At 47.5% G+C, this 461373-nt stretch carries 468 protein-coding genes, 13 tRNA genes, 3 rRNA genes, 1 other RNA gene and 6 pseudogenes (1 of these 491 only partly in view); 335 read left to right on the forward strand and 156 right to left on the reverse strand.

The window, feature by feature from the left end; all coding sequences use genetic code 11:
* Positions 1-130 precede the first annotated feature (130 nt).
* From dnaA to priA, 21 genes are all read left to right on the forward strand, one after another.
* Complete coding sequence (gene dnaA / locus QUE60_RS00005; RefSeq protein WP_286226819.1) at positions 131-1582, forward strand: chromosomal replication initiator protein DnaA; 1452 nt, start codon at positions 131-133, stop codon at positions 1580-1582.
* A 247-nt stretch (positions 1583-1829) separates the two neighbouring features.
* On the forward strand, positions 1830-2945 hold the full coding sequence (dnaN, locus tag QUE60_RS00010) for a DNA polymerase III subunit beta (protein WP_286226820.1): 1116 nt from the start codon (positions 1830-1832) through the stop codon (positions 2943-2945).
* 35 nt (positions 2946-2980) lie between these two features.
* Positions 2981-5479, forward strand: a complete 2499-nt coding sequence (gyrB, locus tag QUE60_RS00015; protein ID WP_286226821.1) for a DNA topoisomerase (ATP-hydrolyzing) subunit B — start codon at positions 2981-2983, stop codon at positions 5477-5479.
* Positions 5480-5510: 31 nt separating this feature from the next.
* Complete coding sequence (locus QUE60_RS00020; RefSeq protein ID WP_286227518.1) at positions 5511-5969, forward strand: SET domain-containing protein; 459 nt, start codon at positions 5511-5513, stop codon at positions 5967-5969.
* 12 nt (positions 5970-5981) lie between these two features.
* A complete protein-coding gene (locus tag QUE60_RS00025; RefSeq protein WP_286226822.1) occupies positions 5982-6209 on the forward strand; it encodes a DUF3717 domain-containing protein in 228 nt (75 codons plus the stop codon).
* A gap of 23 nt (positions 6210-6232) precedes the next feature.
* Positions 6233-7024, forward strand: a complete 792-nt coding sequence (locus QUE60_RS00030; RefSeq protein ID WP_286223744.1) for a sulfite exporter TauE/SafE family protein — start codon at positions 6233-6235, stop codon at positions 7022-7024.
* Between the two features lie 95 nt (positions 7025-7119).
* Positions 7120-9039 (forward strand): tRNA uridine-5-carboxymethylaminomethyl(34) synthesis enzyme MnmG, encoded by a 1920-nt coding sequence (gene mnmG, locus QUE60_RS00035; protein WP_286225416.1) that lies wholly within the window; start codon positions 7120-7122, stop codon positions 9037-9039.
* On the forward strand, positions 9036-9695 hold the full coding sequence (gene rsmG / locus QUE60_RS00040) for a 16S rRNA (guanine(527)-N(7))-methyltransferase RsmG (protein ID WP_286223746.1): 660 nt from the start codon (positions 9036-9038) through the stop codon (positions 9693-9695). Before mnmG ends, rsmG begins: the two co-directional genes overlap by 4 nt.
* Before the next feature lie 5 nt (positions 9696-9700).
* Positions 9701-10471 (forward strand): ParA family protein, encoded by a 771-nt coding sequence (locus QUE60_RS00045; protein ID WP_286223747.1) that lies wholly within the window; start codon positions 9701-9703, stop codon positions 10469-10471.
* Between the two features lie 7 nt (positions 10472-10478).
* Complete coding sequence (locus QUE60_RS00050; protein ID WP_286226823.1) at positions 10479-11387, forward strand: ParB/RepB/Spo0J family partition protein; 909 nt, start codon at positions 10479-10481, stop codon at positions 11385-11387.
* An 83-nt stretch (positions 11388-11470) separates the two neighbouring features.
* Positions 11471-11950, forward strand: a complete 480-nt coding sequence (locus QUE60_RS00055) for an ATP synthase subunit I (protein WP_286226824.1) — start codon at positions 11471-11473, stop codon at positions 11948-11950.
* Between the two features lie 37 nt (positions 11951-11987).
* Positions 11988-12857: a F0F1 ATP synthase subunit A gene (gene atpB / locus QUE60_RS00060; RefSeq protein ID WP_286223750.1), complete on the forward strand. Its 870-nt coding sequence runs from the start codon at positions 11988-11990 to the stop codon at positions 12855-12857.
* Between the two features lie 39 nt (positions 12858-12896).
* Complete coding sequence (atpE, locus tag QUE60_RS00065; RefSeq protein ID WP_286223751.1) at positions 12897-13163, forward strand: F0F1 ATP synthase subunit C; 267 nt, start codon at positions 12897-12899, stop codon at positions 13161-13163.
* Positions 13164-13215: 52 nt separating this feature from the next.
* Entirely contained in the window at positions 13216-13686 is a 471-nt protein-coding gene (locus QUE60_RS00070; RefSeq protein WP_108507558.1) for a F0F1 ATP synthase subunit B, read from the forward strand.
* Positions 13687-14223, forward strand: coding sequence for a F0F1 ATP synthase subunit delta (locus tag QUE60_RS00075; protein ID WP_286223753.1), 537 nt, complete (start codon positions 13687-13689; stop codon positions 14221-14223).
* 46 nt (positions 14224-14269) lie between these two features.
* Positions 14270-15811, forward strand: coding sequence for a F0F1 ATP synthase subunit alpha (gene atpA / locus QUE60_RS00080; RefSeq protein ID WP_286223754.1), 1542 nt, complete (start codon positions 14270-14272; stop codon positions 15809-15811).
* A gap of 11 nt (positions 15812-15822) precedes the next feature.
* Complete coding sequence (gene atpG / locus QUE60_RS00085) at positions 15823-16692, forward strand: F0F1 ATP synthase subunit gamma (RefSeq protein ID WP_286226825.1); 870 nt, start codon at positions 15823-15825, stop codon at positions 16690-16692.
* A gap of 37 nt (positions 16693-16729) precedes the next feature.
* A complete protein-coding gene (gene atpD, locus QUE60_RS00090) occupies positions 16730-18130 on the forward strand; it encodes a F0F1 ATP synthase subunit beta (RefSeq protein ID WP_286223756.1) in 1401 nt (466 codons plus the stop codon).
* Positions 18130-18546: a F0F1 ATP synthase subunit epsilon gene (locus QUE60_RS00095; RefSeq protein WP_108507563.1), complete on the forward strand. Its 417-nt coding sequence runs from the start codon at positions 18130-18132 to the stop codon at positions 18544-18546. Before atpD ends, QUE60_RS00095 begins: the two co-directional genes overlap by 1 nt.
* 6 nt (positions 18547-18552) lie before the next feature.
* On the forward strand, positions 18553-19662 hold the full coding sequence (hemE, locus tag QUE60_RS00100) for a uroporphyrinogen decarboxylase (protein ID WP_286223757.1): 1110 nt from the start codon (positions 18553-18555) through the stop codon (positions 19660-19662).
* Positions 19663-19925: 263 nt separating this feature from the next.
* Entirely contained in the window at positions 19926-22007 is a 2082-nt protein-coding gene (priA, locus tag QUE60_RS00105; RefSeq protein WP_286226826.1) for a replication restart helicase PriA, read from the forward strand.
* Here the strand turns inward: priA and gcvH are convergent.
* Positions 22004-22396, reverse strand: coding sequence for a glycine cleavage system protein GcvH (gcvH, locus tag QUE60_RS00110; protein WP_286223759.1), 393 nt, complete (start codon positions 22394-22396; stop codon positions 22004-22006). The genes priA and gcvH overlap by 4 nt on opposite strands.
* Before the next feature lie 44 nt (positions 22397-22440).
* Here gcvH and QUE60_RS00115 point away from each other — a divergent pair, with 44 nt between their 5' ends.
* Positions 22441-23085, forward strand: a complete 645-nt coding sequence (locus QUE60_RS00115) for an MBL fold metallo-hydrolase (protein WP_286223760.1) — start codon at positions 22441-22443, stop codon at positions 23083-23085.
* 220 nt (positions 23086-23305) lie between these two features.
* On the opposite strand, the gene QUE60_RS00120 is transcribed toward QUE60_RS00115, so the two are convergent.
* On the reverse strand, positions 23306-24340 hold the full coding sequence (locus tag QUE60_RS00120; RefSeq protein WP_286227519.1) for a fatty acid desaturase: 1035 nt from the start codon (positions 24338-24340) through the stop codon (positions 23306-23308).
* Between the two features lie 182 nt (positions 24341-24522).
* A tRNA-Arg gene (locus tag QUE60_RS00125) sits at positions 24523-24598 on the reverse strand.
* A 99-nt stretch (positions 24599-24697) separates the two neighbouring features.
* Here QUE60_RS00125 and QUE60_RS00130 point away from each other — a divergent pair.
* The gene (locus QUE60_RS00130) at positions 24698-25219 is read left to right on the forward strand and encodes a c-type cytochrome (RefSeq protein ID WP_286225429.1); all 522 of its coding nucleotides are present in this window, start codon (positions 24698-24700) and stop codon (positions 25217-25219) included.
* On the opposite strand, the gene rsmI is transcribed toward QUE60_RS00130, so the two are convergent.
* Positions 25220-26116 (reverse strand): 16S rRNA (cytidine(1402)-2'-O)-methyltransferase, encoded by an 897-nt coding sequence (gene rsmI / locus QUE60_RS00135; protein WP_286226828.1) that lies wholly within the window; start codon positions 26114-26116, stop codon positions 25220-25222. It lies immediately after the preceding gene.
* A gap of 97 nt (positions 26117-26213) precedes the next feature.
* On the opposite strand from rsmI, the gene QUE60_RS00140 reads away from it, so the two are divergent.
* From QUE60_RS00140 to dsbD, 55 genes are all read left to right on the forward strand, one after another.
* Positions 26214-26822 carry a phosphoheptose isomerase gene (locus tag QUE60_RS00140; RefSeq protein ID WP_286226217.1) on the forward strand — a complete coding sequence of 203 codons (609 nt, stop codon included), beginning with the start codon at positions 26214-26216 and terminating at the stop codon, positions 26820-26822.
* Between the two features lies 1 nt (position 26823).
* On the forward strand, positions 26824-27468 hold the full coding sequence (locus QUE60_RS00145; protein WP_286226830.1) for a BON domain-containing protein: 645 nt from the start codon (positions 26824-26826) through the stop codon (positions 27466-27468).
* A 415-nt stretch (positions 27469-27883) separates the two neighbouring features.
* Positions 27884-29416, forward strand: a 16S ribosomal RNA gene (locus QUE60_RS00150).
* Positions 29417-29474: 58 nt separating this feature from the next.
* Positions 29475-29551: transfer RNA gene (locus QUE60_RS00155), tRNA-Ile, on the forward strand.
* 28 nt (positions 29552-29579) lie between these two features.
* Positions 29580-29655 (forward strand) — tRNA-Ala (locus QUE60_RS00160).
* 237 nt (positions 29656-29892) lie between these two features.
* Positions 29893-32764 (forward strand): 23S ribosomal RNA (locus QUE60_RS00165).
* A gap of 112 nt (positions 32765-32876) precedes the next feature.
* Positions 32877-32990, forward strand: a 5S ribosomal RNA gene (rrf, locus tag QUE60_RS00170).
* The 16S, 23S and 5S rRNA genes sit together here with 5 tRNA genes alongside, the layout of an rRNA operon.
* 106 nt (positions 32991-33096) lie before the next feature.
* Positions 33097-33182 (forward strand) — tRNA-Tyr (locus QUE60_RS00175).
* Positions 33183-33255: 73 nt separating this feature from the next.
* Positions 33256-33329: transfer RNA gene (locus QUE60_RS00180), tRNA-Gly, on the forward strand.
* Between the two features lie 49 nt (positions 33330-33378).
* A tRNA-Thr gene (locus QUE60_RS00185) sits at positions 33379-33453 on the forward strand.
* A 63-nt stretch (positions 33454-33516) separates the two neighbouring features.
* Positions 33517-34707, forward strand: coding sequence for an elongation factor Tu (gene tuf / locus QUE60_RS00190; protein WP_286223765.1), 1191 nt, complete (start codon positions 33517-33519; stop codon positions 34705-34707).
* A 9-nt stretch (positions 34708-34716) separates the two neighbouring features.
* Positions 34717-34792 (forward strand) — tRNA-Trp (locus QUE60_RS00195).
* A 26-nt stretch (positions 34793-34818) separates the two neighbouring features.
* Positions 34819-35196, forward strand: a complete 378-nt coding sequence (gene secE, locus QUE60_RS00200) for a preprotein translocase subunit SecE (RefSeq protein WP_286223766.1) — start codon at positions 34819-34821, stop codon at positions 35194-35196.
* 21 nt (positions 35197-35217) lie between these two features.
* Complete coding sequence (gene nusG, locus QUE60_RS00205; RefSeq protein WP_407675552.1) at positions 35218-35775, forward strand: transcription termination/antitermination protein NusG; 558 nt, start codon at positions 35218-35220, stop codon at positions 35773-35775.
* A 115-nt stretch (positions 35776-35890) separates the two neighbouring features.
* The gene (gene rplK / locus QUE60_RS00210; protein WP_286226832.1) at positions 35891-36322 is read left to right on the forward strand and encodes a 50S ribosomal protein L11; all 432 of its coding nucleotides are present in this window, start codon (positions 35891-35893) and stop codon (positions 36320-36322) included.
* A 2-nt stretch (positions 36323-36324) separates the two neighbouring features.
* Positions 36325-37023, forward strand: a complete 699-nt coding sequence (gene rplA / locus QUE60_RS00215; protein ID WP_286223768.1) for a 50S ribosomal protein L1 — start codon at positions 36325-36327, stop codon at positions 37021-37023.
* Positions 37024-37243: 220 nt separating this feature from the next.
* Entirely contained in the window at positions 37244-37834 is a 591-nt protein-coding gene (gene rplJ, locus QUE60_RS00220) for a 50S ribosomal protein L10 (RefSeq protein WP_286223769.1), read from the forward strand.
* Between the two features lie 36 nt (positions 37835-37870).
* A complete protein-coding gene (gene rplL, locus QUE60_RS00225; protein ID WP_108507575.1) occupies positions 37871-38248 on the forward strand; it encodes a 50S ribosomal protein L7/L12 in 378 nt (125 codons plus the stop codon).
* Positions 38249-38473: 225 nt separating this feature from the next.
* Positions 38474-42574 (forward strand): DNA-directed RNA polymerase subunit beta, encoded by a 4101-nt coding sequence (gene rpoB, locus QUE60_RS00230; RefSeq protein ID WP_286223770.1) that lies wholly within the window; start codon positions 38474-38476, stop codon positions 42572-42574.
* A gap of 1 nt (position 42575) precedes the next feature.
* Entirely contained in the window at positions 42576-46844 is a 4269-nt protein-coding gene (gene rpoC / locus QUE60_RS00235; protein ID WP_286223771.1) for a DNA-directed RNA polymerase subunit beta', read from the forward strand.
* 176 nt (positions 46845-47020) lie between these two features.
* A complete protein-coding gene (gene rpsL, locus QUE60_RS00240; protein ID WP_286223772.1) occupies positions 47021-47398 on the forward strand; it encodes a 30S ribosomal protein S12 in 378 nt (125 codons plus the stop codon).
* A 119-nt stretch (positions 47399-47517) separates the two neighbouring features.
* Positions 47518-47988: a 30S ribosomal protein S7 gene (rpsG, locus tag QUE60_RS00245; protein ID WP_108507579.1), complete on the forward strand. Its 471-nt coding sequence runs from the start codon at positions 47518-47520 to the stop codon at positions 47986-47988.
* Between the two features lie 23 nt (positions 47989-48011).
* Positions 48012-50114 carry an elongation factor G gene (gene fusA, locus QUE60_RS00250; protein WP_286223773.1) on the forward strand — a complete coding sequence of 701 codons (2103 nt, stop codon included), beginning with the start codon at positions 48012-48014 and terminating at the stop codon, positions 50112-50114.
* A 39-nt stretch (positions 50115-50153) separates the two neighbouring features.
* Positions 50154-51344, forward strand: a complete 1191-nt coding sequence (gene tuf / locus QUE60_RS00255; RefSeq protein WP_286223765.1) for an elongation factor Tu — start codon at positions 50154-50156, stop codon at positions 51342-51344.
* A 98-nt stretch (positions 51345-51442) separates the two neighbouring features.
* Complete coding sequence (rpsJ, locus tag QUE60_RS00260) at positions 51443-51754, forward strand: 30S ribosomal protein S10 (RefSeq protein WP_108507581.1); 312 nt, start codon at positions 51443-51445, stop codon at positions 51752-51754.
* Between the two features lie 185 nt (positions 51755-51939).
* On the forward strand, positions 51940-52590 hold the full coding sequence (rplC, locus tag QUE60_RS00265) for a 50S ribosomal protein L3 (protein WP_286223774.1): 651 nt from the start codon (positions 51940-51942) through the stop codon (positions 52588-52590).
* 9 nt (positions 52591-52599) lie between these two features.
* Positions 52600-53220, forward strand: coding sequence for a 50S ribosomal protein L4 (rplD, locus tag QUE60_RS00270; protein WP_108507583.1), 621 nt, complete (start codon positions 52600-52602; stop codon positions 53218-53220).
* Complete coding sequence (rplW, locus tag QUE60_RS00275; protein ID WP_108507584.1) at positions 53217-53531, forward strand: 50S ribosomal protein L23; 315 nt, start codon at positions 53217-53219, stop codon at positions 53529-53531. The genes rplD and rplW overlap by 4 nt, the downstream gene beginning before the upstream one ends.
* A gap of 2 nt (positions 53532-53533) precedes the next feature.
* Entirely contained in the window at positions 53534-54364 is an 831-nt protein-coding gene (rplB, locus tag QUE60_RS00280; protein WP_286225436.1) for a 50S ribosomal protein L2, read from the forward strand.
* Positions 54365-54382: 18 nt separating this feature from the next.
* Entirely contained in the window at positions 54383-54661 is a 279-nt protein-coding gene (rpsS, locus tag QUE60_RS00285; RefSeq protein WP_108507586.1) for a 30S ribosomal protein S19, read from the forward strand.
* Positions 54662-54668: 7 nt separating this feature from the next.
* Positions 54669-55001: a 50S ribosomal protein L22 gene (gene rplV / locus QUE60_RS00290; RefSeq protein ID WP_199908528.1), complete on the forward strand. Its 333-nt coding sequence runs from the start codon at positions 54669-54671 to the stop codon at positions 54999-55001.
* A gap of 8 nt (positions 55002-55009) precedes the next feature.
* Positions 55010-55852: a 30S ribosomal protein S3 gene (rpsC, locus tag QUE60_RS00295; RefSeq protein ID WP_286226833.1), complete on the forward strand. Its 843-nt coding sequence runs from the start codon at positions 55010-55012 to the stop codon at positions 55850-55852.
* A gap of 2 nt (positions 55853-55854) precedes the next feature.
* Positions 55855-56271 carry a 50S ribosomal protein L16 gene (gene rplP, locus QUE60_RS00300; RefSeq protein WP_108507588.1) on the forward strand — a complete coding sequence of 139 codons (417 nt, stop codon included), beginning with the start codon at positions 55855-55857 and terminating at the stop codon, positions 56269-56271.
* 13 nt (positions 56272-56284) lie between these two features.
* The gene (rpmC, locus tag QUE60_RS00305; protein ID WP_108507589.1) at positions 56285-56479 is read left to right on the forward strand and encodes a 50S ribosomal protein L29; all 195 of its coding nucleotides are present in this window, start codon (positions 56285-56287) and stop codon (positions 56477-56479) included.
* A 13-nt stretch (positions 56480-56492) separates the two neighbouring features.
* Complete coding sequence (gene rpsQ, locus QUE60_RS00310; RefSeq protein WP_108507590.1) at positions 56493-56762, forward strand: 30S ribosomal protein S17; 270 nt, start codon at positions 56493-56495, stop codon at positions 56760-56762.
* A 220-nt stretch (positions 56763-56982) separates the two neighbouring features.
* Positions 56983-57351, forward strand: a complete 369-nt coding sequence (gene rplN / locus QUE60_RS00315) for a 50S ribosomal protein L14 (RefSeq protein WP_108507591.1) — start codon at positions 56983-56985, stop codon at positions 57349-57351.
* A gap of 10 nt (positions 57352-57361) precedes the next feature.
* A complete protein-coding gene (gene rplX / locus QUE60_RS00320; RefSeq protein WP_215370820.1) occupies positions 57362-57670 on the forward strand; it encodes a 50S ribosomal protein L24 in 309 nt (102 codons plus the stop codon).
* Positions 57671-57684: 14 nt separating this feature from the next.
* Positions 57685-58227, forward strand: coding sequence for a 50S ribosomal protein L5 (gene rplE / locus QUE60_RS00325; RefSeq protein WP_286225438.1), 543 nt, complete (start codon positions 57685-57687; stop codon positions 58225-58227).
* A 9-nt stretch (positions 58228-58236) separates the two neighbouring features.
* Positions 58237-58542, forward strand: coding sequence for a 30S ribosomal protein S14 (gene rpsN / locus QUE60_RS00330; RefSeq protein WP_108507594.1), 306 nt, complete (start codon positions 58237-58239; stop codon positions 58540-58542).
* A gap of 25 nt (positions 58543-58567) precedes the next feature.
* The gene (gene rpsH, locus QUE60_RS00335) at positions 58568-58963 is read left to right on the forward strand and encodes a 30S ribosomal protein S8 (RefSeq protein WP_108507595.1); all 396 of its coding nucleotides are present in this window, start codon (positions 58568-58570) and stop codon (positions 58961-58963) included.
* 10 nt (positions 58964-58973) lie between these two features.
* Positions 58974-59507 (forward strand): 50S ribosomal protein L6, encoded by a 534-nt coding sequence (rplF, locus tag QUE60_RS00340; RefSeq protein WP_286223779.1) that lies wholly within the window; start codon positions 58974-58976, stop codon positions 59505-59507.
* 22 nt (positions 59508-59529) lie between these two features.
* Entirely contained in the window at positions 59530-59883 is a 354-nt protein-coding gene (rplR, locus tag QUE60_RS00345; protein ID WP_286223780.1) for a 50S ribosomal protein L18, read from the forward strand.
* 21 nt (positions 59884-59904) lie between these two features.
* Positions 59905-60423, forward strand: a complete 519-nt coding sequence (rpsE, locus tag QUE60_RS00350; RefSeq protein WP_108507598.1) for a 30S ribosomal protein S5 — start codon at positions 59905-59907, stop codon at positions 60421-60423.
* A gap of 23 nt (positions 60424-60446) precedes the next feature.
* Positions 60447-60641: a 50S ribosomal protein L30 gene (gene rpmD / locus QUE60_RS00355; protein ID WP_108509267.1), complete on the forward strand. Its 195-nt coding sequence runs from the start codon at positions 60447-60449 to the stop codon at positions 60639-60641.
* 4 nt (positions 60642-60645) lie between these two features.
* Positions 60646-61086 carry a 50S ribosomal protein L15 gene (gene rplO / locus QUE60_RS00360; RefSeq protein WP_286223781.1) on the forward strand — a complete coding sequence of 147 codons (441 nt, stop codon included), beginning with the start codon at positions 60646-60648 and terminating at the stop codon, positions 61084-61086.
* Positions 61087-61094: 8 nt separating this feature from the next.
* The gene (gene secY, locus QUE60_RS00365; RefSeq protein WP_286223782.1) at positions 61095-62438 is read left to right on the forward strand and encodes a preprotein translocase subunit SecY; all 1344 of its coding nucleotides are present in this window, start codon (positions 61095-61097) and stop codon (positions 62436-62438) included.
* A gap of 1 nt (position 62439) precedes the next feature.
* On the forward strand, positions 62440-62658 hold the full coding sequence (gene infA, locus QUE60_RS00370; protein ID WP_108507601.1) for a translation initiation factor IF-1: 219 nt from the start codon (positions 62440-62442) through the stop codon (positions 62656-62658).
* A gap of 21 nt (positions 62659-62679) precedes the next feature.
* Positions 62680-62796, forward strand: a complete 117-nt coding sequence (gene rpmJ, locus QUE60_RS00375) for a 50S ribosomal protein L36 (RefSeq protein WP_096673338.1) — start codon at positions 62680-62682, stop codon at positions 62794-62796.
* 23 nt (positions 62797-62819) lie between these two features.
* Positions 62820-63185 carry a 30S ribosomal protein S13 gene (rpsM, locus tag QUE60_RS00380; RefSeq protein WP_108507602.1) on the forward strand — a complete coding sequence of 122 codons (366 nt, stop codon included), beginning with the start codon at positions 62820-62822 and terminating at the stop codon, positions 63183-63185.
* A 12-nt stretch (positions 63186-63197) separates the two neighbouring features.
* Positions 63198-63611: a 30S ribosomal protein S11 gene (gene rpsK / locus QUE60_RS00385; protein ID WP_108507603.1), complete on the forward strand. Its 414-nt coding sequence runs from the start codon at positions 63198-63200 to the stop codon at positions 63609-63611.
* A gap of 115 nt (positions 63612-63726) precedes the next feature.
* Positions 63727-64350, forward strand: a complete 624-nt coding sequence (rpsD, locus tag QUE60_RS00390) for a 30S ribosomal protein S4 (RefSeq protein WP_108507604.1) — start codon at positions 63727-63729, stop codon at positions 64348-64350.
* Between the two features lie 28 nt (positions 64351-64378).
* Positions 64379-65359, forward strand: a complete 981-nt coding sequence (locus QUE60_RS00395; RefSeq protein ID WP_286223783.1) for a DNA-directed RNA polymerase subunit alpha — start codon at positions 64379-64381, stop codon at positions 65357-65359.
* Between the two features lie 16 nt (positions 65360-65375).
* A complete protein-coding gene (rplQ, locus tag QUE60_RS00400) occupies positions 65376-65774 on the forward strand; it encodes a 50S ribosomal protein L17 (protein WP_108507606.1) in 399 nt (132 codons plus the stop codon).
* A gap of 76 nt (positions 65775-65850) precedes the next feature.
* On the forward strand, positions 65851-66171 hold the full coding sequence (cutA, locus tag QUE60_RS00405; RefSeq protein ID WP_286223784.1) for a divalent-cation tolerance protein CutA: 321 nt from the start codon (positions 65851-65853) through the stop codon (positions 66169-66171).
* Positions 66168-67850, forward strand: a complete 1683-nt coding sequence (gene dsbD / locus QUE60_RS00410; protein ID WP_286226838.1) for a protein-disulfide reductase DsbD — start codon at positions 66168-66170, stop codon at positions 67848-67850. Before cutA ends, dsbD begins: the two co-directional genes overlap by 4 nt.
* A 2-nt stretch (positions 67851-67852) precedes the next feature.
* Here the strand turns inward: dsbD and hemB are convergent, their stop codons facing one another.
* Positions 67853-68845, reverse strand: coding sequence for a porphobilinogen synthase (hemB, locus tag QUE60_RS00415; RefSeq protein WP_286226840.1), 993 nt, complete (start codon positions 68843-68845; stop codon positions 67853-67855).
* A 26-nt stretch (positions 68846-68871) separates the two neighbouring features.
* A complete protein-coding gene (gene yihA, locus QUE60_RS00420; protein WP_286226842.1) occupies positions 68872-69495 on the reverse strand; it encodes a ribosome biogenesis GTP-binding protein YihA/YsxC in 624 nt (207 codons plus the stop codon).
* A gap of 67 nt (positions 69496-69562) precedes the next feature.
* On the opposite strand from yihA, the gene QUE60_RS00425 reads away from it, so the two are divergent.
* Positions 69563-70276 (forward strand): c-type cytochrome, encoded by a 714-nt coding sequence (locus tag QUE60_RS00425; RefSeq protein ID WP_286226844.1) that lies wholly within the window; start codon positions 69563-69565, stop codon positions 70274-70276.
* Positions 70277-70293: 17 nt separating this feature from the next.
* On the opposite strand, the gene lysA is transcribed toward QUE60_RS00425, so the two are convergent.
* Positions 70294-71586 carry a diaminopimelate decarboxylase gene (gene lysA / locus QUE60_RS00430; protein ID WP_286223789.1) on the reverse strand — a complete coding sequence of 431 codons (1293 nt, stop codon included), beginning with the start codon at positions 71584-71586 and terminating at the stop codon, positions 70294-70296.
* Between the two features lie 226 nt (positions 71587-71812).
* Here lysA and cyaY point away from each other — a divergent pair, with 226 nt between their 5' ends.
* Complete coding sequence (gene cyaY / locus QUE60_RS00435) at positions 71813-72196, forward strand: iron donor protein CyaY (RefSeq protein WP_286223790.1); 384 nt, start codon at positions 71813-71815, stop codon at positions 72194-72196.
* Here cyaY and aroB read toward each other — a convergent pair.
* Genes aroB through QUE60_RS00455 form a run of 4 tightly spaced genes read right to left on the reverse strand, consistent with a single transcriptional unit; the run spans position 72180 to position 75582 of the window.
* The gene (aroB, locus tag QUE60_RS00440; RefSeq protein ID WP_286223791.1) at positions 72180-73262 is read right to left on the reverse strand and encodes a 3-dehydroquinate synthase; all 1083 of its coding nucleotides are present in this window, start codon (positions 73260-73262) and stop codon (positions 72180-72182) included. The two genes, cyaY and aroB, sit on opposite strands and share 17 nt — an antisense overlap.
* Positions 73259-73783 (reverse strand): shikimate kinase, encoded by a 525-nt coding sequence (locus QUE60_RS00445; protein ID WP_286223792.1) that lies wholly within the window; start codon positions 73781-73783, stop codon positions 73259-73261. Before QUE60_RS00445 ends, aroB begins: the two co-directional genes overlap by 4 nt.
* Before the next feature lie 9 nt (positions 73784-73792).
* A complete protein-coding gene (locus tag QUE60_RS00450; RefSeq protein WP_286223793.1) occupies positions 73793-74911 on the reverse strand; it encodes a secretin and TonB N-terminal domain-containing protein in 1119 nt (372 codons plus the stop codon).
* Positions 74908-75582: a hypothetical protein gene (locus QUE60_RS00455; protein WP_286223794.1), complete on the reverse strand. Its 675-nt coding sequence runs from the start codon at positions 75580-75582 to the stop codon at positions 74908-74910. Before QUE60_RS00455 ends, QUE60_RS00450 begins: the two co-directional genes overlap by 4 nt.
* 98 nt (positions 75583-75680) lie before the next feature.
* On the opposite strand from QUE60_RS00455, the gene QUE60_RS00460 reads away from it, so the two are divergent.
* From QUE60_RS00460 to hisD, 16 genes are all read left to right on the forward strand, one after another.
* Complete coding sequence (locus tag QUE60_RS00460) at positions 75681-77978, forward strand: penicillin-binding protein 1A (protein WP_286223795.1); 2298 nt, start codon at positions 75681-75683, stop codon at positions 77976-77978.
* 6 nt (positions 77979-77984) lie between these two features.
* Positions 77985-78668 carry a transposase gene (locus QUE60_RS00465; protein WP_286223796.1) on the forward strand — a complete coding sequence of 228 codons (684 nt, stop codon included), beginning with the start codon at positions 77985-77987 and terminating at the stop codon, positions 78666-78668.
* A 168-nt stretch (positions 78669-78836) separates the two neighbouring features.
* A complete protein-coding gene (locus QUE60_RS00470; RefSeq protein WP_286226846.1) occupies positions 78837-83585 on the forward strand; it encodes a glutamate synthase-related protein in 4749 nt (1582 codons plus the stop codon).
* Positions 83586-83623: 38 nt separating this feature from the next.
* On the forward strand, positions 83624-85087 hold the full coding sequence (locus QUE60_RS00475) for a glutamate synthase subunit beta (RefSeq protein ID WP_286226848.1): 1464 nt from the start codon (positions 83624-83626) through the stop codon (positions 85085-85087).
* A gap of 7 nt (positions 85088-85094) precedes the next feature.
* Entirely contained in the window at positions 85095-85928 is an 834-nt protein-coding gene (locus tag QUE60_RS00480; RefSeq protein WP_286226850.1) for an ABC transporter ATP-binding protein, read from the forward strand.
* Positions 85928-86740, forward strand: a complete 813-nt coding sequence (gene mlaE / locus QUE60_RS00485; protein WP_286226852.1) for a lipid asymmetry maintenance ABC transporter permease subunit MlaE — start codon at positions 85928-85930, stop codon at positions 86738-86740. Before QUE60_RS00480 ends, mlaE begins: the two co-directional genes overlap by 1 nt.
* 35 nt (positions 86741-86775) lie before the next feature.
* Positions 86776-87270, forward strand: coding sequence for an outer membrane lipid asymmetry maintenance protein MlaD (gene mlaD, locus QUE60_RS00490; RefSeq protein ID WP_286226854.1), 495 nt, complete (start codon positions 86776-86778; stop codon positions 87268-87270).
* Between the two features lie 27 nt (positions 87271-87297).
* A complete protein-coding gene (locus QUE60_RS00495; RefSeq protein ID WP_286223802.1) occupies positions 87298-88035 on the forward strand; it encodes an MlaA family lipoprotein in 738 nt (245 codons plus the stop codon).
* Positions 88036-88082: 47 nt separating this feature from the next.
* Positions 88083-88712 (forward strand): MlaC/ttg2D family ABC transporter substrate-binding protein, encoded by a 630-nt coding sequence (locus QUE60_RS00500; RefSeq protein WP_458574694.1) that lies wholly within the window; start codon positions 88083-88085, stop codon positions 88710-88712.
* Positions 88713-88714: 2 nt separating this feature from the next.
* Positions 88715-88975, forward strand: a complete 261-nt coding sequence (locus QUE60_RS00505) for an STAS domain-containing protein (RefSeq protein WP_286226856.1) — start codon at positions 88715-88717, stop codon at positions 88973-88975.
* Between the two features lie 3 nt (positions 88976-88978).
* Complete coding sequence (locus tag QUE60_RS00510; RefSeq protein ID WP_286223805.1) at positions 88979-89725, forward strand: ABC transporter ATP-binding protein; 747 nt, start codon at positions 88979-88981, stop codon at positions 89723-89725.
* Between the two features lie 5 nt (positions 89726-89730).
* Positions 89731-90507: an ABC transporter permease gene (locus tag QUE60_RS00515; protein ID WP_286226858.1), complete on the forward strand. Its 777-nt coding sequence runs from the start codon at positions 89731-89733 to the stop codon at positions 90505-90507.
* Positions 90508-90519: 12 nt separating this feature from the next.
* Positions 90520-90759 carry a BolA family protein gene (locus tag QUE60_RS00520; RefSeq protein ID WP_286223807.1) on the forward strand — a complete coding sequence of 80 codons (240 nt, stop codon included), beginning with the start codon at positions 90520-90522 and terminating at the stop codon, positions 90757-90759.
* A gap of 18 nt (positions 90760-90777) precedes the next feature.
* The gene (gene murA, locus QUE60_RS00525; RefSeq protein ID WP_286226859.1) at positions 90778-92052 is read left to right on the forward strand and encodes a UDP-N-acetylglucosamine 1-carboxyvinyltransferase; all 1275 of its coding nucleotides are present in this window, start codon (positions 90778-90780) and stop codon (positions 92050-92052) included.
* A 9-nt stretch (positions 92053-92061) separates the two neighbouring features.
* Positions 92062-92688 (forward strand): ATP phosphoribosyltransferase, encoded by a 627-nt coding sequence (gene hisG, locus QUE60_RS00530; protein ID WP_286225461.1) that lies wholly within the window; start codon positions 92062-92064, stop codon positions 92686-92688.
* Positions 92685-94004: a histidinol dehydrogenase gene (hisD, locus tag QUE60_RS00535; protein ID WP_286226860.1), complete on the forward strand. Its 1320-nt coding sequence runs from the start codon at positions 92685-92687 to the stop codon at positions 94002-94004. Before hisG ends, hisD begins: the two co-directional genes overlap by 4 nt.
* A 24-nt stretch (positions 94005-94028) precedes the next feature.
* Here hisD and hisC (QUE60_RS00540) read toward each other — a convergent pair whose 3' ends face one another.
* A complete protein-coding gene (gene hisC / locus QUE60_RS00540) occupies positions 94029-95108 on the reverse strand; it encodes a histidinol-phosphate transaminase (protein WP_286226861.1) in 1080 nt (359 codons plus the stop codon).
* Positions 95109-95214: 106 nt separating this feature from the next.
* On the opposite strand from hisC (QUE60_RS00540), the gene hisB reads away from it, so the two are divergent.
* From hisB to QUE60_RS00595, 11 genes are all read left to right on the forward strand, one after another.
* Complete coding sequence (gene hisB / locus QUE60_RS00545; protein ID WP_108507634.1) at positions 95215-95802, forward strand: imidazoleglycerol-phosphate dehydratase HisB; 588 nt, start codon at positions 95215-95217, stop codon at positions 95800-95802.
* A 36-nt stretch (positions 95803-95838) separates the two neighbouring features.
* A complete protein-coding gene (hisH, locus tag QUE60_RS00550; protein WP_286226862.1) occupies positions 95839-96489 on the forward strand; it encodes an imidazole glycerol phosphate synthase subunit HisH in 651 nt (216 codons plus the stop codon).
* A 22-nt stretch (positions 96490-96511) separates the two neighbouring features.
* Complete coding sequence (hisA, locus tag QUE60_RS00555) at positions 96512-97258, forward strand: 1-(5-phosphoribosyl)-5-[(5-phosphoribosylamino)methylideneamino]imidazole-4-carboxamide isomerase (RefSeq protein WP_286223813.1); 747 nt, start codon at positions 96512-96514, stop codon at positions 97256-97258.
* A 7-nt stretch (positions 97259-97265) separates the two neighbouring features.
* On the forward strand, positions 97266-98024 hold the full coding sequence (gene hisF, locus QUE60_RS00560; RefSeq protein WP_286223814.1) for an imidazole glycerol phosphate synthase subunit HisF: 759 nt from the start codon (positions 97266-97268) through the stop codon (positions 98022-98024).
* A 5-nt stretch (positions 98025-98029) separates the two neighbouring features.
* Positions 98030-98431 carry a phosphoribosyl-AMP cyclohydrolase gene (gene hisI, locus QUE60_RS00565; protein ID WP_286223815.1) on the forward strand — a complete coding sequence of 134 codons (402 nt, stop codon included), beginning with the start codon at positions 98030-98032 and terminating at the stop codon, positions 98429-98431.
* On the forward strand, positions 98428-98823 hold the full coding sequence (locus QUE60_RS00570) for a phosphoribosyl-ATP diphosphatase (RefSeq protein ID WP_286226864.1): 396 nt from the start codon (positions 98428-98430) through the stop codon (positions 98821-98823). Before hisI ends, QUE60_RS00570 begins: the two co-directional genes overlap by 4 nt.
* Positions 98824-98877: 54 nt before the next feature.
* A complete protein-coding gene (locus QUE60_RS00575) occupies positions 98878-99243 on the forward strand; it encodes a histidine triad nucleotide-binding protein (protein ID WP_286223817.1) in 366 nt (121 codons plus the stop codon).
* Between the two features lie 17 nt (positions 99244-99260).
* Entirely contained in the window at positions 99261-99488 is a 228-nt protein-coding gene (gene tatA / locus QUE60_RS00580; RefSeq protein WP_286225468.1) for a Sec-independent protein translocase subunit TatA, read from the forward strand.
* Between the two features lie 46 nt (positions 99489-99534).
* Positions 99535-100026, forward strand: a complete 492-nt coding sequence (gene tatB / locus QUE60_RS00585; RefSeq protein WP_286223819.1) for a Sec-independent protein translocase protein TatB — start codon at positions 99535-99537, stop codon at positions 100024-100026.
* Positions 100027-100053: 27 nt separating this feature from the next.
* Entirely contained in the window at positions 100054-100845 is a 792-nt protein-coding gene (tatC, locus tag QUE60_RS00590; protein WP_286223820.1) for a twin-arginine translocase subunit TatC, read from the forward strand.
* Positions 100846-101015: 170 nt separating this feature from the next.
* Complete coding sequence (locus QUE60_RS00595; protein ID WP_286226866.1) at positions 101016-102311, forward strand: porin; 1296 nt, start codon at positions 101016-101018, stop codon at positions 102309-102311.
* A gap of 264 nt (positions 102312-102575) precedes the next feature.
* Here QUE60_RS00595 and QUE60_RS00600 read toward each other — a convergent pair whose 3' ends face one another.
* From QUE60_RS00600 to mscL, 3 genes are all read right to left on the reverse strand, one after another.
* Positions 102576-104873, reverse strand: a complete 2298-nt coding sequence (locus QUE60_RS00600) for an O-linked N-acetylglucosamine transferase family protein (protein WP_286226867.1) — start codon at positions 104871-104873, stop codon at positions 102576-102578.
* A gap of 63 nt (positions 104874-104936) precedes the next feature.
* Positions 104937-107354 (reverse strand): O-linked N-acetylglucosamine transferase family protein, encoded by a 2418-nt coding sequence (locus QUE60_RS00605; protein ID WP_286226868.1) that lies wholly within the window; start codon positions 107352-107354, stop codon positions 104937-104939.
* A 76-nt stretch (positions 107355-107430) separates the two neighbouring features.
* Positions 107431-107847 carry a large conductance mechanosensitive channel protein MscL gene (gene mscL, locus QUE60_RS00610; protein ID WP_286224685.1) on the reverse strand — a complete coding sequence of 139 codons (417 nt, stop codon included), beginning with the start codon at positions 107845-107847 and terminating at the stop codon, positions 107431-107433.
* A 154-nt stretch (positions 107848-108001) separates the two neighbouring features.
* Here mscL and petA point away from each other — a divergent pair, with 154 nt between their 5' ends.
* The 6 genes from petA to QUE60_RS00640 all read left to right on the forward strand — a co-directional run bounded on the left by petA (position 108002) and on the right by QUE60_RS00640 (position 112061).
* The gene (gene petA, locus QUE60_RS00615; protein WP_286223824.1) at positions 108002-108604 is read left to right on the forward strand and encodes a ubiquinol-cytochrome c reductase iron-sulfur subunit; all 603 of its coding nucleotides are present in this window, start codon (positions 108002-108004) and stop codon (positions 108602-108604) included.
* A gap of 42 nt (positions 108605-108646) precedes the next feature.
* Positions 108647-110047, forward strand: coding sequence for a cytochrome b (locus QUE60_RS00620; protein ID WP_286223825.1), 1401 nt, complete (start codon positions 108647-108649; stop codon positions 110045-110047).
* A gap of 52 nt (positions 110048-110099) precedes the next feature.
* Complete coding sequence (locus tag QUE60_RS00625; RefSeq protein ID WP_458574695.1) at positions 110100-110855, forward strand: cytochrome c1; 756 nt, start codon at positions 110100-110102, stop codon at positions 110853-110855.
* Positions 110856-110903: 48 nt separating this feature from the next.
* Complete coding sequence (locus tag QUE60_RS00630; protein WP_108507650.1) at positions 110904-111515, forward strand: glutathione S-transferase N-terminal domain-containing protein; 612 nt, start codon at positions 110904-110906, stop codon at positions 111513-111515.
* Between the two features lie 35 nt (positions 111516-111550).
* Positions 111551-111958: a ClpXP protease specificity-enhancing factor gene (locus QUE60_RS00635; RefSeq protein ID WP_286223826.1), complete on the forward strand. Its 408-nt coding sequence runs from the start codon at positions 111551-111553 to the stop codon at positions 111956-111958.
* 27 nt (positions 111959-111985) lie between these two features.
* Positions 111986-112061: transfer RNA gene (locus QUE60_RS00640), tRNA-Thr, on the forward strand.
* 21 nt (positions 112062-112082) lie between these two features.
* Here QUE60_RS00640 and QUE60_RS00645 read toward each other — a convergent pair.
* The gene (locus tag QUE60_RS00645; protein ID WP_286223827.1) at positions 112083-113399 is read right to left on the reverse strand and encodes an MFS transporter; all 1317 of its coding nucleotides are present in this window, start codon (positions 113397-113399) and stop codon (positions 112083-112085) included.
* 160 nt (positions 113400-113559) lie between these two features.
* Between QUE60_RS00645 and QUE60_RS00650 the strand changes: the two genes are divergently transcribed.
* Positions 113560-114141 carry a phasin family protein gene (locus QUE60_RS00650; RefSeq protein WP_286226869.1) on the forward strand — a complete coding sequence of 194 codons (582 nt, stop codon included), beginning with the start codon at positions 113560-113562 and terminating at the stop codon, positions 114139-114141.
* A gap of 50 nt (positions 114142-114191) precedes the next feature.
* On the opposite strand, the gene QUE60_RS00655 is transcribed toward QUE60_RS00650, so the two are convergent.
* The 5 genes from QUE60_RS00655 to hemA form a co-directional block, all read right to left on the reverse strand.
* Complete coding sequence (locus QUE60_RS00655; protein WP_286226870.1) at positions 114192-115460, reverse strand: DNA recombination protein RmuC; 1269 nt, start codon at positions 115458-115460, stop codon at positions 114192-114194.
* A 59-nt stretch (positions 115461-115519) separates the two neighbouring features.
* Entirely contained in the window at positions 115520-115831 is a 312-nt protein-coding gene (gene grxD / locus QUE60_RS00660; protein WP_286226871.1) for a Grx4 family monothiol glutaredoxin, read from the reverse strand.
* 85 nt (positions 115832-115916) lie between these two features.
* Positions 115917-116792 (reverse strand): peptide chain release factor N(5)-glutamine methyltransferase, encoded by an 876-nt coding sequence (gene prmC / locus QUE60_RS00665; RefSeq protein ID WP_286226872.1) that lies wholly within the window; start codon positions 116790-116792, stop codon positions 115917-115919.
* Positions 116793-116800: 8 nt separating this feature from the next.
* Positions 116801-117880, reverse strand: a complete 1080-nt coding sequence (gene prfA, locus QUE60_RS00670) for a peptide chain release factor 1 (RefSeq protein ID WP_286223831.1) — start codon at positions 117878-117880, stop codon at positions 116801-116803.
* On the reverse strand, positions 117881-119212 hold the full coding sequence (gene hemA, locus QUE60_RS00675) for a glutamyl-tRNA reductase (RefSeq protein WP_286223832.1): 1332 nt from the start codon (positions 119210-119212) through the stop codon (positions 117881-117883).
* Between the two features lie 43 nt (positions 119213-119255).
* Here hemA and QUE60_RS00680 point away from each other — a divergent pair, with 43 nt between their 5' ends.
* Complete coding sequence (locus QUE60_RS00680) at positions 119256-119537, forward strand: hypothetical protein (protein ID WP_286226873.1); 282 nt, start codon at positions 119256-119258, stop codon at positions 119535-119537.
* Here QUE60_RS00680 and QUE60_RS00685 read toward each other — a convergent pair.
* Genes QUE60_RS00685 through QUE60_RS00700 form a run of 4 tightly spaced genes read right to left on the reverse strand, consistent with a single transcriptional unit; the run spans position 119517 to position 124059 of the window.
* Entirely contained in the window at positions 119517-120275 is a 759-nt protein-coding gene (locus QUE60_RS00685; protein WP_286226874.1) for a uracil-DNA glycosylase, read from the reverse strand. The two genes, QUE60_RS00680 and QUE60_RS00685, sit on opposite strands and share 21 nt — an antisense overlap.
* Positions 120276-120290: 15 nt before the next feature.
* The gene (locus QUE60_RS00690) at positions 120291-122102 is read right to left on the reverse strand and encodes a M61 family metallopeptidase (protein ID WP_286226875.1); all 1812 of its coding nucleotides are present in this window, start codon (positions 122100-122102) and stop codon (positions 120291-120293) included.
* 3 nt (positions 122103-122105) lie between these two features.
* Positions 122106-122822: a DsbC family protein gene (locus QUE60_RS00695; RefSeq protein WP_286225486.1), complete on the reverse strand. Its 717-nt coding sequence runs from the start codon at positions 122820-122822 to the stop codon at positions 122106-122108.
* Positions 122815-124059, reverse strand: coding sequence for an FAD-dependent monooxygenase (locus QUE60_RS00700; protein ID WP_286226876.1), 1245 nt, complete (start codon positions 124057-124059; stop codon positions 122815-122817). The genes QUE60_RS00695 and QUE60_RS00700 overlap by 8 nt, the downstream gene beginning before the upstream one ends.
* Positions 124060-124099: 40 nt before the next feature.
* On the opposite strand from QUE60_RS00700, the gene ychF reads away from it, so the two are divergent.
* Positions 124100-125194, forward strand: a complete 1095-nt coding sequence (ychF, locus tag QUE60_RS00705; RefSeq protein ID WP_286226877.1) for a redox-regulated ATPase YchF — start codon at positions 124100-124102, stop codon at positions 125192-125194.
* A gap of 1 nt (position 125195) precedes the next feature.
* On the opposite strand, the gene trpC is transcribed toward ychF, so the two are convergent.
* Genes trpC through rpe form a run of 5 tightly spaced genes read right to left on the reverse strand, consistent with a single transcriptional unit; the run spans position 125196 to position 129837 of the window.
* On the reverse strand, positions 125196-125999 hold the full coding sequence (gene trpC, locus QUE60_RS00710) for an indole-3-glycerol phosphate synthase TrpC (RefSeq protein ID WP_286226878.1): 804 nt from the start codon (positions 125997-125999) through the stop codon (positions 125196-125198).
* Positions 125996-127027 carry an anthranilate phosphoribosyltransferase gene (gene trpD, locus QUE60_RS00715; protein WP_286223840.1) on the reverse strand — a complete coding sequence of 344 codons (1032 nt, stop codon included), beginning with the start codon at positions 127025-127027 and terminating at the stop codon, positions 125996-125998. The genes trpC and trpD overlap by 4 nt, the downstream gene beginning before the upstream one ends.
* Positions 127028-127030: 3 nt before the next feature.
* Positions 127031-127597 (reverse strand): anthranilate synthase component II, encoded by a 567-nt coding sequence (locus QUE60_RS00720; RefSeq protein ID WP_286223841.1) that lies wholly within the window; start codon positions 127595-127597, stop codon positions 127031-127033.
* 2 nt (positions 127598-127599) lie between these two features.
* A complete protein-coding gene (gene trpE / locus QUE60_RS00725) occupies positions 127600-129099 on the reverse strand; it encodes an anthranilate synthase component I (protein WP_286227456.1) in 1500 nt (499 codons plus the stop codon).
* Positions 129100-129123: 24 nt separating this feature from the next.
* Positions 129124-129837, reverse strand: a complete 714-nt coding sequence (gene rpe / locus QUE60_RS00730) for a ribulose-phosphate 3-epimerase (protein ID WP_286226879.1) — start codon at positions 129835-129837, stop codon at positions 129124-129126.
* A 54-nt stretch (positions 129838-129891) separates the two neighbouring features.
* On the opposite strand from rpe, the gene apaG reads away from it, so the two are divergent.
* The 5 genes from apaG (at position 129892) to QUE60_RS00755 (ending at position 133514) form a co-directional block, all read left to right on the forward strand.
* Positions 129892-130266, forward strand: a complete 375-nt coding sequence (gene apaG, locus QUE60_RS00735) for a Co2+/Mg2+ efflux protein ApaG (RefSeq protein WP_108509272.1) — start codon at positions 129892-129894, stop codon at positions 130264-130266.
* Between the two features lie 87 nt (positions 130267-130353).
* Entirely contained in the window at positions 130354-131277 is a 924-nt protein-coding gene (locus QUE60_RS00740) for an amino acid ABC transporter substrate-binding protein (RefSeq protein WP_286226880.1), read from the forward strand.
* Positions 131278-131298: 21 nt separating this feature from the next.
* The gene (locus QUE60_RS00745) at positions 131299-132084 is read left to right on the forward strand and encodes an amino acid ABC transporter permease (protein WP_286225494.1); all 786 of its coding nucleotides are present in this window, start codon (positions 131299-131301) and stop codon (positions 132082-132084) included.
* A gap of 15 nt (positions 132085-132099) precedes the next feature.
* Positions 132100-132765, forward strand: a complete 666-nt coding sequence (locus QUE60_RS00750) for an amino acid ABC transporter permease (protein ID WP_286226881.1) — start codon at positions 132100-132102, stop codon at positions 132763-132765.
* 14 nt (positions 132766-132779) lie between these two features.
* A complete protein-coding gene (locus tag QUE60_RS00755) occupies positions 132780-133514 on the forward strand; it encodes an amino acid ABC transporter ATP-binding protein (protein WP_286226882.1) in 735 nt (244 codons plus the stop codon).
* A gap of 5 nt (positions 133515-133519) precedes the next feature.
* Here the strand turns inward: QUE60_RS00755 and QUE60_RS00760 are convergent, their stop codons facing one another.
* On the reverse strand, positions 133520-133699 hold the full coding sequence (locus QUE60_RS00760) for a hypothetical protein (RefSeq protein ID WP_286224777.1): 180 nt from the start codon (positions 133697-133699) through the stop codon (positions 133520-133522).
* Here QUE60_RS00760 and mltA point away from each other — a divergent pair.
* Together mltA and QUE60_RS00770 are read left to right on the forward strand one after the other, a co-directional pair.
* Positions 133698-134822 carry a murein transglycosylase A gene (gene mltA, locus QUE60_RS00765; RefSeq protein ID WP_286226883.1) on the forward strand — a complete coding sequence of 375 codons (1125 nt, stop codon included), beginning with the start codon at positions 133698-133700 and terminating at the stop codon, positions 134820-134822. The two genes, QUE60_RS00760 and mltA, sit on opposite strands and share 2 nt — an antisense overlap.
* A gap of 1 nt (position 134823) precedes the next feature.
* Positions 134824-135600, forward strand: a complete 777-nt coding sequence (locus tag QUE60_RS00770; protein WP_286226884.1) for an enoyl-CoA hydratase — start codon at positions 134824-134826, stop codon at positions 135598-135600.
* Here QUE60_RS00770 and QUE60_RS00775 read toward each other — a convergent pair.
* Positions 135597-136787: a M20 aminoacylase family protein gene (locus QUE60_RS00775; RefSeq protein WP_286223849.1), complete on the reverse strand. Its 1191-nt coding sequence runs from the start codon at positions 136785-136787 to the stop codon at positions 135597-135599. The genes QUE60_RS00770 and QUE60_RS00775 overlap by 4 nt on opposite strands.
* Positions 136788-136862: 75 nt before the next feature.
* Between QUE60_RS00775 and QUE60_RS00780 the strand changes: the two genes are divergently transcribed.
* Positions 136863-138569, forward strand: a complete 1707-nt coding sequence (locus tag QUE60_RS00780; RefSeq protein ID WP_286226885.1) for an AMP-binding protein — start codon at positions 136863-136865, stop codon at positions 138567-138569.
* Here the strand turns inward: QUE60_RS00780 and bioD are convergent.
* From bioD to bioA, 3 genes are read right to left on the reverse strand one after another with little or no spacing between them, the layout of a single operon-like run.
* A complete protein-coding gene (gene bioD, locus QUE60_RS00785) occupies positions 138561-139271 on the reverse strand; it encodes a dethiobiotin synthase (RefSeq protein ID WP_286226886.1) in 711 nt (236 codons plus the stop codon). The genes QUE60_RS00780 and bioD overlap by 9 nt on opposite strands.
* Entirely contained in the window at positions 139271-140479 is a 1209-nt protein-coding gene (locus QUE60_RS00790; RefSeq protein ID WP_286226887.1) for an aminotransferase class I/II-fold pyridoxal phosphate-dependent enzyme, read from the reverse strand. The genes bioD and QUE60_RS00790 overlap by 1 nt, the downstream gene beginning before the upstream one ends.
* Before the next feature lie 13 nt (positions 140480-140492).
* The gene (gene bioA, locus QUE60_RS00795; RefSeq protein ID WP_286226888.1) at positions 140493-141839 is read right to left on the reverse strand and encodes an adenosylmethionine--8-amino-7-oxononanoate transaminase; all 1347 of its coding nucleotides are present in this window, start codon (positions 141837-141839) and stop codon (positions 140493-140495) included.
* 80 nt (positions 141840-141919) lie between these two features.
* Here bioA and bioB point away from each other — a divergent pair, with 80 nt between their 5' ends.
* The 19 genes from bioB (at position 141920) to lpxC (ending at position 162868) form a co-directional block, all read left to right on the forward strand.
* Complete coding sequence (bioB, locus tag QUE60_RS00800; RefSeq protein ID WP_286223854.1) at positions 141920-142939, forward strand: biotin synthase BioB; 1020 nt, start codon at positions 141920-141922, stop codon at positions 142937-142939.
* Entirely contained in the window at positions 142936-143619 is a 684-nt protein-coding gene (coq7, locus tag QUE60_RS00805) for a 2-polyprenyl-3-methyl-6-methoxy-1,4-benzoquinone monooxygenase (protein WP_458574790.1), read from the forward strand. The genes bioB and coq7 overlap by 4 nt, the downstream gene beginning before the upstream one ends.
* A 239-nt stretch (positions 143620-143858) precedes the next feature.
* Entirely contained in the window at positions 143859-144287 is a 429-nt protein-coding gene (mraZ, locus tag QUE60_RS00810) for a division/cell wall cluster transcriptional repressor MraZ (protein ID WP_286223855.1), read from the forward strand.
* A 12-nt stretch (positions 144288-144299) separates the two neighbouring features.
* Positions 144300-145235, forward strand: coding sequence for a 16S rRNA (cytosine(1402)-N(4))-methyltransferase RsmH (gene rsmH, locus QUE60_RS00815; protein WP_286225503.1), 936 nt, complete (start codon positions 144300-144302; stop codon positions 145233-145235).
* Positions 145232-145498 carry a cell division protein FtsL gene (gene ftsL, locus QUE60_RS00820; protein ID WP_108507694.1) on the forward strand — a complete coding sequence of 89 codons (267 nt, stop codon included), beginning with the start codon at positions 145232-145234 and terminating at the stop codon, positions 145496-145498. The genes rsmH and ftsL overlap by 4 nt, the downstream gene beginning before the upstream one ends.
* The gene (locus tag QUE60_RS00825; RefSeq protein WP_286223857.1) at positions 145495-147255 is read left to right on the forward strand and encodes a peptidoglycan D,D-transpeptidase FtsI family protein; all 1761 of its coding nucleotides are present in this window, start codon (positions 145495-145497) and stop codon (positions 147253-147255) included. The genes ftsL and QUE60_RS00825 overlap by 4 nt, the downstream gene beginning before the upstream one ends.
* Before the next feature lie 14 nt (positions 147256-147269).
* Complete coding sequence (locus tag QUE60_RS00830; protein ID WP_286226889.1) at positions 147270-148793, forward strand: UDP-N-acetylmuramoyl-L-alanyl-D-glutamate--2,6-diaminopimelate ligase; 1524 nt, start codon at positions 147270-147272, stop codon at positions 148791-148793.
* On the forward strand, positions 148793-150241 hold the full coding sequence (locus QUE60_RS00835) for a UDP-N-acetylmuramoyl-tripeptide--D-alanyl-D-alanine ligase (RefSeq protein ID WP_286225505.1): 1449 nt from the start codon (positions 148793-148795) through the stop codon (positions 150239-150241). The genes QUE60_RS00830 and QUE60_RS00835 overlap by 1 nt, the downstream gene beginning before the upstream one ends.
* Positions 150232-151401: a phospho-N-acetylmuramoyl-pentapeptide-transferase gene (gene mraY, locus QUE60_RS00840; RefSeq protein WP_286226890.1), complete on the forward strand. Its 1170-nt coding sequence runs from the start codon at positions 150232-150234 to the stop codon at positions 151399-151401. The genes QUE60_RS00835 and mraY overlap by 10 nt, the downstream gene beginning before the upstream one ends.
* 15 nt (positions 151402-151416) lie before the next feature.
* The gene (locus QUE60_RS00845; protein ID WP_353506040.1) at positions 151417-153105 is read left to right on the forward strand and encodes a Mur ligase family protein; all 1689 of its coding nucleotides are present in this window, start codon (positions 151417-151419) and stop codon (positions 153103-153105) included.
* A complete protein-coding gene (gene ftsW / locus QUE60_RS00850) occupies positions 153102-154343 on the forward strand; it encodes a putative lipid II flippase FtsW (protein WP_286223861.1) in 1242 nt (413 codons plus the stop codon). Before QUE60_RS00845 ends, ftsW begins: the two co-directional genes overlap by 4 nt.
* A gap of 2 nt (positions 154344-154345) precedes the next feature.
* Positions 154346-155410: an undecaprenyldiphospho-muramoylpentapeptide beta-N-acetylglucosaminyltransferase gene (gene murG, locus QUE60_RS00855; protein ID WP_458574791.1), complete on the forward strand. Its 1065-nt coding sequence runs from the start codon at positions 154346-154348 to the stop codon at positions 155408-155410.
* A complete protein-coding gene (gene murC, locus QUE60_RS00860; RefSeq protein ID WP_286226892.1) occupies positions 155407-156813 on the forward strand; it encodes a UDP-N-acetylmuramate--L-alanine ligase in 1407 nt (468 codons plus the stop codon). The genes murG and murC overlap by 4 nt, the downstream gene beginning before the upstream one ends.
* Positions 156806-157831 carry a D-alanine--D-alanine ligase gene (locus tag QUE60_RS00865; protein ID WP_286226893.1) on the forward strand — a complete coding sequence of 342 codons (1026 nt, stop codon included), beginning with the start codon at positions 156806-156808 and terminating at the stop codon, positions 157829-157831. Before murC ends, QUE60_RS00865 begins: the two co-directional genes overlap by 8 nt.
* Positions 157828-158730: a cell division protein FtsQ/DivIB gene (locus QUE60_RS00870; RefSeq protein WP_286226894.1), complete on the forward strand. Its 903-nt coding sequence runs from the start codon at positions 157828-157830 to the stop codon at positions 158728-158730. The genes QUE60_RS00865 and QUE60_RS00870 overlap by 4 nt, the downstream gene beginning before the upstream one ends.
* Positions 158727-159956: a cell division protein FtsA gene (ftsA, locus tag QUE60_RS00875; protein WP_286226895.1), complete on the forward strand. Its 1230-nt coding sequence runs from the start codon at positions 158727-158729 to the stop codon at positions 159954-159956. The genes QUE60_RS00870 and ftsA overlap by 4 nt, the downstream gene beginning before the upstream one ends.
* 63 nt (positions 159957-160019) lie before the next feature.
* Positions 160020-161321 carry a cell division protein FtsZ gene (gene ftsZ / locus QUE60_RS00880; RefSeq protein WP_286225513.1) on the forward strand — a complete coding sequence of 434 codons (1302 nt, stop codon included), beginning with the start codon at positions 160020-160022 and terminating at the stop codon, positions 161319-161321.
* A gap of 111 nt (positions 161322-161432) precedes the next feature.
* Positions 161433-161933, forward strand: a complete 501-nt coding sequence (locus QUE60_RS00885) for a peroxiredoxin (protein WP_286225515.1) — start codon at positions 161433-161435, stop codon at positions 161931-161933.
* Positions 161934-161953: 20 nt separating this feature from the next.
* Complete coding sequence (lpxC, locus tag QUE60_RS00890; protein WP_286224691.1) at positions 161954-162868, forward strand: UDP-3-O-acyl-N-acetylglucosamine deacetylase; 915 nt, start codon at positions 161954-161956, stop codon at positions 162866-162868.
* On the opposite strand, the gene QUE60_RS00895 is transcribed toward lpxC, so the two are convergent.
* Complete coding sequence (locus QUE60_RS00895) at positions 162858-163340, reverse strand: hypothetical protein (RefSeq protein ID WP_286226896.1); 483 nt, start codon at positions 163338-163340, stop codon at positions 162858-162860. The two genes, lpxC and QUE60_RS00895, sit on opposite strands and share 11 nt — an antisense overlap.
* A 55-nt stretch (positions 163341-163395) precedes the next feature.
* On the opposite strand from QUE60_RS00895, the gene secA reads away from it, so the two are divergent.
* From secA to QUE60_RS00915, 4 genes are read left to right on the forward strand one after another with little or no spacing between them, the layout of a single operon-like run.
* The gene (gene secA / locus QUE60_RS00900) at positions 163396-166152 is read left to right on the forward strand and encodes a preprotein translocase subunit SecA (protein WP_286223870.1); all 2757 of its coding nucleotides are present in this window, start codon (positions 163396-163398) and stop codon (positions 166150-166152) included.
* 27 nt (positions 166153-166179) lie between these two features.
* A complete protein-coding gene (argJ, locus tag QUE60_RS00905; RefSeq protein ID WP_286226897.1) occupies positions 166180-167406 on the forward strand; it encodes a bifunctional glutamate N-acetyltransferase/amino-acid acetyltransferase ArgJ in 1227 nt (408 codons plus the stop codon).
* A 30-nt stretch (positions 167407-167436) separates the two neighbouring features.
* Positions 167437-168303, forward strand: coding sequence for an ATP-binding protein (locus tag QUE60_RS00910; RefSeq protein ID WP_286226898.1), 867 nt, complete (start codon positions 167437-167439; stop codon positions 168301-168303).
* 3 nt (positions 168304-168306) lie between these two features.
* Positions 168307-168741, forward strand: coding sequence for an NUDIX domain-containing protein (locus QUE60_RS00915; protein ID WP_286226899.1), 435 nt, complete (start codon positions 168307-168309; stop codon positions 168739-168741).
* Positions 168742-168758: 17 nt separating this feature from the next.
* Here QUE60_RS00915 and zapD read toward each other — a convergent pair whose 3' ends face one another.
* From zapD to QUE60_RS00945, 6 genes are read right to left on the reverse strand one after another with little or no spacing between them, the layout of a single operon-like run.
* On the reverse strand, positions 168759-169511 hold the full coding sequence (gene zapD / locus QUE60_RS00920) for a cell division protein ZapD (RefSeq protein WP_286223874.1): 753 nt from the start codon (positions 169509-169511) through the stop codon (positions 168759-168761).
* Positions 169512-169546: 35 nt separating this feature from the next.
* Positions 169547-170188, reverse strand: a complete 642-nt coding sequence (gene coaE, locus QUE60_RS00925) for a dephospho-CoA kinase (RefSeq protein ID WP_286226900.1) — start codon at positions 170186-170188, stop codon at positions 169547-169549.
* Positions 170155-170634: a prepilin peptidase gene (locus QUE60_RS00930; protein WP_286223876.1), complete on the reverse strand. Its 480-nt coding sequence runs from the start codon at positions 170632-170634 to the stop codon at positions 170155-170157. The genes coaE and QUE60_RS00930 overlap by 34 nt, the downstream gene beginning before the upstream one ends.
* On the reverse strand, positions 170634-171692 hold the full coding sequence (locus tag QUE60_RS00935; RefSeq protein WP_286226901.1) for a type II secretion system F family protein: 1059 nt from the start codon (positions 171690-171692) through the stop codon (positions 170634-170636). The genes QUE60_RS00930 and QUE60_RS00935 overlap by 1 nt, the downstream gene beginning before the upstream one ends.
* On the reverse strand, positions 171689-172789 hold the full coding sequence (locus QUE60_RS00940; protein ID WP_286226902.1) for a GspE/PulE family protein: 1101 nt from the start codon (positions 172787-172789) through the stop codon (positions 171689-171691). Before QUE60_RS00940 ends, QUE60_RS00935 begins: the two co-directional genes overlap by 4 nt.
* A complete protein-coding gene (locus QUE60_RS00945; protein ID WP_286223879.1) occupies positions 172786-174087 on the reverse strand; it encodes an HlyC/CorC family transporter in 1302 nt (433 codons plus the stop codon). The genes QUE60_RS00940 and QUE60_RS00945 overlap by 4 nt, the downstream gene beginning before the upstream one ends.
* 97 nt (positions 174088-174184) lie before the next feature.
* Here QUE60_RS00945 and QUE60_RS00950 point away from each other — a divergent pair, with 97 nt between their 5' ends.
* The gene (locus QUE60_RS00950) at positions 174185-174691 is read left to right on the forward strand and encodes a methylated-DNA--[protein]-cysteine S-methyltransferase (protein WP_286223880.1); all 507 of its coding nucleotides are present in this window, start codon (positions 174185-174187) and stop codon (positions 174689-174691) included.
* Here QUE60_RS00950 and QUE60_RS00955 read toward each other — a convergent pair.
* Both QUE60_RS00955 and QUE60_RS00960 read right to left on the reverse strand, forming a co-directional pair.
* Positions 174688-175638, reverse strand: a complete 951-nt coding sequence (locus QUE60_RS00955; RefSeq protein WP_286226903.1) for a phytoene/squalene synthase family protein — start codon at positions 175636-175638, stop codon at positions 174688-174690. The genes QUE60_RS00950 and QUE60_RS00955 overlap by 4 nt on opposite strands.
* 32 nt (positions 175639-175670) lie before the next feature.
* Positions 175671-177110 carry a high affinity choline transporter 1 gene (locus tag QUE60_RS00960; RefSeq protein ID WP_286226904.1) on the reverse strand — a complete coding sequence of 480 codons (1440 nt, stop codon included), beginning with the start codon at positions 177108-177110 and terminating at the stop codon, positions 175671-175673.
* A gap of 371 nt (positions 177111-177481) precedes the next feature.
* Between QUE60_RS00960 and QUE60_RS00965 the strand changes: the two genes are divergently transcribed.
* On the forward strand, positions 177482-178501 hold the full coding sequence (locus tag QUE60_RS00965) for a 2-dehydropantoate 2-reductase (RefSeq protein WP_286226905.1): 1020 nt from the start codon (positions 177482-177484) through the stop codon (positions 178499-178501).
* On the opposite strand, the gene QUE60_RS00970 is transcribed toward QUE60_RS00965, so the two are convergent.
* Positions 178502-179269, reverse strand: a complete 768-nt coding sequence (locus QUE60_RS00970; RefSeq protein WP_286226906.1) for a fumarylacetoacetate hydrolase family protein — start codon at positions 179267-179269, stop codon at positions 178502-178504. It abuts the gene before it with no gap.
* Positions 179270-179334: 65 nt separating this feature from the next.
* Between QUE60_RS00970 and QUE60_RS00975 the strand changes: the two genes are divergently transcribed.
* On the forward strand, positions 179335-180261 hold the full coding sequence (locus QUE60_RS00975) for a glycine/sarcosine/betaine reductase selenoprotein B family protein (protein WP_286226907.1): 927 nt from the start codon (positions 179335-179337) through the stop codon (positions 180259-180261).
* Here QUE60_RS00975 and QUE60_RS00980 read toward each other — a convergent pair.
* Positions 180262-180338, reverse strand: a tRNA-Pro gene (locus tag QUE60_RS00980).
* Between the two features lie 11 nt (positions 180339-180349).
* The gene (locus QUE60_RS00985; RefSeq protein WP_286226908.1) at positions 180350-181354 is read right to left on the reverse strand and encodes a polyprenyl synthetase family protein; all 1005 of its coding nucleotides are present in this window, start codon (positions 181352-181354) and stop codon (positions 180350-180352) included.
* Between the two features lie 126 nt (positions 181355-181480).
* Between QUE60_RS00985 and rplU the strand changes: the two genes are divergently transcribed.
* The 4 genes and pseudogenes from rplU to proB all read left to right on the forward strand — a co-directional run.
* Complete coding sequence (rplU, locus tag QUE60_RS00990) at positions 181481-181792, forward strand: 50S ribosomal protein L21 (RefSeq protein ID WP_286223887.1); 312 nt, start codon at positions 181481-181483, stop codon at positions 181790-181792.
* A 14-nt stretch (positions 181793-181806) separates the two neighbouring features.
* Complete coding sequence (rpmA, locus tag QUE60_RS00995) at positions 181807-182076, forward strand: 50S ribosomal protein L27 (RefSeq protein WP_286223888.1); 270 nt, start codon at positions 181807-181809, stop codon at positions 182074-182076.
* Positions 182077-182133: 57 nt separating this feature from the next.
* Positions 182134-183201 carry an Obg family GTPase CgtA gene (cgtA, locus tag QUE60_RS01000; protein ID WP_286223889.1) on the forward strand — a complete coding sequence of 356 codons (1068 nt, stop codon included), beginning with the start codon at positions 182134-182136 and terminating at the stop codon, positions 183199-183201.
* A gap of 5 nt (positions 183202-183206) precedes the next feature.
* Positions 183207-183983: pseudogene (gene proB, locus QUE60_RS01005) on the forward strand (glutamate 5-kinase); the annotation flags it as partial.
* Positions 183984-183995: 12 nt separating this feature from the next.
* Here the strand turns inward: proB and QUE60_RS01010 are convergent.
* Both QUE60_RS01010 and QUE60_RS01015 read right to left on the reverse strand, forming a co-directional pair.
* Positions 183996-184559 carry a CNP1-like family protein gene (locus tag QUE60_RS01010; protein ID WP_286223890.1) on the reverse strand — a complete coding sequence of 188 codons (564 nt, stop codon included), beginning with the start codon at positions 184557-184559 and terminating at the stop codon, positions 183996-183998.
* Between the two features lie 17 nt (positions 184560-184576).
* Positions 184577-185101, reverse strand: a pseudogene (locus QUE60_RS01015) (RNA pyrophosphohydrolase); the annotation flags it as partial.
* 63 nt (positions 185102-185164) lie between these two features.
* On the opposite strand from QUE60_RS01015, the gene QUE60_RS01020 reads away from it, so the two are divergent.
* Positions 185165-186907 (forward strand): proline--tRNA ligase, encoded by a 1743-nt coding sequence (locus QUE60_RS01020; RefSeq protein ID WP_286226909.1) that lies wholly within the window; start codon positions 185165-185167, stop codon positions 186905-186907.
* Positions 186908-186910: 3 nt separating this feature from the next.
* On the opposite strand, the gene ffh is transcribed toward QUE60_RS01020, so the two are convergent.
* On the reverse strand, positions 186911-188293 hold the full coding sequence (gene ffh, locus QUE60_RS01025; RefSeq protein ID WP_286226910.1) for a signal recognition particle protein: 1383 nt from the start codon (positions 188291-188293) through the stop codon (positions 186911-186913).
* 20 nt (positions 188294-188313) lie between these two features.
* Between ffh and QUE60_RS01030 the strand changes: the two genes are divergently transcribed.
* The 5 genes and pseudogenes from QUE60_RS01030 to QUE60_RS01050 form a co-directional block, all read left to right on the forward strand.
* The gene (locus QUE60_RS01030) at positions 188314-189159 is read left to right on the forward strand and encodes a cytochrome C assembly family protein (protein WP_286225536.1); all 846 of its coding nucleotides are present in this window, start codon (positions 188314-188316) and stop codon (positions 189157-189159) included.
* Positions 189160-189161: 2 nt separating this feature from the next.
* Positions 189162-189959, forward strand: coding sequence for a 1,6-anhydro-N-acetylmuramyl-L-alanine amidase AmpD (gene ampD / locus QUE60_RS01035; RefSeq protein ID WP_286225537.1), 798 nt, complete (start codon positions 189162-189164; stop codon positions 189957-189959).
* A gap of 222 nt (positions 189960-190181) precedes the next feature.
* Entirely contained in the window at positions 190182-193130 is a 2949-nt protein-coding gene (locus tag QUE60_RS01040; RefSeq protein ID WP_286223895.1) for a ribonucleoside-diphosphate reductase subunit alpha, read from the forward strand.
* Positions 193131-193173: 43 nt separating this feature from the next.
* On the forward strand, positions 193174-194358 hold the full coding sequence (locus QUE60_RS01045; protein ID WP_286223896.1) for a ribonucleotide-diphosphate reductase subunit beta: 1185 nt from the start codon (positions 193174-193176) through the stop codon (positions 194356-194358).
* Between the two features lie 343 nt (positions 194359-194701).
* Positions 194702-195085: pseudogene (locus tag QUE60_RS01050) on the forward strand (histone); the annotation flags it as partial.
* A gap of 61 nt (positions 195086-195146) precedes the next feature.
* Here QUE60_RS01050 and QUE60_RS01055 read toward each other — a convergent pair.
* The 7 genes and pseudogenes from QUE60_RS01055 to QUE60_RS01085 form a co-directional block, all read right to left on the reverse strand.
* Positions 195147-196103, reverse strand: a complete 957-nt coding sequence (locus QUE60_RS01055) for a carbohydrate kinase family protein (protein WP_286226911.1) — start codon at positions 196101-196103, stop codon at positions 195147-195149.
* 8 nt (positions 196104-196111) lie between these two features.
* On the reverse strand, positions 196112-196702 hold the full coding sequence (locus QUE60_RS01060) for a DUF3426 domain-containing protein (protein WP_353506048.1): 591 nt from the start codon (positions 196700-196702) through the stop codon (positions 196112-196114).
* Between the two features lie 72 nt (positions 196703-196774).
* Positions 196775-197701, reverse strand: a pseudogene (prmA, locus tag QUE60_RS01065) (50S ribosomal protein L11 methyltransferase); the annotation flags it as partial.
* A 14-nt stretch (positions 197702-197715) separates the two neighbouring features.
* Positions 197716-199083 (reverse strand): acetyl-CoA carboxylase biotin carboxylase subunit, encoded by a 1368-nt coding sequence (gene accC / locus QUE60_RS01070; RefSeq protein ID WP_286223898.1) that lies wholly within the window; start codon positions 199081-199083, stop codon positions 197716-197718.
* A gap of 5 nt (positions 199084-199088) precedes the next feature.
* The gene (accB, locus tag QUE60_RS01075) at positions 199089-199559 is read right to left on the reverse strand and encodes an acetyl-CoA carboxylase biotin carboxyl carrier protein (RefSeq protein WP_286225540.1); all 471 of its coding nucleotides are present in this window, start codon (positions 199557-199559) and stop codon (positions 199089-199091) included.
* Positions 199560-199582: 23 nt separating this feature from the next.
* Entirely contained in the window at positions 199583-200044 is a 462-nt protein-coding gene (gene aroQ / locus QUE60_RS01080; protein WP_286225541.1) for a type II 3-dehydroquinate dehydratase, read from the reverse strand.
* Positions 200045-200225: 181 nt separating this feature from the next.
* Positions 200226-200753 carry a TlpA family protein disulfide reductase gene (locus QUE60_RS01085; RefSeq protein WP_286226912.1) on the reverse strand — a complete coding sequence of 176 codons (528 nt, stop codon included), beginning with the start codon at positions 200751-200753 and terminating at the stop codon, positions 200226-200228.
* 25 nt (positions 200754-200778) lie between these two features.
* On the opposite strand from QUE60_RS01085, the gene mpl reads away from it, so the two are divergent.
* The 6 genes from mpl to mtgA are packed head-to-tail and all read left to right on the forward strand — an operon-like array spanning position 200779 to position 207389.
* Positions 200779-202188, forward strand: coding sequence for a UDP-N-acetylmuramate:L-alanyl-gamma-D-glutamyl-meso-diaminopimelate ligase (gene mpl, locus QUE60_RS01090; RefSeq protein WP_286226913.1), 1410 nt, complete (start codon positions 200779-200781; stop codon positions 202186-202188).
* A gap of 14 nt (positions 202189-202202) precedes the next feature.
* Positions 202203-202931 carry a beta-ketoacyl-ACP reductase gene (locus QUE60_RS01095; protein WP_286226914.1) on the forward strand — a complete coding sequence of 243 codons (729 nt, stop codon included), beginning with the start codon at positions 202203-202205 and terminating at the stop codon, positions 202929-202931.
* A complete protein-coding gene (locus QUE60_RS01100; protein ID WP_286226915.1) occupies positions 202931-204925 on the forward strand; it encodes a ribonuclease catalytic domain-containing protein in 1995 nt (664 codons plus the stop codon). Before QUE60_RS01095 ends, QUE60_RS01100 begins: the two co-directional genes overlap by 1 nt.
* Positions 204922-205785 carry an energy transducer TonB family protein gene (locus QUE60_RS01105; protein WP_286226916.1) on the forward strand — a complete coding sequence of 288 codons (864 nt, stop codon included), beginning with the start codon at positions 204922-204924 and terminating at the stop codon, positions 205783-205785. The genes QUE60_RS01100 and QUE60_RS01105 overlap by 4 nt, the downstream gene beginning before the upstream one ends.
* Positions 205782-206678, forward strand: coding sequence for a shikimate dehydrogenase (gene aroE / locus QUE60_RS01110; protein WP_286225547.1), 897 nt, complete (start codon positions 205782-205784; stop codon positions 206676-206678). The genes QUE60_RS01105 and aroE overlap by 4 nt, the downstream gene beginning before the upstream one ends.
* 3 nt (positions 206679-206681) lie before the next feature.
* On the forward strand, positions 206682-207389 hold the full coding sequence (mtgA, locus tag QUE60_RS01115) for a monofunctional biosynthetic peptidoglycan transglycosylase (protein WP_353506041.1): 708 nt from the start codon (positions 206682-206684) through the stop codon (positions 207387-207389).
* A gap of 17 nt (positions 207390-207406) precedes the next feature.
* Here the strand turns inward: mtgA and pyrF are convergent, their stop codons facing one another.
* Complete coding sequence (pyrF, locus tag QUE60_RS01120; protein ID WP_286226918.1) at positions 207407-208264, reverse strand: orotidine-5'-phosphate decarboxylase; 858 nt, start codon at positions 208262-208264, stop codon at positions 207407-207409.
* A gap of 40 nt (positions 208265-208304) precedes the next feature.
* Between pyrF and corA the strand changes: the two genes are divergently transcribed.
* Entirely contained in the window at positions 208305-209276 is a 972-nt protein-coding gene (gene corA, locus QUE60_RS01125) for a magnesium/cobalt transporter CorA (RefSeq protein WP_286223909.1), read from the forward strand.
* On the opposite strand, the gene QUE60_RS01130 is transcribed toward corA, so the two are convergent.
* The 3 genes from QUE60_RS01130 to thiL are packed head-to-tail and all read right to left on the reverse strand — an operon-like array spanning position 209273 to position 211383.
* Positions 209273-209782 carry a CinA family protein gene (locus tag QUE60_RS01130; RefSeq protein WP_286226919.1) on the reverse strand — a complete coding sequence of 170 codons (510 nt, stop codon included), beginning with the start codon at positions 209780-209782 and terminating at the stop codon, positions 209273-209275. The two genes, corA and QUE60_RS01130, sit on opposite strands and share 4 nt — an antisense overlap.
* The gene (locus QUE60_RS01135) at positions 209779-210321 is read right to left on the reverse strand and encodes a phosphatidylglycerophosphatase A family protein (protein ID WP_286226920.1); all 543 of its coding nucleotides are present in this window, start codon (positions 210319-210321) and stop codon (positions 209779-209781) included. Before QUE60_RS01135 ends, QUE60_RS01130 begins: the two co-directional genes overlap by 4 nt.
* Positions 210322-210327: 6 nt before the next feature.
* Complete coding sequence (gene thiL / locus QUE60_RS01140) at positions 210328-211383, reverse strand: thiamine-phosphate kinase (protein ID WP_286226921.1); 1056 nt, start codon at positions 211381-211383, stop codon at positions 210328-210330.
* A 154-nt stretch (positions 211384-211537) separates the two neighbouring features.
* Here thiL and QUE60_RS01145 point away from each other — a divergent pair, with 154 nt between their 5' ends.
* Together QUE60_RS01145 and QUE60_RS01150 are read left to right on the forward strand one after the other, a co-directional pair.
* Positions 211538-213874 (forward strand): NADP-dependent malic enzyme, encoded by a 2337-nt coding sequence (locus tag QUE60_RS01145; RefSeq protein WP_286226922.1) that lies wholly within the window; start codon positions 211538-211540, stop codon positions 213872-213874.
* 125 nt (positions 213875-213999) lie between these two features.
* Positions 214000-214620, forward strand: a complete 621-nt coding sequence (locus QUE60_RS01150) for a barstar family protein (RefSeq protein ID WP_108509280.1) — start codon at positions 214000-214002, stop codon at positions 214618-214620.
* Here QUE60_RS01150 and QUE60_RS01155 read toward each other — a convergent pair.
* Both QUE60_RS01155 and fur read right to left on the reverse strand, forming a co-directional pair.
* Complete coding sequence (locus tag QUE60_RS01155; RefSeq protein ID WP_286223915.1) at positions 214617-215369, reverse strand: 16S rRNA (uracil(1498)-N(3))-methyltransferase; 753 nt, start codon at positions 215367-215369, stop codon at positions 214617-214619. The genes QUE60_RS01150 and QUE60_RS01155 overlap by 4 nt on opposite strands.
* Before the next feature lie 26 nt (positions 215370-215395).
* Positions 215396-215845, reverse strand: a complete 450-nt coding sequence (gene fur / locus QUE60_RS01160) for a ferric iron uptake transcriptional regulator (RefSeq protein ID WP_286225554.1) — start codon at positions 215843-215845, stop codon at positions 215396-215398.
* A 70-nt stretch (positions 215846-215915) separates the two neighbouring features.
* Here fur and QUE60_RS01165 point away from each other — a divergent pair, with 70 nt between their 5' ends.
* The 10 genes from QUE60_RS01165 to hemL are packed head-to-tail and all read left to right on the forward strand — an operon-like array spanning position 215916 to position 226291.
* Complete coding sequence (locus tag QUE60_RS01165; RefSeq protein WP_286226923.1) at positions 215916-216512, forward strand: outer membrane protein assembly factor BamE; 597 nt, start codon at positions 215916-215918, stop codon at positions 216510-216512.
* 20 nt (positions 216513-216532) lie between these two features.
* Positions 216533-217330: a 4-hydroxy-tetrahydrodipicolinate reductase gene (gene dapB / locus QUE60_RS01170; protein ID WP_286227458.1), complete on the forward strand. Its 798-nt coding sequence runs from the start codon at positions 216533-216535 to the stop codon at positions 217328-217330.
* A gap of 27 nt (positions 217331-217357) precedes the next feature.
* Positions 217358-220024: a leucine--tRNA ligase gene (gene leuS, locus QUE60_RS01175; RefSeq protein ID WP_286226924.1), complete on the forward strand. Its 2667-nt coding sequence runs from the start codon at positions 217358-217360 to the stop codon at positions 220022-220024.
* A 4-nt stretch (positions 220025-220028) separates the two neighbouring features.
* Complete coding sequence (locus tag QUE60_RS01180; protein WP_286225558.1) at positions 220029-220556, forward strand: LPS-assembly lipoprotein LptE; 528 nt, start codon at positions 220029-220031, stop codon at positions 220554-220556.
* 22 nt (positions 220557-220578) lie between these two features.
* Entirely contained in the window at positions 220579-221634 is a 1056-nt protein-coding gene (gene holA, locus QUE60_RS01185; protein WP_286226925.1) for a DNA polymerase III subunit delta, read from the forward strand.
* A gap of 22 nt (positions 221635-221656) precedes the next feature.
* A complete protein-coding gene (locus QUE60_RS01190; RefSeq protein WP_286227459.1) occupies positions 221657-222934 on the forward strand; it encodes a glutamate-5-semialdehyde dehydrogenase in 1278 nt (425 codons plus the stop codon).
* 18 nt (positions 222935-222952) lie between these two features.
* Positions 222953-223381 (forward strand): CopD family protein, encoded by a 429-nt coding sequence (locus tag QUE60_RS01195; RefSeq protein ID WP_286223921.1) that lies wholly within the window; start codon positions 222953-222955, stop codon positions 223379-223381.
* An 8-nt stretch (positions 223382-223389) separates the two neighbouring features.
* Positions 223390-224772, forward strand: a complete 1383-nt coding sequence (locus QUE60_RS01200) for a THUMP domain-containing class I SAM-dependent RNA methyltransferase (protein ID WP_286226926.1) — start codon at positions 223390-223392, stop codon at positions 224770-224772.
* 30 nt (positions 224773-224802) lie between these two features.
* Positions 224803-224973 (forward strand): rubredoxin, encoded by a 171-nt coding sequence (locus QUE60_RS01205; protein ID WP_108507762.1) that lies wholly within the window; start codon positions 224803-224805, stop codon positions 224971-224973.
* A 25-nt stretch (positions 224974-224998) separates the two neighbouring features.
* Positions 224999-226291, forward strand: a complete 1293-nt coding sequence (gene hemL, locus QUE60_RS01210; RefSeq protein ID WP_286226927.1) for a glutamate-1-semialdehyde 2,1-aminomutase — start codon at positions 224999-225001, stop codon at positions 226289-226291.
* Between the two features lie 5 nt (positions 226292-226296).
* On the opposite strand, the gene QUE60_RS01215 is transcribed toward hemL, so the two are convergent.
* The gene (locus QUE60_RS01215; protein WP_286226928.1) at positions 226297-227166 is read right to left on the reverse strand and encodes a symmetrical bis(5'-nucleosyl)-tetraphosphatase; all 870 of its coding nucleotides are present in this window, start codon (positions 227164-227166) and stop codon (positions 226297-226299) included.
* A 3-nt stretch (positions 227167-227169) separates the two neighbouring features.
* Positions 227170-228639 carry a cryptochrome/photolyase family protein gene (locus tag QUE60_RS01220; RefSeq protein WP_286226929.1) on the reverse strand — a complete coding sequence of 490 codons (1470 nt, stop codon included), beginning with the start codon at positions 228637-228639 and terminating at the stop codon, positions 227170-227172.
* A gap of 45 nt (positions 228640-228684) precedes the next feature.
* Between QUE60_RS01220 and QUE60_RS01225 the strand changes: the two genes are divergently transcribed.
* The 3 genes from QUE60_RS01225 (at position 228685) to ruvX (ending at position 230544) form a co-directional block, all read left to right on the forward strand.
* Positions 228685-229512, forward strand: coding sequence for a YdcF family protein (locus QUE60_RS01225; RefSeq protein WP_286226930.1), 828 nt, complete (start codon positions 228685-228687; stop codon positions 229510-229512).
* Between the two features lie 86 nt (positions 229513-229598).
* Positions 229599-230138: a YqgE/AlgH family protein gene (locus QUE60_RS01230; protein WP_286227460.1), complete on the forward strand. Its 540-nt coding sequence runs from the start codon at positions 229599-229601 to the stop codon at positions 230136-230138.
* The gene (ruvX, locus tag QUE60_RS01235; RefSeq protein WP_286223927.1) at positions 230131-230544 is read left to right on the forward strand and encodes a Holliday junction resolvase RuvX; all 414 of its coding nucleotides are present in this window, start codon (positions 230131-230133) and stop codon (positions 230542-230544) included. The genes QUE60_RS01230 and ruvX overlap by 8 nt, the downstream gene beginning before the upstream one ends.
* A gap of 14 nt (positions 230545-230558) precedes the next feature.
* Here ruvX and QUE60_RS01240 read toward each other — a convergent pair whose 3' ends face one another.
* Positions 230559-232145, reverse strand: a complete 1587-nt coding sequence (locus QUE60_RS01240; RefSeq protein WP_286226931.1) for a TolC family protein — start codon at positions 232143-232145, stop codon at positions 230559-230561.
* Between the two features lie 77 nt (positions 232146-232222).
* Between QUE60_RS01240 and QUE60_RS01245 the strand changes: the two genes are divergently transcribed.
* The 4 genes from QUE60_RS01245 to trmB are packed head-to-tail and all read left to right on the forward strand — an operon-like array spanning position 232223 to position 235365.
* Positions 232223-233068, forward strand: coding sequence for an undecaprenyl-diphosphate phosphatase (locus QUE60_RS01245; RefSeq protein WP_286223929.1), 846 nt, complete (start codon positions 232223-232225; stop codon positions 233066-233068).
* Positions 233069-233086: 18 nt separating this feature from the next.
* The gene (locus QUE60_RS01250; RefSeq protein ID WP_286223930.1) at positions 233087-233569 is read left to right on the forward strand and encodes a DUF2721 domain-containing protein; all 483 of its coding nucleotides are present in this window, start codon (positions 233087-233089) and stop codon (positions 233567-233569) included.
* Positions 233570-233610: 41 nt separating this feature from the next.
* On the forward strand, positions 233611-234558 hold the full coding sequence (locus QUE60_RS01255; protein WP_286226932.1) for a UDP-glucuronic acid decarboxylase family protein: 948 nt from the start codon (positions 233611-233613) through the stop codon (positions 234556-234558).
* A 6-nt stretch (positions 234559-234564) separates the two neighbouring features.
* Positions 234565-235365 (forward strand): tRNA (guanosine(46)-N7)-methyltransferase TrmB, encoded by an 801-nt coding sequence (gene trmB, locus QUE60_RS01260; protein WP_286223932.1) that lies wholly within the window; start codon positions 234565-234567, stop codon positions 235363-235365.
* Here the strand turns inward: trmB and QUE60_RS01265 are convergent.
* Positions 235362-236852: an NAD-dependent succinate-semialdehyde dehydrogenase gene (locus QUE60_RS01265; RefSeq protein WP_286223933.1), complete on the reverse strand. Its 1491-nt coding sequence runs from the start codon at positions 236850-236852 to the stop codon at positions 235362-235364. The two genes, trmB and QUE60_RS01265, sit on opposite strands and share 4 nt — an antisense overlap.
* A 520-nt stretch (positions 236853-237372) precedes the next feature.
* On the opposite strand from QUE60_RS01265, the gene QUE60_RS01270 reads away from it, so the two are divergent.
* Positions 237373-238197, forward strand: coding sequence for a lytic transglycosylase domain-containing protein (locus tag QUE60_RS01270; protein WP_286223934.1), 825 nt, complete (start codon positions 237373-237375; stop codon positions 238195-238197).
* On the opposite strand, the gene nusB is transcribed toward QUE60_RS01270, so the two are convergent.
* The 3 genes from nusB to ribBA are packed head-to-tail and all read right to left on the reverse strand — an operon-like array spanning position 238194 to position 240358.
* Positions 238194-238679 (reverse strand): transcription antitermination factor NusB, encoded by a 486-nt coding sequence (gene nusB / locus QUE60_RS01275; protein WP_286224696.1) that lies wholly within the window; start codon positions 238677-238679, stop codon positions 238194-238196. The genes QUE60_RS01270 and nusB overlap by 4 nt on opposite strands.
* 4 nt (positions 238680-238683) lie before the next feature.
* Complete coding sequence (ribH, locus tag QUE60_RS01280; protein WP_286223935.1) at positions 238684-239169, reverse strand: 6,7-dimethyl-8-ribityllumazine synthase; 486 nt, start codon at positions 239167-239169, stop codon at positions 238684-238686.
* 10 nt (positions 239170-239179) lie between these two features.
* The gene (gene ribBA / locus QUE60_RS01285; RefSeq protein ID WP_286226933.1) at positions 239180-240358 is read right to left on the reverse strand and encodes a bifunctional 3,4-dihydroxy-2-butanone-4-phosphate synthase/GTP cyclohydrolase II; all 1179 of its coding nucleotides are present in this window, start codon (positions 240356-240358) and stop codon (positions 239180-239182) included.
* Between the two features lie 145 nt (positions 240359-240503).
* Between ribBA and QUE60_RS01290 the strand changes: the two genes are divergently transcribed.
* From QUE60_RS01290 to QUE60_RS01315, 6 genes are read left to right on the forward strand one after another with little or no spacing between them, the layout of a single operon-like run.
* On the forward strand, positions 240504-240746 hold the full coding sequence (locus QUE60_RS01290) for a hypothetical protein (RefSeq protein ID WP_286225575.1): 243 nt from the start codon (positions 240504-240506) through the stop codon (positions 240744-240746).
* Entirely contained in the window at positions 240743-241393 is a 651-nt protein-coding gene (locus tag QUE60_RS01295) for a hypothetical protein (protein WP_286225576.1), read from the forward strand. The genes QUE60_RS01290 and QUE60_RS01295 overlap by 4 nt, the downstream gene beginning before the upstream one ends.
* 14 nt (positions 241394-241407) lie before the next feature.
* Positions 241408-241797, forward strand: a complete 390-nt coding sequence (locus QUE60_RS01300; RefSeq protein WP_286226934.1) for a hypothetical protein — start codon at positions 241408-241410, stop codon at positions 241795-241797.
* Positions 241790-242371: a GspH/FimT family pseudopilin gene (locus QUE60_RS01305; RefSeq protein WP_286225577.1), complete on the forward strand. Its 582-nt coding sequence runs from the start codon at positions 241790-241792 to the stop codon at positions 242369-242371. The genes QUE60_RS01300 and QUE60_RS01305 overlap by 8 nt, the downstream gene beginning before the upstream one ends.
* Positions 242372-242410: 39 nt before the next feature.
* Entirely contained in the window at positions 242411-243532 is a 1122-nt protein-coding gene (gene ribD, locus QUE60_RS01310; protein WP_286226935.1) for a bifunctional diaminohydroxyphosphoribosylaminopyrimidine deaminase/5-amino-6-(5-phosphoribosylamino)uracil reductase RibD, read from the forward strand.
* 34 nt (positions 243533-243566) lie between these two features.
* Entirely contained in the window at positions 243567-244187 is a 621-nt protein-coding gene (locus QUE60_RS01315; RefSeq protein ID WP_286223942.1) for a riboflavin synthase, read from the forward strand.
* Here QUE60_RS01315 and queC read toward each other — a convergent pair.
* The 7 genes from queC to tolQ all read right to left on the reverse strand — a co-directional run bounded on the left by queC (position 244184) and on the right by tolQ (position 249501).
* The gene (queC, locus tag QUE60_RS01320) at positions 244184-244861 is read right to left on the reverse strand and encodes a 7-cyano-7-deazaguanine synthase QueC (protein WP_286224697.1); all 678 of its coding nucleotides are present in this window, start codon (positions 244859-244861) and stop codon (positions 244184-244186) included. The genes QUE60_RS01315 and queC overlap by 4 nt on opposite strands.
* A gap of 90 nt (positions 244862-244951) precedes the next feature.
* Positions 244952-245671: a tol-pal system protein YbgF gene (ybgF, locus tag QUE60_RS01325; protein ID WP_286225579.1), complete on the reverse strand. Its 720-nt coding sequence runs from the start codon at positions 245669-245671 to the stop codon at positions 244952-244954.
* Positions 245672-245682: 11 nt separating this feature from the next.
* Positions 245683-246192, reverse strand: coding sequence for a peptidoglycan-associated lipoprotein Pal (pal, locus tag QUE60_RS01330; protein WP_286223945.1), 510 nt, complete (start codon positions 246190-246192; stop codon positions 245683-245685).
* A 93-nt stretch (positions 246193-246285) separates the two neighbouring features.
* A complete protein-coding gene (gene tolB, locus QUE60_RS01335) occupies positions 246286-247584 on the reverse strand; it encodes a Tol-Pal system beta propeller repeat protein TolB (RefSeq protein WP_458574688.1) in 1299 nt (432 codons plus the stop codon).
* Positions 247585-247619: 35 nt separating this feature from the next.
* Complete coding sequence (gene tolA, locus QUE60_RS01340; protein ID WP_286226936.1) at positions 247620-248396, reverse strand: cell envelope integrity protein TolA; 777 nt, start codon at positions 248394-248396, stop codon at positions 247620-247622.
* Between the two features lie 2 nt (positions 248397-248398).
* Complete coding sequence (gene tolR, locus QUE60_RS01345; RefSeq protein ID WP_286223947.1) at positions 248399-248821, reverse strand: protein TolR; 423 nt, start codon at positions 248819-248821, stop codon at positions 248399-248401.
* 5 nt (positions 248822-248826) lie between these two features.
* On the reverse strand, positions 248827-249501 hold the full coding sequence (gene tolQ, locus QUE60_RS01350) for a protein TolQ (RefSeq protein ID WP_286223948.1): 675 nt from the start codon (positions 249499-249501) through the stop codon (positions 248827-248829).
* A gap of 104 nt (positions 249502-249605) precedes the next feature.
* On the opposite strand from tolQ, the gene glyA reads away from it, so the two are divergent.
* Together glyA and nrdR are read left to right on the forward strand one after the other, a co-directional pair.
* On the forward strand, positions 249606-250853 hold the full coding sequence (gene glyA, locus QUE60_RS01355) for a serine hydroxymethyltransferase (RefSeq protein WP_286223949.1): 1248 nt from the start codon (positions 249606-249608) through the stop codon (positions 250851-250853).
* A 5-nt stretch (positions 250854-250858) separates the two neighbouring features.
* Positions 250859-251305 (forward strand): transcriptional regulator NrdR, encoded by a 447-nt coding sequence (gene nrdR, locus QUE60_RS01360; protein WP_286226937.1) that lies wholly within the window; start codon positions 250859-250861, stop codon positions 251303-251305.
* 5 nt (positions 251306-251310) lie between these two features.
* On the opposite strand, the gene adk is transcribed toward nrdR, so the two are convergent.
* From adk to QUE60_RS01390, 6 genes are all read right to left on the reverse strand, one after another.
* On the reverse strand, positions 251311-251973 hold the full coding sequence (adk, locus tag QUE60_RS01365) for an adenylate kinase (RefSeq protein WP_286226938.1): 663 nt from the start codon (positions 251971-251973) through the stop codon (positions 251311-251313).
* 94 nt (positions 251974-252067) lie between these two features.
* Positions 252068-252796 (reverse strand): 3-deoxy-manno-octulosonate cytidylyltransferase, encoded by a 729-nt coding sequence (gene kdsB / locus QUE60_RS01370; protein ID WP_286226939.1) that lies wholly within the window; start codon positions 252794-252796, stop codon positions 252068-252070.
* Positions 252797-252805: 9 nt separating this feature from the next.
* Positions 252806-252997 carry a Trm112 family protein gene (locus QUE60_RS01375; protein WP_286224699.1) on the reverse strand — a complete coding sequence of 64 codons (192 nt, stop codon included), beginning with the start codon at positions 252995-252997 and terminating at the stop codon, positions 252806-252808.
* Between the two features lie 53 nt (positions 252998-253050).
* Positions 253051-254166 (reverse strand): tetraacyldisaccharide 4'-kinase, encoded by a 1116-nt coding sequence (gene lpxK / locus QUE60_RS01380; protein ID WP_458574792.1) that lies wholly within the window; start codon positions 254164-254166, stop codon positions 253051-253053.
* The gene (locus QUE60_RS01385; protein ID WP_286226940.1) at positions 254166-254630 is read right to left on the reverse strand and encodes an ExbD/TolR family protein; all 465 of its coding nucleotides are present in this window, start codon (positions 254628-254630) and stop codon (positions 254166-254168) included. The genes lpxK and QUE60_RS01385 overlap by 1 nt, the downstream gene beginning before the upstream one ends.
* Positions 254627-255295: a MotA/TolQ/ExbB proton channel family protein gene (locus QUE60_RS01390; RefSeq protein ID WP_286226941.1), complete on the reverse strand. Its 669-nt coding sequence runs from the start codon at positions 255293-255295 to the stop codon at positions 254627-254629. Before QUE60_RS01390 ends, QUE60_RS01385 begins: the two co-directional genes overlap by 4 nt.
* Positions 255296-255647: 352 nt before the next feature.
* Here QUE60_RS01390 and xseA point away from each other — a divergent pair, with 352 nt between their 5' ends.
* Positions 255648-256838, forward strand: a complete 1191-nt coding sequence (gene xseA / locus QUE60_RS01395; protein ID WP_286226942.1) for an exodeoxyribonuclease VII large subunit — start codon at positions 255648-255650, stop codon at positions 256836-256838.
* Between the two features lie 235 nt (positions 256839-257073).
* Here xseA and QUE60_RS01400 read toward each other — a convergent pair whose 3' ends face one another.
* From QUE60_RS01400 to murB, 3 genes are all read right to left on the reverse strand, one after another.
* A complete protein-coding gene (locus tag QUE60_RS01400) occupies positions 257074-257538 on the reverse strand; it encodes a helix-turn-helix domain-containing protein (RefSeq protein WP_286226943.1) in 465 nt (154 codons plus the stop codon).
* Complete coding sequence (locus QUE60_RS01405) at positions 257535-257822, reverse strand: type II toxin-antitoxin system HigB family toxin (protein WP_286226944.1); 288 nt, start codon at positions 257820-257822, stop codon at positions 257535-257537. Before QUE60_RS01405 ends, QUE60_RS01400 begins: the two co-directional genes overlap by 4 nt.
* A gap of 66 nt (positions 257823-257888) precedes the next feature.
* Positions 257889-258917, reverse strand: a complete 1029-nt coding sequence (murB, locus tag QUE60_RS01410) for a UDP-N-acetylmuramate dehydrogenase (protein ID WP_286226945.1) — start codon at positions 258915-258917, stop codon at positions 257889-257891.
* Between the two features lie 91 nt (positions 258918-259008).
* Here murB and QUE60_RS01415 point away from each other — a divergent pair, with 91 nt between their 5' ends.
* From QUE60_RS01415 to QUE60_RS01440, 6 genes are all read left to right on the forward strand, one after another.
* Positions 259009-259494, forward strand: coding sequence for a YajQ family cyclic di-GMP-binding protein (locus QUE60_RS01415; protein WP_286226946.1), 486 nt, complete (start codon positions 259009-259011; stop codon positions 259492-259494).
* A gap of 3 nt (positions 259495-259497) precedes the next feature.
* Positions 259498-260403, forward strand: coding sequence for a site-specific tyrosine recombinase XerD (gene xerD / locus QUE60_RS01420; RefSeq protein WP_286226947.1), 906 nt, complete (start codon positions 259498-259500; stop codon positions 260401-260403).
* Positions 260404-260425: 22 nt separating this feature from the next.
* Complete coding sequence (plsY, locus tag QUE60_RS01425; RefSeq protein ID WP_286226948.1) at positions 260426-261043, forward strand: glycerol-3-phosphate 1-O-acyltransferase PlsY; 618 nt, start codon at positions 260426-260428, stop codon at positions 261041-261043.
* 35 nt (positions 261044-261078) lie between these two features.
* A complete protein-coding gene (locus QUE60_RS01430; protein WP_286223961.1) occupies positions 261079-261468 on the forward strand; it encodes an MAPEG family protein in 390 nt (129 codons plus the stop codon).
* 27 nt (positions 261469-261495) lie between these two features.
* Positions 261496-262260 (forward strand): GTP cyclohydrolase I, encoded by a 765-nt coding sequence (gene folE, locus QUE60_RS01435; RefSeq protein ID WP_286226949.1) that lies wholly within the window; start codon positions 261496-261498, stop codon positions 262258-262260.
* 133 nt (positions 262261-262393) lie between these two features.
* Positions 262394-262705, forward strand: coding sequence for a high-potential iron-sulfur protein (locus tag QUE60_RS01440; protein WP_286226950.1), 312 nt, complete (start codon positions 262394-262396; stop codon positions 262703-262705).
* 94 nt (positions 262706-262799) lie between these two features.
* Here the strand turns inward: QUE60_RS01440 and QUE60_RS01445 are convergent, their stop codons facing one another.
* Positions 262800-263237 (reverse strand): rubrerythrin family protein, encoded by a 438-nt coding sequence (locus QUE60_RS01445; protein ID WP_108507821.1) that lies wholly within the window; start codon positions 263235-263237, stop codon positions 262800-262802.
* Positions 263238-263621: 384 nt separating this feature from the next.
* Between QUE60_RS01445 and pyrR the strand changes: the two genes are divergently transcribed.
* Positions 263622-264134 (forward strand): bifunctional pyr operon transcriptional regulator/uracil phosphoribosyltransferase PyrR, encoded by a 513-nt coding sequence (gene pyrR, locus QUE60_RS01450; RefSeq protein WP_286226951.1) that lies wholly within the window; start codon positions 263622-263624, stop codon positions 264132-264134.
* Entirely contained in the window at positions 264131-265081 is a 951-nt protein-coding gene (locus QUE60_RS01455) for an aspartate carbamoyltransferase catalytic subunit (protein ID WP_286223967.1), read from the forward strand. Before pyrR ends, QUE60_RS01455 begins: the two co-directional genes overlap by 4 nt.
* Here QUE60_RS01455 and QUE60_RS01460 read toward each other — a convergent pair.
* Positions 265061-265984: a glycosyltransferase 61 family protein gene (locus tag QUE60_RS01460; RefSeq protein WP_286226952.1), complete on the reverse strand. Its 924-nt coding sequence runs from the start codon at positions 265982-265984 to the stop codon at positions 265061-265063. The two genes, QUE60_RS01455 and QUE60_RS01460, sit on opposite strands and share 21 nt — an antisense overlap.
* 125 nt (positions 265985-266109) lie before the next feature.
* Between QUE60_RS01460 and QUE60_RS01465 the strand changes: the two genes are divergently transcribed.
* Genes QUE60_RS01465 through QUE60_RS01475 form a run of 3 tightly spaced genes read left to right on the forward strand, consistent with a single transcriptional unit; the run spans position 266110 to position 269288 of the window.
* Positions 266110-267450 carry a glycosyltransferase family protein gene (locus QUE60_RS01465; RefSeq protein WP_286226953.1) on the forward strand — a complete coding sequence of 447 codons (1341 nt, stop codon included), beginning with the start codon at positions 266110-266112 and terminating at the stop codon, positions 267448-267450.
* 12 nt (positions 267451-267462) lie between these two features.
* Positions 267463-268362 (forward strand): DUF6492 family protein, encoded by a 900-nt coding sequence (locus tag QUE60_RS01470; protein WP_286226954.1) that lies wholly within the window; start codon positions 267463-267465, stop codon positions 268360-268362.
* Positions 268362-269288 carry a glycosyltransferase family 2 protein gene (locus tag QUE60_RS01475; RefSeq protein WP_286226955.1) on the forward strand — a complete coding sequence of 309 codons (927 nt, stop codon included), beginning with the start codon at positions 268362-268364 and terminating at the stop codon, positions 269286-269288. The genes QUE60_RS01470 and QUE60_RS01475 overlap by 1 nt, the downstream gene beginning before the upstream one ends.
* Here the strand turns inward: QUE60_RS01475 and QUE60_RS01480 are convergent.
* Together QUE60_RS01480 and QUE60_RS01485 are read right to left on the reverse strand one after the other, a co-directional pair.
* Positions 269250-270296: a hypothetical protein gene (locus tag QUE60_RS01480; protein ID WP_286226956.1), complete on the reverse strand. Its 1047-nt coding sequence runs from the start codon at positions 270294-270296 to the stop codon at positions 269250-269252. The two genes, QUE60_RS01475 and QUE60_RS01480, sit on opposite strands and share 39 nt — an antisense overlap.
* Complete coding sequence (locus QUE60_RS01485; protein ID WP_286226957.1) at positions 270293-271306, reverse strand: glycosyltransferase family 10 domain-containing protein; 1014 nt, start codon at positions 271304-271306, stop codon at positions 270293-270295. Before QUE60_RS01485 ends, QUE60_RS01480 begins: the two co-directional genes overlap by 4 nt.
* 2 nt (positions 271307-271308) lie before the next feature.
* Between QUE60_RS01485 and QUE60_RS01490 the strand changes: the two genes are divergently transcribed.
* The 6 genes from QUE60_RS01490 to waaC are packed head-to-tail and all read left to right on the forward strand — an operon-like array spanning position 271309 to position 277079.
* Entirely contained in the window at positions 271309-272247 is a 939-nt protein-coding gene (locus tag QUE60_RS01490; RefSeq protein WP_286226958.1) for a glycosyltransferase family protein, read from the forward strand.
* Between the two features lie 31 nt (positions 272248-272278).
* Positions 272279-273337 carry a dTDP-glucose 4,6-dehydratase gene (rfbB, locus tag QUE60_RS01495; RefSeq protein WP_286226959.1) on the forward strand — a complete coding sequence of 353 codons (1059 nt, stop codon included), beginning with the start codon at positions 272279-272281 and terminating at the stop codon, positions 273335-273337.
* Positions 273338-273358: 21 nt separating this feature from the next.
* Positions 273359-274327 (forward strand): dTDP-4-dehydrorhamnose reductase, encoded by a 969-nt coding sequence (gene rfbD / locus QUE60_RS01500; RefSeq protein WP_286226960.1) that lies wholly within the window; start codon positions 273359-273361, stop codon positions 274325-274327.
* 38 nt (positions 274328-274365) lie between these two features.
* Positions 274366-275295: a glucose-1-phosphate thymidylyltransferase RfbA gene (gene rfbA / locus QUE60_RS01505; protein WP_286226961.1), complete on the forward strand. Its 930-nt coding sequence runs from the start codon at positions 274366-274368 to the stop codon at positions 275293-275295.
* A complete protein-coding gene (gene rfbC, locus QUE60_RS01510; protein ID WP_286226962.1) occupies positions 275292-275864 on the forward strand; it encodes a dTDP-4-dehydrorhamnose 3,5-epimerase in 573 nt (190 codons plus the stop codon). The genes rfbA and rfbC overlap by 4 nt, the downstream gene beginning before the upstream one ends.
* Before the next feature lie 48 nt (positions 275865-275912).
* Complete coding sequence (gene waaC, locus QUE60_RS01515) at positions 275913-277079, forward strand: lipopolysaccharide heptosyltransferase I (protein ID WP_286226963.1); 1167 nt, start codon at positions 275913-275915, stop codon at positions 277077-277079.
* Between the two features lie 50 nt (positions 277080-277129).
* On the opposite strand, the gene QUE60_RS01520 is transcribed toward waaC, so the two are convergent.
* Entirely contained in the window at positions 277130-278095 is a 966-nt protein-coding gene (locus tag QUE60_RS01520) for a GDP-mannose 4,6-dehydratase (RefSeq protein WP_286226964.1), read from the reverse strand.
* 158 nt (positions 278096-278253) lie between these two features.
* Here QUE60_RS01520 and QUE60_RS01525 point away from each other — a divergent pair, with 158 nt between their 5' ends.
* The 9 genes from QUE60_RS01525 to QUE60_RS01565 all read left to right on the forward strand — a co-directional run bounded on the left by QUE60_RS01525 (position 278254) and on the right by QUE60_RS01565 (position 289079).
* Complete coding sequence (locus QUE60_RS01525; RefSeq protein WP_286226965.1) at positions 278254-279765, forward strand: mannose-1-phosphate guanylyltransferase/mannose-6-phosphate isomerase; 1512 nt, start codon at positions 278254-278256, stop codon at positions 279763-279765.
* 35 nt (positions 279766-279800) lie between these two features.
* Positions 279801-280934 carry a GDP-mannose 4,6-dehydratase gene (gene gmd / locus QUE60_RS01530; RefSeq protein ID WP_286226966.1) on the forward strand — a complete coding sequence of 378 codons (1134 nt, stop codon included), beginning with the start codon at positions 279801-279803 and terminating at the stop codon, positions 280932-280934.
* Between the two features lie 82 nt (positions 280935-281016).
* Positions 281017-281997: a GDP-L-fucose synthase gene (gene fcl, locus QUE60_RS01535; protein ID WP_286226967.1), complete on the forward strand. Its 981-nt coding sequence runs from the start codon at positions 281017-281019 to the stop codon at positions 281995-281997.
* 103 nt (positions 281998-282100) lie between these two features.
* On the forward strand, positions 282101-283120 hold the full coding sequence (locus tag QUE60_RS01540) for a hypothetical protein (protein ID WP_286226968.1): 1020 nt from the start codon (positions 282101-282103) through the stop codon (positions 283118-283120).
* Complete coding sequence (locus QUE60_RS01545; protein WP_286226969.1) at positions 283113-284495, forward strand: hypothetical protein; 1383 nt, start codon at positions 283113-283115, stop codon at positions 284493-284495. The genes QUE60_RS01540 and QUE60_RS01545 overlap by 8 nt, the downstream gene beginning before the upstream one ends.
* Positions 284496-284560: 65 nt before the next feature.
* Positions 284561-285415: a Wzz/FepE/Etk N-terminal domain-containing protein gene (locus QUE60_RS01550; RefSeq protein WP_286226970.1), complete on the forward strand. Its 855-nt coding sequence runs from the start codon at positions 284561-284563 to the stop codon at positions 285413-285415.
* A 275-nt stretch (positions 285416-285690) separates the two neighbouring features.
* Positions 285691-286176 (forward strand): MarR family EPS-associated transcriptional regulator, encoded by a 486-nt coding sequence (locus tag QUE60_RS01555; protein ID WP_286226971.1) that lies wholly within the window; start codon positions 285691-285693, stop codon positions 286174-286176.
* Between the two features lie 612 nt (positions 286177-286788).
* Positions 286789-288132 carry a flippase gene (locus QUE60_RS01560; RefSeq protein ID WP_286226972.1) on the forward strand — a complete coding sequence of 448 codons (1344 nt, stop codon included), beginning with the start codon at positions 286789-286791 and terminating at the stop codon, positions 288130-288132.
* Between the two features lie 11 nt (positions 288133-288143).
* A complete protein-coding gene (locus tag QUE60_RS01565) occupies positions 288144-289079 on the forward strand; it encodes a UDP-glucuronic acid decarboxylase family protein (protein ID WP_286226973.1) in 936 nt (311 codons plus the stop codon).
* Between the two features lie 167 nt (positions 289080-289246).
* On the opposite strand, the gene QUE60_RS01570 is transcribed toward QUE60_RS01565, so the two are convergent.
* Positions 289247-290149 carry an FkbM family methyltransferase gene (locus QUE60_RS01570; RefSeq protein WP_286226974.1) on the reverse strand — a complete coding sequence of 301 codons (903 nt, stop codon included), beginning with the start codon at positions 290147-290149 and terminating at the stop codon, positions 289247-289249.
* A gap of 273 nt (positions 290150-290422) precedes the next feature.
* Here QUE60_RS01570 and QUE60_RS01575 point away from each other — a divergent pair, with 273 nt between their 5' ends.
* The 8 genes from QUE60_RS01575 (at position 290423) to QUE60_RS01610 (ending at position 299208) form a co-directional block, all read left to right on the forward strand.
* Entirely contained in the window at positions 290423-291205 is a 783-nt protein-coding gene (locus tag QUE60_RS01575; RefSeq protein ID WP_286226975.1) for an FkbM family methyltransferase, read from the forward strand.
* A gap of 415 nt (positions 291206-291620) precedes the next feature.
* Positions 291621-292745: a glycosyltransferase family 4 protein gene (locus tag QUE60_RS01580; protein ID WP_286226976.1), complete on the forward strand. Its 1125-nt coding sequence runs from the start codon at positions 291621-291623 to the stop codon at positions 292743-292745.
* Positions 292732-294159, forward strand: a complete 1428-nt coding sequence (locus tag QUE60_RS01585; protein ID WP_286226977.1) for an O-antigen polymerase — start codon at positions 292732-292734, stop codon at positions 294157-294159. The genes QUE60_RS01580 and QUE60_RS01585 overlap by 14 nt, the downstream gene beginning before the upstream one ends.
* A gap of 25 nt (positions 294160-294184) precedes the next feature.
* Positions 294185-295261 carry a glycosyltransferase family 4 protein gene (locus QUE60_RS01590; RefSeq protein ID WP_286226978.1) on the forward strand — a complete coding sequence of 359 codons (1077 nt, stop codon included), beginning with the start codon at positions 294185-294187 and terminating at the stop codon, positions 295259-295261.
* Positions 295262-295275: 14 nt separating this feature from the next.
* The gene (locus QUE60_RS01595) at positions 295276-296418 is read left to right on the forward strand and encodes a glycosyltransferase family 9 protein (RefSeq protein ID WP_286226979.1); all 1143 of its coding nucleotides are present in this window, start codon (positions 295276-295278) and stop codon (positions 296416-296418) included.
* Positions 296419-296430: 12 nt separating this feature from the next.
* Positions 296431-297159 (forward strand): FkbM family methyltransferase, encoded by a 729-nt coding sequence (locus QUE60_RS01600; protein ID WP_286226980.1) that lies wholly within the window; start codon positions 296431-296433, stop codon positions 297157-297159.
* 15 nt (positions 297160-297174) lie between these two features.
* A complete protein-coding gene (locus QUE60_RS01605) occupies positions 297175-298434 on the forward strand; it encodes a glycosyltransferase WbuB (protein WP_286226981.1) in 1260 nt (419 codons plus the stop codon).
* 54 nt (positions 298435-298488) lie between these two features.
* On the forward strand, positions 298489-299208 hold the full coding sequence (locus QUE60_RS01610) for a sugar transferase (protein ID WP_286226982.1): 720 nt from the start codon (positions 298489-298491) through the stop codon (positions 299206-299208).
* Positions 299209-299432: 224 nt separating this feature from the next.
* On the opposite strand, the gene QUE60_RS01615 is transcribed toward QUE60_RS01610, so the two are convergent.
* Positions 299433-300521 carry an MraY family glycosyltransferase gene (locus tag QUE60_RS01615; protein WP_286226983.1) on the reverse strand — a complete coding sequence of 363 codons (1089 nt, stop codon included), beginning with the start codon at positions 300519-300521 and terminating at the stop codon, positions 299433-299435.
* A 210-nt stretch (positions 300522-300731) separates the two neighbouring features.
* On the opposite strand from QUE60_RS01615, the gene QUE60_RS01620 reads away from it, so the two are divergent.
* Complete coding sequence (locus QUE60_RS01620; protein WP_286226985.1) at positions 300732-303224, forward strand: beta strand repeat-containing protein; 2493 nt, start codon at positions 300732-300734, stop codon at positions 303222-303224.
* A gap of 238 nt (positions 303225-303462) precedes the next feature.
* On the opposite strand, the gene QUE60_RS01625 is transcribed toward QUE60_RS01620, so the two are convergent.
* The 3 genes from QUE60_RS01625 to tsaE form a co-directional block, all read right to left on the reverse strand.
* Positions 303463-303538, reverse strand: a tRNA-Lys gene (locus tag QUE60_RS01625).
* Between the two features lie 179 nt (positions 303539-303717).
* Positions 303718-305100, reverse strand: coding sequence for an N-acetylmuramoyl-L-alanine amidase (locus tag QUE60_RS01630; protein ID WP_286226986.1), 1383 nt, complete (start codon positions 305098-305100; stop codon positions 303718-303720).
* Positions 305097-305654, reverse strand: coding sequence for a tRNA (adenosine(37)-N6)-threonylcarbamoyltransferase complex ATPase subunit type 1 TsaE (tsaE, locus tag QUE60_RS01635; protein WP_286226987.1), 558 nt, complete (start codon positions 305652-305654; stop codon positions 305097-305099). Before tsaE ends, QUE60_RS01630 begins: the two co-directional genes overlap by 4 nt.
* Before the next feature lie 46 nt (positions 305655-305700).
* Between tsaE and queG the strand changes: the two genes are divergently transcribed.
* Genes queG through QUE60_RS01650 form a run of 3 tightly spaced genes read left to right on the forward strand, consistent with a single transcriptional unit; the run spans position 305701 to position 308176 of the window.
* A complete protein-coding gene (gene queG / locus QUE60_RS01640) occupies positions 305701-306918 on the forward strand; it encodes a tRNA epoxyqueuosine(34) reductase QueG (RefSeq protein ID WP_286226988.1) in 1218 nt (405 codons plus the stop codon).
* A gap of 17 nt (positions 306919-306935) precedes the next feature.
* Positions 306936-307799: an AzlC family ABC transporter permease gene (locus QUE60_RS01645; protein WP_286226989.1), complete on the forward strand. Its 864-nt coding sequence runs from the start codon at positions 306936-306938 to the stop codon at positions 307797-307799.
* Positions 307796-308176, forward strand: a complete 381-nt coding sequence (locus QUE60_RS01650; RefSeq protein ID WP_286226990.1) for an AzlD domain-containing protein — start codon at positions 307796-307798, stop codon at positions 308174-308176. Before QUE60_RS01645 ends, QUE60_RS01650 begins: the two co-directional genes overlap by 4 nt.
* A 30-nt stretch (positions 308177-308206) precedes the next feature.
* On the opposite strand, the gene QUE60_RS01655 is transcribed toward QUE60_RS01650, so the two are convergent.
* The gene (locus QUE60_RS01655; RefSeq protein WP_286226991.1) at positions 308207-311272 is read right to left on the reverse strand and encodes an FAD-binding and (Fe-S)-binding domain-containing protein; all 3066 of its coding nucleotides are present in this window, start codon (positions 311270-311272) and stop codon (positions 308207-308209) included.
* Positions 311273-311444: 172 nt separating this feature from the next.
* Here QUE60_RS01655 and QUE60_RS01660 point away from each other — a divergent pair, with 172 nt between their 5' ends.
* From QUE60_RS01660 to QUE60_RS01675, 4 genes are all read left to right on the forward strand, one after another.
* Entirely contained in the window at positions 311445-311831 is a 387-nt protein-coding gene (locus QUE60_RS01660) for a type II toxin-antitoxin system RelE/ParE family toxin (protein ID WP_286224025.1), read from the forward strand.
* Positions 311803-312138, forward strand: a complete 336-nt coding sequence (locus QUE60_RS01665) for a helix-turn-helix domain-containing protein (protein WP_286224027.1) — start codon at positions 311803-311805, stop codon at positions 312136-312138. The genes QUE60_RS01660 and QUE60_RS01665 overlap by 29 nt, the downstream gene beginning before the upstream one ends.
* Before the next feature lie 61 nt (positions 312139-312199).
* The gene (locus QUE60_RS01670) at positions 312200-312610 is read left to right on the forward strand and encodes a heme-binding protein (protein ID WP_286224029.1); all 411 of its coding nucleotides are present in this window, start codon (positions 312200-312202) and stop codon (positions 312608-312610) included.
* A 180-nt stretch (positions 312611-312790) separates the two neighbouring features.
* Positions 312791-314170 (forward strand): DEAD/DEAH box helicase, encoded by a 1380-nt coding sequence (locus tag QUE60_RS01675; RefSeq protein ID WP_286226992.1) that lies wholly within the window; start codon positions 312791-312793, stop codon positions 314168-314170.
* On the opposite strand, the gene gluQRS is transcribed toward QUE60_RS01675, so the two are convergent.
* A complete protein-coding gene (gene gluQRS / locus QUE60_RS01680) occupies positions 314171-315133 on the reverse strand; it encodes a tRNA glutamyl-Q(34) synthetase GluQRS (protein ID WP_286226993.1) in 963 nt (320 codons plus the stop codon).
* Between the two features lie 34 nt (positions 315134-315167).
* On the opposite strand from gluQRS, the gene dnaE reads away from it, so the two are divergent.
* Positions 315168-318758 carry a DNA polymerase III subunit alpha gene (gene dnaE, locus QUE60_RS01685; protein WP_286226994.1) on the forward strand — a complete coding sequence of 1197 codons (3591 nt, stop codon included), beginning with the start codon at positions 315168-315170 and terminating at the stop codon, positions 318756-318758.
* Between the two features lie 3 nt (positions 318759-318761).
* Here dnaE and galU read toward each other — a convergent pair whose 3' ends face one another.
* Both galU and QUE60_RS01695 read right to left on the reverse strand, forming a co-directional pair.
* A complete protein-coding gene (gene galU, locus QUE60_RS01690; protein WP_286226995.1) occupies positions 318762-319634 on the reverse strand; it encodes a UTP--glucose-1-phosphate uridylyltransferase GalU in 873 nt (290 codons plus the stop codon).
* 18 nt (positions 319635-319652) lie between these two features.
* Positions 319653-322562 (reverse strand): valine--tRNA ligase, encoded by a 2910-nt coding sequence (locus QUE60_RS01695; RefSeq protein ID WP_286226996.1) that lies wholly within the window; start codon positions 322560-322562, stop codon positions 319653-319655.
* Between the two features lie 24 nt (positions 322563-322586).
* Here QUE60_RS01695 and QUE60_RS01700 point away from each other — a divergent pair, with 24 nt between their 5' ends.
* Positions 322587-324923 (forward strand): UvrD-helicase domain-containing protein, encoded by a 2337-nt coding sequence (locus tag QUE60_RS01700; protein WP_286226997.1) that lies wholly within the window; start codon positions 322587-322589, stop codon positions 324921-324923.
* Between the two features lie 9 nt (positions 324924-324932).
* Here QUE60_RS01700 and QUE60_RS01705 read toward each other — a convergent pair whose 3' ends face one another.
* The 3 genes from QUE60_RS01705 to QUE60_RS01715 are packed head-to-tail and all read right to left on the reverse strand — an operon-like array spanning position 324933 to position 327089.
* Positions 324933-325718, reverse strand: coding sequence for a BPSS1780 family membrane protein (locus tag QUE60_RS01705; RefSeq protein WP_286227462.1), 786 nt, complete (start codon positions 325716-325718; stop codon positions 324933-324935).
* A gap of 16 nt (positions 325719-325734) precedes the next feature.
* Positions 325735-326712: a homoserine kinase gene (locus QUE60_RS01710; RefSeq protein WP_286226998.1), complete on the reverse strand. Its 978-nt coding sequence runs from the start codon at positions 326710-326712 to the stop codon at positions 325735-325737.
* 8 nt (positions 326713-326720) lie between these two features.
* On the reverse strand, positions 326721-327089 hold the full coding sequence (locus QUE60_RS01715) for a hypothetical protein (protein WP_286225697.1): 369 nt from the start codon (positions 327087-327089) through the stop codon (positions 326721-326723).
* Positions 327090-327251: 162 nt separating this feature from the next.
* On the opposite strand from QUE60_RS01715, the gene polA reads away from it, so the two are divergent.
* From polA to QUE60_RS01730, 3 genes are read left to right on the forward strand one after another with little or no spacing between them, the layout of a single operon-like run.
* Positions 327252-330014: a DNA polymerase I gene (gene polA, locus QUE60_RS01720; protein WP_286226999.1), complete on the forward strand. Its 2763-nt coding sequence runs from the start codon at positions 327252-327254 to the stop codon at positions 330012-330014.
* 29 nt (positions 330015-330043) lie between these two features.
* Positions 330044-330943, forward strand: a complete 900-nt coding sequence (locus QUE60_RS01725; protein WP_458574801.1) for a dienelactone hydrolase family protein — start codon at positions 330044-330046, stop codon at positions 330941-330943.
* Positions 330944-330990: 47 nt separating this feature from the next.
* Positions 330991-331752 carry a ZIP family metal transporter gene (locus QUE60_RS01730; RefSeq protein WP_286226143.1) on the forward strand — a complete coding sequence of 254 codons (762 nt, stop codon included), beginning with the start codon at positions 330991-330993 and terminating at the stop codon, positions 331750-331752.
* Between the two features lie 21 nt (positions 331753-331773).
* Here the strand turns inward: QUE60_RS01730 and QUE60_RS01735 are convergent, their stop codons facing one another.
* Both QUE60_RS01735 and QUE60_RS01740 read right to left on the reverse strand, forming a co-directional pair.
* Positions 331774-332631, reverse strand: a complete 858-nt coding sequence (locus QUE60_RS01735) for a sulfurtransferase (RefSeq protein WP_286227000.1) — start codon at positions 332629-332631, stop codon at positions 331774-331776.
* On the reverse strand, positions 332631-333737 hold the full coding sequence (locus tag QUE60_RS01740) for an aromatic ring-hydroxylating oxygenase subunit alpha (RefSeq protein ID WP_286227001.1): 1107 nt from the start codon (positions 333735-333737) through the stop codon (positions 332631-332633). Before QUE60_RS01740 ends, QUE60_RS01735 begins: the two co-directional genes overlap by 1 nt.
* Positions 333738-333927: 190 nt before the next feature.
* On the opposite strand from QUE60_RS01740, the gene xseB reads away from it, so the two are divergent.
* The 4 genes from xseB to folE2 are packed head-to-tail and all read left to right on the forward strand — an operon-like array spanning position 333928 to position 337889.
* Entirely contained in the window at positions 333928-334155 is a 228-nt protein-coding gene (xseB, locus tag QUE60_RS01745; protein WP_286227002.1) for an exodeoxyribonuclease VII small subunit, read from the forward strand.
* Positions 334156-334174: 19 nt separating this feature from the next.
* On the forward strand, positions 334175-335083 hold the full coding sequence (locus tag QUE60_RS01750; RefSeq protein ID WP_286227004.1) for a polyprenyl synthetase family protein: 909 nt from the start codon (positions 334175-334177) through the stop codon (positions 335081-335083).
* Position 335084: 1 nt separating this feature from the next.
* The gene (gene dxs / locus QUE60_RS01755; protein ID WP_286227005.1) at positions 335085-337007 is read left to right on the forward strand and encodes a 1-deoxy-D-xylulose-5-phosphate synthase; all 1923 of its coding nucleotides are present in this window, start codon (positions 335085-335087) and stop codon (positions 337005-337007) included.
* A 57-nt stretch (positions 337008-337064) separates the two neighbouring features.
* Positions 337065-337889 (forward strand): GTP cyclohydrolase FolE2, encoded by an 825-nt coding sequence (gene folE2 / locus QUE60_RS01760; protein WP_286224045.1) that lies wholly within the window; start codon positions 337065-337067, stop codon positions 337887-337889.
* Here folE2 and tsaD read toward each other — a convergent pair.
* Positions 337886-338956, reverse strand: a complete 1071-nt coding sequence (tsaD, locus tag QUE60_RS01765; protein WP_286227006.1) for a tRNA (adenosine(37)-N6)-threonylcarbamoyltransferase complex transferase subunit TsaD — start codon at positions 338954-338956, stop codon at positions 337886-337888. The two genes, folE2 and tsaD, sit on opposite strands and share 4 nt — an antisense overlap.
* 86 nt (positions 338957-339042) lie before the next feature.
* Here tsaD and rpsU point away from each other — a divergent pair, with 86 nt between their 5' ends.
* From rpsU to QUE60_RS01805, 8 genes are all read left to right on the forward strand, one after another.
* Positions 339043-339255, forward strand: a complete 213-nt coding sequence (gene rpsU / locus QUE60_RS01770) for a 30S ribosomal protein S21 (RefSeq protein WP_011903537.1) — start codon at positions 339043-339045, stop codon at positions 339253-339255.
* A 126-nt stretch (positions 339256-339381) separates the two neighbouring features.
* A complete protein-coding gene (locus tag QUE60_RS01775) occupies positions 339382-339828 on the forward strand; it encodes a GatB/YqeY domain-containing protein (protein ID WP_286227007.1) in 447 nt (148 codons plus the stop codon).
* Between the two features lie 16 nt (positions 339829-339844).
* On the forward strand, positions 339845-341731 hold the full coding sequence (gene dnaG, locus QUE60_RS01780; protein ID WP_286227463.1) for a DNA primase: 1887 nt from the start codon (positions 339845-339847) through the stop codon (positions 341729-341731).
* A gap of 233 nt (positions 341732-341964) precedes the next feature.
* Positions 341965-344403 carry an RNA polymerase sigma factor RpoD gene (rpoD, locus tag QUE60_RS01785; protein ID WP_286227008.1) on the forward strand — a complete coding sequence of 813 codons (2439 nt, stop codon included), beginning with the start codon at positions 341965-341967 and terminating at the stop codon, positions 344401-344403.
* An 11-nt stretch (positions 344404-344414) separates the two neighbouring features.
* Positions 344415-344491 (forward strand) — tRNA-Ile (locus QUE60_RS01790).
* A 153-nt stretch (positions 344492-344644) separates the two neighbouring features.
* Positions 344645-345097 (forward strand): hypothetical protein, encoded by a 453-nt coding sequence (locus QUE60_RS01795; RefSeq protein WP_286224123.1) that lies wholly within the window; start codon positions 344645-344647, stop codon positions 345095-345097.
* A gap of 305 nt (positions 345098-345402) precedes the next feature.
* Positions 345403-347043: an AAA family ATPase gene (locus tag QUE60_RS01800; RefSeq protein WP_286227009.1), complete on the forward strand. Its 1641-nt coding sequence runs from the start codon at positions 345403-345405 to the stop codon at positions 347041-347043.
* A 1-nt stretch (position 347044) separates the two neighbouring features.
* Positions 347045-347752, forward strand: coding sequence for an alpha/beta hydrolase (locus QUE60_RS01805; RefSeq protein WP_286227010.1), 708 nt, complete (start codon positions 347045-347047; stop codon positions 347750-347752).
* 161 nt (positions 347753-347913) lie between these two features.
* On the opposite strand, the gene QUE60_RS01810 is transcribed toward QUE60_RS01805, so the two are convergent.
* Both QUE60_RS01810 and QUE60_RS01815 read right to left on the reverse strand, forming a co-directional pair.
* On the reverse strand, positions 347914-348702 hold the full coding sequence (locus QUE60_RS01810) for a c-type cytochrome (RefSeq protein ID WP_286308659.1): 789 nt from the start codon (positions 348700-348702) through the stop codon (positions 347914-347916).
* Complete coding sequence (locus QUE60_RS01815; RefSeq protein ID WP_286227011.1) at positions 348675-350093, reverse strand: cytochrome C; 1419 nt, start codon at positions 350091-350093, stop codon at positions 348675-348677. The genes QUE60_RS01810 and QUE60_RS01815 overlap by 28 nt, the downstream gene beginning before the upstream one ends.
* A 180-nt stretch (positions 350094-350273) precedes the next feature.
* On the opposite strand from QUE60_RS01815, the gene QUE60_RS01820 reads away from it, so the two are divergent.
* A complete protein-coding gene (locus tag QUE60_RS01820; RefSeq protein ID WP_286225710.1) occupies positions 350274-350441 on the forward strand; it encodes a hypothetical protein in 168 nt (55 codons plus the stop codon).
* Positions 350442-350464: 23 nt separating this feature from the next.
* Complete coding sequence (locus QUE60_RS01825; RefSeq protein ID WP_286224128.1) at positions 350465-351388, forward strand: DMT family transporter; 924 nt, start codon at positions 350465-350467, stop codon at positions 351386-351388.
* Positions 351389-351392: 4 nt separating this feature from the next.
* Here QUE60_RS01825 and QUE60_RS01830 read toward each other — a convergent pair whose 3' ends face one another.
* Positions 351393-352463: an ABC transporter ATP-binding protein gene (locus QUE60_RS01830; RefSeq protein WP_286224129.1), complete on the reverse strand. Its 1071-nt coding sequence runs from the start codon at positions 352461-352463 to the stop codon at positions 351393-351395.
* A gap of 81 nt (positions 352464-352544) precedes the next feature.
* Here QUE60_RS01830 and QUE60_RS01835 point away from each other — a divergent pair, with 81 nt between their 5' ends.
* Both QUE60_RS01835 and QUE60_RS01840 read left to right on the forward strand, forming a co-directional pair.
* Positions 352545-354128 (forward strand): ABC transporter permease, encoded by a 1584-nt coding sequence (locus QUE60_RS01835; RefSeq protein WP_286227012.1) that lies wholly within the window; start codon positions 352545-352547, stop codon positions 354126-354128.
* Positions 354129-354216: 88 nt separating this feature from the next.
* Positions 354217-355290: an extracellular solute-binding protein gene (locus QUE60_RS01840; RefSeq protein WP_286227013.1), complete on the forward strand. Its 1074-nt coding sequence runs from the start codon at positions 354217-354219 to the stop codon at positions 355288-355290.
* Between the two features lie 4 nt (positions 355291-355294).
* Here QUE60_RS01840 and QUE60_RS01845 read toward each other — a convergent pair whose 3' ends face one another.
* Positions 355295-356062 carry an SDR family oxidoreductase gene (locus tag QUE60_RS01845; RefSeq protein ID WP_286227014.1) on the reverse strand — a complete coding sequence of 256 codons (768 nt, stop codon included), beginning with the start codon at positions 356060-356062 and terminating at the stop codon, positions 355295-355297.
* A gap of 44 nt (positions 356063-356106) precedes the next feature.
* On the opposite strand from QUE60_RS01845, the gene QUE60_RS01850 reads away from it, so the two are divergent.
* The 3 genes from QUE60_RS01850 to QUE60_RS01860 are packed head-to-tail and all read left to right on the forward strand — an operon-like array spanning position 356107 to position 359381.
* A complete protein-coding gene (locus tag QUE60_RS01850) occupies positions 356107-357408 on the forward strand; it encodes a TAXI family TRAP transporter solute-binding subunit (RefSeq protein ID WP_286227015.1) in 1302 nt (433 codons plus the stop codon).
* 7 nt (positions 357409-357415) lie between these two features.
* Entirely contained in the window at positions 357416-358150 is a 735-nt protein-coding gene (locus QUE60_RS01855) for a 2OG-Fe dioxygenase family protein (RefSeq protein ID WP_286224135.1), read from the forward strand.
* A 10-nt stretch (positions 358151-358160) separates the two neighbouring features.
* Positions 358161-359381, forward strand: a complete 1221-nt coding sequence (locus tag QUE60_RS01860) for an MFS transporter (RefSeq protein ID WP_286227016.1) — start codon at positions 358161-358163, stop codon at positions 359379-359381.
* Here the strand turns inward: QUE60_RS01860 and QUE60_RS01865 are convergent.
* On the reverse strand, positions 359378-361021 hold the full coding sequence (locus tag QUE60_RS01865; RefSeq protein WP_286227017.1) for a SulP family inorganic anion transporter: 1644 nt from the start codon (positions 361019-361021) through the stop codon (positions 359378-359380). The two genes, QUE60_RS01860 and QUE60_RS01865, sit on opposite strands and share 4 nt — an antisense overlap.
* A 9-nt stretch (positions 361022-361030) precedes the next feature.
* Positions 361031-361447, reverse strand: coding sequence for a DUF2177 family protein (locus tag QUE60_RS01870; protein WP_286227018.1), 417 nt, complete (start codon positions 361445-361447; stop codon positions 361031-361033).
* Positions 361448-361536: 89 nt separating this feature from the next.
* On the opposite strand from QUE60_RS01870, the gene QUE60_RS01875 reads away from it, so the two are divergent.
* Positions 361537-361977, forward strand: coding sequence for a universal stress protein (locus QUE60_RS01875; RefSeq protein WP_286227019.1), 441 nt, complete (start codon positions 361537-361539; stop codon positions 361975-361977).
* A 10-nt stretch (positions 361978-361987) separates the two neighbouring features.
* Here the strand turns inward: QUE60_RS01875 and ccmI are convergent, their stop codons facing one another.
* The 10 genes from ccmI to QUE60_RS01925 all read right to left on the reverse strand — a co-directional run bounded on the left by ccmI (position 361988) and on the right by QUE60_RS01925 (position 369879).
* Positions 361988-362857: a c-type cytochrome biogenesis protein CcmI gene (gene ccmI / locus QUE60_RS01880; protein WP_286227020.1), complete on the reverse strand. Its 870-nt coding sequence runs from the start codon at positions 362855-362857 to the stop codon at positions 361988-361990.
* Positions 362857-363345, reverse strand: a complete 489-nt coding sequence (locus QUE60_RS01885; protein WP_286227021.1) for a cytochrome c-type biogenesis protein — start codon at positions 363343-363345, stop codon at positions 362857-362859. The genes ccmI and QUE60_RS01885 overlap by 1 nt, the downstream gene beginning before the upstream one ends.
* A complete protein-coding gene (locus QUE60_RS01890; protein ID WP_286227022.1) occupies positions 363342-363866 on the reverse strand; it encodes a DsbE family thiol:disulfide interchange protein in 525 nt (174 codons plus the stop codon). Before QUE60_RS01890 ends, QUE60_RS01885 begins: the two co-directional genes overlap by 4 nt.
* 1 nt (position 363867) lies before the next feature.
* Positions 363868-365805 (reverse strand): heme lyase CcmF/NrfE family subunit, encoded by a 1938-nt coding sequence (locus tag QUE60_RS01895; RefSeq protein WP_286227023.1) that lies wholly within the window; start codon positions 365803-365805, stop codon positions 363868-363870.
* Positions 365802-366275, reverse strand: coding sequence for a cytochrome c maturation protein CcmE (ccmE, locus tag QUE60_RS01900; protein WP_286227024.1), 474 nt, complete (start codon positions 366273-366275; stop codon positions 365802-365804). Before ccmE ends, QUE60_RS01895 begins: the two co-directional genes overlap by 4 nt.
* Positions 366276-366290: 15 nt before the next feature.
* Complete coding sequence (gene ccmD / locus QUE60_RS01905) at positions 366291-366470, reverse strand: heme exporter protein CcmD (protein ID WP_353506043.1); 180 nt, start codon at positions 366468-366470, stop codon at positions 366291-366293.
* Positions 366470-367207, reverse strand: a complete 738-nt coding sequence (gene ccmC, locus QUE60_RS01910) for a heme ABC transporter permease CcmC (protein WP_286227025.1) — start codon at positions 367205-367207, stop codon at positions 366470-366472. The genes ccmD and ccmC overlap by 1 nt, the downstream gene beginning before the upstream one ends.
* Before the next feature lie 63 nt (positions 367208-367270).
* Complete coding sequence (gene ccmB / locus QUE60_RS01915; RefSeq protein WP_286227026.1) at positions 367271-367957, reverse strand: heme exporter protein CcmB; 687 nt, start codon at positions 367955-367957, stop codon at positions 367271-367273.
* Positions 367954-368580 (reverse strand): cytochrome c biogenesis heme-transporting ATPase CcmA, encoded by a 627-nt coding sequence (ccmA, locus tag QUE60_RS01920; protein ID WP_286227027.1) that lies wholly within the window; start codon positions 368578-368580, stop codon positions 367954-367956. The genes ccmB and ccmA overlap by 4 nt, the downstream gene beginning before the upstream one ends.
* Positions 368581-368586: 6 nt before the next feature.
* On the reverse strand, positions 368587-369879 hold the full coding sequence (locus QUE60_RS01925; RefSeq protein ID WP_286227028.1) for a M23 family metallopeptidase: 1293 nt from the start codon (positions 369877-369879) through the stop codon (positions 368587-368589).
* 261 nt (positions 369880-370140) lie between these two features.
* On the opposite strand from QUE60_RS01925, the gene QUE60_RS01930 reads away from it, so the two are divergent.
* Together QUE60_RS01930 and QUE60_RS01935 are read left to right on the forward strand one after the other, a co-directional pair.
* Positions 370141-370398, forward strand: a complete 258-nt coding sequence (locus QUE60_RS01930; RefSeq protein ID WP_286227029.1) for a hypothetical protein — start codon at positions 370141-370143, stop codon at positions 370396-370398.
* 46 nt (positions 370399-370444) lie between these two features.
* Positions 370445-371581, forward strand: a complete 1137-nt coding sequence (locus tag QUE60_RS01935) for a mandelate racemase/muconate lactonizing enzyme family protein (protein ID WP_286227030.1) — start codon at positions 370445-370447, stop codon at positions 371579-371581.
* Between the two features lie 58 nt (positions 371582-371639).
* On the opposite strand, the gene QUE60_RS01940 is transcribed toward QUE60_RS01935, so the two are convergent.
* From QUE60_RS01940 to QUE60_RS01955, 4 genes are all read right to left on the reverse strand, one after another.
* Positions 371640-373655 carry a TRAP transporter permease gene (locus tag QUE60_RS01940; RefSeq protein WP_286227031.1) on the reverse strand — a complete coding sequence of 672 codons (2016 nt, stop codon included), beginning with the start codon at positions 373653-373655 and terminating at the stop codon, positions 371640-371642.
* Between the two features lie 63 nt (positions 373656-373718).
* The gene (locus QUE60_RS01945) at positions 373719-374669 is read right to left on the reverse strand and encodes a TAXI family TRAP transporter solute-binding subunit (RefSeq protein ID WP_286227032.1); all 951 of its coding nucleotides are present in this window, start codon (positions 374667-374669) and stop codon (positions 373719-373721) included.
* A gap of 67 nt (positions 374670-374736) precedes the next feature.
* On the reverse strand, positions 374737-375657 hold the full coding sequence (locus tag QUE60_RS01950; RefSeq protein ID WP_353506044.1) for a dihydrodipicolinate synthase family protein: 921 nt from the start codon (positions 375655-375657) through the stop codon (positions 374737-374739).
* 12 nt (positions 375658-375669) lie between these two features.
* Complete coding sequence (locus QUE60_RS01955) at positions 375670-376599, reverse strand: 2-hydroxyacid dehydrogenase (protein ID WP_286227033.1); 930 nt, start codon at positions 376597-376599, stop codon at positions 375670-375672.
* Positions 376600-376671: 72 nt separating this feature from the next.
* Here QUE60_RS01955 and QUE60_RS01960 point away from each other — a divergent pair, with 72 nt between their 5' ends.
* The 3 genes from QUE60_RS01960 to QUE60_RS01970 are packed head-to-tail and all read left to right on the forward strand — an operon-like array spanning position 376672 to position 380054.
* Positions 376672-378456 carry an IlvD/Edd family dehydratase gene (locus tag QUE60_RS01960; protein ID WP_286227034.1) on the forward strand — a complete coding sequence of 595 codons (1785 nt, stop codon included), beginning with the start codon at positions 376672-376674 and terminating at the stop codon, positions 378454-378456.
* Between the two features lies 1 nt (position 378457).
* A complete protein-coding gene (locus tag QUE60_RS01965) occupies positions 378458-379399 on the forward strand; it encodes a 3-hydroxyacyl-CoA dehydrogenase family protein (RefSeq protein ID WP_286227035.1) in 942 nt (313 codons plus the stop codon).
* A 1-nt stretch (position 379400) separates the two neighbouring features.
* Complete coding sequence (locus QUE60_RS01970) at positions 379401-380054, forward strand: cytochrome b/b6 domain-containing protein (protein WP_286227036.1); 654 nt, start codon at positions 379401-379403, stop codon at positions 380052-380054.
* Between the two features lie 32 nt (positions 380055-380086).
* Here QUE60_RS01970 and QUE60_RS01975 read toward each other — a convergent pair whose 3' ends face one another.
* Both QUE60_RS01975 and QUE60_RS01980 read right to left on the reverse strand, forming a co-directional pair.
* The gene (locus QUE60_RS01975; RefSeq protein ID WP_286227037.1) at positions 380087-380548 is read right to left on the reverse strand and encodes a c-type cytochrome; all 462 of its coding nucleotides are present in this window, start codon (positions 380546-380548) and stop codon (positions 380087-380089) included.
* A gap of 87 nt (positions 380549-380635) precedes the next feature.
* A complete protein-coding gene (locus QUE60_RS01980; protein ID WP_286227038.1) occupies positions 380636-381304 on the reverse strand; it encodes a site-2 protease family protein in 669 nt (222 codons plus the stop codon).
* A 28-nt stretch (positions 381305-381332) separates the two neighbouring features.
* Here QUE60_RS01980 and QUE60_RS01985 point away from each other — a divergent pair, with 28 nt between their 5' ends.
* The 4 genes from QUE60_RS01985 to crcB are packed head-to-tail and all read left to right on the forward strand — an operon-like array spanning position 381333 to position 383311.
* On the forward strand, positions 381333-381494 hold the full coding sequence (locus QUE60_RS01985) for a hypothetical protein (protein ID WP_286227039.1): 162 nt from the start codon (positions 381333-381335) through the stop codon (positions 381492-381494).
* Positions 381495-381547: 53 nt separating this feature from the next.
* Positions 381548-381685, forward strand: a complete 138-nt coding sequence (locus QUE60_RS01990) for a hypothetical protein (protein WP_199908516.1) — start codon at positions 381548-381550, stop codon at positions 381683-381685.
* 45 nt (positions 381686-381730) lie between these two features.
* Entirely contained in the window at positions 381731-382900 is a 1170-nt protein-coding gene (gene cfa, locus QUE60_RS01995; RefSeq protein WP_286227040.1) for a cyclopropane fatty acyl phospholipid synthase, read from the forward strand.
* Between the two features lie 18 nt (positions 382901-382918).
* A complete protein-coding gene (gene crcB, locus QUE60_RS02000; protein ID WP_286227041.1) occupies positions 382919-383311 on the forward strand; it encodes a fluoride efflux transporter CrcB in 393 nt (130 codons plus the stop codon).
* Here crcB and QUE60_RS02005 read toward each other — a convergent pair.
* From QUE60_RS02005 to QUE60_RS02015, 3 genes are read right to left on the reverse strand one after another with little or no spacing between them, the layout of a single operon-like run.
* Positions 383304-383828, reverse strand: a complete 525-nt coding sequence (locus QUE60_RS02005) for a chromate transporter (protein ID WP_286227042.1) — start codon at positions 383826-383828, stop codon at positions 383304-383306. The two genes, crcB and QUE60_RS02005, sit on opposite strands and share 8 nt — an antisense overlap.
* Positions 383825-384355: a chromate transporter gene (locus QUE60_RS02010; RefSeq protein WP_286227043.1), complete on the reverse strand. Its 531-nt coding sequence runs from the start codon at positions 384353-384355 to the stop codon at positions 383825-383827. The genes QUE60_RS02005 and QUE60_RS02010 overlap by 4 nt, the downstream gene beginning before the upstream one ends.
* Before the next feature lie 3 nt (positions 384356-384358).
* Positions 384359-385339: a D-2-hydroxyacid dehydrogenase family protein gene (locus QUE60_RS02015; RefSeq protein WP_286227044.1), complete on the reverse strand. Its 981-nt coding sequence runs from the start codon at positions 385337-385339 to the stop codon at positions 384359-384361.
* Between the two features lie 68 nt (positions 385340-385407).
* Here QUE60_RS02015 and QUE60_RS02020 point away from each other — a divergent pair, with 68 nt between their 5' ends.
* On the forward strand, positions 385408-385710 hold the full coding sequence (locus QUE60_RS02020; protein WP_108507945.1) for an antibiotic biosynthesis monooxygenase family protein: 303 nt from the start codon (positions 385408-385410) through the stop codon (positions 385708-385710).
* A gap of 6 nt (positions 385711-385716) precedes the next feature.
* On the opposite strand, the gene QUE60_RS02025 is transcribed toward QUE60_RS02020, so the two are convergent.
* Positions 385717-386511, reverse strand: coding sequence for a sulfurtransferase (locus tag QUE60_RS02025; RefSeq protein ID WP_286227045.1), 795 nt, complete (start codon positions 386509-386511; stop codon positions 385717-385719).
* 63 nt (positions 386512-386574) lie between these two features.
* Between QUE60_RS02025 and QUE60_RS02030 the strand changes: the two genes are divergently transcribed.
* The 3 genes and pseudogenes from QUE60_RS02030 to QUE60_RS02040 all read left to right on the forward strand — a co-directional run bounded on the left by QUE60_RS02030 (position 386575) and on the right by QUE60_RS02040 (position 389355).
* Positions 386575-387132 carry a carboxymuconolactone decarboxylase family protein gene (locus QUE60_RS02030; RefSeq protein WP_286227046.1) on the forward strand — a complete coding sequence of 186 codons (558 nt, stop codon included), beginning with the start codon at positions 386575-386577 and terminating at the stop codon, positions 387130-387132.
* 3 nt (positions 387133-387135) lie between these two features.
* Positions 387136-387993, forward strand: a complete 858-nt coding sequence (locus tag QUE60_RS02035; RefSeq protein WP_286227047.1) for a pirin family protein — start codon at positions 387136-387138, stop codon at positions 387991-387993.
* A gap of 9 nt (positions 387994-388002) precedes the next feature.
* Positions 388003-389355: pseudogene (locus QUE60_RS02040) on the forward strand (NAD(P)H-dependent oxidoreductase).
* Here the strand turns inward: QUE60_RS02040 and QUE60_RS02045 are convergent.
* Positions 389333-389911: a hypothetical protein gene (locus tag QUE60_RS02045; RefSeq protein ID WP_286227048.1), complete on the reverse strand. Its 579-nt coding sequence runs from the start codon at positions 389909-389911 to the stop codon at positions 389333-389335. The pseudogene QUE60_RS02040 and the gene QUE60_RS02045 overlap by 23 nt on opposite strands.
* An 86-nt stretch (positions 389912-389997) precedes the next feature.
* On the opposite strand from QUE60_RS02045, the gene QUE60_RS02050 reads away from it, so the two are divergent.
* On the forward strand, positions 389998-390348 hold the full coding sequence (locus QUE60_RS02050; RefSeq protein WP_286227049.1) for a hypothetical protein: 351 nt from the start codon (positions 389998-390000) through the stop codon (positions 390346-390348).
* Positions 390349-390383: 35 nt separating this feature from the next.
* Here the strand turns inward: QUE60_RS02050 and ssrA are convergent.
* From ssrA to ompA, 4 genes are all read right to left on the reverse strand, one after another.
* Positions 390384-390742, reverse strand: a transfer-messenger RNA (tmRNA) gene (gene ssrA, locus QUE60_RS02055).
* Positions 390743-390798: 56 nt separating this feature from the next.
* Positions 390799-391467 carry an HAD family hydrolase gene (locus QUE60_RS02060; RefSeq protein ID WP_286227050.1) on the reverse strand — a complete coding sequence of 223 codons (669 nt, stop codon included), beginning with the start codon at positions 391465-391467 and terminating at the stop codon, positions 390799-390801.
* Positions 391467-392165: a bifunctional 2-polyprenyl-6-hydroxyphenol methylase/3-demethylubiquinol 3-O-methyltransferase UbiG gene (gene ubiG / locus QUE60_RS02065; RefSeq protein WP_286227051.1), complete on the reverse strand. Its 699-nt coding sequence runs from the start codon at positions 392163-392165 to the stop codon at positions 391467-391469. The genes QUE60_RS02060 and ubiG overlap by 1 nt, the downstream gene beginning before the upstream one ends.
* A gap of 92 nt (positions 392166-392257) precedes the next feature.
* Positions 392258-392863 (reverse strand): outer membrane protein OmpA, encoded by a 606-nt coding sequence (gene ompA / locus QUE60_RS02070; RefSeq protein ID WP_286227052.1) that lies wholly within the window; start codon positions 392861-392863, stop codon positions 392258-392260.
* Between the two features lie 146 nt (positions 392864-393009).
* Here ompA and gyrA point away from each other — a divergent pair, with 146 nt between their 5' ends.
* The 15 genes and pseudogenes from gyrA to cysM all read left to right on the forward strand — a co-directional run bounded on the left by gyrA (position 393010) and on the right by cysM (position 410257).
* Positions 393010-395691 (forward strand): DNA gyrase subunit A, encoded by a 2682-nt coding sequence (gyrA, locus tag QUE60_RS02075; RefSeq protein WP_286227053.1) that lies wholly within the window; start codon positions 393010-393012, stop codon positions 395689-395691.
* A gap of 28 nt (positions 395692-395719) precedes the next feature.
* Entirely contained in the window at positions 395720-396814 is a 1095-nt protein-coding gene (gene serC, locus QUE60_RS02080) for a 3-phosphoserine/phosphohydroxythreonine transaminase (protein ID WP_286227054.1), read from the forward strand.
* Positions 396814-397896 (forward strand): prephenate dehydratase, encoded by a 1083-nt coding sequence (gene pheA, locus QUE60_RS02085; RefSeq protein ID WP_286227055.1) that lies wholly within the window; start codon positions 396814-396816, stop codon positions 397894-397896. The genes serC and pheA overlap by 1 nt, the downstream gene beginning before the upstream one ends.
* Before the next feature lie 11 nt (positions 397897-397907).
* Entirely contained in the window at positions 397908-399044 is a 1137-nt protein-coding gene (gene hisC / locus QUE60_RS02090) for a histidinol-phosphate transaminase (protein ID WP_286227056.1), read from the forward strand.
* Positions 399041-399910 carry a prephenate dehydrogenase gene (locus QUE60_RS02095; RefSeq protein WP_286227057.1) on the forward strand — a complete coding sequence of 290 codons (870 nt, stop codon included), beginning with the start codon at positions 399041-399043 and terminating at the stop codon, positions 399908-399910. Before hisC (QUE60_RS02090) ends, QUE60_RS02095 begins: the two co-directional genes overlap by 4 nt.
* Entirely contained in the window at positions 399910-401229 is a 1320-nt protein-coding gene (aroA, locus tag QUE60_RS02100; protein ID WP_286227058.1) for a 3-phosphoshikimate 1-carboxyvinyltransferase, read from the forward strand. The genes QUE60_RS02095 and aroA overlap by 1 nt, the downstream gene beginning before the upstream one ends.
* Positions 401230-401252: 23 nt before the next feature.
* Positions 401253-401918, forward strand: a complete 666-nt coding sequence (gene cmk / locus QUE60_RS02105) for a (d)CMP kinase (RefSeq protein WP_286227059.1) — start codon at positions 401253-401255, stop codon at positions 401916-401918.
* A gap of 109 nt (positions 401919-402027) precedes the next feature.
* Positions 402028-403701: a 30S ribosomal protein S1 gene (rpsA, locus tag QUE60_RS02110; protein ID WP_286227060.1), complete on the forward strand. Its 1674-nt coding sequence runs from the start codon at positions 402028-402030 to the stop codon at positions 403699-403701.
* A gap of 40 nt (positions 403702-403741) precedes the next feature.
* Positions 403742-404038: pseudogene (locus QUE60_RS02115) on the forward strand (integration host factor subunit beta); the annotation flags it as partial.
* A 115-nt stretch (positions 404039-404153) separates the two neighbouring features.
* Positions 404154-405365: a lipopolysaccharide assembly protein LapB gene (gene lapB, locus QUE60_RS02120; RefSeq protein WP_286227061.1), complete on the forward strand. Its 1212-nt coding sequence runs from the start codon at positions 404154-404156 to the stop codon at positions 405363-405365.
* 48 nt (positions 405366-405413) lie between these two features.
* Complete coding sequence (locus QUE60_RS02125) at positions 405414-406778, forward strand: UDP-glucose dehydrogenase family protein (RefSeq protein ID WP_286227062.1); 1365 nt, start codon at positions 405414-405416, stop codon at positions 406776-406778.
* A 22-nt stretch (positions 406779-406800) separates the two neighbouring features.
* A complete protein-coding gene (rfaE1, locus tag QUE60_RS02130; RefSeq protein WP_286227063.1) occupies positions 406801-407733 on the forward strand; it encodes a D-glycero-beta-D-manno-heptose-7-phosphate kinase in 933 nt (310 codons plus the stop codon).
* Positions 407730-408749: an ADP-glyceromanno-heptose 6-epimerase gene (gene rfaD, locus QUE60_RS02135; protein WP_286227064.1), complete on the forward strand. Its 1020-nt coding sequence runs from the start codon at positions 407730-407732 to the stop codon at positions 408747-408749. Before rfaE1 ends, rfaD begins: the two co-directional genes overlap by 4 nt.
* 94 nt (positions 408750-408843) lie before the next feature.
* The gene (locus QUE60_RS02140) at positions 408844-409290 is read left to right on the forward strand and encodes a ComEA family DNA-binding protein (RefSeq protein ID WP_286227065.1); all 447 of its coding nucleotides are present in this window, start codon (positions 408844-408846) and stop codon (positions 409288-409290) included.
* 40 nt (positions 409291-409330) lie between these two features.
* Complete coding sequence (cysM, locus tag QUE60_RS02145) at positions 409331-410257, forward strand: cysteine synthase CysM (RefSeq protein ID WP_286227066.1); 927 nt, start codon at positions 409331-409333, stop codon at positions 410255-410257.
* Here cysM and QUE60_RS02150 read toward each other — a convergent pair.
* Positions 410254-411540, reverse strand: coding sequence for a lytic murein transglycosylase (locus tag QUE60_RS02150; RefSeq protein WP_286227067.1), 1287 nt, complete (start codon positions 411538-411540; stop codon positions 410254-410256). The two genes, cysM and QUE60_RS02150, sit on opposite strands and share 4 nt — an antisense overlap.
* Positions 411541-411624: 84 nt before the next feature.
* Here QUE60_RS02150 and QUE60_RS02155 point away from each other — a divergent pair, with 84 nt between their 5' ends.
* The 3 genes from QUE60_RS02155 to QUE60_RS02165 are packed head-to-tail and all read left to right on the forward strand — an operon-like array spanning position 411625 to position 414274.
* Positions 411625-412545 (forward strand): histone deacetylase family protein, encoded by a 921-nt coding sequence (locus QUE60_RS02155; protein ID WP_286227068.1) that lies wholly within the window; start codon positions 411625-411627, stop codon positions 412543-412545.
* A gap of 50 nt (positions 412546-412595) precedes the next feature.
* Positions 412596-413345 (forward strand): electron transfer flavoprotein subunit beta/FixA family protein, encoded by a 750-nt coding sequence (locus QUE60_RS02160; RefSeq protein WP_286227069.1) that lies wholly within the window; start codon positions 412596-412598, stop codon positions 413343-413345.
* Positions 413345-414274 carry an electron transfer flavoprotein subunit alpha/FixB family protein gene (locus QUE60_RS02165; protein ID WP_286227070.1) on the forward strand — a complete coding sequence of 310 codons (930 nt, stop codon included), beginning with the start codon at positions 413345-413347 and terminating at the stop codon, positions 414272-414274. Before QUE60_RS02160 ends, QUE60_RS02165 begins: the two co-directional genes overlap by 1 nt.
* 7 nt (positions 414275-414281) lie before the next feature.
* Here the strand turns inward: QUE60_RS02165 and QUE60_RS02170 are convergent, their stop codons facing one another.
* Entirely contained in the window at positions 414282-414737 is a 456-nt protein-coding gene (locus tag QUE60_RS02170) for a hypothetical protein (protein WP_286227071.1), read from the reverse strand.
* Positions 414734-415279, reverse strand: a complete 546-nt coding sequence (locus QUE60_RS02175; protein WP_353506045.1) for an META domain-containing protein — start codon at positions 415277-415279, stop codon at positions 414734-414736. The genes QUE60_RS02170 and QUE60_RS02175 overlap by 4 nt, the downstream gene beginning before the upstream one ends.
* A gap of 156 nt (positions 415280-415435) precedes the next feature.
* Between QUE60_RS02175 and rpsP the strand changes: the two genes are divergently transcribed.
* From rpsP to QUE60_RS02205, 6 genes are all read left to right on the forward strand, one after another.
* Positions 415436-415681: a 30S ribosomal protein S16 gene (rpsP, locus tag QUE60_RS02180; protein ID WP_286227073.1), complete on the forward strand. Its 246-nt coding sequence runs from the start codon at positions 415436-415438 to the stop codon at positions 415679-415681.
* A gap of 8 nt (positions 415682-415689) precedes the next feature.
* Positions 415690-416244 (forward strand): ribosome maturation factor RimM, encoded by a 555-nt coding sequence (rimM, locus tag QUE60_RS02185; RefSeq protein ID WP_286227074.1) that lies wholly within the window; start codon positions 415690-415692, stop codon positions 416242-416244.
* Between the two features lie 17 nt (positions 416245-416261).
* Positions 416262-417014, forward strand: a complete 753-nt coding sequence (gene trmD / locus QUE60_RS02190) for a tRNA (guanosine(37)-N1)-methyltransferase TrmD (RefSeq protein ID WP_286227467.1) — start codon at positions 416262-416264, stop codon at positions 417012-417014.
* Between the two features lie 84 nt (positions 417015-417098).
* Positions 417099-417497 carry a 50S ribosomal protein L19 gene (gene rplS / locus QUE60_RS02195; RefSeq protein ID WP_108507973.1) on the forward strand — a complete coding sequence of 133 codons (399 nt, stop codon included), beginning with the start codon at positions 417099-417101 and terminating at the stop codon, positions 417495-417497.
* Positions 417498-417568: 71 nt separating this feature from the next.
* A complete protein-coding gene (locus tag QUE60_RS02200; RefSeq protein WP_286227075.1) occupies positions 417569-418300 on the forward strand; it encodes a CoA pyrophosphatase in 732 nt (243 codons plus the stop codon).
* The gene (locus tag QUE60_RS02205) at positions 418297-419253 is read left to right on the forward strand and encodes a CobD/CbiB family protein (protein WP_286227076.1); all 957 of its coding nucleotides are present in this window, start codon (positions 418297-418299) and stop codon (positions 419251-419253) included. Before QUE60_RS02200 ends, QUE60_RS02205 begins: the two co-directional genes overlap by 4 nt.
* Here the strand turns inward: QUE60_RS02205 and rsgA are convergent.
* Complete coding sequence (gene rsgA / locus QUE60_RS02210; protein WP_286227077.1) at positions 419198-420193, reverse strand: ribosome small subunit-dependent GTPase A; 996 nt, start codon at positions 420191-420193, stop codon at positions 419198-419200. The two genes, QUE60_RS02205 and rsgA, sit on opposite strands and share 56 nt — an antisense overlap.
* Positions 420194-420206: 13 nt before the next feature.
* Positions 420207-421457, reverse strand: coding sequence for a M48 family metallopeptidase (locus QUE60_RS02215; protein ID WP_286227078.1), 1251 nt, complete (start codon positions 421455-421457; stop codon positions 420207-420209).
* Between the two features lie 15 nt (positions 421458-421472).
* Here QUE60_RS02215 and orn point away from each other — a divergent pair, with 15 nt between their 5' ends.
* A complete protein-coding gene (orn, locus tag QUE60_RS02220; RefSeq protein ID WP_286227079.1) occupies positions 421473-422057 on the forward strand; it encodes an oligoribonuclease in 585 nt (194 codons plus the stop codon).
* Here the strand turns inward: orn and mog are convergent, their stop codons facing one another.
* A complete protein-coding gene (gene mog, locus QUE60_RS02225; RefSeq protein WP_286227080.1) occupies positions 422058-422675 on the reverse strand; it encodes a molybdopterin adenylyltransferase in 618 nt (205 codons plus the stop codon).
* 26 nt (positions 422676-422701) lie between these two features.
* On the opposite strand from mog, the gene pmbA reads away from it, so the two are divergent.
* Entirely contained in the window at positions 422702-424048 is a 1347-nt protein-coding gene (gene pmbA / locus QUE60_RS02230) for a metalloprotease PmbA (protein ID WP_286227081.1), read from the forward strand.
* On the opposite strand, the gene QUE60_RS02235 is transcribed toward pmbA, so the two are convergent.
* The 3 genes from QUE60_RS02235 to fdxA are packed head-to-tail and all read right to left on the reverse strand — an operon-like array spanning position 424049 to position 425694.
* Complete coding sequence (locus tag QUE60_RS02235; RefSeq protein ID WP_286227082.1) at positions 424049-424543, reverse strand: dihydrofolate reductase; 495 nt, start codon at positions 424541-424543, stop codon at positions 424049-424051.
* A gap of 5 nt (positions 424544-424548) precedes the next feature.
* Positions 424549-425343, reverse strand: coding sequence for a thymidylate synthase (locus QUE60_RS02240; protein ID WP_286227083.1), 795 nt, complete (start codon positions 425341-425343; stop codon positions 424549-424551).
* 27 nt (positions 425344-425370) lie between these two features.
* Positions 425371-425694 carry a ferredoxin FdxA gene (gene fdxA, locus QUE60_RS02245; RefSeq protein WP_108509308.1) on the reverse strand — a complete coding sequence of 108 codons (324 nt, stop codon included), beginning with the start codon at positions 425692-425694 and terminating at the stop codon, positions 425371-425373.
* A 117-nt stretch (positions 425695-425811) separates the two neighbouring features.
* Here fdxA and QUE60_RS02250 point away from each other — a divergent pair, with 117 nt between their 5' ends.
* The gene (locus QUE60_RS02250; protein WP_286227468.1) at positions 425812-426795 is read left to right on the forward strand and encodes a 2-hydroxyacid dehydrogenase; all 984 of its coding nucleotides are present in this window, start codon (positions 425812-425814) and stop codon (positions 426793-426795) included.
* A gap of 12 nt (positions 426796-426807) precedes the next feature.
* On the opposite strand, the gene QUE60_RS02255 is transcribed toward QUE60_RS02250, so the two are convergent.
* Genes QUE60_RS02255 through QUE60_RS02275 form a run of 5 tightly spaced genes read right to left on the reverse strand, consistent with a single transcriptional unit; the run spans position 426808 to position 432745 of the window.
* Positions 426808-427107 carry a hypothetical protein gene (locus QUE60_RS02255; RefSeq protein WP_108507984.1) on the reverse strand — a complete coding sequence of 100 codons (300 nt, stop codon included), beginning with the start codon at positions 427105-427107 and terminating at the stop codon, positions 426808-426810.
* A 12-nt stretch (positions 427108-427119) separates the two neighbouring features.
* Entirely contained in the window at positions 427120-428421 is a 1302-nt protein-coding gene (gene moeA, locus QUE60_RS02260; RefSeq protein WP_286227084.1) for a molybdopterin molybdotransferase MoeA, read from the reverse strand.
* Between the two features lie 4 nt (positions 428422-428425).
* Entirely contained in the window at positions 428426-429031 is a 606-nt protein-coding gene (gene mobA, locus QUE60_RS02265) for a molybdenum cofactor guanylyltransferase MobA (RefSeq protein ID WP_286227085.1), read from the reverse strand.
* A 9-nt stretch (positions 429032-429040) separates the two neighbouring features.
* Complete coding sequence (moaA, locus tag QUE60_RS02270; protein ID WP_286227086.1) at positions 429041-430156, reverse strand: GTP 3',8-cyclase MoaA; 1116 nt, start codon at positions 430154-430156, stop codon at positions 429041-429043.
* Between the two features lie 24 nt (positions 430157-430180).
* Positions 430181-432745 carry an Rne/Rng family ribonuclease gene (locus QUE60_RS02275; RefSeq protein WP_286227087.1) on the reverse strand — a complete coding sequence of 855 codons (2565 nt, stop codon included), beginning with the start codon at positions 432743-432745 and terminating at the stop codon, positions 430181-430183.
* A gap of 388 nt (positions 432746-433133) precedes the next feature.
* Between QUE60_RS02275 and QUE60_RS02280 the strand changes: the two genes are divergently transcribed.
* Genes QUE60_RS02280 through QUE60_RS02290 form a run of 3 tightly spaced genes read left to right on the forward strand, consistent with a single transcriptional unit; the run spans position 433134 to position 435857 of the window.
* Entirely contained in the window at positions 433134-434189 is a 1056-nt protein-coding gene (locus QUE60_RS02280; protein WP_286227088.1) for an RluA family pseudouridine synthase, read from the forward strand.
* Complete coding sequence (locus QUE60_RS02285; protein ID WP_286227089.1) at positions 434186-434893, forward strand: HAD family hydrolase; 708 nt, start codon at positions 434186-434188, stop codon at positions 434891-434893. Before QUE60_RS02280 ends, QUE60_RS02285 begins: the two co-directional genes overlap by 4 nt.
* Before the next feature lie 4 nt (positions 434894-434897).
* Complete coding sequence (locus tag QUE60_RS02290) at positions 434898-435857, forward strand: S49 family peptidase (RefSeq protein ID WP_286227090.1); 960 nt, start codon at positions 434898-434900, stop codon at positions 435855-435857.
* A gap of 2 nt (positions 435858-435859) precedes the next feature.
* Here QUE60_RS02290 and QUE60_RS02295 read toward each other — a convergent pair whose 3' ends face one another.
* Both QUE60_RS02295 and QUE60_RS02300 read right to left on the reverse strand, forming a co-directional pair.
* Positions 435860-436624, reverse strand: a complete 765-nt coding sequence (locus tag QUE60_RS02295; RefSeq protein ID WP_286227091.1) for an SAM-dependent methyltransferase — start codon at positions 436622-436624, stop codon at positions 435860-435862.
* Positions 436625-436628: 4 nt separating this feature from the next.
* Positions 436629-437225: a Maf family nucleotide pyrophosphatase gene (locus tag QUE60_RS02300; protein WP_286227092.1), complete on the reverse strand. Its 597-nt coding sequence runs from the start codon at positions 437223-437225 to the stop codon at positions 436629-436631.
* Positions 437226-437239: 14 nt separating this feature from the next.
* On the opposite strand from QUE60_RS02300, the gene QUE60_RS02305 reads away from it, so the two are divergent.
* The 17 genes from QUE60_RS02305 to nagZ all read left to right on the forward strand — a co-directional run bounded on the left by QUE60_RS02305 (position 437240) and on the right by nagZ (position 452535).
* Complete coding sequence (locus tag QUE60_RS02305; RefSeq protein ID WP_286227093.1) at positions 437240-437824, forward strand: YceD family protein; 585 nt, start codon at positions 437240-437242, stop codon at positions 437822-437824.
* Between the two features lie 73 nt (positions 437825-437897).
* Positions 437898-438077 carry a 50S ribosomal protein L32 gene (gene rpmF / locus QUE60_RS02310; protein WP_108507995.1) on the forward strand — a complete coding sequence of 60 codons (180 nt, stop codon included), beginning with the start codon at positions 437898-437900 and terminating at the stop codon, positions 438075-438077.
* A gap of 72 nt (positions 438078-438149) precedes the next feature.
* Positions 438150-439160 (forward strand): phosphate acyltransferase PlsX, encoded by a 1011-nt coding sequence (plsX, locus tag QUE60_RS02315; RefSeq protein ID WP_286227094.1) that lies wholly within the window; start codon positions 438150-438152, stop codon positions 439158-439160.
* 2 nt (positions 439161-439162) lie between these two features.
* The gene (locus QUE60_RS02320; RefSeq protein WP_286227469.1) at positions 439163-440149 is read left to right on the forward strand and encodes a beta-ketoacyl-ACP synthase III; all 987 of its coding nucleotides are present in this window, start codon (positions 439163-439165) and stop codon (positions 440147-440149) included.
* Between the two features lie 15 nt (positions 440150-440164).
* Complete coding sequence (fabD, locus tag QUE60_RS02325) at positions 440165-441103, forward strand: ACP S-malonyltransferase (RefSeq protein ID WP_286227095.1); 939 nt, start codon at positions 440165-440167, stop codon at positions 441101-441103.
* Positions 441104-441121: 18 nt separating this feature from the next.
* On the forward strand, positions 441122-441865 hold the full coding sequence (gene fabG, locus QUE60_RS02330; RefSeq protein WP_286227096.1) for a 3-oxoacyl-ACP reductase FabG: 744 nt from the start codon (positions 441122-441124) through the stop codon (positions 441863-441865).
* 79 nt (positions 441866-441944) lie between these two features.
* Positions 441945-442187: an acyl carrier protein gene (gene acpP / locus QUE60_RS02335; protein WP_108508000.1), complete on the forward strand. Its 243-nt coding sequence runs from the start codon at positions 441945-441947 to the stop codon at positions 442185-442187.
* Positions 442188-442206: 19 nt separating this feature from the next.
* A complete protein-coding gene (gene fabF, locus QUE60_RS02340; protein WP_286227097.1) occupies positions 442207-443454 on the forward strand; it encodes a beta-ketoacyl-ACP synthase II in 1248 nt (415 codons plus the stop codon).
* A 46-nt stretch (positions 443455-443500) separates the two neighbouring features.
* Positions 443501-444970 (forward strand): DegQ family serine endoprotease, encoded by a 1470-nt coding sequence (locus QUE60_RS02345; RefSeq protein WP_286227098.1) that lies wholly within the window; start codon positions 443501-443503, stop codon positions 444968-444970.
* Positions 444971-445166: 196 nt separating this feature from the next.
* A complete protein-coding gene (gene lepA / locus QUE60_RS02350; RefSeq protein ID WP_286227470.1) occupies positions 445167-446975 on the forward strand; it encodes a translation elongation factor 4 in 1809 nt (602 codons plus the stop codon).
* On the forward strand, positions 446972-447775 hold the full coding sequence (gene lepB, locus QUE60_RS02355) for a signal peptidase I (RefSeq protein ID WP_286227099.1): 804 nt from the start codon (positions 446972-446974) through the stop codon (positions 447773-447775). Before lepA ends, lepB begins: the two co-directional genes overlap by 4 nt.
* Positions 447775-448566 (forward strand): ribonuclease III, encoded by a 792-nt coding sequence (gene rnc, locus QUE60_RS02360; protein ID WP_286227100.1) that lies wholly within the window; start codon positions 447775-447777, stop codon positions 448564-448566. The genes lepB and rnc overlap by 1 nt, the downstream gene beginning before the upstream one ends.
* A 43-nt stretch (positions 448567-448609) precedes the next feature.
* A complete protein-coding gene (era, locus tag QUE60_RS02365; RefSeq protein WP_458574794.1) occupies positions 448610-449530 on the forward strand; it encodes a GTPase Era in 921 nt (306 codons plus the stop codon).
* Positions 449531-450265: a DNA repair protein RecO gene (gene recO / locus QUE60_RS02370; RefSeq protein WP_286227102.1), complete on the forward strand. Its 735-nt coding sequence runs from the start codon at positions 449531-449533 to the stop codon at positions 450263-450265.
* Positions 450266-450273: 8 nt separating this feature from the next.
* A complete protein-coding gene (gene pdxJ, locus QUE60_RS02375; protein WP_286227103.1) occupies positions 450274-451023 on the forward strand; it encodes a pyridoxine 5'-phosphate synthase in 750 nt (249 codons plus the stop codon).
* Entirely contained in the window at positions 451020-451454 is a 435-nt protein-coding gene (acpS, locus tag QUE60_RS02380) for a holo-ACP synthase (RefSeq protein ID WP_286227104.1), read from the forward strand. The genes pdxJ and acpS overlap by 4 nt, the downstream gene beginning before the upstream one ends.
* A gap of 4 nt (positions 451455-451458) precedes the next feature.
* Positions 451459-452535, forward strand: coding sequence for a beta-N-acetylhexosaminidase (nagZ, locus tag QUE60_RS02385; RefSeq protein WP_286227105.1), 1077 nt, complete (start codon positions 451459-451461; stop codon positions 452533-452535).
* Here nagZ and efp read toward each other — a convergent pair.
* A complete protein-coding gene (gene efp, locus QUE60_RS02390; RefSeq protein WP_286227106.1) occupies positions 452532-453092 on the reverse strand; it encodes an elongation factor P in 561 nt (186 codons plus the stop codon). The genes nagZ and efp overlap by 4 nt on opposite strands.
* 79 nt (positions 453093-453171) lie before the next feature.
* On the reverse strand, positions 453172-454215 hold the full coding sequence (gene earP, locus QUE60_RS02395) for an elongation factor P maturation arginine rhamnosyltransferase EarP (RefSeq protein WP_286227107.1): 1044 nt from the start codon (positions 454213-454215) through the stop codon (positions 453172-453174).
* On the opposite strand from earP, the gene uvrC reads away from it, so the two are divergent.
* From uvrC to QUE60_RS02420, 5 genes are all read left to right on the forward strand, one after another.
* Positions 454214-456094, forward strand: a complete 1881-nt coding sequence (gene uvrC, locus QUE60_RS02400) for an excinuclease ABC subunit UvrC (protein WP_286227108.1) — start codon at positions 454214-454216, stop codon at positions 456092-456094. The two genes, earP and uvrC, sit on opposite strands and share 2 nt — an antisense overlap.
* A gap of 30 nt (positions 456095-456124) precedes the next feature.
* Entirely contained in the window at positions 456125-456694 is a 570-nt protein-coding gene (gene pgsA, locus QUE60_RS02405) for a CDP-diacylglycerol--glycerol-3-phosphate 3-phosphatidyltransferase (protein WP_286227109.1), read from the forward strand.
* Positions 456695-456759: 65 nt separating this feature from the next.
* Positions 456760-456835 (forward strand) — tRNA-Gly (locus tag QUE60_RS02410).
* 72 nt (positions 456836-456907) lie between these two features.
* Positions 456908-456981 (forward strand) — tRNA-Cys (locus tag QUE60_RS02415).
* Between the two features lie 81 nt (positions 456982-457062).
* Positions 457063-457521, forward strand: a complete 459-nt coding sequence (locus QUE60_RS02420; protein ID WP_286227110.1) for a hypothetical protein — start codon at positions 457063-457065, stop codon at positions 457519-457521.
* Here QUE60_RS02420 and lexA read toward each other — a convergent pair.
* The gene (lexA, locus tag QUE60_RS02425; protein WP_286227111.1) at positions 457518-458222 is read right to left on the reverse strand and encodes a transcriptional repressor LexA; all 705 of its coding nucleotides are present in this window, start codon (positions 458220-458222) and stop codon (positions 457518-457520) included. The two genes, QUE60_RS02420 and lexA, sit on opposite strands and share 4 nt — an antisense overlap.
* A 64-nt stretch (positions 458223-458286) precedes the next feature.
* On the opposite strand from lexA, the gene QUE60_RS02430 reads away from it, so the two are divergent.
* The 6 genes from QUE60_RS02430 to dnaB form a co-directional block, all read left to right on the forward strand.
* Complete coding sequence (locus tag QUE60_RS02430) at positions 458287-459279, forward strand: asparaginase (protein WP_286227112.1); 993 nt, start codon at positions 458287-458289, stop codon at positions 459277-459279.
* Between the two features lie 102 nt (positions 459280-459381).
* On the forward strand, positions 459382-459753 hold the full coding sequence (gene rpsF / locus QUE60_RS02435; protein WP_286227113.1) for a 30S ribosomal protein S6: 372 nt from the start codon (positions 459382-459384) through the stop codon (positions 459751-459753).
* A gap of 45 nt (positions 459754-459798) precedes the next feature.
* Complete coding sequence (gene priB, locus QUE60_RS02440; RefSeq protein ID WP_286227114.1) at positions 459799-460104, forward strand: primosomal replication protein N; 306 nt, start codon at positions 459799-459801, stop codon at positions 460102-460104.
* Between the two features lie 9 nt (positions 460105-460113).
* On the forward strand, positions 460114-460395 hold the full coding sequence (gene rpsR / locus QUE60_RS02445; protein ID WP_108508018.1) for a 30S ribosomal protein S18: 282 nt from the start codon (positions 460114-460116) through the stop codon (positions 460393-460395).
* A gap of 13 nt (positions 460396-460408) precedes the next feature.
* A complete protein-coding gene (gene rplI, locus QUE60_RS02450; protein WP_286227115.1) occupies positions 460409-460861 on the forward strand; it encodes a 50S ribosomal protein L9 in 453 nt (150 codons plus the stop codon).
* A gap of 64 nt (positions 460862-460925) precedes the next feature.
* Positions 460926-461373: the start of a replicative DNA helicase gene (gene dnaB / locus QUE60_RS02455; RefSeq protein ID WP_286227471.1), read on the forward strand. 956 nt of this gene lie beyond the right edge of the window; 448 of the gene's 1404 nt are visible here — the first part of the coding sequence; the start codon lies at positions 460926-460928; its stop codon lies beyond the right edge, outside the window.

The raw sequence follows: 461373 nt of genomic DNA on the forward strand, positions 1-461373 counted from the left end.
AGAGAAACTCTGTTTACACACAACTTATCCACAGCTTATCCCCTGTACTTTTGCTTGTGGATAACTTTTAACACTGGCTACAATCGATAACTAATTTCGTATGAGCAAACCCGATCTACCCCCCCTTCTTATGCACCCAAATCCCTTAGGTTTTTGGGATTTAGCTCTGGAAACCCTGGCCAAAGAGCTCTCGCCACAACAATTCAAAACCTGGATTCAACCTCTTAAAATAAAGGGTTACGACGAAAGTGAGCGGTTACTATTAATTGGCGCGCCCAACCCCTTTAAGCTTGACTGGATCAAACGGACCTTTTCTATAAGGCTCCATGAAATCGCCTCTTCTTATTTTGGGGGGCCGATTAACCTTCAATTTACGCTCGGTGCCGATCCATCAAAAAACATCACCAAAATACCTGGTCCCGGCTTTCGCCCCGAAGGTTTAACTGAGGGCGCCGCTGGCACCGCCGTATCGACAGGGCCCACATTAATTGCTGAGGGTTTGGGGGCTGAGCCTGATGAGGCTTCGGAAACCAACCTTGGTGCCGCGCTTGCTGACCGCGAACACTCCAAGCTGAATCCTGGTCTAACCTTTGAGAGCTTTGTTACTGGCAAAGCAAATCAACTAGCTCGCGCAGCCTCCATTCAGGTTGCCCACAATCCTGGGGCATCTTATAACCCAATGTTTTTGTATGGCGGCGTTGGTTTAGGAAAAACCCATTTAATCCACGCAATTGGCAACCATCTTCTAAAAGAAAAGCCCGATGCCAAAATTCGGTACATACACGCCGAACAGTATGTGTCAGATGTCGTTAGAGCATATCAACAAAAGGCGTTTGATCGGTTTAAGCGCTATTACCACTCCTTAGACCTTTTGTTAATTGATGACATTCAGTTTTTTGGTGGCAAGTCGCGCACCCAAGAGGAGTTCTTTTATGCCTTTGAAGCCCTCATTAGCAATGGGGCACAGGTCATTATTACTAGCGATACCTATCCAAAAGAAATGGAGGGCATCGATGAGCGGTTGATTTCTCGTTTTGATTCCGGACTAACTGTCGCTATTGAACCCCCAGAACTTGAAATGCGAGTAGCAATTTTGATGAAGAAAGCCGCAGCCGAAGGCATTCCAATGGGTGAGGATGTTGCATTTTTTGTTGCTAAACACCTACGCTCCAACATTCGGGAGCTTGAGGGGGCACTAAGAAAAATTTTGGCTTACGTTCATTTTCATGGCAAAGAAGTCAATATTGAGGTGGCCCGCAGCGCCCTTAAGGATCTTTTATCAATTCAGAACCGTCAAATTTCGGTTGAAAGTATCCAAAAAGTGGTTGCCAGCTTCTATAACATCAAGGTTGCCGACATGTACTCCAAAAAGCGGCCCGCCAATATTGCCCGACCCAGGCAAATCGCGATGTTTATTGCCAAGGAGCTAACCCAAAAAAGTCTGCCTGAAATTGGTGAACTTTTTGGCGGCAGAGACCATACTACGGTTTTGCATGCGGTTCGCAAAATTGCTGAGGAGCGCCAACACGACTCTCACCTTAACCACGAACTGCATGTCCTTGAGCAGAGTTTGAAAAACTAGCCTGTGGATAAGCCTGTGGAAGGCAAATGGGATAACCCTGTTAATAGGTGATTGATAAGTTTGTGAATAAGCAGTTTGTCTTTTTTGAACCAAACCCTGTTCACATTTTATCCATACCTTATACCGAACTTATCCACACCAATTTTTCTCAAAAAGAGCCTGATTTCACTATAAAATTTAACTTATCAACAGAAAAAATCGGTCTTATTATTACTACGATATAAATATAAAAAGGAATTTAAAAACAATGCAACTAATCAACGCTACCCGAGATGAATTGCTAAAACCATTACAGGTGGTTAGTGGTATTGTTGAGCGCCGTCATACCTTAGCAATTTTGGCGAATTTACTTTTTAAAAAGACAGGGTCTTCGGTCTCGTTTGTTTCTACCGATATCGAAATACAAATTACGACTAAGGCAAATTTTGGAGTTGGTGATGATGATGTCACCACAACAGTTGGCGCTCGAAAAATTTTAGATATTTTGCGAGCACTACCAGAGGGCCCTGTAAACCTTAATCTTAAAGATAACAAAATGGTGGTGCAAAGCGGTAAGAGCCGGTTTTCTCTTCAAACCTTAGCCGCCTCCGAATTTCCTGTCATGCAAACCCACTCTGAAGCTCAGGCAAGCTGGGGGATGAGTCAAATAAAATTCCGTCAACTCATCAGTCAAGTGTATTTCGCAATGGCTCAACAAGATATACGCTATTACTTAAACGGTATGCTTTTAGTTGTGGATGGCAAGGATGTGATTGCGGTTGCAACCGATGGTCATCGTCTTGCTTATAGCCACACCGAGCTTGATGCGAGCCCCACAGGAAATGGTCAAAAACAAGAAATTATTATTCCTCGTAAAACGATTTTAGAGTGTCAACATTTGTTGCAGGATACAGACGAGGCGGTTGACATTAGTATTAGCAATAATCAAATCAAATTCACTTTTGGTGATATCGAATTAATCTCGAAGTTGGTCGAGGGTAAGTTTCCAGACTATCAGAGAGTAATTCCAAAGGGGCACAAAAATACACTTTCTGTAAATCGTGAAGTTTTGCAGGCAGCGTTGCAGCGGGCGGCTATTTTGACAACCGAAAAGTTTAAAGGTGTTCGCTTTTCACTAACAACTAACAAAATTACGATACAGTCTACAAACGCGGAGCAAGAAGAGGCCCAAGAGGAAATTGAAACCAATTATGCTGGCGACGCCGTTGAGATTGGGTTTAACGTTAGCTATCTTCTTGATGTCTTAGCTAATATTAAAAACGAAGAAATTCAAATTAGTCTTGGTGATGCTAACAGTAGTGCTGTTATTACATTACCCGGATCAGAGGCGTTTAAATACGTTGTAATGCCAATGCGCATTTAAGTTTTGATGCCCAATAAGTTCAAAGAAGAAAATTCATGTCTTTAGAAAATCAAACTAACGAGCAATATGGCGCCTCTTCGATCCAGATATTAGAGGGCTTGGAGGCGGTTCGTAAGCGTCCGGGGATGTACATTGGTGATACCTCCGATGGTACTGGCTTACATCACCTAGTATTTGAGGTTCTTGACAATTCGATTGATGAAGCTCTAGCAGGGTACTGTACCGAAATTTCGGTTGTGATTCACACCGACAACTCTATTTCAATTATCGACAATGGCCGAGGTGTTCCAACTGGCATTAAGTTTGATGATAAGCATGAGCCAAAACGTAGCGCCGCAGAAATCGTAATGACAGAACTTCATGCGGGCGGCAAATTTGATCAGAATTCCTATAAGGTCTCAGGTGGGCTTCATGGCGTTGGAGTTAGTTGTGTAAACGCCCTTTCAAAATGGCTGCGCTTAACCATTCGACGTGACGGCAAGATTCATCACATGGAGTTTGCACGCGGCGTTGTTCAAAACCGGAACATCCAAACAGAAAACGGGGTTGAGGTTTCCCCAATTTCAATAACAGGTGAAACGGATCTTCGAGGCACAGAGGTTCACTTTCTTGCAGATGAAGAGATTTTTGGCAACATTGAGTATCACTATGAAATTCTTGTAAAACGAATACGCGAACTTTCGTTCTTAAATAACGGCGTTCATATTCGTCTTGTTGATCAGCGTAGCGGCCAAGAAGAGGACTTTGCTTTTTCTGGCGGTGTGCGGGGCTTTGTTGAGTACATCAACCAAACCAAAACTGTTTTGCACCCAAACATTTTCCATGCGCTTGCTGAGCGCCCATCGGATTTGGGTGGCCAAATCACCGTTGAGGTTGCGATGCAGTGGAATGATGGATACAACGAACAAGTTTTATGTTTTACCAACAACATTCCTCAGCGCGATGGCGGCACACATCTAACGGGGCTACGCGCGGCAATGACTCGTGTCATCAATAAATATATCGATGAAAATGAGATTGCGAAAAAAGCAAAGGTCGAGATTTCTGGCGATGATATGCGCGAGGGCCTTACATGCGTTCTTTCAGTGAAGGTTCCGGAACCTAAGTTTTCAAGCCAAACCAAAGATAAGTTGGTGTCAAGTGAGGTCCGGGGTCCTGTCGAGGAGGTAGTAGCCCAGGCACTTGCAGAATATTTAGCCGAAAAACCACAGGATGCAAAAATCCTGTGCGGCAAAATTGTGGATGCCGCAAAGGCGCGCGAGGCTGCACGTAAGGCTCGTGAGATGACCCGTCGCAAAGGGGCGCTCGACGGCATTGGTCTACCGGGCAAGCTTGCCGATTGCCAAGAAAAGGACCCCGCCAAATCGGAGTTGTTTATTGTCGAGGGGGACTCTGCCGGCGGCTCGGCCAAACAGGGGCGCGATCGAAAGTTCCAAGCAATCTTACCGCTAAAGGGCAAGATTCTAAATGTGGAAAAAGCGCGTTTTGACAAGATGCTAGGAAGCCAAGAGGTGGTTACCTTAATTACGGTTTTGGGCACCGGCATTGGTGCCGAAGAATACAAAGCCGATAAATTGCGCTATCACCGCATCATTATCATGACCGACGCCGATGTAGATGGCAGCCATATCCGCACCCTGCTCCTAACTTTCTTTTACCGCCAAATGCCAGAACTAATTGAGCGCGGACATGTTTATATAGCTCAGCCCCCTCTTTATAAAGTGAAGTTTGGTAAGAGCGAGCAGTACATTAAAGATGATGCTGAATTAAATCAATTGTTGTTTAGGGTTGCGCTTGAGCAAGCCTCTATTGAGACCCCAACAGGTGAGAAGATCGTTGGCCAAGAGCTAGAGGATCTTGCAAAACACTATCAAAATATTCAAGCAGTGGTTGACCGATTATCAAGAACGATGGACGAAGATGCCCTCAGAGCGGTTGCCGCGGGCGTAACCCTCAATTTTGATACAGAAGCCCTAGCCAACGATTCAGCCCGTCGCCTACAAGAGGCATTCTCACAAAACGCAAATCTCTTATCGATTCCCACCGATATTGTGGTTCAAAAGGAAGAGAGAACCGAGCGCTATCGACTGCTGTTATCTAAACGAGTCCATGGTAATTTAAAAATCTCGGTGATTAGTTCTGACTTTGTGGCAAGCGATGATTATCAAAGCCTAATGAATGCCGCCCTATCGCTTGCCGGGAAGGTTCCCCCGGGCAGCCGCGTGCGGCGCGGAGATCCCGAGAAATCTAACAAAGAGAGTGTGATTGCTGATTTCCGCGGAGCGTTTGAGTGGCTTCTCTCCGAGGCCGAGCGCTCGATTAGTCGCCAACGGTATAAAGGCTTGGGTGAAATGAATCCCCAGCAGCTCTGGGAAACCACAATGGACGCAAGCACCAGAAGACTGTTGCGCGTACAAATCGAAGACGCCATCATGGCCGATCAGGTGTTTACAACTTTAATGGGTGATGAGGTTGATCCTCGACGTGCTTTTATTGAAAAGAATGCTTTAATCGCACGCAATTTAGATATCTAGCCTCATGAAAAATAACAAAGCCCCGAAAACCGTGGCCAAATCATCCATTGCCGTTAAAAACTCGAAAATCCACGGTCGCGGGGTTTTTGTAAAAAAAGAAATTCCAAAGGGCTCGGCAATTATTGAATACATTGGGGAGCGGATTAGCTGGAAGGAGGCTCTGCGTCGCCATCCACATGATCCAGAACAACCGAACCACACTTTTTATTTTTCTTTGGAAGACGGTCGGGTCATTGATGCGAATGTTGGCGGTAATGCGGCGCGCTGGATTAACCACTCCTGTAAACCAAATTGCAAGGCAGACGAAATCTCGGTCGACGGCGAGGGGCGAGTATTTATTTTTGCAAAACGCAAGCTTCTTCCCGGCGAAGAGCTTTTCTATGACTATTCCTTAAATTTAGACGAAAAGCCAACCAAAAAGTTACTGAAGGAATATGCCTGTTATTGTGGCCATAAAAAGTGCCGAGGCACGATGCTCGACATCGATTGATCGGTTGTCGACATGCTCTTCGTTTCCATTCAAGAGATAGAGGCCGCCATTAATTATTGGCGCTCCCAGTCACCCTCTCGCGGCGATGAACTGATTTTGTCTAAAGAGGCTAGTGCGTTAGCAAAGCCTTATGCACTCATGATTATCCAGGGCGCACAACGAATTCCGCTTGATATGCTCGACGAGCTTAGTAAAGAATCGTTTGCCAAGTTTGTGGCCTGGAAGTCGCAGACTAAATAATTGGCAATTTCTTAAGCCAAGCCATGGAAACCGTAGTTGATTTCAGTTCATATTTATGGCTTTTGCTTTTAGTGGCTGCGTTTGCTTCGGGTTTTGTTGATGCAATTGCTGGTGGTGGAGGATTAATACAGGTGCCAGCTTTATTTGCTGCCTACCCAGACACTCATCCAGCAACGCTTCTGAGCGCCAATAAGGTTTCCTCGATTGGCGGAACTATCAACGCAGCAAGGCGCTATTTGCGTCATGCAAAGTTACCTTGGAATATCTTGGGCCCAGCCATCGTTGCCGGTTTTATCGGGGCGCTTTTGGGCGCTCTGGCGGTAAGTGTATTTCCGCCTGAGCCTCTTCGAAAGGCTTTGCCATTTATGTTGGCGATTTTGTTGGCCTACACCTGGTTTGCCCCGAACATGGGTCTTGAGAATCGCCCCGCCCACAAAATAGGTCGCTACGAGGCTCCTAAGGCGGTGGCGATGGGCTTGGTCATCGGGTTTTATGACGGATTTTTTGGCCCAGCAACCGGAAGTTTTTTTCTGTTCGCTTTTGTCCGAATCTTTTACTTTGACTTTCTGCACGCATCTGCCGCGACCAAATTAGTTAATGTCACCACTAATCTGGCCACGATCATCATGCTTACAAGTCTTGGTTTCATTGATTGGCCCCTCGGCTTGAGCCTCATGGTGGCCAATATTCTTGGCAGTCAGGTGGGAAGCATGTTGGCGATTGCGCATGGCAGCCAATTTGTTCGGAAAATATTCTTAATTGTGGTGTTAGCCCTTATCGCTCGATCGACCTACTCAGCATTTTTTTCCAATTAAATCAACAACTTAAATTTTTTTGTATCCCCGGCCACCGGATTGTTTCACGTGAAACAGTAAAAATGCTATGATCAACGCCCTAATTGGGCAAATCCATGTTTTATTTCAAGAAATTTGATGTGATTGTGGTCGGCGGCGGTCATGCAGGAACCGAAGCCGCACTTGCGTCTGCTCGGAGAGGATCAAACACCTTATTAATTACCCACAGCATCGAAACACTTGGGGCAATGAGCTGTAACCCTTCAATCGGGGGTATTGGCAAGGGTCATCTAGTAAGAGAGATTGATGCCTTGGGCGGAGCCATGGCGGTCGCAACCGATGAGGCTGGCATTCAATTTCGGATCTTGAACTCAAGCAAGGGCCCAGCGGTTCGGGCAACCCGGGCTCAGGGCGATCGAATTCTATATAAGGCTGCGATTCGTCGGCGCCTCGAGAACCAGGCAAACTTGACCCTATTTCAGGCGGCCGTTGATGATTTGATTGTGGTTGGAGATCGGGTTCGTGGGGTTAGAACCCAAAGCGGCCTTGAGTTTGAAGGAAAAAGTGTTGTATTAACCGCGGGCACTTTTCTGGATGGAAAAATTCATATCGGCCTAATGAACCATAGTGGTGGCCGGGCTGGAGATCCTGCTGCAACCACCCTTTCCGCTCGTCTAAAAGAGCTGAAATTACCGCAGGGGCGCTTAAAAACCGGAACTCCACCCCGCATTGATGGTAGGACCATTAATTTCTCAGTAATGCAGGAGCAGGCCGGAGACTTAGATCCTATTCCATGTTTTTCGTTTATGGGCAGACCCGAACAGCACCCGCCCCAGGTGCCCTGTTGGATAACCCATACTAATAGCCAAACGCACGACATTATTCGTTCCGGATTGGACCGTTCGCCGATGTATACGGGGGTCATTGAGGGGGTTGGCCCGCGCTATTGCCCTTCGATTGAAGACAAAATCCATCGCTTTGCTGCTAAAGAGAGCCACCAAATCTTCTTAGAGCCAGAGGGCTTAACAACCAACGAGTTTTATCCGAACGGAATTTCAACGAGCTTGCCATTTGATGTTCAAATGGCTCTGGTTCACAGCATTCGTGGGCTTGAGAGTGCTGATATCGTCCGCCCAGGATATGCCATTGAGTATGACTATTTCGATCCGCGGCAGCTAAAGCATAGCCTAGAAACCAAGGCGATTAATGGCCTATATTTTGCCGGGCAGATTAATGGAACAACTGGGTATGAGGAGGCTGCGGCCCAGGGCCTGCTGGCGGGTATTAATGCAAGCCTTTCAGCACAAGACCAGGAGCCCTGGCTGCCCAAGAGAAGCGAGTCATACATTGGTGTTTTAGTTGACGATTTAATTACAAGGGGCGTGCAAGAGCCCTATCGCATGTTCACTAGCCGCGCCGAATATCGTTTGAGTTTGCGGGAGGATAATGCCGATACGCGGCTTACCGAAATTGGACGAGGCCTTGGTCTGGTGGGTGATGAGCAGTGGGAGTTTTTTCAACGAAAGCAGGAGCATGTTTCACGTGAAACATCGCGCTTACGCTCCTTCCGGGTTGGGCCAAAGCATCACACCGCTCAACAACTGGAGGCATTTCTTGGTCAAGCCTTGGCGCATGAGTGTAGCTTGGCAGAGATCTTAAGACGACCCGAGGTTGATTACCGCTCGTTAATGAAAGTTGATCCGGTTTTTGTGCAGGACTCCCCAAGCCTTGAAGACCCTCATTTGGGGCGCCAGGTTTTTGATCAGGTAGAGGTTTCCATTAAATACGAGGGCTATATTGAGCGCCAACGCGTTGAAATCGAGCGACATGAGCATTACGAAACACTTCGTTTGCCTGGGGACCTGGACTATTCCTTGGTTAAGGGCCTGTCAGTTGAGGTTTGGCAAAAGCTGAATTTGCATCAACCGGAAACCTTAGGCCAGGCATCGCGAATTTCAGGGGTAACGCCGGCCGCCATATCCTTGCTTTTGGTCCACTTAAAAAAGGGTATTGGCAAAACCCAAATAGTGTCATGAGCCCTGAGGTTGGTGAGGGCCTAAAGGCGGCCGGCCTTTCCCCGGAGGAGGCTGCTGCAATGCAATATTTTTTAGGCGAGCTGCTACGCTGGAATCGGGTCCATAACCTCACCGCTATTGATGAGACTGAGGCCGCATTTCATTTGCATCTTATTGATTCAATTGTTGTTTTGCCGATATTGCGGCGATATTTACAGGCTCACTCGCGGACCAGTGGGGCGCCGATTCAAATTGCTGACTTGGGGTCGGGGGGCGGCTTGCCGGGCATTCCGCTGGCAATCCTTCAGCCCACATGGTTTTTTAGTTTGATTGAGTCAAGCAAGAAAAAGGCCGCATTTTTACAGCATGTTCGTGGCGGTTTGGGCCTAGGTCATCTTCAAATTATGGCAAGTCGTGTTGAAAATGTGGCCAAGACCCACCGGGCATTTTTTGATGCCATTACTGCAAGAGCATTTACGCGTCTTCATAAACTGCTAGACCTTTCAGCCCCTTTATTAAAATCATCGGGGTTTGTATTTGCGATGAAGAGTCAACAAAGCGAAGAGGAAATTTCTGAGGTATCGAGCAAAGACTGGACGCTACTTGAGGAGTGTGAATTATCCTTGCCCGGGCAAACTCTTGATCGCCGACTCTTGGTTTTTCAGTACCAACAATAGTTACTATGGCTAAAACTTTTTGCATCGCAAATCAAAAGGGCGGGGTTGGAAAAACAACTACCGCAGTTAATCTGGCTGCCGGACTGGTTGCCCAGAGACAGCGCGTGCTTTTGGTGGATTTGGACCCCCAAGGAAATGCCACCATGGGCTCAGGAATTGATAAGTCGACGATCACAAGCGGCGTTTATCACGTGCTGATCGGAATGGCTTCCGCAAGCGAAGCAATTCAGTTCGCAAAAGAATCTGGTTACAGTGTTTTGCCTGCAAATCGCGAATTGGCCGGAGCCGAGGTTGAATTGGTTGATTTGGAGGGTCGGGAGGCAAGACTAAAAAACGCATTAAATGAGGTTGCTGATCAATACGATTTCATATTGATTGATTGCCCTCCCGCGCTGTCTTTGTTGACCCTAAATGGTTTATGCGCAGCTAATGGCGTAGTGGTCCCCATGCAGTGTGAATACTTTGCTCTAGAGGGACTTTCTGATTTGGTTAATACCATTAAACAAGTTCATGCCAACTTAAACCCAGACTTGAAAATCATTGGGCTTCTAAGGGTTATGTTTGATACCCGGGTTACCTTACAGCAACAGGTTTCAGAGCAGCTCAATTCACATTTTGGCGACAAGGTGTTTAAGACCATTATTCCTCGTAATGTGCGCTTAGCCGAGGCCCCTTCATTTGGCTTGCCGGGCGTAATTTTTGACAAATCATCTCGAGGCGCTCAGGCCTATATTGAGTTTGCGGGTGAAATGGTTCAACGAATTAAAACGATGTAGGTGAACAATGGGTGTGAATAAGAAAAAGGGATTGGGGCGCGGCCTTGACGCGTTATTGAGTGCTAGTAGCAAGGCGGGCGATGCGGACCCTGTTGCCGACAAGGCACTGCAGTCGCTAGTACTGCAGCGTTTGCAGGCGGGTAAATATCAGCCTCGAACCATTATGGCTGATGAGCCACTAAAAGAATTGGCTGACAGTATTCGAGAGCGCGGTGTGATGCAGCCCCTCTTGGTTCGTGAAATTGAAGGTGGTCGCTACGAAATTATTGCGGGTGAACGACGATTTCGAGCTGCAAAACTAGCGGGTCTTAATGAGGTGCCCGTACGAATCTTAGAGGTCGACGACCAGGCCGCAGCTGCGATTGCCCTCATTGAGAACATGCAGCGGGAGGATTTAAATCCCCTAGAAGAGTCGCGAGGACTATCTCGTCTGATTCATGAATTCAGCTTTACTCATGAGCAGGCCGCAAAAGCCGTTGGTAAATCGAGAAGCGCCATTACTAACCTGCTTCGCCTATCGCAACTCTCCGGAGCGGTTCAAGCGATGCTTTTATCTGGTGATTTGGATATGGGCCATGCAAGGGCGCTCTTGTCCCTGCCGGGCGCAAGCCAAGTTGCCTTGGCCCAAAAAATTGTTGCCCAAGGCCTTTCAGTTCGTGAGGCAGAGCGATTGGCGAGTTCGGTGGCTCTGGCTGCGGGCGATTTATCCCGAAATACCCCCACAAAGGGAAAAAAGAAGCACTTAATCAGCCAAGACCAAGATTACAAACGCCTTGCCCAAGCTCTGGCTGATTTAGTTGGGCTAGAGGCTGTTTTTAAGACCAATAAAAGGGGCGGAGAGTTACGCTTTTACTTTAGCCACTTTGATGAGCTTGATTCGCTAATAAAAAAACTGGGAATTAAGGATCATTCTTAATAAAAGTGTCTAAAACAATTGACCTTCACTAGGGTAAATACTAAAATCTTGAGGCTTAATTGATTCCCAAAAAAGATCAATCAATGCAATCCCGGTCTTGGGAAGAGGACGATCAAGAAGTAGATGTGTATCGAACTCTCAGTCGAGACGAGGCAAAAGCCCTTTTTGGCAACAATAAAAAGGCATTTGCAACGATTTCGCCGTGGCTAGTTGTGCGTATTCAGCTGCTAATGACCGGTATTTGCGTCCTTTTTTGGTCAATATTTGCAGATCCGATGGAGGGGCGAACCCTTTATACTTATTCGGCTTTTTGGGGTGGGTTTATCGGATTTTTTCCGGTACTGGTATTTGCTCTGCGCGTTCGAATGTCGCGAAGCATGAAAAACCCAAGCCCTGGAAGAATGTTGTCGGCGATTGTGTCTGGCGAACTGATGAAGATCGCCCTAACAATCGGTTTGTTTTTGGGGGTAGCACTTGTTATTCCCAACCTGCAGTGGTTACCGTTGCTGGTCACATACGTGCTTACGCTAATGAGCTATTGGTTGGCGTGGGTGTTGCGGTGAGCAGCTTTAATTGGCGTAGAGAAGGAATGATCTAGAAATGGCTAGCGCAGCACACGGGGCATCAACAGAGCCTCTAACCCCGACCGCATATATTGCCGAGCATTTACAGAATTTAAACAATATCGGTGGTGCGCAGAGCTCCGTCGTTGACTTTAGTGTTATTAATCTTGACACCTTGTTTTGGTCGATTTTGATGGGCCTGATTGTGGTCACTTTTTTATTGATTGCTGCTCGACGCGCAACCTCTGGTGTTCCAGGGCGCTTTCAGGCATTTGTAGAGATGATGGTCGACATGGTTGAGACGCAATCAAAAACCATTGTTCATGGAGACCGTAGCTATATTGCACCTTTGGCTTTGCTCGTTTTTTGCTGGATTATTTTGTTAAATGCGCTCGATTTGGTGCCGGTGGATTGGGTGGTTGGATTTAACCACTTCTTAGAAAATTTTGGCGTGCACGTGCCGCATCACAAATTAGTACCCACTACGGATTTGAACGCAACCTTGGGAATGTCCTTTGCTGTTATTTTGTTGGTTTTTTTCTACAGTTTTAAGATCAAGGGCGTTGGCGGCTTCCTTCACGAATTGATTTCAGCCCCCTTTGGTGCGAAGTGGTATTTAGCCCCATTTAATCTCGTTCTTAACATGATTGAATTTGTTGCCAAGGGCGTTTCTCTTGGGATGCGACTTTTTGGCAATATGTATGCAGGTGAGCTCCTGTTCTTGTTAATCGCATTGCTCGGTAGCATCTGGACCTTTAGTCTTGACCTCAGTGTTTTTGGCTTGGTTGGGCATGTGATTGCAGGATCTGCTTGGGCCATTTTTCATATTTTGGTCATCCTTTTGCAGGCCTTTATTTTTATGATGTTGACATTGGTCTACATTGGTCAGGCGCATAGCCATCATTAATTTTTATTTTTTACACACTTAAACTTAGGAGTTAGCAACATGCAAGAATTTCTCGCCAACATTCAAGGATTAACCGCCATTGCAATCGGCATCATTATTGGCCTAGGCGCAATCGGAGCCTGTTTGGGTATCGCCCTAATGGGTGGAAAATATATTGAAGCTTGTGCTCGCCAGCCTGAGCTCATGGAGCCATTACAAACCAAAATGTTTTTATTGGCCGGCTTGATCGACGCGGCCTTCCTGATCGGTGTTGGTGTTGCGATGTTGTTCGCATTTGCCAATCCATTGCTTGCTGTTATTAAGTAATTTAGTTGTGGGTCGATGACCCATTACTGCAACAAGTTTTGAAAGGAATATCGTGAATTTAAACGCGACTCTATTCGCGCAAATGATCGTTTTCTTCGTTTTATGGTGGGTCGTGGCTCGTTTTGTGTGGCCCCCATTGGTGAAGGCGCTTGATGAGCGAGCCGCTAAAGTGGCAGAAGGTCTTGCCGCCGCTGAGCGGGGAAAATTAGATCTTGAGAATGCGACGAAAAAGGCAGAAGAGGCTATGAGCTCTGCTCGTCAAGAAAGTATTCAGCGTGTTGCAGAAGCTGAAAAGCGCGCTCAGTTAGCGGCGGAAGAAATTAAGGCGAATGCCCAGGCGGAAGCAGCTAGGATTATTGCCCAGGCTAAGGCTGACGCGGAGCAACAGGTCGGTAAGGCTCGTGACGAGTTACGCAATCAGGTCGCCAGCTTAGCTGTCAGAGGTGCAGAGCAAATTTTACGACGCGAGGTCGATCCTAAAGCGCATGCTGCATTGCTTGACCAACTAAAGGCAGAACTATAAATGGCTGATATTGCCACCATTGCCCGCCCTTACGCTGAGGCCTTGTTTGCAAGCGCCAAGCCAAATGATTTGTCATCATGGGAAAAGCAGCTCAATGAGCTTGCTAGATATTTAGAAAACAACGAGCTTCTAACGCTTGTTAGCAACCCAAAATTAGGTGCTGACGAGCTTGCTAAGCTAGTTTTAGGTTTTCTTAAATCAAAACCCGATGAGTCAATTAGCTCTTTTATTAAGCTTTTAGCGAATAATCATCGCCTCATCGTCTTGCCCGAGATTGCGAAGCAGTTTTCGGCGATGAAGAACAAAAGCGAGGGTGCCGCAGAAGCTCTCATTACCTCGGCCTTTCCTCTCGAGGGCGCCGCACTAAATGATTTGCTCTCTGCCCTAAAAAAACGTTTTGGTGGAAAAGAATTGCGCCCAACGGTGGTAATCAATCCTAATTTAATTGGCGGCGTTCGTGTCCAAGTGGGCGACGAGGTGTTGGATGGCTCCGTGAGAGCGCAGCTTAGCCATATGCACGATCGGTTGATTGCTTAACGCAGGGATTTATTAAGAATATTCGATTTATATCTAGGAGTAATTGATGCAACTAAACCCTTCCGAGATCAGCGAACTGATCAAAAGCCGAATTAACGAATTAGGCGTTGATTCAAAGATTCGTAACGAGGGTACCGTGATTTCGGTAACCGACGGTATTTGCCGTATTTATGGTTTATCTGGAGTCATGCAAGGTGAGATGCTTGAGTTTCCTGGTGGCACCATTGGTTTGGCATTAAACCTAGAGCGCGATTCCGTCGGTGCCGTGGTATTGGGTGAATACACTCATATTAAAGAAGGCGATGCCGTTAAATGTACTGGCCGCATTCTTGAGGTTCCCGTTGGACCAGAGCTCCTCGGTCGAGTTGTTAATGCTCTCGGCCAGCCTATCGACGGCAAGGGCCCCGTCAATACTAAGCTGACTGACTTTATTGAAAAAGTTGCTCCCGGCGTGATTGCACGTCAATCGGTTAGTCAGCCGGTGCAAACTGGCCTAAAGGCGATTGATGCGATGGTGCCAATTGGTCGCGGTCAACGCGAGCTCATTATTGGCGATCGTCAAACTGGTAAAACCGCCGTTGCTGTCGATGCCATCATCAATCAAAAGGGTAAGGGTGTTTTCTGTATTTATGTTGCGATCGGTCAGAAGGCGTCGACAATTGCAAACGTGGTTCGCAAGTTGACCGAGCTTGGTGCGATGGAATACACCATCGTGGTTGCGGCAAGCGCGTCAGAGTCCCCAGCGATGCAGTATTTATCGGCTTATGCCGGCTGCACGATGGGCGAGTATTTCCGTGATCGCGGTGAGGATGCGCTGATTATTTATGACGATTTAACGAAGCAGGCGGTTGCTTATCGTCAAATTTCTCTTTTGTTACGTCGTCCCCCAGGTCGCGAAGCATATCCTGGCGATGTTTTCTATTTACACTCCCGCTTGTTAGAGCGCGCTGCCCGCGTGAACGCAGATTATGTGGAGAAATTCACGAACGGCGCCGTTAAAGGAAAAACGGGATCTTTAACCGCTTTGCCGGTGATTGAGACCCAAGCTGGCGACGTATCGGCTTTCGTGCCAACCAATGTGATTTCGATTACGGACGGTCAGATCTTCCTAGAAACTGATTTGTTTAATGCAGGTATTCGTCCAGCAATTAATGCCGGTATTTCAGTATCGCGCGTAGGTGGTGCGGCACAAACCAAAGTGATTAAAAAATTATCGGGCGGTATTCGTACAGACCTTGCCCAATATCGTGAATTAGCAGCTTTTGCCCAATTTGCATCCGATCTTGACGAAGCAACCCGTAAGCAATTAGAGCGCGGTCGTCGAGTTACTGAATTGCTAAAGCAGCCCCAGTACTTGCCCATGCAAGTATGGCAAATGGCCGCCTCCTTATATGCAGTGAACAATGGCTTTTTTGACGACTTAGAGATTAAACAGGTTCTGCCATTCGAAAAGGGTCTGCACGAGCATTTAAAGTCAAAATACGCTGATTTGGTTGGCCGCATTGAGGACACCAAAGATTTGAGTAAAGACGATGAGGCTGCTCTTCGCTCTGCCATTGAAGACTTTAAACGCGCTGGCACTTTTTAAGATAGGCAATCATGGCCGGCACAAAAGAAATACGCACCAAGATCAAGAGCGTTCAGAATACGCGCAAGATCACTAAAGCGATGGAAATGGTCGCCGCTTCCAAGATGCGGCGTGCTCAAGAGCGCATGCGCTCAGCAAGACCTTACTCTGAAAAAATTCGGGCAATCACCGCCAATCTATCAAAAGCAAATCCAGAATACCGTCCGGTGTATATGGCTGTGCGTGAGATTAAGAAGGTGGGCCTGATTTTAGTAAGCACTGATAAGGGATTGTGTGGCGGTTTAAATACCAACGTCCTTCGTTTGGTCACGAATCAGATGCGGGACTTTGGCGAGAAGAATATTTCTGTTGAGTTCACTGCAATTGGTTCAAAGGGCTTGCAATTTTTAAACCGAACCAAGGCTAAGCTTTTATCTCAATCTATTTTGTTGGGCGACACCCCGCATATGGATAGCTTAATCGGTGCAATCGCTGCACAGCTTGATGCATTTGAGCGCGGCGAGGTGGATGCGGTGTATTTGGCCTATACCCGATTTATCAACACCATGAAACAAGAGCCAGTCTTAGAAAAGCTTTTGCCGCTTGAGTCTGACGACTTAAGCCAAGAAGCAAATACAGGTCATGGTTGGGATTACATCTATGAGCCTGATGCGGAATCAGTATTGAATGGCCTTTTGAAGCGCTACATTGAGGCGTTGATTTATCAGGCGGTCGCAGAGAATATGGCGTCAGAGCAGTCAGCGAGGATGGTGGCCATGAAAGCCGCGTCTGATAACGCAAAGAATGTGATCGGTGAATTGCAGCTGATTTATAACAAAACCCGTCAAGCAGCGATTACCAAGGAGCTTTCCGAGATCGTCGGCGGAGCGGCGGCGGTTTAAGTAAAGATTTTTAAAGATTAAATAGCGGAGAAATGTGATGAGCATCGGAAATATTGTTCAGTGTATTGGTGCGGTGGTGGATATTCAGTTCCCCCGAGATAAGATGCCCAATATCTATGACGCATTAACTTTGGTCGAAAGCGATGAGGCTTCATTTGCCGAAAAAGGATTGACCTTTGAAGTTCAACAGCAAATTGGCGACGGCGTGGTTCGCGCGATTGCGATGGGCGCTAGTGACGGCCTACGTCGGGGCATGGAGGTGAAGGCGACCGGCGCGGGAATTTCTGTACCAGTTGGCCCCGCAACCTTGGGCCGCATCATGGATGTATTAGGTCGTCCGATCGATGACGCCGGTCCAATTGCGACCCAAGAGCGGCGCTCCATTCATCAATCCGCACCAAAGTTTGATGAGTTATCGCCATCGGTGGATTTGCTTGAAACCGGTATTAAGGTGATTGACCTCGTCTGCCCATTTGCTAAAGGTGGTAAGGTCGGACTCTTCGGTGGCGCGGGCGTTGGAAAAACCGTGAACATGATGGAGCTCATCAACAACATTGCAAAACAACACTCCGGTTTGTCGGTGTTTGCGGGAGTCGGTGAGCGCACTCGTGAAGGTAACGACTTCTATCATGAAATGAAAGAGTCAAACGTGATCGATAAGGTGGCCATGGTTTTTGGTCAGATGAACGAGCCCCCAGGCAACCGTTTGCGTGTCGCTTTAACAGGCCTGACAATGGCTGAAGCATTCCGTGACGAAGGCCGTGACATTCTGTTCTTCGTTGACAATATTTACCGCTATACCCTTGCGGGTACCGAAGTATCCGCTCTATTAGGCCGAATGCCATCCGCTGTGGGATATCAGCCCACCTTGGCTGAAGAGATGGGAAAGCTCCAAGAGCGAATCACCTCAACTAAAACAGGCTCGATTACGTCGATTCAGGCCGTTTATGTTCCAGCTGACGACTTAACCGATCCATCGCCAGCCACTACCTTCTTGCACTTGGATTCCACGGTCGTGTTATCCCGTGACATCGCAGCTTTGGGTATTTATCCGGCGGTTGATCCTTTGGACTCAACAAGCCGACAGCTTGACCCGCAGGTGGTGGGAGCTGAGCATTATGAAGTTGCGCGCGGTGTGCAAATGACCTTGCAACGTTATAAAGAATTGCGAGACATCATTGCGATTTTGGGTATGGACGAGCTCTCTCCCGAAGATAAGTTAGCTGTTGCCCGTGCTCGTAAGATTCAGCGTTTCTTGTCCCAGCCTTTCCACGTTGCTGAAGTTTTCACCGGCTCACCTGGAAAATACGTTCCACTAAAAGAGACAATTCGTGGCTTTAAGATGATTGTTAGTGGTGAACTTGACCATTTGCCAGAGCAGGCCTTTTATATGGTTGGTTCAATTGATGAGGCCATTGAGAAAGCGAAGAAACTCTAATGGCAACCATTCATGTTGATGTCGTGAGTGCAGAGCAGTCAATTTTTAGTGGCGAGGCTAAATTTGTAGCCCTTCCAGGCGAATCAGGTGAGCTTGGAATTCTGCATGGCCACACCCCTTTAATTACTCGCATTCGGCCTGGTTCGGTGCGAATTGAAAAGGCGGATGGCGATGAAGAGTTTGTCTTTGTTGCCGGCGGTTATTTAGAGGTTCAGCCAGATTGCGTTACGGTTTTGGCTGATACCGCAATCCGTGGCCATGATCTGGATGAGGCTAAGGCGCTTGAGGCAAAAAGGCGTGCTGAAGAAGCCATGCAAAATCGTGCCGGTGATTTTGATATTGCCTACGCCCAGTCTGAATTTGCAATGGCCGCAGCTCAATTGGCTGCAATTGCGCGCTTGCGTCGTAAGAAGTAAGCTCAATTGTTAGCAAACGATCGCTTCCTTCGGGCCTGTTTGGGTCAAAAAACAGACCGCACCCCTTTGTGGCTCATGCGTCAGGCAGGTCGGTATCTACCTGAATACAATGCAACGCGTGCAAAGGCTGGTAGTTTTTTGGGCCTTGCTAAAAATCCTGCGTATGCAACAGAGGTTACTTTACAGCCATTAGACCGCTATCCCTTAGATGCGGCCATTTTGTTTTCTGATATTTTGACCATCCCTGATGCGATGGGTTTGGGCCTCCAGTTTGCTGCGGGCGAAGGCCCAAGCTTTACTCACCCCTTGCGCACGGAGGAGGCTGTTAAAAATTTAAGGCCTGCAGACCTTCATCAACTGCAATATGTGTTTGATGCGGTGGCCCAAATTAGGAAATCGTTGATCCAAGACGGCAAGCAGCGCGTTCCGCTAATTGGATTCTCGGGCAGTCCATGGACCTTAGCTTGTTACATGATAGATGGCTCAGGTTCGGATGATTTTCGACATGCAAAGACCATGATGTTTAATCGCCCGGATTTGCTCAAGCACATTCTCGACATTAACGTTCAATCGGTAGCTGCATATTTGACGGAACAATTACGCTCAGGCGCTCAGGCGCTCATGATTTTTGATACTTGGGGTGGGTTATTGCCTGATGGTTGGTACCAAGAAATCTCATTGGCAAGTATGCGTAAGGTGATTGACCAGCTTCCTCAGGAATTAAATGGGCAAAAGGTGCCAATCATTATTTTTACTAAGGGCGGCGGTCTGTGGCTCGATGACATGGCAGAATCTGGAGCTGATGTGATTGGGCTCGATTGGACAATGTCGGTCGCCAAGGCAAGAGCTCGCTTAGTCGAAAAAAATAAGTCCATTGCGCTTCAAGGCAATCTTGACCCGCTCGCTTTATTTGCTAACCCGGAACAAATTGAGGCTCAGGCCAAGAAAATCTTGGATGGCCTCAACAAGGCTCCCGCTTTGAAGGCGGACCTCCACCCCCTTGATGCACACATTTTCAATTTGGGGCACGGAATCTCTCAGTTCACAAATCCAGATAGCGTAACTGTACTGGCCAAGACCGTTATCGAGTATTCAGAATATCTACGTAAGGCTTAATTAACCCGTTTTATCCCTTTGCTTCAGTAGGTTTAGGGGTAGACTTATGCACAAATAGTGTCGGTCTATTGGATTTCATGGAGATTATCAATATACCGCAGATCATAGTTTGACTTTATCCTATAAGCTATTGATTTGGTTAAATATTTTTTAATTTTCAATGGATATAAGAAAGTTAGGGCCCGCTATCACTCTTGTTATTTATTAGCCTAAGTAGCGGTTGTCCACAAAGTTATCCACAGACTAATCAATACACTACTTTATTGAATCAATCAGCGCCAATCATCGTTAAAGTTGTTGTCGATCGGCCTCTTCCGGAGGCCTTTGATTACCTATGGGATAAAGAAACGCTTCGCGCCATACCCCAGGTCGGGATGTTGGTTGAGGTTCCCTTTGGACGAACAAATCTACCAGGTATAGTTATTGAAGTAACTACTTACTCTCATTTAAATGATTCAAAATTAAAGAAAGTACTTCAGATTGCGCCCCTAAACCCGATCGATAATCGCTTGATGGAATTAGCGCATTTTGCTTCCCAATATTATCTTCATGGGCTTGGCGAAACAATTGTGTCAGCGATACCGAAATGGTGGCGCACTGCCAGCAACTGGAATAAGCCACTTGATTATTTAAATCTCAAAACAAAGGACGCAACCGAATCAAAAGCCAAGGAGAAAAAACTCTCTCTTGAGGAGCTCAATGATGATCAAAGACAAGCAATTCAGATCCTAAACGGCCATCAGCAGGGGACATTTAATACATTCCTTCTCAACGGGGTGACCGGTAGTGGCAAAACAGCCGTTTACCTTACGTTTATCGAAACTTTGCTCAAGCAAGACCCCGCGGCTCAAGTTTTAATCATGCTGCCCGAAATTAATCTAACTCCGCAATTACAAAGGCGGATTCAAGAATATTTCCCCCAAGAGATTCTGGCCGTTCTTCACAGTGGATTAACGGAGAAGCAGCGTGGCATTGCTTGGTACCTTGCAATGACGGGGCTTGCCCGCATCGTATTGGGTACGCGACTATCGATTATGACCCCCCTACCAAAATTGGTAGGGATTGTGGTCGATGAGGAAAATGACAGCTCCTTTAAGCAGCAAGAAGGTATGGCCTATTCAGCGCGCGACTTAGCCGTGTGGCGTGCTAAAAACGAACGCCTGCCAATTGTTTTAGTTTCAGCAACCCCCTCCTCGCAAACCTGGCAGGCAGTAAAAGAAGGTCGGTATCAGGAAATTCAATTGACCAATCGAGCCGGGGGTTTTCAAATGCCCAATGTCGAGCTGGTAGCCCCTAGTAAGTCCTCGCGTTCAATCACCATCAGTCCTTTAATGATCAGGGCGCTTGAACAGAATCTTCACAAAGGTCGACAGAGTCTAATATTGATCAACCGGCGGGGATTGGCGCCCGTTCTTAGTTGTTCATCGTGTAATTGGTTAAGTGAGTGTGACCAGTGTTCCAGTTATATGGTGATGCATCGACAGTTAGGGCACTTTAAAAAGCCTATGTTGTGCTGCCATCATTGCGGCCTGATGAAAGTTGTTCCACAAGGATGCCCAAGGTGTGGTGATGTTGATTTGCAGCCGCTCGGGAGGGGAACCCAAAAAGTCGAGGATCAATTACAAGCACTGTTCCCACAAGCAACGGTACTACGCGTTGACGCCGATACTGCACGCACGAGCAAAAAGACCGAGGCGCTGTTTCAAGAGATACATGCTGGTTCAGCACAAATTATTGTTGGTACACAAATGCTTGCGAAGGGGCACGATTATCAAAATATCGGCCTAGTTTGTGTTCTGGATGCCGATGCAAGGTTGTATTCCAATGACTATATGGCGCCAGAACATTTATTTGCTCAACTTGTTCAGGTGGCTGGGCGGGCTGGGCGTTTTAGTGGTGAGTCCACCCAGATATTGATTGAAACTCGATATCCCGATGATCCCGTGTATCAATATATAAAAACATTCGATCTAGCTGGATTCATGGAGCATTTAATGGCTGCTCGTCAAGAGGCAGGTCTGCCGCCATTTAGTTATCAAGCGTTAGTGCATGCGGAAGCAAAGCAGAAGAAAGAAGTATTGACATGGCTAAATCATGCAAAACAATTTTTGCAGAAAACCGCTCATTTACAAACCGGAATCACCGTCTTTGATCCAGTTCCGAAATCCATCGCTCGCCTAGGAGGATGGGAGCGTTCACAATTATTAATTGAGTCGCGTCAACGGGCACCGCTCCAAGCCCTGCTTAATGAGCTTGAGCATTATTTGCGGCAACAGTCAGTCGGACGAATTTCAAAAGTGGGCAAAGTGCGCTGGTCAATTGAGCGCGACCCGCTATTTATTTAGCCACTAACGCCAGTCTCGTATTGATCGGGGCTTTGTAATAACGCAAGCTCGTTAACAGACAGCGCCTCATCTTTTGTCTGAATTTTGAAAAGCCAAACATCATAGGGTTGGGTGTTGATGCTTTCTGGTTTTTCTACTGCCGCTACATTAATTTCGCTAATGATCCCACTAATTGGCGCATGAATATCGCTTGCTGCTTTGAGCGATTCAATCGTAGCGCAAGCCTGACCCTGTTTCAATGAAGACCCAGGTTCAGGAAGCTTTAGAAAAAGAATATCCCCCAAGGCCTCTTGAGCATGATTACTAATGCCAACCCAATATTGACCGTCATCACCATGCCTTACCCATTCATGGGTTTGTGCAAACAAAAGATCGTTTGGAATATTCATTAGAATATTTTAACGACACTAACCAAGAATTTGATCATATCGACATGACCTTAAAGCTCTCAATTGTTCCTGTGACCCCATTTGAGCAAAATTGCTCAATCGTGTTTTGTGAGAAAACTAAAGAGGCGGCAGTTGTTGATCCAGGTGGAGATTTAGAAAAAATCGAAGACGCCTTATCGAAGCTGAATGTCAAACTTCGTAAAGTCCTATTAACTCATGGCCATTTGGATCATTGCGCTGGGGCGAAAGAGCTTGCTAAGAAATGGCAGGTTCCCATTGAGGGCCCCCACCCTCTTGAAAAATTTTGGCTTGATCAACTTCCAGAGCAAACCGTCCGTTTTGGTTTTGGGGAGGCCGAACCTTTTGAGCCGGATCGTTGGTTACTCGACGGGGATACGGTTTCTCTTGGAGAGCATGAATTAAAGGTATTTCATTGCCCAGGACACACGCCTGGGCACATCGTGTTCTATGACGAGCCTACTCGCCTTGCTTTTGTTGGCGATGTCTTATTTGCTGGATCGATTGGCCGCACAGATTTTCCAAAAGGTAATCACGCAGACCTAATACACGCCATCAAAACAAAGTTATGGCCTTTAGGCAACGATGTACATTTTGTGCCAGGCCATGGCCCCATGTCGACTTTTGGCCGCGAGAGACAAAATAACCCCTATGTTGGGGATAGGGCTTAGGTTTTAGCTGAACCAGTGCGGTGTGTGCGATTGTAAAGGCAGCTTGCGCAAATCCAACGCTGTTTACGATTGCTCGTAGGGATCCAGGTGCCCCCTTCTAGCCTTTTTTCCCGGCTGCATGAAGAGCAAAACTTAAGGCTAGGAGAAGTATCTTGGGTAGGGGTTGGAGTGGTTGACGTGGTCATAACGGAATCTGATAAATCTTCTCGAAACCATTATTTTACCTTGTTTCCCCATTGTTAGAGGGGGTAAGCAGAACCCGAACGGAGTTCGCGGTTTTATTGCCATCAAAATCGAGCCAGGCTTTCTCATTAAAGTCGTAGAGTTTGCAGGCTTTGGCGGTATCAAAATACCACTTCCAAGAAAACGGCTGAACAATAATTCTCTCTGGTAGAAGGGTTTCCAGGCGATTTTGGGCGGCCGGAAGGTTATACAGGGGAACGCTCATATCAACGTGATGCGCCGTATGTTCCATGATGTGATGCATCAGGGCTCCCCAATAGAAACCAAAGGTCAAGTGAACCGTGGTCGATACAAAAGGCTGTGCCCTTAACCACTCTGATTTATTGTCGTACCAACAAACTGCTGGGTGGGTATGGTGGACATAGACTACAAACCCAATCATCCCGTTCCAGAATAAATAAGGAAGGACAAAGCCGCATAACAATGCGACCAGAACAGATTGCCCCGTGTTGATGGCAAAAAAGCTCAAAAGCCCAATCCAGATCAGGGCAAATGCGCTCACCAGAAGGTTATCTTTTAGAAAAATAGAACGGTCCGCAGGGCGGTATTTTTTATTGGGGAAGAACATTTTGTTCCACCAAATTTCAATCAAATAGTAGGCGATGGGCCCCCAACCACTCCGATAGTGCCGCTCTAGAAATTGACGCCATTTGGGAAGGGCGTCATATTCTGATTTTGAAAGGGGCGCCCAAACGAAATCAAAGCCTTTGAGATTGGTTTGTCCATGATGAACTACGTTGTGCCCGATATCCCAAAGGCTGTACGGGGTAAGGGATGGTAAGAAGGCAATCCGACCAAGCACTTTGTTTAAGGTTCGATGAGGGGTAAAGCTCTGGTGACAGGCATCATGGCCCAAGATAAAGATTCGTCCAGTCACAAAACCGGCGATCACACCAAATAGAATTTTGATCAGAATGTTCTCAAAGTAAACCGTAGCGGCAATACTAAGAACCCACAAGAACGAATCTAGGATCAAAAGAGAAATGGCCCGAACCGTGTTTCCCTCGGTCATTGGGCTCAACCATGAGCGAATAACCTTGCGGTGAGGAAGGGGAAGATCTGGGCTTAGGGGTGCCGGATTAACCAATACTTGATTGGATTGGAGGGCGCTATTTAGCTCTGACACAGTGACTTTCTTAAGATCCTTGAATCATAGTGGTTTTTTGGGATTTCGGTATTACAGAATGATGAAAGTGGCGCGCCCGGCAGGAATCGAACCTGCGACCCTTGGCTTCGGAGGCCAATACTCTATCCACTGAGCTACGGGCGCAATCAAAATAATTCAGTATGTATTGTAAGTGCCTGAAACCAGGTTGCTCTCGGTATAATTCAATGCATTCTTAATTAACCACCCTTTTTTCGAGCCATTATGAGTGAAGAGCACGGTAATTTAATCAAAAATACAAAGCAATTAAGTATTGCGGTAATTGCTAGTTTTTTTGTACCCCTAATCATCATTTTCCTGTTGATTGTTTATGTCAGCAGTGGGAAAAATAAAGAAAATGTGGCCTCAGAGAAGAGTACGGAGACCTTGATCAAGCCAGTTGGTAAATTGAATTTCAAAGATGCAAGCGCTCCTCGCGAAGTTCAAACGGGTGAGGCAGTTTACAAAGCAGTGTGCGCTTCTTGCCATAATTCGGGCGCTGCTGGCGCTCCCAAGTATGGCGATCCATCTACCTGGGGTGGCAGAATCGCCAAGGGCTATGATGCGCTCTATGCATCGGTTATGAAGGGCAAGGGCGCGATGCCCGCTCGTGGCGGCGCAAGTCCTGCAGATGTGAGCGATTATGAAATTGCTCGATCGGTTGTTTATCTAGCGAATTCAGCGGGTGGAAAATTTGCTGAGCCCAAGGCCCCCGCTCCTACGCCAGCAGCAGAGCCAGCGAAGTAATTACTCGCCCCCCTTCTTCACTGCAAGGGCAAGTTCGTAGGCCTCATTTTTTTGTAGGCCATACATCGACTGCAAAACTGCTGAGAGATCTTTGCTGCTCAATTGCTTGCTAAGCAATTGAGCTAAGCGTAAAGGCGCATTGCTTTCAATGACGATTTTGCGATCCCTGCCCTCAAGAACAAAGACAAATTCCCCCTTTAGGTGATTAGGGTTGTCTAGCCAGGCCGAGATTTCGTTGGGCCGTAATAAAAAAAGACTCTCAAATTTTTTACTAAGCTCCCGCCCAATGATTAATCGTCGATCATTACTCAGAAGCTCACTCAATCGAGTTAAGGTCTTGGTTAGGCGATGGGGGCTTTCGTAAAACACAGTTGGAATCGGGCTCTCAATCATTAAACGAAGTGTCTCTTCCACCTCATTTTTTGAGCTAGGCAAAAAACCAAGAAACTGAAATTGCCCATGGGCTGCTTGTAGTACACCCCCGGCAATCGAAAGAACTGCTGTCAGTGCGCTTGCTCCTGGAATGGGAATGGTTCGATAACCGTTCTTTTGAACTTCGGCGACCAAACGAGCCCCAGGATCCGAGACTCCCGGGGTGCCAGCGTCTGATAGATAGGCCCAACGCTCTCCCGCTTTAAGACGATCTATTAGTTTTTTTGATGCCTCAAGTTCGTTGTGCTCATGAATGGCCATCATTGGTTTGCTAATTCCATAATGCTTGAGAAGCAATAGGCTATGACGTTTGTCTTCACAGGCAATGCCGTCGACAAGGTTCAGCACATGTAACGCCCTTAGTGTGATATCCCCTAGATTTCCGATCGGGGTTGCTACGACATACAAACTGGCGATTGGAAAGTCTTGCTTTTGCAATGCATCGAGTGATGGTATTTCCAGCATGAAGAACCCCTTTAGAATTAATTATCCCTGCAAATGTATTGAAATGAAACCATATGGAGCAGCATTTGGGGATGGCAAAACAGAGCATAATATTGTGATGAAAACAAAACCAATCGATGAGCTAAAAGCCAGAGCACAACAGCATTTTGTTGATAGTATTGCGACAAAGCAGTTAGGGGCCAAGGCCCTGCCTTCAGAAATTGCGCGCGCCATTCTTTTGATCACGCAATCGATTGAAGCGGGCGGAAAAATAATGGCCTGCGGAAATGGTGGATCTGCGGCAGACGCACAACATTTTGCAGCCGAACTAATGGGTCGCTTTGAACGTGAGCGCCGCGAGCTTGCTGCGCTTGCACTCACAACCGACTCATCCATATTGACAGCCATCGGAAATGATTACAGCTATGAGGAAGTATTTAGCAAGCAGGTGCGCGGCATCGGGCGCCCGGGCGATGTATTGATTGCTATATCAACATCTGGGAACTCAAAGAATGTCGTCAAAGCGATTGAAGCAGCGAAAAAGATTGGCATTCATATTGTTGCGATGACAGGTAATGGCGGGGGAAAGATTGCTGTGCTACTCAGCGGAGAAGATGTTCATTTATGTGTTCCAGCGACCCGTACTGCACGCATCCAAGAAACCCATCTACTTTTATTGCACTGCCTTTGCGATGGCGTTGATCACGTTTTGTTTAACGAGGATTGAAATGATGCGACTCATCAAAATAGTTTGTACCGCCTTAATTGCCCTGCAACTATCTGCTTGCGGCGTGTTAGTGGTTGGCGGCATGGTCGGTGGCGTAACAATACTGGCTGATCGCAGAACGCCCGCAGTTCAGGCAATTGATTTGGGAATTGAGATTGAGGCCAATAGTCAGCTCTCCAGAAAGTTCGGGGACTCTGCGCACATTGTCGTTGTTTCTTTTAACCAAAAAGTTCTCCTAATCGGCGAGGCGAAAGACGAGACCATCAAAGCTCAGGCAGGTAACGATGTGAAGGCGATGAAGAACGTTCGCTCTTTATTTAATGAAATTGTGATCGGGCCCAATAGCTCATTGGGTCAACGGGCAAGCGATGCTTATTTAGCCTCAAACATTAAAACCCAACTTATTTTTAGCCCTGATGTTCCCTCAAATTCTATGAACATTTCGGTTGAGAGTGGCAGGGTTTACCTAATGGGCATATTGACTCAGCAAGAAGCTGACAAAGCCAAGCAAATTGTCAGCAAGGTAAGCGGCGTGAAGCAGGTGTTTGCCTTCTTTGACATTATTTCGGAGGCTGAGAAGCAGCGCCTTGAGCAAGAAGGCAAGGCAAGAACCTCGCAACCAGATACGAATCCTGCCCCAAATTAAATTCGGATGCTTTTTGATCCCAATTAATTAGTATTTACCCTAATATCTAGAGCTAGCGCCTTATATGAGTTTAAAGAATTGGCCTAGGGGGCTTTCTAAGCCATTGATTTTATTGTAGCCCAAATTGATGGGGCTAATTTGGGGGTCCGGCGGCATAAAAATATTTGTAAGAAGGTGTTGACATCCTTCTAAGGGTATGTCATAGTTATGGACTTCGCTGAATTCCCATGAATTGTCTCTGGGGACAGCCTTCTTTAAAAATTAGTCAACCGATAATTGTGGGTACTGAGTAGAGGCATCCAGTCCTTCGGGACAGATGTAAATAAACAGTACTCATAGACAGTAAAAATGATTTGGTTTTTTACCAAGTCAATTTCTTAAATGAGTGCGACGAACCGCAAGGTTCACAGGAATTGAACTGAAGAGTTTGATCCTGGCTCAGATTGAACGCTGGCGGCATGCCTTACACATGCAAGTCGAACGGCAGCACGGGTGCTTGCACCTGGTGGCGAGTGGCGAACGGGTGAGTAATACATCGGAACGTACCTTATCGTGGGGGATAACGCAGCGAAAGTTGCGCTAATACCGCATACGCCCTGAGGGGGAAAGCGGGGGACCGTAAGGCCTCGCGCGATTAGAGCGGCCGATGTCTGATTAGCTTGTTGGTGAGGTAAAAGCTCACCAAGGCGATGATCAGTAGCTGGTCTGAGAGGACGATCAGCCACACTGGGACTGAGACACGGCCCAGACTCCTACGGGAGGCAGCAGTGGGGAATTTTGGACAATGGGGGCAACCCTGATCCAGCAATGCCGCGTGAGTGAAGAAGGCCTTCGGGTTGTAAAGCTCTTTTGTCAGGGAAGAAACAGCAGCTCTAACACAGTTTGCGAATGACGGTACCTGAAGAATAAGCACCGGCTAACTACGTGCCAGCAGCCGCGGTAATACGTAGGGTGCAAGCGTTAATCGGAATTACTGGGCGTAAAGCGTGCGCAGGCGGTTATACAAGACAGGCGTGAAATCCCCGGGCTTAACCTGGGAATGGCGTCTGTGACTGTATAGCTAGAGTGTGTCAGAGGGGGGTGGAATTCCACGTGTAGCAGTGAAATGCGTAGATATGTGGAGGAACACCAATGGCGAAGGCAGCCCCCTGGGATAACACTGACGCTCATGCACGAAAGCGTGGGGAGCAAACAGGATTAGATACCCTGGTAGTCCACGCCCTAAACGATGCTGACTAGTTGTTGGGAATTTACATTCTCAGTAACGTAGCTAACGCGTGAAGTCAGCCGCCTGGGGAGTACGGTCGCAAGATTAAAACTCAAAGGAATTGACGGGGACCCGCACAAGCGGTGGATGATGTGGATTAATTCGATGCAACGCGAAAAACCTTACCTACCCTTGACATGTCACTAACGAAGTAGAGATACATTAGGTGCCCGTAAGGGAAAGTGAACACAGGTGCTGCATGGCTGTCGTCAGCTCGTGTCGTGAGATGTTGGGTTAAGTCCCGCAACGAGCGCAACCCTTGTCTTTAGTTGCTACGCAAGAGCACTCTAAAGAGACTGCCGGTGACAAACCGGAGGAAGGTGGGGATGACGTCAAGTCCTCATGGCCCTTATGGGTAGGGCTTCACACGTCATACAATGGTGCGTACAGAGGGTTGCCAACCCGCGAGGGGGAGCTAATCTCTTAAAACGCATCGTAGTCCGGATCGTAGTCTGCAACTCGACTACGTGAAGCTGGAATCGCTAGTAATCGCGGATCAGCATGTCGCGGTGAATACGTTCCCGGGTCTTGTACACACCGCCCGTCACACCATGGGAGTGGGTTTTGCCAGAAGCAGTTAGCCTAACCGCAAGGAGGGCGATTGCCACGGCAGGGTTCATGACTGGGGTGAAGTCGTAACAAGGTAGCCGTATCGGAAGGTGCGGCTGGATCACCTCCTTTCTAGAGAATGATGCTAAAACTTTAGTACCCACACTTATCGGTTGACGAAAAACGCCACGGGTCTGTAGCTCAGCTGGTTAGAGCACCGTCTTGATAAGGCGGGGGTCGTAGGTTCAAGTCCTACCAGACCCACCATCAAGCGGCGGTACAGACTGCGGTCGATGGGGGATTAGCTCAGCTGGGAGAGCACCTGCTTTGCAAGCAGGGGGTCGTCGGTTCGATCCCGTCATCCTCCACCATCATTAAATGTCAAAACAAAGCATTGATGCAGTGTTTTGTTTTGCCATTTATGGCTGTTCTTTAACAATTTGAGTAAGCAATGCGTTTGATGCATCTTTGAGAGTGCATCAAACAACAAGTAGTATGGGTAGTGATTGAATCATCAGTAATACAAATGAGTTTTATCAAGTTTGGATTACGGCAAACATGTCAGAAGTAAAACCTGTAACAGGTATCAGTAATGGTGCTCGTTATAGGATCAAGTGAATAAGTGCATGTGATGGATGCCTTGGCGATTACAGGCGATGAAGGACGTTGTAGCCTGCGATAAGCTTCGGGGAGCTGGCAAACAAGCTTTGATCCGAAGATTTCCGAATGGGGAAACCCGCCGCTTTTGCGGCACCCACATCTGAATACATAGGGTGTGTGGAGCGAACCTCGTGAACTGAAACATCTAAGTAGCGAGAGGAAAAGACATCAACCGAGATTCCCAAAGTAGTGGCGAGCGAAATGGGAGCAGCCTTCTAGTGATAACACAACATTTAGCAGAACGGAATGGAAAGTCCGGCAATAAAGGGTGATAGCCCCGTATGCGAAAGGTGATGTGTGGTACTAGGCTAGAGACAAGTAGGGCGGGACACGTGAAATCCTGTCTGAATATGGGGGGACCATCCTCCAAGGCTAAATACTCGTAATCGACCGATAGTGAACAAGTACCGTGAGGGAAAGGCGAAAAGAACCCCGGGAGGGGAGTGAAATAGATCCTGAAATCGCATGCATACAAACAGTAGGAGCCCCGCAAGGGGTGACTGCGTACCTTTTGTATAATGGGTCAGCGACTTACATTCAGTAGCAAGCTTAACCGCATAGGGAAGGCGTAGCGAAAGCGAGTCCGAATAGGGCGTTAGTTGCTGGGTGTAGACCCGAAACCAGTTGATCTATCCATGGCCAGGTTGAAGGTGCGGTAACACGTACTGGAGGACCGAACCCACTAACGTTGAAAAGTTAGGGGATGAGCTGTGGATAGGGGTGAAAGGCTAAACAAAACTGGAAATAGCTGGTTCTCTCCGAAAACTATTTAGGTAGTGCCTCGTGTATCACCAAAGGGGGTAGAGCACTGTAATGGTTGTGGGGTCCATTGCGGATTACCGCGCCATAGCAAACTCCGAATACCTTTGAGTGTCAGCACGGGAGACAGACATCGGGTGCTAACGTCCGGTGTCAAGAGGGAAACAACCCAGATCGCCAGCTAAGGTCCCTAAAATTGGCTAAGTGGGAAACGAAGTGGGAAGGCTAAAACAGTCAGGAGGTTGGCTTAGAAGCAGCCACCCTTTAAAGAAAGCGTAATAGCTCACTGATCGAGTCGTCCCGCGCGGAAGATGTAACGGGGCTAAGCCAGTTACCGAAGCTGCGAATCACGTAAGTGATGGTAGGAGAGCGTTCTGTAAGCCTGCGAAGGTGTGTTGTAAAGCATGCTGGAGGTATCAGAAGTGCGAATGCTGACATGAGTAGCGATAAAGGGGGTGAAAAGCCCCCTCGCCGTAAGCCCAAGGTTTCCTACGCAACGTTCATCGGCGTAGGGTGAGTCGGCCCCTAAGGCGAGGCAGAGATGCGTAGCTGATGGGAACAAGGTTAATATTCCTTGACCGTCGTTAGATGCGATGGGGGGACGGATCGCGGAGAGTTGTCCGGGTGTTGGATGTCCCGGTTCCTGCATTGGAGATGGCTATTAGGTAAATCCGGTAGCGTAAATCAAGGGTGTGGGACGAGTGAGCTTGCTCACGAAGCAATTGGAAGTGGTTCCAAGAAAAGCCTCTAAGCTTCAGTCTAACGAGACCGTACCGCAAACCGACACAGGTGGGCGAGATGAGTATTCTAAGGCGCTTGAGAGAACTCAGGAGAAGGAACTCGGCAAATTGGTACCGTAACTTCGGGATAAGGTACGCCCAAGTAGCTTGACTGTGAACAACAGAAGGGCAAAAGGGTTGCAATAAAATGGTGGCTGCGACTGTTTAATAAAAACACAGCACTCTGCAAACACGAAAGTGGACGTATAGGGTGTGACGCCTGCCCGGTGCTGGAAGATTAAATGATGGGGTGCAAGCTCTTGATTGAAGTCCCAGTAAACGGCGGCCGTAACTATAACGGTCCTAAGGTAGCGAAATTCCTTGTCGGGTAAGTTCCGACCTGCACGAATGGCGTAACGATGGCCACACTGTCTCCTCCTGAGACTCAGCGAAGTTGAAATGTTTGTGATGATGCAATCTACCCGCGGCTAGACGGAAAGACCCCATGAACCTTTACTGTAGCTTTGCATTGGACTTTGAATCGGTCTGTGTAGGATAGGTGGGAGGCTTTGAAACCAGGATGCTAGTTCTGGTGGAGCCAACCTTGAAATACCACCCTGATTTATTTGAGGTTCTAACCTTGGCCCGTTATCCGGGTCGGGAACAGTGCATGGTAGGCAGTTTGACTGGGGCGGTCTCCTCCCAAAGTGTAACGGAGGAGTACGAAGGTACGCTTGGCACGGTCGGACATCGTGCCTAAAGTGCAATGGCAAAAGCGTGCTTAACTGCGAGACCGACAAGTCGAGCAGGTGCGAAAGCAGGTCATAGTGATCCGGTGGTTCTGTATGGAAGGGCCATCGCTCAACGGATAAAAGGTACTCTGGGGATAACAGGCTGATACCGCCCAAGAGTTCATATCGACGGCGGTGTTTGGCACCTCGATGTCGGCTCATCTCATCCTGGGGCTGTAGCCGGTCCCAAGGGTATGGCTGTTCGCCATTTAAAGAGGTACGTGAGCTGGGTTTAAAACGTCGTGAGACAGTTTGGTCCCTATCTGCCGTGGGCGTTGGAGATTTGACGGGGGCTGCTCCTAGTACGAGAGGACCGGAGTGGACGTACCGCTGGTGTACCTGTTGTTTCGCCAGAAGCATCGCAGGGTAGCTATGTACGGAAGAGATAACCGCTGAAAGCATCTAAGCGGGAAACTTGCCTGAAGATAAGATCTCCCGGAGGTTTAACCTCCATAAAGGGTCGTTGAAGACCACAACGTTGATAGGTCAGGTGTGGAAGCGCAGTAATGCGTTAAGCTAACTGATACTAATTGCCCGTTAGGCTTGATCCTATAACCAGCACCATTGTGCTGAAGTTTGCGTGATTCAAGTCACTATCGATATTAAGTAATACATTGCTTGCTCAAATTGGGTTGTTTCTTTTGAAACAGCCTATCCTCTACGCCCGGTGACCATAGCGAGTTGGAACCACCCCTTCCCATCCCGAACAGGACCGTGAAACGACTCAACGCCGATGATAGTGCGGATTACCCGTGTGAAAGTAGGTAATTGCCGGGCACCAATGTGTGACGCCCAGACCCCTACGGTCTGGGCGTTTTCACTTGTGGAAGAAGGACTTGCAGATTGACAGCAGTGACCGAACAAGAGAAAATGTAAGGTTCTCGGAGAGATGCCCGAGCGGCTAAAGGGGGCAGACTGTAAATCTGTTGGCTTACGCCTACGTTGGTTCGAATCCAACTCTCTCCACCAGATGAATTGGTAGCAAAAGAAGTAAGAGCGGAATAAGTGAAGTATGAGTGGATGTAATTAAGCAGTATTTACTGCGGGTGTAGCTCAATGGTAGAGCTGAAGCCTTCCAAGCTTATGACGAGGGTTCGATTCCCTTCACCCGCTCCAGCTTTTGTAGTTCATGTGCAGTATTGACGCAGTGTGATGTAAGAGCGCTGCCCATGTGGCTCAGTGGTAGAGCACTCCCTTGGTAAGGGAGAGGTCGGCAGTTCGATCCTGCCCATGGGCACCAGTTTTTGTGGTTAATTTTTTAGTGTGACTCAATTTGATTTAAGTAGATTACAAGGCACCCAAAATGGCAAAAGAAAAATTTGAACGGACTAAACCCCATGTGAACGTTGGCACCATTGGTCACGTCGACCACGGTAAGACCACGCTAACCGCGGCAATCACCACCGTGCTCTCCAAGCTCTTTGGTGGCGAAGCAAAAGCCTACGATCAGATCGATGCGGCCCCTGAAGAGAAGGCCCGTGGTATTACGATTAATACCGCCCACGTCGAGTACGAGACCAAGAACCGTCACTACGCGCACGTCGATTGCCCAGGTCACGCCGACTATGTGAAGAACATGATTACTGGTGCTGCCCAGATGGACGGCGCTATTTTGGTGGTCTCGGCAGCCGATGGCCCCATGCCCCAAACCCGTGAGCACATCCTCTTGGCCCGCCAAGTAGGCGTGCCTTACATCATCGTGTTTATGAACAAATGCGATATGGTCGACGACGCTGAACTCTTAGAGCTCGTGGAGATGGAAGTGCGTGAGCTGCTCTCCAAGTATGAGTTCCCAGGCGACGATACCCCCATTGTCAAGGGCTCTGCCAAGCTCGCCTTAGAAGGCGACAAGGGTGAGTTGGGCGAAGGCGCCATCATGAAGCTTGCTGAAGCTTTAGATAGCTATATCCCCAATCCTGAGCGTGCGATTGATGGCGCATTCTTGATGCCAGTCGAAGACGTGTTCTCGATCTCTGGTCGTGGCACGGTGGTGACCGGTCGTGTTGAGCGCGGCATTATTAAAGTCGGTGAAGAGATTGAGATCGTCGGTATTAAGCCCACCCTCAAAACCACCTGCACTGGCGTAGAGATGTTCCGTAAACTGCTCGATCAAGGTCAAGCAGGTGATAACGTCGGTATCCTCTTGCGCGGCACCAAGCGCGAGGAAGTCGAGCGTGGCCAAGTATTAGCTAAGCCCGGCTCGATTACCCCCCACACCCACTTTACTGCTGAGGTTTATGTGTTGTCCAAAGATGAGGGCGGTCGTCACACCCCCTTCTTTAACAACTACCGCCCTCAGTTTTACTTCCGTACCACCGATGTCACCGGCTCAATTGAGTTGCCTAAGGACAAAGAGATGGTGATGCCTGGCGATAACGTCACCATCACCGTAAAGCTTATTGCCCCCATCGCGATGGAAGAGGGCTTGCGCTTTGCAATCCGTGAAGGCGGTCGTACCGTCGGTGCGGGTGTAGTTGCGAAGATTTTGGCTTAAGAAGGAATTAGGGGCGTAGCTCAATTGGCAGAGCGTTGGTCTCCAAAACCAAAGGTTGGGGGTTCGATGCCCTCCGCCCCTGCCAGCATTATTTTGTAAGTGGATTTGTAAATGTCACAACAAACGATAGATAGCTCGGAGCAGAAATCAGGTTGGGTCAGCCTTGTAGCGGTTGCTATTGTGATCGCTGCGCTGGTTCTTTATTACACCCTGATTGACCAAGGCTATTGGGTTCGTCTTGCTGCGTTATTGGGCGGAATTGCTCTCGCGGTTATTTTGATGGCATTTTCAGCCGATGGTAAGCGTTTTATAGCTTATAGCAAAGACTCTTGGCTAGAGGTAAAAAAAGTAGTTTGGCCGACCCGCCAAGAATCAACTCGCATGACTCTCGTTGTATTCGGCTTTGTTCTAATCATGGCGCTTTTTTTATGGTTAATTGATAAATTGGTCGAATGGCTCGTGTTCTCAATCTTTTTAGGCTGGAAGTGAGGCAATATGGTTGATACTGATATGGTTTCCAACCCTCAGGCAACTGGCAATATGCGCTGGTATGTAATCCACGCCTATTCTGGTATGGAAAAGAGTGTAAAGAAGGGGCTCGAAGAGCGCATTGCGCGCTCCGGAATGGCTGAAAAGTTTGGCCGTATATTGGTTCCATCCGAGGAAGTGGTAGAAGTTAAATCAGGCCAAAAGGCTGTTTCTGAGCGTCGTTTTTTCCCCGGTTATGTATTAATTGAGATGGAAATGACCGATGAAACCTGGCATTTAGTCAAAAATACGCCCAAGGTTACCGGTTTCGTGGGCGGTGTTCGCAATCGCCCATCCCCAATTTCGACTGCAGAAGTCAGCAAAATCATGGATCAAATGCAGGCCGGGGTAGATAAGCCTAAGCCTAAGACCCTATTTGAGGTGGGTGAGATGGTTCGTGTCAAAGAAGGCCCATTTACCGATTTCAATGGAAATGTGGAAGAAGTGAACTATGAGAAGTCAAAACTCCGCGTTTCTGTTACAATTTTTGGTCGTGGTACTCCCGTTGAGCTTGAATTCGGCCAAGTGGAGAAGATGTAATTTGTAGAAGTATCAAGTAGTTAGCGAGGAGCGGATCCAGAACACGCCAATTCTGGTGAAGCGTTTACTCAACAGCGGTTAACACAATTGGTTAGCGCGCTTTTTTGGAGCAAGTATGGCAAAGAAAATTATTGGCTTTATCAAGTTGCAGATTCCTGCTGGTAAAGCAAATCCATCCCCACCCGTTGGTCCCGCTCTGGGTCAGCGCGGCCTCAATATCATGGAGTTCTGTAAGGCGTTTAATGCTCAAACTCAGAGCATGGAGCCCGGCTTACCAATTCCAGTTGTAATTACTGCTTTTGCGGACAAGAGCTTCTCATTTGTGATGAAGACTCCCCCCGCAACCATTTTGATTAAGAAGGCAGCGAAAATTGAGAAGGGTTCACCCCGGCCTCATACCGATAAGGTTGGCAAGATTACTCGTTCACAAGCAGAAGAGATTGCCAAGTTAAAAATGCCTGACTTAACAGCCGCTGATTTAGATGCTGCTGTTCGCACTGTGGCAGGCAGCGCCCGTTCGATGGGCATTACTGTGGAAGGAGTCTAAACATGCCTAAATTATCAAAGCGCGTGAAAGCGATTCAGTCCAAGGTTGATCGTAATAAATTTTATCCATTAGATGATGCTTTAGCATTGGTGAAAGAGTGTGCAACGGCAAAGTTTGATGAGTCAATCGATGTTGCTGTTCAGCTAGGCATTGATGCAAAGAAATCTGACCAGGTTGTTCGTGGCGCAGTTGTGCTGCCAGCGGGTACCGGTAAGCATGTGCGTGTTGCCGTATTTGCTCAAGGTGAAAAAGCCGAGCAAGCAAAAGCGGCTGGAGCCGAAATCGTAGGCATGGAAGATTTGGCAGAACAGATCAAGGGTGGCAACATCAACTTTGATGTGCTGATTGCATCCCCAGACACGATGAAGATTGTTGGTACCTTAGGACAGGTGTTAGGCCCACGTGGTTTGATGCCCAATCCAAAGGTGGGCACTGTGACCCCTGATGTGGTTACTGCCATTAAGAACGCCAAGGCTGGCCAGGTCCAGTTCCGAGTTGATAAAGCCGGAATTGTGCATGCTTCGATTGGCCGTCGTTCTTTTGAGCCAACCGCACTCAAGACCAATTTGCTAGCCTTGCTTGATGCCTTAAATAAGGCCAAGCCAAGCGCATCAAAGGGGATTTATTTAAGAAAGATCGCACTGAGCAGCACGATGGGTGCTGGTGTGCGTGTCGATCAAGCTTCACTGCAGGCCGCATAAGTCTGTAGTAAACAAACTTTGGGTCGAGTGCCTTGGCACTCGAACATCAAAGACCGTTGGTGAACAAAGTGTCGTTTACGAGTTCTTAATTGTTGCGAGAGCGATAACCAACCTAGATGGCGACCCTGTAAGGATATTTCGGGCACACCCCGTGATAGACAAATCAGACGCTGGTGTGTAACCCCGATTGGAAACAGTCGGAATGAGAAGGAGTTAAACCGTGCCTTTGAATGTAGAAGACAAAAAAGCGATTGTGGCTGATGTCGGCGCTCAATTGGCTGCGGCTCAAACAGTGGTGCTTGCCGAGTATCGCGGGATTCCCGTGGGCGAGTTAACCACCTTGCGTGCGAACGCACGATCCCAAGGTGTTTATCTTCGTGTATTGAAGAACACCTTGGCGCGTCGTGCTGCGCAGGGAACACCGTTTGAGCAACTTGGCGACTCAATGGTTGGACCTTTGATTTATGGAATCTCTGCAGATCCTGTTGCTCCGGCAAAGGTACTGCATCAGTTTTCCAAAGGCCAAGACCAGTTGGTCATCAAGGCAGGCTTTTATAACGGCAAAGTACTAGATGTAAACGGTGTTAAAGAACTAGCGACAATTCCGTCACGCGAAGAATTGCTCTCGAAGTTATTGGGAGTGATGAAGGCGCCTGTATCGGCAATGGCTCGTGTTCTTGGTGCTGTGGCAGAGCAAAAAGCAAGTGGAGCGCCGGCTGCGGCCGCTGCACCGGTTGCCGAAGCCACCGCAGAGCCAGCGCCTGAGGTCAGTGCTGCACCCGAGCAAGACAACCCAACTCCTGCTGCTTAATGCGCAGGATTAACCAATACAGTTTAGGAGCTAAAAATGGCAATTACTAAAGAAGAAATTATTGAAGCAGTTGGCAATATGTCCGTAATGGATTTGAATGACTTGGTCAAAGCATTCGAAGAGAAGTTTGGTGTTTCTGCAGCAGCAATGGCTGTAGCAGGACCTGCTGGCGGCGGCGGTGGTGCAGCTGCTGCTGAAGAAAAAACTGAGTTCACTGTAAATCTCCTCGAGGCTGGTGCCAACAAGGTTGGTGTCATTAAGGCGGTTCGTGAGATCACCGGCCTTGGCTTGAAAGAAGCCAAAGACTTGGTCGATGGTGCACCAAAACCAATTAAAGAAGGTGTTGATAAGAAAACAGCGGAAGAGGCTAAGAAAAAGCTCGAAGACGCTGGCGCAAAAGCCGAACTCAAGTAATTTTGAGATTGCCGGAGGGCTCACGGGCTCTCCGCGGTTTGATCCTCAGTGGTCAAACCAGATCTCATATTTACAAATGTAAGTCTGAAATCTGGTTTGCCTTCTGATACGACTGCAGAAGACAAGTTTGGTCGGGCATAACAATTTATATTGTTTTGCTGTCCGCCAGAGGCTGGTAGAGGCCAGCCGCCAAATCTTTGCTCAGTCGCTGCCATCGGAGATGAAATGAACTATAGCTTCACCGAACGCAAGCGCATCCGTAAGAGTTTTGCTAAGCGACCCAATAATCACCAGGTTCCATACCTGCTTACAACCCAGCTCGAGTCCTATGCCAAATTTTTGCAGGCTGATAAACCTGCAACTGCAAGAGCGAACGAAGGACTTCAGTCTGCATTTACGTCAATATTCCCGATCGTATCTAACAATGGATATGCGCGCATGGAATATGTTTCGTATCAATTATCGCCACCACCATTTGACGTCAAAGAGTGTCAACAGCGTGGCTTGACCTATCACTCCGCCTTGCGCGCCAAAGTTCGCTTAATCATTAATGACCGTGAAGCGCCGCACAAGGTAAAAGAGGTTAAAGAGCAAGAAGTCTACATGGGTGAAATCCCTTTGATGACCGATACCGGCTCATTTGTGATCAACGGCACCGAGCGCGTGATCGTTTCTCAGTTGCATCGTTCACCCGGTGTATTTTTTGAACATGACAAAGGCAAAACTCATAGCTCAGGGAAGCTTTTGTTCTCCGCGCGCATTATTCCTTATCGTGGATCGTGGTTGGATTTTGAGTTCGACCCTAAAGATATTTTGTACTTCCGGGTAGACCGTCGGCGTAAGATGCCGGTCACCATTTTGCTCAAAGCGATTGGCTTAAACAATGAGCAAATTTTGGCGAACTTCTTTAATTTTGACCACTTCACACTCTCGCAATCCGGCGCATCGATGGAATTTGTCCCAGAGCGTTTGCGTGGTGAAGTTGCTCGATTTGATATTGTGGACAAGAACGGCGTTGTAGTTGTTCAAAAAGACAAGCGCATCAATGCAAAGCATATTCGTGAGCTTGAGGCTGCTAAAACCAAAATTATTACCGTCCCGGATGATTCTTTAATTGGTCGTGTGGTCGCTAAAAATATTGTCGATCCGGATTCTGGCGAAGTATTAGCAAGCGCGAATGACGAGATTACCGAAGACCTGTTGGCCAAACTTCGTGAAAGTGGCATCAAGCAATTTGAGACCATTTATACCAATGACTTAGATTGCGGTGCTTATATCTCGCAGACCTTGCGCATGGATGAGACAGTTGATCAAACCGCTGCTCGCATTGCCATTTACCGCATGATGCGTCCTGGTGAGCCGCCCACCGAAGATGCTGTTGAGGCTTTGTTCCAACGCTTGTTCTACAGCGAAGACTCTTATGACCTCTCGCGAGTTGGTCGCATGAAGGTCAATAGTCGTTTGGGTCGCAGCGATATGGAAGGCCCCATGGTGCTCTCGAATGAAGACATCATGGATACCATCAAGATTTTGGTTGATCTGCGTAATGGTAAGGGCGAGGTTGACGATATCGATCACCTTGGTAATCGTCGTGTCCGCTGTGTTGGTGAATTGGCAGAAAATCAGTTTCGTGCCGGTTTATCGCGTGTTGAGCGCGCTGTTAAAGAGCGCCTTGGTCAGGCCGAGACCGAGAATTTGATGCCTCATGATTTAATCAACAGCAAACCAATTTCCTCGGCAATTCGTGAATTCTTTGGCTCATCGCAGCTATCGCAATTTATGGATCAAACTAATCCATTGTCTGAGATTACCCATAAGCGCCGTATCTCAGCATTGGGACCGGGTGGATTAACACGTGAGCGTGCCGGCTTTGAGGTACGCGACGTGCATCCAACTCATTATGGCCGTGTTTGCCCAATTGAAACCCCAGAGGGACCAAACATTGGGTTGATTAACTCACTCGCTCTATTTGCTCGATTAAATGAGCATGGTTTTCTTGAGACGCCATACCGTAAGGTAAGCAATGGCAAGGTAACCGATCAAGTGGAATATTTGTCGGCGATTGAAGAAGCGAAGTACACGATTGCTCAGGCGAATGCGACCATCGATAAAAACGGTAAGTTAGCGGATGAATTGGTTTCTGCACGCCAAGCGGGCGAGACCATGATGGTTGGACCAGAGCGTATTGATTACATTGATGTCGCACCAAGCCAAATCGTTTCTGCGGCAGCTTCCCTCGTGCCATTCTTGGAGCATGACGATGCAAACCGCGCATTGATGGGTGCAAACATGCAGCGTCAAGCGGTTCCTTGTTTGCGTCCTGATAAGCCACTGGTTGGAACGGGCCTCGAGCGCATTGTGGCTTTGGACTCAGGCACTGTTGTGATGGCAACGCGTGGTGGTGTGGTTGATTATGTGGATGCAAACCGCATCGTGATTCGCGTGAATGATGATGAGACCGCAGCCGGTGAAGTGGGTGTGGATATTTATAACCTCACTAAATACACTCGCTCGAATCAAAATACCAACATTAATCAACGTCCAATCGTACAAGTGGGCGATCATGTCAAACGTGGTGATGTGGTTGCGGACGGTGCCTCAACCGATTTAGGTGAATTGGCTTTGGGTCAAAATATGACCGTCGCCTTTATGCCTTGGAACGGTTATAACTTCGAAGACTCTATTTTGATTTCTGAGAAGGTTGTGGCGGATGATCGCTATACCTCGATTCATATTGAGGAGCTATCGGTTGTAGCGCGAGATACCAAGCTGGGCTCGGAAGAGATTTCAAGAGATATTTCCAATTTGGCCGAATCGCAATTGGCGCGCCTCGATGAAAGCGGTATTGTCTACATCGGTGCTGAAGTTGAGGCTGGCGACGTATTGGTCGGTAAGGTAACGCCAAAAGGCGAGACCACCTTAACTCCAGAAGAGAAGCTATTACGCGCAATCTTTGGTGAAAAAGCCTCTGACGTTAAAGATACTTCCCTGCGTGTACCATCGGGCATGAGCGGAACTGTTATCGACGTTCAGGTATTTACCCGCGAGGGTATCGAGCGTGATGCACGTGCTCAATCGATTATTGCTGAAGAGCTCCAACGCTATCGTTTAGATCTGAATGATCAGTTGCGTATTGTTGAGGGCGATGCGTTTGATCGTTTGCAAAAATTACTCTTAAACAAAACTGCGAATGGCGGCCCTAAGAAATTGGCCAAAGGTAGCAAGATTACGAAAGAGTATTTGTCGGAATTGGATCGTTATCACTGGTTTGATATTCGTCCAGCTGATGAGGAGGTAGCAACCCAAATCGAAGCCATTAAAGCCTCGATTGAGGCAAAGCGTAAGCAGTTTGATGCAGCGTTTGAGGAAAAGCGGAAGAAGCTGACCCAAGGCGATGAATTGCCTCCAGGCGTTACCAAGATGGTTAAGGTGTATTTGGCGGTTAAGCGCCGCTTGCAGCCTGGCGACAAGATGGCAGGACGTCATGGCAATAAGGGTGTTGTATCCAAGATTGTTCCAGTCGAAGATATGCCATATATGGCCGATGGTCGTTCGGTTGATATCGTGCTGAATCCCTTGGGCGTCCCATCACGGATGAACGTTGGTCAGATTTTGGAAACTCACTTGGGTTGGGCTGCGCAGGGAATTGGTAAGCGCATTGATGCCATGCTCAAAGAGCAAGCCAAGGTAGCCGATCTCAGGAAGTTCTTTAAGACTCTCTATAACGAGACTGGTCGTCAAGAAAACATTGATGAGTTTAGTGATGAGCAGATTCTGGAGCTTGCGAGCAATCTGAAGAATGGCTTGCCATTTGCAACCCCTGTTTTTGATGGGGCTACAGAAAACGAGATTGGCAAGATGCTGGAGTTTGCTTATCCCGATGATCAAGCTAAGAGCTTGCACATGACTCCCTCGCGTCAGCAAATCACCTTGTATGACGGGCGAACTGGTGATGCTTTTGAGCGCCCAGTCACCGTTGGTGTGATGCATGTCTTGAAATTGCACCATTTAGTGGATGACAAGATGCATGCTCGCTCAACTGGTCCGTACTCCTTGGTCACCCAGCAACCTCTGGGCGGAAAAGCCCAGTTTGGTGGACAGCGCTTTGGTGAGATGGAAGTTTGGGCCCTAGAAGCGTATGGCGCCTCCTATGTCTTGCAAGAGATGCTCACTGTGAAGTCTGACGACGTCACTGGCCGAACCAAAGTTTATGAAAACATCGTCAAGGGTGAGCACACGATTGATGCTGGCATGCCCGAATCGTTCAACGTTCTGGTGAAGGAAATCCGATCGTTGGGTATTGACATTGACATGGAGCGTAACTGATATGAAAGCATTGCTCGATCTATTTAAGCAAACCTCTGGCGAGGAGCAATTTGATGCTATCAAAATTGGCTTAGCCTCTCCCGAGAAGATTCGTTCGTGGTCTTTCGGAGAAGTTCGTAAGCCTGAGACGATTAATTACCGTACCTTCAAACCAGAGAGAGACGGCCTTTTTTGTGCCAAGATCTTTGGACCCATTAAAGACTATGAGTGCTTGTGTGGTAAGTACAAGCGTCTCAAATTCCGCGGTGTTATTTGTGAAAAGTGCGGCGTCGAGGTCACACTGGCCAAGGTGCGCCGTGAGCGCATGGGGCATATTGAACTCGCTGCCCCGGTTGCGCATATTTGGTTTTTGAAGTCCTTGCCATCCCGTTTGGGAATGGTATTAGACATGACCTTGCGTGATATTGAGCGCGTTCTGTACTTTGAAGCATATGTCGTTGTTGATCCAGGCTTAACGCCTGAGGGCGCGATGAAGCGCGGTCAAATTATGTCCGAGGATGAGTACAACGCTAAGGTCGAAGAATTTGGCGAGGGCGCCTTTACTGCCATTATGGGGGCCGAAGGTATTCGGGAGCTATTGCGCACCATCAATATTGATCGTGAGGTTGAATCGATTCGTTCAGAGTTGAAGGCAACCGGCAGCGACGCTAAGATTAAAAAGTACGCCAAGCGTCTCAAGGTACTAGAGGCCTTCCAAAGTTCGGGCATCAAGCCTGATTGGATGATCATGGAGGTCTTGCCAGTATTGCCTCCTGAGTTGCGTCCATTGGTGCCATTGGATGGCGGTCGTTTTGCAACCTCCGATTTGAACGATCTGTATCGTCGCGTTATTAATCGTAATAATCGTCTACGCCGCCTTTTGGAGTTGCGCGCCCCCGAGATTATCGTTCGTAACGAAAAACGCATGTTGCAAGAAGCGGTTGACTCCTTATTGGATAACGGTCGTCGCGGTAAGGCAATGACGGGTGCGAATAAGCGTCCGTTGAAGTCGCTTGCTGAGATGATTAAAGGTAAGAGCGGTCGTTTCCGTCAAAACTTATTAGGTAAGCGTGTTGACTACTCCGGTCGTTCGGTGATCGTAGTGGGCCCAACGCTGAAATTGCATCAGTGCGGTCTGCCAAAATTGATGGCATTGGAGTTATTCAAGCCATTTATTTTTAATAAGCTTGAGACACTCGGCATTGCAACCACCATTAAGGCCGCCAAGAAAGAGGTCGAAAGCCAAACCCCAATCGTTTGGGATATTTTGGAAGAGGTCATTCGGGAACATCCGATTCTGTTAAATCGTGCGCCGACCTTGCATCGTCTTGGTATTCAAGCGTTTGAACCGATGTTAATTGAGGGCAAAGCAATTCAGTTGCACCCCCTGGTATGCGCTGCGTTCAATGCTGACTTTGACGGCGACCAAATGGCTGTTCACGTCCCGCTCTCTCTCGAGGCGCAAATGGAGGCCCGCACCTTAATGTTGGCCTCTAACAATGTGCTTTTCCCTGCGAACGGCGAGCCATCCATTGTTCCGTCCCAAGACGTAGTGCTAGGTTTATATTACGCGACGCGCGATAAGATTAACGGTAAGGGCGAAGGCATGGTATTTGCCAATATTCCAGAAGTGATTCGGGCGTATGAGGCTGGAACTGTTGAGCTTGCATCGCGGATTGCGGTACGCGTCACTGAGTATGAAGTAGTGAACAAAAATGCCGAGGGCGATGAGCGCTTTGTTGCCAAGACATCGGTTCAGCATACGTCGGTAGGCCGGGCAATTTTGTCTGAGATTTTGCCAAAAGGTATGGCATTTGCAGAAATTAATAAGCCGCTGAAGAAAAAAGAAATCTCACGGCTGATTAATACTTCCTTCCGGAAGTGCGGCTTGCGTGAAACCGTTATTTTTGCCGACCGTTTGTTGCAGGCAGGTTTCCGTTTGGCAACCAAGGCAGGTATTTCGATTGCGATCGATGACATGCTGATTCCAAGCTCGAAAGACGGAATCATTAACGAAGCTGCCGGCAAAGTGAAAGAGTATGACAAGCAATTTATGTCAGGCTTGGTAACCAATCAAGAGCGTTACAACAACGTGGTTGATATTTGGGGTGCCGCTGGTGATCAGGTTGGCAAGGCGATGATGGACGAGTTGTCGCATGTTGATGTAACTGATCGCAACGGCAAGCCGGTACGCCAGGAGTCCTTCAACTCCATTTACATGATGGCTGATTCTGGAGCGCGTGGTTCAGCAGCACAGATTCGTCAGCTTGCTGGTATGCGAGGCTTGATGGCGAAGCCCGATGGCTCAATCATTGAAACACCGATTACAGCGAACTTCCGTGAAGGCTTGAATGTGTTGCAGTACTTCATTTCCACCCACGGTGCTCGTAAGGGCCTCGCAGATACTGCGTTGAAGACTGCAAACTCTGGCTACTTGACGCGTCGTTTGTGCGATGTGACGCAAGATCTGGTTGTGGTTGAAGAAGATTGTGGCGCAAGTAATGGTGTAACGATGCGTGCCCTAGTGGAAGGTGGCGAAATTATTGAAGCCCTGCGCGATCGCATTTTAGGCCGCGTATGCATTGGCGATATCTTGCATCCAGACACTCAAGAGGTCATTGTTCCCCACGATACCTTGCTAGAAGAAGATCATGTCGATCAAATCGTTGATTTAGGTATTGATGAAGTCAAGGTTCGTACTGTTCTAACCTGTGAGACGCGCTATGGACTATGTGCTAAGTGCTATGGACGTGATCTAGGTCGTGGCGGTCTCGTTAACGTGGGTGAGGCAGTTGGAGTAATCGCGGCTCAGTCGATTGGTGAGCCCGGTACCCAGTTAACGATGCGTACTTTCCACATTGGTGGAGCCGCATCACGTGCATTGGTTGCAAGTAATGTTGAGGTGAAGTCAAACGGTTCATTGAAGTTCTCCTCCACTATGCGATTTGTAACGAATGCGAAGGGCGAGCCAGTGGTGATATCTCGTTCAGGCGAGGCCTTGGTCTTGGATGACAACGGTCGCGAGCGCGAGCGTCACAAGATTCCGTACGGAGCGACCTTGCTCGTGAAGGAAGGCGCAAGCGTAAAAGCCGGTACCAGTATTGCAACCTGGGATCCTTTAACTCGCCCAATTATTTCTGAGTATGCAGGCATTGCACGCTTTGAGAATGTTGAAGAGGGCGTCACCGTTGCCAAGCAAGTTGATGAAGTCACCGGCTTATCAACCTTGGTGGTGATCGATGGTAAGCGCCGTTCAGCAGCAAGCAAAGGTTTGCGTCCTGTAATCCAGTTACTCGATGAGCAGGGAAATCAAACCAAGATTGCTGGTACTGATCATCCCGTAACGATCGGTCTTCAGGTCGGCGCATTGATCACCGTAAAAGATGGTCAGAAGATCGAAGTTGGTGAGGTGTTGGCGCGTATTCCAATTGAGTCGCAGAAGACTCGCGACATTACCGGTGGCTTGCCACGAGTTGCTGAATTATTTGAAGCCCGTTCACCCAAAGATGCGGCGATTTTGGCCAAGGTAACTGGAACAGTTTCGTTCGGTAAGGAAACCAAAGGTAAGCAGCGTTTGGTGATTACTGATATGGATGGTGAAAGCAGCGAGTTCCTCATTCCAAAAGAGAAGCAGGTTCTGGTTCATGACGGCCAAGTCGTGAACAAGGGCGAGATGATTGTGGAGGGTCCAGCAGATCCACACGATATTTTGCATCTCAAGGGAATCGAAGAGTTAGCGATCTACATCGTTGATGAGGTGCAAGACGTTTATCGACTGCAAGGCGTAAAGATTAATGACAAGCACATTGAAGTAATCGTGCGTCAAATGTTGCGTCGTGTTCAGATCACCAATCCTGGCGACACCAACTTCATTACTGGTGAGCAAGTGGAGCGTTCCAAGCTTTATGACGAAAACGATCGTGTGATTGCTGAAGGCAAGCAACCTGCTCAGTTCGAAAACATTCTGCTCGGAATTACCAAGGCATCCTTGTCAACTGACAGCTTTATTTCAGCGGCATCCTTCCAAGAAACCACTCGTGTATTAACAGAAGCTGCCATTATGGGCAAAGTTGATACCTTGAGAGGCCTCAAGGAAAACGTCATTATTGGGCGTTTGATTCCTGCCGGAACTGGCTTGGCCTATCGTCGTGCTAGAAAAGTACGTGAGCAATTTGAGCGCGATCGTGCTCAGATGATTGCAGCCGAGGAGGCTTTAGCGTTGGAGGCTGGCGCCGTAGCGGAGCAAGTTGAGGCTGCAGCAACGCCTGAAGGTGAGGCCGAACAAAGTTAGGGGTTGTAATTCAACACATTGACCAGTCTTTCTCCTGGAAGTTGACGGGAAGGGCTGGTCAAGTTAGAATGCTGAGTTCTACTAATTCATAAGAAAATCAATTACTTAAGAAAATAGCAGGTTAATTTTATAAGTTATTGATTTTAAAGATAAAAGTAATAAGCGAGTATAAATTTATGCCAACAATTAATCAGCTGCTGCGAAAGCCGCGCTCACGTCTAGTGGTTAAGAGCAAAAGCCCAGCGTTGCAGAATAGCCCCCAGCGCCGCGGTGTTTGCACCCGTGTTTACACGACGACGCCAAAAAAGCCAAATTCGGCATTGCGTAAAGTGGCAAAGGTGCGCTTAACCAATGGTTTTGAGGTGATCTCATATATCGGCGGTGAAGGCCATAACCTTCAGGAGCACTCGGTTGTGCTGATTCGTGGTGGTCGTGTGAAGGATTTGCCTGGTGTGCGCTATCACATTGTTCGCGGATCTCTTGACTTGCAGGGCGTTAAAGATCGTAAGCAAGCTCGTTCTAAGTATGGCGCAAAGCGTGCTAAGAAAGCGTAATTTGAAGTAGTAGTTTTGTAGTAAAGGCCATTTTGGCAAGTAAGTGGTTACTTCGCTTTGTTTGCAAAGTTGTTAGGTAACCAAGGGAATGTTCCCTAACTGAATAGATAGGAGTTGTTATGCCGCGTCGTCGCGAAGTCCCGAAACGGGAAATTCTTCCTGACCCAAAATTTGGGAATGTGGAAGTAGCTAAGTTCATGAACGTCTTAATGCTTGACGGTAAAAAGTCCGTTGCAGAGCGCATCGTCTATGGTGCCTTTGAACACATTGAGAAAAAAGCCAATAAAGAGCCCCTCGAGATTTTCTCGACCGCGATGGGAAATGTAAAACCCATGGTTGAGGTCAAAAGTCGCCGGGTTGGTGGCGCTAACTATCAGGTGCCCGTTGAAGTTCGTCCATCGCGTCGATCTGCCTTGGCAATGCGCTGGCTAAGAGAGGCTGCCAAGAAGCGTGGTGAAAAGTCTATGGCACAGCGTTTGGCAAACGAATTACTAGAAGCCGCTGAAGGTCGTGGCGGCGCAATGAAGAAGCGTGAAGAGGTTCATCGTATGGCTGAAGCCAACAAAGCCTTCTCGCATTTCCGTTTCTAACGCTCTAACCGAAAGAGGAAAAAGTGGCACGTAAAACCCCCATTGAGCGCTATCGAAATATTGGTATCTCTGCACACATCGATGCTGGCAAAACAACCACAACCGAGCGCGTGTTGTTTTATACCGGCGTAAATCACAAAATCGGCGAAGTTCATGATGGCGCTGCCACGATGGACTGGATGGAGCAAGAGCAAGAGCGAGGGATTACCATCACCTCAGCTGCTACCACCGCTTTCTGGAAAGGTATGGCTGGTAATTATCCAGAGCATCGCATCAACATCATTGATACACCAGGACACGTTGACTTCACGATTGAAGTGGAGCGCTCAATGCGTGTATTGGATGGTGCTTGCATGGTTTACTGTGCGGTGGGCGGTGTTCAGCCACAGTCTGAGACCGTTTGGCGCCAAGCAAATAAATACAAAGTGCCACGTTTAGCCTTTGTGAACAAAATGGATCGTACCGGTGCTAACTTCTTTAAGGTCTACGACCAGATGAGATCGCGCCTAAAGGCAAACCCGATTCCAATTCAGGTTCCAATTGGTGCCGAGGAAAACTTCCAGGGCGTGATTGACTTAATCAAGATGAAAGCCATCATTTGGGATGATGCTTCTCAGGGAACTAAGTTTGAGTACGGTGATATCCCTGCTGAATTGAAAGAAATCGCTGAAGAGTGGCGCGAGAAAATGCTTGAGGCTGCGGCTGAGAGCTCTGAGGAAATGATGGACAAGTACCTTGGCGGCGAAACTCTGACAGAGGAAGACATCAAGAAGGCACTCCGTCAACGGACCATCGCTGGTGAAATCGTTCCCATGCTTTGTGGCAGCGCTTTCAAAAATAAAGGCGTCCAAGCAATGTTGGATGCGGTTGTTGATTTCTTGCCCTCACCCGTTGATATTCCTCCGGTCAAAGGCGAAAAAGAAGACGGTAGTGAAACCAGTCGTAAAGCCAGTGATGATGAAAAGTTCTCGGCACTTGCATTTAAGATCATGACTGATCCCTTTGTGGGCCAGTTGATTTTCTTCCGCGTCTACTCTGGCGTTGTGAATTCTGGTGACACGATTTATAACCCCATCAAGGGCAAAAAAGAGCGTATCGGTCGTCTACTGCAGATGCATGCCAATCAGCGCGAAGAAATTAAAGAAGTTCGTGCTGGCGACATTGCCGCAGCGGTTGGTTTAAAAGAAGCCACCACTGGTGAAACTCTTTGCGACCCAGATAATATTTTGATCTTAGAGCGCATGGTGTTCCCAGAGCCCGTGATCTCTCAGGCCGTTGAGCCAAAAACGAAGGCTGACCAAGAGAAGATGGGCTTAGCGCTCAATCGCCTTGCACAAGAAGATCCATCATTCCGCGTCAAGACCGATGAAGAATCTGGTCAGACGATTATTTCTGGAATGGGCGAGCTACACCTTGAGATTATTGTTGATCGCATGAAGCGCGAGTTCGGCGTTGAGGCAACGGTTGGTAAACCACAAGTTGCTTATCGTGAAACCATTCGTAAGGTTTGCGACGAAATCGAAGGCAAATTTGTTAAGCAATCTGGTGGCCGTGGTCAATATGGTCATGTGGTATTGAAACTTGAGCCACAAGACCCAGGTAAGGGCTTTGAGTTTGTTGATGCGATCAAGGGTGGAGTTGTTCCTCGTGAATACATTCCTGCGGTTGAAAAGGGTATCGTGGAGACGCTCAATGCCGGAGTCCTTGCTGGCTACCCAGTGGTTGACGTAAAGGCAACCCTGTTCTTTGGTTCCTATCACGATGTTGACTCGAATGAGAATGCATTCAAAATGGCGGCGTCGATGGCATTCAAAGACGGTATGCGTAAAGCAAGCCCAGTTCTGCTTGAGCCAATGATGGCGGTAGAAGTTGAAACGCCAGAAGATTTCATGGGTAATGTGATGGGTGATTTATCTTCTCGTCGCGGCATCATGCAAGGTATGGATGATATCCCTGGTGGCGGCAAGATTGTGCGCGCTGAGGTTCCCCTTGCAGAAATGTTTGGATATTCAACCGGCTTGCGCTCACTAACCCAAGGTCGCGCGACCTACACCATGGAATTTAAGCATTATTCAGAAGCACCGAAGAACGTGGCTGATGCTGTGATTGCAGCAAAAGCAAAGTAAATTTTTGAACATTGATTAGCTAAATAAAAGGCACCCAAAATGGCAAAAGAAAAATTTGAACGGACTAAACCCCATGTGAACGTTGGCACCATTGGTCACGTCGACCACGGTAAGACCACGCTAACCGCGGCAATCACCACCGTGCTCTCCAAGCTCTTTGGTGGCGAAGCAAAAGCCTACGATCAGATCGATGCGGCCCCTGAAGAGAAGGCCCGTGGTATTACGATTAATACCGCCCACGTCGAGTACGAGACCAAGAACCGTCACTACGCGCACGTCGATTGCCCAGGTCACGCCGACTATGTGAAGAACATGATTACTGGTGCTGCCCAGATGGACGGCGCTATTTTGGTGGTCTCGGCAGCCGATGGCCCCATGCCCCAAACCCGTGAGCACATCCTCTTGGCCCGCCAAGTAGGCGTGCCTTACATCATCGTGTTTATGAACAAATGCGATATGGTCGACGACGCTGAACTCTTAGAGCTCGTGGAGATGGAAGTGCGTGAGCTGCTCTCCAAGTATGAGTTCCCAGGCGACGATACCCCCATTGTCAAGGGCTCTGCCAAGCTCGCCTTAGAAGGCGACAAGGGTGAGTTGGGCGAAGGCGCCATCATGAAGCTTGCTGAAGCTTTAGATAGCTATATCCCCAATCCTGAGCGTGCGATTGATGGCGCATTCTTGATGCCAGTCGAAGACGTGTTCTCGATCTCTGGTCGTGGCACGGTGGTGACCGGTCGTGTTGAGCGCGGCATTATTAAAGTCGGTGAAGAGATTGAGATCGTCGGTATTAAGCCCACCCTCAAAACCACCTGCACTGGCGTAGAGATGTTCCGTAAACTGCTCGATCAAGGTCAAGCAGGTGATAACGTCGGTATCCTCTTGCGCGGCACCAAGCGCGAGGAAGTCGAGCGTGGCCAAGTATTAGCTAAGCCCGGCTCGATTACCCCCCACACCCACTTTACTGCTGAGGTTTATGTGTTGTCCAAAGATGAGGGCGGTCGTCACACCCCCTTCTTTAACAACTACCGCCCTCAGTTTTACTTCCGTACCACCGATGTCACCGGCTCAATTGAGTTGCCTAAGGACAAAGAGATGGTGATGCCTGGCGATAACGTCACCATCACCGTAAAGCTTATTGCCCCCATCGCGATGGAAGAGGGCTTGCGCTTTGCAATCCGTGAAGGCGGTCGTACCGTCGGTGCGGGTGTAGTTGCGAAGATTTTGGCTTAATTGTTTTGCACGATTGGGAATATTTGTGCTGCAGATATTCCCTTGTTCTTTAGTTGGATGATTAACGCGGCAGCACCGCACTGCTCTTTGGAATAAATATGCAAAACCAGAAAATTAGAATTCGTTTGAAAGCGTTTGATTATCGATTGATCGATCAATCTGCTGCTGAGATTGTAGATACTGCAAAGCGCACTGGCGCTGTTGTCAAGGGCCCAATTCCTTTGCCAACCCGTATTGAGCGTTTTGATTTGTTGCGCTCGCCCCATGTGAACAAGACTTCACGCGATCAAATGGAGATCCGCACCCATTTACGTTTGATGGACATTGTGGATCCAACTGAGAAAACGGTGGACGCCCTGATGAAGTTGGATTTGCCTGCCGGCGTGGATGTTGAAATCAAGTTGCAGTAAGGTAGATTGCGCAAAAGTTTGTTAGTTTTGCCTTTTTAGGCTAGAATTGAAGGCTTTTCGTAGTTTTGAAAAGCTAGGTTTGTAGTACATAAATTGTAAGTGCTTGTTTTATATAAACATTTTTATTTAAAACAGGTTAAATTAAATTTCCGCTGACCAATCGAAGTCAGCATTGGAGTAAGAATATGAGCTTAGGCTTGATCGGCCGTAAGGTCGGCATGACCCGTCTGTTTACGGATGAAGGGGAAGCTATCCCTGTCACCGTGATTGATGTGAGCGATAACCGGGTTGCTCAAGTGAAAACCCAGGCAACGGATGGCTATGATGCTGTTCAGTTAGCTCACGGAACACGCCGCGCTAGCCGCGTAACCAAGGCGATGGCTGGACACTTTGCAAAAGCAGGTGTGATGGCTGGCAATGCCTTAAATGAATTCCATGTTGATGCTGAAAAATTGGCCGAGATGAAGCCTGGTCAAGTCGTTGGCGTTGATGTTTTTGCTGCCGGTCAAAAGGTGGATGTGCAAGGTGTAACGATTGGTAAGGGTTACGCTGGAACGATTAAGCGCTACCACTTTGCGTCTGGTCGCGCGAGTCATGGTAACTCCCGTTCACACAATGTTCCAGGCTCTATTGGTATGGCGCAAGATCCAGGCCGTGTTTTTCCTGGTAAGCGCATGACCGGTCATTTGGGTGATGTAACTCGTACCGTTCAAAATCTGGTGATTGCTCGCATTGATGCGGAGCGCAATCTCATTATGGTCAAGGGCGCTATTCCCGGCGCTCCTGGTGGAAAAGTACTTGTTACTCCAGCTGTTAAAGCTGTAGCTAAGAAATAAGGAGAGGACATGGAACTGAAACTTCTCCAAGACAACGGCCAGCTAGGTGCTGGTGTACAAGCTTCACCCGAAGTATTTGAGCGTGAGTACAACGAAGCACTTGTTCATCAGATCGTAGTTGCTTATCAAGCAAATGCACGTAGTGGTAATCGCGCACAAAAAGATCGTGAGCAAGTAAAGCACAGCACAAAAAAACCATGGCGCCAAAAAGGTACCGGCCGTGCCCGTGCTGGTATGAGCTCTTCGCCATTGTGGCGTGGAGGCGGTCGGATATTCCCGAACTCTCCAGAAGAAAATTTTTCGCACAAGGTCAACAAGAAAATGTATCGCGCTGGTATGCGCTCGATCCTTTCTCAGTTGGCGCGCGAAGGTCGTTTAAATGTGGTCGACCAATTTAATTTGGATGCGCCCAAGACCAAGTTGTTGGCTGAGAAAGTCAAGGGTATGGGTCTTGAGTCGGTATTAATTATTTTGGATGAGGTTAGCGAGAATCTTTATCTTGCATCGCGCAATTTGCACAAAGTTGCTGTGGTTGAACCTCAGCATGCAGACCCCTTGTCATTAGTTCAGTTTCAAAAAGTATTGGTGAGCAAAGCAGCGATCGCCAAGATGGAGGAGTTGCTGAAATGAGCCAAACACGTAAAAACGATCATCGTCTCATGCAAATTTTGCTTGGACCCATTGTTTCTGAAAAAGCAACGATGGTAGCCGAAAAGAATGAGCAAGTGATTTTCCAAGTTGCGCGTGACGCAAACAAGCTTGATGTGAAGCAAGCCGTTGAATTGCTTTTCAAAGTTCAAGTCGAGTCTGTGCAAATCGTCAACCAAAAAGGTAAACCAAAGCGCTTTGGCCGATTTGAGGGTCGACGCGATCACGCTAAGAAGGCTTATGTCAATCTGAAGCCTGGCCAAGAAATTAACTTTGAAGCGGAGGCAAATTAATTATGCCGCTCATGAAAACTAAACCGACCTCACCAGGTCGTCGTTCAATGGTCAAGGTGGTTAATCCTGATCTGCATAAAGGCAAACCTTTTGCAGGATTGGTTGAGCCACAGTTCCAAAAAGCTGGTCGTAACAATAATGGTCACATTACGACACGTCACAAGGGAGGTGGTCATAAGCATCACTACCGCGTGGTTGACTTCAAGCGCAACGATAAAGATGGCATTGCCGCTAAGGTTGAGCGCCTAGAATACGATCCAAATCGTAGTGCAAATATTGCCCTTCTCGTTTTTGCTGATGGTGAACGTCGCTACATCATTGCTTCTAAGGGAATGACAGTTGGACAGCAAGTGATGAATGGTGCCGAGGCTCCCATCAAAGCAGGAAATAATTTACCGATTCGCAATATTCCAATTGGCAGCACGATCCATTGTGTTGAGATGTTGCCTGGAAAGGGTGCGCAGATCGCTCGCTCTGCTGGTAGCTCAGCAGTATTGTTGGCCCGCGAAGGTGTGTATGGCCAGGTTCGTTTGCGCTCGGGTGAGGTACGTCGTATTTTGATCGATTGCCGTGCCACCATTGGCGAAGTTGGCAATGAAGAGCATAGCTTGCGTCAGATTGGTAAAGCAGGTGCAACCCGTTGGCGCGGTATTCGTCCAACAGTTCGCGGTGTAGCCATGAACCCAATCGACCACCCACATGGTGGTGGCGAAGGACGAACTGGCGAGGGCCGTGTGCCTGTCTCTCCATGGGGAACCCCAACGAAGGGCTATCGTACCCGTCGCAATAAACGTACAACGACCATGATTGTTCAGCGTCGTCAAAAGCGTTAATGGATAAGGAATAGATAAATGACTCGTTCTGCGAAAAAAGGCCCTTTCTGCGATGCCAGCCTTGTGAAAAAGGTTGAGACTGCTCAGGCCAATAAAGATAAGAAGCCAATTAAGACATGGTCACGTCGTTCGACCATTCTTCCTGACTTCATTGGATTAACAATTGCTGTTCACAACGGTAAGCAGCACGTTCCAGTCTATGTTTCTGAAAACATGGTTGGACACAAGCTTGGTGAGTTTGCTTTGACGCGTACGTTCAAGGGACACTCTGCCGACAAGAAAGTAGTGAAGAAGTAAGGGGATGATGATGGAAGTTAAAGCTATTCACCGCGGCGCACGAATTTCTGCACAAAAAACACGTTTAGTGGCAGATCAAATTCGTGGCTTGCCGATTTCTCGTGCTATGAACATTTTGAATTTCAGCCCCAAAAAAGCTGCTTTCATCATGAAGAAGGTGGTTGAATCCGCCATCGCCAATGCCGAACACAATAAAGGTGCCGACATTGATGAGCTCAAAGTGTCCGCTGTGATTGTTGATAAAGCAACATCATTAAAGCGTTTTACTGCTCGGGCCAAGGGCCGCGGTAATCGTATCGAGAAACAAAGTTGTCACATTAGCGTGACCCTGAGTAATTAAGGAAAGACATGGGCCAAAAAATTAATCCAAATGGATTTCGTCTATCGGTAAGCCGTAACTGGACATCCCGTTGGTATGCCAATAGCAATGATTTTGCCAACATGCTCAAAGAGGATGTTGAGGTTCGCAATTATTTGAAGAAGAAGCTGAAGAATGCTTCTGTTAGCAAGGTTTTAATTGAGCGCCCTGCTAAGAACGCACGAATTACCATTTTTAGTTCGCGTCCTGGCGTTGTAATTGGTAAGAAGGGTGAGGACATTGAAGTTCTCCGTAAAGAATTACAAAAGCGGATGGGCGTACCTGTTCATGTCAATATTGAAGAGATTCGCAAGCCCGAAGTGGATGCCCAGTTGATTGCAGACTCAATCACTCAACAGCTTGAAAAGCGCATTATGTTCCGTCGTGCCATGAAGCGTGCAATGCAAAGTGCAATGCGTCTTGGAGCTCAAGGCATCAAGATTATGTCCTCTGGCCGTTTGAACGGTGCTGAAATTGCGCGCCGCGAATGGTATCGCGAGGGTCGCGTTCCACTCCATACTTTGAAGGCGGATATTGATTACGCTACATCTGAGGCGGAAACAACTTATGGAATCATTGGCGTTAAAGTTTGGGTTTATAAGGGCGACACCTTAGGTCGTGGCGCAGACGCCCAATTGACCCAAAATGCGGCACCAGAAGCCCCAGTTGCTGAAGAGAAAAAACCACGTCGTGCACCAGCAAAGACTGTGCGACGTGCAGCCGGCGCTGATGTCTCAGCGAAGCCCGGTGAAGAGAAGCCAGCGGTGAAGCCCACTGTAAAGCGGGTTCGTAAAGCTGCAGCTAGCACAGAAACGAAGAAGGCAGGAGAGTAAGCATGCTGCAACCAAAGCGTCGCAAATATCGTAAAGAACAAAAGGGTCGCAACACCGGTGTTGCAACACGTGGCAGTTCGGTTGCCTTCGGAGACTTTGGATTGAAGGCGGTTGGCCGCGGTCGTTTAACGGCCCGTCAAATTGAATCTGCACGTCGCGCCATGACGCGTCATATTAAGCGTGGCGGACGAATTTGGATTCGTATTTTCCCAGACAAGCCCATTTCTCAAAAGCCTGCTGAAGTTCGTATGGGTAACGGAAAAGGTAACCCAGAATATTATGTAGCCGAGATTCAGCCAGGCAAAGTTTTGTATGAGATGGACGGTGTTGATGAAACTCTGGCAAGAGAGGCATTCCGTCTAGCCGCATCCAAGTTGCCTATTCAAACCACGTTTGTGATTCGTCAAATCGGCGCTTAATCAGGAATCCATCATGAAAAGCAAAGAACTGCAAAGTAAAGATTTAGGTGCTCTTAATCAAGAGCTATCTGAATTGCTAAAAACCCATTTCAAGCTGCGTATGCAAAAAGCAACTCAGCAACTCCAAAATACCAGTCAATTGGGACAGGTCAAGCGTGATATTGCTCGCGTTAAAACCTTTATCACCCAAAAGACTATTCAGAAATAATTAGGATCGAGATATGACAGAAATCTCCAAACCCTTGCGCCGCACCTTGGTTGGTCGTGTTGTTAGCGACAAAATGCAAAAAACTGTGACTGTTCAAGTTGAGCGCCAAGTGAAGCACCCTGTAATTGGTAAATACGTTGGTAAATCAAAAAAGTATCACGCACATGATGAGACCAATCAATACAAGATGGGCGACACCGTGGAAATTACGGAAGGCAAGCCAATGGCCAAAACAAAGGCCTGGGTGGTGACCCGCTTGGTTGAGGCCTCCAAGGGAATTTAACTTGAAATTTTGACAAGAGATTGTCAAAACAGAGTTTTTCGTAGTAGAATCAAAGGCTTTCCGTGATTAAAAATACTAAATGACGGAAATATAAAGTTTTATTAAGTTGTTGATTTATAAGTAATTTTTATTAAATCCGAGCTATTTTGCAGCAATGCAAAAGGCTCATAGACGGAACCAAGACTGACGCCATTGGCGTACAAGTTGGGGATTAGACAAAATGATTCAGACTGAAAGCAGGTTGCAAGTCGCCGATAACACTGGCGCGAGCGAAGTTTTGTGCATCAAGGTATTGGGCGGCTCAAAGCGCCGTTATGCCAATATTGGTGACGTGATTAAGGTTAGCGTGAAAGCTGCCGCTCCTCGTGGTCGTGTAAAAAAGGGTGACATTTACAACGCCGTGGTTGTTCGTACCGCAAAAGGCGTTCGCCGTCCCGACGGGTCCTTAATTAAATTTGATGAAAACGCCGCTGTTTTGCTAAATGCAAAGCTTGAGCCAATTGGCACCCGTATTTTTGGACCAGTTACGCGTGAGCTCCGTACAGAGCGTTTCATGAAAATCGTTTCGCTTGCCCCAGAAGTTATTTAAAGAGGTCACTATGAAAAAGATTCGTAAAGGCGACTCCGTGATTGTTATTACTGGGCGTGATAAAGGTAAAAAAGGAACGGTCACCGGAATTCTTGAAAACAAATTTGTGGTTGAGGGCGTCAATATTTACAAAAAGAATGTAAAGCCCAATCCTAATGATGGAACTACTGGTGGAACTGTTGATAAGACGATGCCAATCGCTGCTTCTAATATTGCATTGGTTGATGCGAACGGCAAACCATCGCGTGTTGGCATTAAGTTAGTTGATGGCAAAAAAGTGCGTTACTTAAAAACCACTGGCGCGACGCTTAGCGCTTAAGGTTCGGAGAAATTATGAGCACCCGTTTACAAGAACATTACAAAAATACAGTCATTGCAAACTTGATGCAGCAGTTTGGCTATAAGTCTGTGATGGAAGTTCCACGCATTACCAAAATTACCCTTAATATGGGTTTAGGTGAAGCTGTCAGTGATAAAAAAGTGATTGAGCATGCTGTTGGTGATTTAACCAAAGTTGCTGGTCAAAAGCCCGTTGTTACCAAGGCACGCAAAGCGATTGCTGGATTTAAGATTCGTCAAGGCTATCCTATCGGTGCGATGGTAACGCTGCGCGGCACTCGCATGTATGAGTTCTTAGATCGTTTTATTACGGTTTCTTTGCCACGCGTGCGCGATTTCCGTGGAATCTCCGGTAAAGCGTTTGATGGCCGTGGCAACTACAACATTGGCGTTAAAGAACAAATTATTTTCCCTGAAATTGAGTACGACAAGATTGATGCATTACGTGGTCTCAATATCAGCATTACGACCACCGCTAAAACCGATGAGGAAGCCAAAGCATTGTTAGCGGCGTTTAAATTTCCATTTCGCAATTAAGAGGCAAACGTGGCAAAACTATCTTTAATTGAGCGTGAGAAAAAACGCGCTAAGTTGGTTGCAAAATTCACGCATAAGCGCGCTGAGCTCAAGTCGATCATTAACGACACAAGCCGCAGTGACGAGGAGCGTTATGAGGCCCGTTTGAAGCTGCAGTCATTGCCGCGCAATGCGAGCCCTATTCGCCAACGTAATCGTTGTTCATTAACCGGTCGTCCACGTGGCACCTTCCGCAAATTTGGTTTGGCGCGCGGCAAGATCCGTGAGATTGCTTTCCGTGGCGAGATCCCCGGTTTAACCAAGGCCAGCTGGTAAGCGGCGAACGAATTTAGGAGAACCCATGAGTATTAGTGATCCAATCGCCGATATGTTGACCAGAATTCGCAACGCGCAAGCGGTGCAGAAAACTTTGGTTACCATGCCGTCGTCAAAATTAAAAGTAGCGATTGCCAAGGTCTTGAAAGACGAAGGCTATATCGATAGTTTTGAAATCACCGGTGAAGCAGCTAAGCCAGTATTGAAGATTGATCTGAAATACTACGCTGGCCGTCCTGTGATTGAACGAATTGAGCGAGTTTCAACCCCTAGCTTGCGTATCTACAAAGGACGCCATGACATTCCTGAGGTCATGAATGGCTTGGGCGTTGCCATTATTTCAACACCGCAAGGTTTGATGACCGATCGCAAAGCGCGCGCATCTGGCGTTGGCGGTGAAGTCATTTGCTACGTGGCTTAAGGAGAGAACAATGTCTCGAGTTGGTAAATCTCCCATTACGGTGCCAAAAGGTGCTGAGATCAGTATTGCAAACGCGTTATTAACCGTGAAAGGCCCATTGGGGACTCTCACACATACCTTACATCCTAGTGTTGGCCTTGAGCATAAAGATGGTGTTATCACGGTTGCCATTAAAGATAATTCCCCAGAAGCTAATGCATTGTCTGGAACGACTCGTGCATTAGTTAACAACATGGTCGTTGGTGTGACCCAGGGATTTGAGCGCAAGCTGAGCCTTGTTGGAGTGGGCTATCGTGCACAGGCACAAGGCAATTCCTTGAAATTGCAATTGGGCTTTTCGCATGAAATCAACTATCCACTACCCACTGGCGTGAAAGCGGAAACCCCTTCGCAAACCGAAATCATTATTAAGGGTGCCAATAAGCAACAAGTTGGTCAAGTTGCTGCGGAAGTTCGTGCCTATCGTTCCCCAGAACCATATAAGGGTAAAGGCGTGCGCTATGTTGACGAAGTGGTTCACCTCAAAGAAACCAAGAAGAAGTAATTAAGTACAGCTGAGATTCGATATGAATAAAAACGAAACAAGACAACGACGTGCGCGTCAAACCCGTATCAAGATTGCTGAGTTATTGGCTCATCGCTTGACAGTGATTCGAAGCAATTGCCACATCTCTGCTCAGATCTATAGCCCATGCGGTAGCAAGGTGGTTGCCGCGGCCTCGACCATGGAAAAGGATTTGCGTACTTCGGTAAAAAATGGCGGCAATAGCCAAGCAGCACAAGCGATTGGCAAATTAATCGCCGAACGTGCAAAAAGGGCTGGCGTTGAGGCCGTCGCATTTGATCGTGCTGGACATCGTTATCACGGCCGTATTAAGGCCCTTGCTGAAGCTGCGCGTGAAGCCGGCTTGAAGTTCTAAGAAACGGTTTAGGAAAAAATTATGGCAAAAATGCAAACCAAAATTCAGTCAGAAGAGCGCGATGACGGTCTACGCGAGAAGATGATTGCTGTTAATCGCGTAACCAAAGTAGTGAAGGGCGGCCGTATTCTTGGCTTTGCTGCATTGACGGTCGTTGGTGATGGTGATGGACGAATTGGAATGGGCAAAGGTAAATCGAAGGAAGTTCCAGTTGCCGTTCAAAAAGCAATGGACGAAGCACGTCGCAAAATGATTAAGGTCCCTCTTCGTAAGGGCACATTGCAGCATTCTGTGATTGGTCAGCATGGCGCGTCGCGCGTTCTGATTTCTCCTGCAAAAGAAGGTACCGGCGTGATCGCGGGTGGTCCAATGCGCGCGATCTTTGATGTGATGGGCGTAACCAACGTAGTTGCTAAATCGATTGGTTCAACCAATCCTTACAACATGGTACGTGCCACTTTGGACGGTTTGAGCAAGATGAGTACGCCAGCAGAAATTGCTGCAAAGCGCGGAAAGTCGGTTGAAGAAATTTTGGGTTAATCGCCTGTAATCGAAAGTAAAAGATGGCAAATACACAATCAAATTCAAAGGTCAAACTTCAGCTCGTGCGCAGCTTGATCGGTACGCGCGAGAGTCACCGTGCGACGGTTCGTGGTTTGGGCCTTGGTCGCCTCAACTCAGTTTCAGAGTTACAAGATACCCCGGCGGTCCGGGGAATGATTAATAAGGTTTCATACCTTGTGAAAGTGATCGGGTGAAGCAATGCAATTAAATACGATTAAACCCGCTGAAGGTGCTAAGCGCCCACGTCGCCGTGTCGGCCGCGGGATTGGTTCCGGTCTTGGTAAGACCGCTGGTCGTGGTCACAAAGGCCAAAAGTCGCGTTCCGGCGGTTTTCATAAAGTTGGTTTTGAAGGCGGTCAAATGCCCATGTATCGTCGCCTACCCAAGCGCGGCTTTATCTCTTTAACACGTCGTTTTATTGGTCAAGTAACTCTTGCTGATTTAGAGCGCATTGGTTTAGCTGAAGTTGATCTGGTTGCCTTGAAACAGCACGGTCTTGCTGGTGAGCAAACCAATGCTGTCAAAGTCATTAAGACCGGTGAAATCAAGCGCGCAGTTACCTTAAAAGGATTGACTGCAAGTGCTGGTGCAAAAGCTGCCATTGAGGCTGCTGGTGGCAAGGTGCTCGCTGAGGTTTAAAGCAATCTATGGCGCTCGGTTCCTCTAACGTCTCTAGTTTGACACCATCTGGAAACAAGTATGGCGACTTACGTCGCCGCTTGATTTTCTTGGTATTGGCGTTGGTTGTCTTCCGTATTGGCGCTCATATTCCAGTCCCTGGTATTGATCCTGATCAGTTATCAAAACTGTTTAGTGAACAAAAGGACGGTATTTTGGGAATGTTCAATTTGTTTTCAGGCGGTGCTTTGTCTCGCTTCACGGTGTTTGCTTTGGGTATCATGCCCTATATCTCGGCATCGATCATCATGCAGTTGATGACCATTGTGATTCCTTCGCTCGAGGCGATGAAGAAGGAAGGTCAAGCTGGTCAACGCAAGATTACCCAATACACCCGCTATGCAACGGTCTTTTTGGCAACTTTCCAAGCGATTGGAATTTCCGTTGCGCTTGAGTCTCAGCCAGGCCTTGTTGTTGATCCTGGCTTGATGTTTCAGTTCAATACCGTTGTAACGCTTGTTACGGGCACGATGTTTTTAATGTGGCTCGGTGAGCAAATTACTGAACGCGGCTTGGGTAATGGTATTTCCATCATTATTTTTGCCGGGATTGTTTCTGGCCTGCCAAGCGCATTGGCTAGTCTTTTAGAGTTGGTTCGCACTGGCTCCATGAGCATTCTTTCAGCAATTTTTATCGTAGTGATTGTTATTGCAGTTACTTACTTTGTTGTCTTCGTAGAGCGTGGTCAGCGCCGTATTCTGGTGAACTACGCCAAACGTCAGGTGGGTAATAAGATTTACGGCGGTCAGTCTTCTCATCTGCCTTTAAAGCTCAATATGGCTGGTGTGATTCCTCCCATTTTTGCTTCATCGATTATTTTATTCCCGGCCACTATTGCCGGCTGGTTTACAGCAGGCGAACCAACCAATATGGTGAGTCGTATTGTGAAAGATTTGGCGGCAACTTTAGCTCCTGGGCAGCCGGTTTACATCATTTTGTACGCCACTGCCATTATTTTCTTCTGCTTTTTCTATACCGCTTTGGTTTTTAACAGCCGCGATACGGCCGACAACTTGAAAAAGAGCGGTGCATTTGTTCCAGGTATTCGTCCGGGCGATCAGACGGCTCGCTACATCGACAAAATTCTTGTCCGTTTAACTTTGGCCGGCGCAATTTACATGGTATTGGTGTGCCTATTGCCCGAGTTTTTAGTTTTGAAATACAACGTACCTTTCTACTTTGGTGGAACATCGTTGTTAATTATTGTGGTGGTTGCGATGGACTTTATGGCTCAAGTGCAATCATTTGTGATGCAACAGCAGTACGGCTCTCTGATGAAGAAGGCCAACTTTAAGATGGGACCCACTCTCTAAGATGCCTAAAGACGATGTAATTCAGATGGCAGGGGAAATTGTTGAAAACCTCCCCAATGCCATGTTTAGGGTGAAGTTAGAGAATGGGCATGTAGTTTTAGGTCATATTTCTGGGAAGATGCGGATGCATTACATCCGAATCCTGCCAGGAGACAAGGTAACTGTGGAAATGACCCCATACGATTTAACGCGCGCAAGAATTATCTTCCGTGCGAAGTAAGGATTATTAAAGAGGTGAATGATGAAAGTATTGGCATCCGTTAAATGTATTTGCCGCAATTGCAAAATCATCAAGCGTAAGCGCGTGGTGCGTGTGATCTGCTCGTCCGATCCACGTCATAAGCAGCGTCAAGGTTAATTCGGTTAAGTAGAGGAATTTATATGGCACGTATCGCTGGGGTAAATATCCCAAATCATCAACATACTGTGATTGGTTTAACCGCCATTTACGGTATTGGCAAAGCACAAGCTCTTAAGATCTGTGAGAACACGGGTGTTGCAATCGATAAGAAAGTGAAAGATCTTACCGATGCTGAGCTCGAGAAGCTGCGTGATGAAGTGGGTAAGCGCACCACAGAGGGTGATTTGCGTCGTGAAGTCACCATGAACATTAAACGTTTAATGGACTTGGCTTGCTATCGCGGTATTCGTCATCGCAAGGGTTTACCGGTGCGTGGCCAGAGAACGAAGACCAATGCCCGTACCCGTAAAGGCCCCCGTAAGGCCGGCGTTGCACTAAAGAAATAATTAGGAACTGATATGGCAAAAGCACAACAAACCGCCGCAAATGCAAGTGCACAACGCGCTCGTAAGAAGGTTAAAAAGAACGTCGCCGATGGTATCGCACACGTGCATGCATCGTTTAATAACACCATTGTGACCATTACCGACCGTCAAGGAAACGCCTTGTCGTGGGCAACATCAGGCGGTCAAGGATTTAAGGGTTCACGTAAGTCAACGCCATTTGCAGCTCAGGTTGCTGCTGAAGTGGCTGGTAAGGCAGCAATTGAGTGTGGGATTAAGAATTTAGAAGTTCAGATTAAGGGCCCGGGTCCTGGTCGCGAGTCTGCGGTTCGTGCATTGAACTCGTTAGGGATCAAGATTGTTGAGATCCAGGACGTGACTCCGGTTCCTCACAATGGTTGCCGCCCTCCAAAGCGTCGCCGTATCTAATTTTTGCAGTACCAAGCCGCTGGCTTTGCCAGCAATTGTTTAATAAGCCCACCGTTCGTTGGTAGTTACAGCGAACTCACCTCGGTAACCATCGAGGCATAGAAAGGAAGAAATCGTGGCACGTTATTTAGGCCCCAAAGCCAAACTATCTCGTCGGGAAGGTACCGACTTATTTTTAAAGAGCGCACGCCGTGCTTTATCGGACAAGTGCAAACTAGACAGCAAACCAGGACAGCACGGTCGCACCTCAGGTGCTCGTACTTCTGACTTCGGTAATCAGTTGCGTGAAAAGCAAAAGGTGAAGCGGATTTATGGCGTGCTCGAGCGCCAATTCCGTCGCTATTTTGCTGAAGCTGAGCGCCGTAAAGGCAATACTGGTGAGACCTTATTGCAACTGCTTGAGTCCCGTTTAGATAATGTGGTTTATCGCATGGGTTTTGGCTCAACTCGCGCTGAAGCGCGTCAGTTGGTATCGCATGCAGCAATTACGGTAAATGGCCAAGTGGTCAATATTCCGTCCATGCAGGTTCGTCCCGGCGATGTCATTGCAATTCGTGAGAAGGCAAAGAAGCAAACTCGTATTCAAGAAGCACTAAATCTTGCTTCGCAAGTTGGTTCAATTAACTGGGTCAGCGTTGATGCAAGCAAGCTCGAGGGAACGTTTAAACAAGTACCAGATCGCGATGAAATCAGCGGTGATATCAACGAAAGTTTGATCGTCGAATTGTATTCACGCTAATACTGCACCTCTTAAGGAAAAGATATCTATGCAAACAAATTTGCTTAAACCAAAAATCATTTCTGTTGAAGCACTTGGTGCAAACCAGGCTAAGGTTGTGATGGAGCCATTTGAGCGTGGCTATGGCCACACGCTTGGTAATGCATTACGTCGTGTTTTGTTGTCTTCCATGGTTGGCTTTGCTCCAACCGAAGTAGCGATTGCAGGCGTTGTTCACGAGTATTCCACCTTGGATGGCGTTCAGGAAGATGTTGTTAACCTGCTCCTCAACCTAAAGGGCGTTGTCTTTAAATTGCAATCTCGTGATGAGGTGACGATCAATTTGCGTAAAGAAGGTCCTGGCGTTGTTTACGCTAAGGACATTGATCTTCCCCATGATGTTGAAATCATTAATCCAGAGCATGTCATTGCACATTTAGCAGCTGGCGGTAAGCTCGATATGCAGATCAAGGTTGAAAAGGGTCGTGGATACGTACCAGGCAATATGCGTCAGTATCAAGATGAAGCGACTAAGCTAATCGGCCGTATTGTGTTGGATGCATCATTTAGCCCAATTAATCGTGTTAGCTATGCGGTTGAGTCTGCTCGTGTTGAGCAACGTACTGATTTAGATCGTTTAGTGATGACCATTGAAACCAATGGCGTGATCTCTCCTGAAGAGTCGATTCGTCAAGCGGCGAGTATTTTGGTTGACCAGTTGGTCGTGTTTGCCGCCTTAGAGAGCAGCCAAGTGAGCGGTGAGTTGGCTCCAAGTCGCTCAACCATGGTTGATCCGTTGTTGATGAGACCGGTTGATGATTTAGAGTTGACCGTTCGTTCTGCAAACTGCCTAAAGGCTGAGAACATTTACTACATCGGTGATTTGATTCAGCGTACTGAAAATGAATTACTCAAGACGCCTAATTTGGGCCGTAAGTCTTTGAATGAAATCAAGGACGTATTGGCAGCCCGCGGTTTAAGTCTTGGGATGAAGCTCGACAGCTGGCCTCCAGCGACTCTCGGGCAATAATTAGAAAGGAAGCATCATGCGTCATGGTAATGGCTTACGCAAACTAAATCGCACCTCATCGCATCGTTTGGCGATGTTGCGCAATATGTCCAACTCACTGATCGAGCACGAAGTTATTAAGACAACCCTGCCAAAGGCAAAAGAATTGCGGATGGTGGTTGAGCCTTTGATTACTTTGGGTAAGAAAGATAATTTAGCGAACCGCCGTTTGGCATTCAATCGTCTGCGCGATCGTGAAATGGTAAGCAAATTATTTACTGAGCTCGGCCCACGTTATGCAACTCGACCAGGTGGTTATCTCCGTATTCTGAAATTTGGTTTTCGGCACGGTGACAATGCCCCAATGGCGCTGGTTGAGTTGGTTGACCGCCCTGAAGTTGAAGAGGCGCCTCAACAAGAACCTGCAGCAGCATAAATTAGCATCGGGTATAGTTAAAGCCAGGCTTCGGTCTGGCTTTTTCATTTAACCCACTGCTTGAGCCATCTTTTGTATGGATTCGATACTGATCGTAACCACGACTTTGCCCACGATGGATGCGGCTAGATTACTAGGTCAGCAATTAATCGATGAGCGTTTTGCAGCCTGTGTACAAATTCAGGAGGGCGTGCAATCGATCTATCGATGGGATGGAAAGGTTTGCAATGACACGGAAGTTCTATTAAGTGCTAAAACAGCAACAACTCAATGGAAAGGCATTGAGGCATTTATTAGGGCCAACCACCCTTATCAGTTGCCAGAGATCATTGCTTTAAAACCAGCTGAATATTCCCAGGCATATGGGCGCTGGGTAAATGAGGAGACAAAGTCATGAAGAGAATTCAGTATGGCTTGGTTCAACTCTTACTGTTTCTACTATCGAGTGTCGCATTCCTTGGTTCAGTAGATGCCAAGGAATTTCTACCTCCCGAAAGGGCATTTATTGTGGAGGCGACATGGCTTGCCAATACCAATGAAATTGCCATTGAGTACCGACCGGTTTCGGGTTACTACATTTACCAGGAGTCTTTACAGTATCGGTTGTTGATCAATGACAAGCCAAGCGCTCCCAAGAGCATTCAAATTCCTAAAGGGGTTGAAAAGTTTGATGAGACCTTTGGGAAAAAAATGGAGATTTTTCCAAAACCATTCGAAGTTCTTATTAGGTTGCCAGAATCTCCACAAAGCGGTATTCGCCTAGAGATTGATTTGCAGGGTTGTGCTGACGGTGGCATTTGTTATCCACCCATGACCTATCAATACTTCATAGCAGCTCCAGGCGTTCGAGTGGCACCCATCCCTGAAGGTGATGCAGCGCCAATCCGTACTATCGCCACAAACTCAACACCATTTAGCTTCACGGATTTATGGAGTGGGCGCGATGATGTCACATCAATTAAAAGCTATTTAGAGAATGCCAAACCGTTTTATCTATTGATCGGATTTTTTATTCTTGGGATTGCGCTTGCCTTTACGCCTTGCGTATTACCCATGCTCCCGATTTTGAGCAGCATTGTTTTGGGTCGCCAAGATGGCAGCCCAATTAGCAAGACCCGATCGGCTTATCTTGCTTTGGCCTACATTTTGGGCATGGCCTTGTTATATGCGCTAGCGGGGGTTTTAACAGCGGCATTAGGAAGCGGCGTACAGCGCGCCTTACAAAGTCCTATCGCCCTCATTTTGTTTGCTCTCCTTTTATTATTTTTGGCTGGCAGCTTATTTGGTTTATACGAGCTAAAGATGCCCCAAGGATGGCAAACCAAAGTCGATCAATTGGCCGGGCGACAAAAGGGCGGAAGTATTGTCGGGGCTTTTAGCCTTGGCGCAATTTCAACGCTGGTTGCAAGCCCTTGTATTACAGCACCCTTAGCCAGTGTTTTAGGCTTTGTGGCACAAACCGGATCGATGGCGCTTGGTGGGGGCTTACTATTTGTGATGGCCTTAGGGATGGGATTGCCCTTATTGCTCATCGCATTGGGCGCTAGAAGTTTTTTGCCGCAAACGGGCGCTTGGATGATGTGGTTACAGCGCGCTCTTGGGTTAGTGTTGGTTGCTTTAGCTATTTGGATTGTGTGGCCAGCAATTTCCGTCGTAACTGGTAACCAAACTCAAACAAGTACTCGTACTGAAAAACGAATTCCTCCAGATTTGGTATTTCAGGTTGTGCGATCGAGTGAAGAGCTCGAGCGTATTATGCAAAAGGCTAAGGCTGACAATAAACCCGTCATGCTCGATTACTACGCCGATTGGTGTATTTCTTGTAAAGAGATGGAAGCCATTACCTTTACTAATGCAGAGGTTGGAAAAGTCATGAGTCGTTTCGTACTAATACAAGCCGATGTCACTATCAACAATCCACAAACGCAAGCGCTTCTGAAACAATTTGGTTTGTATGGCCCCCCCGCAATTTTGTTCTTCAATGGTGCTGGTGAAGAACAAAAATCGTTACGGGTGGTGGGTTTTATGACTCCCAGTCGTTTTCTAGAGCGCCTGCAAGAGTTAGGAGCAAAATAATCTTAGCGCTTGAGATAGCGAGCGGCCTCAAGCGCAAAATAGGTCAAGATACCATCTGCTCCAGCACGTTTAAATCCGAGCAGTGACTCCATCATGACCGCATCATGATCAAGCCAGCCATTTTGGGCAGCAGCTTTGATCATGGCGTATTCGCCGCTGACCTGATAGGCATAGGTTGGGTAACCGAAGGCTTCTTTGATGCGATAGACGATATCGAGGTAGGGCATGCCGGGCTTTACCATCACCAAGTCAGCACCCTCGCTAATATCTAAGCCAACTTCGCGGATGGCTTCATCGCCGTTAGCAGGATCCATTTGGTAGGTCTTTTTATCCGCCTTGCCAAGATTGCTCGCTGATCCAACGGCATCCCGAAAGGGGCCATAAAACGACGAGGCGTATTTGGCCGCATAAGCCATGATGCGCGTATGAATTAATCCTTGATTTTCAAGGGCAGAACGAATCGCTCCAATTCGGCCATCCATCATGTCGGATGGGGCAACTATGTCTACACCTGCTTGGGCATGGCAGAGCGCCTGCTTAATGAGGATCGTGACAGTTTCATCATTCAAAATCCGATGCTGTTCATCGAGCACACCATCTTGACCATGACTGGTATAGGGATCAAGCGCAATATCGGTCATGATGCCAAGGGTGGGAAAGCGTTTTTTGAGCTCCATCACTGCGCTTGGAACAAGGCCCTTTGGATTAAATGCTTCAGCACCGTCGTTGCTCTTTAGTGATGCATCGATTACAGGAAAGAGTGCCATTACTGGGATGCCAAGGGCTACGCATTCTTCAGCCACATGAAACAGGCGATCAAGCGACATGCGCTCAATACCCGGCATTGAGTTGACCGCTTGGGTTTGATTACTTCCAGGTAGTAAGAAAACGGGATAGATTAGATCGTCAACCCTTAGATGATTTTCTTGAACGAGACGACGTGACCAATCATCACGGCGCATCCGACGGGGGCGATAGGCAGGATATTGAGACATGCAAATACTCTCTAATCAGGATAGGGTTAGGCGATGTTGCGCTCTGGAAAAAGCCATTGTTGAATAAGTGTATCGCTTTCCGAAAGACCGACCCGTTTTGTGCTGGAGAACAGTTGAGCTGTAATCTCTGCAGGGGCAAATTGCTTAATTTGTTCTGAGATGGCTTGCAACAGGGCGCGGTTTTCGGAGAAAGTTTGTTTGTCTGACTTGCTTAACAAAATGTGGATAGGTTTTTGGGTCACACTAAACCAGGCAATCATTTGTTCATCAAGTTCTGTTAAACCCCGTCGTGCATCCACAATTAAGATCAAACCAACCAAATTTTTACGGGTTTGCAAGTAGCGGCTTAAGATCTCGTTCCAGTGGGAGCGGGTTGCCTCACCAACTGCGGCATAGCCATAGCCTGGCAAGTCGACTAAATAGGCTAGTAGCTCATCCTTGGCATAGATCCCAAAATAGTTGATGTGCTGGGTTCGACCCGGAGTTTTGCTCGCAAAAGCCAGGCGCTTTTGATTGCATAAGATATTGATTGCACTGGATTTTCCGGCATTGGAGCGACCCGCAAAGGCGATCTCAGGAAGCTCACCCTGGGGAAGCGTTTGGAGCTCATTGACCGTGGTAAAAAAGCGGGCTTGGTGCAGTTTAGACATGAATGGAAGCTATTGTAAAATCACATGAATTTCGTTTGAACATTTCAAAGTAGGCTAGGTACCCATAATGCGCTATAGCAGCAAATTCTCCAAATTAAATATCTCTGCCCTGATGGCTGTTTTAGTTGGTGGTTTTATATCGTTCGCTCATGCAGCTGAGCCTGCAAAAGCTGACGCTCCAACAATGACTACTAGTGCACCAACTCCAGCAGTGATCAAGGCAGATGCTGCTGCAGGAGATGTTCTTTATAACAATGGCGACCCTAAGCGTGGAATCGTTTCTTGTGTCGGTTGCCATGGCCCAAATGGAAATAGTGGGGTTGCGTCATGGCCTAAATTGGCTGCCCAGCATACGGCTTACACAGTGAAGCAACTTAAGAATTACAAAGATGGCACCCGGATGAATCCTGTCATGATGGGAATGGTCGCAACTTTGACCGATCAAGATATGCTCAACTTGGCTGCGTATCTCAATAAACAAGAGCTGAAGTTGGGTACTGCGCAAAACAAAGACACCATTGCATTGGGACAACGGATTTATCGTGCAGGTATTGCTGAGAAAGGTATTCCAGCATGCTCAGGCTGCCATAGTCCGAATGGCGCTGGTATTCCTGCTCAGTACCCTCGTTTAAGTGGTCAATGGGCAGATTACTCGATCTCACAATTGATTGCATTTAGAGAGGGTACGCGCAAGAACAGTGTGCAAATGAGCACGATTGCTACCAAGATGTCTGACGCTGAAATGAAAGCCGTCTCGGATTACATGGCTGGGTTGCGTTAATCGAATATTTCGATTAATTAGCTCGGCCCAATCGTTCGTTCATTCGCAAAGAGGCTATTTACAGACTCCCGCTCTCTGACCAAGTAAGCCTGGTCGCCGTCGACCATGACCTCTGCGGGCCGTCCCCGGGTGTTGTAGTTTGAAGCCATTACAAAGCCGTAGGCACCGGCTGACAAAATAGCCAGCACATCGCCTTCTTGAACAGCAAGGGCGCGATCCTTGCCTAACCAATCGCCTGACTCACAAACAGGACCAACTACATCATAAGTGATTGCTTTACCAATTCCACTTTTGATAGGAACGATCGCATGATAGGCATCGTATAGAGCTGGTCGCATTAAATCATTCATGGCGGCGTTCACAATGCAGAAGTTTTTATCTGCACCAGTTTTAAGATATTCAACTTGCGTTAATAGCACTCCCGCATTTCCGACTAAGGAGCGACCCGGTTCCAAAATGACATCCAAGTGCCCAAAGCCACGCTCATCCACACGATTGAGTAGGGTGTTCGTAAACTCGGTGATATCGGGTGGTGCGTCCGAGCCGTAGTCGATCCCAAGGCCACCACCAAGATCGAGATGATGAATGACAATGCCATCACGTTTGAGTTGATCGATGAGATCAAGGACTTTATCAAGAGCATCGAGGTATGGCGATGTGCTAGTAATTTGGGAACCAATATGGCAATCAATGCCAACAATATCAATGTGGGGCAGTAGCGCCGCCTCTCGATACGTTTTTAGAACCTCAAAATAGGCAATCCCAAATTTATTATCTTTGAGACCCGTGGAAATATACGGATGGGTTTGCGCATCTACATCAGGGTTCACGCGCAATGAAACTGGGGCGCGAAGACCCAAACTCTTAGCAATGGAATTAATACGCTGCAGTTCAGGGATGGATTCGACGTTGATGCATTTGACGCCAACCGAGAGGGCAAATTTAATTTCATCAGCGGATTTGCCGACTCCAGCAAAAACCATACTTTTTGGATCGGCTCCAACGTGAAGGGCTCGAGCGAGTTCGCCGCCGCTCACCAGATCAAATCCAGCACCTAATTGTTTGAGCTCATCTAAAACAGCGAGATTACTATTAGCCTTGACGGCGTAATGAATTCTGGCGCGGCGACTGCCGTTTGCACGGATACAGGCAACATCATAGGCGCGGTATGCCGTACAAATTGCATGCTTACTGTAAACATATAGAGGGGTGCCATATTGATTCGCTAAGGCAGATAGCGAAACACCTTCAGCAAACCACTCTCCATGGTGTTCAGTAAAGCCAGTTAATGATGGAATGGAATGCGTCATTACTTTGGCGAGCTCGTATTAGTGGGGGTCGATAAACCTGATTCTTTAGGAGGGTACAGAGTACCTTTGGGCTCCGGTTGGGTGGGCGCTGGTGGAACGGGCGGTGGATTGGGTAAAAACAAAGGTCCTCTAACCCCACATCCAAGTAGGGACAGCAACGCAACGTAAACTGGAATCTTAACTACAATCAATATCATCTGTTTAATCACCGGAATTTGAATATAGCATGCAGAACACCCCTTCATCCCAGATTGACAAAATTGACGATAAGCAATTTCATCAACTGGCTAGCCATCTATTGCAATCGATTGAACTATCGCTGGAAAATGCCGATGAGCGTTTAGATCTCGACCTTGATATTGCTCGTCAAGGGGGCAATGTGATTAATATTGTTTTTCGGGATCGTAGTGTGGTTGTGGTGAATACCCAGCCACCTCTCCATGAAATTTGGGTGGCCTGTAAAGCCGGAGGATTTCATTACCGTTGGGCCGGAATGATGAACCAGCCACTCTGGCTGGATACAAAAACTGGTAATGAGTTGCTTGCCGATTTATCCCGTTTTGTAAGTGACCAGGCTGGGCAGACAGTTGAGATTAATTTACTTGGTTAGTCGTTAAGACCTGTTCAACAATTGCATCATCAACCGCTTCAATTTTTGCTTTGCCAATTCTCTCAAGGGTGATGTAGCGAATTTCCCCACCCTCGGATTTTTTATCGATGCGCATTAAATCAAAGAAACGGCTGTTTCCAAGTTTGGGTGCGCAATCCGGCAGACCCATTGCCATAACGAGTTTTTTGATACGACTTACTTCCTCGGTTTTTAAATAACCCAGACGAGAAGATAAATCAGCCGCCATCACCATTCCACATCCCACGGCCTCACCATGCAGCCATTCTCCATAGCCTAAGCCAGATTCAATGGCATGGCCAAAAGTATGACCAAAATTTAAGATGGCACGAATCCCAGATTCCTTCTCGTCGGCGGCCACTACTGCCGATTTAATTTCGCAAGAACGCTCGACCGCATGACTCATGGCGCCACTATCGCAATTTAATAGTTCTTGACGGTGCGCTTCAATCCAATTAAAAAATTCAGTGTCTGCAATTGCGCCGTGTTTGATGACCTCCGCCAAGCCAGCTGATAGTTCTCTTGGCGGGAGTGATTTGAGGGTATCAAGGTCAGCAATAACCGCAACCGGCTGATGAAAGGCGCCAATCATATTTTTACCAAGCGGGTGATTAATCCCAGTCTTACCGCCTACCGAAGAATCAACCTGAGCCAATAAAGTCGTGGGTACTTGAACAAATTGAATGCCGCGCATAAAGCTAGCCGCTGCAAACCCCACCATATCACCAATCACGCCACCACCGAGAGCAATTAGTACTGATTTTCGATCAGCGCCATGCGTTAATAAAGCATCAAAGATTTTCTGTAGGGTAACCCAGTCTTTATACGACTCCCCATCGGGCAGGACAATTTCATGAACTGACTTCGCGTCGCCTGAAATGGTTTGGATCAACGTCTTACTATAGAGGGGCCCTACGGTCGTGTTGGTCACCACGAATACCGATTTGCCGGTAATCCAAGGTTTAAAGAGTTCCGGCTTTTTGAGAAGTCCCGAGCCAATGTAAATAGGGTAGCTGCGCTCACCGAGCGATACATTCAGAGTTTTCATGGGGCTAATTCAAGTTGCATGAGTAAAGAGCTTACGAGTTGATTGACGCTTGGTTTACCAGTTTCAATAATAAAGTCCGCGATTTTGCGATATAGTGGATCGCGAATGGCGTATAAGTTTTCTAAGATTGCTTTTGAGTCCCCATGTTGCAACAGGGGGCGACCTTCACCACCTTTAGTACGATGCCAAAGTTCAATTGGGTTGGCATGTAGATAAATGACCGTACCACGTTCAGCTAGTACCTTGCGGTTCTCTGGGAGTAATACTGCACCACCGCCGGTGGCGAGCACAATCGATTGCTCGCGGGTTAGCTCATCAATAATTTGTGCCTCGCGTTTACGAAAACCTGCCTCACCTTCCATCTCAAAAATAGTTGGTATTTTGACCCCGCAGCGCTCTTCAAGTGCGTGGTCAGAGTCAATAAAGCGCCGCTCAAGCTTGCGGGCAATTAATTTCCCCACCGTTGATTTGCCAGCCCCCATCAGCCCAATCAGAAAGATATTGGAATTTTTAATGTCCATTTCATCATTCTATTCGGGTTTATCTAAGATAGTAGGCGTTAAAAAGACGAGAAGTTCTGTTTTATCTCGCAAAGTTGATTGATGTTTGAACAGATGCCCAATCAAGGGAATATCACCTAAAAGCGGGATTTTGATAGTGTCATCACGTTCTGTAGTTTGATAAATACCGCCTAAGATGACGGTACCGCCATTCTCAACACTGACTTCGGAGCTCAGATTCTTGGTATCGATAGCGTAACCTTGTTCGGTCTTCATGCCCACGCTATCTTTATTAATGGCAACCAATAAAGAGACTTTGCCGTCATGATGAATCTTGGGAATCACCTCGAGACGCAAGTTCGCTTTACGGAATTGAATTTTGTTACCTCCATTTGAAGAGGAGGTTTGGTACGGTAGTTCAGTACCTTGTTCAATAGTTGCTTTCACCATATCGGCGGTCATGATGCGGGGATTGGACAATATCTTGCCCTGTCCATCGCTCTCAAGAGCACTTAATTCCACATCGAGAAGACGTGTGGCATTTTTACTAAGAAGGGTCGCCGCGGCAGTCACTGGCTCAAATCCACTAAGGCCGCCAGCCCCAAGTGGTGATCCTAGTGCAAACGAACCCTGAACCCGATCGCCCCCTTCGGGGAGATTCTTTGCTTGCGAGCGCAAGCCAAGCTTGGCGCCAAGATTACGTGCAAAGCGATGGTCAGCTTCAACAATCCGCGCCTCAATCAAAATTTGCCGGGGTGTGCCATGATGCTCGCCCCCAAAGGGGAGTGCTGAGTCATCCCGACGTTGTTTTTGGAAAGCGTTGATTTCTTGATGCGGTGCAATCCAATAGACCCCCTGATTGCGTATGAACCGCAAGCCTCGGCTTGCCAAGATCGTTGATAACGCAGTTTGCCATGGAACATCGACAAGCTGAACATCAATACTTCCTTGAATACTAGGACTTAATACAAAATGCGTATTGCCAAGTTGCCCCAATACATGGAGCAAATCCACTAGTGGCATCTCTTTTGCTGAAATACTAATTGGAGTATTCAGTGCAGCATTACCACTGGCCGCGTGGTATGCAAATGTGTTTTGTGGGCCAAGTAAAAGCCAAATCCAACAGTATCGAAATATCACATGCTTCATGGCGAAATCAGCACCACTTGCTTTCCTCCGGGACCCTGTAAGGTGACCTGGGACTGGTCAAAGTGGGTTATCTGCCAGGAAGGTTTAGCAAACCCATGTTTTGCAAAGAGTCGACTTTGTTGGCCATCATGAAGCATCACGAAGGCGCCATCCTTATTCTTGCTAATACCCAAATGACGCCATTTCTTTAAATCGACCTCATCGGGATCGGGGATAACTGATCGCTTCGTTTCTTTGACAGAAATGTATCGCTTTGCTTGGATCTCCTCCAGAAACTCCATCATCTGCTCTAGATTTTCGTCAGCCTGGCTATGAAGTTCGTCAATTTGGCTTTGAATTGTCAACAACTCTTTCTTCATAGCTGTTTGGTTTGGTTCACCCTGGCCAAGTTCAGCAATTTCCCGAACCTGGATGGTCAAATAGACTAAAGTCACAAGAATCGCTATAAAACTAATTCCAGCAATGAGCATTCCTGGGTGAAGCGATGCTAGGGGCAATTCTTTGAAGGCGTTAAGGCCTGGCCAGGATTGGCTCATTTGATTGTGCCTTGGTGCCTGGTGCTTGCTTTGTAAATGATCAGCCTGGGTTTCATGCTCCAAAATAGCAGGATCGTTGCCCAGACTTTGCAAGGTTTCGTCAAAATCCTCTCGTTTGATATTGCGATAGACCATGCCCTATTGTGTTGGTGGGCGCTAGTGATTGAAATCAGCAAAACCGGATTGATTGATCGGCCATTCTTGCAAATGCTGTAGGACCATATAATTTGGGGATGGCTAATCCACCGAGCAAAAAACCGCCTTTCCAACGGGGCTCGGGCACTCGTTTTTCTGAGAAGTCAGGTGCCAGCCCACTAATTAAAGCCTTATTGATTTTGATGGTGGTGCTTGGCTTGTTATTTACCATGTTAGTCGCCTACGCATTCATTATTGCGAAGCCAAACTTACCGAACATTTCAGCGCTAGTGGATTACAACCCCAAAGAGCCATTACGGATCTATACCGCCGATAAGGTATTAATAGGTGAGTTTGGAGAGGAACGGCGAAGCGTTGTCCCTCTCAATGAAATCCCTGTCTATTTGAAGTATGCAGTGATCGCGATTGAAGATGATCGTTTCTATAGTCATGGCGGCGTTGATTACTGGGGCGTATTGCGAGCAACTTTAGCCAATTTAAGAGGAAGCCTCTCCCAAGGGGCGTCGACCATCACCATGCAGGTGGCACGTAATTTTTTCTTAAGCAATGAGAAAACCTTCAGTCGCAAGCTTTATGAAGTGCTACTTGCCTGGGAGATCGAGGCCCAATTAACCAAGGACAAGATTCTTGAGATTTACATGAATCAAATTTATTTGGGGCAACGCGCCTATGGATTTGCGAGCGCTTCCAAAATATATTTTGGTAAGGAACTCAAGGATATTAGCATTGCAGAGGCGGCGATGCTAGCAGGCCTCCCAAAGGCACCCTCTGCCTATAACCCGGTTAGTAACTATAAGCGCGCCAAGATTCGTCAAGAATATATTTTGCAGCGCATGCGCGATCTCTCATACATTACGCCAGCCGATTATGAAAAGGCGATGGCTGAGACCATTAAGATTCGAGGCCTAGGAAAAGAATTTGATACTCGCGCTGATTTTGTTGCTGAGATGGCCAGACAACTCCTTTTTTCTCAGTACGGTGACATTATTTATTCGCAAGGTATCAATGTTTACACCACGGTCTTAAAGGCAGACCAAGATGCTGCCTATGCTGCAGTTCGCAAGGGTATTTTTGACTATGATTTGCGACATGCGTATCGCGGCCCAGAGGGGTTTATTGAGTTACCCGAAGACCCTGTAAAGCGCCAGCGAACGATTGATGACGCCTTGCTTGATTACCCGGCGCTTGATGAATTGCAATCCGGGGTTGTATTGGAGGCAAGCCCCAAAGAATTAAAAGTCATGATTGCAACTGGTGAGCAAATCACCATTAAAGGCGATGCATTAAGACTTGCAAGTGCTTCATTATCCGAATCCGCACAGCCCAAGCGACGCATTCGTCCGGGCGCAGTGGTTCGACTGCTCAACGATGACGGGGTTTGGAAGCTGGCTCAATTACCTCAAGTCGAGGCTGCTTTTGTGGCTCTTGACCCTAACGATGGAGCAATCTTGGCCTTGGTTGGTGGATTTGATTTTCGTCGTAATAAATTTAATCACGTAACCCAGGCGTTTCGTCAACCAGGCTCGGCATTTAAACCCTTTGTTTACGCAGCTGCTCTCGAGCGGGGTTTAAGTCCTTCAACCATGGTGAATGACGCACCATTATCGATTGGGGCATTGGAGACTGGCAGTCAAGTGTGGCAACCCAAGAACTACGATGGCAAGTTCGATGGGATGATGCGGTTGCGAGCTGCATTGGCGAAGTCTAAAAATTTAGTATCGGTTCGGGTAATTCGCAAAATAGGCCCTTCGTATACCCAAGAATTTATTCAGCGCTTTGGTTTTGAGCCTGAGAAGCATCCGCCATATCTTACGATGGCCCTTGGCGCAGGTTCAGTCACACCTTTGCAAATGGCGAGTGCTTATAGCGTCTTTGCAAATGGCGGCTATTTCGTGAATCCCTATTTGATTGATAAGGTCACGGATGCAAAAGGTCAAACCTTGTTTGAGGCTAATCCGGTGCGTGTTGGAAAAAATGCGATTCGTGTATTGGATGAGCGAACGACCTTTGTGATGGATAGTATGTTGCAAGAAATTACAAAGACTGGAACCGCAGCGCGTGCCAGGCCTGCTTTAGGTCGTAACGATATCGCTGGAAAAACCGGTACAACGAATGATTCACACGACGCATGGTTTGCTGGTTACAACCCTCGGGTTGCGGCAGTGGCTTGGATTGGTTTTGATAACCCAAGAAGCCTCGGCGACCGTGAGACGGGTGGCGGCTTAGCATTGCCTGTCTGGATTAACTTTATGTCGGTCGCTCTACGAGGCGTCCCCGAGATAAACCGCACCCCTCCACCGGGAGTTTCTGAGTACGACGGCGATTGGATTATTCCTGAGTTCGCTCCCTTGGGCGGCGTTCGCCAAATTAACTAAGTAAAGATGGCCCGTAAAGCACGCTTGGTTATTGTTGGACAAGCGATGCATCTTTTGGTTCGTGGTCACAATCGTCAAATCATATTTAGCCATGATGCGGATTGCCGAATTTATCTTGACTGGTTACGTGATGCTGCTAAAGAGTTTGGATGTGCCGTTCATGCTTATGCCTTGATGCCAAACCATGCACACGTATTAGCCACCCCCCGTTTTGAATATTCCTTATCAAAAACGATGCAATCCTTGGGTCGCCGCTACGCGCAATACATCAATCGACAACAAGGGACTTCGGGCACGATTTGGGAAGGTCGCTTTTGTTCTTCCCTGATTGATCCAATGTATGCCTTACGAGTCCAGCGCTACATTGAACTTAACCCTGTGCGCGCCGGACTGGAATCTCGTGCTGAGGACTGTAAAAACACTAGCTACCAAAGCCATATTGGGGGCAAGGGTGAGACTTGGCTAACCGATCACCCAAGCTTCTGGGGTTTAGGCAACACCCCTTTTGAGAGGCAGCTAGCCTGGGTGGCTTTTGTGAGGGAGGGGGCGCCGCATCATGAGGATCGGGCAATTACTGAGCATTTAATCCGCTCAAGACCCTGGGTAAGTCCTGAATTTATCAAGCAAAATCCTAAGATGAGCCTGAATCAATGGCAGGTCAAGCCGCGTGGAAGACCAAAAAAACTTTAAGTCTGTCCCTATTTAATTTAATTTCTATTCTTCCGCCATTAGATAAATGGGACAGAGTCATTAAATTTCTATTGCATCCCTTAGTGGATTCCCCTATATTTACCCTCCCGGCCTCTATTTGAAGCAATCCATGGGGATTGCCGGCCGCATGACCAATTTGGATTAAATATGAATCATCTCGAGTTACGTCCGTCCGCTCAAGGTCTCTACGACCCTCAAAATGAACACGATGCCTGTGGCGTTGGTTTTGTGGCGCACATCAAGGGCAAGAAATCCCATGACATCATCACTCAAGGATTAAAGATCCTCGAGAACCTCGATCATCGAGGAGCCGTAGGTGCTGACCCACTGATGGGTGACGGCGCCGGAATACTGATTCAAATTCCTGATGAGCTGTATCGCAGCGAGATGAAAAAGCAGGGGGTCGAGTTGCCGCCCGTTGGCGAATATGGCGTTGGCATGATCTTTTTGCCTAAAGAGAACGCGTCACGTTTAGCGTGCGAGCAAGAGTTAGAGCGCACAGTACGTCAAGAAGGACAAATTGTATTGGGTTGGCGCGATGTGCCGATCGATCGTGCTATGCCGATGTCGCCCACCGTGAAAAAAACCGAACCAATCATTCGCCAAATTTTTATCGGGCGTGGTCGCGACATCATGACCACCGACGCACTCGAGCGTAAGCTCTATGTGATTCGTAAAACAGCAAGTCATGCGATTCAAGATTTGCACCTCAAGCACGGCAAAGAATATTTTGTGGCATCAATGTCTGCGAGAACCGTCGTATATAAAGGCCTCTTATTGGCTAGTCAAGTGGGCGCCTATTATTGCGATCTTAAAGATCCCAAAGCAGTGTCAGCTCTAGCATTGGTGCATCAGCGCTTCTCAACCAATACCTTCCCAGCGTGGGAACTAGCTCACCCATACCGTTTGCTTGCTCACAATGGTGAGATTAATACGGTGAAGGGGAACGTGAACTGGATTAATGCGCGCACGGGCGCGATTAGCTCGCCTGTACTAGGCGATGATTTACAAAAGCTATGGCCATTGATTTATCCAGGCCAATCGGATACCGCCTCCTTTGATAACTGCCTTGAGCTTTTGGTGATGGCTGGTTATCCGCTTGCGCAAGCCATGATGATGATGATTCCAGAGGCATGGGAGCAGCACACCCTCATGGATGAGAACCGCCGCGCCTTTTATGAGTACCACGCTGCCATGATGGAGCCATGGGATGGCCCCGCGGCGATGGCATTTACTGATGGGCGTCAGATTGGCGCCACCTTGGATCGCAACGGCTTACGACCAGCACGCTATTACGTGACCGATGATGATTTGGTCATCATGGCTTCTGAAGCTGGTGTGTTGCCGATTCCAGAAAATAAGATTGTGCAAAAGTGGCGCTTACAGCCTGGCAAGATGTTCATGATCGACATGGATCAAGGCCGCATCATTGATGATGTGGAGTTAAAGAACTCGGTCTCTAAAGCCAAGCCATACAAGAGCTGGATTGATGCGGTGCGCGTGAAGCTCGATGAGTTGGATGTGAGCAAAAAAGACACTCAGGATGATGCGAAACACATTCGCCCCGCAGCAAAATTACTCGATCGTCAGCAAGCATTTGGTTATAGCCAGGAAGATCTCAAATATCTGATGGCACCGATGGCACAGAATGCAGAAGAAGCAATTGGGTCGATGGGCAACGACAGTCCACTTGCGGTTTTATCCGATCGCAGCAAGTCGCTCTACAACTACTTTAAGCAATTGTTTGCTCAAGTTACTAATCCTCCAATCGATCCGATTCGTGAGAATCTGGTGATGTCTTTGGTGTCCTTTGTTGGACCAAAGCCCAACCTATTAGATACCAACAATATCAATCCCCCGATGCGTTTGGAGATCAGTCAGCCGGTCTTGGACTTGGATGACATGACCAAGGTGCGTCATATTGAACATTACACCGGTGGTAAGTTCCGTTCGTATGAATTAGATATTTGTTATCCAGTTGCCTGGGGCAAGGAGGGCATTGAGGCGCGTTTAGCCTCCTTGTGCGCTGAGGCAACCGATGCAGTGCGCAGCGGTTTCAATATTTTAATTGTGAGCGATCGCCAAGTGGATCGCGAGCATATGGCGATTCCTGCACTCTTGGCAACCTCGGCGATTCATCAGCATTTGGTGGAGCGCGGTTTACGAACCAGCACTGGCTTAGTGGTGGAGACTGGTAGTGCCCGCGAGGTTCATCACTTTGCCTTACTTGCAGGGTATGGCGCGGAAGCGATTCATCCCTATTTGGCGATGGAGACCTTGGCTGAGATGGCCAAAGGCCTCTCAGGCGACTTATCGTCTGAGAAAGCGATTAAGAACTTTGTCAAGGCGATTGGTAAGGGCTTGCAAAAGGTGATGTCGAAAATGGGTATTTCGACTTATATGTCCTATACCGGATCGCAAATCTTTGAAGCGATTGGCCTTAATCATGAGCTCATTGATAAGTATTTCAAAGGGACCTCTTCGAACGTAGGCGGAATTGGTGTGTTCGAAGTTGCTGAAGAAGCCTTACGGATGCACCATGCCGCGTTTGGTGATGATCCTGTATTGGCTGATATGTTGGATGCGGGTGGAGAGTACGCGTATCGGGTACGTGGTGAGAAACATATGTGGACACCCGACTCGATTGCAAAGTTACAGCATGCGACTCGCACCGGGCCAGAGAAAGGCTATCAAACCTATAAAGAGTATGCCAATCTGATTAATGATCAGAGTAAGCGTTTGATGACCTTACGCGGTTTATTTGAGTTCAAGATTGATCCGAACAAAGCCATTCCCCTTGATGAGGTCGAGCCCGCCAAAGAGATTGTGAAGCGCTTTGCAACCGGCGCTATGTCCTTAGGTTCAATTTCGACCGAGGCTCATGCAACTTTGGCAATCGCAATGAATCGTATTGGCGGTAAATCCAACACGGGTGAGGGCGGCGAAGATCCAAATCGCTATGTCAATGAACTCAAAGGGATTCCGATTAAGAAGGGTGAGACCCTCGCTAGTATTTTGGGCAAGGATGTCGTTGAGGCAGATATTCCATTGCAAGACGGCGACTCATTGCGTTCGAAAATTAAGCAAGTTGCCTCTGGGCGTTTTGGTGTGACCACTGAGTATTTGCGTTCAGCCGATCAGATTCAAATTAAGATGGCCCAAGGCGCAAAGCCAGGCGAGGGCGGTCAATTACCAGGTGGCAAGGTCTCGGACTATATTGGACGTCTGCGATTCTCAGTACCAGGCGTAGGTCTGATCTCGCCACCACCGCATCACGACATTTATTCGATTGAGGATTTGGCGCAACTCATTCATGACTTAAAGAACGTCAATCCACAAGCCGATGTTTCAGTAAAGCTTGTCTCAGAGGTGGGTGTTGGCACGGTGGCAGCAGGCGTGGCCAAAGCAAAGTCCGATCACGTCGTGATTGCTGGTCATGATGGTGGTACAGGCGCATCTCCTTTGTCATCGATTAAGCATGCTGGTACACCATGGGAGTTAGGTCTTGCAGAGACCCAGCAAACATTGGTACTCAATCAGTTGCGTAGTCGTATTCGTGTACAAGCCGATGGTCAAATGAAAACCGGCCGTGATGTTGTGATTGGTGCATTACTAGGCGCTGATGAATTTGGTTTTGCTACAGCGCCTTTAGTAGTTGAGGGTTGCATCATGATGCGTAAATGCCATCTCAATACTTGTCCAGTAGGTGTTGCGACTCAAGACCCCGAGTTGCGTAAGAAGTTTTCAGGCAAACCCGAGCATGTCGTGAATTTCTTTTTCTTCATTGCTGAAGAAGTGCGCGAGATTATGGCGCAGTTGGGAATTCGGACGTTTGATGAACTGATTGGTCGTGTTGATCTATTGGATACGCGCAAGGGCGTTGATCATTGGAAGGCGCAGGGCTTGGATTTCAGTAAAGTCTTTGCTCTGCCCAATGTGTCACATGACGAGCCTCGTCACCAAACGCTCACTCAAGATCATGGTTTAGGTGCTGCGCTTGACCATACCTTGATCGAGAAGAGTGAGCCAGCCTTAGAGCGTGGCGAGAAGGTCTCTTTCATTGTACCGATCCGCAACGTCAATCGTACGGTGGGGGCGATGCTCTCTGGTGAGTTAGCAAAACGCTATGGGCATTTGGGTTTGCCTGATGACACGATCCATATTCAGTTAAACGGTACGGCTGGACAAAGTTTTGCAGCATTCTTGGCGCGCGGAATCACCTTAGATCTCGTGGGCGATGCGAACGACTATGTCGGCAAGGGATTGTCGGGTGGGCGCGTTGTGGTGCGTGCGCCCCATGAGTTCCGGGGCGACGCGTCCCAAAACATTATTGTGGGTAACACGGTGTTGTATGGCGCGATTGAAGGCGAGGCATTTTTCAATGGCGTGGCGGGTGAGCGTTTTGCAGTGCGTAACTCCGGATCGATTGCAGTTGTCGAGGGCACCGGTGACCATGGTTGCGAGTACATGACGGGTGGCACAGTTGTCGTTCTTGGAAAGACCGGCCGTAACTTTGCCGCAGGCATGAGCGGTGGTATTGCCTATGTCTTTGATGAAGACGGACTCTTTGAGAAGCGTTGTAATACCACGATGGCAACCTTGGAGAAAGTACTGCCATCGTCGGAGCAGATTGCGAATATGCCTAAATCCACATGGCATGCACCAGTCAATGTCAAAGAGGGCGGCGAGCGTCAAACCGATGAGCAAATTCTAAAGACACTGATTGAGCGCCATTTCCGGTACACCGGATCAGAGCGTGCCAAGGCATTGCTAGCCGATTGGGACAAGTCGCGTGCGCGTTTTGTGAAGGTATTGCCTACTGAATATAAGCGGGCTCTCGGTGAATTGTGGGAGCGTGCTCAAGGGCAAGATCAAACCAAGCCTGTGATGGCTTGATCACGTGAATTGATTAATGAAGAATCTTTGGAGTAGGTATGGGTAAAGTCACTGGATTTATGGAATTTGAGCGGGTCGAAGAGACCTATGAAGCGCCGGTCAAACGAATTCATCATTACAAAGAATTTGTAGCTGCGCTATCGGATGCGGATGCAAAAGTACAAAGTGCACGTTGTATGGATTGTGGGATTCCGTTTTGCAACAACGGCTGCCCCGTGAACAACATCATTCCTGACTTTAATGATTTGGTTTATCACAACGATTGGAAAAATGCGATTGAGGTTTTGCATTCAACGAATAACTTTCCAGAGTTCACGGGCCGTATTTGCCCAGCACCATGTGAGGCAGCGTGCACTCTTGGGATCAACAAGCTACCAGTAGGTATCAAGTCGATTGAGCATGCCATTATTGATAAGGCCTGGGCTAACGATTGGGTAAAGCCACAGCCACCTAAAACCAAGACTGGTAAGAAAGTTGCCGTGGTTGGTTCTGGTCCCGCAGGAATGGCAGCAGCTCAACAGTTAGCGCGAGTTGGTCATGATGTGACCGTTTATGAAAAGAATGATCGGGTCGGTGGTTTACTGCGTTATGGCATTCCCGACTTCAAGATGGAGAAGTGGTTGATTGACCGACGGGTTGAGCAAATGCAAGCCGAAGGTGTTACTTTTGTAACCGGGGTTTTTGTCGGTAAAGAGACGCTAGGCAAAGAAGTAAAGAACTATGCTCAAAAAACGGTAAGCCCGCATGAATTACTCAAGAGCTTTGATGCGGTCATTATCAGTGGTGGTGCTGAGCAACCCCGCGATTTGCCAGTCCCCGGTCGTGAGTTAAGTGGAATTCATTTTGCTCTGGAGTTTTTAATTCCACAAAACAAGGAAGTGGCTGGCGATCTCAAAAATGAGATTCGGGCAACAGATAAGCATGTGGTTGTGATCGGTGGTGGTGACACCGGTTCGGATTGCGTAGGCACATCCAATCGGCATGGTGCAAAGCATGTTACGCAGTTTGAGTTATTGCCTCAGCCGCCTGAAGAAGAGAATAAGCCTTTAGTTTGGCCCTATTGGCCCACTAAACTTCGCACCTCGTCTTCGCATGAAGAAGGTTGCGAGCGCGACTGGTCGGTTGCCACCAAGCGGTTTGAAGGCAAAAACGGCAAAGTAGAAAAACTCATTGGGGTGCGTTTAGAGTGGAAAGACGGCAAGATGAGTGAGGTCCCAAATTCAGAGTTTGAAATCAAGGCCGATTTAGTTTTACTCGCCATGGGTTTTGTTTCCCCAGCACAGCAAATCTTAAATGCTTTTGGTGTAGAAAAAGATGCGCGCGGTAATGCAAAGGCTACGACGGATGGTCATCATGCCTATCACACCAATATACCCAAGGTGTTTGCGGCAGGCGATATGCGGCGCGGCCAATCCTTAGTGGTTTGGGCAATCCGGGAGGGTCGCCAATGCGCCCGTGCGGTCGATGAGTATTTAATGGGGTCGTCGGTATTGCCCCGATAATCAAGTCATGCCCACTAATCTGACCTTAGGTGCGATTGATTTGCCAGTTGTCTCCATTCGGGGGGTGGATTTTTCATATGCCCCGGGTGAGCGTCAAATTTTGGGTGGGCTTCATATGGAGTTTCGCCGCGGCCAAGTGGTTGCGGTGATGGGTGGTTCGGGTTGCGGTAAGACTACAGTATTGCGATTGATCGGCGGACAGGTGACAGCTCAAACGGGTTCGGTGGAGTTTGAGGGTCGTGAGATTTCTGCGATGAATAGTGATGAGCTGATGCAGGCTCGCCGTCGTATGGGCATGCTATTTCAGTTCGGTGCCTTGTTTACTGATTTGAGTGTGTTTGAGAATGTTGCTTTTCCATTGCGCGAGCACACGAACCTAAGCGAAGAGCTGATTCGTGATTTGGTCCTGATGAAATTAAACGCAGTGGGTTTACGCGGCGCTCGCGATTTAATGCCATCGCAGATTTCAGGGGGGATGGCGAGACGCGTTGCGCTAGCGCGGGCGATTATTTTAGACCCACCTCTCATTATGTACGATGAGCCATTTGCGGGACTTGATCCAATTGGTTTAGGGATTACAGCGCGATTAATCCGCAATCTCAATGATGCCTTGGGTGCAACCAGTATTCTGGTGACACACGATGTCGAAGAGACCTTCGAGATTGCAGACTACGTGTACTTTATTGCCAATGGCAAGATTGGGGCGCAAGGTACGCCCGATGAACTCAATCGCTCAACCGATCCCTTTGTTCGCCAGTTTTTAGATGCCTCACCAGAAGGTCCGGTGCCGTTTAATTATCCAGGCCCGGATTTAGCTAGTGATTTTGGATTGCACCGTTAATGAATCTCGAACCAAGCTCTAAGTCAAATCCAATCACGAACACACTGGGCGATCTCGGATTTTTTATTCGTAAGAATATTACTGGCCTTGGGTATGCCGCTCGGATGTTTGTCTTAGTGCTGATGCGTTCTGGTGCGCTATTTAGGCGACCCCGTCTGGTATCGGATCAAATTTTGTTCGTTGGTAATTATTCGTTTGTGATCATTACCGTATCAGGTTTATTTGTTGGTTTTGTATTAGGGTTGCAAGGCTATTACACCTTAACGCGTTATGGTTCCGAGCAGGCTCTGGGATTGTTGGTGGCTTTGTCATTGACACGTGAACTAGGTCCCGTGATTACTGCTCTATTGTTTGCGGGTCGTGCTGGCACTTCGCTCACAGCGGAGATTGGTCTTATGAAAGCCGGAGAGCAGTTATCCGCCATGGAGATGATGGCAGTAGATCCATTACGTCGGGTAATCGCTCCGCGTTTATGGGCCGGGATTATTGCGATGCCAATTTTGGCCACCATCTTTACTGCGGTTGGTGTTTTGGGCGGCTATCTAGTGGGCGTACCCCTGATTGGGGTCGATAGCGGTGCATTTTGGTCCCAAATGCAAGGTGGTGTTGATTTATTTGATGACATTGCCAATGGCTTTATCAAAAGCATTGTCTTTGGGGTGGCCGTGACATTTATTGCCCTTTATCAGGGGTATGAGTCAAAGCCTACTCCGGAGGGAGTGTCGCAAGCGACTACGAGGACTGTGGTGCTCTCGTCTTTAGCAGTGTTGGCATTGGACTTTTTATTGACCGCGATGATGTTCTCCAATTAAAGCGTAGGACAAGATCGGAATAAACTAGGATTCTTATGAAAAAAAGTGCAATTGATATTTGGGTCGGGTTATTCGTAACGATCGGCATGTTAGCCATGCTTTTTCTGGCACTTAAGGTGGGCAATATGAGTGCTGTGTCATTTGCGCCAACGTATACGGTCTCGGCCCGCTTTGACAATATTGGTGGCTTAAAGCCGCGTGCACCGGTAAAAAGTGCTGGCGTTGTGGTCGGCCGTATTTCAACGATTCAGTTTGATGACTCGACCTATCAGGCCACAGTGACGATGACGATTGAAAAGGCCTATCAGTTTCCCAAAGATTCCTCGGCAAAGATCTTAACGTCAGGATTGTTAGGCGAGCAATACATTGGTCTTGAAGCGGGTGGTGATGAGCAAATGCTCGCCGATGGGGGCAAGATTACTCAAACCCAATCAGCCATTGTTCTAGAAAATCTCATTAGCCAATTTCTATACAACAAGGCAGCGGATACTGGCCAGGACAAAGGCGATACCAAGTCGGGCACCAAATAATCTCATTATTTAAGAACTAAAACCATTGTGATTTTTCTAAAGCGCCTGTGCGTTACTCTTCTGAGCCTTTGCATCATCGGATGTGCGAGTATCCCGGCAGGCAGCGAGCCATCGCCGCACGATCCTTGGGAGTCCTTTAATCGCTCAGTTTTCTCTTTCAATGAAGGATTGGATGAGTATTTGTTAAAGCCAATCACCAAAGGCTATCGATTTATTCTGCCAAAGCCAGCGCAGCAAGGCATTGATAACTTTTTTGGTAACTACCGCGACATCTACACTTCCGTGAATAATTTATTGCAAGGCAATGTCAGTATGGCCTTTAGTGATCTAATGCGGGTGGTCGTTAATACCATTTTTGGATTAGGTGGGTTTATTGATATGGCCACACCGGGTGGCTTAGAAAAACACAAAGCGGATTTTGGGCAGACCTTTGGTGTTTGGGGTGTTCCGCCAGGACCCTATGTGGTCTTGCCGTTTTTTGGGCCAAGCAATGTACGCGATACCTTTGGTACCGCAGTCGATTTAGAAACCGATTATCTTTTCCGTCTCTTGCCGGACGTAGCCTTGCGTAATAGTTTGACGGGATTGCGGATTGTTAATGCCCGTAATAACTACTATGAGGCAGGCGATCTTTTGGAAGGTGCGGCGATTGATAAGTACACCTTTACACGTGATGCCTATATTCAGAGGCGTCAGTATCAAATTGATCAGGCTAAAGAGGGTAAGGAGCCTCCTGCCCCAGTCTATGAGAACCCCTACGAGTAAATGGTTCAAAGAGACTAAAATTGTTTCTTTACCTTTTTGATCGGTTTATCGTGAAAACAGCCTTTCTAACATTTTTTGCCTTTTTGCTTTCAGGCGCGCTTGGGATTGCCAACGCCCAAAATGCACCAGACTCTAATACACCTGATGGTCTTATCAAAATGATCGTGGCTGATGTGATGGCCTCCGTGAAAGCCGACCCTGAAATCCAGAAAGGCAATATTCCTCGCGTCGTGGATTTAGTCGAAAAGAAAATTGTTCCCTACACGGATATGCGCAGAACCACGCAATTGGCCATGGGAAGAAATTGGAGTAAGGCAACCCCAGAGCAGCAAAATCAATTGATTGCCGAGTTCAAGTCTTTATTGATTCGCACTTATTCAGGAGCCTTAAGTCAGTTGCGTGATCAAACGGTTCAATACAAACCCTTTCGTGCAAATCCGAGTGACACCGATGTGATCGTTCGCACCGTGGTGATTGGTAAATCGGATCCCATTCCCTTGGACTATCGCCTTGAGAAAACCAATGATGGCTGGAAAGTTTATGACATCAACATTATGGGGGCTTGGTTAATTGAGGCTTACCGAAATCAATTTACCAATCAAATTAGCCAAAACGGTGTCGAAGGCTTGATCAAGTTTTTGCAAGAGCGCAATGCGATGTTGGCAGGTAAGAAGTAAATATGAGTTTTGCTTTACCTCACCAAGTTAACCAGACGAATGCCGAGAAGATTACAAAGCAGGGTAGTGAGGCATTTACTAAGGATTATCAAGTCGATTGTTCTGCCCTGTCTGACTTTGATTCAAGTGTACTGGCGGTTTTGCTCGCATGGCGTCGTCAGCTCCAAAAGCGCAATCAATCCTTGGTGGTATTAAATCCTCCTGCGAAGTTAAAAGTGCTCGCTGGTGTCTACGGAGTGACTGATCTTTTAGGACTTCAATAATTTATGCAGTCCGCAGTTTTAGTCGAGCATTTAAGTAAATCGTATGGTTCATTGCAAGCCCTCAAGGATGTTTCTTTAGATATCAAAGAGGGCGAGTTTTTTGGATTGCTTGGCCCCAACGGCGCTGGTAAGACCACTCTCATTTCTATTTTGGCTGGTTTGTGCCGCCCTGATTCTGGTCGTGCATTCATTATGGGCACGAATGTGCAAACTAATTTTATTGAGGCGCGTCGTTTACTCGGTGTGGTTCCTCAAGAGCTGGTGTTTGATCCCTTTTTTACAGTGCGCGAGACCTTGCGGTTTCAATCGGGTTACTTTGGGATTCGGAACAATGACGATTGGATCGATGAGATCATGACGCATCTCGACTTAACCAGTAAAGCCAACAGTAATATGCGTTCGCTCTCTGGGGGTATGAAGCGGCGCGTTCTGGTCGCGCAAGCCCTGGTTCACCGTCCTCCAGTGATTGTGTTGGATGAGCCAACTGCTGGGGTGGATGTCGAGCTACGTCAGTCCCTCTGGAAATTTATTAGTCGGCTTAATCAAGATGGCCATACCATTTTGCTCACCACGCACTATTTAGAAGAGGCTGAATGTTTATGTGGTCGGATTGCGATGCTCAAGTCTGGTCAAGTGGTGGCATTGGATACTACTCAAAATTTGCTCGCACGCTACGGATCCCATAAGGCGCAAGCAGGTCAAGAGGTCGATCTTGAGGATGTATTCATTCAGATCATGGCGGGAGAGTAGTCGCAATGCCAATTCCATTTGAATACGGTAGTGGTTTTCCAACTTTGCTTCGCAAAGAGATTAAGCGTTTTTATAAGGTTGCCTTTCAAACGGTTGCTGCCCCTGTCTTGACCGCAGTGCTATACCTAATGATTTTTGGGCATGTTTTAGAAGGTCGTTTGGTGGTGTATGACAAGTTAACCTACACGGCATTTTTAATTCCGGGGTTGGTCATGATGAGCGTGTTACAAAATGCATTTGCCAATACCTCTTCCTCATTAATTCAATCCAAAATTACCGGTAACTTAGTGTTTGTTTTGTTGGCACCTCTAACGCATTTGGAGTTTTATTCAGCCTATGTGCTGGCTGCAGTATTTCGGGGAGTTGTGGTGGGTCTGGGTGTTTTAATCATTACTCTCTTATTTGATGTGCCGGCAATGCATAACCCTGTTTGGATTGTGTTGTTTGCATTCATGGGGGCCGCGATCTTGGGTGGCTTGGGATTGATTGCGGGTATTTGGGCCGATAAGTTTGATCAGTTAGCTGCCTTTCAGAACTTTTTGATCATGCCCGCCACCATGCTCTCAGGTGTGTTTTATTCGATTCATTCCTTACCAGAGATTTGGCAATTCATTTCACACCTGAACCCATTTTTTTACATGATTGATGGCTTTCGCTATGGATTTTTTGGGGTCTCGGATGTCTCCCCTTGGCTAAGCCTTGCGATCGTTAGCACTTTTTTCTTGGTCGTCTCAGGGTTGGCTCTGCGTTTACTACAATCGGGTTATAAATTACGCCATTAATGAAGGATTGCGATGTTTCCTACCCCTGAGCAAGTGAAAAGCTATATCAGCGAGAAGCTCCCTTGTACGCATTTAGAGGTCGAGGGTGATGGGCAACATTTTTATGCCACCATCGTGAGCCCCGAGTTTGCAGGCAAGCGCTTGGTGCAGCGCCATCAGTTGGTCTACGCAGCCTTGGGTGATCGAATGAAGGCCGAGATTCATGCGCTCTCGATTAAAGCCTTTACGCCTGATGAGTTTACGGCTCAATAAATTATCTGAGATCAGCGTATGGATAAATTAGTGATGACAGGGGGAGCCCCCCTTAAGGGCGAGATCAATATTGCGGGTGCTAAGAATGCCGCTCTACCCATTTTGTGTGCCAGCTTATTAACGGCTGACCCGGTCGAGCTCTTTAATGTGCCTGATTTGCAAGATGTGCGCACGATGTTAAAGCTCTTGCAACAAATGGGCGTCACTTTAGAGTTTCCGAATCCCAATGATCGCAGCCATTTGATTTTGCAAGCCGGAACGATTTCAAGCCCTGAGGCACCCTATGAGTTAGTAAAAACCATGCGGGCATCGATTTTGGTTTTGGGCCCTCTTTTGGCGCGGATGGGACGTGCAACCGTATCGCTACCCGGGGGCTGTGCAATTGGCGCACGACCGGTAGATCAGCACATCAAAGGTTTGAAGGCGATGGGGGCGAGCATCCAAATTCGTAAGGGCTTTATCGTTGCGAAGATTGCAGAGCCCAATACTCGCTTACAGGGTAATGCGATCCTGACCGACATGATTACCGTGACCGGTACAGAAAATCTTTTAATGGCGGCTTGCCTTGCAGAAGGAACGACAATTTTAGAAAACGCGGCGCGTGAACCCGAGGTCGGTGATTTGGCAGAACTTTTGGTCAAGATGGGTGCAAAGATCAGTGGCATTGGTAGTGATCGCCTCGTGATCGAGGGGGTTCCCGCCTTACACGGAGCAAGTCATCATGTGATTGCAGATCGTATTGAGACCGGCACCTTCTTATGTGCAGTAGCAGCCACCGGTGGTGAGATTGTTCTGAAGAACTGCCGACCAGATACCTTAGATGCTGTCTTAGTAAAGCTTAAAGAGGCGGGTCTCAAAATGAAAAAGGGTGCCGATTGGATTTCTGCATCGATGAATGGTCGTCCAAAGCCAGTGAGCTTTCGGACCTCCGAGTACCCGGCTTTTCCAACCGATATGCAAGCGCAGTTTATGGCGCTCAATGCCATTGCCGGGGGTAGCTCACGCATCACCGAGACCATTTTTGAGAACCGTTTTATGCATGTGCAAGAGCTCAATCGCTTAGGGGCCGATATTTCAATCGAGGGCAATACCGCGATTGTGGAGGGTGTTGATAAGCTCTCGGGTGCAACGGTGATGGCGACCGATTTGCGTGCCTCCGCAAGCCTTGTGATTGCTGGCTTAGCGGCTCAAGGTGAGACCCAAGTGGATCGGATTTATCACCTTGATCGTGGTTACGATCGTATGGAGCAGAAATTGACCCAACTTGGCGCAAACATCCGCCGCATGAAATAATGGGTCATTATGTTGACTTTAGCCTTGTCCAAAGGACGCATCTTTGAAGAAACCGCCCCTGTTTTAGCAAAGGTGGGTATTCGTCCGCTTGAAGATCCTGAGCAATCCCGTAAGTTAATTATTCCGACCTCTAATCCAGAGGTGCAAATCATCATTGTCCGTGCATCGGACGTACCCACCTATGTGCAATTTGGTGCAGCGGATTTTGGCGTTGCGGGTCAAGACGTTCTGTTAGAAAAAGGCAGCGACGGTTTATACATCCCGATTGATTTAGGAATCGCGCGTTGTCGGATGGCAGTGGCTGTCAAAAATGGCTTTGATTATGCAGCGGCGGTACGCCAGGGATCGCGTTTGCGGGTGGCCACCAAGTATGTCAACTGCGCCCGTGAGCACTTTGCTAATAAGGGCGTGCATATCGATACGATTCATTTATATGGATCGATGGAGTTAGCTCCCTTAGTGGGCTTAGCCGATGCGATTGTGGATTTGGTATCCACCGGCAACACCTTGCGTGCCAATAACCTAGTCGAGGTCGAGTCCATTACCGATATCAGTGCACGCTTAATCGTGAATCAAGCATCATTTAAGCGTAAGCGCGCTCAATTACAAAAGATCCTGAGTATTTGGCAGCCATGAGTGTCAAGATTCGACGCCTGACCAGCCGTGATGCTGGCTTTGAAAAGACCTTGCTGTCTAGCTTGTCCATTCCATCAGCCGACGATCAAGCCATTGATCAGATTGTGCTTGGGATTCTGGAGCGCATTGAGCGCGAGGGCGATGCGGCACTGTTGCAATACACCCAGCAATTTGATCGCTTAGCAGTCAATCAGGTTGGCGATCTTGAGATTACCTCTGCTGATCTTGCCGCGGCTTATCAATCTCTTGCGCAAGAGCAAGCAAGTGCCTTGCGCGCTGCGGCCGAGCGAGTGCGCGCCTATCACGAGCGACAGAAGATAGAAACTGGTTGCCACTCGTGGGAGTACACCGAGAGCAATGGTACGCGCTTAGGTCAAAAAATTACGCCCTTGGATCGTGTTGGTATTTATGTGCCTGGTGGTAAGGCGGCTTATCCATCTTCTGTGCTGATGAATGCCATTCCTGCCAAGGTTGCTGGGGTTGGTGAGGTTGTGATGGTGGTGCCCACACCCGATGGTGCGCGCAATCCTTTGGTGCTAGCAGCCGCTCATCTATCAGGAGTAGATCGGGTCTTTACGATTGGCGGAGCACAGGCAGTTGGCGCACTGGCGTATGGAACCCAAACCGTGCCGGCAGTCGACAAGATCGTAGGCCCTGGTAATGCGTATGTAGCAGCGGCAAAGCGCAGAGTATTTGGTCGAGTGGGGATCGATATGATTGCAGGCCCCTCCGAGATCTTGGTGTTGTGTGATGGGTCTACCGATCCAGACTGGATTGCGATGGATTTGTTTTCGCAGGCCGAGCACGATGAGCTCGCCCAATCGATTTTGCTCTGTCCTGACAAAGAGTTCATTGATCGAGTCGATGCGAGTATTCAGAAGCTATTGCCGCAGATGCCTAGAGAGAAAGTGATTCGCGCATCCTTGCAAAATCGGGCGCTCTTGATTGAGGTGGACGATATGACACAAGCTTGTCAGATCGCTAATTTGATTGCGGCTGAGCACCTAGAGATTTGCGCAAACAATGCCGATCAATGGGCAGCGCAGATTCGGCATGCAGGCGCTATTTTTATGGGCTCTTATACCAGTGAGTCATTGGGTGATTATTGTGCTGGACCCAATCACGTTTTACCTACCGCGCGTACCGCACGTTTTTCTTCACCTTTAGGTGTTTATGACTTTATTAAGCGCTCGAGCCTCATTGAGGTGAGTGAGGCGGGTGCACAAACCTTAGGTCCTATCGCCAGTACCTTAGCGCATGGTGAAGGTTTACAGGCGCATGCGCGCGCAGCCGAGATGCGGCTCACGAAAAAATAATTAACTGAGCCCCACTACAGAAAATTACGAGACGATGTCGCGCAAGGCATCGATGAGGATGTTCATTTGCTCATTCGTGCCAATCGTAATGCGAAGGTAATTCTTAATCCGTGGTGTTTTGAAGTGGCGCACGATGATGCCGCGCTCTCTTAAGGCTAAATACAATTTCTCGCCATCGTGTTTTGGATGCTGGGTAAAGACAAAGTTAGCACTTGATGGAAGCGTCTCAAAGCCCAGATTATTTAGGCTTTCAATGAAGACTTCTCGGGTCTTAATGACCTTTTGAGTAATCGCATCAAGATGCGCCTGATCTTCAATCGCGGCAATCGCACCGGCTTGCGCTAATTGACCTAAGGGGTAGGAGTTAAAACTATTCTTCACGCGTTCTAGTCCCGTAATTAAGTCGGGGTGACCTAAAGCGTAACCAACCCGCAGTCCTGCCAAGGCCCTCGATTTTGAGAGCGTATGGGTGATCAGAAGATTGGGATAGTGTTTGCGTAAGAGTGGTACACACGATTCGGTGCCGTAATCCACGTAGGCCTCATCAACCACCACCATGCTTTGGGTATTGATTTTTAGAAACCCTTCAATTGCTGCGCGCGGTAGAGCGCGACCGGTGGGCGCATTTGGGTTCGGAAAGATGACCCCACCATTTCCGCCTAACTGATTTGTTTTCTGAATGTAGTCATCCAAGTGAATGGCAAATTGACTATCGAGCGCAATCGTTTGGTAGTCAATCCCAAACAGTTGGCAATAGACGGGGTAAAAGCTGTAGGTGATATCGGGAAAGAGAAGGGGCTTTGGGTGTTTGAGAAGTCCCAAGAACACATGGGCGAGTACTTCATCCGAGCCATTGCCCACAAATACCTGATTGGGTTCTAAGCCATAGTGTCTTGCGATGGCTTCTTTGAGAGCCTTGGCATCCGGATCGGGATAAAGCCGCAAGCCCTCGTGATTACTTGCAGCAATTGCTGCTAAGGCTTTGGGCGAGGGCCCATAGGGGCTCTCATTGGTATTGAGTTTGACAAGTCTCTGGTGTTTGGGCTGCTCCCCAGGAACGTAAGGGCTTAAGTTCTGCAGATCGGGGTTCCAAAAGAGGCTCATCGCAATGGGGTCCAAAGAGTAACAATGAAAAACTGGTGAAGTGATTGATTTTGAATGACAAATGATATTATGAACGCTTAAGACTTATTATTTTTATTCACACACCATGCGCCAAGCAGATGTCAGTCGTAATACCTCAGAGACCAAGATCCAAATTACGTTGAACTTGGATGGTACCGGCAAAGCGGATTTAAACTCCGGGGTGCCGTTTTTAGATCATATGCTCGATCAAATTGCCCGTCACGGCATGATCGATCTCAAGGTGCATGCCCAGGGTGATACTCATATTGACGATCACCACACCGTGGAGGATGTCGGTATTACTTTGGGCCAAGCGATTGCGAAAGCGGTTGGCGATAAAGCGGGTATTACACGTTATGGCCACTCATATGTACCGCTCGATGAGACCTTGTCGCGCGTTGTGATAGATTTCTCCGGTCGGCCAGGCTTAGAGTTCAACGTACCCTTTACCCGTGCGCGGGTGGGTGACTTTGATGTGGATTTAAGCATCGAGTTCTTCCGAGGTTTTGTAAACCACGCCGGCGTAACCTTGCACATCGATAACATTCGCGGTGTGAATGCGCATCACCAGATTGAGACCGTATTTAAGGCTTTTGGGCGTGCACTGCGTATGGCCTTGAGTATCGATCCACGTTCACCCCATGCGGTGCCATCCACTAAGGGAAGTTTGTAGACACACTTCTTTTACCAACAAATTATTGAGATCGCGATGCACATCGCTATTGTTGATTATGGAATGGGTAATTTGCGCTCGGTCTCGCAGGCTCTGCAGCATGTGGCCCCAGAGTGCAAGATTACAATTGCGAGCGATCCTGCCGAAATTTTGCGTTCAGACCGTGTGGTGTTGCCTGGACAGGGCGCCATGCCCGATTGCATGAAGCAACTCCGTTCTTCAGGTCTCATGGATGCAGTGATGCAGTCGGTGCGTGAGAAGCCACTTTTTGGTATCTGTGTGGGCGAGCAAATGCTTTTTGAAGAGAGTGAAGAGCGCAAACCCGGAGTAACAACCAATACGGCGTGCCTTGCGCTGATGCCAGGGAAGGTTAAGCGTTTTCATTTGTCTGGCACGCAAGAAGATGGTTCGGAGTTTAAGATCCCGCATATGGGATGGAATCAGGTTCGCCAAGACCGTGATCACCCGATGTGGCATGGCATCCCTGACATGACGAGTTTTTACTTCGTGCACAGTTATTATGTGGAGGTGGGTAACCCAGAAGATACTGTAGGATCAACGAATTACGGCGGGTGGTTTACATCGGCCGTGGCTCGCGATACTATTTTTGCTACGCAGTTCCATCCCGAGAAAAGTGCTCAATACGGACTTAAGCTCTATCAAAACTTTGTCGCTTGGCGACCCTGATTGATTTCAACAAGATGATCTTATGTTGTTAATACCTGCCATTGATATTAAAGACGGACACTGTGTGCGTCTTGAGCAAGGTGATATGAACCGTAGCACCGTGTTCTCCGAAGATCCTGCGGCGATGGCCAAGCATTGGTTGAGTAAAGGCGCGCGCCGTTTGCATTTGGTTGACCTCAACGGCGCCTTCGCGGGCAAGCCCAAGAATGAGGCTGCAATCAAATCGATTCTGAAAGCAGTGGGCGATGACATTCCCGTGCAATTAGGTGGCGGTATCCGCGATCTAGAAACGATTGAGCGCTTACTCGATGATGGCATTAGCACCATCATCATTGGTACAGCTGCGGTGAAGAACCCCGGATTTTTACAAGATGCGTGTACTGCATTTGCTGGTCACATCATGGTGGGCTTAGATGCTAAAGATGGCAAGGTCGCCACCGACGGTTGGAGTAAGTTAACCGGTCATGAAGTGATCGATCTTGCAAAGAAGTTTGAGGACTACGGCGCTGAGGCTATTATCTACACCGATATCGGGCGTGACGGCATGCTCAAGGGTATTAATTTAGAGGCGACGGTGAAGCTTGCACAATCGGTTCGTATTCCGGTGATCGCGAGTGGTGGTCTCTCGAGTAAAAAAGATATTGAAGCTTTATGTGCGGTCGAAGATGAGGGCGTCATGGGCGTGATTGCAGGGCGTTCCATTTACACCGGCGATATTGATCTAACCGAGGCACAACAGTACGCTGATCAACTCAGCAAAGCCAAGTAGGCAAACGATGCTGACCAAACGTATTATTCCTTGCCTCGATGTCACTGCAGGCAGGGTTGTTAAGGGAATTAATTTTGTTGGCTTGCAAGACGCTGGAGATCCGGTGGAGGTTGCAGAGCGTTATAACGAGCAAGGTGCTGATGAACTCACATTCCTAGATATCACTGCAACATCGGATGGCCGTGATCTGATTTTGCCCATCATTGAAGCGGTGGCATCGAAGGTATTTATTCCTTTGACGGTGGGCGGTGGAGTGCGCGCCACTCAGGACGTGCGTCGCTTACTGAATGCTGGCGCTGATAAGGTGAGCATGAACTCCTCAGCAGTTGCCAATCCAGATTTGGTCTCGGATGCGTCCGCGCATTATGGCTCGCAATGCATCGTGGTAGCAATTGATGCCAAGCAAACCGCCCCCAAGCGTTGGGAGGTGTTCACGCATGGTGGACGCAAGGGTACGGGTATCGATGCCATCGAGTGGGCCAAGGAAGTTGCAAAGCGCGGCGCCGGTGAGATCCTGCTCACCAGCATGGATCGCGATGGCACCAAGGATGGGTTTGATCTGGAACTCACTGCTGCGGTAAGTAAAGCAGTACCTGTGCCTGTGATTGCGTCTGGTGGTGTGGGCGGCTTGCAAGATCTAGTCGATGGCATCCAAATTGGGAGAGCCGATGCGGTACTGGCAGCAAGTATCTTTCATTATGGACAGCACAGCGTGCAAGAGGCTAAGCACTATATGGCAGAGCAAGGAATTGCGATTAGACTCTAATCATCATGACCAAGGCTAAATTTACAAAGATATCGGGTTTGCAAGCTGGTCCATGGCTTGATCGCATTGCTTGGAACGAGCAAGGTTTGGTGCCCGTGATTGCTCAAGAGGCTTCATCGGGTGATGTATTGATGATGGCTTGGATGAATCAAGCGTCTCTACTGCAAACCTTGCAAAAGGGTGAGGCAGTGTATTGGTCGCGCTCGCGTAACAAGTTGTGGCATAAGGGCGAAGAGTCGGGTCATACGCAAACCGTGCGAGAGATTCGGTTAGATTGCGATGGCGATACGCTTTTACTAATCGTGGATCAAAAAGACGGAATTGCTTGCCATACCGGCAGACACAGTTGCTTTTTTAACGAGTGGGACTCTGTGGCGAGCAATTGGGTCGATACAATGAAGCCATGAGTAGCCCGAATCAATTCAACCAAAACCTCAACCTCGATTCCATCTTGGCGCATCTGGCCGATGTGGTCGATAGCCGTCGTGCTGATTTAGCGAGTGGCAAGATCGATGCCGGAAGTTCATATATTGCTCAGTTGTTTACCAAGGGTGACGATGCGATTTTGAAGAAGATTGGGGAAGAGGCGACCGAGACCGTGATGGCGGCCAAGGATTCTCGCCAGAATCAGCTTGACCCCAAATACCAACAGTTATTGGTGGGCGAGATGGCTGACTTGTGGTTTCACTGCCTGGTGGCGCTCTCAAAGTTCAATTTGCGTCCCGAAGATGTACTAGCCGAACTCAAGCGTCGCGAGGGCACTTCGGGTATTACTGAGAAGGCCAGTCGCAAAACGTAGTGCTTACCCCCAATTTGCCCGTTTTTGGGCTTAATTCAGGTAAGATGCCTGCCTATGAAACACCCAAGCTATGACCCAAACTGCATTTTTTGCAAGATTGTTGCAGGGGAAATTCCTTGCCAAAAGGTCTACGAGGATGATGAAATCCTGGCGTTTAAGGACATTAATCCGGCCGCCCCAGTGCATTTATTGCTGATTCCTAAGAAACACATACCAATGTTGGAGTCAGCGACTGCCCACGACGCGCCATTGCTGGGTAGAATGTTGGAATTAGCCCCGCGTTTAGCTTCCCAAGAAGGATGTCGCCCTGGTAAGGAGGGGGGATTTCGGGTGATGGTGAACAATGGCGCGGATGGGGGTCAGGAGGTTTATCACTTGCATTTGCATGTGATGGGCGGGCCGCGCCCCTGGAAAAAATAATCCGAGGAGAAATTAAGATGGGCTCATTTAGTATTTGGCACTGGTTAATCGTACTGGTCATTATTTTGTTGGTCTTTGGTACCAAGAAACTCCGTAATATTGGTTCTGATCTAGGCGGTGCCGTAAAAGGCTTCAAAGATGGTATGAAAAATGGTGATGAAGCCAAGACCGAACAGATTCAGTCGCAGACCCCTGCTGGTGAAAAGACTGTTGATGTGCAAGCCAAGGACGTGAACAAGTCGTAAGACCTGATCAAACCAAACACACAAACTAAATACCAGCGATGCATCGATGATTGATCTTGGTGTATCAAAGCTCGCCCTGATTGCAGTGGTGGCTTTGATTGTGGTGGGCCCCGAACGTTTACCCAAAGTTGCTCGCATGGCGGGCAATTTATTTGGGCGCGCGCAGCGTTATATGGCCGAAGTTCGTACTGAGGTCAACCGCCAAATTGAGCTCGATGAGTTCAAGAAGCTTCGTGAGGCCAGCGCCGACGCCATGCGGGAGATGGAAAGTACCCTTAATGCCACAGTCCAAGAGGCGAATGTAAACCTGAGCGATCAGGCCGAGCCTACGACCAATGAGTTTTCCAGTTCGCTCTTAGATTCTGCGCCGGATGTGACTAAGGTCTATCGAGATGCTCTGCGTCAGGGTAGGGATAGTTGGGGCGTCAAGCGCACCGCCAGACCCCTTTGGTATAAACACTCAGCGGGTGTGCGCACTCGAGTGCAATCGGGTGCAGCAAGGGTTAAGCGATTTAAACGTCCGGTATTGAGTAAGTAAAAAATCAAGAACAAAGAACAAATCACGATGTCCGATACCAAACCAGGTCAGAGCGAAGAGACTGCAAAAGAGGGCGAGGGTTTTCAAGAAACCTTCATGTCGCATCTCTTTGAGTTGCGCGATCGGGTGATCAAAGCCGCCATAGCAGTGATCATTGTTTTTCTGTCGCTTGTTTATTGGGCGCCCGATATCTTTCATTTGTTTGCCAAGCCACTTTTAGATGCCCTTCCAGCTGGGGGCAAGATGATCGTGACCGATGTAACCGGATCCTTTTTTGTGCCGATGAAGGTCACGATGCTGGTTGCATTTTTGATTGCGCTACCGATTGTTCTCTATCAAATGTGGGCCTTTATTGCCCCAGGCCTCTATACCCATGAGAGAAAACTAATCCTTCCATTAGTAGTAAGCAGTTACTCACTATTTTTGGTTGGTATGTCCTTTGCCTATTTCCTGGTTTTCCCAACCGTCTTCCAGTTCATGGCGAGCTATAACGCACCCCTGGGTGCCGATATGTCGACTGATATTGATAAATACCTAAGCTTTGCGATGTCGACCTTTTTGGCCTTTGGGATCACCTTTGAGGTCCCGGTGGTGGTGGTTGTTTTAGTCAAGATGGGGATTGTGAGCCTAGAAAAGTTAAAAGAGATTCGACCTTATGTGATTGTTGGGGCCTTTGTGATTGCCGCGATTGTGACCCCACCGGACGTCTTATCCCAGCTCTTTTTGGCCATTCCCATGTGCCTTCTCTACGAGCTGGGGCTATTTATTGCTCGTTTCTACTTACCCAAAACCGAATCTGAAGAAGAAAAATCAGAATAATTCTGTAACTCATTGATTTATATTGATTAAATCAAACAAAAATCTCTGTTGCACCAATACAACGAATAGCCATAAAAAAGCCTCAAAAGGCTGTATTTACATACAAAAACGGGATAATTCAATGGTCTCGAAGGAATTCGGGCATTTCTTAATTTATGGAGATTTAAACAATGAAAAAATCACTATTTGCACTCGCCGCAGTCGGTGCGTTTGCTGGTGCTGCTCAAGCTCAGTCAAGCGTAACCGTATACGGTATTTTGGATGTGGGATATGTGGGTGGTAATGCCAAGGCATCTACAGTTAACTCATCAGCTAATCAAGTTAATGTTGCTGAAACAGTAAGTCTGCTTGGCCAATCTGCTCAGACTACCAGCCGTTTAGGCTTCCGTGGTACGGAAGACTTGGGTGGTGGTACAACCGCATTCTTTACCTTTGAAACTGGCCTTCAGCCAAATCAAAGCAGCCTATCGCCATTTAATAACCGTCAAGCATTTATTGGTTTGGGTCAAAAAGGAATGGGTAACGCACGTATTGGTACCCAGTACACCCCAATCCATGAGGCAGTTGGTGCAACTGGTGCTAACCAATTGAACAACTTGGTTGGTGACGTGATTTATCCTCAGAACACTGGTTTGACCAACCAAGACGGTAGTGCAAGCAACGCCAACGCTGGTTACACTGTTCGTGCCAACAACATGATCCGTTTTGAGTCTGAGAGCTTCTCTGGCTTCAAAGGCAAGGCCTTTTACGTGCAAAATTCTCGTGATGAGAACCAAACAACCTATCGTGGCACGGCCGCAACTACTGCAACAGCCAACTACACCAACGGCGTTGGTTATACAGGTGGCAATACCAACAGCACAGGCTGGGGCCTCGGATTGGATTTCGCAATTCAAAAATTCTTGATCTCCGCTAACTATCAGTCATTTAAGCAAGAAAACGCTTGGACTGAGCAAACAAACGCAGTAGCAATTGGTGCTAATAACGGTGGGGCGGCAACAACCGTTACTCAAAACGTTCAATCAGGCGTTCTGACCAACCTTAATGACAATCAATGGTACGTAGGTGCTACATATGACTTTGGTATTGTCAAGGCTTATGCTCAGTATATTAATCGCAAGATTGAATCTGGTCTCGACTCAAATGCCTACGCAAAACGTACTGCTCAGCAAATTGGTTTGCGTGGAAACGTAACCAAGACTGTTGAGCTCTGGGGCTCGGCTGGTATGGGTCGTACCAGCGCCTTTGGTGTAAGCAACCCAACTGCTAACTTCACTGGCTATCAGATTGGTTCCAACTACTGGTTGAGCAAGCGTACCAACTTGTATGCAATCTTTGGTGCAAGCAACACATCTTCTACCTCTGGTAACTATGTGATTCGTGCAACTGACGCAAATGCTTACGGTCCACGTAATTTGAGCGCCAATGCCAACAACTACGCTGTTGGTGTACGTCACACGTTCTAATTTGATGCTAGCTTCGGCTAGTTGAAGATTAGTTGTAGCAAATAAACCCACTGTGGAAACACAGTGGGTTTTTAATTAAGTCAATTCTATTTTTATAAAAAACCAAATCAATCTTCGTCTCGACAGGACAATCAGATGATTAATCCGTATTCAGAAAATTTAAAAACAGATTTAATAATTAAGACAATCAAAACATATGAATCAAACATATAATAAGTTTGATTCATATGTTATCAGCATAGTAACTGATTAAAAAACGAATACTTAATGAATAAAAATATGATCCGGCTGTAAATTTAGCTGATAACGCTCATACATTTTCAGATAAATTGATTCAAGATTTTTAGTAAATACGGAAGTTTTAAATAAGGGCGTATTCTGAAGGTTAGTAGCTAATTTAAGCTTTATTGTTTCTAATTTCCTCGGTGTGGTAGCCAAATCAATAGCCATCATTTCGTATTCTTCTGAGCTATGAGTAATGAGCTCTGGTAGTCCAATGGCATTTAATAAACTTGCAGCTACGCGACTTGCAAACGACTGGCCTATGAGTGTCAGCACAGGAACTCCTGACTTAAGAGAGTCGACAGCAGTTGTGTGGGCACCGTACGGGTGAGTATCTAAAAATAAGTCAGCCAAGGCATATCTAGCTAAGTAGTCACCCATGGAATCGAGACGGCTAGCAAAAATAATTCTTGATGGATTAATCTTTCGCTTTTCGAATTCACTTTTTATGTTCATATTGAATTCATTGTTGTTTTCTGAAATCCACAATACGCTATTCTTTGCTGCAAGTAAAATTCTTGACCAACGATCCAATACATAAGGATTAAATTTAAAGTCATTATTAAAACAACAGAAGATAAAATTATCTTGTGGCAATCCACATTCTTCCTTCGAGAATATTTTTCCTGATGGAATTCGGTTGGAGTCATCCACCATATAGCTATTCGGAAGATATGCTACCTTTTCAGAATAAAAACGCTCATGAGACCTCGGAATAACCGTTTGGTCGGCAATTATGTAGTCGATAAAATTTGAACCAGAAGACCCTGGATACCCTAACCAGTTAACTTGTATAGGTGCGGCTCGAAAGGAAAATATTCCAGTTCTCGAGTGTTGGGTAAAACCTGCTAGATCAATGGCAATATCAACTCCAAGGTTTCGCGCTAACAGAGCGGTTTCGCGGTCGGAAAGATCATCAACTTCGATAAATTCATCAAAAGCTCTTTTAAGGCGGGCTCTCATTGGGTCGTCGGGAGGGGCTTTTTGTAAAGAAAATGCAAATACCTCAAACCGATTGCGGTTATGTTTTTCAAACAGCTCAGCAGTTAAATAAGAAACAGGGTGGCCACGAAAATCAGGAGAAAAATAGGCAATTCTAATTTTTTCATTTTTTTTATTGTGGTGAGAAATTGCCCCTAAAGAAAAATTTTCAGGAAATTTATGTTCTGAAAAAATTTTGCTAGTTTGCTTATGTAGCTGGGGATCATCACTCAGAGAGAGTAATACAAAAGGGCTAATTACTTTTTCATCCGAAATAATTTTTTGAGCAATATATTTAAGAGAGTCAGAGTAATCAAACCAGTTACCAATTTTCATTTTTGCATGAATAAGATATCCATACACCCAATAAATATCGGGTCTTAAATTCAATGCCTTGCTATAGCAATCAATTGCCTCCCGATAACGCTTAAGCTCATTTAGAGCTACACCCTTGTTGAGCCAAGCTGCAGCATTATGAGGGTTAAGATCCAAAGACTTGTTGTGATGGGCTATTGCATCATCAATTTGATTAAGCTCAAGTAAAGTATTTCCTATGCAAGAATATACTTCAGCATAATTAGGACTAAGTTTAAGGGCTTGGTGGTAATGTGCGATGGCTTCATCAAAGCGCTTTAACTCATTGAGCACATTTCCCTTGTTTGCATATCCCTTTGCGTAATCCGGCTTCAGATTAAGTGCCTTATCGTAATGAGTGATCGCTTCTTCAAATCGCTTGAGTTCCTGTAGGGCATTACCTTTATTAGACCAAGCTTCTGCGTAGTCTGGTTTTAAACTAAGGGCCTTATCGTAATGAGTGATCGCTTCTTCAAATCGCTTGAGTTCCTGTAGGGCATTACCTTTATTAGACCAAGCTTCTGCGTAGTCTGGTTTTAAACTAAGGGCCTTATCGTAATGAGTGATCGCTTCTTCAAATCGCTTGAGTTCCTGTAGGGCATTACCTGCATTAGACCAAGCCTCAAAGAAATTGGGTTCAAATTTAATTGCTCTTTTATACGCATCAAGAGCATTCTCATAATCTTTAAGTCCAAGATATGTATTGCCGAGACTACTCAGAGTTAAGGGATTTTTTGGCAGGATTCGTAGAGAATCATTTAGGAATTTGAGTGCATCTGGATAGTTGCCGCGCTGTGCATAAACGATGCCCAAGAGTCCTAAAACATGTGGATTATGAGCTTGTAATTTTGATGCTTGTTTTAAATAAAGCTCAGCAGAATCCAAATTTGAATTTCCAAGTGACTCAAGCGCTTTGTTTAAAAGGAAGTGAACTTGAGGATTCATTATGAAAATTTATAGTAGATATTCTGATAAGAATTTAACAAGGGAAACTCACTATTTAATGGATTACTTGACACTAAGAGAATGGTTAATCATGAAAGCCTCAAACGCTTTAATTGGCTCAATATCCTCATAGAGAGTTGACTTTCGTTCAATTATTTTATCTTTAACATTTTTACGGAACGAATAATCTTGGCACAGCCTTACTGCTAACTGAATATATTCTGCTGAATCTTTTGCTACCAGTTCTGTAAGTCCAATGCGTTTCAATATCCCACTCCCAAGCCTGCCGCGCAAGAAATTACCATCATGGCTAACTACTGGCAGATTGCATCCGATAGCTTGGATAGCAGTATTAAATCCAGAGAAATGAAGGGTATCAAGCATCGCCGTCGAAGACTTCAATAAACCATGAAACTCACGCGCGTCTAGCCATGGCATGAATGAAATAAACCCTTTTGAATCAAGACCATGTTTGCTGAATTCATTTTCAAGACGATTGCTCAAAACACTGGCCAGCGGGTCTTCAAGGTTAAAAAACACAAATTTACAAGCACCCAACCGTTTAGCTATATCAGCAAAAATCCAATCGCTATCTGGTTGATATTTATAGGGCGTTCCTGGGCAGATGAGGACTGGGATATCGGAGGGAAATTGGGACAGAGGCTGAGCCTTTGTAGATTGAATATTAACTGGGTCAACGTAGTACGAGCCAAGATTCGGTAATTGAACTAGCTTTTCAGAATAATAATTAGTGGCATTTGGGGGCTCAAAAAGCTCAGAGGACACATAGTAGTCAATTGTGGGCAAGCCACTTGACTCCGGATGTCCCCATCCAACCAGCTGTGTAGGAGAGAGCCTCAAACTTGCAAGTTGAGTGGTTAGTTGATCCATGCCAATTTCGGGGTAGAACAAAAAATCAATTTTTTTGTTAACAATTTCTTGGGCAAAAGCATTTATGTCGTGAGAATAAATGGTGAAAGAATCCGAATTTTCTTTAGCAAAATCTGTTTCCTTATCACAATAGGGGTTGGTGCTAAAAAGATGAATCTCAAAGGCCTCCCTATTTAAATTTTTAATCATTCCCTTAGTGAGTGCATGCCAAACAGAATGATTTCTGAAATGACCGCTGACGATTCCAAGCCTAATTTTTAACCTGGGAGTGTTTTGTTCGGGGCTTGACTGAATAGAAACTGCTTTACCCATCAATTTTGAGCAGAGATCTCCATATTCAGACAGGATATTCTTGTTATTGAAATTGTGATAAGCGAGGTAAAAAGGTTGAGTTGACGCAACAATCTCAATGATTTCATTTGACTTAAGATTTACGTCACTTAACAAGCTGTTTTTGAGTTTTATAAATTCAGTGGTGAAAATTTCTCTAATTGAATTGACATCATTTTTCGCACCCAAAATAGAGGGAATGATGGCAAATACTTTTGACCACTGCGCCAACCTAAAATTCGGATCGTGCCTTAGGGCAAGATCAAAAAATAATTGAGCCTTATCATTTTGTGCTAAGCCAACGTGCGCAGCACCCTTGCCGTAGTAAGCTTTCGAAGAGGTGTCATCAATCAATAAAGCTGCATCAAAACCACTAATTGCGTTTGCAAATTTTTTTATTTTATTAAGAGTGAATGCTTTTGCTAATAATGCCTCAAAATAATCAGGATCAATGAGTAGGGCGTTATCAAATTCACGGATTGCATGTTCATCCTTATCTAAGCCAGTGAATGCAATACCTTTGCCAAAGAAAGCAACAGCAGACCGAGAGTCAATTTTTAATGTGTCATCAAACGATAAGATTGCTGACTCATATTTTTTTAGCTCATTTAGTGCGATGCCTTTATTTAATAGAGCATCAAAATTAGGTTGTATTTGAATTGACTGTTCGCATGCATTAATCGCTTCAGAGTGCCGCTTAAGCTTGATTAGAGAATTCGATTTGTTGGCGTAAGCCTCGCTATATAAAGGATTTAGTTTTATTGCTTTATCAAAAGCTATCAATGCTTCTAAATATCGCTCTAAATGATTGAGGGCAATTCCTTTGTTTGACCATGCCTCAGGAAAGCTGGGATCAATGCTTATTGCTTCGTCAAGGGATTTATTCGCCTCATCGAACTTTTTTAATTGGATGAGTAATTGACTTTTGTTGATAATACTTGCTGCATCATTCGGTTTTATTTGAATTGCTGAGTCATAACAAGCGATTGCGGTATGAAGTTTGCTTTGAAGTGAATATAAAAGTCCCAAGTTATAAAAAATTCTTTCATCATTCTTTATTTCGGTTTTTAAAGACTCGAAAATAAGCAATGCATCATTTATTTTTCCATTATTTGCACAAAGGAGGCCTAATTCAAAAACATAAGATAGCCCCTCTTTTTTTGAGATTCCCTCCAATAAAAGCTTTTGATTATTAGCAAGCTTATTTGATTTAACTAGCTCAAAGAGTTGAATAACAAATGGAGGTGGGTTTTGATTCACAAGTTTGTGCTAATTTTCTTAAAAATACTAAGCGAAGTTACTCTGCTTGCATATCGGAAATGAGTCGTTATTAGACTCACTTCTTTAAACTATCTCTAATTTCTCTTAACAGCACAATATCTTCGGGTGTTGGGGGTGCCTCTTTTGGTTCTTCTGCTCTTATTTTGTTGATGATTTTGACCATCTGGAAGATCACAAATGCGAGCAAGATGAAATTAATCAGGATGGTGATGAAGTTGCCGTAGGCAAAGATAGGGATGCCAGCCTTTTTGAGTGCATCAAAGGTTCTTGGTACGTTATCCGGTACTGTGCCAAGAACTATAAACAGGTTGGTAAAGTCAATCCTGCCCCCTAGTAGGGTAGAAATGAGGGGCATGACAATGTCATTGACCAGGGAATCGACGATTTTTCCGAAGGCGCCGCCAATGATGATACCGACCGCCAGGTCAACGACGTTGCCGCGGACCGCAAAGGCCCGGAATTCTTTCATCATCTTGGATGCCACAACTCTCTCCCTAAAAATCATGGGTTTGCTGGAAATTGACCCAAATTAAGCGGTCATTTGGCTTTTTACCTTAAAATTGGAGGTTTATGCAATTCACCCTTTAGAACCCCTTATTTGACTTAGGCACAAGGATAGATCGTACATGAGTGATACCCCAAAAATGGATAAAGACCGCCGTACTTGGCTGATTGCTACGACTGCTGTTGGTGGTTGCGGAGCCGCTGCTGTTGCATACCCATTTCTAGATAGTTTCCAACCATCCGAGCGTGCTAAGGCTGCTGGTGCCCCGGTTGAGGTCGATATCTCCGGCATGAAGCCCGATGAGATTCGGACGGTTGAGTGGCGCGGAAAGCCAGTTTGGGTCTTGCGCCGCACCCCAGAGCAAGTAGCTGAACTTCCTAAATTAGATGGCGAGCTGGCCGATCCCAAATCCTTGCGTGATCCCGCAGCTTTAACACCTCCTTATGCCCGCAATGACCACCGCTCGATTAAGCCTGAGTATTTTGTGGCAGTTGGTATTTGTTCACATTTAGGTTGCTCGCCAACAGCGAAGTTGCAAGCAGGCCCACAACCATCTTTGCCAAACGATTGGCCGGGCGGTTTCTTGTGCCCATGCCATGGTTCCACCTTTGACTTGGCTGGCCGTGTGTATAAGAACAAGCCTGCTCCAGATAACCTAGAAGTGCCTCCCCATATGTATTTGAGCGACACCAAGATTTTGATTGGTGAGGACAAGAAGTCGTAATTTATTTATCTAATTATTAGTTACTGATTTAGGAAACTAACCATGGCATTTCAAGAAATTAAAGTCCCAGAAAACGCCTCTGTTGCCCAAAAGGGCCTGGCCTGGGTGGATTCTCGCTTTCCATTGACTAAGCTCTTTAAAGAGCATATGAGCGAGTACTATGCTCCAAAGAACTTTAACTTCTGGTACTTCTTTGGCTCCTTAGCCATTGTGGTGTTGGTGATTCAGATTGTGACCGGTATTTTCCTCGTCATGAACTACAAACCCGATGCCATGAAAGCATTTGATTCGGTTGAGTACATCATGCGCGAGGTTCCCTGGGGTTGGCTGATTCGTTACATGCACTCGACTGGCGCTTCGATGTTCTTCGTAGTGGTCTACCTGCATATGTTCCGTGGCTTGATCTATGGTTCTTATCAAAAACCGCGTGAACTCATTTGGATCTTTGGTTGCACCATTTTCTTATTGCTCATGGCTGAGGCTTTCTTGGGATATCTCTTACCCTGGGGCCAAATGTCCTACTGGGGCGCTCAGGTGATTATTAATCTCTTTGCTGCTATTCCCTTAATTGGTCCAGACTTGGCTTTGTGGCTACGCGGTGATTATGTGGTGGGCGACGCAACTTTGAATCGCTTCTTCTCTTTGCACGTGATCGCTTTGCCATTAGTTCTAGTTGGCTTAGTTGCAGCTCATATCATTGCGCTACATGAAGTGGGCTCTAACAACCCTGACGGCATTGATATTAAGAACAACTTAGATGCCTCTGGTAAGCCAGTGGACGGCATTCCATTTCATCCTTACTACTCAGTGCATGACATTATGGGTCTCGGTGTGTTCCTCATGATCTTCGCCGCCATTGTGTTCTTTGCACCTGAGATGGGTGGTTACTTCTTAGAGGCGAACAATTTCATTCCGGCTGATCCTTTGCAAACGCCTTCGCACATTGCCCCGGTCTGGTATTTCACGCCGTTCTATTCAATGCTACGTGCCACCACCACACCATTCCTAATTCCTCTGTGGATTCTGTGTGCAGTGATTTTGGGGATGGTCATTAAGAACAACAAAGACATCCGGGTGAAAGCCGTTTGCGTTGGCATTTTGGCTGCTCTTGCGGTTGGTTTTTATGTGTTTGATGCGAAGTTCTGGGGCGTGGTCATCATGGGCGGTACGGTCGTGATCCTGTTCTTCTTGCCTTGGCTCGATAAATCCCCAGTGCGATCGATCCGTTATCGCCCAGATTTTCATAAATACATTTACGGCATTTTCATTGTGAGCTTTGTGATCTTGGGTTATCTCGGCATCAAGCCACCTTCACCACTTTTTGAGAAGATCTCGCAGGTATGTACGATTTACTATCTGGCATTTTTCTTTGCCATGCCTTGGTGGAGCAAGATGGGTAAATTTAAGCCTGTGCCCGATCGCGTGACCTTTGAGGCGCACTAATCCATAAGAACAATAGAAGATATTAGGAATCCAGATGAACCATTCTCTTTATATGATCGGTGCGCTTAAGAAGTTTGTTGTAGTGGGCTTAGGTAGCTTCATGGTGAGCGCTGCATTTGCGGCTGGCAGCGACTTTCCTCTTGATAGCGCTCCTAACCGTGTAAATAACAATGCCTCTTTGCAAAATGGTGCTAAGATTTTTGTGAACTACTGCTTAGGTTGCCATTCTGCAGTGAACTTACGTTACAACCGTTTGCGTGATATTGGTTTGAGTGATCAGCAGATTAAAGACAACTTGATCTTGGGCGATCAAAAGGTAGGCGATCTGATGACTATCTCGATGACCCCTAAGGATGCTAAGGCTTGGTTTGGTAAGGTTCCACCTGATTTATCGGTTGAAGCTCGTGCCCGCGGTACCGATTGGCTCTATACCTACTTCCGTACTTATTACAAGGATGAGGAGAGTCCAACGGGTTGGAATAACATGGTCTATCCCAATGTTGGTATGCCCCATGTATTGTGGGAACTCCAGGGTGAGCGTATTGCTAAGTTTGAAGAGGTAAAAGATCCCAAGAATCCTGCCAAGACAACTAAAGTCTTCAAAGGATTTGAGCAAACCACCCCAGGATTAATGAAGCCCCAAGAATATGATGATAATATTGCGGACCTCGTTTCATTTATGTCTTGGATGGCTGAGCCTACTCAGTTACAACGTAAGCGGATCGGTGTCGTCGTCCTTCTATTCCTTGCAATCTTTACCTTGCTTGCATGGCGTCTGAACAAGGCGTACTGGAAAGACATTCGCTAAGAACTAACTTAGCGTATTTTGATTATTTGATTTGAAGGATATTTGCTTATGATGGTGTTGTACTCGGGTACCAATTGCCCATTCTCACAACGCTGCCGCCTAGTTCTCTTTGAGAAGGGTATGGATTTTGAGATTCGTGATGTAGATCTCTTCAATAAACCAGAAGATATCTCGGTCATGAACCCCTATGGCCAAGTTCCTATTTTGGTTGAGCGTGATCTGATTTTGTATGAGTCCAACATCATTAATGAGTACATTGATGAGCGCTTTCCTCATCCACAGTTAATGCCGCCCGATCCAGTGGCTCGTGCCCGTGCCCGCTTATTTCTGTTTAATTTTGAGAAAGAACTCTTTGTGCATGTGAGTGCGCTTGAGAACGAAAAGGGCAAGAGTGCTGAGAAGTTGCATGAGAAGGCCCGAATAGCAATTCGGGATCGGTTGACTCAATTAGCACCGGTATTTGTAAAGAACAAGTATATGTTGGGGGATGAGTTCTCGATGTTGGATGTGGCAATTGCTCCTCTGTTGTGGCGCCTAGAGCACTATGGTATTGATCTTTCCAGAAATGCTGCCCCACTCCTGAAATATGCTGAGCGCATTTTCAGTCGTCCTGCTTACATTGAGGCCTTGACCCCTTCTGAAAAGGTCATGCGTCGTTAATCGAAGCGTCTATGTCGCTAGCTTAAAATAGTAATATGGCTAGCGAAACTCCAAGTACCAAACCCTATCTCATCCGTGCACTGCATCAGTGGTGTACGGATTTTGGTTTTACACCGTTCTTAGCCGTTTTTGTTGATGATCGGGTTGAAGTGCCCATGGAGTTTGTCAAAAATAACGAGATTGTTCTCAACATCTCTTCAGAGGCTTGCCATCAGCTGCATATTGAGAACGATTGGATCAGTTTTCAGGCAAGGTTTGGTGGTGTACCGAAGAAAGTATTAGTGCCGGTCACGCACGTATTAGCAATCTACGCCCGAGAAAACGGCCAAGGGATGTCCTTCCCCTTTGATCCCGAGACCAAGGGTCCAGTAGATAAGGGACTTGGTAACCAAGAAGCCACCAAGACCAAGAGCGAGCGCCCTGTTTTGAAGATTGTGAAGTAAGTTAAAATCCAGTTCTAGTAGGTCAATGCCCCATTAGCTCATCTGGTAGAGCAACTGATTTGTAATCAGTAGGTGGTCTGTTCGAGTCGGACATGGGGCACCAATCACCCTCTTGATCCTATCTTCATTGATTTAGATCTACTTTCCTTGTCTCTGGCAGATACAGTATTGCCAAAGTTGCTGCAATCGCTAGGAAAAGAGTTGGATACCAAAGCCCTGCAAGTTGACTCGCAAACTCTTTATTGAGCCAGGTCACAATCAACGGGAGCAATCCCCCGATCCAGCCGGCTGCTAGGTTGTGTGGCAAAGTTGCTGCGCTATTGCGTGTTCTCGCTGGAAACAGCTCCGCTAGAAGAGCCGTTTGAGGCCCCACAACTAATGAAAGCGGTATTGCCAGTGCAATTAAGGTTGCGCTCATTAGAAAATAATCAGGGGCACTTTGCATTGATAGGCTTTGCAGAAATTGATAGGCAGGCTGAATCAGGATTGTTCCAAGTAATAAGCCGCTAATCACGACTGGACGTCGACCAATTTTGTCGGAGAGCGCTCCCGCAATAATCACCATCGGAAAGAGAACGAGCGTTGCGGTGATAGTGAGGGTATCCACAATTTGCGAACTCATTTGCAAGGCGGATTTCATGAAGATACCGGTATAGACCTGCACACAGAAAAAGAGGACAGATCCGCCCGCTGAGATGCAGAAGAACAACAGAAACATTTGCTTACGCGTTTCTTTGTCTTTAAAGTTATCGCGCAGTGGTGATTTGGCTAGCTCGCCCTTAGCGAGCATCGCTTTAAAGATTGGCGTTTCCTCAAGGGTCATCCGAACCTTGAGGGCAACTAGCAGAAGAACAATGGAGAACCAGAAGGGCACCCGCCAGCCCCATTCTTTAAAACTCTCCGGATCTAAATAGTGATGGAGTAAGACCAATTGCAGGATGGAGGCCAGCATTCCAAGCGGACCCATGAGTTGTAAAACACTTGTCTTCAATCCCCGGTTGGTGCTTCCTGCATGCTCAGTTAAGTAGACCGCACTCCCGCCAATTTCTCCACCGGCAGATAGGCCTTGAAGAAGTCTTAGGGTTACCAAGCAAATGGGTGCCCAAATCCCAATTTGCTCATAGGTGGGTAAAAATCCCACGGCGAAAGTAGCTCCGCCCATTAAGGTGATCGTGATTAGAAAGACTGGCCGACGCCCAATCCGATCACCGAGAGAGCCAAAGAATGCTGCACCCAAGGGTCTAACCACCATCCCTGCCCCAAAGGTTGCAAGACTGGCTAAGAGGCCCGTCATGGGGTCGGAGCTTGGAAAAAAGAGTGGGGCAAAGGCCACTGCCAGGGTGGCAAAGGTGAGGAAGTCGTACCACTCTAGAAAGGTGCCAAAACAGGCAGCAGTGGCAATTTTGGGGTAAGAATGGTTGGTATTTGGGGGATTTTGCACAGTAGATTTATTATAAATAATTGATTTAATTGACTATTTTATTCAATACCCGAGTATTTTGTTGCATTGCACACATATTTATTGCGCAGCAGCAAATAATTGGGTATAGTTTCATGGTGCAGTGCAATATCAAACGAATTAATTAATTGGAGAGTACACCATGAATCAAGATCAAGTCGCAGCAAAATTGTCGCAAATCCAGAGCAAGAACCTCGAGACCGTATTTTCTTTGAGCGAAGCTGCTCTTGAGAATGCTCAGAAACTCGTTGAATTGAACTACGACGCTTCTAAAGCTGCGTTGTTAAATGCTCAAGAGAACATTCAGCAAGTATTGAGTGCAAAAGATCCAAAGCAAGTAACCGAACTTTTGCAAGCCGATACTTTGCAAGACGTTGGTAATCAAGCCATTGCTCATCAGCGCAAAGTAACCAAAGTATTGCGTGAGAGCGGTAAAGAGTTTGCTGATGTCGTAGAAGCTAGCATTGAGCAAGCTCAAGCTGGCATGCAAGACTGGGTAAATACCTTGGCTGCAAATGCACCCGCTGGTTCGGATGTTTTTGTATCTGCATTCAAAACCTCGATGAACTCAGTGATGCAAGGTATTGAGCAGTTCCGTGAAGCTAGCAAAGATGCATTGGCTACTGTTGAGAAATCAGCTGATCAAGCATTTGAAGCATTCCAAGGCCAATTGGCACAAGTTAAAAAAGCCGCCGCTCCTGCAAAGGCTCGTAAGGTTGCTTAATTAGCAATTCGTTGTTCTTGAAGACCCGCTCCGAGTGAGCGGGTTTTTATTTATGCTGAGTCATCATCTTGCGTGAGTAGATTGCTCGCAATCATCTTATTGGGCTTCACACCCAATTCTTTGACCTTCTCAGCAGCTTTAATTAGATTGCCTTTACCCGTTTTAAGTTTATTGAAAGCATCGTGATAACTCGATTGCGCTTGCTCTAGGCGCTTGCCGATTTGTTCAAGGTCCTCTACAAAGCCCACGAACTTGTCATAGAGGCTGGCGCACTGACGGGCAATCTCCATGGCATTTTTGTTCTGTTGATCCTGCCTCCACAAGTGGGCGACAGTCCGTAAAGTAGCCATTAGGGTGCTGGGGCATACCAAGACGATATTTTTACTAAGCGCCTCTTGGTAGAGATTAGGGGCAGACTTGAGAGCACTTAAAAAAGCCGGCTCAATGGGAATAAACATCAATACAAAATCCACGCTGGCGATATCCGCAATCCCAGCATAGTTCTTCCCAGACAAACCTTGAATATGTTGCCGAATTGATTGAATGTGGGCGAGTAGTTCCTTATCGGCTTCATCTGGACTGGCTGCCTCAGTATGTCTGGCATAGGCCGTAATTGATACTTTACTATCGATTACGAGGTGGCGACCCTCAGGTAACTTAATAATCACATCAGGCTGTAAGCGACTGCCATCCGCCTGCATATGGCTATCCTGAACCAGATACTCTTCTCCTTTACGTAAGCCCGAGGACTCCAGGATGGATTCCAGAACGAGCTCTCCCCAGTTCCCTTGAATCTTAGAGTCGCCCTTTAGTGCATTGGTAAGCGAGCGTGCCTCATCCGACATCTTGAGGTTGAGATTGGCTAGACGCTCAATTTCGTGCTTAAGTGCAAAGCGTTCCCTAGATTCTTTTTCGTAAGAGTTGCTCACTTGTTCCTTGAACTCGGTGAGCTTGGTTTGTAGGGGCTTTAGCAAAATATCGAGCTGCTGGGCATTTTGCTCCGTGAACTTCTTGGTTTTATCTTCCAAAATCTCATTGGCGAGATTCTTAAACTGATTGGTGAGCGCCTCTTTGGCCTCGTTTAATGAATCAATCCGATGTTGAACTTGCTTACGCTCTGAATCCAACTCAGCCTCTAGGCGAATGGCGCGCTGGAGGACTTGGTCACGCTCAACCCTAATTTGCTCTAACTGGGCAGTTACCTCAGTAATAGTAGCCTGTTGTTGATTCTGATTGGATCGAAGAATGGCAACATACATTCCAAGCCCGATGGAAATGCCAAGGGCAACAATGGTAATCAGGGTAGGAAGGTCTGTCATGGGCTTAGTCTACTGCAGACCAAGCCCACCGAGTGAGCTTTTGAGGAGGGGGCTTGCGATCAAAGACCGAGGAGTTTTTTGAGTTCGCCGCTTTGGTACATCTCGGTCATGATGTCTGAACCACCAATGAACTCGCCATTGACATAAAGCTGAGGAATGGTTGGCCAGTTTGCATACTCTTTAATACCTTGGCGAATGGCTTCATCATCAAAGACATTGACGGTATGCAAGGTCTCTAGGCCACAGGCACGCAAGATATTCACGGCGTTACCCGAGAAGCCGCATTGTGGGAACTGTGCGGTACCCTTCATAAATAGAACCACGGGATGGCTGGTCACAATTTCTTTGATCTTGGTTTGGGTATCACTCATGGTGATGAAATCCTTTCATAAACGAACTGGGTTTGCTTCAATTTTTACTTGATAGCTATTTTATGACCGATTAAAAAGTAGGGTCTTATTTTCTGGCCTGCGTGACTCGTAAATGCCCCGCTAGATCAGTAATGGTAGCAATTTCATGAAATGCACGCTTCTCTAGGAGCGTAGCAACCGCAGCCGCCTGATCATAGCCATGCTCGATGGCAATCAGGCCACCAGGCTTTAAGTAATGCTGGGCGTGATTCACAATCTCCCGAATGCACGACAGGCCATCGCCATCATCGGTGAGAGCTGCTTTGGGCTCAAAGCATAGATCGCCCTCTTGCAAATGGGGGTCGTCCTTTTGAATGTAGGGAGGATTACTGACGATCACATCAAATGCGGTTTGGTATCGATCGGGTATCGCGTCATACCAATTGCTTTGCAAAAACTCGACCATATGATTAAGCCCTAAGGTTTTGGCATTCTCGCGCGCGAGTTCAATCGCATCACTCGATTGATCAATCCCCAGAATGCTTAGATTGATCGGCGTTTTGCTGATAGCGCATTCATGGGCAATCGCTAGAGCAATCGCTCCGGAGCCTGTCCCCAAATCCAGAATCTGAATGGTTTGATTGGGGTGGTTCGCATGAATATGCTTTATTTCTTCTAGAGCAAGATCGACCAAGAGTTCGGTCTCGGGGCGGGGGATCAATACCGACTCATTGACCTTGAGCTCAATTCCATGAAAACCCTTCACTCCTGTGAGATAGGCCACGGGCACCCCAGACGCGCGCTGGGCTTCTAGCGATTTCCAGGCGATGAGAAGTTCATTTGGGAGGGGTTCTTGATCTTTAGAAATCAGAGCCGAACGTGGCCAACCCAGATGCCTATCCAGTAAATGCCCCAGCAAGGACTTGGCATCGGTTTTATTAAGTGGGGTACTCTTGAGGAGAGTAGCAATCGTGTTGGCCATGATGCGGATTACGCATCGCCCATGGCGGCTAAGAGTTCAGCTTGATGTTCTGCTGCCAGGGCATTTAATAGATCGCCAATATCGCCATCCATCATGGCATCAATTTTGTAGAGGGTTAGGTTGATACGGTGATCGGTAATTCGACCTTGGGGAAAGTTGTAGGTGCGAATCCGGTCACTGCGATCGCCACTACCCACTAAGGATTTACGGGTTTGGGCTTGTTCTTGCTGCTGCGCATATCGTTGGGCATCCATGATGCGTGAGACTAAGACCTTCATGGCTTGATCTTTATTGCGATGTTGGCTGCGATCGTCTTGGCACTCCACCACTATTCCAGTAGGAAGGTGAGTGATCCGCACTGCAGAGTCGGTTTTATTGATGTGTTGTCCACCAGCACCCGAGGCCCGAAAGGTGTCGATGCGGATCTCTGCTGGATTAATTTTGACGCTCTCGATTTCATCGACTTCGGGCATCACTGCAACCGTACAAGCCGATGTATGAATCCGTCCTTGAGTCTCAGTTTGCGGGACGCGCTGTACCCGATGACCACCAGACTCAAACTTCATCTTGGCGTAGACATCATTGCCCGCTAAGCGCACGATCACCTCTTTATAGCCCCCGAGATCCGACTCGGCTTGACTAACAATCTCAGTTTTCCAGCCCTGACGCTCGGCGTAGCGGGTATACATGCGTAGTAGATCAGCTGCAAACAAAGCACTTTCATCACCGCCAGTGCCCGCTCGGATCTCTAAAAAGATATTGCGCCCATCGTCTTCATCTTTGGGTAGTAAAAGGGTTTGTAGGCTTTTCTCAAGATCGGCCATCCGTGCTTGTGCATCTTTTTCTTCTTCGTCGGCAAAGTCCTTCATTTCTGGGTCAAGGCGCATTTCGCTAGCAGCCTTTGCATCCGCCTCTGCTTTTTTGTAAAGCCCAAACTGCTCCACCACCGTTGAAATATCAGCATGCTCACGCGTGAGTTTGCGATAGACATCCATATCCTTGGCGGAGTCTTCTTGCATCAAAATGGTATTGAGTTCAGCCAAACGGGCATCCAGATGCTCCAGCTTGGCACGCATGCTGGGTTTCATCTAATGGCTATCGGAAGAATTATTTTTATCGCTGGAGTGAGTGGCAAATAACTTGGGTAGTAATTTCAGTAAAGCGTCACGCTCCGAACCACTAGCGTGTTGTAGGGCGTGTAAGGAGCCATGCAAGAACTTATTAGTAAGACCCTGGGCCATGGCATTGAGAACCTCTTGCGGGTCCTCGCCGCGAACTAAGCGTTTAAGTGCGCGCTCTAGCTCAATTTGTCGTAGGCGATCACCTTGTAGTTGAAGATCTTGGATTAACGGTACGGCATTACGGCCTTGTAGCCAGTGCATGAAATTACTCACACGCTCTTCAATAATGATCTCGGCCTGGCTTACTGCGGCTTGACGTAAATTGGCACCGGCTTGGGCCATAGTGCCTAAGTCATCCACCGTATAGAGATACACATCATTTAATCGGGCGATCTCGGGCTCAAAGTCGCGTGGTACGGCCAGATCAATCATCACCATGGGCTTGCGTCGTCTAAGCTTTAGGGCACTTTCCACCATCCCCAAGCCAATAATGGGTAGCGGGCTAGCGGTCGACGAGACAATGATGTCAAACTCATGAAGACGTGTGGGAAGGTCATTGAGACGAAAGGACTCCGCTTCGATGTTTTGGGCTGAGATTGAGTCCGCCAGTTCTTGTCCACGCTCTACAGTACGATTTGCAATCGCTGCACCACGGGGCTTGCGAGCCACGAAGTGGGTAGCACAGAGGGTGATCATTTCACCGGCACCAATGAAGAGAATTTTCTGTTCGCCAATCGATGCAAAGATGCGTTCGGCTAAGCGAACCGATGCAGCAGCCATCGAAATGGAATGGGCACCGATTTCAGTTGAGCCACGAACCTCCTTCGCAACGGAAAAGGTTTTCTGAAAGAGTTGATTGAGATAGGTTCCTAAAGCGCCAGCCTCATTGGCGGTGCGAACCGCATCTTTCATTTGACCCAAGATTTGAGTCTCACCAATCACCATTGAATCCAAACCACAAGCGACCCGAAATGCATGACGCACGGCATCGGATTGCGGCAGGGTATAGATATGAGGTTGTAAAACGCTGGGTGCTAAATTTTGGCTTTTGGCTAACCAATCAAACGTTGCCTCATGAAACTCACCCTCAGAGGCAGGATCATTGGCCGCGCAATAGAGTTCGGTACGATTACAGGTCGACAGAATGGTTGCCTCAGGCATGCCGCCACGATTAACGCCACCCAAATGGGAGCGTAGGTCGGATAATGCGTCAAGCAGACCCTCGGGATCAAAAGCCACTTTTTCCCGAACGGCAACTGGCGCTGTGTGATGGTTAATACCCAAAGTCAACAGCTTCATATTGATAATTATAGGTTTCTTGGGGCTAATAGGGGCGTTTTGAATGGGGTTTTTGGCTTATTTACTACTCGGAAGCTTGATGGGCTGGGCTTCTGCCTATTATTTTCCTGGGTTTTCCCCTAGAAATAAGGGTGCTAAACGAGCCAAGCGGACTAAAGCAACCTACCTCTGGAGTATGTTTCTTGGGATTCTTGGGACTGCCTTTGCAAGTTTTGGAGGCCAAGCTGCGGGGCTATTTACTGCTGGGCAAATGCTCGAGTGGGGCAGTGCGATTGTGGGGGGATTTTTATTGCCCCAAGTCTACCTATTGTCCGTGCGAGCTTAATTTGAACTCTTGTTGACCGAACTTTGTCCAGGCAATTAGACTTTTCTGATGAGTTATTAAATACGCATTTGCCTTCGTAAAGTGCCCGCAACTTTTTTGGTCACCTGGGTAAATAAATGGTTGTGCCGTTTTATACACCCCAAGGCCTGAGGGGTGGGAAGATTTCAGGATGAGGTGTTCGTTGGGATTGTGAATATATTCCTCCATAGACTGCGCATGGCCACCCCAAAGCATCCAAACGAGATTAGGTTGTTGCGAGAGTTTTTGAATGATCTCAATCACAAAAGGTTTCCACCCTAATTGCGCATGCGAGTTTGCTTCACTGAGACGAACTGAGAGGGCGGTGTTTAATAACAATACCCCTTGCTTTGCCCAGTGGGTTAAATCGCCATTGCTGAGAGATCCCAATCCCTCAAGCATTAATGCTTTATTGATATTGCGCAGTGAGCTAGGAAATTGTTTGGATTGCAGCTGAATATCCTTGGGGACTGAGAATGCTAAGCCTTGCGCCAGTCCCGGTGAGTGATAGGGGTCTTGTCCCAAAATGACAACCTTTACTTGATTGACCGGTGTGAGATGCAAAGCATTGAAGATCTGCTCTCGATCGGGACGAATCGCATCGCCGTGTTGTTGGTATTCGATAGCAAACTTTTTAGATAGGGAGTGCCAATCACTTGATTGCAGATAGTCATTTAATAGCAGCCGCCAATCATCAGGGATGAACTGCTTTAGATCCATGCTGATGGAGCAATACTATTTTTTAGGCTGCTTGAGCTCATATTGAGCTGGACAGTCGAGCTTTAAGGCAACGCTAGTTTGATGCTCTTGATCTTGTCGGAAGTAATGGAAAGCGATTTTCTTGCTGCTCACAAGACTTCCGAGTACTTGATCGATCCTCGCGCTGGTGATGCGTTGCTGATTAATGCTACCAATCAGATCGTTTGGGGCCAGCCCTGCCTGCTGGGCAATGCCACCATCAAGCACATGCGTTACCTTGATCCAGCCGTTGCTATCGGTATAGCGCATCCCAAGGGCTAGTTTGATGGATTCAGTAAAGTTCGCTTGCTTTTGTGCCACTTCGATATTAGCAATCTGAGGTAACCAAATTTGCAAGGGTAGATCTTCTGTGCCATCAATGAAGTCGCGCTTAAAGCGTTGCCAAGTTTTATTAAAGCCAATCCCAATCGTTGAGCTAATGGCTAGATCTAGAGCATATTGATTAATTCCAATCCCAGTTTTGCCATGTTCTTTCCATAAAAAGCGCATGACATCATCCAGTGAGTGTTGATGGATTGAGTGCTGCCGAATTAAAAGATCCAGACCTAGGGCAATGAGTGATCCTTTGGCGTAGTAACTCACTACTGAATTAGGCGTATTCTCATCCATCTGGTAATACTTGGTCCAAGCATCAAAGGAGCTATCGGCAACGCTTTGTTTGGTTCTGCCAGGATTTCGCAATACCCCGTTCCAATTGTTAGCCACTAGCTCCAAGTAGCGCTCCATGTTGATGCACCCACTACGTATGAGTTGGAGATCGTCGTAGTAACTGGTAAATCCTTCAAAGAGCCACAACAGTCGGGTGTGGTTGCGTTCATTTAAGCGATAGGGTTGAAAGGCTTTCGCCTGAATTCGTTTGACGAGCCAGGCATGAAAATACTCATGACTACAGAGTCCTAAAAACTCTTCATACGATTTTTTAGGCCTTTGAGTGCTGTGATCACCGTAAGGTAATTGATCGCGTTTACACAATAGCGCCGTGCTGTCGCGATGCTCGAGCCCACCATAGCCATCGAGAGCAGCATTAACAATAAATAGATATTGTTTAAATGGTGCCTTGGGCTTGCGAGGCTCAAATAAACGAATCGTGGCATCACAGATTCCTTGGAGATCATTTGCAAGTTGATTTCGATCGAGTAATTGTGATTGCTCGCTCGTTAATCCCTGAATGACCATGCGGTGAGGAGTGCCAAAGGATTGCCACTCAATCGTCTCAAACTGTCCGAGCGCGACCGGATGATCAATCAAATCTGCATAATCTTTGGCCATATAAAAGCCAAAACTGCTTGCATCGGTCTTCACCTGGCGAAGCGTCGTTTGTACTTGCCATTGCTTGTTAGTCTGATTATGTGACGGGGCAATAGCCAGTGAACAGGGTAAATGGGCCTGACCTTCGACGGCGAGACAGAGACTGGTGGGATTAAAGAAGCCACGATCCTGATCTAAATAAGCCGTGCGTACCGATTGATCAAAGGCATATACCGTAGTAACAATCTCGCAAGACCCAGTTCCTTTGGGGATACGCCAGCGATCATTATCGAGACGCTCTAGGGCAATCTTTTTCTTTACTTCGGTTTGATTTCTGGGGAGAGTAAAGGCGGCGATCGACTCAATATGCTTACTAAAGTCCCGAATTAAATAACTACCTGGAATCCATGCGGGCATATGCACAACTTGCCCTTGAGGATTTGGATGGTGAATCACGAGCGAAACGGTAAAGCGATGACCATGTAGATCATCAGGCCATACCGTGTATTGAACTACAGGTGTGGAATCCAAAGCCATCATGAATTATTTCAAAGAGGCGAGCTTCTTCTCGATATCAGAGAGCTGCACAGCTCCTGGGAAGCGACTGCCATCGGTAAAGAAAATGGTGGGCGTGCCATTGATTCCATAGGTCTTGGCAATGGCCATATTTTTATCAATTGGATTGGTGCAATCCGATTTGCCACTTGGGGTGATGTTGCTCAGCATCCAATCGTTCCAAGCCTTTTGTTGATCGGCTGCGCACCAAATTTGTTTTGATTTGAGTGCCGAGTCCGCCGAGAGAATTGGAATCAAATAGTTGTAGATAGTGACATTATCGAGTTGTTGCAAGCTTCGCTCTAGCCGTTTGCAGTAACCACAGTTGGGATCCGAGAACACGGCAATTTGACGGCTACCATTACCACGTACGATTTTGATCGCGTTAGCCTGGGGAAGCTCTGACCATTTGATTCGATTGATATCCTCTTGACGCTTGGCGGTTAAGTTGGCGCCCGATGCGAGCTCAATCATTTCCCCCTGAATCAAATACTTGGCACTGCTATCGGTATAGAAAATCTCTTGATTGATCTGGACCTCAAATAAACCTGGAATAGGCGATGGCGTAATGTTGCGAACGTTTGCTGAGGTGCCTAAGCGCTTTTGCAACTCGGCGCGAACTTGTCTTTCTGACATGGCATCGACTGAGCCAAAAAAGCCGACCAAGACGATCACCAGACCTAAATGCTGAATCAATTTACCCATGCAACTGTTCTCCTAGTGCGCGCTCAATCAGTTGGCGCTTGATGATATGACTTCGATTAACCATTCCTAAGCCCCAGTTTCGTAATCCCTTTTCGATTGGGCTTTGTGCTGCAAACAGTTTCTTTAAGCGATCCGTCAGCCATAAAAGTGAGGTGGTATCTCCTTCGCGCTCGCGCTCATAGCGACGCAGCAAAATGCGATCATCTACTTCCCGATAGGACTCTTTGTGCTTCATGATGTGAAGCAGGCTTGCCACATCCCGTAAGCCTAGATTGAGGCCTTGACCAGCCAATGGGTGCATGACGTGTGCAGAATCACCAACCAAGATTAATTTAGGATCGTAGTCTGGGCCAATCAGGCGATGCGCTTTGATGCGTCGCAGAGGAAAGCTTGCTGGTGTGGATTGCAGTTGCAGCTCACCGAGTTGATCATGAACTTCCACACCAAATTGGTTTGACCATGTCTGGCTATCCAGTTGTAATAAATAGTCGGCATGCTCATTTTGTGTTGACCATACCATTGAAACCTGTTGCTGGGGTAATGGCAGCATGGCTAAGATATCGCCATTGGGCAAGAACCATTGGTAGGCGGTCTCGCGATGGGCAATCGAGCAGGTAAAGTTGGCAACCACTGCGTGCTGATCATAGGGGTGTTGATCGATTTCAATTCCAACTGACTGGCGTAGAGGGGAGTTCGCACCATCGGCTGCGATCACCAGTTTGGCTTGGATGGTTTGACCATTGCTCAATGAAAGCGTTGGAGAAGTATTGGGCTCAAACCGAACCTCGTCAACACTGGCCTCAATGCTTTGTAGATTCTTACTGAACCGCATCGCTTGGGTTAGCGTGGCTTCAATCAAATCAGATTCAGCAATCCAGGCAAGTTCCGGTCGACCAGCCTCAAAGGCCGAGAAATGCAGTTGATCATGCTTTTGCCCACGATCGCCATAGATTCGCATATCGCGCACTACTTGAATGCGATTCTGGTCTAAGCCATCCCAAATGTTTAGTTCGGATAAAAGATGTTTGGTACTCGGTGAGAGCGCATAGATTCGCTGCCCAAAGGAAGGCTCAAGCGCAATTGTCTGATGCAAATCGGGTGCAATTTGAATCACCGAGTAGCCCAGTTGAGCCATGGCAAGTGCACTTGCCTTACCCACAATACCACCCCCAACGACCGCAAAGTCGGATTGGGTATTGGTGTGTTGGGCAGAATTGGATGTACTTTGGGAACGCATACCAAGATGATAGCGAATCAAGCGCATTTACAATGGGAGCATGTCACTCAAATGCGGAATCGTTGGCCTGCCGAATGTAGGCAAATCCACCCTGTTTAATGCCCTCACCAAGGCAGGTATTGCAGCCGAAAATTATCCCTTTTGCACGATTGAGCCCAATGTGGGCATGGTCGAGGTCCCAGATCCCCGTTTGGCTGCCTTAGCGCAGATTGTGACTCCTGAGCGAATCGTGCCCGCCACGGTCGAGTTTGTCGATATTGCTGGATTGGTAGCTGGCGCCTCCAAAGGAGAGGGGCTTGGAAATCAATTTTTGGCCAATATTCGGGAGACCGATGCGATTACCCACGTTGTGCGTTGCTTTGAGGATGCCAATGTGGTTCATGTGAGTGGCAAAGTCGACCCGATTGCAGACATTGGAGTGATTGATACCGAATTAGCTCTGGCAGATTTGGGTACGGTTGAGAAAGCCCTGCAGCGTTACTCGAAGGCAGCTAAATCGGGTAACGATAAAGAGGCCGCAGCCTTGGTTGCGGTACTCACCAAGGTTCAAGCACAGTTAGATCAAGCCTTGCCGGTAAGGGCCATGAGCCTTAGTAAGGAAGAGTTAGTTCTTCTTAAACCTTTTTGCTTAATTACAGCAAAACCGGCGATGTATGTCGCGAATGTGAAAGAAGATGGGTTTGAGAACAATCCCCATCTTGAGGCGGTTAAGGAGCATGCTGCTAAAGAGAATGCGCCAGTCGTTGCGGTATGCGCAGCCATTGAAGCTGAGATTGCTGATTTAGAGGATGCTGACAAGGCCGAGTTCTTGGCTGATCTGGGGATGAGCGAACCAGGTCTTAATCGAGTAATTCGGGCGGGCTATAGCTTATTGGGTTTACAAACTTACTTCACAGCGGGCGTGAAAGAGGTGCGTGCTTGGACCATACATATTGGCGATACGGCGCCTCAGGCTGCTGGCGTGATTCATACGGATTTCGAACGCGGCTTTATTCGAGCACAAACGATTGCGTATGACGATTACATTCAATACAAAGGTGAGCAGGGCGCAAAGGAAGCGGGTAAGATGCGCGCCGAAGGTAAGGAATACATCGTCAAGGATGGCGATGTCTTGAACTTTTTATTTAACGTCTAAGTCAAGCAAATAATGCTGCAAGTGCCTTGCCTGGATGCTCAGCGCGCATAAAGGCTTCGCCAATTAAAAATGCATTAACCCCGGCCCCTTGCATCCGCTTGACATCGTTGGCATTGAGAATCCCGGACTCCGTGATGACGAGTTTGTCTTTGGGAATGGCTGGCAATAGATCGAGGGTGGTTTGTAAGCTAACCTCAAAGGTTTTGAGATTGCGGTTATTGATACCCAGTAGCGGCGTTTGCAGTTCAAGAGCCGCTTCTAATTCCACCCCATCATGAACTTCGACTAATACATCAAGCTGGTTCTCGATCGCACATGCTTCGAGCTCTTGCATTTGCGATAACTCAAGTGCCGCGACAATTAAAAGGATTGCATCAGCACCCATCGCGCGCGCCTCATAGACCTGATAAGGGTCAATGATGAAGTCCTTGCGAATTACTGGCAAAGAGCATGCAGCTCGGGCTTCTTTGAGATACTGGGGCGAGCCCAAGAAGTAATCCCGATCGGTGAGGACCGATAAGCAGGTCGCGCCATGCGCGGCATAACTTTGCGCAATGTCATGTGGCATAAAGTGCTCACGCAGCACCCCTTTGCTCGGACTTGCTTTTTTGATTTCTGCAATGATGCCGGGTTTGTGATTATTGACGGAGTCTATCAGTGCTTTAGCAAAGCCACGCACCTTTCTATTTGGATCAGAATTAGCACTCAATGCCTCTTTTAAGATTTCACCACTAGAGATCAATCGTTGTGCAGCCACAATCTCATGTCGCTTAGTCTCCAGAATACGACTCAGAATATCGCTCATGAGGCAAGACTTTGCGTTAACGCAACAAACGCTTCGAGTTTCTGTTTGGCTTTGCCAGAAGCAATTGTGCTGTCAGCCAGCTCGATACCATCGGCAATCGATGGAGAGACATTAGCAGCATAGAGGGTGGCGCCTGCATTGAGGCACACAATATTGCGTGCAGGCCCTGATTGATTGTTCATGATATTCAAAATGATGGCTTTGGATTCTTGCGCATCAGCAACCTTTAGAGTGTCCATTGAAGCGTGAGGGATTCCAAAATCACTGGGCTTAATTTCATACTGATTGATTTGCCCCTTGCGCAGTTCAGCGACCATGGTGGGGCCCGAGAGCGTGATCTCATCTAAGCCGTCATTGCCATGAACCACTAAAGCGTGCTCGGCCCCCATTAGCTGTAAGACTTTTGCTTGAGTAGCCACTAGCTCTGGATGAAATACGCCCATCACAATATTGGGCGCTTTTGCGGGATTGGTGAGGGGTCCCAAAATATTAAAGATGGTGCGTACCCCTAGGTCCTTGCGGACCGGAACCACGTTTTTCATGGCGGGGTGATGATTGGGGGCGAACATAAAGCCAATACCAAGTTGCTCAATGCATTGACTTACTGCAGCGGCGCTCAGGTTTAGTTTGACCCCGAGCGCTTCCAAAACATCGGCGCTGCCTGACTTGCTACTAACACTTCGATTGCCATGCTTCGCAATCTTGGCGCCTGCCGCGGACGCAACAAACATGGATGCTGTCGAAATATTAAAGGTATGGGCACCATCGCCACCGGTACCCACTACATCGACTAGATGGGTCTTATCCTTAACATCCACAGCAGTAGCAAAGTCCCGCATCACGGTCGCCGCCGCAGCAATTTCGGTGGGCGTTTCTTTTTTGCTGCGAAGGGCAACCAAAAGGGCGGCCACCATCGGCCCTGGCAGTTCACCACCCATAATGGCGCGCATGATCTGTACCATTTCGGCTTCGAGTAACTCTTTGCCGTCAATCAAGTGTTGCAGGGTTTGGGATGGGGTCATGGCCATTTCTTACTTCATCGCTAAAAAGTTTTTCAGGAGAGCGTGACCGTGCTCAGAGAGAATCGACTCTGGATGAAATTGGACACCCTCCACGCATAACTCTTTATGACGCACGCCCATGATTTCGCCATCGTCAGTTTGTGCGGTGATGGTTAAGCAACTGGGTAAGTTCTCTCGATTAATAGCGAGCGAGTGATAGCGCGTCACCCGAAATGATTTTGGGAGATGTTTAAATACACCTTCGTCGATATGGGTGATCTCATCGGTTTTGCCGTGCATCACTTTCTTCGCGCGGATCACCTCGCCTCCAAAAGCCTCACCAATCGCTTGATGCCCAAGGCAGACGCCCAGAATCGGAATCTTGCCCGCATAGGTCTTGATGGTATTAACCGAGATCCCTGCTTCCTTTGGGCTGCAAGGTCCCGGGGAGATACAAATACGATCCGGATTGATTTTGGCAATATCCGCAACGCTGATTTCATCATTACGTACAACTTTCACGTCTTCGCCAAGCTCGGCAAAGTATTGCACCAAGTTATAAGTAAAGGAGTCGTAGTTATCGATCATTAAGAGCATCGTTATGCTCCTTTAGAGGATTCGGTTAATTCAGCAGCTGCTAATACTGCTTTCGCTTTCACTTCGGTCTCTTTCCATTCGGAGGTGGGATCCGAATCGGCCACGACACCTGCGCCCGCTTGAGAGTGCAGCATGCCGTCTTTAATCACGCCGGTGCGGATCACAATCGCCACATCCATATCGCCTGAGAACGAGAGATAACCGGCAGCACCGCCATAGATACCACGTTTGGTAATTTCCATTTCATCAATAATTTCCATCGCCCGAATTTTGGGGGCACCAGATAGGGTGCCGGCAGGGAAGGTGGCGCGTAAGACATCCATATTGCTCATATTGTCCTTAAGTTCACCTTCGACTGAGCTAACGATATGTTGCACGTGGGAGTACTTTTCAATCACCATCGAATCGGTGACCTTGACACTTGCGGTCTTGGCAATACGCCCGACATCATTGCGGGCGAGATCAATCAGCATTACATGCTCAGCAATTTCTTTGGGATCAGCCAGTAACTCTTTAGCAAGTTGTGCATCCTCTTCAGGGGTCGCACCGCGGCGACGAGTTCCGGCTAAGGGCCGAATCGTGACCATTTTGCGTCCCTCACGTTTTTCTTGGCGCACTAAGATTTCAGGGGATGAGCCCACAATTTGCAAATCCCCAAAGTCATAGAAATACATGTAAGGGGAGGGGTTGAGTGAGCGTAATGCGCGGTAGAGTTGCAATGGTGGTTCAGTGAAGGTTCGGCTGATGCGCTGGCCAATGACCACCTGCATACAATCGCCTGCGAGGATATAGTCCTTGGTACGACGCACTGCATCTTCAAAATCGCTTGCCTTGAATTTGCGAATAAGTTCGGGGCGTGGCTTGGATGCTTGTTCTTCGGGTATCTGGATCGGGACTGTAAGCATGGCTTGCAAGTTTTGCAGCCGTTTAGTGCCGCTCTCATAAGCGTTAGAGTCATTGGGATCTACATACACAATGAAATAGATCTTGCCTGCGACATTGTCAACAACAGCCAATTCCTCAGTGAGCATCAGTTGAATGTCAGGTACACCGATTTCATCGGGTAAGGAGTGAACCGCAAGTCGCTTTTCAATATAGCGAACCGTGTCGTAGGCAAAGTAACCGGCTAAGCCACCACAAAAGCGCGGCAGATTTGCCTGAGGGGCGACCTTAAAGCGTTTGAGATACTGATCAATGAAGTCAAGCGGGTTCTCGTGATTGCGCTCAATGACCGTATCGTCGTGCATGATCTCATTGGTTGGGTTACTGGGGGTACCAACGGTTCTAAAAATAGTTCGTGCCGGTAGGCCAATAATGGAATAGCGCCCAAAGCGCTCGCCGCCATAAACGGATTCCAACAAAAAGGTATTTTTTTGGCCAGACTTTTGGGTCAGCTTCAAGTAGAGCGATAGGGGAGTCTCGAGATCGGCAAGTGACTCCGCAACCAGCGCCACACGGTTATACCCTTGCTTCGCAAATTTGTGTAAGTCAATTGTATTCATCATGCCCAGGTCGTCTTTAATGATTTAAGACCCAATCGCGTCACGCATGGCATGAATGACCTCAGCATAATTTGGCTTACCAAAAATCGCCGAGCCTGCTACAAAGGTATCGGCTCCAGCCTCGGCAACACTAGCAATATTGTCAATTTTGATTCCCCCATCGACCTCAAGGCGAATGGCTCGACCACTGGTTTCTTGATAGCGATTGAGCATCTTACGTACCTGTTCGATCTTAGTAAGAGTGCTGGGAATAAAAGATTGACCTCCAAAGCCTGGGTTGACTGACATCAGAAGTACCAGATCAATTTGATCTAAGGCGTGGTCTAGGTGATGGATCGGGGTAGCGGGATTAAGGACTAGCCCAGCTTGGCAGCCATGATCTTTAATGAGTGAGAGGGTGCGATGCACATGCGCACTGGCCTCGGGGTGAAAGCTGATCAGATTGGCTCCTGCTTTGGCAAAGTCAGGGACAATCCGATCAACCGGCTCAATCATGAGGTGGACATCGATCATCGCCGGTTTACCGTTTTTGATGGCATGGGGACGTATTGCCTCACAAACCAAGGGCCCAACCGTTAAATTGGGCACATAGTGGTTATCCATTACGTCAAAGTGAATCCAATCGGCTCCGGCATTCAAGACAGCCTTCACCTCTTCGCCCAGTTTGGCGAAGTCGGCTGACAGAATCGAGGGGGCAATGATGGCGGAATTAGGGCTCATTTGAGTGGTTTTTGTCATATATACCTAGATTCTATCTTGCGAACGGGGTTGGGATAGCGCAGAATGCAGGTCATGAATCCACCCGAAATTACCGTAAACGTCCGCCCCCAGTACCTTCCCGAGCAATCGGATCCCGATAATCAGCAATACGCGTTTGCTTATACCGTGACCATTCGCAATACCGGAACGGCCAGTGTTCAGCTAATTGCCCGCCATTGGTTGATTACCGATGGCGAAGGGGAGGTTCAGGAGGTGAAGGGTTTGGGGGTAGTTGGTCAACAGCCACTTTTACGCTCCGGCGAGCATTTTGAGTACACCAGTTGGGCTACTTTGCCCACACCAGCCGGCACGATGCGCGGGGAGTATTTTTGCGTCACCGAGGATGCTCAGTTTTTTCAGGCAACAATTCCAGAGTTTGCCCTGGTGATGCCAAGAACCTTGCACTGAATAGGGCTATTTAAGATTTTTGGCAAGGATTCTCGTTAAGATGGAAATGCATTCACTAAAACAAACCTATTGATCAAAGGATTCAATATGAAGCAACTTTCGTGGTCCAGCGCATTAGGCAGCATCACTTTGCTTGCCAGTAGTTTATTGATTTCGCCAGTAGCAATCGCTCAGCAAAGCACCCTCGATAAGATGAAGTCTACCGGTGTAGTAACTATGGGTGTGCGTGAGTCATCTGGCGCCCTCTCCTATACCTTGGGTGATGGTAAATACGCAGGCTTTCATGTGGAAATCTGCAATACCGTATTGCGTGATATTCAAAAGCAATTGAATTTGAAGACACTGGATATCAAATATACCCCCGTCACTTCACAGAATCGCATTCCGTTGTTACAGAATGGAACGGTTGACATTGAGTGTGGTTCAACGACCAATAATGCAACCCGGCAAAAGGATGTGGCTTTTGCTGTAACAACATACGTTGAGGAAATTCGGATTGCGGTGAAGGCCAATTCCGGAATTACCTCCTTAAATCAGCTCAATGGTAAAAAGGTAGCAACCACTACAGGCACTACCTCAGTGCAGCTCTTGCGTAAGCATGAGAAGGCTACCGGAGTGAACTTTGAAGAAGTCTTTGGTAAAGACCACGCTGATAGCTTCCTGTTGTTGGAATCGGGGCGCGCTGATGCATTTGTGATGGATGGCTCCATTTTGGCCGGCAATATCGCGAATGCAAAAAATCCTGGCGATTACCGCATTGTGGGTGAAGTAATTGCAGTTGAGCCGATTGCCATCATGATGCGTAAAGATGATCCTGGCTTTAAGAAAGCAGTGGACGATAACCTCAGGCGCATGATGAAGGATGGCACCCTCACCAAGCTCTGGGACAAGTGGTTCTTACAACCCATTCCTCCCAAGAATGCACGAGTCGGTTTGGCTTTATCTGAAAGTACCAAACAAGCATGGGCCAATCCAAACGATAAGCCTGCAGAGGATTATCAGAAGAAGTAATTTAGGCCCTTTCAGTTTGATATGAACTTAGATTGGAGTGTCTTTTGTAAAGACACTTTGACTGGAGAAGTAGCCCCACGCTGCTTCTCCTTTTTATTTGGGATGGATCCCAACGCTGATCCCACTTATTTGGATTGGTTAATCTCTGCATGGGGCTGGACGATTGCTGTCGCTGGGCTTAGTCTAGTGTTAGCAATGGTGATGGGGGTCGTCATCGGTACGATGCGCACCTTACCGTCTAAGCATCTTGTCAATCGACTATGCATCGCAGGGGCAACGGCGTGGGTTGAGCTCTTCCGAAATATCCCATTACTCGTTCAAGTTTTTCTTTGGTATCACGTAGTGCCGGCGTTTTTCCCCATCATGAAAGACTTCCCATCCTATTTATTGGTGAGTATTGCCTTGGGTTTATTTACATCGGCGCGGATTGCGGAACAGGTCCGCGCAGGGATTCAGTCGCTACCATCAGGACAGCGAAATGCAGCGATTGCCTTGGGTATGACCACCACACAAAGTTATCGCTACGTGCTCTTACCGATGGGTATGCGAATCATCATTCCGCCACTTACATCAGAGTGTATGAATATCGTGAAGAACTCATCCGTTGCGTTTGCGGTATCCGTACCGGAGCTCACCTTATTTGCTTTACAGGCTCAGGAGGAAACCTCCCGTGGTATTGAAATTTATTTAGCCGTTACGGGGCTATATATGGTGAGCGCATTTACAGTCAATCGAATCATGGTGTGGATTGAGAAAAAAACGCGCGTTCCTGGTTTTATTGCGGCCAATCCATCCTCAGCGCATTAAGGTAAGCGATAAATCATGAACCTGGATCTGAGCTTTTATAACTGGGAGCTATTCACTAGTTATATTCAAAAGGGATTGATCTTTAGTGTTCAGTTAACCATTATTGCGACGATTGGCGGGATTCTGTTGGGGACGGTACTGGCTTTAATGCGTCTTTCAGGAAAACCGTGGCTTGCGTTACCTGCAACTGCGTATGTCAATACGATGCGTTCCATTCCGCTGGTCATGGTCATTTTGTGGTTTTTCTTATTGATTCCGCTGATCATTGGCAAACCAATTGGCGTTAATTTATCGGCCATCATTACCTTTATTGCATTTGAGGCGGCTTACTTTTCGGAGATTGTGCGAGCCGGAATTCAGTCGATTCCGAAGGGGCAGGTTTATGCGGCTCAAGCCTTAGGAATGACCTACTCCCAAAATATGCGTTTGGTGGTTTTACCGCAAGCCTTTCGAAATATGATCCCTGTTTTTATGACCCAAACTATTATCTTGTTCCAGGATACCTCTTTGGTCTATGCGATTGGTGCTTATGATCTTTTAAAGGGATTTGAGATTGCCGGTAAAAATTTTGGACGACCAATTGAGACCTATTTGTTAGCAGCCCTGACGTATTTTTTAATCTGTTTTACCTTATCCCGAATTGTTAAGCGAATTCAGGAAAAAGTTGCAATTGTTCGTTAAGAAATGAGATTGCCATGATTGAGCTTCGACATATTTCAAAATGGTATGGCCAGTTTCAAGTGCTCACCAATTGCTCGACGGTGATTCACAAGGGTGAGGTGGTTGTCATTTGTGGACCGTCGGGGTCAGGAAAGTCGACGCTGATTAAGACAATCAATGCGCTAGAGCCCTTTCAAGAGGGTGAGTTGACGGTTGATGGAATTAACTTACATGATCCCAATACGAATTTGCCGCAGCTGCGTGCACGCGTTGGTATGGTATTTCAGCACTTTGAGCTATTTCCCCATTTATCGGTTATGGAGAATTTAACTATTGCTCAGGTGAAAGTACTCAATCGCAGTCTAGATGAGGCTAAACAACAAGGTCTTAAATATTTAGAGCGCGTGGGCTTATTAGAGCAACAAGATAAGTTCCCGGGCCAGCTATCTGGTGGTCAGCAGCAGCGTGTGGCGATTGCCCGTGCCTTATGTATGGACCCAATTGTGATGTTGTTCGATGAACCAACCTCCGCTCTTGACCCTGAAATGGTGGGCGAGGTTTTGGATGTGATGGTCAAATTAGCGCAGGAAGGGATGACCATGTGCGTGGTCACCCATGAAATGGGCTTTGCCAAGAAGGTGAGTGATCGTGTGATCTTTATGGATCGGGGAAAAATCGTGGAGGATTGCACGCGCAATGAGTTTTTCGCTAATCCCGATGCGCGCTCACCTCGGGCCAAAGAATTTCTCTCGAAAATATTAGCTGACTAATTTTTCTAGTCTCTACGGCCTTTGCCGGTCCAAAATACAATTGCTAATAGAATAGCCAAGGCTAGGAATGCCTCTAGCACGAATAAGAGCATGGGATATTCATCAAATAACTGAGCGAGCATGATGATCTTCTGGAATTCGAGTAACCCCATTGTAGTTTGTAAGTCTGCATTCTGCGTCGTCATGGCCAGTCTCTTTCTTGCATCTTGTGCGGCACCGCCAACTAAACCAATTTCTCAGTCGCCTAAAGCAAGTAGTTCAAGCAACTTGCCTCGTACCCCAAGAGTTACCGAAACCGTTATTACGGATGACAGTAGCTCATCGGCCGCATTAACGCCTGTGGCATTCTCTGAGATACCCGGCTGGGATGAGGATAATTTGAGTGAGGCGTGGCAAGCGTGGTTGCAAAGTTGCAATACCTTACGAAAGCGTAAACCGGGACCTGTTAATTGGGCTGCAGTCTGCGATCGGGCTAATGCTCAAAAGCCAAGAGACGCGAAGGCATTTTTTGAGAACAACTTTAGGGCCTATGCAGTTCGCAATCAAATCACTGGAAAGTCGGAAGGTTTGGTCACCGGCTACTACGAACCCATTATTGCGGGTTCGCGGGTTCGTACCGATCGGTACACCGTGCCTCTGTATGCCTATCCCAAAGCATGGGTTCGTACGAAACCATCGCCTGCGCCAACACGAGCTGAGCTGATGAACTCAAACCTGCTTAAGGGTTCAGAAATTGCCTGGGTTGAAGATCCGGTAGCGGCTGCATCGATGCAGATTCAGGGATCTGGAAAAATCCGTTTGGACAATGGCCAAATCATGCGATTGGGGTTTGCGGGATCGAATGATTTACCGTTTAAATCGAGTGCCCAGTGGTTATTGGATCGTAAAGAAATTACCCGTGCGCAGGCAACCATGCAGGGGATTTCGGAGTGGGCTAAGCGCAATCCCAGCAAAGTGCAAGAGATGCTTAATGCCAATCCACGCTTTGTGTTCTTTCGAGAACTACCAGCTTCAGCGAACCAGGATCTTGGGCCGATTGGTGCTCTCGGAGTTCCACTAACACCTGAGCGCAGTGTTGCGATTGATCCGCGGGCGATTCCGCTCGGTGCCCCCGTGTTTTTAGAAACCACACGACCGCTCAGTAATCAGCCGATTCGACGCTTGGTGATGGCCCAAGATACGGGTAAGGCAATTGTGGGCCCAGTCCGAGTTGACTATTTTTGGGGCACTGGGGACGAAGCTGGAGAATTGGCTGGCAGAATGAAGCAAAATGGCCGTGTTTGGTTAATGCTACCGAAGAGGGACTGAAATGTCATACAACACGATATTGACCCAGACCGAGGGAAAGGTTGCCCTTATTACCTTAAATCGTCCTCAAGTACTTAATGCTTTAAATGACGAGTTAATGGATGATTTAGGCGATGCATTACTACGCTTCGATGCCGATGATGCAATTGCATGCATTGTGATTACTGGAAGTGAAAAAGCATTTGCTGCGGGTGCGGATATCAGCAAGATGGCGCAGTATGATTTTCAGGATACGTATCGCAATAATTTCATTACGCGTAATTGGGAAACCATTTGTAAGGTTCGTAAACCCGTGATTGCTGCGGTATCAGGCTTTGCCTTGGGCGGTGGCTGTGAGCTCGCCATGATGTGTGACATGATCATTGCGGCCGATAACGCTAAATTTGCGCAACCTGAAATCAAGTTGGGAATTATTCCCGGCTCGGGTGGTACGCAGCGGCTAACGCGAGCAGTATCCAAGTCAAAAGCGATGGATTTATGTTTGACTGGCCGGATGATGGATGCGGCTGAAGCCGAACGAAGCGGATTAGTTGCCCGGGTTTATCCCGTCGCGCAATTAATGAGCGAAACGATGGCAATTGCACAGACGATTGCCGCTATGCCACTCCTTACTCTCATGATGGTGAAGGAAAGCGTGAATGCTGCTTATGAAACCACGCTCACTGAGGGCGTTCGTTTTGAGCGCCGTTTGTTTCATGCCTGCTTTGCCACCGAGGATCAAAAAGAGGGAATGGCTGCTTTTTTAGAAAAGCGGCCCGCGCAGTTTAAGAACCGTTAACGCAAGAAAGTTTGGGCTAAACGGACCCAGTAGTTCACCCCAACCGGAATGATTTGATCATTGAAATCATAGGAGGGGTTATGCAAATGGCAAGGTCCCATGCCATGGCCAGTTGCGCGGTGATCGCCATCCCCGTTACCTAAAAATACATAGCAGCCCGGTTTTTTTAACAGCATGAAGGCAAAGTCCTCGGCGCCCATGGTTGGATCGATTCGGGTGTTTACCCGTTCGTTACCCACGAGCTCTTTCATGACCTGAGCGGCAAACTCAGTTTGCTGTTCATCGTTAATCAGGGGTGGGTAATTGCGTTTGAAGGTCAGATTGGCTTTGCAATCAAAGGCGCTGGCCACTTGATTGGCAATCTCATGCATACGCTGTTCGATTAAATCTAAAACTTCTAATGTAAACGTCCGAACTGTTCCGCCTAGCATCGCAGTATCGGGAATAACGTTGCTGGTTTCTCCGGCATGAAATTGCGTAATTGAAATTACCGCCGCATCAACCGGGCGCTTATTGCGAGTAATAATGGTTTGGAGAGCTTGCGCGATCTGAACGCCTGCCATGATGGGATCCGCACTGTTGTGTGGCAGGGCCGCATGCCCGCCTTTGCCCTGAATGTCGATTACGAACTCATTACTCGATGCCATCATGGGGCCGCTCACAACCCCAAAATGACCCTCTTCTAAACCTGGCCAATTGTGCATCCCGAATACTGCATCGCAAGGGAATTGTTCAAACAGACCATCTTCAATCATTTCTTGGGCGCCAGCACCACCTTCCTCAGCAGGTTGGAAGATAAATATCACACTTCCTTTGAAATCGCGATGATTAGCCAGATATTGCGCCGCACCCAAGAGCATTGCTGTGTGACCATCATGACCGCAAGCGTGCATCTTGCCTGGATTTTGCGAGGCGTGAGCAAAAGTATTTTTTTCTTGTAGGGGCAGGGCGTCCATATCGGCGCGCAAGCCAATCATCTTTCCTGGGCCCAACTCACCGTCTAAGCGACCCACTACTCCCGTTTTGCCCAGGCCTTGATAGACCGCAATACCCCAACTGGATAGTGCTTGGGCAACCAGCTCAGCGGTACGCTTTTCTTCAAAGCGTAGCTCCGGGTGTGCATGTATATTGCGCCGGATTTCAGCGATGCTAGGAGTTGCTTCCAGGATCTCAGGGAGAATTCGCATAGGTCAATATTAGCCCAAAGCGATACACTTGGCGTGGAGACAATGTGCAGCTTTAAAAAAGTGTAATAAATACCAATGATTACAAATAAACCTTGGTTTTCATCCTACCCAAAAGGCGTTCCCCACCATCTGAGTTATGACCAGTATGGTTCACTCTTGGATTTACTCGATGAGTCATTTAAAACGCATCGGGAGCGACCCGCGTATTGGTGTATGGGCAAGCACTTTTCCTATGAAGCCATTGATATGGCTTCTATGCAATTAGCCAGTTATTTGCAAAGCCTTGGTCTTTCGAAGGGCGCTCGGGTTGCAATCATGCTGCCCAATATTCCGCAATATCCGATGGCTTTGTATGGCGTACTGCGAGCAGGTTTTATTGTGGTGAGTATCAATCCCTTGTACACCCCGCGTGAGTTAGCAGCCCAACTAAGCGATTGTGGGGCGGAGGCTATTTTGCTTTTGGAGCATTTTGGAAAAACCCTTGAAGATGCCTTTGCAATTGAGGGTCAAGCAATAGCAATAAAACACGCAGTGATCACGAGTATTGCGCAGATGCTGGGTTGGAAGGGCCCCTGGTTAGATCGTTTTATACGAACCTTTAAGCGCAAAGTCATTCCTTATTCCTTGCCAACGCAAGTTAGCACGATTCAATTTACTGCTGCCTTAGAGTTGGGTGCGCAACGAGTGTATGAACGTCCACATCGTTCTCACGATGACATTGCACTATTGCAATATACCGGTGGAACCACAGGAATTTCCAAGGGTGCGATATTGACCCATCGCAATTTAATTGCCAATGTATTGCAAATCGAAGCCTGGTTAAAACCGATTGAACAACGCAAAACGATTACCGCATGGCATTTTCTGTGTGCACTTCCCATGTATCACATCTTTGCACTTACAGGCTGTGGATTATTGGGCATGCGCCTTGGCGCACGAATTCTATTGGTTCCAAATGCACGCGATTTACAAAACTTAATTGGGATTTTGAAAGAGTTTCCGGAGATTAATATGTTTCCGGGAGTAAACACTCTATTTGCTGCTCTTTTGAACAATCCAAAATTCGCTCAATTGGATTTCTCGCAATGGGCACTCACGATTGGCGGCGGCATGGCAGTACAACGCTCCGTTGCACAACGCTGGCAAGAATTAACCGGTACGGTCATTACCGAGGGATACGGCCTTTCTGAAACCTCCCCAGTTGCATCGTGCAACACGCCATTAGCCACTGAGTTCACCGGTTCAATCGGCTTACCCTTACCCGATACTGAGATGTGCATTCGGGATGAAGAGGGTAAGGATTTGGCTATTGGTGAGATTGGCGAGATCTATATTCGGGGTCCACAGGTCATGCGTGGCTATTGGCAACAAGAAGCTGAAACACAGAACGTGCTGGGTGCCGATGGATTCTTTCGAACGGGTGATATCGGCGTGATGGATGAGGCTGGTTATTTCCGAATTGTGGATCGCAAGAAAGACATGATTTTGGTAGCTGGTTTTAATGTCTTTCCAAATGAGGTCGAAGATGTCGTTGCTTCTATTCCTGGGGTCCTTGAATGTGCAGTGGTTGGCATTCGTCAAGGCGCGATGGGTGAGGCAGTTAAGTTATTCGTAGTACGAGAAGACCCTTCGATTACTGAAGAACAAATTATAGAAGTTTGCAATCGCGAGTTGACGCACTACAAACGCCCAACGCAAATTGAGTTTCGAGAGAGCCTGCCGAAGAATAATGTGGGCAAGATTCTGCGTCGTGTCTTACGCGATGAAAGTCAATCAGGGTAGTGCGATTGCATTGGCAGCAAATTCAATTGCCTCAATTGAATAGGGCGCATTCGCTTTTTTCTGTAAGTTCGGGGGGAAATGCGCAATGCCTCCCAATAGCGGCGCCTTGATTCGATTCTGAAGCGTCGTAATGTTTTCGTTTAAGTAGAGCATCTTAGGATCGATGCAATTGGCGACCCAACCGGCCAGCTTGAGGCCGCGTTGCTCAATGGCTTCTACCGTTAGTAATGTGTGATTGATGCAGCCCAAACGCATCCCCACAGTAAGAATCACTGGTACTTGAATGCGTACAGAAAATGTAGATAGATCATAGCGATCATCAATGGGGGTTAAAAATCCCCCCGCACCCTCAGCAATGACATGGGCGATTTGTGTTTGTAGTGTTTGATAAGCTTGCACCATGCGATCGAGTTCTAAGTGCTTGCCATGTTTGGCAGCGACCAGATGAGGTGCGGCTGGAGTATCTAATACATAAGGGCAAATCACACTTTGGGGAATTGCCGGATCTTGCACTAGTGCATAGGTTTCTAAATCCTCATTGCAAAGCATGCCCTCACTATTGCGGTAAGTTCCTGCAACCACTGGCTTATAGGCGCACGCTGAACCTGAGTTGAGCACATTTAATTTATAAACCAATGCAGCGGTAACTAAGGTTTTGCCAATTTCAGTATCTGTGCCGGTGACAAAGTAGGAGTGGCTCATCATTTTGGTAAAGAAGTTTCGAGATCCGATAGCACCTTGCAGAGCCCCTGGATCTGCTCTTTAGTATGTGCGGCCGATAAGGTCATCCGTAGGCGCGCCATTTCCTTGGGAACGGTGGGTGGACGAATTGCAGGTATCCAATACCCCAATTGATCTAGGGCTCTTGCAAGCTGTAAGGCAGTCGCGTTGCTACCAACCACAATGGGCTGAATCGCGGTATCTGATTTCAATCGGTTCCAACGGATAAAAATAGAACCTTCTTTCCAAAGTGCGATATTGCTATGTAAGCGAGCTCGTAATTCTTGCCCAAGCTCTCCTTCGATTAGAGAAACACTGCGCAGCACAGCAAAGGCTAATGCAGGTGAGCTGGCTGTGCTGTAGATATAGGGCCTTGCTTTCTGAATGAGCCATGCGATGATTTTTTCATGGGCGCAAACAAAGGCACCATTTAGACCAGCGGCTTTGCCCAGCGTGCCCATATAGATAATGCGGTCTGAGCAGACTTCTTGATCTTCCAAAATGCCATACCCATGCTTGCCAAGCACACCAAACCCATGCGCATCATCAATCATGAGGAGCGCGTCGTATTGATTGGCTAGGTGTAAGAGCTCTTGAACTGGAGCGAGATCGCCATCCATACTGAAGACCCCATCGGTCACAATTAACTTAAATGGTGTCAAGTCATTGCGTAGCTTATCTTCAAGGCCTGCTAAATGATGGTGATCAAAGATGTGAAGGTCGACCGATCCCTGGCCGCGGGCTAGACGAACTCCATCAATCAGAGATGCGTGATTAAGGGCAGCAGAATAAATACTTGTTTTTTCCCCGATCAAGCTCAGGGCAGTAATGGCGCTGATGTTAGCCAGGTAGCCGGTGGAGAAAAATAAAGCACGGGCATTTGGAATGGCACTGGCTTGAGTCGATGCTAATTTTGCTTCGAGCTCATCATGAATCGTATGATGACCGCTGATTAAATGGGAGGCACCACTGCCGGTACCAAAACGCGCAGCCCCTTCGGAGAGGGCTGCAATCAATTCAGGGTGATTGGCAAGTCCTAAATAATCATTGCTACAAAATGCCAGCAATGCCTTACCTCCAATTTGAATCTCAGTACCACATGGGGTATCGACTGAGCGAATCGAGCGACGCAGTAATTCACGATCGAGCGTTGCTAGTTCCGCATCAATTTGATTGAGAGCAAAGGGCATATGCAATATGAAATCAGGATTTTTGCAAAACAGTATGCAAGCTTCGTTCAATTGCACGACCCATCTGTTGGATTTCATCGGCAGAAATAATATAAGGCGGCATGACATAGACTGTGCGACCAATCGGTCGAATCAATACACCTTCTCGTAAGCCCTCCTGAAACATCATTTTTGAGAATGAACCTGGCTTTGAAATCGCAGATGCGTTGATATCAAACGCAAAGATCATTCCTTGTTGACGAATATGTTCAATCGACGCGTGATCACGCGCCCATAAGAACGCTTCTTGAATCGATTGGCTTCGGACCTTGTTTTTTTCAAGCACAGCATCCTCTTGAAAAATATCCAAGCCTGCTAATGCGGCTCGACACGCTAATGGGTTGCCAGTGTATGAGTGGGAATGTAAAAAAGTAGCTGACATGTCGTCACTATAAAAGGCAGAGTAAATCGTATCAGTACTCAAACAAATGGAAAGGGGTAAATAGCCTGCGCTGATTCCTTTCGATAAGGTCATGAGATCCGGCCAAATACCGGCTTGTTCACAAGCAAAGAATGTGCCTGTTCGACCACAACCAACAGCAATTTCATCAGCAATTAAATGAACGTCATACTGCTCGCACAGTTGCTTCGCACCTTTTACATACCGCGGCGCATACATTGCCATTTGGCCTGCACATTGCACCAGGGGCTCAATAATCAAGGCCGCAATGGTTTGATGGTGTTGAGCTAAACACTCTTCGAGATTCTTCAGCGCCAAATCAATGATTTCCTCGCTCGAGACCTGGTCGGTTGCAGCCCGTGAATCGGGTGACATGACGATATGAACGGGATTGAGGAGTGATCCATAGGCATCACGAAATACCGATACATCGGTGACGCCAAGGGCGCCCAAGGTTTCTCCATGGTAGCTATTCGCTAAACAAATAAACTCTTTTTTATTGGGTTTCCCCTGAATCTTCCAAAAGTGATGACTCATCTTGAGCGCAATTTCAACGGCAGATGCACCGTCACTGGCATAAAACGCATGGCCTAATTGACCATTTGTTAATGCACTTAAACGTTCTGATAGTTCTACCACTGGCTGATGTGTAAATCCAGCAAGCATGACATGCTCAATGCGCTTGAGTTGCTCAGAGATTGCTTGATTGATACGCGGATTGGCGTGACCAAATAAATTAGTCCACCACGAACTAATTGCATCAATGAAGCGCCGTCCTTGATCGTCTTGTAGCCAGGCCCCCTGTCCCGAGGTAATCGCAATTAAGGGATAGGCCTCGTGATCTTTCATTTGGGTGCAGGGGTGCCAAACCGAAGCAAGGCTCCGACTGACCCAGTCTAAGGAATGACCTGGTTTATTCATTGGCGCAGGTGTGGATTATTTCAAAATCAAGCAGCATATCTGGTATGTTATTGGTTTTAGAGTCTAATCCCGATAAAACCATGTCAGCATCACCAACGATCTCTCCATTGGTTCAGGTTAAGCCAAGTGCACCCAATGCCTATCCAATCTGGACACTGGAGCAGGTTGCGGCATTGTTTGAGCTCCCATTTCATGAGTTGATGTTTCGGGCTCAGGAAACCCATCGTCAATATTTTCCTGAGGGTGATGTGGAATTGGCCACCTTGTTATCCATTAAGACCGGGGGTTGTCCGGAGGATTGTGGGTATTGCCCCCAAGCGGCCCGCTATCACACCGATGTGAAGGCAACTAAACTCCTAGATTTAGATGAAGTACTAGAGGCTGCCAAAGCAGCCAAAGCAGCTGGCTCCAACCGTTTTTGTATGGGCGCTGCATGGCGAGAGCCCAAGGATCGTGATGTTGAAAAAGTAGCCGCTATGATTCGGGGTGTTAAGGAGTTAGGGCTTGAGACTTGCGCTACGCTTGGAATGCTAGAAGCCAATCAGGCTAAGGCTTTGCGGGATGCGGGCCTGGATTTTTATAACCATAATTTAGATACCAGCGAGGATTTTTATCCGAATGTGATTCAGACCCGCAACTATCAGGATCGTTTGGATACTTTGCAGCATGTTCGTGATGCTGGAATGTCGGTATGTTGCGGCGGGATTGTGGGGATGGGGGAGTCGAGGGAGCAGCGCGTCGCATTCATTGCACGCTTGGCGAATCTAAATCCTTACCCAGAATCCGTGCCGATCAATCATTTAGTGCCGGTTGCTGGCACCCCGTTGGCCGATCAGCCCAGATTAGACCCCTTGGAATTTGTGCGAACCATTGCTGTTGCCCGGATTACCATGCCTCAGGCCCGAGTTCGATTATCAGCGGGTCGTCAAGAGCTTGGAAAAGCTGTGCAAGCCATGTGTTTTCAGGCGGGCGCAAACTCCATCTTCTATGGCGACCAGTTGCTCACCACCGGCAATCCAGAGGCACTGGCCGATCGCCAATTGCTCGCAGAGCTTGGTCTAAAAACCAAGGAAAGCTGCAAGGCTGAAGTGCAAGTATGAGTCGTTCAAACCCCATCAATTTGAGCCCAATCGATCATTTGATTGGTGAGTTTGATACTGCATTGCGCGCTATTGCTGGCGGTGCCAATTATAGTCGGCCAGTCCCTAAGGCCAATATTCAAGAAGGATTAAATGAAGAGCAAGTGCTCACTTCAGATCTTGATTTAAGCCCGAAAGACCGCACCCATGTGGCTGGTTTAATGCGTGTCAATCATGTTGGTGAGGTGTGTGCCCAGGCGCTCTACCAATCTCAAAAATTACTAGCTAAGACACCTGAAACCCGCGCCTTATTGGATCAGGCAGCCAAAGAAGAGATGGATCACATGGCATGGTGCGAGGAGCGCCTCAAAGAGCTGGACTCTCGCCCCAGTCTCTTGAATCCATTGTGGTATGCGGGGGCATTTGGAATCGGGTTGGTCGCGGGGTTAGCAGGTGATCGCTGGAGTTTAGGATTTGTAGCAGAAACGGAGAAGCAGGTGGAGCGGCATTTGAATGATCACCTTGAGAAGCTCCCTGAAGCTGACCTTCGTTCTCGAGCCATTGTGGAGCAGATGCGGATTGATGAAATTGAGCATGGTGCAAGCGCAATCGCTGCTGGTGGGCAAGAATTACCCCAACCCATTCAGACGCTCATGGCGGGTATTTCTAAAATCATGACAACGACCGCTTATAAAATCTAGTATTACTGTTCTTTTATACAGGCTTTTCAGGGCACTCCCCCTATATACCTAAAGACGTATCTTAGCTATAGATTACAAGTACTTGTTTTAGGTCATAATTTTAATTTACGATTATTTTGCAAAGCTTCTCTAAGTATTTGTAATCACTAGAGAATTTGCTAAAAATTTACCCAAAAATACTTGACCCTGTAGGAAGCTTCCTCTAAAGTGGGAGGAAGTGTGAAAAAGTGGGGTAAATTTTGTTTCAAGGCGCTTCAGCTCTCAATATCGATGCAAAAGGTCGCATGTCGGTGCCAGCAAGGCATCGCGATGCCTTATTGCTGCAGGGCGAGGGTCGCGTCACCCTAACCAAGCACCCCGACGGATGTTTGTTGCTATTTCCCAGGCCCGAATGGGAAGCATTTCGGGCTCGGGTTGCGCAATTGCCAATGGACGCGCATTGGTGGCGCCGAATCTTCTTAGGTAACGCCGCGGAAATTGATTTAGATGGCGCTGGGCGAGTTCTGATTACACCTGAGTTACGCACCGCTGCAAACATTGAACGTGAAATTATGTTGTTGGGAATGGGTTCGCATCTAGAGATCTGGGATGCAAACACGTATGCAGCAAAAGAGCAGGCAGCAATTGCGCAGGGCATGCCAGACGCATTAAAACAATTTACCTTTTGATGATCGGGCGCCATGAACAATATCCATCGCCCAGTATTACTGGCCGAGGCAGTCACCGCCATGATCAGCGGACCATCTTTTCAGCCCAACTCTGCCGTATTCATCGATGGAACTTTTGGTCGAGGGGGTCATACGCAAGCGCTCTTGGATGTGATTGGCCAGGAGAGCAAGCTTATCGCATTCGACAAGGATCCAGAAGCCATTGCCAAAGCCCAATCGCTTTGCGATCCACGTCTGCAAATCATTCATTCCAGTTTTGCCAACATCGAGCAGCATATTCAGGGGGCATCAGTCGATGCGGTGTTACTCGACTTAGGCATCAGCTCACCACAAATCGATACACCGGAACGGGGATTCTCATTTCGGTTCGAGGGCCCGCTTGATATGCGCATGGATACGACACGCGGAATCTCAGCGCGGGAATGGCTCGCCAGCGCAGCAGTCAAAGAGATTACTCAGGTGATTAAAACCTTTGGTGAGGAGCGATTCGCAACGTCCATCGCGCGTGCCATAGTAAAGCAACGTGAAGAGGGGCATTCTGTTCAAACCACTAAAGCCTTGGCAGATTTGATTGCAAGCGTAGTGAAAACGCGTGAGCCAGGACAGGATCCAGCAACTCGAACATTTCAGGCGATTCGGATTTTTATTAATCAAGAATTAACCGATCTTGAGAAGGGTCTAGCAGCTGCACTTAAAGTATTAAAAGCCGGCGGTCGATTGGTAGTAATTAGTTTTCATTCACTCGAGGACCGCATTGTGAAGCAGTTCATGCAAGCGCATGCGCAAGTGAACATCCCTCGAGAATTGCCGATACGAGCAAAAGATTTACCGCAGAGCGATTTAGAAATCATTGCTCGGGTTAAGCCAAGCGATAGTGAGATTAATGAAAATCCTCGGGCCCGTTCGGCGGTGATGCGCGTTGCGCAGAAAAGAGGTGCTCTCGTATGAATCGCGCCACGCTAAGCCTACTTGTATTACTACTAATTTGTGCATTGTCGCTGGTTACTTCTCAACAAAAAACGAGAAAGTTATTTGTGTCCTTGGAGCGCGCCCAAGCACAAGAGCGTCGACTCAATCAAGAATGGTTACGGTTGGAGTTTGAGCAGCGTAATCTTTCCAAATCAGCTCGTATTCGTGATGTGGCTCGCAATCAATTGCGGATGAGCCCGATTACTCCAGATCGCACTCTCTACTTTAAGGAAGGTCTATGAAACCGGTAGGTTTCTCGACCTCTCCAAATGTTGTGTTGCGACTGCCAATGTGGCGTTCGCGACTGATGCTGTTCCTCTTGTTTATCGCATTCGCAGCCTTGGTCATTCGTGCATTTTGGATTCAGGGCCCAGGCAATGGATTTTATGAAGCCAAAGCGGTCAAGGGTGTGCAGCGCGAGATTGAGATGCGCGCTACGCGTGGAAAAATTTTGGATCGCAATGGTCAGTTAATTGCAACAAGCCTTGAAGCAAAGGCTGTGATTGCTTACACGGATAATATTCCAGCCGATCTTGCGCCTGAGAAAATTACGCAGCTTGCCAAGCTCTTGGAGATGAGTGAGGCAGAGATAAAGAAGCGTTTTGCCGATGAGCGCAATCAAGTATTTTTAAAGCGTCAGGTTGATCCTGAGGTTGCTCAACAAATCCGTCGTTTAGAAATTCCAGGAATTGGATTGAATAATGAGTATCGTCGCCATTACCCAGAAGGGGAGGCGATGGCTCACGTAGTTGGCTTTACGAATGTGGAGGACCGCGGTCAAGAAGGAATTGAGCTGGCGCGCGATAAAGACTTGGCGGCTCAGCCAGGGAAACGACGGGTTGTAGTCGATCGCTTGGGCCGGATAGTGAATGACATTGCGATCTTGCAATTTCCACAAGATGGCCAAGATCTCCAACTCTCGATTGATAGCAAGATTCAGTACATTGCATATAACGCGTTAAAGAGTGCCGTTGAAAAGCATCGTGCCAAGGCCGGTGGCGCGGTAGTGCTGGATGTGCGCACTGGAGAAATTTTGGCATTGGCTAATTGGCCAAGCTATAACCCCAACTCGCGTAAAGCACTGACTGGTGAGCAGCTACGTAATCGAGTATTGACCGATACCTTTGAGCCAGGCTCCACGATGAAGCCTTTCCCCGTTGCGCTTGCGCTTGAGCAAGGTAAGGTGCAGCCTGAAACCAATATGACCATTGGTCAAAAGTTATTAGTAGGCCCCAAACCGATTACGGATACGCATCCCTATGGAATGTTGACGGTATCCCAAGTGATTCAGAAATCGAGCAATATCGGCACTGCAAAATTAGCGCTGCAGCTTGAACCTCGTGAGATGTGGGATTTATTTGCGGCCGTTGGTTTTGGCCAGGCCCCGAACATTGGATTCCCTGGCGCAGTGGCAGGGCGCTTGCATCCATATCAAAAATGGGGCCAAAGTGATCAAGCTCGTATGTCCTTTGGATATGGAATATCCACATCATTATTTCAATTGGCACGCGCTTACACGATTTTTGCTCGCGATGGCGAGTTGGTACCTACCACCATTTTGCGTAGCCCAGATTACAAACCGGGCACTCGAGTGATTACGGCTAAGTCCGCGATTGAGATGCGCAATATGTTAGAAACCGTTACCGAGCAAGGCGGCACAGCATTGACTGCGCGCGCAGAGGGATTTCGGGTTGGTGGAAAAACCGGTACCTCACATAAGGTTGAAGGTAAAGGCTACGCTTCCAATAAGTATCGAGCATTCTTTGTTGGCTTGGCACCGATTAGCGCCCCGCGCATTGTGGTTGCGGTGATGGTTGATGAACCCACCGTTGGTGGTTATTACGGTGGCCAGGTTGCTGCACCCGTGTTCTCAACGATTGTGAGCGAGACTTTGCGTAGCTTGAACGTCACTCCCGATATGAATGAACGCACGGTGGTACAGGCGCCGGATGCACAACCGGTAACTAGTGCGTTACAAAAAGTGGCGCTGAAGCAATGATGGCCAATACTCAAATGACCCATCGAGATATATTGCCTTATTTAAGGCAAAGCCTTGCACCCAGCGCCAAATTAGTTGCCGATACTCGCCTAATTACAAAAGGCGATGTATTTCTGGCTTACTCGGTTGGGCACGGGAAGGCCCTCCGAGATGGACGAATCTATATCGCTCAGGCACTCTCCCGAGGGGCTGCTTACGTGTTGTATCAACCGCAGACCGATGAAGGCCAAAGTGTCGCTTGGGAAACGGATTTAGATGAGCGTTGTATTGCGGTTCCCGAGCTTGCTCAATATGCTGGGTGGTTAAGCTCAGAGTGGTATGGCAAACCCAGCGAAGTGATGCCGGTGATTGGCGTGACTGGCACGAATGGTAAGACCAGTGTGACCCAATGGCTTGCACAATGTTTATCCGATAGAGCTGCCGTGATCGGTACACTCGGTAGTGGCTTTCCAAACCAATTACAAGGACTGGGGTACACCACCCCAGATGCGCCCCGCTTACAAATGGAGCTTGCTAGCTTAAAAGCAAAAGGGGCTGAATATATTGCACTCGAGGTATCTTCACATGCCCTAGAGCAAGGACGTGTGAATGGCACTCACTTTGCTTGCGCCGTCTTTACGAATCTTAGCCGTGATCACTTGGATTATCACGGCAGCATGGCAGAGTATGGTGCCGCAAAAGCCCGACTTTTTCTTGATTTTCATCCAAAGAATGTCGTTATCAATATTGATGATTCTTTTGGACGCGAGCTACTAATGAGAATGGCGACGCGCGAGGGTGTGGAGATTTGGGCATACGGTATGTCTCAAAGCTCATTTCAGGGATTAGAAAAATTACAAAGCCGGTTCAAAGCTATATATTTTCAGGAGCACATCTTTGGAACGAATGCCTATCAATGTCAGTTGAGTATTGATGGGGTCAATCATTTAGCCACTATTCCCGTATTGGGCATATTTAATTTAAGTAATGCCTTGGCCGTGATTTCAACCTTGATGGTTTTTGGAATTCCAGATGCCCTAAAACGTCTCTCTAACCTAAAACCTGTTTTAGGTCGTATGGAAGTGATTCATAGTGATCGCGCAGACACTCCATTGTTGGTAGTTGATTACGCCCATACCCCCGACGCATTGCAAAAAGTTTTAGAAACATTAAAACCAATTGCACAAGGACGCGGAGGAAAACTGGTGTGCGTATTTGGCTGTGGTGGAGACAGGGATCAAGAAAAGCGCCCCATGATGGGAGCAGTTGCGCAATCGATTGCTGATCATGTGATCGTTACGAGTGATAACCCACGCTCCGAAGATCCGCAGGTCATAATGGACATGATTGTGGCTGGGATGGGTGACCATCACACCTCATCCGTTGAGCTCATTGCAGATCGTGCTGCAGCGATCATGACTGCCGTTAGACAAGCTCAAGCTCAAGATGTTGTTCTGGTTGCCGGTAAGGGCCATGAGACTACCCAAGAAATTCAGGGGAAACGCTTTGACTTTTCAGATCAAGCGCATTTGCGTTTAGTGAGCGGAGGGTCGGTTTGATGCAAGCCATTCCAACCATGACCAATCTTGCTCATATCCATGCCTTACTTCCAAATAGTCAATTGCACAACATTGGCATAGTTGAAGCACGTGATCAACTAATTAGTCAGGTCGGAACTGATAGTCGTAACCTTTCCGCTGGAGAACTCTTTGTAGCACTTAAAGGCGATCGCTTTGATGCGCACAACTTTTTAAGTGCTGTGGCCGAGCAGGGTGCTTCTGCTGCCTTGATTAGTGAGAAAACAACGTGCCCAACAAGTTTGCCAGCAGTTTATGTAGAAGATACCCGCAAGGGGCTTGGTGAGCTAGCCGCCGCATGGAGAGCCCAGTTTGGATTGCCTCTAGCGGTAGTGACCGGAAGTAATGGCAAAACAACCGTAAAGGAAATGATTGCAGCAATCTTTAGAGAAGCGGTTGATCCTACTGAATTACTTGTGACCGAAGGTAATCTCAATAACGATATTGGTTTGCCGCTCACATTATTGAAGCTACGCCCTTCGCATCGGTTGGCCGTGATAGAACTGGGCATGAATCATCCAGGAGAGACCGCCGAGCTAGCAGCGATCGCTCGGCCAACCATTGCATTAATTAATAATGCGCAGCGGGAACATCAAGAGTTCATGGAAACCGTTGATGCTGTGGCGCGTGAACATGCAGATGCTTTACGCGCACTCCGGTCTGATGGCGTGGGCGTATTTCCGGCAGATACCCTATATAGCGGGCTTTGGAAAGATGCTTGCGCCTCCAAACGGTATGTAGAGTTTCGCTGGTTAGATCAGATACCTAATGCAAATTTAGTATCAGCTTCCGTGGTTGATGGTTATTTACTTGCGGATGGTCAGATCGAAGTGCGAACATCGACTGGCTCAATTCAGGTGAAACTTAATACGCTGGGCGAGCATAACTACCGTAATGCCATAGCCGCCAGCGCAGTCGCGATTGCCGCACAAATTCCGTTAGTGCAAATTAAAGCGGGCTTAGAGAAATTCATGCCTGTATCGGGTCGGATGCAGCGCATCACGATTTCCCAGAATATCGAACTCATCAACGATACCTATAACGCCAATCCAGATTCGGTCGTAGCCGCCGTTAAGTCATTGGCCGCTCTTCGTGGTGAGCGTTATTTGGTTTTGGGTGATATGGGAGAAGTGGGTTCGCAGGGTCCCGCTTTTCATCAGGAACTTGGGAAGTACGCTGCGCAATGCGGTATTGAGCATTTCATGTCGATTGGTTCTCTAACGAAAGAAAGTCATGCAGCATATTTACGTGAGAGACCTACTGGGGATTCACGTCATTTTGATGACATTGATTTATTGAATCGCGAGTTGCTTCAGAATCTGCGGCAATCTGACCAACGTAATGTTTGTATCTTAGTTAAAGGATCCCGATTTATGCGGATGGAGCGGGTAGTGCAAGCTCTCATTGAGGGAGTGAAACCATGCTCTTGATCTTGGCCCAATGGTTACAAGACGATTATGGATTTTTCCGGGTCTTCTCTTACATCACCTTTCGTGCCGTGATGGCAACCATGACCGCACTTCTGATTGGTCTTGTCTTTGGCCCTTGGGTGATTCGGAAGTTGACTTCGATGAAAGTGGATCAAGCGGTTCGTACCAATGGACCCCAAACGCATTTAGCCAAAGTAGGCACCCCCACGATGGGTGGCGTATTGATCCTCATTGCTATTTTTATCTCCTGCGTGTTGTGGGCCGATTTGAGTAATCGCTTTATTTGGATCGTCATGCTAGTGACCTTTGGTTTTGGTGCGATTGGTTGGGTCGATGACTATCGCAAGGTAGTCCACAAGGATCCCAAAGGAATGTCTTCAAGAGAAAAATTCTTTTGGCAAACCTTGATTGGTTTATTTGCAGCGATTTATCTAGCGTTCTCGGTTTCAGAAGTCAATAACCTGAAGGTTCTACAGTTATTCATGAGTTGGGTCGAGAGCGGCTTCTCCTTAGATCTGCCAGCCAAGTCAAACTTAACCGTCCCCTTCATGAAAGAAGTGAGTTATCCCTTGGGGGTTATGGGCTTCATCATTTTGAGTTACTTGGTCATTGTTGGTAGTAGTAATGCCGTGAACTTAACGGATGGTCTAGATGGATTAGTCATCATGCCCGTGATTTTGGTGGGCGCTGCACTAGGAGCCTTTGCCTATGTTATGGGTAACGCAATCTACGCGAAGTATTTGCTATTTCCTCATATTCCGGGTGCCGGTGAGTTATTGATCTTTTGTGGTGCGATGGGTGGCGCAGGCCTAGCGTTTCTTTGGTACAACGCGCATCCCGCCCAAGTTTTTATGGGTGACGTAGGCGCTCTCGCTCTGGGCGGCGCCCTAGGAACCATCGCAGTCATTGTTCGTCAAGAGATTGTTCTCTTTGTGATGGGCGGGATTTTCGTTGCTGAAACAGTCTCTGTGATGATGCAAGTTCTATGGTTCAAGTTCACCAAAAAATATTATGGTGAAGGACGACGTATTTTCCGGATGGCGCCTTTGCATCATCATTTTGAACTTGGCGGATGGCGCGAGACGCAAGTAGTTGTGCGTTTTTGGATCATTACGATTTTGTTGGTGCTCGTTGGCTTGTCAAGCCTTAAGTTACGGTGAGAAACGATTAATACGATGAACCAGCGCTTACTTTACCCATTTAGTTCCAGTCATGGCGATGAGTTCGCCAGACTAACTTCACCACAAATCCTAATTGTGGGTTTAGGTGAATCTGGCTATGCCATGGCGAAGTGGTGCTTAAGCCAGGGTGCACAAGTACAACTTGCTGATACACGCCCTCTCTCGAAGCTAAATTCACAACAACAAACTTGGCTTAGTGAGCTTAAGGATGGGGGACTCAAGTCCTTTACCCCTGAAGTAAGCGATTGGAAGGGATTGCTCGAGCAAGCTGATATTTTAGGAATCAGCCCTGGCTTATCGCCACTGCAAGAGCCGGCTAATTCATTTTTAGCCATCTGCGAGGAGCGCAAGATCCCTGTTTGGAGCGAAATCGAATTTTTTGCACGTGCACTAGCAGCTTTGAATCGAATGGCTTTAGAGACTCATACAAAGTATCAGCCTAACATTCTGGCGATTACTGGCACTAATGGCAAAACAACCACCAGTGCGCTAACTGCACAAATTTGTGAGAGAGCTGGTCGTCATGTTGCCTTGGCTGGCAATATCAGTCCGGCCGCACTTGAAAAATTGAGTACCGTATTGAATGAGGCGGAGAGTTTTGCTGATTTGCCGCACATCTGGGTATTGGAGTTGTCGAGTTTTCAGTTGCACTTTACCCATACACTCAATCCAACCGCAGCAACCGTTCTCAATCTCTCGCAAGATCACTTAGATTGGCATGGCGATATGCAAGCGTATGCAGCTGCGAAGGCCCGGATTTTGGGAAGGGATTCAGTCTTGGTTCTCAATCGCGACGATTCCTTGGTAAATGAAATATTTAGTGATGTCGTCGATCATAAGATCATTTCGTTTGGAAGTGATGTGCCAAGGGAGAGTGACTCATTTGGCATTGAGCGTGACTTAAATGGCGGTGGAATCGATTGGTTGGTTTGGGCAGAGCCTGATGAAGCGACCCAAGCGCTGGAGCAGGAGGAAGCGCAAGAGGGATTCATTAAGCGTCGCCGTCGCAGGAAAAATAATGCGTATGAGGAAGCTGAAAGCTTACGACTCAAGCGACTAATTCCGGCAGATGCGCTCCGTATTCGTGGTCGGCATAACGCTCTGAATGCACTCGCTGCACTTGCACTTGCTCGTGCCGCAGGCTTAGGTATCGGCTTGCTCTTACATGGCTTACGTGAGTATCAGGGCGAACCGCATCGGGTTCAAACCGTCGCCGTGATTCGGGATGTGGAATACATTGACGATAGCAAGGGTACTAATGTGGGGGCAACCGTTGCTGCATTAATGGGTTTAGGGACTGCTTCAAGCCAAAAAAATATATGGCTCATTGCAGGCGGTGATGGAAAAGGCCAAGACTTTACCCCCTTATCTGAACCGATCAATCGATTTGTAAAAGGCCTCATCCTGATAGGTCGTGATGGCCCAGCGATTAAGGCAGTGTGCTCAAGCCCAATCAGCCAAGGTAGTTTACAAGTGATAGAAGCAAAGGACTTGGAGTCGGCTGTTCAGTCAGTAGCCCAACATGCAGCAGCTGGTGACCTTGTTTTGTTATCCCCGGCTTGTGCGAGCTTTGATATGTTTAAAAACTATCAACACCGAGCACAGGTTTTTGTGGATGCTGTTCATGAGCTCACGAATCAATGGAGCGATAGTCCCAATGAACATCTAGGGGCGTCGGTATGAATATTCGTCAGAACCGTTTTTGGAATATCTCGCGCGAGGGCTTTGATGGATTTCGTTCGGGGCTGCGCGATGCGGTATCCGGTGTTGAGCAAACGCGTTCGCGCATGATGGAGTATGACCAATTGCTGGTTTGGGCGGTGTTGTCTTTAAGCCTAATTGGCCTTGTGATGGTTTATTCAGCTTCGATTACCTTGGCTGATGGCCCCAAATATGCCAACTACAGCAGTAATCACTTTTTGATTCGGCATTTGATCTCGCTCGGGATCGCGGTATTTGTTGGGTTTTGGGTCTTTAAGATTCCAGTGAAAACGTGGGATAAGTTAGCTCCCTATATTTTTGCGTTCACGATTTTGCTCCTAATTGCTGTATTGATTCCTGGAATCGGTAAGGGCGTGAATGGCGCACGGCGTTGGATTTCCTTAGGAGTGATGAATTTCCAACCATCCGAGCTGATGAAATTCGCTGTGATTATCTTTGCAGCCAGTTACACCGTCAAACGCCAGGAGCATCTGCATTCCTTTGTGAAGGGCTTTGTCCCCATGGGGCTAGCAGTTGCCTTAGTTGGACTATTGCTGATGCTTGAGCCCGATATGGGAGCCTTCATGGTGATCGCCATCATTGCCATGGGCATTTTGTTCTTAGGCGGAATCAATGCCAAATTGTTTGCTGGCTTAACGATTGTTGGTGTAGTGATTGTGGCAACCGTCATCGCCTTATCCGAGTTTAGACGTCAGCGAATTTTTGCATTTTTAGATCCTTGGCAAGCCGAGCATGCTGCACGCAAGGGCTATCAATTAGTTCACTCCTTGATGGCCTTTGGACGTGGCGAGTGGTTTGGTGTTGGTTTAGGTGGGAGTGTTGAGAAATTGCATTACTTACCGGAAGCGCACACCGACTTCATCTTGGCGGTGATTGGTGAAGAACTTGGTTTTGTGGGTGTGTTTGTAGTGATCCTACTTTTTTATTGGATCGTACGTCGTGCATTTCTCATTGGTCGTACTGCCTTGCAATTGGATCGAAGTTTTGCGGGACTCTGCGCCAAAGGCATCGGTATTTGGGTCGGCTGGCAAGCCTTTATCAATATGGGTGTGAACCTAGGTCTTCTGCCGACGAAGGGCTTGACTCTGCCGCTCGTGAGTTACGGCGGCTCAGCTATTTTGATGAATATGGTGGCTTTCGCAGTCTTATTAAAGATTGATTATGAGAACCGAATCTTGATGCGCGGAGGCAAGCTATGACCATGGCTGGGCGCTCTATCTTGGTCATGGCTGGCGGTACTGGCGGTCATATCTTCCCAGGCTTGGCCGTTGCAGAATGTCTGCGCAAACAGGGTTGGTCTGTATCGTGGATGGGAAATCCCAGCGGTATGGAATATCGCTTAGTGCCGGCAAAAGGATTTATTTTTGAGGGCGTGCAATTTGGTGGCTTACGGGGCAAGGGAATACTGACAAAGTTACTAATGCCATTTCGGTTAGTTCGCGCCATGATGCAAAGCTGGAAAATTTTGCGTCGTTTGAAGCCAAGCGTGGTGTTAGGTATGGGAGGTTACATCACCTTCCCAGGGGGCTTAGTGAGCTACCTGATGGGCCGGCCTTTGGTGCTACATGAGGCGAACTCGGTTGCTGGAAGTGCTAATCGAGTATTGGCGCGTTTTGCGACGCGAGTCCTTACTGGATTTCCGCACACACTCGAACATGGCCAGTGGGTGGGTAATCCGATTCGTGAGAGCGTTGAGGGGCTGGGCGATTGCAAGACACGCTATGCAATGCGTCAGGGCCCGCTGCATTTACTGGTAGTTGGTGGAAGTTTGGGGGCTGCTGCACTCAATACAGAGGTTCCAGAGGCTTTAGCTTTATTACCAGCCGATCAGCGCCCAAACGTGATGCATCAGACTGGTGAGCAGCATTTGGAGGCAGTGACAAAAAAATATCAACAATTGGACGTTCATGCTGAGCTAAAGCCATTCATTGAGGACATGGCCGCAGCGTATGCTCATGCTGATTTAGTGATTTGCCGTGCTGGAGCAATGACCGTGTCTGAGATCTCGGCCGCTGGGGTTGCTGCTTGTTTTGTACCATTTCCATACGCAATTGATGATCACCAGACCGCTAATGCGCGTTTTCTGTCCGATGCAAAGGCTGCAATATTGATGCCTCAAGCGGAGTTGGATGCAGCTGCGTTGGCAAACTTAATTTTAGGATTGCGGCGCGAGGATTTAGCCGAAATCGCTGTGAAAGCGCAGGCGCTTGCAAAGTTTCGTGCGACCGAGGAAGTTGCCTCAATTTGTAAGGAGTGCGCGCGATGAAGCATATCGTACAGCACATTCATTTTGTAGGAATTGGTGGCGCCGGCATGTGCGGCATTGCTGAAGTACTCCTCAATTTAGGCTATCGCGTTTCGGGATCAGATTTAGCGGAGTCTACAGTTACGAAGCGACTAATAGCCTTAGGGGCACAAATTGCAATTGGGCACGATGCGAAGAATATCGGTGATGCCGAAGCAGTGGTAATTTCGTCGGCGGTCACTGGAAATAATCCGGAAGTACTTGCTGCCAGAGCCAATCGCATTCCAGTAATCCAGCGTGCCGTCATGCTTGGTGAGTTAATGCGCTTAAAGCAGGGAATCGCAATTGCTGGCACGCACGGCAAAACGACGACGACAAGTTTAGTTGCCTCGGTGCTTGCAGAGGGTGGTTTGGATCCAACCTTCGTGATTGGTGGAAAGCTCAATTCAGCCGGTGTGAATGCACGCTTAGGGCAAGGCGAATTTATTGTGGTTGAGGCTGACGAATCAGATGCTTCGTTCTTGCAGCTCTATCCGGCCATGGAAGTAATCACCAATATTGATGCGGATCACATGGATACCTATCAGCATGATATGGCCCGCTTAAAGCAAACGTTTGTGCAATTTACGCAGCGCATGCCATTCTATGGAATTGCAGTCCTTTGTATTGAAGACAGCAATGTTCGGGATATTCTGCCGTTTGTTTCGCAACCAATCTTACGCTATGGATTTTCTGAAGATGCTGAGATTCGCGCAACCGATATCAAAGCTGTTGGCACGCAAATGCACTTTACGGTTCATCGTCGAGCAATTCGCAGGCATGGTTCTAGACCTGGCCCATTAAAAATTATTCTTAATTTGCCTGGTCAGCACAATGTACTGAATGCATTAGCAGCGATTGGAATTGCAACTGAACTGGGCGTTAGCGACGATGCAATTACGCATGCCTTATTGCAATTTAGTGGTGTCGGACGTCGTTTCCAACATTATGGCGATATTGCCTTAGCGGGTGGTGGAACATTTACCTTGATTGATGATTATGGTCATCATCCCGTTGAAATGAATGCAACCTTAGCGGCTGCACGTGGCGCGTATCCAGATCGGCGTTTAGTTTTGGCATTCCAGCCTCACCGATTTACTCGTACTCGCGATTGCTTTGGTGAATTTGTCAATGTATTACGCCAGTTTGATACCGTAGTCCTCACTAATGTGTATCCGGCCGGTGAGGCGCGCATTGCAGGCGCCGATAGTAAAAGCTTGATGAAAGCCTTAGGTAAATCGACCCCAGTCCAAGTGGTTGAGGATCTTCAGGAGATCCCTACCGCATTAAGTGGACTTCTCCAAGACGGTGATGTCTTGATTACGATGGGCGCTGGCTCTATTTCCAAGTTACCCCAGATGCTCGTGGAGAATAGCCATGGCTAATCTTCAAACGATCCATCCCTGGGGTCAGCAGGTTGCTGCGCAACTCGCTCAGTTGAGCCCCAAACAATTTGGGCGCGTTGGTGTATTAATGGGTGGACGTTCTGCCGAACGTGAGATCTCGCTCTTGTCGGGTCAAGGAGTGCTGAGTGCGCTTTTAGAAAAGGGTATTGATGCACACGCCTTTGATCCAGGCGTGCGCAGTCCAGTTGAGATTGCTAAGGAACAATTTGATCGTGTCTTTATTACACTGCATGGCCGTTATGGTGAAGATGGAACGATCCAAGGTCTTCTTGAGTTACTTAATATTCCGTATACGGGTAGTGGTGTTTTGGCCTCGGCCTTATCGATTGATAAGGTGGTGACTAAGCAAGTCTGGCAGAGTCATCACTTATCAACACCACGCTATGAGGTCTTAACGGACGATAGCAATTGGGATCGTGTTGCACATCATTTAGGACTGCCTTTGGTTGTGAAGCCAGCACATGAAGGATCCTCATTGGGTTTAAGTAAGGTGCGACGCATTGAGGAACTTCCAACCGCTTATAAGTTGGCAGCCAAATTAGATCGACGGGTTTTGGCAGAAGCCTGCATCGTTGGTCCAGAGCTCACCTGTCCGATTGTAGGTCAGGGCGCTACTGCCCAAGCACTGCCACTCATCCAAATCATTCCTCCAGAAGCTGGTTATGACTTTCATCACAAATACTTTTCAGATGAGACTCAATATCGCTGTCCTCCAGGACTTGATCCAGAGCTTGAGCACCAGATTCAGGAGCTTGCAGTATCAGCCTATCGAGCGCTGGGTTGCCGAATGTGGGGTCGCGCGGACGTCATGCTCGATGCGGCCAGTCAGAATAAGCCCTATTTACTGGAGATGAACACATCTCCAGGAATGACCTCGCATTCATTGGTACCAATGGCTGCTAAAGCAGCCGGCGTCCCCTATGCTGATCTGGTGATGTGGATCCTAAGCCAGACCTTGGAAGGTACGTTTTCTTCACCAGAGGTTCACCAGTCATGACAGCGATACAACGGATCTCGGACGCAATCAATTTTGCGATCGCACCGGTTTGGAATCATGCGCAGCGCATGCAAGAAATTACGCGTTGGTTGATGCGCTTTTTTATTTTGGCTGTTGTCTTATCCATCTTTATTTGGCTCAGTCATCAACCGGTATTTACCTTAAAGCATTTACAGATTGAGTCTGCTGGTCATCAGGACTTAAAGCATGTGCATCTTCCTGCGGTTCGAGCTCAGGTTTTGGATAAAGTTCAGGGTAATTTTTTCAGTGTTCGTTTGCAAGATGTGAAGGATGCCTTCGAAGCACTACCTTGGGTGCGCCATGCGAGTGTGCGTCGCGCCTGGCCCAATGGATTGATTGTGAGCATTGAAGAGCAAAAACCCCTAGGAGTTTGGGGCAAGGCTGATCAACAAAAGTTACTCAATGTTTATGGCGAAGTATTTGATGGCTCAGTTGCGGAGCTTGATGAAAACAGCCCCCTGATTGAATTTAGTGGACCAGATGGATCAAGCAAAGAAGTACTGCGTCTTTATCAAAAAGCCAGTACTTGGTTTAAACCGTGGGATGCTGAGGTTAAATCACTCACGCTATCGGATCGTTATGCGTGGCATATCAAGTTGAGCAATGGTGTGCGTATTGAGTTTGGGCGCGAAGAGGAGCAGGCCAAAGGCGCTCTAGATCAACGCGTTGCACAGCTTTTGCAATATTGGCCACAGGTTCAACAAAAATGGCCCAATCGGGTTGACGCAGTCGATCTGCGCTATCCCAATGGGTTTGCTGTGCATATTGTGGGAGCGCCAACTAAAACAAGTGCACCCGCTATCAAAGTTGAAATACCGAAGGCGTATCAAATCGCTATTTTGAGTCATGACGAGCAACGCATCGAGGAATGGAAATGAGTAAAGACAGCCGCGATTTATTGGTTGGATTAGATATTGGTACATCAAAAGTGGTGGCTTTGGTCGCAGAGCTTAACCCTGATGGCCAATTTAATGTCTTGGGTTTAGGGCAAACCTCCTCGAAAGGTTTAAAGAAAGGCGTAGTAGTCAATATTGAAGCAACTGTCCAGTCGATTCAGAAGGCGCTCGAGGAAGCCGAGTTAATGTCGGATCGTCGCATCGCTCAGGTTTACACCGGTATCGCTGGTAATCATATTGTGAGTTTTAACTCGAGCGGTATGGTGGCGATTCGGGACAAAGAGGTTGGCGCCGGAGATGTTGAGCGTGTTCTAGAAACGGCCAAAGCAATCAATATTCCCACCGATCAACAAATTCTTCATATTTTGATTCAGGAATTCATCATCGATGGTCAAGAGGATGTGCGTGAGCCGATTGGGATGAGCGGTATTCGTTTAGAGGTCAAGGTGCATATCGTGACTGGAGCAGTAAGTGCGGCACAAAATATTGTGAAGTGTGTCCGACGCTGTGGGCTAGAAGTGAATGATTTAATTTTGCAACCACTCGCTTCAAGTCTAGCGGTTCTAACCGAAGACGAGAGGGAGTTAGGCGTTGTATTAATTGATATTGGTGGCGGCACAACCGATATTGCCATTTATAGCCAAGGATCGATTCGTCATACCGCAGTGATTCCTATTGCTGGTGATCAGATCACCAATGACATCGCGATGGCCTTACGAACCCCAACGGTTGAGGCAGAGGATTTGAAGATTCATCATGGGGTTGCCAAACAGGATATGGCCGACCCCAATGCCATGATCGATGTTCCTGGCGTGGGGGATCGTGAGCCCCGCCCAATGTCCAAACAAGCGCTTGCGGCAGTGATTGAGCCACGGGTTGAGGAACTCTTTACTTTAGTTCGCAACATTGTCCGTGAGTCGGGCTATGAAGACATGGTCTCTTCTGGAATCGTGTTGACTGGTGGCACCGCCATGATGCCGGGCATGGTTGAGTTGGCAGAGCAGGTTTTCTTAAAGCCTGCGCGCATTGGCACGCCTGAGTATCGCGGTCACTTACATGAAGTATTGAGAAGTCCACGGTACTCCACCGGTCTTGGTTTGCTCATGGAAGGGCAGGCACAAATGATGCGTGGTCGCAGAGCAATTCAGGGCGGCAGTTTACAAGGCGTGGTTGCACGCATGAAGGAATGGTTTACAGGAAATTTTTGATTTTTTTCGTCGTCGTCAATCGGTGATCCATGGTGGAAAGCCGATCTTATTAAGGAGGGTGTTATGGAATTTGAAATGGTAGAACAAGAAACAGCTGGCAAGACCATCATTAAGGTGGTGGGTGTCGGAGGCGCTGGCGGCAACGCTGTCCAGCATATGATTCGTCGCAATGTCAACGGCGTGGAGTTTATTTGCATGAATACCGATGCAGGTGCCTTGCAGCGGTCGCAAGCAAGCTTAAACCTACAACTGGGCGAAACTGGCTTGGGCGCTGGCGCGAAGCCAGAGGTGGGCGCGGCATCTGCCGAGCAAGCTCGCTCGCGTATTGCTGATGCATTGCAAGGCGCACATATGGTGTTCATTACCGCGGGGATGGGCGGCGGTACCGGAACTGGGGCGGCCCCAGTGGTTGCTCAAGTTGCTAAAGAAATGGGCATCTTAACGGTTGGCGTGATTAGTAAGCCGTTTGACTTTGAGGGCGTGAAGCGCTTAAAAGTGGCAGAGATGGGTGCGCAAGAGTTGGAAAAGCATGTTGACTCATTAATCGTCGTTTTAAATGAAAAGCTCTTTGAGGTGATGGGTGAAGATGCAGAATTTGATAAAGCCTTTGCTTGTGCAGACGATGTATTGCATAACGCAGTATCTGGTATTGCCGAAATCATTAATGAGCAGGGCTTAATCAACGTCGACTTTGAAGATGTCAAGACTGTCATGAGTGAGCAGGGTAAAGCCATGATGGGAACGGCGACAGTTTCTGGAATGGATCGGGCGCGTTTGGCGGCAGAGGCAGCCGTTGCATCGCCACTGCTGGAGGGCGTTGATTTATCAGGCGCACGCGGTGTATTGGTCAATATCACTGCCAGTCGTTCATTGAAGTTATCCGAGACCCGTGAGGTGATGGCTGCGATTCGTGGGTATGCCGCTGAAGATGCTACGGTCATTTTTGGAACGGTGTATGACGATAGCTTGGGCGATGCCCTACGAGTAACCGTAGTAGCCACTGGACTCAATGGTTCCCAATCCCTGCAAAAGGATCAACCCCAGTTAATCTGGCGAGCTGCAACCGGTACGAATGATGCAAGTCCAACCATGACCACCTTGGGTGATTTTGCTCCAACCAGCCCAGCTGCTGCGATGAGCCGCAATGTGACCCAAGCATCTAGTGCTATGGGCTCAGCCACGGCTGCCCCAGTGAATCCTGCGGTCGATTATGGTCAGTTTGATGTTCCAAAGGTATTTCGTAATTCTCGAGAGTCTGTACCTCCAAGCCTTGGTGCCGATAGTTCGCCACAAGCGAAGGCCATGCTCGAGAAAGGGGCGGATTACTATGAGATACCTGCCTTTTTAAGGAAGCAAGCAGACTAATAAATAAACCATACAATAGTGGGTTCGAGGATTGCTAATTCAGTCGCCCCTCCGGACGACGAATCCAGCGCCTGCGTTAGCACCCCAAACCACTATTGATATGGAGATCACATGATTGCTGTAGGACAAAAATTACCAAACGCTACCCTCTACGAGTTTTTTGATGAAGAGCGCGATGGCTGTTCCTTGGGCCCAAATGCATTTGAAGTTGACAAATTAACCGCTGGCAAAAAAATTGTTATTTTTGCTTTGCCTGGCGCATTTACACCAACCTGCTCAGCCAAGCATGTTCCAGGATTTGTGGAGCATTTTGATGCGATTAAAGCAAAAGGTGTTGATGAGATTTGGTGTGTTTCTGTCAATGACCCATTTGTGATGGGCGCATGGGGCCGGGATTTAAAGGTTGGCAAGAAAGTACGTATGTTGGGTGACGGTAGTGCTGAGTTCACCAAAAAGTTAGGCATGGAATTTGATCTAACCGCGCGTGGTCTTGGTGTTCGCTCACAACGCTATGCCATGATCGTGGATAACGGCGTTGTGAAGCATTTAGCACTCGAGGCACCTGGTAAGTTTGAAGTCAGTGATGCCGCAAATACCTTAAAGCATCTTTAATTGATATTGTGTAGGCCATGGTGCTTAAGCAAAAAACTTTAGCGCAGCCGATCAAAACGGTCGGCATTGGCCTGCATTCTGGTCGTAAATCAACGCTAACCATTAAACCCGCACCGATTGATTTTGGTATTCAGTTCGTGCGGGTTGATATGCCTAACGCAGTTCCTATCCCAGCTCATGCATTGGCTGTCTGTGATACCCGCTTAGCCTCGGTGATTCAGAGTCAAGGGGTCAAGGTTTCTACGGTTGAGCATTTACTATCAGCCTGTTCGGGTTTGGGATTGGATAATTTATTGATTGAGGTCGATGCGGAAGAAGTGCCGATCATGGACGGTAGTGCGGCCTCTTTTCTTTTTCTGATTGAGTCAGCTGGTACCGTTGAACAAGAGGCCCCACGCAAATTTATGGTGATTCAAAAGGCGGTGGAAGTGCGTGAAGGCAATAAATTAGCACGCCTAGAGCCACATTTTGGATTCAAGTTGGATTTCACGATTGACTTTAAGCACCCAGCAGTTGATAAAACGGGGCAGCGTTTTGTGGTCGATTTTGCTGAGCACGCTTATCGTAGTGAGATTGGTCGTGCTCGCACCTTTGGATTTGCGCATGAGGTGGAAGCCTTGCGTGAGATTGGTTTAGCTCGTGGTGGCAGTTTAGATAATGCGATTGTGCTTGATGAGCATCGCATCTTAAATAACGAAGAGTTACGTTATGACGATGAGTTTGTGCGTCATAAAATTTTGGACGCGATCGGAGATCTTTATTTGGCCGGTCACCCTATTGTCGGAGCGTACACCGCAGAAAAGTCAGGCCATGCACTTAATAACGCACTATTACGAAAGCTCTTAGACGACCCAAGTTCGTATTCGATCGAAACCTTTGATAAGGCTAGTGCCCCTGCGGCCTATCTGCAAACCCCCGAAAGCATCAACGCCTAGATTTTCTGTTTCTCAATAATCGTTCGATTGATTGCCGCAGAGAAGACTGTGGAGATAGTTGTTGATAAAGCCCTTCCCAAGCACTTTGAGCTGCTGGGGTAAATTCAGGTGGATTTTCATTTACTCGATTACTTCTTACCGTTAATGGTTTCGGTTTTACCTTCACCCGAACTTGATGAATCACCCATTGATATTGCCCAAGTTCTTTGGCAATACTGGGAGCAATTTGTTGTAAGCGGGTGCCAATCGTGGCATTCGGTACCACCAAAACTAGCTCACTAGGGCGATCGGGACGCCATTCAACCTGTAGGGATTGGCCAATAGATGCAAAACCCAGTGAATACACAGCGTTTTGAACGGCATGGGTTAGGGCGTCATGCTTTTTAGCCCGCTCTAGAAGCGGTTTAAAGCCTTGCTCATGGGCTAGGCAATCCTGCCATGGCTGGGCTAACTTAACTAGGGGCTTATTCATCAAAGAGGGGCTCGCGGGTGATAAACTCAATAGCTAAAATTTTTTCTAGATTCCTATGGTACTTGGTCTTATTAAAACACTGGTTGGTAGCAGCAATGACCGCCTTCTCAAGCAATACCGCAAGGTCGTTTCTAAGGTAAATGCCCTTGAGGCCAATCTCCAGGCTTTGGACGATTTTGCCTTACAAGCGAAAACTGCCGAATTTAAGCAACGGATTGCCGCCGGTGAGGCTTTGGATGACCTTGCCGCTGAAGCATTTGCAGTGGTCCGTGAGGCCAGCGTACGGGTCATGAAAATGCGTCATTTTGACGTTCAAATCATGGGAGCCTTGGCCCTTCATCAGGGAAAAATCGCTGAAATGGGTACAGGTGAAGGTAAAACCCTAACCGCAACCTTGGCGGTTTACTTAAATGCGCTCTCAGGTAAGGGTGTTCATGTGGTGACTGTGAATGATTACTTGGCAGAACGGGATGCCGAGTGGATGTCTAAGCTCTACACTTTTTTGGGACTGACCGTTGGTATTAATTTGTCGCAAATGAATCATGAGGCCAAGCAAAAAGCCTATGCCGCTGATATCACGTATGGAACTAATAATGAGTTTGGCTTTGATTATTTGCGTGACAACATGGTTCAGGATGTGGCGCAGCGGGTACAGCGCGGCCTCTCCTATGCAATTGTTGACGAGGTTGATTCGATTCTGATTGACGAAGCTCGGACCCCACTTATTATTTCGGGGCAGGCTGAAGACCATACTGATTTATATATCAAGATGAATGCGTTGCCTGCGCATCTTGATCCGCAGGTGGGAGAAGAAAAATCCGATGGTTCGGGCGTGATTAAACCAGGTGATTACTGGGTCGATGAGAAATCCCATCAGGTCTATTTGACTGAGCGTGGCCATGAAAAAGCAGAACAAATCCTGACCCAAATTGGTTTATTGAAAGAGGGCGACTCCCTTTATGCCCCGCAGAATATTAATTTGATGCATCACCTCTACGCAGCCTTACGCGCACACTCTTTGTATCACCGCGATCAACACTACGTGGTTCAGGGTGGTGAGGTCATCATCGTGGATGAGTTCACGGGCCGCTTAATGCAGGGTAGACGTTGGTCGGACGGCTTGCATCAAGCGGTTGAGGCGAAAGAGAAGGTGGGGATTCAGAACGAGAACCAAACGCTTGCCACCATTACCTTCCAGAACTACTTCCGGATGTATCAAAAATTGGCTGGCATGACCGGAACGGCAGATACCGAAGCCTACGAGTTCAAAGAGATCTACGGACTTGAAACGGTGGTGATTCCCCCCAATCGACCCAGCCGTCGACTGGATCGGCAAGATCAAATTTATAAGACCTCGCCCGAGCGCTACGCAGCAGTCACGAAAGACATTAAAGAATGTTATGAACGAGGTCAGCCAGTTCTAGTAGGCACTACTTCCATTGAGAACTCGGAGCTGATTTCTAAATTACTCGATAAAGAAAAGCTTTCTCATCAGGTTCTCAATGCAAAGCAACATGCGCGTGAGGCAGAAATTATTGCTCAAGCGGGTCGACCCAAGATGATTACCATTGCCACCAATATGGCTGGTCGTGGAACCGATATTGTTTTAGGTGGAAATGTCGAGCGGCAATCACTCCTCATTGAAGCCGATGAGTCCCTTAGTGATGCTGAAAAAGCAAAACGGATTCAGCAGTTAAAGGACGAATGGCAGGGACTGCATGATGCAGTCGTCAATGCTGGTGGTCTGCATATTATTGGTACTGAACGACATGAAAGTCGCCGCATCGATAATCAGCTGCGTGGACGTGCCGGACGTCAAGGCGATCCTGGTTCATCGCGTTTCTATCTCTCGTTAGACGATCCTTTATTGCGTATTTTTGCAGGTGATCGTTTACGTGCTGTAATGGATCGCTTAAAGATGCCCGAAGGCGAGCCGATTGAGGCGGGAATGGTAACGCGCTCAATTGAATCTGCTCAGCGCAAAGTAGAAGGACGTAACTTTGATATTCGTAAACAACTGCTCGAATACGATGATGTCGCTAACGATCAACGCAAAGAGACCTATCGACTTCGCAATCAGATTCTTGAAAGTAAAGATATTGGTGACCTGATTGCCAATTTATGCGAAGACGTTTTTACAGCAATTGTCCGCAATTACGTCCCAGTGGAATCGATGGAAGAGCAGTGGGATATCCCCGCTCTTGAGCACCTCTTGGCAAATGAATGGGGAATTACCGTTGATCTTCAAGGGTGGATTGCCAATGCTGATACGGTCGATGACGAAGAAATCGTAACCCGGGTGATTGAAGCGGCAAAGAAGAATTACAAGGCTAAAGAGGAGCTCACGGGCCGTGAGTCGTTTGCTAGCTTTGAGCGTTCGGTGATGCTATATAGCTTAGATATTCACTGGCGAGAGCATTTGGCTGCCTTAGATCGACTGCGCCAAGGAATTCATTTGCGCGGCTATGCCCAAAAAGATCCAAAGCAAGAGTATCGCCGTGAGGCATTTGAGCTCTACGCAGAACTTTTGGATGTGGTGAAAAATGATGTGATTAAGACCGTGTTTACGGTTCAGATTAAAAATGCCTCAGAGCTTGATGAAGCTGCAGAAACCATCGCTGATGATAGCCAAGTAAAAGAGATGCAATTTAAGCATAACCAGTTTGCTGAGGGGGAAAGTATCCCTGTTGAGCAGGTTGAGCATGCAATTGCACCAGCCCCAGTTCGTGATGGCCCAAAAATTGGTCGAAATGATCCTTGCCATTGCGGTAGTGGTAAGAAATACAAGCACTGCCACGGAAAAATTGCTTAATTTGAGGTTTGCCTTTCTAATTTAACGATGGCTGTTAATTTTCCAATCCTTGATCCCAAATCCCTAAGCCCTATTTCTGGGCTTGCCCTTGGGTTTGCGCAGGCTGGTATTAAGCGGGCAAATCGCAAAGATGTTTTGGTAATGCGCCTAGTTCCCGGTTCGGCAGTAGCAGGCGTATTTACCCAAAATCGGTTTTGTGCCGCTCCCGTACAGTTATGTAAACAGCATCTATTGGAGGCTAATCCAATTGAGGCATTGATCGTGAACACCGGTAATGCCAATGCAGGGACTGGTGAAGAGGGTCTGCGTCGAGCCTTTCAGACCTGTGAGGTGCTAGCAAACTCGTTTGGGCTGAGTCCAGAGCAAGTATTGCCCTTTTCAACAGGGGTGATCATGGAGCAACTACCAGCTGACAAAATTGTGGCTGCGATACCTCAAGCCGTAGCGCAATTATCTGAAGATAATTGGTTTGCAGCAGCCCAAGCGATCATGACCACCGATACCCTGCCGAAGGCGGCTTCGCAGACGATCAATACCGAGCAGGGACCTATTGTCATCACGGGTATTTCAAAAGGGGCCGGCATGATTCAGCCAAATATGGCGACTATGCTGGGTTTTGTGGGGACGAATGTTCAAGTTGATCGAGGTTTACTGCAAGAGCTCACCGCAGAGGCTGCGAACCTGTCATTTAACGCAATCACGATTGATGGCGATACATCAACTAATGATTCTTTCATCGTGATGGCCACCGGCCAATCCCTAATCCGCATTCAGAGTCGCTCTGATCCGCTCTATAGTTTATTTCGAAAGGGTTTAATTGCTATCTCTCAACAGTTAGCGCAGCTGATTGTGCGCGATGGCGAGGGTGCCACTAAATTTATAACAATTTGTGTAAAAGGCGGCAAGAATAGCCTTGAGTGCAAGCAGGTAGCCAAAGCAATTGCACATTCGCCTTTGGTTAAAACTGCGTTTTTTGCAAGCGATCCCAATTTAGGTCGGATCTTGGCTGCGGTGGGCTATGCTGGAATCGATGATCTTGATAGTGGCAAGGTCCAACTCTGGTTGGATGATGTTTGGGTTGCAAAGGATGGTGGTCGACATCCAAACTATCAAGAAGAGCAAGGTCAAGCCGTGATGAAACAATCAGAAATAACCGTCACGGTTGATTTAGGAAGAGGCGATGCGATGGAGACGGTTTGGACCTGCGATTTATCGCATGAGTATGTCTCAATTAACGCTGATTACCGCTCATAAGCAAGTTTTATCATTACGAGAACGTGAACTGTGAATGACAAACTCGATCGCCTTCTAGATCATCTCGAAACATTTTTACCGAAGCCATTGACCGATGCTGAGTGGCAAACCGCTAAGGCGTTTCGTTGGCAGCGTCGCGATAGTATTTTTGGACGAATTGGATTTCTAAAGCCAGTCAAGCACTTATCCCCAATCTCGTTTCAAGATTTAAAACATATTGATCGCCAGCGCGATGCGATTATTGACAATACCCGGCATTTTGTTGAAAAGAAGCCCGCCAATAATATTTTGTTAACAGGTGCGCGTGGTACTGGTAAGTCCTCATTGATCAAGGCCTGCCTCAATCAATTTGCTTCTCAGGGCTTGCGCTTAGTGGAGGTCGATAAGGATCACTTGGCTGATTTACCAGATATCACCGAGATTCTCGCGGCTCGTCCGGAGCGATTTATCGTGTTTTGTGATGATCTGTCCTTTGAGGATGGCGAGTCTGGATATAAGGCTATGAAGTCTGCCCTAGATGGCTCAATTTCTGCGCAAGTAGACAACATTTTGATTTATGCAACCTCCAATCGCCGTCATTTGTTACCCGAGTACATGAAGGATAACGAGTCTTATGTTCATACCGACGATGGTGAGATTCATCCAGGCGAGGTTGTTGAAGAGAAAATCTCTTTATCAGAACGTTTTGGTTTGTGGCTTTCTTTTTATCCACCAAGGCAAGAGGAATATCTTGCGATCGTTGCACATTGGTTAGCGCACTTTGGTCTATCGGATAAAGCGATTGAGGCTGCCCGGCCCGAAGCCTTAGTCTGGGCTCTAGAGCGTGGCTCACGTTCAGGACGTGTGGCTTGGCAGTTTGCCAAGCACTGGGCCGGATCCCAATCCGGCAAAAAGTAGTCCATGATAAATCAATCCCGGCCGATCGTTGAGGTCGCTGTCGGAATCCTTTTAAAAGATCAATCATTTGTTTTGATGGGTAAACGACCCAGTGGCAAACCCTATGCAGGCTATTGGGAGTTTCCGGGTGGTAAGCTGGAGGTCAATGAATCCATCACAACTGCCTTAGAGCGTGAGTTATATGAAGAGCTTGGCGTTCGGATTGATTTGGATAAAAACCATTGTCAGGAAATCATGATGCTCGAACATGATTACCCGCACGCCTATGTTCGTCTGCATGTGTGCTTGGTTGATCGCTGGGAGGGGGAGCCAGTTGGCCTAGAAAATCAAGAGCTATCTTGGCAAAATATATTTAATTCGGAGTTAACGATTAAACCATTATTGCCAGCTGCTTGGCCGATGATTGAAAAAGTTCGTTGGTATTTGAGAAGTACGTAAGCAGTAATCTGCCTAGGTCAAAATTGGCAGAACGTTAACTTAAAGGGAATGTCTTGATTGATGAGGGTAGGCTTAAGATCTTGCTCACACTTAAGCAGCCGAATTGATACCAAATATTTGTTAGCACTAATTTCAGCAAAGAGCGATGGATCCTCTAAGGTAATGCGCATTAATTGATAAACCTTGCCAGAGGGCGCTTGCTGAAACGAGCCCTGATGAGCTAAAACTTCTTTGCTTTCCCCCGACTCGCGTAGCAGTCGTAAAAATAAATGGCAGGCCTCTTGCCAAGGAAGCATAGGGTAAATGAACTTTTGTAAGAGCTCGCGTCTTGAAGAGGCGGGACTATGACGCCAAGCATAAAAACCTGGTAAATCAATTGGACTAGTGCCGCCCGGTGTATGTAAGCGTGTCCGAATTGCATTAAGCCATTCGTTCTCGCCAATGAGCGCATTGGGTTTAATTGCAGACGCATTCACTTGTGCGCTGGCATGCTCTAACTCGGCCATGGTAGATGCCAGCTTTTCTTGATCTACTTCTTTAGAATTCTTGAGTTGGTTGAGCGCAAACTTCTGGCGTTCTAATTCTTTAAGGAGTAGTGACTTGATATCACCCCGGGCGCTAATGTCGCCTAGCTCAAACAAAGTCGTTAAAGCATTATGGTGCAGTTCGGCGTCGTCCGAGCGTGCAAAGTGATTAAACCGGTCGAACAAATACTCCAGTCGGAGCATGCTTCGGACTAGTTCATTAAAGGGGTATTCGTAAATAATCACAGGGTTTTATTTTATGCTGACCCTTGGCAAAAAAACTACAAATCCAGCATTTTTTGATGAAGACGGTCGACTTCCACCTCAAGGCTAGCGAGATCCCCTTGGTTATGAATCACGGTATCCGCAATTGCCAAGCGCTCAGCCCGGCTTGCCTGATGAGCCATGATGCCCAGCACTTCCTGGCGGTCTAGCTGGCTACGCTCCATCACCCGCCGAATTTGGATCTCTTCCTCACAATCAACCACCGCAATATGATCTAGGTTCTCGGTCCAGGTGCCTGACTCTAGGAGCAGGGGGACTACAAATACCAAGTAGGGAGCATGATTTTCTAAGCCATTTTTAGCCTGGAGTATGGTTTCCTGGCGAATTAGGGGGTGTGTAATGGCTTCCAGTTTTCGTTTGGACTCGGTATCCTTAAATACGTACTCACGCATTTTTGCTCGGTTGAGCGATCCATCCGGAAGGATGAACTCAGGCCCAAATTGGCTTTTAATAGGATCCACTGCTATCCCCCCGGCGGCGCTTATTTGGTGGGCTATTTGATCGGCGTCGATCACCCAGGCCCCGCGCTTTGCCAAAAATGAGGCAACACTCGACTTGCCCGACCCAATACCCCCGGTCAGGCCTAAAAATGGAACTTTTCCTTTTAAATCAAGGAGTGAGCGAGTGGACTTATCCATAGTATTTCTATGATGCCAGCAAATGCTAGAAAGGGGCCAAAGGGAAAGGGGTGAGTAGACGGTAATTTTTGATACTTGAGCCAAAGGAGGCCCCCAATAATCCCGCAAAAGGCAGCTAGAACCAATATCCATAACGCACTATGGATTCCAAGCCAAGCTCCTAGGCCTGCTAAAAGTTTGGCGTCCCCCATGCCAAGACCATGGCGTGCGCGAACTTTTTTGTAGAGTTGATTAATGATCCACAGGAGTGAATACCCCAATATGGCACCGGTCCATGCTAAGTATGGCTCGCACCATGGGAATGGCGAGAGGGAATTAAAGACAAGACCTAAGGCAATCATTGGGTAAGTGAATCGATTGGGGATTAAAAACCGCTGAATATCAATCCATGCCACATAAACGAGGATTAGGATGAGACCGACTCGAAGGATGAAATCAAGCCACATCAAATGATTCTGCCTAATGAAAAAATAGGTAAGTAGAGCGTCAAGAGTAATCCTGCTACCAGAAGACCAAGAAAAATAATAAACACGGGCTCTAGGCTTTGACTAAGAATGGCTAACCGATGCTCTAGCTGATTTTCAAACGAGCGAGACCGATTGATTAGCATGGTATTGAGCATACCGGTTCGAGCGCCTATTTCAAGCAATTGCACGGTTTCAGAATCAAAGAATCGACCATTAGGATCAATGCGCTTCATGGCAAGCCCAAGATCCCAACCTAAGGAAAGTTGCTTAAATAACTTAGCACTCAAATCATGACTGAGCCAATGATTGGATGATTGTGCACAAATACGGATCGACTCTAAGAGACTTAAGCCGGATTGCAGTAAATGCGCAATATTTTGGCACCACGTGATTTGATGTGATAGTCGGATCAAATCCCCAAATATCGGAATCTGAAAGCAATGACGATCACACCACTTTTGAAACCAGATTGATTTTCTCCAAAGAATTAGCACGGCGACGCCTGTCATAAACATTACACCCATAATCACTAGCGCATGCTCATTCAAACCTCTCGAAAGACCAATCAACAACTGAGTACTCATGGGTAATTCAGCGTGAAAGTGATGAAAGATCTCCTCAAAGCTGGGTATAACCCACAACAACATGGTGATGACCATTAGCATTGCAGTAGCAAAGGTAATTGCAGGGTAGGTCAGCGCTTGCTTCATTTGCTGCACAAGTGATTCCTTAGCAAGCAATTGTTGATGAATTAAAAAAAGCGATTGCTCTAATGCCCCCGTTTTCTCACCAATTGATATTAAGCCAATACAAATCGGACTAAACCATTTACCCTTTGCAGAAAGGCTGGTCGCCAAACTGTGGCCACTTTTGAGTCCTTGAATCGTATGTGACAGAAATGCTCTCCAATGCTTGGGGGAGCACTGCTCTAGCAGATTGAGAGCTTCAAGGAGCGGCACCCCTGCTTGCAAAATACTATGAAGCCGGTATGTAAAGTTGATTTGATCGCGAAGAGAAAGAGAGCGTCCAATCATCATGGAAGTTCATGAAGTAAAACCGACTGGTCAATTAACCCTTGATGGAATAAGGCATCAGCTTGATGTCGCATTGAGCGAAACCCATCCGTAATAGCAACTTCTTCAAGTTCCGTTGCGGTCACTTCTAATTCGATCGCGGCAATGAGCTTGGGAGAGAAGGGCAGTACCTCATGAATTGCAAACCGCCCCTGCTGTGAGTTCTGATACCGAACTAAGCGCTGGGAACTTACAAATAATAGATTTTGTGCGATCGAGTGGGGCTCTACCCCAAAATTTCGTAGCCGTTCGATGCACGACAAAGCTTCGCGGGTATGAATGGTACTCAGTACCAAGTGACCCGTTTGCGCTGCACTCACAGCAAGTTTGGCTGTTTCTGAATCACGGATTTCACCAATCATCATGACATCAGGATCTTGTCGTAGGAGGGCGCGAATGATGGCGTCGAAATGGAGCCCAGCCTTTGGGTGATATGCAATTTGATTTACCCCTTGTAGGCGGATTTCAATTGGGTCCTCGATGCTACAAAGATTGAGATGGGGTTGATTTAGATAATGAAGAAAGCTATACAGCGTTCGTGTTTTGCCGCTACCCGTTGGGCCGCATACCAAAATCAAGCCGTGCCGCCGATTTAAGCATCGTTTGACAATATCCAGCTGGGAGTCAGTCAAGCCAATATGGTCAATATCTAATTCAGAATTAGTTGTTCTGAGAAGTCGAATGACCGCCTTTTCACCAAACAAAGTTGGCATTGTGGAGACCCGGCAATCAATTTCATGACTCATTACGTCGCCACTGCTAATTGTTAGTCGACCATCTTGCGGTAGGCGCTGTTCAGCAATATCCAGCTTCGCTAGAATTTTGATGCGCGTAATCAATCGAATATGATCTGTTTTTGGGTAAGACCTAAAAAGATATAAATCACCATGAATACGAAAGCGAACGACACACGCATTTTGCTGTGCTTCGATATGGATATCGCTCGCATCTTCATTAACAGCAGATAAAGCAATTTCTTGCCACAGACGAATGATATGGTGATCAGATTCTTCGAGTGGCTTGCGGGATGGATTCTGGGTATTTGAGACAGTTTGAATCAAGGCGCCGATAGACTTGGCTCTTCGGGTGACGGTTTGTGTAGTTTCACCGTTTTAATCCCTTGATCATCAAATTGAATTATTTCCATCACCACCCCCCCAACTTTGACACTGAGGTCATGATCCGGAATTTCTTCAAGCTCTTCCAGAATGAGTCCATTGAGTGTTCGGGGCCCATCGACGGGGAGCTGTAATCCTAATAAACGATTGAGGTCGCGCAAATTTGCGCTTCCATTGGCTAAATAAGAGCCATCATCAGACCATTCGTCTTGGGAAACCACTCCCGGAAAGGAGGTCGTGAACTCGCCGATGAGCTCCTCCACAATATCTTCAAATGTTAATAAGCCCTGAACACTGCCGTATTCATCCACCACCAGACTCAAGCGCTGCCGATTTTCTTGAAAAAACTGCATCTGTTGCATGACTGGGGTACCCTCGGGAATGAAGTAGGGTTCGCTTAAGAGTTCTCGAAAGTCGCTGTGGCTTAGCTCGTCGTTACCGAGTAAAGAAAGCGCTTTTTTAACCGAAAGGATACCGATAATTTTTTCGGGATCCCCCTCGCATACGGGTAATTTGTTGTGGTAGCAAGTTTCCAGTTGTCCAATGACCTCGTCGATGGGTCGCGATAAATCCAATATCTCCATCTTGGCTCGGGGTGTCATTACATCATCGACCGAGATATTTTCAAGATTAAATAGATTGAGCAAGATACTGCGATGCTGATTTGAAATAAAGTGACTTGATTCCAGAACAAGACTTCTGAGTTCTTCAGTACTCATCGTTTGCAATGCTGCCTCTTTTCGGTTTAAACCCATGAGGCCCATTAACCCTGAAACAAAAGAGTTCACAACCCATAGCAGGGGTTTCAATAAGATTGTCAGAGGGTAAATTACCCAACCAATATTGGCCGATATCTTTTCTGCAAATGCGGCACCAATGACCTTAGGAGTAATTTCACTAAAGATGATGATTAAAAACGCGACGGTTAGAGTAGCGATTGAAATCACTAGTCCATTAGTGCCAAATAAATGCAACGCAATACCAGTGACCAAAATTGGCAAAATGGTATTGATTAGATTGTTGACAATCAACAAAACAGACAAGAGGGTATCAATGCGCTTCAGTAGTTTTTGGGTTAAAGCAGCGCCAGCATGACCACTGTTTGCCATCGCGCGTAAGCGATGCCGGTTGCTTGCCACCATACTGGTCTCAGCCATCGAGAAAAATCCAGAGAGGGCGAGCAAAAAGACAACCAGCGCAGCTTGTGCCCAAAGGGGCCAAGAATCAAAAAACGAATCCATCTACACTTTCAAGAAAAGCACAGATAAGCAATATAGCAAATACTGAATATTTAGACTATCAAGATCAATTGATTTTGATGTCAGAAAGGACCTTTTCTTGGTAAAGTCAAGCTTGACAGGGCATGTTCAGTACTGCGTGATGCGTGCCCCATTTGGCGGATTGCGAATTCGTACCGAAATCGTTGATTCATCCCTAATGATTAGCTACGTTCAATACCTCAGTCATTTAGACAAAGTTAGTCGACCCCTCAATGAGTTAGCAAGAGATGCCAAAGAGCAAATAGAGGCTTATTTCGACGATCCTTATTTTCTCTTTGATTTGCCAATCAAAACTCAGGGCAGCGTTTTTCAACAACGTGTTTGGTCCGCCATCCAATCTATTCCGAATGGACAAACTATGACTTATGGCGAACTCGCCACTCAGGTTAAATCAGGCCCTAGAGCAGTTGGTGGCGCTTGCGCCGCGAATTACTATCCGCTAATTATTCCCTGCCATCGCGTCCTATCAAAAGCAGGTATTGGTGGGTTTGTGGGTGAGGCTAACGGACCCTATTTAAGAATTAAAGAATGGCTATTAGGCCATGAAAATGCCATCAGGGATTAAGCCTTTAGGGATCTAGCTTGGATTCTGAAAAAGATGTCCATCAGCCAGTCACTGTGAACGGCAAGTTTGGTAAAGACATAAAAGCGACTCACTTGCGACCGAGTTAATTTTGCTTCGATTGATATATGGCCGTGATGACGCAGTGCAATTTGTTTAAGGGTTAGCACAGCTAGGCCAAAGGCAAGAAAGCAAAAGCGCCGAATTCCGAGCTCTGACTTTGGAATGCAATGAATGTAATGAAGAGCATCTTCAAGTTTTTGGTGAGCGATCACCAGTAAATCCGTCTCACTGATCCCAATTGGCTTCCATGAAACACCGCGCGCTCGGTCTTCCGGAGAGTCTTTGAGAATATTGGTCATTTGCAGGGCTTGACCAAACGAAATTGCTAAGTGTTCTTTATGTGAAATCGCTTTTGCAAAAGCTGGCGAATGTAAGGCAAATACGGTGGTTAGCATTTCACCAACGACCCCAGCAACTACATAACAATACTTTTCAAACTCAGATAAGCTCTCCAAGCCGCGAGGATTTTGACGGGTATGAAAATAGCTCATTCCATCTGACATGATTTGAATACAACGAGCAACCGCTTGGCGTTGTTGTATGTCGCAACTATCGAGTACCCGTAATACCCGAGGAATATTTTGAATTAGATCTTTTTCATCTAGATTGCTATGCTCTGCTAGAGCGATTACGCATTGATCGGTAAATTGTTTAGGATTTTGTTCGCCCAGAACCGTTTTAACAAAACTGGCTGACAAATCTTGTTTGGTCATTGCATCCATGCAGGATGCATCTTCAATCGTATCGATAATGCGACAGAGTAAATAGGTATTGCCAACCACCTTTTCTAGATTTGGGGGTAATAACGGAATGGTCAGCGCAAACGTTCTAGATACTGATTCAAGAATCGAGCGTTGGTAAAGTTCATCAGCAGATAAAGCGGACATGCGGGGTTTGGCTTTCGAATGGAAGTCGGTAATTAATGCTGACCTTTACTTAGTTGATTTGTAGCGCTCGCTGGCGAACGCGGGGCAATTGAACTTCCTAGAATCATGCCAATCAGACTGGCTAGTAGGCCGATTAACTGCGGCTCAACCGGCTCCTCAATACCCATGATTTCCAGTAAGAGCCACATGCTTAAGCCAAAGGTAATCGCAAGCAAGGCACCGAGATCGCTCGCTTTCTTCCAGAATAGGCCAGCAACCAGTGGTACAAATGCGCCCGCTAGCGTAATACGGTAAGCATTTTCAACCATGGTGTGGATTTTGGCCTCAGTCGCAATCGCGTAAAAGGTCACAATGCTCGCAAATACAAATACGGTCAAGCGCGTTGCCCAAAGGAATTGCTTATCCGTCATGTGATGATAAAAACCCTTCAGGATATTTTCTGTAAAGGTCACTGATGGTGCAAGTAAGGTTCCAGACGCGGTACTCATGATGACCGAGATCAGCGCCCCAAAGAAAACCACCTGCATAAAAAAAGGCATATGGCTGAGGATCAGGGTGGGTAAAATCATTTGAGAGTCGCTCGCTAGAAATTTCTCGACCATTTGTGGATCGATGATATTGGCGGTGTAAGCCAAGAAAAGTGGCACACTAGCAAAAAAGAAATAGGCCACACCGCCTAAGGTAGTAGCCCATACTGCGATTGACTCATTTTTGGCTGCATTGACTCGTTGAAAAACGTCTTGTTGTGGAATGGAGCCTAGTGCAATAGTTAGCAATGCCGCGATCCAGCCAAGCATATCGATTGGGTCTAGTGTCGGCAAGAAATTAAATTTACCCTCTGCGCTAGCCTTAGCAATCACAGTAGCAACTCCACCAGCTTGATCAGCAGCATTACTGGCAACCAATAAAAGCCCGATCACAATCACAATCATTTGAACAAAGGTTGTGAGTGCCACTGACCACATCCCACCAAACAAGGTATAGACCAAAACAACGCCAGCACCAATGAGCATGCCATCGCTGATTGAAATTAAATCGTTCGACAAAACATTAAAGGTTAGCCCTAAGGCCGAAATTTGAGCGGATACCCAGCCAAGATAGGAAACGATGATGCAAATGGAGATTAGCAACTCGGTCTGGCGGTTGTAGCGAAATCGGAAATAGTCGCCAAGGGTGATGAGATTTAGTCGATACAAGGGTTTTGCAAAGACCAGTCCGAACAGAATTAAGCAGAGCGAGGCCCCAAGAGGGTCGGAAATAAGTCCTCGAAATCCCTCTTCTAAAAAGGTTGCCGAAATGCCAAGAACGGTCTCGGCGCCAAACCAAGTAGCAAAGACCATCGCCAGAACAAAAGCCATGGGTAAATTTCGGCCAGCTGTGATGTAGTCTCTGGCATTGTGAACTTTGGTGGCGGCGTACAAACCAATCGCAATTGAAATGCCGAGATAAGCAATTACGAACCAAAGCAGCATCGCACCGTCCTCTTTCGACAAAATAGATTGATCATTGGATGGTCTTTAGACCACCCCATTAGGGCCCATTCACTAGCAAGCCCTGATTATAGGTGGGGATTATCTCGCCTTCCTGAATCAGGAAAATACGGCCTAAGGTATTGAAACCTATCAAGATCTGCGCTTATTTAAAGATCAAATTTGATTGGCGATTCATTAAAAGTACCAGTGGCGTCTAAGTCTTATAAAAGAGTTGATCTTTTTTGAGGATGGTCGCTACAAAGTGAGTGGTATTTTTGGATAAATTTGGCAAGAGGAACATTAAAGGAAATCCTAATAGCCCTAAAAAATATCGTACTATTACCAATCATCATATTTAAATTGGAGTGTTCATGAAAATCTGTGTCATTGGTGGTGGCGGCGCAATTGGCGGCTATTTAGCGGTTATGTTGGCAAATTCTGGTAACGACGTAACGGTGATGGCGCGTGGCGCTACATTGCGAGCGATTGAAGAACGAGGACTTGCCTTAATTACCGATGAGCATCCTGAACCCATCATTGCGAAGGTAAAGGCTGTTGAAAATCTACGCGGTTTACCAAAACAGGATGTCATTATTTTGGCAGTGAAAGCCCATCAAGTGGAACCTGTCATTGATGATCTAGTATCGGTTCTAGGGCCCGACACTATATTAATTCCAATGCAAAACGGAATTCCATGGTGGTATTTTCAGAAACTCAGTAGCAAGTACAAGGATCATCCCGTCGATACCGTTGATCCAGGCGGTGTTGTCATGCGGGCGATTAATCCCGACAATATTATTGGTTGCGTTGTATATCCTGCGACTATTACACAAGGTCCTGGTGTTATTCGACATGTCGAGGGTGTGCGTTTCCCGCTCGGCGAGTTGGATGGCAAGTCCACGGAACGTATTCAGAAAATTTCAGATGTGATGGGGGCTGCAGGGTTTAAATCACCCATCTTGGATGATATTCGTGCTGAAATTTGGTTAAAGCTTTGGGGTAACCTCACATTCAATCCAATTAGCGCTTTAACTCACGGTACTTTGGAAGGCATTTGCCGCTTCCCTCTGACGAAAGAGCTAGCGCGCAATATGATGGCCGAAGCGCAAGCGATTGCTGAAAAGCTTGGCGTTACTTTCCGTGTCGATATTGAGCGACGTATCGCTGGTGCTGAAAAAGTCGGCAAACACAAAACTTCGATGTTGCAAGATTTGGAGGCTGGTCGTTCATTGGAAATCGACGCTTTGTTGGGCTCTGTAATTGAGTTAGGTGAGATTACAGGAACCCCGACACCCTGCTTGAATACCGTTTATGCTCTGACGAAGTATCTAGATCAAAACGTGCAGGATGCCAAGGGAAATCTTATATTACCAGTAGCCGCTGGATATTAATTATTCAAAGCGATTATCAAGGCGCCCAACGCCATCGATCACGATACTGACCTGACTGCCTGGCTTCATGGAGCCGACGCCTACGGAGGTTCCACAGGCAATCACGTCGCCTGGCATGAGGGTCATGTCTTGTGAAATAAGGCTGACTAATTGAGCGGGCGTAAAAACGATATCGCTCATTGGATAGTTCTGACGTTCTTGATCGTTAAGGATTGTTTTAATCGATAAGCCCATGGGATCCACATCGGTTGTGATGGTCGGTCCAAATACGCCAAAAGTATCAAAGCTCTTTGAACGGCTCCATTGAGCGTAACCAGGGTTGCGATTCAAAATCTCGATGGCGGTGACATCATTGACACAGGTATAGCCAAAAATAAATTGAGCGGCATCGGCAACGCTCACCCCATGGCATTTTGTCCCAATCACAATCCCAAGTTCACCTTCATAAATAACCTTTCCTGCATAGGATTTCGGCACTTGGATGGTTTGTCCCGCCGCTAGAAAGGAATTACTTGCTTTTAAGAAATACAAAGGCTCATCTGGAACGGTGTGCTCAAGCTTGGTGACCAAGGCATGAAAGTTATCCACTAGGGCAATAAATTTACTTGGAACGCAGGGTATCTCAAGTGTCACATCCGCAACCTTGAGGAATTCACCAGTTGCTTTGGGGTTAGCAAATAAATCGCCGACATAAACAGCAATTTGATCGCCTTGTAACTGTCCAAATCCAACATTGCCTTGATGCGTGTAGCGTAACCACTGTGCCATAGTACCGTTCTCCTTTGTATATGATTACCATGATCTTATCAATTACCACCGAGTCACTCTAAAAAATGCCAGAACTGTCTTTTGCCCCCGAGTTCGACAGCGCAATTCCATATATTCAACGTACACGCTCATACTATCTGGCACTTGGTTATGACAATCCCTATGTTTGGGCGCATTACAGCAATGTGCCATTTACCCCCTTAAAAAAGTCATTAAAAGCCTCGACATTGGCTTTAATTACAACCGCAGTTCCGTATGATCCTTCAAAGGGAGATCAGGGGCCTGGTGCTCCATACAACGCACAGGCAAAGTTTTATGAGCCCTATGCAATGCCAAGCACAGTCAACCCTGATTTACGGATTGCGCATGTGGGTATAGATCGAAAGCATGCGAATTTATCCGAGATGGCCTGCTGGTTTCCGTTGAATGCCGCTAGACAAGCAGTGGCTGAGCAACGAATTGGAAACTTAGCAGATCGATTCTATGGCCTGCCAACTAACCGAAGTCAACGTCACACTTTAGAAAGCGATGCGCCCCGCATTCTGCAAATGTGCCAAGTCGATGGAGTGGACGTCGCTATCTTGGTTCCTAATTGCCCCATTTGTCATCAAAGTATTTCATTGTTAGCACGCTTTCTTGAGGAGGCAGGCATTCCAACGATCATTATTGGAGCTGCTAAAGATATTGTGGAGTTCTGTGGTGTCCCGCGCTTCGTGTTTAATGATTTTCCCTTGGGCAATGCAGTAGCAAGACCTCAAGACCCACAATCACAGCACATTATTTTTAATTTAGTCCTCGATGTGCTTGAGGTTGCTCCAGGACCGCGAACCACTGTGCAAAGTGCCTTGCGCTGGAGTGAGGATCCTCGTTGGAAATTAGACTACATGAATATCGAGCGTTTAACAAAGCAGGAAATTGAATCTTTGCGCTCTGAGGCCGAAGCAGCAAGGCTAGCGGCAAAAGAGATTCGGCAAAAGACAACTGGGCGATAGTGGTCGGAATGAGAGGATTCGAACCTCCGACCCCCTCGTCCCGAACGAGGTGCGCTACCAGACTGCGCTACATTCCGTATTGACTATTTTATCCCTGACGAATTAGCGAGTACTCGCATAAAGCGCGCAAGGATTCGCTGGCTGCATTTTGTGGGAAATCCTTAATCGTATTGAGGGCTAAATCAACCTCGCGCCTCGCCGCGTCTTGGGTGTACTCTAAGGCGCCAGAGCAGTAGATGCCTTGCAGGATTTGATCAAACACATCATCTGGTAGCTCCTCGTTTTGTGAGATTGCTTCCCGAGCCAGTAGTTGTTGATCGGTGCTACCTTTTTCCATGAGATAAATCAGTGGGAGGGTTGGTTTACCTTCACGTAAATCATCGCCCACATTCTTACCCATTTCATTGGGATCTGCGGTGTAGTCCAGTAGATCATCCATCAGCTGGAAGGCGGTGCCAATATGGCGCCCAAATGCGGCTGCGAGTTCGCGCTCGATATCGCTTGCTTGTGCAATTAGAGCGCCGAGTTCAGCCGATGCCTCAAATAATTTTGCGGTCTTATAACGAATCACCTGAAGATAGCTAGACTCATCGACCTCAGGGTCATTCATATTGAGAAGCTGTAAGACTTCACCTTCGGCAATTGTGTTGGTAGCGTCCGAGAGAATTTGCATCACTCGAATGTCATTGGGGGCGACCATCATTTGGAAAGCTCGCGAGTATAGGAAATCACCCACCAGCACACTCGCAGCATTTCCGAAGGCGGCGTTAGCGGTTTGTTTACCGCGGCGCATGGTGGATTCATCCACAACGTCATCGTGGAGCAGGGTGGCGGTATGAATAAATTCAACCACCGCGGCTAGCTCCAAAGCATGGGGAATTTCCTTGCCGTTGGCTAGAGCTTTAGCCATTAATAAGAGAAGAGCGGGGCGGACCCGCTTTCCCCCCGATTGAATGATGTAAGACGAGATTTGATCAATTAGAACCACTTCCGAGGCAAGTCGACGGCGAATGACCTCGTCCAAAGCCTGTAAATCAGGGCTGATGGGGGCCAAAATTTGCCCTAAGTGATTGTTTTTGACAGTATTATTCATCCAAGATATAATACTTGGCTCAGCTCAAAGTGGCAGATTTTCTGTAAGTCACCGACTTTTAAAGGAATCATGCTTCGAATTAAGTTGATTTGTAATTATTTGCAGTATTTTTTGAGAGGTTTAACCATGTACGCGGTCATAAAAACCGGTGGCAAACAGTATAAAGTTGCTGCTGGCGAAAAATTGAAAATAGAACAGATACCAGCGGACATCGGCAGCGACATTACTCTTGACCAAGTTCTCGCCGTAGGCGAGGGCTCATCGCTCAAAGTTGGCGATCCCTTGGTTAATGGTGCCGCTGTGATGGCTACTGTAGTCTCCCAGGGACGTCACGATAAAGTGAAAATCTTTAAGATGCGTCGTCGTAAGCATTATCAAAAACATCAGGGCCATCGTCAGAATTACACAGAGATTCTGATTAAGTCGATTAAGGCCTGAGTTAGGAGAGAAAGATGGCACAGAAAAAAGGCGGCGGCTCAACACGCAACGGTCGTGACTCAGAATCAAAACGCTTAGGCGTGAAAGTCTATGGCGGTCAAGCAATCAATGCTGGCGGAATTATTATTCGTCAGCGTGGCACCAAAGTTCATCCCGGCGTCAATGTTGGAATGGGCAAAGACCACACCTTATTTGCTTTGATTGATGGACAAGTAGAGTTTGGAGTTAAAGGCGCAATGAAGAAAGCGCAAGTTTCAGTATTGCCTCGTTCATCAGCGGCCTGACTGAGATTTAATTAATCAACAGAAACAGGCCTCGCAGATTGCGAGGCCTTTTTATTTATGAAATTCATAGACGAAGCCAAAATTGAAGTGATTGCTGGTAATGGTGGTGCCGGCAGCGCCTCAATGCGCCGCGAGAAATTCATCGAGTTTGGTGGCCCAGATGGTGGCGATGGCGGTCGCGGGGGCAGTGTTTATGCGATTGCGGATCGTAACATCAATACCTTAATTGATTACCGGTATTCCAAAACGCATACGGCTAAAAATGGTGAGCCTGGGCGTGGATCGGATTGCTATGGCCGTGCTGGTGACGATATTGAGTTACGAATGCCAGTTGGAACCATTATTTCGGATTCAGAAACCAACGAAGTAGTTGCTGACTTGACTAAGCATGGGGAGCGAATTTGCCTTGCCCAAGGAGGTGTTGGTGGCTGGGGCAATATTCACTTTAAAAGTAGTACCAACCGTGCCCCACGTCAGAAGACTAATGGCAAACCAGGTGAGCGCCGCAAATTAAAGTTGGAATTAAAAGTGTTGGCCGATGTGGGTTTATTGGGGATGCCCAATGCTGGTAAATCTACTTTGATTACCGCTGTATCTAATGCGCGCCCCAAGATTGCAGATTACCCGTTCACCACTTTACATCCTAATTTGGGAGTGGTGCGGGTTGGTAATGAACGCAGCTTTGTGATTGCGGATATTCCAGGACTCATCGAGGGTGCTGCTGAGGGCGCTGGTCTTGGTCACCGATTCTTAAGGCATCTACAGCGCACCGGTGTGCTCCTGCACCTGGTTGATATCGCCCCCTTTGATGAGAATGTCGACGTGGTCGCTGATGCCAAGGCGATTGTTAATGAGCTGCGCAAATACGATGAAGCCTTATATCAAAAGCCACGTTGGCTTGTATTGAATAAGGTCGATATGCTGCAGCCTGAGGATCGAGAGCAAACCATCGCAGATTTTTTAAAACGTTTTGAATGGCAGGGTCCCGTATTTGAGGTCTCTGCCCTTACTGGCGAAGGTTGTGATCGCCTTTGTTATGCGATTCAAGATTATTTGGACGGACTTCGCAAAGATCGCGACCTAGAGGAAGAGCGTGCTGAAGACCCCCGTTTTTTAGACGAGTAATAACGATGAAAAAAACGATTTCAGAAGCAAAACGAATTGTTGTGAAGGTTGGATCTACCTTGGTGACCAATAATGGCGAAGGGCTAGATCGAACTGCGATTGCTACTTGGGCTGAGCAAGTATCTAATTTACTCAAGCAGGGCTGCCAGGTGTTGATGGTGAGTTCAGGTGCCATCGCCGAGGGCATGCAGCGCTTATCCTGGGCTGTCCGCCCTCAAGAAATTCATCAGCTGCAAGCAGCTGCCGCAGTTGGGCAAATGGGTTTGGTGCAAGTTTACGAATCATGCTTTGCAAAATTTGGCGTACATACTGCACAGGTTCTATTAACGAATGCTGACTTGGCTAATGCGCAGCGTCATGCAAATGCAAAGGCAACCTTGCAAACACTACTGTCTTTAGGTGTTGTGCCGATCATTAATGAGAACGATACGGTAGTTACCGATGAAATTAAATTTGGTGATAACGATAGTTTGGCGGCACTCGTCGTTAATTTGGTACACGCCGACGCCCTAGTCATTTTGACGGATCAGGGTGGGCTATACACCGCCGATCCTCGTAAAGATGCCACTGCCACGATGGTTGATTTTGCAATCGCAGGCGACCCTTCATTAGAGCGGATGGCTGGAGGTGCTGGTAGTGATTTGGGTAAAGGCGGAATGCTTACAAAAGTGTTGGCAGCCAAAACAGCGGTAGAAACCGGGGCGAGTACGGTGATTGCCTCTGGCCGTGAGCCAAATGTATTAGTACGCCTGTATCAGGGCGAGTCGATTGGAACCTTGCTGAGTAAGGCCTAATTAGCGCAGAGTCGGTAGCTCTGCTTCGGATCCGACGGGAGCAGTGATCCCCAAAAAGTTATTGGGGTCGAGAGACTTCACAACCTTGGCGTAACTTTTTTCTTGGGTCGCTAGATTGCAAAAAGCACCCTGAGCCAAAGCTGCCTGATAGCGATTTGGAACATTGTCCTTAATGGCTAACCAGCTACCTAAAGGATTGGCACGCCATTGCTGATTGGCTTCAAGAGTGCCATATAACCGCCACTGAAACGTATCGCACCGTATTCCTTCAAAGTAAGCATTTTGACCACCACTGGGATTGGTAATCACCACAATGTAGCGGGTAACGCCGTCGTTTCCAATCTTGATGGATTCGGTATCAACGGCAAACTTGAAAATAGTGGTTTGCGATACTGAGAAAGGTATCAAATATTTTTTATTAGGCGGATTTAAGGGCATGGGTGTTTCCCCTTCCTTAAATACTGTTGGTGCAAACGGATCAGTCCCGTCGGCCAAGGGATCCGAAAAACAGGCACTCAGTACCGTAACTGATGATGCAAGCAAGAGAAACTGAAGTTTATTCATGAAGGGTGCGAGGCGTGTAATGGTGCCCCCCAGACTAATTGTTGCATTTGGTTGGTGGTGACAATAAACCGGGCGAGTTCAGAGAGTGCAAGTTGATAGACCTCGCGCTTGAAATCAATCACAGTGTCGAGCTCAATCCAATATGGATGCCAGCGCCAGGCATCAAACTCAGGATGCCCTGTGGCTCGTAGTTGAATCTCATGGTCTTGGCCTAGCATTCGCAGTAAGAACCAAATTTGTTTTTGACCCTTATAAGCGACACGCTGATGACGGTGATTCATTTGGCGGCGTAAGAACTCCTCGGGCACATCGTAGCGAATCCAATCACGGGTGCGCCCAATGATCTCGACATGGTGAGGAAAAAGACCCACCTCTTCATGGAGTTCGCGATACATTGCTTCTTCTGGACTTTCTCCGTGCGCAATTCCTCCTTGTGGAAATTGCCAAGAATGTTGTCCAATTCGTTTACCCCAAAATACTTCGTTGCGAGCATTGAGAAGCACAATGCCAACATTAGGTCGATAGCCTTCACGGTCAAGCATAATCGTACCTTTTAGTCCCTAATCTTTAATCCTTTAAAATCAACGATTTGATTATAGTCACTCATGAAAGCTTCACAAACCTTTCTTGCAACCCTAAAAGAGGCTCCAGCAGATGCGGAGATTGTGTCTCACCAACTGATGGTGCGCGCTGGGCTAATCCGTAAATTAAGTGCTGGAATTTATAACTATCTCCCTCTCGGGCTCAAGGTAATTCGGAAGGTCGAGAACATTATTCGGGAAGAAATGAATCGCGCCGGAGCCATCGAGCTTCTGATGCCGATCGTTCAACCTGCTGAGTTATGGCAAGAGACGGGTCGTTGGGAAAAAATGGGTCCCGAGTTGTTGCGCATTCAAGATCGCCATGAGCGCGATTATCTGATTCAGCCAACCTCCGAAGAGGTGATCACTGATCTTGCGCGCTCGGAGATTAGGAGCTACAAGCAGTTGCCCGTTAACTTTTATCAAATCCAGACGAAGTTTCGTGATGAGCGTCGCCCCCGTTTTGGGATCATGCGGGGTCGTGAGTTCAGCATGAAGGATGCTTATTCATTTGATCGTGATCAGGCAGGCTTGAAAAAGTCTTACGCGCTCATGTTTGATGCCTACGTCCGAATCTTTCAACGCATGGGTTTACAGTTTCGAGCCGTCGCTGCTGATAATGGTGCGATCGGAGGGTCGGGCAGCCAAGAATTTCATGTGATTGCCGATACAGGCGAAGATGCGATTGTTTATTGCCCTAATTCAGATTACGCTGCCAATTTAGAAGCTGCTGAATCGGTTGCTCTTATCGCACACCGATCCGCTCCAAAAGAAAGTATGCAAAAAGTGGCAACGCCAGATCAAAAGCGTTGCGAAGATGTTGCGCAGTTTCTCAAGATCGATCTGTCTAATACTATTAAATCCTTAGTGTTGGCAGTTGATCAGGACGCTGGACCCGCCAAATTATTCATAGTGTTGCTCAGGGGTGATCATGAGCTCAATGAAATCAAGGTTAATAAGGTCCCTGGTTTAAGTGCCTTCCGGTTTGCCACCGATGCTGAAATCCTGGCGGCATGCGGTTCTCCAGTGGGTTACTTAGGTCCGGTTGGTCTGCCAGCTTCAGTTCAAGTGATTGCTGATCGCACTGTGGCAAATATGAGCGACTTTGTCTGTGGTGCCAATGCCGAAGGCTATCACTTGACTGGTGTCAATTGGGGGCGCGACGTTCCTGAGCCTTTGGTAGCCGATGTGCGTAATGCAGTGGCCGGAGATCCTTCGCCAGATGGAAAAGGAACTCTTGAGATTTGTCGTGGCATTGAAGTGGGCCATGTCTTTCAATTGGGTACCCGATATTCCGAAGCGATGAAGTGCACCTATCTTGATGAAAATGGTAAAGCTCAGCCAATGGTGATGGGCTGTTACGGAATAGGCGTAACCCGTTTATTAGGCGCTGCGATTGAGCAGGGTCACGACGAGCGTGGAATTGTTTGGCCGATTTCCATGGCCCCATTTGAGGTTGTGATTTGTCCTGTGGGCTACGATAAATCCGATGCAGTGCGTGAATCTGCTAATCATCTTCATCAAGAGCTTCTTGCTGCTGGCGTGGATGTTGTTTTAGATGATCGCGGTGAACGTCCAGGTGCGATGTTTGCAGACTGGGAGTTGATTGGTGTGCCTTATCGTGTCGTGATTGGCGAGCGCGGCCTGAAAGAGGGTCAAGTGGAGTTTCAGGGGCGACGTGAAAGTGCCGCTCAATTAATACCGTTCCAGTCGATTGCGCAAACGATTATTGCTGCGATCAATACCGCAAAAAATAATTTGATTTAAGCTCTATTTTTTGAACAGCCCGCCGAGTCCTTTGGCGGCGCCACGGGCAGCAAGCGAGCTCATCATCTTGGCCATCTTGCCGCCTTTCATTTGCTTCATCATGCCTTGCATTTGTTCAAATTGCGCCAAGAGTCGATTGACCTCTTGAACTTGAACTCCTGCGCCGGCGGCAATGCGACGCTTACGACTCGCCTTGAGTAGCTCCGGTTTGGCACGTTCTTGCGGGGTCATGCTATCAATGATCCCTTGCATATGCTTCATTTGCTTATCAGCCATTCCTAAGTTCGCTTTACTAGCCTGTTGCGCAATTTGGCTGGGTAGTTTATCGAGCAGATTGGCCATGCCCCCCATGTTTTGCATTTGCTTAATTTGCTCTCGGAAGTCACTAAGATCAAAACCACCTTTTTGTATTTTGTTAGCAATCTTTTGGGCTTGCGCAACATCAACAGTTTGCTGGGCTTGCTCGACCAAGGCCAAGATATCGCCCATACCAAGGATGCGGTTGGTCATGCGCTGCGCATCAAAGGCCTCCAGCCCATCCATTTTTTCTGCAACGCCGATAAATTTGATGGGCACGCCGGTAATATGACGAACCGATAGCGCTGCACCCCCGCGGGAATCACCATCCAGTTTGGTCAGAATGACGCCGCTCAGGGGTAATGCCTCATGAAAAGATCGCGCGGTATTAACAGCGTCTTGACCAAGCATGGCATCGACCACAAAAAGAGTTTCAATCGGTTTGAGACTCGCATGCAAAGACTTAATCTCTTGCATCATTTGTTCGTCAATTCCTAAACGACCTGCCGTGTCAACAATTAAAACATCGTGATAATGGCGTTTAGCCCAATCGAGCGCCGCATTGGCAATCTCAATGGGCTTTTGGTCAGGTGAGCTTGGAAAGAAATCCGCTCCAACTTGAGCGCTAACCGTTTTTAACTGCTCGATCGCGGCCGGACGATACACGTCGCACGAAACAGTCAAAACCTTTTTCTTTAACTTTTCTTGCAAGAACTTAGCAAGTTTGGCTGCCGAGGTTGTTTTACCAGCACCTTGCAAACCAGCCATCAAGATGACCGCAGGAGGTTGGGTGGCTAGATTTAATTTCCCAGACTCTTCTTCAGTCCCACCCATGATGAGAGCTAGCTCGCGTTGCACAACCCCCACCAAGGCTTGACCAGGGGTGAGACTGCCCACCACATCCTCACCAAGTGCCTTGAACTTGATTTGCTCCATGAGACTCTTTACCACCGGCAGGGCAACGTCAGCCTCTAGTAAGGCGAGACGAATCTCGCGCAGCATGTCGGCCGTATTGTTTTCTGTCAGGCGAGCTTGACCCCGCATGGTTTTAACCACACGACTTAGGCGGTCGGTCAGATTCTCAAGCATTTATCGATTAGACTTTCGAAATGACTATTTTAGGTTACTCAGGATTTGGCTGGTTGCCATCCTTACTTTATCTCTTGCTGATTATTGTTTTGGGTTATCGCGACCAAAGGCGCCCTGAGACCCCATTTTTTATTGGCTTGGTCCAAATTTTGATTCTGATCGTGTTGATCATTCACGGAATCCTGTTGTACGAGTCGATTTTTAATGGTGAGCGCTTTGTATTTGGCTTTGCGCAAGATCTCTCCCTGATGGCTTGGGTGGGACTCAGTTTTTACTGGATTCAGAGCTTTTTCTTGCCCATTTCCAGCTTGCGGCTGATGACCATCAGCATGGCGATGTTTTGTGCGATCCTGCCCGATCTCTTTCCAGGGTCGGTCATTTCTCAGCGTGCCGTCGCTGATCCTTGGTTTAAGGCGCACTTTATCGTTGCAACCTTTGCGGTAGGATTTTTTAGCCTATCAGCGATGCTTGCGGTATTAATGAACTTACAAGATCGGGCTTTGCGCAAGGGTATGGCCAATGGTATGGGCGGTGCGCCGACCTGGATTGAAAGTCTGCCGCCATTATTGACGATGGAGAGTTTCTTGTTCCGTTTGCTCTACGTCGGTTATGCGCTATTAAGTATGACCGTCTTCTCTGGTTTATTTTTCTCACAAGAGCTGTTTGGTAAACCACTAGTCTTTGACCATAAAACGGTATTTGCACTCTTATCGTGGCTCTTGTTTAGCGGTTTAGTGGTTGCGCGCCTACGGGTTGGTTTACGAGGTCCAACAGCAGTGCGCTGGGTTTTAGGTGGATTTGTGGCCCTGTTGTTGACCTATGTAGGCACTCGCTTTGTTGCCGAAGTGATTTTGCAGAGAACTTAATTTTGCTGAAATGGATTTTGCTTGGCTTGGGCTTGGCCTTTGCCTATTGGTGGTTGGTGCTTAAGAAAAAGCACGATCAAGAAAAGGCTTTGGAGCCGAGGTCAGCACCGCCCTCTCAGTTAAAGCCCAAGCGTATGGTTTCTTGTTCGTATTGCGACCTTCACTTGCCTGAAGATGATGCGATTGCATGGGATGGGCGCTATTACTGTTGCGCCGATCATCGCGATAGCTTAAGTCAAAAGGGTTGGTGGGGTAGGGCGCAGTGGCGAGCTTCTCCTAACTTTGATGAACGACCCGCTTCAATTAAACCGGATTTGGTGGTCATTCATCATATTAGTTTGCCCCCCGGTCAATTTGGTCGTGATCGCATTATTGATTTTTTTCAAAACAAGTTAGATGCGCGCACCCATCCTTATTTTGAGCAAATTGCGCATCAGAAGGTTTCAAGCCATTTCTTGATTGATCGTGATGGACAGGTCATTCAGCTGGTATCGGTTCATAAACGGGCTTGGCATGCAGGCGCGTCTCAATTTTTTGAGCGGGAGCGTTGCAACGACTTTTCTATTGGTATTGAGTTAATAGGGGATGGCGAATCAGCCTTTACCAATGAACAATACACAGCCCTTGCCCAGCTGATTGACTTCTTAGCAAAGAATTTTTCCAACTTGCAGTTTGCGGGACATAGCGATATTGCGCCCGACCGCAAGACCGACCCAGGCAAATCATTTGATTGGGTGCGAATACAACGATTGGCAAACCTAAGTAAGGAACAATTGCCCTTCGGGGTTGAAGTCCGCTAGCTATTTCTCCATCAGGTAAGCGGTCGCTTACATCGCTTTTTTGAAGATTTCATTTCTATCAAAAATAGGGAAATTACTAATAAATTCTGAAAAAAAGAGCTTACCTAATTTAAAATATTTACCTATACTTAGTATCCAGAACGATTCAAAACCACTATATCTAGTGTTTTTGTTACAAATTTGTCTTTTTTCCAATAAATACATATATATAGCAGGAGCAATATGACCTTCGCCGATCCTCAAGCAGCTGGCCAAGCAGGTACCACGAGTCATGGAGGCGTTAGCCCCGTCGGTAATTTGACTCAAACCCCATCCGCCAACTATGTGGCCGGTGGTGTAGGTCTTGCTCAAACCACCCAGCTTTCAGACTACAAAATCATTCGTCGTAATGGTTCGGTAGTTGCTTTTGAGCCCTCGAAAATTGCCATTGCTGTGACCAAAGCATTTTTGGCGGTCAATGGTGGTCAGGGCGCAGCTTCAGCACGGATTCGTGAGCAAGTTGAGCAATTGACCCAAAACGTGGTTCGTGCGCTATTGCGCAGCCGTCCCAATGGCGGAACCTTTCATATTGAAGATATTCAGGATCAGGTTGAATTGGCCTTGATGCGTAGTGGTGAGCATAACGTTGCTCGGGCTTACGTGCTTTATCGCGAAAAGCGCAACCAGGAACGTGCTGCGCAGCAAAGCGCGGCCCAAGAGCAGGTTGCCGACCCAAGTCTGCCTTCTGTTCAAGTGAACGATAACGGTGTTACTAAGCCCCTAAACGTGGCTGCTTTGCGCAGTGTGATTGAGGCGGCATGCGAGGGATTGGGTAACCACATTGATGCTAACCCCATCATGACCGAGACCATCAAGAATCTCTATGACGGTGTTCCCATGGCTCAAGTCTATGACTCGGCTATTTTGGCATCGCGTACCCTGATCGAAAAAGACCCTGCGTATAGCCAGGTGACCGCTCGTATTTTGATGCATGTGATTCGGAAAGAAATTCTGGGGCGTGAGGTCTTGCAAGGCGATATGCAGTCTGAGTATCCGAATTATTTCCCCCAATTTATTCGTAAGGGAATTGAGGCGGAGCTACTGGACCCCCGCCTTTTAGAGTTTGACCTGAGCAAAATCTCGGCAGCACTCAATGCCGATCGGGATTTGCAATTCAATTATTTGGGTCTCCAAACCCTCTATGACCGTTACTTCTTGCATATTGAAGACCATCGGATTGAGATGCCGCAGGCATTTTTCATGCGCGTGGCAATGGGCTTGGCTTTAAATGAGCCAGAGCGTGAGCGTCGTGCGATTGAGTTTTATGAGGTTCTTTCGACTTTTGACTTCATGTCGAGCACCCCAACCCTGTTTAACTCAGCAACTCTGCGCTCGCAGCTATCGAGTTGCTACCTCACCACGGTCGATGATGACTTGGATGGCATTTACGAGGCCTTGAAAGAGAATGCCTTGTTATCGAAGTTTGCTGGTGGTTTGGGTAATGACTGGACCAATGTGCGCGCCTTGGGCAGCCACATTAAGGGCACCAATGGTAAGTCGCAGGGTGTTGTTCCATTCCTAAAAGTTGTGAACGATACCGCTGTAGCCGTAAACCAAGGCGGCAAGCGCAAGGGTGCGGTTTGCGCCTACTTGGAGACCTGGCACTTGGATATCGAGGAGTTTTTGGAGCTTCGTAAGAATACCGGTGACGATCGCCGCCGCACCCACGATATGAATACTTCCAACTGGATCCCAGATTTATTTATGAAGCGGGTGATGGAAAACGGTGAGTGGACTTTATTTTCTCCATCAAGCACCCCCGATTTGCACGACAAGTATGGCAAAGCCTTTGAGCAGGCTTATATCGCCTATGAAAAGCGTGCTGAGGCCGGCGAAATTAAGCCATCGAAGAAGATCCCTGCAGTTCAGTTATGGCGCAAGATGTTGGCCATGCTATTTGAGACCGGCCATCCTTGGATTACCTACAAAGATCCTTGCAATATTCGTAGCCCTCAACAGCATGTAGGCGTGGTGCATTCATCCAATTTGTGCACTGAAATCACCCTCAACACCAATGAGACTGAAATTGCCGTCTGTAATCTAGGCTCAGTCAATCTCACCGCTCATATGACCACTGATGCCGACGGTCAAATGGTGCTTGACCATGCCAAACTCAAGAAGACCATCCAGACCGCGATGCGCATGCTCGATAACGTGATCGATATCAATTACTATGCGGTTGCGAAGGCCCGTAACTCCAATATGAAGCATCGACCAGTTGGTCTTGGGATTATGGGCTTCCAAGATTGCTTGCACATGCAACGCATCCCCTACGCGAGTGAGGCGGCGGTCAAGTTTGCTGATACCTCGATGGAAGCGGTTTGCTATTACGCCTATCAGGCATCGAGTGAGCTTGCTAAGGAGCGTGGCACCTACAGCAGTTATCAAGGATCGCTGTGGGATCGCGGCATTTTGCCCCAAGATACCCTTAAGATGCTCCAAGAGGAGCGCGGTGGTTATGTTGAGGTAGATCAGTCAAGCACCATGGATTGGAATGCACTCCGTGCTCAAATTAAGCAATACGGTATGCGTAACTCCAATTGCGTCGCAATTGCCCCAACTGCAACGATCTCGAATATTATTGGTGTCTCGGCCTGCATTGAGCCCACATTCCAGAATTTGTTTGTGAAATCCAATCTTTCTGGTGAGTTCACCGTGGTGAATGATTACTTGGTGCGGGATTTGAAAGATCGCGGTCTATGGGATGAGGTCATGATTGCCGATTTGAAGTATTTTGACGGTACTCTGTCTAAAATTGATCGCGTTCCCCAAGATCTGCGCGATTTGTATGCGACTGCCTTTGAGGTTGAGCCAAGCTGGTTGGTTGAGGCTGCTTCACGTCGCCAAAAGTGGATCGATCAAGCTCAATCGCTCAATATCTATATGGCCGGCGCATCCGGTAAGAAGTTGGACGACACCTATAAGTTGGCCTGGATTCGGGGATTAAAAACCACCTATTACTTGCGGACCATGGCAGCGACCCATGTTGAGAAATCAACGGTCGCCACAGGTCAACTCAATGCAGTCTCTAGTGGGGCAGCAAGTACCGCAGGGGCAGTTGCTGCGGATGGCCCGGTTTGCACGATGCGTCCTGGCGATCCGGGGTTTGAGGAATGTGAAGCTTGTCAATAAGCTCGATGAGAACATTAGAACAAATAGGAATTAGGAGAATAGTATGTTGAACTGGGATGAAGAAGTCGCTCCAGCCCTTGCTAAGGCAGGGTTTGTGCCGCCACCCTCGCCAATGGCCGTTCCGCCAGTGCAAGTTGCCCCTGTAGCCGACCAGGTTGCGGTTGCTCCTCCGGTGCAAGCGGCAGCAAAACCAGTAGCCGATGCCACTGAGCGTCGGGTTAATGTGGCAGATAAGCGAGTCATTAACGGTACGACAGACGTTAATCAGCTAGTTCCCTTCAAGTACAAATGGGCTTGGGAGAAGTACCTAGCCGGCTGCGCTAACCACTGGATGCCCCAAGAAATCAATATGAATCGCGATATTGCGCTTTGGAAAGACCCTAATGGCCTGACCGAAGATGAGCGTCGCATTATTAAGCGTAATTTAGGTTTCTTTGTAACCGCGGACTCCTTGGCAGCGAATAACATCGTATTAGGAACCTATCGCCAGATTACCGCTCCAGAGTGCCGTCAGTATTTATTGCGCCAGGCTTTTGAAGAGGCCATCCACACCCATGCCTACCAGTACATTGTTGAGTCCTTGGGTCTGGATCAAGCCGAAATCTTCAATGCTTACCATGAGGTTCCCTCGATTCGGGACAAAGACGAGTTCTTGATTCCGTTTATTGATGTACTCACCGATCCCGCTTTTAAGACCGGTACTCTTGAAAACGATCAAAAGCTATTGCGCTCCCTGATTGTTTTTGCCTGCGTGATGGAAGGTTTATTCTTTTATGTTGGTTTTACGCAAATCCTTGCGATGGGCCGTCAAAACAAAATGATGGGGGCAGCGGAGCAGTATCAATACATCTTGCGTGATGAGTCGATGCATTGCAATTTTGGTATCGATTTGATCAACCAAATCAAGCTGGAGAACCCGCAGTTATGGACTTCCGCGTTCAAAGAAGAGATTCGCGGCATCTTCGAAAAAGCGGTTGAATTAGAGTATCGCTACGCTGAAGATACGATGCCAAGAGGGGTGCTTGGATTGAATGCTCCCATGTTCAAAAGCTACCTGCGCTTCATCTGCAATCGTCGTTGTATGCAAATAGGACTTGACGCGATGTATCCAAATGAAGAGAATCCATTTCCATGGATGTCAGAAATGATAGATCTGAAAAAAGAGAGAAACTTTTTTGAGACCAGAGTGATTGAGTATCAAACCGGTGGTGCGCTGAGTTGGGAGTAACAAAAAGCTAGACCAGCGCTTCCTCCGGCAATATAGGAGATAGTTCGGTTGATTAGTATTAGTAGTCGCTTGAAACTGGCAAAAATGCGAAAACCCTTGAAACAGGGTGACCGGGCTTTCTTCCCAATTTTTTCTACCCTCTTTGAAAAGCTGCTTCCCGCAAGGGCTGCAGCTTTTTTTCCAGGATTCATTAGCGTGCAGCACCATGCAGTAAGCCGCGCGCCGATGAATAGCTCGCTCGTTTCCCATGGTGCACCGCAAGGCGTAACGTGGAGTCATGGTCGGGTTTTCTTAATCAGTAGTTTGTTCTAATCCTCACACGTGAAGGAGAATCACTATGGCAATCGCCAAAAAGAAGTCTGCTGCAAAGAAACCAGCTGCTAAGAAAAAAGTAGCTGCTAAGAAACCAGCTGCTAAGAAAGCTGCTGCGAAGAAGCGCCCAGCTGCTAAGAAAGCTGCCGCTAAGAAGCCAGCTGCTAAAAAAGCAGCGAAGAAGCCTGCCGCTAAAAAAGCTGCTAAGAAAAAAGTAGCTAAAAAGCGTCCTGCTGCTAAAAAGAAAAAAGCTGCCAAGAAAAAGCCTGCTAAAAAAGCAGCCAAGAAAAGGCCTGCTGCCAAGAAAGGTGCTTCTGTAAAAAAGCCCGCGGCTAAGCCCGCCGTTGCTGCTCCAGCGCAAACTGCGCTGAATCCGGCTGCGGCTTGGCCATTTCCTACAGGCAGCCGTCCCTAAGCCTAGGCTTAGTGGATAGTTGAAGTAGTCTGGATGGGGTCCTTCGGGACCCCATTTTTATTTAGAGAGCGATAGCAGTACCAAAAGCTGCTTTGAAGCGATCGCTAATTTCCTTGCGAGTGGGTTGATGGTTTTGAGGCCCTTGATGCGCAATTTTGATCGATCCCATGAGGCTGGCTAAGCGTCCGGTTGTCTCCCAATCCAAACCTTTTTCAAGGCCATACAGCAGACCTCCCCGGAATGCATCACCACAACCGGTTGGATCCGCAATCTTCTCAGCGGGAACTGCGGGGATATCAATGACTTTGCCTTGTGCATGAATCTGCGCTCCTTGAGCTCCTTTCGTCACGATTAAGGCGTCGAGGCGACTTGCCAGCTCGTTTAGGGATAAGCCGGTACGCTGGCACAGCATTTCACCCTCATAGTCGTTTACAGCCACATAGGCGGCTAAATCGACGAGCTCAAGCAGTTCTTGGCCGTTAAACATTGGCAACCCTTGGCCTGGATCAAAAATAAATGGAATCTTCGCCTCCGCAAATTGATGGCACTGCTCCCACATGCCAATTCGGCCATCGGGGGCAACGATACCGATGTGTTGATCCTTTTGATCTAGACTAGCCACACAGTCATCGACACGATTTAAGTGGGAGTCATTCATGGCTCCAGGATGAAAGGCGGTGATCTGGTTATTGGCAAGATCGGTAGTAATCATCGCTTGAGCCGTAAAGGCTTGATCGAGTTTTTTAATGAACTGGCGGCTCATCCCAATTCTCTCGAGATGGGTGAGGTAGGGATCTGCATCTGCCCCCACGGTCGCCATGATCATTGGTTTGCCGCCAAGCAGTTGGAGGTTATAGCCAATATTGCCAGCGCATCCGCCAAATTCTCGGCGCATGCTAGGAACTAAGAAGGCGACGTTCAGAATATGGATTTGTTCTGGAAGAATTTGATCCTGGAAGCGACCCTCAAAGGTCATGATGGTGTCATACGCAATGGAACCACAAATAATACTTGCCATAAAGTTCTCTATAGGGATGGGGGTTGGGTGGAGGATGGATATGCTACACGTAAGCGATAACCCGCAGCATTCGCTGGAAGCTGCAAGGGTAGCGATAGGTTAAATAGTTCTTTAGGTGGCGCTCCCGTTAGTAAAAAGCTGGGATGGGCGCTTTGCCAGGTTTTGGGGAGCCACTCCTCAGGGCTCATCAGAATACGAGCAATAGTTTTTTCATCGGCGTCGCTAAGCGTTAGCTCCAAATGGGGGATTGCAACTGGGACCAATAAACGATTTTGTAGCTCGATTTGCAAAATGGATTGAACCTCAATGCCGCGCTTACTGTCATCCATTCCGAGATTGGCAAGTAGAAAGCGCCAGGCCGTGAAATCAATTACAGCCCTCTGGTCACAGGGCAAGACTTCGCAAATTCCCCGATCAACAGTTTGTAGCAATTCAAAGCTACGTAAGGCAATTAGGTTGGGGTTTTTATCTAGGTTGGGTGCAAAAAAATGCAAAATTGGCACACGCCAAAGGCTCATTGCGACTAGGAAGCCGATCATCATTAATATGCCAACAGTGATCAAAAGTTTGCGTAGATGAAACCCCCCATGTTTTGTCATGGGAGCGCTAACAATTGAGCGATTGGGCTTTGAGACATCCTCAATCGAACGCAGATTCGGAACCCGATCTTGCTTAGAGACCGGCTTTTGGCCATGTAGGCAAACCCAGCCCTCCGTGGACCTCCAGATCGACAGCGGAATATGGAGCTGATAGCAATCGATGACCTCTTGCGCTTGGCGCTCTAGGATGCCCGAAAGGATTAATTGCCCACCATCCTTTACGCGTGCGATGAGAGCAGGCGCTAAAACTTGTAAGGGGTTGGCTAAAATATTGGCAATCACGACATCAAAAGGGCGGGACCCAATCGTGGCATCAATATCGTCGGGTAACTGAAACTCAATAGAGGTTTCGTTTTGTTGCGCATTCGTACGCGCCGATTCAATGGCCTGTGGGTCAATATCGGTTCCAAATACGGTCTGAAAGCCCAGTTTTTTGGCAGCGATGGCCAAGATGCCAGAGCCACAGCCATAATCCAGCACACTTTGACTTTTGCAAACAGGGTTCTTGCTGTATTGCTCAAGCCATTCAAGGCATAGTCGAGTGGTGGGGTGACTGCCGGTACCGAATGCAAGGCCAGGGTCAACTGCCAGGCAGATTGCGTCTGGTTCAGACGGTTTTTGATGCCACGAAGGGACAATCCAAATACGTTTACCAATATGAATCGGGTCGAATTGATTTTGTGTCATCGACACCCAATCTTGGTCAGCCACAAGCGATTCAATAGGTGTTTGAACCGCAAATCCAGCCTCTAAAAGAATGCTGGCTAATTCTTCCTTGCTGGTTTCGAAGCCTTGATCAAAGAGTGCTTTAACAACGGATAAATCCCAAGCTTGCACTTCGGGCGATAGTCCTGGCTCGCCATACAGGGGGTTTTCGTCATAGCCGCCCGCTGTAGCATCCTCGACCGAAACCGAGAGCGCCCCAAGTTCCATGAGCGCATCGCCCAAGGGTTCAGCAATTTCAGCAACGACCGTAAATTGGAACTCGCGGTACGACATTGGCTTAAGAAAGCCTACTTTTCACCACGAGTCGCAGATTGCTCCTCAAGGCGTTGTTCAAGGTAATGAATGCTCGTGCCGCCCTCTACAAATTTTGAGTCGAGCATCAGCTCGCGATGCAGGGGCACGTTAGTGAGAATGCCATCGATCACCATTTCGGAGAGGGCAATCCGCATGCGACGAATTGCTTGCTCACGTGTAGCCCCATAGGCAATTAACTTACCGATCATCGAATCATAGTTCGGGGGCACTAGATACCCGCTATAGGCATGCGAGTCAACGCGAATGCCCGGGCCGCCAGGCATATGCCATGACTGAATTCGACCTGGGCTGGGAGTGAACTTAAAGGGATCCTCCGCATTTAAGCGACATTCAATCGCATGGCCCTTAAAGACGATATCGCGTTGCCGAAAACCTAGTTTTTGACCGGCTGCAATCTTGATTTGCTCTTGAACAATATCAATCCCAGTGATCATTTCGGTTACCGGGTGCTCCACTTGCACGCGGGTGTTCATCTCAATGAAAAAGAACTCACCCTTTTCATAGAGAAATTCAAAGGTACCAGCACCGCGATAGCCTATCTTTTTACAGGCATCAGCACAGCGCTCTCCAATCTTGGCAATTAGTTTGCGATCGATTCCTGGAGCCGGTGCCTCTTCAATCACTTTTTGGTGGCGACGCTGCATCGAGCAGTCTCGCTCACCCAGCCAAACCGCATTTCCATGGGTATCGGCTAAGACTTGAATTTCCACGTGCCGTGGGCGCTCTAAAAACTTCTCCATATAGACTTCGGGATTGCCAAAGGCGCGACCCGCTTCCTCACGGGTCATGTTCACGGCACTAATCAGGGCTGCTTCGGTGTGAACCACACGCATACCGCGCCCTCCGCCACCACCTGCAGCTTTGATGATGACCGGGTAGCCTACACGCTTGGCGGTCGCCAGAATTTCTTTTGGATTGTCAGTGGGTAAAGCGCCGGCTGATCCGGGAACGCAGGGAACCCCTGCCTTAATCATGGCATTTTTCGCTGAGACCTTGTCGCCCATCAAGCGGATCGACTCCGGTCTCGGGCCGATAAACGCAAACCCAGACTTTTCAACCCGCTCAGCAAAATCCGCATTCTCTGAGAGAAATCCATAGCCTGGATGAATGGCTTCGGCATCGGTGACTTCAGCGGCAGAAATAATTGCTGGCATGTTCAGATAGCTTTGGGTCGAGGGTGCCGGTCCAATGCAAACTGCCTCATCAGCAAGCTTTACGTATTTCGCATCTTTATCTGCCGTGGAATACACCACGACCGTTTTAATGCCCAATTCTCGGCAGGCTCGTTGAATTCGCAGCGCAATTTCGCCACGATTGGCGATCAGTATTTTGTCAAACATGGCGATTAGGCGATGACGAATAGCGGTTGGTCAAATTCAACGCCTTGACCGTTCTCGCACAGGATTTGTTTGATTACCCCTGCTTTCTCCGATTCAATTTCATTGAGAAGCTTCATGGCTTCAATAATGCATAAGGTTTGACCAACAGTTACGGTATCGCCCACATTCACGAAAGCAGGTGCCTCAGGATTGGGGGAGCGATAAAAGGTTCCTACCATCGGGGACTTCTGTACGAACCCCTCTGGCGCGGCACTTGCTTGTGGGGTAGCAACAACCGAGGCAGTTGGAACTTCGGGTTGGATCGGTGCTGGTACGACCATGGTACCCATGGGCGTCGCTGCGGGAGCATTTGCAACGGAGCCAGAATGGCGAGCATTCACAATCTTGACTTTGTCTTCACCTTCGCTCACCTCTAGTTCGGAGATTCCAGATTCAGAAACTAAGTCGATCAGGGTTTTGAGTTTTCGTAAGTCCATGCCAAACCTCGTTGTAATGATTTTTAATGAGAAGCCAGTTTGTTCTGAATTGCTGCCAATGCCAGTTCATAACCCTGGGCGCCTAGACCGCAAATCACGCCCATGGCTAGGTCTGAAAAATAAGAATGTTTGCGAAATTCTTCACGCTGGTGAATATTCGAGAGGTGCACTTCAATAAAAGGGATCGCTACACCAGCTAAAGCATCGCGCAGGGCAACGCTGGTGTGAGTAAATCCACCTGGATTAATGATGATGAAACCAATACCATCCTTTTTTGCCTTCTGAACTCGATCAATTAGTTCACCCTCATGATTGCTTTGAAAGCTTTCCAGCGAAATTCCGGCATTTTTAGCAAGCTCGGCCATGCGCTTCGTAATGTCTTCAAGGGTTGTTTTGCCATAAACCTCAGGCTCTCTAGTGCCGAGAAGGTTTAAATTAGGACCATTTAGAAGCAAAACAGAGGAATTTGAATGGTTAGTAGGCATAGATCGCTACAGTTATTGAAAAATATCGATTAATTTGGCGATAAATCCAGAAAATTAACGTAAGAAGCAGTATACCCCCAAGAGCTTGGAATACCTAGAAATTGACCGTTTTTTTAAGAATTGAACGAAAAATGGCCGTCTAAGCCATTTTCAATATTGGTCTAAAAGTAGCTAATTTTAATTAAATTGCGTCTTTAATAAGCTTTCTAAGCTCATCTTCGCTGATCTTGCCTAATTTTCTACCTGTGATATCCCCTTTGGCATTGATCACTACCGTGAAGGGTAGGGCTCCCGATGGGTTTCCTAGCATTTTGTTGATGTCGTTGCCACCAAGTCCACCTAAAACAATGGGATAAGAAATAATGGTAGTTTCAATAAATTGACGAATATTCGAGGGTGAATCGATACCGATACCGACAATTAGCATCTTTTTAGGATCATATTCCCCTTGAACTTTGTCTAAGGCGGGCATTTCTTCAACGCATGGCGGGCACCAGGAGGCCCAAAAATTGATGACCAAAACCTTATTTCTCCAATCTTGGGTTGAAATGGGCTTTTGGTCTGGAGAGAACCACTCACGGTCAAAAAGAGCTTTGACTGCCTCTTGGGAGGCAGATTGGAGGGCAGTTCTGCGATTGGCAATAAAAGCGCCTGCTACTGCGGCAACAATTGCGACCACACTTCCAATTAGAAAATGACGACGGTTCATGACTCTCCTTAGCTAAAATCCACGCATGCATATTCATATCTTGGGCATTTGTGGCACCTTCATGGGTGGAATCGCGGCAATTGCCAGGCAGGCCGGTCATGAGGTAACCGGATGTGATGCAAATGTTTATCCACCAATGAGTACCCAGCTCGAAGCCCAAGGTATTCAATTAATCGAAGGATACTCCCCCGATCAACTACGTGAATTTAAATCGAAACCCGATTTATTTCTGATTGGGAACGTGGTCTCTAGGGGAAACCCCCTGCTCGAGGAGATTTTGAATCAGGGCTTGCCATATACCTCGGCCCCTCAGTGGCTTGGCGAGCAAGTTTTATCAGGTAGGCATGTCTTGGCTGTTGCTGGAACGCATGGCAAAACTACAACGACGGCCATGCTCACCTGGATTTTGGAGCGTAATCACCGTAAACCCGGATATTTAATTGGTGGTGTGCCATTGAACTTTTCAGTATCAGCGCGCTTAGGTGATGGGAACTATTTTGTGATCGAGGCGGATGAGTACGACACCGCTTTTTTTGATAAGCGCAGTAAGTTTGTGCACTATCGGCCCCGAACTGCGATTCTCAATAACCTCGAGTTTGATCATGCGGATATCTTTAGCGATTTGGCTGCGATTGAAACCCAATTTCATCATTTAGTCCGAACCATTCCGCAAACCGGTTTGGTGCTTGCCAATGGTTCACAACAGTCATTGGATCGCGTACTCGAACGTGGTGTGTGGTCTCCCGTCGAACGGTTTGGTTACGGTGACTGCGATTGGGCGTTAGAAGATATTGAGAATGCGGCTGGTAAACGCGGCGCTGATTTTGCAGTCTTTTATCAGGGCAAGAAATGCACAGAGGTTCATTGGGCTGAAGGCTCTGGAGTGATGGGCGTTCATAATCAACTCAATGCGCTAGCAGCGATTGCGGCTGCCCATCATATCGGCATCACCCCAGAAGAATCTGCTTTTGCTTTGGCAGAGTTCAAAAATGTCAAACGACGCCTAGAGCTCATTGGTGAGCAACATCAGATTCGTGTATACGATGATTTTGCCCATCATCCAACGGCAATTGCTACCACTATTGATGGATTACGTAAACAAGTGGGTGAGGCACGAATTCTGGCGGTGCTTGAGCCGCGCTCCAACACCATGAAGCTTGGAGTTATGAAGTCTCAGCTTCCGGATAGCTTGAGAGAAGCCGATTTGGTATTTGCCTATGGAGCAATTAGTGGCAAAGATGCCCTAGGTTGGGATTTGCAAGAATCGATCGCGCCATTGGGGTCTAAGGCGAAAAGCTTTCATGATCTTGGGCGCTTAGTTGAAGCGGTATGTGGTGAAGCTAAACCCCATGATCATATTTTGGTGATGAGCAATGGTGGCTTTGGCGGTGATCATCAAAAAATTCTGGCTCGCTTAGAGCGCCTGAGTCCCTAATTAGAGGAATTGGTATGCGTTTACGAAACAAAGTGGCACTCATTACTGGAGCAGCCAAAGGAATTGGTTTTGCAACTACTAAACGGTTTGCCGAGGAGGGAGCCAAGGTCATGTTGGCCGATCTAAATGAAGCTGCGGTAATGGACGCTGTCGGCCAACTCAAGCATGCGGAGCCCTATGTGTTGGATGTCACCGATCGAGCCAGTATTCAGCGTGCGGTTGACGACATCATCGCCAAACATCATCGCATTGATATATTGATTAACAACGCAGGAATTACTCAAGATGCCCGCTTGGTGAAAATGACCGAAGAGCAATTTGATGCAGTGATCGATGTTAATCTCAAAGGCGTTTTTAATTGCACCCAATTGGTGGTTCCCCATATGCTAGAAGCAAAAAAGGGTGCGATCGTCAATGCCTCGAGTGTGGTCGGTATCTACGGTAATTTTGGTCAAACCAATTACTCAGCAACTAAATTTGGCGTGATTGGATTTACCAAAACCTGGGCCCGTGAGTTCGGGCAAAAAGGGATTCGGGTGAATGCTGTGTGTCCTGGATTTATTGCAACCGAGATGGTCAAGGCGATGCCCGAGAACATTTTGCAAAGTATTGAGCAGCGTTCGTGGATGGCGCGCTTAGGCACTCCCGAGGAAATGGCGAATGTGTATCTATTTCTAGCGAGCGATGAAGCCAGTTATGTCAATGGTGTAACCATCGAGGCTAGTGGCGGGATTTCGCTTTAATGCATTTGCTATATGAAGAAGGCGGTGAGCTGCGAATCGCGACCGTCTTGTCATCCTCAGGGTCTGGAGAGACTCAGTCATGGCAGGCAAGCGCTTTATCAGGCAAGCATCTCAAGCTAAAGGCTAAAGAGGTATGGCTGCAATTTGATCTTGCGAATCCTCAAGAAGTTCTTGAAGAAGCGCATGGTATTGCTGCAACAATTGATTTACAACTTCTATGGGATTGCGCGCCCGACCAAGAATTTTTTTTCCAGACAATTGCCAAAGAGTATTTTGGGGACACCATAAGTACGCCCCAATTAATTGGTTTAGCGATTGCATTGCAAGGAGCCCCTGTTTACTTTCGACGCAAGGGGCGAGGCGTCTTTATGCGGGCACTACTCGAGCAACTGCAGGCGGGATTAGCGGCAATTGAGCGCAGGCAAAGAGAGCTTCTACAACAACAAGCATGGCAGGAAGAACTGATTGAAGGAAGGCTGCCAGATGCTTTGCATTCGCAGGTAAATAGCTTGCTGTTCCGTCCAGATAAAAATAGCTTGGCATACAAAGCTTTTCATGGGGCTTGTGAACAGACAGGAGAACATCCGGCGCGTTTGCTGATGCGCTGTGGTGCTTTGGATTCCCCGCAGTCTTACCATCATGGCCAATTTGTGCAAGCGCATTTTCCGAAAGGGACAGGCTTCGCAAGCGATTTTCAATTTACACCAGAAGAATTTGAAAAGGCCATTGCCGGCTTGCCGACTGCCCAAGTGAAAGCCTTTTCAATTGATGATGCAAGCACAACAGAAATCGATGATGCCTTGTCATTAACGCCTATCGGTAATGGTCTATATCGATTGGGTATTCATATTGCAGCACCTGGTTTGCTGATTCAAAAGGGCGATCGTTTTGATCAAGTTGCGCGTCAACGAATGTCAACGGTTTATTTCCCGGGTGACAAAATTACCATGTTGCCAAAGCAGTTTGTTCAGTATTTCTCTTTAGATGCAGGCTCAGCCCATCCTGCCATTTCTTTATATCTTGAGATAGATGCCTCTGGCCAACGAACCCAGACGCCTGTGCAAAGTGCTCTCGAGTTAGTGCCGATTGAAACTAATCTTCGCTTAGACGATTGGGAACCACTAGTTGACGAAGCCTTCTTGGCCCAAGAGAACTCATCGTTGCCGCATCACGAAGCGCTGACTCGATTGTGGGCTTTGGCTCAAAATGAGCATCAAAAACGTCAAGAGCAGCGTGTCAAAGACGGCTTGCGAGCGGAGGTCTTGGGTCAAGCTGATCCAAATGCTTTAATCCGTGATTTCAATTTCAAGATCACTTCGTCAAGCAATGAAATCGTGATTGAGCCTCGTGTTCGAGGTTCGATTTTGGATACCATCGTGGCCGAATGCATGATCTTATGTAATCAGATTTGGGGACAAGCGCTAGCTGAACATGGTTTACCGGCGCTATTCCGCACCCAAAAAGGTTGGGGTCCTCAGCGTACACGGATGCAAACCACTCCTGGCCCTCATGAGGGCTTGGGTGTTGATTGTTATGCGTGGTGTACCTCGCCATTACGTCGGTATGCAGATCTTGTAAATCAATGGCAATTGATTGCCATGATTCGAAATGGCGTAACAGCGAAGATGACAGCTCCCTTTCCGCCAAAAGACTCGGAGATCATGGGAATTGCCGCTGATTTCGATACGGTATATCTTCAGTACGGGGAATATCAGTCACGCATGGAGCGCTATTGGTGCTTGCGTTGGTTGGCGCAGGCTGGATTGCCCCATTCAATCTACGCACGTCATCTGAAAGAGGGTATGTCGCGGCTTGAGCCTATTCCACTGCATTTACCCATCCCTGAATTGGCGAGTCATCCTCGTCTCACCCGCGCTAAGATCGAAGTTATGGATATAGATCTTTTAGACCTATCTGCTAAGGCCCGTGTGCTTGAGCTGGAAACCAGCCCGAGTGAAGTTAGTGCTGAGGTAGAAGGGGATTTACCAGAATGAGACTGGCTCTGCATTCATTTGAGGTGAGTCGGTCTATTAAGCCGCTATGGATCGCATTAGCCATATCTCTGCTGGTTCACCTTGCCCTATTGAGTCAGCGCTGGTTCAATCCGCCAGAAACCGAGAGGCGTTTCAATACACCATTGAGTATTGTGCTCGTGAATGCATCAAGCCCCGCGCCTCCTCAAAAAGCACAGAAATTAGCACAGGCTAATTTGGATGGTGGGGGCCTAACTATTCGGGAGGATGCGAGTGCATTGCACCGCGCCCACTTGGGTGCCGATGCTAAGTTAGAGGCACTTGAGAAGCGCCAAAAGCAATTGTTATCCAAATTAGATACCGATAAAAAACAGGCCAGTGGAATGCGATCGGGCGAAGAATCTAAACAGCTCTCTCAGACCAATGCGTTGGAAGCCGAGCTTGCTAGACGACTTAGCCCTGAGGGTCGTCTTCCACGTCGCGCGGTCCTTAGTGCAAGCAGTACCAAAACGGTTGCGTTTGCCTATTACTATGATGGTATGCGTCAAAAGATTGAAGCCTATGGCAATACTTTTTTTCCTCGCGTCCAGGGTCGGCCGTTGTATGGTAGCTTGGTGTTAACTGTTAGTGTTGATGCAGAGGGTCGAATTACTAATAACGTCAAAGGGCGTGAGGGTATTGAAGTAAGTCGCTCATCCGGTATTCCAGAGCTTGATCGTCAAGCAGTGGCGATTGTGCGCGCCGCCGCTCCGTTCGGAGCGTTTCCAAGTGAGATGCGTCAGCAGATCGATGTTTTGGATTGGGTTTCAACGTTTGAGTTCACACGCGATTTGAAAGATCAATCTGGCAATCGACTGGAATTAAGGGGTGCCAAACCATGAGTCACTATCCCTTTTTGACTGAGCTGAAGCCAAATCGTTTTGTTAGCAAAAATATTTATGCGGTATTTGGTAATCCGATTGGGCATAGCAAGTCCCCCTTAATTCATGAGCGGTTTGCGATACAAACCCAGCAAGAAATGGATTATTTAAGGATTCAGCCGTCAGTGGATGGATTTGCAGCAATGCTCACCCAATTTTTTGTCCTTGGTGGTAAGGGTGCGAGCGTCACCATTCCGTTTAAATTGGAAGCCTATCAGTTATGCAAACAATTGACTACCCGTGCTCGCTTAGCAGGTGCTGTGAATACCGTCTGGCAAAAAGACGGAGTACTCTGGGGCGATAACACCGATGGTGCTGGGTTAGTGGCTGATCTGCTTTCTCAAGGGGTTGCCATTTGTGAAGCAGATGTCCTGATTGTGGGGGCCGGTGGTGCAAGTCGCGGGATCGTTGAGCCACTGCTAAACCAAAAGCCCAAACGGATTTGGATTGCCAATCGCACAGCTCAAAAAGCTCACGAGCTCGTGTCGATATTTCAGTCTTTAGCAACAGAGCTTGACGTGGAGTTAATGGCAAGCAGCATCGCTCAATTGGAGGATCAAACGACCCCTGCATTCTCACTTGTGATTAATTCGAGCTCAGCTGGACTCGAGGACCAAAGTCCTTTAAGCACATTAGCGGCAGATCACGTGTTTTGCCCTGGTTGCTTTGCGTATGATTTGGTATACGGTAAAACCACGGTATTTATGGAGCAAGCCTTGCAGCGCGGCTGTCGGATCAGTGACGGCTTGGGAATGTTGGTAGAGCAAGCTGCCGTTGCCTTTAGTCAGTGGCATCAAGTGGACATCAAATGTTTAGATACTCGGGCTGTTATTGCACAGCTTCGGTACGCTTAAATCATGTCATGGGTCATATATTTCCTCAAATGCATGGCTTGGGGACTGATCGGTTTGCAGTTTTACTTTGTGATCCAAATTGGTCTATGGGCATTCATGAATCCAAGCAGTACAGCATTTCAGAGGGCGGAACGTTGGCGTCTTTGTCACTGGAATCTGAGCTGCCCGATCCAGCATCGTTGGGTTTCGTACGAGCAGATCAGCAATGATTTAAAGCGGGCGATTCTGGTAAGTGAAGACGATATCTTTTTTAAACATAGCGGGGTTCGTGTTGAGGATATGCAAAAAGCCTGGGAGCGAAACCAAAAAGGCGGCAGCAAGGTGGTGCGCGGCGGCTCCACAATCACACAGCAATTGGCCAAGAATTTATTTCTTTCCTCTGAAAAAAACTACCTACGTAAAGTACAGGAGCTAGTCATTACCGGACTTTTAGAGTTGATGCTTTCCAAACAGCGGATGTTTGAGATTTATATGAATTCCGTTGAATGGGGTGAGGGGATTTTTGGGATTGGTGCAGCGACTTCTCACTACTATGTGACTAATCCAAAAAATATTAGTCGCGAACAGGCAGCCGCATTAGCATCTGCTTTACCAGCGCCAAAATGTTTTGATAAAAGTAAGTACTGCAAACGCGGGAGTATTGATTTTGGCCTACGCCAACAATTTATTTTAGAGAATATGGATCGTGTAGCTTTGCCTAAAAACCGCTAGTAATACCAAGCATCTTTTTATTTGGCTTGCGCAGATCGAATCGCATCACGGGTTGCTATTGCTACTTTTCTGGCGGCGTCTGCAAAGTCCTTTCCGTTGCTCGCATACAAAATGGCGCGCGATGAGTTAATCATCATTCCCGTTCCGAGTTTATTCGCTACTTGCCCCGCAGCAACCGTCGCTTCAATATCCCCGCCTTGCGCCCCGATTCCAGGGATGAGTAAGGGCATGGCGCCGACGATGGCTCGAACTCGGGCGATTTCTTGGGGAAAGGTGGCTCCCACCACAAGTGCAATTTGACCCGCTTGATCCCACTCTTTGGCAAGGTGTGCAACGCGTTCAAACACTGCTTGGTTGCTGTTGATGGGAAGGTTTTGTATATCGGACCCGCCTGGATTGGAGGTACGGCACAAGATGATGACCCCTTTGCCCGAGTGCTGAAGATAGGGTTCGATCGAGTCTTTACCCATGTATGGATTGACCGTCACGGCATCGGCCCCATAACGCTCAAACGCTTCTAATGCGTAATGTTCGGCGGTACTCCCAATATCACCCCGTTTGGCATCCAAAATAATAGGGATCTGTGGGTAGGATCTTTTGAGGTGGGCGATCAGGTCTTCCAGTTGGTCCTCTGCTCGTTGGGAGGCAAAGTACGCAAACTGTGGTTTAAATGCACACACCAGGTCAGCACATGAATCCGCAATTTCTTTACAAAAATTGAGGATGGCTTTGGGGCCTTTGCCTATGCTGGGCGGGAAGCGCTGGGGATCGGGGTCTAGACCTAGGCAGAGCATGCTGCCCTGGGATGCCCAGGCAGCCTCGATCTGATCCCGAAAGGACCCCGAATTTTTTACCAAATGTAATGAACGATTCATAGTGCATAGGATAAACTAGCGCATTCGTCGGGAGTTCACCATGATCAACTTGTTCGTCCTACAAAACGGCCGTCTATCGCAAGAGCAAGTCGAAGATCGCAATGAACTGCTCCAACACCACAATCCAATTTGGATTGATGTGATTGACCCTGAAGAGGAAGAGCTGCTTTGGATTAAAGAGGCTTTTGCCGTTCAACTCCCTGAGTTGGACGATCTTGGGGACCTGGAGGCGTCTGCACGCTATTTTGAGGCAGACGATGGGCATCTGCATATTCGCACCGACTTTTTGCTTGACGAAGAAGATACATCACGCAACGTGAGGGTGGCGTTCGTCCTGACCAATCAGGTGTTGTTCTCGATCCACGATGAAGATTTACCAGTGTTCCGTTTGGTACGCTTGCGGGCGCGTTTGCGTCCGGGTTCGGTCAGTAATGCGAAGGATGTACTCCTTGATCTGTACTCCACCGATGCCGAGTACTCCGCCGATGCACTTGAGGAGGTTTATGAAAATCTTGAGCGCGCGGGTAAACGTGTTTTGTCGGAAACGATCACCGACGCCGACGCAGCAGAAGTTCTTGAGACGATTGCCACTGAAGAAGATACCAACGGCCGAATTCGTCGCAATGTCATGGATACGCGGCGCGCACTGTCATTTCTGATGCGAAGCAAATTATTGTCCGACGAACAGCAAGAAGAAGCGCGTCAAATTTTGCGAGACATTGATTCTCTAGAGAATCACACAGCATTCTTATTTGACAAGATTAACTTCTTGATGGATGCGACGGTTGGCTTTATTAGTCTGAATCAAAGCAAAATCATTAAGATCTTCTCGGTGGTCTCGGTCGCCTTAATGCCCCCAACCTTATTGGCAAGCATTTGGGGTATGAACTTTGAGTACATGCCTGAACTCAAAGAGACTTGGGGCTACCCACTGGCAATCATTACCATGATCATCTCGGCAATGATTCCTTTGGGCTACTTCCGCCACAAAGGCTGGTTGAAGTCAAATTAGTGGGACTCGCTTGCAGTGAGTTGCCCAAGGAGTGACTCGATCGCGTAAACGCAGGCCTGCTCCCGAATACTTTGACGATCACCGCTAAAGTGTTTTGTTTGTGCACGGGTTTGGATTTGATCATCCACTCGCACTCCCCAGGCAAAGCAAATCATTCCGACGGGTTTATTCGCACTTCCTCCGCCTGGCCCAGCAATTCCAGTAATAGCAACACTAACTTGGGCTAGGCTATGGTTGAGAGCGCCTTTGGCCATAGCCTTTGCAACCTCTTCACTCACGGCCCCATATTGTTCGATCAACTCCTTTGATACGCCAATACTCTCTTCTTTCGCTTGATTGCTGTAGGTGATAAAGCCCCGCTCAAACCAGTCGCTGGATCCAGCAAGGCTGGTGAGGTGTGCAGCCAATAAACCTCCAGTGCATGACTCGGCTGAGGCAATCTTGAGACCTTTAGCTAACAAAGTTTGAGCTAATTGTTGAACCAGTGGGGTGATGGATGAGTTCATATTAGCCAGTGTATTCCAAGCATCACGATCAAAATAGTAAAGAAAGCGGCAATGAGATCGTCAATCATGATTCCAAAACCATGTTTGATGATCTGCGATGGGTTGATACGTTCTTGATGGACCCAGTTTTTCTTAAAGTATTGATCGACGCGATTGATGGGCCAAGGTTTGGCGGCATCAAAAAATCGAAAGATTAAAAATGCGATTGCTTGTACCCATAGATTATTGGATCCAATCAACAATAGGATCCAAGCAAAGGCGATGATTTCATCCCAAACAATCGAGCCATCATCGGGGCGCTCTAGATCGTGGCTGCATTGACCGCAAGCCCATAGTCCATAAAGCGTTCCAAGGCTAAGTAAAACAAACATAGCCGTTGTTGAAAGAACTGCGTTTAGGATCAAAAACAAAGCCCAGGCAAGCAGGGTGCCAGCCGTGCCTGGAGCAATTGGAGCAAGGCCGATCCCAAAGCCGATACCAAATACCCGATGCACGGATCCCAGCATCCAATTTAATGATGGGTGGCGAGTTGCTTTCATCAATCTCTAATCTCGAAAGTGATCAAAAGATCTCAGCAGCGCTTGGGATTTCTCGGGGCTTAGTGGCATGCCCTCACTATCCTCGAGTATCAGCAAACTTTCATTCTGGACTTCGGTAATTTGGCCGATACAAGTCAGAGGGAGTCCGAGTTCTCGTGAGAGACTCGCAATCTTGTCATGTTGATCTGGGTTTGCAGTAAAGCAAAGCTCATAGTCATCGCCACCAGAGGCTGCGCATTGATACTGAATTGCCTGATCTTGCCGACGCAACACCGGTGAGCGAGGCAAGGCGTCCACGTTAATTTTGGCGCTCACATGGGATGATTCCAAAATGTGTCGCAAATCGCCTAATAATCCATCTGACACATCTAAGGCTGCCGTTGCGATTTCACGTAGAGCAATTCCGAGTGCCACTCGGGGCAGCGGTGAATGAAGGCGTTGATTGATCTGATTGAGTTCTTCGGCGCCTAGATCCAAAGACCATTCTTTACGAATGCATCCGAGTGCTAGACGAGCATCGCCCAGTGCACCAGAGACCCAAATGAAGTCGCCCACCTGAGCGCCCGATCGTTTAATCGCTTGTCCATTTGGAACCACACCAAAAGCCGTGATGCTAATCGTTAATGGCCCTTGACAGGTATCGCCGCCAATTAGGTGGCAATTAAATAGATCGGCTAAGTCAAAAAGACCATTTGCAAATCCATGTAGCCATGCTTGCTTTTGTTTCGGTAAGGCGAGCGCCAGAGTAAATCCGGTCGGCTTAGCACCCATTGCGGCAAGATCCGATAAGTTCACTGCTAGGGATTTTTTCCCGACGAGGTAAGGGTCGGTATCCGCATAGAAGTGCCGATCAGCTACCAACATATCGGTTGTGATGACCACTTCCTCGTTTGGATGACAGGCAATCAATGCCCCATCATCACCAATGCCAAGAAGCGGAGCATGTTGCGGTTTAGCTCTCATCATTTGCAAAGCGCGCGTCTTGAAAATATCGCGAATTAACTCAAATTCCCCGAGTTGGTGGGTATCAGATGGCGGGTTTTGAAGGAATTGCTTCGTCATCCTTATATTGTAGGCGGGCTTTAAAGCCCCATTCTTACAAGACCTGCCATTCAAGAGGGCATTCAAAGGGACAGTCTTTAGAGGAATAGAATAGAGCTTTTAGCATTCCTGTTTAAGGCTCCAAGCCCTTTTATTTCATTACCCGTGGAACCCTATGAGTCAATCTGGCAATAAACCTAATCAAAATAAAGAAGAGCAAATTAAGGCTTTGCGTGAGGCTGCCCTTAAGTACCACGAGTTTCCGGTCCCCGGCAAAATATCAATTGCCCCCACCAAGCAATTAACCAATCAACGTGACCTTTCTTTGGCTTACACGCCAGGTGTAGCAGCGGCTTGTGAAGAAATCAAACGAGACCCTGCCACTGCATTTCGCTATACCGCTCGTGGTAATTTAGTTGGGGTGGTCACCAACGGTACGGCCGTGTTGGGTTTGGGTGATATTGGCGCACTCGCCAGTAAGCCGGTGATGGAAGGCAAGGCGGTACTTTTTAAAAAGTTTGCTGGGATTGATGTGTTTGATATCGAGGTCAACGAAAGCGATCCCGATAAATTAGTTGAAGTAATTGCTGCCCTAGAGCCGACCTTTGGCGGAATTAACCTCGAGGATATTAAGGCCCCGGATTGCTTCTTGGTTGAGCGCAAACTCCGTGAGCGCATGAAGATTCCAGTCTTTCATGATGATCAACATGGCACAGCCATTGTGGTGGCAGCAGCGATTCTCAATGGTCTAAAAGTTGTTGGTAAAGATATTACGAAGGTTAAGTTAGTGACATCCGGTGCCGGCGCGGCCGCGCTGGCCTGTTTGGAGTTATTGGTTCATCTTGGCTTACCTAAGAGCAATATCTGGGTAACCGATATTATCGGTGTGGTTTATGAGGGCCGCACTGAGCTCATGGATCCGCAGAAAACACCATTTGCGCAAAAGACCGACAAGCGCACCTTAGGCGATGTGATTGAAGGGGCTGATGTATTTTTGGGCTTATCGGCTGGTGGAGTTTTAAAGTCCGAGATGGTTGCCAAAATGGCAGATAAGCCACTTGTGTTTGCCTTAGCAAATCCAACCCCTGAGATCTTGCCGGAGGAGGTCAAGCTGGTTCGTCCCGATGCCGTAATGGCAACTGGGCGAACGGATTACCCCAATCAAGTGAACAACGTCCTGTGCTTCCCATTCATCTTTCGCGGGGCTTTGGATGTTGGGGCAACCACCATTACCACTGAGATGGAAATCGCGGCAGTGAAGGCAATTGCTGAATTAGCTCAAGCAGAACAAAGTGATGTGGTGGCGGCGGTTTACAGTAGCGAGAACTTGGCTTTTGGCCCCGATTATTTAATTCCGAAACCGTTTGATCCGCGCCTAATTACGGTAATTGCACCAGCCGTTGCGAAGGCCGCCATGGACTGCGGAGTTGCAAGTCGACCCATCAAAGATTTTGCTCTTTACAAAGATCAATTGCAGCAGTTTGTGTATCACTCGGGCACAGTCATGAAACCCTTGTTTGGGATTGCGAAGAAGATTCCGATGGAGCAAAAACGGATTGTCTTTTGTGAGGGTGAGGATGAACGTGTGATGCGTGCCGTGCAAATCATGCTCGACGAAAGTTTGGTGAACCCCATCCTCATTGGGCGTCCATCGGTGATTGAGCATCGCATCGAGAAATACGGCCTGCGCATGAAATCAGGCGTGGATATCGAGATCGTCAATCCGGAAAGTGATGTGCGCTATCGTGATTTTTGGCAAACTTATTTGCAACTCACTGAGCGTAAGGGGGTGACCGAGTCCTTCGCGAAGCTCGAGATGCGCCGCCGCAATACTTTAATTGGCTCTATTCTCCTCAAAAAAGGGCAGGCCGATGGCATGATTTGCGGCACGATCAGCAACACTGCCATGCACTTGAAATACATTGATGAGGTCATTGGTCATGAACCGGGTGCAACAGTGTATGGAGCAATGTCGGGGCTGATACTGCCGAATCGCCAAGTCTTCTTGGTAGATACCCATGTCAATATTGATCCAAGCGCTGCCGAGTTAGCTGAAATCACACTCTTAGCTGCGAGCGAGATGCGCAAGTTGGGTATGACCCCGAAAGTTGCCTTACTTTCGCATTCGAACTTTGGTTCCAGTGATGCGCCATCGGCTGCAAAAATGCGTGAGGTATTGGCGATTTTGCAAAAAGCTGCTCCTGAGCTTGAGGTGGATGGTGAAATGCACGGTGATTGTGCGCTGGACCCGGAAATTCGGGCTGGTGCGATTACAAACTCAAGCTTGCGTGGAGAGGCCAATTTATTGGTCTTGCCCAATATTGATGCCGCCAATATTTCCTATAACTTATTGAAAACTGCCGCTGGTAATGGTGTTGCAATCGGACCACTTTTGCTCGGGGTTGCAAAACCGATTCATATTTTGACTCCGGCAGCCACGGTGCGTCGGATTGTCAATGTGAGCACACTTGCGGTTGTAGAGGCTGCTACCCAATCCAAGGGCTTATTTTAAAAGGGAAATATACTTAGTAAGTAGTCGCTCACTTTTAAATTATTGATAAAAATCAATAACTTATCAAATTAGTTCTTGGATTAGGCTTGATTTAGGGGCGGGATAAGGGTAATCTACTATCCATCATGAATATTCTTCCTGAAAACATTACTTCAGCAAGCGTCGAAGATCACAGCCGCGCAGAAAATTGGGACAGAAATGATCAAGCCGATCGCGAGATCTCGGCGGCGAGCATTTATGCCCAAGGTGGTCTGTCGCGTCTCCAGACCTATGCTGCCAATCAAGACCTAGGAAAAAAAGTGACAGCTTCTTGGCGTGCTGCTTTGGCTATGAGGGATGCCGGTCCCCCAGCAATGTTGCGCAGTGTGCGCCCCAATATCGTGCAATCGATTCGTGCATTCAGAACTAGTGACCTAGCTGAGGCTGCCACTGAACTTGGACAGCACTTTGTGTATGCAAGCTGCACCAATGCCAATACCAAGGGTGAGGTGCTCGAAGCAATCGCGAACGCCTATATGTTTACCAAGCAGCAGGCTAAAAACTTTGATCCCCTGTTAGATGCTCTGACAACCTTGGTTGACAAAGCTGGTCCTCAGCCAGGTTTTGTGGTGGTCCTCGAGGGTTTGCCTTGCACTCAAAAGTTTGACAAAGAAGCCAGGGAGACTCTCCTAGATGTGTTCCGCGATGCCGTTGAGTTTTGGTCAGAGCGCCGCGTCCCATATCGAGTCTTTTACTCGTTCGCTTAACTCGTCTTTAAGCTCCAAATACTCTCTACGGCTGAGATCGTAACGATCCCAGCCGTTTCCGTTCGTAGAATGCGTGGACCAAGTGATAAGGCGGTAAAACCAGCCTGTTTGGCATATTCCTCTTCCTCAGGGCAAAATCCTCCCTCTGGACCAATCGCAAGTGCAATGCTTTGGGGTGGATGCCGATTTAGAAATTGATGCAGCGAATCGGTGGTCGTTGTGCTCAAAAGGATTTTTAACCCAGCCACACTTTGTTTGAATGCATCCCGAGGATGTTGGATTGCATTAACTTCTGGAATGACGCTGCGATCGCATTGCTCACACGCCGCTTGCGCGATTGCCTGCCAATGAAGCAGACGTTTTTCTAGTCGCTTTGAGTCATGTTTGAGTTTGACCACCGAGCGCTCACACTCAATGGGGGTGATGCTTGTCGCCCCCGTTTCAACAGCTTTCTCGATGACCCAATCCATTTTGTCACCGCTGGCAAGTCCCTGAATTAGATCTATGCGATAAGGGAGCTCGCGCTGGCGATCTTCTTGGATTTGTTCAATTTCAATCTGGGAATAGGTTTCGTTCGTTCTGGAGACTCTTCCTACCGCGGTATGGCCTTTACCATCAAACACAGTGAATACATCATCTGCTCCGATACGACGAACGCGTAAGTGATGGGCTAAATCATTATCAACTGGTAGAAGTTGTTTTGGTAGATTAGATTGGGCCCAATCACCTGCTAGGTAGAACTGTGGCATACAAGCTCAGTGAGTAATTGGATCAATTACTTTTTCTTATTGCGACAGTTCTTTTTCTGGCAATGACCATACATCGCCAGAGAATGCTCTTGGAGCTTAAACCCGAGGGATTTGGCAATTTCGTTTTGGCGTTTTTCAATGGCCGAATCCACAAACTCCTCGACATGACCACAGTCAAGGCACACAAGATGGTCGTGATGATTTCCTTCATTAAGCTCATAAATGGCTCGGCTATCCCCCTTACTCGACTCAAAATGGCTTCTTAGCAGGATTCCGGCTTGCTCAAATTGGGTTAAAACGCGATAGACCGTGGCTAAGCCGATATCGGAGTTATCCTTCACAAGTGCCATGTAGACCTCTTCGGCACTAAAGTGCGAATCCGCGTTTTCCTGAAAAAACTCAAGGACTTTCATCCGTGGCGCCGTGACTTTTAGACCGATTTCACGGAGGTCGGTGGGGGTGGCGTTTTGGCTCATACGATTTGGCTCGATTGGCAGGTTTGGGCGCTAAAATCAGATACTTAATGATACGTTGAACTGTTGACCCATGCAGATTAGCATTTTTACTTGCCGCAAGCCAAATCGAGCTTTTGCATCACGGATGTTGATCGTGTTGTGCGCCTGTCTTGGTTTGGGTGCGTGTACCTCGGCGGTTGACAATACTCAGCGAGCTTGGATGAATACTATTTTCCAGCCGTATGTCCCCGATGTGGTTCAAGGCAACTTTATTTCCAGTGAGCAATATGCTCAATTAAAAGTAGGTATGAGTCGAGAGCAGGTGCGCCAAATTATGGGTACCCCATTATTAGCGAGTTATTTTCATGCCAATCGCTGGGACTATGTATTTGAGTTTAAGCGCGAGGGTCAGACCATCGGTAAGGAGAGACGCGTCACATTATTTTTTGAAGGCGATAAGCTCGTGAAGTTTGATGGCGATGCCTTACCTACTGAAGTAGAGCTTGTGGCCGAGATTGACAACTATGCGCGGGAGAAGCGCAGTTTTTGGGAAGTGCTAACGGGTAAAAATAAACCACCCAAGCCAGTAAAGAGGCCACCCCCTGAAGTGATGGTGACTAGCCAGCCTAATAATTTGCCGGTCCCAACACCGCAGCCTGATGTGGTGATCACCCCTGTTAAAAATTAATTAGAGAGCTAGCGATGCCAATGAAATTTGCAGTTGCGGGCGCAACCGGAAAAATGGGCAAAATGCTCATCGACACGATTTTGAGATCATCCAATGCGCAATTAACCGGTGCCCTTGAGCATCCTAGTTGCCCCTTATTAGGAACGGATGCGGGAGCATTTTTAGGTCAACAAACCAATGTCTTGATTACGTCTGATTTGGCCAAAGGATTAGCGGGTGCCGAGTATTTAATTGATTTCACAAGGCCCGAAGGAACTCTATTGCATCTTGAAGCTGCAAAGCTGGCAGGTGTCAAAATGATTATTGGCACGACTGGTTTTACTGCTGAGCAACTGCAACAGCTTCGCGGTGCGACCGACACTATTGCTATCGTATTTGCGCCTAATATGAGCGTGGGTGTAAATGCCACCCTCAAAATTTTGCAAGTCGCCGCCCAGTTGCTTAACCAGGGGTATGACATCGAAATTGTGGAAGCGCATCATCGGCACAAAGTGGATGCACCTTCAGGAACGGCCATCAAAATGGGTGAGGTGATTGCGAAGGCCCAAGGTCATTCCCTAGCTGATCTGGCGGTGTATGCCCGTGAGGGTCACACTGGTGAGCGGAAGCCAGGCACCATTGGTTTTGCAACGATACGGGGTGGTGATATCGTGGGTGATCACACCGTGATCTTTGCCGGTGAGGGTGAGCGCATCGAAATTAGCCATCGCTCCACAAGCCGTCAATCGTATGCCGAGGGCGCCTTACGAGCCGCTGCTTTTTTGCAAAACCAACCTAAGGGCTGGTTTGATATGCAAGACGTCTTAGGCCTCAAATAATTTAATCCCTAACAACAAGAACAATTAATGGATAAACATCAGGCTAAAGATTACGATTTTCGGAGTATTGAAGCGCGTGCACATCATGAGTGGCAAGCTAAGGATGTCTATCGTGTTAGTGAAGATGCAAAGACATCCACTGGTCAATTAAAGCCGAAGTTCTATGCCTGTTCGATGCTGCCTTATCCCTCCGGTAAGTTGCATATGGGTCATGTGCGCAACTACACCATCAATGATGTGATGGCGCGCCAACTGCGGATGCAAGGCTACAACGTCTTAATGCCGATGGGTTGGGACGCATTTGGTATGCCGGCCGAGAATGCCGCACTTCAGAATAATGTGCCACCCGCACAATGGACCTATCAAAATATTGATTACATGCGTGGTCAGATGGCAGCGATGGGGTTAGCAATTGATTGGTCACGGGAGATTGCAACGTGCAAGCCTGATTACTACCGTTGGAACCAGTGGCTATTTTTGAAGATGCTTGAAAAAGGCATTGCCTATCGCAAAACCCAAACCGTCAACTGGGATCCAGTAGATCAAACCGTTTTAGCGAATGAGCAAGTGATCGATGGCCGTGGTTGGCGCTCGGGCGCCTTGGTTGAAAAGCGGGAGATCCCTGGGTACTACCTCAATATTACTGCGTATGCTGAAGAGTTATTAACGGGACTCGATGATCTAGCATGGCCTGAGCGCGTCAAGATCATGCAACAAAACTGGATTGGTAAAAGCCATGGAGTACGCTTTGCATTTACTCATCAAGTTCAGGATGATGCCGGCCGTTTCATTAACGATGGCAAGATGTATGTGTTCACCACACGCGCGGATACCATCATGGGCGTCACGTTTTGTGCGGTTGCTGCCGAGCATCCCTTGGCTGCCAAGGCGGCACAAACCAATCCAGCATTAGCGCAATTCATTGAACGTTGCAAAACCGGGAGTGTGATTGAAGCCGATCTGGCGACCCAAGAAAAAGAGGGCATGCCAACCGGTTTGTATGTGACCCATCCCTTAACCAATGAGCCAATTCCGCTATGGGTTGGTAATTACGTACTGATGTCGTATGGCGATGGTGCGGTGATGGGGGTTCCCGCCCACGATGAGCGCGACTTTGCCTTTGCTAATAAATACCATTTACCTATTAAGCAGGTAATCGCGGTTAAAGGGGTAACCGATCTTTTTAATACCTCGCACTGGCAAGAGTGGTATGCACAAAAAGAGAACACCGAGTGTATTTACAGCGGGCCCTATGACCGCTTATCGTACCCAGATGCTGTGCAAGCCGTTGCCAGAGATCTGAAAGAGCGAGGCCTTGGTGAGCTAAAAACAACCTATCGCTTGCGCGATTGGGGCATTTCTCGACAGCGCTATTGGGGGACTCCAATCCCCATGATTCACTGCACTGATTGTGGCGAAGTGCCAGTTCCTGAGTCGGATTTACCTGTGGTCTTGCCCGAAGACTGCGTGCCAGATGGTTCTGGTAATCCTCTCAATAAACGTCAAGATTTTTTAAAAGTCGATTGTCCGAAGTGCGGTAAGCCTGCACGGCGTGAGACCGACACCATGGATACCTTTGTAGATTCCTCATGGTATTTCATGCGCTATACCGGTCCCGATGCAAAAAGTATGGTGGACTCTCGTAATGACTATTGGATGCCAATGGATCAATACATTGGCGGAATTGAGCATGCGATCTTGCATCTGCTGTACGCTCGGTTTTGGACCAAGGTAATGCGCGATTTAGGTTTGGTGCGTTTTGATGAGCCTTTTCTAAATCTCCTCACGCAGGGGATGGTTCTTAACGAAACCTTCTATAAAGAAGATTCGAGTGGCAAAAAGCAATGGGTTAATCCTGCTGATGTCGAGCTTGATCTTGATGAGAAGGGACGACCCATTGCAGCTAAGCTCATCAAGGATGGCTCACCAGTCAATATCGGTGGTGTCGAGAAGATGGCCAAAAGCAAAAATAATGGCGTTGATCCGCAAGCCCTGATTGATCAGTATGGCGCTGATACGGCACGGCTATTTACGATGTTTGCCGCTCCACCTGAGCAGCAACTCGAGTGGTCGGGTGCTGGTGTAGAGGGTGCTTCTCGGTTCCTGCGTCGTTTATGGAGCTATGCGAGTTCGCAAGCGGAATCTTTACAAGCAGTACATTCGTCCCTTCCAAGCGATCTCAATGCTAACGAAAAAGAGCTGCGCTTTGAAGTGCATACGATTTTGAAGCAGGCTAATTTTGATTATCAACGTCGCCAGTACAACACCGTGGTCTCGGCTGCCATGAAGATGTTGAATGTGTTAGAGCCCTTTAAGTTAAATCAGGATGTAAATTCGATTCGTCCTGAAGTGCTTTCGGAATCACTCGGAATTTTGCTACGCATTTTGTATCCCGTTGTTCCACACTGCACCTATGCGTTGTGGGAAGACCTTGGATTTGCCAAGCACTTTGGCTCTTTATTGGATGCACCTTGGCCGCAAGTGGATGAGTCTGCTTTGATTCGGTCGGAGATTGAGTTGGTGTTGCAAATTAATGGCAAACACCGAGGCCAAATCAAGGTACCAGCCGATGCCTCAAAAGATACGATTGAGGCTATTAGCTTACAGTCAGAGCCTGTTTTGCGACTCTTAAACGGTGCGGCGCCCAAGAAGATCGTTGTGGTTCCGGGCCGCTTAGTGAATGTGGTTGCATAAGCAGATGAGCGTACCTCATAATTTCAATCGTCGCCTGCTGCTAAGAAGTAGCCTTTTTGGCTTCATAACAGTTTTTGGATTGTCTGCATGTGGTTTTCGTTTACGTGGCTCTGTCACTATTCCCTATAAATCGATTTTGATTTCAGGGCGACCATCGCCCCAATTACGTTTTGACCTCGAGCGCATTATTTCGACAGGAACAAATGCAAAGGTAGTCACCTCGGGTAAGGATGCCGATTTGATTCTGGATATTGTGAGCGAAGATAGTACTCGGCAAATTTTGACCTATACCTCGACGGGTCAGATTTCTGCGTATCGACTCAATAATCGGGTCGTGTTCCGCGCTTTTGATAATACGGGTGCCGAAGTCATTCCAGAATCCGATATCTATGTGATACGGGATCTCGATTTCACTGTGGCAACTGTATTGTCTGCCGATATCCAGCAACAACAATTTTTAGAGAGCATGCGTTCTGATTTGGCGCTGCAGATCTTGCGTCGCATTGCCACCCTAGGTCGGGTGAGTAAATAAATTTTCTATTTGATCGATTTCAATGATCAAAAGTGATGCCTTTCAGATTCATTTGGCTGGTTTAGCGAAGGGTTCCCAGAGCCTTCATCCCTTATATGTTTTTTCGGGGGATGAGCCACTTCTGATGATGGAGGCTGTGGACAGCCTCAGGGCATTTGCCAAAACCCAAGGATTTACTGAGCGCGATGTGATGGTTCAGGATCGCTACTTTGATTGGCCATCGTTATTAAGTGTCGGGCAATCCATGTCCCTGTTTGGCGATAAGCGCTTTGTGGAACTGCGTATGCCCACTGGCAAACCTGGTCGCGAGGGGGCGGATGTACTGAAAAACTTTGCCACTTCTTTAGGATCAGCCGGCTCAGTGCCTGACGTGATTGTGTGCATTCAGCTTCCGCGTCTTGATCTGAAAACTAAGGGCTCTGCTTGGTTTATGGCCCTCGATGAAGCTGGTATGGCGGTCCAGATTGATTCGATTGAACGAAGTCAATTACCCCAATGGATTGCTAAGCGAATGTCACTGCAGTCGCAATCCGTTGAACCTGGGGAAGCGGGGCTGCGCAGTTTGCAATGGATGGCCGATCAGGTTGAAGGTAACTTGATCGCTGCCCATCAAGAAATTCAGAAGCTGGGACTTTTGTATCCCAGCGGAGTGATTACCGATGAGCAAATTCGTGCTGCGGTTCTCAAAGTTGCTCGCTATGATCTATTTGAGCTGACAGAGGCACTACTGTCTGGTGATGCGGCACGTCTGAATCGAATGGTAGATGGCCTACAAGGTGAGGGTGAGCCCTTGCCTCTAATTCTGTGGGGAATTAGCGATGAGCTAAGAACGCTTAATCGGGCCCAGACTGCGCTTACTGCAGGAGAGAGTTTGCCAACCATCATGCGCAATTACCGCATCTGGGGAAAGCGTCAGAAGCTTTACCCTATGGCCCTCAAGCGCATTCAACCTAAGAAATTAAAGCAAGCTCTCGTACTCGCTGCCAACTTGGATAAGCAGGCAAAGGGTCTATGGGTTCGAGATCTTCCAGCCAATCCTTGGGATGGTTTGCGACTTGTTGGGAGTTTATTGCGTTAGAGTATCAACTATGGCAAATGAGATGAACCAAACGATTGAGCAAATGATGCTGACCATTGGTCAGCAAGCTCGCCTCGCTTCAAGGGCGATGGCCAGAGCCAGTTCTGAGCAAAAGAATCAGGCATTAAGCAATATTGCGAAGGCTATTCGTAGGGATGTCGCAAAGATTCTGGCGGCCAATGCCCGTGATGTGGAGCGGGCTAAGGCCGCTGGTCATGACGCTGCATTTGTGGATCGTTTGACCATGACCGAGAAATCAATTGAGACCATGGCCTTGGGTCTTGAGCAAATCGTCACCCTGGAGGATCCAATCGGTCAGATTACCCCCTTTAAACAGCAACCCTCAGGTATTTTGATTGGGCAAATGCGTGTACCCCTTGGTGTGATTGGCATTATTTACGAGTCCCGTCCCAATGTCACGATTGATGCGGCAGCTCTATGCTTAAAGTCAGGAAATGCTGTCATTTTGCGAGGTGGATCGGAGGCAATTGACTCCAATACATTTTTAGCTGGATTAATTCAGGAGGGCCTGGCTGCCGCTCAGTTGCCAGCCAATGCCGTGCAAGTGATCCAAACAACTGATAGGGCTGCCGTCGGAAAAATGATCACTATGACCGAGCACATTGATGTGATTGTGCCTCGCGGCGGGAAGAGTTTGATTGCGCGCCTGATGCAAGATGGCCGAGTGCCCATGATCAAACACCTCGATGGAATTTGCCATACCTTTATAGATGAGGCTGCGGATATCGATTTAGCGATTAAAGTATGTGATAACGCCAAGACCCAGCGCTATGCTCCTTGCAATGCGATGGAAACTCTACTCGTTCATGGCAAGATCGCACCTCAGGTTTTACCCAAGCTTTGCCGAATTTATCAAGACAAAGGCGTGGAATTGCGTGTGGATCCAAAGACCCGCTCCTTGCTTGAATCGAATCAATTTGCTAACTTGGTCGATGCGACTGAGGAAGATTGGCGCACAGAGTATCTGGCGCCGATCTTATCGATTAAGACTGTTGAGAGTCTTGATGAGGCAATGGATCATATTGAGCATTATGGTAGTAAGCACACGGATGCGATCATTACCCAAAATCAAGAGCATGCCAATCGTTTCTTGCGAGAAGTCGATAGTGCGAGTGTGATGGTCAATACCAGCACCCGATTTGCAGATGGCTTTGAGTATGGCTTGGGTGCCGAGATTGGGATCTCCAACGATAAGTTGCATGCGCGTGGCCCCGTTGGTCTTGAGGGGCTGACCTCGTTGAAGTACGTGGTGATGGGCCACGGTGAAATACGTCAGTAATTTTGATAAAGAGACTCTATGTTTGATGGTTACCTTTGGGCTAAAACCCTGCACATCGTTTTAATTGCCTCATGGTTTGCTGGGCTTTTTTATTTACCCCGTATCTTTGTAAATCTGGCACAAGAAACCAACGATATCGCCTATGAACGTTTAATCGGTATGGCACAACGACTCTACCGTTTTATGACCATCCTGATGATGCCAGCGGTCGCTTTGGGACTCATTTTGTGGCTGTATTACGGAGTTGGCCGCGGCTCGATCTGGATGCATGTGAAGGTGTTATTAGTGCTGATTGTGATTGGCTACCATTTGCAATGTAAGCGTCTCCTTAAGCAATTTGTTCAAAAGCAAAATACCAAAAGCCACGTGTGGTTTAGATGGTTTAATGAGGCTCCAGTTTTGCTGATGTTGGTAGTCACTGCTCTCGTAGTCATTAAGCCGAGCTGATCCCTATTGTGAAATTTTTTATTGTTTGTCCGGGCGGACTTGAGGCAGTTTTAGCCCAAGAGCTCGAGGAGATTGTTGCTCGACCTGAGATAAAAGCATTGGGGCGATCATCGGTTGACCCAGCCCCGTCAAGCTTAACCGGCGGAATGGGGGTTGAGGGACCGCTTGCCTTAGCAATGGCAATGAATCTGCATTCACGGATTGCCAGTCGTGTTTTGCTAAAGATGACCGACGGACCCTATAAATCCGAGGATGATCTTTATCATCAAGTAAAAGCGATTGGTTGGGAAGATTGGTTTTCCTCGAATCAAACGCTTCGGGTCGATATCACCGCACAACGATCGCCTCTAAAGAGTTTGAACTTTGCTACTTTGCGAATCAAAGATGCGATTGTTGATCGTTTGCGCGAGCAAACGGGTGGGCGCCCGAATATTGATACAGTGAATCCCGATGTGCGGATTCAGGTTCATTTGACGCAACAACATGCCACCATCTATTTGGATACCTCGGGTGAGCCTTTGTTCAAGCGCGGCTGGCGGGAGGAAAAGGGTGAAGCGCCTCTTAAAGAGAATCTCGCTGCTGGGATTTTGCGATTGACCAACTGGCAAGCTGCAATACCGCTTTATGACCCCATGTGCGGAAGCGGCACCTTTTTGATTGAGGCTGCCCAGATAGCTTTTCATATTCCAGCGGGGGCGCTGCGAGCGCGCATACTTGGCTCATCCAATCAAAATATAGCCGTATCGTGGAAGCCATCGGTTATGCAAAGTGGCTTTGGCTTTTTGCGACTCAAGCCCTTTTTGAGCTCCCTGGAAAAAAAGAACTGGCAAACACTTTGCGATGCTGCGAAGACAGAAATGCATCGGCATCAGAAAGACACTATTGCAATTAGTGGCAGCGATATCAACGAGAAAATGATTGCGATGTGTAAGGCCAATTGGCAACGTGCGCAGTTGCCTGGATTGCCTGTGGTTCGACAATTGGATGCTATCGCGATTAGGCCGAATATTGATTTAAGCGAAGGGCAAAAAGGGGTGATGGTATTTAATCCACCTTATGGAGAGCGCCTAGCTATGAAGGGTGGCGACTCTGATCGACCCCATGTCTTTGGTGATAGCAAGGCTGCATACATGCAAAAACGACGTACGAGCCGAGAGCCTTTATTAAAAGAGCCGATCGATCCGAAGTTTGCAATGTTACTCGATCAGTTTAGCAAGCAACTGAAAGACCATTTTGCGGGTTGGGAGATCTTTGTTCTCACTGCGGACATGGGCTTACCGGGCCATTTACGCATGAAAGAGTCCAAGCGCACCCCATTATTTAATGGCCCCCTGGAATGCAGACTTTTCAAGTTTGAGATTCGGGGGCGAAGCGATGCCCAGAAATCGTAAAATAAGATTTCAATCTGAAAGAAATAACAAATGGAATATAAAACCTATATGTGCCTGATCTGCGGCTGGATCTACGATGAAGCCAAAGGTTGTCCGGATGATGGCATTGCGCCTGGAACCTTGTGGAAAGATGTTCCCATGAACTGGTCGTGCCCCGAGTGTGGTGCGCGCAAAGATGATTTTGAGATGTGCGTCATTTAATGAATTAGACTTTTTAATGAATGCCATGAGCCAAAACGATCAACTCTTCACACGCGCCCAGAAAACGATTCCAGGTGGCGTGAACTCTCCAGTGAGGGCATTTCGGCAAGTGGGGGGTACCCCGCGATTTATCAAGCGTGCAGAAGGCCCTTATTTTTGGGACGCCGACGATAAGCGCTATGTTGATCTCATCATGTCATGGGGGCCCATGATTGTTGGGCATGCGAACCCAGAAGTAGTGGAAGCAGTGCAGAGTGCCGCAACTCAGAGTTTTAGCTATGGTGCCCCGACCGCAGGGGAGATTGATCTTGCTGAGCGTATTTGTGAGCTAATGCCAGCAATCGAACAAATTCGTTTAGTGTCGAGCGGCACTGAAGCGACCATGAGTGCCTTGCGTTTAGCCCGCGGCTATACCAATCGTGATTTGATTATTAAGTTTGAGGGCTGTTACCACGGCCATGCGGATAGCCTGTTGGTCAAAGCCGGTTCTGGTTTGCTCACTTTTGCCGATTCCACAAAGAATGCACCTTCATCGGGTGGTGTACCTCAGGATTTAGTGAGGCATACCTTAGTGCTGCCCTATAACGACGTTGGTGCTCTAGAAGAGGCCTTCAAGCGCCATGGTGATCAGGTCGCTGCATTAATTTTGGAACCGATTGCTGGCAATATGAACTTAATTCGTGCGACTCCCGAGTTTGTCAAGGCGGTTCGTTCGCTCACCCAGCAGTATGGCGCCGTATTGATTTACGACGAGGTGATGACGGGATTTCGGGTGGCCTTGGGCGGCACCCAATCCTTGCATGGCATTCGGCCGGATTTAACTTGTCTGGGCAAAGTCATGGGTGGCGGTATGCCCATGGCAGCATTTGGAGGTAAGCGGGAGATTATGGCGAAGCTCGCTCCCTTGGGTAATGTTTATCAGGCAGGCACCTTATCTGGCAATCCCGTTGCAGTAGCTGCAGGGGCGAAGACATTGGAGATCATCTCGCGACCCGGGTTTTTTGAATGCCTGACCGAACAAACAAAAAAATTAATGGCGGGATTGCAGCAAGAAGCCAATCGAGCCAAGATTCCATTCTCGGTCGACAGTGTTGGTGGAATGTTTGGCTTCTATTTTTCACAGACGGTACCAACTTCATACGAAGCAGTGACCAAAACCGATATTGAAGCTTTCAAACGCTTCTTTCATGCGATGTTGGACGAAGGTGTTTACCTTGCTCCATCCGCCTATGAGGCTGGATTTACATCGATTGCACACGATAACGCAGTGGTTGATGAGATTATTCGTGCAGCTCAGCAATCGTTTCAGAAGATTTAATACGCTCACATCCGTAGCGGGTGATCATAGCCCGCCACACTGACTGTCTTAATCGAAAGCGATTTGGAATCCTCAGCTAAAGCCTTGGAGTTCATCCTTTCCAAGTGGTCAAGATCGATTGCAGTTAGAGTACCGCCCCATACGCAGCCAGTATCAATTCCGATCACCCCTTGGCGATTGAGTAAGCCAAGCGTTGACCAGTGACCAAAGACAATAGGGATCGATTTTGTTTTACGATCAGGCGCTTCAAACCATGGGATATATCCAGCTGGACCACTTTCTAATCCCTCTTTGCTTTTGAACTCCATTTCGCCCTGAGGAGTACAAAACCGAATCCGGGTTAGGGTATTGGTGATTAAACGCAAACGATCAAATCCAGATAATTTTGGATTCCAGCGATTTGGGGTATTGCCATACATTTGGGATAAAAAATCTCGATAGTTTTTATGGCGTAGTGCAATCTCCACCTCATGAGCCAAAGATAAAGTTTTCTTAATGCTCCATTGGGGTAGCACCCCTGCGTGCACCAGTAAGACCTTGCCATTACTCAGTGCCATGGGACGGCATCTCAACCAATCGATGAGCTCACGACGATCAGGTGCAGCCAAAATATCATCGATCGTATCAAGAGGCTTGGTATCTCGAAGTCCTGCATCACACGCCAATAAGTTCAGATCATGATTACCCAAAATACACTCGGCAACCCCCTCTTCCTGAAGTTGCTTGAGTCGCCGCAAGGTACCCAGCGAATCTGGGCCACGGTTGACGAGATCCCCCAGAAAAATGAATTTAGAGCCATGGGGGAGTTTCTTGATGAGTTGATTAAGGGGCCTTAAGCAACCCTGTACATCACCAATCGCAAAGACGCGCGTCATTACTCAAGCCACTTTTTTCACAACGTTATAGCGAATCAAGGTCGCCTTGCGGGCTTCATCATGATCGACGATTGGGCTTGGGTAGTCTTTACCCAATACGATGCCAGCAGCCTCGAGCTCAAGTTGCCCTGCAAGCCAGGGCGCATGGATTGATTTATTGGATAGCTTTTCAAGAGCAGGAATGTAGCGGCGGATAAATTTTCCTTCAGCATCAAAGCGCTCAGACTGGGTGATGGGGTTAAAGATCCGGAAGTAGGGCTGAGCATCACATCCAGAAGACGAGGCCCATTGCCAACCACCATTATTAGAGGCAAACTCAAAATCGTTCAGATGCTCGGCAAAATACTGCTCCCCCCAGCGCCAATCGATGCCGAGGTCTTTGCATAAGAAACTAGCCACGACCATGCGCAAGCGATTATGCATATAGCCTGATTGATTGAGTTGATGCATGGCTGCGTCGACTAGTGGGTAACCAGTTTGGCCATCGCACCAGGCCTTAAATAATTTTTGTGCTTTGGGACCGTGCTCCCAAACAATCTTGTCATAGTCGGGCTTAAATGATTGGCCATCGGCAAGGCGTGGGTGATTGGCCAAAATCATGAAATAGAAGTCCCGCCATATGAGCTCACTCAGCCATGTGCTTGCACCAAGACTGCCTGCAAACATTCGACGATGAGCCTCGCGAACCAAGCCCCGGATTGATAGAAGACCAAAGCGCAAGTATGTAGAGAGGTAGCTGACGCCTTTGGTTGCTGGGAAGTCTCGGCCAATGTTGTATTGATCAATTCGTTTTAGAAAGTCACTCAAAAAGAGCTCAGCACCCTTCTGACTTGGGGGTAGATACTTTTCTATGCCTGTCGGTCTAAATCCCATGGATTCCAGCGAAGGGATGCCGGTATCAATGCTCTTGGGAATGGGGGCATATCGACCCTGTAAGCCAGCATTAGGGAGATCGCAGACAAAGGGCTCAAGGTCTGAGGGGTTTAGTTTCTTAAGCCATGCATTCTTATACGGAGTAAAGACCGAGAATACGGTTTCAGAGTTAGTTAAGACTTCAGTCTTCTCAAAAATAACCTGATCCTTAAAATGCTGGAACGCAACGCTATTCTTCGCAAGCGTTTGTGCGATGGCCTCATCGCGTGAAATTGCCGAGGGTTCATAGTCATAGTTGGTAAAGACTGCTTGTGCACCAAGTTGTCTAGCTAAGGTGGGGATGAGTTCTATTGGGTTACCATGACGGCAAATGATTCCGCTTTCTTGAGCTCTTAGGGTTTTATCTAGATCTTCAATCGTTTGCCAAATGAAATCCACCCTGCGATCAAAACCCTGACCTATAGAGAGTAAGGGGTTAAGAATCGAAGTGTCAAAGATAAAACAGACCCAGACCTGTTGATACTGTTTTAGGGCGTGATGAAGAGCCGCCTGATCATATAGGCGTAAATCACGTCGAAGCCATACCAATGCACTTGTCATAGGCTCTATCTTATTCGGGAATGCGATTTTGATTATGATGCCCTCATGGATAGCCTATTTTTTATTACTTCGAAGATTGTTCAATTCCTAATTGAGCCTTTAAACCTGATTTTCTTGGCTACCCTTCTGGCATGGTTTTTTCTTACCATTCGCAAGCCTGTCTTCACCAATCGTCTTTTGGCACTTGCAGTCATTGGCTTCCTAGGCGTGGGGTATATGCCTATTCCTGAGTCTTTGATCCGTATTCTGGAAAATGCCGTTCCCAAACCATCGATTCAGAATCTCAATCCTGACCAATTTGCAGGGATCATTATTTTGGGTGGGGCTATAGAGGGCGAAGATGTTGCCGTTGATCGTGGTGAGATATCTCTTAAATCATCGGCCGAGCGTGTTACGAAGGGACTAGAGCTCATTCGAAAGTATCCTGATAAGCCATTTATCTTTAGCGGTTTTTCGGGAAGAGTAAATCCAAGAGGGATGTCAGAGGCCGATGCCTTTAAGCAATTGATTCAAGAGCAAGGGCTTGCCGATAGAACAAACACCACTGCCTTTTACGAGAATCAATCTCGCAATACTTATGAAAATGCGGTTTATTCCAAAAAGATTATCGATGCCATTTATCCACAATCCCCAGACCAACTGTTAAAACCATGGCTTTTGGTCACCTCCGCGAGTCATATGTATCGCTCTGTAAAAATCTTTGAAAAGCAAGGCATTGCGGTGATTGCTGTACCAGTGGATTACCAAACAGCGAATACCTTGCAATGGCGCGAATTTGATTTAACGGAGGGTGCATTTCTGTGGAATAAGCTACTGCATGAATATATTGGGATTGCAGCATATCAATTGACTGGAAAAATATCACTTTTCTGAATTCCTGAGGCTTGCTAGAATGAGTTGTGAGCCAAGCCAATGCCTTCCCCTCATTCAGTTCCTTTGCTAACCAGTTCTTGTTAGCCATGCCGGGTATGCTAGACGAAAATTTTTCAGGTTCCTTGGTGTATCTTTTAGAACATAGCGACAAAGGTGCTATGGGACTGGTGGTCAATCGTCCGACCGATATTGTGCTCTCAACCCTGTTTGAGAAAATCGAGCTGAAGCTTGAAATCGCACCATTACTTGACCAGCCGGTTTATTTTGGTGGACCCGTTCAGGTCGAACGAGGATTTGTGCTGCATCCCACTGATCTTGCGGAGAAGTACTCATCTTCATTAATCATTGCAGATGGTCTCACTATGACCACATCTAAAGATGTTCTTGAGGCGGTAGCGAATGGCTCTGGACCTGAGAAGTTTCTGATGACACTAGGGTATGCGGGGTGGGGTGCAGGACAGCTCGAAGAGGAGATTTCGCTCAATGGGTGGATCAATATCGCCATCCCAAATGATCAAATGCAAACGATTATTTTTGATACGCCATATACCGATCGTTATCAAAGGGCAATGCAGGTTTTGGGCTTTGATCTAGCAAGCCTTTCTGGAGAAGCGGGGCATGCCTAATGATGCTTCAAATCCAGTAACCATTGTTCTAGGTTTTGATTACGGCACTAAGCGGATTGGGGTGGCGGTTGGCAATTCGCTGACCGGAAGTGCTCAAGCTTTGGATGTAATCCAAAATATCAAGCCCAATCAAACATATCAAAAAATTCAAGAGTTAATTCATGAGTGGCAGCCGAGTTGCCTAGTGGTAGGTTTACCATTGCATCCAGATGGTGCTGAACATGCAATAACCAAACGCTCGCGCTCGTTCGGTAAACAGCTTGCCAAGCAATCTGGTAAGCCCATCCATTATGTGGATGAGCGCTATTCCTCAGTGTTATTAGAACAAGACACCCAGTATCAGGGGGCTCTAGATTCGCATGCAGCTGGATTGCTCATAGAGCAGTTCTTTCGCGAGCGCAGTTAACTCCTGATTAATCACTAGCGCAGTAATGCATTAATTGCAATCAAATCCTCATCGGATAAATTAGCGGCCTGAGCTTTCAAGCGCAATGCGTTCATAATCGTGTCATAGCGGGCTTTGTAGAGTGAGGCGCGTGTGGTGAAGAGCGTATCTAAGGCAATTAAGACATCGATGTTAATGAGGGTGCCAACGTTGTAACCTAACTTACTGGATTCCACTGCGGTAGCCGAGGATTTCTCAGCCGCTTCTAATGCCCTGACTGTAGCTAAGCCACCATAGAATCCAGTAAAGGCTTGGCGGGTTGCCTGGGCAGCGGTACGTCGTAGATTGTCGTAATCTGCCTTCGACTTATCAAAAAGCGCTGCGTTTTGGCGGATGACGGACATATTAAATCCGCCCGACACGATAGGTAGTGTCATTTGTAACGCTAACGTGTTGTTATAAATATTTTGTGTTGGGAGTGGGTTAAAGTTCAGAGCAGAACCATTCGATTGATTAAAACCCGCAGTCCCAACAAAGTTAACGCTTGGATAGTTTGCGGCGAGAGAGCCTTTATATACACTCTCGGCTAATTGCACACTGAGTTGACCAGCCAGCACTCCATAGTTGGCGTTTTCGGATTGGGTAATCCAGTCCTCCAATGCTTGGCCTGGGGGTAGTTTGGGGCTGACACTTTCTGCAATTGGTACTCCTTTGATATCCTTATTGCGGGCCCTTGGATCAGCCACCACCCCAGCAATCGAAACATCCTTTGCCATTGGTTTAATGTGCTTGACCGGGTGGCCAATCAGCTGTTCGAGAACTCCGCGTTTAACGACTAGGTCTGCATGTGCAGCAATCTCTTGAGCATTTGCGACATCAAAGCGTGCCTGGGCATCATTGGCATCGACGATCGTAGCCGAGCCAATCTCAAACTTGGCTTTTGCAGCCTGAAGTTGTTGACGGATTAACTCTTTTTTGCTCTTGAAAAGCTCAACATTGTCTTGAGCTGTTAATACATCAAAGTAGGCTTGCGATACTCGAATGACCAAATCTTGCTGAGCTTGATAAAACTGAAGATCAGAGATTTTGCTATTAAGCTCTCCTTGTTTAAATAGCTGCACCCCACTTAAGTTAAAGACCGGTTGGGTTAGCGTAAGGGTATAGCTACGCTGATCATAAACTCGGTTATTGCCCTCTCCGTGCTGGAAAAACCGAGTAGCAGTTGGATTAGCTGAAACCTGTGGTAGCAATACGGATAACCCCTGCCAGTAGAGCTCTTTTCGGGCTGCTAAATTAAAGCGTGCACTATTAATCACTGGATCATTAAATGCAGCCTCTTGATACAGGGTAAGGAGATCCAAAGTACGGCCATCGAGCGCCTTACGGTTTTGGGGATCCGTTAGGTTCGATGAAATCGGTGGGATTGGAATAGCTGTTTGTGGTGGTGCTTCGAGCCTTAGAAGGTCTTGAGGACTTAAGGTCTTGGGTAATGCATTATTTGCCGGTGTTACGGTGACGGAGCCTTGATTAGAGGTTGGCTGCTGATTCGATTGTGAAAGTACCTGGCTAGATACTATCCATCCAGCCAGTCCAATGAGGGTAATTAATGGGAACCGTTTCATTGAATGCATGATCCGAAGTTTAAGCCCAAACGCCAAATTGATGAGTTTAGGGATTTAAGGCTTTAGTATTGATACTTATGGAACCATTACTTTTATTCAAAGCTCTCATTCTCGGGGTTGTTGAGGGCTTAACCGAGTTTTTACCTATTTCGAGTACTGGGCATTTAATCTTGGTGGGGGATCTCTTAAATTTTAATGATGAGCGTGGTAAGGCTTTTGAAATCATCATTCAGTTCGGTGCCATTTTGGCGGTGTGCTGGGAGTACCGTGAGCGCTTATTCAAGGTGACCAATACCTTTTTTTCTAGTAAACAATCACAAAAGTTTGTTTTGCATGTGGTGATTGCCTGTATCCCGGCCATGGGGCTTGGTCTGATTTTTGGTAAGTTCATTAAGACTCATCTGTTTTCACCAGTCCCTGTGGCAAGCGCATTCATTGCGGGGGCCTTTGTGATCTTCTGGGCGGAGTATCGCCAAACTAAAGCATCAACCATAAGGAAAATCGATAGCATTGATCAGTTGACTGCACTCGATGCTTTAAAGGTTGGACTGGCACAATGCGCGGCTCTGGTACCAGGCACCTCACGTTCAGGAGCAACAATTATTGGTGGGATGCTCTTTGGATTGCCGCGAGCCGTTGCAACTGAATTCTCCTTCTTTTTAGCAATCCCGGTCATTGGTGGGGCAACTGCGTATGAGTTACTCAAGATTGCAAACTCGCCCCAAGTATTTGGTTTTGCTGATTTTGCGCCTACCCTTTTAGTTGGTTTTGTCGCAGCCTTTATCTCAGCATTCATTTGTGTGCGCTGGCTGATTCATTATGTTGCGCATCACAACTTTATCCCCTTTGCTTGGTATCGTATTATTTTTGGCGTTTTAGTTTTGGTGACCTCGTACACCGGTCTTGTCGCTTGGTCTAATTGATAGTTGCAGAGTAAAAATATGAACCTTTCAATTGATGCTATACAGGCCAATATTCAGCTGGCCTTAGCACCTGTCTTTCTCCTAACAGCCGTCGCTACCTTAGTTGCTGCGATCACAGCGAGGCTGGCTCGTAATGTAGATCGGATGCGTTTTATCCAGAACCAGCTATATGGCGATCAGCAGCTTAGTCAAAAGCTGAAGACGCATTATGAGAAAGAAATTGATGAGTTCAAGACCAGAGGAAGGTTATGCACTCTGGCCATTTTTTTTGATGTCTTGGCGGGTGTTTTAATTTCTCTGACGGTTCTTGAGCTATTTTTAGTGCAAACCGGTGCAGGAAAATTGGTCAACGTAGGTTATGTTTTGATCACATTTGTTGCAGGCTTAGTCTCATTTGTGGTTTCTCTAACGCTGATCTTGGTTGAGGTTATATTTGCCTATCGCTCGACAAGTTGGGATATGCCTGCGCAAGAACTATCTCAAAAGCCTAAAAGGCCCTAGGAATAAAATTCGCAGTAACCTAAAATTTCTGAAAGATATCTATGTCAATCAATCAAAGCAAAATCCTCATCACTGGCGGCGCAGGCTTTTTAGGCTCTCATCTGACTGAGCGTTTACTACGTGAGGGTAATGATGTTTTGGTAGTGGATAACTTTTTTACCGGCAACAAACAGAACCTTGCGCACTTGATGGGTAACCCTAATTTGGAGATCATGCGCCATGATGTGACCTTTCCTTTGTATGTCGAGGTCAATCAGATCTATAACTTGGCGTGTCCCGCCTCTCCAGTGCATTACCAATACGATCCCGTGCAAACGACTAAAACCAGTGTGCACGGTGCGATTAATATGCTAGGTCTCGCTAAGCGGACGCGTGCCCGAATTTTGCAAGCCTCTACGAGTGAGGTCTATGGTGATCCAGAGGTGCATCCTCAACCCGAGGGCTATTGGGGTAGGGTGAATCCGATTGGCATTCGGTCCTGTTATGACGAGGGTAAGCGCTGTGCTGAAACCCTATTTTTTGACTACTTTCGCCAACACCAAACCGATATCAAAGTGGTCCGTATCTTCAACACCTATGGACCAAGGATGCATCCTAATGATGGCCGGGTCGTGAGTAACTTTATCGTACAGGCCTTGCAAGGTAAAGACATCACGATTTATGGAGACGGTTCTCAGACCCGAAGTTTTTGCTATGTCGATGACCTAATCGACGCCATGGTCAGAATGATGAACTCAGAGAAGGGTTTTACTGGCCCCGTTAATATTGGCAACCCCGGAGAGTTCACCATGCTCGAGCTTGCCGAGATGGTTCTCAAGCTTTCTGGCAGTAAATCCAAGATTATTCATCAACCATTGCCATCGGATGATCCGAAGCAGCGTCAGCCCAATATTGATTTAGCTAAAGCCAAATTAGGGTGGGAGCCCAAGGTATCCCTTGAGGATGGCCTGAAAGAAACGATTGCTTATTTTCGAGTTCTATTGAAATAAAAAGGCATGGATAAATTCCTGCCATCAAATCATCCTCATAGAAAAATTCGCTCCTTTGTTCGTAGAGCAGGACGCACTACAAGTGCCCAAGAGCATGCGATCGCAACTTTAGGTGGTCAATTTTTACTACCGTTTCAAGATGCATTATTTGATTGGTCAGTATTTGGTCCGTCGTATCAGAATGCTCTGCGCATTGTCGAGATCGGCTTTGGCATGGGTGAGTCCACCGCTCAGATTGCGCAAGCTCGTCCCAACGATATATTTTTAGGTCTTGAAGTTCATGAGCCCGGGGTTGGCGCACTTCTTAAACGCATTGGTGAGTTGGATCTTCACAATCTTCGCTTAATTTCCCATGATGCTGTTGAGATACTCGAGCGGATGATTGCACCCAATTCTTTGGATGGGGTTCACATTTTCTTTCCAGATCCATGGCATAAAACGCGTCATCATAAACGTCGCTTAATTCAAAAAGAATTTGTAGAACTACTCGTTTCCCGATTGAAGCCTAATGGCTATCTTCACCTGGCAACGGATTGGCAGCATTACGCGGAGCAAATGCTCTTAGTTCTCAATCACCATCCTCTGTTACGAAATCAATCCACTCAAAAAGTTCGCTTAGGAGCCATTCTCGGCATCGATCAGGATCAAACTATTGGTGGTATTGATTGGACGGCGGAGCAGTTACAGGGGATGCATGAGGGTTTTGTCGATAAGCCCTCGTATCGCCCGCAGACCAAATTTGAGAATCGTGGTCTCAAATTAGGCCACGGGGTTTGGGATTTGCTCTATCGTAAGCGTGAGACTTAAAGCCCCATGCATACGTATTTCATTTCAAGGTACTCGTCGACTCCCCAAGAGCTACCCTCGCGGCCTAAGCCAGATTGCTTGACTCCCCCAAATGGGGCTACCTCATTTGAGATCAGTCCGGTATTGACTCCCACCATGCCAAATTCGAGCGCTTCAGCGACCTTCCAAACCCGACCAATATCCCGACTGTAAAAGTAAGACGCTAGACCAAATTGACTGCTATTGGCCAGTCGAATCACTTCATCATCATTCTCAAATGGTATGACCGGTGCAACTGGACCAAAGGTTTCTTCATGGGTAATGAGCATGCTATTGGTTACATTGGTAAGAACCGTTGGTTCATAAAACGTTCCACCCAAACTTGCACGTTTACCGCCAATTACAAGTCGCGCCCCTTTGCTAATTGCATCCGCTACATGTCGCTCCACCTTTTCAATGGCCGCTTGGTCGATGAGAGGCCCTTGAGAAACGCCTTGCTCTAGACCGTTTCCAATTTTGATTGCTTTGGTTGCAAGGGCTAACTTTTCTACAAACGCATCGTGCACTTTTTTATGTACATAAAACCGGTTGGCGCAAACACAAGTTTGCCCGGCATTTCGGTATTTGGAGCTCATTGCGCCCGATACGGCAGCATCAATATCGGCATCGTCAAACACAATGAAAGGCGCATGACCACCAAGCTCTAAGGAGAGCTTCTTGATCGTTGGAGCACATTGCGCCATAAGAATACGACCCACCTCTGTAGAGCCGGTAAAGGATAAATGGCGAACGGTTGGGGATTCGCAGAGGACCTTACCAACCGCAATGGATTGCTCAGCATCGGCGGTCACGATATTAATGACCCCTTGCGGGACCCCTGCTTGATTCGCTAGTTCCGCAATTGCGAGCGCTGACAGCGGCGTTTGTTCTGCAGGCTTAATCACGATAGTACATCCGGCTGCCATTGCCGGAGCGATTTTGCGAGTAATCATGGCAATCGGAAAGTTCCATGGGGTAATGGCAACACAGACCCCAATGGCTTGCTTTAAAACAATGGTGCGCTTATCACTCCAAGTGGTTGCTGGAATGGCGCCCATGACTCGTTTGGCTTCTTCGGCAAACCATTCCACAAAGGAGGCGCCGTAGACCACTTCCCCCTTAGCTTCGGCAAGGGGTTTGCCTTGTTCAAGTGTCATGAGGGTGGCGAGATCATCCGCATTCGCCAAAATTAACTCAAACCACTTGCGCATGACCTGGGCACGCTCTTTGGCCAGCTTCCCCTTCCAGGCATTGAGAGCTAGCTCGGCAGCAGAGATCGCTTCTTGGGCATCGGAGACGTTCAAATTGGCAACCTCAGCAATAATTGCGCCATTGGCGGGATTGGAAACGGCAAATCGAGCGTTCCCTGACGCTTTCACCCACTGGCCGTTGATAAAAGCATCTTCATGAAAAAGACTGGGGTTTTTGAGGAGTTTGCGGATATCAATCGTTGAATTGGGGGCGTTCATGATGTTCTTCTTTTAAGTGGGTGGTATCTCGATGGCTTAGTGTAATCCCAACCGTAGTGGAAGATTATTGGCAATGATTGGCTCCAGAAGGAGGGGTGCTTGACTCTAGACATACAAAAATAGATCCGCCAATCGTATTGCCTATGGAGCGAATGCTGATTTCTAAAAACTACTACCAATAGTGGATATGACTCAGTTGACAGCCTATAGGTAGTTAGAGTGGTATGTGTTTTTTTCCAAAATATGAAAATATGCCCCGAATAAATGTTTTTTTCATGATGAGGAATGAGTGTTGACTAACTTAATTAAATCATTGTTTTAATTGATCTTTTTATATTCAGTAGCGCATCATATTAGGGTTTAAACCGATAATATGAATTAATTGATATATAAAATCATTTCTTTATTCTTGACAGGTTATATAGGGGTTTCTAAGATTCGGCATGTTTAACAGTTGTTGCACTGCAATATAAATTGAGTCTAGTTATTTAGATTCTTTGTATTGTGTGTGACCCAAGCAATGAAACCATTTAATTTGCCAAAGACAATTGGGATTGAACAGCACTTGGCCTCTGCATCCTTAGCTAGGCTCATACAACGCCTTTTTGCATTTATGGTTGCCGCTATTCTTGCTGTTTGGTTGCTTGGCCCCCGCACCGGTGCTGGAATATTTGATCTTGCCCACTACTTAGTTCCTGCAGAGGCCCGTGCACTGATTCTTGGGGCGGATAGCGCTGAAATCTTAACGGCTGATGAGTCGTCTAATCAGCTCAAATTTTGGAGCTCAAATCCTCAGAGCATCCCTTCTATTGCGGGACCCGCATCGCAAATCCCAGGACATTTGGTCGACTTAAGTGCAATTGATCGCTCTATATTGCGATCTGAGAATGAGCGTCGCGCGGTGGCGGAGCATTTAGCTAAAAAGTTTCGGATTTCTTTAGAAGACACTCTTTTCTATGTCAATCAAGCCATGATGGTGAGTAAAGAGGTCAACTTAGACCCCACCCTCATCTTGGCGGTGATGGCGACGGAATCTAGCCTAAACCCGCGCGCTGAGAGCCGTGCGGGTGCACAAGGATTAATGCAGGTTCGAACCCATGTCCATCAAGAGAAATTTGAGCCCTATGGCGGCCCCTTAGCGGCCTTTATCCCTGAGGCAAACATTCGGGTGGGGGCTCTGATTTTGAAGGCTTGTATCGCTCGCGCTGGATCGCTTGAGGATGGTTTAAAGAGTTATTTGGGCGCCCCCAATGCAGCTAGCGGGATTGGTACCTATACCCATAAGGTATTCACAGAGCGCGAAGAGTTGCGTAACGTTGCGCGCCGCTTAGGCGGTAACGTTTAATCTGCTGCGATTTCAGCTTGCCGCAGTTTTTGGGCAAGCTGATCCAAAACCCCATTGACGTATTTATGGCCATCGGTGCCACCAAAGGTTTTTGCTAACTCCACAGCTTCATTAATTGCAACCTTGTAGGGTACCGATAGATCAGCAGCTAACTCATAGGTACCGATCAGCATGGCAGCATGCTCTACTGGTGATAGTTCAGCCAAGGGTCGATCCAACTCCGGAATAATGAGTGCATCAAGTTCTTGGTGCTGGCCGACCACCCCCTTGAAGATGCTGGAAAATAAATCACCCTGACATTTTTTAAATGCCGGATCTTCGCCAAGTTGTTTTGTGATCGCACTGATTGTTAAGGGGGCATCGCTTAGCTCGCCCGCCTTTTGAATCACCAAATACTGATAGATGCCCTGCAAGGCATACTCGCGGGCACGCCTTCGCGGCGTGAGCGAGCGCTTTGGGTTTTGGGTCGATCCAGCCGTCATGTAATTACGCTGACTCAATATCGAGATCAGGATTGATTGCTAGGGCGAGATTAGCCATTTCAACCGCGGCGCGGGCACAATCACGACCCTTTTCAAGGGTGCGTGCAAATGCTTGATCATCGGTATCGCACGTTAGCACCCCATTGGCAATCGGAATGTCGTGATCCAAACTAATGCGAGTAATGGCGCTCGCAGATTCATTAGAGACTAATTCAAAGTGGTAGGTTTCTCCCCGAATCACAGCGCCCAGGGCAATCATGGCATCAAACTCGTGGGTCTTCGCAAGTTGGGAGAGGGCAAAGCCAATCTCTAAGGCACCAGGTACTGTAACAAGTTGAATGTCTTGATGAGCAACACCTAAATTGAGTAACTCAGTAATGCAGGCTTCCGATAGCGCTTTGCAGTGCTCTTCATTAAAACGAGCTTGCACAATTGCCACCCTTAGGTCTTGACCATTTAAGTCAGCCTCAAAGACATCGATGTCGTTCATGCGCTATTCCTCAAGATGAGATTGGTGTGTAGGGGATGTGATCAATAATTTCTAACTGATAGCCAGACAAACTCGGTACTCTAGAGGAGTTGGCTAGTAAACGCATTTTGCGCACACCCAAGTCTTTAAGTATTTGTGCCCCAATTCCGTAACTACGGAAATCGGTTTTTCGCTCCGTACCGGATTGACCGGGTGGTTTTGAAGTTTTGTGATTGGAACCTTGGTCCAATTGAGTTAACTTCTCAAACTGTGAGAGCCATTTGAGCTCGTTGGGAGCAGCAACTCCTGCAGCATTAAGTAAAACAGCAACGCCGCAGGGTGAATTGGTGATCACTTGTAGGGCTTTACTTAAAGGCCAGGAATGCGTGGATTGATCAATATCCAAAAGATCCAAAACAGTAACCGGTTCATGAACCCGCACAATCGATTCTTCAGCAGACTGCGGGTCTCCTTGAACCAGTGCAAGGTGTAAGCAGTTACTCGGCGTATCTCGATACACTACACCCGTAAATCGACCCCAAGGGCTGGCAAACTCGCGCACGCCTTCGCGCAACACAATACTCTCTGTTTGACTGCGATACTGAATCAGATCCGCAATCGTTCCAATCTTGAGTTGATGCTCTTTAGCAAATTCGATGAGATCGGGCAAGCGTGCCATACTGCCATCGTCTTTCATAATTTCGCAAATCACGGCAGTGGGCGAGCAACCAGCAAGACTTGCTAAATCACAACCGGCTTCCGTGTGGCCAGAGCGAATTAAGACACCTCCAGGTTGAGCCATTAAAGGAAAGACGTGACCTGGCTGAACCAAGTCGGCTGGTTTGGCATTTGGGGCAACTGCGGCCTGGATGGTGCGTGCTCGATCAGCTGCTGAGATCCCAGTCGTTACGCCACTGGCGGCTTCAATCGAAACCGTGAAGTTTGTACCTAGGGCAGTGCCATTGTCTCGAACCATCAGAGGCAGGTTTAATTGCTGGCAACGCTCTTTCGTGAGGGTGAGGCAAATGAGACCGCGACCATGCTTGGCCATGAAGTTAATGGCCTCAGCACTGACGTGATCAGCGGCAAGAACTAAATCACCTTCATTTTCACGGTCTTCTTCATCAACCAAGATGATCATCTTGCCAGCACGAAGGTCGGCCACGATCTCATGAACGGGGCTAATGGCTGGTAATAGTGAGTTTGGCATGGTTGTGGAATTTGCAAATAGAGCGTCATTTTAAGCCTTCTTGCTCTTTGTAGGGCTCTACAACAGGATTTTCAGAAGAGGCTGATGGTGAAGCCCTGTGGATTTATGAACAATCTTGGGGATCAGCCACTTCAGGAGAATCCTAATGAACGATGACCATTTACCCGAATCTGGAATGGTCTTATTTGAGCTTTTGATTGCGATGGCCCTTATCGTGGGCAGTATTAGGGTCGCCCACACGGTTTATTCAAAACTCGTCATGAAGTCTATTCAATTAGAGAAGTCCCATGCCGCATGGATTCATCGGAAGAACCAGCATGAGATTGCAATTTATTTGAATCGATTCAAAAGCCAGCAACCAAAAAATTCGCCTCGATCAAAACAATGAGCCTACTAGCGTGCTTAACAGCACTCACACTCAGCGCTATTTTGCTTTTGCCATCTGCATGGTTAGTTCATCAAGTACTTACTCATCACGCTCAGCTCGAGGATCGAGTTTTGCTACAACAGAATATGGATCGCTCACTGGAGTTAATCAGTCGAGCGATTCAAGGTGCGGGGTATCAATCTAGCTCAATGCAGAATTCATTGACAGCAAACCCAATCACCATCCAAAAAGGCGGCTCTTCTCGCGGTTCTGATGCCATTGTGCTTACCCAAGATATTCCGGACAAATTAGGGTATGACTGCATGGGTAATCCTTTAGCACTCGAACGCACTATCAAACAACAGGCCTATCAGCGGTTTTATGTAGAACCCAGTCGGCATGATTCTCGAACCCAGACGCTGATGTGTCAGAGCGTCGATCGTCAAGGTCGGTTACATCAGGGTGAAATTCTGAGTAAGGTTCAGTCCTTGCAGATTAACTGGGTAAGAGCACATTCACTGAGCCAAGCGCCTACTGTCTCTCGGACCCCAAGCGGCCTGGTTGGCATTACTCTGCGCGTACAACCCCATGGAGGGTCAAATAACCCAACGCGGGTCATCGAGCAGACGCGCTACATTAGTCAGCGCCATGGCATTTATAACCCATGATATTGCTTTGGGTGATGAGTCTTTTACTTTATCTGGCATGGGCGGTAGCCCAGTTAGAGTCGGTGATCGCCCTTGAGATTCAATCGCATGCGACCCAGGTCCAATATCTGTCCCAGTTTGAGAGAGCGGAAGCGCTCTCAACCCAGTGTGAAGATCAGCTTAGAAGATCATTGATTCATGAGCCTAATTCGTCGCAGGAGGACCTCGATGTATTAGGTTCGGAGGGCTGTCGACTAAAGCTCATGAGTGCAACACAAATGGTCCATCAACAGAAACATCCAATGAAAAACACGCTACCAGTCGAGATGGAAGTTGGTCAAGGAATTCGGCTTCGTAGCATGCTTCGTTATCAAATCTCCAGCCAACACCTCAGCCGCATCAATTGGCAGCTAATCTATGAGTAGAGGACAAGAATATTATTCATTTCACTCGCGAGGGTATGGGGAGCAGGGGTATACCTTATTGGAGTTGATGGTGGTCATCGCGCTCATCAGTTTGCTGCTGATGTTTGGGGTTCCTCAAATCCAAAATCAGTTCTATGAGCGCGAGCTCGAGCATGCGGCGCGCCAGTTCATTTACCACGCACAGTTTGCAAGACAGCGCGCTCTCTATCGGGGTCGCGATATGCTCTTAAAGCCAAGAGCAAGGAATGATGATGAAGCGAATTGGAATTCAGGTTGGCAGCTTGAGGGCCTTGATATAAATGGCTCGCCAGAAAAGATTGTTCGACATTCCTTACCTGCTAATATTGCGATTCATTCCAAGGGGTTTGTGGATCCACATTCTGGCCAAAGTCAGATTCGATTTAATCCTGCGGGCGGGGCGAAATCAAAACATGGCGGCTTTGTCGCTAATCGCTTGATTTTTGCTCACACCAAGAACACATCCCTGCAGCGTCATGTCATCTTGGCAGCAAGTGGCCGCTGGCGTATATGTAACCCAAATTCTGCAACGAATCCTAAAGGGCTGGGTTGTTAGTGTATTTAGTCAGATCAATAAATCGGGTTTAATAGCACTATGACCCAATTTAGTTCACTTGATCAGCAGATGATGGCCTTCGCACTTGATGAGGCTAAGAAAGCCCTATACCTCTCTAACCCAAATCCACGGGTGGGTTGCGTGATCACCAAGGGTGAGCAGATTTTGGGTAAAGGATTTACCCAGCAAGTGGGGTCTCAGCACGCTGAGATTGAGGCGATCGCTAATGCACGACGGTTGGGAGCAGGTGACGCTGATTTTGCTGCCAGTACGTTTTATGTCACGTTGGAACCTTGTTCGCATACTGGTCGCACACCCCCGTGTTGTGATGCGCTGATAAAACTTTCTCCACAGCGCGTGGTCATTGCCATGCAAGATCCCAATCCCAAGGTCTCGGGGCAGGGTATCGCAAGCTTACAAAAGCATGGCATTCAGGTGGATCTTGGTTTAATGGCGCATGAAGCGGCCTTACTAAATCCTGGATTTATCAAACGCATGACCCAGGGTCTTTCATATATGCGCATGAAGATTGCATCGAGTTTGGATGGTCGTACTGCGCTACTCAATGGTAAGAGTCAGTGGATTACAGGACCAGCTGCGCGTGCCGATGGTCATCATTGGCGGGCCCAAGCATGCGCCATTCTTTCGGGGGTGGGTACGGTCAGGGAAGATGATCCAGCTCTCACGGTACGTGAGGTGAGCACTCAGCGTCAGCCATTACGAGTGATTGTGGATTCGCAATTGGAGATTCCGCTAGGAGCTAAGGTGCTGAGTGATGCGAATGCCATCATCGTTTGCGCTAATCCAGAGTCAGGCCACTTACAGAAAACCCAAAAAGAGTTGGCAGGGCGCGGTATTGAAGTAGTGCAACTTGCGAATGCAAAGGGTAAGGTGGACTTACCTAAACTCCTTGCGTATTTGGCTAAAGAGCGTGAGATTAATGAAGTGCATGTTGAAGCAGGTTACAAATTAAATGGTTCACTCATTCGTGAGAGCTGTGTCGATGAGCTACTCATCTATCAGGCGCCCTGCTTTTTGGGTGAGGGCCTGGGAATGGCCAATATTGGATCACTTCAAGAGCTTTCTGAGCGCAGTGCTTGGAAGATTATGGAGCACACTTTGATCGGAGATGACCTGCGCATTCGTGCTGTACGCCCATAGTATTTATTGCTCTCCAAACTGATATAGTGCATTCATGTTTACTGGAATCATTACCGCGATTGGTGAAATTACCCATCTCGCTCCCAAAGGGGATGGCCTCCATTTAACCGTCACAACCCCTGCTAACTATCTTGATGATGTGGCGATCGGGGATAGCATCGCCCTTAATGGCGCCTGCATGACGGTTACGACTATGCAAGCCAACGCCTTTGAAGTGGATGTTTCTAAGGAGTCGATCTCAAAAACAACAGGACTCGACAAACTTGGTTCTGTGAATCTAGAAAAGGCTCTACGATTTAATGATCGTCTCGGAGGCCACTTGGTCAGTGGCCATGTCGATGGAATAGGTACGGTTCAATCATTTACCCCCGTTCAAGGCGATGCCTATGGCTCATGGAAATTAGTAATCGATGCCCCGCAATCATTGGCCCCTTATCTGGCCTACAAAGGATCGATAGTAGTCAATGGCGTATCGCTAACGGTCAATCAAGCGGGGCCCAAAGATCAATCTCAATGCCCCATTGAAATTAACATCATTCCTCATACCCTGGATCACACCACCCTTGGCCAACTCAAGGTAGGCGATCACGTTAACTTGGAAGTGGATCTGATCGCGCGTTATGTGGCGCGCATGCTCAGTAAAGACTCAACTTAATACTGATATCTCGTTGGATCGGCTACCCCAGCCTCTTTAAATCCTACTTTACGAAGTTGACACGATTCACAAACGCCGCAGGCTTGACCTTCTTGATTGGCTTGATAGCACGAAACGGTTTGGCTGTAGTCGATTCCTAAGGACTGACCCAGTTGAATGATCTGGGCCTTACTCATGGAAATGATGGGCGCGTGGATCCGAAATCGGTGCTGCTCATTAGTAGATTCGACCCCAGCTTTTGTGGCTAAGTTCGCCATGGTTTCGAAGGACTTCACATACTCAGGCCGACAATCTGGATACCCAGAGTAATCCACTGCATTAGCACCATAGAACACATCAATACTGCCTAGAGACTCGGCCCAGGCTAGGGCCATCGAGAGCATGATGGTGTTGCGAGCGGGTACATAGGTAATCGGGATGTCTGTTGTCTTTGGATCGCCCTCGGTTGGAACACGCAGCATCTCGTCAGTGAGGGCGGACCCACCAAAGCGGGCAAGATCCAGGTGGATAACTTCATGGCGCTCAACACCGAACGACTGGGCAATCCGTTTTGCAGCATCTAACTCAGACGAATGCTTTTGGCCGTAATGAACTGAGAGGGCATAACAGCGATAGCCGAGTTGTTTGGCAAGCGCCAGAATAGTCGTGGAGTCCAAACCGCCAGAGAACAGAATGACTGCAGGGCTATTGGGAGAGCGTGCCTGTGCTGGAGTAAACGAATGCCGGAGAGCAGAAAAGTCCAAAATTAGAAATCCAGGATTTACTTACTTGATATTGGCAACAATCGACTTTGCTTCTTTGGCAGCCTCAGAGTCTGGGTATTTGGCAATTAGATCGCTTAGGACCTTTTTGGCCACCGCTTTCTTCCCCGACTCAAGATTGGCATTGCCAAGCGTGAGCATTGCTGGGGGAACCCGTTGATGGCCTGGGAAGCGGGTAATCAAAGTTTGTAATTGATTGATGGAGCCGTTGTAATCCTTCAGTGCGTACTTGGTATTACCGGACCAAAAGAGTGCAAGGGGTAAATAAGGGCTAGATGGGTATTTCCGGATAAACGCATTGAGATCGGTATCGGCTTTTTTGAGCTGATTGTTCTGAAATGCATTGAGCGCTTCTTCATATGCAGACCGCTCACCAGGTTGAACCACACCAGTCACACCTTCCACCTCGACGGTTTGAGGTTCAAATCGAGTCAGGCGATTATCTAAATCTTGATAGTAGGTTTTTTGATTCTTGGTGAGATCTTCCGTTTGCTTTTGCAAGGTCTCGATTTGGCCGCGTAGTTGGGCGTTTTCTGTACGCAGTTTCTCGATTTGATTTTGTAAATCCAGAATCGCGCCTTGCGAGGCTTGAACCGATTTGCGCATCTCTAGGATTGCTTTGCGAGCCTCGTCATCCGAGAAGATCGCCCACGCATTACTTGAAAGTAATGCCCCCAATGCAATCGTAAGAGCGGTATGAATAAATCTGGAGATAGCGGTCAAGCGATTTGCTCTTATTTGGTGATGTAAATGATGTCAGCGCGACGGTTCTCAGCCCATGCAGCTTCGGTGTTACCTTCTGCTTTGGGTTTTTCTTTACCAAGACTCACGGCTTCCATTTGGCTATCGGGTACGCCCAGCGCTGCGAGGGCTTTACGAACGGCATCTGAGCGTCGTTGACCAAGAGCGAGGTTATATTCGGCGGTACCACGATCATCGGTATTGCCCTGAATCATGATCTTTTGTTGGGGGTTTTGTTTTAAGAAAGCAGCTCCGGCTTGTAGCATATTTTGATATTGGGGTTTGATGGTGTATTCATCAAAGTCAAAATAGATGCTGCGCTGAAAGAGCGGGCTCTTAGGGTCATTCCATGGCTGAGAAGCAATATTGCTACTCTTGGCCTCTTGGGTTTTCATGGTACTGACATCATCTAATTTAACGCCCGACGAGCACGCACTGAGTAAGCCAATGCCTCCCAAAATGCTGGTTAGTACTAAGCGACGCTGGGGTGATGTGGTTTTCATGCGCTCTCCCTCGAATAAATTGATGGTCTTCGTAAACCGATGAATTACATACTGACCACTATTATGCCTCGGATCATGCATCACTAAAACCGATTAGCGATCCATAAATGGTCCCCAGGATGGTTGACGTACATCGGATCCTGGAACACTTAATATTTGTTTGACATAGCCATCAACCGAAACCGCTGCCAATACTTTTTTACCCCCGACTTGGGTTGAGTACAGAATGTAGCGACCGTTGGCCGCAAAACTTGGGGACTCATCAAAGCTGGTATCGGTCATGGGAGTGCTATCACCCGTGAGGAGATTCATTAAAAAGAGCTTGAAGCCGCCGCCTGCACCGCCGATGTAAGCCAAGTACTTACCATCGGGTGAGATACGCGCTGAGGTTGCATAGGGTTGCTTAAAGGTGATTCGTCTAGCTGGTTCGCCGCGCTCTCCATCGGCACTCATCCGATAAATTTGTGGATTGCCGCCACGATCGCTCGTGAAATAAATAAATTTACCGTCGGGAGAAAACTGTGGCTCGGTATCAATCGTATTGCCTTGTGTGAGGCGCCTTAGATTACTGCCATCGGCATTGACTCGATAGATTTGCGTATTGCCATCTTTGGAGAGTGAGATTGCTAGGCTTTTGCCGTCGGGAGCCCAGGATGGGGCGCTGTTGTTGCCGCGCTCATTGGAGAGAACAATGCGACGGCCTGTCGCCAGCTCATGCACATAAACGATGGGCTTGCGATCTTCAAAGGATACATAAGCGATCTTTTGACCATCGGGCGACCACGCTACAGAAATGATGGGCTCACTACTATTGAGCGCGTTGCGCATATTCTGACCATCGGCGTCCGAGATGACTAAGCGATAGCGCTTACCCTCTTTCATGACATATGACAGACGGGTGGAGAATACGCCGCGCTCACCCAAGAGTTTGAAGATGATGTCATCTGAAATTTTGTGGGCTGCCAGGCGCAAGTTATCTTCACTGGCTGAAACAATTAATCCATTAAGACTCTCGCCCTTACGAATGTCGTATAAGCGGTAACGAACCTCATACTGCCCTGGGGATTTTTGGGTGACCGACCCAACTGCCAAGGCATCAGCGCCGCGCGCCGCCCACGTTTTGAAGTTAGGAACAACTTGATCGTCTTCGACTCCATTGCCAAGCTCGACATTTCGGAAGTAACCACTACGTGTGAGATTTTGGCGAATCACATCAGAAATCTTGACCGGTAATTTGTCCTCATCTTTAAATCGGGAAACCGCAATCGGATAGAGGGTTTGGCCAACACCCTTGATCTCAATATTCATTTGAGCATGCGCGGGGTTGATGAAAAGCCCCATGATGATGCCAAGTGCCAGTAGGGGAATGGTGCATAAGCGCTGGAATATCATGATCAATATTCTAGACGCTTGTTATGAACCCTGAATTAATCTTTTGGTTTAAAGGTTAATTTGATTTGACGCATCGGGATTTTGCCGTTTTCGTCACGCGGTAGGCTCTCGGCACGATCAATCGCAATTAGGACCGCACGATCCCAGGCTGGATCGGTGCTGGGCGAGGTCACGGTCCGTTTCAAAATCATGCCATCGGGAGCGAGATCAACCAATACCACCACCGTTGGATTACCGCTGGTGGACTCCGTATTAAAGACGATGAGGGGTTTAATTTTTTTGCGTACCCGATCGGCGTAGCCGGGTGGGGCATTACCGCCCGCACCGACGCCATCACCCACTTTGCCGCCACTACCGCCTTCAGCACCTGCAGCTGCTTTTAAACGGGCCAATTGATCCAGGCGTGCTTTCTCCGCAGCAGCGGCAGCTTTTTTAGCAGCCGCATCTTCTTTAGTGTCCACTTTTTTCTCGGGTGGCTTGGATTCTGCTTTTTTCTCAGGCTTGGGCTCGGGTTTTCTTACTGCCTCTTTGGGTGGCTCAGGCGGTGGTTTGGTTTTCTTAATAACGATTTCAGCCGCTTCGGGCTTTACATCCATTATGGGGGCGGGTGTAACACTTGGGGGTGGAACGCTTGCATCCCAGAGCTCCACCTCAACACCAGCAGGGCTGGAACTCGTTTTCCAATGAATCCCCAAAGTCAGTAAAGTAATCAGAAAAAGATGGGCCCCTAATGAGAGTACAAGCGCTTTGGTGGTTCCTGGTTCGCGATCCGCATGAAACTGCCAGGAGGCATTGATAGTTGCACTTGGCATGATTACTGACTGCGAACCGCCAATCCCACGCGTTTGACGCCATTTTCTTTTAAGCGTGACATCACATCCATCACCACTTCGTATTTGATGGATTTATCGGCCGCTAGAACAACCGGTTGCTCGGCAGATTTCTCGGCTTGGGAGCGCGCAAAGGCACCGAGCTCTAATTTAGAAATAGTTTGTGCGCTTTCACCCTCTTTACGAATCGTAATGGCCTCATCAGCGCCAATCGTAATAAAGACTGGGGGTAGGGCTTGAACCTTGGCGCCTCCCACCGTTGGAAGATTGACCACTCCGGGGTTAACGAGTGGGGCGGTCACCATAAAGATGACTAAGAGCACCAACATCACATCGATGTAGGGGACCACATTAATGTCCGCAATCGCTTTCCGACGAGAGGAGCGAAAGGATGAGCGGCTAGCCATGATGATTAGAGGCGAGCGCCTTGACGTTGCAAAATATTCGTGAACTCTTCGATAAAGGATTCAAAATGAATCGAGAGGCGATCAATATCGGTGGAGTAACGGTTATAAGCCACGACCGCAGGGATGGCTGCAAATAATCCGATCGCAGTAGCTACCAGCGCTTCTGCAATGCCTGGGGCCACAGACGCAAGAGTCGCTTGTTGCACATTGGCCAAACCGCGAAAGGCGTGCATGATCCCCCAGACTGTTCCGAGGAGTCCAATGTAAGGAGATACTGAGCCAACGGATGCTAGAAAGGGCAAATTGGCTTCAAGGCGATCCATCTCGCGTTGATAGGCGGCTTTCATCGCGCGCCGTGCCGCATCGATTTCTTTGGCCTTTAAAAACTCCTGCATCCCGGCAGCGAAGATGCGCTCTAAAACTGCTGCATTGACTTGGGTACCAGCGCTACTCATTTTGCGCTGGGCAGCCTCAAATAAGGTTTGTAAGTCGCCACCCGCCCAAAAATCACGCTCAAAGCGCTCCGTCTCACGGCGCGCTGCGCGTAAGTTTGAGCCCTTTCGAAAAATGATGGTCCACGAGGCCACAGAGAGGCTCAAGAGCAATACCATCACCGCTTGAACCAAGATGCTGGCGTTGAGAACCAGGGTCAGAATAGAAAGGTCTTCAGTAGGGTTCATAAGGACTTTGTATTATGGAGGGTAATTTTAGCCAATCCTCACTGGATTGCCGCAATTTAATTGTCGTATTTTGGTATTGATTTGTGATTAATTAGGAAGCCACTATGTTTGATCGTCAGCACACTTTAGCGCACATTGACCCTGAGTTATGGACTAGCATCCAAAACGAGAACCGTCGTCAAGAGGAGCATATTGAGCTCATCGCCTCTGAAAACTATACCTCACCCGCAGTGATGGCCGCTCAGGGCTCACAATTAACCAACAAATATGCCGAGGGTTATCCCGGCAAGCGCTATTACGGTGGCTGTGAGTTTGTCGATGTGGCTGAGCAATTGGCGATCGATCGAGTCAAGAAATTGTTTGGAGCCGACGCCGCCAATGTGCAACCCCATTGCGGAGCATCGGCTAATCAAGCGGTTTTCTTGGCCTTTCTGAAGCCTGGCGATACCTTTATGGGCATGAGCCTTGCTGAGGGCGGACATTTATCGCATGGTATGGCCCTTAATATGAGCGGTAAATGGTTTAACGCGATCTCCTATGGACTCGATCAAAACGAAGCGATTGATTACGAGCAAATGGAGCGCTTAGCGCGTGAGAAAAAACCAAAACTCATCATTGCTGGTGCGTCCGCTTATTCTTTGCAGATTGATTTTGAGCGCTTTGCAAAAGTAGCCAAAGAGATCGGCGCTATTTTTATGGTCGATATGGCGCACTACGCAGGATTGATCGCTGCAGGTGTGTACCCCAATCCAGTGCCTTATGCCGACGTGGTGACCTCAACGACGCACAAGAGTCTACGTGGTCCACGCGGTGGCATCATTCTCATGAAAGCTGAGCATGAGAAAGCCATTAACTCTGCGGTATTTCCAGGTATGCAAGGTGGGCCGCTAATGCACGTGATTGCGGCAAAGGCGGTGGCGTTTAAAGAAGCCTTGGAGCCCAGCTTTAAAGACTATCAAAAGCAGGTAATTGCCAATGCGCAAGCCTTAGCAAATTCGTTGATTGAGCGGGGCCTACGGATTGTCTCGGGTAGAACGGAGTCGCACGTGATGCTCGTCGATCTACGTGCGAAGAAAATTACCGGTAAGGAAGCTGAGGCCGCATTAGGCGCTGCTCACATTACCGTGAACAAAAATGCGATTCCCAACGATCCTGAGAAACCGATGGTGACGAGTGGGATTCGCTTGGGCTCACCCGCCATGACCACGCGTGGCTTTAAAGAGGCCGAAGCCAAGCAAGTGGGGCAACTAATTGCGGATGTGCTCGATCATCCGAATGATGCCAATCATTTGGCAAAGGTGCGCGAGCAAGTGAATGCGCTTACTAAACGTTTCCCCGTCTACGGAAATTAAGCCCCATGCGTTGCCCGTTTTGCCATAGTGACGATACCCAGGTGATGGATACCCGGGTATCGGATGAGGGCGATTCGGTCAGACGCCGCAGGCGCTGTGCATCGTGCGATAAGCGCTTCACCACTTACGAGCGGGCTGAATTAAGTCTGCCGGCCATTGTGAAAAAAAATGGCAGTCGCGTGGAGTACAGCCATGAGAAGTTAGTAAGTTCAATTCGTTTGGCATTGCGCAAACGCCCGGTTTCCTCGGATGCAGTTGATGATGCGATCGGACGCATCGAAGAAAAACTGATGGCTTTTGGTGAAAAAGAAATTCCTAGCGAGCGCGTTGGTGAACTAGTCATGCGTGAGCTCAAACGCCTAGATAAAGTCGCCTACATTCGCTTTGCATCGGTCTATCGCAGCTTTGCCGATCTTGAGTCGTTCGAAAGTGCTCTCAAAGAGCTAAAGTAGAAAACTTACTGCAGCGCTGCAAAGATTGCTTTGGTGATATCGTCCACCGAACCTGTTCCAGATACCTTGCGATAGGCAGGCGCCTTCACCCCAGCGCTTGCTGGCTCACTCGCCCACTTTGAGTAGTAGTCCACCAGAGGGCGCGTTTGATCAGTGTAGACCTGCAAACGTTTCTTAACGGTTGCCTCTTGATCGTCATCACGCTGAATAAGCGGCTCACCCGTCACATCATCTTTGCCCTCGACTTTCGGTGGATTAAATTTGATGTGATAGGAGCGACCGGAAGCGGGGTGAACACGGCGACCACTCATGCGCTCAATAATGGCATCAAAGGGCACATCAATCTCAAGCACGTAGTCAATCGGTACCGCCGCATCTTTCATGGCTTGCGCTTGTGGAATGGTTCTGGGAAAGCCATCAAAGAGATAACCTTTATGGCAATCCGGTTGGGTTAAGCGATCTTTAACAAGGCCAATGATGATCTCATCAGACACCAAGCCACCCCCATCCATAATTTTCTTGGCAGCGATTCCGAGAGGAGTACCCGCTTTAACGGCGGCGCGTAGCATATCGCCAGTGGAGATTTGCGGAATCCCAAACTTTTCACAAATAAATTGGGCTTGCGTTCCCTTGCCCGCACCTGGAGCACCTAGCAAAATTAAGCGCATGTCATCCCCTGTCTTGTTCTTTCATTCCCTATAGTCTAATTGATTGCACCGACTTAGAGCAGATTTATTGGGACCTGCTTCTTAGCGAAATCCCTTAAAAGAATTTACGAACGCGCTCCAGATCTTCGAGGGTGTCTACGCCGGCTGGTGGGAGTTCAGTGGCGAGATGCACTGCGATGCGGTAGCCGTGCCAGAGCACACGCAACTGCTCTAAAGACTCTGCAACCTCTAATGGCGAGGTTGCAAGTTGGGCATACTTTTTTAGAAAACCCACGCGGTAGGCATAGATACCGATATGGCGATAGTAAGTGGGTGACGATTGAGTGCGATCGTAGGGCACAGCTGCTCGAGAGAAGTACAAGGCCTCGTGTTGTTGATTGAGGACCACTTTTACCGCATTAGGATTCGTAATTTCTTCAACATTTTGAATGGCTACAGCGGCTGTACTCATCACGCACTCTGAATTCGCTGCCAGAGTGTCGGCCACTTGATTGATGAGCTCCACTGGAATTAAAGGCTCATCCCCTTGTACGTTCACAATCAGTGCCTCGTCATCTAGCTCTAAACGAGAGGCAACCTCCGCAATCCGATCAGTACCGCTTGGATGATCAGCGCGAGTCATGAGGACATTGAATCCCGCCGCATGGCAGGCAGCTTCAATCTCAACGGCATCGGTGGCAACCAAAATTTGTTTTGCTTTCGATTGTTGAGCACGTTCGGCTACGCGTACTACCATCGGCTTACCACCCAGATCCGCAAGCGCTTTGCGCTCAAGCCGTGTCGATGCTAAACGTGCCGGGATTACAACGGTAAATACGGTCATCGCAAGTAATTATTTAGAGAGAGCAGCAGCTTCTTCAGAACTGAGACTGCGCGCTTCATCAACTAGCATGACCGGAATGTCATCCCGAATGGGATAGGCGAGCTTATCCACTTTACAAATCAGTTCGTGTTTCTCTTCATCCAAATGCAGCGAACTCTTACAAATGGGACACACCACAATATCGAGTAAATTTTTGTTCATCATCTCAGCACCTCAATTATTGCCATGTACTCATCATAGCCCAATAGGACTGCCTATTTGCGATAGGGATTGGGCCGCGTGATGACCTCTTGCACCCAATCACTAAACATGGGTGGGATCTCTAGGCGCATGGGAACGACCCAAATACGAGAATCCTCAATATCAGCACATTTCACGGCATCTTTCTCGGTGATTAGGATGAGATCCACGCTAAGGGCTTTGAGATCATTGTGGTGAACTTGCGTGTGATCGGACAGGGCTAGAGTTTGATCAATATGCACCCCCAGTTTGGTAAGCGCATCAAAAAACTTCTTGGGATTACCAATGGCTGCAAGTGCTCCCACTTTTAATCCAATCAAGCGACTAAGCATGTGTGTAAAGCTGACTGGCTCATTGGGCCGATGTAGGGGATACACACTATCGATTATTGGGCTGAGATGCAGTTCGCGAGAACTAGGAAAAGGCTCTCTCTGGGGAGGGAATTCGCTAATAGTGATGGTTGCATCGCGCTCACGCTTAGCACTCTCGCGTAATGGGCCAGCAGGCAAGAGTCTGCCATTGCCATCCCCGCGCTCATCCTCAACGACCAACTCTAAATCACGTCCGCCTTCGCGCGCAGGCCAGCGCAATAAGGCCACATGCTGTAAACCATCATCACTGATGATCACATTGACCTCGGGATGGGATTGTAAAAGTGCGTCTATACAGGCCTTGCGTTTGCGATAGACCCATATCGGCACGGAGTCGTGAATGCGTTGTGCCATGAGTACTGGCTCATCGCCAACTTGATTGGGCTTACTATGACGATCAACACGTGTGGGTTGTGTGAGTGATGAACGCGTATTGGGTAGATAGCCACGGCTAATCACGCCAGGCCTAAAACCTCGTTCGATCAATTCATTGGCAAGCGCAATCACGAGTGGTGTCTTACCCGTACCCCCCACCCGAATGTTGCCCACGATGATGATGGGAACTGGCGCAGCCCGATAGATCCTAAGGGTGTGCAATAGCCCAGAGTCCACGATCAACTGCTTGATCCAAACCACGAGGCCATAGAGCCATGCCAAGGGCAGTAAAACAAGACTGATGAAGCGATCGATAAGTGCTCTAATGGGCGATTGAGTAAAAGAAGATTTTTCCCAAAAGCGCGGCGCGGTCCTAAACAGCATTATTTTTTGGCCTGACTACTAAAGGCGATATTGGGAAGACCCGCATCACGCGCCAGTTCCAATACCGTCATGACCGCTTGATGTGGTGCGCGAGCATCGGCATCAATACTAATGCGTAGGTTTTGCTCGGATGAAGCATTCATTTGCTTGAGAGCGCTACCTAATTGAGCGCGATTCATAACCTTGCCGTTGAGAGCAAAGCGGCCATCGCTACTCACCGCAATATTGATCTCACGCGCTGAATCGACAGTCTCGACGCCTGAAGCCGTTGGCAAGGTAATCGCAATTTCTTGAAACTTGGTAAAGGTAGTAGAGATCATCAAAAAGATCAGGATGACCAAAAGAACATCAATAAATGCAATCAGATTGATTTCAGGTTCGGCATAGGAAAACGAGCGGGATGAGCGACCCAAATTCATGCCAAAGCGAGAGGAGCTTTTGTGTGAAGTGTCGAGCCAGCTCATGAAGATGAAGAAGATTGTGGGTACAACTTCTTAAACAACTGTCGGGTACATTCCTCGCACTCACGTTGGCGTTGATCGGCCACTGCACGTAAGATCCGCCATCCAGCCAATGCTGGGATTGCGATTAAAAGACCAAACGCGGTGTTGTAGAGTGCAATCGAGATACCGTGCGCCAATTGCTGAGGATTAGTCGCCCCAACGCTGGCAGCATTGACCGCACTACCAATCGTGCCACCTTGACTACCAAAGATCTCAATCATGCCAACCACAGTGCCAAAGAGACCTAGAAGGGGGGCAACAGTGGCGATTGTTGCGAGCGCACCTAGATAGCGATCTAATTTGGTCCATAGGTTTTGTGCAAGGATCTGGATCTCTTCGATGGCAACCTCGGCCGAGTGCCCCAGGGCATGCTCACGTAAGACACCGGCCAATAGTCCGCCAATCGGGGAGGAACTCGTGAGGTGATTGATGAAGTTGGGATCATTAGCTAAGGTCGGGGTGGCAGCAAAGGCCTCTTCAATCGACTGTTTGCGAACAATGTGGGTTTTGCGCAAATACCAGCTGCGTTCGAGCAAAATGGCAAGGCCTAGGATGGATATAGCAAGAAGTGGCCAGATCGGCCAGCCAGCAGCGATTAAGATGGAATACATGAACGGTATTTTCATGCAAATTCAGAAAAGCCCAAAAAAGCGGATAACTGTATTCCATCCAGTAAACCGGTTTTATCAAATCACGGGCTTTCCCGCCGGCTTGTGGATAACTCTGTGCAAAACTTTGAGCAAAGTCCACCCTAAGTCCTTGATGGGTGGTGTAAGTCCTTGATTTATGCCTAAAGATCGGTCAATTCCAATGATAAAAATATGCATTTAAATCAATTACTTGCAAATTTACTGTTGGATGAAAGCGACATTGATAAAGAGCGAGTATTCACTAACTTTCTTACTATTTCGATCAGCCAAGGCTTGTGGATATGTCGCGACCCGCAAGGCCATATAGTTACTGGAAAGTGACAAATCAATGACGGAAAAATCAAGCCCGATCCTGAGCGTTGGCGATCTAAACCGCGCCATTGCTGAGTCCTTGACCGAACAATTTGAGTTTGTCATGGTTAGCGGGGAGGTATCGAACTTCAAAGCCTATGACAGCGGGCATTGGTATTTCTCACTCAAGGATGAAGAAGGTCAAATTCGGTGTGTGATGTTTCGGGGAAAAAATCTGCAAGTTGGATTTATGCCCCAATCTGGGGATCAAGTGGAGGTCAGTGCCTCGGTCAGCATGTATGTGCCCCGCGGTGATGTGCAGCTAACGATTCATGCTTTACGCAAAGCAGGCCTTGGCGGTCTCTATGAAGCGTTTCTGAAACTCAAAGATAAGTTAGCGAAGGCGGGTTTATTTGATGAGGAACGCAAGCGCGTAATTCCATCTCATCCAAAGGCAATTGCGATTGTGACCTCAACGCAAGCTGCGGCCTTGAAAGATGTGCTCACCACCTTAGCGCGTCGGGCCTCGCACATTCCCATCTACATTTATCCAACGTTGGTTCAGGGTGAGGATGCTCCTGTTGGGATCGTCAACGCCATTCAAAAGGCTAATGATGATGGCTTGGCTGAGGTGATTCTTCTGGTGCGTGGCGGTGGCAGCATTGAGGATTTATGGGCGTTTAATGACGAGCAGTTGGCACACGCTATTGCCAGTTCGGATATACCAATCATCAGCGGGGTGGGCCACGAAACCGATTTCACGATTGCCGATTTTGTGGCGGACCTACGAGCCCCGACACCAACCGGTGCTGCTGAATTAGCCACCCCAAAACGAGAGCAACTCTTACAAGAACTGAAGAGCTATCAAGACACGATCACTCAGCGTCTGGAGCAACGCCTCGAGCGCGAAGCTCAAACACTCGATCAAATCAGCCTAAGACTCAAGCACGCTTTACCAAACCCGGAGCGCATGCGCGAGCAAATTGAGCAATGGCGGCAACGTTTGTCTCAAGGTGTACGCATGTATCTAGAGAGCCTGAAACGCAATCAGGCACATTGGCTTACTCAGCTTGAAACCCTCAATCCGCAACGCACGCTCGAGCGGGGTTACGCAGTGATTTTGGATCAAAACCAAAAAGCTGCACGTCAACCCAGTGATATTCGAGAGGATGAGCGGTATCAGCTTTGGCTTGCAGAAGGCAAGATACAAGTTGCCTTTAAAAAATAGATAACTAATCCATTTTCTGTTGGGCTGGAGGGTGGACCCTTGATTGTTCCAATATGGAGTCTGTCAAATTAAAGAGAACTTTAATTTGAAAGTTGAAATTTAAAGCTTTCTTTAATATGGACTTCAATCAAAATCAGGAACCTGCCAAAAGCCAGTCTCTTATTCATCTTTTGGCGAATAATGGCGAAAAATGGCATTTGTCGGCTCAAGATTTTAAGAAGATGCAGATTTATCCTTAAACCTTCAACTTTTGTTTGCTCGCCACTCTTATCGATATCGTAGATTTTTTGATGGGCTGCTCAATCAAAACATTAGGCGAAATACCGAAGCGCTTCGAAATCGCTTTAACTTGACGAAGGTTTAGTTTTCTCGCTCCAGATAGAATCTGGGATATAACGCTTTGGTTACCAATTTCAGGTAGATCCGACTGTCGAAGCCCGTGTTGATCCATCAAAAACTTAAGAATTTCTTGAGGTTTAGCTTGATCGATTGGGAAATGTTCTCTTTCATACGAGCGAATCAATTCACATACGATCTCAAAAAGGTTTAGTAGGGAATGCTTTTTTGAGCAGCCAATCGCATCCGATAGATGGTCGGCGAGCAATACCATACGCTCATAGTCTTTTCGGTTATGAATGGGAGAAAGGGCAACAGTTTTGCTAAGTTGTTGCCAAGCATTTTCTAATTCGAGCATGTTCATTTCTTCCACCGTCCCTTATCGTAAATGGCATGGGTAAGAATCTGCTTAATGTAACAAATTTGTTTTAGAAAACTTATAAAAGTAATTAATCGATAGCGATTTCCGCAAATATCAAAAACAATTAAATCTTCAACTTTATCCATTGAGCCAAAAATAGACTTTAGTTGAGAGTAATTGTCGAATGACTGGGATTCAATAATTCTTCTCCAACTTTGTAAGGGTTTAAGGGCATCTGGGTGGTTTGCTGAAAACTCAATGATTCGTTTATTGGAAATGACGCGCATCACCCATTTTATTGCAAAATGCAATAAAAGAAAGAAGAATATTTAGCCCATGAAAAAAGAATCGGATTAATTAAAAAAGATTGGTTCAGGAATCAGGTCGACTCCGAAGGTCTCTTTCACCTTTTTCTGAATCTGCTCCGCAAGACCAAGCAGTTCCCCTGCATTCCCGCCACCCCGATGGGTAAGAACCAGGGCCTGTTTGTTGTGAACCCCCACATTACCCAGTTGCATCCCTTTGAAGCCGCATTGATCGATGAGCCAACCGGCTGCTAACTTGCTATGCGTAGCCGATTCTGGATAACTCACAATCTGTGGAAATTGTTCTTTAAGGAATTGCAATTGCTGGTTGGAAATCACAGGATTTTGAAAAAAACTACCCACATTACCAATCACCTTAGGGTCCGGTAATTTTTGAGCGCGGATGGCACACACCGCATCAAAGATTTCATAGGCAGCAATTGAATCAACTGCGCGATTAGCAAAATGGTTGGTGAGATCGGCATATGACACGCGCGGTTGCCATACCTTGGGCAGATCAAAAATTACTGCTGTGATCACAAAGCGATTGGGCTCATCTTTAAAAAGACTATGCCGATACGAAAATTGGCAATCAGCCTTCGATAAAGCCACCCACTGATTGGTTTGGCAATCGTAGGCCTCCACCGCCTCGATGTACTCTTTGACTTCAACCCCATAGGCGCCAATATTTTGGATGGGGGCTGCTCCAACCGTGCCAGGAATCAAGGCAAGGTTTTCAAGGCCGCGATAGTTTTGATCCAAGGTCCAACGAACGAAGGCATGCCAGCTCACCCCGGCTCCTACCCGCAATCGTGTATTTGAATCACGATTCTCTAGAACCTCGATGAAATCGATGTCCATCAGGAGGGTGACTCCTTGTAATTGGTCGGGTAAAACAACGTTACTACCTCCTCCAAGAACGCGATGGGATAACCCAGCATTTCTAGCCCAGCGAATCGCAGCGGGGATTTGCTCAGCTTGGGTAATCGGCAAAACCCACTCGGCCACCACATCAAAGCCTAAGGTATTACGATCCTCTAAGGAGTAATTGGCGAGTGGCTTGCAATCAAAGTTCATGCCACAATCTTATTCGGGTTTTGCAGGAAGAACGAAATTGGTCTAAAAATAGCAAAACCGTCATGATTACAACATTCGTTTGGAGAGGTAAATGCCGTCATTTGATACTGTGTGTGAACCCAATGTCGTGGAGCTCAAAAATGCCGTGGAGCAAGCCAATAAAGAAATTGCGAACCGCTTTGACTTTAAAGGTTCAGACGCGCGCGTCGAGCAAAAAGATAACGAACTCATTTTGTTTGCAGACGATGACTTCAAGTTAGGACAAGTGCGCGATGTACTCTTTAGCAAAATGGCTAAACGCAATGTGGACGTACGGTTTTTAAAAGACGATAAGACCGAAACGATGTCAGGCGATAAGCGTAAGCAAACCATGAAACTCTTAAAAGGCATCGAGCAAGAACTTGCCAAAAAGATCGTGCGCATCATTAAAGACAGCAAGATTAAAGTGCAAGCGAGTATTCAAGGTGATGCGGTGCGCGTGACTGGTGCCAAGCGCGATGATTTGCAGACTGCGATGGCGTTGCTGCGAAAAGAAGCAAGCGAAGCCCCTCTGGCGTTTAACAATTTTCGCGACTAATTTGTGGTTTTGGCATCTCAAAATGCGATCGATCAGTTTTGTGATGCCTGTTGGCTTGAAGATGGACTTTCAAAAAATACGCTAAGTGCCTATCGGCGAGATCTCACTTTATTTGCCGCCTGGTTGGGTGAGCAAAAAAATACCAGCGATCTTTATCACGTCCAGGAGGCAGATCTCACGGCCTACATGGCAGCTAAGCGAAGCGATAAAGCCACGACAGCTAATCGGCGCCTAACCGTCTTTAAGCGCTTTTATCGCCATGCACTGCGTCTTGGCTATGTCAAAGAAGATCCGTGTGCGAAATTACGAGCAGCTAAGCAAGCACAGCGTTTCCCCAAGGTCTTGAGTGAAGATCAGGTCATTGCGCTACTCAATGCCCCCAATATTGAGGAACCCCTGGGATTACGTGATCGCACCATGCTCGAGCTGATGTACGCGAGCGGCTTACGAGTCTCGGAAATTGTGTCTCTCAAAACCGTCGCTCTGGGGCTCAATGAAGGGGTGGTGCGCGTGGTCAATGGTAAGGGCGGCAAGGAGCGGATCGTTCCTTTTGGCGGTGAAGCGGGGCAGTGGTTGCATCAATACCTAAAAGAAGCGCGACCCATTCTTTTGGAGGGAAAAAATTGCCAAGAGGTTTTTGTGGGGCGCCGCACGGGGACTGGATTAACCCGTCAAGCGTTTTGGTTCATTATTAAACGCTATGCGAGTCAGGCTGGCATTCAAGTGGCGCTCTCACCCCATACTCTGCGGCATGCGTTTGCCACTCATCTCTTAAACCATGGTGCGGATTTGCGCGTGGTGCAACTTCTATTGGGACACGCGGATATCTCAACCACCCAGATCTACACGCATGTGGCGCGTGAGCGCCTCAAATCCTTACACGCCACCCACCATCCTCGTGGTTCTTAATCAAATCCGCTAGTATTGATTTATGGATGAGTTGATAAAGTATTTCTGGTTAATCCCAGTGGCGTACTTGCTGGGATCGATCTCGTTTGCGGTGGTCGTGAGCCGTGCGATGGGTTTACCAGACCCCTACACGCATGGTTCTAAAAATCCAGGGGCGACCAATGTCTTGCGCACTGGCAATAAAGTCGCTGCTGCCCTCACCTTGATTGGCGATGCTGCCAAAGGCTGGCTGGCAGTGACACTCGCGCGCGCAGTTTTAGGTGACCCCAGCCAAGCGAGCGTCAATATTCTCCTAGGACTAGTGGCGATTGCCGTCTTTATCGGACACCTCTATCCGATTTTTCATCGCTTTAAAGGGGGTAAGGGTGTGGCTACAGCCGCAGGGATCTTATTTGCGATTAATTGGGTCTTGGGCTTGGCCACCTTAGGAACCTGGCTCATTGTGGCAGTCTTTATGCGCTATTCGTCGCTAGCAGCCCTGTGTGCCGCAGTCTTTGCACCGATTTATTTCACCTTTTTATTTGGAATGCAGCCTATGGGTTTGGCCATCTTGGTGATGAGTGCACTTCTCATTCATCGCCATCGCAGTAATATCCGAAATCTTCTCAATGGCACGGAAACGCGCCTGAGTAAAAAATAGTGAATTAAAAATAACCGAACAAAGAACAATCAATCATGACTATCGCTATTATCTGCGTCATCCTTGCCGGTTTTTTACCCATCATTGCAGCGGGTATTGCGAAGTTTGGTCCCACCGAGAACTCTGCAAGCGATCCCTATGACAACAATCAACCGCGCGAGTGGCTTGCCAAGCAAACGGGAATACGTGCACGTGCGAATGCAGCGCAAGCCAATACCTTTGAGTCCTTACCCTTTTTCTATGCTGGGATTGCAATCGCCATGATCTTGCAAGCACCCCAAGCGCGCATCGATGTGTTGGCGATTGCTTATCTTTTAGCTCGCGTGGCCTATATTGCGTGCTATGTGATGGACTGGGCGAACTTGCGCACCTTCGTGTGGCTCATCGGATTTGCGTGTACAGTAGCTCTATTCTTCCAAATTTAGGTCAGCACCCAAGATGCTGAGATTTTTATGCCTAGCGCAATAAAACAAACCCCATCCAAAGCGAGTACTACATCAGTGACTCGCAAAAGTCGCAAAAGTGAAGAGGGCGTGCCACTCTCGCAAGTCATCCGTAAACGTATTCAAGCAAAGAAAGCCCGCTTTCATGCGAATGACAATATTGCGCAGTTCATTGAACCCGGTGAGATCGATGGCTTGATTGATGAAGTGGCGGGTAAGCTCCAAGGGGTCCTTGAGAGTTTAGTAATTGATACCGAGAGTGATCACAACACGCGTGGTACCGCCTATCGCGTCGCGAAGATGTATGTCAATGAAGTGTTCACTGGGCGCTATACACCGCAACCGAGTCTTACACGTTTTCCGAATGTCAGTCGCTTAAATGAACTCATGATCATCGGACCGATTGCGGTGAAGAGCGCCTGCTCACACCATTTGTGCCCGATTATGGGACGCGTGTGGATTGGGGTGTTGCCTGACAAACAAACAGCTCTCATTGGTTTGTCTAAATACGCTCGCATCACCGAATGGGTCATGTGTCGGCCACAGATTCAGGAGGAGGCCGTGGTGGAACTTGCCAACATCCTCGAAGAGAAGATGAAGCCCACTGGATTGGCACTTGTCATGGAAGCCGATCACTTTTGCATGCAATGGCGCGGTGTGAAGGATCTCAATTCCAAGATGGTCAATAGTGTGATGCGCGGTTCATTTCTAAAGGATGCGAATTTGCGCCGAGAGTTCTTAGCGCTCATGGATAAGCAGCAAGGCAAGCAGTAGAGCTTCATCTTATTGATTTGAGAATCATTCTCAGTTAAAAAATCAATTAAATCAGTAGCTTATAAAACACTACAACGAGTGTTGATTTGTGTTTTAAGATCGCATCTGCAGTTTTTTTGAACACGGAGAATCCATGAAAAACACACGTCGTCAATTTTTGATCATGTCTGCTGCTGGTGCAGCCACTTTGTCACTCAATAACTTGGCTCAAGCACAAGCCATGGTTGCTGAGACCGATCCACAAGCACAAGCCTTGGGTTACAAAGCCGACACCACTAAGGTCGATACCAAGAAGTATCCAAAGCACGCTAATACGCAGCGTTGCGATAACTGCGCCTTGTATCAAGGTAAGGCAGGCAGTGCAGCCGGTGGTTGCAGCCTGTTTGCTGGTAAACAAGTGGCTGGAGCTGGCTGGTGCTCAGCATGGGCTAAGAAAGCAGGTTAATTCGAAGTAAGCCTTTCAACATCCTTGCGATGTTGAACCAAACAAAAATGGCGCTCAATTGAGCGCCATTTTCTTTTCCTAAAAAAACTACAAATTAGGAATTTGCCAAGTGTGCCTCTAAGGTCTTGGTGAACTTGTTAGCGTGGCTGCGTTCAGCCTTTGCTAAGGTCTCAAACCAATCAGCAATCTCGTCAAAACCTTCTTCACGAGCGGTTTTAGCCATACCTGGGTACATATCGGTGTACTCATGGGTCTCACCAGCAATCGCTGCTTGGAGAGCCTCGGCAACGGTCTTAGCAGGCATACCAGTACCTGGCTCGCCAGCGCCACCATTGATCAAATACTCCATATGACCGTGAGCGTGCCCGGTCTCACCTTCGGCGGTGGAGCGGAAAACAGCTGCTACGTCGTTTGCACCAGCAATGTCAGCTTGGTTTGCGAAGTACAAATAACGACGGTTGGCTTGGGACTCACCAGCAAATGCTTCTTTCAACGACTGTTCAGTCTTGGTACCTTTTACCGACTTAGCCATATAAATCTCCTTTAGAATGAATGGGTTATAAATTTAGAGGCAGTGAAGGGAGAGGCTCTCCCGGCACTAGTCCACTTAGTAATTATCAGAAATTTTGATGACCGTTTCATCGTATTTTTGTATAGATCCAATAGGAAAAAACTAGTGATTTTCTTAATGGATAGTTAAAGTTAATCAATCTTTAGGGGTATTTGTAAGCATTTGAATTCTTTGAGGGATGCACGCAACACCCTGAAAATAGAAGCGGCTCTTGGATTTAGGTCGGTTTCATCCCAACCTCTGTTTTGAAGCAATACAATAGCGTGCATTGGGATTGGGTCAAGCGCAGTACAAAATTGGCTCAAAACCAACGGTGAGTCAGTCCAAATCAACCGATTAAACAATATGGATGCTGAGCTTCTCTATCAAAAATTACTAAATCATCTGCGGGAGAAGCTCCAAGGTAAACCAACCCTTCAGATCGCCGGACTTGCCATTGGCGGTGCCTGGGTTGCTAAGCGCCTCGCCAACGATTTAAGCTTGGCACAATACGGCGTGATTAATGTGGCGTTTCATCGCGACGATTATGCGGAGAAAGGGTTGGCAGCGATTCGATCGGCCGACACCATGGCAACGCATCTCCCCTTTGATGTGACAGGCGCTCAAATCGTACTCATCGATGATGTGCTCTTTACTGGAAGAACCGTGCGCGCTGCGCTCAATGAACTCTTTGATTTTGGTAGGCCCGCTGCAGTAGAGCTCATGGTGCTAGCCGATCGTGGTCAACGTGAGTTACCGATCGCTGCTGATTTTGTCGGCGAGCATATCCAATTACCAGACACTCAAATCCTGGCTTTAGAAAAGGGAACCGAGGATACTCGGGAAATCTTTCGCTTCGTTCTCGAGGAGCGCGCATGACTATGCAAACGAATTCCGCAGGCGAGCTCACTCATTTACTCACGCTCGAGGGTATGCCCAAAGAGCAGATCGTCCACATTTTGGATACTGCGCAGCAATTTGTGAGCGTGACCGACCCTGCCCGTGAAGTAAAAAAAGTACCGCTACTGCGGGGCAAGAGCGTCTTCAATCTCTTTTTTGAAAACTCCACCCGTACCCGCACGACCTTTGAGATTGCTGCCAAGCGCCTCTCGGCGGATGTGATTAATCTCGATATCTCGACCTCATCAACCGCTAAGGGCGAGAGTCTCATGGATACCATCGACAATCTGATTGCGATGCAAGCCGATATTTTTGTGGTGCGTCATAGTGTCTCGCGCGCTCCGATTGAGATTGCGAATCACGTACCACCTTATGTGCATGTGATTAACGCCGGCGATGGAAGCCATCAGCATCCCACGCAGGGCTTACTCGACATGTACACCATGCGCCACTTTAAGAAGGATTTCACCAAACTTAAGGTAGCGATTGTGGGCGATATTGTGCACAGCCGCGTGGCGAAATCGAATATTCATGCGCTCACCGCTTTGGGTTGCACTGACATTCGCGCCATTGGTCCTGAGAGTTTGCTCCCCAATGATTTGGATTTGCTGGGTGTGAAAGTATTTCATAGCATGGAGGAGGGTCTGCGCGGCGTTGATGTGGTGATGACGCTACGCATTCAAAAAGAGCGCATGGAAGCCGGTAAGGTTCCCGAAGGCGCTGCGTTTTTTGCTCAGTTTGGACTCACCCCTGCACGTTTAGCACTCGCCAAACCCGATGCGATTGTGATGCATCCCGGCCCCATGAATCGGGGAGTTGAGATCGATTCAGCGGTTGCCGATGGTGCTCAATCGGTCATCCTCAAACAAGTCACTTTTGGAATAGCCGTACGGATGGCGGTGATGTCAATCGTGGCGGGCAACTAAAGCTGCGATTGCGGCTGCGATACTCTCATCAAAATAGACGTGACTGTCAAGAATTGCCTCATCTTGGGTTGCAGCTGAGGATGGTTTGAGGCGCTGACCGATAATCACTTGAAAATCCACCAGTGAACTAAGCCCAAACATCTGTGCCCAGGAGTTATTGCGATGTGGATTAATTTCGAGCACGCGAACATCGCGATCAAGAAACAATAGATTAAAGACTCCGGCACCCACCATGTAAGTAAAGGTTTTAGCCGAAGCCAAGGTTTGCAAATAGTCTTTAAAGCTGAGTTTTGATAAGTAGACAAGCTCAATGTGGTGATCGTTTAAAAACTTGGGATCAATATTGAGTAAATTTTTGCGACTGAGTTCATTGCGACCGTAGAGCAGATTTTTAGTGCGGTGTTCAGTAATGCCATTGCGCGCAAAACAAATCGCTTTAATCTCCTCGCAGATCGAGAGGTAGTCGGGATAGATTTTGAGATCTCGACCTTCCGGAGTGAGAATCAGATCGGAAAATTGGTAAACGCGAGAGCGATCGAGAAAAACCAAATAGTCTTTACCAATCACCGATTCAAGAAACTCTTGTTGAAAGCGATCGCCATCAATCGAGACACAAATTCGTTTTTTGTTGGTGCGCCAGACATAGTAGAGCGGAAAGAAGACGTCATGAAAAAAGTGCGCGATGTTATCAACGTGAATTAGGAGTAAATAAAACGATTCGCCTTGTAGGTCAACGACCTGGAGTTCGGGGCTTTTACGAAATGCTTTGCGAACAAAGCGAATCCGATCGTGTTTGATATTAATGGGTACTTTGGTATAGAGCCGATGATCATGCAGAACATAGGGTGCCGAAATCCGTTCGCGCGGACGAAAAAAGTCAAGGAGTCGGTGAAGATTAGGCATCTCGTTGATTGAAGAATTGACTAGCGAGTAAGCCTACTATAATCGAGTCGTTCGCTCGTATTCAAAGTCCTCGCTAGGACTTCATCAAGAACAATTGGTATTAGGGGATCTTTTTAGAGAGTTCATTGAAAAAAATATCCGTTCCACCCACGCAACGCCGTTGGCTACTGCTCACCCATGCATTTAATATGGACGGCCGGGCGGCGAGCCTGACCATCACCGATAAGATCCCTTATTTTTTAGAGGCCGGTGTGCAGCCGATTGTGCTAAGCGCCATTACCGGTATTCACGATACGCGCTTTCCTCATCAGCAGTTCTTGGCCTGGGGCCCGTCAGCCTTTCGCTTTGACTTTCGCCATTGGATTGCCAATCAATACGGACGGGGGTGGTTTTATAAACTGACAACTCGAACGGTTTCGGTGCTCCTAGCCCCCTTCATTGCGATTGAAAAACTCCTCTTGGGTTACTCGAGTCAATGGTCCTGGGCGATCCCTGCATTTCTTCGTGGTTATTGGCTTATCAAATCGGGCAAAGTCGATGTGATTTATTCGATTGGCAGTGCATGGTCAGCTCACTTAGCAGGCGTGTGGTTAAAACGCGCTACGGGCTTGCCACTGATTTCCGAGGTACATGATCCCTTGGTGATTCGTAAAGGTCCCAATGATCTTGGGATGGAAAAACCCAGAAATCGCGATGCGCGCTTTCGCCATTATCTAGAGCAACAATTGTGCAAGTATTCCGATGATGTTTGGTGGTTTACCGATGGGGCGCTTCATTACGCCAAGATTCGTAATCCAAATTTAAATACCCCAGGCAATGCTCGTGGTTTTGTGGTGATGCCAGGGGCCAATCCACCGATTGCTGCAGAGCGCACCCCTCACCACTATGGCAACTACTTGAATCTATGCCACTTTGGTTCTTTGGCCAATGATCGCTCGCTCTCCATGATTTTGCGGGCGGTGCATACCTTAGTCGCTAAATACCCAGAGGCCCGAGAGCTTATCAAAGTGCATGCTTATGGCGCACCCTTGGATTCATTAACCGTCGAAGCAATCAAGCAATACGATTACTCCGATCTCTTAGTGGCGCACGGTCGCCTTGAGCGCGATCCGGTAACCGGTCAATCGGGGCGCGAACGCGTAGCGCAAAAGATGCAAGAAGCTGATGTCCTTCTTCTCTTGCATGGGAACGATGAGTGGTGTGCGGAATATATCCCATCGAAGTTTTATGACTACCTCTGGGCGGGCCGCCCCATTTGGGGCATCACGCACCGCAATCCGCAGCTCGATCAGATGCTCACGGAGCGTGGATCCTATCTGAGCGCGGATGGCGATGCGGCGGGTATTGCCATGACGCTCGAGCGCATTTGGCTTGATTGGAAGAGTCAGCAACTCATTACCCCGATTTACAATCCAATTGGGGTGGATCAAGCGGTTCACACCATTTTGAGTCACCTTTACAGCTAAGCGGGCGCGCCTTTGAAAGACATTGTTTTGTATTGTAAGTCCTACTCCAAGGACTTTTTGCGTCTGCGCAATTTATTGGCATCGATTGAGCAATACAACAAAGACCAGCTCGATTTTTACATTTCCACCTCGGAGAGCGAGCGCGCTGAGCTCGAACGTCAAATTGGCGTTCAGGGCTATCAATGGGTCTCCGACGAATCGATTGTGCGCGCTAACCCACGAGCGCCATTGGGTATTGATAAGACGAAGTCGGGGGGCCTTGCGCAGCAGGTCATCAAATCCGAATTTTGGCGCTTGGGTCTGGCAAAGAATTACGTGTGCTTGGACTCGGATTGCATTTTTATTCAAGACTTTCAAAAAAGCGACTTTATCGCGAGCGACGGTAATCCCTATACGGTGATCTACCAAAATAAGGAATACCACCAGCTAGCGATCAACCGAAACTACGCCAAAGCGCCGCGACACTTGCAAAGCGAAGCCGAGCGTGTCAAGGCTATTTTTGGACGCACGGGCCCCAACTACTATTGCCCCTGCCCACCCTTTATTTGGTCGGCTGCCGTGTGGCAATCGCTCGATACCCAGTATTTAGAACCCCGAGGACAAACCTTGTGGGATCTGTGCACGCGCGAGCACCCCGAGACCTTAATTTACCTCGAAGCGCTTTTGAACTTTCGGGCGATTCCTCTTCACCCCATTGAGCAATTATTTCGGGTGTATTACTACGATTGGCATTACTTTATCTTGCGCCGCTTGGGCGAGTCTATCCCGAAGCTCAAGGAAAACTACCTAGGTGTCATCTACCAATCGAGTTGGGATTTGAGCCTCGATCTTGGTCCGAGCAACAAATCGATCTTCTCGCGCGCCTTGAAAAAAATCAAGCGCGTGGGGCGCTATTTGCAAAGCTTCATCTAATGAGCACGCAAGCTGCCATGACCACGCCGCTCGTAAGCGTCATCATGCCGGCCTTTAAGAGTGAGAAATACATTGGTCAAGCGATTGAGAGCATCCTCGCGCAAACCCATACGCATCTGGAACTCCTGATTTTTGAGGATGGCTCCCCCGATCAAACCCGATCGGTCATTAATCGCTATACCGATCCACGCATCATCAAAGTGCTCTCGGACCAAAATCACGGCGTGGTTTATGCCCGTAATGCCCTCATTGATTTAGCCAAGGGTAAATACATTGCGCTGATGGACGCGGACGATATTGCAGACCCTATGCGACTTGAAGCGCAGCTGCGCGTGTTAGAAAATAACGCGTGCGATGTGTGCGGGAGTGCCCAGTGGGTCTTGGATGATGCAACGCAACAGGTTAAAAAATCCAAAGACAAATTTACGGACGCAGATTTGCGCGCGCTTCTGGCCATCTACTGCACCCTCTGCAACTCTGCGGTGACGGGGCGGGCTGAACTTTTTAAACGCTTCAAATACGACACCACGATTTTGACCTCCGAAGACTATTATTTATGGGTGCAAATGGCCGCCGCCGGTGCTCGCTTTTTGAATTTGCGAGAGCGCCTGGTGACCTATCGGCAATACCCTGCGCAAACGAGCTCGGTGCATCTGGAAAAATTTAAGCGCTCCACGATTGAAGTGCAAAAGCGCTACTTAACACTCTTGGGAATTGATGCAAGTCTGCGCCCTGAGCCGCTGCCGTGGCGAGAGCGTTGGCCGGTAGCGCTCACCTTGCTTTGCGCCTTAAAAGGGCACTTTCCAGAGATCTCGTATCGGGCCTGTGGTGAAATTTATGCGCGATTTCAGTATCGCCGTTCAGGGCTTTGGACACCCTTGACCCGTTTAGAGCGTGCGTTCGCGGCCTGGTGGGTTAAGCGCTAAGAACTCGGTAATCGCCTCTTCACTCGTTCTATCAATCGCATCGGGAACTTCGAAGAGTTGCTGCGCACCGCGATACGAGTGCCACAGTTTTGGTACGAGTTTGACAGCACTACCCAGCATCCCAGCTAAGTGCGACATCCCGCTTTTGGAACCAATGAAGAGATCGGCATAAAGTAGATGGTGAAAGGTCTCTAAAAAGGGCGTATCGATGTGCTCGGTCACAGAGTGACCACGATGGGCAAAGTATTGGGCCCAAGAAAAGGGCTCTCCCTTCTCCGACTGGTAAACACCCTGTTTGCCTTCACTAAAGATGTGGATCGCAAGGGGGCGATGCGTGGTTCTCACAATGAGATCCAAAATAGTGAGGTACCAGGAGTCGGGCAGCATGCGCGTGGCGAGATCAGAGAACTGCCGACCCGGTAATAAATCACCGCGGCGAATGTGGAGAGCAATATTAAAGTGCTCGGGCTGGTAGGAGAGCGCAATCGGGTCGGCTTGACGTGCCTTGTCATAGAGTTCACGAAACCACTCCCGCGTATTTGCGTACTCGTAATCGCCAAAGCGATTGGTGCTCACCCGAAACACGGTATTGGGTTCTGGGTGAGCTTGAATAAACTCATCGACTGGGCGATAGACTTCATCATCGATTTGCGCATTTGATGGAATGTGCATTTCAAACGGGGGAAGATCGATTACCTTGAGTTCACCCTGGCGAATACGCTCCTCAATCGCGCTGCGACTTGGAAGAATGCTTGCTAGACCTAGCATGCGATTGAGATCATCGCCAAGATTGTGGGTTTCATGGGCGCGGGCGCCTCGCAGTCGGCGCAGCCCTTGCCGTAGACGCCAGCGCCAATCGGTATTGGACGATTTACGCAGCTGCTCCTTAGCATAGGCAAATTGCAATTGATGGCGCGTGGCAATTTTGATGCCGCGGTTAATAAACCCGAGTGAGTGACCAATCCCTGCATCGGGATTGTCGTAGTCAATGAAGTAGCGCTGATTCATTGTCCGAGATCACTCAAAATGCGAGTGCGAATGATCGATACGTAGCGCGTGGTGTCAAAGGCCATGGCGGCTGGGCTTTTTAAAAAGTCGGCAATGTGCTCTTGGTAGCGCGCGTAGGTTTTGGCATCGATGGATTTTAAGTAACGATGCACATCGGCGGTGTTCGCAAACTGCCGGCGATCAATAAAGCACTCACTTGGTATGCGCTCACCAATGGTCTGCGACCCCCAGTACACGGGTACGCAACCCGCAAAAAAGCAATCAAAGATTTTTTCAGTAATGTAATCGGGTAAATCCGCGACATTCTCATAGCAATACGCGAATTTAGTTTTACGGTAGACCACCGATTTATCTTCGATCTCACCGGCGTAGCTGGGAAAGGGTTTGTAGCCATAGAGTTGGGAAGCGATGCGCTGCGCACGGCGCTTGATTTTTCCCATGCGATCAAAGGCAGGGCTGGGTTTACTCCAGCCTAAGCCATAGAGCGCAAAATCAGCCCGCGCATGCGTTTCGTACCAGCGAATCACTGCCACGCGCTCGCGGTAGAGGTCCCCGGGGATGCCAGGTGGAAAGGCTTTATTGGCATTAATGATGCAACTAAAGATGGGGCGCTCGTCAAAGTGGGGAGTTGCCTCATAGCGAATTTGATTGGGAATCAGAAGCGGCACGGCATTGGGTAGGTGCAAAAGATCGCGATTCCAGGTAAAGAAGGCATTAAATTGGGCCAAGTAGGCAGGATCGCGATTGAAGGGGCAAATGATCGGATTTTCAGTGGCAATGAGATATTTGGGAGCAGGTAGATTGGCAATGGCTTGTCCGTCATGCAGCAGGTGAAAGGCAATGGCTCGCCCCAGGTTCACATCGGGGTTATTGAGTTCCACCCCGTGCGCCAAAAACTCGGAGCGCAAAAGCCGATTGGTATAGGTCGGGTTATAGGTATGATGTTGATCAATCACCTCAAACGAGGCGTTTTTTACCCGATCCGGTTGATAATAATTCGCAAATTTCATTATTGATGACACTATACCGCTCACGAGACTCTCGCCACCAGCCTATCTCCGAGTCTTCCATTTTATTGGCAGGCCCCGTGCGCAATGTCGCCGCCACCATTGAGCGCGAAGTTAAGACCCTGATGGCGAGTTTGGCGAACTTTAAAACGAGTGCGTGCCTGGTGATTGAAAGTGACTCGAGCGATGCGACCGTTCAGCAATTAGAGCAATTGTCCAAGACCATGCCCCAGTTTTCGTACGTCAGTATGGGGCAGCTCAGTAAGCAATATCCCAGACGAACTGATCGGATTGCCCTGTGTCGTAATGCGATTATCGATGCGGTAGCGCAAAACCCAGAGTACGCGCAGATTGATTACATTGCCATGGCGGATATGGATGGCATGAATCACCTCATCACTTCGGAAAAAATTGCCCAGTGCTGGAGCGTGCCTGAGAACTGGGATGTGATCACCGCCAATCAATTGGGACCGTACTATGACATTTGGGCGCTACGCCATCGCGATTGGTGCCCGACCGACTGCTGGCAGCAAAAAACCGCGCTTGAATCCGTGATTGGCGATCGACCGGCTGAACATTTAGCGGTGACCGCGCGGCAAGTGACTCTGGATCCGCGCGCGGGGTTGATTGAAGTCGATTCCGCCTTTGGAGGTTTAGCTATTTATCGCCGCGAGGCATTTCTCGCGGGGCGCTATGCCGGCACTGATCGCCAAGGTGGCTTTGATGTGGCGGACCACATCCCCTTTCATGAAGACTTACGCCAAAAAGGTTATAAAATTTATATCAATTGTGCGCTGATTAATTGCGCGCAATACCCCGATGCCGTCGAACCGCCGCTACCCCAAGCACCCAAAGGGGTGCTTAAACTGGTTCAGCGCTTGGGGCAGATGCTCTTTGGCAAAAAACGTTTTAACAAATACCTAGACCTCATGAAGTCACCCTAGGTTTGCAACTTTTGAACAATAGAAACAAGCGATGATTCTGATTACTGGCGGCGCAGGTTTTATTGGTGGCAACTTTGTGCTCGATTGGCTCAAAGACCCCCGTGCGGAAGCCATCATTAATCTCGATAAATTAACGTATGCCGGCAATTTAGCGACCCTCGCTTCGTTAAAGAACGATTCGCGTCATGTTTTTGTGCAAGGGGATATTGGCGATCGCGCTCTGGTCGCGCAACTATTAAAAGAGCATCAACCGCGCGCGATTGTGAACTTTGCGGCCGAGAGTCATGTGGATCGCTCAATTCATGGGCCAGCCGATTTTATTGAGACCAATATCGTAGGTACCTTTAATCTCCTCGAGTGCGCGCGCGAGTACTGGAGTGGCTTACCAGACGATGCAAAACGAACGTTTCGCTTTCATCATGTCTCCACCGACGAGGTCTATGGCTCACTTGCGCCTACCGCACGAGCGTTTACAGAGACCCATCCTTATGAGCCCAACAGTCCGTATTCGGCTTCTAAAGCCGCGTCCGACCATCTGGTAAGAGCCTGGTTTCATACCTATGGCTTGCCAGTGGTGACCACCAATTGCTCGAACAACTATGGCCCCTTCCATTTCCCCGAAAAACTCATTCCCTTGGTCATTCTCAATGCGATTAATGGCAAGCCCCTACCGATTTACGGCGATGGTCAGCAAGTGCGCGATTGGCTCTATGTCGGCGATCATTGCTCGGCGATTCGCACGGTGCTCGCTCACGGTACGCTTGGAGAAACCTACAATATCGGCGGCTGGAATGAGAAAACCAATCTCAGTGTCGTGCAAACCATTTGCCAGATTTTGGATGAGTTAAGACCGAGAGTTGATGGAGAGTCTTATGCCAAGCAAATTACCTTTGTGAAAGACCGCCCTGGTCACGATCGGCGCTATGCGATTGACGCACGCAAAATTGAGCGCGAGCTTGCTTGGCGACCCGCGGAAACCTTTGATACGGGGATTCGTAAAACGGTCCAGTGGTATCTCGAGAATCCATCCTGGGTGGAAGGGGTGGTAAGTGGCGCCTATCGCGATTGGCTGCAAAAGCAATACAACTAACATTCATCAACACTTGAACCGATGAACATTATCGTTTTTGGTAAAGATGGCCAATTAGGTAAAGCCTTTCAAAGAGTCTTTACAGCTCAGAAACTTGGCGAGTTGCATCGTATTCACTACGTGGGTCGTGCGCAATGTGACCTTAGCAACGCCGATGCCATAAGCAATCTTTTGCGAGAAACGAAACCAAACCTGATCATCAATGCCGCGGCGTATACAGCAGTGGATCAAGCTGAACAAGAAATCGATTTAGCCTATGCCGTCAATGCCAATGCCCCAGCCATCATGGCGCAATACGCAGTGAAGGAGGGCGCAACCTTGTTGCACTACTCCACCGATTACGTCTTTGATGGAACGAAAACCACTCCTTACTTTGAGAGTGATGCGCGCAATCCCTTGGGGGTCTACGGTAAAAGCAAGGCGGCCGGTGAAGAGGCAATAGAAAAATTATTTGCAGCCCATCCAAACCCCCAGGCGCAATTTGCGATTTTGCGAACCAGCTGGGTCTATGGCGACGGGGGGAACTTTATTCGTACGATCTTACGGCTCGCTAAAGAGCGCGAGAGCCTCAAAGTCATTGCCAATCAATTTGGCGTGCCCACTAACGCACCTTGGTTGGCAAGTATTAGTCTAGCGATGGTGCTTGATGAGAACCGGCAACTGCGATCTTTTCCGTCGGGGATTTACCACGCCATCCCTCAAGGCGAAACCACCTGGTACGAATTGGCCTGTTTTTCAGTACAAATTGCCTTAGATGTCGGTGCGGATCTAAAACTGCGTTCCGATCAGATCATTGCCATTCCTGCATCGGAGTACCCCTTACCAGCGCCGCGACCGATGAACTCACGTCTGGCGCGACCGGCCTTAGATACGCTTTTGAATCAGATCTCTAAAGGCACTGATGTGACAAAATGGCAGCAATGGCAACAATCATGGCAAGAGCCAGTCGCTGACTATGTTCAAGATTTAGTGCTTCACAAACACAGCTAAGGGCTTCCTAAAGGCATTTCCCGATGACAGTAAATTCGATGAATTCAAAAAATCGCAAGGGCATTATCTTGGCTGGTGGCTCGGGCACGCGTTTGTATCCCGTCACGCAAGCGGTCTCAAAGCAATTGATGCCCGTCTATGACAAGCCGATGGTCTATTACCCGCTAACAACCCTCATGCTCGCTGGTATTCGCGATATTTTGTTAATTTCCACCCCGCACGACACCCCACGCTTTACCGAGTTATTAGGCGATGGTTCACAGTGGGGGCTCAACATCAGTTACTGCGTGCAGCCTTCACCCGATGGTTTAGCCCAAGCCTTTATTTTGGGTAAATCCTTTGTCGGTCATCAGCCGAGTGCCTTGGTGCTGGGTGACAATATTTTTTATGGACATGAGCTCGTGGACCAGCTCCAACGTGCGAGTGCCCAAACCGATGGTGCCACGGTATTTGCCTATCACGTGAATGATCCTGAGCGCTATGGCGTCGTGGAGTTTGACAAAGATTACAAAGCCATCTCGATTGAAGAAAAACCAACAAAGCCCCGCAGTAGTTATGCGGTAACCGGCCTTTATTTTTACGATCATCAGGTGTGTGATATTGCCGCCTCGATTAAACCGAGTGCCAGGGGTGAGCTTGAGATTACCGATGTCAATCGTGCCTATCTCAATCACAACGCATTAAGTGTTGAGATCATGGGGCGCGGCTATGCTTGGCTTGATACGGGCACGCACGATTCGCTTTTGGATGCCGCAGGGTTTATTGCTACTTTGCAAAAACGTCAGGGTTTGATGGTCGCCTGTCCCGAAGAGATCGCATACCGATACGGTTGGATTAACCAAGAGGCCGTGGAGAAGGTAGCTAATCAACTCAGTAAAAGCAGTTATGGTCAGTATCTATCCAAAATGCTACATGAGTTAAATACCAGTGCACAACCGATTGGTTTGTCTGCGAAGGTAAAGTTATGACTATCGATACCAATCCGAAATTGCAGGTCAAGCCCACCGCGATCCCGGAGGTATTGATAGTCGAGCCCAAGGTCTTTGGCGATCAGCGCGGTTGGTTCACTGAATCCTTTAATGCCAAGGATTTTGCCAACGCGACTGGACTTCAGGTCGAGTTTGTGCAAGATAACCATTCTTTCTCACGCCAGTGGACACTGCGAGGGATGCATTACCAACTCAAACACACGCAAGGCAAACTGGTGCGAGTGGTAGCGGGTTCGGTCTTTGATGTGGCTGTGGACTTACGCAAAAACTCGGCGACCTATGGTCAGTGGGCGGGGGAGGTATTAAGTGCTGACAACCATCGCCAACTGTGGATCCCTCCCGGCTTTGCGCATGGCTTTTTGGTCTTATCCGACACCGCAGAGTTTTTATACAAAACCACCGATTACTACGATCCAAAAAGTGAAGTGTGTTTGTCATGGTGCGACCCCACCACCGCGATCCAATGGCCCATTCCAGCGGGCGTAGAAGTTTCGCTCAATGCCAAGGATGCGACAGGGCTATCGTGGGAGCAGGCCCCCAAGTTTTAGTGGTATCCATCGAGTCGCTCTGAAAGTCAAAGGAAATGAGCGAAGCCCATGACTAAACCATACGATAATCGAGCCATGGCTAGTTCATCGCAGACACAAGGGTCACAGCACACATCTGTCGATCAGGCTGATCAGACAGGGTTGATCATTCAGGGAGGGGATGCCCCCAAAATCTTGATCGTCAAGCTCTCGTCCTTAGGCGATGTGCTCCATACCCTGCCCATCGTTTGGGATTTGCGCAAGCGCCTACCCCATGCGCAAATCGATTGGATTGTGGAGGAGGCCTACGTCCCATTACTCAAACCCTTAGAAACCACGAGCACATTTAGAGGGATTGATCGAATTATTCCGCTCGCGTTTCGGCGCTGGCGCAAAAGCCTTTGGAGTCGAAGTACCTGGCATGAGTTTTTAGCGATGCGCCAAATACTCCAAGCCACCAGCTACGATGTGATTCTTGAAACGCAAGGCTTAATCAAATCCGCCTTGGTGTGCGCACTTGCAAAAAAATCCGCTCATGCAGTGGTTGCGGGCCTGGGGAATGCCACGGAGTACTCAGGCTATGAACCACTGGCCCGCTTTTTTTATACCCAAGCAGTGCAGGTGCCTAAACAGTGCCACGCGGTTGATCGCGCGCGTTGGGTGATGTGTTCGGCAATGGACTGGCCACTCATTAAACGCGAGGCCGAACCACCGCAGTTTTATCCCCCTGATTTTGTAAAGCATCTTCCACTCCTATCCCTCGAGAGTCTTTCGAGCGCGGCTAATGACTCCATCGCGAAGTATGTGCTGTGTTTTCATTGCACGGCGCGGGCCGCCAAGCGCTGGGCCAATGAGTCCTGGATTGATTTAGGAAAATCATTGGCTAAAGAGGGCTACCGATTAGTACTGCCTTGGGGGAACACGAGCGAAAGGCAGGTGAGTGAATTCATCGCAAGTCACATCCCCGGGGCAATCGTTCCCAGAGCCATCTCGATTGAGGAGGCCTATTCGCTCATTGCCCACGCCACACTCATCGTGGGTGTGGACACCGGTTTAACCCATGTGGCGGCTGTTTTGGGTAAACCCACGGTCGAGATTTATTGCGACTCCCCGAGGTGGAAAACTGAAGGCTATTGGTCAGAGCGTATTTCCAATCACGGCGATGTGGGGCATCCGCCTGAAGTGGCTGAGGTGCTTGCGGCTTGTCAGCGATTAATGACGCAGTCATCGATTTGATTCATCGGAGTAAAACGAGAGTCTACTGTCTACTAAGCGTACCAAGCGTGCTAAGCAAGCTTTTGCGCTTGAGCAGCGCACATACGCTCAATCACTCCATCAATATCGGTAGGTTTTTTCCACTTCAGTTGTTGAATGGCCCGCTCGGGATTGCCCACACTGTATTGAATTTCATTGGGTCGGAAAAATGCTGGGTTGATTTCTACGTGTTGTTGCCAATCCAAATCAAAATACTCAAAGGCTTTAGCGACAAAGTAGGTGAGGGACTCCATGCGGCCCGTCGCGATTACAAAATCATCAGGCTTATCCTGCTGCATCATGAGCCACATGGCTTCTACATACTCCGGGGCCCAGCCCCAATCGCGGCAGATCTCTAAATTCCCCAGTTGGATCTTTTGAAGTAGCCCCGCTTTAATTTTGCTAGCCCCCACAATGATTTTTTGGGTGACAAAGCGCTCTGGACGCAAGGGCGATTCATGATTAAACAAGATCCCTGTACAAGCGTAAAGGCCATAAGACTCGCGGTAGCTGTTAATCAGCCACTTGGCGGTTGACTTCGCAACTGCATAGGGACTACGGGGTGCAAAGGGTGTGGATTCATTGGCGGGGGTCGTGCCAGTATCACCAAAACACTCGCTGGAGCCCGCATTGTAAAAACGCACAGACTTCCCTAATACCCGAATGACTTCTAGGATATTGAGCGTGCCAATGGCGATGCTCTCGATCGCTTCGACCGGCTGTTCAAACGAGAGTCCCACCGAGGTTTGTCCAGCAAGGTTGTAGATCTCATCAGGATCGCACGCTTGTATGGCATTAAATACGCTACGAAAATCATTAATGGAGACCGAGAGAAGTTTGACTTGTTCGCGAATTCCCAGAATATTCAAATTATGAAAAGAGGAGGCCATTACATCGCGCGATGAACCAGCCACGGTATAGCCTTTGCCTAAGAGGTATTGGGCGAGGTAGGCACCGTCTTGGCCGGTGATGCCAATAATGAGGGCTTTTTTGCTCATACGCTAATGATACGAACTTTTCGAAGGCGCGAGCAGTACTGGGTTTTCATGAGGATCCATGCAGAGTTCGGAGTCAGGGGCAGAGGACCTCAGCTTAGATCCCTTGTGGGAGCCTTTGCTTCTCCCCTTCCCCCTTTACAATACGATTATTCTGAAAAATGATACGAATTGTGCCCAATCCTAATTTAAGCTCTAAAGTGATCCCTGTCATTCTTTGTGGCGGCTCGGGCACGCGTTTGTGGCCCTTATCGCGCTCGGGATTCCCGAAGCAATTTCTGGTTCTCTCAAGTAATGAAGACCAGCATAGTCTTTTTCAGCAAGCCCTAAGCCGTGCTCAAAAAGCCATTGGGTCGCATGCCAAACCAGAGCCAGCCTTAATAGTCACCAATGAAGAGCATCGGTTTTTAGTGCTCGATCAATTGCGTGAGTTAAAGGATGCAAAGGCAACGTTGCTACTCGAGCCGGTAGCACGTAACACTGCCCCGGCGCTTACGCTGGCAGCATTGTGTGCACAGGCGCAAGGCGATGATCCCATTTTGCTCATTACCCCAGCCGACCAAACGATTGCCAATCAACCCGCCTTTGAAGAGGCGATGCACTCCGCGCTCCACATTGCGCAATCCGGGGCAATCGCCATCCTGGGCGTGACCCCCACTGGCCCAGAGACTGGCTACGGGTACATCAAGGCCAAGGTCAATGCTCAGGTCAATATTCAGGGAGCGGGCGATATTGGCATGACCGTTGAGCGTTTTGTTGAAAAGCCCGATGTGGCAACTGCGACCCAGTATTTAAAGGAGGGTAGCTACTATTGGAATGGTGGGATGTTTGTACTCAAGGCCAGCGTATGGCTTGCAGCCCTCCAGGCATTTCGCCCGGATATCTTGGAAGCAAGCACTCAAGCATGGGGTGGTAAAACCAGCGACGCGCACGATGGCACCGTATTTATTCGTCCGGACAAGGCCCTGTTTGAAGCGATTCCGAGTGAGTCGATTGATTATGCGGTGATTGAGCAATGCCCGGGTAGTAGATTTCCCATTCAAATGGTGCCATTGGATGCAGGTTGGAATGACCTGGGTGCTTGGGATGCGGTCTGGCAAGTCGGCGCTGCAGATAATGCAGGGAATGTGACACGGGGCGATACCGTTTTGGATCAAACCACCAATAGCCTGGTGTATTCAAGCACGCGCTTAGTAAGCGCAGTGGGCGTGAACGACCTCGTGATTGTGGAGACTGCCGATGCGGTCTTAGTAGCGAATCGAGCCAATAGCCAAGAGGTCAAGGCGATTGTGAGTCGCTTAGAGAAAGCAGGGCGCGAAGAGAAAAACCTGCATCGCAAAGTTAATCGCCCCTGGGGTTGGTATGACAGTGTTGATGAGGGCGAGCGCTTTAAAGTCAAGCGCATTCAAGTTAAACCCGGAGCGAGTTTATCGCTGCAAATGCATCATCACCGCGCTGAGCATTGGATTGTGGTCAAAGGTATTGCTGAGATTACTAATGGTGATCAGGTGCTCACTTTGCATGAAAATCAGAGCACCTTTATCCCCCAAGGGCAAACCCATCGCTTAGCCAACCCCGGCACAGAGCCCTTGGAAATTATTGAGGTTCAATCCGGCTCTTACTTGGGTGAGGATGATATTGTGCGCTTTGAAGACACCTATGGGCGACAATAAGCTCAATAGCGAATAATGGAGTTAAGAGGGAAGCCATGAGTAAAAATCAAGCCAAAGTTGCTTTAATTACCGGAATCACTGGTCAAGACGGCTCTTACCTTGCAGAATTTCTATTAGAGAAGGGCTATGTGGTGCATGGCATTAAGCGCCGCGCTTCACTCTTTAATACCGAGCGTATTGATCACCTCTATGAAGACCCACATGTCAATCATCCTCATTTGATTCTCCACTATGGGGATTTAACGGACACCAGTAATTTGGTGCGCATTATTCAGCAAACCCAACCCGATGAAATTTATAACCTAGGTGCGCAAAGCCATGTGGCGGTCTCCTTTGAGTCCCCCGAATACACGGCCGATGTGGATGCGATTGGGGCGCTTCGCATGCTCGAAGCAATTCGTATTTTGGGCTTAGAGAAGAAAACCCGCTTTTATCAAGCATCGACTTCTGAGCTCTATGGTTTGGTACAAGAGATTCCCCAAAAGGAAACGACCCCTTTTTATCCCAGAAGCCCGTATGCAGTCGCGAAACTCTATGCCTACTGGATTACCGTGAACTATCGTGAAGCCTATGGCATGTATGCGTGTAACGGCATTCTCTTTAACCATGAATCCAAACGCCGCGGCGAGACCTTTGTAACACGCAAAGTCACCCGGGGCCTTGCGAATATCGCCCAAGGCTTAGAGAAATGCCTCTACATGGGTAATATCGATGCGCTTCGCGATTGGGGTCACGCCAAAGACTACGTACGCATGCAGTGGTTGATGCTCCAACAAGATAAGCCAGAGGATTTTGTAATTGCGACTGGCGTGCAATATACGGTTCGTGAGTTCATTCAAAAGAGCGCCAACGAGTTAGGAATCACACTCAGATTTGAAGGTAAAGCGGAGGCCGAGAAGGCGATTGTGGCAAAGATTGAGGGAGATAGGGCGCCTGCGCTCAAAGTGGGTGATGTGATTGTGCAAATCGATCCCCATTACTACCGTCCTACCGAAGTCGAGACTCTCCTGGGTGATCCCACCAAGGCCAAAGAGAAGCTCGGTTGGGTCCCTGAAATTACTTTGGATCAAATGATTTCTGAGATGGTGGCTTACGATCTTGAAAAAGCCAAGCAGCATGCGCTATTAAAAAAGCATGGCTATGCGGTGGCAGTGGGCAAGGAAAAGTAAGTGAAAAGCAAGCGAAAAGTAAGTAAAAGTAACCGATCAGCAAAACACGCTTAACTCTCTCGAAACGAATTTAGGACTCTTCTTGGCAAACGATCTTCAGCAAAAAATCTACATCGCGGGCCACCGGGGTATGGTCGGATCAGCCATTGCGCGCGAGTTAGAGCGCCAAGGGTATACCAATCTGATTTATCGCACACACCAAGAATTGGACCTTACCAATCAAGCCGCGGTTCGTCATTTTTTTGAGACCGAAAAACCCGATCAGGTGTATTTAGCCGCAGCCAAGGTAGGCGGGATTTATGCCAATAACACCTATCCTGCGCAATTTATTTATGAGAACCTGATGGTGCAAAACAACGTAATTCATCAGGCGTTTGTGAGCGGCGTTAAAAAACTCTTGTTTTTAGGCTCAAGCTGTATTTATCCCAAGTTAGCCCCGCAACCCATGGCGGAGGATGTACTCTTGACTGGGAAGCTCGAGCCCACTAATGAACCCTATGCGATTGCCAAAATTGCAGGAATCAAAATGTGCGAAAGTTATAACCGCCAATACGGCAAAAGTCATGGGGTGGACTATCGCTCGGTGATGCCAACCAATCTGTATGGCCCAGGGGATAATTACCATCCCGAAAATAGCCACGTGATTCCGGCACTCATTCGGCGTTTTCATGAGGCGAAGATCAATCGCTCACCCGAGGTCACGATTTGGGGAACTGGTACTCCTAAGCGTGAATTTTTATATGTCGATGATATGGCTGCTGCCAGCGTGTTTGTCATGCAGCTCGATCCACTAGCCTATGAGGCGCAAACTGAAACCATGCAAAGCCATATCAATGTGGGTTTTGGTAGCGATATCACCATTGCACAATTAGCCGATGCGATTGCCAAAGCAACTGGCTATCAAGGTCAGATTACCTTTGATCCGACAAAACCGGATGGATCGCCGCGCAAACTCATGGACTCTAAACGATTAAACCGTCTAGGGTGGAGCCCTAAGGTTGGGTTGGAAGAGGGTCTGGCCACTGCTTATGACGAGTACGTGAAGCTGGATTTACGAAAATAGCCCCAAAAGCACCCTTTGCGACGCATCGAGCCACTAAGGGTCATCCGATCACTTCGTGGTTTTAAAATTTAGAATGATTTTGAAATTGATCCATTAAGACATAATGAAGAGCGCGTTTCGCACCGACCACATCCTATTGCGGATTCTCTTTGGCCGACGCTGGAGAGAAAAAGTGTGGGCATCCAAAGCGGATGTAGCTCAATTACATGCTCACATCACGGCGACCACGACTCCATTTTTAATCAATCTGGATAGGGTAAAACGCATCAAGCTTTCCTTAAATACCCCAAACCCAGCGTATAACCCCAGTTTATTAAAAATACCCAATGGCTATTTGATGATCGCACGATCGAGTGCAGTCCATGTATTTAATGACCGCGTCTGCGTGACGAATCCCGATGCTCCCAAAGATGTCAATTATGTGATGTGGCTAGATGCGCAACTGAATATCATCAAATACGACGTTCTGGATGAATCATTGTTGAGTAAGGATGAATCGGGTTGGACCTCTGCTCTTGAAGATATTCGACTATTTGACTGGAAGGGTGGGGTGTGGGGCATTGCCGCCATTGGTAATCGTGCGGCGGGCGCCATTGGGCAGGTTATGGTTCAGCTTGATGGACATCGGATTACTCAGTATCAGGTCTTGCCGTCGCCACGAGGGCAGAAAGTAGAAAAGAACTGGATTCCAGTTGCCCATGCATCGCAGTTAAAGTTGATTTATAGCGTAGAGCCTTTGCAGATTCTCTCGATGCACTCTCCCATGGAGCCAATCCACTTGCCAGATAACTTTGATTCGGTAGCGGCTGAAGTACCCTATCCGTACCGCGGGGGATCAAATTTAGTGCCATATGCCGAAGGGTATTTGGCACTGGTGCATTCAGCCCCAATCGCTTATCAAGGCGCTCGGATGTACACCCATCATTTTGTGCTCTTTAGCCCCGATCTTCAGATCATTGAAATTAGTAGACCTTTTTTCATCGAACATATCGGAATTGAGATTGTGGTGAGTATGGTCTTGCATGATGATGGTGTCATCATTTCCTATGGTGTTGGGGATCGACTCTGCCGCCTACTCAAGATTCCCCATGACGTGATCGAAAAATTTATTTCAAATGAATAAATTTCTAACTCTTGATCGATTAGGCTTATATCTGATCGTTTTAAGCAGTGCTCTTCTGGGAATCTGGGCTGTTAAAGATACAATTGCGTTACGCAATATCTTGCTCGTGAGTGGAACTTTAATTTCTATTTATTACATCGCTCAAAAATGGCGGGAAAGAAGGCTCAAAGAACAATACACCCTTTTTAGTGTATTGCCTATTATGTTTGTAGCGCTTACCTTCGTCTGGGTAATTGTTCATTATCTATTTTTTTCACTTGATCCTATTGAGCAGTTTAAGGAAATGAAAAGTACATGGTTACGCGCTTTCATGGCATCGATTGTTGGTCTAGCAACCGGACTTACACTAAGAAATCGTCCCAGTCGACTTAATCTATTGTGGCTAGGTATTTTGATTGCTTTTTTAGCACTTTTTTCACAATATATCCCAAGAGCCCTAGCGCAAAACAAACTACTCGTGCCTGATTATGATCATTACTTGTTTCATTTGAAGATCAATACCGTGCTCATGGGGATGATATTGATTGCAGGTATTGATGGAGCACTACTAGATCATCTAAGGGCAATCCAATATCGCTGGAAAGAGTTAAGGATTATGTATCTTGTTTATTGGCTACTTGGTACCGCCTTGGCATTGTGGGCATTTGTTTACATCGTCGATGCTCGTAACGGTATTGGCTTATCAACGATTTTGTATGGCTTCTGGTTTCTTTGTGCACTCGTTTTTTTTATTCGTAGTCAGCAACGTTCTCTAAACTTAAAAAGTTTATTAGCACTCTTGATTGCAAGCCTTGGCTTAAGCGTAGTTTTGTACTTTGCGTATCTACAAATGACTGTCAACAAGGGTTGGCATACTTTATTTGCGGATGCCAAAGTGGCAGTGCAAATTGATCGATATCCCAATTGGCAAAACCCTACCCAAATGGGTTACCCTAAACGCGAGGACGGAAAATCAGTCGCTGCCAATACTTATGAGCGAGTCGCGTGGGCAACAGCGGGAACCAGGGCCATCATGTCTTATCCACAGGGCGTTGGTACGCTAAGCTACCCGTTTGCAAAACATCCAAATGCCCCACCAAAAATGGAAATAGGCCCAAACTCCCCGGGGATTGCAACACACAGTGGTTGGGTGGAGCTGGGGCTTGCTTTTGGTGTTCCCATGCTTGGCTTGATTTTCACTGCCCTGTTGATGGTATTCATTCGGGCGGCGCGTCATGCGTACCCCGCCCGAATGACCGTGTTGGGTTTTGTGGTACTTATTTTTTGTCTATATACTGTAGGAGAAGTTACAGTTCAACACGGTATTGAAATTCTTTATTATTTTTTGGCACTCCTTCCCGCATTGCTTTTTACTAAACAAAGAAATTCTTATTAATAAATCGTTAGTTAAATAATCAGTAATATTTTATTTACGAAATATTTTTAAACCGAGGTTCGTGAGTGAGTAATCTTTCAAAAGTAAATGAAACTGATTTATCCGAGTCGGAGATTTCTCTTCTCGACATCATTGAGTTCATCCAAGAGTCCTGGAAAACCATTGTCGGCTTCATAATCCTCGGTATCGCTGGTGCCGCCCTTTTCTTTTGGGTGGTCCCTAAGCAGTACGAAGCTAGCGCTCAAATCAAGATGGCGCAGATCGCAAACGTCAACAACAACAACAACAACATTAACCCCCTGGGCATCAATGTCGAGGAGCCCCAGGCGTTGATTGCCCGCATGGCGCTGCCGACCTCCTACCCTAAGGAGACCATCGCGCTCTGCGGCCTGACAGACGAAAAGGACGCCGACGCCCAACTTGCAAAAAAAGTGAAGCTCAGCATCCCCAGGGGGGTGGGCGGGACCGTGGACCTTAAGGTTCGTGACGCCTCCAAAGAGATCACGCAGACCTGCGCAAATGCCGTCTACCAGCTCATCAAGACGAGCCAGGCCCAGCTAGTCGCCCCCTACATCGACGAGGCCAGCAAAAAATTGAAGATCGAGGAGGAGCGCCTAGCCCGCGCCACCCAGGTGATCGCCAAGGCTGATAAATCAGGCGCGGCCGTGAGTGCTGCCTACCTCGCCACCCGCGACGAGATCCGCTACCTGCTCGATCAGATCTCGAACCTGCAAAGCATCATTACCGGCAACGAAAGCCGCGCCGCCCACCTCACCGCACCGATCTACCTAAAGGATGGGCCGGTCTTCCCCCAAAAGCGCAATAGCCTATTAATTGGCCTGCTGCTCGGGGGCTTTCTAGGTCTGATGTTGGCCCTAGCACGCAAGTGGTACCGATCGAACCGCGCGGTCCTTAATTGACACAGCGTCAAAAGGGTTAAAACCCCTGAGCCCCTTAAGAGCTCGCATTCCATTACATCTGAGGTACCCGGGGTTGTCTGTCGCCACCCAAATATATTCCCTAAATCCCTTTGGCTGCGCGATTAAAGTAATCAACATCGCTCAAAATCAATTGACTCACCAAAAAAAGTAGAGCCTGAAAAAGTTGTTCATCACATGAACAAATGGTTATAATAATTTTAATCATTAACCCAACCCAGCACCCTTAACGGCACCAAGCCAAATAACAGAGCCCCATGACCGCAGCCGCCACCAATTATTCCCAAGAAGTACCTGTGCAGCCTACACAACAGTTGCCGGCGGAGGAGTCATTGCATTCAACCACGGGCTCCGAAGTCCAACTCAGGCTCCTTAGCCTCCTCGAGCAAAACCCTGCCTGGACCCAACGCCAATTGGCTGACGCCCTAGGGGTGAGCCTCGGTAAGACCAACTACTGCCTGCGCGCCTTAAGGGAAAAGGGCCTCGTCAAGTGGGGTAACTTCTCGCAAAATCCCGATAAGCTCCAGTACATTTACCTTCTAACCCCCAAGGGCGTCATTCAAAAGCTGCAGCTGACCACCCACTTTTTGCAGCGCAAGGAGCGCGAGTTCGAAGAGCTGCGTAGCGAGATCGCTCGCCTGCGTGCGCAGTTGGTCAACAGTAATTCAGACCACGTTGCCTTAGCACTGCCAGTCGAAAGTCCTCTGCTTAGCGCGAGTACTCCAGTGGGGCAAGCCACATGAGGTGTCATGCGAATGGATTGCAGAGCATAACCGCCCGGGTGAGCGACGGTCTCTTAGGCGGATGGGAAGATGAGCTTGCCGCAACAGAATTTAGTGCAGCGGTTTTGCCGGCAGTATTATGCGGCACGAGAGCATACGCGCGGGATCGGGCATTAGCGAGCTTGAGGTTCCAATGAAGCCTTCAATAAATCAAAAGATAGCTTTAGCGCTTATTAACAGAGCTCTTTATGAAGAATATAGTAGTTGGTATAGGTTATCGCCGCCCAAATTTAATTTTGCTTTCTCGGCACCATGCACATCTCTAGATTTCGCTCTTGAAAGGGTTTATTCTCTGAACCACCCAGGGCCTCCGATTGCTAATATTCATATCAAATAATGCCTTCAAGTCATGAGTCGTAATTATCAAAGCAACTCTGAATGAAGAGGGGTTAATCGCATATGAACCCCTCCTGGGTCAGAAAGAATTCTTTGATTCAGAAGTGCGGGTTAATTTAAAACGCTCATCGACTTAATCATTTTTAATTATTAAGTGAATTAGCTCAATAACGTGAGGGCTAAGTTATATATGTGATTTATTTGGCGGTGATTCTTCGTTGCTTAATATGGGTAAATATGGGTAAATTTCGGTTTCATATAAAAAGATATTCTCAATTCAGCGTGTTGCTGCGTAAAATTTTTAAAGAGGCTGATGTTGTGCTGCCAATAATGCACAATAGTGCTTGGCTTTTTTTGGACAAGTTTCTTCGGTTGGGCTTGGGGACCATAATAGGCGCATGGATCGCCCGATATCTAGGGCCAGCCCAGTATGGAGAATTAGCATTTGTAATTGCTTATATAACAATATTCCAGGCAATTGCTAATTTAGGTTTGGATGGCATAGTGGTTCGGGATATTAGTCAATATAAAAGCAGGGCTAATATCTTGCTTGGAACTACCTTCGTCTTGCGTCTTTGGGCTGGCATTCTTTGTTGGATTGGGGCGGTTATTGCCATGGCTTGGGCAAATGGTTTTTATGACCTAAGTGTGAAGTTGACCATTTTGATTGGTGGTGCTTTGGTTTTTCAGGCTGCCGATACTGTTGACTTGTGGTTCCAAAGCCAAAGCCAAAGTAAGAGAACTGTGATTGCCAAGTTTTTGGCTTATCTGGTTTCAAATGGTGTCAAAGTTGTACTTATTCTAATTAAAGCTCCAATCGAAGCTTTTGCAGTAGTTATAGTACTAGAGGGAATAATTGCTGCAATTGGATTATCGGTCGCATACAAAAAATTTCCTTGCGAAAAAAAATGGGAAGAAGTAAGAAGTCTTGGGTTTAAATTGATTCAAGAGAGCTGGCCATTTATTATTGGCGGGATTTCGATAATGGTTTACATGCGCGTAGATCAAATTATGATTAAAGAAATGCTCGGCGCTCGTCAGTTGGGTATTTATGCTGCAGTACTACCGCTTGCCACACTGTGGCAAGTTTTCCCAGTAATCTTGAATTTGAGCTTGGCGCCGTATGTTGCTCGAAAAAAGGCTGAAAGTGAAGCTGCTTATTGGGGTGCTTTGGAGGGAATTTTTAAACTATATAGTTTTATTGGTTGGTTGGCATGTATCGTAACTTTGCTCTTTGGCGGTTCGGTTATTCAACTCCTTTACGGAGTAGATTACCAAGAAGGGGTTATTGTTTTAGCTATATATGTCTTCACAAATCTTTTTATTAATATGGGTATGGCTCAAGTTCTTTGGATGCTTAATGAACAAAAGTCGCTAATCAGTCTTTTGAATACTTTAGTAGGTGCTATAGTGTGTATTGCAGGAAACTATTTCGTTATTCCACTCTTTGGAATATCGGGAGTTGCATTTGTAGCCGTATTATCTACTTTAAGTTCAGCGGTACTGACAAATTTAATGTTTTCCAGACGCATATTCTTTGTTCAAATTAATAGTTTGATAACTCCACGTTTAAAATTTTAAATAAGACTGGAGTGAACAAAATCCTCATCACTGGTGGCGCTGGCTTTTTGGGCTCTCACCTGACTGAGCGCTTACTACGTGAGGGTAATGATGTTTTGGTAGTGGATAACTTTTTTACTGGCAACAAACAGAACCTTGCGCACTTGATGGGTAACCCTAATTTGGAGATCATGCGCCATGATGTGACCTTTCCTTTGTATGTCGAGGTCAATCAGATCTATAACTTGGCGTGTCCCGCCTCTCCAGTGCATTACCAATACGATCCCGTGCAAACCACCAAAACTAGCGTACATGGCGCCATTAATATGCTGGGTTTGGCGAAGCGCACGAGAGCACGTATTTTGCAAGCCTCTACGAGTGAGGTCTATGGTGATCCAGAGGTGCATCCTCAACCCGAGGGCTATTGGGGTAGGGTGAATCCGATTGGCATTCGGTCCTGTTATGACGAGGGTAAGCGCTGTGCTGAAACCCTATTTTTTGACTACTTTCGCCAACACCAAACCGATATCAAAGTGGTCCGTATCTTCAACACCTATGGACCAAGGATGCATCCTAATGATGGCCGGGTCGTGAGTAACTTTATCGTACAGGCCTTGCAAGGTAAAGACATCACGATTTATGGAGACGGTTCTCAGACCCGAAGTTTTTGCTATGTCGATGACCTAATCGACGCCATGGTCAGAATGATGAACTCAGAGAAGGGTTTTACTGGCCCCGTTAATATTGGCAACCCCGGAGAGTTCACCATGCTCGAGCTTGCCGAGATGGTTCTCAAGCTTTCTGGCAGTAAATCCAAGATTATTCATCAACCATTGCCATCGGATGATCCGAAGCAGCGTCAGCCCAATATTGATTTAGCTAAAGCCAAATTAGGGTGGGAGCCCAAGGTATCCCTTGAGGATGGCCTGAAAGAAACGATTGCTTATTTTAAGAAGGTTGTTAATTGATCATAATAGATGTCGTCGCACTGTTTTAATTTTGAGCAGATTGGACTCTGCTGTCAGGATATTTTTGCAATATGCTCAGAAAGTATGCACCACTCTATATGGGACATGGTAACCTAAGAAAAACCAAATAGAGAGGATACGGTCATCTGAAGAACTACTGATTTAGTTTAGATGTAAATGTCATTTGCTGTATGAACGCAGCGTCTTGGTGCTGCTTTACATCTTTCCTTAATCAAATCAATATCTTTAACGTAAATCGTATTGCCGCCATTTTTATTGTAGCTATTTAAAATGTGTATTGTGCGACTGAGTGGTTCGTATTCTATTGGCGTAAAGTTGAGGCTAATTATTTTATTGTGTATATCTTGATTGCTATGTCCAAACTCATCGCCGCTACCATTCAACTCTATTATCATTGCGATAGTGTTTTGAGATGAAAGAATATTTTTCCCACCTTGAATAACATTGTATTCAAAACCTTCTACATCAATCTTGAAAAAATACTTTGCATTGTTATCAAGTTCTTCATCTAATGTAGTTACTTCTACCTTCGTTGTATTTTCAACATTGCCGGCCAGACTTACTTTGTTTATTGTGTCATTATTATTTGTGAAAAACAAAGCACCAGTTTTGTCTCCAACCCCTTTGTTTCTCACGCTGACGACATTATTTATACGATTTATTTGTATTTGATCTTTTAATCTATCAACGGTATCTGGTAAAGGCTCAAAGGATATACTTTTTGCCTTTACAACTTTTGAAGCAAGTATTGTAAATGCTCCAATGTTAGCGCCGACATCAACAAATATCTCATCTGGGCGAAGTGCATGAAGCAAGAAGAGCATATCTTCATACTCCATAAAGCCAGTGTATAAGTTTCCAGTTAGTCCAGTTTCGCCGATTGCTGTAATAAAGCTCGCATCTTCAACCCACGGCACTATTACTTTTTTTCTTAATAATCTTGCTGCTATTTGCCAGCGCAAAAAACCTATCAATGCTCTCCGCTTGTTCTGTTTTGTTAGTGGATGGTTGAGAATGAATCTTGTGATTTCGTGAAGTTGCTTTAGCATTTTCATTGTCTTTAATGTGTAGCTTCGCATTTTACGTGTGCGTAGTAGGAGTGGAAAGCGCTTTTGCATTTTATTGCACAAAGTGTAACCACAATTATGTAAAATCCAATAAACCCAATGGGTTACGTTAGCATATGCTGCTACAAAACGAACAAAAAAACACACAAAACCTACACATAGTAGAGTTGGCGTGTTGGGCCGCTTAAGTGCCGGGTTTTTTACCTATATTACTATTAAGTGGGTGTACTAAATTAAATAATTTAAAGGAAATGTATGTTTGAGTATCGCGAAAACCCTCGAGAGATTATTTTAAGTAGAGTTAGGGAATTTTTGTACAAAAAAATTACAGTCAATAGCTCCACTCTTTTTCTAAAGGGTGGAGACATTATTTCTATCCGGCCACAGATTGATGGTCTACACGAACCTATCCTTACAAAACTAATTGAAACTTTTTCTAAATCTGGTTACGGAGATTTTTTGGTTGATATAGGTGCAAATATTGGTCTAATTTCATGTCAAACGGGGAAATTTTTTAAGGAGGTGCACATGTTTGAGCCAAATCCCATATTATGCAAGATATTGGAGGCAAATACTGCAATTACTCTCTCAAAAAAACTGGCTGTAATTTACCCTATCGGCCTTGGGGAGTCCGACAGAACTGTCAAGTTGACGGTTCCCAAGAAAAATTGGGGAGGAGCCTTTATAAAAGACTCAATAAATTCCTATGAATTAAGTTTGTTATCGAGTAAGGACGGCTTTGCAAAATTAGATGAGGAAAATTATTTTGAGGTGGATATAGTTATAAAAAATACTGCAGAATTTTTAAAAGAGTTATTCAATCGTATGAGGACAAAAGGGCTTAAACATGGAGTAATAAAAATAGATGTAGAGGGTTACGAGACAGTTGTATTAAATGGTATTGCAAGTGCTTTGCCAGAAGATATGCGAGCTTATATAATTTTTGAATCTTGGAGTAATAAATTAAATATAGAAAAAATCTTGCAAGCTTTTGAGGGTAGGGCGCTAGCTTACAAAGTAATAAGACGAACTCCTTAGAGTAATAATTGGCCGAAGATAGCAAAACTAAGTTCATTAATATTAAATAGAAAGATAATTACACATATTAAAGAGCTATCACAGGAAAGTGTGAATGGAGACATTATTTTAGCGATAAATTAATAAATATTTATCAATATTTTCAATTTTTTATTGAATAAATTAAATTTGACGGTTTAGATATAAAAAAATCAGAACTTTTTTTAAAGAATATTAATTTCAGCGTTAATTTATCTATTAATAGTTTTATAAAGCGAAAATTAAGTTTGAAGGCATATATTAATTGCTATTTTGCATGAAGTAGTATTTATCATTTGCAGTTTTAGAAAATTAAGAAAATTAGAATAATCTTAATAATCATGCGGCATAAATTAATTGGATTAGTGAATGTTAAATTCACTAAATTATTTATTATATGAATTTATTTGTATTTGGCGCAGCATATATTACAGCCTTTGCTCAAGAAAAATATGTTTATATTAAAGAATTTAATAAAGATATTAATATCAGGATATTTACACCTAAATTTATAAAAGGATCATTTGGCTATATTGAAAGGCAAAGAAATAAAAAACTTGCCAAAGAGGAAATTGTTGAGATAAAAAGTTACTTTAATTCGAGCCATATGAAGTACTTATTGGATCCATTTAAAATTATATTTTTACTTATAAAATACAGGCCAGAACGAATTCATATTGAAGAGGATCCATATTCAATTATCGCGTTTGAAGTTATATTATTAAAGCTTTTATTTAGCAAAAAAACTAAAATAAGCTTTTTTTTATGGGATAACTTAGACAGAACACCTACTTTTCCGAAAAATATTTGGAAGAGGTTTTCTAATCGATATTTTTTAAGCTTAGCGGATTTTGTAGTTGTAGGCAACATTGATGGCGAAAAAATATTAAGATTCAATAAAAAATACAATGGTAAAATTTACGTATTGCCTCAACTGGGATTGAATGAAAAAAAATACATTTATGGGGATAAAACAAAAAGAGAGACTATAAATATTGGTTATGCAGGAAGGCTTGTAGAAGAGAAAGGACTTAGAGATTTATATAATGCATTTCTCAAATTAAACTGTCCCAATAAAAAGTTAATAATTTTGGGATCCGGTCCATTGCTAAAAGAAATTACTGAATGGATGAAAATTTTAGGCGATATGATGGAATATCACCCAGCAATTCCCCATAATGAAATGCCTAACTTTTTCAAATTCATAGATATTTTTGTATTGCCATCCGTATCAACTAAAAGATGGAAGGAGCAGTTTGGATTAGTTCTTGCGGAGGCGATGATGTCAGGAGTCCCATGCGTAGGATCTTCTTCCGGAGCAATACCAGAAGTTATAGGGCCAGGCGGGCTAATTTATACTGAACAAGACGTAAAGTCATTAACTTTATGTTTACAAACTTTGGTTGACAATAATGACTTAAGGCTAAGTTATGGAAAAAGGGGGCAGCAATTCGCTAAAGAAAGATACTCACTTAAATCTCTTTCAAAAAAATATATAGATATATTTAATGAAAGAGCATAGTTTAAAGGTAGCAGTATTGCTACTGCTAACAATAGCAAATATATTACTATTAATTAATCCAGGAAATATTGACGTATTTAACTTTTCTAATTTGATAGGTGCAGTAACCTACATACTAATATTATTCATAATTTATAAGAAAATAATAAAAATAAGTTACTATTCAGTAATGTTAATAATGGTATTTACTTCGTATGTATTTTTAACATATATATACCAATCGACCTCATTATTTTTTGGATCAAACGATATTTCGGAAGGAATTAATCTATTTGGAGGTATTTATACAGTAACTTCATTGAGTGAGGCGTTATTTATAAGTTATCTTTGTGGGGCTATACTTTTTATATTATCTCTAAACGAGAAAAAAAGTTTATTTTATGATGTAAATAAATATAAGATAAAAAAACATGATCTTATAATATTAATTTTATTGTATGCGATTTCAATCTTCTCATTTTTATATGGTGAAGTTGGATATTTAGGTGTTTTGAAAGACAGTAATGACAAAATTAGCCCTATTGGAGCTATTGTCATGTTATATACACCAGTATTACCAGCACTTTCAATAGCACTATTACATGGCTATAAAAAAAATAAATATATAAAAATATCTTTCATTATTTTGAATATATTTTTGTTAATTTTTATTTCATTTGTAGGTCGTAGAGTATTTATATTTTCAATATTAACAATGGTAATTTATCAATTCAGTGTTCATTATGAACACATTGACATTAGAAAAACTATTCTTAATAGAGCATTTTTTTTATATTTTTTCGCAATTATTGCTAGTATAATTCTATTCGCTATAATTAGACAATCACTACCAGATATTGGAGAGGGAACATCAATATATGCCGTCTTAGAATATATTAGTGATACTAAAAATTATTCAGGAGACATAGTTGGCAATACAAATCAAAGAGCATTTATATTATCCTATCTGGCAGTATTAATAAATTACGCAAAAGACAGCATAGGTTTTCCGTTTTATGGGATGGAGTTTTATAATTCCATGATAACTTCAGTGCCATCTTTCTTAATAGACTCTAAGAATAGCGTATCACCAGAAGAATATATTCACCCTTTAATAGGCCTTAATATCTTTGACGGACCGAATACAATAATAACGGCAGGATATAACGATTTTGGTTTTATTGGTTCGATTTGTTATCCAATATTATTGTGCATTTTGTATAAATTTTTTGATTATATATTTAATAGAAACTATAAATTAATTAGAATTTTTATTAAATTAATATTTATATACAATTTGTTAAATTTTGAGCAAGATTTATCTCAATTCACTTTTGTGAAATTACGAGATTTATTATTTCTACTAACGATTATTTACATTCTATATAAAACTATTTTTAAGATCTATAAAAATGAAGATATTATTAATAGGTAACTATGCGCCACTTAAGAATATAAGCATGGAATTGTATGCTGATTTATTAATTGCTGAGCTTGAATATAAAAAAATAAAAGCTGACTTACTACTTCCACCTGTAATACTTGGTAATTTTGCTTTCAAAAATAATTTTTTAATAAAATGGCTTGGCTATATTGATAGATTTATACTTTTTTTACCATTTTTAAATTTTATTTCTCGAAAATATGACGTAATACACATATGCGATCATGCTAATTCAATATATTTATTATTTTTGAATACAGAAAAGTGTTTAATAACATGTCATGATTTACATTCTGTAAAATCATCATTTGGTTTTTATAAGCAACATAGAATAAAATTTTTTGGAAAAATATACAACTCTTTATTAATATATTCACTTAAGTTGTCTAAGTGTATCGTTAGCGTTAGTAATGCTACACTAGAGGACCTGGTTAAGATAATAAAAATTCCAAAGTCAAATATAGTTGTAATACATAATTCTTTAAACTTTAATTTCAAAAAAACCGATACTAAAGTTAGCGAAAACTTTAATTTAAATGAATTAATTCAACACAATATCAAATACTTTCTTCATGTTGGTGGCTCTGCTTGGTATAAAAATAGGCAGTTTGTTTTAGACCTTTTTTTAAAATTACGAGAAATCACTGAATTCCAAGACTATAAGTTAATCTTTGCAGGTGGCAAAATAACTGAATTTTCCATGAGAGATTTATCTAATCATATTGAGTCAGATCAAGTGATTTGTATGCAGAATCCAAGCAGTGAGATTTTGAATATACTATATTCGAGGGCTGAAGCACTAATTTTCCCTTCAATTTCTGAGGGATTTGGCTGGCCTGTAATAGAGGCCCAAGCTTGCGGTTGCTTAGTAATTGCTTCTGATATACCGTCTATCAGAGAAATTTCAGGGGGCGCCATTATTTTTATAGATCCTAATTCTATTGAAAAATCATTTTTAAATATTCTAAATGATTACAATAGAAAAAATATTTTAATAGATATGGGTTATAAAAATATTGCTAAATTTGACAAAGAATTAATGATCAATAAATACATAGATTTATACTATAAAATTCATAATAAATACTTTTGAAATTTCTATATTTTATGAAAAAAATAATAAAGTATGCATTAGCTTATACTTTTTATTTCTTGGACTCTATATCTTCACTATTAATAGGTAATTCTGTTCAAGGAAAAAATACTGTATTAATATTTAGACTAGATCACATTGGTGATTTTTTGTTATGGAATGGAAACGTAAATTCATTGCGTTCAAAATATCCTAGAGGCAAATATAAATTGGTTTTTTTAGCAAATCAATCCTGGGGTGAACTTGTTAATCTAAATAATATATTTGATGAAGTTTGGCTCGTTAATAGAAAAAAATTTATTTATAATTATTTCTACAGATTTTCTATTTTTAGAAAAATCAGAAATTATGGTTTTGAAACAATTATTAATCCTGTATTTTCTAGAGATCCCTTTTGGTCTGATCCCATTGTTAGATTGTCTAATGCGATATTTAGAATCGGATTTTACGGTAATAGTTTAAATTATAATTCACATTATCTTAAAAATTATTATGATAGATTATATAACAATATGATAAATGATATTAATATAAAAAGTGAAATTGAGATTAATAAAATTTTTTATATGGCCATGGGCTCAGATGAAGATTTCAAATTATCTAAATTTGAATCTAACCCTGCTCTGCTACCCAATTTATTGAAGGATAAATCATATTTTGTATTATTTCCTGGGGCTAGCTGGTCAGGTAGACGCTGGCCACCAAAATTTTTTTCTGAAACGGCTAATTTAATCACTGAGAATTTCAAATTTAATGGTGTTATTTGTGGGGCATTATCCGATATCCCTATCTCTACAGATGTTATAAATTTATCAAAATATCCATTAACTGATTTAACTGCAAAAACATCCCTTTTGAACCTTATTCAGATAATTGGTAATGCAAAATTATTGATTACCAATGAAACAAGTGCTGCCCATATTGGAGCATGCACTAATACGCCCACCATTTGTATTGCGGGAGGTGGTCATTTTGGGCGTTTTTTAACATATCAAGAATTATTAAATCCACCCCCTTTTTTAGTGGCAAATTATTATATGGACTGCTATGGATGCAACTGGAATTGTAAATACCTTAAGGCCGAAACTTCAACGCCATGCATTGAAAATGTTTCTGTAGAAAAAGTTTTTGAACTTATCATCAAAATTTTAAATTAATTTAATAGTGTTATGACATTTAAAATTATTTATCTTCGAATTATAAAATTTCTTTATATTTTTTCTTCACCATTGGCAATATTTTCTTTCCTAAAATACGGCGTCTTAATGGGCTCTGAGCACAAGACGTTACTTAAGCGTAAATTTAACACGATAGTCGATATCGGCGCAAATAGAGGGCAATTTTCGCTGGCAGCTAATAAATGGTCTCCAAATGCAAAGATATATGCTTTTGAACCATTGCCAATACCTGCTTCTATTTTTAATAAAATATTTTCTAATCATGCAAATACCATCCTAAATTCCGTTGCCATTGGTCCTTCGATTGCTAAAACATATATGCATGTTTCTGCGCGTGATGATTCCTCATCATTATTAGAGATTGATGACCCGCAAGTTGAAATCTTTCCGGGAACAAATATGTTTGAATTACAGGAGGTAAATGTTGGGAGATTGGATCAATTTCTTACTTCTGACGATTTTCAATCACCATCTTTATTAAAAATTGATGTTCAAGGCTATGAATTCGAGGTATTGGTGGGTTGCGAGAGTCTGCTTACAAATATCGATGTGATTTATTGTGAGTGCTCTTTTATTGAGCTCTACAAAAATCAAAAACTTGCGTTCACAGTAATTGAATGGCTTCTCAAAAGAGAATTTATTTTTAATGGTTTTTACAATTCTTATTATGATAAGAATGGCAGAACCGTACAGGCTGATTTTGTTTTTATAAAAAAATAGTGTCCTTTTTGCTATATGCGAATTTTGATTAATACTCTAAATTTCTATCCCGAGACAATTGGGATTGGAAAGTATTCTGGTGAGATGGCTCGTTGGCTTGTCATGAGGGGTCACGAGGTTACTGTTATTACCTCTTATCCTTATTATCCTAGGTGGAGGGTGAGTGATGGTTTTAAGAAATATTTTTGGAGTAGGGAGATTTTGCATGGCGTAAGGGTTTGGCGCTGCCCAATTTGGATTCCAACCAATGTTACAGGTTTAACAAGGCTTATTCATCTTGCTACTTTTTCTCTTTCATCTTTTCCAATTATGTTTTGGAAAATTTTTTGGCGACCTAATATCGTTATGACAATTGAACCGCCTTTTTTTACTTCGCCTACTGCACTTATAACTAGCAAAATTAGTGGAGCGAAATCTATACTTCACATACAGGACTATGAAATTGATGCCGCTTTTAATTTGGGAATACTAAAAGGGGTATTTTTGAAGAGTGTAATTTTAAAGATTGAAAAATTGCTGATGAGGCAATTTGATTTAATTAGCACCATATCGGGTGCAATGGTTAAAAAAGCTATCAGCAAGGGCGTGCAACCTGAAAAAACTTTCTTTTTCCCAAATTGGGTGGATGTTGCATCAAGTCTCCAGCCTTCTCAAGGCTGTAATATTGTTAGGGCATCAACATACATTGACTACCGAGAGCGGCTCCAGCTCCCAATGGAGTCTGTAGTAGCTTTATATTCTGGAAACATGGGCGCTAAACAAGGCCTTGAAATATTAGGTCAAGCAGCTAAGCGATTTGCCGATTCCGACATGCCCCTTCCTCAGTTACATTTTGTATTTTGCGGCGATGGAGTTGGTCGCAATGCGTTAATGGATCTATGCAGTGGCCTAAAAAATGTACGTTTTATAGATCTCCAGCCTGAAGAGCAGTTAGTAAATTTTTTAACGATGGCAGATATTCATTTGTTGCCTCAACGAGGTGGCGCTGCTGACATAGTAATGCCCAGTAAGCTTGGAGGAATATTAGCAAGTGGAAGGCCTGTGCTAGCATGTGCACACATCGGTACTGAACTTGCCAATGTGTCAAAAATTGGTGGCTTGGTTGTTCCGCCAAATGATCTGGATGCTTTTTGTGGTGCATTATTGAATTTGGTCATAGATCCAGAGCTGAGATGCAGGCTTGGGCAAGCGGGCCTTCAATATGCAGTGGATAATTTAGATAAAGATCTTATATTGGGATCATTTGAGGCCAAGCTAAAAGAATTGGCTCAATGAAATATTTTAAGACTAAATTAAATTTAAAAACTTGGATTTGCTCCAAATTCTACTATGAGCAATATTGAACCGGCCGAAGCATTTCCCTATAAAGCACCCAATTCAGAAATACTTGTTCAATACCCCCATATTTTTGAGTTGAAGGAAGCACTCCCTTCTAGATTTTTCAAAGTGCTCTTTGATAAGGTGGTTGCAATTATTCTTCTGGTTATTTCTGCGCCAATACTGTTATTGCTTAAATTAGCTTTTTTAGTTGAGGGCTGGCTTATTCCTGAAAATGCGGGGCCTATGTTTTTCTACTACAATGCAATCAGTGCTGGGAAAGTTATTCCCAAATATAAAATTCGACTAATTAAGACTAAATATATAGAGCCTGAGGGCGCTAAACGACATGATTGGATTGCTTTTTCAGCGGAGTGGACTCCGGATAGTCGCACTCATGTAGGCCAATTTGTGAAAAAATTCTATCTTGATGAGCTGCCACAGTTCTGGAGCGTTCTCAAGGGCGATATGAGTGTTGTTGGACCGCGCCCCTTGTCTGTTTTGCATTATGAGCGAGATCGTGCTCAGGGTAATGTTACAAGATTTTTGTTGCGCGGCGGTCTTTTGGGTTTGGGCCATATTAATAAGGGCACTGCTGAAATGGGCAACCCAATTTATGAATATGAATACGTGGATCAGTACTTAAAGCGCTCCTCCTTTGGTTTATTGTGCCTTGATCTGTGGATTATTTGGAAAGGTGTATTGGTGATTATAAAAGGTGGCGGTCACTAGGCTTTGGTGACGGCAAGCAACTCTGCAATACCCGTTAAGTGATTTTGGATATGGGGGTTGGTGGCATAAAACCCCCATTTTGCAAAACGAACTCCCTATCCCTTTGATTTTGTTAGAGACACAATGGCCGATTGACGGAATTCTATAAATAGTGCGTAGTTTGTTGGGTGTGGAGCCATTTCGAAATACTTAGGAGGGCTGAGAAAAGCCTAATTAATGCTTATCTATTTCTGGGGGGGGCGACCCAACCAATTGGGGGTGCGAAAAGTGACGATTTGTCGATAGGTGAGGTTATAGAGAATCACAAAAACTACGGCACTTGCCATGAGCGCTGGGGTGGAGTTCCACCATAAAAGCGCTGGAATGACACCTAAGCTTGAGAGTACCCACAGGTAGGGGGAAGTTTTGGCATTGGCCCAATAGGACTGATCACCGGGATGAGCCCAGCGCATAATGCGTCGGTAAATGAGACTATGAAAATGCGCACCATCGGGCAGACCAGGGTTCTTGCCTTGATGGACACTACGTCGCCAAATCGTAAAGAGCGTTTCAAAAATCGGATAGGCATTGACCATGATGGCAAACCAGGGCGAGACGCTGGAATTGCGCGCCACCAACGCAATCGATAGGGTGGCAATCACAAAGCCAATCAGATAGGCTCCACCGTCGCCTAAAAAAATGAGACCCCGCGGATAGTTCCACAGAAAAAATCCTGCAATTGCGCCAATCAGAATGAATGCGAGATGCAGCACCAAGGGATCACTCACTTTAAAAGCTACATAGGCAATCGCAAGGCAGGTAATGATGGCGACCATACTGGCGAGTCCATTAAAGCCATCAATAATGTTATAGGCATTCGAGAGCCCCGTGACTCCAAAGGCTAAAAAAAGGACTACAAACCATGGATGGTTTAGCCACACGTCAAGCGCACCAAAACCAAAGCGCATGGTGGTGATATCAAAAAGCCATAAAAATAGAAGCCCTGCGATAAAGCCAGCGAGGAGTCGCATTTTCACACCCACGCGTTTAGTGAGATCTTCCGCAATGCCGGCGATAAAGACGGGAAGGCTCGCTACCAATACAAGCACGAGGAGTGTGCCAAGCGTTGGGTTAACAATCCATTGGTAGAGTGTTGCAATCACAATCCCCATCAATATGGACACGCCGCCAATACGGGGGGTGATCGCGGTATGAAACTTTTGGGGACCATCAAAATCATGATCGCCACTCACATGGTTATGCAAATGCTGATAGCGAATTACAAAGCCGGTGAGGATAACGCTTGTTACAAAGGAGAGAATTAACAACCACATTTTCTTATTATAAATCTTAAAACGAATTCATTCCAAAAATTCAGGTTTCAAATCAAGGCTGTAACTTATAGTTTTGAAACATATTCAAAGATGAAGGTGCTTGATCAATTACATCAAAAAATCTAAGTAGTAATAAGTTAATGGAGTATTATTAATACCGTAGACCCCCTTTCTTAGGGGCGGAACAGTCAATAATTTGAGAATAATTAAGTGATTCGATTAAAAAACTTCGTATCCAATGTTGCGCTTTGCATATTCCTTAATATTTTTTGGAGTTCAGCAAGCCATGCCCAATCAATATTTCAAGGTGATGCAACCGTAACTTATGATGCACTCACCAGTAATTATTACGTGACCGATAGCCTTGGCACGTTTATTGGCTCATTCCCATTTCAATTTATTAATACAACTCCAACCACTCCTGTCACGGTCAACATCGATATTGGCAATGCTTCTCCATCGTTTATTACCGACTATTTAATTATCGGTAGTAACAGCATCAACATCAATGCTATTTCAGGTTTTATGCCAATCCAAAATGGCAACTCACCCTTCACCGCGGGGTACAACATTGATAATATTTTGATCGCAAGAGATGTGGTATTTTCATATCCTTTGGGGCTATCGAATACGACAGTACCCTTAATTAACAATAACGGTACTATTGGGCTGATTGAAAATCTAGGCTCTCTCACCAACACCTATACCGGTATTAACAATACTGGCTCAATTACTCAGATTACTAACAGGGGAACTGTCTCAGTAACTGACGAAAGTGCTATTAAAAACCGTCTCAATACTGGAAATATAGCTAATATCATTAACAGTGGTGATATTCTGGCTACTGGAACTAGTTCTCTAATAACCGCAACCATTGTGGGAATCGATAATGGCTTTCCCTCCACAATCGGTAGCATACAAAATGCCGGAACTATTGCCGGTAATTCCGGGGGATCGGGTAACGTTACTTTCGGTATTCTGAATAATGGAACAGTAACAGCGATTACAAACTCAGGAACGATCTCAGCAACTGGCGATACGCAAGGTTATGCACAAGCCATTGGCAATTATCGTGTGATTTCAAATATTACCAACCTTTCTGGCGGTGTAATTACGGCTACCTCCTCAAATCCAATTCCTCCTGAAGGTGCCTGGGGAATTTTTAACTCATCAACAATCGGAGCAATTACCAATGCAGGAACTATTTCAGCTTTTGGTTCGACTAATACATTTGCTATTCAAAATGAAGACACTATCACTGCGATAAACAATACTGGAATTATTTCTGGAGCAGGGTATGGTATCAACAACACTGTGACTGGAACCATAACCACAATAACCAACGATATTGGGGGAGCAATCAGTGGTGTCCTCGCCAGTATTAATAACCTTGGAACAATCAATACACTGAATAACGCTCAGGATAGTTTGACCTTCACTGGGCGCCTTCCTCAAAATTACGGAATCATTCTCGGCTCTACTGCATCCGCTTATGGTAAGTTGACAGTAACCTCTGCAACCAACTGGGATGGTGCAAGTGGCACAACTAACTTCGGTATTTATGGTGGCTCAGTAAAGTCTACTCGCTATGCAGGAGTTATTTCTGGTGTGACTGCCAGTCTGCTTACTTCATCATCATTGACCGGAACATATACCAGTGGCGGCAAGACCTATGCTTACACCCTCGCTTTAGAGTCGGGTAGCGTTGATGTTTGGGAACTGTTATTTCCAACCTACTATGCCGGGCCTTCGATCGCCAATACCAATCAATCTTTAGTTAACACCGCTTCTGTATTGCAAGGCACCTATGCATTACAAAACTCAATACTTGCTAATAGCTTTACTTATGACTGTAATGTCTTTGGTGCCAATAATGTCTGCGTGTCTGCAGGTGGTCGTAATACTGCTGTTCAAGCCGCAAACGGTTTGAATAATACAAGCGCGCTCCTCATTGCCGCTTATCGCCTAACTAAGAATTTCCGTATTGGCGCTTATGCTGACCAAAATTTATCAGTGACCAATCCGGGCGGTACTGTGAACTTGGGTAACAGCACACCGCTTGTTGGCCTTTTCGGCGCTTGGAATCAACGTCTAAACGGTACTGGCGCTGAAGTCAAAGTAGCGGCCGCATATGGTCAAAAGAATGCGACCATCACTCGCTCAGCAGTCGGTTCTGGAGATGGCGCCTCAGAAGCGGGATCTGGCTCATCCCAGCTCAATAGCTTAGGTGTGCAAGCAACGGCTAAATATGGCTTTGGAATTACTCAAGACCTGATTGTCTCCCCGTATTTTGGTGTGCGCTATACCCAAAATAACATGGGTGGCTATACCGAAGCAACATCAAGCTCAGTGACCGCACCGCTTACGTATTCCGCCTTAAATACCAATGCCACGACTGCATTGGCTGGAATTGGTGCTAGCTATCGAGTAACCCCAAGCTTAACGACCTTTGCAAGTGCTGGTGTTGAAACTGATACTAATACTGCTAATGGCACCTATACCGCCAGCAATGCGTCGATTGGTGCGCTTACGCCGGTGAACTTTAATGCCAATCCTGTCAAAACCAGATCCACTGCAACGCTCGGTGGCTATTACGATATCCTCAAGAACCAACGCATTGGGATTACTGGTATCTATCGACAAGAAGCCTATCAGGCCGTATCTACAACTACAGTGCTGGCGACCTACACCATTGGTTTGTAGGCCCATGTAATTGGTTAACTTAGCTGTGGATAAATATTAAGGGTAAATATTTGCCGAAATTGCGGCTTGAAAATTTGTTGATGTAAATTTAAACGCTAATAAATGTTTAAACTCATCTAGGCTTCTTATCTTATTTTCAGAACCCATAAACGATCATCGTAAAAATGATCGCGTTTGATAAATCAATATAGTTTATAGCGGTGTGTAAACCATGTGACCGGTTTACACCCTTAGAAAATGGTGGGTCGGGCGAGACTCGAACTCGCGACCAACGGATTAAAAGTCCGCTGCTCTACCGACTGAGCTACCGACCCAGTGTGGTGTTGCTAGATTCAATACTGAATAAGCAAGAAATTTGCCAAATGAGAACACTGCATGAAAACCGCTTTAATTCATTAATTTAGCAAAACCAAGATTATAGCAAGATGTTGATAGTCTACTGGGTCCCCCGTTTTTGACTTCTGACTTATCTTCACCTGACGATTGATTGCCCCTAGCCGCGCCGCGCCATGGGTGGGTTTTTGGCAAAGTAATCCTTAATCCCCGCCAAAATCGCATCCGCAATCCGCTCTTGGTAGGTCTCATCATTGAGCTTTTTCTCTTCCTGGGGGTTACTAATAAAAGCCGTCTCAATCAGGATCGAGGGAATATCGGGGGCTTTTAAGACCGCAAAGCCGGCTTGCTCGACGCGGTTCTTATGCAGCGGCGCAAAGTTACCAATGTTGCGTAAGACCGAGTTACCCACCCGTAAAGAATCGTTGATCTGCGCCGTGGTCGACATATCAAGGAGTAAATGCGCGACTTGTTTGTCTTTGGTTTTAATATTGATGCCGCCAATCAGATCCGAGGCATTTTCTTTATTGGCCATCCAGCGGGCAGCGGAACTCGTGGCTCCTTGTTGGGAGAGTGCAAAGACGGACGCTCCCTTGGCATGCGGCTGAATAAATGCGTCCGCATGAATGGAAATAAATAAATCGGCCTCCACTTGCCGTGCTTTAAAGACGCGGCGATGCAGGGGCACAAAGTAATCGCCATCGCGGGTTAAAAAGGGTCGCATCGAGTCTTCTTGATCGATCTTATTCTTCAATCGCTTGGCAATGGCGAGAACGATATTTTTCTCGTGCGAGCCACGCGCGCCAATGGCTCCAGGATCTTCGCCCCCGTGACCAGGATCGAGCGCCACCGTAATTAAGCGCTTAAACGGAATGCGCTGGGTATTGGCAGTGGCGGCACTTGGTGGACTCTTTGGACTTTGTTGAATTGAACCGGGACCACCCTTTTTACTGGGGGCGGCGTCCTTTTTGGCAAACGCTGCAATCGGATCTTCTTCAGCTGCAACCCCTTTTGGATTCTTCGCCTGTTCTTCTGCGAGCAACTTCTCTTTTCTGGCGGACTCTTTCACCAGTTGCATGAGCGGATCGGGCGGGTTGGTGGGATAGAGATCAAAGATCAAGCGGTACTGATACTCGGCAATGGGTTCTAGGGTGAAGAGTTGAGGCTTGACCGCTTCTTTGAGATCAAATACGAGTCTTACAACCGTGGGTTGAAATTGCCCCACCCGAATTTGCGCCACATAGGGATCATTGGGTTTGACCTTCGCAACCAAATCTTTCAAGGTGGGGTTGAGTTCCAAGCCATCGATGTCGACCACCAGTCGATCGGGACCTGTGAGTAGTTGATGAGAAATCGGCAATGCCTTATCCGACTCCAGGGTAATGCGCGTGTAATCTTCCGAGGGCCAAATGCGCACCCCTAAGAGTTTGGCACCGCTATTGGCTTGAACTAGTTCACTTTCAGTTAGCAAGAGATAAAGCACACCCAGTGACCCCATCGACTGCAGCCCTTGTGAGATGACCTGGCGACGTTTGGGGTTCATGGATTGGTTGATGATTGGGTGACGAGGGATTGAAGGACGGCTTCACCCTGTGGGGTTTGTGCGGTAATCTCAACCGTTCTCGCAAGCTCCGATTGCGTCTCTTGGGGATGAATCAGGGTGATCGCCAGATCCATGATGGGTAGAGTGTGCTCGGCTTTCTCTGGCCACTCAATGATGCACAGCGTCGGGTATTCGGAATGCGTGAAGTGCTCTAAGAGACCAGCGTCGACCCATTCGGCTGGGCTTTGCATGCGGTAGAGATCAAAGTGAAAGACGTGGAGTGCTTGATTGGGTAAATCCAAAATGTGCTCTTCACACAGGCTATAGGTCGGACTTTTGACCTTGCCCTGATAGCCCATCGCTTGGAGGAGGTAACGAGTAGCGGTGGTTTTGCCCGCTCCCAGGTCCCCATGAAGACTCATAAAGAGTGATTGAGTTTTTTCAGGGGTGGAGGAATAGAACCCGAGGATTGCATTGGCGAGCATTTGCACCGCCTCTGCGGTGGCCTTCTCATCTTTACAATGGATCGTATGGTTGATTGCCAATCGCGTCATGACCTCGTGCGTTCACACTTATTTAGGGATGGATTCTAAAGTGCCCATGCATTCTCACGCATTTTCGCAAGAATTGCACACCCAGTGGGGGGAGTTGCGTACTTGGCTAAATACCCGTGCCAAGGAGTTGGGCTTTTTGCAAGTGCGCATTAGCGATACCGATGTGAGTCACGCCCATCCTCATTTGGTAGAGTGGTTAGAGGAGGGTCGTCATGGCCAGATGGCCTATATGGAGGGCCATAAGGATCTGCGTTCCGACCCCGGTCTTTTGCAAGCGGGCGCGATTCGTAGCATTTGCCTCATCATGCCGTATTTGAGTGAGCGAAGTAAGTTTCATGAGCAGCATGGGCAGCCTGAGCCGCATGAGATAGATGCGTCTTCAGTCGAGCAAATCCTTCAGCATGAAGAAAAGCGTCTTTTGGAGAGTGATCAAGCGGTGGTTTCACTCTACGCCAGAGGGCGGGATTATCACAAGGTGATTCGCTCGCGTTTACAAATACTGGCAATTGAACTTGAAGAAAAACTACAAGCGGCGGTCAGTGAACTAAATCATTCCTTGCAATACCGCGTCTTTACCGATTCCGCACCGCTCATGGAGGTTGAGCTGGCGCGCAAAGCCGGTTTGGGCTGGCGTGGCAAGCACACCCTGCTGCTTAATCGCGAGTCCGGGTCGTTTTTCTTCTTAGGCGAAATCCTCATCAACGCTCCACTGCCAATCGATGCGCCTGTGGAGGCGCATTGCGGATCTTGCCAGGCGTGCATGGATATTTGCCCCACAAATGCAATTGTTGCTCCGTATCAACTCGATGCCAGGCGTTGCATTTCGTATTTAACAATTGAGCATCGCGATGCAATTCCAGTGGAGTTTCGAAGCGCCATGGGTAATCGCATTTATGGCTGCGATGATTGCCAACTCGTATGCCCCTGGAATAAATACGCCCAGCTCTCGACCGTAGCGGATTTTGGGGAGCGAAATGGATTGGGAAGCGCATCACTACTGGAACTCTGGAGCTGGAGCGAAGCCCAGTTTATCGAGCGCCATGCGGGTAGCGCCATTTTGCGCATTGGCTATGAGCGCTGGCGACGCAATCTAGCCGTTGCTCTGGGAAATGCTTTGGCATCGAATCTTGATGATGAAGTAAAGAGGGAGATTGTTTGGCACTTACAAGAGGCCTTACCGAGCGCCAGCCCATTGGTAGCCGAGCATATCTCTTGGGCGCTCAGTCGAGATGGCTCACGAGATCCCCAAGGGTCAAGCCGCTAAAATAGGGTAGATCCACTATGAGTACACCGCCCACCCATTCGAACGATGTATCTAAAACGGGTGCTGAGCGTCCGGCTGATCGGGTGGTGAGCGAAATCGATGCGCTCGAGTCTCATGAGAAGGCGCTTCAATCGCCATCTAATTCACCTATCACTCCGCGCTTTACTAGCGCGCACGATGCCTTTTGGAGTGGGGTGCGCGATGCGCGAGGTGCCCCTGCCATGGTGCTCTTTGCTGGCATGGTGGGCTTTGGGGCGATGGGGCGCACCAATGGCTTTGATCTGTGGTTTACCACCGCAACGAGCTTTTTGATGTTTGCTCTTCCCGGTCAGATTGTGATGCTCGAGATGATTTTAGTAGGCGCTTCATCGCTCACGATTGCGCTTGCGACCACTCTCACCGCAACCCGCTTTGTGACCATGACCGCCACGTTGTTTCCGATGCTCCATGAGCGCGATCGCAATAAGGCGCTCTATGCCAAAGTGCACCTTCTAGCAATGACTGCCTGGGCAGTTTCTTTGAAAGAATTCCAAACGATTGAACCTAAGCATCGTCTAAGTTACTTTGTAGGGCTTGGGATCTTGTGCTGGTTAATTTCAGTACCCGGAACGATTGTGGGATTTTTAATTGCGGGCTCGGTCCCTATGCCCATTACTTTGGGACTCATCTTTATTAATCCCCTCTTTTTCTTGCTCACCTTTACCGAGATTAAGGTGAGCGGCTATCGCTTGGCCATTCTTCTAGGCAGCATTGCCGGCCCCATCTGTTATTTACTCGATCGCGATACGAGCCTGTTAACCGCCGGACTGATTGGCGGTACTTTGGCCTACTGGATCGATCGGCGTTGGATCAGGCGCTATGACCGAAAGGTGTCTTCATGAGTGTGACAGCATCTCTAGCCCAAAACCTCGATACCGCCTTTGCGATTCAGCAAGGGTGGGGCGCATGGCTTGCGCTTTTGGCAGCGTCTCTTGGAACTTATGTGTGCCGCGCGGTGGGGGTGATGCTCTCGGGGCAAGTCAGCCAAGATAGCGAGTTCTTTCGCTGGCTCTCCGCAGTGACCTATGCGATGGTGGCAGCGCTCACGATTCGCTTGATTTTTTTACCGATTGGGCTCTTAGCTACGGTGCCGCTCTATCTGCGGATTCTCGTGTGCGTCTTGGCTTTGGGAGTGATGCTCTCCAATCCCAATCGGCGTTTGGTGCCAGCATTGCTCACCGGTACTTTATTGATGGTCACGATTGGTGTGATGCGGTAATTCGTGACACCAATCTCTAAGTTACTCGACTTAATTCAAATGCTGTTCTAGAACTTTCGCAATATGCACTGCCTCGCGACTTGCCCCATCGGCGATTTGGTGACGACAGCTGGTGCCATCAGCGACCACGATTGCATTGGGCTCCTTGCGAATACGTGGCAATAAACTAAGTTCTGCCATTTGTTTGGAAGCCTCGATATGCTCCACCTCATACCCGAAGCTGCCCGCCATGCCACAGCACGAGGATTCAATCAGTTGGGGGTTGGCATTCGGAATGAGTTTCAGTAATTCAAGGGCGGGGCTCACGGCCGCAAAGGCTTTTTGATGGCAATGGCCATGTACCAAAATCGGCTGAGCGGACTCTTTGAAGTTCGGCACAAACCGATTGGCTTTGTGTTCGCTGGCTAAAAACTCTTCAAGGAGTTGGGCATGCTTACTCACGACTTGCGCAGACTCACCCAGACCCATGGTGAGCGCTTCATCGCGAAGCGTAAATAAGCAAGAGGGCTCTAGACCCACAATTGCTATTCCTTCTTTTGCATAGGCTGCTAAATGGTTAACAAGTGCTGAGAGTCGTGTCTTCGCTTCATTGACCATACCGGATGCTAAGTAGGTGCGACCACAGCAAAATGGCTTTTGTTCATCGAGATCTTTTGCAGGTTGCGCCACATGAACCGCGTAGCCTGACTTTTGGAAGAGTGCGAGCGCCGCTTGCAAGTTCTCATTCTCAAAATAGGCATTAAAGGTATCGGCAAAGAGCACCAATCGTTTGTCGTGCTGGGCGAGTTCCTCAGGCGTTGCAAATGGCAGGGGTGCTTGATTCCAAAAATGCTTGCTCTTCCACACCGGCAAGGAACGTTGGGCGCTAATTCCGGTAAGCCACTCTTGGAGCTTGGCTAAGAGCGGGATGTGATTGCGCAGATTCATGAGCGCGGGCAAACCAGGAATACGCGCAATGATGGGGGCGTAGTTGGGCAGGTGGGCTACTAAGCGATCACGTAGGGTATGGCCAAAGCGCTCTTTGTATTGCGCCAAATACTCAATCTTCATTTTGGCCATATCCACGCCCGTGGGGCACTCACGTTTGCAGCCTTTGCAACTCACGCACAAATCCATCACCTCTTTCACTGCTTGGGTGGCGAGTGGCAAATGGGCAGGAGGTGTATCACTCGTACTCGTAATTTGCCCTGAGATCGCAAGACGCAAGGTGTTGGCACGACCGCGGGTGAGATCTTTTTCATTGTGGGTGATGCGATAACTTGGGCACATCACATCCGCATCAAATTTACGGCAATGCCCATTGTTATTGCACATCTCAATGGCTTTGGCGAGACCCTGCGCAGGATCGCCACCGGTACCTGCTGCGGTAACAGCTTCGGTCACAGGATTGTTTTGCACATTCCAGGCAGACCAATCGAGCTTGGGTTGAACAGTAATGACCTGATAGGAGGGTGGATAACGAAAGTAAGCGCTGTCATCCATCTTGGGAGGATTGACAATCTTGCCGGGATTGAGAAGCCCTTTGGGATCAAATTGTGTTTTGATCTTGGCAAGTGCCTCGGTAATTTTGGGACCAAATTGCCAGCTAATCCACTCCCCCCGGCACAGACCATCACCATGCTCGCCACTAAAGGCCCCTTTATATTTGCGCACGAGCTCGGCTGCCTCTTCAGCTATCGCGCGCATCTTGAGAGCGCCATCGCGGCGCATATCCAGAATCGGGCGCACATGGAGGGTACCCACGGATGCATGGGCATACCAGGTGCCGCGCGTGCCATGCTTACTAAAGACCTCGGTCAAGGCTTGGGTGTAGTCAGCCAAGTGCTCCAGAGGCACCGCACAATCCTCAATGAAGCTCACAGGCTTGCCATCACCCTTGAGACTCATCATGATATTGAGCCCCGCCTTGCGTACTTCCCATAAGTTCTTTTGCATCGCCGCATCGGGCATCATCACGACCGACCCAGGTAAACCCAGATCACTCATGAGGGTGTTGAGATCTTGAAGTTTTTGTAAGAGTGGAGCGTGCTCGTCGCCGCTAAACTCCACGAGCAAAATGGCATCGACTGTTTTGGCGTTCGCATCAACGAGCGCGGTCTCAATGGTTTTGCGAAACGCCGGGTTATTGCGCGAGAGATCGATCATGGTACGATCGACGAGCTCCACGGCGGTGGGGCCTAACTTCACAATGTGCTGGGCGCTATCCATGGCCTGATAAAAACTCGCAAAGTTTACGACCCCCAAGACCTTATGCTTGGGTAAGCGCGCAAGTTTGAGTGTTAAGGATTTGAAATAGGCTAGGGTGCCTTCACTACCTACGAGTAAATGAGCAAGATTGACACTGTTATCCAAGGTGTAGGGCAACTCACTTTGGGGATGAAAGACATCTAAGTTATAACCCGCGACTCGGCGCATCACTTTAGGCCAATGCGCGTCAATCTCGGGCTTGAGATCGTCTACCAAGTGCTTCACATAATCGCCTAGCTCTTTGGCACGACCCGTGCTCTCAGAATACGCAACAAAGCTGGCAAGCTCGCCATCAGCAAGCCAAGCATTAATCCCTAAAACGTTGTGCACCATATTGCCATATGCAATGGAGCGGCTGCCACACGAGTTATTGCCTGCCATACCGCCGATGGTCGCTTGGGCTGCTGTGGAGACATCAACCGGATACCAAAGCCCATGGGGTTTAAGGTGGGCATTGAGATGATCCAGCACCATACCTGGTTCCACCTCTACCGTAGCGTGATCCGGATCACTGAGGTCAGAAGAGAGGATCTTACGAAAGTGTTTGCTGTTATCAATCACGAGTGCAGCACCCGTGGTCTGGCCGCATTGACTGGTACCGCCACCTCTGGGCAAAACGGGAATGCCTGACTCATTAGCAACCTCAAGAGCCGCTTCAATGTCCTGCGCCGATTTAGGAACAAGAACTGCTACCGGAAACTGTTGGTAGATCGATGCATCGGTGGCGTAGCGCCCACGGCTTGCGCCATCAACTAATACCTCACCTTCGACATGCTGTTGGAGCTTGGTGGAAATCTCAGGCGGCAGGCTGCTTACAGTAAAGCTGGGATCGGGTGCAATTTTGGTCATGAAGGAAGACTATTAGCAGGGTGATTGATGCGCAATGACATAGAACAATGTTTATTAAAAATAATTGTAGTGATTTAAGTGCTACTTTTCAGGGGTTGCAAGGATCCCTTTGCCGACTATGGGCAAGGAACTACTCAGGAATTGTTTATACTATTTCAGGTATAATTTTCTAATGCATGATATTGAAAAACCTTTAATTTGGATCGGAAGCAGTTACAAAGATTTATTGGCTCTTCCAAATGAAGTAAAGCGAGGGTTTGGATATGCACTCTCTTTGGCTCAATCGGGTCTTCGTCATTCGTCGACCAAAATTTTGCAGGGGTTTGGTGGATCGAGCGTCTTGGAGATTATTGAAACAGATGAGGGGGGTACCTATCGAGCAATGTACACCGTGAAGTATGCCCAAGCAGTTTTTGTACTACATTGTTTTCAGAAAAAGAGTAAAAAGGGAATAGCAACGCCAAAAGAGGATATGGATGTCATTAGAGGACGCTTAAAGATGGCTGAAAAAATTGCCAAGGAGTTGGAAGATGAAGAAAAGAGAAATGGGCGGTACTGAAATTACCCGAGGATCGAAAAATGTGTATGCAGACCTAGGTTTGCCTGACGCTGACAAACTTAAGATTAAGACTGATCTAGTCATTCAAATTATTAAAGCGATTGAGCGCCTTCAGTTGACTCAGGCTGAAGCTGCGCAACGGATGGGTATTTCACAGCCAAAAGTTTCTGCCATGATTCATGGAGATTTCTCTAATTTGTCCGAGCGCAAGCTGATGGACTGTCTCACCTGCCTTGGTTACAACATTGAGATTCGGGTAAAACCAGTTAGAAAGCCAATTGGGAGTTTGCGGGTGGCTATTGCCTAGGCTGATAAGAACCGTGGCAGAATGACCCTAAAGAAAGAATCAAAATACCAAGGAGACCGCCATGCTAGCCAATAAACCCTATTTGCGCCAAGTCGATGTGCAAAAAATTTTAGATGCCGCCAATGCCCATGCCGAGAAACACAACTGGGCGGTCACCATCGCCGTGTGCGATGACGGCGGGCATCTATTGGGATTGATCCGTCGTGACGGTTGCGCTCCGGTGTCGTCCTATATTGCTCAGGACAAGGCTCGCTCTGCGGCAATGGGCAAGCGTGAGAGCAAGGTGTATGAGGACATCATTAATAACGGCCGAACTGCCTTTGCGACCGTACCCCACATTAAGGGCATGCTCGAGGGCGGGGTCAATATTGATGTCGATGGGCATACCATCGGTGCGGTAGGGGTGTCTGGCGTGAAGTCGGCCGATGATGCAGGTATTGCTCGAGCCGGCATCGCCGCAATTTTGCCCTGATCCAAAAAACCAGGTCGTAGGAAAATGTGAGCCGATTCATATAAATCGTTCGTTTTCCCAACTTTCTTGACATTTATGTTCAAAAAGTCGGAACTTGGTTGGTGGTTTTTGATCCATGCTTTAGTTGGCAATATTTGACCAAAATCCTAAACGGGTCTCTAAAGCCTGTAAAATCAAGGGGTGTCTACAAAAACTGATCCAAACCTACCCGATTCGGGTAATGCGCCCAGCGCTAATTTTGCTGATTTCCAATTAGATCCCAAGATCCTCAAAGCGATTGAGGAGCAAGGCTATACCCAGGCAACCCCAATTCAGGCCAAGGCGATTCCAGTCGTCCTAGAAGGTCGGGATGTGATGGGCGCAGCCCAAACTGGAACTGGTAAAACCGCCGCCTTTACCTTACCGATCATTCAGAAGCTCTTGCCTCAGGCGAATACGAGTACCTCGCCCGCACGCCACCCCATTCGGGCCCTAATCTTGACCCCGACCCGGGAATTGAGCGATCAGGTGGCTGATAACGCGAGCCTCTATGCCAAATTTACGGATCTACGCACGGCCGTTGTATTTGGTGGTGTTGACATCAAACCTCAAACAGCCTTGCTGCGATCGGGGGTAGAGATTTTGATTGCAACCCCTGGGCGTTTACTTGATCACATCACCAGTAAAACGGCCGATTTGTCGCAAGTGCAACTCTTGGTATTGGATGAGGCTGATCGCATGCTCGATATGGGCTTTTTGCCCGATCTGCAACGCATCATCAATTTAATCCCCGCACAGCGTCAGACCTTATTGTTCTCTGCCACCTTTTCTCCAGAAATTAAGAAGCTCGCACAAACCTACTTACGCAATCCCGTAACCATTGAAGTGGCTCGGCAAAATGCCGCAGCCGATACGGTCAATCAAGTGGTGCACTTGGTACCCTCCGAACATAAGCGTGCAGCCATCGTGGCAATATTGCAAAACCGGGTGAAGGCAGGCTTAAGCCGACAGTGCATCATCTTTACCAATAGCCGAATGGGATGTGCGCGCCTAGCAAGTGCCTTGGAGCGCGATGGCATCAAAGCGGCAGCGATTCATGGGGATAAGAGCCAAACTGAACGAATGGCAACTTTGGAAGCCTTTAAGACCGGCGCGATTGATGCCTTAGTTGCTACCGACGTTGCAGCACGCGGCTTAGATATTGCCGATATGCCGTGCGTGATTAATCATGAGCTGCCCTTTAATGCGGAAGACTTCATTCATCGAATTGGTCGCACTGGGCGCGCCGGTAGTAAAGGTGATGCAATTGCCTTAGTTGATGATAGTGAAAAGCGCTTACTCGAGGATATTGAGAAACTCATGAAGCGTAAGCTCACGATTGCGCGCTTACCCACGAGTGAGCGAGAGGCTAAAAGTGGTGGTTCTAAAGCGATTGCAGCCGACCCATTTTTCTACATGCCTTATGAGCCTGGGCAAATCACGGCAGAACCAAAGCAAGAGCCAACCAGTTCATCGATCAAGCCGGGCACCAATCAAAAAAAGCCAGTGCTTGGGGCACTTTTGGGCGGCACTAAAAAGTAACTACATGAAGTGGCGTTCCTGCCACTCCTGCACCTTAAGGTTTAACCACTGCGTGATACTTCCACTAATCGGATCGTTTTGTAATCCCAAGTGATTTGCCGCACGGCAGAGGCTTTCGCGAATCGACTCCGTGCGAGTGATATCAACCGCAGTTGCTTTCGTTTGTTTGCTGAGTTTCTCGCCAGCGTCATTGGTCACGAGTGGTAAATGCAAATAACTCGGGGTTTGATAACCCAAGCATTGTTGTAAATAGATTTGCCGTGAAGTGTTACTGAGTAAATCTTCACCCCGCACAATATGCGTGATCCCTTGTAAGTGATCATCGACCACCACTGCTAACTGATAGGTAAAGAGTCCGTCAGCTCGGCGCAGAACAAAATCCCCCACTTGTGTATTGATATCTTGAGTTTGCTTACCTAAATCTCGATCCGTAAAGCTGATCTGGCACTCGTGTGGCAAGCGAATGCGCAAGGCATGATTTTGAATCGGTAACTTGCGATCATGACACGTTCTTGGGTAAATCAGCTCTTGATTAGCTGCTATCGAAACACCTTCCTTTTGTAGAGCCTCCTCAATTTGCTTGCGGGAGCATTGACAGCCATAGATGCGATCGATCGTGATGAGTTGTTCCAGAGCGTTTTGGTAGTGAGTTGTCTGTTGCGATTGCCAGACTGGTGCCTCGTCCCATTCCAAGCCACATGCTTGCAGTTGATCCAAGATCAACCGATCGGCCCCAGGTACTGATCTGGGAGTATCCACATCTTCGATGCGAACCAGCCATGTTCCACCATGCGCCCTGGCATCGAGCCAGCTTCCTAAAGCGGTTGCGAGCGAACCCAGATGAAGGGGTCCAGTGGGCGAGGGGGCAAAGCGACCCCGGTAGGGTCTATCAACCCCATGGCCTATCTCCGACCTAGTGCCTTGATTGAATTGGGGATTTGAAGGGCGGGTCATCAGGCTCATGATTTGGTGGTGCGCACAGCTAAAATCATCTCATATGGCAGCCCCCCAATTTATTCATCTGCGCTTGCATTCGGAGTACTCGATTACCGATGGGGTAGTGCGCATCGATGACGCGGTGCAGGCCGCTGCTTTGGATGGCATGGGCGCCCTCGCAATTACCGACTTGGGCAATTTGTTCGGTCTCATTAAGTTTTACTCGGCTGCCCGCTCCTCCGGTCTGAAGCCGATTGCTGGTGCCGATGTGTGGGTGACAAATACCCAAGAGCCTGATCAACCCTATCGCATGCTGCTCTTGGTGCAAAACCACACCGGTTACCTCAATCTTTGCGAGCTTTTAAGTAAAGCGTCGCTCCATAATCAGCGTCACGGAAGAGCAGAGATCCAACCGGAATGGTTGAGTGAGTCGCTGCCCGCAAGTACTAAAGGATCAAAGAAGAAAACATTGGCCGAGGGCTTAATTGCGCTCTCGGGTGGACATCTGGGGGATGTGGGAGTTGCACTCCTAAACGGGGATGAGGCGAGGGCGCGTGAGTCGGCCAAACACTGGCAAACGGTCTTTGGTGGCCGCTATTTTGTGGAGCTTCAGCGTTTTGGTCATGCTCAAGAAGAGGCGCATATTCAGCTTGCATGCCAACTCGCTAGTGATTTGAAGATTCCGGTCGTTGCCACCCACCCAATTCAGTTTATGAAGCCCGAGGATTACACGGCGCATGAAGCGCGCGTCTGTATTGCCGAAGGCGAGTTATTGGGTGATCCGCGTCGTCCCAAACGCTTTACCGAAGAGCAATATTTTCTGACGCAAGCGCAAATGAGCGAGCGCTTTGCGGATCTCCCAGCGGCGCTTGCCAATACCGTAGAAATTGCCAAGATGTGCAATCTCAACCTGACCTTAGGACAAGCGCGGCTACCCGAGTTTCCAACGCCCGATGGCATGCCTCTCGATCAACACCTCATGCAACAAGCAGAGATCGGCTTGGATAAAAATCTACGCAAACTCTATCCTAATGAAGAAGAGCGTAAGACCCTTGAGCCCCGCTATCGCGAACGCTTGCGCTTTGAGGTCAATACGATTACGCAGATGGGTTTCCCGGGCTACTTCTTGATCGTCGCAGACTTCATTAACTGGGCTAAAAATAATGGCGTGCCGGTGGGCCCGGGTCGTGGGTCGGGCGCTGGATCCTTGGTCGCGTTCTCATTGGGGATTACCGATCTGGATCCTCTGCGCTACAACTTACTCTTTGAGCGCTTTTTAAATCCCGAGCGAGTTTCGATGCCCGACTTTGATATTGACTTTTGTCAGCATGGGCGCGACCGCGTGATTGCCTATGTGAAAGAGAAGTACGGCAAGGATGCGGTGAGTCAAATTGCCACTTTTGGAACCATGGCAGCTAAGGCCGCGATTCGGGACGTGGGAAGAGTTCTAGAGCAGCCTTATGGTTTTGTTGATGGCATTGCCAAGCTCGTCCCATTTAAGCCGGGCCAAGTGGTGACGATCGAATCGGCCAAGAAAGAAGAAAAGCAACTCGCTGAGCGGGAAAAAAATGAAGAGGAAGTGCGCCAACTCTTGGCGCTTGCACAGCAGCTTGAGGGTATGACCCGCAATGTGGGCATGCATGCAGGAGGGGTGCTAATTGCCCCTGGCAAACTCACCGATTTTTGCCCGCTCTACACCCAAGACGGGGGCGACGCCAATGCAGGGGTGATCAGTCAATTTGATAAAGATGATGTGGAATCGATTGGGCTTGTGAAATTTGACTTCCTGGGTCTCACCACGCTCACCATCTTGGCGGGGGCAGAGCGTTGGATTCAGAAACTACATGCGGATCGTAAGGATTGGAGTATCAGTGATATTCCACTGGATGATCCCAAAGCCTTTGAGCTTTTAAAGCGCGGTAATACGGTTGCCGTGTTTCAGCTGGAAAGTCGAGGCATGCAAGGGATGCTGCGCGATGCCAAACCCGATCGCTTTGAAGACATTATTGCCTTGGTTGCGCTATACCGACCGGGTCCCATGGACCTCATTCCCGATTTCATTAAACGTAAACACGGGCAGCAGAAAGTGGAGTATCCCGACCCGCGCATTGAGCCTGTGTTGCGTGAGACCTACGGCATCATGGTCTACCAAGAGCAGGTGATGCAAATGGCGCAGATGATTGGAGGTTACTCCTTAGGGGGTGCTGACCTATTGCGGCGCGCGATGGGTAAAAAGAAGCCCGAGGAGATGGCTCAACATCGCCAAATCTTTCGCGAGGGGGCGCAAAAAAATGGACTCACCGAGCACAAGGCCGATGAAATCTATGACCTCATGGAGCGTTTTGCAGGATATGGTTTTAATAAGTCCCATGCGGCTGCCTATGCACTATTGGCATATCAAACCGCCTGGCTCAAGGCCTACTACCCCGCTGAATTTATGGCGGCCAACTTATCGCTCTCAATGGATGACACCGATAAGGTGAAGATTTTGTATGACGATAGCCTGCACAATGGTTTGAAGATTTTGCCGCCGGATATTAATACCGGCATGTATGAGTTCACACCGATTGCAGAGTTTAATGATCAAGAACAAGGTATAGGGATTCGTACGATTCGCTATGGTTTAGGGGCGGTGCGGGGGACTGGTGAAGGGGCAATTCAAATTATTGAAGAGGCTCGCAAGGCCGGTCCATTTAAAGATCTGTTTGACTTCTGTGCCCGGGTCGATCGCCGCCAAGTCAATCGCCGTGCAATTGAGGCCTTGATTCGGGCGGGGGCTTTTGATTCGATTGCATCTGATGCTGCCAAAGGCTTGGCAAATACCTATGATGCGCGCGCCACGCTTCTAGCCTCGCTCTCCCGTGCGATCGAGGCTGCCGAACAAGCCGAGGCCTCAGTGCATCAGGTAAGCCTCTTTGATGCAGAGGATGTGGCGCAAGCGCATGCACCCGAGTACGTGAAGGAACTTCCTTTTTCTGAAAAGAAACGCCTGCAAGACGAGAAAGCGGCACTGGGTCTATGCTTAACAGGGCATTTATTTGATGCCTATCGGCCTGAAGTGACGCACTTTATTCGTCAGCCACTCATCAAGCTCACAGAGGGTAAGGATCAACTTGTCGCCGGCATCATTACCTCGTCACGGATGCTGATGGGGCAGCGTGGACGGATGATGATTGCTACGATTGATGATGGTAGTGCAGCCGTTGAGCTCACGCTCTATAGCGAAGTGTACGAACCCAATCGCTCTTGGCTTAAAGAAGATGAGTTATTAATTGCTAAGGTGAATGTCAGTCCTGATAAATTCTCAGGAGGCTTGCGAATTGTTGCTGAGAGTGTGATGGATATTGTGGGCGCACGTCTACGCTTTGCCAGAAACGTTCATCTCAACTTAGATACCGGCATTGATCTAAAGGTTCTGAAAGCCCAGATCAATCCATTTTTAGTCAAAGCCCCAATGGGGAGCGCCCTACAAAATCCACCGAAAGGACTGCCATTGACTGCCGCTGTAATGGCTAAAGGCGGAGCTTGTTTAGTCCAGTTTCCAGAAGATGTCCGTCTTTACCCGGATGACAATTGCCTACGCAACTTGCATCAGATTTTGGGAAGTAAAACAGGCTCAAGCTCTAATCCGGTAGAAATTCAGTACGCCTAATTTTTATGAGCGATTTTTAAGATAAGACCCAAACTCATCTTTTAGTTCAGGATGTTTGAGTGCAAACTCAATAGTTGCCTTAAGGTAGCCCAACTTACTGCCGCAGTCATAGCGCACACCCTCGTACTCATAAGCCAGTACCGGCTCATCCTTTAGGAGAGTTTGTATGGCATCGGTGAGTTGATATTCCCCGCCAGAACCAGGTTTGAGATTACGAATGTGACCAAAGATCGAGGACGAAAGGATATAACGGCCCACCACCCCAAGATTGGATGGGGCATCCTTTGATGTCGGCTTTTCAATAATGCCGGTAACGGAGTGGATTCCAGCGCTTTGGGCTTTGGCTGCTACGACCCCATACGATTTGGTTTGCTCTGGCAGAATTTTCTCGACAGCCAAGACTGAAGCATTGTGTTTGGAATGCAGATCAACCATTTGTTTGAGGACTGGAGTTTTGCCATCCAACAAATCGTCAGCCAAGATAATGGCAAACGGTTCGTCACGTACTAATTTCTCAGCGCATAAAACCGCATGTCCGAGGCCCAATGGCTCTGCTTGGCGTACATAGACGCAATCCACATGGCTGGGTTTGATATTGCGCACGATCTCTAGAAGGCTTTGCTTATTTTTCGCTTCAAGTTCCGCTTCAAGCTCATACGCCTTATCAAAGTGATCCTCAATCGCGCGCTTACTGCGACCGGTCACAAAAATCATTTCCGTAATGCCAGCAGCAATGGCTTCCTCGACTGCATACTGAATCAATGGTTTATCCACCACATTGAGCATTTCTTTAGGAGATGCCTTGGTAGCTGGTAAAAAGCGAGTACCCAATCCTGCAACAGGAAAGACTGCTTTGGTGATGGGTTTTGAACTCATATCAATAATTATGGGGCTTTAGGATGACAACTTCAACTTGGCTAATTGCTCAGTCAGCTTCGCATGACTCACTTCAAAATCTGCTAGACGTTTTTTCTCCTGCTCAAGGACTGCGGCGGGAGCGCGAGCCACAAAGGATTCATTATTCAGTTTGCTTTGGCATTTGGCGATCTCGTTAGCAAGACGCGTAATTTCTTTGGTAAGTCGCGCTTGTTCGGCTTTGGGATCAACCTCAATCTTCAGGAGTAACTTATTGCAACCGACGAGGGCAATTGGTGCACCGGGCGCATCTTTTTCTAAGGCAGACTCATCGGTCACGATTTTCACCTCGGAAAGTTTTGCCAGTGCACTTAGGTAGGGAGCCGCTTTGGTTAAAAACTCTTTATCGCCATAGATCCATAAGGGCACCTTCTGAGCAGGCGAGATTTGCATTTCTCCACGCAAATTACGGCACGCGTCAATAATGCTTTTAACCTCACCCATCCATGCCTCGCTAGCCGGATCAATCTTGTCACTTTGCGAGACCGGATAGGGTTGGAGTGCGACGGATTGCAACGGTTGATTGGCAAGCACCTTACCACTCTTGGGACCAATGGTTTGCCACAATTCCTCGGTGATGAATGGAATGATGGGGTGAGCCAGGCGCAAAATGGTCTCGAGAACGCGCAAAAGCGTTCTACGGGTTGCCCTTTGTTGAGCAGGGCTGCCATGTTGTAACTGAACTTTGGCAAGCTCTAAATACCAATCGCAATATTCATCCCACACAAATTGATAAATGGCGAGAGCAATGTTGTCAAACCGGTAATCGGCAAAGCCTTTGGCGACATCCGCTTCGGTACGCTGCAGTTGCGAGACGATCCAGCGATCCGCTTGCGAGAAATCCAGATAGCCTTCAGGGCCGCATTGATTATCACAGGGTGCAAAGCCATTATCTTTCTCATCCCCGGGGCAACTCATCAAAACAAAGCGTGTAGCATTCCACAGCTTATTACAAAAGTTACGGTAACCTTCGCAACGTTTTTGATCAAAGTTAATATTGCGCCCTAAAGAGGCCAGTGAAGCAAAGGTAAAGCGCAATGCATCGGTACCAAACGCTGGAATACCTTCTGAAAACTCTTTCTTGGTTTTCTTGGTAATGCTCTCCGCTTGTTTGGGGTTCATGAGGCCTACAGTGCGTTTTTGAACCAAGTCGTCGAGTGCAATACCATCAATCAAATCGATGGGGTCCAGAGTATTGCCCTTGGACTTACTCATTTTCTGGCCTTCGGCATCGCGCACTAAGCCATGCACATACACAGTCTTAAAAGGCACCTTGCCGGTAAAGTGACAGGTCATCATCACCATACGAGCCACCCAAAAGAAGATGATGTCAAAGCCGGTGACCAAGACCGAGGAGGGCAAAAAGTGATCGAGCTCTTTGGTTTGTTTGGGCCACCCCAGTGAACTAAATGGCACTAATGCAGAACTAAACCAGGTATCTAGAACATCCTCATCGCGCTTCAGTTCACCGCTATAGCCTGCCGCCTTAGCCTTGGCCTTTGCCTCATCCGCATTGCGCGCTACAAAGATCTCGCCGTTATTACCGTACCATGCGGGGATTTGATGGCCCCACCATAATTGTCGTGAGATGCACCAGTCCTGAATATTCTCGAGCCACTGGGTATAGGTTGAGATCCAGTTTTCAGGTACGAGTTGAATATCGCCTGAAGTGACCGCATGCAAGGCGGCTCCTGCGATCGATTGACCCGGTTGGTAACGATTATCAGGACTTGCTTTAGACATCGCCACAAACCACTGATCAGTGAGCATCGGCTCAATCACGGTTTGAGTTCGATCACCCCGTGGCACCATGAGGGTATGCGGGTTGACTTTCTCAAGTAGATTAGCTGCTTCGAGATCGGCCACAATTTGCTTACGAGCGGCAAAGCGATCGAGACCCTGATAGATCTGCGGGGCATGCTCATTAATCTTCGCATCGAGCGTTAAGACATTAATGAGTGGTAACTGATGACGCTGACCCACCGCGTAGTCATTAAAGTCATGGGCGGGCGTGACCTTTACTACCCCAGTCCCAAAACTCATATCCACATAGTTATCCGCAATAATCGGGATGCTACGTTGGCAAAGGGGAAGCTCAACAGTTTTACCAATCAGGTGACGATAGCGCTCATCCTCTGGATGCACCATGACCGCCACATCACCCAAGAGGGTTTCGGGACGTGTAGTAGCAACTACTAAATGACCGCTCCCATCGGAGAGTGGATAGCGAATGTGCCACAGGCTGCCTTGCTCTTCGGTGCTAACTACTTCGAGGTCTGAAACCGCAGTACCTAAGACCGGATCCCAGTTCACAAGACGCTTGCCGCGATAAATTAGTCCTTGCTCAAAAAGAGTGACAAAGACCTCAACTACCGCCTCGGACATCTTGGGATCCATCGTGAAATACTCACGTGACCAATCGATTGATGCACCGAGCCGCCGAATCTGCCGCGTAATCGTGGAACCGGATTCTTCTTTCCACTCCCATACCTTCCTTAGGAAGACCTCGCGCCCAAGATCATGGCGGGAGATTTTTTGGGCATCGAGTTGGCGTTCCACCACAATTTGGGTGGCAATTCCGGCGTGATCGGTGCCGGGAACCCAGAGGGTATTCTTGCCGGACATCCGTGCATAGCGCACCAAGCCATCCATGATGGTTTGATTAAACGCATGACCCATATGCAAGGTGCCTGTGACGTTCGGTGGTGGTAGCTGAATACAAAAATTGTCATTACCTTCTTCGACCTTGGCGGTGGCAATACCGCGCGACTCCCACTCAGGCCCCCAGAATGCTTCGATTGGGGCTGGTTCATACGACTTGGCTAATTTGGCCAAGTCAGGATTGTGATCTGGCGAGGGTTTTTCAGGAGAATGGGTAGTGTCAGGCATAAGCATCAAATTATAATTGGGACGATGTACGCTGATTTACTTGAGAACCTCAATCCTGAACAACGGGAGGCGGTGACCCTATCTCCAACTCACCCCGACGGACGCCCTCAATCAGCGCTGATTTTGGCGGGTGCAGGTAGCGGCAAGACTCGAGTTTTAACCACCCGCATTGCTTGGCTGATTCAAACGGGGCAAATTTCTCCGATTGGGGTTTTGGCGGTGACCTTTACCAATAAAGCAGCCAAAGAGATGTTGACCCGTTTGGGTGCGATGCTCCCCATCAATACCCGAGGCATGTGGGTAGGAACCTTTCATGGTCTGTGTAATCGATTACTACGCGCGCACCATCGTGATGCGGGCCTGCCATCGACCTTTCAAATCTTAGATACCCAAGATCAACTCTCGGCGATTAAGCGGCTTCTAAAAAGTCTTAATGTCGATGATGAGAAATTCCCGCCGCGGCAATTGCAGTACTTTATTGCCAATGCCAAGGAGCGGGGCAAGCGTGCCAAGGATCTCGATCCGGGTGATGATTTTGAGGCTCGCATGATCCAACTGTATGAGGCATACGATGCCCAGTGTCAGCGCGAAGGCGTGTGTGACTTCTCGGAGCTCTTATTGCGAAGTTATGAGTTACTTAAACACCAAGAGTTAATCCGCACACACTATCAGGAGCGCTTTAAACATATCCTGATTGATGAGTTTCAGGACACCAATGCCTTGCAATATGCTTGGCTCAAGCTCTTAGCCGGCAATGGTCAGATGACTAGCAGCTCGGTATTCGCGGTTGGTGACGATGATCAGAGTATCTATGCATTTCGGGGTGCAGATGTCGAGAACATGCGACTTTATGATAGGCAATTTAAGCCTGTAACCGTGAAGTTGGAGCAAAACTATCGCTCCCATGGGCATATCCTCGATGCCGCTAACCATTTGATTGCACACAATCAAGATCGTTTGGGCAAGAACCTGCGTACTGAGGCGGGTGTTGGTGAGCCCGTTCGTATTTATGAGGCTGCGAGTGATGGCATGGAGTGCGCTTGGTTGATTGATGAGATCAAAGCTTTGATTCGTGGCGGTATGAGTCGTAGCGAGATCGCAGTGCTTTATCGCAGCAATGCGCAGTCGCGCATTATTGAGCACGGGCTGTTCTCGGCCAATATTCCGTATCGCGTTTACGGGGGCCTGCGCTTTTTTGAACGCGCCGAGATTAAGCACGCATTAGCTTATATGCGCTTACTTGAAAATCCCAATGATGACACCTCCTTTGCGCGGGTTGTGAACTTCCCAGCACGCGGGATTGGAGCGCGTTCGATTGAGGCCTTGCAAGACGCTGCCAAACAATACCAGTGCTCATTCTATGCAGCAGCCTCGTTCATCGAGGGTAAAGCCGGTAATAGCATCTCGGGGTTTGTGCGCCTCATTGAGCATTTGCGAGATGCGACCAAACACAATACTTTGCCGGAGACGGTAGAGTATGTGATTCAGCATAGCGGCCTAATTCAGCATTATTTGACCGAGCGTGAGGGGCAAGATCGCGTCGAGAACTTGCAGGAACTCATTAATGCCGCCACTGCATTTGTAGCCGAAGAGGGTTATGGTCAAGACGTTCAAGCAGCCACGCCACCTAGTCCTGAGCAGGCGGGCGTGGAGGATATTTCTCCCTTGGCAGGATTTTTGGCTCACGCCTCGCTCGAGGCTGGTGACAATCAAGCCGAGGCCGGTCAAGACGCCATTCAGTTGATGACCGTACATTCGGCTAAAGGCTTAGAGTTCTCCGCCGTGTTTATGACTGGTCTCGAAGAAGGATTGTTTCCGCATGAGAACAGCATTTCAGAGCCCCGTGGACTTGAGGAAGAGCGACGCCTCATGTATGTGGCAATCACCCGAGCGAAGGAACGGTTGTATCTTTCGCATACGCAGTCACGCATGCTCCATGGTCAAGTGCGTTACAACATGCCCTCACGCTTTTTAGATGAATTGCCCGCTGAGAGCCTCAAACACTTAACACCTAAAGCAAAAGATGCCCGCTGGGGAGCAACATCGTGGCAAAAAGGACGATCTGTAAATACAAACAGTGTCGATGAGTTGTGGTGGGGCGGCAACGAGAGTGATGTGCCTGTGCGCAATGATCAGGTGAGTAACGCGATTGTCACAAGCTCTCTCCAGTTAGAGCAAAACAAGAAGCGCGGACATTCTTTTCGGGTTGGTCAAGAAGTATTTCATACTAAGTTTGGTGAAGGGCGTGTGACCGCAGTAGAAGGTGAAGGAGTCGATGCCAAGGCGCAAGTGAACTTCAAACGCCATGGCGCAAAGTGGTTACAACTATCGATTGCCAAGCTGGTGGCAGTTGAGACCTAATACTCCGGTCTAATTCGGTAACTGCTCGTAATCATTACCCGTAAAGCAACCCTTCCAGGTCGCAAAGAACGAGCAATACATCACCGTTAATGCAGCCATGGAGAAGGGCGCCACCACAAAGGACGCGTAACGGCTCAAACCGATGATATCCATGATCATTCCTAGCGTGAGCGGAATCACAATCAGCACTACGCTCCAGATGGTGATGTAGTAAAAGAACGCGCCTTTATTGGTCCAGCACGCCATCCAGCTAACAAATAAAGCTTTGCTCGGTGGCATATCAGCCCATGCCACCAAGACGGGCGCAAACCACATCAGCATGGCTACTGGAATATACAAAATACCACCGATCATCAGTGAGTAATACAACTGCTGCATGACCTCAGAGGTGATCGGTTTGTCATTGGTAATGAATGGCAGGAGCGCCTGAAAATCAATCACCATACTCGCAATTAAGCTCATGGTGAAGATCATGAGGGTATACACCAGTCCTAGTTGCAAGATGCGTTTTTTAACCTCAGGGTTATTCGAGCGGAACGCTGCCAAATAGACGGTTGGCAAAATCCGATCCTTTTGAATCGTTTGACGACACGCGGTCATGAAGCCAACCGATAAGGCAGGGGTCAAAATGAGGACCGCAAATACTCCAGCCAATGGAATCATGATGGCTAGCTGAGCCAGAAAAACATACATAAAGACCAACATCAAGAAGCCTAGCGGGTTTTGCTTGAAGAGCCAAACCCCCTGGCGGACCCATACATAGCCTTCATTGGTTGCAACGGGATTGAGATTCATAGGCACTTAGCTTACCTTAACTTGTGTGACGGCGGTTACGTAGGATTCGCTCAAAATGGGTTGGATCATGCGGGGTGAGCATCTGTGCATTACGCGGTAGATAAAAATCCCAAAGCCGCGAGATCCAAAACCGCAGAGCGGCTGCACGTAACATCGCGCTCCACGATGCCTCCTCGCCATCGGTGAGTGGACGCACTCCCATATAGGATGCTAATAAGGCGTGTAAACGCTGGCGATTAAGAGCGCCTGAGCCATTGGTAAAGGGATCCTCCAAACACCAATCATTGGCAGTGACGGCTAAATCAAATAACCATTTGTCATTGCCCGCAAAGTAGAAGTCAAAAAAACCACCTAAGGATTCTTGACCATGGTGGCGAGTAAAAAGCACATTGTCCCGAAAGAGATCGCAATGGCAAGGGCCCTCAGGAAGAGACTCGTATACCGAGGATTGAAAAAATGTCTCCTGAAATTGCATCTCGGATAAGAGCAATTCTTTTTGAGACGTATTAAGGTGTGGCACGATGACAGGAACGGTCTCTTGCCACCAGGAGAGGCTGCGTAAATTGGGTTGGGATAGCGCAAACGATTGCCCAGCCAGATGCATTTTCGCTAACTCTCTACCCACGGCATCGCAATGCTCGCTCTGGGGGGTAAGTTCTGATTGACCCAAGAGTTTGGTGACAATCGCTGCCGGTTTTCCTTTGATCTCAAACCATAGCTGTCCAGCACGATTGGCAATCGGCTTGGGAACTGAGATGCCTTGATTGGCAAGATGAAGCATTAGCTCCAAGTAATAGGGCAGTTGCGCAGCGCTTAACCGTTCAAAGATGGTCAGAACATAGTAATTGATTTCAGAGGTTTGGCAATCCAGAAAGAAATTGGAGTTCTCAATCCCACCATGAATACCTTTAAGTTCGATGGCATTGCCAATTGAAAAATCGTTAGCAATGCGAGGAGCGATCTCATCAAGAGTGAGGGAGGTATAAACCGCCATGAGTCGGATTACTTTATCGGAATCCGAATACTCGGAACGCTAATCAAATTATCCGATGACATACCGCCTGCTGGAAATACCGTTTGCGGGGGTGACATCTCATAAGTACCAAAGGCGGATTTCACCTCGATCTCAGTGGGTAAATTACTGTCCCGGTATTCGCGGATTTGAGTACCGGAGGGGTCGGTGTATTCAAAGCTGGGCTTGCGCTCTTCTTTGACACCAAGACCCGCAGGATTTCTGGATGACGGAGCTAATGGCTGATTATTAATTTGGTTCAGATCTTCTTTGCTTAGCGCTTGTGTGCCAGATGTTTGGGCAAACACGCCATGCGATAAGAGTGCGGCAGAACATACGATGAAAGCATAGCGCCTCATAAGTAGTCCAGACTTAGTAGGTAAATTGAGGGATATCGTCATTTTTATTAAGAGAGAATGCCACCTATTATCCTAAGAAACTAGGATTTGCCGCACCGTTACGCCGATACAGCAAAATCAGGGGTTTTCCAGACCCCAGCAACTAAATTGTACGATTGAGGCATGTCAGCACACCAATTACTCCTTGTCGACGGCTCTAGTTACCTCTACCGAGCCTTTCATGCCATGCCGGATCTACGAAATAGTGCTGGGGAGCCGACCGGGGCAATCTACGGTATGGTCAATATGATGCGACGCGCCCGTGCAGAAATTGGTGCCGATCACATTGCCTGTGTATTTGATGCCAAGGGCAAGACCTTCCGAGAGGATTTATATCCTGAGTACAAGGCGCATCGTTCCCCCATGCCCGAGGATTTGGTGGCACAAATCGAGCCAATTCATGAGGTGGTAAAGGCGCTTGGCTGGCCAGTTCTAATGATCTCTGGCGTCGAGGCTGATGATGTGATTGGTACGTTGGCCCGGCAAGCTACTGAGATGGGCTGGTCAACCGTGATCTCCACGGGCGATAAAGACCTTGCGCAACTCGTGAATGACAAAGTGACCTTAGTTAACACCATGACCAATGAGAAATTAGATCGCACGGGGGTGGTAGCTAAATTTGGTGTGCCACCGGAGCGCATTGTGGATTATCTAGCGATTATTGGGGATAGCGTGGATAACGTTCCAGGAGTTCATAAGGCAGGGCCTAAAACCGCAAATAAATGGTTAGCTGAGTATGGTGATTTGGATCAACTCATCGCCCACGCGAGTGAAATTAAAGGAGTGGTGGGTGATAACTTACGAGCGAGTCTTGATTGGTTGCCCAAGGCCAGAGAACTGCTGACAGTAAAACTCGATTGCGATCTCAATCCGCACATCGGTTCATTACATGATTTACACGCGAAGCCCGAAGACCCAAGCCAACTGAGAGCACTCTTTGAGCGCTACGCATTTAAATCATGGTTGAAGGAACTAGACGCTAAGAGTCTATCTGCTCCAACTTCACAGAGCGCAACGAATCATTCAGATACCCCAGTCTTCCAAGAGTCTCTTTCGCAGGAGTCTCAAGCACCATCTAAAGGTGAGATTGCGCGTGACTACACATGCGTGACAACCCAAGAAGTGTTTGAACAATGGCTACAGAAAATTAAGCATGCCACATTAACCTGTATTGATACCGAGACCACGAGCCTAGATCCCTTACAAGCCGAGCTGGTTGGGATTTCCTTATCGGTTGAAGAGGGTAAGGCTTGTTACATCCCGGTTGCGCATCGTACTGGCGAAGAGCAACTGGAACGGAATTGGGTGCTCGCTCGACTAAAGCCCTGGCTTGAGAATCCTGAAGCGAAGAAGCTTGGTCAAAATCTTAAATACGACATACACGTCTTTGGCAATTATCAAATTCAGGTGCAAGGAGTGGAGCACGACACCTTACTCGAATCTTATGTATTGGAGTCGCACCTCAGTCACAGCATGGATAACTTAGCCCAGCGCCATTTGGGAGTGAAGACCATTCAATATGAAGAGGTCTGTGGCAAGGGCGTGCATCAAATTGGCTTTGATCAGGTGGATCTCAAAACTGCGACCGAGTATGCCGCTGAAGATGCTGACATCACCCTACGCCTTCATCACCATTTATGGCCACAATTGGAACGCATGCCCAGCTTGCGGTACGTGTATGAACAGATCGAAATGCCAGCGATGCGCGTCTTGGGCATCATGGAAAGTAATGGCATCACGATTGATCGCGAGAAGTTAGCAATCCAGGGGCAGGAGGTCGGCAAAAAACTCCTCGTCCTCGAAAAGGAGATCCATCAACTGGCTGGTCAGCCATTTAATATCCAATCGCCTAAGCAGATCGGTGAAATTCTGTTTGGGCAACTGCAACTCCCCGTGGTCAAAAAAACCCCATCAGGGGCACCATCGACTGACGAAGAGGTCTTACAAAAACTAGCCGAGGATTTTCCCTTGCCTGCGCGGATTTTGGATTACCGCAGTTTGGCCAAGTTGATGTCGACCTATATCGAGAAACTGCCGCGTATGATCAATCCCAAAACAGGGCGCGTGCATACCAATTACGCCCAAGCCGTTGCGGTCACCGGCCGTTTGGCGTCAAACGATCCTAATTTGCAAAATATTCCAGTTCGCACTGAAGAGGGTCGTCGGATTCGAGAGGCCTTTGTTCCTCAGTCAGGCTATCGCTTGGTTTCTGCGGATTACTCGCAAATCGAGCTGCGCATCATGGCGCACATTGCCGAGGATGAAAACTTATTAGCTGCGTTTAAGGCGGGTAAGGATATTCATCAAGCGACAGCGGCCGAGATCTTTGCGATTCCACTGGAGCAAGTGAGCTCGGAGCAACGGCGCTATGCCAAAGTGATTAACTTTGGTCTCATCTACGGCATGAGCGCCTATGGACTAGCCAGCAATTTAAAGATCGAGCGCGCAGCTGCTCAGCAGTACATTGCAAAATATTTTGAGCGTTACCCAGGCGTTGCCCAATATATGGAACGAACTCGAGAAGAGGCTCGTGCCAATGGGTATGTAGAAACCGTATTTGGGCGACGCTTATGGTTACCCGACATTAAGGCCAATGGTCCAAGACGGCAGGGCGCTGAGCGCGCAGCGATTAATGCGCCAATGCAAGGAACGGCCGCTGATCTTATTAAGATGGCGATGGTCGCCGTACAAAATTGGCTAGAACAAGAGCAACTGAAGACCCGCATGCTCTTGCAAGTGCATGATGAGCTCGTCTTTGAGGCCCCGCCTGAGGAGCTTGAGCATCTAAAATCATCCCTACCTCAACTGATGGGATCGATTGCTGAACTCAAGGTGCCTCTGATTGTAAGTATCGGAGTTGGCGATAATTGGGAAGAAGCACACTAGTAATTGAAATCAAATAAGGAGACAAGATGATGAGGAACGATCATATGCGCAATGATTTAGGTCGACGTGATTTCATGAAGACCTCACTGAAAGCCTCAACAGCAACGGTGACCGCCGGAGCCTTGGGGATTGGCTTTGTAGCCGCTTCGGATCCTGTTTTGGCCCAAGCGATTAAAACCGACTTTACTGGCATTAAAGCGGGTGAGCAGGATATTCCGGTGGGTAGTTTTAATATGCCGGCTTATATTTCTCGTCCCGAGAAAGCGAGTGGCCCATTACCCATCGTGATTGTCGTGAGTGAGATTTTTGGTGTACATGAGTACATCGCTGACACCACTCGGCGCTTTGCAAAATTGGGTTATATGGCGATTGCGCCAGAGTTCTTTACCCGTGCAGGCGATCCCAATACCTTTGGAACCATTGCTGAGATTCAGAGCAATATTGTGGCTAAGACACCCGATGCTCAAGTATTGGGCGATCTCAAGGCTGCGATTGCCTGGGCTGGTAAAAATGGCGGCGATCTTAAAAAAGTCGGTGTCACTGGATTTTGCTGGGGTGGACGCATTACCTGGTTAGCAGCAACGATGCCTGAGGTGAAGGCGGGCGTAGCTTGGTATGGACGCCTGGTGGGCGATAAAACCGCTAATAACCCCAGACAACCCGTTGAGATTGCAGCTGATCTGAAAGCTCCCGTATTGGGTCTCTATGGTTCAGCTGATACTGGTATTCCACTCGATACCGTGGAGCAAATGAAAGCAGCGCTCGCTAAAGCAAGTTCCAATCCTGCGGCGAAAGCCTCCAAGTTCGAGATCTATCCAGATGCCCCACATGCCTTTCATGCGGACTATCGCAATACCTACCGCGAGGGTCCCGCAAAAGACGGCTGGGCAAAATGCCTAGCTTGGTTTAAGCAGTACGGCGTTTCTTAAAATCCATTGAATCGAGCGGATTGCCTGTGGGTTTGAGCACACTTCAAATGATTGTTTTGGTCACCGCAGGCGCAGGGCTTGCGAGTGTGCTCGCTGCCGCAAGCCTTTCCTTAACCTTGCTTGCCAAAATCGTCAACAATATGGTGAGCCTCTCGGTAGGTATTTTGTTGGCCACCGCCTTTTTACATTCTCTGCCCGAGGCCTTTGAGATCCCAGGTGCGCAAGCCCACTACCTATTTGCCACCCTCTTGGGTGGATTGCTTGGATTTTTTCTCTTGGAGAAAATCGCACTCCTTCGTCATAGCCATCACCACGAAGGCGATGGGCATGACCATCACCACGGCCACGATAAAGAGGAGGCGGGTAGTAGTGGTTGGATGATTTTGGTGGGTGACAGCATTCATAATTTTGTGGATGGTGTTTTGATTGCTGCCGCCTTTATGGTCGATGTGCAAATCGGTATCTTTACTGCCTTAGCCATCATTGCGCATGAGATCCCCCAAGAGATTGGAGACTTCATCGTACTTCTCAATGCGGGCTTCTCTCGGGCACGCGCATTGCTATACAACGGAATTAGTGGTTTGATGGCAGTGGTCGGGGGCGTATTAGCGTATTACTTTTTAGAGCGCGCTACTCAAGTGATGCCCTATCTGCTGGTGATTGCATCGAGCAGTTTTATTTACATTGCAGTGAGTGATTTAATTCCGCAGATGCATCGGCGACCCCATTGGCAGGAGTCGCTACGCCAAGTCGTATTGATCGCAATCGGGGTTGGAATTGTGGTTTTGCTAACCGACCACAACCACTAATTTAAAGAATACAAACTGGGTTTATCGCTCAATCGGACGGCTTGGATCTGAGCACCACTCGCTCCAACTACCCACATGTAAGCGTGAGCCACTGAGGCCTGCTGCTTCCATCGCCAACAGATTATGGCAAGCACTAACCCCAGATCCACACGAATGAATAATAGTTCCAGGTTTTTGTTGACCAATGAGGAGAACAAATTCTTTATAGAGTTGCTCGGGCGATTTAAATTTACCCGAGACCAAATTCTCCTTAAAGCAGCGATTGGTTGCTCCGGGAATATGACCACCGACCGGGTCTAAAGTCTCATTCTCACCGCGAAAGCGATCTGGCGTGCGCGCATCAATCACCATTTTAGGAGCGTCGGATTTGACGTTTTGTTCCATCTCATTGGTTGTGATAACTCCCTGGAAGGGATAGACCTCTGGCATCGAGGTCAATGGTGTTGGTTCACGACCCACATTGCCAATGCTGCCATTCCAAGCGTCTAGTCCGCCATCAAGTACTTGCACCGAAGCGTGACCAATGGAGCGTAGCATCCACCATAAACGACTCGCAAAGGTACCGCCATGGCTGTCGTAGGCAACCACATGGGTGTGATTAGCAATCCCTAGGCGTTGACGGGTTTTTGCCCAAGCCTCGGGGGTGGGTAGTGGGTGGCGACCATTCGTTCCAGTTTTAGGGCCCGATAAATCATGCTCAACATTCACATAGATGGCGCCAGTGATGTGGGCATTTTTGTACATTGCATAGCCGGCGTTGGCATTCGTGAGGTCGTAGCGACAATCGCAAATTAAGACATCGCTGCCTTCATTGATCAGTTCTTCCAGTTGATTTGCAGTAATGATGGGATTCATATAGCCTCCTGGGTGAAGATCCATTAGTAATTCATTTCACGACGATACCATTCGTGGAAGTGTTGCATGCCATCTTCCATGGGGCTTTGATAAGGGCCCACTTCGTTTTGGCCACGAGCAAGCAAGGCCGCGCGACCTGCATCCATGCGCTCGGCAATTTCATCATCCTCAATGCAGGTTTCCATATACGCAGCACGTTCCGCCTCAATAAACTCGCGCTCGAAAAGAGTAATTTCCTCAGGGTAATAGAACTCCACAATATTGCGAGTCTTGTTTGGGGCAATCGGATGCAGCGTTGAAATACAGAGTACACCTGGATACCACTCCACCATCACATTGGGGTAGTAAGTGAGCCAGATGGCGCCATGCTTTGGCATTTGCCCTTGGTGATGACGTAAAACCGCGTCGTGCCAGGCGCGATAGGTTGGTGTACCAGGCTTACTCAGTTCCTTGTGAATCCCGACGGTCTGCACACTGTGCCAGTCACCAAATTCCCAGCGCAAATCATCACACGACACAAACTTACCAAGCCCTGGATGAAAAGGGACTACATGATAGTCCTCGAGATATACCTCAATAAAGGTCTTCCAGTTGTAGTTGCACTCGTGCACCTCAACATGGTCGAGCATATAACCCGAGAAATCCAAATCGCAACCCACGGACAGCTTTCCGAGATCGGCTTGAACATCCCTAGGACCTTCAAATAGTAGGCCCTGCCAATTTTGTAAAGGTGACTTACCAAGATTCAAACAAGGCTTGTCCCCAAAATGTGGAGCACCTAGCAACTGACCTTCGAGATCGTAGGTCCAGCGATGCAGTGGACAAACGATGTTGTCGACCTTTCCGCTACCATTGAGCATCAGTGCTTGTCGGTGGCGACAGACATTGGATAAGAGCTCAATACCGTTTGGACCTTCGTGATTGCGAACCAGAATACGCCCCTCATTTTCCGCTAGCAGGGTTCGATACGAACCTGTTTCGGGAACCATGAGTTCATGACCGACGTAGCCGGGCCCTTGCTTAAACAGCAATTGCAATTCCTGTTGAAATAAATCAACGTCAAAATATGCCGAAACCGGCAGTTGTAAATTGGACGGCGCAAGGAATTGCGCGGTAGCCAGATTAGTCATTCTCCCCACCCCCGAAAAAGTCAGCCGAAGCTAAGCGGAACAACCAATCCAACCATCGACATGTCGATATTGGAAAGGAAGGAGGATTATACCCATGGGGCAAAATCTTGCTCGTGACATTTGTCAAACGAAGGAAATCCCCATAAACCCCGAAATCAGTTGAAATCCAATTCGGTATTAAGATCTTGATATGGCAAGTAAAAAAATGAACCCAGCCCCAATCGAGGGAAATATTGACCCCCAAATGCGCTATGAGGCAGCCCTCAAAGAGCTTGAGTCCTTGGTGGCTGCTATGGAATCTGGCAAGCTATCCCTTGAAGAAACCTTGGCCGCCTATCAACGAGGTGCCGCACTCTTAAAACACTGTCAGGGCGTGTTGGCACAGGTTGAGCAACAAGTTAAAGTGATCGAGAGTTAAGTCGATTAACACTGAATCGATGAGCTTATTTTCATTCGAGGCATGGTTGGCCTCCCAATCGCAGCGAGCAGAAAATGCGCTCCTGCAGTATCTCGACTCAGATACTGCGATCCCCCAGCATTTGCACGCCGCGATGCGCTATGCCGTGTTGGGTGGTGGCAAACGAATTCGTCCCCTATTAGTATTTGCTGCGAGTGAGTTAGGGTCAGTTGATCAAGTAGATGGGTCGCTCGTGAATCGTGCCGCGAGTGCGATTGAGATGATTCATACCTATTCCCTGGTGCACGATGATTTGCCATGCATGGACGATGATGATTTACGCCGCGGACGCCCTACAGTTCATAAAGCCTATGACGAGGCGACTGCTTTACTAGTGGGCGATGCATTACAAACCCGTGCCTTTGAAATCCTCTCGTATCCAGTCGGTCCTGACCCAAAGACCGGTTTTGCACAGCTGCGCATGATTGCTTCCTTGGCTCATGCCTCGGGTTCTAAGGGCATGGCCGGTGGACAGGCGATTGATTTGCAGAACGTGGGCAAAAAAATGGACTTGCCCGCTTTAGAAGAAATGCATGCCATGAAGACCGGTGCTCTACTCATTTGCGCTGTCCAGCTCGGAGGGATTGCCGCCCAATTGTCCGATCCAGCGATGGCTCAACTTGATACTTACGCAAAGGCGATTGGCTTGGCTTTTCAGGTGGTGGACGATATTCTGGACGCGACTGCTGATAGTGCAACACTTGGAAAAACGGCGGGCAAAGATGCGGCGCAAGATAAGCCTACCTATGTGACCCTGAAGGGTTTAGACTATGCAAACGAACTGGCTAATGAATTAAAGGGGAGAGCGCTAAACAGTCTGAATGAGTTTGGGCCACAGGCCGATGCCTTGCGTCATATTGCTCATTTAGTTGTGGATCGCAAAAAATAGTATGTTGCACTCGATCAATGACCCTCGCGATTTACGTAAATTAACACGTGAGGAGCTCCCGGCACTTGCCGATGAGCTAAGACAGTACATCGTGGATTCTGTATCAAAGACGGGCGGTCACCTCTCGTCGAATTTAGGAACGGTAGAGCTATCGATTGCCTTGCATTATGTATTCGATACACCGCACGATCGGATCGTGTGGGATGTGGGTCATCAAAGTTATCCGCATAAGATTTTGACTGGACGTCGCGATCAGATGCATTCCTTACGGCAATTTGGGGGATTGTCAGGATTTCCAAGACGTTCTGAGAGTGAGTACGACACTTTTGGTACAGCTCACTCCTCTACCAGCATCTCGGCAGCCATGGGGATGGCGCGCGCAGCGCAAACCAAGGGCGAGGATCGGGTGGCAGTTGCTGTGATCGGCGACGGCGCGATGAGTGCAGGGATGGCGTTTGAAGCCATGAACAATGCAGGCGTGTATGAGAACATGCCCCTGGTAGTCATTCTAAATGACAACGATATGTCAATTTCACCAGCGGTTGGCGCCCTCAATCGCTATCTAGCGCGTCTTCTGAGCGGCAATATTTACTCGGCAACCAAAAAAGGAATTGATTCGGTTCTGTCCTCGATGGCACCGCCGCTACGCGAGTTTGCTAAACGTCTTGAGGATCATGCCAAAGGTTTTGTGTCTCCATCCACTATCTTTGAGGAGTTTGGCTTTACCTACTTTGGTCCCATTGATGGCCATGATTTGGATACCCTCATCCCGATGATGCAAAACGTACGCCGTTTGGCAAAGGAGGGGAATGGGCCTCAGTTCTTGCATGTGATCACGCGCAAAGGCCAAGGCTATATGTTGGCTGAGGCGGATCCCATTTTGTACCATGGCCCCGGTAAATTTAATCCCCAAGAAGGAATCAAATCGAGTGGTGCGGGTAAGAAAACATTCACTCAAGTATTTGGTGAGTGGTTATGCGATATGGCGCAGGCGGATCAAAAATTAATTGGTATCACACCTGCAATGCGCGAAGGTTCAGGCTTGGTCGAGTTTGAAAAACGTTTCCCCGATCGTTACTACGATGTGGGTATCGCGGAGCAACATTCTGTGACCTTTGCTGCAGGTATGGCCTGCGAGGGTATGAAACCCGTCGTGGCGATTTACTCCACCTTCTTACAACGTGCCTATGATCAGTTAATTCATGATGTGGCCTTGCAAGATTTACCGATTGTGTTTGCGATTGACCGTGCTGGGTTAGTGGGTGCCGATGGTGCGACTCACGCCGGGGCATACGATATTGCCTATTTGCGATGCATTCCTAATATGTTGATCATGACTCCGGCGGATGAAGCGGAGTGCCGTGATTTATTAACGACCGCGTATCATCAAAATCACCCAAGCGCAGTTCGCTATCCCCGCGGCGCAGGTATTGGCAATCCGCCATCTGCCGAATTGCGCTCCTTACCACTCGGGCATGGCGAGATTCGTCGTGAGGCGCAAACAAAGGGTAAACGTCTCGCTATTCTGGCATTCGGAACGCTGCTCTATCCTGCTTTGGATGTCGCCGAAAAACTGGATGCTACGGTAGTGAATATGCGTTTTGTAAAACCGCTGGATATTGAGTTGATCAAAACGCTTGCCCGTAATCATGATTACTTTGTGACCGTTGAGGACGGTTGTGTTCAGGGTGGTGCTGGTAGCGCTTGCATGGAGGCCATGAACCTCTTGGGTATCACCAAGCCGGTATTAACTCTTGGATTACCCGATGTCTTTATTGAGCACGGAGATTACAACTTGCTCATGGCTCAGTGTGGATTGGATGCTGCAGGAATCGAAGCAGCAATTCTTGCCCGCTTCCCAGATTTGGGTACCGCCCCACTCAATCTTAAGACCCCATCGGATCAGGTCCCCGTCGGTAAGTAAAGCGTTTGTACAGGCGCTCCTTGAGTCAGTTGGATTGTTTTGAGCGAAAATATTGGTATGAATGATTTAAACACCCACTTCCTGAACACGACTGCCTTGCCTGACATTCAAGGTGGTCATGACCTTCGCGCTCTTGCGATTGAGCGTGTTGGAATTCGTGGCATCAAGCATCCCATTCATGTTCAAAGTGGTTCTGGATCATTTCCAACTGTTGCTCAGTTTGAAATGGATGTGGCACTCCCAGCTGACCAAAAGGGGACCCATATGTCGCGCTTTGTCCATCTTTTGCACGATGAGCAAGGCGCTTACAGTGGCTCAAAGATCGTTGGGATGGCAAAAAAAATGTTACCCCTGTTGCAGGCGAAGCAGGGCCGTATTCAAATGCAATACACCCATTTTGAAAAGAAAAGCGCACCCGTTTCCTCGGTAGAAAGTTGGATGGATTACGAGGTCACGTATCGTGCCGAGGCCAAACAAATGCCTGATGAAAGCGTCGATGTTGACTTGTATCTACAGGCTATCGTACCGGTCATGAGCTTATGCCCATGTTCAAAAGAGATTTCGGAATACGGCGCCCACAATCAGCGCTCGCACGTCACCATTTTGGTCAAAGTCGATCCTGCCGCCAATCTGAATGTTGAAGAGCTATTGCGGATTGCAGAGACCGAGGCCTCAAGCGAGTTGTGGGCTATTTTGAAGCGCCCCGATGAAAAGTGGGTAACAGAGCGCGCGTATGAGACTCCTAAATTTGTGGAAGACTTAGTACGTGATGTTGCTACCCGGTTAAAGCACGATGAACGAATCCTGTCTTTGATGGTCGAAGCGGAGAACTTTGAGTCCATCCATAACCACAGTGCGTTCGCCCGTATCAGCCTTCCTTAATGATTCGAGCGATCTAAAGAACTCAGATCCCAACGGGGTTTGATATCAAATGCCCCATTCGTGGTTGAACCACTTTGTAGTAGTCGAAGTGCTCCTGCAAATGCAATCATCACTCCGTTATCAGTGCATAACTCGATTGGTGGATAGTGCACCTGATACCCGCATGCAGTTGCCATTGCGGTGAGTTTTTTCCGAAGCTGGGTATTGGCACCCACACCTCCGGCAACCACTAAATCACGACACTCCATTTGCTCGAGTGCTGCCATTGCTTTATGACTTAAGACATCGGTCACGGCCTCAACAAATGCACAGGCGAGGTTGGCACGAAAAGACTCGGTATCAGAATTGGTGGATTGCGCTTTTTTGACTTGGTGCAGCACTGCAGTTTTTAGTCCCGAAAACGAAAAATCCAGATCCTTGGAATGCAACATCGGTCTGGGTAAATCAAATCCGGCAGCCTTTCCAGACTCTGCCAATTTTGAGAGCGCTGCCCCGCCTGGGTAGTCAAGACCTAATAATTTGGCAGTCTTGTCAAATGCCTCACCGGCTGCATCATCCACTGTTTCCCCAAGCAGTTGATAGTCCCCAATTCGATTTACGAGCATGAGTTGCGTATGCCCACCGGAGACCAATAGGGCAACAAAGGGGAATTTAGGTGGGCGCGAGGATCCATCTGCTAGCAAAGGGGATAGCAGATGACCCTCTAAGTGATGAACTCCGACCAGGGGTTTTTGGGTTGCCAGGGCTAGTGCATTGGCAAAGGCTGATCCCACCAGCAGGGCGCCTGCCAGACCAGGCCCCTGGGCGTAGGCAATGGCATCGACTTCCTGGAAGGTGCGGCCAGAATCTTTTAACGCCTTGTTTAATAAGGGAATTAAGCGGCGAATATGGTCTCGTGAGGCCAATTCAGGAACCACCCCACCATAATTTTGGTGCATCTCAATTTGGGAGTGCAAAGCGGCACCTAAGGTGCCATGATGGGCAGGTCTTCCAGCCTCCCAGGGCCCTGTGTCATAGATGGCTAGGCCGGTTTCGTCGCAGGAGGTTTCAATACCGAGGACTATCATTGGTGGCAGGGTCGTGCTAAAATCCGTGTTTTAGTAAATTTTGACCATTTTCAAGCAATCAAAGAGTAAAAGCGAGTAAAAACAGCATGACCACAGTCCGCCTTCGCGAAAACGAACCATTTGAAGTGGCATTGCGCCGCTTTAAGCGCACCATTGAGAAGAATGGTCTATTGACTGATCTTCGTGCACGTGAGTTCTATGAGAAACCCACTGCCGAGCGCAAGCGCAAGAAAGCAGCCGCTGCAAAACGCCATTACAAGCGCATTCGTAGCCAGATGCTCCCTAAAAAGCTCTATTAAGAATTTCTGGGGTTTCGGAAAGTTCCCGAAAACCACCAATCATCAAAGCCCGCCTAGTCTGCGGGCTTTGTTTTTTTTAATCTCTTGGATAATGGATCAATACCATCTACGATTTGGAGAACTTAAATGACTCTCAAAGAGCAAATTACCGAAGACATGAAGTCAGCTATGCGTGCTAAAGAGACCGAGCGGCTGGGCACCATTCGCTTATTGTTGGCTGCAATTAAACAGCGCGAAGTGGATGAGCGTATTACGGTAGATGATGCCGGCATCATTGCCATTGTTGAAAAACTGATCAAGCAGCGCAAAGATTCAATTGAGCAGTTTCAGAAAGCAGGTCGCACGGATTTAGTGGACCAAGAGAGTAAAGAGCTGGGAATCTTACAAGCGTATATGCCAGCCCAACTATCGGAGGCTGAAGTACAGGCGGCGATTCAAAAGACAATTTCGAGCTTGGGAGCTGTGGGCCCACAGGATATGGGCAAAGTGATTGGGGCACTCAAGGCACAACTTGCTGGGAAAGCCGATATGGGAATGGTCTCGGGCATGGTCAAGGCCGCTCTCGCAAAGTAGTGATTCGTTTATGGCCCTGATTCCCCAATCCTTTATTTCCGATTTACTCAATCGGGTCGATATTGTGGATGTGGTGGGCAAGCACGTCAAACTCAAAAAGGCGGGCGCGAACTATCAAGGCTTATGTCCTTTTCATCAAGAGAAGTCACCCTCGTTTTCAGTATCCCCCACCAAGCAGTTCTATCACTGCTTCGGGTGCGGGGCGCATGGGTCGGCAATTGGCTTCATGATGGAGTACTCCGGACAGTCTTATGTGGATGCGATTGAAGATCTCGCCCGCTCGGTGGGTCTGTCTGTTCCCCGTGAAGAGCGCAATGTTCGTGATGTGATTGCGCAAAAGCAAGCCTTGGCCCTGGGCGAAGTAATGACTATGGCGAGCGATTGGTATTCTCAGCAACTAAAAGGATCGCAGCGGGCCATTGACTACCTGAAGGGGCGTGGTTTGACCGGCGAGATTGCCAAGCGCTATGGCCTTGGGTATGCACCTGATGGCTGGCAGGGACTCGAGGCGGTATTTGATTCGTACAGCAAAGATGAAACTGCCAAATTACTGATCGAGGCTGGCTTGATTATCCAGGGGGAGGGTACCGACAGTCAGGGCAAGACCAAACGTTATGACCGCTTTCGAGATCGGATCATGTTCCCCATTCGAAATCCCAAAGGACAAGTAATTGCCTTTGGCGGCCGCATCTTAGATCAAGGGGAGCCTAAGTATTTAAATTCTCCAGAGACCCCATTGTTTTCCAAAGGAAATACTCTTTATGGATTATTTGAGGGACGCTTAGCGATTCGGGATCGCGGATTTGTCTTGGTCTGTGAAGGCTATATGGATGTGGTGGCTTTGGCCCAACTAGGTTTTGCCAATGCGGTTGCCACCTTGGGGACTGCGTGCACACCCTTTCATGTGCGCTCTTTATTGCGCCAAACCGATCGGATTGTATTTTCATTTGATGGGGATGCGGCGGGTCAACGTGCGGCGCAGCGTGCGCTGGAGGCAACCCTACCCATCTTGAGTGACGATAAAGAAATTCGTTTTTTATTCTTGCCCAGTGAGCACGATCCCGATAGCTATATTCGTCAATATGGCGCTGCCGCGTTTGAGCAAGCAATTCATCAGGCGATGCCCTTATCCGGATTCTTTTTCAAGCTTGCGAGCGAGGGTAATGATCTAGCAACTCCAGAGGGTCGCGCTAAAACCCACCATGTTGCTAAGCCCTGGTTGCAATCGATGCCAGCGATTGCTTTGCGGTCTCAACTGCTGCGTGAGCTTGCGAATCGTACCGCATCGAGTGTGAGTGAGCTTGAGCAATTTTGTGCATTGACTTCTGCTACTAAAACTCCGCTCCCTACCACTCAAGCCCAAACCAAATCGCAGACTATCAAACTGGCAATGACAAAACCAATCGCCCCAAGATCGGCAAAACAGTCGCATCCCAAGGTTGAACCACCAAAGCCAACCGACTTATCGGAACACATCATGCGTTTATTGATTCAGTTTCCGGTTCTAGGAAAAAATATGACAGCCGATCAACGTCAATTGGCATTGGAGGTCGCCAAAAAACGATCGGATAAGGCGCATGATTTAATGGGCGACCTGATTCATCAGTGCGACATTTTGGAGATTAATTCGCAAAATCCAAACTCCTCTTTTGCGGTTTTTCAGGATCAGTTAGCAACCAGTCCATTGGCCGATTTGTACCAAATCCTCAGGCAACGCATTTTGGGTTCTGAGATTGAGTATCTTGGAGCAAAAGAGGATCTGGAGGGAGTCTTAAATAAGCTAGAACTTGGTCATTTGAAAGCCGAAATGACTGAAATTACCGAAAAAATGACTCAGGGAACTGCAAATACACAGGATTTAGAGCGCTACCGGGAAATTAGTCAGCGTTTGAGTAGGCAGTAGGAAAATCAGAAAATAAATGGCTTAAATCGATATTTTTTAAGCTTTTGTAGGTCTTGATTGGCTCAATCGAGTATAATATGCACTTCCAGAAAAAACTATTTGAATCAGCCACTTACCTCCATGGCCTGAGTACCTTTGGATGATCGATGCGGGCAAATGAACCAGATCATCAGGAAATATGGCTTAAGTGAGTATTTACTAACTTATTAGATTGATCGATTGCAAAGATATCCATGAAAAAACCAGCTTCCAAAGTCGCTCCTAAAAAATTAGCAAAACCGGCACCTAAAGCTAAGGCACCGGTTAAAAAAGCAAAGCCTGCTGCTCCGGCAAAGAAGTCAGCAAAAGCGGTTGCTAAGAAGCCCGCCAAGGCTCCAGTAAAAAAAGTGAGCAAACCTGCGGGTAAGGCAATAAAGGCGCCAGCTAAAAAAGTGGTTTCCAAAACTGCCAAGCCGACAGCAAAGACTGCCAAGCCAAGTGCTAAATCAGTGAAAGCGGCACCAAAGCTGACCGCGAAAGAGTTGGCTAAAAAAGCAGCTGAAGAGAAGGCCCTGAAGAAAGCGCAAGAGAAGGCGGCGAAGGAACAAGCTAAGGCGGAAGCAAAAGCCGCCAAGTTAAAAGCCAAAGAGGCAGCGGTTGAGTTGGATGAAAATGGTCAGCCGATTAAAAAGACGCGTGGTCGTAAACCAAAGGTCGAAGTAGCGGGTGAGCCTGGTGTTGATAATCGCACCGATCGCCAAAAAGCACGCGATCGCAAAGCAAAAGAAAAAGCACTCCTCAAAGAGTTTGCTGCACAACAATTGGGTAGTGAAGAGCAGCAAGAGTTACGCCGTGCACGTTTGAAGACCCTCATCAAAATGGGTAAGTCTAAGGGTTACTTAACTCATGGCGAGATGAACGATGTCATGTCCGATGAGTTATCAGAGGTGGACGCCCTTGAAACTCTGATCGGCCTACTTAATGACATCGGGATTACCGTCTATGAGCAAGCTCCCGATGCAGAAACCTTACTCTTAAATGAACATGGCCCTACCGCAACCTCGGAAGAAGAGGCGGAAGAAGAAGCTGAAGCTGCTCTCTCAACCGTTGACTCGGAGTTCGGTCGTACTACTGACCCCGTGCGCATGTATATGCGCGAGATGGGTACCGTCGATCTCTTAACCCGCGAGGGTGAGATCGTGATCGCCAAAAAGATCGAAGCCGGTCTCAAAGATATGGTGATGGCTCTTTCTGCTTGCCCCGTCACCATTTCAGAGATCCTCACCAATGTTGACAAGATTGTTTCCGGAGAGATGGAAATCGATCAGTTTGTCGATGGCCTAGTAGATCCTAATGCTGAAGATATTCCGATGGCTGCCGATGAGCCCGAGGATCTGGAGATGATGGATGAGGGCGAAGAGGGCGATGATGATGAAGGTGGCGGTGGTGGCGCGAGTACTGCTAGTGCGAAGCAACTCGAAGAGCTCAAGCAACGTTCCCTTGAAAAGTTTGCGGTGATTCGGACGCAGTTTGACAAGATGCGTCGCGCCCACGACCGCGATGGTTATAACTCACCAGGTTATTTAAAAGCGCAAGATGCGATTCGAAACGAGTTACTTGGCTTTCGCTTAACAGCAAAGAGTGTTGAAAAGCTCTGCGACACCATGCGTGCCCAAGTCGATGAAGTATGGAAGCTTGAGCGTGGCATTGTGAGTATTCTGGTTGATAAGATCGGGATCCCGCGCGCTGAAGTTCTACAAGCATTTCCAAAAATGGCCATGAACTTGCGTTGGACCGCAAATCTTCTCAAAGAGCCAAAACCCTACAGCGCTCTCTTAGAGCGCAATGTCCCAGCGATTCAAGAGCTACAACAAAAGTTGATCGATATTCAGACCAAAGTGGTCCTACCGCTCAATGAGCTCAAAGAAGTGAATAAGCAAATGATTGCCGGTGAGAAGCGTGCGCGGGAAGCGAAGCGCGAGATGACGGTCGCAAACTTGCGCTTAGTAATCTCGATTGCTAAGAAGTACACCAACCGTGGCTTGCAGTTCTTGGATCTGATTCAAGAGGGCAATATTGGCCTCATGAAAGCAGTCGATAAGTTTGAGTACCGTCGTGGTTACAAGTTCTCTACTTATGCGACCTGGTGGATTCGTCAGGCAATTACTCGCTCGATCGCAGATCAGGCGAGAACGATCCGTATCCCAGTACACATGATTGAGACCATCAATAAGATGAATCGCATTAGTCGCCAGATTTTGCAAGAGACTGGTCATGAGCCCGATGCTGCAACCTTGGCACAGAAGATGGAGATTCCAGAGGACAAGATTCGGAAGATCATGAAGATCGCAAAAGAACCGATTTCTATGGAAACCCCGATTGGCGATGATGAGGATTCACATTTGGGCGACTTCATTGAAGATTCCAATACCTTGGCACCTGCCGAAGCCGCACTGCATGACTCGATGCGCGATGTAGTGAAGGATGTGCTTGATTCCTTAACACCGCGCGAGGCAAAAGTATTGCGGATGCGTTTTGGTGTTGAGATGAGTACCGATCATACCCTCGAAGAAGTTGGTAAGCAGTTTGATGTGACGCGTGAACGCATTCGTCAAATCGAAGCGAAGGCATTGCGTAAGATGCGTCATCCAAGCCGCAGTGATAAGTTGAAAACCTTCCTCGAAGAAGATTGATGAAGTCTTAGGGGCCCATAGCTCAGTTGGTTAGAGCAGAGGACTCATAATCCTTTGGTCCCAGGTTCAAGTCCTGGTGGGCCCACCAGAAATGAAAATACCAATCTTCGGGTTGGTATTTTTTTAGGTCTTGCGATACATCCAAATTAATTGCATTAGCATCTGATATAGTTTTTGGAGTTAATAAAACACATCCACCCCATGTAGTGATTAATTTAAATTATATAAATGGAGAATTTCTATGAATCGCCTTAAAGTAGTGGTTGTATCCTTGGCAGTAAGCCTTTGTTCTGCCATCGGAGTTGCGAATGCGCAAGGCAGCGCTCCTTCGCCTACTGTATCGGCGACCGCTACATTTGATCTTAAGGTATACGCGTTAAGTTCCGGACAAAAAGTGAGTAATGCCAGTGGCGTTCTAACTTACCAAGGTAAAAAATATCCGTTTACAGTCAAAGGAATTGGTTTAAATGAAAACCAAATTGGCGCAGCCCAACTCGTTGCCGATGCGACTGTCTATAACCTCAACAAGGCATCTGATTTTGCAGGCACTTTCACTGCAGTCACTACTGGTATGGAGGCAACTGGGCAATCAAGAATTCGCAATAATAAAAATGTCCTAGTTGATCTAAAAGGCTGGTCTAAGGGGCCGGTTGTTATTGCTCCCGAAGGTGCTGTGATTGAATTTAATAAATAAACCTAAAAGTAATCACACAAATACTCACACACCAATAAACAGGAGACGTAAGCTCTTGAAATCCTAATGGTTTTATTTGGTTGTCTGCTCTCATAATCTTTTGGTCCCAGGTTCATGTCCCGGTGGGCCCACTAGAATACAAAAACCCTCATCAGTAATCCTGGGGTTTTTGTTTTTTGAGTGTTACTAGGGCACATACCATGCCTAAAATAGACCCAATTTTGGCTTGCATTGACTGCAGTCAATCATATTTCAGACCTTGCTTTCTATGATTTATTCAACGAGTAGAACAGTAAAAGGAGCACATGGAATTCGAAATACCAGAAACCCTAGCCAATACGCTTCTTGGAATGATCGATGGGGATACGCTCCTCGCGAAGCGGCTTAGCGAGTACGGCCTTTCCCGTGGTAAACGTGTGGTATCCAGCCGTCTTTTCGATGCCACTTCATTGAACACGCTCTACGGCCTGTGCCGCACGGCCGACGAGCGTGAGCTGATGTTCCAAATGATTGCGCTGGACAATATCCATGCTGCGCCGGCTGCCCGAAAAATCCCAAGCTTGGAGCATCTGATCCCTGGTCTGATCGCTTGGCTGTCGCGCGACATGATCGATGGCTGGCTCTACAAACTTGGCAAGGATGGTGTGTTGCTGCCCTGGCTCGTCCATTCGATGCGCTATGTACAGCCTGTCGATGGCGCAGCTTACGTCATCATCGGCCTTCTGGCGAATACCTTGCAGGCCGCAGATCGTGAGCCAATTAACGATCCGAGGTTAAGGCGCACCGGCATGACCAACAGTATCACCTTTTACGCCGAAGATATTCAGGATTGCACGATTCCTGAATTGATGACGGGCTATGGTTACTTCAAAGAATGTGTGGAATTCAAAAACGAATACGAGACACACTTGAAACATTTCATGCAAATGCAACCGAAGTTTGGTGCGCAATTTACTGTTTCTGGCACTGTCTGGATGTCGAGCGAAGGGTCTCGTCCACAACTCGAATGCCTGAGGCTGCAGGCCGGTACAACAGCTCGATGCGTCAATGATGAAGAGCTACTGGAACGCCACTTCGATACCACCGCTGACGCAATCTTCTGGCGAGCAAGCGGCATTAGCGAGGGTTTTGAGAGGATTCCCCAGCATTGCTATCTACACCTATTTCACCTGGATTACCACCGCAGCATATGGGCTCATGTGCAAAATGTGAAGGCTTATCGTTATAAGCCAGAATTGCGTGACAAGCTCGTTCTGCCAAATGCTCATCGCAACTTGATTGATATCTTGACCGCTGATCGTAACTTCCTAATGGAAGACATTGTCGAGGGTAAGTCAGGCGGGACAACCATTCTGTGTAAAGGGGCGCCTGGGCTTGGCAAGACGCTGACAGCAGAGGTCTATGCCGAAGTGGTCAAAAAACCGTTATACCGTGTACATTCTGGTCAACTCGGGGTGACGGCAAGCTCAGTGGAGGCTAACCTTTCGAAAATCCTGCGGCGTGCTGCGCGCTGGGATTCGGTGCTATTGCTCGACGAGGCTGACGTCTACATTCGCCGCCGCGACAATGATCTGGAGCATAACGCCATCGTGGCCGAGTTTCTGCGGACCCTCGAGTACTTCAACGGTTTGCTGTTCATGACCACCAACCGCGTAGCCGATATTGATGATGCTGTCCTATCGCGCTGCATCGCTATCATCCAGTTCGAGACGCCGACACAAGAGCAGGCGAAACAATTATGGAAATCGCTCGCGCAGCAGTTCAACACCGAGCTGTCTGATGACCTAGTTGAGCGCTTGATAGTAACTTACCCAGCTGCCAGCGGCCGCGATATCAAGGAGTTGCTCAAGCTGACGCTCAAATTCTGCAAGGGTAGGAATTTGTTACTGAACGAAGATGCATTTGCTCAGTGCGCGGCTTTTCGCAGTATCAGCAAATCCGTCTAAGATGGCAACGTTTGACACATCCCTCCTTGGAGATTTGCTGCTGGGCCGGCTCAGTTTTCGGCCTGGTACTGTGCCTGACAGGCAAGCCTTGCCCGCTGGTCGTCACAACCTGGGTATTGCTAGCGAGCGCGATGCAGTATTGATCGTGCCGGAAGATCTCCAGCCTGGAGTTCCAGTTGCTCTGCTTGTGATGTTTCATGGTGCTGGTGGCAGCGCTGATAAAGTGTTGCCATTTTTGATCGAGCATGCGCGTCAGCATGGCTTTTTACTTCTGCTGCCGCAGTCTCAGTTTCCGACTTGGGATTTGGTTGTGGGTGGTAATGGCCCAGACCTAGAGCGGCTAGACAAAGCATTGCACGAAGTAGCCTCACGTTTTTCTATTAATCCATCCCACTTGGGATTTGCTGGGTTTTCAGACGGAGGCAGCTATGCACTGTCACTAGGTCTGACCAATGGCGACTTTGTAAGTCATGTGATCGTATTTTCTGGAGGCTTTATGTCGGCCCTTCAACAAAATGGCGCACCCCGCATTTTCATCGCCCACGGTTTGGAAGATGAGCAATTGTCAATTGAAACTAGTGCACGTCCTCACGTAACCAAACTTAAAGCCGCAGGTTATGACGTAACTTCTTTAGAATTCAAAGGCCCGCACCGCATCGAGCCACCAGTAGTTGCCTTGGCGATTGATTTCTTCCTGAAACCGACGTAATAGACGTAAAAAGCCACGCTTGAAATACAGAAATTCCCATGGGACTGATAAACAGCACTCAGAGGGTTGCAATCAAAAAATTGATTGAAGTAGAGGTTACCTCTGCTTTAATTATGTATACGTAAAAATTTGTAATTAGCAATTAACTAAAAGATATCGGATTAATTCATTGTTTCAAGATATTCAGTAACTGCTTTTATATCACTATCAGACAGTCCTTTTGAAATCATTTGCATGAGATTGCCTCGCGGACGTTCAAAGTGAATAGTTTTCGCCGACCATGTTGTGCCGCCAATTTCCATAAATCTTTTTTGATCAGGATTTTTCCAAAGGTTAAGCTGTTTTTGGTTATAGAAAGCTTTCTGACCAGCAATTCGAGGTATTGAGCCTTGTCCCTGACCTTCATTGCCATGACAGGAATTGCACTGTAAAACAGATTGCTGGGGTATTCCCTTTTCGAAAATTTCTTTTCCTCGAGTTATCGACTCAGATGTATAAGTGGTCTTCTGAGGTTTAATCTTTAATTGAGAAAAGTACTCAGCAAGCTCATTAATTTGTGAGTCGGATAGTCCTCTAGCCATGCCCCACATATACATCACGCCATATTCATTTCGACGAGTCTGATCTCGATAATCATTTAATTGATTTATTAAATACTCTTTTTGCTGTCCAGCAAGATTGGGCATGATCGGAGTGTTTGAGTAGCCATCAAGCCCATGACAAGATGAGCAAATCTGAACGGCAAGAACTTTTCCAGAAACTGGATAATCACCAATGGTTCTACTCCGTGATGGGTTTTCAAGAGTACTTATAGGGGGGGTCGAATTGAAGTATGTACAGCCTGAAAATATTCCAGATACCAGTAAACCAAGGAATATCCTTAAGACACCAATTTTGTTAATGTTTTTGTATCTCACTAACATCACATTGCAATCCAAACGTAAAACCATGATGCGTTATTTGCGCTTGCGTTGGTGCCTAATCCGTTGTAGTTTTTATTGCCACCATTAAACTGAGTAAATGCTGTATACGTATAGGTAATTCGGATATTTTGGAGTGGTTGATACCAAATAGATGGCATCCAGGCGACTGAGTTTGGCTGTAAGTTTGCACCGCTAATGGCATTCGTTCCATATCGAGCATCTGCTGAACCAGAAACACTTAAGTAGCCAAGGCCAGCACCATAAGTTGCTTTGTAGACATAGCTGATTTTAGCAATCAATGAATTGAGATTGTTATTTGTATTGCTGTAAAGAATATTGTTTGCATCAGTGATATTTTCTTGAGTAAAGCGGGCTTGCGCAGTAACAGTATGAGGATCCACTAAGTATTGATACTGCCCATCAACTGCTCGATCCTGATATTGCACAGTGCCTGAGCCCAGAGCGGGCGAGTTTATTGCCAAGCACGATGGAATGTTGCCAGTGAATTGAGCGCTATTGGCAACGGTCGAGCAGCTTTGATATTGATTAATATTCGATCCAAGAAATCCAATCATCCAATTGTGGCCATTTCGCTCATTACTTTGATAGGCAAACCGAAAATAAGGATTAAGTCCTTGAAGGTATGTTGGTGCGTTATTCGGATTGCTATTTGATGCGGGGTAAGTCATCCAAGACAATAGTCCCGAACCACCTGATTGATATAGGTTAAGTTCACCATAAAAATTATTATTAATATATGCATAAACACCATAGCCGGGAGCGTTGATGCCATAAGCGCTTAGTTTGGTGTTGAAGGGAAGTCCATATGTTGACGAGTTTCTGTTAGAGCCCATGTAGGGATACATCCACATTGGAGAAGAATTCCAGACATCAGTAACGCCCGCATAATTATTAAGTGAGGCACCCCAAATAATATCTTTAATGATGCCATCGCCACCCACAAAGCGGTCAGCATAACGCCAATCCTGAACATCGGCAGCAAAACTGTTTTGATTTTTGACTGAGCCTCCACCACTAGTTTGCTCATCAAATGCGTAGTACCACTGACTAAAAGCACCGAAGTTATCGAAAATCTTACCACCTACATTAAGAAAAAGATAATTTGGTTCTAGTTTGCCACTTTGCTGAGTCTGCCCAGTGCCATTATTACCATTGGTACTGGTAGCAGCACCACCAACAAATTGAATCGAAATGGGTAAATCTTGACGGGTTCCCAACGTGTAACCGGTGAGCTTAAAATATCTACCATAAGGGGTTAGTTCAGGATATTGACCGCCAGCATGGCATGAGACGCAGTTCTGACCCGTTTGTCTCGAGAAGAGCGGTATTGCGTTGCTAGATTCAGCAATGCTAAATAAAATAATAAAAAACGCAAAAAATTTGAATTTAAGAAACATATTATTTATGTAGAAATACTTGACAGTATTTTGCCAAAAAGAAAGCGCAATAAAAAGTAAATTTTGAATCCACTAGATGAACTGCTTCAGCTATGAAATACAAAGCACTCATCGTTATCGATGGCAGCTTATTTTTAGATCAGCGGCATCTTACCAATATAACCTTACAATCTAAGCATCATGAATTCATCTGAGCCAAACAATACAAATTCAGTTGATCAAGCAAAGGAGGAAGATCAATCCTCAAGCCAACTCAAGGCTGAGATCAAATCTGAGCCCAAGCCCACCATGAGTAAGCGCGAGATCATGGAAGAGTTATCACGCCAACGATTTCCATGGGAAGAATAGGTGACTATTTTTAGAAAGCGCTAGTGCAGTCAGGCTTTTACCTCTCCATCATTCTTGCCAGTCTAGGAGCCATCCTATTTGCTGCTAAAGCAATTGTGGTGAAATTTTCTTACCAATATGGTGCGACTGCGGATGTCGTTTTGACACTCCGCATGGTGTTTTCACTCCCCATCTTTTGGCTAGCAGTTTGGTGGAACCAGAGAGCCACATCGCCGCAGCCTCTCATTAGGAAAGATGTAATTAAAGTCTGTGCGATTGGCTTATTAGGCTATTTTTTATCGAGCTATCTAGACTTTTTAGGATTGCATTACATCTCAGCAGGCTTAGAGAGGGTCATTTTGTACTTGACCCCAGCCATTGTTTTAGTGCTTTCAAAATTCTTTCTTAAAAAAGAGATTGTTCGCAGGCAATATTGGGCAATGGTCGTTGCTTATTTAGGAATTGTGATGGTATTTATGCACGATATTCAATTGAATGAGCATGGCGCCGTTGTCTTGGGCAGTATTTTGGTCTTTCTAGCGGCTGTGGTTTATTCGATCTACTTAATTTTTGCGGGTGAGCTAGTCGGTCGTGTAGGCAGCATCAGACTGGTTGCGCTTGCAAGTGCATCAGCCACGGTCGCAACCTGTATTCAATCCCTCGTTCTGGGGGCCGATCAACTTTTTGTACAACAGCCCGAGGTGTATTACTTTGCTCTCGTCAATGCCTTGTTTTGTACCTTCATGCCCATGCTCTTTATCATGATGGCCGTCAATCGTATTGGCTCAAGCTTGACCGCTCAGGCAGGCACCATTGGCCCGGTGGGAACGGCATTCTTGGGTTGGTATTTCTTGAGTGAGCCTGTGAGCACATTACAGCTTGCTGGTATTGTGGTTGTACTAATTGGTATTGCGATCTTGCTATCGATTGGCAACAAGCCCAATCAAAATCCAACCCCAACGGAGTAGTTGCTTAGTTTTTGAACGTGACCACGTGATCCGCGCCTAAGCGAATCCCAATCTTTTCACCAATGGCGTGATTATGGTGGCTGGGAACAAAGGCAAATACCTCTTGACCTGAGCTAAGTTTGAGGGTGTATAAAAAATCAGCTCCCCGAAACGCTTTGCGTACAACCTCAGCTTGCATCGGACTTTCATCATCATGCTGAATATCGTCAGCGCGTAAGAGCACATCAATTTGTTTTCCAGGACTTAGTTCGTCACCTGGGTCTAACTGTAACTGACCGAGTTCAATTTCAACGGCACCACCATCTTGGGTTTTGCCTTTGATAAATACCCCGCGACCGATAAACTCAGCGACATACCGTGTATTAGGCTTGTGATAAAGGTCATAAGGTGTATCCCACTGAATAATTTTGCCCTCGTTCATCACCCCAATGTGATCAGCAATTGCGAACGCTTCAAATTGATCGTGCGTGACTAGAAGAGCGGTAACTCCATTGGCCTTGAGGATGTCGCGCATCTCACTAGCCAGACGTTCACGCAAATCAATATCCAAGTTGGAGAAGGGCTCATCGAGCAAAATGAGATCGGGTTCGGGAGCCATTGCACGTGCCAGAGCCACGCGTTGTTGTTGTCCACCCGAGAGCTCATGAGGATAAGCGCTTGCTTTATCGGCAAGTGCTACGCGTTCTAACCATTGCATCCCAACAGTTTCACGCTCTGCTGTTGTACCCGTGCGTAGTCCAAACATGACATTCTCGAGAACGCTTAGGTGTGGAAAGAGGGCAAAGTCCTGAAAAACCATCCCCACTTTGCGCTCTGCTGGTGGAACTCGAATACCTGGTGAGCTCACCGTTTTGCCATAAATCTTGATTTCTCCAGTTTGCACGGGCTCAAAGCCGCAAATGGCGCGTAGAACCGTAGATTTGCCACAGCCGGAGGGGCCCAATAGACAGGCAATATCCCCTTTGGGAAGTTGGAAACTGAGCCCATTCACAATTCGAATAAAGCCTGAGCCTTCCTGCTTTGGAAACTCAATGGCAATGTTTTCAAGGGAAATCAGGGCTGGATTGGAATTCATCCCTATAATTTTCGCATTGAATCATAAAAATTCATAAAAACACCATAACCTACCTATTTATTTGATCCTTCACAGCAGTCGATGCGCACTAGCTCCATTCTTTTAGCCCTCGCCCTCAGTCTTCCGATTCTAGGGTTGATCTTGGCAGCTTTATTGGGTCAACCTAGCCCCACCCTATCCGATGGGATAGTCGCCGAGAGTACGCTAACCCACCTCTGGAACTACGTGCTGACCGATTACATTGTCACGACGATCTTGTTGTGTTTAGGCGTTGGTATCGGCGTCTTTGTATTGGGCGTTGGTAATGCGTGGCTAGTAGCGAACTATCAATTTCCAGGAAAGGCAATCTTTGAATGGGCCTTGATCCTGCCCCTTGCAGTTCCTGCCTATGTGATGGCGTATTTGTTTGTGGATTTTTTGCAGCACGCAGGGCCTGTGCAAACTATGTTGCGTGAGAATTTAGGTCTTTCATTGGCATTGCCCGATCCGCGTTCTTTGGGAGGTGCGATTTGGACCTTCTCCATGTGTTTATATCCATACGTTTACTTAGTGGCTCGCACCTCTTTTTTAGATCGAAGTGCACGATTTATGGAGGTTGCCGAGACTCTGGGGTACACCAGTGTGCAAGCATTCATGAAGCTAGTATTGCCCATGGCTAGACCCGCAATTTTTACCGGTATTGCGTTGGCACTGATGGAGGTCTTAGCCGATTTTGGAGCAGTATCGTACTTTGGCTTGCAAACCTTTGCGACCGGCATTTTTAAGGCTTGGTTATCGTTTGGGGACCGCAGTGCTGCAGTTCATCTATCCCTCATGCTCTTAAGTTTTGTCCTCATCGTGTTTTATTGGGAGCGTCATAATCGAGCCAGGCAACGCTATGCCCTCGCTAACACGAATACCCGACCTGCGATCCCAAAACGCTTAGTCGGTTCGCATGCGCTCTACGCATTTTTATTCTGCGCCTTAACCCTATTTTTTGCATTTGTTTTGCCAATGGCAGTTTTATTTGATCTTCTAAGCGAGCAGGGGCTAGAGGCTGATCCGCGCTATTGGGGGTGGTTAAAAAATTCCTTAAGCTTATCCGCGTTCACTGCGATATTGGCTGTATTCTGCGCACTCTTTTTGGCGTATGCGGCACGCCTCACTCAAAGCAAAACGTTGCAAGGGGTCAATCGCTTGCTTACGGTTGGCTATGCCTTGCCGGGTGCAGTTTTGGGAGTCGGTATTTTGTCTCTATTGGGTTTATTGGATATTGCTTGGTTGATGTCGGTAAGCGTTGGAGTATTAGTTTACGCCTATCTGATTCGTTTTTTATCTGCAGGCTTGCAAAGTATTGAGACTGGCCTGACCCGTATTACCCCAGCGATGGATGGGACCGCTGCGCTCTTGGGCGCCAAGCCGATGGAGATGATTTGGCGGATTCATCTGCCATTACTAAGACGCAGTGTTTTAACAGCCTTGTTATTTGTGTTTGTTGATGTCATGAAAGAGCTGCCAGCCACCTTAATATTGCGACCATTTAACTTAGATACCTTGGCAGTCGCTACCTATCAATTAGCAGCTGATGAGCGTCTGGCCGAATTAGCCTTACCTGCCTTAAGCATTGTTTTGGTTGGTCTTTTACCGGTGATCTTGCTATCTAGGGCCATTGCTCAGAAACGTTAAAAAACCACATAAGTACCAATATTATTGATAATCATTCTCATTCGTATTACAATGTAATCTTTGTAATTGCTGATAGGAATGGTTTGACATGCAAGGAATTCGCTCAGGCTTCACATCTTCAATCAAGAAGGTATCTTTCGTACTTGGTTTGGGTTTTGCAATTAGTGCCCCACTTAGCCATGCGGCTGAGCCTAATACAGTTCTTAATTTGTACTCCGCGCGTCATTATCAAACCGATGAATCGCTCTACGCCAACTTCACAAAAAGTACTGGTATCAAGATTAACCGGATTGAGGCAGACGACAATGCTTTGCTTGAGCGCTTGAATAGCGAAGGTGCCAAAAGCCCAGCCGATGTGATCTTGCTTGTTGACGCAGCACGATTGTGGCGCGCTCAAGTCAATGGAATGTTCAAGCCGATTCAGTCGAAGGTATTGGATCAGCGCATACCTGCCAACCTGCGTGCTAAGGCTGATCCGGATGGAACCACCTGGTTTGGATTTTCAACTCGGGCGCGCATTATTGTGTACAACAAAGATCGTATTAAGCCGGAGGATGTGAACACTTACGAAAAGTTAGCTGATCCAATCAATAAAGGTAAGGTATGCACTCGTTCGGGCTCACACCCCTATATGTTGTCATTGGTGGGTGCTCTGATTGAGCGTGATGGCTCTGCGGCCACTGAAAAGTGGGCCAAAGGCATGGTTGCCAACATGGCGCGCGCACCGAAAGGTGGCGACACCGATCAAATCCGTGCTGTTGCATCGGGTGAGTGTGCTGTTGCTTTAACCAACTCCTACTACTTAGCGCGCCTAATGCGCTCGACCAAGCCTGAGGATATTGCGGTGGTTGCTAAAGTGGGTCATATTTGGCCCAATCAAAATGCCGGTGGTGTGCACATCAATATTTCTGGGGGAGGGGTAGCCAAGAACGCTCCCAATCCGCAAGCAGCCGTTAAGTTTTTAGAGTATCTAGCCAGCGATGCGGCGCAGATCTATCTGGCCGATGGTAATAACGAATGGCCGGTTGTGACGGGCGTAAAAGTCGACAATCCTGCTTTAAAAGCGCTCGGACCTTATCAAGTCGAAAAAGTATCGATCGCTGCCATTGGCCGTAATCAAGTAGCGGCGCAGCGTATCTTGGATCAGGCAGGTTATCGCTAGACGACTAACCGCGACCAACAAATGGCATCTTGCTTGCCATGATGGTCATGAACAAGATATTGCTTTCGGGCGGCAGTTTGGCCATCTGTAAAACAGCCTGTCCAACATGATCAACATCCATCCGCGGCTCGACTTTGATCGAGCCGTCAGCCTGCATAATTCCGGCGGCCATGCGCTCGGTCATTTCAGTAGCGGCATTACCAATATCAATCTGACCGCAGTTAATATTGAATGGCCTGCCATCGAGGGCGATGGATTTGGTTAGACCGGTAATTGCATGCTTAGTTGCGGTGTAAGGTGCGGTATTGGGTCTAGGCGCATGGGCTGAAATTGAGCCATTATTAATAATGCGACCACCTTGTGGTGACTGGGCTTTCATCATCCGCATAGCCTCTTGTGCACATAAGAAGGCGCCACAAAGATTGCTGTTGACGACATTCATCCACTGTTCATAGGAGAGTTCATCCATCGGGATCGCAGGTGCGCCCATCCCCGCGTTATTGAAAAGTACATCAATGCGGCCGAATTGATTTTTGAGCTTACTGAATAATGATTTCACTTCTTCAGGTTTACCGACATCACACGCCACCGCTAAGCAATTGCTAGCATTGCCACCAATATCGTTAATTGCTTTTTGCAAACGTTCTAGATTACGCCCAGTAAGCACGACCGAGAATCCATCGGATAACAGTGCTTTAGCAGCGGCCTTACCAATACCAGTTCCGGCACCGGTAATAAGAGCAACACGCAGAGAGTTTGAGTTCGTTGGCATGGATTTAATCAGGGCATAATGGTTAAAAATAGAATGATAAAGCCATGAACCTTTTGTATCAGATCGCCTCTCGACCTGCCTACTTGGTGACGGCATTTATCGCGATCATTGCCAGTATCTTTTTGGCGATCTGGCTGATATTGCCTGGGCCTCCCAAGACATTGACGATTGCTACTGGTTTTCCGGAGGGGCTCTACCATCAGTTTGCTACGCAACTTCAAGCAGAACTCGCAAAACAAAAGATCACCTTGCGTATCCGGAATACGGGTGGCAGTGCGGATAACTTGGCGCTAATGGCAGATCCCAAATCGGGAGTGGATTTAGCGATTATTCAGAGTGGGGTAGGTGACCCTAGTCGGTATTCAAAGCTCACCGCATTGGCAGGACTCTTCTACGAACCTCTTTGGGTTTGGTATCGACCCGAGGCCTTTGTCAAAGATGGGAGGTCTTTACAGGAATTGAATCAGCTCAAGGGAAAAAAAGTATCAATCGGTAATGAGGGGAGCGGCACAAATTTACTCTCCCAAGCGATTCTCAAACTCAATGATATTGAGCCCACGCAACTTCATTTATTAACCCTCAATCCTGATGAAGCGATTTCACAGCTTCGCAAAGGGGAGATTGACGTTGCCATGATTGTTCTTGCTGGCGAAGCGCCCTTATTGAAAGATTTCTACCAATTACCCGGCATTCGCCTAATGGACTTTGATCAAGCAGAGGCATACACCCGTGTTCTGCCTTTTCTCAAGAGGGTTGATGTCCCAAGGGGCATTGTGAGCATTGCACATGATTTACCGAAAGAAGATATTCATGTGATTGCACCCACGGCAACCTTAGTAGCACATTCGAATATCAATCCTGCTACGGTGAGTCTTTTGCTAGGTGCTTCATATGACATATTGCGCAATTACTCGCGCTTGCAAAAACCCGGTGAGTTTCCTTCCAGTAAAGGCTTGGATTTTCCAATTGATTTAGACGCAGAGATTTTCTTAAAAGACGGCCCTTCATTTTTCTATCGACATCTGCCTTTTTGGGGTGCGGTATGGCTTGAGCGCGTCATCAAGATTTTGATCCCGTTGCTCATCATTTTGTTTCCCATTTTTGCCTATCTGCCTGCGATTTTGAACCTAAGCTTGAAGATTCGGCTGGGCCGACTCTATAGAGTCTTGAAAAATATTGAAAAACGCTTTGCATCTTCAAGAGATGCGGATCATTTGTTGACTGAGCTAAATGATCTTGAGAAACGCATTGAGCGACTCAATGTATCCCTAATTCAGTCAAAAGAACTTTATGATCTCCGTTCGCATATTGCTTTAGTACGTAATCAGTTAAAACAGGCAAAATAAGATTTCAATGTTAGCGCCCCCATTTACCCCATTTGATCAACTGCAACTTTCCTTGCAAGAGCGGGGCTATGCGGTGATATCCCCCGATAGCCTGAGCCAATTAGTGAGGGTCCCTCTCAAGGATCTGGGGGCATTGAAGACCCATTGGAATGATCTGCCGCGCGATCCGTACTTAAAAGATGGGGGACGCTATCGGTTTCGTCGTCATGCGAGCTATCTGCTTCATCAAGGAACTCTTGAATTAGCACCCCATCGTGCCCATTGGCAATCGGTTGATTACAACGCTCTGCATGGCGGGATCGAGCGTTGGTTTGAGCCCCTAGAGCCCGAATTGCAGAACAACTCTACTTGGCAACAATTAATGCTGGGGATCTCGCAATTATTTCCTGCATCTCCAAGATGGTATGTTGAGGCCCATCCTTTTCGGATCGATACCAGTGATGGTATCGGTCGCCCCACGCCTGAGGGAGCACATCGCGACGGTGTCGACTACGTTGTGGTGATTTTGGTGGATCGAGTGGGTGTCAAAGGCGGGGAGACCCGTATTTTTGAAGCACAAGGCTCGATTGGTTTGCGGTTTACCTTGCAGGATTCTTGGACAGCCTTAGTTTTAAATGATGCGAAGATGATTCATGAGACCACACCAATTCAACCCATCGGAGCCCATGGCTATCGAGACACCTTGGTGATTACCTTTCGGCGCAATGGTTTTCAAGAGCCTCCAAATCGGCAAGATCAGTAATTAAATCGTCATGAGCATTCTGAAAGGGAATACACCATGGATGTTGGTAGCCCAAGTCGGTGCTCTATTGGGCTTTGCTGCATATGCTGTGACCCTAACCACTTTGCAAGGCGAGTGGGGCCTCTCTAATTTTGAATCCGGCCTAATTGCCAGTGCATTCTTCGTAGGTTATATCGCGGTGGTGCCATTTGCCACGGCGCTAACCGATCAGATGGATGCGCGGCGTATCTATATGACTGGAAGTTTGTTGGCGATTGCGGGTCAATTGGGAATGGGCTTTATCGCCAGTGGCTTTATCAGCGCTTGCGCTTGTATGATGGTGAGCGGCGCTGGGTTAGCAGCTACCTATATGCCAGGTCTCAAAATCCTTTCCGATCGAGCTATTCAAGGGGAAATCACCCGCCATATTGCGTTTTATACGGCGTTCTTTGGGGTTGGGACGGGCCTCTCCTACGTCATCTCAGGGTGGATCCTCGATCTGGGTGATTGGCATCATGTTTACCGTTGGGTCGCTTTGGGTCCAGCATGCTCGCTCCTGATCGTGTTGGTGCTGATTCAGCCAACACGTCATTCTCACTGGCAAGACAATATAAGGATTGATTGGCGTAATATTTTTCCGATCCGGAAGTGGCAACAAGTTTTGCAAAATCGCAATGCCTCAGGATACATCCTCGGATATACCGTTCATTCACTTGAGCTCTTTGCCTCGCGCAGTTGGTTAGTTGCCTTTTTTATCCTTAGCACCCAGCTTTCGGGCGAGCAATTTATTCTGGCGGCTACGACACTTGCTGGAGTCATTAATTTCTTTGGGGTACCTGCCTCGATTTTGGGTAACGAGCTTGCCTTAAAGGTGGGTCGCCAACAATGGGTGTGTATTGTGATGATCACCAGCGCTGTTTTTGGAGTGGCGCTCGCTTACTCCATGGGCCATGCCAGTTGGATTATTTTGGCACTGGCAATTGGTCATGCCATTTTTATCATGGCAGATTCTGCTACGTTGACCGCGGGGCTAGTAACAAGCGCTGATGAGAAGCTCAAGGGAGCAGCAATGGGCTTACATTCGCTGATGGGTTTTGGGGGTGGATTATTGGGCCCAGCCATTTTTGGTTTTGTGCTTGATCTCACCGGATCCCAATCCGATCGAGTTTCTTGGATTTGGGCCTATGCTTCGATCGTAGTTTGGGGGGTCTTATTTGTGATCTATGAACGTCGCAAGGGCTGGGTCCGCTAAGTTATCAAAAATGCATTTCTGGCTTTTTGAAGTCCACTAGCGAGGTCATGGCAGAAATACTCCGAACTCATCTTGTCGTAAAGACCAGAGCGCAGGGCAATATCATGGGTTTGATGATTTAAGCCGCAGATATAAACTACTACGCCCTGAGTTTGGCAATGGTGCATGAACTCCATCAAACTATCCATCCCAGTCGCATCCATATAAATTACATTCTTAAAATCCAATACCACCGCACATTGCGGCAGCCGTTGCTCGATTTTTTCAAGCAGCTGAATAGCTCCAAAAAAGAGTGCGCCATAAATGCGATACGCTGCCACTTTATCCTCTTGACCCTCAAGAAATGGAAAGTCAGTGATCGGCGCATTTTCAATTCGTGAGAGACTTGAAATTCGATATACAAAAGTGATGAACGCCAAGATTAATCCCACTTGCACAGCAACCGTTAAATCCACCGTGACTGTGAGTAAAAACACGCTGATCATGGTGATGCGGTAGGGCAGACGAAATTGTTGGACATCGATGAACTTTTTCCAATCCCCCATGTTCCAAGCAATAAAGATGAGGATAGCGGCTAAGCATGCCAAGGGAATATTTTTTGCCAATGGTGATGCTAATACGATGATGAGCAGTAGAGTGGCTGAATGAACAATCGCTGAGATTGGTGTTCTAGCGCCAGATTCAATATTAGTGACCGTGCGGGCAATCGTACCGGTAACTGGCATACCCCCAAAGAAAGGCATGAAAAAGTTAGCAATCCCCTGGCCCATGAGCTCTTGATTGGGGCGATGGCGCTCATGCGTCAAGCCATCGGCAATACGAGCGCAGAGCAGGGATTCAATGGCGCCTAATAGTGCTAGGGTCATCGCTGGGGCAATCACCAATTGAGCGCTCTCCCAAGTAATTCCTTGCCATTGAGGACTTGGAAGACCGGATGGAATTCCACCAAAGCGCGTTCCAATCGTCTCCACTGGTAATGAAAAAATGGTGGTTACCAGAGTTGCGAGTACCAGAACCCAAATGGTCCCTGGAATGATCCCCGGTTTTCCGAGGCGCTTATGAAAGAGTCGCCATAGAATCAGAAAGAGCAGACTTGAGAGTGATAGAGCGAAGGTCGTTGGGTTCCAGGTAGCGGCCTGATGAATGAGCGTTTGTACCATGCTAACGAATTGCGATGGTAATTGTGGAATTTGCAAACCAAAGAAGTCTTTAATTTGCGAAAGAATGATGAGAACCGCAATACCATTCGTAAAGCCAACAATCACGGCAATCGGAATAAAGCGAACTAGAGTTCCTAGGCGAAACAGTCCCATCAGAAATAAAAAAACACCTGATAGGGTGGTGGCGAGTAAGAGATTGGCAACCCCATAGCGATCAACAATGGCATAAATGATCACGATAAAGGCACCAGCAGGCCCTGCAATTTGAACTTTAGTGCCGCCAAATAGCGCGACAATCAATCCCCCAATAATGGCGGCAAAGATTCCAGCCTCGGGTTTTAAGCCACTAGCAATTGCAAACGCCATTGCCAGTGGTAGAGCAATCACCCCTACCGTGATACCGGCGAGTACATCTTGTGAGAACTGTTGACGCGAATACTCGCTAAATGAATCAAGGATGGCTGGTCGAAAGAAAGCCATTGTAGGTTTTTAGGTTTTAAACCAATTCCCCAACCACTGAGTAATCCCATAGGCCAACACTGAGCATGTTGCTGTCAGAATACTGCCCCAGGCGATATCAATCAGAGCAAGCTTACTTGGAAAATCACGAATCACAGCTAGATTGGTGAGGTTATAGGTCATGTAGCAAAAGAGTCCAAAAAGCGCACCATAAATGAGTGCATCAAGCCATACCTGCTTTTGTAGGGCGGGATAAATCACAAAAATTAGGGCTCCAAGTCCGTACAACAGATAAAAGCCTAAAGCGGCCATCAGATTGGGATTGGGGGACATGAGGGTACCCATTTCACTGCGATACAGGCCTTTGGCAATTCCTAATAACCAAATTAAATCAATCACTAAGAGGCAAAGCAGGAAGGCAAAATAGGGGATGAAATACTTGAGCATTTTGGTCAGAACCAGTCGCACAGACCGTTAATCGGACTTAACATAGTAATGTCAGTATAAATCCTTCAACTATTTCACAGGAGGTATCTATGTTTCGTAATTTAATCGTACCTGTTGATGGTAGCGATATGAGTATGAAATCGCTCAAGAAAGTGGCCGAATTAGCAAAGGTGGACGGCGCAAAAATTACTTTAGTTTATGTATCCGACCCATTGCCTCCGATTGCGTATGCCGATAGCACCATGGGAGTAGCTTTTACCGACACCGAACACAAAAAGACCTGTGAGGCCTTTGCAAAGAAAATTCTGGCGAAATGTAGTGAAAAATTGGGCAAGGGCTTAATGGTTGATGCCCGCCATATTTTTCATGTCAACCTATACGAAGGAATCATCGAGGCTGCTAAGAAAGCCAAGGGAGATGTGATTGTGATGGCATCCCATAAAAATACCGGCCTCAAAGGGATTATGCTCGGCAGTGAAACCCACGCAGTAATCGTACACACCAAATTGCCAGTATTGGTTTTGGGCTAGTTTCTATTTTCTATTTCTTTTTCTGTTGGCCCGCCTCGGCGCGAGCTGCAGCGATGTTTTCATCCATGCCCCGTGCAAACTCACTATCCGCAGGTACTAAGCCTTTTGCCTTGGACCAATATTCTTCAGCTTTTTTATAGTCCCCTATTTCAAAATAAGCAGTGCCTCCCAGGGCAAGGGCTTTGAGATTATTGGGGTCGATCTGTAGGGCTTTTTGCACCAGGCGCATCGGTTCACCTTTAATACTCTTATTCTCAAACGCTAAGAGATCGGCATAGTCCACCAAGAGTTGGGCATTATTGGGGTTGAGTTCCAATGCTTTCTTATAAGCCGCCCGAGCTTCTGCCATCCGGTTTAATGCAGCATATGAGCGCCCCAGCATTTGCCAGCCCTCAGCATTATTAGGCTCCTTTTCGAGCCGTTGAGCTAAACGCTCAACCATGCCCTCAATATCTTGTTGCGTCAGCTGCGGTTGGCCTTGATTAGCCTCTGGCAAGTAAAGGGCTAATGGGGACCCGACCAAGAGATATAAAACAATCGCCCCAATGGGTAATGTGGTGGCAATGAAAATGGTCGACCATTTTTTCTTGCGCTGGTGTAACTCCCCATCCAAAACAAGTTGATCGGCAGCGATCGCTCGCTCCTCTTGGAGTAAGCGTTTTTCAATGTCAAGGCGCGATTCGGCTAATTGCTCTTGAGAGATACGACCTTCTTGGTGGTCAAGCTCAAATTGACGTAATTGATTTTGAAGAATAGCAATATTTTCGTCTTGCTCGAAACTAATTTTTTCAAGATTAAGCTTGCTTTTGCGAAACGGAATAATGATCAATAAAACCGCAACCACGGTCATCAATACAGCAATCAGGATGAAAAGAGTCATTACTGGTTTCCTAGTTTGCGGTCTAGCAGTTGTCTAGCGCGTTCAATCTCTTGAGCTGAAAATGTTTCTTGAGACAGCTCTTGTTTGCGTTGTTTAATTTGGCGAACCAATAAAACAATACCAAGCAACATCAGTAAAAATGGACCAACCCAAAGCATTACAGTTGCTGCATTAAAGGGAGGCTTATAGAGCACAAAGTCTCCATAACGCTCAGTCATGTATCTCAAGATTTCTTGTTTAGAGCGTCCCTCACTTAGCTGTTGGCGAACTTGGTTTTTGAGATCCACCGCGAGATCAGCATTAGAATCCGCAATCGTTTGATTCTGACAAACCAGGCAGCGCAGTTCATTCGAGACCTCGAGAACTTTCTTCTCAAGCGCTGGGTTATCCGAAACCGAGGGGGCTGTATTGCTTTGCGCTAAGCCCATGCTGTGAATAGCAGAGCTGAGTAAGAGTCCAGCCACCAAATGAATAGAGAAGTTCTTCATGATTGGAGGCTGGCAATCAAGGGGATAATTTTTTTCTCAATCGTATCCTTGGTGAGTGGCCCAATGTGTTTGAGGCGAATGACGCCAGAGCGATCAATCACAAAGGTTTCAGGAACCCCATAGACCCCATAATCAATTCCAACCTGTCCCTTCATATCGGATACCGAGAGTTGATAGGGGTCGCCGAATTGCTTGAGCCAAGCCTTGGCAGCTTCAGGCTTGTCTTTGTAATCAAGCCCAATCAGAGGTGTACTCTGAGTTTTAGCAAAGTCAACCAATAAAGGATGTTCATCACGACATGCCGCACACCACGAGGCCCAGACATTGAGAATCCATACCTGTCCCTTCATTTGGTCGGGAGAAAAACTCGCCTCCTCTTTACCGAGCACTGGTAGATTAAACATCGGGGCAGGTTTACCAATAAATGGCGATGGCACCTCACGCGGCTTCAGTTGTAAGCCGATTCCTAAAAAAATCAGCAGCACCAGAAAGATGACGAAGGGAATCAGGTAACGTCGCATCTTATGCTTCTTTCTTGCGATAGCGACGATCAGTAATCGCCAAGAAACCACCGAGAGCCATGAGGAAGCATCCGCCCCAGATCCAATCAACAAATGGTTTGTGATAAATACGCACACTCCATTCGTTTTCATTAATTGGTTCTCCGAGTGATACATAGAGGTCGCGTGTCAGGCCAGAATCGATTGCTGCCTCGGTCATCGGCATTTGGCTTGCGGTGTAAATCCGTTTCTCGGGGAACAGGCTGGTTACTGGTTTGCCATTCTTGCTTACATCAAATTCACCCTGAATAGCCGCATAGTTAGGGCCATTGATGGTTTTTAAGCCAACCATTTTAAAGTCATAGCCACCTGACTGCGATACGCTGCCAATTTGCATTCGAACATCCTGCTCGGTTTCAAAGCCGCGCACTGCGGTAACACCAATGATAAATACCGCCACCCCAAAATGTGCCAGTAGCATGCCGTAGTAACCAGCCGGTTGAATACGTAGGTTTTGCCACCAGGTCTTACTTGGGTTAATCCTGGCGCGATCAATTAATTGTGTGATACCAGAGCTAATAATCCAGGCAGCAATCAAAAGTCCAAAGCCGATCATTGGCGTCCAGGTATGCAACACGAGGGGGGCAATGATCGCAGAGATGGCGCTTGCTGCAAGTGCCCACTTCAATTTAGTAGCAAGTTCGATTGGAGGCGATTGGCGCCAGCGCGCAATTGGACCAACCCCCATTAAAAATAATGCAGGCGTCATGAGTGGCACAAATACTGCCTCAAAGTAGGGCTCGCCCACTGAGATTTTGCCAAGGTTTAAGGCGTCCAAGATCAGGGGATAGAGCGTGCCTAGCAATACTGCGGCGGCGGCAACCAATAAGAGAACATTGTTAACGAGTAGCATGCCTTCGCGTGAGACGGTCTCAAAGTTACCCCCAATATTGGCCTTCGGGGCTCGCCATGCAAATAGCAATAAGGAGCCACCAACGATCAGACCTAAAAAGCCCAGAATAAATACGCCACGCTCAGGATCGGTGGCAAAGGCGTGGACCGAAGTGATCACGCCCGAGCGAACTAGGAAGGTTCCTAATAGTGATAGTGAGAAAGCCAAAATTGCCAATAGGGCGGTCCACATTTTGAAGCCACCGCGTTTTTCAGTAACAGCAAGCGAGTGCATTAATGCAGTACCGACTAGCCAAGGCATAAAGGACGCATTTTCAACTGGGTCCCAGAACCACCATCCACCCCAACCGAGTTCGTAATATGCCCAAGCGCTACCAAGCGCAATACCAATGGTTAAGAAGCACCAGGCGGTAGTAACCCAAGGGCGCGACCAACGCGCCCAGGCGGCATCGAGTCGACCAGATAAAAGAGCGGCAATTGCGAATGCGAAAGCGACTGCTGAACCCACATAGCCCATGTATAAAAACGGCGGATGAATAATCATCCCAGGGTCTTGCAGCAGAGGATTGAGATCGCGCCCTTCAGGAGCGGGAGGAAAAAGCCGATCAAAGGGATTCGAGGTCAAGATAGTAAATAACAAAACACCCACACTCAAAATACCCAACACAGCCAAAATGCGCGCAATCATTTTGTCTGGAAGGTGTTTTGAGAAAACAGCTACAGCCAAGGTCCAGGCTGCTAACATTAATGCCCATAACAAGATAGAGCCTTCATGGCCACCCCAGACGGCACAGATTCGATAAATCAGGGGCAAATTAGAATTAGAGTTTTGTGCCACATACAACACACTGAAATCATTTTGAATGAAGTTCACTGTGAGGCAAACGAAGGCAATGGCGACCCAAATAAAGAGGGCCCAAGAGGCAGGTCTAGCAATGGCCATGAGATGAGGGCGATTACTCTGCGCGCCCACCATTGGAAATACGGACAAGATCAGCGCAGTCACCAGCGCCAAGATCATTGCGTATTGGCCGATTTCTGCAATCATTTTTTACCCCCATACTCTTTCAGAGTGGGCGCTGCTTGAGGATCTTTTGATTTGGCTTTTTCAAGAGCCTCGGCGGCTTCGGGCGGCATATAGTTCTCATCATGCTTAGCAAGCACTTGTTTTGCCTGAAAGATTCCGTTTTGATTGAGCTGACCTTGAGCAACTACGCCCTTACCTTCCTTGAATAAATCTGGCAAAAGACCTTCGTATTGGACGGGGACGTCGTGTGCGGTATCGGTCACGACAAAGTTCACCTTCAGGCCGCCTGGGTCGCGAACAACGCTACCCTCTTTAACCAGGCCGCCAATCCGAAATAGTTTGTTCTTCGGCGCCTCATTGGCATAAACCTGGGATGGGCTAAAAAAGAACACTAAATTACTTTGGAAGGTCTGCAATACCAAATAGGCTGCAACACCTAATGAGGCCAGACCACCAGCGATCGCAAGACCGCGCTTTGTACGGGGTTTCATAACCCCCTATTTTGCCTAATTTCTTTTGGGCTCGCGAATTTCAGAAATTAGGGTTTTTCGAAGGGCCTTATTCCGACTTCGTAGCAGGGCTATCTCAATCACCAGCGCCAAAATTGTGACCAGGTAAGACCCCCAAACAAAGAGGGCATAGCCACCCATGTGAAGAAAGTCGGAGAAGCTTGACCAATAAAGCATTACAGAACCTCCTTGACCCAGTCGGCATGGCGCTCCCGGTCTAGAATGAGATTACGACACCGATACAGGGCAACTGCAATTGAATACATCCAAAAAGCAAAAACCATGATGAGCATCCCAGTTAACATCTGTGTGGCCATCGTAGGGGCTTTAGTCAAACTGACAGACGCCCCCTGATGGAGAGTATTCCACCATTTAACCGAGAAATAAATGATGGGGACGTTGATTACCCCCACAATAGCTAATAATGCTGCGCTACGATCGGCCTTGCGAACATCTTCAATCGAGGCATGTAATGATAAGAAGCCAAAATATAGAAAAAGCAATACGAGCTCTGAGGTGAGGCGAGCGTCCCAGACCCACCAGGTACCCCAGGTTGGCTTGCCCCAAACGGCACCGGTCCACAAGGCAATAAAGGTCATGATAGCTCCTGTGGGGGCTAGGGATAGGGCTAGCATACTAGCTAAGCGCGCATTAAAAATGAGACCAATCGCTGCCCAAAATGCCATGACCAGATAAATTAACATCGACATCCAAGCTGCAGGAACATGGATAAAAATAATGCGATACGAGTCACCCTGTTGATGATCGGTGGGAGCAATACCTAAGCCGATTACTAAACCAATGATGGTCAGGATCACACCGCTCACCACAAACCAAGGGATTAGCGATCCAGCAAGCCCATAAAAACGTTGGGGGGCTGCAAACTTAAACCAATTTAGATTGAGTAAAGACAAAGTTAAAACCTAACAGATGAATAAACTGAAAGGTATTGTAAGTCGATTGCGGGTGATCGTCTTTTATTCCAGGGCAATCCGAATGCTAGCTGCGCTGGCAAAGGGGGCTAAAAATAATGCGAGTGCGAGCATGGCGCCAAGTAAAGAAAAATGGGCCGCCACTCCAAGGCCGCTCTGGTAGGACTCCACCGCCCCGGCTCCAAAGATAAGAACGGGACTGACCAAGGGCAAAATGATCAGGGCCAGCAGGGTCCCACTGCCACGACTGGCTAAGGTTAAACCGGCGCCTATAGAGCCGATTAGGCTCAGTAGAGGTGTTCCCAGTAGAAGGGATAGAAATAAAACACCGACCGTATCGATTGGTAAATTAAATTGCAAAGCAAGGATCGGAGAAATTAAAGTTAGCAATAGGCCGCTACTTATCCAATGTGCAATCGTTTTGGCTAGCACTACGAGAGGCAGTGGAAGGGCGGTTAAGGCAATTTGGTCCAAAGACCCATCGATAAAATCCTCTGAAAAAATTTTGTGAAGCGATAACATGGCCGCCAGTAGGGCGGCAATCCAAAGGATTCCCGGCGCAATTTGCATCAAGAGGTTTTGCTCTGGCCCAATACCCAGCGGAAAAAGACTCGCCACTACAGCAAAGAAGATGAGGGCAGCAAGACTATCACTTTTGCGGCGAAGCGCGAGACGTAGGTCGCGCGTAATCACACCTAGAAAGATTGTAAATCCGGAAGCACTTTGGCTCATAGTTCCAATCGAATTACACAAGGTTCGCTATCGATCTGTAGCTCTTGATGGCTACTGAGTGCCACGATTCCTCCATGATTGACATGGTTGATTAATAAGCTTTGTAGCGCAAGGTTTGCTTCTCGATCCAGGGCATTAAATGGTTCATCCAAAACCCAAATGGATTTTGGATGTGGCAAGTGTAGGCGACTAAGTGCGATACGTTGTTTTTGACCTTGCGATAGGGTGCGAATAAAACGATGGGCTTGGCGATCTAAACCCGCTGCGCGCAGAGCGAACATAGCCTCATCATCAGAGACCGATTGACCGCCTAGTAATGCCAATGACATTAGATTCTCGATTGCGCTGAAGTCTGGCTTCAAGGCGGGGATGTGCCCAAGATAAATCAGCTCAGTATGAAATTGATCTCGGTCCTCAGTGATTGGATCCGATCCCCAAAAAACTTGACCAGCATGGGGTAATAGTAGGCCACAAAGAATACGTAGGAGACTGGATTTACCTGAACCATTATCTCCAGAGATGCGCAGAATAGACCCTGGTTTGATTTCAAGATGGAGATCTTCAAATAAGGTACGACCTCCACGCACGCATGAAATGGACTCAAGCCGTAACGATTTAGACATGCGTACTCATTCTTTAGGGATGCTGCCTAACATTAACAGCTGCTTGGTGAACGAGCCACTATCGCTTGGGCGCATCGTCCACAAATCCAGCTGAATTTTTGGGTTATAGAGATCCACATAGATGCCATTCTTTCGTAATTCATAATGCAAATGGGGGCCGGTGGAACGACCAGTCGAGCCAACGTAGCCGATCTCCATGCCGCGCCGAATATTATTGCCGACGACTAATTCATTATTGTAATTACTCAAGTGGGCGTAATAGGTTCGATAGTTGCCTGGATGGTCAATGATGATGAGTTTGCCGTACGCTCCGCTGTAACCAAGAAAAGCCACTTTCCCATTCGCTACGCTAAATACTGGCGTACCAGTTGGCGCTGCATAGTCAATACCCATATGAGTTCGATAGCGTCGGTCTTTGCCTTGGGCTTGTGGATTATTGGGATTGGTTCGGGAGCGAATTGGAACCTGTCCAACGCCCCGCGAGATCCGTCGATAGCTTAGAGGATTAGTCCAAAAGCTACGTTCAATGGAGTCACCGCTGGCGGTAAAGAATGATCCCGGAATATCATCACGATCCAACCAAAACGCATCGGCTAGCACTTGATTGGTTGCGGGATTCAAAATCTCGACTGCCCAAATTTGTGCCCAGCGATCCCGGGTACCAAAATCAACGATGACGCGCACTTGCTTTGGGCTGTTTCCAAGTGAGGCAGAGTCATCTGGATAAAGTTGCTTCACGATCGAGTTGAGTTCCCAGGCAAGCTCAACTGGTAACTTATCCCCTAAACGTTGGGGTTCATAGAGAACCTCTTGCAAGGGAATAAATAGCTCTGTCCAAAACTGCATTTGACCAACAAGGTTTTCTTCTTGAACGAGGTATCCCCCAAACCCCGAGGCAGTAAAAGTCAAAATCTGAGATTTCTCATTCCTACTTGGCCCATTCATGATGCTAAGTGACTCAAGGCGTCCGCGTTTTCCGAAAGCAACCACATAAGGGATGCATGGACCATTTACGGAGTCGAAGAACCGACCCGTTTGATTCTTGAAGTACTCTAAAAACTCAGGATCGTTGATTCCAATTCGGCTGGGAAGATTGCCCTCTCGAAATCCTCGCTTTAGACAGCCGCGTTGGACCTGAAAATCAGGCACCGCATCGAACTGACTGTACTCTTCGGTGCCGGGATCAGTGAGTTGCTGATTTTGCTCTGCAGCCGATTTGCTTTGCAAGCCCGAGCTACCACCACCTACTTTACCTTGCGCTCGTTGATTAACCTGAATCCCTTTTTGGGGAGCAAGCACTTTTTTGTTAGCGGGATTCGATTTGGTGTTTTCATTGGATTGAGACAGCGCGATCTGACTGCAAAGTATCAGACCAATTCCAAGACATACTTTGCCCAAAAGGACCAAAGATCGAACACTGAATCGAGAGGTATGGGTTTGATACACACCTCAATTATCCAATATCATGAGAGGAAATCGAGGCATTTATGCCGTAGTGCAACAATTTTGCATCTAAAAACTAAGTATGATCAGGCATTGACTTCAAGGGAGCGGTAATCGATGCAAGCCGTGATGATTCGTTTGATGACCGCCGCCTGTGTATTTAGTATCCCTTCCTCGCAGGCGTTGGCCAAGAGCTGCTCAGAACAGCTGGCCCCACAAAACACCGCCCGCCCAGGGTCCAAGCCGGTGAGTTATGACGATTGTGTCAAACAAGCTCGCATCGATTGTGAGCGCACTGCACGAGATCGTAGATTGATCGACGTTGCCAAAGAGAGTTTTATGAAACGCTGTCTCGCAGAATCCATCGGCAAATAATCGCTACAATCATTTTCTTTTATTGGTTAACCAAAAAGAGGAAAAAATGCCAATTATTGAATCCGTTCAAGTGGCCAGCGTGCCAGTTCCATTAGATGTTGTGACATCGTTTGCGACTCGGACTGTGAGTGAGCGCCATTACTGCATCGTTAAAGTTCGCAGTAAAGATGGTTACGAGGGGGTTGGATTCTGTTACGTGGGATCTGCCGCGGGCAGTATCGCCAAAGTCGCCGTTGAGCAATTGTTGGCTCCTAAATTGATTGGGCAGAATAGCCATCGCAGTGAAGGTCTGTGGTCTGAGATGTATGCAGAATCCATTTTGCAAGGTCGTTCGGGCTCTGTGATGCGTGGCATCTCGATTCTGGATACTGCAATTTGGGATCTCAATGCCCGCTCAGTTGGTTTACCTCTCCATCAATACTTGGGATGCGTGGTAGATGATCGCGTCCCTGCTTATGCCAGCGGTGGCTACTATTTAGAAGGTAAAACCCCAGCGAAATTAGGCAAGGAGATGGAATCGTTTGTAAAGCTCGGCTTTAAGGCGGTGAAGATGAAAGTGGGTCGTCTATCCCCTCGCGAGGAGGAGGCTCGAGTCAAAGCCGCTCGCAGTGCAGTCGGCGATGATGTCCTTTTAACGCTCGATGCAAATAATGCTTGGCGCGATTTGCCAACGGCGATGGAGTATGTGCGCCGCTTTGAGAAATACAATCCTTATTGGTTGGAGGAGCCATTTTCTCCCGATGCCATTGATTTGCATGCCCGCTTAGCAAAAAATACGTCCATTACGATCGCCACTGGTGAAATTGAGGTAGGTCGTTGGCGCTTTCGTGAGTTGGTGGATGCCGGTGGCGCAACTATTTTGCAGGCGGATGCGGCAGTGTGTGGCGGTATTAGTGAATTCAGACGCATTGCTGCGTATGCAGATTCCAAAGGGATTACGGTTTGCCCGCACTGGTTCCATGATTTGCATGCACCCTTAGTCGCGGCAACACCCAATGCTCGTTTCGTCGAGTTTTTCCCAGATAACCAAGTCTTAAACTTCCGACGCCTTATTAACAAGCAGTTGGCATTTAAGAGTGGTGATCTGATCTTGCATAAAACACCAGGATTGGGATTTGAGTTTGACGAAGCTGCGGTGAAGAAATACGCCGGCAAATCAGCTTGGACCACAATCAAAAAATAGTACGAAACGAATCATAAAAAAGCCGCTTGATGAAAGCGGCTTTTTGATTGATGACCCTTTAGGCGCTAGCTTTGGGTTTGGCCTTAAAGTACTTAAAGAACTGCAGAACGAGTACTAAACCAAATCCAGCAAAACCAATCATATCGGCGGTTGGTGAGGTGTAGGCCAACGCGACTCCAGAGACAACCATCAGGGTACGCTCTAAGATATTTGTCTTCTCAATAAACCAACCTTGCAGACCGCCAGCCAGCGCCACAATTCCGACAATGGCGGTTAGCGTAGACCAAACAATTTCCATCCAATTTGCCTGAGCCAAAGCAGTTGTAGAGCCCATTAGCAAGAGGCTAACCCCAGATTTATCGAGTACGAACATAAACGGCACCAAAATCGCAGGCGCCACGTATTTCCAGCTTTGTAAAGTTGTTTTATATGGATTGCCTTTACAAATCGCTGCGGCTGCAAAGGGCGATAGGGCGGTTGGCGGTGAAACCTCTGATAACACTGCATAGTAAAAAATAAACATATGCGCTGCAAATGCTGGTACGCCCAGATTAATCAGAGCGGGTGCCGCAATCACAGCGCAAATAATGTACGAAGCGGTGACTGGAACCGCAAGTCCCACAATCCAAACAATCAATGCGGTGAAAATTGCGGTGAGTAATAAAGAGCCGCCCGCGTACTGAATCACAATCGAGCTGAACTTCAGGCCCAAACCAGTCAATACCACGGTGCCCACAATCAGACCAGCACCAGCGCAGGTTGCTGCAATGGCTAAAACACTGGTTGAGCCAGAGGCTAGAGCCTTCGTTAAATTGGATTCATAAAGTCCTTTGAGGATGGGTTGCTTCCCCGTAAACCACTCGTAGGGGATGATGGCAGTGTCTCTGCGCAGCATGCTGGTCAAGGCAGAAATAATCGTTGCCCATAGTACGGACATTACGGGTGTAAAGCCCATGGCCATAAATAGAACAATCGATATTAATGAGAAGAAATGGAACCAGTATTTTTTACTCAACGACCAGGCACTCTCGACCGCCTCAAAATGCATTGCTTTCATGCCGTATTTGCGAACATCAATCTCCACCATCGTGAAAAGTCCGAGATAGAACAAAATCGTTGGAATAATCGACATCAATAAGACGTCTAAATAGGAGATCTTCAGAAAGTCGGCAATCAGGAATGCTGCTGCACCCAGAACAGGCGGCGAGATAATTGCTCCCAATCCACCAGCAGCTAAAAGTCCTCCCGCAGCATTCTTCTCATACCCCACTTTGTTGAGCATGGGTGCCGCTACCGAGCCAACGGTGACAGTAGTCGCTACACCAGAGCCAGAGGGGCCGCCCAGTAAGAATGACGATAAAACAATGGTGCGTCCTACACCAGATGATTTGCCACCCATGGCAGCAAACGAGAAGTCGATAAAGAACTTACCGGCACCCGTAAATTGCAAGAATGCCCCAAAGATCGTAAATAGAATAATCAGTGTGGCTGATACATCAACTGCAGTTCCATAGATACCCTCTAGGGTCATGTACATAAAACCAACCAAACGGTCTATTGAGTAGCCTTTATGGGTCCAGGGGGCTGGAAGTAAGTCTCCAAAGAGCGCATAGAGTAAAAATAGCACCGTCACTGTAACCAAAATCATTCCATTCGTTCGGCGCACAGCCTCGAGGATCAGTAAGACGAGGGCTGAACCAAAAAGTACATCGGTTGGGTTGGGTGCAGTATTGCGATCACCAAAGTCATCGCCGCCCGAGATGGCGTAATAAGCGATGGCGATAGAAGCAAGTGCAAAAAGGATGTCCCACCACATCAGCCGATTTTTATAACGCGCCATGAGAGGGAAACTCAAGAACACTAAGAAGAGAACAAAGCCGACGTGAACAGTCCGCAATACTTGAGTTGGAACAATCGAATACGCTGCGTACAAATGAAATAGTGACATCCCAACTGCCACGAGGGTTAAAAAGATCGCGAAGATCCCTTTGTAATTATTGGAGTCACCCTCTTCTTGTTTGATGAGCGCGTCTAATTTTTCTTGGGTTGCGCTATCGATTGCACTTTCGCTCATGGTGTTGGTCTCTATTAAAAAATGGCCGCATTAGCGGCCATTAAAACAAAACGAAAAAACAGATTAATTGACTTTAATATTTTTCTCTTTGAAGTACTTCAAAGCACCAGGATGAAATGGTACTGGTGTTGAGGCAGCCTTTTGACCTTCAGGAGTCACATTGATGTACTCGTAGTGTGAGCGAACTAAGTCGATCTTGTTATCAAATACAGCTTTCACGATGTCGTAAGCTTCTTTTTCAGACATCTTTGAGCTGGTGACCAAGATATTAGCAACAGAGATCACGTTATTGTCTTTATCCATGCCCTTGTAGGTGGTCTTTGGAATCACGTCCTTGAAGTAAAGGTTGCCATATTTTTTGTTCATGGCATCGACTTCTTTGGAGTGATCGATCATCACAATTTTGGTTCCCGGAGTATTGGCAAGGTCAGTTACAGCAGCAGTTGGTAAACCACCTACCCAAAAGAACGCATCAATCTTACGGTCTTTCACAGCATTCACTGACTCAGCAACGCCCAGACGCTCACGCTTCATGTCTTTATCTTTATCAAGACCAGCAGCCTCAATCACGCGAAAGGCCATCACCTCAGTGGCGCTACCAGGACTTCCGGTGCTCACACGCTTACCTTTGAGATCTTGCAGCGTTTTGATACCCGAAGCCTCAGTGGTCACAATGTGCATACGATTGGGATAGAGGACCAACAAAGTGTTAAGGTCAATTTTTTTACCAGAGAATTTGCCTTGACCAGTTTGTGCATCTTTAGCGGCATCGGCCATTGAGAAGCCAATATAAGGCTTGCCAGTGCCAATGAGGTTAAGGTTGTCTACAGAGCCGCCAGTCACCTCAGCAGTCGCAGACATACCAGGCACTTTTTTCGACAGAACAGCTGCTAAGCCGCCACCCATGGGATAGTAAACACCGCCGGTACCGCCAGTCGCGACCGAAAGATTTTGTGCTTGAACGCTGCCCCAAAGCAGTGCAAAGCACAGTGGCAACAATTTAAGTAATTTCATGTAGGTATCTCCTGTAATCATTATTGATCTTTACTACAAGCCGTAAGTCTATACCAATTTAATGGCCTTAAAGCCCTTCCATTTGGAAGTTAATTTTTTGCAGTTCGTGAACCAGTTTATTTTGCTGCTCCGCATCGAGGGATAGCAGCGGTGGTCTCACCCGCAGCCAATCGGGATCACCACTGTAGTGGGCGACCGCTGCTTTCATACCGGGAATCATCGGGAACTGCGCAAAAATAGCTCGTACTGCCGATAAGGACTCTTGAAGAGCATCTGCCCCAGACTCTTGCCAACGCGCTGCCAGCTGGGCAATTGCTTTTGGATTGACGTTCGCAGTGGCTGAGATGCAACCCACGCCCCCAGCTTTTAAGGTGCGCAGTAAAAATACCTCACTGCCTGCATATACTCGAAATCCCGAGCCAGCCAACGCTTTAATGACAGATTCGGTATACGGCCAATCCCCCGAACTATCTTTCATCCCAATGACGGTATTGGGATAGGTCTTCACTAACCGTTCTAACAGGGAAAGGTTCAGACCAATTTTGGTGACCGGGGGGATGTTATAGACATAGATTTTTAAGTTTGCATCGGCAACTTTTTCGATGACCTCAGCATAAAACGCAAATAGGCCATCATCGGCTATGTCTTTGTAATAAAAGGGCGGGAGCATCAATACTCCAGCGCAACCAGCATTCACAGCGGCACGTGTCATTGCTACTGCATCATCAACTGAGCATGCACCAGTGCCTGGCATCACATTATTTGGGTTGAGTCCACCATCAATCAACTCCTCTAACACCGTGATCTTTTGGCGTGCCGACATGGAATTGGCTTCAGAGTTTGTTCCGAATACTGCTTGACCCACTCCATGACTTTGAAGCCATTGGCATTGCCGCAGGAGTTTTTTGGCATTCGGACTACCATCGGCATTAAATGGGGTTAGCACTGGGGATAAAACTGCAGAAAAACTCGAGGAATGAAGAGGCATCACAATCTCCAATTACATGGCAATAGGGGTTGGTAGAGGGCGCTGATTAAAAAAGGCAACGAGATTATCAATCGCTAGGTTCGTCATCGCTTGACGTGTCTCTTGGGTAGCGCTGCCAATATGCGGCGTGAGTAAAACATTGGGGAGCTCTAAAAATTGTGGATCAGGATTGGGTTCGTTTTCAAAAACATCCAGGGCGGCTCCAGCAATCTTCCTGCCATGAAGTGCAGCCAACAAATCGGACTCGTTGATGACAGTGCCGCGAGCGACATTAATTAAGTAAGACGAGGGGCCTAAAGCCTCTAAGATCTCACGATGAATCATGCGCTCGGTTTCCTTGCCGCCGGGGCAGCACAGAATCAAGACATCACTCATTCTTGCTAGCTCAATTAATGAGGAAATGTATGGATAGGAGAGGTGCTTGTCATGTGGGCCATGGTAGGCAATCTTTACCTTAAAAGGTACAAGTCGCGCTGCGAGCTCTTGACCAATTCGTCCCATGCCCACGATCCCGATTGTTTTGCCAGCCAAGGAAGTTGTAAACGGAAAGGCCCCTTTACTCCAATTTTTATGAAGTACAAATTCATGTGCCCTCGGAATTTGACGCAGTAGGGCAAACAACATGCCGATCGTGAGTTCGCATACTGCATCGTTGAGGACCCCTGGCGTGTTCGATGCCATGATTCCTTTTTGCCTTAAATAATCGAGCGGAAGATTGTCATATCCAACGCCACAGCAGGCAATCATTTTGACTTGGGGCAATTGATCTAAAAGAGTGGGTGTGATGGGATAGCTGGGCCTAGTCAAAATCGCCTGAACATCCTTTTTTGGAATGGGACCTTGGGGGTCGGGCATCATCACTGGCGTTAAGCGACGCAAGACCTCATCTTGCATGATTTCAGGGAAAAATCCCACTTGTAATACGCTATTGACTGGAATCATGTCTCGATTCTATTTTTATTGGAATAATGTGACATTGTAAGTCGATATTTTTAACATTTTGGATACCAACCATTGAGCACCAATAACGACCCTAAAGCTGCATCACAAAGCACACCCCAAACTGGAATTCGCAAGGGCCTCACGCGTTACGGCGATACCGAATTTTCTCTATTCATGCGCAAAGCCTTTATCAAGGCGATGGGATTTAGTGATAGCGCTCTTGACCGGCCTATTATTGGAATCACGAACACGTATAGTGACTTCAACCCTTGCCATGGCAATGTGCCACAAATGATTGAGGCGATTAAGCGCGGTGTGATGCAGGCAGGGGGGATGCCGATGGTGTTCCCAACCATCTCGATTCATGAGTCATTTGCATTTCCAACCAGCATGTATTTACGCAATTTGATGGCGCTGGATACTGAAGAGATGATGCGCTCGCAACCAGTGGATGCGGTGGTGCTGGTCGGTGGTTGCGATAAAACCATCCCCGCTCAATTAATGGCCGCAGCCAGTCTTGATGTGCCAGTGTTATCAATTCCGACGGGCCCGATGCTGACCACCTTGCATCAAGGCGATCGCTTGGGAGCTTGCACCGATTGCCGTCGTTATTGGGGAAAGTTTCGGGCTGGTGAAATTGATCAGGCAGAAATTGATGAGATCAACGGTAAATTAGCGCCAACCACTGGGACCTGTATGGTGATGGGAACCGCCAGCACCATTGCCTGTATGGTTGAGACCGTTGGCTTGAGTTTGCCTGGCGCAGCAGCAGCCCCGGCCGTTACCGCAGAACGCTTTCGCTTATCGGAGCTCACTGGGCGCAGAGCGGTTGAGCTCGGCAAAACAGCCGGTGAAGGTAAATTCTCGCCACGAACCATCTTAAGTCCCGAGGCGTTGACAAATGCACTTGTTGTCCTGCATGCAATCGGGGGCTCAACCAATGCCTTGATTCATTTCACGGCGATCGCAGCACGATTGGGAATCAAATTAGATTTGGAGCGCTTTGATCGCTTGGGCCGAAATATTCCGGTCCTGGTTGATTTAAAGCCTAGTGGTTCGCACTACATGGAACACTTATATGAAGACGGTGGATTGATGGGTGTCTTGCGAGAGTTAAAACCCCACTTGTACCTCGATTGCTTAACGGTATCCGGCAAAACGCTTGGCGAGGAGATTGACGCAGCAAAAGTTACCAAAGCCCGTAAGGTCATTCGGATTGCGAGTGAACCAATTTACCCTGTCGGTGGCTTAGCTGTCTTGAAGGGCAATTTAGCGCCGCGTGGCGCAGTGATTAAGCACTCAGCTGCTAGCCCTAATTTACTCAAACATCGTGGTCGCGCTGTGGTATTCAAATCTTTGGAGGATTTAGCCTTGCGCGTGGACAGTCCAGATCTAGACGTCACGGCAGAAGATATCTTGGTTTTACAGAACGCTGGCCCCAAAGGTGCGCCGGGCATGCCTGAAGCTGGCTATTTGCCGATTCCAAAAAAGCTGGCTCAAGCAGGAGTCAAAGACATGGTTCGGATCTCCGATGCTCGTATGAGTGGCACCGCCTTTGGCACGATTGTCTTACACGTTACTCCAGAGTCTGCCGAGAACGGACCGCTTGCCATCGTTCAGGATGGCGACATGATTACCTTGGATGTTGAAAAACGTTTATTGCAATTAGAGCTTGATGATGCAGAAATTGCGCGCCGTATTGCCTCTCTTGAGACACCAGCAAAGCGCTTGAATATTCCAGAAACGGGTTATCGTCATCTCTATCAAACGACGGTTACGCAAGCGGATGTTGGGTGTGATTTTGACTTCATGGTTCCCTCTGCACATGGCGTCGTACCACTTCTAAGGGGAAATTGAGATGCTATTTAATCCAGCCGAGACCAAAGTTTTAATCGTGGGCGGTGGAACCATGGGGGCTGATGTTGCCCTAGTCTGTGCTCGTGGAGGGTGCGCAACCCAAGTTTTTGAATCGAGCGCTGAACGCCGAGCTCTCTTGCCCAATTATTTTGAAACTAAATTGCAAGAAATTGGATATCCACATCGGCTACATTTGCTCTCCGTCGTTGATTCGCTCAATCACTTTGATTGGTCAGAAATTGATTTAGTGATTGAGTGTGTTCCAGAAAAACTTGAGGTCAAACAGGATTTATTTGCTCAACTCGAGCAGGTAGTGAACCCTGAAACTGTGCTAGCAAGTAATAGTTCTAGTTTTCCCATTAGTGAAATTGCCAAAGGTTTAAAAAGTCCAGCTCGGATGATTGGTTTGCATTTTTTTATGCCCGCACATTTAGTTCCTTGCGTGGAGGTGATCTATGGTGAAAAAACATCACGTTTGGTAGCAGACAGTTTGAGTCGTTTAATGACCGCGTGTGGCATGGTTCCGGTTACTGTTAAAAAGGACTTGCCAGGATTTTTGGCCAATCGTTTGCAACACGCGCTCTCTCGTGAAGCCTTTGATCTGATCGATGCGGGGATTGTCACGCCTGAAGATGTTGATAAAGCAGTGCGTTTTGGTTTCGGCTTTCGTTACTTGGCTGCAGGTCCAGTATTGCAGCGTGATCATGCTGGTGTTGAGGTTCATGCCGCGGCCGGAGCCAGTATCTATCCCTCCCTTAATAACAAAGGTGAGATTGCACAATGCCTTAAGGAAAAAGTGGATTCTGAAAATCTCGGAATGAAAACAGGTCAAGGGTTTTATTCCTGGGATGCCGAGGCGATCAAAGTAGAGCGCCAGCGTTACGATGATTTACTTCGTGCTGGGTTGAAGCTCTTACAAAAAGAACTTCCTGAAATCAAATAAAGTGAGCGTACCGGTTCGCATTTGGGATCTGCCAACTCGCCTATTTCATTGGGCTTTGGCGATCTGTATTGTGCTCGGTATCGTGTTTGTGAAAATCGGCGGTAATGCCATTCAGTGGCATGCCTATTGTGGCTACACTGCGCTTGTACTGATCTTGTTTCGACTCATTTGGGGTTTTGTGGGTTCGAAGTATGCACGCTTTGCTAATTTTGTTCCCAGCCCCGCAACACTAATTGCCTTTCTTCGGGGTCAAGTCGATGGCGGACTTGGTCATAACCCGCTCGGCGCCTTATCCGTCATCGCTCTATTGGTAGTCGTTTTAATTCAGGCTCTGACCGGTTTATTTGCCGATGATGATATTTTTTTCCAGGGACCACTTGCAAAATACGTTTCGAATAGTACTGTTGCGCTGCTTTCTAGTATTCATCGCTTCAACCAATACTTAATATTTGCTTTGGTAGGACTGCATATTGCTGCAATCTCGTACTACCATTTTGTTAAGCAAGAAAATTTAGTCCGACCTATGGTCACCGGTGATAAATTAATCGAGTCTCACCCGAAATTAGCTGAGAAAATTGATTCAAGTCGCCAACGCTTGCTGGCACTGGCAATATTTTTGTTGATTATCCTCGTCCTGTATTTGCTGATCGCTTAATCAGTAAATACAGGACGAGTTGGGCTGAAAAATTACTTCTTACGAAAATCGTCGTGACAGCCTTTGCAGGTTTGACCGGTTGCACCCAACGCCTTCTTCAAATTCTCAGGATTGCCTGATTGGGCTGCAGTATTGAGCTCTGCAACGGCCGCTTGCATCCGATCAGCAGCCGTCTTGAACTTGGCACTTTCCTTCCAAATGGCTGGTTCAGCCTTACCACCTTCGGTCCCGGGACCAAATGCTTGCCAAGGCATGCTTGAGAGCATGCTAATAATGGCAGCGTTCCGCGCCACATCCTCTTTATTGTAGGGAACCTCCCCCTTCACCACCGCAGACAATCGACCCATATGGGCACCTATCAAAGCAAAGGCGCTTTGGCGATATTTGATGGCATCCTCTGGCTTGGCAAACTGGGCCATCGCTGGGGTGGCTAAGGTAAGGGCAAGCGCCGGAATGAGGGCTTTGATGGAAATGCGAAGTGATTGAGTATTCATAAATCCTCCATGAGACTGATTAGAAATAATCCTAGATCAAGAATACTCCAATTCTGTGTGGCCCATATTTCAGGGGCGCCCAATATGTTAAGACCCAAAAAGCATTCTTATTGGGTAGGTGAGCCCCCGTACGATCGAAATGAAGAACTCACTTAATGGAACCATCCACCATTGAGAAATAATTCCGGTAAACACGAGGCCCAAGACAATAAAAAAGCCCCAGGGTTCTAGTTTGCCTAATAGTAGGGCTTGGCGGAACGGCAACAATCCTGCCAGAATACGGCCACCATCCAATGGGGGAAGGGGAAATAAATTAAAGACCAGGAGGCCAATGTTCCAAAAGACGCCAGCCTTGGCCATCGAGATCAAAAACGGTTCATTAATACCCGACCCTTGAAGCACGATCCAAGCAATAGCCCAGGCGATTGCCTGAAAAAAATTAGAGCCAGGCCCGGCGAGCGCCACCCAAATCATATCGATCCGAGGATTGCGTAAGCGATCAAAACGTACTGGAACTGGCTTGGCATAACCAACTAAGAAGGGGGAGTTCGCCAAAATCAGCGCAATCGGGATTAAAACAGTGCCAATCGGATCAATATGTTTTAGGGGGTTAAGCGTGACACGACCAAGCAAAAAAGCGGTGTTATCGCCAAAGCGTTTGGCCGCATAGCCATGAGCAGCCTCATGGATCGTAATGGCAAAAACCAAGGGAATCGCATTAATTGCAATAGCTTGGATAGAATAGTCAGAAATCATATTAAGATCATATCGAGAGGAGACTATTGTGACCGATGAGAAGAAACCCCTAGTTAAATCTGCTGTGAAGGCTCCCAAGCTTCCAGTACGTCCACCTATTGCCAAGGGTCCTCAAAGTATGGGGGGTAAGCCACAACAGGGATTTGGGGGTGGAAAGGGCATGATGCGCAAGGCTGGCCGGGGCCGATAAGCACCTAAAGTGTGGATAATATTGTTTACATCGTTTAGATAAAGGGATAGACCATGAACGAATGGCAAAATGAGAGCAAAGATGTCATCAATAAAAAGATGATCACCTTAATTGTGATGTTGGCAGCTGCTACCAGCCTAGCGATTTTGTTTGCCTTGGTCGCAGCTCATATGGGTTACGTATTTGGTTAGATGCCTGTGCTTTTAGCACGATGAAGTAAATCGGTATCGCTTGTCATGATGTCAAGTAATTCCGAAAGTTATTCACCTCCGGGGGATATCAAAGCCCCGGCTGCACTCGAGCAAATTCTTCAGCAAGCCGGTATTACCGTCAATGGCACTCAGCCTTGGGACATGCGTGTTCATGACCCGATTGTTTTTGACCGAATTCTGCAAACATGGTCACTAGGCCTTGGTGAATCCTATATGGATGGGAAATGGGACTGCCAGCGTCTGGACGAGTTCTTTTATCGTTTAATGCGCGATGAATTAGATGAAAGTGTCCAAGGTTTGGCCAAAGTTCGACTTCTTTATGAAATCGCCCGCGCGAAGCTATTGAATTTGCAATCCAAAGATCGAGCCTTTCAGGTGGGTGAGCAGCACTATAACGCGGGTAATGATCTGTTTGGGGCCATGCTTGATCCACGCATGATCTACTCCTGCGCCTACTGGGCCCACGCGAAGAATCTAACCGAGGCGCAAGAACATAAACTGGATTTAATTTGTAAGAAACTACATTTAAAGCCAGGCGAGTCGCTCCTAGAAATTGGTTGTGGTTGGGGTGGGTTGGCTAAATTCGCGGCGGAGCGCTATGGTGTCAAGGTTTTAGGCATCACTGTATCTAGCGAACAGCAGGCCTTAGCCATCGAACGTTGCCAAGGTCTTCCAGTTGAAATTCGTTTAATTGATTATCGCGATCTGGAAGGATCGTTCGATAAGATCGTTTCGGTTGGGATGTTTGAGCATGTTGGGCAGAAAAATTATGCAGAGTACTTTGATATCGCTCATCGCTTGCTAAGTGATCAAGGAATTTTTCTCTTGCACACCATCGGCAGCTATGTAACAGTTAAAAAAACAGATGCCTGGATTGATCGCTATATTTTTCCTAATGGGCATTTACCATCTTTAGTGGAGCTGTCGCAAGCTTTGGAGCGCCGCTTTCTAGTTGAGGATTTGCATAATTTTGGACATGACTACGATAAAACGCTGATGGCATGGTTAAGTAATTTTGAGCGCGCTTGGCCACAGTTACAAACCCAGTATTCCAAGCGTTTTTATCGGATGTGGCGTTATTACTTATGCTGTTGTGCGGGATTTTTCCGCTCCGGCCAAGGACAGCTTTGGCAACTGGTCTTGACCAAACGGTCTCGTGAGCAAACCTATCTGGGCTATCGACCCAGTTTGTAATCCTTCATAATCCCAGTTATGGGAATGTCTACTGCCTTTGGTTCAGTCATCGCCATCTTTTGTGGCGCAGGTCTTGGCGCCCTTTTGCGAGTCTGGTTTATCTCAATATCAGCGCCGATCTCAAGTCTCATTCCAATGGGAACTTTAATTTCGAATTTAGTCGGCTCCTATCTCATTGGAATTGCGCTCGCTTTCTTCCTGGATCATCCGGCGATCTCGCCACAATGGCGTCTGTTTATCATCACCGGGTTCTTGGGTGGGCTGACTACGTTTTCCAGTTTCTCAGCCGATGTGGTGATGTTGATGCAGCGCGATCAGTTAATGCTCGCTTTGGGCCTCGCCCTGATGCATGTCTGCGGATCCCTATTGCTAACCTTTCTGGGGATTTGGACTATCCATGCTCTCAAATAAAACCAAAAAATCCTAGGATTGCACCAAGACCAATTAAATAAAGCGGATGACGCTTAGTTAGCAAGACAAACAGAATGCTAAAGATGGTTAATGCATAGGCTGACCAATTGCCATTGATCCGAATGGCAATTTGCCAGGCAGATGCAAGCACTAGGCCAACTGCAAGGGCGCTTGCCGAATACTCAATGGTTTTCTTCCATTGCAAATGTTGAAGTTTAGCAACCACCCTCTGGAGATAAAAAATCAAAATACACGATGGCCAGCAAACCGCTAGAGTTGCTAAGAGTGCGCCCGCCAAGCCAAAGGCATTCCAACCAATCAAGGTAACGGTTAATAGGTTAGGGCCTGGTGCCGCTTGCGCAATCGCAAAATAATGAATGAAGGTTTGAGGATCAATCCAGCCTTCTTGATTAACTGAAATGTCATACAGGGTTGGTAAGAGAGCGTTGACCCCGCCAAATGCAATTAATGAGAACAAGGACAGTTTGATAAACAGTCCTAAGAGGCCGATCATCATCGCGCTTTTCTCCAGGCAACCACAAGGGCAAGCGGTAAGGTAATCGCAACGACCCAGCCAAGCGCCAACTGATAGATGGTAGCGATTGCGATGCTAATTGCAATGACGAAGAGCATGGGCGGGCAGCTGAGTTCCTCTTTGAGCATCTTAAATCCCGTAGCGGCGATTAAGCCAACACCCACGGAAGAGATACCTCGTAAAACGCCTTGTACATGCTCAAACTCTCCGTAGTGGTCATACAGTAACGCTAGCAAAATCACAACGGTCATGGGAGCCAGCATTAATCCACCAACCGCAGCAAATGCCCCTCGTACGCCCCCAAAACGCTCGCCTACACACACAGCGAGGTTAACAATATTAGGACCGGGAACTAATTGGCAAACGCCTAATAGAGCATTGAATTCTTGAGAGCTGAGCCACTGTTTTTGCTCCACCAAGGTTCTCCTAGCCCACGGCAGAACACCACCAAAGCCGGATAAGCCAATAAATGTAAAAGTAATGAATAGACGAGCTGGGCTGTGCCGCATAGCTTATGAATTGGCAGGGTAGGGCATCGGTACGGGCTTGCCATTGAGCCATGCATCAAGCGTGTCAACAAGACCTTGAGCAAAACCCTGAAAAATAGGCTCAGCCACAAAGCCTAAATGGGGGGTCATTAGTAAATTTGGGATGCGATGAAGTTCAGATTCTTTTGGAAGTGGCTCTTGATCAAAGACATCGAGGGCGGCCTGACCTGGCCTGCCGGATTTGAGAGCTGCGATTAGATCATTGGTCACAATGAGACTTGAGCGAGCGGTATTCACCAATATAGAGTCTGTTCGCATCATCGCTAAGCGATCACGATGAATGAGGCCTTTGGTGCGTTCACTGGCGACTAAATGCAAACTGACAATTTTTGAGGTTTGAAGAAGGGTTTCTAGTGGCAAGAACTCACACCCAGCCGCATTGGCGCGTTCGTGGGTCATATTCGGACTCCAGCAAACCAATTCCATTCCAAATGCAGCGCCTACTTTGGCTACTAAGCTACCGATGCCGCCAAGTCCAATAATCCCAAGACGTTGCCCGTGGAGCATGGGTAATACGGAATGGGCATTACGCCATTGCCCGTCACTCATCATCTGAGACTGATCGACCACTTGCTTACTGGCAGCAAGGATTAGGGCCCAAGTTAGCTCAGCGGTGGTTTCTTTGGATGGTCCGCCGCGTGTACAAGCGACCGTTACCCCTTGATGGAGGAGGGCGGTGTGATCAAGTAAAGCATTGCGTGTTCCAGTAAAAACAAATAATTTGAGCTTAGGTAAGCGCTTAATGAGTGATGCGTCAAAGGGAGACCGATCACGGACCAAAGCAATCGCATCTGCATCATGAACAGCTTCATAGAGCGATTCCCCGGAGAGAGGTTCATGAAAAAATCGCAGTTTAGAGTGCGCTTGAATTGGTGACCAATCCGCATAGTCTTGCAAGCAGCGCTCGTAGTCTCCTAAGACAGCAATAATCGGTTTGGTATGCATAGAAATTCGCAGAATCAATGAATAAATCGATGATAATTGATGTTTAACCGTGATCTTGAGGAAACAAAATGATTCTAGAAGTGGTTGATATTCGTATCGATGAAAGTAAGCAAGCTGAATTTAATGAGGCAATTTTACGGGGAGTGCGCACCACCATCGCTCCTGCTAAGGGCTTTCGGGGCTTTAAAGTCAATCACAGCATTGAGTCACCCAATCGTTACCTACTGATGATCTATTGGGACACCCTTGAGAACCATATGGTTGATTTTCGGGGATCCCCAGCGTTTACCGAATGGCGCAGCATTGTGGGCCCATTTTTTACCCAAGCGCCTGCCGTTGAGCATTTCAATTTAGTCGGTAAGTCCGACTAGGTTTAACTAAGCTTGATTTTTCTTGGGCTTGAGTCTGCCCTGGGGCTTAGCAGCAAGGCTGGGCTCTAGAGTTTCGCGTTCATCAAAGACGAAGCAATCACCCACATAGTGATCGCCACCAATATCTTCAAAATATTGCAAGATCCCACCGTCTAATTGATAGCTATGCTCAAGACCGCGTTCTCGCAAATATAGCCCTGATTTTTCACAGCGGATCCCACCAGTACAAAAACTGACCAAGGTCTTATCACCCAGTTCGGGTAAGTGCGCCTCAATTGCTTGCGGAAATTCACTAAATTTATTGATATTGAAATGCAACGCATTCTTGAACGTTCCATATTCCACTTCAAACCCATTGCGTGTATCAATCAGCACTACGGGACGTCCCAGATCATCTTGGCCCCGATCGAGCCATTCTTTTAACTTCTTCGGAGAGATAAACTTCGCCCGACCCTTTTCCGGGGCAATCGTCGGATGATTCATGCGAATAATCTCTTTTTTGATCTTGACCAAAAGCTTACGAAACGGTTGCGTTGCTGACCAGCTATCCTTTGTTTGAAACGATGCCAGTCGCGGATCATTTCGTAAAAAGGCAAGAAAACTTTGAATATTGGTTTCGAGACCAGCTAGAAATAGATTAATTCCTTCTTCTGATAGCAGAATTGTCCCTTTGAGGCCAAGCTCTGAGGCCAATTGATGCAGCGATTCTTTCCGCTGATTGAGTTCGTCAAGACGGACAAATTGATAGCCAGCAATATTAAGGATGGAAGGGGCATTTGAGCCCGGGCACTCATGATTCATGGCACTATTATCGATCAAGTTTATAGGTACACTAATAGTACTCAAACCCCGCCCCATCATTTAATGACAAACGATCGTTTAATTCCATACCAACCCATTGACTTAGCAGAGCCTGCCGATCTAGTTGCCGAGATCCGCAAACGTCGCGGTGGCCAGCTGATTAATCTGGACCGGATGCTGTTGCATAGTGAGCCAGTAGCCCGCGGCTGGAACCATTTTATTGGTAATGTTCGCCAGCAATTATCCTTAGACCCCAAGTTACGCGAACTGGGAATGTGTGGCGTTGCGGTTCTCAATGGCGCTGAGTATGAGTTCTTCCATCATGCCCCACCTTTTCTGAAAGCGGGAGGCACGCAAGCCCAAGTCGATGCGATGCGACATTTGGGAGGGAGTAATTTTGATCCCACCCCCTTTAGTTCATTAGAGCAAGATACTCTTGAGTTAACCTTGCAAATGACCCGGGCCATTCAGGTTGATCCCGCATTGATGAAGCGACTACAAGAAGCCTTAGGTAATACTGCATTGGTCGAGTTGGTAACAGTGATTGCAGCGTACAACATGGTGTCACGCTTTCTGATCGCCTTGGATATTCATCCTGAAGATCAGTCTCCAAAGGCTTAGGTAATGAATCGGCAGATTATCCAAGTGATTCCTGGGGTTGTAACCTCTGATGGGGCGGGTGTTCGCTTACGTCGTAGCTTGGGTGGTCAAGATCGGCAGCGCCTTGATCCATTTTTGATGCTCGATGAGTTTTCATCCAGCGATCCAAATGATTATGTTGCTGGATTTCCACCCCATCCGCATCGTGGTTTCGAAACCGTGACCTATATGCTCGAAGGCCATATGTTGCATGAGGATCATTTGGGTAATCGAGGCCACTTAAAAAGTGGTGGCGTGCAATGGATGACCGCTGGTCGCGGCATTATTCATTCAGAAATGCCCCAGCAAGAAAGTGGTGTGATGCGCGGGTTCCAGCTTTGGATCAATTTACCCGCGGGCGAGAAAATGAAGTCTGCAGGGTATCAAGATATTCAAGATGCATCCATTCCCAAAGTTCATTTACCTCAAGGTGGATTGGTTAAAGTGATTGCTGGGGAGTATCAGTCGCCTGATGGCGCTGCGATCCAGGGCCCCATTCATGGATTAAGCACCGAACCTTTATTTTTTGATATTCACTTATCAGGTCATCAGACTTTTAGCCATCCGATAACGATTTCACATCATAGTTTTCTCTATGTGTATGAGGGTGATTTAACTGTTGGCGGACAAGAAGAGCAAGCGCCACGTCAGGCGGCGCTTGTTCTGGGTAATGGCGATCAAGTGACGATGCAAGCTGGTGCACAGGGGGCTAAAGCGATTTGGCTTGCTGCAAAACCACTTCATGAACCAGTTGTTCAGCATGGCCCTTTTGTCATGAATACCCAAGAGGAAATTATGCAAGCAATTGCAGACTATCAACAGAACCGATTAACCGCCCCCTAAGAGCAAGCTATGAGTCTTTATCAACAACTTTTACAACGTGCCGCCGAACAAAAACCTATTCGGATCGGACTAATTGGTGCCGGTAAATTTGGTTCGATGTATCTGGCACAGATCCCTAGAACTCCTGGCGTGCAGCTGGTCGCGGTGGCAGATTTGCTGCCCGCCATTGCTAAACAGAATTTATGTAAGGTTGGCTGGGATGCAACTCAATTAGAGGCTTCATCAATTGATTCGGCGCTTCGTGAGCGGACGTGCTATGTGTCCGATGATTGGCAAGCGATTGTGCAGCACCCAGCGGTTGACGTTGTTGTGGAATGCACAGGTAATCCGATTGCAGCAGTTGAGCATTGTTTGCGGGCATTTTCAGAGGGTAAACATGTTGTGAATGTCACTGTGGAAGCAGATGCCTTTTGTGGACCCCTGTTAGCTAAAAAAGCGAGAGATGCAAACGTGATTTACTCCCTTGCTTTTGGGGATCAGCCGGCCTTAATCTGTGATCTGGTGGATTGGGCTCGCACCTGCGGCTTCCCGGTCGTGGCAGCCGGAAGAGGTCATCAATGGTTGCCGCACTATGCGGATTCAACTCCAGAAACGGTCTGGAATTACTACGGCTTAACTCCTGATCAGGCAAAACGGGGTGGTCTTAATCCCAAAATGTTTAATAGTTTTTTAGATGGCTCAAAACCCGCGATTGAATCCACCGCAGTCGCTAATGCTACCGGATTGGCTGTACCGAGTAACGGTCTTTTATACCCTCCAGCCAGTATTGAAGATATCCCTGTCGTAACACGACCGATTTCAGAGGGCGGACATTTGGAACAGAAGGGGATGGTCGAAGTGATCTCTTCTTTGGAAAAAGATGGTCGAAAAATTCCCTATGACATTCGCATGGGGGTTTGGGTCACGGTTGAGGCAGAGACTGATTACATTAAGAATTGCTTTGAAGAATACTAAGCCCATACCGATCCAAGTGGACGTTATTTCACGTTGTATAAGCGTTGGCATTTAATCGGATTGGAGGTTGGTTTGTCAGTGGCCAGCGTTGTCCTGCGTAAAGAGGCAACTGGAGTGCCTTATTGTTGGAATGCTGATGTGATCGCAACTGCTAAGCGTGACCTAAAGCCGGGCGACCAATTGGATGGTGAGGGTGGTTATACCGTTTGGGGGAAATTACTACCGGCCAAGCAATCAAGTGCCATGGGCGGATTACCGCTGGGCCTGGCGCATCAGATCAAAGTCACTCGGCCAGTAAAAAAAGGACAAAGTCTTTGCTGGGATGATGTGCTAATCGATAAAACCACCGATGCTTACAAAATTCGGATGGAAATGGAGCAATCGTTTAAAGGAGGGATTCTCTCTTAAAAAATTTCTTATAAAGATCAATTCCAAATTTACAGATGGAAACAAATAACAGGGCTCCCAGAATATCACCAATGAGCATCGCAATCGAATTGGAGAGACTGCCACTCGGGATGTCCATTAGTACAAACCACACTTGATGTAATCCGGTACTCAAAAGGGCAAAGACTAAGACGCTAATAGCGATCATCTGCATATTAAGGTTGCTTAAATCCGGATTAATTTTGAGTTTACGAATCACGACTAGGCGGGCTAAATAAGGGCTAAATCCTGAAATGAGGCCAATGCCAAGAATACTAATCATGTCATCACCCAGATCGCGGCCAAAAGTGATTAAGGTCGAGGCAATTGCAATTCCAAGCGCTCCAGACAGTCCAAAAATAAGAACTAAAAATAGCCTGAGTCCGGCAGGAAGGTAAATCCAGTTGACACCAGGGGCCACCTCTAAAAATGCAGTAAGCCAATCATTGACATAAAAAAGAAGGCTATAAACGAGAGCGCAAGCAATGATTGTCTTTGCAGAAAGGATTGATTCCCTTGAATAATTTGCTTGGCTCATGAAAAATTGATAACGATTATTGCGATTCGAGTTTGTTTGGTATATCGTTCAAATTTGCATGTTACTCGCCAATTCTAGTCAAATTCATGTCACAACGCTCTCTATCGTATTTACGTTTTCTCAACTGCTTGGATACTTTGGATCGGATCAATCCCGGAAAAAAATTAGATTCCATTGAGGAGCAGTTATTAAATCGGGTGATGTTGGCCTGGGATAGCCAGCAAACGATCTTGGTTGGAGACTTATTAACTGCCCATGAGCTTGGCTCTCAAGCAACACTTCATGGACGGATCAAAAATTTGCAGGCGATGGGTTATATCAAGTTGTCAATTGATAAAGTCGATGCTCGCAAAAAGCACATCGTCCCAACGAAATTGGCTATAAGCCACTACGAAAAGCTCTCCATGCAGATGGAGAGTGTTCTACAAACACCTTAGGTTGGCAGCTGTTTTAAACAGTTCCAACCTTAAATTGGTGGAGTCGGCGGGAATCGAACCCGCGTCCGCAAACACGCTACAACAAGTTCTACATACTTAGTCTAATTATTTAATTTAACTAAGGCAACGCGAATCGACACGCTTTGCATTAGCGATTCACTTAGTTTTCGTATCAACTCTCGTGACGCGGGCTGATCTTATCTCTTGTATATGACCCTGATGTAGCTTGCGCTACCTGACCCAAGAGAGAATCAGTTCAGGGGCAGCCGCAATTAAGCGGCTAGTGCGTAACGTTCGTCGTTAGCAGTTATTGCATTCCCATTGATTTACGAGATAACGGGTCCTCGGTATGCCCTTGATGCTTTGTAATCCACGTCGAAACCATGTCGACCCCGAATTATTTTCACACTAGGACCATTATTTTAAGCCTTTGTGGAGTAAATTGCACATCTAATTGGCAAACAGAATTTGGCGCAGATCCTGTGGGCGATGAATCAGGTAATCTGCACCCCAGGCGTGCGGGGGTTCTTCGCATCCGCAATAGCCGTAGAGAGCTGCTGCTGTTTGCATCCCAGCGGCTTTACCAGACACAATATCGCGAATATCATCGCCGATATAGATGGCTCTGCGGGGATCGACCTTGGCTAAGCGAGCGGCGTGCAAAATAGGTTCTGGATGGGGCTTGGAGTGGGGCGTGGTATCGCCCGAGACTACGCAATGGGCTCTTTTCAGTAAACCCATTTGCTCGGTGAGCGGTTGTGTAAATCGTTGCTGTTTATTGGTGACAATCCCCCACGGAATCTTTTGCTCATCAAGTTCTTGCAAAAGCACTTCCATACCCTCGTAAAGTTTACTGTGGACCAAGAGCGCTTCTTCATAAAAGCTCAAGAAGCGATCACGCAAGGCGATGAACTCGGGATGATCGGGATTAATTCCAAAACTTTTCTGGATTAGCCCTCGCGCTCCTGCGGATGCCATGGGCCGAAGGGTCTCATAGGCCATGGGCGCACGTTGATTTGCAAGCAGTAGACGATTGGCTGCGGCAACCAAATCTGGTGCAGTATCGGCAAGCGTGCCATCCAGATCAAAAAATACCCCTTCAAATACTGGAGTGCCCATTATTGAGACTTGCGGGTTGCCATCATGTAATTCACATCCGTATCGCTACCTAAGCGATAAATTTGTGTGATGGGGTTATAGGTCATACCCTTGAGTTGCAATACTTCTAAGCCGGCAGCACGAGTAAATTGTGCCAGCTCAGATGGTTTAATAAATTTCTCATACTGATGCGTACCCTTTGGTAGGAGTTGCAAAATATACTCCGCACCAATGATCGCAAATAAGTAGGATTTTGGATTGCGATTGAGGGTGGAAAAGAAGAGATACCCACCGGGTTTACAAAGGTTTGCACACGCCTGAACCACCGAGGCTGGATCGGGAACGTGCTCTAGCATTTCCATGCAGGTGACCACATCATAGGAATGACGCTCTTCTTTTGCTAAATCCTCCGCTGAAATTGAGCGGTATTGGACCGTCGTTCCACTTTCGAGTTGGTGCAATTCAGCAACTTTGAGCGCTTTGGTCGATAAATCGATACCAGTTACTGTTGCCCCTGACTTGGAGAGCGATTCAGCAAGAATGCCGCCGCCACATCCGACGTCAAGCACTTGTTTACCTTCTAAACTGGTGATCGATTTAATCCAGTCAAGTCGTAAGGGGTTAATGGCATGCAAAGGTTTGAATTCACTGGTCGGATCCCACCAGCGATGCGCTAGCGCACTAAATTTATCAATCTCACCTTGGTCAACATTACGCATCGAAAATACCATTTAAAGGAATAAATAAGACTATACAAAAAAAGCAATAAAAAAGCCCGGCAAGCCGGGCTTTTAAAGTCCTGGGGACCGGATTACTTCACGGGCTGTGTACCAACAACTTCAATCACAGCGCGACGGTTCTTGGCACGGCCTTCAGCAGTTGCATTGCTGGCAACTGGATCAGCCTTACCTTTACTTTCGGTGTAGACGCGAGTTGCATCAACCTCTCCGGCATTGGTCAAAAATGCTTTAACAGCATTGGCGCGACGCTGACCGAGGGCAATGTTATACGCATCGGTACCAACGCTGTCGGTATAACCAACAATAATGACCACCTCAAGCTTCATCTTTTTGATGTCTTGAGCGAGCTTGTTCAGGGTTGCAACACCTTCAGCTTTGAGAGTTGACTTATCAAAGTCAAACAAAGTATCCGCTTGTAGAGTAATTTTCTTTTGGGTCACTTTGCTTGCAGCGGCAGCAGGGGCAGCAGCAGGCTTTGGTGCGAGCCAGCCATCGCAATTTGGAGCGGCGGTTGCTGGGGTCCAGCTAGCATCACGCCAGCAAAGCGTGCCGTCACCGTTTCTCCATGGTGTGCCGGTAGAGTTTACCCAGTTATCAACATTCTTTGGCTGGGCCATGACTGAACCGGCAGAAATCGTAATCACTGCAGCAAGCATCAGTTTTAGGGTTTTGTTCATTTTTTATCCTCAAAAAACATTTAATAAATTAATGCAACCGAATCGCCTAAAAGCCCAAAAAAGCCTAAAGCGCTACAACATAAATAGGTACTAACTATCGGAATATTAGCACAGGTTGTGTGTCTGTGAAATGATATTATTTCGAGATGGAACAAGCCGCTAAAGAAACTCTCCCAATATCCCTAGAAGACGAAATGCGGCGGTCCTATTTGGACTACGCCATGAGCGTAATCGTCGGCCGAGCCTTGCCAGACGTAAGGGATGGGTTAAAACCCGTACACCGCCGGGTTTTATACGCCATGTATGAATTAAACAATGATTGGAATCGGGCTTTTAAGAAGTCCGCCCGTATCGTGGGTGACGTAATTGGTAAATACCATCCCCATGGCGACACAGCGGTTTATGACACGATCGTCCGCATGGCACAGGATTTCTCGTTGCGCTATATGTTGGTCGATGGACAGGGTAACTTCGGCTCGGTCGATGGCGATAATGCCGCGGCGATGCGTTACACCGAAATTCGTCTTCGTAAGATCGCCCATGAGCTATTGGCGGATCTGGATAAAGAAACCGTTGATTTTGGTCCTAACTATGACGGTAGCGAAAAAGAACCCCTCATCCTGCCTGCAAAAGTTCCTAACTTATTAATTAACGGCTCCTCGGGTATTGCGGTGGGGATGGCCACCAATATTCCGCCCCACAATTTGGATGAGGTGATCCGAGCCTGTCTACATGTTTTACATCAGCCAGATTGCACAATCGATGAACTCATTGAGATTATTCCGGCGCCCGATTTCCCAACTGCCGGAATAATTTATGGCGTTCAGGGGGTTCGTGAAGGGTATCGCACTGGGCGCGGCCGAGTTGTGATGCGCGCCAAGACTCATTTTGAGGATATGGACAAGGGGCAGCGTCAAGCCATTATTGTGGACGAGTTGCCCTATCAGGTGAACAAGAAAAATCTGCTTGAGCGCATCGCCGAGTTAGTCAATGAGAAGAAAATTGAGGGTATCTCGGATTTGCGCGATGAATCTGACAAGTCGGGAATGCGAGTTGTGATAGAACTCAAGCGTGGCGAAGTGCCCGAGGTCGTTCTTAACAATTTATATAAGAGTACCCAGCTTCAAGATAACTTCGGTATGAATATGGTGGCCTTGGTCGATAACCAGCCAAGGCTCCTTAACCTCAAGCAAATGCTCGAGTATTTCTTGGCACATCGCCGTGAGGTGATTACCCGGCGCACCATTTTTGAGTTACGCAAAGCCCGCGAACGGGGTCATGTGCTTGAGGGCTTAGCTGTTGCCCTTGCCAATATCGATCGATTCATTGCCATCATCAAGGCGGCCGCTAATCCAGTAGTTGCCAAACAGGAGTTAATGGCTCAGGCTTGGGACTCTTCGTTGGTGCGTGAGATGCTGGCCCGTGCTGAGGGCGAGGCTCCCGGTGGCCGCAATGCATTCCGGCCCGAGGGCCTCTTGCCAGAATATGGCATGCAAGATAGCGGACTATATCGCTTGTCGGATGATCAAGCTCAAGAAATTCTCCAAATGCGTCTGCAGCGCTTAACCGGTCTTGAGCAAGACAAGATCGTGAATGAGTACAAAGAGGTGATGGATCAAATTGCTGATCTATTGGATCTACTTGCAAAGCCTGAGCGAGTCACCAAAGTCATTGAGGCTGAGCTACTTGAGGTGAAGGCAGAGTTTGGTTCAGAAGGTAGCGACTCGGGTCGTCGTTCTTATATTGAAATGAACGCCACAGAGCTGTTTACTGAAGATCTAATTACCCCAACTGATATGGTAGTAACACTCTCTCACGCTGGGTACATGAAGAGTCAGCCTTTAAGCGAATACCGAGCGCAAAAGCGTGGGGGTCGAGGTAAGCAAGCTGCGGCTACTAAAGATGAGGACTGGATCGACACTCTGTTTGTCGCCAATACCCACGATACGATTTTGTGTTTCTCTGACCGTGGTCGGATGTATTGGTTAAAAGTTTGGGAGGTTCCCCAAGGAAGTCGGACTTCACGCGGCAAGCCAATTGTTAATATGTTCCCATTAGTTGAGGGCGAAAAGATTACTGTGATTCTGCCGATTCAGGGCTATGAAGAGGATCACTATGTGTTTATGGCAACTCGCCGAGGAACCGTGAAGAAAACTCGCTTATCGGATTTCTCGAATCCTCGTAAAGCTGGAATCATTGCGGTTGACCTAGATGAAGGTGATTTTTTAGTTGGAGCGGCCATCACTGATGGTAAGCATGATGTGATGTTGTTCTCAGATGCAGGCAAGGCTGTTCGTTTTGATGAGAACGATGTGCGTCCAATGGGCCGCACCGCCCGCGGTGTCCGCGGTATGAACCTCTCAGATGGGCAAGAGGTGATTGCGATGCTAGTTGCCCCTGCTGAAGTTGCAGAGGGGTCTGTAGCAGCGGTTGAAGATGCCGCAGCACCAAACAGTGTGTTAACGGCGACCGAGAATGGTTACGGTAAGCGCACCCCGATTGCTGAGTACACTCGTCATGGTCGCGGAACGAAAGGCATGATTGCAATTCAGACGAGCGAGCGCAATGGCAAAGTGGTTGCTGCTGCTCTGGTTTCCCCAGAAGACCAAATTATGTTGATTACTACTGGTGGAGTACTTGTTCGTACGCGGGTATCTGAGATTCGGGAGATGGGTCGTGCCACACAGGGCGTCACTCTGATTAACGTCGATGCGGGAACCCATTTGTCTGGATTGCAGCGCATCGCAGAGAGTGATTCGGATGAGGATGGCGACGACATGGCTGATGAGCAGGGCAATACCGAATCCGACACCGCATCTGATGCCTAAGCAAAGCTTCGACTAACCGGACTTCATAATGAGTTTTGACCGCCGCATTTATAACTTCGCAGCGGGCCCAGCAACCTTGCCTGAAGAGGTTTTGGAGCAAGCTCGCGATGAACTCTTGAATTGGCAGGGCCTCGGCACCAGCGTGATGGAAATTAGTCACCGCAGCAAGGAGTTTATGGCGGTTTATGAAAAAACCTTAGCCGATCTTCGCGAGCTTATGCGCATTCCAAACGATTACGAAATCTTGCTCTTACAAGGTGGGGGAATTGGTCAAAATGCGGCGATTCCGATGAATCTAATGCCCTTAGCCAAGAAACCCAAGGCAGATTTTGTGGTGACCGGGATCTGGTCGGAGAAATCCTTCAAAGAAGCGCAAAAATATGGGGAGGCTCACATTGCTGCGAGTTCGCAAGCGCAAGGATTTCAGTCGATTCCAGATCAAAGTACATGGACCTTATCCGAAGATGCGGCCTATGTGCATATCTGTGCTAACGAGACGATTGGTGGCGTTGAATTTGCTGAGTTTCCAAAGCTTGGTAAGACCCCATTGATTGCTGATATCTCGAGCAATATTCTTTCAAAAGCCATGAATGTCAGCGAGTGTGGCGTACTTTTCGCCGGTGCTCAGAAGAATATTGGCCCTGCAGGAGTCACTATTGTGATTGTGCGCAAGGACTTGATGGGGTATGCGATGCCCATTACTCCTTCAATCTGGGATTGGGCAAAGGAGGCAGCCAATCAATCGATGTTCAATACTCCACCCACTTTCCCAATTTATGTTTCGGGCTTAGTATTTGAATGGATCAAGCGGCAAGGTGGGGTAGAAGAGATGGAGCGCCGTAGTCAATTGAAATCAAGCATGCTCTACGAGTTGATTGATGGAAGCTCCTTATATGAAAATCGCGTAGACCCAAAGTGTCGCTCGAGAACAAACATCACATTTTTTCTGAAAGACGAAGGTTTAAATGCAGAGTTTTTGGAGCAATCCAGTGCTGCAGGTTTGGCAGCCCTACGTGGCCATAAGGCCGCAGGAGGGATGCGCGCTAGTATCTACAACGCGATGCCGATTACTGGCGTTGAGACTTTGGTGGAGTTCATGCGTGAGTTTGAAAGGCGTGCCTAATGTCAAATGATGATCAACGGTTAGCTCCGCTACGCGCTCAGATTGATTCGATCGATCAAGAGCTTTTAGAGCTTTTATCGAAGCGTGCCGTGGCGGCCCAAGCGGTCGGCCATATTAAAAATGAATCATCAGCCCCCATTTTTCGTCCTGAGCGAGAGAGCCAGGTGATCCAGAATGTTTTACAAAAGAATCCTGGCCCATTATTGCCGGATGGCCTCGCTTCGATCTGGCGCGAAATTATGTCGGCATGTCGTGCGCTCGAATCCAAGCAAACCATTGCATATTTGGGTCCAACCGGCACTTTCTCGGAACAGGCGGCGCATCAATTTTTTGGGCAGTCGATTGACGGCTTGCCATGCGCGAGTTTGGATGAGGTCTTCAAGGCCGTTGAAAAAGGGGCCGCTAGCTTTGGTGTTGTACCTGTTGAGAACTCCAGTGAAGGCGCAGTTTCTCGAACCTTGGATTTATTGCTAGAAAGTCCATTGCAAATTAGTGGTGAGGTAGTCTTGCCCATTCGGCATCACCTCTTAACCAAGCATGGAAGTTTGGATGGTGTAAAAACAGTTTGCGCTCATGCTCAGGCCTTGGCTCAATGCCAACAATGGTTGAGCACGCATGCGCCTCAATTACATCGGCAGGCTGTTAGTAGTAATGCCGAGGCTGCGCGGATGGCTAGTCAAGATCCAAGTATTGCTGCGATTGCTGGTGAGCCGGCTCAATTGGCCTATGGTTTGCAAATTGTTTCAGCACAGATTCAGGATGATCCAAATAATCGCACACGTTTTGTTGTGATCGGTCAATATGTATGTCAACCATGCGGTCATGATCAGACATCTTTGGTGCTCTCGGTTGCCAATCAACCTGGAGCGGTTCATCACCTATTAGGACCGTTGGCAAAACATGGGGTTTCCATGACGCGATTTGAATCACGACCTGCCCGAAAGGGGTCTTGGGAATACCATTTTTATATCGATATTGATGGACATGCGAGTGATGGCAAAGTAGCCACGGCGATTGCTGAGTTAAAAACGATTGCTGCCTTTTATAAAAATCTGGGCTCCTATCCGCGCGCTAAAAATTAAGAGTTTCATCCATGACCAAAAAAATTGGCTTAGACCATGTACATACAATTGCACCCTATGTTGGCGGTAGACCCATTAGCGAGGTAGCGCGTGAGTTTGGTTTAGACGAAAGTGCGATCGTGAAGTTGGCCTCCAATGAAAATCCCTTGGGTATGCCAACGTCGGCTAAGGAAGCAATGTTGCGGGCCGCCAATGATCTGGGCCGCTATCCAGATTCCAATGGTTTTGAGCTTAAATGCGTCTTATCCAAGCGTCTTGAGGTTCCAGAGGACTGGATTACCTTGGGTAATGGTAGTAATGATATTTTGGAGCTTACCGCTAGAGCGGTAGCACACGCTGGTGATGCCGTTATATTTTCCAAACACGCGTTTGCGGTTTACCCTTTGGCAACGCAAGCGATTGGTGCAAAAGCAGTGGAGGTTGCTGCCGATGCCAATTACGGTCATGATCTGCCGGCTATGCTGCAGACCATTCGATCACTCGGAGAGACTGCCAAGTTAGCATTCGTAGCAAACCCAAATAATCCAACCGGCAGTTATCTGCAGCCAAAAGCCATTGAAGCATTTATATCTGAGATGCCTGCCCATGTGGTGGTGGTATTGGACGAGGCATATAACGAATACCTTGCCCCAGAGCAGCGCTACGACGCAATCGCTTGGGTGAAAAAGTATCCTAATTTGGTAGTTTCACGCAGCTTTTCAAAAGCCTACGGATTAGCAGGGTTGCGGATTGGATACGGTATTGCGCAACCCCATTTAACCGATTTATTAAACCGGATTCGACAACCTTTTAATGTGAATAGTTTGGCCCAGGCCGCTGCCATTGCTGCCCTAGGCGACGAAGCATTCTTACAACGGGGCTACGAACTAAATCGAGCGGGTTATCAACAATTGACGCAGGCGTTTGAGCAAATGGACTTAAGCTATTTGCCCTCATCTGGAAATTTTGTTCTGGTGAAGGTGGGCAATGATAACGAAGCGGGTGCGCGCGTTAACCGCGAGCTATTAAAGCGGGGAGTGATTGTGCGACCCGTTGGTAATTATGGGTTACCACAGTGGCTCAGAATCTCCATCGGCTTGCCAGAAGAAAATGCTATTTGTATTCAAGCTCTCAAGGCTATTTTGAACCAGCCACAGGGCACCGCATGAGTCAAAATCAGTTTGGAACGGTTGCCATTGTTGGCGTTGGTTTGATTGGCGGATCAATTGGCTTGGCACTCAAGAAAGCTAGGGTTGTTACTGAAGTGATCGGCGTAGGTCGAAGTGCAAGCAATCTTGAAGAGGCTAAAAAATTAGGGGCGATTGATCGCATCGATGATCTTGAGGGCGCAAGTAAAAAAGCCCAGTGGATCATTTTGTGTGTCCCCGTTGCACAAATGCGTGCCTGTTTTCAAACGATTGAACCACATCTCAATCCGCACACATTAATTACGGATGCGGGTAGTACTAAAAGTGATCTGATTGTGGCGGCCAAAGAGGTTTTAGGTAAGAAGGTTTGCCAATTTGTTCCAGCCCATCCGATTGCAGGTGGTGCGCAGCATGGTGTCGTGGCAGCGAAGGCTGATTTATTTCAGGGAAAGCAAACCATTATTTGTCAGTTACAAGAGAACTCTGCAGCAGATGTGGCTTTGGTTGAGAGTTTTTGGCAGGCATTAGGGTCGCGCATTAAACGGATATCGGCGATTCAGCATGATGCAATCTACGCAGCAGTTTCGCATTTGCCTCATTTGCTGTCATACGCATTAATGACGAGTGTGCTGAACTCCGAAGATGCTGAGCAAAAGCTTGGCCACGCCGGAGCTGGATTTCGGGATTTCACTCGGATTGCCGCTTCGAGCCCTGAGATGTGGCGCGATATTTGCCTTGCCAATAAATCGGCGATTTTGAAAGAGCTAGATCAGTATCTCGTGATTGCAAATGCTCTTCGTGACCTGATTGCTAAGGAGGATTCGCAAGCGCTTGAGAGAGTTTTTCTGAAAGCTAGTGAAGCTCGTAAGCGGTGGGAAGAGTCGTAATGGCGAGCGAAGCATTACAGATTGGACCTTTCCAAGGCGCCAGGGGTCAGATGACTCTGCCTGGATCAAAAAGTATTTCGAATCGCGCATTGCTGCTTGCTGCATTAGCAAGTGGTACGACCATGCTTAAACAATTGCTTGATGCCGATGATACCCGGGTGATGCGCAATGCCTTGCGTCAATTGGGCGTAAAGGCTGAGGATCATGGTCATGATTGTGAGGTGATAGGTTGTGCTGGCGTTTTCCCAGTCAAGCACGCTGACTTATTCATGGGAAATGCCGGAACTGCCATTCGGCCGCTTACTGCAGCATTAGTCATGCAAGAGGGCAAGTATCGACTCTCTGGAGTGCCGCGGATGCACGAGCGCCCGATTGGTGATTTAGTTGACGGACTCTCGCAAATTGGCGCGCAGATTGATTATGAGCAAGCGGTCGGTTATCCGCCTATTCAAATCCATGCCAGTAAGCTTGCCTTACCTCCCGTAATTCGGGTTAGGGGTGATGTCTCTAGCCAATTTCTGACGGCTTTATTGATGGCACTACCTCTGGTAGCTCGCAAACCAATCCAGATCGAAGTGATCGGTGAGTTAATTTCTAGACCATACATCAACATCACAATTCAATTGATGGCCCGGTTTAGGGTCGAGGTAAATAATCCAACGCCCCATCAGTTTGTGATTGCGCCTACTCAAGCCGGAGCTGTGTACAAAAGCCCCCAAACACTCTGGGTCGAGGGTGACGCATCCTCCGCATCCTATTTTTTGGCAGCCGGCGTGCTTGGTCGAGGTCCAGTGCGCGTTCTTGGGGTTGGTAAAAATAGCATTCAGGGAGATGTTGCTTTCGCAGATGCCATCGAACAAATGGGAGCAAGAGTGCTGCGCGGCGATGATTTTCTTGAGACCAGCGGCGTTATTCATACCGATGGAAGATTGCGAGGTATTACGATTGACTGCACCACAATCCCAGACGCAGCGATGACCTTGGCCGTAATGGCATTATTTGCACAAGGAAAAACCCGCTTAGAGAAGATCGCCAGCTGGCGGGTGAAAGAAACGGACCGAATTGCAGCCATGGCGACCGAGCTGCGTAAATTGGGGGCAGTGGTTCATGAGGGTGAAGATTTCATTGAGGTTCATCCATTAAGTGATGAGCAATGGCATACGCCACCGCAGGGAATTGATACCTATGATGATCATCGGATGGCGATGTGCTTCTCTCTGGCAGCATTCGGTCCAAAGCCAATCTTAATTAACGATCCTCTGTGCGTTGCAAAAACCTTTCCACATTACTTTTCAGAGTTGGCACGAATCACGTATTAATTTCCTATGAAGGAGTATTTGGGTTGAGCCTTCCCCCGGTCATCGCAATTGATGGACCCACTGCCTCAGGCAAAGGTACGGTTGCAATGCAAGTTGCGAACCGTCTTGGATTCCATTATTTGGACAGTGGCGCTCTATATCGTCTAGTAGCGCTTGCTAGCCAGCAAAAGGGCGTCCCACCTTCCGATTGCCGCGCCTTGGGTGAGCTTGCCCTCGCCATACAGATTGAGTTTAAAAATGGACTCATTTTCTTGGGTGGTGAGGATGTCACAGAGGCCATTCGAGACGAGTCCATTGGGGTTTTGGCATCCCAAATTGCAGTTTATCCAGAGGTGAGGGATGCCCTTTTGGCCCGCCAAAGAGGGTTTCGGAGGACCCCAGGCTTAGTGGCTGATGGTCGGGATATGGCTAGCCGGATCTTTACAGACGCTGTTTTGAAGGTGTTTTTGACGGCCAGTGTGGAGGCTCGGGCGGAGCGTCGATATAAGCAATTGATCGCTAAGGGAATTTCTGCTAGAATGGACGTCCTTTTGCAAGATTTACAGGAACGAGACGCTCGAGACATTCAACGAGCAACCGCTCCTCTAAAACAAGTTGAAGGGGCGCATTTGCTCGACACCTCGAACTTATCGATCGATCAAGCAGTTGAGCAGGTACTGTCTTGGTACCAAGATGTAAATGGAAGATAGAAGTAGAAGTTGAAGTTTGGCGCTTAAGTTAGCACCCACGGTAAACAAACCGCTAGCTTGAGTTTTATTAACCCAACCCGTCAGTAATTGGCGGCACAAAGTGAACCTCATGTCTGAATCTTTTGCAGCACTATTTGAAGAATCCCTAACCCGTTCTAATATGAAAACCGGCCAAGTTATTTCGGCCGAAGTCGTTCGTATTGATCATAATTTCGTCGTTGTGAATGCCGGTCTTAAGTCCGAAGCATTTATACCCGTTGAAGAATTCCAAAATGACCAGGGCGAGCTCGAAGTCAGCCCTGGTGATTTCGTATCTGTCGCAATTGACGCCCTAGAAAATGGCTATGGCGATACGATTTTGTCCCGCGATAAAGCAAAACGTCTCGCGTCTTGGATGAATCTCGAGAAAGCTCTTGAAGGAGCTGAGATCGTTACTGGCACAGTAACCGGTAAGGTGAAGGGTGGATTGACCGTTATGGTTAATGGTATCCGTGCCTTCTTGCCTGGATCACTGGTTGATACTCGTCCAATTAAAGATACCAGCCCTTACGAAGGCAAGACCATGGAATTTAAGGTCATTAAGCTAGATCGTAAGCGCAATAACGTTGTTCTCTCGCGTCGTGCCGTGGTTGAAGCTAGCCAGGGTGAAGAGCGCGCGAAGATGATGTCTAACCTCCAAGAGGGTAGTGTTGTTCAGGGCACCATTAAGAATATTACCGATTACGGCGCATTCGTTGATCTTGGCGGTATTGATGGCCTTCTCCACATTACTGACTTGGCTTGGCGTCGTGTGCGTCACCCCAGCGAAATGCTGACTGTGGGTCAAGAGGTAACCGCTAAGATTCTGAAGTTTGACCAAGAGAAGAATCGTGTTTCATTAGGTATTAAACAGTTGGGCGATGATCCTTGGGTTGGTATTGCTCGTCGTTACCCGCCCAATACACGTCTCTTTGGCAAGGTCACTAATCTGACCGATTATGGCGCGTTCGTTGAAATCGAGAGCGGCATAGAAGGCTTGGTTCACGTATCTGAAATGGATTGGACCAATAAGAATGTGGCCCCAAGTAAAGCAGTTGCTTTGGGAACCGAAGTAGAAGTAATGGTTCTGGACATTGATGAAGATAAGCGTCGTATAAGCTTAGGTATTAAGCAATGCAAAGCAAACCCATGGGAAGAGTTCTCACGCAGCCATCAAAAGGGTGACAAGATCAAAGGGGCAATTAAGTCCATTACAGATTTTGGCGTCTTTATTGGCCTACCTGGCGGAATTGATGGCTTGGTTCATCTGTCTGACCTATCATGGAATGAGCCTGGCGAAGAGGCTGTTAAGGCCTTTAAGAAAGGCGATGAATTAGAAGCCGTTGTTTTGGCAATTGATGTTGAGAAGGAGCGTATCTCCCTTGGCATCAAACAAATGTCAGGTGATCCCTTTAACAACTTTACGTCGACCAGCGACAAAGGCAGTATGGTTACCGGTACCGTCAAGAGTGTTGATGCAAAAGGAGCTGTAATCGCCCTCGCTGATGAGGTGGAGGGTTATTTGCGCGCCTCAGAGATCTCAACCGATCGCGTTGAAGATGCACGCAATGCGCTTAAAGAGGGCGATTCTGTCACTGCAATGATCATTAATATTGATCGTAAATCACGTTCGATTAATTTATCGATCAAGGCAAAAGATAGCGCTGATCAACAAGATGCCATGAATAAGTTACAGGGTGATGCTGGCTCTGGTACAACCAATCTTGGCGCCCTGTTGAAGGCGAAAATGGATAATCAAAGCTAAGGTGATTCCGCCACCCTTTGGGTGGCGGGCTAATTAGACTATGTCAGATCAAGAGCACCAAGCGATAACCCGTTCTGAGCTGGTTGAGAGCCTTGCGGAGCAGTTTCCGCAACTCCTACCTCGGGATGTTGAGCTAGCAGTAAAAACCTTGCTAGACACCATGACCCAAGCCTTAGCCGAAGGCAAGCGTATTGAGTTGCGCGGTGTAGGAAGCTTTGTTTTGCATCATCGACCCGCTCGTACTGGACGTAATCCAAAATCGGGTGAGAAGGTCCTAATCCCAGAAAAGCGCGTTCCGCATTTCAAGCCAGGCAAAGAACTTCGTGAGCGTGTTGATTACAAGCCACTCGATCAAAAAATTATTCTTGACTCAGGTAGTTCGGGTGCCTAGTCCTGTGGTGGTAGATCTCCCAGAGATCTAAAAATAGTACGTCTATTCATTCGCCACTGAAATGATTCAAATTGAAACCGGTTGGTTACTTCTAATCCCCATATTCTTCGGTTTGGGTTGGCTAGCTTCTCGCTGGGATTTGCGCTTAGAGGCGCGCCAAGATGAGCGTGAACGACTAAAACAGCAACGCTCGACCTTTAAAGGCTTAAACCTGTTGCTCAATGAGCAGCCCGATCAGGCGATAGAAACCTTGGTCAAGGTTGCTCAATTGGACCCAGAAACAGTCGATCTGCATTTTTCACTGGGTAATTTATTTCGCCGTCGTGGTGAGACCGAGCGAGCGATTCGCGTTCATCAACATCTGGCTAATCGTGAAGATTTAAAACCGCGCGATCGAGATCATGCTGCATATGAGCTGGGACGTGATTTTTTGCGTGCCGGTCTATTGGATCGTGCTGAAGCGTCTCTCAATCAGGTCGGTGCTGGCAAATATGCCATACCCGCTAAAGAGAGTCTTCTCGAGATGTATCAAATTGAGAAGGACTGGAAAAAGGCCATTATTGCTGCTAATGAACTTCAGGGCTTGCAAGATAAAAGCCATCAATTGGAGATTGCGCAGTTTTATTGCGAGATTGCACAAGAGGCGCTACGACGTGCTGATTTTCCCGAAGCAAATGAGGCCATCCATCACGCCCTATCCGCAATTCCAAACCATGCCAGAGCCTTAATCTTGCAGGGTGATTACTATTTGGCCAACGAGCGCCCCCAACAGGCGATCGATGTCTGGGCAATTGTGGCGAAAGAGAATCCCGCTTATATGCATTTAGTAGCTGATCGGTGGATGGCTGCACATCATGCTGTCAACCAAGTCGATCTTGGTTTGGATCAATTACTCGCTCTCCTCAAAACCCAAGCCATTGGTGAGCTCTTAGACATCGTGCATAAGCATATGATGCAAGTTCGGGGGGCTAAGGCGGCCGAAGCCATGTTAATCGATGTGATGCAGCATTCTCCGACACTTAGTGCATTATCGAAGTTAGCGGAGACGCGTTTAGCCTTGGCAGAAGTAACAGGACCCGAGACACGGGTGGCGGATTTAAAGTCTACCCTTGGGTTACTCAAGCAGCGGACAACCGCTTTGGCACGTTATACCTGTGGAAATTGCGGATTTCGGGCAAGGCGTTTTTATTGGCAATGCCCTGGCTGTAATCATTGGGAGGCATACTCACCCCGACGGACTGAGGGTGCAGTCCCAAGCGGCCCGTCGATGTAATCAATCACTCAAATGATCAAGTTAGAAACATGTATTAAGGAATAAAAATTGAAAGTCACCATTGTCGGTAGTGGATATGTAGGATTAGTTACAGGGGCATGTCTAGCCGAACTCGGAAATACGGTTTTTTGCTTAGATCTCGATCAGAAAAAGATCGATATCTTAAATTCGGGTGGAGTTCCAATTTACGAACCGGGGTTGCAAGAGATGATCGCCCGTAATCGAGCGGCTGGACGTATTCAATTTTCGACCGATGTGGCAGCAGCTGTTCAGCATGGTGAAATTCAGTTTATTGCGGTGGGTACCCCGCCTGATGAGGATGGCTCAGCCGATTTGCAGTATGTGATTGCGGCAGCACGCAATATTGGCAAACATATGAATGGCCCTAAGGTGATTGTTGATAAGTCAACGGTGCCAGTTGGTACCGCCGAGAAAGTTACGGCAGCTATTACCGAGGAATTAAAAACACGCAATTTAGATCCTGCATGGTGTTCAGTGGTCTCCAATCCTGAGTTTTTGAAAGAGGGTGCTGCGGTGGAAGATTTTATGCGTCCCGATCGCATTGTGATTGGTACCAATCAGGATGCTGCGGGTCTACGCGCTAAAGAATTAATGCGCAAACTTTATGCACCATTTAATCGGCATCATGAGCGCACCTATTACATGGATGTAAAGAGTGCCGAGCTTACAAAATATGCTGCCAATGCAATGCTGGCTACCCGTATCTCCTTTATGAACGAGCTTGCCAATTTAGCCGATGCGGTTGGAGCTGATATTGAGTCCGTTCGCCAAGGGATTGGCTCAGATTCCCGGATTGGTTATGGATTTTTATACGCAGGAACGGGCTATGGAGGCTCTTGCTTTCCAAAGGATGTATCGGCTCTATCTAAAACTGCTCTGCAGCATGGGCGCGATCTTAAAATTTTAGAGGCTGTCGAGGCAGTCAATCGTCAACAAAAAACAATCTTGATTGAGAAGATTACCAAGCGTTTTGGTGAGAATCTTTCTAATCATCGATTTGCGGTGTGGGGTTTAGCATTTAAACCCAATACAGACGATATGCGTGAAGCACCTAGTCGATTCATTATTGCGGCGTTAGTTAAGCGTGGCGCACAGGTAATGGCTCATGATCCAGTTGCAATGCCTGAGGCACAACACGCCTTTGAGATCGATTTTCAAGGAAAACCAGATCAGCTTCAAAAAATTTCCTTAGTAAAAACTCCTGAGGATGCCTTGGTAGGAGCTAGCGCATTAATTATTGTGACCGAGTGGAAAGCATTCCGTAGCCCTGATTTTGATTATCTAAAACAGGCGATGAAGAACCCAATCATTTTTGATGGACGCAACCTTTACGAACCCCAGTCGATGACCGAGCTGGATTTTGAGTATTACGGGATTGGTCGGCATAATTAACATTTGAATTAAATTTAGAGCGATGACTGAGAAAGCTGACCGAACACAATTTAGTAAAGCACGCCTTTTGGTGGTGGGTGATGTCATGCTCGATCGTTATTGGTTTGGTGATACTAGTCGCATCTCGCCTGAGGCCCCAGTTCCTGTGGTGCAGGTTGGAAAGATTGATGAGCGCTTGGGGGGCGCGGCTAATGTGGCCCGCAATGCCTCGGCTTTAGGAGCGCAAACCAGTCTTCTAGGGGTGATTGGAGTGGATGAGGCTGGTAAACGTGTAGAAGCCTTATTGCAAGATAGTGGTGTACAAAGCTACTTACAAGCTGATCCCAAAGTACCCACGACGGTTAAGTTAAGAGTGATTGCCCGTCAGCAGCAATTAATCCGTTTGGACTTTGAAGAGACCCCGAGTTCCAATTCGTTAGCACAGAAACTGAAACAGTTCGAGACATTATTGCCCAAAGCAGATGTTGTTATCTTGTCCGACTATGGCAAGGGCGCGTTGGAGCAAGTGGCCAGTATGATTGCCTTAGCAAAAGCCAAGAATAAGATTGTTTTGGTCGACCCAAAGGGTGATGCATATTCGAAGTATCAGGGGGCTACTGTGTTGACGCCCAATCGCAGTGAATTGCGGCAAGTGGTTGGCGCATGGTCCAGCGAAGCGGAGCTCACCCAAAAGGCTCAAGCCTTGAGAGAGCAGCTTCAGGTTGAGGCCTTATTATTAACTCGCTCTGAGGAGGGTATGACATTATTTACCTCTGCGGGTGCAAGTCATGTGCGTGCGCAGGCCCGCGAGGTATTTGATGTATCAGGCGCTGGTGATACCGTCATTGCTACTCTAGCAGTAGCCTTGGCAGCAAAATGGCCTTTGGAGCGTGCGATGGCCTTAGCCAATCGCGCTGGAGGAATAGTGGTCGGTAAATTGGGAACAGCAACCGTTTGTGCAGAGGAGCTACAGTGACCTATATCGTGACTGGTGCCGCCGGATTTGTAGGTGCGAATATTGTTCGTGCTTTAAATGCCCGTGGAGAAAAAAATATTATTGCAGTCGATGATTTGCGACCTGCAGATAAATATCGCAATCTAGCCGATTTGGATATTGCTGATTACATCGATAAGAATGATTTTTTAGAGGGCTTTCATGAGGGCTGGTTTGGTAAGGTAAAGGCAGTATTCCATGAGGGCGCATGTTCAGACACGATGGAGACCGATGGGGTTTTCATGATGAACAATAACTATCAATACTCCATCAATCTCTATGAGATATGCACCGATCAAAAGGTCCCATTTCTTTATGCATCATCGGCTGCAACCTATGGAGGATCCGATACGTTTGTAGAGGATCGGCAGTATGAGAAGCCTCTGAACATTTATGGCTACTCAAAGTTTCTGTTTGACCAATATATGCGTGCTCGTATGGCTGAGAAGGCCCCGACGGCTCAGGTAGTTGGCTTTCGGTATTTCAATGTGTATGGCCCACGTGAGTCTCATAAGGGCAGGATGGCCTCGGTTGCATTTCATCATTACCATCAGTTCAAAAATAATCAAACGGTCAAATTATTTGGTGAGTATGGCGGCTATGCACCTGGTCAGCAATCACGGGATTTTGTATCGGTTGAAGATGTGGTGAAGGTGAACCTCTTCTTTTTGGATCATCCAGAAAAGAGTGGTATTTTTAACCTTGGCACAGGTCGTGCTCAACCGTTTAACGACGTTGCGCTGGCAACTGTAAATACCATGCGTAAACTGGCCGATCAACCAGCGTTACCATTGGCAGATTTAGTGCAACAAGGTCTCATTCAATATATTCCATTTCCCGATGACTTACGGGGCAAATATCAGTGCTTCACGCAAGCCGATTTAACTCAATTAAGGGCGGCAGGCTATAACGATAGCTTCTTAGATGTTGAGAATGGTGTCAGCCAATACATTGCCTGGCTATCAGCAAATTCTGATTTTTTAGCAAATCCCCTCTAGACCATTTATTTCGTCAACCCAATCAACCATTGGGCGTTGAAGAAAGCCATGACACTTTCGTCATGGTTTGTTCATCAACCTCAAAGGAGAAATTATGGGTTTATCGACTCTGTTTCACACATCTGCTAAAGCTGTATCTAAAGGATCGATGATTGGCATGACGGCATTAGCGCTGGCACTTCCTCTTGGCATAACTCTTGCAAATGCTGCTCCAGTCAATGTCAATACGGCCAGTCAGACCGAGTTAGAGAGTATTCGTGGGCTTGGGCCGTCAAAAGCGAAGGCAATTATTGCGGAGCGAGAAAAGGGTGGTGCGTTTTATGACTCATATGATCTGCAATCACGGGTTCGGGGTATTGGCGAGCGCTCGGTTAGTAAATTAATGGAGAATGGTTTGAAAATCGAGGGTCAAAGTGGGTACCGTGAGACAAAAAGTGGCTCACGCTCAGAGATGCGTTCCACAAAAAAGACGTCCAAGTATCAGGCTAAAGCGCCTGCGGCGGAGAACGAGCGGTCGACTGGTTCGCGTCAGCGCTATTGAAATCAGCGGTATTGGGTGAAGTTATCGCTAAAATAACTCTATGACCCAATCTAATCCATCTGCGGCTCTCTATCCAACGATTTCTCAAACCATTGGCAATACCCCTTTGGTTCGCTTACAGCGTATTCCTGGTGTGGAGAATGAGCGGCGCGGTAATGTGATTTTGGGTAAGTTAGAGGGTAATAATCCAGCCGGGTCGGTCAAGGATCGACCCGCGCTCTCCATGATTAAGCACGCTGAATTACGAGGCGATATTAAACCTGGCGATACCTTAATTGAGGCTACGAGTGGCAATACCGGTATTGCGATTGCCATGGTTGGGGCGATGTTGGGTTACAAAATTATTTTGGTCATGCCCGAAAACCAAAGTCTTGAGCGTCGACAGAGCATGGCTGCATATGGTGCAGAACTTATTTTGACCTCTAGCTCAGGCGGGATGGAGTTGGCTCGAGATTACGCAGAGCAACTACAGAAAGAGGGTCGTGGCAAGCTATTGGATCAATTTGCCAACCCAGATAATCCGCGGGCTCACATTGAGACCACGGGGCCAGAGATTTGGTGTGATACACATGGTCAGATTACTCATTTTGTTTCCGCAATGGGGACTACGGGAACGATTACTGGCGTATCGACGTATCTAAAGTCCATGAATCCAGAAATCCAAATTATTGGTGGGCAGCCCGAAGAAGGCTCGCAGATTCCTGGAATTCGGAAATGGGCACCCGCCTACTTGCCTAAAATCTATCAAGCTGAACGTGTCGATCGAATTGAGTATGTGACCCAGGCGGAGGCTGAAGAAATGGCCCGTCGTATGGCTAAGGAAGAAGGTATCTTTTGTGGTGTGTCAGCTGCAGGCGCTTTAGTGATTGCGCTACGCGTTGCTCAAACGGTTGAAAATGCTACGATCGTATTCATTGTGTGCGATCGGGGCGATCGCTATTTATCGACAGGTGTATTCCCAGCCTAGTTATTTGACTTCGATGGCTTACTCGATTTCTTCGCTTTACTATCTTTCTTAGTTGCTTTGGCTGTTGATGATCGATTTTTATGGGTGGGCACTGGGCCCGGCCCTGGTTTATCGATCTGGTCTCGTGCAAGTACACTTTTGTTTTCATACCCTAGCGCCTGCGCAAATTCAGCAACACTTTGAGCGTAAAAGTAACTACGGTTGTAGTTCACAATACTGAGGAAGTTTTGGAGTCCAACAACATAAAGGATCTCAGGCTCTTGATTAACTCCAGGCGATGGTAAATCAATAATCAAGGCTTTGCTACTGGGTTCAACCCCGCCTTGCAGTAGATCGCCGTTGCTGGGCTGCAAAATACCGAGCTGAATTAATTCTGCAACTGTAATTTTAGCAATCGGCTGACCATCGGCCAGCTCAATAATTTTTGCTTGAGTTTGCTCATTTTGAATGACAGGAAAGTAGATGGGCATACCAGGTTGCCAGCCATGGACTTTAAGGAAGTTGGCAACACTAAAGATTGCGTCACGTCGACTATTGCGAAGATCAATTACGCCATCCCCATCCCCATCGGTGGCAAATTGCAAAATACTTCCAGGCATAAACTGGGGAAGGCCAATGGCGCCTGCATAAGAGCTTCTTTGATTGAGGCAACGATTAAACGCATCTTGCCGATTCTTTGCTTCTTGCCAGCACAAAATAATTAGGTCTTTCAGTTGATTCTGAAAAAGGAGCTCACGCGCTGCTTGATTGGGCGCCTCTGGATAGTCAAAAGCAAGCGTGCTTAGTACATCCTTGACCCGGAAGTTTCCCATTTGACGACCATAAATCGTCTCCACCCCAATAATCGCCGCAATCACTTGATGAGGAACGCCAGATTCCGATTCGGCAGCTTCTAGAGCAGCACGATTTTGCTCGATAAAGGCAAAGCCAGCTCGAATACGGACGGGTTCCACAAAGCGCGAACGATATACCCGCCAGTTTTTTTGAAAGCTAACAGGCGGAGGAGCAACTAATTGTTTGACTTGGGATAGATGTTGAACATCTTTAAAGCCATCTTCGAGCAATCCCAAAGGGATATTTTGCTGCCGCGAGATCTGATCGAGAAGCGCCTTGAGCGAAGACGGATCTCGTTTAGCGCTAGATACAGTAGCCTTATCAGTACGAACCTCTACTTCGGGTTTTGTGGACTGAGGATTAGGTGCTGTGCTTGGTGGAGTGGGCGATGCACAGGCGCCCAACAGAATCGTTAGTGCCAGGCTGGAGAAAAACGGTAGAAAGTTCAAGATCGCGCTAAGATAATAAAAAATAGTATTTTTAATACAAATTCATACTAAGTATAGTTAGTTGTTATTCGATGAGAGACAAATATGAGCACAGCCTACATCAGCCATCCTGATTTTATGAAACACGAGATGGGTCGCCATCATCCAGAGTGCCCTGAGCGAATTGCCGCCATTGAGGATCAGCTAATTCAGAGTCGTCTGGATACGCATTTAAAACGGATTGATCCGCCACTCGCGTCGGACGCTGACATCACACGAGTACACAGCGAAGATCATTTAGCATTTGTGAAGAGTAAGGCTCCGAGTAGTGGCTACTCGATGATTGATGGCGATACCATCATGAACCCAGCAACGTTGACAGTCTCCTTGCGTGCAGCCGGCGCAGCAATAGTAGCAGTGGATGCCGTGATGCAAGGTGAGGTCAATAATGCATTTTGTGCGATTCGGCCTCCGGGACATCATGCCGAGCCTCATCGCTCGATGGGATTTTGTGTATTTAATAATGTGGCAATCGCCGCGCGTTATGCCATCGAAAAGTATGGCTTAGAACGTGTCGCCGTGATTGATTTTGACGTGCATCACGGTAATGGCACAGAGGCCGCATTCATCAATGACCCGCATGTACTAATGTGCAGTTTTTTTCAACATCCCTTTTACCCCTACAGTGGTTTAGATGGTGGTGACAATATGGTCAACGTGCCCTTACCAGCAACTACCAACGGTAAGATCGTCCGTGACATGATTAGTAAAACCTGGATCCCACGACTTGATGAATTCAAACCACAGCTCATTATTATTTCAGCCGGTTTTGACGCTCATCGTGAGGATGATTTAGGCCAAATGGGCCTGGTTGAAGACGATTACGTATGGATGACCAAGCAATTAATGGAGGTTGCTAATCGCCATTGTGACGGTAAGATTGTGAGTTGCCTTGAGGGTGGATATAACCTTTCTGCATTGGGGCGTAGCGTGGTTGCTCACCTGAAAACCTTGGCCGAGATTTAATCTGAATCACGATAAAATAGACGTTTAGATAAGCAAAAAGGTTGTCGTTCATGAAGGTTTTGGTCGCAGTTAAGCGAGTGGTCGATTACAACGTGAAGGTTCGCGTTAAATCCGATCAATCGGGGGTGGACATTGCTAATGTCAAAATGAGCATGAATCCCTTTGATGAAATTGCTGTTGAAGAGGCGGTTCGACTCAAAGAGGCAGGCCTTGTTACAGAAGTTATTGCTTTTTCAGCAGGCCCTCAAGCATGCCAAGAGACATTAAGAACTGCCTTAGCGATCGGCGCAGACCGCGCAATTTTATGCGAGACGGATATCGAATTACAGCCTTTAGCAGTTGCTAAATTGCTTCAAGCCATCTATTCCAAAGAGCAGCCTCAGCTCATCATTATGGGTAAGCAGGCGATTGATGATGATAGTAACCAAACCGGGCAAATGTTAGCCGCCTTGCTCAATCTGCCCCAGGCAACATTTGCTTCTAAGGTGACTATTAGTAATGGGCAGGCATCGGTCACTCGCGAGGTTGATGGCGGTCTTGAGACTGTTGCAGTTTCTTTGCCTGCTGTGATCACGACCGATCTTCGCTTAAATGAGCCGCGTTACGTCACTCTACCCAACATCATGAAAGCCAAGAAAAAGCAGTTGGATATTGTCAAGCCCAATGATCTAGGGATTGATATTACCCCGCGGCTGAAAACCATTCGGGTCGAGGAGCCACCAAAGCGCTCAGCAGGTATCAAAGTGCCGGATGTGGCAACTTTGATTGATAAGTTAAAAAACGAAGCAAAGGTACTGTAATGGCTGCACTGGTTCTCGCTGAGCACGATCAGCAATCATTAAAAATGGCCACGCATCATGCAGTAAGCGCTGCTAAGCAATGCGCTAATGTGGTTGATATTTTGGTAGTGGGCCATGATGTGGATACGATAGTCCAAGAAGCCAGCAAGATTGAGGGGATTGGAAAGGTTCTTTATGCCAATGCACCGCATTTTGCCAACCAGTTACCGGAGGCAGTTGCGGAGCAAATTCTTGCCCTAGCCCCAAACTATGACTATTTTTTAGCGCCCGCTACGGCACACGGTAAGAGTGTGATGCCCCGGGTTGCGGCGAAGCTGGACGTTGCTCAGCTTTCCGATATCACTAAGGTGGTGTCTGCCGATCAATTTGAGCGGCCCATTTATGCGGGTAACGCAATTGCGACGGTTCAAACGATTGACTCTAAAAAAGTGATTACGGTACGAACCACGAATTTTGATCTTGCTGGGACTAGCGGATCATGCTCTATCGAATCAATTTCTCCGGTACAGCCATTTGCCGCAAGTCAATTTGTTGGTCGCGAGTTAACCAAATCAGACCGTCCTGAGTTGTCGGCTGCAAAAATTATTGTTTCTGGGGGTCGTGGGCTTGGCTCTGCCGAGAAATACAAGGAGTTGATTGAGCCATTAGCAGACAAGCTTGGCGCTGCTCTCGGCGCTTCCCGTGCTGCAGTGGATGCAGGTTATGTACCTAATGATTATCAAGTGGGTCAAACTGGGAAAATTGTAGCTCCTCAGCTTTATATTGCAGTGGGTATCTCTGGAGCAATTCAGCATCTTGCTGGCATGAAAGACTCCAAAGTCATTGTGGCGATTAACAAAGATCCAGATGCACCAATTTTTGGTGTCGCCGACTACGGACTCGTTGGTGATTTGTTTACTCTTGTACCTGAGTTAACTGCCTCGATCTAAGCTCAACTTATTGGCTGAGCTTTTTGGCCTCTTCAATTTGGTAGATGAAGAATTGTTCAAAGCCAATAGCCAGAAAGCTCATCATGACCCCTGCGCCAATCACTAACGAGAGGATTACGCAAATTACGACAGGCCAACCCGATTGCGTTTTTTGTTTACCTTGAAATGAAGTATTAAATTGCGCATCCCATTTTTCATCGGGACGTAATCCAAAGACAATCGTGCTTAACCAACTGGCCTCTAAGGCAATAAATCCAAGAACAATTAACGCCCAGGCAGCCGCAGAAGATTCTGGGCTTGTATTTAGGAGCATAAAACCCAGAATGCCTGCTATTAGGGATGCAAACTGGATCCATCCCCAAAAACTTTTGATACCGAGTAAATAAAAGCAGTTCAATCCAGTTCCTGGAAGAAAAAGTCCCAGCGCAGAAAATCGTAATTTGGACCGAAATGGGGTGCTCATGGGTTGGTTCGTTGGATTAAGTTAAAGCCTAATACTTCGCGGTTGGGTCCAATGATAAGTAAATAATTTCCATCCCGTGCAATGCTTCGGTAATCCCTCAGTAAATATAAGAAATCGCGTTCAATATCCTCGCGATTGGAAGCGCAGGCCATGCGAGTCGCGGCGATCTGGTTGATCTCAAATCCTCGAGGATCCTCGAGGATTTGTGCAGTGAAGCGATTGCAGCCACTATAGCCACTCATTCGACTCTGGCTAAATTGCAAACTAATTTTTGGTCCACTATCACTGGGCATCGTGCGAAGGCGAACCTCACCCATACTGTTTGGTGGCATATTCCAGCGATTTAGTTCCCATTGAGTGCCAACCAGTTCGGAATAGGGTGGGGTCGTTTTCCCAGGGCATGGGGGCACTATTTTGGCGCAACCAATCAATAAAAAGGGGGTTGAGCTGATGAGCCTTATTAGCCTTCTCTTAGTCTGTGAGACCTCTAGCCCGGGATTTTTTATATAAGTCTCTGATTTATATGTATTTTTATTGGTCACAGTCGATAATCTTTTGTAGAGTGATGGAGTTTTTGGGGTATTTCGTCTAGAATATGAGGTTTTCTGTGGTCATCACACTCATTGGTCAAAAAACCTTATTGAGTGAAGACGATTCAGCCAGCCATTTTGTAATTATTTGATTTTAAGGAAATACCTATGGTCGTCATTCGACTTGCCCGCGGCGGTTCTAAAAAGCGCCCTTTTTTTAGCATCGTTGCTACCGACAAACGCAATCGTCGCGACTCGAATTTCATCGAGCGTTTGGGTTACTTTAATCCCCAAGCTTCGGAAAAAGAGCAGGCAATGCGCCTTTCTCAAGACCGTTTAAATTATTGGTCTGGCGTTGGTGCGCAAATTTCGCCAACCGTAAAGCGTTTGATCAAGGATCACCCAGCGGCCTAATCTTGGCCATGATTGAAGGGGGAGTGGTGAGCGGTCATCAAACCCCCTCTGATTTAATTGATTTGGGTATCGTCTACGATGCCCAGGGCCTAAAAGGCCACATCAAAGTCCGCCCGTATTCCCCTGACCCAATCGCCCTCTTGGCGTGCAAGGAGGCTTATTTGCAGGACCCTTACTCTGCCGCATCCCCCGCTGTTTATCGTGTACAAAGCGCCAAAATTCATTCTGGCTTTGTGGTGATGCTTTTGGATGGCATTTGTGATCGAGATGCTGCCTTGGCCATGAAGGGCCAGACGGTTTTGCTCCCAAGAAAGGCGTTTCCAGCACCCGAGCAGGACACCTATTACTGGGTTGATTTGATTGGGTGCGAGGTCTATAACGAGCAGGGGATTCGTCTCGGTAATATTGAGGATATGGCTGAATTTGGGGCCCATCCAATCATGACGATTGGCAGTGAGCTGATTCCCTTTGTCCCTGCAATTGTGAAATCAGTTGAGCTGAAGTCAGCAGAACTTCCATTAGGCAAAGTTGTAGTGGATTGGCAACCCGACTGGAGCCAATGAGCGTGGATGCGACCAAGATGGATTTTGATGTGTTGACACTCTTCCCGGAGATGTTTGCTGCTCTCACGCAATATGGGGTGACCGGCCGCGCCTGTGAGCAAGGGATAACTTCTGTAACTACTTGGAATATCAGAGATTTTTCTGAAGATTCCCGAAAAACGGTCGATGATCGGGCTTATGGTGGCGGTCCTGGAATGGTAATGATGGCTAAACCCCTAGATTCTTGTCTTGAGGCTGTGAGCCGCTCCCATCGCGGTCGAGGAATTAATCCCGGGCCGGTTTGTTTATTAAGCCCTCAAGGAGAGCCATTTTCACAAAAGTTAGCGACAGATATCATCAATTACCGACAATTAACCTTAATTTGTGGTCGGTATGAGGCTATTGACCAACGTTTCATTGATGACAAAGTAGATCTTGAGATCTCAATCGGTGATTTTGTTGTTTCGGGGGGCGAACTGCCCGCTATGATCCTCATGGATGCTGTAATCCGCTTAATTCCGGGGGCTTTAGGGGATGAGGACTCAGCGCTGCAAGATAGCTTTATGAATGGTCTTTTAGACCATCCTCACTACACCCGTCCGGAGGTTTATGGAAATAAATCGGTACCAGACGTGCTTTTGGGCGGACATCACGCTAAAATAATGGATTGGCGTCGGCAACAGTCTTTGGAGCTAACGTTAAAGCGCCGCCCAGATCTCATCATCAAAGCGCGTGCAAATGGGTTGCTGAGCCCGAAGGACGAAGCGTTTTTAAAGACGCTTAAACCCTAAAAGCTTGGCAAAAATTGAACTGCATCCTCTATTGAGTCCACCTATGTGTGGGATTAACGTCAATACGATGCCAAAGGAGTTGAAATGAATTTGATTCAAACGATTGAGCAAGAAGAAATTGCTCGCCTAACTGCCAACAAAACGATTCCAAGTTTTGCTCCTGGCGATACTGTTGTTGTTAGCGTGAATGTTGTTGAGGGTACTCGTAAACGTGCTCAGGCATTTGAGGGTGTGGTCATTGCTAAACGCAATCGCGGTCTTAACTCCAGTTTCATTGTTCGTAAGATTTCATCAGGCGAAGGCGTTGAGCGTACATTCCAAACCTACTCACCATTGATTGCCAGTATTGAAGTGAAGCGTCGTGGTGATGTGCGTCGTGCTAAGTTGTATTACTTGCGCGATCGTTCCGGCAAGTCCGCGCGTATTAAAGAGAAGCTAACTGCCCGTGCTAAAGAGGTCGTTGCTGAGCAAAGCGCTGAGTAATTAATCTGGTACCAGCAATCAAGGCGACTTCGGTCGCCTTTTTGTTTATTTAAATCACCTAAAATGATGGCATGGTTAATTCGTCTGCATCCATCAGAAAAAGCTTAGCTGCGCCACCTGGTTTTAATCCGCGAAGTGTGCCCATTGCCCATCGCTGCGAGGATCAAGCTCGGGTGGCTGAGCATCTGTTTGATGCCAACGCCCTACGAAAGCATTTTGCTGCCCCACCAACCTGGATCCCTGAAATTACGGATGAAAATCGGCATGTGATCGCCAGTGACATCATTGCGCAACGCGAGGCAGAAGGGTTGATCACAGAGGCTGCTATTTTGCTACCACTGGTGATGCAACCAAACGGTTTAAATGTTCTCTTAACGCAGCGAACCGATCATTTGCATGATCATGCCGGGCAAATTAGCTTTCCAGGTGGTCGAAAAGACCATGCAGATGAATCAATCATTACTACTGCATTGCGCGAAAGTGAGGAAGAGATCGGCTTATCCAGCGATCATATTGATGTGATCGGAACCATGCCGGAGTATTTGACTGTCTCTGGTTATCGGGTGACCCCCGTGGTTGCTCTGGTTGAGCCCCCTCGAGAATATCGACCAGATCCATTTGAAGTGGCGGATGTTTTTGAGGTTCCTCTACCATTTCTGATGAACCCAGCGAATCATGAGGTACGGGTGTGGCATAGTGATGAGGGCTCGCGGCGTTTTTATGCTATTCCGTATGCGGATCGCTTTATTTGGGGCGCTACTGCTGGAATGTTACGAAATCTATATCATTTATTAAAAGCATGACCTTTTTCTCTATTCTTTTCGCTCTCATTGCCGAGCAATACCGGCCCGTTACCGCATCGCATTGGATTCGGAGAATGAGTGCCACATGGCTCGATTGGGTCGCTAAAGAGTTTGGTGGCAAATCCGAGCAGGGTGCAACTCCCGTGGGCGCCCGTTTGGCCTGCTTGGTTGGATTTGGCTTACCAACGGTGTTGGTATTCGCAGTCTATATATTTGCATACATCGTGAACCCATTATTGGCATTTGTCTGGAACATCATCATCGTGTATTTGTTCTTCGGTTTTCGGCAATTTAGCCACTCATTTACCGAGGTCCATGAAGCGATTCAAAATCATGATCTTCCTGCCGCGCGGCTTGCGCTCCAAGCGTGGGTGGGTGATGAGTTTGATACCTCGCATCTATCCGAAAGTGAGATCATCGCGATTGCTCTAGAGCGAGCCATTATTGGGGCTCATCGCCATGTATTTGGGGTATTTTTCTGGTTCTTGATACCAATTGGCCCTGCCGGAGTTGTTTTGTACCGGCTCGCAGATAAGGCGAGTAAGCGTTGGGAGAACTTTGGTCTGAATTTATCGGAGGCGGCAAAGCATTTTTTCTATATTTTGGATTGGATCCCAGTTCGCCTCAGTGCGATTAGCTTCGCTATCGTAGGTAATTTTGAAGACGCTATTTATGCCTGGCGTAACTTAACCGGTAAGTGGGCGGATCCACTCTCGGCTGTTTTATTGGCTTCGGGTAGTGGAGCGCTAGGTGTTCGTTTAGGAGAGCCTCTGCGGGAGCCAACCAGTGATGAGGCACTAGCTCGTGCCGAGGCTGGTGAGCCGCCGATCTACGAAATTGGTCACGAGCCCAGTGAGCGATCCATGCGCTCAGCAATCGGCTTAGTGTGGCGAGCCCTTATCGTTTGTATGGTGGTTTTAGCGATGTTGACCATCGCTCTTTGGCTGGGCTAATCCCCTGGATCTGAATATCTGCTGTCCTCGAGTCTGAGACCAGCTGTTTAAAGAGCGCTAAGCGTTCACTCGCAATGACTCCTGCCAAGACGGCCGCTTGAACCGCACAATCGGGCTCATTGTCGTGTTTGCAATTATGAAAGCGACACTGACCCAAATAGGGTTTGAACTCCCGAAAGGCATGTTGTAACTGACTCTCCGATACATGCGCAAGGCCAAATTCTTGAAAGCCTGGTGAGTCAATAATTGCTCCTAAACCATTTGCATCGCGACCCCATTCTGGTAGATCAAAATAGCGGCAGGCCGTGGTGGTATGTTTGCCACTATCCAGTTTTTGCGAGTATTCCTGGGTGACAGCGGCTGCATTGGGGATCCAGGCATTTAGAAGCGTTGACTTACCCATACCGGATTGCCCGACTAAAACCGATACTTTGCCCTTTAGGAGTGGCACAAGTGCGTCGAGCGATTTTGGATTCAATTTTGCAGAGACTTCATGTACCGCGTAACCCATCGATTTGTATGGGCCCAGCTGATCACGAGCCGCTTCAAGCTTATCGTGTAGGTCGCATTTGTTCAAAATGATATGAAGATCAATTTGATTCAGTTCAGCCGCAATCACTGCGCGCCCAAGAAGATCGGGCGAGAATGCGGGCGCGGTTGCTAAAACAATCAGTATCTGATCAACATTAGCAGCAATGCTTTTACTCCTAAATGCATCTGAGCGATAGAGTAAATTCTTGCGCGGTTCAATTTCAAGAATACGGGCCTGATCCGCCGAGGTGCTCTCTAGAATCAACCGATCGCCTACTGCCCCAAGGTGTTGTTTACCAGGAGCACTCACATGAATGAATGGCCCATGATGGGATCCATCAGCCTCAATCCGTTGCGCTAAGTAATGTCTGCCATACGAAGCGCTTAGAAGGGCACGAAAAGGACCCATTACCGAATATCACTCATGCAAATCGCTGAAGATGCGCAATCCGCAATGGGGCGGGAGGATGCGAACTATAGAAAGCCGTGTAGATTGGATCGGGGGTGAGGGTGGAAGCATTGTCTTGATACAGCTTCACCAAGGCAGAGATCAGGGCACTTGCAGATGATTTCTGGGCTGCAAAATGATCGGCTTCGTATTCATGTTTACGCGAAGCAAGACTTCCCAGTGGCGTGAAGAAGAATCCAAATACAGGCGCTACCAACATAAAGAGGGCAAGAGCCAGACCACCGTTGTAACCATTGAGATCCGGAGTTACGCCAAGGCCAAAATAGAACCAGGGCTGTGAACTAATCCATCCCAAAATAGCTAGCATGACAAAGCTGAGAGCAAATGAGACCAGTAAACGCTTGCGGATATGTTGACGCTTGAAATGACCGAGCTCATGCGCTAGGACCGCCTCCACCTCTAAGGGCTCTAACTTTTCAATCAGGGTATCAAAAAAGACAATGCGTTTTGCTTTGCCGATGCCCGTGAAATAAGCATTGCCATGGGCACTTCGTTTACTCCCATCCATGACAAAAAGACCTTGACTAGCAAAGTCACAGCGTTTTAAGAGTTGCTCGATTTGGGTTTTTAGTGGACCATCCTCGAGCGCCTTAAATTTGTTAAATAAGGGTGCGATTACCGTGGGAAAGAGCCATAGTAGTAGGGCGTTGAATAGTGTCCAAACTACCCATGTCCACAACCACCAATAAGTCCCACTAGTGGCCATGAGCTCGAGAACTAACCATAAGAGCGGTAAACCAAGCGCAGCCGCCAAGGCAACTCCTTTAAAGGTATCAAGCCAAAAGAGGCGTGGAGTCATGCGATTAAAGCCAAAGGCTGCTTCAATCCCAAATTGTTTTTTCCAGGTAAAGGGTAAATCCAAAAGACCAGAAATGAGGGCTAGAGAAACTAAAAGAAGGATTTGCTGGGTAATGCCTGGTCCCATTAAGTTCAATAGCGTTTGATTAAGCCACTCCAAGCCGCCCAATAAGGTAAAGCCAATCAACACAAGCGCACCAAAGGCATTTTCGAGAAGACCTAAGCGTAATTTGGCAATCGTGTAATCAGCTGCTTTTTGATGATCAGCCAAAGAAACTCGGGAAGCAAATTCATTCGGTACACTAGCGCGGTGGAGGGCGACGTGGCGTATTTGTCGCATGGCCAACCAGTGGCGCATGCCAACACTTAGCAGTAGGGCGACAATGAAGATCCAAGTAAAAGTCATGAAAGTATTATAGAGATGAGTGAACAAATAAAGCACGCTGCTAATGGAAATGATCCTCTGGTTTGGGTCGATATGGAAATGTCCGGCCTAAAGCCCGATAGCGACCGAATCTTGGAGATCGCCATGATCATCACCGATGCTCACTTGAACGTAATAGCCACAGCGCCGGTATGGGTTGTTCACCAAACGGACGAGGTGTTAGACGGCATGGATGCTTGGAACAAAGGAACCCACAGCAAATCCGGTCTGGTCGATAAAGTGAAGGCTTCCTTGCTGAGTGAGTCAGAGGTTGAGCAGCAATGCATTGCCTTTTTAAAGCAATATGTAAAAGCGAATACTGCGCCAATGTGTGGTAACTCAATTTGCCAAGATCGACGCTTTATGGCTCGCTATATGCCTAAGCTTGAAGCTTATTTCCATTATCGAAATGTTGATGTTTCAACCGTCAAAGAGCTGTCAAAACGTTGGCAACCTAATTTGGTAAAAGGTTTTGAAAAGAAACAGGCTCATACGGCTCTGGCCGATATTATGGAATCGATTGAGGAGCTGAAGTACTACCGAGAGCACTTCTTTCGGCTACCTGCGCCAAGTAGCGATTAATTACTTCTTTTTCTTGGGCCTAAAGGCTTTGACAATGGCCTCATCGGTTTCAATGATCGGCCCACTCATCAGCTCAATGCAATAGGGTATCGCTGCAAAAATCCCATGAACTAGGACCTTGCCTTCAGGATCCCTCAAGCCCTCCAAGGTCTCTTGAATGGATTTAGGTTGGCCCGGAAGGTTAAGGATGAGAGCGCCATGGCCTTCAATTTCTCGCAGAACAGCCACCTGCCTTGACAAAATTGCGGTGGGTACAAAATGCAAACTAATTTGGCGCATTTGTTCGCCAAAGCCGGGCATCTCGCGAGTCCCCACTTCCAAGGTTGCTTCTGGGGTTACATCGCGGCGCGCCGGACCAGTGCCGCCCGTCGTTAAGACAAGGTCACAGCCCATTTCATCAACAAGCTCAATTAAACTTGAGGTGATGTGTTCTATCTCATCAGGGATTAGGCGCTCATGGAAAACGAGGGGTGTGGTGATGACGCGCGAAAGCCAATTTCGTAGGCTGGGAATGCCCTCATCGACATAGACCCCTTGACTGGCTCGATCTGAAATCGAAACCAATCCAATTTTTACCTCATTGGGAAAACGGCGTTCAAAGGGGCTGGGCTGCTTCATGGTTCTATTCTAGCTATCATTAGAGGATGTTCGCATATTCACAAGATCAGTTCAGAATCATTATTGACTTTATTTTGGCAGAAGCCAAGCGAGTTGGAGCTACAGATGCCGCCGCTGAAATTTCAGAGGGCCATGGCTTATCCGTCACCGTTCGCAAAGGGGCGGTAGAAACCATTGAGCAGAGTGTTGATAAGCAAGTAGGGGTAAGTATTTATTTGGGTCAACGCCGAGGAAATGCCAGTACGAGTGACTTCTCACCCGAGTCATTGCGCACCACAGTGCAAGCCGCTTTTCACATTGCTAAACATACTGCAGAAGATGATTGCGCTGGATTGGCCGATCCGGATCTGCTCGAGCACCACCCACTGAATTTGGATTTATTTCATCCATGGGAAATCGATAGTAAAAAAGCGATTGCAATTGCCCGGCAGGCAGAGAAAGCGGCTTTTGCGGTCGATCGGGCCATTGTCAATAGTGATGGAGCTTCGGTATCTGCGCATCAAGCCCAATTTATGTTGGGGACCAGTAACGGATTTATTGGGGGCTATCCATACTCAAGGCACTTTATTTCATGTGCACCAATTGCGAATGCAGCGGGGAAGACCAGTTCGATGCAGCGCGATGATTGGTACAGTACTTCCCGGGTGGCTAACGAACTTGCTAAACCAAGCTTGATCGGTCGATATGCAGCCCAACGCGCCCTCTCTCGTTTAAATGCGAAGTCACTAAGTACGCGTCGTTGCCCAGTCATTTTTGAGGCTCCCATTGCAGTTGGGCTGATCGGATCTTTGGTTCAAGCCACTTCAGGAGCTGCGCTTTACCGACGCTCCAGTTTTTTACTAGATAGCCTGGGTAAACCAGTGATGCCAAGCCATCTTGATTTATTTGAATTACCGCACTTAAAACGACAGACCGGTAGCGCTCCTTTTGATGAGGAGGGGGTTCGTACCCAAGCGCGCTCAGTCGTTGCCAAGGGAGAGCTGCAAGGGTATTTTTTATCCAGTTACTCAGCCCGCAAGTTAGGAATGCAAACTACTGGAAATGCCGGCGGTGCTCATCACTTGAGATTGCATAGTCAACACACGCCATCGGGTGGTTTACCTGGTTTACTCAAAGAAATGGGCACCGGTCTGCTGGTAACAGAGCTCATGGGGCAGGGCGTTAATTACGTGACCGGCGATTACTCACGCGGCGCGTTTGGCTACTGGGTAGAGAATGGTGAGATTCAACATCCGGTTGAAGAGATTACGATTGCGGGCAACCTCAAAGAGATGTTGATGGATATTGCCGCGGTGGGAGACGATACTATTATTCGCGGTACCAAAGAAACGGGCTCGATTTTGATTGGTTCGATGACGATTGGCGGTAAATAGTCAGTGGCGAGCTCGATTTAGAGTCACATAACTAAACCGAATATCACCCTCGCTTGCCGCAATCTGCTCCACGATTTTCCAATTCTGCGGATCGGGGACCTCAAAAAAGGTATCGCCCTCAACCTCAAGTTCAATCTCGGTAATAAAGAGCTGATCTGCTAATGGAAAGGCTTGATTAAATAATTGTTGACCACCGATCACAAACACTCGCTCAAACTCCTGCAATGATTGCAAGGCCTGATCGAGTGATGAGACCAGCTCAGCACCGTTTGCCTGATAGTCAGAATTACGGCTGACCACGATATTGCGTCTTCCTGGCAAAGGTCTGCCAATCGACTCCCAGGTCTTGCGCCCCATAATAATGGGGTAACCCATGGTTACTTTCTTAAAAAATTGCAAATCAGCCGAAATCTTCCAGGGCATTTGATTATCTTTGCCGATCACATGATTACGTGAGCGAGCAACGATCATCGAAATAGCGGGTTTTGTTTTCAATGAATTCAGACCGCAACCGGCGCTTTAATATGGGGATGGGACTCATAGCCCACGATTTCAAAGTCTTCAAACTGATAATCAAAGATCGACTCAGGTTTGCGATGGATTTTAAGACTAGGCAATGGATAGGGCGTACGTGATAGTTGTAGTTTCACTTGCTCCAAGTGGTTGCTGTACAAGTGACAATCGCCGCCAGTCCAAATAAACTCACCGGGCTGTAAATTGCATTGCTCTGCAACCATATGTGTTAGCAATGCGTAGCTGGCAATATTAAAAGGTACACCCAGAAAAATATCGGCACTACGCTGATAGAGTTGGCACGAGAGTTTTCCATTGGCGACATAAAATTGAAAGAAGGCATGACAGGGCGCCAAGGCCATTTTGGGAATATCAGCAACATTCCAAGCGGAGACAATAATGCGGCGGGAATCCGGATTGGTTTTGATGGTATGAATAATCTCTTTGATTTGATCGATATGCTCGCCATTGGGTGTGGGCCAGGATCGCCATTGATAGCCATAAACCGGTCCAAGATCCCCATTGGGAGCTGCCCACTCGTCCCAAATGGATACGCCACGTTCTTTGAGCCATTGATTATTCGTATTGCCGCTTAGAAACCATAAAAGCTCATAAATGATGGATTTCAGGTGAAGTTTCTTGGTAGTAACCAGTGGAAAGCCCTCTGCGAGGTCAAAGCGCATCTGATAGCCAAAAACCGATAGGGTTCCAGTGCCGGTGCGATCCGATTTTTCAGCACCATGTTCGAGGACATGCTGCATGAGTTCGTGAAATTGGCGCATGCGAAATTAAATCAATGCAGTTTGGTATTACTTCTCGAGATGCTCAAGTTTACTTTTGACATCTTTCCAATCATCCGCATCGGCAAGGGGTGCCTTGGATTTTGTAATACTGGGCCATTGCTTCGCAAGCTCAAGATTGATTGCAATAAAGTTTTGTTGATCACCTGGCACATCATCTTCTGCATAAATCGCATTGACAGGACACTCGGGTACGCATACCGCACAATCAATGCATTCATCCGGATCAATTGCCAAAAAGTTCGGACCCTCACGAAAACAATCAACAGGGCATACATCAACGCAATCGGTGTACTTGCAACGGATGCAGGATTCAGTGACAACGTAGGTCATAGCTCACTCTAATGAAGAAATGCCATTAAAAACACGAAATTAATCAATCATTGGATTTTATCCCAAATGGTGTAAAGTCTTGATTCCATCGATATCACACCCCTATACAGAGCCATGATAGCCAAACCAAAAATCCTAGTTGCCCGTGCCATTTTTCCGGATGATTTAGTAAAACTACAGGATCGTTATGAGGTGATATCCAATCAGACTGATCAGGTGTTTACCCCGGATCAATTGCGTAATCATCTGGCGAATGTGGATGGGGCATTAGTGACTGGTAGTGAGCGAATCGATCAAAGCGCCTTGGCCAATGCCAAACGCCTGAAAATCGTAGCGAATATTTCAGTTGGCTATAACAATTTTGATGTGCCAGCGATGACTGCAGCCAAGGTAATGGCAACGAACACTCCCGATGTATTGACCGATACAACCGCTGATTTTGGTTTTGCGCTATTGATGGCTACTGCCCGACGGATTACGGAATCCGAGCATTGGATTCGAAATGGTCAATGGGATAAATGGTCCATCGTGCATAACCCCTTGGGCATGGATTTGCACCACAGTACCTTGGGCATTATTGGTATGGGTCGAATTGGACAAGGCATTGCTAAGCGTGCCTTAGGTTTCGGGATGAAAGTGGTTTATCACAACCGTAAACGCTTAAGCGAGGCTGATGAAAAGGCATGTGGCGCTCGATATCTTGATAAAGAAACCTTACTCCGCGAAGCGGATCATGTCATCTTGGTGGTGCCATACTCTGCTGAGAGCCATCACCTAATCGGCGCCAAAGAAATTGCGCTGATGAAACCTACTGCTACCCTGGTCAATATTGCTCGTGGCGGTATTGTGGATGATGCAGCTTTGGCAGCTGCATTAAAAGCAAAAACAATCTTTGCTGCAGGTCTTGATGTATTTGAGGGCGAACCAAAGGTTCATCCAGAGTTGCTCAAGTTGAGTAATGTGGTACTGGCGCCCCATATTGCCAGTGCGACAGAAAAAACTCGCCGTGCCATGATTGCTCTAGCGTCTGAAAACCTTAGCGCAGCCCTCGCGGGAAAACGCCCGCCGAGTTTGATCAATACCGAATTGTGGCAAGCCTAATTCAGTTAGTCCTTATTGCTGAATATCGTCGGTCTCTTCGGTGAGTTCTTTGAGCGCAAGCTCAATGCCGCCAAATTTTTCTGCAACCCAGTTATAGACTTTGCAGGCGATCCATAAGAGACCAAAGCCCAAAATCGCATTTAGGACTAGGGCAGAAATCACCGTAAAACCCGGAATCGACCCATCTCGAATGAAGGCGACAAAGAGCGCCAATAAAACGATGGGGACCGAAAAGCATAAGTAAACCAAAACCAAGGTTTTGGCGGTATGCATGGGATCTAAAAATACAATCTCTTTTTTGGTAAATTTCATGATCCCGCCATCTTAAAGCAGTCCATCAAAAATCTCTACATCTACCCAATCGCCAGGCGCGATATTCCCTTGGTCATGATGAAGAATAATGAAGCAATTCGCTTCACTCATGGAGCGCAAAATCCCAGCGCCTTGGCTACCTGTTGTTTTAACGACCCATTGACCCTGGTCATCCTGAAATAGAATCCCCCGTTGAAACTCGGTACGACCGGATTTCTTCCGAATTCCTGCGGCAGATCGAACTGGAATCAAGGGGATCTCAACCCACTTGGCGCCATTTAGTTGCAATAGCGCATTGCGGACAAATTGATAGAAGGTCACCATCACGGCTACGGGGTTGCCGGGTAAGCCAAAAAATACGGTGGGGGTAGGCTTGCTCGAACTTGGCTTTAGGCTACCGAATGCCATGGGTCGACCAGGACGCATGGCAATTTTCCAAAATCCAACCTCACCCAGTTCCTCCATCATTTGCTTAGTGAAATCTGCCTCCCCAACCGAGACCCCACCTGAGGAGATGATGACATCGGCCGTTTGGGCTGCATCAATGAAAGCCCTGCGAAGATCGTCGGGGTTATCTCGCACGATCCCATAATCAATCACCTCCATACCCAGGCGCTCAATGCAGGCTCTTAGACTGTAGCGATTACTGTCAAAAATCTTGCCAGGCGCCAAGGATTCATGGATGTCGCAAAGCTCATTGCCGGAGGAGAGAATGGCCACCTTGGTTCGTTGATAGACTTCAAGCTGATGAATGCCCAAAGATGCCGCAAGACCCAGGTCAGCAGGGCGCAAAATTCGCCCCTGCAAAATGGCCGCTTTGTCCGACTGTAAATCTTCGCCTCTTAAGCGACGATTCTCGCCAGCGCGAACGATACTGCTGGAAAAGCTCACCAGACCATTGCTAAGAGTCTTGGTAAATTCTTGGGGTACAACGGTGTCACATGTCGCTGGCATCAGAGCCCCCGTCATGATCTTGATGCATTGCCCAGGCTTGACGGTCGGTATTTCAGTTTGCCCGGCATGCAGTGTTCCAATGATGGTTAATTCAAGATTCTGGCGATCATCACGTAGTTCACTGCTATTAAATGCATACCCATCCATGGCAGAGTTGTCATGGGCGGGAACATCGATGGGGGATAAGATATCGCCCGCCAAGATACGACCGAGGCATTGCTGGAGAGGTAAGACCTCTTTTTTGAGATACATTCCCGACGATTCGTAACTGGATGCAATTAAGTCAGCAATGGCTTGCCGTGCATCCGCCACAGACAAAAAATCTGATTGGAACTCTTGATTTGCTTTATTGGTTTCCATGTTTTTAGTTGGTAAATTTTTCTAATTGGGCCAGCTCTTCTGGAGTGTTGGCATTAGCAAATGCAGATTCATTTGCAAAAATAGTGGTGCATGCATCTTGAGACGCAAACCAGCGATCAATCTTGCGTTGCCCATTAGCTAAAAATTGTTCCAACGAATGAAGTACGTCTCGTTTCATTAGGCAAAAGACCGGTTGAGCCCAAATTTTTCCTGCAGGATCTTGGCTAGATGCATAGGCAATATTCGCATCTTGTTTTTCTAGTCGATTGGCAAGCGCCATCACTAAATCGGTTGGAAAAAGTGGAGAATCGCAGGGAGCAGTCACCAAATAAGGTGTTTTGCAAGTCTTAAGGCCAACCAGATAGCCCGCTAAGGGACCAGCAAAATCCTGGTTTTCATCAATCACAATAGGGTAACCATATTGCGAATAAATATCCTGATTACGGTTGGCGTTAATCAGCAAACCTGAGACTTGTGGTCCAAGGCGCTGAATTGCATGTTCGATTAAAGGCTTGCCTTGAAACGGTACGAGGCCCTTATCGATCCCACCCATACGCTGTGCACGACCACCTGCAAGTAAGAGACCGGTAATTTCCGAAGGCGCAATCATCCGCAGGCCCTATCCACCAATATAGGACATTTCAACTTTACGTTGCTTGCGTTCTAAATTTTTAGTATGAAGGTGTCTGATCTCGGAGTAGCGATCGTCACGGTTTGACCATGTTTGCATGATAGCGTTTGCAATTTCAAGATCAGAACGACCAGATCGCATGAGGGTTTTGAAATCAAATCCTTCAGTTGCAAATAAACATAAAAACAGCTGACCATCTGTGGATAGCCTGGCGCGTGAGCATTCATGGCAGAACGCTTGGGTAACGCTTGAGATCACACCAATTTCACCAGCTCCATCCTGATAACGCCAGCGTTGAGCGACTTCGCCGGCGTAATTCGGGTCGACTTGCTCAAGGGGGAAGTGTTCAGAAATCCTGGCAATCACTTCGGCAGAAGGTAACACTTGATCCAGATTCCAGCCATTCGAGGAGCCAACATCCATGAATTCAATGAAGCGGAGCGTGATGCCGCGATTACGAAAATACTTGGCCATTGGCAAGATCTCGTGATCATTCACCCCTTTTTTGACCACCATATTGACTTTAATGCCTTCGAAGCCCACCTTTTGCGCTGCCTCAATTCCTTTGAGCACATCGCTGACTGGATAGTTGACATCATTCATTGCCTTAAAGATCGCATCATCGAGCGCATCCAGGCTAACCGTTAGGCGTTGTAAACCGGCTGCTTTTAAGAGGGCTGACTTCTTACTTAAAAGACTGCCATTGGTTGTTAAGGTTAAGTCCAGTGCCTGATGTTGTGGAGTTCGAAGCTTGGCCAGCATAGAAATTAAGGTTTCAAGATCTTTTCGAAGCAGCGGCTCACCACCAGTTAAACGAATTTTTTCAACCCCAAGAGAAACAAAAATCGTGGCTAAGCGATGAATCTCTTCAAAACTTAATAATTCGGATTGCGCAAGATATGGATAGTCTTGATTAAATACCTCTTTGGGCATGCAGTAGGTGCACCGAAAATTACACCGATCGGTCACTGAGATGCGTAAATCACGCAATGGCCGCTGACGACGATCAAGGGTGCGACCATGGGCTTCGCTGAGTGTATTTGGGATCAACGGCAAAGGACCCCTGGGGGTCTCTTTGCGTATCGGTATTACGGGCTTCACCATAATTCACATTATGGCCTTAAACGACTAAATCGTTTTATCGATGGTTTTTTCTTGGCCGCCTGTTTCGATCAATACCATCGGGCCTGTTGGCAGACTTGCAGGCGGCTTAGGCACTCGCGGCACACGGGGCGCTGGGCTTTCTGCCTGAATCTGGGTTTGAACTTCTGCCAATTTCGATTGATCTGTTCCCACCCAAACCATTCCTGCTCCTTGCACGACATCCTTTAATGGCTCTTCAGCTAAGGGTGTGAATGCTACTTTGGGTAGTTCGGGTAAGGGCGGTGTTGGAATCACCTCGAGATTGAGGGCGGGCGCCGTAATTGTTTCAATTGCTGTTGGAGTCGCCTCTTCGCGCGGCTCCCTACGCTGATTGGGGCGCCGTCCTCCGGTTGACTCTCGGAAGGTGCTCACAATTCGAGACAGTGGCACCGATGCCGAGCGACCGCCTAGCCCCATCGGGAAACCTGGATTGGATTCTGAATTGATTGCTGAGGTACCAGCCTCATTGCGCTCATTTCGTTCGCCACGGTTACGGCCGCGACCCCGACGGTTACGACCACGGCGGCGTTCGTCCCCAGTGCTCTCAGACTCATCAGTTGCGCCAACCACTTGCGGTACCGGATTAGCAGTTTCTAGCTTCTCTTGAGTATTTTGTCGTTCACCGCGGTTACGGCCACGACCTTCTGAGCGCGATGGGCGATTTGCTGCAGCTTCGGTCGGCTCAGCAGTTTTCTCAATGCGATCAGATGAGTCGGTACGCTGATTTTTTTCATTGCGATTGCGACCTCTGTTGCGGTTGCGATCACCATTACGACCACGATTTTCAGAGCGCGGATTTGGTTTTGTCTCTGGAGCTGCCGGTGGAGCGCTTGAGGAAAAGAGTTTTTTAATGAACCCGAGAAAACCACCTGACTCTGGAGCAGAGGAACTAGGTTTGGAATCCCGAACCGGACGCGGCGATGCTACAGGCGCTGGTTGACTTGGGGTAATCCCTTTCACTGCGGCCTCAGGGCGAGCTCGCACTTCGTCGTTTTTGCGACCAATGACTGCATCGGTTTCAAGCTCGCGTGCGGCCTCCTCCACCATGACATAGCTCAGTTTTTGCTCATCTAAACGAGGGTCATCATGACGCAGACGTTCTAATTTGTAATGAGGGGTCTCCAGATGCTTATTAGGGATCATCAAAATATGCACCTTAAAGCGCGTCTCAATCTTGATCACTTCGGCACGCTTTTCATTGAGCAAGAAGGCAACCACCTCCACTGGCACCTGGCAATGGATTGCAGCCGTATTCTCTTTCATGGCTTCTTCCTGAATAATTCTCAGGACTTGTAATGCAGAGGATTCAGTATCACGAATATGGCCGGTTCCATTGCATCGTGGGCAGGTAACGTGACTACCTTCTGATAGAGCTGGGCGCAAACGCTGACGCGAGAGCTCCATCAAACCAAATTTGGAAATCTTGCCCATTTGCACCCGTGCGCGGTCATGACGCAAGGCATCGCGTAGGCGATTTTCAACATCCCGCTGACTCTTCGAGGACTCCATGTCAATGAAGTCAATCACGATTAGGCCGCCAAGATCACGCAGGCGCATTTGCCGTGCAATTTCATCGGCCGCCTCGAGATTGGTTCGGGTTGCCGTCTCTTCAATATCCGACCCACGCGTTGCGCGTGCGGAGTTCACATCGACCGATACCAAGGCCTCCGTATGATCGATGACGATCGCGCCGCCAGAAGGCAGGGGAACGGTTCTGGAATAGGCGGTTTCAATTTGATGCTCAATTTGGAATCGTGAGAAGAGGGGGACATCGTCTTGATAACGCTTCACCCGAGGCAAGTTATCTGGCATCACCACTGACATAAATGCCTGGGCTTGCTCATAAATATCATCGGTATCAATCAAAATCTCACCAATGTCGGGCTGGAAATAATCGCGAATGGCGCGAATCACAAGACTCGACTCTAAGTAAATGAGTAAGGGCGCTGAGTTTGCTTTGGCTGCTTCATCAATCGCTTTCCACAATTGCATGAGGTAATTAAGGTCCCACTGCAACTCGGTGGCATCCCGACCAATTCCTGCTGTTCTGGCAATAATGCTCATTCCATCGGGTACCTCAAGTTGCGCCATGGCTTCGCGTAACTCTTGCCGATCCTCACCTTCAATGCGGCGGGACACACCACCACCGCGCGGATTATTTGGCATTAACACTAGATAGCGACCCGCTAGGGAGATAAACGAGGTTAGGGCAGCACCTTTTTGACCGCGCTCTTCTTTTTCAACCTGAACAATGATTTCTTGACCCTCCCGCAGCGCATCCTTAATCGACGCATTACGGACATCAATACCATCTTTAAAATAGGCTCTCGCAACTTCCTTAAAGGGTAAAAAACCGTGCCGCTCCTCGCCATAGTTGACGAAGCAGGCCTCTAAAGACGGCTCAATTCGGGTGATGACCCCTTTATAAATATTACCTTTGCGCTGTTCGCGGCCGGCAGTTTCAATATCGATATCGATTAATTTTTGACCATCAACGATGGCAACCCGCAACTCTTCTTGTTGCGTTGCATTGAATAACATGCGCTTCATAACACTCTCCTAAATGGGAGGCGGACTTGAGCGACGCGAAATGGATGACAAATATGCTCTGAGGAAAATCCCCAGAGTACTGGGGTGAGACAAATAAAGTTCCTAAATAGGAAAAATACCAATCAAATTGGCCTAGGTCTCACATGAACGCTCGCCACAGAGATGTCCTTTAGTTCTCAATGTAGGCGCTCGTTTTAAAAACGGTCATCTGCTTTCGGGGGTCGCGGCAAATATCACGCCAACCCTTGCGCCTCATTAAAACGGGAGAGGAGCAACCCCGGGAGTCTATTCATGGGCGACTCCAAGCTCCGAAATTCAAATTCTTAGTCATCAATGACTTAGAGCCTTGATTATAGGACACAAAACGGTCGACAATGGGGGTAATCCGATGAATAAATCCACAAAACCCACCGTAAAACCACGTATCTCCGGCAAGGAGACCCCGAAAACCAAGGTTTTGGCAGCTGTTTTGGAAACCGTGGGACCTGATTTTGCCGGTCAGCGGCTGGATAACTATTTATTAAGGTGGGCTAAAGGGGTTCCAAAAAGCCATATTTACCGAATTATTCGCTCAGGCGAGGTGCGGATTAATAAAAAGAGGGCATTGCCAAGCTCTCGTCTGGTTGAGGGCGATGTGGTTCGCTTGCCCCCTACTCGATTGGCTGAACCTAAGAAATTGGATCAAGTCATCTCGCAAGCTCAGGCTAAAACCCTGTCAATGGATATCCCCATTTTGTTTGAGGATGAATATTTATTAGTGATTGATAAACCATCTGGTCTGGCGGTCCACGGAGGTTCGGGTGTTCAGTTAGGGGCTATTGAGTTATTTCGTAAGGCAAGGCCAGAGAATTCATTTTTGGAGCTGGTTCATCGCTTAGATCGAGATACTTCGGGAATCCTGATCATGGCAAAGAAGCGTAGCGCACTTCTGGAAATGCATCGGCAGATTCGGGAGGGTTTAACTGATAAGCGTTATCGTTTAATTGCTCATGGTGCAATGGATACAATGACTGGCACGAAGCAGTTAAAGTTTCCCCTGTTGAAATATTTACTAGAGAACGGTGAGCGTCGGGTTCGGGTGGATCCAAAAGGACAAGAAAGTCACACTAACATTCGGGTTACGGAACTTTTTCAACGTGATAGCGTTAGTTTTACATTGGTTGAAGCACAGCTAAAAACCGGGAGAACGCATCAAATACGGGTGCATTTGCAAAAAATTGGACACCCAATCGTGGGAGATGATAAATATGGGTTGGAGGCTGGCGATAAGGAGTTGAGGGTTAAACAACTTTTTCTCCATGCACATCTTGCAGTCTTTTCGCATCCCAAAACTTTAGAGAAAATGCGTATTGAAGCCGATCTGCCAAAACGGTTTCATGATTTTCTCGCACAATGGGACAGCCGTTTTTTGGCTAAAACGCAACAACCGAAAGAGATTAATTGAAGACAAACGAACGTCGCTATGAGTTAATCGTATGGGACTGGGATGGCACGATTATGGACTCCACGCCAACGATTGTTCAGTGCATTCAACAGGCTTGTCGAGACCTGGATTTTCCGGTACCAGAGGACTCGATTGCGAGCTATGTGATTGGTTTAGGTATTCATGATTCACTGCGACGTGTCGTGCCAACCATCGATCCTCAGCATTTTCCAGCGCTCGTTGATCGCTTCCGCTATCACTATTTAGCAAAGGATCATGAGTTGCATCTTTTTGGGGGCATGCGAGACTTGCTTGAGAGCTTAAAGACCCAGGGTTTTATGTTGGGGGTGGCAACCGGTAAGCCTAGACGCGGGCTCGATCGATCGTTGCGTCACCATCAGTTAGAACATCTATTTCATGACACACGAACTGCGGATGAGTCCTTCGCCAAACCTCACCCAGGTATGTTGATGGACTTGTCGGATCGTCTTCAAGTTCCAGTTCGTAAAATGCTCATGATTGGCGATACGACGCACGATCTTCAGATGGCCCAAGCGGCTGGAGTGGATGCTATTGCGGTTACTTATGGCGCCCACCCGGCCGATGCCCTGAGGTCTGCAAATTCTTTGGCTTGCTTTGATAATGTAGAAACTTTGGGAAACTGGTTGATGCAGAATTTGCATCAACCACTCCAAGATCCTGCCGAATTAAGTAAAGCGAGCTAAGTGTATGAATCAAACCCCTGAGTCATCTAATTCCAATGCGCAGTGGGAGCGCAGTGCTCTCGAGCATCTGTTACTTGAGAACCTAAAAGAAAATCGCAAGGCAAGACGTTGGCGAGCTATTCTTCGTATCTTGACCTTAGTTGTTTTGGTGGGCCTGGTCACACAAATCTTTGACATTGGTTTACCGGGTGGTGGGGGTAGTGGCAAACACACCGCACTCGTTAGCATTGAGGGTGAGATCTCACCTAATTCAGTCGCAAATGCATTAGATATTAATTCAGCATTAAGTGCCGCATTTGAAAGCAAAGAGGCTGTGGGGGTAGTGCTCCGTATCAATAGTCCAGGGGGCTCTCCCGTGCAAGCCGGCATGATTAATGATGAGATCAAACGTTTACGCGGCCTGTATCCCGATAAACCCTTTTATGTCGTGGTCGAAGATGTTTGCGCTTCCGGTGGGTACTATGTGGCGGTGGCCGGAGACAAGATTTTGGTGGATAAAGCCAGTATTGTTGGCTCGATTGGAGTTGTCATGGGCGGCTTTGGATTTACCGGACTGATGGATAAGATGGGCATCTCGCGACGCTTGATTACAGCAGGGTCGGATAAGGGTATGCTCGATCCATTTTCTAAAGAAAATCCGAAGCAAGTCGAGATGGTTAAAAAAATGCTCGATGAAATCCATCAGCAATTTATTACTGTTGTGAAAGAGGGTCGTGGTGAGCGCCTAAAGAATGATCCAGATATTTTTTCGGGTCGCGTATGGAATGGCGAACAGGCAGTTCAGTTGGGATTAGTCGATGGTTATGGCACGGTTGATTCTGTCGCACGCGATCTTTTAAAAACACCCGATGTAGTGGAGTACACCTTAAAAGAGAATTTTGCTGAGCGTGTCGCGAAGCGCTTTGGGGCGGAGACCGGCGCTGCGATTAGCAAGGCCTTATCGCGAAGCGCGGAGATCCGTTAAAGCTAAGCCAGCAGCAAAAAAATAGTAGGTCTATTTTTGATGAGATCGGAGAGGCCTTCAGGTTTGGTGTAGCGCTTGCGCCATGACTCAATTGACCCTGTCCACACCCACTCACTGCTTAGAGTCAAATCGATCGCTACGCAGAGTCGCGTTTGGAGAGATAACGAGCTCAAGCAGCTTTGTAGCATTGCGCTGTTTCGATAGGGAGTTTCAATCCAAATTTGGGTCTCGCGGCGCCTCCTAGAGCTCTCCTCTAATTCCTTGAGTTTTTTTGAACGCTCTGCAGCTTCAACAGGAAGATATCCATTGAATTGAAACAACTGACCATTAAGACCGCTTGCCATTAGCCCAAGCAAGATTGAGCTGGGGCCGACTAAGGGCTTAACTTTGGCCCCCCACTGATGTGCGACTTGGACAATCTCTGCGCCCGGATCAGCAACTCCTGGAACACCTGCTTCTGATAACAGGCCCACATCATGCCCCGCTTGAATGGGGGCAAGCAATTCCTCCGGTTTAAGACTTAAGGTATGTTTGCGGTCCGGGCCGCGCCACTCTTGCATTGACATCTCTTGTAATGAATGATGCAGTGGTTCGATTTCATGAACGGCATTTAAAAATGCACGACTTGTTTTTGCGTCTTCTACAATCCAATACTTGATCTTGGCAATTTGCCGAAGGTTCTCGGCTGGCATAACGTGATGGAGTTGCGCAGCTCGGTTTTCACTACCTAATGTATTGGGTACCAAATATAAGTTACCAATTTGCATGCTATTAAGATTTTTGTGTCGCAGGTAGAGGAATTCCCGCTTCAAGAAATAGGCTTGTCAAGGCAATTAAAGGTAAACCAATCAGTGCTGTTGGATCTTCGCTTTCAATTTTTTCGAGAAGAATAATTCCCATACCCTCTGATTTAGCGCTACCAGCACAATCATAGGGTTTCTCTAGGTGGAGGTATTGGTCCAAAATCTGCTCGGGTAGATTACGAAATTGAACAGTCGTCGGGACATGGATTGTTTTGCAAAAACTCTGACCGATAAGGCAAAGCGATGTATGAAAAACAACTGCTTGACCCTGCATGTGTTTGAGTTGAGCTAAGGCAGCAGCATGCGAACCTGGCTTGCCAATCATGTGACCATTTAAATCAGCGCTTTGATCGGAGCCAATCACCCAAGCGTTCGGGTGCGAGGATGCGATCGCCTTCGCTTTTGCTTGTGCTAACCGAAGCGTGAGATTTTTGGGAGTCTCGCTGGGTAGGGGGGATTCATCTAGGTTAGGTGCAATCGCTACAAATGGCACCCCAAGTCTTTGAAGCAGCTGTTGTCGATAAGGCGAGCTGGAGGCGAGAATCAGGGTGGGGGCGGACGGCATGAATGAGTAATTGAATGATGTTTGATAATGTCAATGGTTTGAATGAATTACAAATTGTCGATCGGATGACACAGAACTCGCTTTACCCAATTCAATCGTTAGAAATCAACCCCAGTTCCTTGCTTAGAGTTGATATGTTAGCGCCTGTCTCTTACCAAGGCGAGGGATTTATCGGGCTTGCCGATTTTCCAAGACTTTTAGCAGAATCAGCCTCTGTAAGCCCAGGTGATGGATTTGATTGCCAAATTTTAGGTTGGCATCGCGATGATCAGCCGTGCATGGAGATAAAGATTCGAGGGCGGATGGCGATTTCCTGTCAACGGTGCCTAGACCCCATGGCATTAGAGTTGGAAATACAAAGGACCTACGTTTTTTTAAGAACGGAAGTAGAGGCAGATCAATTCCCCATGGATCGAGATGATGAGGAGGCAATGGTCGCCTCAACCCACTTTAATTTGCTTGAAGCGATCGAGGATGAGATTTTGCTGGCACTGCCTCACGCCCCCAAACACCCGGTCGGCCAGTGTCAATTGCGGCAGGTAGGGGCCGACTTGGAAAAGCCTAATCCCTTTAAGGTACTGAAAAACCTCAAGAAATAGCCATCATTTTGTTGGTGAATGCGGGTTTTTACCACTTTCTATGCTAGAATTGCGCCTTGCTTAGGAGTTCATTATGGCCGTCCAACAGAATAAAAAATCCCCTTCGAAACGTGGCATGCATCGTGCGCACGACTTTTTGACTGCACCAGCGATTGCAGTAGAGTCCACTACTGGTGAGGCCCATTTGCGCCACCACGTATCCCCTAATGGCTACTACCGCGGTCGTAAAGTCGTTAAAACGAAGAACGACTAATTCCTCATTGTTTGATCGAAGCGGCTCAGGCCGCTTTTTTCATAAACACAATCGACGTTTTATACACATCCAATGAGTATCACTCTGGCAGTTGATGCTATGGGCGGGGATTTTGGGGTGGAAGTGACCATCCCAGCCTGTTGCGATTTTCTGCAAGATCATCCTGACGCTAAGATTGTTGCAACTGGCGACGCCAAAGCGATTGAGCAGTCGGTTCGCAAATGTAATCCAAACTCACTGGCCTGCTTTCAAATTGTTGGCGCCTCCGAAATCGTATTAATGGACGACCCCATTGAAGTTGCTTTGCGTCGCAAGAAAGACTCATCCATGCGCGTCGCTATTGAGCAGGTGCGTGATGGCAAGGCAGACGCTGTCATTTCTGCTGGTAATACGGGCGCGTTGATGGCAATCTCCCGCTATATCTTAAAAACCTTGGATGGGATTGATCGACCTGCAATTGCAACTGCGATACCGAATGAGTTGGGAAAGGGCACTACTGTTCTTGATCTGGGTGCAAATGCCGATTGTGAGCCAATCCACCTTTTACAATTTGCGCAAATGGCTGATGTGATGTTGCGGGTGGTGAATGGAAACCCCCGGCCTTCTGTTGGCTTACTGAACATTGGCGAAGAGGTCATTAAGGGTAATGAGGTGGTCAAACAAACTGCGGAACTATTGCGTCAAAGCCAATTGCATTTTTATGGCAACGTCGAAGGTAACGATATCTTCAGGGGAACCACGGATATTGTGGTTTGCGACGGCTTCGTTGGCAATGTTGTTTTGAAAGCTAGCGAAGGCTTAGCAAAAATGATGAGTGGCATGATCCGCGAAGAATTTAATCGATCCTTACTAACCAAATTAATGGGCCTAGCTGCTCTATTGCCGTTGAAAAGAGTGCGCCAACGGGTAGATCATCGGCGCTACAACGGTGCAGTTCTCTTAGGTCTTAAGGGTTGTGTGATTAAGAGTCATGGTTCTGCCGATCGTTTTGCCTTTAAGGTATCGCTTGAACGTGCATACGATGCCGCCAAGAATCGCATGGTTGAGAAAATTGCTGAGTCATTTACATTGAGGTCCTCATGAGTATGGGTCGATTTGCTCGAATTGCTGGCACCGGTAGTTACTTGCCCGCATTGAGGCTGAGTAACCAAGATTTGGTGGACCGTTTGGCCAAAGAGGGTATTGAGACCAGTGATGATTGGATTAAAACCCGCAGTGGTATTTCAGCTAGGCATTTTGCTGCCCCCGATGAGTTAACAAGCGATTTGGCGGTCAAGGCAGCGCAGCGCGCGATTATGGAAGCGCAATGGAATGCTGATGACATTGAGTTAATCATCTTGGCGACCTCAACCCCCGATCACCTAGGCGGTTTTCCAAGCACCGCATGCGTGATTCAAGATAAATTAGGCCTAACGAATGGTTGTGCTGCATTTGATGTGCAGGCGGTATGCGCTGGATTCTCATATGCCCTGAGCACGGCGGATGCGTTTATTCGTGCTGGTATGTATCAAAAGATTTTGGTCATTGGGGCTGAAGTGTTCTCTCGAATCTTGGACTTCAAGGATCGCGGTACATGTGTACTTTTTGGCGATGGAGCGGGTGCTGTTGCGCTCGAAGCCTCTGATCAGGCTGGGATCTTAGCGAGTGCCTTGCATGCAGATGGCAGTCAACGTGACATTTTGTGCGTCCCTGGACGAGCAAGCTGCGGCGGGATTGAAGGAGTTCCCTTTTTACGTATGGATGGTCAATCTGTCTTTAAATTAGCTGTGAAGGTGTTAGAGCAGGTTGCCCATGAAGTTTTGCAAAAAGCCAATATGCAGCCTGAGCAAATTGACTGGCTCGTCCCTCACCAAGCTAATATTCGCATTATGGAAGGAACAGCACGCAAAATGGGAATGTCCATGGATCGAGTGATTGTCACGGTGCATGAACATGGCAATACTTCAGCAGCATCGATTCCCTTGGCGCTCGATCATGGCATTCGATCGGGTCAAATCAAGCGTGGTCAGCATATTCTGCTGGAGGGGGTCGGTGGTGGTTTTGCTTGGGGCGCAGTTGTATTGCGCTATTAATGAGAAAAAATTGATATGACATTTGCATTTGTATTTCCAGGTCAAGGCTCGCAATCGGTAGGGATGCTTAATTCCCTAGCTTCGCGAACAGAAGTGCATGCCACGCTGCAAGAGGCATCTGATGCGCTGGGTGAAAACATTGGTAAGTTAATTGCAGAAGGGCCTGCTGAGGCATTAGCCTTAACTACAAACACTCAACCTGTCATGTTAACCGCTGGCGTTGCTTGCTATCGAGCTTGGTTGGCTTCTGGTGGACCCAAGCCCAGCGTAGTTGCCGGTCACAGCTTGGGAGAGTACTCAGCTTTAGTTGCTGCCGGAGTGATTCGTTTTAAAGATGCCTTACCTTTGGTGCGATTTCGTGCAGAGGCCATGCAATCTGCGGTGCCCGTTGGCACGGGGGGTATGGCTGCAATATTAGGACTTGATGATCAGCAAGTGATCGAGGTGTGTGCGCTTGCAAGTCGTGAGTGCGGTATGGTTGTTGAGGCCGTTAATTTCAATGCCCCTGGCCAGATTGTGATTGCCGGTGCGACAGAGGCGGTTACTAAGGCATGTGAGCTACTTAAAGCAGCTGGTGCCAAGCGTGCTCTACCCCTCCCAGTCTCCGCTCCGTTCCATTCCTCGCTTTTGCAACCTGCGTCTGAAAAGCTGAAGTCTTATTTGGAGAACATTGAATTTCATGTGCCTTGTATGCCGGTGATTAATAATGTGGACGTATCTATTCTCCAGACCCCAGAACAAATCAAAGATGCCTTAGTTCGTCAAGCGGCAAAGCCGGTGCGCTGGCAAGAAACTATTCGTGCCATGGCTGATCGTGGAGTTACTCAGGTTGTCGAGTGCGGTCCCGGTAAAGTGCTAGCCGGATTAACGAAACGAATTGATGATCGACTTCAAGGCATGGCAATTACCGACGAATCAAGCTTGATGGATGCATTGCAACAGTTAAAAACCTAATTTGAGCCCGAAATCTATATGAATCTCGATTTAACAAATCAAGTAGCACTAGTAACCGGCGCATCACGCGGTATCGGACAAGCAATCGCCACTGAATTGGCTTCTTGTGGGGCAATCGTGATCGGTACCGCAACTTCAGAGTCGGGTGCGAATGCAATCTCCGAGCGATTGGGCGCCTCTAAAGGTATTGGCAAAGTCTTGAATGTCACGGAAGGGGCCGCCTGTGATGCAATGATTGAGGAGATCGTCAAACAATTTGGGCGCATTGATATTTTGGTCAATAACGCAGGCATTACTAAGGATCAATTAGCGATGCGCATGAAGGAAGATGAGTGGTCCGATGTGATTGCTACCAATTTGAGTTCGGTATTTAAGTTATCACAGGCTGTTTTACGACCCATGATGAAGGCTCGATCTGGTCGGATTATTAATATCACCTCAATTGTTGGGCATATGGGTAACGCTGGTCAGGCAAACTATGCAGCTGCTAAAGCTGGGGTCGCTGGCATGACCAGGGCTTTGGCACGCGAGATTGGCAGCCGCAATATCACTGTTAACTGCGTAGCCCCCGGGTTTATTGATACCGATATGACCCGTGCTTTAAGCGAGGATCAGCAAAATAGCCTGAAGGCCAATATTCCTCTGGCACGCTTAGGTAGCCCTGAGGATGTTGCCCAAGCAGTTGCTTTCTTGGCCTCACCCGCGGCCGCCTATATCACCGGAAATACCCTCCATGTCAATGGTGGCCTATATCTGGCTTGAGTCTCCCGTCAAATGATCGGTGTCACAAACAAACTGATAAAATCCTGTAATTCGTTTTAACAAGTCCCGGAGGGAATGAATGGACAACATTGAACAACGCGTTAAGAAAATTGTGGCTGAGCAGTTAGGCGTGCCGGAAGCAGACATCAAAAATGAGTCTTCTTTTGTGAACGATCTTGGCGCAGACTCTCTTGACACAGTTGAATTGGTAATGGCTTTAGAAGATGAGTTCGGTATTGAGATACCAGACGAAGAGGCCGAAAAAATTACCACTGTACAGCTTGCGATTGATTTCGCAAAAACGAAAGCTGGACAGGCTTAATTCGTATCTAGGCTAAGCCGTGCCCGTATCAAATCAACCACGACGCGTGGTGGTCACTGGCTTAGGTCTGATCTCACCAGTTGGTAATTCAGTTGCAACCGCATGGGACAACCTGATTGCGGGTAAGACTGGTATTGCCACGGTCACTAAGTTTGACCACTCAGCCCTTAGTGTGCATTTTGCTGGTGAAGTTAAGGATTTCAATGTCGAGGAGTATATTTCTGCCAAAGAGGCTCGGCATATGGATACCTTTATTCATTATGGAATCGCAGCCGGCACTCAAGCCATTAAAGATAGTGGCCTAGAGGTAACTGATCAAAATTCTGAACGAATTGGTGTGTTGGTTGGGTCAGGAATTGGTGGTTTGCCGATGATTGAGGATACCAATGCTGAGTTACTGTCTCGTGGTCCGCGCCGTATCTCACCATTTTTTGTGCCAGGCTCGATCATTAATATGATTTCTGGGCATTTGAGTATCCTCTTCAATCTGAAGGGCCCCAATGTTGCTGCCGTGACCGCATGCACGACTGGTTTGCATAGTATTGGTTTGGCTGCTCGCTTGATTCAGTATGGCGACGCAGATGTCATGATCGCCGGCGGTGCTGAATCGACTATTTCTGCTCTGGGTATCGGTGGTTTTGCAGCTGCCAGGGCATTGTCAACCCGCAATGACGACCCTGCAACTGCTTCGCGCCCCTGGGATAAAGATCGCGATGGATTTGTTTTGGGCGAGGGTGCTGGTGTAATGGTTCTCGAAGAGTACGAACATGCGAAAGCGCGTGGTGCCAAAATTTATGCGGAGTTATGTGGATTTGGAATGAGCGGTGATGCTTACCACATGACCGCTCCCAATATGGATGGGCCGCGTCGTTGCATGGTAAATGCAATGCGTGATGCGGGGATTACAGCAGATCAGATTCAGTATGTAAACGCACATGGCACATCAACACCTTTGGGTGATAAGAATGAGACAGATGCCATCAAGGCGGCTTTGGGCGATCATGCCAAAAAAGTGGTGGTGAACTCTACGAAATCGATGACGGGTCATTTATTGGGTGGCGCTGGGGGCCTTGAATCGGTCTTTACAGTTCTTGCATTGCACCATCAAAAATCACCACCGACTATTAATATTTTTAATCAAGACCCCGAATGCGACCTTGATTACTGTGCCAATACCGCTAGGGATCTCAAAATTGATTACGCTGTTAAAAACAATTTTGGATTTGGGGGTACCAACGGCACCTTGATATTTGGGAAAAAGCCCTAATATCTAAGGTATTGCAACTAATGGGTTGAGCAAAGCTCAATTTCGTATGAAAAAAATTCTATTGGTCGTTTTCTCAGTATTTAGCTGGGGAATTCTGTCGTTTTCACCGACGGTTTCCTCTCAAACAAATACCCAGCCACCTCGGGTCGCAATCCCAGATTTTGTGGAATTGGTTGAAAAGGCTAGTCCTGCGGTCGTTAATATTCGCACCACTGAGAGGTTATCCAATCAACAGGCTCAAGGTTCTGTCCCAGGCATACCCGATGAGCAAGCGGAATTCTTTCGTCGCTTTTTTGGGGTACCGCTTCCAGGGGCGCCCAATACCCCACGCGGTCAGGGTAATCGACGTGGTCAACCAGAAGAAATTGAACGCGGCGTTGGTTCGGGATTCATTATTGATTCCAACGGAATTGTGATGACCAATGCGCACGTAGTTGAGGGCGCAACAACGATTTATGTCACTCTAACGGATAAGCGTGAGTTCAAGGCAAAACTACTTGGCGCAGATAAGCGTACCGATCTTGCGGTCCTAAAAATTGATGCTACTGGCTTACCAAGGTTGCCTTTAGGCGACTCCTCTAAGGTAAAAGTAGGCGAGTGGGTTGTAGCGATTGGCTCCCCCTTTGGTTTGGAGAATACGGTAACTGCCGGAATTGTATCGGCCAAAAGCCGTGATACTGGGGACTACTTGCCATTCATTCAAACCGATGTCGCAGTCAATCCCGGCAACTCTGGTGGACCATTGCTCAATACTGCCGGCCAAGTGATTGGTATTAATTCTCAAATCTTTAGTCGCTCAGGTGGCTATATGGGAATTTCATTTGCAATTCCAATTGATGAGGCCATTCGGGTCGCGGATCAATTAAGAACTACTGGTCGTTTAGTACGCGGACGAATTGGCGTGGCGATTGGTGAGATCAATAAAGAGGTGGCTGAAAGCCTTGGTCTTGGCAAGCCACGTGGCGCTTTTGTCCGTAATGTGGAACCTAGTGCTCCTGCAGCTAAGGGCGGCATTGAAGCTGGCGATGTGATCTTGAGCTTTAACGGGCGCGATATCAATAAGTCTACCGACCTACCTCGTATTGTGGGCGAGACAAAACCTGGCACCTCTGCAACGGTTAAAGTTTGGCGCAAAGGAGTAACGCGTGACTTAACGGTTGTGGTTGCGGACGCTGAGCCTGATAAAGCGGTTGCACGCAAGTCAGAGGCACCAGCCCCACAGGCCGGTACGGCGAACAAATCCTTAGGTATCAGTGTTATCGAATTGACTGAGGCCAAAAATAAGGAATTGGGCGGCAAAGGTGGAGTTGAAATTACCAATGTGGGTGATGGTGCCGCTGCTAGAGCAGGTTTACGGGCTGGAGACGTAATTGTTCGTATTGGGGATGCTGACATCACTGGGATTAAGCAATTTGAGTCTGTGACTAAAACCCTCGACCCCAGTAAGGCAGTACCTATTTTTGTGCGTCGCGGCGATGCCACCATCGTGGTGCCTATTCGACCCGCTCAGAAATAAATCCGGACAGAGGATCAAAACCATCAAGGGGTGACGAAAAGTCACCTCTTTTTGCTTGGGTTATTTCCCCCGGGGGTGGGGAAAAGTGCTGATTTTTCTGCTCCCAGTACAATAAGAAAAAGACATCTTATTGCAGCGCATCATTGTGTTGCGTTGCGACAAGGCGTTTTATCAAGACCCCTATCGAACAGCGCCAATGGATCACATCCGTAATTTCTCCATCATTGCCCATATTGATCATGGTAAATCGACTCTAGCAGATCGCATTATTCAGCTATGCGGCGGCCTCTCCGACCGTGAAATGGAGGAGCAGGTTCTCGACTCCATGGATATTGAGCGCGAGCGGGGCATTACCATTAAAGCCCAAACTGCTGCCCTTACGTACAAGGCAAAAGATGGGAAGACCTACAACCTAAATTTGATTGATACTCCAGGGCATGTCGACTTCTCTTATGAGGTCAGCCGCTCTCTTTCTGCGTGTGAGGGGGCATTGTTGGTTGTCGATGCTAGCCAAGGGGTTGAAGCGCAAACGGTGGCTAACTGCTACACCGCGACAGAACTTGGCGTAGAAGTCATTCCAATCCTCAATAAGATCGATTTGCCATCCGCGGATCCTGAATCAGCCAAGAAAGAGATTGAGGATGTGATCGGTATTGATGCAACCGATGCCATTACCTGCTCGGCCAAAACAGGACTGGGTGTTGCTGACGTTTTAGAAGAAATGATTCGGCGCGTTCCGCCACCAAAGGGTGATGCCACACTACCTCTGCAAGCCTTAATTATTGATTCATGGTTTGATAACTATGTGGGCGTAGTGATGTTGGTCCGAGTGGTGAACGGCACCCTAAAACCAAAAGACAAAATTACCTTGATGGCTACGGGATCCACTCATCTGGTCGAACAGCTTGGTGTTTTTACTCCGAAGTCAGTGACTCGCTCTCAACTCAGTGCTGGCGAGGTCGGATTCATTATTGCCGGCATTAAAGAGCTGAAGGCTGCCAAAGTGGGCGATACCGTGACCCATGCATCCGGCCAACAGGGTCGAACCCCCGCGCCACAGCCACTGCCAGGGTTTAAAGAGGTTAAGCCGCAGGTATTTGCAGGTTTATATCCAGTAGAGGCCAATCAATACGATGCTTTACGCGAGTCTCTTGAAAAGCTCAAATTAAACGATGCATCCCTGCAGTTTGATCCGGAGGTCTCTCAAGCCTTAGGGTTTGGATTTCGGTGCGGCTTCTTAGGTTTATTGCATATGGAAATTGTGCAAGAACGTTTAGAGCGACAGTTTGATATGAGTTTGATTACAACCGCGCCAACGGTTGTTTATGAGGTTGAGCAACGTGATGGCACGAAGGTTGTGGTGGATAACCCTTCCAAAATGCCAGACCCCAGCAAGATCGAGACAATCTTGGAGCCGATTGTGACTGTCAATTTGTATATGCCCCAAGAATATGTTGGCTCGGTCATTACTTTGTGCACTGGTAAGCGTGGAATTCAAACCAATATGACCTATTTAGGGCGTCAAGTGCAGCTCACCTATGAATTACCGATGGCTGAAATCGTATTGGATTTCTTTGATCGCTTGAAATCAGTCTCGCGGGGTTATGCCTCGATGGATTACGAGTTCAAAGAGTATCGGCCAGCCGATGTGGTAAAGGTCGATATCCTCATTAACGGGGATCGGGTTGATGCCCTATCCATCATTGTGCATCGAAGTAATAGTCAATCGCGCGGTCGCGAGGTGGTTGCTAAGATGCGCGGCATTATTCCTAGACAAATGTTTGATGTAGCAATTCAAGCGGCAATTGGTAGCAATATTATTGCCAGAGAAAACGTCAAGGCTTTACGTAAGAATGTATTGGCGAAGTGCTATGGTGGTGATATTACCCGCAAGCGCAAGTTACTCGAGAAGCAAAAAGAGGGCAAGAAGCGTATGAAACAAGTGGGTAATGTTGAAATTCCGCAAGAAGCATTTTTGGCCATCCTGCAGGTGGAAGAAAAATGAACTTTGCCCTCATCTTATTTATCTTGGCCATCATCACGGGCATCGCATGGGTTGCCGATAAACTCTACTTTGCCCCACAACGCAAAGCTGCCGGAATTGAGCGGATGCCACTTTGGTTGGAGTATTCGGCAAGTTTCTTCCCGGTTATTTTGGCGGTATTCATACTGCGCTCATTTTTGATTGAGCCATTTAAGATTCCATCCGGATCGATGATTCCAACCCTGCAGATTGGAGATTTCATTGTTGTCAATAAATATACCTACGGCATTCGGTTGCCAGTAATCAATCAGAAAATTATTGAGATTGGCACCCCAAAACGGGGGGATGTGGTTGTCTTTCGTTATCCCAAAGATCAGTCGGTTGATTACATCAAACGCGTGATTGCGATTCCGGGCGATGACATCCTCTATGAGGATAAAAAAGTCACTATTAACGGTAAGCCACTTCAATATACAGGTGGAGCCCCTTACCTTGATCCTGAAAGCATGCGGTATGCCAAGCTCTATCAAGAGAGCTTTCCAGCCGATCTTGGGGGTAATGCCCATGAGATTTTGAATGATCCCGATCGCAGCACGATCTATCAAGGCGATAACTTCCCTGGATCGGAGAACTGCCAATACCAAGGAACTTCACTGCGCTGTAAGGTGCCAGCAGGTCATTATTTTGTGATGGGTGATAACCGCGATAATAGTTTGGATTCGCGGTTCTGGGGATTCGTGCCCGATCAAAACTTAGTTGGTCGCGCCTTCTTCATTTGGCTGAACATGGGCTCACTAGGCCGGATTGGAAGCTTTCAGTAATGAACGCCCGGGCAACACTCGATCTTGGCCCCCTGCAGGATCGCTTGGCCTATCAATTTAAAAAGCCTGAATTATTAAATCAGGCCTTAACCCATCGCAGCCATAGTAAAAAGAATAACGAGCGCCTCGAGTTTCTGGGAGACTCTGTATTGAACTGTGTGGTTGCCGAGATTTTGTATGAGCGTTATGCGGATCTTGATGAGGGCGACCTATCACGAGTGCGAGCAAACTTGGTAAAGCAACAGGCACTGTATGAAATTGCTCAAGCTTTGATGCTATCGGACTATCTCAAGCTTGGTGAAGGGGAGTTAAAAAGCGGTGGATTTCGTAGACCTTCTATCCTAGCCGATACACTCGAAGCAATTGCGGGAGCAATTTTTATTGATGGAGGATTCGAGGCAGCAAAGGCAAGTCTGCGTAAACTGTACTCCACCATCTTGCAAAACGTAGATCCGAAAACTTTAGGCAAGGATGATAAAACTTTATTGCAAGAGTATTTACAGGGCTTTCAGTTGCCTCTACCCACATATAATGTGGTGGCCACGACTGGCGCCGCTCACAATCAGCAGTTTGAAGTCGAATGCATTGTTCCAAATCTTAAAGTGAGCGTAAAAGGGGAAGGGGCATCGCGGCGCGCTGCAGAACAGGGTGCTGCAAAAATTGCTCTGGTTGCTGTACAAAAAGCTTTGCCACAGGAGTCGCGTAAGCCCAAGAAGACCCGTGCTGCAAAAAAGAAAGCCGCCAAAGCTGATTCGGCAAAAGGGCAGTTACCTCTTAAGTTAAAGGATTGATGTGTTTAGGTGCGGCACGATCGCATTAGTGGGTAGACCCAATATGGGTAAATCCACTCTATTAAATGCACTCGTAGGTCAAAAAATTAGTATCACATCGCGCAAAGCGCAAACGACCCGCTACCGAATTGCGGGGGTGCAAACGCGTGAGCAAGCGCAGTTTATCTTTATTGACACCCCGGGTTTTCAGACGCGCGTCATGAATACCCTTAATCAGACCCTCAATCGAACGGTGACTAGTACCTTGCATGATGTTGATGTCATTTGTTTCATTGTAGAGGCAGGTTACTGGGGCGCCGATGATGTCAAAGTTTTGCGATTATTACCAAATGACAAACCGGTACTATTAGTTGCAAATAAGCTGGATTTATTTGCTTCGCGATTTGATAATTCTGACGCTCGCGATCTGGAACTTTTTGAGTTCATGAAAAAAATGGCACAGCCATGGGGAGCAATTGCCGAGCAGACCAAGGGTTGCGAAGCAGAAACAATTGCAAGTCCTGAACAAACCTTTGCTGAAGTGATTCCAATGAGTGGTAAGAACAAGGATGATATTGAACGCTTATTGGATGTGATCGCAGAGTATTTGCCGGAGGGTGAGGCACGATACGAGCCAGACACGCTGACGGATCGAAGTGAACGCTTTATGGCCGCCGAGATCTTGCGCGAGAAGGTGTTTCGTTATACCGGTGATGAGTTGCCGTACTCTAGTTCTGTGGTGATTGATCAATTCAAGCTGGATGGCAAAATGCGACGTATTGCTGCAACCATTCTGGTGGATCGTGACAGCCATAAGGCAATGATCATAGGCCAGAAAGGTGAGCGGCTAAAGAAGATCTCGACCGAAGCCCGCTTAGATATGGAAGCATTGTTTGATAGCAAAGTTTTCTTAGAAACCTGGGTTAAGGTCAAACGAGGATGGGCAGATGACCTTGCTGAACTACGTGCTCAAGGTTTGGAATAAATGGCGGGAACTCGTGTTCTGGATGAGCCGGGATTTGTATTACACAGTATCCCTTATAAAGAAACAAGCTTAATTCTGGATGTGTTTACCCGTTCGCATGGACGACTGGCATTAATCGCTAAAGGTGCGAAGCGCCCTCATTCGAGCTTACGACCAGTTCTGCAGCGCTTTCAGCCACTGCTCATCTCGTGGAGCGGTAAATCTGAACTGAGAACTCTCACTAAATCAGAATGGGTCGGAGGTTCTCCAGCTCTGGTTGGAGATGCACTTTTGTGCGGTTTCTATCTTAATGAGCTGCTGGTGAAGTTTTTGGCTAGAGAAGATGCCTACGAGTCGCTCTATGATCATTACGCCGATACAGTTTATGCGCTCTCCCAAATCGAGTCCTCCGGAACATCGATCGAGCAAACTTTAAGACCATTTGAGCTGGCTCTTTTGCGAGAGACTGGATATGCTGCAGCTCTTGATCATTGTGTGGAGACCCGCTCGCAACCAGTCGATGGCGAACGATATGTCTATCAGCCCGAGAAGGGGATTCGACCATGGCAACCCGATGACCCCAGTCATTGGCCCGTACTTGAGGGGTCGGTATTACGAGCGATGGCGCAGGGTGACTTTTCGGGATCAGAGACCCTTAGCCAGAGCAAACAATTAATGCGTTTCCTCTTGGGCATTCACTTACAAGATCAAACCTTGACCACCCGTCAAATCTTGATTGATCTAAAAAAGATCTAAGCGGGACTATGGCTTTAATATTAGGTATGGCCCCACTTGAGCTTGGTATTAATATTGATCACGTTGCAACCCTGCGTAATGCGCGGGGGACGCCTTATCCCGATCCAATCACGGCAGCAAAAATTGCCGAAGAGGCAGGTGCTGATTTGATCACCTTGCATTTACGTGAGGATCGACGTCATATCAAAGATGCCGATTTATTTGCGCTTAGACCCTTGATTCGTACCCGCATGAACTTGGAATGTGCAATTACCCCGGAGATGCTGAATATTGCCCTTCAGGTTAAACCGCAGGATGTGTGCTTGGTACCCGAGAAGCGGACCGAAATTACTACCGAAGGCGGACTCGATGTGATCACTCATCGGGATCAAGTGCATTCTGCTACCAAACAACTGCAGGCCGCTGGTATTCGGGTCTCACTCTTTATTGATCCAGACCATCGCCAGATTGACGTCGCTAAGGAGCTTGGGGCATGCGTAATTGAGTTACATACTGGAGCCTATGCAGATGCTCAAATAGAGCATCAATCATTCGAGCTGCAGCGAATTACAGAGGCTGCGCGCTATGCAAAGAATTTAGGTTTTCGAGTCAATGCCGGGCACGGTTTAAATGAGCAAAATGTTCAGCCCATCGCCAAAATCCCTGAAATCAGTGAACTGAACATTGGGCACGCGATCATTGCGGAGGCTATTTTTAAGGGTCTACCCAATGCGATTCGGGATATGCGCAGACTTATGAATGAGGCGCGTTCGCAATGATTGTTGGTATTGGTATCGATCTCCTGCAAATGGGTCGCTTACAGGCTGCCTATGAACGCACCCAAGGACGCTTAGCCAAGAGAGTTTTGGGGGATGAGGAGTATCAGGTGTTTCAACAGCGACTTAGTCGTAATCACAAGCGGGGCATGGCCTACTTAGCCACCCGTTTTGCAGCTAAGGAGGCATTTTCAAAAGCGATTGGCTTGGGTATGCACATGCCAATGAGTTGGCGATCTTTGCAAACACTCAATGAGCCCAGTGGTAAGCCTTATACAAAATATTCAGGGGCTCTGTTGCAGTTTATGGAAGATAAACAATGGCATGCGCATGTGACAGTGACTGACGAGCAAGAAATGGTGATGGCGTTTGTGGTTGTGAGTTATGGCGCCCCTATTGTCACCACCTTTGATCCACAAAACTATCTTGGATGAGACCGTGGCAACCCAAAAAAAATCGACTTATAACCCAGGCCCCATTATTCTGGATATTGAGGGGATTACCTTAAACCAACACGATATCCGACGCATAAAAAATCCCTTGACGGGAGGCGTAATTTTATTTGGGCGTAACTTCCAATCTCGTAAACAATTAACTGCACTCACTAAATCAATCAAGCAAGTCCGCTCTGACATTCTGATATGCATTGATCATGAGGGAGGTCGAGTGCAACGTTGTAAAACGGATGGGTTTACGCATCTTCCTGCTATGCGCCGCCTGGGTGATCTATGGATGCGCAATGGAGTTGGGGCAAGCTCTGCAATTTCCGCGATGAAGGCAGTAACCGCATGCGGCTACGTACTTGCAACCGAGCTAAGAGCGTGTGGAGTTGACTTTAGTTTCACGCCCGTTTTGGATTTGGATTATGCCCGCAGTGGTGTGATTGGCGATCGCTCATTTCATCGCAACCCAGAAATTGTGTATGTTCTAGCAAAAGGCTTGAATGAGGGACTCCGCTTAGGTGATATGGCTAATTGCGGTAAGCACTTCCCGGGACATGGATGGGCTGAGGCAGACTCTCATATTGCTATTCCCCAAGACGAACGCTCACTAAAATCAATTGAGAGTGATGATATGAAGCCTTACGAGTGGCTTGATATCAGTCTTGCCTCAGTGATGCCTGCTCATGTCATTTATTCCAAGATTGATGCATTACCGGCAGGCTTTTCTAGCATTTGGTTGCAAACCATCTTGCGTAAAAAGCTAAAGTTTGGTGGTGTAATTTTTAGTGACGACCTCTCGATGGAGGGGGCGAGTGTTGCTGGTGATGTGGTTCAGGGTGCGCAATTAGCCCTCAAAGCAGGATGTGATGCAGTGCTGATTTGTAATCGCCCCGATCTTGCTGATCGCTTACTCAAGGAGCTAAGCGTTTCTCAAACGAAATTCAAAGAGTCTGTAACGCGACTCAAGAAATTATTTCCGAAGGGTGAATCCCAGTCCTGGGATGAATTGCAGAAAGACACTGAGTATCTGCATGCCAAGGATTTATTAAAAACCCTTGGACTTATTCATTAATTTGCGCGACTACGATATTCGCCGGTGCGGGTATCGATTTCAATTTTGTCCCCAGTGGTGCAGAACAAGGGTACTTGAATCTCAAAGCCGGTTGCAATTTTGGCGCTTTTAAGTACCTTACCAGAACTGGTATCACCTTTTACAGCTGGCTCAGTGTAGGTAATCTCACGCACAACCGAGGTAGGTAATTCAACAGAAATGGCGCGGCCGTCGTAGAACACAACCTCAACCGCCATACCTTCCTCGAGGTAATTGAGCGAATCACCCATATTGTCTTTCTCGACCTCATATTGGTTATAGTCACTGTCCATAAAGGTGTACATTGGGTCTGCAAAATAGGAGTAGGTGCATTCTTTCTTTTCAAGGATCACAACATCAAATTTATCATCCGCTTTATAAACACCCTCATTCGGAGCCGCTGTTAATAGGTTCTTGTACTTCATTTTGACTACGGCTGAGTTGCGGCCTGAGCGGCTATATTCGTGTTTTTGGACCACCATAGGGTCACCATTAATCATGACAACATTACCCACGCGGAGTTCTTGAGCGATTTTCATAATAATTCCTGATGTTTACGGATATTGGGCCCTAATGAGACCAATTGATTCAAACCCATTATTTTAACTGGTTAATGATTTAACTGACAAACTGAACTAATCTGCCTGCTAAGCCGCCATCGGATTGTTCATGGATTAGGACTCTTTGCCAGTGTTTAGCATGCTCTAACCACGTCGGTAGTTGGTCCCACCAGTCTTGAGCCTTCCGCCAATTCATTGCATCTGTAATGAGGTTTTGCAGGCGTGGATCGACGCCCTTAAGGTAGAGATCTAAAAATGCTTTGAGCTTGGTGTGATGCGCACCGTCGTCTTGGGGATAGATATTCCAAATAAAGGGTTTTCCTGCTAACTGCGCCCGAATAAACGAATCCTCCCCGCGCACAATGTTGAAATCACAGTGCGCTAAGAGCCAGTCGTAATCATCTTGCGGAATAAATGGCATCGAGATCAGATTTAAATTTGGCCAGTGGTGCTGTTGTAGATTGAGTAATTGCGCATTACCAAATGCTAAAAAAATATCAAATGGCTCTCCCAGTTGATTAAGGTTTGCGAGCCATTCTTTAATTGGCGCCCCGGGATAGGAAAAAATACTCATTTTTTTTGAATGGGGCCGAGACTTTTGCCAGGTTAGCTTTAGGCTTTTGGGGCAGTCTTCTTGATCAATTTTTGGAATGGGATCAAGTAATAAGCCTCCGGTATTGGTTTGAAATCCCGGAAAGAAGAAATACTTTTGTAAACCATGCGTATTGGGGGATGGTTTGCCATGAAAGTCCGCAACCCATGGCTCTGCACTTAAATATTCAAGATTGATCAGAATCGGCTTTTGAGGTGCGATCAAAATACTATTGAGATAGCGGGCGGGTAGCTCACATGAAAACGCTTGGATCACAATATCGGGTAGCTCTGGCGGATGCCGGGCATTTTGATAACTGGTTTCCCAGGGAAGAACCTCAATACCCTTAAGATGGGATTGCTCCATCATGATGAGTTGCAGAGTATGTAAATCATCGCAAAATAGGCGTATATTTTGATCGTATTGAGTTGCCAGTGATCGCGCTAGACGCCAGCAAATACCCGCATCGCCATAGTTATCGATAATTTGGCAGAAAATATCCCAACGCATGACTAATTTACTTCCTGAATCCTTACGAATTGATTTAAAGGGGCTTCCTGGGCTACCAGGCGTCTATCGCTTTTTTGATGAGTCAGGCCATATCTTATATGTTGGCAAAGCCAAGGATCTTAAACGGCGGGTCTCGAGTTATTTTCAGAAGAAAAACCATTCCCCTCGAATTGAGCGAATGGTCAAGCGCATTATCCGTTTCGAAATTACGATTACTCGCACCGAAACTGAGGCCTTGATTCTTGAAAATAATCTGATTAAAGAATATGGCCCACCATTCAATATTCTTTTTAGAGATGACAAATCCTATCCTTATCTGATGCTCACAGGGCACGATTACCCTCGTTTAGCCTCATATCGCGGCAAGATTGATCGACGCAATCGTTACTTTGGACCCTTCCCGAACTCCTGGGCGGTTCGTAATAGCGTGCAAATTTTGCAAAAAGTATTTCGCTTGCGAACCTGTGAGGATACGATTTTTCGTAATCGAAGTCGCCCCTGTCTATTGCATCAAATTCATCGCTGTAGTGCGCCGTGCGTGGGTAAGTTGACCAAGGATCAATATTCCCAAGATGTTAATCAAGCCCTGCGATTCTTAGAGGGTAACCATCAAGTTGTTCTGGCTGAACTGGAGCGTGAGATGGAAAACTACAGTGCTGCTATGGAGTTCGAGATGGCAGCTGTAATTCGTGATCGTATTGCTGACTTATCCAATGTTCTTCAGCAGCAGTCTATGGATGTAGTGGCCGAAGGGGAGGGCGATGTTGATATTTTGGCAGCCGCCGAAATCGATGGCCAAATCTGTGTCAATTTAGCGATGGTTCGTGGCGGCCGTCACTTGGGGGATCGTGCCTATTTTTCCAAGGGTATAAAGTCATCCGAAGATGAGCCAATTGACCTGCAAATCATTCTTGAAACTTTTATTCAACAACACTATTTATCGACCGACTCATCTTCTGAGCTGGCAGTGATTACGCCCTCCGTCATGATTACGAACGTACCATTAAAGGGCGAACGCGCTGAAGCGATCTGTCAAGCGCTGATGGAACGCTCCACACGAACTATTTCGTTTTTATATCAACCACAGGGTCAGCGCAAGCATTGGTTAGCGATGGCCGAGGGGAATGCCAAGATTGCCTTGCTGCGTCGCATCGCAGAAGCGGGTGGGCAGCTTGCTCGGGTTCGAGCACTCACAGATGCCCTTGGTATTGATTTGGAGCAACTTGATCAATTACGTATCGAGTGCTTCGATATTAGCCACACATCCGGTGAAGCCACTCAAGCATCCTGCGTAGTCTTTGCTAAAAATGAACTCCAACCCAGTGAGTATCGACGCTTTAACATTACCGGCATTACAGCCGGAGATGATTACGCAGCGATGCAGCAAGTATTGCAACGCCGCTATGCAAATTTTCAGGAAATCCCGGCCGATAAAGTACCGCAGCTTGTTTTCATTGATGGTGGTAAGGGCCAAGTAGAAGTAGCGAGGAAGGTCTTTAGTGAGCTCGGCATTGATATTGGGCTCATTGTTGGTATTGCTAAAGGTGAGGATCGTAAGGTTGGTTTAGAAACTCTGATCTTTGCTGATGAGCGGGAGCCCATCCGATTAGGTTCGGATAGCCAGGCGCTCATGTTGATTGCACAGATTCGGGATGAGGCGCATCGTTTTGCAATTACCGGGATGCGCGCCAAGCGTGCTAAGTCACGGACTGTTTCTAGACTTGAGGAAATGGAGGGCATCGGGGCCAAGCGCCGTCAAAAATTATTGGCACGCTTTGGTGGGCTGCGGGGAGTTACAAATGCAACGGTTGAGGAGTTAGCAAGCGTGGATGGAATTTCTCAAACTCTGGCGGAGCAGATATACCGTCAGCTTCATTAATCGATCAATTAAATCGTTTATTCTCCAAAAATGCCATTTAATTTACCCATCGCTTTGACCTGGCTGCGTGTAGCGGCCATTCCATTATTGGTGGGGATTTTCTATTTACCAAATGATTGGTTATCACCGCCCGAGAAAAATATCTTTTCAACAGGCATTTTTGTATTTGCCGCCATTACGGATTGGTTAGATGGATTCTTGGCAAGACGGATGAACCAAGAGTCGGCCTTTGGACAATTTTTAGATCCTGTAGCGGATAAATTAATTGTGGCTGCTGCTTTGCTGGTATTACTCAATTTGGATCGGGTTCAGACCTGGGTCGCATTGGTCATTATTGGGCGTGAGATCACCATTTCTGCTCTGCGTGAGTGGATGGCGCAAGTTGGTGCCTCACGAAGCGTTGCTGTTCATATGGTCGGTAAATTAAAAACAACTGCCCAGTTAATTGCGATCCCCTTTTTGCTATTCAATGGGCAAATCTTGGGTATCCATAGCTCTCTTTTGGGGACTTGGCTGATTTGGATTGCTGCTTTTCTGACGCTTTGGTCCATGTTTTACTATCTACAAAAGGCGTTACCGCAATTAACCAATAAGCCGTAAAACCAGGAAATTTTGCTAATTAGGACCTCATCCTCGAATCTTTGCTAAACTGTCGATCCTGTAATGCGGGAATAGCTCAGTTGGTAGAGCGCAACCTTGCCAAGGTTGAGGTCGCGAGTTCGAGCCTCGTTTCCCGCTCCATTCATTGATGGGAAGCCCCAAAAGCTTCCCATTTTGTTTGAGTTGATGTTTGGTGCATTCCAAACCAATTAGGGCGCGTTGGCCGAGTGGTTAGGCAGGAGCCTGCAAAGCTTCGTACGGGGGTTCGATTCCCTCACGCGCCTCCACCCATAATCATTGACGAATTAACCCTCTGCCCTAAAATAGCAAAAACTGGTATTTTTTATCCATTAGCCTTGGAACAAATCATGAATCGATTGATCTCGAAAACACATTTTGTTGCTCTTACTGCAGCTGCGCTGTTGGGGGCCTGTGCTACTGGTGATAGTCCCACGGGAACCCAGGAGGAAATCAATCAAATTCAGTCGCAGTTGCTTGGCGACATGCCTTTACCAACTGGGGCCAAAATTATTGGGTCTGATTCATTGATTATTGGTCGTGGCGATGGCTGGGTAGGCCGAGTCAATATCAGCGCCTTACAAGGTGCAACCGATGTGTACGCGTTTTTTCAATCCGAGTATCCCAAAGCAGGGTGGACCACGGTTACCGCCACGAAATCAAAAACCAGTTTCTTGGTCTTTACCAAAGGCGAACGCACTTGCACGGTTGAGATTAATGAGGGATCTCTGACGGGCCCTAAATCCATCATAACAATCACTTCTTCGCCTAAAAATGCGAATGTGATTGCGCCAACCCGTAAACCTTAAATACCGTTTGCTCGGATTAGCCCAACCGCTTGCCCCTCAAGGGCAAAGCTAGAATCTGCGCGCACGATGATGTTCTCAAAATCAGGATTTTCAGCTTGGAGCTCGAGGTAGGGGCCATTTACCCCCTTCTTTTGTTGAAAGCGCTTCACGGTGACCTCATCATCAATGCGGGCAACCACGATGTCGCCATTACGCGCTTGGGTGGTCTTTTTAACGGCTAAATAGTCACCATCGAGAATACCTGCATCCCGCATGCTCATCCCTTTGACGCGCAGCAGGTAGTCTGCGCCCTTACTAAATAAGCTAGGGTCAACTGGAATATGTTTCTCAATATGTTCAATCGCAGTAATGGGTGAGCCTGCGGCAACCCGACCAATTAAGGGAAGGGTGAGTTGTTGCAAACTGCCCGATGGCAAGTTCAATTGACGAAAATTTTTATCCTGAGTTACAGGCTGCGAGTTGGTTACTCGAATGCCTCTCGATGTTCCTGGGCTTAATTCGATATAGCCCTTTTTGGCCAATGCTCGCAAATGTTCCTCGGCAGCATTGGCAGATGCAAAACCAAGTCGATTCGCTATTTCAGCGCGGGTGGGAGGAAGCCCGCTTTCCTCAATGGCCAAGGTAATAAGCCCCAAAATCTCTTCTTGCCGAGCAGTCAGTTTTGGTAGAGATGGGCTGTCAATTACTGTATTTATATTCATACTGGGATTGTATACAGTAAAAAATGGCATTTCAAGAACTTTTGCTTGGTTGGATAATGCCTAGATGTCAAATTCCTCTATTCCCTCATACATTTTGGTGATCGGCACCGGCGGTACGATCGCTGGCCTTAGGACCGATTCAGGAAATGGGGGTTATCAAGCTGGTCAAGTGCCGATTTCAACCCTTTTAGCCCGAATTGAAACAAAATTTTCTATAAAAAACATACAGTTATCTAATATTGATAGCTGTGATTTGAGTGAGTCTTTGCTAAGTAAATTAGGTGTCCAGGTTCGCATGGGACTCGCAGACCCCGAAGTAATGGGGATTGTAATTACCCATGGCACCGATACGATGGAAGAAACGGCTACTTTCTTGGAGATTGTCTGCGGTGGATCCTCCAGAAAATTTGGCAAGAAGGTTGTTTTAACTGGAGCAATGCTTCCCTCTGATCATCCACAGGCTGATGGTCCGGGAAATTTATCTGATGCGATTGAATTTGCCGCAGAAGCGGGCGAAGAACAGGGTGGAATTTGGGCCGTGATGGGCTCCAAATCAATACCGGGCCTTGCTTTGGTTAAAGGGCATGGCTCCCATGTGGATGCCTTTTTTGAGGAAACCTTGCCAAATGATTGGATTCAAGTTAGCAGTGACTTACCGATACCACCAGATAATCAATGGCCCTGGGTCGAAATTATTACAAGCCACTCGGGCGCCAGACCCGAAACCATCATATTTTTAGAGGATCACGGGGTTCAGGGTATTGTTCTAGCAGGCACTGGTGCTGGTACCGTGCATGAGAACCTTGCGCCCGCTCTGGAGCAGTTTATGGAGGCTGGGGGAGCGGTGGTGCGTGCCTCTCGAATCGGTAGGGGCTATATTGGCGGCACTCTTGCCAATGGCCGATTAGCAAAGGCATTGAGCGCGGGTTATTTAAATCCCGCAAAAGCCCGAATTGCTTTGCAGCTAGCCTTATTCGCTGCCGCCCAATCAGGTGCTAATTCATTGAGTTGGCAGGATTATTTTGCTAGAATGGTGAGCTTATCGGAATTTCGGTAAGTAATTTAAACAATTTGTTCCACCCTTGCTGCACTGGTGCTTGATTCTTGACAGCGGAATTAAGCAAGACGCCTAGGCAGTTTTATCCATAAGGAGTGATTAATGCGTCATTATGAAATCGTTTTTATCGTCCATCCGGACCAAAGCGAGCAGGTTCCCGCGATGATTGATCGCTATAAGTCGATCCTAGCCACCCATGGTGGCAAAGTGCATCGAATTGAAGATTGGGGTCGTCGTCAGATGGCTTACATGATCGACAAGCTCGCTAAAGCTCACTACGTTTGCATGAATATTGAATGCGATCAAAAAACGCTTGAGGAACTCGAGCATGCATTTAAATTCAATGATGCAGTGTTGCGTCACCTCATTGTTAAGATGAAGAAGGCTGAGACTGAGCCATCCATCATGATGAAAGAGGTGCAGCGCGAGGAAGCTCGTAAGCTTGCCCAAGCTGACGCACCGGCAGCAGCTTAATTATTGTCGAAAAGGAGGCTTTGATTCGTAAAAGTCGGTCTGATTGTGAAGCGTAGTTCAAACCTTCTCATCCTGACTGCTTCTCTAATCGCCAAGGACGCCATTCGATATACCCCAGCCGGTTTGCCAGTGATTCATTGTCAGTTGCATCATGATGGTGAGTTAAGTGAAGCAAATCAAGTGCGGCAAATTCGGATGAATGTTGAAGCAGTGGCAATTGGTGAGATTCATCAAGAGTTGCTAACGATGGATTTGGGAGCAGAAGCAGTGTTTGAAGGATTCTTAACGCAAAAGACTTTACGAAATGAGCGCCTCGTTTTTCATATTACGAAGATCACATTGAATAAATAGGAAACCATTATGGCTTTTGGAAAAATGAACAAAAAGACAGACTTCAAAAAGAAGCCTGCACAGAACCCACTCTTTAAACGCAAGCGTTATTGCCGCTTTACGGTTGGTGGCGTTGAGCAAATTGACTACAAGGATGTCGATACGCTTAAGGATTTTATTGGCGAGAACGCCAAGATTACGCCAGCTCGTTTAACGGGTACAAAGGCGCTGTATCAGCGTCAGTTGGATACCGCAATTAAACGCGCTCGCTTTTTGGCATTGCTGCCATTTTCAGATCAACATAAGAAATAATTAGGAGCCCACGATGCAAGTTATTCTGCTTGAAAAGGTAACCAATTTGGGCAACCTTGGCGATGTCGTTCGAGTCAAAGATGGTTTTGCTCGTAACTTTTTAATTCCACAACGTAAAGCGCGTCGCGCAACCGAGGCAGCCATTGCTGACTTTGCTGCTCGTCGTGCCGAGCTTGAGAAGATTGCTGCAGAGAAGCTCTCAGCTGCGCAAGCGCTTGGTGAGAAACTCAAAGGCTTAGTGTTGGAGATTAGTCAAAAGGCCGGCGTTGATGGTCGTTTGTTTGGCTCGGTCACCAATCATGATATCGCTGAAGCTTTGGCGAAAAAGAGTTTTCAAATCGAGAAAGCTGCAGTTCGGATGCCAACCGGCCCATTGAAAGTGGTCGGCGATCACCCAGTGGCTGTTGCTGTGCATACGGACGTTATTGTTGATATTAATATTCGTGTGATTGGTGAGCAGGCCTAGTTGACTTCGGTACACTAGCTCTATGGCCGAACCTCGCAACCGTCCCGTACCAATGAACCCAGGCATGCCTGGGCCTGGTGATGCGGTTGTGCAGGCTCTCAAAGTCCCACCCCATTCCGTCGAGGCTGAGCAATCGGTTCTCGGCGGTTTGCTTTTGGATAACACCGCATGGGATCGTTTAGGCGGTATCCTCTCCGAGCGGGATTTTTATCGTAGCGAGCATGCCCTGATTTATCGGGTCATCGAGCGTTTAATCGGCGATAACCGACCGGCTGACGTGATCACTGTGTTTGATGCGATCAAGAATGAGCCTGAAGCGGATCTCATCGGCATCGATTATTTAAATTCCTTAGCGCAAAACACCCCAAGTGCGGCCAATATCAAAGGCTATGCAGAAATCATTCGTGATCGCAGTATCTTGCGGCGCTTGATTGAGGTCTCAGACAGTATTGTTAATACGGCATTCATGCCTGAGGGCCGATCGGTTCGTACCTTGCTGGACGAAGCGGAAT

The sequence above is a fragment of the Polynucleobacter sp. HIN11 genome, assembly GCF_030297675.1.
Lineage (GTDB): Bacteria > Pseudomonadota > Gammaproteobacteria > Burkholderiales > Burkholderiaceae > Polynucleobacter.

Bases quoted from the DNA above. Each gene is read 5' to 3' on its own strand.
- dnaA (WP_286226819.1), top strand. From the start codon at position 131: ATGCACCCAAATCCCTTAGGTTTTTGGGATTTAGCTCTGGAAACCCTG.
- dnaN (WP_286226820.1), top strand. From the start codon at position 1,830: ATGCAACTAATCAACGCTACCCGAGATGAATTGCTAAAACCATTACAG.
- gyrB (WP_286226821.1), top strand. From the start codon at position 2,981: ATGTCTTTAGAAAATCAAACTAACGAGCAATATGGCGCCTCTTCGATC.
- QUE60_RS00025 (WP_286226822.1), top strand. From the start codon at position 5,982: ATGCTCTTCGTTTCCATTCAAGAGATAGAGGCCGCCATTAATTATTGG.
- QUE60_RS00030 (WP_286223744.1), top strand. From the start codon at position 6,233: ATGGAAACCGTAGTTGATTTCAGTTCATATTTATGGCTTTTGCTTTTA.
- mnmG (WP_286225416.1), top strand. From the start codon at position 7,120: ATGTTTTATTTCAAGAAATTTGATGTGATTGTGGTCGGCGGCGGTCAT.
- rsmG (WP_286223746.1), top strand. From the start codon at position 9,036: ATGAGCCCTGAGGTTGGTGAGGGCCTAAAGGCGGCCGGCCTTTCCCCG.
- QUE60_RS00045 (WP_286223747.1), top strand. From the start codon at position 9,701: ATGGCTAAAACTTTTTGCATCGCAAATCAAAAGGGCGGGGTTGGAAAA.
- QUE60_RS00050 (WP_286226823.1), top strand. From the start codon at position 10,479: ATGGGTGTGAATAAGAAAAAGGGATTGGGGCGCGGCCTTGACGCGTTA.
- QUE60_RS00055 (WP_286226824.1), top strand. From the start codon at position 11,471: ATGCAATCCCGGTCTTGGGAAGAGGACGATCAAGAAGTAGATGTGTAT.
- atpB (WP_286223750.1), top strand. From the start codon at position 11,988: ATGGCTAGCGCAGCACACGGGGCATCAACAGAGCCTCTAACCCCGACC.
- atpE (WP_286223751.1), top strand. From the start codon at position 12,897: ATGCAAGAATTTCTCGCCAACATTCAAGGATTAACCGCCATTGCAATC.
- QUE60_RS00075 (WP_286223753.1), top strand. From the start codon at position 13,687: ATGGCTGATATTGCCACCATTGCCCGCCCTTACGCTGAGGCCTTGTTT.
- atpA (WP_286223754.1), top strand. From the start codon at position 14,270: ATGCAACTAAACCCTTCCGAGATCAGCGAACTGATCAAAAGCCGAATT.
- atpG (WP_286226825.1), top strand. From the start codon at position 15,823: ATGGCCGGCACAAAAGAAATACGCACCAAGATCAAGAGCGTTCAGAAT.
- atpD (WP_286223756.1), top strand. From the start codon at position 16,730: ATGAGCATCGGAAATATTGTTCAGTGTATTGGTGCGGTGGTGGATATT.
- QUE60_RS00095 (WP_108507563.1), top strand. From the start codon at position 18,130: ATGGCAACCATTCATGTTGATGTCGTGAGTGCAGAGCAGTCAATTTTT.
- gcvH (WP_286223759.1), bottom strand. From the start codon at position 22,396: ATGAATATTCCAAACGATCTTTTGTTTGCACAAACCCATGAATGGGTA.
- QUE60_RS00115 (WP_286223760.1), top strand. From the start codon at position 22,441: ATGACCTTAAAGCTCTCAATTGTTCCTGTGACCCCATTTGAGCAAAAT.
- QUE60_RS00120 (WP_286227519.1), bottom strand. From the start codon at position 24,340: ATGACCGAGGGAAACACGGTTCGGGCCATTTCTCTTTTGATCCTAGAT.
- QUE60_RS00130 (WP_286225429.1), top strand. From the start codon at position 24,698: ATGAGTGAAGAGCACGGTAATTTAATCAAAAATACAAAGCAATTAAGT.
- rsmI (WP_286226828.1), bottom strand. From the start codon at position 26,116: ATGCTGGAAATACCATCACTCGATGCATTGCAAAAGCAAGACTTTCCA.
- QUE60_RS00140 (WP_286226217.1), top strand. From the start codon at position 26,214: ATGAAAACAAAACCAATCGATGAGCTAAAAGCCAGAGCACAACAGCAT.
- QUE60_RS00145 (WP_286226830.1), top strand. From the start codon at position 26,824: ATGATGCGACTCATCAAAATAGTTTGTACCGCCTTAATTGCCCTGCAA.
- tuf (WP_286223765.1), top strand. From the start codon at position 33,517: ATGGCAAAAGAAAAATTTGAACGGACTAAACCCCATGTGAACGTTGGC.
- secE (WP_286223766.1), top strand. From the start codon at position 34,819: ATGTCACAACAAACGATAGATAGCTCGGAGCAGAAATCAGGTTGGGTC.
- nusG (WP_407675552.1), top strand. From the start codon at position 35,218: ATGGTTTCCAACCCTCAGGCAACTGGCAATATGCGCTGGTATGTAATC.
- rplK (WP_286226832.1), top strand. From the start codon at position 35,891: ATGGCAAAGAAAATTATTGGCTTTATCAAGTTGCAGATTCCTGCTGGT.
- rplA (WP_286223768.1), top strand. From the start codon at position 36,325: ATGCCTAAATTATCAAAGCGCGTGAAAGCGATTCAGTCCAAGGTTGAT.
- rplL (WP_108507575.1), top strand. From the start codon at position 37,871: ATGGCAATTACTAAAGAAGAAATTATTGAAGCAGTTGGCAATATGTCC.
- rpoB (WP_286223770.1), top strand. From the start codon at position 38,474: ATGAACTATAGCTTCACCGAACGCAAGCGCATCCGTAAGAGTTTTGCT.
- rpoC (WP_286223771.1), top strand. From the start codon at position 42,576: ATGAAAGCATTGCTCGATCTATTTAAGCAAACCTCTGGCGAGGAGCAA.
- rpsL (WP_286223772.1), top strand. From the start codon at position 47,021: ATGCCAACAATTAATCAGCTGCTGCGAAAGCCGCGCTCACGTCTAGTG.
- rpsG (WP_108507579.1), top strand. From the start codon at position 47,518: ATGCCGCGTCGTCGCGAAGTCCCGAAACGGGAAATTCTTCCTGACCCA.
- tuf (WP_286223765.1), top strand. From the start codon at position 50,154: ATGGCAAAAGAAAAATTTGAACGGACTAAACCCCATGTGAACGTTGGC.
- rpsJ (WP_108507581.1), top strand. From the start codon at position 51,443: ATGCAAAACCAGAAAATTAGAATTCGTTTGAAAGCGTTTGATTATCGA.
- rplC (WP_286223774.1), top strand. From the start codon at position 51,940: ATGAGCTTAGGCTTGATCGGCCGTAAGGTCGGCATGACCCGTCTGTTT.
- rplD (WP_108507583.1), top strand. From the start codon at position 52,600: ATGGAACTGAAACTTCTCCAAGACAACGGCCAGCTAGGTGCTGGTGTA.
- rplW (WP_108507584.1), top strand. From the start codon at position 53,217: ATGAGCCAAACACGTAAAAACGATCATCGTCTCATGCAAATTTTGCTT.
- rplB (WP_286225436.1), top strand. From the start codon at position 53,534: ATGCCGCTCATGAAAACTAAACCGACCTCACCAGGTCGTCGTTCAATG.
- rpsS (WP_108507586.1), top strand. From the start codon at position 54,383: ATGACTCGTTCTGCGAAAAAAGGCCCTTTCTGCGATGCCAGCCTTGTG.
- rplV (WP_199908528.1), top strand. From the start codon at position 54,669: ATGATGGAAGTTAAAGCTATTCACCGCGGCGCACGAATTTCTGCACAA.
- rpsC (WP_286226833.1), top strand. From the start codon at position 55,010: ATGGGCCAAAAAATTAATCCAAATGGATTTCGTCTATCGGTAAGCCGT.
- rplP (WP_108507588.1), top strand. From the start codon at position 55,855: ATGCTGCAACCAAAGCGTCGCAAATATCGTAAAGAACAAAAGGGTCGC.
- rpmC (WP_108507589.1), top strand. From the start codon at position 56,285: ATGAAAAGCAAAGAACTGCAAAGTAAAGATTTAGGTGCTCTTAATCAA.
- rpsQ (WP_108507590.1), top strand. From the start codon at position 56,493: ATGACAGAAATCTCCAAACCCTTGCGCCGCACCTTGGTTGGTCGTGTT.
- rplN (WP_108507591.1), top strand. From the start codon at position 56,983: ATGATTCAGACTGAAAGCAGGTTGCAAGTCGCCGATAACACTGGCGCG.
- rplX (WP_215370820.1), top strand. From the start codon at position 57,362: ATGAAAAAGATTCGTAAAGGCGACTCCGTGATTGTTATTACTGGGCGT.
- rplE (WP_286225438.1), top strand. From the start codon at position 57,685: ATGAGCACCCGTTTACAAGAACATTACAAAAATACAGTCATTGCAAAC.
- rpsH (WP_108507595.1), top strand. From the start codon at position 58,568: ATGAGTATTAGTGATCCAATCGCCGATATGTTGACCAGAATTCGCAAC.
- rplF (WP_286223779.1), top strand. From the start codon at position 58,974: ATGTCTCGAGTTGGTAAATCTCCCATTACGGTGCCAAAAGGTGCTGAG.
- rplR (WP_286223780.1), top strand. From the start codon at position 59,530: ATGAATAAAAACGAAACAAGACAACGACGTGCGCGTCAAACCCGTATC.
- rpsE (WP_108507598.1), top strand. From the start codon at position 59,905: ATGGCAAAAATGCAAACCAAAATTCAGTCAGAAGAGCGCGATGACGGT.
- rpmD (WP_108509267.1), top strand. From the start codon at position 60,447: ATGGCAAATACACAATCAAATTCAAAGGTCAAACTTCAGCTCGTGCGC.
- rplO (WP_286223781.1), top strand. From the start codon at position 60,646: ATGCAATTAAATACGATTAAACCCGCTGAAGGTGCTAAGCGCCCACGT.
- secY (WP_286223782.1), top strand. From the start codon at position 61,095: ATGGCGCTCGGTTCCTCTAACGTCTCTAGTTTGACACCATCTGGAAAC.
- infA (WP_108507601.1), top strand. From the start codon at position 62,440: ATGCCTAAAGACGATGTAATTCAGATGGCAGGGGAAATTGTTGAAAAC.
- rpmJ (WP_096673338.1), top strand. From the start codon at position 62,680: ATGAAAGTATTGGCATCCGTTAAATGTATTTGCCGCAATTGCAAAATC.
- rpsM (WP_108507602.1), top strand. From the start codon at position 62,820: ATGGCACGTATCGCTGGGGTAAATATCCCAAATCATCAACATACTGTG.
- rpsK (WP_108507603.1), top strand. From the start codon at position 63,198: ATGGCAAAAGCACAACAAACCGCCGCAAATGCAAGTGCACAACGCGCT.
- QUE60_RS00395 (WP_286223783.1), top strand. From the start codon at position 64,379: ATGCAAACAAATTTGCTTAAACCAAAAATCATTTCTGTTGAAGCACTT.
- rplQ (WP_108507606.1), top strand. From the start codon at position 65,376: ATGCGTCATGGTAATGGCTTACGCAAACTAAATCGCACCTCATCGCAT.
- cutA (WP_286223784.1), top strand. From the start codon at position 65,851: ATGGATTCGATACTGATCGTAACCACGACTTTGCCCACGATGGATGCG.
- dsbD (WP_286226838.1), top strand. From the start codon at position 66,168: ATGAAGAGAATTCAGTATGGCTTGGTTCAACTCTTACTGTTTCTACTA.
- hemB (WP_286226840.1), bottom strand. From the start codon at position 68,845: ATGTCTCAATATCCTGCCTATCGCCCCCGTCGGATGCGCCGTGATGAT.
- yihA (WP_286226842.1), bottom strand. From the start codon at position 69,495: ATGTCTAAACTGCACCAAGCCCGCTTTTTTACCACGGTCAATGAGCTC.
- QUE60_RS00425 (WP_286226844.1), top strand. From the start codon at position 69,563: ATGCGCTATAGCAGCAAATTCTCCAAATTAAATATCTCTGCCCTGATG.
- lysA (WP_286223789.1), bottom strand. From the start codon at position 71,586: ATGACGCATTCCATTCCATCATTAACTGGCTTTACTGAACACCATGGA.
- cyaY (WP_286223790.1), top strand. From the start codon at position 71,813: ATGCAGAACACCCCTTCATCCCAGATTGACAAAATTGACGATAAGCAA.
- aroB (WP_286223791.1), bottom strand. From the start codon at position 73,262: ATGAAAACTCTGAATGTATCGCTCGGTGAGCGCAGCTACCCTATTTAC.
- QUE60_RS00445 (WP_286223792.1), bottom strand. From the start codon at position 73,783: ATGGACATTAAAAATTCCAATATCTTTCTGATTGGGCTGATGGGGGCT.
- QUE60_RS00450 (WP_286223793.1), bottom strand. From the start codon at position 74,911: ATGAAGCATGTGATATTTCGATACTGTTGGATTTGGCTTTTACTTGGC.
- QUE60_RS00455 (WP_286223794.1), bottom strand. From the start codon at position 75,582: ATGGTCTATCGCAATATCAAACGAGAGGATTTTGACGAAACCTTGCAA.
- QUE60_RS00460 (WP_286223795.1), top strand. From the start codon at position 75,681: ATGGCTAATCCACCGAGCAAAAAACCGCCTTTCCAACGGGGCTCGGGC.
- QUE60_RS00465 (WP_286223796.1), top strand. From the start codon at position 77,985: ATGGCCCGTAAAGCACGCTTGGTTATTGTTGGACAAGCGATGCATCTT.
- QUE60_RS00470 (WP_286226846.1), top strand. From the start codon at position 78,837: ATGAATCATCTCGAGTTACGTCCGTCCGCTCAAGGTCTCTACGACCCT.
- QUE60_RS00475 (WP_286226848.1), top strand. From the start codon at position 83,624: ATGGGTAAAGTCACTGGATTTATGGAATTTGAGCGGGTCGAAGAGACC.
- QUE60_RS00480 (WP_286226850.1), top strand. From the start codon at position 85,095: ATGCCCACTAATCTGACCTTAGGTGCGATTGATTTGCCAGTTGTCTCC.
- mlaE (WP_286226852.1), top strand. From the start codon at position 85,928: ATGAATCTCGAACCAAGCTCTAAGTCAAATCCAATCACGAACACACTG.
- mlaD (WP_286226854.1), top strand. From the start codon at position 86,776: ATGAAAAAAAGTGCAATTGATATTTGGGTCGGGTTATTCGTAACGATC.
- QUE60_RS00505 (WP_286226856.1), top strand. From the start codon at position 88,715: ATGAGTTTTGCTTTACCTCACCAAGTTAACCAGACGAATGCCGAGAAG.
- QUE60_RS00510 (WP_286223805.1), top strand. From the start codon at position 88,979: ATGCAGTCCGCAGTTTTAGTCGAGCATTTAAGTAAATCGTATGGTTCA.
- QUE60_RS00515 (WP_286226858.1), top strand. From the start codon at position 89,731: ATGCCAATTCCATTTGAATACGGTAGTGGTTTTCCAACTTTGCTTCGC.
- QUE60_RS00520 (WP_286223807.1), top strand. From the start codon at position 90,520: ATGTTTCCTACCCCTGAGCAAGTGAAAAGCTATATCAGCGAGAAGCTC.
- murA (WP_286226859.1), top strand. From the start codon at position 90,778: ATGGATAAATTAGTGATGACAGGGGGAGCCCCCCTTAAGGGCGAGATC.
- hisG (WP_286225461.1), top strand. From the start codon at position 92,062: ATGTTGACTTTAGCCTTGTCCAAAGGACGCATCTTTGAAGAAACCGCC.
- hisD (WP_286226860.1), top strand. From the start codon at position 92,685: ATGAGTGTCAAGATTCGACGCCTGACCAGCCGTGATGCTGGCTTTGAA.
- hisC (WP_286226861.1), bottom strand. From the start codon at position 95,108: ATGAGCCTCTTTTGGAACCCCGATCTGCAGAACTTAAGCCCTTACGTT.
- hisB (WP_108507634.1), top strand. From the start codon at position 95,215: ATGCGCCAAGCAGATGTCAGTCGTAATACCTCAGAGACCAAGATCCAA.
- hisH (WP_286226862.1), top strand. From the start codon at position 95,839: ATGCACATCGCTATTGTTGATTATGGAATGGGTAATTTGCGCTCGGTC.
- hisA (WP_286223813.1), top strand. From the start codon at position 96,512: ATGTTGTTAATACCTGCCATTGATATTAAAGACGGACACTGTGTGCGT.
- hisF (WP_286223814.1), top strand. From the start codon at position 97,266: ATGCTGACCAAACGTATTATTCCTTGCCTCGATGTCACTGCAGGCAGG.
- hisI (WP_286223815.1), top strand. From the start codon at position 98,030: ATGACCAAGGCTAAATTTACAAAGATATCGGGTTTGCAAGCTGGTCCA.
- QUE60_RS00570 (WP_286226864.1), top strand. From the start codon at position 98,428: ATGAGTAGCCCGAATCAATTCAACCAAAACCTCAACCTCGATTCCATC.
- QUE60_RS00575 (WP_286223817.1), top strand. From the start codon at position 98,878: ATGAAACACCCAAGCTATGACCCAAACTGCATTTTTTGCAAGATTGTT.
- tatA (WP_286225468.1), top strand. From the start codon at position 99,261: ATGGGCTCATTTAGTATTTGGCACTGGTTAATCGTACTGGTCATTATT.
- tatB (WP_286223819.1), top strand. From the start codon at position 99,535: ATGATTGATCTTGGTGTATCAAAGCTCGCCCTGATTGCAGTGGTGGCT.
- tatC (WP_286223820.1), top strand. From the start codon at position 100,054: ATGTCCGATACCAAACCAGGTCAGAGCGAAGAGACTGCAAAAGAGGGC.
- QUE60_RS00595 (WP_286226866.1), top strand. From the start codon at position 101,016: ATGAAAAAATCACTATTTGCACTCGCCGCAGTCGGTGCGTTTGCTGGT.
- QUE60_RS00600 (WP_286226867.1), bottom strand. From the start codon at position 104,873: ATGAATCCTCAAGTTCACTTCCTTTTAAACAAAGCGCTTGAGTCACTT.
- mscL (WP_286224685.1), bottom strand. From the start codon at position 107,847: ATGATGAAAGAATTCCGGGCCTTTGCGGTCCGCGGCAACGTCGTTGAC.
- petA (WP_286223824.1), top strand. From the start codon at position 108,002: ATGAGTGATACCCCAAAAATGGATAAAGACCGCCGTACTTGGCTGATT.
- QUE60_RS00620 (WP_286223825.1), top strand. From the start codon at position 108,647: ATGGCATTTCAAGAAATTAAAGTCCCAGAAAACGCCTCTGTTGCCCAA.
- QUE60_RS00625 (WP_458574695.1), top strand. From the start codon at position 110,100: ATGATCGGTGCGCTTAAGAAGTTTGTTGTAGTGGGCTTAGGTAGCTTC.
- QUE60_RS00630 (WP_108507650.1), top strand. From the start codon at position 110,904: ATGATGGTGTTGTACTCGGGTACCAATTGCCCATTCTCACAACGCTGC.
- QUE60_RS00635 (WP_286223826.1), top strand. From the start codon at position 111,551: ATGGCTAGCGAAACTCCAAGTACCAAACCCTATCTCATCCGTGCACTG.
- QUE60_RS00650 (WP_286226869.1), top strand. From the start codon at position 113,560: ATGAATCAAGATCAAGTCGCAGCAAAATTGTCGCAAATCCAGAGCAAG.
- QUE60_RS00655 (WP_286226870.1), bottom strand. From the start codon at position 115,460: ATGACAGACCTTCCTACCCTGATTACCATTGTTGCCCTTGGCATTTCC.
- grxD (WP_286226871.1), bottom strand. From the start codon at position 115,831: ATGAGTGATACCCAAACCAAGATCAAAGAAATTGTGACCAGCCATCCC.
- prmC (WP_286226872.1), bottom strand. From the start codon at position 116,792: ATGGCCAACACGATTGCTACTCTCCTCAAGAGTACCCCACTTAATAAA.
- prfA (WP_286223831.1), bottom strand. From the start codon at position 117,880: ATGAAACCCAGCATGCGTGCCAAGCTGGAGCATCTGGATGCCCGTTTG.
- hemA (WP_286223832.1), bottom strand. From the start codon at position 119,212: ATGAAGCTGTTGACTTTGGGTATTAACCATCACACAGCGCCAGTTGCC.
- QUE60_RS00680 (WP_286226873.1), top strand. From the start codon at position 119,256: ATGGGGTTTTTGGCTTATTTACTACTCGGAAGCTTGATGGGCTGGGCT.
- QUE60_RS00685 (WP_286226874.1), bottom strand. From the start codon at position 120,275: ATGGATCTAAAGCAGTTCATCCCTGATGATTGGCGGCTGCTATTAAAT.
- QUE60_RS00690 (WP_286226875.1), bottom strand. From the start codon at position 122,102: ATGATGGCTTTGGATTCCACACCTGTAGTTCAATACACGGTATGGCCT.
- QUE60_RS00695 (WP_286225486.1), bottom strand. From the start codon at position 122,822: ATGGGTAAATTGATTCAGCATTTAGGTCTGGTGATCGTCTTGGTCGGC.
- QUE60_RS00700 (WP_286226876.1), bottom strand. From the start codon at position 124,059: ATGCGTTCCCAAAGTACATCCAATTCTGCCCAACACACCAATACCCAA.
- ychF (WP_286226877.1), top strand. From the start codon at position 124,100: ATGTCACTCAAATGCGGAATCGTTGGCCTGCCGAATGTAGGCAAATCC.
- trpC (WP_286226878.1), bottom strand. From the start codon at position 125,999: ATGAGCGATATTCTGAGTCGTATTCTGGAGACTAAGCGACATGAGATT.
- trpD (WP_286223840.1), bottom strand. From the start codon at position 127,027: ATGGCCATGACCCCATCCCAAACCCTGCAACACTTGATTGACGGCAAA.
- QUE60_RS00720 (WP_286223841.1), bottom strand. From the start codon at position 127,597: ATGCTCTTAATGATCGATAACTACGACTCCTTTACTTATAACTTGGTG.
- trpE (WP_286227456.1), bottom strand. From the start codon at position 129,099: ATGAATACAATTGACTTACACAAATTTGCGAAGCAAGGGTATAACCGT.
- rpe (WP_286226879.1), bottom strand. From the start codon at position 129,837: ATGACAAAAACCACTCAAATGAGCCCTAATTCCGCCATCATTGCCCCC.
- apaG (WP_108509272.1), top strand. From the start codon at position 129,892: ATGAATCCACCCGAAATTACCGTAAACGTCCGCCCCCAGTACCTTCCC.
- QUE60_RS00740 (WP_286226880.1), top strand. From the start codon at position 130,354: ATGAAGCAACTTTCGTGGTCCAGCGCATTAGGCAGCATCACTTTGCTT.
- QUE60_RS00745 (WP_286225494.1), top strand. From the start codon at position 131,299: ATGAACTTAGATTGGAGTGTCTTTTGTAAAGACACTTTGACTGGAGAA.
- QUE60_RS00750 (WP_286226881.1), top strand. From the start codon at position 132,100: ATGAACCTGGATCTGAGCTTTTATAACTGGGAGCTATTCACTAGTTAT.
- QUE60_RS00755 (WP_286226882.1), top strand. From the start codon at position 132,780: ATGATTGAGCTTCGACATATTTCAAAATGGTATGGCCAGTTTCAAGTG.
- mltA (WP_286226883.1), top strand. From the start codon at position 133,698: ATGGCCAGTCTCTTTCTTGCATCTTGTGCGGCACCGCCAACTAAACCA.
- QUE60_RS00760 (WP_286224777.1), bottom strand. From the start codon at position 133,699: ATGACGACGCAGAATGCAGACTTACAAACTACAATGGGGTTACTCGAA.
- QUE60_RS00770 (WP_286226884.1), top strand. From the start codon at position 134,824: ATGTCATACAACACGATATTGACCCAGACCGAGGGAAAGGTTGCCCTT.
- QUE60_RS00775 (WP_286223849.1), bottom strand. From the start codon at position 136,787: ATGCGAATTCTCCCTGAGATCCTGGAAGCAACTCCTAGCATCGCTGAA.
- QUE60_RS00780 (WP_286226885.1), top strand. From the start codon at position 136,863: ATGATTACAAATAAACCTTGGTTTTCATCCTACCCAAAAGGCGTTCCC.
- bioD (WP_286226886.1), bottom strand. From the start codon at position 139,271: ATGAGCCACTCCTACTTTGTCACCGGCACAGATACTGAAATTGGCAAA.
- QUE60_RS00790 (WP_286226887.1), bottom strand. From the start codon at position 140,479: ATGCCCTTTGCTCTCAATCAAATTGATGCGGAACTAGCAACGCTCGAT.
- bioA (WP_286226888.1), bottom strand. From the start codon at position 141,839: ATGAATAAACCAGGTCATTCCTTAGACTGGGTCAGTCGGAGCCTTGCT.
- bioB (WP_286223854.1), top strand. From the start codon at position 141,920: ATGTCAGCATCACCAACGATCTCTCCATTGGTTCAGGTTAAGCCAAGT.
- coq7 (WP_458574790.1), top strand. From the start codon at position 142,936: ATGAGTCGTTCAAACCCCATCAATTTGAGCCCAATCGATCATTTGATT.
- rsmH (WP_286225503.1), top strand. From the start codon at position 144,300: ATGAACAATATCCATCGCCCAGTATTACTGGCCGAGGCAGTCACCGCC.
- ftsL (WP_108507694.1), top strand. From the start codon at position 145,232: ATGAATCGCGCCACGCTAAGCCTACTTGTATTACTACTAATTTGTGCA.
- QUE60_RS00825 (WP_286223857.1), top strand. From the start codon at position 145,495: ATGAAACCGGTAGGTTTCTCGACCTCTCCAAATGTTGTGTTGCGACTG.
- QUE60_RS00830 (WP_286226889.1), top strand. From the start codon at position 147,270: ATGACCCATCGAGATATATTGCCTTATTTAAGGCAAAGCCTTGCACCC.
- QUE60_RS00835 (WP_286225505.1), top strand. From the start codon at position 148,793: ATGCAAGCCATTCCAACCATGACCAATCTTGCTCATATCCATGCCTTA.
- mraY (WP_286226890.1), top strand. From the start codon at position 150,232: ATGCTCTTGATCTTGGCCCAATGGTTACAAGACGATTATGGATTTTTC.
- QUE60_RS00845 (WP_353506040.1), top strand. From the start codon at position 151,417: ATGAACCAGCGCTTACTTTACCCATTTAGTTCCAGTCATGGCGATGAG.
- ftsW (WP_286223861.1), top strand. From the start codon at position 153,102: ATGAATATTCGTCAGAACCGTTTTTGGAATATCTCGCGCGAGGGCTTT.
- murG (WP_458574791.1), top strand. From the start codon at position 154,346: ATGGCTGGGCGCTCTATCTTGGTCATGGCTGGCGGTACTGGCGGTCAT.
- murC (WP_286226892.1), top strand. From the start codon at position 155,407: ATGAAGCATATCGTACAGCACATTCATTTTGTAGGAATTGGTGGCGCC.
- QUE60_RS00865 (WP_286226893.1), top strand. From the start codon at position 156,806: ATGGCTAATCTTCAAACGATCCATCCCTGGGGTCAGCAGGTTGCTGCG.
- QUE60_RS00870 (WP_286226894.1), top strand. From the start codon at position 157,828: ATGACAGCGATACAACGGATCTCGGACGCAATCAATTTTGCGATCGCA.
- ftsA (WP_286226895.1), top strand. From the start codon at position 158,727: ATGAGTAAAGACAGCCGCGATTTATTGGTTGGATTAGATATTGGTACA.
- ftsZ (WP_286225513.1), top strand. From the start codon at position 160,020: ATGGAATTTGAAATGGTAGAACAAGAAACAGCTGGCAAGACCATCATT.
- QUE60_RS00885 (WP_286225515.1), top strand. From the start codon at position 161,433: ATGATTGCTGTAGGACAAAAATTACCAAACGCTACCCTCTACGAGTTT.
- QUE60_RS00895 (WP_286226896.1), bottom strand. From the start codon at position 163,340: ATGAATAAGCCCCTAGTTAAGTTAGCCCAGCCATGGCAGGATTGCCTA.
- secA (WP_286223870.1), top strand. From the start codon at position 163,396: ATGGTACTTGGTCTTATTAAAACACTGGTTGGTAGCAGCAATGACCGC.
- argJ (WP_286226897.1), top strand. From the start codon at position 166,180: ATGGCTGTTAATTTTCCAATCCTTGATCCCAAATCCCTAAGCCCTATT.
- QUE60_RS00915 (WP_286226899.1), top strand. From the start codon at position 168,307: ATGATAAATCAATCCCGGCCGATCGTTGAGGTCGCTGTCGGAATCCTT.
- coaE (WP_286226900.1), bottom strand. From the start codon at position 170,188: ATGGATAAGTCCACTCGCTCACTCCTTGATTTAAAAGGAAAAGTTCCA.
- QUE60_RS00930 (WP_286223876.1), bottom strand. From the start codon at position 170,634: ATGTGGCTTGATTTCATCCTTCGAGTCGGTCTCATCCTAATCCTCGTT.
- QUE60_RS00935 (WP_286226901.1), bottom strand. From the start codon at position 171,692: ATGATGATTGGACGCTCTCTTTCTCTTCGCGATCAAATCAACTTTACA.
- QUE60_RS00945 (WP_286223879.1), bottom strand. From the start codon at position 174,087: ATGGATTCGTTTTTTGATTCTTGGCCCCTTTGGGCACAAGCTGCGCTG.
- QUE60_RS00955 (WP_286226903.1), bottom strand. From the start codon at position 175,638: ATGTCCGCTTTATCTGCTGATGAACTTTACCAACGCTCGATTCTTGAA.
- QUE60_RS00960 (WP_286226904.1), bottom strand. From the start codon at position 177,110: ATGCTGCTTTGGTTCGTAATTGCTTATCTCGGCATTTCAATTGCGATT.
- QUE60_RS00965 (WP_286226905.1), top strand. From the start codon at position 177,482: ATGAAAATCTGTGTCATTGGTGGTGGCGGCGCAATTGGCGGCTATTTA.
- QUE60_RS00970 (WP_286226906.1), bottom strand. From the start codon at position 179,269: ATGGCACAGTGGTTACGCTACACGCATCAAGGCAATGTTGGATTTGGA.
- QUE60_RS00975 (WP_286226907.1), top strand. From the start codon at position 179,335: ATGCCAGAACTGTCTTTTGCCCCCGAGTTCGACAGCGCAATTCCATAT.
- QUE60_RS00985 (WP_286226908.1), bottom strand. From the start codon at position 181,354: ATGAATAATACTGTCAAAAACAATCACTTAGGGCAAATTTTGGCCCCC.
- rplU (WP_286223887.1), top strand. From the start codon at position 181,481: ATGTACGCGGTCATAAAAACCGGTGGCAAACAGTATAAAGTTGCTGCT.
- rpmA (WP_286223888.1), top strand. From the start codon at position 181,807: ATGGCACAGAAAAAAGGCGGCGGCTCAACACGCAACGGTCGTGACTCA.
- cgtA (WP_286223889.1), top strand. From the start codon at position 182,134: ATGAAATTCATAGACGAAGCCAAAATTGAAGTGATTGCTGGTAATGGT.
- QUE60_RS01010 (WP_286223890.1), bottom strand. From the start codon at position 184,559: ATGAATAAACTTCAGTTTCTCTTGCTTGCATCATCAGTTACGGTACTG.
- QUE60_RS01020 (WP_286226909.1), top strand. From the start codon at position 185,165: ATGAAAGCTTCACAAACCTTTCTTGCAACCCTAAAAGAGGCTCCAGCA.
- ffh (WP_286226910.1), bottom strand. From the start codon at position 188,293: ATGCTTGAGAATCTGACCGACCGCCTAAGTCGTGTGGTTAAAACCATG.
- QUE60_RS01030 (WP_286225536.1), top strand. From the start codon at position 188,314: ATGACTATTTTAGGTTACTCAGGATTTGGCTGGTTGCCATCCTTACTT.
- QUE60_RS01040 (WP_286223895.1), top strand. From the start codon at position 190,182: ATGACCTTCGCCGATCCTCAAGCAGCTGGCCAAGCAGGTACCACGAGT.
- QUE60_RS01045 (WP_286223896.1), top strand. From the start codon at position 193,174: ATGTTGAACTGGGATGAAGAAGTCGCTCCAGCCCTTGCTAAGGCAGGG.
- QUE60_RS01055 (WP_286226911.1), bottom strand. From the start codon at position 196,103: ATGGCAAGTATTATTTGTGGTTCCATTGCGTATGACACCATCATGACC.
- QUE60_RS01060 (WP_353506048.1), bottom strand. From the start codon at position 196,702: ATGACAAAACATGGGGGGTTTCATCTACGCAAACTTTTGATCACTGTT.
- accC (WP_286223898.1), bottom strand. From the start codon at position 199,083: ATGTTTGACAAAATACTGATCGCCAATCGTGGCGAAATTGCGCTGCGA.
- accB (WP_286225540.1), bottom strand. From the start codon at position 199,559: ATGGACTTACGAAAACTCAAAACCCTGATCGACTTAGTTTCTGAATCT.
- aroQ (WP_286225541.1), bottom strand. From the start codon at position 200,044: ATGCCTACTAACCATTCAAATTCCTCTGTTTTGCTTCTAAATGGTCCT.
- QUE60_RS01085 (WP_286226912.1), bottom strand. From the start codon at position 200,753: ATGAACCGTCGTCATTTTCTAATTGGAAGTGTGGTCGCAATTGTTGCC.
- mpl (WP_286226913.1), top strand. From the start codon at position 200,779: ATGCATATTCATATCTTGGGCATTTGTGGCACCTTCATGGGTGGAATC.
- QUE60_RS01095 (WP_286226914.1), top strand. From the start codon at position 202,203: ATGCGTTTACGAAACAAAGTGGCACTCATTACTGGAGCAGCCAAAGGA.
- QUE60_RS01100 (WP_286226915.1), top strand. From the start codon at position 202,931: ATGCATTTGCTATATGAAGAAGGCGGTGAGCTGCGAATCGCGACCGTC.
- QUE60_RS01105 (WP_286226916.1), top strand. From the start codon at position 204,922: ATGAGACTGGCTCTGCATTCATTTGAGGTGAGTCGGTCTATTAAGCCG.
- aroE (WP_286225547.1), top strand. From the start codon at position 205,782: ATGAGTCACTATCCCTTTTTGACTGAGCTGAAGCCAAATCGTTTTGTT.
- mtgA (WP_353506041.1), top strand. From the start codon at position 206,682: ATGTCATGGGTCATATATTTCCTCAAATGCATGGCTTGGGGACTGATC.
- pyrF (WP_286226918.1), bottom strand. From the start codon at position 208,264: ATGAATCGTTCATTACATTTGGTAAAAAATTCGGGGTCCTTTCGGGAT.
- corA (WP_286223909.1), top strand. From the start codon at position 208,305: ATGATCAACTTGTTCGTCCTACAAAACGGCCGTCTATCGCAAGAGCAA.
- QUE60_RS01130 (WP_286226919.1), bottom strand. From the start codon at position 209,782: ATGAACTCATCCATCACCCCACTGGTTCAACAATTAGCTCAAACTTTG.
- QUE60_RS01135 (WP_286226920.1), bottom strand. From the start codon at position 210,321: ATGAAAGCAACTCGCCACCCATCATTAAATTGGATGCTGGGATCCGTG.
- thiL (WP_286226921.1), bottom strand. From the start codon at position 211,383: ATGACGAAGCAATTCCTTCAAAACCCGCCATCTGATACCCACCAACTC.
- QUE60_RS01145 (WP_286226922.1), top strand. From the start codon at position 211,538: ATGAGTCAATCTGGCAATAAACCTAATCAAAATAAAGAAGAGCAAATT.
- QUE60_RS01150 (WP_108509280.1), top strand. From the start codon at position 214,000: ATGAATATTCTTCCTGAAAACATTACTTCAGCAAGCGTCGAAGATCAC.
- QUE60_RS01155 (WP_286223915.1), bottom strand. From the start codon at position 215,369: ATGCCACAGTTCTACCTAGCAGGTGATTGGGCCCAATCTAATCTACCA.
- fur (WP_286225554.1), bottom strand. From the start codon at position 215,845: ATGAGCCAAAACGCCACCCCCACCGACCTCCGTGAAATCGGTCTAAAA.
- QUE60_RS01165 (WP_286226923.1), top strand. From the start codon at position 215,916: ATGCAGATTAGCATTTTTACTTGCCGCAAGCCAAATCGAGCTTTTGCA.
- dapB (WP_286227458.1), top strand. From the start codon at position 216,533: ATGAAATTTGCAGTTGCGGGCGCAACCGGAAAAATGGGCAAAATGCTC.
- leuS (WP_286226924.1), top strand. From the start codon at position 217,358: ATGGATAAACATCAGGCTAAAGATTACGATTTTCGGAGTATTGAAGCG.
- QUE60_RS01180 (WP_286225558.1), top strand. From the start codon at position 220,029: ATGAGCGTACCTCATAATTTCAATCGTCGCCTGCTGCTAAGAAGTAGC.
- holA (WP_286226925.1), top strand. From the start codon at position 220,579: ATGATCAAAAGTGATGCCTTTCAGATTCATTTGGCTGGTTTAGCGAAG.
- QUE60_RS01190 (WP_286227459.1), top strand. From the start codon at position 221,657: ATGAACCAAACGATTGAGCAAATGATGCTGACCATTGGTCAGCAAGCT.
- QUE60_RS01195 (WP_286223921.1), top strand. From the start codon at position 222,953: ATGTTTGATGGTTACCTTTGGGCTAAAACCCTGCACATCGTTTTAATT.
- QUE60_RS01205 (WP_108507762.1), top strand. From the start codon at position 224,803: ATGGAATATAAAACCTATATGTGCCTGATCTGCGGCTGGATCTACGAT.
- hemL (WP_286226927.1), top strand. From the start codon at position 224,999: ATGAGCCAAAACGATCAACTCTTCACACGCGCCCAGAAAACGATTCCA.
- QUE60_RS01215 (WP_286226928.1), bottom strand. From the start codon at position 227,166: ATGACGCGCGTCTTTGCGATTGGTGATGTACAGGGTTGCTTAAGGCCC.
- QUE60_RS01220 (WP_286226929.1), bottom strand. From the start codon at position 228,639: ATGACAAGTGCATTGGTATGGCTTCGACGTGATTTACGCCTATATGAT.
- QUE60_RS01225 (WP_286226930.1), top strand. From the start codon at position 228,685: ATGGATAGCCTATTTTTTATTACTTCGAAGATTGTTCAATTCCTAATT.
- QUE60_RS01230 (WP_286227460.1), top strand. From the start codon at position 229,599: ATGCCGGGTATGCTAGACGAAAATTTTTCAGGTTCCTTGGTGTATCTT.
- ruvX (WP_286223927.1), top strand. From the start codon at position 230,131: ATGCCTAATGATGCTTCAAATCCAGTAACCATTGTTCTAGGTTTTGAT.
- QUE60_RS01240 (WP_286226931.1), bottom strand. From the start codon at position 232,145: ATGAAACGGTTCCCATTAATTACCCTCATTGGACTGGCTGGATGGATA.
- QUE60_RS01245 (WP_286223929.1), top strand. From the start codon at position 232,223: ATGGAACCATTACTTTTATTCAAAGCTCTCATTCTCGGGGTTGTTGAG.
- QUE60_RS01250 (WP_286223930.1), top strand. From the start codon at position 233,087: ATGAACCTTTCAATTGATGCTATACAGGCCAATATTCAGCTGGCCTTA.
- QUE60_RS01255 (WP_286226932.1), top strand. From the start codon at position 233,611: ATGTCAATCAATCAAAGCAAAATCCTCATCACTGGCGGCGCAGGCTTT.
- trmB (WP_286223932.1), top strand. From the start codon at position 234,565: ATGGATAAATTCCTGCCATCAAATCATCCTCATAGAAAAATTCGCTCC.
- QUE60_RS01265 (WP_286223933.1), bottom strand. From the start codon at position 236,852: ATGAACGCCCCCAATTCAACGATTGATATCCGCAAACTCCTCAAAAAC.
- QUE60_RS01270 (WP_286223934.1), top strand. From the start codon at position 237,373: ATGAAACCATTTAATTTGCCAAAGACAATTGGGATTGAACAGCACTTG.
- nusB (WP_286224696.1), bottom strand. From the start codon at position 238,679: ATGACGGCTGGATCGACCCAAAACCCAAAGCGCTCGCTCACGCCGCGA.
- ribH (WP_286223935.1), bottom strand. From the start codon at position 239,169: ATGAACGACATCGATGTCTTTGAGGCTGACTTAAATGGTCAAGACCTA.
- ribBA (WP_286226933.1), bottom strand. From the start codon at position 240,358: ATGCCAAACTCACTATTACCAGCCATTAGCCCCGTTCATGAGATCGTG.
- QUE60_RS01290 (WP_286225575.1), top strand. From the start codon at position 240,504: ATGAACGATGACCATTTACCCGAATCTGGAATGGTCTTATTTGAGCTT.
- QUE60_RS01295 (WP_286225576.1), top strand. From the start codon at position 240,743: ATGAGCCTACTAGCGTGCTTAACAGCACTCACACTCAGCGCTATTTTG.
- QUE60_RS01300 (WP_286226934.1), top strand. From the start codon at position 241,408: ATGAGTCTTTTACTTTATCTGGCATGGGCGGTAGCCCAGTTAGAGTCG.
- QUE60_RS01305 (WP_286225577.1), top strand. From the start codon at position 241,790: ATGAGTAGAGGACAAGAATATTATTCATTTCACTCGCGAGGGTATGGG.
- ribD (WP_286226935.1), top strand. From the start codon at position 242,411: ATGACCCAATTTAGTTCACTTGATCAGCAGATGATGGCCTTCGCACTT.
- QUE60_RS01315 (WP_286223942.1), top strand. From the start codon at position 243,567: ATGTTTACTGGAATCATTACCGCGATTGGTGAAATTACCCATCTCGCT.
- pal (WP_286223945.1), bottom strand. From the start codon at position 246,192: ATGAAAACCACATCACCCCAGCGTCGCTTAGTACTAACCAGCATTTTG.
- tolB (WP_458574688.1), bottom strand. From the start codon at position 247,584: ATGATATTCCAGCGCTTATGCACCATTCCCCTACTGGCACTTGGCATC.
- tolA (WP_286226936.1), bottom strand. From the start codon at position 248,396: ATGCCAAGTGCAACTATCAATGCCTCCTGGCAGTTTCATGCGGATCGC.
- tolR (WP_286223947.1), bottom strand. From the start codon at position 248,821: ATGGCTAGCCGCTCATCCTTTCGCTCCTCTCGTCGGAAAGCGATTGCG.
- tolQ (WP_286223948.1), bottom strand. From the start codon at position 249,501: ATGAACCCTACTGAAGACCTTTCTATTCTGACCCTGGTTCTCAACGCC.
- glyA (WP_286223949.1), top strand. From the start codon at position 249,606: ATGTTTGATCGTCAGCACACTTTAGCGCACATTGACCCTGAGTTATGG.
- nrdR (WP_286226937.1), top strand. From the start codon at position 250,859: ATGCGTTGCCCGTTTTGCCATAGTGACGATACCCAGGTGATGGATACC.
- adk (WP_286226938.1), bottom strand. From the start codon at position 251,973: ATGCGCTTAATTTTGCTAGGTGCTCCAGGTGCGGGCAAGGGAACGCAA.
- kdsB (WP_286226939.1), bottom strand. From the start codon at position 252,796: ATGACCGTATTTACCGTTGTAATCCCGGCACGTTTAGCATCGACACGG.
- QUE60_RS01375 (WP_286224699.1), bottom strand. From the start codon at position 252,997: ATGAACAAAAATTTACTCGATATTGTGGTGTGTCCCATTTGTAAGAGT.
- lpxK (WP_458574792.1), bottom strand. From the start codon at position 254,166: ATGCTGTTTAGGACCGCGCCGCGCTTTTGGGAAAAATCTTCTTTTACT.
- QUE60_RS01385 (WP_286226940.1), bottom strand. From the start codon at position 254,630: ATGAGCTGGCTCGACACTTCACACAAAAGCTCCTCTCGCTTTGGCATG.
- QUE60_RS01390 (WP_286226941.1), bottom strand. From the start codon at position 255,295: ATGAAAATACCGTTCATGTATTCCATCTTAATCGCTGCTGGCTGGCCG.
- xseA (WP_286226942.1), top strand. From the start codon at position 255,648: ATGACGGAAAAATCAAGCCCGATCCTGAGCGTTGGCGATCTAAACCGC.
- QUE60_RS01400 (WP_286226943.1), bottom strand. From the start codon at position 257,538: ATGAACATGCTCGAATTAGAAAATGCTTGGCAACAACTTAGCAAAACT.
- QUE60_RS01405 (WP_286226944.1), bottom strand. From the start codon at position 257,822: ATGCGCGTCATTTCCAATAAACGAATCATTGAGTTTTCAGCAAACCAC.
- murB (WP_286226945.1), bottom strand. From the start codon at position 258,917: ATGAACTTTGATTGCAAGCCACTCGCCAATTACTCCTTAGAGGATCGT.
- QUE60_RS01415 (WP_286226946.1), top strand. From the start codon at position 259,009: ATGCCGTCATTTGATACTGTGTGTGAACCCAATGTCGTGGAGCTCAAA.
- plsY (WP_286226948.1), top strand. From the start codon at position 260,426: ATGGATGAGTTGATAAAGTATTTCTGGTTAATCCCAGTGGCGTACTTG.
- QUE60_RS01430 (WP_286223961.1), top strand. From the start codon at position 261,079: ATGACTATCGCTATTATCTGCGTCATCCTTGCCGGTTTTTTACCCATC.
- folE (WP_286226949.1), top strand. From the start codon at position 261,496: ATGCCTAGCGCAATAAAACAAACCCCATCCAAAGCGAGTACTACATCA.
- QUE60_RS01440 (WP_286226950.1), top strand. From the start codon at position 262,394: ATGAAAAACACACGTCGTCAATTTTTGATCATGTCTGCTGCTGGTGCA.
- QUE60_RS01445 (WP_108507821.1), bottom strand. From the start codon at position 263,237: ATGGCTAAGTCGGTAAAAGGTACCAAGACTGAACAGTCGTTGAAAGAA.
- pyrR (WP_286226951.1), top strand. From the start codon at position 263,622: ATGGATGCTGAGCTTCTCTATCAAAAATTACTAAATCATCTGCGGGAG.
- QUE60_RS01455 (WP_286223967.1), top strand. From the start codon at position 264,131: ATGACTATGCAAACGAATTCCGCAGGCGAGCTCACTCATTTACTCACG.
- QUE60_RS01460 (WP_286226952.1), bottom strand. From the start codon at position 265,984: ATGCCTAATCTTCACCGACTCCTTGACTTTTTTCGTCCGCGCGAACGG.
- QUE60_RS01475 (WP_286226955.1), top strand. From the start codon at position 268,362: ATGAGCACGCAAGCTGCCATGACCACGCCGCTCGTAAGCGTCATCATG.
- QUE60_RS01480 (WP_286226956.1), bottom strand. From the start codon at position 270,296: ATGAATCAGCGCTACTTCATTGACTACGACAATCCCGATGCAGGGATT.
- QUE60_RS01485 (WP_286226957.1), bottom strand. From the start codon at position 271,306: ATGAAATTTGCGAATTATTATCAACCGGATCGGGTAAAAAACGCCTCG.
- rfbB (WP_286226959.1), top strand. From the start codon at position 272,279: ATGATTCTGATTACTGGCGGCGCAGGTTTTATTGGTGGCAACTTTGTG.
- rfbD (WP_286226960.1), top strand. From the start codon at position 273,359: ATGAACATTATCGTTTTTGGTAAAGATGGCCAATTAGGTAAAGCCTTT.
- rfbA (WP_286226961.1), top strand. From the start codon at position 274,366: ATGAATTCAAAAAATCGCAAGGGCATTATCTTGGCTGGTGGCTCGGGC.
- rfbC (WP_286226962.1), top strand. From the start codon at position 275,292: ATGACTATCGATACCAATCCGAAATTGCAGGTCAAGCCCACCGCGATC.
- waaC (WP_286226963.1), top strand. From the start codon at position 275,913: ATGACTAAACCATACGATAATCGAGCCATGGCTAGTTCATCGCAGACA.
- QUE60_RS01520 (WP_286226964.1), bottom strand. From the start codon at position 278,095: ATGAGCAAAAAAGCCCTCATTATTGGCATCACCGGCCAAGACGGTGCC.
- QUE60_RS01525 (WP_286226965.1), top strand. From the start codon at position 278,254: ATGATACGAATTGTGCCCAATCCTAATTTAAGCTCTAAAGTGATCCCT.
- gmd (WP_286226966.1), top strand. From the start codon at position 279,801: ATGAGTAAAAATCAAGCCAAAGTTGCTTTAATTACCGGAATCACTGGT.
- QUE60_RS01540 (WP_286226968.1), top strand. From the start codon at position 282,101: ATGAAGAGCGCGTTTCGCACCGACCACATCCTATTGCGGATTCTCTTT.
- QUE60_RS01545 (WP_286226969.1), top strand. From the start codon at position 283,113: ATGAATAAATTTCTAACTCTTGATCGATTAGGCTTATATCTGATCGTT.
- QUE60_RS01555 (WP_286226971.1), top strand. From the start codon at position 285,691: ATGACCGCAGCCGCCACCAATTATTCCCAAGAAGTACCTGTGCAGCCT.
- QUE60_RS01560 (WP_286226972.1), top strand. From the start codon at position 286,789: ATGGGTAAATTTCGGTTTCATATAAAAAGATATTCTCAATTCAGCGTG.
- QUE60_RS01570 (WP_286226974.1), bottom strand. From the start codon at position 290,149: ATGCTAAAGCAACTTCACGAAATCACAAGATTCATTCTCAACCATCCA.
- QUE60_RS01575 (WP_286226975.1), top strand. From the start codon at position 290,423: ATGTTTGAGTATCGCGAAAACCCTCGAGAGATTATTTTAAGTAGAGTT.
- QUE60_RS01580 (WP_286226976.1), top strand. From the start codon at position 291,621: ATGAATTTATTTGTATTTGGCGCAGCATATATTACAGCCTTTGCTCAA.
- QUE60_RS01585 (WP_286226977.1), top strand. From the start codon at position 292,732: ATGAAAGAGCATAGTTTAAAGGTAGCAGTATTGCTACTGCTAACAATA.
- QUE60_RS01590 (WP_286226978.1), top strand. From the start codon at position 294,185: ATGGAATTGTATGCTGATTTATTAATTGCTGAGCTTGAATATAAAAAA.
- QUE60_RS01595 (WP_286226979.1), top strand. From the start codon at position 295,276: ATGAAAAAAATAATAAAGTATGCATTAGCTTATACTTTTTATTTCTTG.
- QUE60_RS01600 (WP_286226980.1), top strand. From the start codon at position 296,431: ATGACATTTAAAATTATTTATCTTCGAATTATAAAATTTCTTTATATT.
- QUE60_RS01605 (WP_286226981.1), top strand. From the start codon at position 297,175: ATGCGAATTTTGATTAATACTCTAAATTTCTATCCCGAGACAATTGGG.
- QUE60_RS01610 (WP_286226982.1), top strand. From the start codon at position 298,489: ATGAGCAATATTGAACCGGCCGAAGCATTTCCCTATAAAGCACCCAAT.
- QUE60_RS01615 (WP_286226983.1), bottom strand. From the start codon at position 300,521: ATGTGGTTGTTAATTCTCTCCTTTGTAACAAGCGTTATCCTCACCGGC.
- QUE60_RS01630 (WP_286226986.1), bottom strand. From the start codon at position 305,100: ATGAACCCCAAACGTCGCCAGGTCATCTCACAAGGGCTGCAGTCGATG.
- tsaE (WP_286226987.1), bottom strand. From the start codon at position 305,654: ATGACGCGATTGGCAATCAACCATACGATCCATTGTAAAGATGAGAAG.
- queG (WP_286226988.1), top strand. From the start codon at position 305,701: ATGCATTCTCACGCATTTTCGCAAGAATTGCACACCCAGTGGGGGGAG.
- QUE60_RS01645 (WP_286226989.1), top strand. From the start codon at position 306,936: ATGAGTACACCGCCCACCCATTCGAACGATGTATCTAAAACGGGTGCT.
- QUE60_RS01650 (WP_286226990.1), top strand. From the start codon at position 307,796: ATGAGTGTGACAGCATCTCTAGCCCAAAACCTCGATACCGCCTTTGCG.
- QUE60_RS01655 (WP_286226991.1), bottom strand. From the start codon at position 311,272: ATGACCAAAATTGCACCCGATCCCAGCTTTACTGTAAGCAGCCTGCCG.
- QUE60_RS01660 (WP_286224025.1), top strand. From the start codon at position 311,445: ATGCATGATATTGAAAAACCTTTAATTTGGATCGGAAGCAGTTACAAA.
- QUE60_RS01665 (WP_286224027.1), top strand. From the start codon at position 311,803: ATGAAGAAAAGAGAAATGGGCGGTACTGAAATTACCCGAGGATCGAAA.
- QUE60_RS01670 (WP_286224029.1), top strand. From the start codon at position 312,200: ATGCTAGCCAATAAACCCTATTTGCGCCAAGTCGATGTGCAAAAAATT.
- gluQRS (WP_286226993.1), bottom strand. From the start codon at position 315,133: ATGAGCCTGATGACCCGCCCTTCAAATCCCCAATTCAATCAAGGCACT.
- dnaE (WP_286226994.1), top strand. From the start codon at position 315,168: ATGGCAGCCCCCCAATTTATTCATCTGCGCTTGCATTCGGAGTACTCG.
- galU (WP_286226995.1), bottom strand. From the start codon at position 319,634: ATGAGTTCAAAACCCATCACCAAAGCAGTCTTTCCTGTTGCAGGATTG.
- QUE60_RS01695 (WP_286226996.1), bottom strand. From the start codon at position 322,562: ATGCCTGACACTACCCATTCTCCTGAAAAACCCTCGCCAGATCACAAT.
- QUE60_RS01700 (WP_286226997.1), top strand. From the start codon at position 322,587: ATGTACGCTGATTTACTTGAGAACCTCAATCCTGAACAACGGGAGGCG.
- QUE60_RS01705 (WP_286227462.1), bottom strand. From the start codon at position 325,718: ATGAATCTCAATCCCGTTGCAACCAATGAAGGCTATGTATGGGTCCGC.
- QUE60_RS01710 (WP_286226998.1), bottom strand. From the start codon at position 326,712: ATGGCGGTTTATACCTCCCTCACTCTTGATGAGATCGCTCCTCGCATT.
- QUE60_RS01715 (WP_286225697.1), bottom strand. From the start codon at position 327,089: ATGAGGCGCTATGCTTTCATCGTATGTTCTGCCGCACTCTTATCGCAT.
- polA (WP_286226999.1), top strand. From the start codon at position 327,252: ATGTCAGCACACCAATTACTCCTTGTCGACGGCTCTAGTTACCTCTAC.
- QUE60_RS01725 (WP_458574801.1), top strand. From the start codon at position 330,044: ATGAGGAACGATCATATGCGCAATGATTTAGGTCGACGTGATTTCATG.
- QUE60_RS01730 (WP_286226143.1), top strand. From the start codon at position 330,991: ATGATTGTTTTGGTCACCGCAGGCGCAGGGCTTGCGAGTGTGCTCGCT.
- QUE60_RS01735 (WP_286227000.1), bottom strand. From the start codon at position 332,631: ATGGATCTTCACCCAGGAGGCTATATGAATCCCATCATTACTGCAAAT.
- QUE60_RS01740 (WP_286227001.1), bottom strand. From the start codon at position 333,737: ATGACTAATCTGGCTACCGCGCAATTCCTTGCGCCGTCCAATTTACAA.
- xseB (WP_286227002.1), top strand. From the start codon at position 333,928: ATGGCAAGTAAAAAAATGAACCCAGCCCCAATCGAGGGAAATATTGAC.
- QUE60_RS01750 (WP_286227004.1), top strand. From the start codon at position 334,175: ATGAGCTTATTTTCATTCGAGGCATGGTTGGCCTCCCAATCGCAGCGA.
- dxs (WP_286227005.1), top strand. From the start codon at position 335,085: ATGTTGCACTCGATCAATGACCCTCGCGATTTACGTAAATTAACACGT.
- folE2 (WP_286224045.1), top strand. From the start codon at position 337,065: ATGAATGATTTAAACACCCACTTCCTGAACACGACTGCCTTGCCTGAC.
- tsaD (WP_286227006.1), bottom strand. From the start codon at position 338,956: ATGATAGTCCTCGGTATTGAAACCTCCTGCGACGAAACCGGCCTAGCC.
- rpsU (WP_011903537.1), top strand. From the start codon at position 339,043: ATGACCACAGTCCGCCTTCGCGAAAACGAACCATTTGAAGTGGCATTG.
- QUE60_RS01775 (WP_286227007.1), top strand. From the start codon at position 339,382: ATGACTCTCAAAGAGCAAATTACCGAAGACATGAAGTCAGCTATGCGT.
- rpoD (WP_286227008.1), top strand. From the start codon at position 341,965: ATGAAAAAACCAGCTTCCAAAGTCGCTCCTAAAAAATTAGCAAAACCG.
- QUE60_RS01795 (WP_286224123.1), top strand. From the start codon at position 344,645: ATGAATCGCCTTAAAGTAGTGGTTGTATCCTTGGCAGTAAGCCTTTGT.
- QUE60_RS01800 (WP_286227009.1), top strand. From the start codon at position 345,403: ATGGAATTCGAAATACCAGAAACCCTAGCCAATACGCTTCTTGGAATG.
- QUE60_RS01805 (WP_286227010.1), top strand. From the start codon at position 347,045: ATGGCAACGTTTGACACATCCCTCCTTGGAGATTTGCTGCTGGGCCGG.
- QUE60_RS01810 (WP_286308659.1), bottom strand. From the start codon at position 348,702: ATGGTTTTACGTTTGGATTGCAATGTGATGTTAGTGAGATACAAAAAC.
- QUE60_RS01815 (WP_286227011.1), bottom strand. From the start codon at position 350,093: ATGTTTCTTAAATTCAAATTTTTTGCGTTTTTTATTATTTTATTTAGC.
- QUE60_RS01820 (WP_286225710.1), top strand. From the start codon at position 350,274: ATGAATTCATCTGAGCCAAACAATACAAATTCAGTTGATCAAGCAAAG.
- QUE60_RS01830 (WP_286224129.1), bottom strand. From the start codon at position 352,463: ATGAATTCCAATCCAGCCCTGATTTCCCTTGAAAACATTGCCATTGAG.
- QUE60_RS01835 (WP_286227012.1), top strand. From the start codon at position 352,545: ATGCGCACTAGCTCCATTCTTTTAGCCCTCGCCCTCAGTCTTCCGATT.
- QUE60_RS01840 (WP_286227013.1), top strand. From the start codon at position 354,217: ATGCAAGGAATTCGCTCAGGCTTCACATCTTCAATCAAGAAGGTATCT.
- QUE60_RS01845 (WP_286227014.1), bottom strand. From the start codon at position 356,062: ATGCCAACGAACTCAAACTCTCTGCGTGTTGCTCTTATTACCGGTGCC.
- QUE60_RS01850 (WP_286227015.1), top strand. From the start codon at position 356,107: ATGAACCTTTTGTATCAGATCGCCTCTCGACCTGCCTACTTGGTGACG.
- QUE60_RS01855 (WP_286224135.1), top strand. From the start codon at position 357,416: ATGTTAGCGCCCCCATTTACCCCATTTGATCAACTGCAACTTTCCTTG.
- QUE60_RS01860 (WP_286227016.1), top strand. From the start codon at position 358,161: ATGAGCATTCTGAAAGGGAATACACCATGGATGTTGGTAGCCCAAGTC.
- QUE60_RS01865 (WP_286227017.1), bottom strand. From the start codon at position 361,021: ATGGCTTTCTTTCGACCAGCCATCCTTGATTCATTTAGCGAGTATTCG.
- QUE60_RS01870 (WP_286227018.1), bottom strand. From the start codon at position 361,447: ATGCTCAAGTATTTCATCCCCTATTTTGCCTTCCTGCTTTGCCTCTTA.
- QUE60_RS01875 (WP_286227019.1), top strand. From the start codon at position 361,537: ATGTTTCGTAATTTAATCGTACCTGTTGATGGTAGCGATATGAGTATG.
- ccmI (WP_286227020.1), bottom strand. From the start codon at position 362,857: ATGACTCTTTTCATCCTGATTGCTGTATTGATGACCGTGGTTGCGGTT.
- QUE60_RS01885 (WP_286227021.1), bottom strand. From the start codon at position 363,345: ATGAAGAACTTCTCTATTCATTTGGTGGCTGGACTCTTACTCAGCTCT.
- QUE60_RS01890 (WP_286227022.1), bottom strand. From the start codon at position 363,866: ATGCGACGTTACCTGATTCCCTTCGTCATCTTTCTGGTGCTGCTGATT.
- QUE60_RS01895 (WP_286227023.1), bottom strand. From the start codon at position 365,805: ATGATTGCAGAAATCGGCCAATACGCAATGATCTTGGCGCTGGTGACT.
- ccmE (WP_286227024.1), bottom strand. From the start codon at position 366,275: ATGAAACCCCGTACAAAGCGCGGTCTTGCGATCGCTGGTGGTCTGGCC.
- ccmD (WP_353506043.1), bottom strand. From the start codon at position 366,470: ATGCTTTATTGGTCAAGCTTCTCCGACTTTCTTCACATGGGTGGCTAT.
- ccmB (WP_286227026.1), bottom strand. From the start codon at position 367,957: ATGAGCCAAAGTGCTTCCGGATTTACAATCTTTCTAGGTGTGATTACG.
- ccmA (WP_286227027.1), bottom strand. From the start codon at position 368,580: ATGTCTAAATCGTTACGGCTTGAGTCCATTTCATGCGTGCGTGGAGGT.
- QUE60_RS01930 (WP_286227029.1), top strand. From the start codon at position 370,141: ATGCAAGCCGTGATGATTCGTTTGATGACCGCCGCCTGTGTATTTAGT.
- QUE60_RS01935 (WP_286227030.1), top strand. From the start codon at position 370,445: ATGCCAATTATTGAATCCGTTCAAGTGGCCAGCGTGCCAGTTCCATTA.
- QUE60_RS01940 (WP_286227031.1), bottom strand. From the start codon at position 373,655: ATGAGCGAAAGTGCAATCGATAGCGCAACCCAAGAAAAATTAGACGCG.
- QUE60_RS01945 (WP_286227032.1), bottom strand. From the start codon at position 374,669: ATGAAATTACTTAAATTGTTGCCACTGTGCTTTGCACTGCTTTGGGGC.
- QUE60_RS01950 (WP_353506044.1), bottom strand. From the start codon at position 375,657: ATGCCTCTTCATTCCTCGAGTTTTTCTGCAGTTTTATCCCCAGTGCTA.
- QUE60_RS01955 (WP_286227033.1), bottom strand. From the start codon at position 376,599: ATGATTCCAGTCAATAGCGTATTACAAGTGGGATTTTTCCCTGAAATC.
- QUE60_RS01965 (WP_286227035.1), top strand. From the start codon at position 378,458: ATGCTATTTAATCCAGCCGAGACCAAAGTTTTAATCGTGGGCGGTGGA.
- QUE60_RS01975 (WP_286227037.1), bottom strand. From the start codon at position 380,548: ATGAATACTCAATCACTTCGCATTTCCATCAAAGCCCTCATTCCGGCG.
- QUE60_RS01980 (WP_286227038.1), bottom strand. From the start codon at position 381,304: ATGATTTCTGACTATTCTATCCAAGCTATTGCAATTAATGCGATTCCC.
- QUE60_RS01990 (WP_199908516.1), top strand. From the start codon at position 381,548: ATGAACGAATGGCAAAATGAGAGCAAAGATGTCATCAATAAAAAGATG.
- cfa (WP_286227040.1), top strand. From the start codon at position 381,731: ATGATGTCAAGTAATTCCGAAAGTTATTCACCTCCGGGGGATATCAAA.
- crcB (WP_286227041.1), top strand. From the start codon at position 382,919: ATGGGAATGTCTACTGCCTTTGGTTCAGTCATCGCCATCTTTTGTGGC.
- QUE60_RS02005 (WP_286227042.1), bottom strand. From the start codon at position 383,828: ATGATGATCGGCCTCTTAGGACTGTTTATCAAACTGTCCTTGTTCTCA.
- QUE60_RS02010 (WP_286227043.1), bottom strand. From the start codon at position 384,355: ATGCGGCACAGCCCAGCTCGTCTATTCATTACTTTTACATTTATTGGC.
- QUE60_RS02015 (WP_286227044.1), bottom strand. From the start codon at position 385,339: ATGCATACCAAACCGATTATTGCTGTCTTAGGAGACTACGAGCGCTGC.
- QUE60_RS02020 (WP_108507945.1), top strand. From the start codon at position 385,408: ATGATTCTAGAAGTGGTTGATATTCGTATCGATGAAAGTAAGCAAGCT.
- QUE60_RS02025 (WP_286227045.1), bottom strand. From the start codon at position 386,511: ATGAATCATGAGTGCCCGGGCTCAAATGCCCCTTCCATCCTTAATATT.
- QUE60_RS02030 (WP_286227046.1), top strand. From the start codon at position 386,575: ATGACAAACGATCGTTTAATTCCATACCAACCCATTGACTTAGCAGAG.
- QUE60_RS02035 (WP_286227047.1), top strand. From the start codon at position 387,136: ATGAATCGGCAGATTATCCAAGTGATTCCTGGGGTTGTAACCTCTGAT.
- QUE60_RS02045 (WP_286227048.1), bottom strand. From the start codon at position 389,911: ATGAGCCAAGCAAATTATTCAAGGGAATCAATCCTTTCTGCAAAGACA.
- QUE60_RS02050 (WP_286227049.1), top strand. From the start codon at position 389,998: ATGTCACAACGCTCTCTATCGTATTTACGTTTTCTCAACTGCTTGGAT.
- QUE60_RS02060 (WP_286227050.1), bottom strand. From the start codon at position 391,467: ATGGGCACTCCAGTATTTGAAGGGGTATTTTTTGATCTGGATGGCACG.
- ubiG (WP_286227051.1), bottom strand. From the start codon at position 392,165: ATGCGTAATGTTGACCAAGGTGAGATTGATAAATTTAGTGCGCTAGCG.
- ompA (WP_286227052.1), bottom strand. From the start codon at position 392,863: ATGAACAAAACCCTAAAACTGATGCTTGCTGCAGTGATTACGATTTCT.
- gyrA (WP_286227053.1), top strand. From the start codon at position 393,010: ATGGAACAAGCCGCTAAAGAAACTCTCCCAATATCCCTAGAAGACGAA.
- serC (WP_286227054.1), top strand. From the start codon at position 395,720: ATGAGTTTTGACCGCCGCATTTATAACTTCGCAGCGGGCCCAGCAACC.
- pheA (WP_286227055.1), top strand. From the start codon at position 396,814: ATGTCAAATGATGATCAACGGTTAGCTCCGCTACGCGCTCAGATTGAT.
- hisC (WP_286227056.1), top strand. From the start codon at position 397,908: ATGACCAAAAAAATTGGCTTAGACCATGTACATACAATTGCACCCTAT.
- QUE60_RS02095 (WP_286227057.1), top strand. From the start codon at position 399,041: ATGAGTCAAAATCAGTTTGGAACGGTTGCCATTGTTGGCGTTGGTTTG.
- aroA (WP_286227058.1), top strand. From the start codon at position 399,910: ATGGCGAGCGAAGCATTACAGATTGGACCTTTCCAAGGCGCCAGGGGT.
- rpsA (WP_286227060.1), top strand. From the start codon at position 402,028: ATGTCTGAATCTTTTGCAGCACTATTTGAAGAATCCCTAACCCGTTCT.
- lapB (WP_286227061.1), top strand. From the start codon at position 404,154: ATGATTCAAATTGAAACCGGTTGGTTACTTCTAATCCCCATATTCTTC.
- rfaE1 (WP_286227063.1), top strand. From the start codon at position 406,801: ATGACTGAGAAAGCTGACCGAACACAATTTAGTAAAGCACGCCTTTTG.
- QUE60_RS02140 (WP_286227065.1), top strand. From the start codon at position 408,844: ATGGGTTTATCGACTCTGTTTCACACATCTGCTAAAGCTGTATCTAAA.
- cysM (WP_286227066.1), top strand. From the start codon at position 409,331: ATGACCCAATCTAATCCATCTGCGGCTCTCTATCCAACGATTTCTCAA.
- QUE60_RS02155 (WP_286227068.1), top strand. From the start codon at position 411,625: ATGAGCACAGCCTACATCAGCCATCCTGATTTTATGAAACACGAGATG.
- QUE60_RS02160 (WP_286227069.1), top strand. From the start codon at position 412,596: ATGAAGGTTTTGGTCGCAGTTAAGCGAGTGGTCGATTACAACGTGAAG.
- QUE60_RS02165 (WP_286227070.1), top strand. From the start codon at position 413,345: ATGGCTGCACTGGTTCTCGCTGAGCACGATCAGCAATCATTAAAAATG.
- QUE60_RS02170 (WP_286227071.1), bottom strand. From the start codon at position 414,737: ATGAGCACCCCATTTCGGTCCAAATTACGATTTTCTGCGCTGGGACTT.
- rpsP (WP_286227073.1), top strand. From the start codon at position 415,436: ATGGTCGTCATTCGACTTGCCCGCGGCGGTTCTAAAAAGCGCCCTTTT.
- rimM (WP_286227074.1), top strand. From the start codon at position 415,690: ATGATTGAAGGGGGAGTGGTGAGCGGTCATCAAACCCCCTCTGATTTA.
- trmD (WP_286227467.1), top strand. From the start codon at position 416,262: ATGGATTTTGATGTGTTGACACTCTTCCCGGAGATGTTTGCTGCTCTC.
- rplS (WP_108507973.1), top strand. From the start codon at position 417,099: ATGAATTTGATTCAAACGATTGAGCAAGAAGAAATTGCTCGCCTAACT.
- QUE60_RS02200 (WP_286227075.1), top strand. From the start codon at position 417,569: ATGGTTAATTCGTCTGCATCCATCAGAAAAAGCTTAGCTGCGCCACCT.
- QUE60_RS02205 (WP_286227076.1), top strand. From the start codon at position 418,297: ATGACCTTTTTCTCTATTCTTTTCGCTCTCATTGCCGAGCAATACCGG.
- rsgA (WP_286227077.1), bottom strand. From the start codon at position 420,193: ATGGGTCCTTTTCGTGCCCTTCTAAGCGCTTCGTATGGCAGACATTAC.
- QUE60_RS02215 (WP_286227078.1), bottom strand. From the start codon at position 421,457: ATGACTTTTACTTGGATCTTCATTGTCGCCCTACTGCTAAGTGTTGGC.
- orn (WP_286227079.1), top strand. From the start codon at position 421,473: ATGAGTGAACAAATAAAGCACGCTGCTAATGGAAATGATCCTCTGGTT.
- mog (WP_286227080.1), bottom strand. From the start codon at position 422,675: ATGAAGCAGCCCAGCCCCTTTGAACGCCGTTTTCCCAATGAGGTAAAA.
- pmbA (WP_286227081.1), top strand. From the start codon at position 422,702: ATGTTCGCATATTCACAAGATCAGTTCAGAATCATTATTGACTTTATT.
- QUE60_RS02240 (WP_286227083.1), bottom strand. From the start codon at position 425,343: ATGCGCCAATTTCACGAACTCATGCAGCATGTCCTCGAACATGGTGCT.
- fdxA (WP_108509308.1), bottom strand. From the start codon at position 425,694: ATGACCTACGTTGTCACTGAATCCTGCATCCGTTGCAAGTACACCGAT.
- QUE60_RS02255 (WP_108507984.1), bottom strand. From the start codon at position 427,107: ATGAAATTTACCAAAAAAGAGATTGTATTTTTAGATCCCATGCATACC.
- moeA (WP_286227084.1), bottom strand. From the start codon at position 428,421: ATGGAAACCAATAAAGCAAATCAAGAGTTCCAATCAGATTTTTTGTCT.
- mobA (WP_286227085.1), bottom strand. From the start codon at position 429,031: ATGATTGCGCCTTCGGAAATTACCGGTCTCTTACTTGCAGGTGGTCGT.
- moaA (WP_286227086.1), bottom strand. From the start codon at position 430,156: ATGGTGAAGCCCGTAATACCGATACGCAAAGAGACCCCCAGGGGTCCT.
- QUE60_RS02275 (WP_286227087.1), bottom strand. From the start codon at position 432,745: ATGAAGCGCATGTTATTCAATGCAACGCAACAAGAAGAGTTGCGGGTT.
- QUE60_RS02280 (WP_286227088.1), top strand. From the start codon at position 433,134: ATGAATAAATCCACAAAACCCACCGTAAAACCACGTATCTCCGGCAAG.
- QUE60_RS02290 (WP_286227090.1), top strand. From the start codon at position 434,898: ATGAATCAAACCCCTGAGTCATCTAATTCCAATGCGCAGTGGGAGCGC.
- QUE60_RS02295 (WP_286227091.1), bottom strand. From the start codon at position 436,624: ATGCAAATTGGTAACTTATATTTGGTACCCAATACATTAGGTAGTGAA.
- QUE60_RS02300 (WP_286227092.1), bottom strand. From the start codon at position 437,225: ATGCCGTCCGCCCCCACCCTGATTCTCGCCTCCAGCTCGCCTTATCGA.
- QUE60_RS02305 (WP_286227093.1), top strand. From the start codon at position 437,240: ATGATGTTTGATAATGTCAATGGTTTGAATGAATTACAAATTGTCGAT.
- rpmF (WP_108507995.1), top strand. From the start codon at position 437,898: ATGGCCGTCCAACAGAATAAAAAATCCCCTTCGAAACGTGGCATGCAT.
- plsX (WP_286227094.1), top strand. From the start codon at position 438,150: ATGAGTATCACTCTGGCAGTTGATGCTATGGGCGGGGATTTTGGGGTG.
- QUE60_RS02320 (WP_286227469.1), top strand. From the start codon at position 439,163: ATGGGTCGATTTGCTCGAATTGCTGGCACCGGTAGTTACTTGCCCGCA.
- fabD (WP_286227095.1), top strand. From the start codon at position 440,165: ATGACATTTGCATTTGTATTTCCAGGTCAAGGCTCGCAATCGGTAGGG.
- fabG (WP_286227096.1), top strand. From the start codon at position 441,122: ATGAATCTCGATTTAACAAATCAAGTAGCACTAGTAACCGGCGCATCA.
- acpP (WP_108508000.1), top strand. From the start codon at position 441,945: ATGGACAACATTGAACAACGCGTTAAGAAAATTGTGGCTGAGCAGTTA.
- QUE60_RS02345 (WP_286227098.1), top strand. From the start codon at position 443,501: ATGAAAAAAATTCTATTGGTCGTTTTCTCAGTATTTAGCTGGGGAATT.
- lepA (WP_286227470.1), top strand. From the start codon at position 445,167: ATGGATCACATCCGTAATTTCTCCATCATTGCCCATATTGATCATGGT.
- lepB (WP_286227099.1), top strand. From the start codon at position 446,972: ATGAACTTTGCCCTCATCTTATTTATCTTGGCCATCATCACGGGCATC.
- rnc (WP_286227100.1), top strand. From the start codon at position 447,775: ATGAACGCCCGGGCAACACTCGATCTTGGCCCCCTGCAGGATCGCTTG.
- era (WP_458574794.1), top strand. From the start codon at position 448,610: ATGGGTAAATCCACTCTATTAAATGCACTCGTAGGTCAAAAAATTAGT.
- recO (WP_286227102.1), top strand. From the start codon at position 449,531: ATGGCGGGAACTCGTGTTCTGGATGAGCCGGGATTTGTATTACACAGT.
- pdxJ (WP_286227103.1), top strand. From the start codon at position 450,274: ATGGCTTTAATATTAGGTATGGCCCCACTTGAGCTTGGTATTAATATT.
- acpS (WP_286227104.1), top strand. From the start codon at position 451,020: ATGATTGTTGGTATTGGTATCGATCTCCTGCAAATGGGTCGCTTACAG.
- efp (WP_286227106.1), bottom strand. From the start codon at position 453,092: ATGAAAATCGCTCAAGAACTCCGCGTGGGTAATGTTGTCATGATTAAT.
- uvrC (WP_286227108.1), top strand. From the start codon at position 454,214: ATGACTAATTTACTTCCTGAATCCTTACGAATTGATTTAAAGGGGCTT.
- earP (WP_286227107.1), bottom strand. From the start codon at position 454,215: ATGCGTTGGGATATTTTCTGCCAAATTATCGATAACTATGGCGATGCG.
- pgsA (WP_286227109.1), top strand. From the start codon at position 456,125: ATGCCATTTAATTTACCCATCGCTTTGACCTGGCTGCGTGTAGCGGCC.
- QUE60_RS02420 (WP_286227110.1), top strand. From the start codon at position 457,063: ATGAATCGATTGATCTCGAAAACACATTTTGTTGCTCTTACTGCAGCT.
- lexA (WP_286227111.1), bottom strand. From the start codon at position 458,222: ATGAATATAAATACAGTAATTGACAGCCCATCTCTACCAAAACTGACT.
- QUE60_RS02430 (WP_286227112.1), top strand. From the start codon at position 458,287: ATGTCAAATTCCTCTATTCCCTCATACATTTTGGTGATCGGCACCGGC.
- rpsF (WP_286227113.1), top strand. From the start codon at position 459,382: ATGCGTCATTATGAAATCGTTTTTATCGTCCATCCGGACCAAAGCGAG.
- rpsR (WP_108508018.1), top strand. From the start codon at position 460,114: ATGGCTTTTGGAAAAATGAACAAAAAGACAGACTTCAAAAAGAAGCCT.
- rplI (WP_286227115.1), top strand. From the start codon at position 460,409: ATGCAAGTTATTCTGCTTGAAAAGGTAACCAATTTGGGCAACCTTGGC.